Source organism: Vibrio sp. QJM3NY_15, assembly GCF_057785995.1.
Window position 1 is genome coordinate 1,441,790 of record NZ_CM173517.1, and the last position, 461,373, is coordinate 1,903,162.

General features: G+C 43.2%; 468 protein-coding genes, 1 tRNA gene and 8 pseudogenes (2 of these 477 only partly in view). 253 read left to right on the forward strand and 224 right to left on the reverse strand.

The annotated features are described in order from the left end of the window. The 5 genes from AC3CKG_RS06395 to secD all read right to left on the reverse strand — a co-directional run. Positions 1–547, reverse strand: partial view of a magnesium transporter gene (locus tag AC3CKG_RS06395; protein WP_488529016.1) — the start only. 845 nt of this gene lie to the left of the window's left edge; only the first 547 of its 1,392 coding nucleotides appear in the window; it begins with the start codon at positions 545–547; its stop codon lies off the left edge, out of view. Between the two features lie 44 nt (positions 548–591). Then, on the reverse strand, positions 592–1,248 hold the full coding sequence (locus AC3CKG_RS06400; RefSeq protein ID WP_488529017.1) for a DedA family protein: 657 nt from the start codon (positions 1,246–1,248) through the stop codon (positions 592–594). A 57-nt stretch (positions 1,249–1,305) separates the two neighbouring features. Beyond that, positions 1,306–2,397, reverse strand: a complete 1,092-nt coding sequence (locus AC3CKG_RS06405) for a calcium:cation antiporter (protein WP_488529018.1) — start codon at positions 2,395–2,397, stop codon at positions 1,306–1,308. A 234-nt stretch (positions 2,398–2,631) separates the two neighbouring features. Further along, positions 2,632–3,534: a protein translocase subunit SecF gene (gene secF / locus AC3CKG_RS06410; RefSeq protein ID WP_488529019.1), complete on the reverse strand. Its 903-nt coding sequence runs from the start codon at positions 3,532–3,534 to the stop codon at positions 2,632–2,634. After that, positions 3,534–5,327, reverse strand: coding sequence for a protein translocase subunit SecD (secD, locus tag AC3CKG_RS06415; protein WP_488529230.1), 1,794 nt, complete (start codon positions 5,325–5,327; stop codon positions 3,534–3,536). Before secD ends, secF begins: the two co-directional genes overlap by 1 nt. A 286-nt stretch (positions 5,328–5,613) precedes the next feature. Between secD and AC3CKG_RS06420 the strand changes: the two genes are divergently transcribed. From AC3CKG_RS06420 to pheT, 9 genes are all read left to right on the forward strand, one after another. Further along, the gene (locus AC3CKG_RS06420; protein WP_488529020.1) at positions 5,614–5,943 is read left to right on the forward strand and encodes a hypothetical protein; all 330 of its coding nucleotides are present in this window, start codon (positions 5,614–5,616) and stop codon (positions 5,941–5,943) included. A 125-nt stretch (positions 5,944–6,068) separates the two neighbouring features. Further along, on the forward strand, positions 6,069–7,829 hold the full coding sequence (locus AC3CKG_RS06425; protein WP_488529021.1) for an alkyl sulfatase dimerization domain-containing protein: 1,761 nt from the start codon (positions 6,069–6,071) through the stop codon (positions 7,827–7,829). 398 nt (positions 7,830–8,227) lie between these two features. Then, the gene (locus tag AC3CKG_RS06430; protein WP_017109714.1) at positions 8,228–9,013 is read left to right on the forward strand and encodes a TetR/AcrR family transcriptional regulator; all 786 of its coding nucleotides are present in this window, start codon (positions 8,228–8,230) and stop codon (positions 9,011–9,013) included. A 121-nt stretch (positions 9,014–9,134) separates the two neighbouring features. Then, the gene (locus AC3CKG_RS06435; RefSeq protein WP_488529022.1) at positions 9,135–11,678 is read left to right on the forward strand and encodes an efflux RND transporter permease subunit; all 2,544 of its coding nucleotides are present in this window, start codon (positions 9,135–9,137) and stop codon (positions 11,676–11,678) included. Positions 11,679–11,722: 44 nt separating this feature from the next. Next, the gene (locus AC3CKG_RS06440; RefSeq protein ID WP_099166777.1) at positions 11,723–12,514 is read left to right on the forward strand and encodes an outer membrane lipoprotein-sorting protein; all 792 of its coding nucleotides are present in this window, start codon (positions 11,723–11,725) and stop codon (positions 12,512–12,514) included. A 9-nt stretch (positions 12,515–12,523) separates the two neighbouring features. Further along, the gene (locus AC3CKG_RS06445) at positions 12,524–13,756 is read left to right on the forward strand and encodes a hypothetical protein (RefSeq protein ID WP_108193976.1); all 1,233 of its coding nucleotides are present in this window, start codon (positions 12,524–12,526) and stop codon (positions 13,754–13,756) included. 270 nt (positions 13,757–14,026) lie between these two features. Then, positions 14,027–15,136, forward strand: coding sequence for a diguanylate cyclase (locus AC3CKG_RS06450; protein ID WP_488529023.1), 1,110 nt, complete (start codon positions 14,027–14,029; stop codon positions 15,134–15,136). 311 nt (positions 15,137–15,447) lie between these two features. Then, the gene (gene pheS, locus AC3CKG_RS06455) at positions 15,448–16,431 is read left to right on the forward strand and encodes a phenylalanine--tRNA ligase subunit alpha (RefSeq protein WP_004734764.1); all 984 of its coding nucleotides are present in this window, start codon (positions 15,448–15,450) and stop codon (positions 16,429–16,431) included. Positions 16,432–16,449: 18 nt separating this feature from the next. Continuing rightward, positions 16,450–18,855: a phenylalanine--tRNA ligase subunit beta gene (gene pheT / locus AC3CKG_RS06460; protein WP_488529024.1), complete on the forward strand. Its 2,406-nt coding sequence runs from the start codon at positions 16,450–16,452 to the stop codon at positions 18,853–18,855. Between the two features lie 222 nt (positions 18,856–19,077). On the opposite strand, the gene AC3CKG_RS06465 is transcribed toward pheT, so the two are convergent. Together AC3CKG_RS06465 and AC3CKG_RS06470 are read right to left on the reverse strand one after the other, a co-directional pair. Continuing rightward, complete coding sequence (locus tag AC3CKG_RS06465; protein ID WP_132940718.1) at positions 19,078–20,112, reverse strand: histidine kinase; 1,035 nt, start codon at positions 20,110–20,112, stop codon at positions 19,078–19,080. Position 20,113: 1 nt separating this feature from the next. Next, positions 20,114–20,767 carry a hypothetical protein gene (locus AC3CKG_RS06470; protein ID WP_488529025.1) on the reverse strand — a complete coding sequence of 218 codons (654 nt, stop codon included), beginning with the start codon at positions 20,765–20,767 and terminating at the stop codon, positions 20,114–20,116. Between the two features lie 379 nt (positions 20,768–21,146). Between AC3CKG_RS06470 and AC3CKG_RS06475 the strand changes: the two are divergent. After that, positions 21,147–21,436, forward strand: a pseudogene (locus AC3CKG_RS06475) (alpha/beta fold hydrolase); the annotation flags it as partial. Positions 21,437–21,621: 185 nt separating this feature from the next. On the opposite strand, the gene AC3CKG_RS06480 reads toward AC3CKG_RS06475, so the two are convergent. Then, positions 21,622–22,434 (reverse strand): protein-tyrosine phosphatase family protein, encoded by an 813-nt coding sequence (locus AC3CKG_RS06480; protein WP_488529026.1) that lies wholly within the window; start codon positions 22,432–22,434, stop codon positions 21,622–21,624. A 119-nt stretch (positions 22,435–22,553) separates the two neighbouring features. Next, entirely contained in the window at positions 22,554–23,000 is a 447-nt protein-coding gene (locus AC3CKG_RS06485; RefSeq protein WP_102276189.1) for an NUDIX hydrolase, read from the reverse strand. Between the two features lie 258 nt (positions 23,001–23,258). On the opposite strand from AC3CKG_RS06485, the gene AC3CKG_RS06490 reads away from it, so the two are divergent. Beyond that, on the forward strand, positions 23,259–24,131 hold the full coding sequence (locus AC3CKG_RS06490) for an alpha/beta fold hydrolase (protein WP_488529027.1): 873 nt from the start codon (positions 23,259–23,261) through the stop codon (positions 24,129–24,131). Between the two features lie 289 nt (positions 24,132–24,420). On the opposite strand, the gene AC3CKG_RS06495 is transcribed toward AC3CKG_RS06490, so the two are convergent. After that, the gene (locus AC3CKG_RS06495) at positions 24,421–24,678 is read right to left on the reverse strand and encodes a hypothetical protein (protein ID WP_102327656.1); all 258 of its coding nucleotides are present in this window, start codon (positions 24,676–24,678) and stop codon (positions 24,421–24,423) included. Positions 24,679–24,761: 83 nt separating this feature from the next. Between AC3CKG_RS06495 and AC3CKG_RS06500 the strand changes: the two genes are divergently transcribed. The 4 genes and pseudogenes from AC3CKG_RS06500 to AC3CKG_RS06515 all read left to right on the forward strand — a co-directional run bounded on the left by AC3CKG_RS06500 (position 24,762) and on the right by AC3CKG_RS06515 (position 27,553). Further along, the gene (locus tag AC3CKG_RS06500; protein WP_488529028.1) at positions 24,762–24,944 is read left to right on the forward strand and encodes a hypothetical protein; all 183 of its coding nucleotides are present in this window, start codon (positions 24,762–24,764) and stop codon (positions 24,942–24,944) included. A gap of 584 nt (positions 24,945–25,528) precedes the next feature. Further along, the gene (locus tag AC3CKG_RS06505) at positions 25,529–26,035 is read left to right on the forward strand and encodes a hypothetical protein (RefSeq protein WP_133151026.1); all 507 of its coding nucleotides are present in this window, start codon (positions 25,529–25,531) and stop codon (positions 26,033–26,035) included. Between the two features lie 129 nt (positions 26,036–26,164). Further along, positions 26,165–26,326 (forward strand): annotated as a pseudogene (locus tag AC3CKG_RS06510) (alpha/beta fold hydrolase); the annotation flags it as partial. Between the two features lie 300 nt (positions 26,327–26,626). Next, complete coding sequence (locus tag AC3CKG_RS06515; protein WP_488529029.1) at positions 26,627–27,553, forward strand: hypothetical protein; 927 nt, start codon at positions 26,627–26,629, stop codon at positions 27,551–27,553. 162 nt (positions 27,554–27,715) lie between these two features. Here the strand turns inward: AC3CKG_RS06515 and AC3CKG_RS06520 are convergent, their stop codons facing one another. After that, positions 27,716–28,615, reverse strand: a complete 900-nt coding sequence (locus tag AC3CKG_RS06520; RefSeq protein WP_488529030.1) for an HNH endonuclease — start codon at positions 28,613–28,615, stop codon at positions 27,716–27,718. A 654-nt stretch (positions 28,616–29,269) separates the two neighbouring features. Between AC3CKG_RS06520 and AC3CKG_RS06525 the strand changes: the two genes are divergently transcribed. Then, positions 29,270–30,412: an MFS transporter gene (locus AC3CKG_RS06525; protein ID WP_488529031.1), complete on the forward strand. Its 1,143-nt coding sequence runs from the start codon at positions 29,270–29,272 to the stop codon at positions 30,410–30,412. Positions 30,413–30,509: 97 nt separating this feature from the next. On the opposite strand, the gene AC3CKG_RS06530 is transcribed toward AC3CKG_RS06525, so the two are convergent. Beyond that, on the reverse strand, positions 30,510–32,018 hold the full coding sequence (locus AC3CKG_RS06530; RefSeq protein ID WP_488529032.1) for a DUF3360 domain-containing protein: 1,509 nt from the start codon (positions 32,016–32,018) through the stop codon (positions 30,510–30,512). 409 nt (positions 32,019–32,427) lie between these two features. On the opposite strand from AC3CKG_RS06530, the gene AC3CKG_RS06535 reads away from it, so the two are divergent. From AC3CKG_RS06535 to AC3CKG_RS06545, 3 genes are all read left to right on the forward strand, one after another. Continuing rightward, positions 32,428–32,982: a hypothetical protein gene (locus AC3CKG_RS06535; protein ID WP_488529033.1), complete on the forward strand. Its 555-nt coding sequence runs from the start codon at positions 32,428–32,430 to the stop codon at positions 32,980–32,982. Between the two features lie 335 nt (positions 32,983–33,317). After that, positions 33,318–34,190: a patatin-like phospholipase family protein gene (locus tag AC3CKG_RS06540; protein ID WP_488529034.1), complete on the forward strand. Its 873-nt coding sequence runs from the start codon at positions 33,318–33,320 to the stop codon at positions 34,188–34,190. 15 nt (positions 34,191–34,205) lie between these two features. Beyond that, positions 34,206–34,574: a hypothetical protein gene (locus AC3CKG_RS06545; RefSeq protein WP_139684830.1), complete on the forward strand. Its 369-nt coding sequence runs from the start codon at positions 34,206–34,208 to the stop codon at positions 34,572–34,574. A gap of 88 nt (positions 34,575–34,662) precedes the next feature. Here AC3CKG_RS06545 and folM read toward each other — a convergent pair whose 3' ends face one another. The 4 genes from folM to folK all read right to left on the reverse strand — a co-directional run bounded on the left by folM (position 34,663) and on the right by folK (position 37,026). Continuing rightward, positions 34,663–35,379 carry a dihydromonapterin reductase gene (gene folM, locus AC3CKG_RS06550; RefSeq protein WP_488529035.1) on the reverse strand — a complete coding sequence of 239 codons (717 nt, stop codon included), beginning with the start codon at positions 35,377–35,379 and terminating at the stop codon, positions 34,663–34,665. After that, positions 35,376–36,014, reverse strand: a complete 639-nt coding sequence (gene folE / locus AC3CKG_RS06555; RefSeq protein ID WP_017099742.1) for a GTP cyclohydrolase I FolE — start codon at positions 36,012–36,014, stop codon at positions 35,376–35,378. Before folE ends, folM begins: the two co-directional genes overlap by 4 nt. Positions 36,015–36,024: 10 nt before the next feature. Beyond that, positions 36,025–36,402, reverse strand: a complete 378-nt coding sequence (gene folX, locus AC3CKG_RS06560) for a dihydroneopterin triphosphate 2'-epimerase (protein WP_017096429.1) — start codon at positions 36,400–36,402, stop codon at positions 36,025–36,027. A gap of 90 nt (positions 36,403–36,492) precedes the next feature. Continuing rightward, positions 36,493–37,026 (reverse strand): 2-amino-4-hydroxy-6-hydroxymethyldihydropteridine diphosphokinase, encoded by a 534-nt coding sequence (gene folK / locus AC3CKG_RS06565; RefSeq protein ID WP_488529036.1) that lies wholly within the window; start codon positions 37,024–37,026, stop codon positions 36,493–36,495. Between the two features lie 171 nt (positions 37,027–37,197). Between folK and AC3CKG_RS06570 the strand changes: the two genes are divergently transcribed. Further along, the gene (locus AC3CKG_RS06570) at positions 37,198–37,536 is read left to right on the forward strand and encodes a cytosolic protein (protein ID WP_102338820.1); all 339 of its coding nucleotides are present in this window, start codon (positions 37,198–37,200) and stop codon (positions 37,534–37,536) included. A gap of 157 nt (positions 37,537–37,693) precedes the next feature. On the opposite strand, the gene AC3CKG_RS06575 is transcribed toward AC3CKG_RS06570, so the two are convergent. Together AC3CKG_RS06575 and AC3CKG_RS06580 are read right to left on the reverse strand one after the other, a co-directional pair. Further along, on the reverse strand, positions 37,694–38,374 hold the full coding sequence (locus AC3CKG_RS06575; RefSeq protein WP_488529037.1) for a haloacid dehalogenase type II: 681 nt from the start codon (positions 38,372–38,374) through the stop codon (positions 37,694–37,696). A gap of 346 nt (positions 38,375–38,720) precedes the next feature. Then, a complete protein-coding gene (locus AC3CKG_RS06580; RefSeq protein WP_488529038.1) occupies positions 38,721–39,476 on the reverse strand; it encodes a hypothetical protein in 756 nt (251 codons plus the stop codon). Between the two features lie 555 nt (positions 39,477–40,031). On the opposite strand from AC3CKG_RS06580, the gene AC3CKG_RS06585 reads away from it, so the two are divergent. Then, a complete protein-coding gene (locus AC3CKG_RS06585) occupies positions 40,032–40,658 on the forward strand; it encodes a type II secretion system protein (RefSeq protein WP_488529231.1) in 627 nt (208 codons plus the stop codon). Between the two features lie 11 nt (positions 40,659–40,669). On the opposite strand, the gene AC3CKG_RS06590 is transcribed toward AC3CKG_RS06585, so the two are convergent. After that, entirely contained in the window at positions 40,670–41,125 is a 456-nt protein-coding gene (locus AC3CKG_RS06590; protein ID WP_012604166.1) for an Lrp/AsnC family transcriptional regulator, read from the reverse strand. A gap of 142 nt (positions 41,126–41,267) precedes the next feature. Between AC3CKG_RS06590 and AC3CKG_RS06595 the strand changes: the two genes are divergently transcribed. Then, complete coding sequence (locus tag AC3CKG_RS06595) at positions 41,268–43,079, forward strand: PLP-dependent transferase (RefSeq protein ID WP_488529039.1); 1,812 nt, start codon at positions 41,268–41,270, stop codon at positions 43,077–43,079. A 138-nt stretch (positions 43,080–43,217) separates the two neighbouring features. Here AC3CKG_RS06595 and AC3CKG_RS06600 read toward each other — a convergent pair whose 3' ends face one another. The 7 genes from AC3CKG_RS06600 to AC3CKG_RS06630 form a co-directional block, all read right to left on the reverse strand. Then, positions 43,218–43,460, reverse strand: coding sequence for a hypothetical protein (locus tag AC3CKG_RS06600; protein ID WP_488529040.1), 243 nt, complete (start codon positions 43,458–43,460; stop codon positions 43,218–43,220). A 204-nt stretch (positions 43,461–43,664) separates the two neighbouring features. Next, on the reverse strand, positions 43,665–45,707 hold the full coding sequence (locus tag AC3CKG_RS06605) for an FUSC family protein (RefSeq protein ID WP_488529041.1): 2,043 nt from the start codon (positions 45,705–45,707) through the stop codon (positions 43,665–43,667). A gap of 102 nt (positions 45,708–45,809) precedes the next feature. Continuing rightward, positions 45,810–46,439: a glutathione S-transferase family protein gene (locus tag AC3CKG_RS06610; protein ID WP_488529042.1), complete on the reverse strand. Its 630-nt coding sequence runs from the start codon at positions 46,437–46,439 to the stop codon at positions 45,810–45,812. Between the two features lie 14 nt (positions 46,440–46,453). Continuing rightward, on the reverse strand, positions 46,454–47,656 hold the full coding sequence (locus AC3CKG_RS06615; protein WP_488529043.1) for a YbfB/YjiJ family MFS transporter: 1,203 nt from the start codon (positions 47,654–47,656) through the stop codon (positions 46,454–46,456). Positions 47,657–47,901: 245 nt separating this feature from the next. Beyond that, the gene (locus AC3CKG_RS06620) at positions 47,902–48,627 is read right to left on the reverse strand and encodes a metallophosphoesterase family protein (protein ID WP_488529044.1); all 726 of its coding nucleotides are present in this window, start codon (positions 48,625–48,627) and stop codon (positions 47,902–47,904) included. 79 nt (positions 48,628–48,706) lie between these two features. Continuing rightward, on the reverse strand, positions 48,707–49,210 hold the full coding sequence (locus AC3CKG_RS06625; RefSeq protein ID WP_488529045.1) for a YcxB family protein: 504 nt from the start codon (positions 49,208–49,210) through the stop codon (positions 48,707–48,709). A gap of 209 nt (positions 49,211–49,419) precedes the next feature. Next, positions 49,420–50,067, reverse strand: coding sequence for a class I SAM-dependent methyltransferase (locus tag AC3CKG_RS06630; protein ID WP_488529046.1), 648 nt, complete (start codon positions 50,065–50,067; stop codon positions 49,420–49,422). Positions 50,068–50,207: 140 nt separating this feature from the next. Here AC3CKG_RS06630 and AC3CKG_RS06635 point away from each other — a divergent pair, with 140 nt between their 5' ends. Beyond that, a complete protein-coding gene (locus AC3CKG_RS06635; RefSeq protein ID WP_017109745.1) occupies positions 50,208–51,101 on the forward strand; it encodes a LysR family transcriptional regulator in 894 nt (297 codons plus the stop codon). Between the two features lie 449 nt (positions 51,102–51,550). Then, positions 51,551–51,754 carry a hypothetical protein gene (locus AC3CKG_RS06640; RefSeq protein WP_488529047.1) on the forward strand — a complete coding sequence of 68 codons (204 nt, stop codon included), beginning with the start codon at positions 51,551–51,553 and terminating at the stop codon, positions 51,752–51,754. Between the two features lie 117 nt (positions 51,755–51,871). Here the strand turns inward: AC3CKG_RS06640 and AC3CKG_RS06645 are convergent, their stop codons facing one another. Both AC3CKG_RS06645 and AC3CKG_RS06650 read right to left on the reverse strand, forming a co-directional pair. After that, positions 51,872–53,107: a membrane dipeptidase gene (locus tag AC3CKG_RS06645; protein WP_102352724.1), complete on the reverse strand. Its 1,236-nt coding sequence runs from the start codon at positions 53,105–53,107 to the stop codon at positions 51,872–51,874. Between the two features lie 163 nt (positions 53,108–53,270). Beyond that, positions 53,271–54,098, reverse strand: coding sequence for a DMT family transporter (locus AC3CKG_RS06650; RefSeq protein WP_488529048.1), 828 nt, complete (start codon positions 54,096–54,098; stop codon positions 53,271–53,273). Between the two features lie 239 nt (positions 54,099–54,337). On the opposite strand from AC3CKG_RS06650, the gene AC3CKG_RS06655 reads away from it, so the two are divergent. Both AC3CKG_RS06655 and nqrM read left to right on the forward strand, forming a co-directional pair. Beyond that, complete coding sequence (locus AC3CKG_RS06655; protein WP_488529049.1) at positions 54,338–54,784, forward strand: NifB/NifX family molybdenum-iron cluster-binding protein; 447 nt, start codon at positions 54,338–54,340, stop codon at positions 54,782–54,784. Further along, complete coding sequence (nqrM, locus tag AC3CKG_RS06660) at positions 54,781–54,984, forward strand: (Na+)-NQR maturation NqrM (protein ID WP_488529050.1); 204 nt, start codon at positions 54,781–54,783, stop codon at positions 54,982–54,984. Before AC3CKG_RS06655 ends, nqrM begins: the two co-directional genes overlap by 4 nt. Before the next feature lie 45 nt (positions 54,985–55,029). Here nqrM and AC3CKG_RS06665 read toward each other — a convergent pair whose 3' ends face one another. Continuing rightward, positions 55,030–55,308, reverse strand: coding sequence for a DUF134 domain-containing protein (locus AC3CKG_RS06665; protein WP_017109750.1), 279 nt, complete (start codon positions 55,306–55,308; stop codon positions 55,030–55,032). Between the two features lie 44 nt (positions 55,309–55,352). Here AC3CKG_RS06665 and AC3CKG_RS06670 point away from each other — a divergent pair, with 44 nt between their 5' ends. After that, positions 55,353–55,820 (forward strand): PaaI family thioesterase, encoded by a 468-nt coding sequence (locus tag AC3CKG_RS06670; RefSeq protein ID WP_102352727.1) that lies wholly within the window; start codon positions 55,353–55,355, stop codon positions 55,818–55,820. A 100-nt stretch (positions 55,821–55,920) separates the two neighbouring features. On the opposite strand, the gene AC3CKG_RS06675 is transcribed toward AC3CKG_RS06670, so the two are convergent. Together AC3CKG_RS06675 and AC3CKG_RS06680 are read right to left on the reverse strand one after the other, a co-directional pair. Beyond that, positions 55,921–56,325 (reverse strand): helix-turn-helix domain-containing protein, encoded by a 405-nt coding sequence (locus AC3CKG_RS06675; protein ID WP_102338833.1) that lies wholly within the window; start codon positions 56,323–56,325, stop codon positions 55,921–55,923. A gap of 120 nt (positions 56,326–56,445) precedes the next feature. Beyond that, a complete protein-coding gene (locus AC3CKG_RS06680) occupies positions 56,446–56,832 on the reverse strand; it encodes a VOC family protein (protein ID WP_017109753.1) in 387 nt (128 codons plus the stop codon). A gap of 299 nt (positions 56,833–57,131) precedes the next feature. Here AC3CKG_RS06680 and AC3CKG_RS06685 point away from each other — a divergent pair, with 299 nt between their 5' ends. Further along, positions 57,132–58,223 (forward strand): transporter substrate-binding domain-containing protein, encoded by a 1,092-nt coding sequence (locus tag AC3CKG_RS06685; protein ID WP_488529051.1) that lies wholly within the window; start codon positions 57,132–57,134, stop codon positions 58,221–58,223. Between the two features lie 43 nt (positions 58,224–58,266). Here AC3CKG_RS06685 and AC3CKG_RS06690 read toward each other — a convergent pair whose 3' ends face one another. Continuing rightward, positions 58,267–58,470: a hypothetical protein gene (locus tag AC3CKG_RS06690; RefSeq protein ID WP_488529052.1), complete on the reverse strand. Its 204-nt coding sequence runs from the start codon at positions 58,468–58,470 to the stop codon at positions 58,267–58,269. 364 nt (positions 58,471–58,834) lie between these two features. Between AC3CKG_RS06690 and pnuC the strand changes: the two genes are divergently transcribed. The 3 genes from pnuC (at position 58,835) to AC3CKG_RS06705 (ending at position 61,113) form a co-directional block, all read left to right on the forward strand. After that, positions 58,835–59,569, forward strand: a complete 735-nt coding sequence (gene pnuC, locus AC3CKG_RS06695) for a nicotinamide riboside transporter PnuC (RefSeq protein WP_488529053.1) — start codon at positions 58,835–58,837, stop codon at positions 59,567–59,569. Positions 59,570–59,577: 8 nt separating this feature from the next. Next, on the forward strand, positions 59,578–60,306 hold the full coding sequence (locus AC3CKG_RS06700; RefSeq protein ID WP_488529054.1) for a nucleoside phosphorylase: 729 nt from the start codon (positions 59,578–59,580) through the stop codon (positions 60,304–60,306). Between the two features lie 126 nt (positions 60,307–60,432). Continuing rightward, positions 60,433–61,113 carry a Crp/Fnr family transcriptional regulator gene (locus AC3CKG_RS06705; protein ID WP_488529055.1) on the forward strand — a complete coding sequence of 227 codons (681 nt, stop codon included), beginning with the start codon at positions 60,433–60,435 and terminating at the stop codon, positions 61,111–61,113. Between the two features lie 53 nt (positions 61,114–61,166). Here the strand turns inward: AC3CKG_RS06705 and AC3CKG_RS06710 are convergent, their stop codons facing one another. From AC3CKG_RS06710 to AC3CKG_RS06745, 8 genes are all read right to left on the reverse strand, one after another. Next, complete coding sequence (locus tag AC3CKG_RS06710; RefSeq protein ID WP_488529232.1) at positions 61,167–62,081, reverse strand: VirK/YbjX family protein; 915 nt, start codon at positions 62,079–62,081, stop codon at positions 61,167–61,169. 284 nt (positions 62,082–62,365) lie between these two features. Then, the gene (locus AC3CKG_RS06715) at positions 62,366–62,512 is read right to left on the reverse strand and encodes a hypothetical protein (protein WP_017106021.1); all 147 of its coding nucleotides are present in this window, start codon (positions 62,510–62,512) and stop codon (positions 62,366–62,368) included. 27 nt (positions 62,513–62,539) lie between these two features. Next, the gene (locus AC3CKG_RS06720; RefSeq protein WP_017106020.1) at positions 62,540–62,815 is read right to left on the reverse strand and encodes an HU family DNA-binding protein; all 276 of its coding nucleotides are present in this window, start codon (positions 62,813–62,815) and stop codon (positions 62,540–62,542) included. 350 nt (positions 62,816–63,165) lie between these two features. Beyond that, entirely contained in the window at positions 63,166–63,861 is a 696-nt protein-coding gene (locus AC3CKG_RS06725; protein WP_488529056.1) for a VC0807 family protein, read from the reverse strand. A 173-nt stretch (positions 63,862–64,034) separates the two neighbouring features. Further along, on the reverse strand, positions 64,035–65,279 hold the full coding sequence (locus AC3CKG_RS06730; RefSeq protein WP_488529057.1) for an NADH:flavin oxidoreductase/NADH oxidase family protein: 1,245 nt from the start codon (positions 65,277–65,279) through the stop codon (positions 64,035–64,037). A 212-nt stretch (positions 65,280–65,491) separates the two neighbouring features. Beyond that, positions 65,492–66,064, reverse strand: a complete 573-nt coding sequence (locus tag AC3CKG_RS06735; protein WP_488529058.1) for a YceI family protein — start codon at positions 66,062–66,064, stop codon at positions 65,492–65,494. A 221-nt stretch (positions 66,065–66,285) separates the two neighbouring features. Then, complete coding sequence (locus tag AC3CKG_RS06740) at positions 66,286–68,055, reverse strand: hypothetical protein (protein WP_488529059.1); 1,770 nt, start codon at positions 68,053–68,055, stop codon at positions 66,286–66,288. 191 nt (positions 68,056–68,246) lie between these two features. Further along, positions 68,247–69,149 carry a LysR family transcriptional regulator gene (locus AC3CKG_RS06745; RefSeq protein ID WP_102295197.1) on the reverse strand — a complete coding sequence of 301 codons (903 nt, stop codon included), beginning with the start codon at positions 69,147–69,149 and terminating at the stop codon, positions 68,247–68,249. Positions 69,150–69,545: 396 nt separating this feature from the next. On the opposite strand from AC3CKG_RS06745, the gene AC3CKG_RS06750 reads away from it, so the two are divergent. Further along, positions 69,546–70,262: a DUF1826 domain-containing protein gene (locus AC3CKG_RS06750; RefSeq protein WP_102300214.1), complete on the forward strand. Its 717-nt coding sequence runs from the start codon at positions 69,546–69,548 to the stop codon at positions 70,260–70,262. 57 nt (positions 70,263–70,319) lie between these two features. Here AC3CKG_RS06750 and AC3CKG_RS06755 read toward each other — a convergent pair whose 3' ends face one another. Further along, a complete protein-coding gene (locus AC3CKG_RS06755; protein WP_102300213.1) occupies positions 70,320–70,679 on the reverse strand; it encodes a VOC family protein in 360 nt (119 codons plus the stop codon). Positions 70,680–70,794: 115 nt separating this feature from the next. After that, the gene (locus tag AC3CKG_RS06760) at positions 70,795–71,496 is read right to left on the reverse strand and encodes a helix-turn-helix transcriptional regulator (RefSeq protein ID WP_488529060.1); all 702 of its coding nucleotides are present in this window, start codon (positions 71,494–71,496) and stop codon (positions 70,795–70,797) included. A 306-nt stretch (positions 71,497–71,802) separates the two neighbouring features. Between AC3CKG_RS06760 and AC3CKG_RS06765 the strand changes: the two genes are divergently transcribed. Continuing rightward, entirely contained in the window at positions 71,803–73,689 is a 1,887-nt protein-coding gene (locus tag AC3CKG_RS06765) for a methyl-accepting chemotaxis protein (protein WP_488529061.1), read from the forward strand. Positions 73,690–73,791: 102 nt separating this feature from the next. Here the strand turns inward: AC3CKG_RS06765 and AC3CKG_RS06770 are convergent, their stop codons facing one another. Next, entirely contained in the window at positions 73,792–74,193 is a 402-nt protein-coding gene (locus AC3CKG_RS06770; RefSeq protein WP_488529062.1) for an ACT domain-containing protein, read from the reverse strand. A gap of 128 nt (positions 74,194–74,321) precedes the next feature. After that, complete coding sequence (locus tag AC3CKG_RS06775; protein WP_488529063.1) at positions 74,322–75,215, reverse strand: LysR family transcriptional regulator; 894 nt, start codon at positions 75,213–75,215, stop codon at positions 74,322–74,324. A gap of 176 nt (positions 75,216–75,391) precedes the next feature. Here AC3CKG_RS06775 and AC3CKG_RS06780 point away from each other — a divergent pair, with 176 nt between their 5' ends. The 4 genes from AC3CKG_RS06780 (at position 75,392) to AC3CKG_RS06795 (ending at position 81,960) form a co-directional block, all read left to right on the forward strand. Beyond that, the gene (locus AC3CKG_RS06780; RefSeq protein ID WP_372112114.1) at positions 75,392–76,294 is read left to right on the forward strand and encodes a Vmh family MBL fold metallo-hydrolase; all 903 of its coding nucleotides are present in this window, start codon (positions 75,392–75,394) and stop codon (positions 76,292–76,294) included. A 297-nt stretch (positions 76,295–76,591) separates the two neighbouring features. Next, positions 76,592–77,407: a TauD/TfdA dioxygenase family protein gene (locus tag AC3CKG_RS06785; protein ID WP_488529064.1), complete on the forward strand. Its 816-nt coding sequence runs from the start codon at positions 76,592–76,594 to the stop codon at positions 77,405–77,407. Between the two features lie 322 nt (positions 77,408–77,729). Further along, positions 77,730–79,499: an ABC-F family ATP-binding cassette domain-containing protein gene (locus tag AC3CKG_RS06790; protein ID WP_488529065.1), complete on the forward strand. Its 1,770-nt coding sequence runs from the start codon at positions 77,730–77,732 to the stop codon at positions 79,497–79,499. Positions 79,500–79,911: 412 nt separating this feature from the next. Next, positions 79,912–81,960 (forward strand): ATP-binding response regulator, encoded by a 2,049-nt coding sequence (locus AC3CKG_RS06795; RefSeq protein WP_488529066.1) that lies wholly within the window; start codon positions 79,912–79,914, stop codon positions 81,958–81,960. Between the two features lie 154 nt (positions 81,961–82,114). Here AC3CKG_RS06795 and cqsA read toward each other — a convergent pair whose 3' ends face one another. Together cqsA and AC3CKG_RS06805 are read right to left on the reverse strand one after the other, a co-directional pair. Beyond that, positions 82,115–83,296 (reverse strand): alpha-hydroxyketone-type quorum-sensing autoinducer synthase, encoded by a 1,182-nt coding sequence (gene cqsA / locus AC3CKG_RS06800; RefSeq protein ID WP_488529067.1) that lies wholly within the window; start codon positions 83,294–83,296, stop codon positions 82,115–82,117. Between the two features lie 310 nt (positions 83,297–83,606). Further along, positions 83,607–84,995: an aminotransferase-like domain-containing protein gene (locus AC3CKG_RS06805; RefSeq protein ID WP_488529068.1), complete on the reverse strand. Its 1,389-nt coding sequence runs from the start codon at positions 84,993–84,995 to the stop codon at positions 83,607–83,609. Positions 84,996–85,098: 103 nt separating this feature from the next. On the opposite strand from AC3CKG_RS06805, the gene AC3CKG_RS06810 reads away from it, so the two are divergent. After that, on the forward strand, positions 85,099–85,995 hold the full coding sequence (locus AC3CKG_RS06810) for an EamA family transporter (protein ID WP_102513845.1): 897 nt from the start codon (positions 85,099–85,101) through the stop codon (positions 85,993–85,995). 139 nt (positions 85,996–86,134) lie between these two features. Here AC3CKG_RS06810 and AC3CKG_RS06815 read toward each other — a convergent pair whose 3' ends face one another. The 5 genes from AC3CKG_RS06815 to AC3CKG_RS06835 form a co-directional block, all read right to left on the reverse strand. Next, the gene (locus tag AC3CKG_RS06815) at positions 86,135–86,530 is read right to left on the reverse strand and encodes a DUF1090 domain-containing protein (RefSeq protein WP_280619986.1); all 396 of its coding nucleotides are present in this window, start codon (positions 86,528–86,530) and stop codon (positions 86,135–86,137) included. Between the two features lie 258 nt (positions 86,531–86,788). Further along, on the reverse strand, positions 86,789–87,799 hold the full coding sequence (locus AC3CKG_RS06820; RefSeq protein ID WP_488529069.1) for a CobW family GTP-binding protein: 1,011 nt from the start codon (positions 87,797–87,799) through the stop codon (positions 86,789–86,791). Beyond that, positions 87,789–88,349, reverse strand: coding sequence for an LbetaH domain-containing protein (locus AC3CKG_RS06825; RefSeq protein ID WP_488529070.1), 561 nt, complete (start codon positions 88,347–88,349; stop codon positions 87,789–87,791). The genes AC3CKG_RS06820 and AC3CKG_RS06825 overlap by 11 nt, the downstream gene beginning before the upstream one ends. A gap of 61 nt (positions 88,350–88,410) precedes the next feature. After that, complete coding sequence (locus AC3CKG_RS06830; RefSeq protein ID WP_065103661.1) at positions 88,411–88,866, reverse strand: Fur family transcriptional regulator; 456 nt, start codon at positions 88,864–88,866, stop codon at positions 88,411–88,413. A 201-nt stretch (positions 88,867–89,067) separates the two neighbouring features. Beyond that, the gene (locus AC3CKG_RS06835) at positions 89,068–89,826 is read right to left on the reverse strand and encodes a helix-turn-helix domain-containing protein (protein ID WP_488529071.1); all 759 of its coding nucleotides are present in this window, start codon (positions 89,824–89,826) and stop codon (positions 89,068–89,070) included. Between the two features lie 128 nt (positions 89,827–89,954). Here AC3CKG_RS06835 and AC3CKG_RS06840 point away from each other — a divergent pair, with 128 nt between their 5' ends. The 6 genes from AC3CKG_RS06840 (at position 89,955) to AC3CKG_RS06865 (ending at position 94,405) form a co-directional block, all read left to right on the forward strand. Then, the gene (locus AC3CKG_RS06840) at positions 89,955–90,686 is read left to right on the forward strand and encodes an SDR family NAD(P)-dependent oxidoreductase (RefSeq protein ID WP_488529072.1); all 732 of its coding nucleotides are present in this window, start codon (positions 89,955–89,957) and stop codon (positions 90,684–90,686) included. A 524-nt stretch (positions 90,687–91,210) separates the two neighbouring features. Beyond that, positions 91,211–91,507, forward strand: coding sequence for an integration host factor subunit alpha (ihfA, locus tag AC3CKG_RS06845; protein WP_004734853.1), 297 nt, complete (start codon positions 91,211–91,213; stop codon positions 91,505–91,507). Between the two features lie 447 nt (positions 91,508–91,954). Then, on the forward strand, positions 91,955–92,260 hold the full coding sequence (locus tag AC3CKG_RS06850; RefSeq protein ID WP_122056205.1) for a c-type cytochrome: 306 nt from the start codon (positions 91,955–91,957) through the stop codon (positions 92,258–92,260). After that, entirely contained in the window at positions 92,257–93,483 is a 1,227-nt protein-coding gene (locus tag AC3CKG_RS06855) for a sulfite oxidase (RefSeq protein ID WP_488529073.1), read from the forward strand. The genes AC3CKG_RS06850 and AC3CKG_RS06855 overlap by 4 nt, the downstream gene beginning before the upstream one ends. Next, entirely contained in the window at positions 93,483–93,971 is a 489-nt protein-coding gene (locus AC3CKG_RS06860; RefSeq protein WP_488529074.1) for a cytochrome C, read from the forward strand. Before AC3CKG_RS06855 ends, AC3CKG_RS06860 begins: the two co-directional genes overlap by 1 nt. Beyond that, on the forward strand, positions 93,968–94,405 hold the full coding sequence (locus AC3CKG_RS06865) for a c-type cytochrome (RefSeq protein ID WP_280619993.1): 438 nt from the start codon (positions 93,968–93,970) through the stop codon (positions 94,403–94,405). The genes AC3CKG_RS06860 and AC3CKG_RS06865 overlap by 4 nt, the downstream gene beginning before the upstream one ends. Positions 94,406–94,517: 112 nt before the next feature. On the opposite strand, the gene AC3CKG_RS06870 is transcribed toward AC3CKG_RS06865, so the two are convergent. Beyond that, a complete protein-coding gene (locus AC3CKG_RS06870; protein ID WP_017104499.1) occupies positions 94,518–95,294 on the reverse strand; it encodes a RelA/SpoT domain-containing protein in 777 nt (258 codons plus the stop codon). Between the two features lie 332 nt (positions 95,295–95,626). On the opposite strand from AC3CKG_RS06870, the gene AC3CKG_RS06875 reads away from it, so the two are divergent. Further along, positions 95,627–96,280 (forward strand): thiopurine S-methyltransferase, encoded by a 654-nt coding sequence (locus AC3CKG_RS06875; protein WP_488529075.1) that lies wholly within the window; start codon positions 95,627–95,629, stop codon positions 96,278–96,280. Between the two features lie 90 nt (positions 96,281–96,370). Here the strand turns inward: AC3CKG_RS06875 and purT are convergent, their stop codons facing one another. The 5 genes from purT to sbcB all read right to left on the reverse strand — a co-directional run bounded on the left by purT (position 96,371) and on the right by sbcB (position 101,465). Then, on the reverse strand, positions 96,371–97,546 hold the full coding sequence (gene purT / locus AC3CKG_RS06880; protein ID WP_102518702.1) for a formate-dependent phosphoribosylglycinamide formyltransferase: 1,176 nt from the start codon (positions 97,544–97,546) through the stop codon (positions 96,371–96,373). 167 nt (positions 97,547–97,713) lie between these two features. After that, positions 97,714–98,601, reverse strand: coding sequence for a cytidine deaminase (gene cdd / locus AC3CKG_RS06885; protein WP_017104496.1), 888 nt, complete (start codon positions 98,599–98,601; stop codon positions 97,714–97,716). 363 nt (positions 98,602–98,964) lie between these two features. Continuing rightward, the gene (locus tag AC3CKG_RS06890) at positions 98,965–99,642 is read right to left on the reverse strand and encodes an LrgB family protein (RefSeq protein WP_017104495.1); all 678 of its coding nucleotides are present in this window, start codon (positions 99,640–99,642) and stop codon (positions 98,965–98,967) included. 2 nt (positions 99,643–99,644) lie between these two features. Next, positions 99,645–100,016, reverse strand: coding sequence for a CidA/LrgA family protein (locus AC3CKG_RS06895; RefSeq protein ID WP_017080643.1), 372 nt, complete (start codon positions 100,014–100,016; stop codon positions 99,645–99,647). A 24-nt stretch (positions 100,017–100,040) separates the two neighbouring features. Further along, positions 100,041–101,465, reverse strand: coding sequence for an exodeoxyribonuclease I (gene sbcB, locus AC3CKG_RS06900; RefSeq protein WP_488529076.1), 1,425 nt, complete (start codon positions 101,463–101,465; stop codon positions 100,041–100,043). A 937-nt stretch (positions 101,466–102,402) separates the two neighbouring features. Between sbcB and AC3CKG_RS06905 the strand changes: the two genes are divergently transcribed. From AC3CKG_RS06905 to AC3CKG_RS06920, 4 genes are read left to right on the forward strand one after another with little or no spacing between them, the layout of a single operon-like run. After that, positions 102,403–102,837, forward strand: coding sequence for a DUF4402 domain-containing protein (locus AC3CKG_RS06905; protein WP_017104493.1), 435 nt, complete (start codon positions 102,403–102,405; stop codon positions 102,835–102,837). 54 nt (positions 102,838–102,891) lie between these two features. Further along, a complete protein-coding gene (locus AC3CKG_RS06910; RefSeq protein ID WP_029223395.1) occupies positions 102,892–103,329 on the forward strand; it encodes a DUF4402 domain-containing protein in 438 nt (145 codons plus the stop codon). Then, positions 103,326–104,036, forward strand: a complete 711-nt coding sequence (locus AC3CKG_RS06915; protein ID WP_102307334.1) for a fimbrial biogenesis chaperone — start codon at positions 103,326–103,328, stop codon at positions 104,034–104,036. Before AC3CKG_RS06910 ends, AC3CKG_RS06915 begins: the two co-directional genes overlap by 4 nt. A 30-nt stretch (positions 104,037–104,066) precedes the next feature. After that, on the forward strand, positions 104,067–106,514 hold the full coding sequence (locus AC3CKG_RS06920) for a carboxypeptidase-like regulatory domain-containing protein (RefSeq protein WP_488529077.1): 2,448 nt from the start codon (positions 104,067–104,069) through the stop codon (positions 106,512–106,514). A gap of 15 nt (positions 106,515–106,529) precedes the next feature. Here AC3CKG_RS06920 and AC3CKG_RS06925 read toward each other — a convergent pair whose 3' ends face one another. Both AC3CKG_RS06925 and AC3CKG_RS06930 read right to left on the reverse strand, forming a co-directional pair. Then, the gene (locus AC3CKG_RS06925) at positions 106,530–107,378 is read right to left on the reverse strand and encodes a sterol desaturase family protein (RefSeq protein ID WP_488529078.1); all 849 of its coding nucleotides are present in this window, start codon (positions 107,376–107,378) and stop codon (positions 106,530–106,532) included. A gap of 40 nt (positions 107,379–107,418) precedes the next feature. After that, positions 107,419–108,432, reverse strand: coding sequence for a DUF2804 domain-containing protein (locus AC3CKG_RS06930; RefSeq protein WP_102310926.1), 1,014 nt, complete (start codon positions 108,430–108,432; stop codon positions 107,419–107,421). 164 nt (positions 108,433–108,596) lie between these two features. Here AC3CKG_RS06930 and AC3CKG_RS06935 point away from each other — a divergent pair, with 164 nt between their 5' ends. Beyond that, the gene (locus tag AC3CKG_RS06935; RefSeq protein WP_488529079.1) at positions 108,597–109,631 is read left to right on the forward strand and encodes an AraC family transcriptional regulator; all 1,035 of its coding nucleotides are present in this window, start codon (positions 108,597–108,599) and stop codon (positions 109,629–109,631) included. Between the two features lie 24 nt (positions 109,632–109,655). On the opposite strand, the gene AC3CKG_RS06940 is transcribed toward AC3CKG_RS06935, so the two are convergent. Beyond that, entirely contained in the window at positions 109,656–110,606 is a 951-nt protein-coding gene (locus AC3CKG_RS06940) for a chromosome partitioning protein ParA (RefSeq protein ID WP_488529233.1), read from the reverse strand. 39 nt (positions 110,607–110,645) lie between these two features. Further along, entirely contained in the window at positions 110,646–111,980 is a 1,335-nt protein-coding gene (locus AC3CKG_RS06945; RefSeq protein WP_017109792.1) for a sphingomyelin phosphodiesterase, read from the reverse strand. 402 nt (positions 111,981–112,382) lie between these two features. On the opposite strand from AC3CKG_RS06945, the gene AC3CKG_RS06950 reads away from it, so the two are divergent. Next, positions 112,383–112,904 (forward strand): DUF2058 domain-containing protein, encoded by a 522-nt coding sequence (locus AC3CKG_RS06950; RefSeq protein ID WP_004734880.1) that lies wholly within the window; start codon positions 112,383–112,385, stop codon positions 112,902–112,904. 249 nt (positions 112,905–113,153) lie between these two features. On the opposite strand, the gene AC3CKG_RS06955 is transcribed toward AC3CKG_RS06950, so the two are convergent. From AC3CKG_RS06955 to AC3CKG_RS06980, 6 genes are all read right to left on the reverse strand, one after another. Then, complete coding sequence (locus AC3CKG_RS06955) at positions 113,154–113,336, reverse strand: hypothetical protein (protein WP_017077989.1); 183 nt, start codon at positions 113,334–113,336, stop codon at positions 113,154–113,156. A gap of 194 nt (positions 113,337–113,530) precedes the next feature. Further along, positions 113,531–115,150 (reverse strand): M91 family zinc metallopeptidase, encoded by a 1,620-nt coding sequence (locus AC3CKG_RS06960; protein ID WP_488529080.1) that lies wholly within the window; start codon positions 115,148–115,150, stop codon positions 113,531–113,533. A 4-nt stretch (positions 115,151–115,154) separates the two neighbouring features. After that, positions 115,155–117,434, reverse strand: a complete 2,280-nt coding sequence (locus AC3CKG_RS06965; RefSeq protein ID WP_488529081.1) for a hypothetical protein — start codon at positions 117,432–117,434, stop codon at positions 115,155–115,157. 185 nt (positions 117,435–117,619) lie between these two features. Then, positions 117,620–119,092: an aerolysin family beta-barrel pore-forming toxin gene (locus tag AC3CKG_RS06970; RefSeq protein ID WP_488529082.1), complete on the reverse strand. Its 1,473-nt coding sequence runs from the start codon at positions 119,090–119,092 to the stop codon at positions 117,620–117,622. Between the two features lie 426 nt (positions 119,093–119,518). Then, the gene (locus AC3CKG_RS06975; protein ID WP_102307324.1) at positions 119,519–120,280 is read right to left on the reverse strand and encodes a YdcF family protein; all 762 of its coding nucleotides are present in this window, start codon (positions 120,278–120,280) and stop codon (positions 119,519–119,521) included. A gap of 244 nt (positions 120,281–120,524) precedes the next feature. Continuing rightward, on the reverse strand, positions 120,525–121,445 hold the full coding sequence (locus AC3CKG_RS06980; RefSeq protein ID WP_488529083.1) for a LysR family transcriptional regulator: 921 nt from the start codon (positions 121,443–121,445) through the stop codon (positions 120,525–120,527). Positions 121,446–121,587: 142 nt separating this feature from the next. Here AC3CKG_RS06980 and AC3CKG_RS06985 point away from each other — a divergent pair, with 142 nt between their 5' ends. Then, positions 121,588–122,598, forward strand: coding sequence for an aldo/keto reductase (locus tag AC3CKG_RS06985; protein WP_488529084.1), 1,011 nt, complete (start codon positions 121,588–121,590; stop codon positions 122,596–122,598). Between the two features lie 9 nt (positions 122,599–122,607). After that, positions 122,608–123,000, forward strand: coding sequence for a GlcG/HbpS family heme-binding protein (locus AC3CKG_RS06990; protein WP_488529085.1), 393 nt, complete (start codon positions 122,608–122,610; stop codon positions 122,998–123,000). 120 nt (positions 123,001–123,120) lie between these two features. On the opposite strand, the gene AC3CKG_RS06995 is transcribed toward AC3CKG_RS06990, so the two are convergent. Together AC3CKG_RS06995 and AC3CKG_RS07000 are read right to left on the reverse strand one after the other, a co-directional pair. Beyond that, positions 123,121–124,491, reverse strand: coding sequence for an L-cystine transporter (locus AC3CKG_RS06995; RefSeq protein ID WP_065103637.1), 1,371 nt, complete (start codon positions 124,489–124,491; stop codon positions 123,121–123,123). Between the two features lie 185 nt (positions 124,492–124,676). Further along, entirely contained in the window at positions 124,677–125,372 is a 696-nt protein-coding gene (locus tag AC3CKG_RS07000) for an NAD-dependent epimerase/dehydratase family protein (protein WP_136994365.1), read from the reverse strand. Between the two features lie 730 nt (positions 125,373–126,102). Between AC3CKG_RS07000 and AC3CKG_RS07005 the strand changes: the two genes are divergently transcribed. The 15 genes from AC3CKG_RS07005 (at position 126,103) to cydX (AC3CKG_RS07075) (ending at position 141,901) form a co-directional block, all read left to right on the forward strand. Further along, positions 126,103–126,714 (forward strand): flavin reductase family protein, encoded by a 612-nt coding sequence (locus tag AC3CKG_RS07005; RefSeq protein ID WP_488529086.1) that lies wholly within the window; start codon positions 126,103–126,105, stop codon positions 126,712–126,714. A 58-nt stretch (positions 126,715–126,772) separates the two neighbouring features. After that, positions 126,773–127,819, forward strand: a complete 1,047-nt coding sequence (cobT, locus tag AC3CKG_RS07010; protein ID WP_488529087.1) for a nicotinate-nucleotide--dimethylbenzimidazole phosphoribosyltransferase — start codon at positions 126,773–126,775, stop codon at positions 127,817–127,819. Then, positions 127,819–128,625, forward strand: coding sequence for an adenosylcobinamide-GDP ribazoletransferase (locus AC3CKG_RS07015; RefSeq protein ID WP_488529088.1), 807 nt, complete (start codon positions 127,819–127,821; stop codon positions 128,623–128,625). Before cobT ends, AC3CKG_RS07015 begins: the two co-directional genes overlap by 1 nt. Positions 128,626–128,634: 9 nt before the next feature. After that, the gene (cobU, locus tag AC3CKG_RS07020; protein ID WP_488529089.1) at positions 128,635–129,255 is read left to right on the forward strand and encodes a bifunctional adenosylcobinamide kinase/adenosylcobinamide-phosphate guanylyltransferase; all 621 of its coding nucleotides are present in this window, start codon (positions 128,635–128,637) and stop codon (positions 129,253–129,255) included. 9 nt (positions 129,256–129,264) lie between these two features. After that, complete coding sequence (gene cobC / locus AC3CKG_RS07025) at positions 129,265–129,882, forward strand: alpha-ribazole phosphatase family protein (protein ID WP_488529090.1); 618 nt, start codon at positions 129,265–129,267, stop codon at positions 129,880–129,882. Between the two features lie 133 nt (positions 129,883–130,015). Next, positions 130,016–131,812: a M3 family oligoendopeptidase gene (locus AC3CKG_RS07030; RefSeq protein ID WP_488529091.1), complete on the forward strand. Its 1,797-nt coding sequence runs from the start codon at positions 130,016–130,018 to the stop codon at positions 131,810–131,812. Between the two features lie 278 nt (positions 131,813–132,090). Next, a complete protein-coding gene (locus tag AC3CKG_RS07035; RefSeq protein ID WP_488529092.1) occupies positions 132,091–133,119 on the forward strand; it encodes a succinylglutamate desuccinylase in 1,029 nt (342 codons plus the stop codon). 133 nt (positions 133,120–133,252) lie between these two features. Beyond that, positions 133,253–134,248, forward strand: coding sequence for a vitamin B12 ABC transporter permease BtuC (gene btuC / locus AC3CKG_RS07040; RefSeq protein WP_017104468.1), 996 nt, complete (start codon positions 133,253–133,255; stop codon positions 134,246–134,248). Beyond that, positions 134,235–134,993, forward strand: coding sequence for a vitamin B12 ABC transporter ATP-binding protein BtuD (btuD, locus tag AC3CKG_RS07045; protein WP_488529093.1), 759 nt, complete (start codon positions 134,235–134,237; stop codon positions 134,991–134,993). The genes btuC and btuD overlap by 14 nt, the downstream gene beginning before the upstream one ends. Positions 134,994–135,050: 57 nt before the next feature. Then, positions 135,051–135,410 (forward strand): DUF6559 family protein, encoded by a 360-nt coding sequence (locus AC3CKG_RS07050; protein WP_488529094.1) that lies wholly within the window; start codon positions 135,051–135,053, stop codon positions 135,408–135,410. A gap of 368 nt (positions 135,411–135,778) precedes the next feature. After that, entirely contained in the window at positions 135,779–137,251 is a 1,473-nt protein-coding gene (locus tag AC3CKG_RS07055; protein WP_488529095.1) for a lytic polysaccharide monooxygenase, read from the forward strand. Positions 137,252–137,459: 208 nt separating this feature from the next. Then, a complete protein-coding gene (locus tag AC3CKG_RS07060; protein ID WP_488529096.1) occupies positions 137,460–138,878 on the forward strand; it encodes an aminotransferase-like domain-containing protein in 1,419 nt (472 codons plus the stop codon). A gap of 175 nt (positions 138,879–139,053) precedes the next feature. Beyond that, entirely contained in the window at positions 139,054–140,640 is a 1,587-nt protein-coding gene (locus AC3CKG_RS07065; RefSeq protein WP_488529097.1) for a cytochrome ubiquinol oxidase subunit I, read from the forward strand. Positions 140,641–140,652: 12 nt separating this feature from the next. After that, on the forward strand, positions 140,653–141,789 hold the full coding sequence (gene cydB, locus AC3CKG_RS07070; protein WP_488529098.1) for a cytochrome d ubiquinol oxidase subunit II: 1,137 nt from the start codon (positions 140,653–140,655) through the stop codon (positions 141,787–141,789). 10 nt (positions 141,790–141,799) lie between these two features. Continuing rightward, positions 141,800–141,901 carry a cytochrome bd-I oxidase subunit CydX gene (gene cydX / locus AC3CKG_RS07075; protein ID WP_004734907.1) on the forward strand — a complete coding sequence of 34 codons (102 nt, stop codon included), beginning with the start codon at positions 141,800–141,802 and terminating at the stop codon, positions 141,899–141,901. 71 nt (positions 141,902–141,972) lie between these two features. Here cydX (AC3CKG_RS07075) and AC3CKG_RS07080 read toward each other — a convergent pair whose 3' ends face one another. From AC3CKG_RS07080 to AC3CKG_RS07090, 3 genes are all read right to left on the reverse strand, one after another. Next, the gene (locus tag AC3CKG_RS07080; RefSeq protein WP_102307308.1) at positions 141,973–142,206 is read right to left on the reverse strand and encodes a hypothetical protein; all 234 of its coding nucleotides are present in this window, start codon (positions 142,204–142,206) and stop codon (positions 141,973–141,975) included. A gap of 59 nt (positions 142,207–142,265) precedes the next feature. Further along, the gene (locus AC3CKG_RS07085) at positions 142,266–142,985 is read right to left on the reverse strand and encodes a hypothetical protein (protein WP_488529099.1); all 720 of its coding nucleotides are present in this window, start codon (positions 142,983–142,985) and stop codon (positions 142,266–142,268) included. A 98-nt stretch (positions 142,986–143,083) separates the two neighbouring features. Further along, positions 143,084–143,923, reverse strand: coding sequence for a LysR family transcriptional regulator (locus tag AC3CKG_RS07090; protein ID WP_102307306.1), 840 nt, complete (start codon positions 143,921–143,923; stop codon positions 143,084–143,086). 193 nt (positions 143,924–144,116) lie between these two features. On the opposite strand from AC3CKG_RS07090, the gene gntH reads away from it, so the two are divergent. The 5 genes from gntH to AC3CKG_RS07115 all read left to right on the forward strand — a co-directional run bounded on the left by gntH (position 144,117) and on the right by AC3CKG_RS07115 (position 148,207). After that, positions 144,117–145,742 (forward strand): guanitoxin biosynthesis MBL fold metallo-hydrolase GntH, encoded by a 1,626-nt coding sequence (gene gntH / locus AC3CKG_RS07095; protein WP_017068281.1) that lies wholly within the window; start codon positions 144,117–144,119, stop codon positions 145,740–145,742. Positions 145,743–145,866: 124 nt separating this feature from the next. Next, a complete protein-coding gene (locus tag AC3CKG_RS07100) occupies positions 145,867–146,382 on the forward strand; it encodes a hypothetical protein (protein ID WP_102384496.1) in 516 nt (171 codons plus the stop codon). A 186-nt stretch (positions 146,383–146,568) separates the two neighbouring features. Beyond that, on the forward strand, positions 146,569–147,078 hold the full coding sequence (locus AC3CKG_RS07105; protein WP_488529100.1) for a hypothetical protein: 510 nt from the start codon (positions 146,569–146,571) through the stop codon (positions 147,076–147,078). A 170-nt stretch (positions 147,079–147,248) separates the two neighbouring features. After that, the gene (locus tag AC3CKG_RS07110) at positions 147,249–147,428 is read left to right on the forward strand and encodes a hypothetical protein (protein ID WP_004734908.1); all 180 of its coding nucleotides are present in this window, start codon (positions 147,249–147,251) and stop codon (positions 147,426–147,428) included. A gap of 290 nt (positions 147,429–147,718) precedes the next feature. Then, positions 147,719–148,207 (forward strand): GNAT family N-acetyltransferase, encoded by a 489-nt coding sequence (locus AC3CKG_RS07115; RefSeq protein WP_017109820.1) that lies wholly within the window; start codon positions 147,719–147,721, stop codon positions 148,205–148,207. A gap of 136 nt (positions 148,208–148,343) precedes the next feature. Here the strand turns inward: AC3CKG_RS07115 and AC3CKG_RS07120 are convergent, their stop codons facing one another. Next, positions 148,344–148,919 carry a pyrophosphohydrolase domain-containing protein gene (locus AC3CKG_RS07120; RefSeq protein ID WP_372200886.1) on the reverse strand — a complete coding sequence of 192 codons (576 nt, stop codon included), beginning with the start codon at positions 148,917–148,919 and terminating at the stop codon, positions 148,344–148,346. A 213-nt stretch (positions 148,920–149,132) separates the two neighbouring features. On the opposite strand from AC3CKG_RS07120, the gene AC3CKG_RS07125 reads away from it, so the two are divergent. Then, positions 149,133–150,203 carry a sensor domain-containing diguanylate cyclase gene (locus AC3CKG_RS07125; protein WP_488529101.1) on the forward strand — a complete coding sequence of 357 codons (1,071 nt, stop codon included), beginning with the start codon at positions 149,133–149,135 and terminating at the stop codon, positions 150,201–150,203. Between the two features lie 38 nt (positions 150,204–150,241). On the opposite strand, the gene AC3CKG_RS07130 is transcribed toward AC3CKG_RS07125, so the two are convergent. Together AC3CKG_RS07130 and AC3CKG_RS07135 are read right to left on the reverse strand one after the other, a co-directional pair. Beyond that, positions 150,242–150,808 (reverse strand): DUF1415 domain-containing protein, encoded by a 567-nt coding sequence (locus AC3CKG_RS07130; RefSeq protein ID WP_488529102.1) that lies wholly within the window; start codon positions 150,806–150,808, stop codon positions 150,242–150,244. Positions 150,809–150,893: 85 nt separating this feature from the next. Next, a complete protein-coding gene (locus tag AC3CKG_RS07135; protein ID WP_488529103.1) occupies positions 150,894–152,093 on the reverse strand; it encodes an MFS transporter in 1,200 nt (399 codons plus the stop codon). A gap of 110 nt (positions 152,094–152,203) precedes the next feature. Here AC3CKG_RS07135 and AC3CKG_RS07140 point away from each other — a divergent pair, with 110 nt between their 5' ends. Next, the gene (locus AC3CKG_RS07140) at positions 152,204–153,076 is read left to right on the forward strand and encodes a LysR family transcriptional regulator (protein ID WP_488529104.1); all 873 of its coding nucleotides are present in this window, start codon (positions 152,204–152,206) and stop codon (positions 153,074–153,076) included. Positions 153,077–154,046: 970 nt separating this feature from the next. Here the strand turns inward: AC3CKG_RS07140 and AC3CKG_RS07145 are convergent. Next, the gene (locus AC3CKG_RS07145) at positions 154,047–154,283 is read right to left on the reverse strand and encodes a glutaredoxin family protein (RefSeq protein ID WP_004734934.1); all 237 of its coding nucleotides are present in this window, start codon (positions 154,281–154,283) and stop codon (positions 154,047–154,049) included. Between the two features lie 137 nt (positions 154,284–154,420). On the opposite strand from AC3CKG_RS07145, the gene AC3CKG_RS07150 reads away from it, so the two are divergent. Both AC3CKG_RS07150 and rlmF read left to right on the forward strand, forming a co-directional pair. Beyond that, the gene (locus AC3CKG_RS07150; RefSeq protein WP_488529105.1) at positions 154,421–154,918 is read left to right on the forward strand and encodes a M48 metallopeptidase family protein; all 498 of its coding nucleotides are present in this window, start codon (positions 154,421–154,423) and stop codon (positions 154,916–154,918) included. A 4-nt stretch (positions 154,919–154,922) separates the two neighbouring features. Next, on the forward strand, positions 154,923–156,245 hold the full coding sequence (rlmF, locus tag AC3CKG_RS07155) for a 23S rRNA (adenine(1618)-N(6))-methyltransferase RlmF (RefSeq protein ID WP_488529106.1): 1,323 nt from the start codon (positions 154,923–154,925) through the stop codon (positions 156,243–156,245). Positions 156,246–156,374: 129 nt separating this feature from the next. Here rlmF and pilW read toward each other — a convergent pair whose 3' ends face one another. Then, on the reverse strand, positions 156,375–157,121 hold the full coding sequence (gene pilW / locus AC3CKG_RS07160; protein ID WP_102486743.1) for a type IV pilus biogenesis/stability protein PilW: 747 nt from the start codon (positions 157,119–157,121) through the stop codon (positions 156,375–156,377). Positions 157,122–157,308: 187 nt separating this feature from the next. Further along, the gene (metA, locus tag AC3CKG_RS07165; RefSeq protein WP_017105520.1) at positions 157,309–158,250 is read right to left on the reverse strand and encodes a homoserine O-acetyltransferase MetA; all 942 of its coding nucleotides are present in this window, start codon (positions 158,248–158,250) and stop codon (positions 157,309–157,311) included. Between the two features lie 272 nt (positions 158,251–158,522). On the opposite strand from metA, the gene AC3CKG_RS07170 reads away from it, so the two are divergent. From AC3CKG_RS07170 to AC3CKG_RS07185, 4 genes are all read left to right on the forward strand, one after another. Beyond that, positions 158,523–158,891 (forward strand): AAA family ATPase, encoded by a 369-nt coding sequence (locus tag AC3CKG_RS07170; RefSeq protein WP_102307298.1) that lies wholly within the window; start codon positions 158,523–158,525, stop codon positions 158,889–158,891. 94 nt (positions 158,892–158,985) lie between these two features. Next, on the forward strand, positions 158,986–159,408 hold the full coding sequence (locus AC3CKG_RS07175) for a DUF3859 domain-containing protein (protein WP_017109831.1): 423 nt from the start codon (positions 158,986–158,988) through the stop codon (positions 159,406–159,408). A gap of 264 nt (positions 159,409–159,672) precedes the next feature. After that, complete coding sequence (locus tag AC3CKG_RS07180; protein ID WP_102486741.1) at positions 159,673–159,927, forward strand: hypothetical protein; 255 nt, start codon at positions 159,673–159,675, stop codon at positions 159,925–159,927. Continuing rightward, positions 159,924–160,313, forward strand: coding sequence for a hypothetical protein (locus AC3CKG_RS07185; protein ID WP_099166891.1), 390 nt, complete (start codon positions 159,924–159,926; stop codon positions 160,311–160,313). The genes AC3CKG_RS07180 and AC3CKG_RS07185 overlap by 4 nt, the downstream gene beginning before the upstream one ends. Positions 160,314–160,431: 118 nt before the next feature. Here the strand turns inward: AC3CKG_RS07185 and AC3CKG_RS07190 are convergent, their stop codons facing one another. Then, positions 160,432–161,538, reverse strand: coding sequence for a M20/M25/M40 family metallo-hydrolase (locus tag AC3CKG_RS07190; RefSeq protein ID WP_192853143.1), 1,107 nt, complete (start codon positions 161,536–161,538; stop codon positions 160,432–160,434). 259 nt (positions 161,539–161,797) lie between these two features. Here AC3CKG_RS07190 and AC3CKG_RS07195 point away from each other — a divergent pair, with 259 nt between their 5' ends. Beyond that, a complete protein-coding gene (locus AC3CKG_RS07195; protein ID WP_488529107.1) occupies positions 161,798–163,762 on the forward strand; it encodes a tetratricopeptide repeat-containing diguanylate cyclase in 1,965 nt (654 codons plus the stop codon). Positions 163,763–163,859: 97 nt separating this feature from the next. Here the strand turns inward: AC3CKG_RS07195 and AC3CKG_RS07200 are convergent, their stop codons facing one another. After that, positions 163,860–164,045 carry a hypothetical protein gene (locus AC3CKG_RS07200; RefSeq protein ID WP_017105525.1) on the reverse strand — a complete coding sequence of 62 codons (186 nt, stop codon included), beginning with the start codon at positions 164,043–164,045 and terminating at the stop codon, positions 163,860–163,862. Positions 164,046–164,318: 273 nt separating this feature from the next. On the opposite strand from AC3CKG_RS07200, the gene AC3CKG_RS07205 reads away from it, so the two are divergent. From AC3CKG_RS07205 to AC3CKG_RS07220, 4 genes are all read left to right on the forward strand, one after another. Continuing rightward, positions 164,319–164,987 (forward strand): DUF2726 domain-containing protein, encoded by a 669-nt coding sequence (locus AC3CKG_RS07205; protein ID WP_102278572.1) that lies wholly within the window; start codon positions 164,319–164,321, stop codon positions 164,985–164,987. 264 nt (positions 164,988–165,251) lie between these two features. Continuing rightward, positions 165,252–165,328 (forward strand) — tRNA-Val (locus tag AC3CKG_RS07210). Positions 165,329–165,598: 270 nt separating this feature from the next. Then, positions 165,599–166,216 (forward strand): class I SAM-dependent methyltransferase, encoded by a 618-nt coding sequence (locus tag AC3CKG_RS07215; RefSeq protein WP_102384484.1) that lies wholly within the window; start codon positions 165,599–165,601, stop codon positions 166,214–166,216. Continuing rightward, positions 166,216–167,343, forward strand: coding sequence for an HNH endonuclease (locus AC3CKG_RS07220; RefSeq protein WP_102307295.1), 1,128 nt, complete (start codon positions 166,216–166,218; stop codon positions 167,341–167,343). Before AC3CKG_RS07215 ends, AC3CKG_RS07220 begins: the two co-directional genes overlap by 1 nt. Positions 167,344–167,788: 445 nt before the next feature. Here AC3CKG_RS07220 and AC3CKG_RS07225 read toward each other — a convergent pair whose 3' ends face one another. Next, positions 167,789–168,682: a LysR family transcriptional regulator gene (locus AC3CKG_RS07225; protein ID WP_488529108.1), complete on the reverse strand. Its 894-nt coding sequence runs from the start codon at positions 168,680–168,682 to the stop codon at positions 167,789–167,791. A gap of 419 nt (positions 168,683–169,101) precedes the next feature. Between AC3CKG_RS07225 and AC3CKG_RS07230 the strand changes: the two genes are divergently transcribed. The 15 genes from AC3CKG_RS07230 (at position 169,102) to AC3CKG_RS07300 (ending at position 181,896) form a co-directional block, all read left to right on the forward strand. After that, positions 169,102–169,308, forward strand: a complete 207-nt coding sequence (locus tag AC3CKG_RS07230) for a Flp family type IVb pilin (RefSeq protein WP_017080668.1) — start codon at positions 169,102–169,104, stop codon at positions 169,306–169,308. 157 nt (positions 169,309–169,465) lie between these two features. Beyond that, the gene (locus tag AC3CKG_RS07235) at positions 169,466–169,906 is read left to right on the forward strand and encodes an A24 family peptidase (protein ID WP_488529109.1); all 441 of its coding nucleotides are present in this window, start codon (positions 169,466–169,468) and stop codon (positions 169,904–169,906) included. Positions 169,907–169,927: 21 nt separating this feature from the next. Further along, a complete protein-coding gene (cpaB, locus tag AC3CKG_RS07240; protein WP_488529110.1) occupies positions 169,928–170,755 on the forward strand; it encodes a Flp pilus assembly protein CpaB in 828 nt (275 codons plus the stop codon). Then, positions 170,755–172,125, forward strand: coding sequence for a type II and III secretion system protein family protein (locus tag AC3CKG_RS07245; protein WP_488529234.1), 1,371 nt, complete (start codon positions 170,755–170,757; stop codon positions 172,123–172,125). Before cpaB ends, AC3CKG_RS07245 begins: the two co-directional genes overlap by 1 nt. Further along, positions 172,122–172,601: a hypothetical protein gene (locus tag AC3CKG_RS07250; RefSeq protein ID WP_488529111.1), complete on the forward strand. Its 480-nt coding sequence runs from the start codon at positions 172,122–172,124 to the stop codon at positions 172,599–172,601. The genes AC3CKG_RS07245 and AC3CKG_RS07250 overlap by 4 nt, the downstream gene beginning before the upstream one ends. Beyond that, positions 172,601–173,842: a CpaE/TadZ family protein gene (locus AC3CKG_RS07255; RefSeq protein WP_102344622.1), complete on the forward strand. Its 1,242-nt coding sequence runs from the start codon at positions 172,601–172,603 to the stop codon at positions 173,840–173,842. The genes AC3CKG_RS07250 and AC3CKG_RS07255 overlap by 1 nt, the downstream gene beginning before the upstream one ends. Then, positions 173,839–175,110 carry a TadA family conjugal transfer-associated ATPase gene (locus tag AC3CKG_RS07260; RefSeq protein ID WP_004733950.1) on the forward strand — a complete coding sequence of 424 codons (1,272 nt, stop codon included), beginning with the start codon at positions 173,839–173,841 and terminating at the stop codon, positions 175,108–175,110. The genes AC3CKG_RS07255 and AC3CKG_RS07260 overlap by 4 nt, the downstream gene beginning before the upstream one ends. Position 175,111: 1 nt before the next feature. Next, positions 175,112–176,014 (forward strand): type II secretion system F family protein, encoded by a 903-nt coding sequence (locus AC3CKG_RS07265; protein WP_076671770.1) that lies wholly within the window; start codon positions 175,112–175,114, stop codon positions 176,012–176,014. Beyond that, complete coding sequence (locus AC3CKG_RS07270; RefSeq protein ID WP_102291571.1) at positions 176,011–176,853, forward strand: type II secretion system F family protein; 843 nt, start codon at positions 176,011–176,013, stop codon at positions 176,851–176,853. The genes AC3CKG_RS07265 and AC3CKG_RS07270 overlap by 4 nt, the downstream gene beginning before the upstream one ends. A gap of 47 nt (positions 176,854–176,900) precedes the next feature. Then, the gene (locus AC3CKG_RS07275) at positions 176,901–177,602 is read left to right on the forward strand and encodes a tetratricopeptide repeat protein (RefSeq protein WP_488529235.1); all 702 of its coding nucleotides are present in this window, start codon (positions 176,901–176,903) and stop codon (positions 177,600–177,602) included. After that, positions 177,589–178,071 carry a TadE/TadG family type IV pilus assembly protein gene (locus AC3CKG_RS07280; RefSeq protein WP_488529112.1) on the forward strand — a complete coding sequence of 161 codons (483 nt, stop codon included), beginning with the start codon at positions 177,589–177,591 and terminating at the stop codon, positions 178,069–178,071. Before AC3CKG_RS07275 ends, AC3CKG_RS07280 begins: the two co-directional genes overlap by 14 nt. Further along, positions 178,061–178,618: a tight adherence pilus pseudopilin TadF gene (tadF, locus tag AC3CKG_RS07285; protein ID WP_488529236.1), complete on the forward strand. Its 558-nt coding sequence runs from the start codon at positions 178,061–178,063 to the stop codon at positions 178,616–178,618. The genes AC3CKG_RS07280 and tadF overlap by 11 nt, the downstream gene beginning before the upstream one ends. 10 nt (positions 178,619–178,628) lie before the next feature. Then, positions 178,629–180,185: a TadE/TadG family type IV pilus assembly protein gene (locus AC3CKG_RS07290; RefSeq protein ID WP_488529237.1), complete on the forward strand. Its 1,557-nt coding sequence runs from the start codon at positions 178,629–178,631 to the stop codon at positions 180,183–180,185. 8 nt (positions 180,186–180,193) lie between these two features. Beyond that, entirely contained in the window at positions 180,194–180,832 is a 639-nt protein-coding gene (locus AC3CKG_RS07295; protein WP_488529113.1) for an OmpA family protein, read from the forward strand. Between the two features lie 122 nt (positions 180,833–180,954). Next, complete coding sequence (locus tag AC3CKG_RS07300; RefSeq protein ID WP_488529114.1) at positions 180,955–181,896, forward strand: sensor domain-containing diguanylate cyclase; 942 nt, start codon at positions 180,955–180,957, stop codon at positions 181,894–181,896. Between the two features lie 61 nt (positions 181,897–181,957). Here the strand turns inward: AC3CKG_RS07300 and AC3CKG_RS07305 are convergent, their stop codons facing one another. Continuing rightward, positions 181,958–183,217: an adenylosuccinate synthase gene (locus tag AC3CKG_RS07305; RefSeq protein ID WP_488529115.1), complete on the reverse strand. Its 1,260-nt coding sequence runs from the start codon at positions 183,215–183,217 to the stop codon at positions 181,958–181,960. 213 nt (positions 183,218–183,430) lie between these two features. Between AC3CKG_RS07305 and AC3CKG_RS07310 the strand changes: the two genes are divergently transcribed. Then, complete coding sequence (locus AC3CKG_RS07310; protein ID WP_488529116.1) at positions 183,431–184,342, forward strand: LysR family transcriptional regulator; 912 nt, start codon at positions 183,431–183,433, stop codon at positions 184,340–184,342. 194 nt (positions 184,343–184,536) lie between these two features. Then, a complete protein-coding gene (locus AC3CKG_RS07315; RefSeq protein WP_488529117.1) occupies positions 184,537–185,451 on the forward strand; it encodes a LysR family transcriptional regulator in 915 nt (304 codons plus the stop codon). A 67-nt stretch (positions 185,452–185,518) separates the two neighbouring features. On the opposite strand, the gene AC3CKG_RS07320 is transcribed toward AC3CKG_RS07315, so the two are convergent. Further along, a complete protein-coding gene (locus tag AC3CKG_RS07320; RefSeq protein WP_488529238.1) occupies positions 185,519–187,036 on the reverse strand; it encodes an arylsulfatase in 1,518 nt (505 codons plus the stop codon). A 383-nt stretch (positions 187,037–187,419) separates the two neighbouring features. Then, positions 187,420–187,543 (reverse strand): annotated as a pseudogene (locus tag AC3CKG_RS07325) (LysR family transcriptional regulator); the annotation flags it as partial. Between the two features lie 351 nt (positions 187,544–187,894). Between AC3CKG_RS07325 and AC3CKG_RS07330 the strand changes: the two are divergent. Together AC3CKG_RS07330 and AC3CKG_RS07335 are read left to right on the forward strand one after the other, a co-directional pair. Next, entirely contained in the window at positions 187,895–189,526 is a 1,632-nt protein-coding gene (locus AC3CKG_RS07330; RefSeq protein ID WP_488529118.1) for a mechanosensitive ion channel family protein, read from the forward strand. A 522-nt stretch (positions 189,527–190,048) separates the two neighbouring features. Continuing rightward, positions 190,049–191,773 carry a methyl-accepting chemotaxis protein gene (locus AC3CKG_RS07335; RefSeq protein WP_488529239.1) on the forward strand — a complete coding sequence of 575 codons (1,725 nt, stop codon included), beginning with the start codon at positions 190,049–190,051 and terminating at the stop codon, positions 191,771–191,773. A 148-nt stretch (positions 191,774–191,921) separates the two neighbouring features. Here the strand turns inward: AC3CKG_RS07335 and AC3CKG_RS07340 are convergent, their stop codons facing one another. Beyond that, positions 191,922–192,161: a PAS factor family protein gene (locus tag AC3CKG_RS07340; RefSeq protein ID WP_008217643.1), complete on the reverse strand. Its 240-nt coding sequence runs from the start codon at positions 192,159–192,161 to the stop codon at positions 191,922–191,924. A gap of 258 nt (positions 192,162–192,419) precedes the next feature. Here AC3CKG_RS07340 and AC3CKG_RS07345 point away from each other — a divergent pair, with 258 nt between their 5' ends. From AC3CKG_RS07345 to AC3CKG_RS07360, 4 genes are all read left to right on the forward strand, one after another. Continuing rightward, on the forward strand, positions 192,420–193,427 hold the full coding sequence (locus AC3CKG_RS07345) for a DHH family phosphoesterase (RefSeq protein WP_488529119.1): 1,008 nt from the start codon (positions 192,420–192,422) through the stop codon (positions 193,425–193,427). 479 nt (positions 193,428–193,906) lie between these two features. Then, positions 193,907–196,096, forward strand: coding sequence for an immunoglobulin-like domain-containing protein (locus tag AC3CKG_RS07350; RefSeq protein WP_488529120.1), 2,190 nt, complete (start codon positions 193,907–193,909; stop codon positions 196,094–196,096). Between the two features lie 248 nt (positions 196,097–196,344). Further along, positions 196,345–197,265: a LysR family transcriptional regulator gene (locus tag AC3CKG_RS07355; protein WP_029226004.1), complete on the forward strand. Its 921-nt coding sequence runs from the start codon at positions 196,345–196,347 to the stop codon at positions 197,263–197,265. A gap of 181 nt (positions 197,266–197,446) precedes the next feature. Next, positions 197,447–199,492: a TonB-dependent receptor domain-containing protein gene (locus AC3CKG_RS07360; protein WP_488529121.1), complete on the forward strand. Its 2,046-nt coding sequence runs from the start codon at positions 197,447–197,449 to the stop codon at positions 199,490–199,492. A gap of 146 nt (positions 199,493–199,638) precedes the next feature. On the opposite strand, the gene AC3CKG_RS07365 is transcribed toward AC3CKG_RS07360, so the two are convergent. Both AC3CKG_RS07365 and AC3CKG_RS07370 read right to left on the reverse strand, forming a co-directional pair. Beyond that, positions 199,639–200,382, reverse strand: a complete 744-nt coding sequence (locus AC3CKG_RS07365) for a class I SAM-dependent DNA methyltransferase (protein WP_017110687.1) — start codon at positions 200,380–200,382, stop codon at positions 199,639–199,641. A gap of 179 nt (positions 200,383–200,561) precedes the next feature. Further along, positions 200,562–201,857: a sensor domain-containing diguanylate cyclase gene (locus AC3CKG_RS07370; RefSeq protein WP_065103550.1), complete on the reverse strand. Its 1,296-nt coding sequence runs from the start codon at positions 201,855–201,857 to the stop codon at positions 200,562–200,564. Between the two features lie 229 nt (positions 201,858–202,086). Between AC3CKG_RS07370 and AC3CKG_RS07375 the strand changes: the two genes are divergently transcribed. Beyond that, on the forward strand, positions 202,087–202,563 hold the full coding sequence (locus AC3CKG_RS07375) for a GNAT family N-acetyltransferase (protein WP_488529122.1): 477 nt from the start codon (positions 202,087–202,089) through the stop codon (positions 202,561–202,563). A gap of 351 nt (positions 202,564–202,914) precedes the next feature. On the opposite strand, the gene AC3CKG_RS07380 is transcribed toward AC3CKG_RS07375, so the two are convergent. Beyond that, positions 202,915–204,633 carry a S8 family peptidase gene (locus AC3CKG_RS07380; RefSeq protein ID WP_488529123.1) on the reverse strand — a complete coding sequence of 573 codons (1,719 nt, stop codon included), beginning with the start codon at positions 204,631–204,633 and terminating at the stop codon, positions 202,915–202,917. 505 nt (positions 204,634–205,138) lie between these two features. Between AC3CKG_RS07380 and AC3CKG_RS07385 the strand changes: the two genes are divergently transcribed. The 8 genes from AC3CKG_RS07385 to AC3CKG_RS07420 all read left to right on the forward strand — a co-directional run bounded on the left by AC3CKG_RS07385 (position 205,139) and on the right by AC3CKG_RS07420 (position 214,839). Further along, positions 205,139–205,735 carry a LysE/ArgO family amino acid transporter gene (locus AC3CKG_RS07385; protein WP_488529124.1) on the forward strand — a complete coding sequence of 199 codons (597 nt, stop codon included), beginning with the start codon at positions 205,139–205,141 and terminating at the stop codon, positions 205,733–205,735. A gap of 162 nt (positions 205,736–205,897) precedes the next feature. After that, a complete protein-coding gene (locus tag AC3CKG_RS07390) occupies positions 205,898–206,554 on the forward strand; it encodes a glutathione S-transferase family protein (protein ID WP_102291553.1) in 657 nt (218 codons plus the stop codon). A gap of 485 nt (positions 206,555–207,039) precedes the next feature. Next, positions 207,040–207,612: a porin family protein gene (locus AC3CKG_RS07395; protein WP_102327538.1), complete on the forward strand. Its 573-nt coding sequence runs from the start codon at positions 207,040–207,042 to the stop codon at positions 207,610–207,612. A 154-nt stretch (positions 207,613–207,766) separates the two neighbouring features. Then, positions 207,767–208,180: a VOC family protein gene (locus AC3CKG_RS07400; RefSeq protein WP_488529125.1), complete on the forward strand. Its 414-nt coding sequence runs from the start codon at positions 207,767–207,769 to the stop codon at positions 208,178–208,180. 219 nt (positions 208,181–208,399) lie between these two features. Continuing rightward, positions 208,400–209,671: an exonuclease subunit SbcD gene (gene sbcD, locus AC3CKG_RS07405; RefSeq protein ID WP_488529126.1), complete on the forward strand. Its 1,272-nt coding sequence runs from the start codon at positions 208,400–208,402 to the stop codon at positions 209,669–209,671. A 5-nt stretch (positions 209,672–209,676) separates the two neighbouring features. Next, on the forward strand, positions 209,677–213,399 hold the full coding sequence (locus AC3CKG_RS07410) for an SbcC/MukB-like Walker B domain-containing protein (RefSeq protein ID WP_488529127.1): 3,723 nt from the start codon (positions 209,677–209,679) through the stop codon (positions 213,397–213,399). Positions 213,400–213,721: 322 nt separating this feature from the next. Beyond that, complete coding sequence (locus AC3CKG_RS07415) at positions 213,722–213,865, forward strand: DUF2256 domain-containing protein (protein WP_017110677.1); 144 nt, start codon at positions 213,722–213,724, stop codon at positions 213,863–213,865. Between the two features lie 89 nt (positions 213,866–213,954). Beyond that, complete coding sequence (locus tag AC3CKG_RS07420) at positions 213,955–214,839, forward strand: PA4780 family RIO1-like protein kinase (protein ID WP_488529128.1); 885 nt, start codon at positions 213,955–213,957, stop codon at positions 214,837–214,839. Between the two features lie 200 nt (positions 214,840–215,039). On the opposite strand, the gene AC3CKG_RS07425 is transcribed toward AC3CKG_RS07420, so the two are convergent. The 4 genes from AC3CKG_RS07425 to AC3CKG_RS07440 form a co-directional block, all read right to left on the reverse strand. Further along, positions 215,040–215,780, reverse strand: coding sequence for an SDR family oxidoreductase (locus tag AC3CKG_RS07425; RefSeq protein WP_372208764.1), 741 nt, complete (start codon positions 215,778–215,780; stop codon positions 215,040–215,042). Then, the gene (locus AC3CKG_RS07430; protein WP_488529129.1) at positions 215,780–217,339 is read right to left on the reverse strand and encodes a cryptochrome/photolyase family protein; all 1,560 of its coding nucleotides are present in this window, start codon (positions 217,337–217,339) and stop codon (positions 215,780–215,782) included. Before AC3CKG_RS07430 ends, AC3CKG_RS07425 begins: the two co-directional genes overlap by 1 nt. Beyond that, on the reverse strand, positions 217,336–218,724 hold the full coding sequence (locus AC3CKG_RS07435; RefSeq protein WP_488529130.1) for a DASH family cryptochrome: 1,389 nt from the start codon (positions 218,722–218,724) through the stop codon (positions 217,336–217,338). The genes AC3CKG_RS07430 and AC3CKG_RS07435 overlap by 4 nt, the downstream gene beginning before the upstream one ends. A 226-nt stretch (positions 218,725–218,950) precedes the next feature. Further along, positions 218,951–219,373, reverse strand: coding sequence for a universal stress protein (locus AC3CKG_RS07440; RefSeq protein ID WP_488529131.1), 423 nt, complete (start codon positions 219,371–219,373; stop codon positions 218,951–218,953). A gap of 235 nt (positions 219,374–219,608) precedes the next feature. Between AC3CKG_RS07440 and AC3CKG_RS07445 the strand changes: the two genes are divergently transcribed. From AC3CKG_RS07445 to AC3CKG_RS07485, 9 genes are all read left to right on the forward strand, one after another. Continuing rightward, positions 219,609–220,739 (forward strand): PcfJ domain-containing protein, encoded by a 1,131-nt coding sequence (locus AC3CKG_RS07445; RefSeq protein ID WP_076671826.1) that lies wholly within the window; start codon positions 219,609–219,611, stop codon positions 220,737–220,739. A gap of 24 nt (positions 220,740–220,763) precedes the next feature. Next, complete coding sequence (locus AC3CKG_RS07450; RefSeq protein WP_017107965.1) at positions 220,764–220,898, forward strand: hypothetical protein; 135 nt, start codon at positions 220,764–220,766, stop codon at positions 220,896–220,898. Between the two features lie 64 nt (positions 220,899–220,962). Beyond that, the gene (locus AC3CKG_RS07455; RefSeq protein ID WP_488529132.1) at positions 220,963–221,415 is read left to right on the forward strand and encodes a GNAT family N-acetyltransferase; all 453 of its coding nucleotides are present in this window, start codon (positions 220,963–220,965) and stop codon (positions 221,413–221,415) included. Between the two features lie 317 nt (positions 221,416–221,732). Beyond that, positions 221,733–222,512, forward strand: coding sequence for an ABC transporter ATP-binding protein (locus AC3CKG_RS07460; protein ID WP_065112669.1), 780 nt, complete (start codon positions 221,733–221,735; stop codon positions 222,510–222,512). Then, complete coding sequence (locus AC3CKG_RS07465) at positions 222,509–223,447, forward strand: ABC transporter substrate-binding protein (RefSeq protein ID WP_488529133.1); 939 nt, start codon at positions 222,509–222,511, stop codon at positions 223,445–223,447. Before AC3CKG_RS07460 ends, AC3CKG_RS07465 begins: the two co-directional genes overlap by 4 nt. Next, entirely contained in the window at positions 223,444–225,420 is a 1,977-nt protein-coding gene (fhuB, locus tag AC3CKG_RS07470; protein WP_488529134.1) for a Fe(3+)-hydroxamate ABC transporter permease FhuB, read from the forward strand. Before AC3CKG_RS07465 ends, fhuB begins: the two co-directional genes overlap by 4 nt. Positions 225,421–225,615: 195 nt before the next feature. Further along, positions 225,616–227,271, forward strand: coding sequence for a multidrug ABC transporter permease/ATP-binding protein (locus AC3CKG_RS07475; protein WP_488529135.1), 1,656 nt, complete (start codon positions 225,616–225,618; stop codon positions 227,269–227,271). Between the two features lie 125 nt (positions 227,272–227,396). Continuing rightward, entirely contained in the window at positions 227,397–229,607 is a 2,211-nt protein-coding gene (locus AC3CKG_RS07480) for a TonB-dependent siderophore receptor (protein WP_488529240.1), read from the forward strand. A gap of 276 nt (positions 229,608–229,883) precedes the next feature. Further along, positions 229,884–230,138, forward strand: coding sequence for a DUF3297 family protein (locus AC3CKG_RS07485; RefSeq protein WP_029223190.1), 255 nt, complete (start codon positions 229,884–229,886; stop codon positions 230,136–230,138). Positions 230,139–230,221: 83 nt separating this feature from the next. On the opposite strand, the gene AC3CKG_RS07490 is transcribed toward AC3CKG_RS07485, so the two are convergent. Both AC3CKG_RS07490 and AC3CKG_RS07495 read right to left on the reverse strand, forming a co-directional pair. Beyond that, complete coding sequence (locus AC3CKG_RS07490; RefSeq protein ID WP_017110659.1) at positions 230,222–230,722, reverse strand: hypothetical protein; 501 nt, start codon at positions 230,720–230,722, stop codon at positions 230,222–230,224. Positions 230,723–230,899: 177 nt separating this feature from the next. Then, positions 230,900–231,616 (reverse strand): membrane lipoprotein lipid attachment site-containing protein, encoded by a 717-nt coding sequence (locus tag AC3CKG_RS07495; protein WP_488529136.1) that lies wholly within the window; start codon positions 231,614–231,616, stop codon positions 230,900–230,902. 579 nt (positions 231,617–232,195) lie between these two features. Between AC3CKG_RS07495 and glpT the strand changes: the two genes are divergently transcribed. From glpT to AC3CKG_RS07535, 8 genes and pseudogenes are all read left to right on the forward strand, one after another. Next, the gene (gene glpT / locus AC3CKG_RS07500; RefSeq protein ID WP_017107967.1) at positions 232,196–233,569 is read left to right on the forward strand and encodes a glycerol-3-phosphate transporter; all 1,374 of its coding nucleotides are present in this window, start codon (positions 232,196–232,198) and stop codon (positions 233,567–233,569) included. 79 nt (positions 233,570–233,648) lie between these two features. Continuing rightward, positions 233,649–234,703: pseudogene (gene glpQ / locus AC3CKG_RS07505) on the forward strand (glycerophosphodiester phosphodiesterase). 237 nt (positions 234,704–234,940) lie between these two features. Further along, positions 234,941–235,405, forward strand: coding sequence for an ASCH domain-containing protein (locus tag AC3CKG_RS07510; RefSeq protein WP_488529137.1), 465 nt, complete (start codon positions 234,941–234,943; stop codon positions 235,403–235,405). A gap of 97 nt (positions 235,406–235,502) precedes the next feature. Further along, entirely contained in the window at positions 235,503–236,447 is a 945-nt protein-coding gene (locus tag AC3CKG_RS07515; protein WP_488529241.1) for a D-2-hydroxyacid dehydrogenase family protein, read from the forward strand. Between the two features lie 39 nt (positions 236,448–236,486). Continuing rightward, positions 236,487–236,987: a GNAT family N-acetyltransferase gene (locus tag AC3CKG_RS07520; protein ID WP_488529138.1), complete on the forward strand. Its 501-nt coding sequence runs from the start codon at positions 236,487–236,489 to the stop codon at positions 236,985–236,987. A gap of 42 nt (positions 236,988–237,029) precedes the next feature. Beyond that, on the forward strand, positions 237,030–237,530 hold the full coding sequence (locus tag AC3CKG_RS07525; protein ID WP_488529139.1) for an HAD family hydrolase: 501 nt from the start codon (positions 237,030–237,032) through the stop codon (positions 237,528–237,530). 142 nt (positions 237,531–237,672) lie between these two features. After that, positions 237,673–238,053 (forward strand): SpoIIAA family protein, encoded by a 381-nt coding sequence (locus AC3CKG_RS07530; RefSeq protein WP_488529140.1) that lies wholly within the window; start codon positions 237,673–237,675, stop codon positions 238,051–238,053. A gap of 184 nt (positions 238,054–238,237) precedes the next feature. Further along, positions 238,238–238,651 carry an NUDIX hydrolase gene (locus AC3CKG_RS07535; protein ID WP_488529141.1) on the forward strand — a complete coding sequence of 138 codons (414 nt, stop codon included), beginning with the start codon at positions 238,238–238,240 and terminating at the stop codon, positions 238,649–238,651. Positions 238,652–238,703: 52 nt separating this feature from the next. On the opposite strand, the gene AC3CKG_RS07540 is transcribed toward AC3CKG_RS07535, so the two are convergent. Beyond that, positions 238,704–239,105 (reverse strand): YkgJ family cysteine cluster protein, encoded by a 402-nt coding sequence (locus AC3CKG_RS07540; RefSeq protein WP_488529142.1) that lies wholly within the window; start codon positions 239,103–239,105, stop codon positions 238,704–238,706. A 198-nt stretch (positions 239,106–239,303) separates the two neighbouring features. On the opposite strand from AC3CKG_RS07540, the gene AC3CKG_RS07545 reads away from it, so the two are divergent. The 18 genes and pseudogenes from AC3CKG_RS07545 (at position 239,304) to AC3CKG_RS07630 (ending at position 249,662) form a co-directional block, all read left to right on the forward strand. Further along, a complete protein-coding gene (locus AC3CKG_RS07545; protein WP_012604036.1) occupies positions 239,304–239,465 on the forward strand; it encodes a hypothetical protein in 162 nt (53 codons plus the stop codon). After that, positions 239,465–240,154 (forward strand): pseudouridine synthase, encoded by a 690-nt coding sequence (locus AC3CKG_RS07550; RefSeq protein ID WP_372095509.1) that lies wholly within the window; start codon positions 239,465–239,467, stop codon positions 240,152–240,154. The genes AC3CKG_RS07545 and AC3CKG_RS07550 overlap by 1 nt, the downstream gene beginning before the upstream one ends. Before the next feature lie 68 nt (positions 240,155–240,222). Continuing rightward, complete coding sequence (locus AC3CKG_RS07555; protein ID WP_280620269.1) at positions 240,223–240,597, forward strand: VOC family protein; 375 nt, start codon at positions 240,223–240,225, stop codon at positions 240,595–240,597. A 96-nt stretch (positions 240,598–240,693) separates the two neighbouring features. After that, on the forward strand, positions 240,694–241,302 hold the full coding sequence (locus AC3CKG_RS07560; RefSeq protein ID WP_488529143.1) for a sugar O-acetyltransferase: 609 nt from the start codon (positions 240,694–240,696) through the stop codon (positions 241,300–241,302). Between the two features lie 220 nt (positions 241,303–241,522). Continuing rightward, the gene (locus AC3CKG_RS07565; protein WP_488529144.1) at positions 241,523–241,987 is read left to right on the forward strand and encodes a cupin domain-containing protein; all 465 of its coding nucleotides are present in this window, start codon (positions 241,523–241,525) and stop codon (positions 241,985–241,987) included. Positions 241,988–242,144: 157 nt separating this feature from the next. Beyond that, a pseudogene (locus tag AC3CKG_RS07570) lies at positions 242,145–242,235 on the forward strand. A gap of 17 nt (positions 242,236–242,252) precedes the next feature. Continuing rightward, positions 242,253–243,062, forward strand: coding sequence for a hypothetical protein (locus tag AC3CKG_RS07575; RefSeq protein ID WP_488529145.1), 810 nt, complete (start codon positions 242,253–242,255; stop codon positions 243,060–243,062). A gap of 112 nt (positions 243,063–243,174) precedes the next feature. After that, positions 243,175–243,678: a hypothetical protein gene (locus AC3CKG_RS07580; protein WP_488529146.1), complete on the forward strand. Its 504-nt coding sequence runs from the start codon at positions 243,175–243,177 to the stop codon at positions 243,676–243,678. A gap of 27 nt (positions 243,679–243,705) precedes the next feature. Further along, a complete protein-coding gene (locus AC3CKG_RS07585) occupies positions 243,706–244,284 on the forward strand; it encodes an O-methyltransferase (protein WP_488529147.1) in 579 nt (192 codons plus the stop codon). Positions 244,285–244,420: 136 nt separating this feature from the next. Beyond that, entirely contained in the window at positions 244,421–244,786 is a 366-nt protein-coding gene (locus AC3CKG_RS07590) for a VOC family protein (protein ID WP_076671880.1), read from the forward strand. Positions 244,787–244,910: 124 nt separating this feature from the next. Next, the gene (locus tag AC3CKG_RS07595; RefSeq protein WP_102291266.1) at positions 244,911–245,318 is read left to right on the forward strand and encodes a GFA family protein; all 408 of its coding nucleotides are present in this window, start codon (positions 244,911–244,913) and stop codon (positions 245,316–245,318) included. Positions 245,319–245,441: 123 nt separating this feature from the next. After that, the gene (locus AC3CKG_RS07600; protein WP_065103506.1) at positions 245,442–246,134 is read left to right on the forward strand and encodes a 2'-5' RNA ligase family protein; all 693 of its coding nucleotides are present in this window, start codon (positions 245,442–245,444) and stop codon (positions 246,132–246,134) included. 49 nt (positions 246,135–246,183) lie between these two features. Continuing rightward, on the forward strand, positions 246,184–246,660 hold the full coding sequence (locus AC3CKG_RS07605) for a GNAT family N-acetyltransferase (protein ID WP_102339711.1): 477 nt from the start codon (positions 246,184–246,186) through the stop codon (positions 246,658–246,660). A 113-nt stretch (positions 246,661–246,773) separates the two neighbouring features. Further along, on the forward strand, positions 246,774–247,250 hold the full coding sequence (locus tag AC3CKG_RS07610) for a hypothetical protein (RefSeq protein WP_488529148.1): 477 nt from the start codon (positions 246,774–246,776) through the stop codon (positions 247,248–247,250). 220 nt (positions 247,251–247,470) lie between these two features. Then, on the forward strand, positions 247,471–247,875 hold the full coding sequence (locus tag AC3CKG_RS07615; protein ID WP_488529149.1) for a DUF1801 domain-containing protein: 405 nt from the start codon (positions 247,471–247,473) through the stop codon (positions 247,873–247,875). A gap of 11 nt (positions 247,876–247,886) precedes the next feature. After that, entirely contained in the window at positions 247,887–248,360 is a 474-nt protein-coding gene (locus AC3CKG_RS07620) for a GNAT family N-acetyltransferase (RefSeq protein ID WP_488529150.1), read from the forward strand. A 14-nt stretch (positions 248,361–248,374) separates the two neighbouring features. Further along, positions 248,375–248,989, forward strand: coding sequence for a nucleotidyltransferase family protein (locus AC3CKG_RS07625; protein WP_488529151.1), 615 nt, complete (start codon positions 248,375–248,377; stop codon positions 248,987–248,989). A gap of 10 nt (positions 248,990–248,999) precedes the next feature. Next, positions 249,000–249,662, forward strand: a complete 663-nt coding sequence (locus tag AC3CKG_RS07630) for a DNA alkylation repair protein (RefSeq protein ID WP_488529152.1) — start codon at positions 249,000–249,002, stop codon at positions 249,660–249,662. A 159-nt stretch (positions 249,663–249,821) separates the two neighbouring features. Here AC3CKG_RS07630 and AC3CKG_RS07635 read toward each other — a convergent pair whose 3' ends face one another. Beyond that, positions 249,822–249,977, reverse strand: coding sequence for a CCGSCS motif protein (locus AC3CKG_RS07635; protein WP_099167247.1), 156 nt, complete (start codon positions 249,975–249,977; stop codon positions 249,822–249,824). 314 nt (positions 249,978–250,291) lie between these two features. Between AC3CKG_RS07635 and AC3CKG_RS07640 the strand changes: the two genes are divergently transcribed. The 17 genes and pseudogenes from AC3CKG_RS07640 (at position 250,292) to AC3CKG_RS07720 (ending at position 261,109) form a co-directional block, all read left to right on the forward strand. Further along, positions 250,292–250,813, forward strand: a complete 522-nt coding sequence (locus AC3CKG_RS07640) for a P-loop NTPase family protein (protein ID WP_488529153.1) — start codon at positions 250,292–250,294, stop codon at positions 250,811–250,813. A 229-nt stretch (positions 250,814–251,042) separates the two neighbouring features. Next, the gene (locus tag AC3CKG_RS07645; RefSeq protein ID WP_076672185.1) at positions 251,043–251,333 is read left to right on the forward strand and encodes a hypothetical protein; all 291 of its coding nucleotides are present in this window, start codon (positions 251,043–251,045) and stop codon (positions 251,331–251,333) included. 152 nt (positions 251,334–251,485) lie between these two features. After that, positions 251,486–251,881, forward strand: a complete 396-nt coding sequence (locus AC3CKG_RS07650) for a VOC family protein (RefSeq protein WP_488529154.1) — start codon at positions 251,486–251,488, stop codon at positions 251,879–251,881. A gap of 291 nt (positions 251,882–252,172) precedes the next feature. Continuing rightward, positions 252,173–252,460 (forward strand): hypothetical protein, encoded by a 288-nt coding sequence (locus AC3CKG_RS07655; protein WP_076671898.1) that lies wholly within the window; start codon positions 252,173–252,175, stop codon positions 252,458–252,460. Between the two features lie 150 nt (positions 252,461–252,610). Then, positions 252,611–253,012, forward strand: coding sequence for an OsmC family protein (locus tag AC3CKG_RS07660; RefSeq protein WP_065112527.1), 402 nt, complete (start codon positions 252,611–252,613; stop codon positions 253,010–253,012). A gap of 48 nt (positions 253,013–253,060) precedes the next feature. Next, entirely contained in the window at positions 253,061–253,414 is a 354-nt protein-coding gene (locus AC3CKG_RS07665) for a tRNA-binding protein (protein ID WP_065112528.1), read from the forward strand. A gap of 108 nt (positions 253,415–253,522) precedes the next feature. Next, complete coding sequence (locus AC3CKG_RS07670; protein WP_488529155.1) at positions 253,523–253,978, forward strand: GNAT family N-acetyltransferase; 456 nt, start codon at positions 253,523–253,525, stop codon at positions 253,976–253,978. Between the two features lie 113 nt (positions 253,979–254,091). Continuing rightward, entirely contained in the window at positions 254,092–254,913 is an 822-nt protein-coding gene (locus AC3CKG_RS07675; RefSeq protein ID WP_289884706.1) for an NAD-dependent epimerase/dehydratase family protein, read from the forward strand. 142 nt (positions 254,914–255,055) lie between these two features. Continuing rightward, on the forward strand, positions 255,056–255,505 hold the full coding sequence (locus AC3CKG_RS07680) for a DUF3291 domain-containing protein (RefSeq protein WP_488529156.1): 450 nt from the start codon (positions 255,056–255,058) through the stop codon (positions 255,503–255,505). An 80-nt stretch (positions 255,506–255,585) separates the two neighbouring features. Next, positions 255,586–256,065 (forward strand): P-loop nucleotide/nucleoside kinase family protein, encoded by a 480-nt coding sequence (locus AC3CKG_RS07685; protein ID WP_102543714.1) that lies wholly within the window; start codon positions 255,586–255,588, stop codon positions 256,063–256,065. Between the two features lie 146 nt (positions 256,066–256,211). After that, positions 256,212–256,642: pseudogene (locus tag AC3CKG_RS07690) on the forward strand (DUF2000 domain-containing protein). A gap of 306 nt (positions 256,643–256,948) precedes the next feature. Further along, a complete protein-coding gene (locus AC3CKG_RS07695; RefSeq protein WP_289884710.1) occupies positions 256,949–257,383 on the forward strand; it encodes a GNAT family N-acetyltransferase in 435 nt (144 codons plus the stop codon). Positions 257,384–257,400: 17 nt separating this feature from the next. Next, a complete protein-coding gene (locus AC3CKG_RS07700) occupies positions 257,401–257,736 on the forward strand; it encodes a 5-carboxymethyl-2-hydroxymuconate Delta-isomerase (protein WP_488529157.1) in 336 nt (111 codons plus the stop codon). 228 nt (positions 257,737–257,964) lie between these two features. Next, the gene (locus AC3CKG_RS07705) at positions 257,965–258,456 is read left to right on the forward strand and encodes an RDD family protein (RefSeq protein ID WP_488529158.1); all 492 of its coding nucleotides are present in this window, start codon (positions 257,965–257,967) and stop codon (positions 258,454–258,456) included. Between the two features lie 193 nt (positions 258,457–258,649). Next, positions 258,650–259,528, forward strand: coding sequence for a PhzF family phenazine biosynthesis protein (locus AC3CKG_RS07710; RefSeq protein ID WP_488529159.1), 879 nt, complete (start codon positions 258,650–258,652; stop codon positions 259,526–259,528). A 484-nt stretch (positions 259,529–260,012) separates the two neighbouring features. Further along, positions 260,013–260,465, forward strand: coding sequence for a DUF302 domain-containing protein (locus AC3CKG_RS07715; RefSeq protein WP_488529160.1), 453 nt, complete (start codon positions 260,013–260,015; stop codon positions 260,463–260,465). A gap of 197 nt (positions 260,466–260,662) precedes the next feature. Next, positions 260,663–261,109, forward strand: a complete 447-nt coding sequence (locus AC3CKG_RS07720) for a GNAT family N-acetyltransferase (protein WP_488529161.1) — start codon at positions 260,663–260,665, stop codon at positions 261,107–261,109. 157 nt (positions 261,110–261,266) lie between these two features. On the opposite strand, the gene AC3CKG_RS07725 is transcribed toward AC3CKG_RS07720, so the two are convergent. Both AC3CKG_RS07725 and AC3CKG_RS07730 read right to left on the reverse strand, forming a co-directional pair. Continuing rightward, positions 261,267–262,298 (reverse strand): methionine synthase, encoded by a 1,032-nt coding sequence (locus AC3CKG_RS07725; RefSeq protein ID WP_488529162.1) that lies wholly within the window; start codon positions 262,296–262,298, stop codon positions 261,267–261,269. Positions 262,299–262,325: 27 nt separating this feature from the next. Then, entirely contained in the window at positions 262,326–263,303 is a 978-nt protein-coding gene (locus AC3CKG_RS07730) for a DUF1852 domain-containing protein (protein ID WP_488529163.1), read from the reverse strand. Positions 263,304–263,595: 292 nt separating this feature from the next. On the opposite strand from AC3CKG_RS07730, the gene AC3CKG_RS07735 reads away from it, so the two are divergent. Continuing rightward, positions 263,596–264,405 carry a sulfite exporter TauE/SafE family protein gene (locus tag AC3CKG_RS07735; protein ID WP_488529164.1) on the forward strand — a complete coding sequence of 270 codons (810 nt, stop codon included), beginning with the start codon at positions 263,596–263,598 and terminating at the stop codon, positions 264,403–264,405. Between the two features lie 214 nt (positions 264,406–264,619). Then, positions 264,620–265,126 (forward strand): DUF6653 family protein, encoded by a 507-nt coding sequence (locus tag AC3CKG_RS07740; protein ID WP_102352891.1) that lies wholly within the window; start codon positions 264,620–264,622, stop codon positions 265,124–265,126. A gap of 82 nt (positions 265,127–265,208) precedes the next feature. On the opposite strand, the gene AC3CKG_RS07745 is transcribed toward AC3CKG_RS07740, so the two are convergent. Then, positions 265,209–265,652 (reverse strand): hypothetical protein, encoded by a 444-nt coding sequence (locus AC3CKG_RS07745; protein WP_488529165.1) that lies wholly within the window; start codon positions 265,650–265,652, stop codon positions 265,209–265,211. 89 nt (positions 265,653–265,741) lie between these two features. Between AC3CKG_RS07745 and AC3CKG_RS07750 the strand changes: the two genes are divergently transcribed. The 7 genes from AC3CKG_RS07750 to AC3CKG_RS07780 all read left to right on the forward strand — a co-directional run bounded on the left by AC3CKG_RS07750 (position 265,742) and on the right by AC3CKG_RS07780 (position 269,856). Continuing rightward, positions 265,742–266,182: a MarR family winged helix-turn-helix transcriptional regulator gene (locus AC3CKG_RS07750; protein WP_065103485.1), complete on the forward strand. Its 441-nt coding sequence runs from the start codon at positions 265,742–265,744 to the stop codon at positions 266,180–266,182. A gap of 171 nt (positions 266,183–266,353) precedes the next feature. Beyond that, on the forward strand, positions 266,354–266,764 hold the full coding sequence (locus tag AC3CKG_RS07755; protein WP_102339691.1) for a GNAT family N-acetyltransferase: 411 nt from the start codon (positions 266,354–266,356) through the stop codon (positions 266,762–266,764). A 44-nt stretch (positions 266,765–266,808) separates the two neighbouring features. Next, positions 266,809–267,225, forward strand: coding sequence for a VOC family protein (locus tag AC3CKG_RS07760; protein ID WP_488529166.1), 417 nt, complete (start codon positions 266,809–266,811; stop codon positions 267,223–267,225). Between the two features lie 166 nt (positions 267,226–267,391). Continuing rightward, the gene (locus AC3CKG_RS07765) at positions 267,392–267,973 is read left to right on the forward strand and encodes an HD domain-containing protein (protein WP_102280769.1); all 582 of its coding nucleotides are present in this window, start codon (positions 267,392–267,394) and stop codon (positions 267,971–267,973) included. A 132-nt stretch (positions 267,974–268,105) separates the two neighbouring features. After that, positions 268,106–268,576, forward strand: coding sequence for a GNAT family N-acetyltransferase (locus AC3CKG_RS07770; RefSeq protein ID WP_102578523.1), 471 nt, complete (start codon positions 268,106–268,108; stop codon positions 268,574–268,576). Positions 268,577–268,880: 304 nt separating this feature from the next. Next, on the forward strand, positions 268,881–269,444 hold the full coding sequence (locus AC3CKG_RS07775) for a DUF922 domain-containing protein (protein ID WP_241907952.1): 564 nt from the start codon (positions 268,881–268,883) through the stop codon (positions 269,442–269,444). Positions 269,445–269,631: 187 nt separating this feature from the next. Further along, on the forward strand, positions 269,632–269,856 hold the full coding sequence (locus AC3CKG_RS07780; protein ID WP_020477302.1) for a hypothetical protein: 225 nt from the start codon (positions 269,632–269,634) through the stop codon (positions 269,854–269,856). 181 nt (positions 269,857–270,037) lie between these two features. Here the strand turns inward: AC3CKG_RS07780 and AC3CKG_RS07785 are convergent, their stop codons facing one another. Then, a complete protein-coding gene (locus AC3CKG_RS07785; RefSeq protein ID WP_488529167.1) occupies positions 270,038–270,370 on the reverse strand; it encodes a PBPRA1643 family SWIM/SEC-C metal-binding motif protein in 333 nt (110 codons plus the stop codon). 193 nt (positions 270,371–270,563) lie between these two features. Here AC3CKG_RS07785 and AC3CKG_RS07790 point away from each other — a divergent pair, with 193 nt between their 5' ends. The 3 genes from AC3CKG_RS07790 (at position 270,564) to catB (ending at position 272,450) form a co-directional block, all read left to right on the forward strand. Beyond that, positions 270,564–270,947, forward strand: a complete 384-nt coding sequence (locus AC3CKG_RS07790) for a nuclear transport factor 2 family protein (protein ID WP_488529168.1) — start codon at positions 270,564–270,566, stop codon at positions 270,945–270,947. A 51-nt stretch (positions 270,948–270,998) separates the two neighbouring features. Further along, positions 270,999–271,730, forward strand: a complete 732-nt coding sequence (locus AC3CKG_RS07795; protein WP_372250914.1) for a glucose 1-dehydrogenase — start codon at positions 270,999–271,001, stop codon at positions 271,728–271,730. A 93-nt stretch (positions 271,731–271,823) separates the two neighbouring features. Next, on the forward strand, positions 271,824–272,450 hold the full coding sequence (catB, locus tag AC3CKG_RS07800; protein WP_372250915.1) for a type B chloramphenicol O-acetyltransferase: 627 nt from the start codon (positions 271,824–271,826) through the stop codon (positions 272,448–272,450). A 69-nt stretch (positions 272,451–272,519) separates the two neighbouring features. Here catB and AC3CKG_RS07805 read toward each other — a convergent pair whose 3' ends face one another. After that, positions 272,520–273,698: a BamA/TamA family outer membrane protein gene (locus tag AC3CKG_RS07805; RefSeq protein ID WP_488529169.1), complete on the reverse strand. Its 1,179-nt coding sequence runs from the start codon at positions 273,696–273,698 to the stop codon at positions 272,520–272,522. A gap of 118 nt (positions 273,699–273,816) precedes the next feature. Then, the gene (locus AC3CKG_RS07810; protein WP_372250918.1) at positions 273,817–274,182 is read right to left on the reverse strand and encodes a c-type cytochrome; all 366 of its coding nucleotides are present in this window, start codon (positions 274,180–274,182) and stop codon (positions 273,817–273,819) included. A gap of 232 nt (positions 274,183–274,414) precedes the next feature. Between AC3CKG_RS07810 and AC3CKG_RS07815 the strand changes: the two genes are divergently transcribed. From AC3CKG_RS07815 to AC3CKG_RS07825, 3 genes are all read left to right on the forward strand, one after another. Next, a complete protein-coding gene (locus AC3CKG_RS07815) occupies positions 274,415–274,666 on the forward strand; it encodes a Rho-binding antiterminator (protein WP_372250920.1) in 252 nt (83 codons plus the stop codon). Between the two features lie 8 nt (positions 274,667–274,674). Beyond that, the gene (locus AC3CKG_RS07820; RefSeq protein ID WP_004733848.1) at positions 274,675–274,908 is read left to right on the forward strand and encodes a hypothetical protein; all 234 of its coding nucleotides are present in this window, start codon (positions 274,675–274,677) and stop codon (positions 274,906–274,908) included. 67 nt (positions 274,909–274,975) lie between these two features. Continuing rightward, positions 274,976–275,425 (forward strand): GyrI-like domain-containing protein, encoded by a 450-nt coding sequence (locus AC3CKG_RS07825; protein ID WP_061024721.1) that lies wholly within the window; start codon positions 274,976–274,978, stop codon positions 275,423–275,425. A gap of 129 nt (positions 275,426–275,554) precedes the next feature. Here AC3CKG_RS07825 and gltS read toward each other — a convergent pair whose 3' ends face one another. The 3 genes from gltS to AC3CKG_RS07840 form a co-directional block, all read right to left on the reverse strand. Beyond that, positions 275,555–276,778 carry a sodium/glutamate symporter gene (gene gltS / locus AC3CKG_RS07830; protein ID WP_488529170.1) on the reverse strand — a complete coding sequence of 408 codons (1,224 nt, stop codon included), beginning with the start codon at positions 276,776–276,778 and terminating at the stop codon, positions 275,555–275,557. Positions 276,779–276,854: 76 nt separating this feature from the next. Beyond that, positions 276,855–278,228, reverse strand: coding sequence for a patatin-like phospholipase family protein (locus tag AC3CKG_RS07835; RefSeq protein ID WP_488529171.1), 1,374 nt, complete (start codon positions 278,226–278,228; stop codon positions 276,855–276,857). Positions 278,229–278,423: 195 nt separating this feature from the next. Continuing rightward, positions 278,424–279,014 carry a glutathione S-transferase gene (locus AC3CKG_RS07840; protein ID WP_229632755.1) on the reverse strand — a complete coding sequence of 197 codons (591 nt, stop codon included), beginning with the start codon at positions 279,012–279,014 and terminating at the stop codon, positions 278,424–278,426. A gap of 173 nt (positions 279,015–279,187) precedes the next feature. On the opposite strand from AC3CKG_RS07840, the gene AC3CKG_RS07845 reads away from it, so the two are divergent. Further along, entirely contained in the window at positions 279,188–281,443 is a 2,256-nt protein-coding gene (locus AC3CKG_RS07845; RefSeq protein ID WP_488529172.1) for a peptidase U32 family protein, read from the forward strand. A 100-nt stretch (positions 281,444–281,543) separates the two neighbouring features. Here AC3CKG_RS07845 and AC3CKG_RS07850 read toward each other — a convergent pair whose 3' ends face one another. Continuing rightward, positions 281,544–282,008, reverse strand: coding sequence for an acyl-CoA thioesterase (locus AC3CKG_RS07850; protein ID WP_017091416.1), 465 nt, complete (start codon positions 282,006–282,008; stop codon positions 281,544–281,546). Positions 282,009–282,206: 198 nt separating this feature from the next. Then, on the reverse strand, positions 282,207–284,030 hold the full coding sequence (locus tag AC3CKG_RS07855) for an ABC transporter ATP-binding protein/permease (protein ID WP_488529173.1): 1,824 nt from the start codon (positions 284,028–284,030) through the stop codon (positions 282,207–282,209). 527 nt (positions 284,031–284,557) lie between these two features. Here AC3CKG_RS07855 and artP point away from each other — a divergent pair. The 13 genes and pseudogenes from artP (at position 284,558) to AC3CKG_RS07920 (ending at position 292,839) form a co-directional block, all read left to right on the forward strand. Further along, positions 284,558–285,286, forward strand: a complete 729-nt coding sequence (gene artP, locus AC3CKG_RS07860) for an arginine ABC transporter ATP-binding protein ArtP (RefSeq protein ID WP_065103468.1) — start codon at positions 284,558–284,560, stop codon at positions 285,284–285,286. Positions 285,287–285,390: 104 nt separating this feature from the next. Then, positions 285,391–286,122, forward strand: coding sequence for an arginine ABC transporter substrate-binding protein (locus AC3CKG_RS07865; RefSeq protein WP_488529174.1), 732 nt, complete (start codon positions 285,391–285,393; stop codon positions 286,120–286,122). Position 286,123: 1 nt separating this feature from the next. Next, positions 286,124–286,810: an arginine ABC transporter permease ArtQ gene (gene artQ / locus AC3CKG_RS07870; protein WP_065103466.1), complete on the forward strand. Its 687-nt coding sequence runs from the start codon at positions 286,124–286,126 to the stop codon at positions 286,808–286,810. Further along, positions 286,807–287,475 (forward strand): arginine ABC transporter permease ArtM, encoded by a 669-nt coding sequence (gene artM, locus AC3CKG_RS07875; protein WP_099167271.1) that lies wholly within the window; start codon positions 286,807–286,809, stop codon positions 287,473–287,475. The genes artQ and artM overlap by 4 nt, the downstream gene beginning before the upstream one ends. 312 nt (positions 287,476–287,787) lie before the next feature. Beyond that, positions 287,788–288,165, forward strand: a complete 378-nt coding sequence (locus AC3CKG_RS07880) for a hypothetical protein (RefSeq protein WP_102280800.1) — start codon at positions 287,788–287,790, stop codon at positions 288,163–288,165. Positions 288,166–288,299: 134 nt separating this feature from the next. Continuing rightward, complete coding sequence (locus AC3CKG_RS07885) at positions 288,300–288,950, forward strand: hypothetical protein (RefSeq protein ID WP_488529175.1); 651 nt, start codon at positions 288,300–288,302, stop codon at positions 288,948–288,950. 137 nt (positions 288,951–289,087) lie between these two features. Further along, the gene (locus AC3CKG_RS07890) at positions 289,088–289,543 is read left to right on the forward strand and encodes a GNAT family N-acetyltransferase (RefSeq protein WP_488529176.1); all 456 of its coding nucleotides are present in this window, start codon (positions 289,088–289,090) and stop codon (positions 289,541–289,543) included. Between the two features lie 139 nt (positions 289,544–289,682). Further along, on the forward strand, positions 289,683–290,153 hold the full coding sequence (locus tag AC3CKG_RS07895; RefSeq protein ID WP_488529177.1) for a hypothetical protein: 471 nt from the start codon (positions 289,683–289,685) through the stop codon (positions 290,151–290,153). Positions 290,154–290,391: 238 nt separating this feature from the next. Beyond that, positions 290,392–290,993: pseudogene (locus AC3CKG_RS07900) on the forward strand (glutathione S-transferase family protein). A gap of 144 nt (positions 290,994–291,137) precedes the next feature. Then, positions 291,138–291,755 carry an RraA family protein gene (locus AC3CKG_RS07905; RefSeq protein ID WP_099167275.1) on the forward strand — a complete coding sequence of 206 codons (618 nt, stop codon included), beginning with the start codon at positions 291,138–291,140 and terminating at the stop codon, positions 291,753–291,755. Between the two features lie 99 nt (positions 291,756–291,854). Beyond that, positions 291,855–292,412 carry a nucleotidyltransferase family protein gene (locus AC3CKG_RS07910; RefSeq protein WP_488529178.1) on the forward strand — a complete coding sequence of 186 codons (558 nt, stop codon included), beginning with the start codon at positions 291,855–291,857 and terminating at the stop codon, positions 292,410–292,412. A gap of 32 nt (positions 292,413–292,444) precedes the next feature. Continuing rightward, complete coding sequence (locus AC3CKG_RS07915; protein ID WP_276327538.1) at positions 292,445–292,579, forward strand: hypothetical protein; 135 nt, start codon at positions 292,445–292,447, stop codon at positions 292,577–292,579. 44 nt (positions 292,580–292,623) lie between these two features. After that, on the forward strand, positions 292,624–292,839 hold the full coding sequence (locus AC3CKG_RS07920) for a DUF6434 domain-containing protein (RefSeq protein WP_065103458.1): 216 nt from the start codon (positions 292,624–292,626) through the stop codon (positions 292,837–292,839). Positions 292,840–292,927: 88 nt separating this feature from the next. Here AC3CKG_RS07920 and AC3CKG_RS07925 read toward each other — a convergent pair whose 3' ends face one another. The 22 genes from AC3CKG_RS07925 to AC3CKG_RS08030 all read right to left on the reverse strand — a co-directional run bounded on the left by AC3CKG_RS07925 (position 292,928) and on the right by AC3CKG_RS08030 (position 320,947). Further along, positions 292,928–294,430, reverse strand: a complete 1,503-nt coding sequence (locus tag AC3CKG_RS07925; RefSeq protein WP_488529179.1) for an efflux transporter outer membrane subunit — start codon at positions 294,428–294,430, stop codon at positions 292,928–292,930. 12 nt (positions 294,431–294,442) lie between these two features. Then, complete coding sequence (locus tag AC3CKG_RS07930) at positions 294,443–297,559, reverse strand: efflux RND transporter permease subunit (RefSeq protein WP_488529180.1); 3,117 nt, start codon at positions 297,557–297,559, stop codon at positions 294,443–294,445. A gap of 9 nt (positions 297,560–297,568) precedes the next feature. Next, positions 297,569–298,696: an efflux RND transporter periplasmic adaptor subunit gene (locus AC3CKG_RS07935; protein ID WP_488529181.1), complete on the reverse strand. Its 1,128-nt coding sequence runs from the start codon at positions 298,694–298,696 to the stop codon at positions 297,569–297,571. Positions 298,697–298,795: 99 nt separating this feature from the next. After that, a complete protein-coding gene (locus tag AC3CKG_RS07940; RefSeq protein WP_017110861.1) occupies positions 298,796–299,674 on the reverse strand; it encodes a LysR family transcriptional regulator in 879 nt (292 codons plus the stop codon). 190 nt (positions 299,675–299,864) lie between these two features. Beyond that, positions 299,865–300,524, reverse strand: coding sequence for a sugar transferase (locus AC3CKG_RS07945; protein ID WP_102296281.1), 660 nt, complete (start codon positions 300,522–300,524; stop codon positions 299,865–299,867). Positions 300,525–300,533: 9 nt separating this feature from the next. Beyond that, positions 300,534–301,721 (reverse strand): glycosyltransferase family 2 protein, encoded by a 1,188-nt coding sequence (locus AC3CKG_RS07950; RefSeq protein WP_488529182.1) that lies wholly within the window; start codon positions 301,719–301,721, stop codon positions 300,534–300,536. Next, positions 301,718–302,818: a glycosyltransferase gene (locus AC3CKG_RS07955; protein ID WP_488529183.1), complete on the reverse strand. Its 1,101-nt coding sequence runs from the start codon at positions 302,816–302,818 to the stop codon at positions 301,718–301,720. Before AC3CKG_RS07955 ends, AC3CKG_RS07950 begins: the two co-directional genes overlap by 4 nt. Before the next feature lie 318 nt (positions 302,819–303,136). Continuing rightward, positions 303,137–304,561 carry a GumC family protein gene (locus tag AC3CKG_RS07960; protein ID WP_065103452.1) on the reverse strand — a complete coding sequence of 475 codons (1,425 nt, stop codon included), beginning with the start codon at positions 304,559–304,561 and terminating at the stop codon, positions 303,137–303,139. After that, entirely contained in the window at positions 304,558–305,676 is a 1,119-nt protein-coding gene (locus tag AC3CKG_RS07965) for a glycosyltransferase (RefSeq protein ID WP_488529184.1), read from the reverse strand. The genes AC3CKG_RS07960 and AC3CKG_RS07965 overlap by 4 nt, the downstream gene beginning before the upstream one ends. Beyond that, a complete protein-coding gene (locus tag AC3CKG_RS07970; protein ID WP_488529185.1) occupies positions 305,669–306,460 on the reverse strand; it encodes an acyltransferase in 792 nt (263 codons plus the stop codon). The genes AC3CKG_RS07965 and AC3CKG_RS07970 overlap by 8 nt, the downstream gene beginning before the upstream one ends. 80 nt (positions 306,461–306,540) lie before the next feature. Next, on the reverse strand, positions 306,541–307,929 hold the full coding sequence (locus AC3CKG_RS07975) for an O-antigen ligase family protein (RefSeq protein ID WP_488529186.1): 1,389 nt from the start codon (positions 307,927–307,929) through the stop codon (positions 306,541–306,543). Positions 307,930–308,023: 94 nt separating this feature from the next. Continuing rightward, complete coding sequence (locus AC3CKG_RS07980) at positions 308,024–309,187, reverse strand: glycosyltransferase (protein ID WP_372201110.1); 1,164 nt, start codon at positions 309,185–309,187, stop codon at positions 308,024–308,026. Positions 309,188–309,464: 277 nt separating this feature from the next. Continuing rightward, a complete protein-coding gene (locus tag AC3CKG_RS07985) occupies positions 309,465–310,604 on the reverse strand; it encodes a glycosyltransferase family 4 protein (RefSeq protein WP_488529187.1) in 1,140 nt (379 codons plus the stop codon). Continuing rightward, entirely contained in the window at positions 310,585–312,099 is a 1,515-nt protein-coding gene (locus tag AC3CKG_RS07990) for a sigma-54-dependent transcriptional regulator (protein ID WP_488529188.1), read from the reverse strand. Before AC3CKG_RS07990 ends, AC3CKG_RS07985 begins: the two co-directional genes overlap by 20 nt. Before the next feature lie 209 nt (positions 312,100–312,308). After that, a complete protein-coding gene (locus tag AC3CKG_RS07995) occupies positions 312,309–312,731 on the reverse strand; it encodes an Hpt domain-containing protein (protein ID WP_488529189.1) in 423 nt (140 codons plus the stop codon). Positions 312,732–313,080: 349 nt separating this feature from the next. Then, on the reverse strand, positions 313,081–314,313 hold the full coding sequence (locus AC3CKG_RS08000; protein ID WP_488529190.1) for a quaternary amine ABC transporter ATP-binding protein: 1,233 nt from the start codon (positions 314,311–314,313) through the stop codon (positions 313,081–313,083). Next, positions 314,306–315,205, reverse strand: coding sequence for an ABC transporter permease (locus tag AC3CKG_RS08005; RefSeq protein ID WP_017110849.1), 900 nt, complete (start codon positions 315,203–315,205; stop codon positions 314,306–314,308). The genes AC3CKG_RS08000 and AC3CKG_RS08005 overlap by 8 nt, the downstream gene beginning before the upstream one ends. Before the next feature lie 191 nt (positions 315,206–315,396). Next, on the reverse strand, positions 315,397–316,389 hold the full coding sequence (locus tag AC3CKG_RS08010; RefSeq protein WP_488529191.1) for an ABC transporter substrate-binding protein: 993 nt from the start codon (positions 316,387–316,389) through the stop codon (positions 315,397–315,399). 543 nt (positions 316,390–316,932) lie between these two features. After that, positions 316,933–317,622, reverse strand: a complete 690-nt coding sequence (locus AC3CKG_RS08015; protein WP_065112578.1) for a P-loop NTPase family protein — start codon at positions 317,620–317,622, stop codon at positions 316,933–316,935. Next, the gene (locus AC3CKG_RS08020) at positions 317,622–319,721 is read right to left on the reverse strand and encodes an SLBB domain-containing protein (protein ID WP_488529192.1); all 2,100 of its coding nucleotides are present in this window, start codon (positions 319,719–319,721) and stop codon (positions 317,622–317,624) included. The genes AC3CKG_RS08015 and AC3CKG_RS08020 overlap by 1 nt, the downstream gene beginning before the upstream one ends. Beyond that, positions 319,718–320,551 carry an OmpA family protein gene (locus AC3CKG_RS08025; RefSeq protein WP_017105481.1) on the reverse strand — a complete coding sequence of 278 codons (834 nt, stop codon included), beginning with the start codon at positions 320,549–320,551 and terminating at the stop codon, positions 319,718–319,720. Before AC3CKG_RS08025 ends, AC3CKG_RS08020 begins: the two co-directional genes overlap by 4 nt. Before the next feature lie 69 nt (positions 320,552–320,620). Next, positions 320,621–320,947, reverse strand: a complete 327-nt coding sequence (locus tag AC3CKG_RS08030) for an STAS domain-containing protein (RefSeq protein ID WP_017105482.1) — start codon at positions 320,945–320,947, stop codon at positions 320,621–320,623. 294 nt (positions 320,948–321,241) lie between these two features. Here AC3CKG_RS08030 and AC3CKG_RS08035 point away from each other — a divergent pair, with 294 nt between their 5' ends. Next, on the forward strand, positions 321,242–322,084 hold the full coding sequence (locus AC3CKG_RS08035) for a DNA ligase (protein ID WP_488529193.1): 843 nt from the start codon (positions 321,242–321,244) through the stop codon (positions 322,082–322,084). 114 nt (positions 322,085–322,198) lie between these two features. On the opposite strand, the gene AC3CKG_RS08040 is transcribed toward AC3CKG_RS08035, so the two are convergent. After that, a complete protein-coding gene (locus tag AC3CKG_RS08040) occupies positions 322,199–323,569 on the reverse strand; it encodes an MATE family efflux transporter (RefSeq protein ID WP_488529194.1) in 1,371 nt (456 codons plus the stop codon). A gap of 161 nt (positions 323,570–323,730) precedes the next feature. Between AC3CKG_RS08040 and AC3CKG_RS08045 the strand changes: the two genes are divergently transcribed. After that, complete coding sequence (locus tag AC3CKG_RS08045) at positions 323,731–324,339, forward strand: riboflavin synthase subunit alpha (RefSeq protein WP_488529195.1); 609 nt, start codon at positions 323,731–323,733, stop codon at positions 324,337–324,339. Between the two features lie 107 nt (positions 324,340–324,446). Here the strand turns inward: AC3CKG_RS08045 and AC3CKG_RS08050 are convergent, their stop codons facing one another. Continuing rightward, positions 324,447–324,650, reverse strand: coding sequence for a CPXCG motif-containing cysteine-rich protein (locus AC3CKG_RS08050; protein ID WP_004733789.1), 204 nt, complete (start codon positions 324,648–324,650; stop codon positions 324,447–324,449). Positions 324,651–324,780: 130 nt separating this feature from the next. After that, entirely contained in the window at positions 324,781–325,647 is an 867-nt protein-coding gene (locus AC3CKG_RS08055) for a fructosamine kinase family protein (protein WP_017107077.1), read from the reverse strand. A gap of 569 nt (positions 325,648–326,216) precedes the next feature. Here AC3CKG_RS08055 and AC3CKG_RS08060 point away from each other — a divergent pair. Beyond that, positions 326,217–326,561, forward strand: a complete 345-nt coding sequence (locus AC3CKG_RS08060; RefSeq protein ID WP_017112048.1) for a DUF3802 family protein — start codon at positions 326,217–326,219, stop codon at positions 326,559–326,561. Between the two features lie 54 nt (positions 326,562–326,615). Here the strand turns inward: AC3CKG_RS08060 and AC3CKG_RS08065 are convergent, their stop codons facing one another. Beyond that, the gene (locus AC3CKG_RS08065; protein ID WP_065103438.1) at positions 326,616–327,101 is read right to left on the reverse strand and encodes a C40 family peptidase; all 486 of its coding nucleotides are present in this window, start codon (positions 327,099–327,101) and stop codon (positions 326,616–326,618) included. Between the two features lie 104 nt (positions 327,102–327,205). On the opposite strand from AC3CKG_RS08065, the gene AC3CKG_RS08070 reads away from it, so the two are divergent. Then, on the forward strand, positions 327,206–329,260 hold the full coding sequence (locus AC3CKG_RS08070) for a methyl-accepting chemotaxis protein (protein ID WP_488529196.1): 2,055 nt from the start codon (positions 327,206–327,208) through the stop codon (positions 329,258–329,260). Between the two features lie 128 nt (positions 329,261–329,388). On the opposite strand, the gene AC3CKG_RS08075 is transcribed toward AC3CKG_RS08070, so the two are convergent. Beyond that, complete coding sequence (locus AC3CKG_RS08075) at positions 329,389–329,724, reverse strand: AzlD domain-containing protein (RefSeq protein ID WP_017112051.1); 336 nt, start codon at positions 329,722–329,724, stop codon at positions 329,389–329,391. Between the two features lie 2 nt (positions 329,725–329,726). Continuing rightward, complete coding sequence (locus tag AC3CKG_RS08080) at positions 329,727–330,464, reverse strand: AzlC family ABC transporter permease (protein WP_029223694.1); 738 nt, start codon at positions 330,462–330,464, stop codon at positions 329,727–329,729. A 302-nt stretch (positions 330,465–330,766) separates the two neighbouring features. Here AC3CKG_RS08080 and AC3CKG_RS08085 point away from each other — a divergent pair, with 302 nt between their 5' ends. From AC3CKG_RS08085 to AC3CKG_RS08095, 3 genes are all read left to right on the forward strand, one after another. Beyond that, the gene (locus tag AC3CKG_RS08085; RefSeq protein ID WP_017112053.1) at positions 330,767–331,147 is read left to right on the forward strand and encodes a RidA family protein; all 381 of its coding nucleotides are present in this window, start codon (positions 330,767–330,769) and stop codon (positions 331,145–331,147) included. 26 nt (positions 331,148–331,173) lie between these two features. Beyond that, the gene (locus AC3CKG_RS08090) at positions 331,174–332,448 is read left to right on the forward strand and encodes an L-cysteine desulfidase family protein (RefSeq protein ID WP_488529197.1); all 1,275 of its coding nucleotides are present in this window, start codon (positions 331,174–331,176) and stop codon (positions 332,446–332,448) included. Between the two features lie 75 nt (positions 332,449–332,523). After that, a complete protein-coding gene (locus tag AC3CKG_RS08095; protein ID WP_017112055.1) occupies positions 332,524–333,171 on the forward strand; it encodes a helix-turn-helix transcriptional regulator in 648 nt (215 codons plus the stop codon). Between the two features lie 28 nt (positions 333,172–333,199). Here AC3CKG_RS08095 and AC3CKG_RS08100 read toward each other — a convergent pair whose 3' ends face one another. Then, positions 333,200–333,997, reverse strand: coding sequence for a sterol desaturase family protein (locus AC3CKG_RS08100; RefSeq protein ID WP_488529198.1), 798 nt, complete (start codon positions 333,995–333,997; stop codon positions 333,200–333,202). Positions 333,998–334,065: 68 nt separating this feature from the next. Between AC3CKG_RS08100 and AC3CKG_RS08105 the strand changes: the two genes are divergently transcribed. Continuing rightward, complete coding sequence (locus tag AC3CKG_RS08105) at positions 334,066–334,812, forward strand: tRNA-uridine aminocarboxypropyltransferase (protein WP_076672039.1); 747 nt, start codon at positions 334,066–334,068, stop codon at positions 334,810–334,812. A gap of 163 nt (positions 334,813–334,975) precedes the next feature. Continuing rightward, on the forward strand, positions 334,976–335,884 hold the full coding sequence (nagK, locus tag AC3CKG_RS08110) for an N-acetylglucosamine kinase (protein WP_017112058.1): 909 nt from the start codon (positions 334,976–334,978) through the stop codon (positions 335,882–335,884). Between the two features lie 151 nt (positions 335,885–336,035). Here the strand turns inward: nagK and AC3CKG_RS08115 are convergent, their stop codons facing one another. The 6 genes from AC3CKG_RS08115 to AC3CKG_RS08140 all read right to left on the reverse strand — a co-directional run bounded on the left by AC3CKG_RS08115 (position 336,036) and on the right by AC3CKG_RS08140 (position 341,362). Beyond that, positions 336,036–336,302, reverse strand: a complete 267-nt coding sequence (locus AC3CKG_RS08115) for a DUF2960 family protein (RefSeq protein ID WP_004733780.1) — start codon at positions 336,300–336,302, stop codon at positions 336,036–336,038. Between the two features lie 297 nt (positions 336,303–336,599). Then, positions 336,600–338,417: a bifunctional molybdopterin-guanine dinucleotide biosynthesis adaptor protein MobB/molybdopterin molybdotransferase MoeA gene (locus AC3CKG_RS08120; RefSeq protein WP_488529199.1), complete on the reverse strand. Its 1,818-nt coding sequence runs from the start codon at positions 338,415–338,417 to the stop codon at positions 336,600–336,602. Beyond that, the gene (gene mobA / locus AC3CKG_RS08125; protein WP_102327415.1) at positions 338,417–339,001 is read right to left on the reverse strand and encodes a molybdenum cofactor guanylyltransferase MobA; all 585 of its coding nucleotides are present in this window, start codon (positions 338,999–339,001) and stop codon (positions 338,417–338,419) included. The genes AC3CKG_RS08120 and mobA overlap by 1 nt, the downstream gene beginning before the upstream one ends. Next, the gene (locus AC3CKG_RS08130) at positions 338,979–339,698 is read right to left on the reverse strand and encodes an energy-coupling factor ABC transporter ATP-binding protein (protein WP_009846743.1); all 720 of its coding nucleotides are present in this window, start codon (positions 339,696–339,698) and stop codon (positions 338,979–338,981) included. The genes mobA and AC3CKG_RS08130 overlap by 23 nt, the downstream gene beginning before the upstream one ends. Before the next feature lie 10 nt (positions 339,699–339,708). Further along, positions 339,709–340,407, reverse strand: a complete 699-nt coding sequence (locus tag AC3CKG_RS08135; protein WP_017107083.1) for an ABC transporter permease — start codon at positions 340,405–340,407, stop codon at positions 339,709–339,711. Between the two features lie 148 nt (positions 340,408–340,555). After that, a complete protein-coding gene (locus AC3CKG_RS08140) occupies positions 340,556–341,362 on the reverse strand; it encodes an ABC transporter substrate-binding protein (RefSeq protein WP_102268003.1) in 807 nt (268 codons plus the stop codon). 302 nt (positions 341,363–341,664) lie between these two features. Between AC3CKG_RS08140 and AC3CKG_RS08145 the strand changes: the two genes are divergently transcribed. From AC3CKG_RS08145 to AC3CKG_RS08155, 3 genes are all read left to right on the forward strand, one after another. Next, entirely contained in the window at positions 341,665–343,128 is a 1,464-nt protein-coding gene (locus AC3CKG_RS08145) for a sigma-54-dependent transcriptional regulator (protein WP_488529200.1), read from the forward strand. Next, positions 343,118–345,145: a sensor histidine kinase gene (locus tag AC3CKG_RS08150; RefSeq protein WP_488529201.1), complete on the forward strand. Its 2,028-nt coding sequence runs from the start codon at positions 343,118–343,120 to the stop codon at positions 345,143–345,145. The genes AC3CKG_RS08145 and AC3CKG_RS08150 overlap by 11 nt, the downstream gene beginning before the upstream one ends. A gap of 285 nt (positions 345,146–345,430) precedes the next feature. Continuing rightward, a complete protein-coding gene (locus AC3CKG_RS08155; protein ID WP_065103426.1) occupies positions 345,431–347,050 on the forward strand; it encodes a methyl-accepting chemotaxis protein in 1,620 nt (539 codons plus the stop codon). Positions 347,051–347,190: 140 nt separating this feature from the next. On the opposite strand, the gene AC3CKG_RS08160 is transcribed toward AC3CKG_RS08155, so the two are convergent. Further along, positions 347,191–348,078 carry a mechanosensitive ion channel family protein gene (locus AC3CKG_RS08160; protein ID WP_017112066.1) on the reverse strand — a complete coding sequence of 296 codons (888 nt, stop codon included), beginning with the start codon at positions 348,076–348,078 and terminating at the stop codon, positions 347,191–347,193. 1 nt (position 348,079) lies between these two features. Then, positions 348,080–350,425, reverse strand: a complete 2,346-nt coding sequence (locus AC3CKG_RS08165; RefSeq protein ID WP_017112067.1) for an ATP-binding protein — start codon at positions 350,423–350,425, stop codon at positions 348,080–348,082. Positions 350,426–350,885: 460 nt separating this feature from the next. On the opposite strand from AC3CKG_RS08165, the gene AC3CKG_RS08170 reads away from it, so the two are divergent. Next, complete coding sequence (locus tag AC3CKG_RS08170; RefSeq protein WP_017107090.1) at positions 350,886–352,469, forward strand: ABC-F family ATPase; 1,584 nt, start codon at positions 350,886–350,888, stop codon at positions 352,467–352,469. 441 nt (positions 352,470–352,910) lie between these two features. Here the strand turns inward: AC3CKG_RS08170 and cydX (AC3CKG_RS08175) are convergent, their stop codons facing one another. The 9 genes from cydX (AC3CKG_RS08175) to fdhD form a co-directional block, all read right to left on the reverse strand. After that, the gene (gene cydX / locus AC3CKG_RS08175) at positions 352,911–353,015 is read right to left on the reverse strand and encodes a cytochrome bd-I oxidase subunit CydX (protein ID WP_080585223.1); all 105 of its coding nucleotides are present in this window, start codon (positions 353,013–353,015) and stop codon (positions 352,911–352,913) included. Positions 353,016–353,041: 26 nt separating this feature from the next. Further along, the gene (gene cydB / locus AC3CKG_RS08180) at positions 353,042–354,178 is read right to left on the reverse strand and encodes a cytochrome d ubiquinol oxidase subunit II (protein ID WP_488529202.1); all 1,137 of its coding nucleotides are present in this window, start codon (positions 354,176–354,178) and stop codon (positions 353,042–353,044) included. A 9-nt stretch (positions 354,179–354,187) separates the two neighbouring features. Continuing rightward, a complete protein-coding gene (locus AC3CKG_RS08185; protein WP_102307852.1) occupies positions 354,188–355,804 on the reverse strand; it encodes a cytochrome ubiquinol oxidase subunit I in 1,617 nt (538 codons plus the stop codon). Positions 355,805–355,912: 108 nt separating this feature from the next. Further along, on the reverse strand, positions 355,913–356,521 hold the full coding sequence (locus AC3CKG_RS08190) for an HvfX family Cu-binding RiPP maturation protein (protein WP_065112601.1): 609 nt from the start codon (positions 356,519–356,521) through the stop codon (positions 355,913–355,915). Beyond that, complete coding sequence (locus AC3CKG_RS08195) at positions 356,518–357,303, reverse strand: HvfC family peptide modification chaperone (protein WP_488529203.1); 786 nt, start codon at positions 357,301–357,303, stop codon at positions 356,518–356,520. Before AC3CKG_RS08195 ends, AC3CKG_RS08190 begins: the two co-directional genes overlap by 4 nt. Next, on the reverse strand, positions 357,296–358,198 hold the full coding sequence (locus AC3CKG_RS08200) for an MbnB/TglH/ChrH family RiPP precursor modification enzyme (protein ID WP_488529242.1): 903 nt from the start codon (positions 358,196–358,198) through the stop codon (positions 357,296–357,298). The genes AC3CKG_RS08195 and AC3CKG_RS08200 overlap by 8 nt, the downstream gene beginning before the upstream one ends. Positions 358,199–358,296: 98 nt before the next feature. After that, the gene (locus tag AC3CKG_RS08205) at positions 358,297–358,611 is read right to left on the reverse strand and encodes a hypothetical protein (RefSeq protein WP_488529204.1); all 315 of its coding nucleotides are present in this window, start codon (positions 358,609–358,611) and stop codon (positions 358,297–358,299) included. A gap of 1 nt (position 358,612) precedes the next feature. Next, positions 358,613–359,554, reverse strand: coding sequence for an MBL fold metallo-hydrolase (locus AC3CKG_RS08210; protein WP_102344569.1), 942 nt, complete (start codon positions 359,552–359,554; stop codon positions 358,613–358,615). 334 nt (positions 359,555–359,888) lie between these two features. Next, positions 359,889–360,713: a formate dehydrogenase accessory sulfurtransferase FdhD gene (gene fdhD / locus AC3CKG_RS08215; protein WP_017107095.1), complete on the reverse strand. Its 825-nt coding sequence runs from the start codon at positions 360,711–360,713 to the stop codon at positions 359,889–359,891. Positions 360,714–361,084: 371 nt separating this feature from the next. On the opposite strand from fdhD, the gene AC3CKG_RS08220 reads away from it, so the two are divergent. The 11 genes from AC3CKG_RS08220 (at position 361,085) to cobB (ending at position 372,656) form a co-directional block, all read left to right on the forward strand. Beyond that, entirely contained in the window at positions 361,085–361,549 is a 465-nt protein-coding gene (locus AC3CKG_RS08220) for a DUF3305 domain-containing protein (RefSeq protein WP_017112077.1), read from the forward strand. Next, entirely contained in the window at positions 361,539–362,228 is a 690-nt protein-coding gene (locus AC3CKG_RS08225) for a DUF3306 domain-containing protein (RefSeq protein WP_488529205.1), read from the forward strand. The genes AC3CKG_RS08220 and AC3CKG_RS08225 overlap by 11 nt, the downstream gene beginning before the upstream one ends. A gap of 301 nt (positions 362,229–362,529) precedes the next feature. Further along, complete coding sequence (locus AC3CKG_RS08230; protein WP_488529206.1) at positions 362,530–364,191, forward strand: 4Fe-4S binding protein; 1,662 nt, start codon at positions 362,530–362,532, stop codon at positions 364,189–364,191. A gap of 9 nt (positions 364,192–364,200) precedes the next feature. Next, positions 364,201–364,833 (forward strand): TorD/DmsD family molecular chaperone, encoded by a 633-nt coding sequence (locus tag AC3CKG_RS08235; protein WP_017112080.1) that lies wholly within the window; start codon positions 364,201–364,203, stop codon positions 364,831–364,833. 76 nt (positions 364,834–364,909) lie between these two features. Continuing rightward, entirely contained in the window at positions 364,910–365,110 is a 201-nt protein-coding gene (locus AC3CKG_RS08240) for a twin-arginine translocation signal domain-containing protein (protein ID WP_016768068.1), read from the forward strand. A gap of 10 nt (positions 365,111–365,120) precedes the next feature. Then, positions 365,121–367,976, forward strand: a complete 2,856-nt coding sequence (locus tag AC3CKG_RS08245) for a formate dehydrogenase subunit alpha (RefSeq protein ID WP_065103416.1) — start codon at positions 365,121–365,123, stop codon at positions 367,974–367,976. Positions 367,977–367,987: 11 nt separating this feature from the next. Continuing rightward, positions 367,988–368,596: a formate dehydrogenase FDH3 subunit beta gene (gene fdh3B / locus AC3CKG_RS08250; protein ID WP_010440854.1), complete on the forward strand. Its 609-nt coding sequence runs from the start codon at positions 367,988–367,990 to the stop codon at positions 368,594–368,596. A gap of 13 nt (positions 368,597–368,609) precedes the next feature. Beyond that, positions 368,610–369,683: a formate dehydrogenase subunit gamma gene (locus tag AC3CKG_RS08255; RefSeq protein WP_372280721.1), complete on the forward strand. Its 1,074-nt coding sequence runs from the start codon at positions 368,610–368,612 to the stop codon at positions 369,681–369,683. Further along, positions 369,667–370,083 (forward strand): hypothetical protein, encoded by a 417-nt coding sequence (locus tag AC3CKG_RS08260; RefSeq protein WP_012603930.1) that lies wholly within the window; start codon positions 369,667–369,669, stop codon positions 370,081–370,083. Before AC3CKG_RS08255 ends, AC3CKG_RS08260 begins: the two co-directional genes overlap by 17 nt. Positions 370,084–370,496: 413 nt before the next feature. Then, on the forward strand, positions 370,497–371,717 hold the full coding sequence (locus AC3CKG_RS08265) for an ammonium transporter (protein WP_488529207.1): 1,221 nt from the start codon (positions 370,497–370,499) through the stop codon (positions 371,715–371,717). 204 nt (positions 371,718–371,921) lie between these two features. Continuing rightward, positions 371,922–372,656, forward strand: coding sequence for a Sir2 family NAD+-dependent deacetylase (gene cobB, locus AC3CKG_RS08270; protein WP_017112085.1), 735 nt, complete (start codon positions 371,922–371,924; stop codon positions 372,654–372,656). A 136-nt stretch (positions 372,657–372,792) separates the two neighbouring features. Here the strand turns inward: cobB and AC3CKG_RS08275 are convergent, their stop codons facing one another. The 6 genes from AC3CKG_RS08275 to potA form a co-directional block, all read right to left on the reverse strand. Then, positions 372,793–373,608, reverse strand: a complete 816-nt coding sequence (locus tag AC3CKG_RS08275; protein ID WP_488529208.1) for a GGDEF domain-containing protein — start codon at positions 373,606–373,608, stop codon at positions 372,793–372,795. A gap of 84 nt (positions 373,609–373,692) precedes the next feature. Further along, positions 373,693–374,730: an extracellular solute-binding protein gene (locus tag AC3CKG_RS08280; protein WP_029223699.1), complete on the reverse strand. Its 1,038-nt coding sequence runs from the start codon at positions 374,728–374,730 to the stop codon at positions 373,693–373,695. A 223-nt stretch (positions 374,731–374,953) separates the two neighbouring features. Continuing rightward, positions 374,954–375,988, reverse strand: a complete 1,035-nt coding sequence (locus AC3CKG_RS08285; protein WP_017112087.1) for an extracellular solute-binding protein — start codon at positions 375,986–375,988, stop codon at positions 374,954–374,956. A 137-nt stretch (positions 375,989–376,125) separates the two neighbouring features. Next, positions 376,126–376,896: a spermidine/putrescine ABC transporter permease PotC gene (gene potC, locus AC3CKG_RS08290; RefSeq protein ID WP_004733706.1), complete on the reverse strand. Its 771-nt coding sequence runs from the start codon at positions 376,894–376,896 to the stop codon at positions 376,126–376,128. Further along, a complete protein-coding gene (gene potB, locus AC3CKG_RS08295; RefSeq protein ID WP_060467661.1) occupies positions 376,896–377,753 on the reverse strand; it encodes a spermidine/putrescine ABC transporter permease PotB in 858 nt (285 codons plus the stop codon). Before potB ends, potC begins: the two co-directional genes overlap by 1 nt. Continuing rightward, positions 377,737–378,852 (reverse strand): spermidine/putrescine ABC transporter ATP-binding protein PotA, encoded by a 1,116-nt coding sequence (potA, locus tag AC3CKG_RS08300; RefSeq protein WP_017107110.1) that lies wholly within the window; start codon positions 378,850–378,852, stop codon positions 377,737–377,739. The genes potB and potA overlap by 17 nt, the downstream gene beginning before the upstream one ends. Before the next feature lie 330 nt (positions 378,853–379,182). On the opposite strand from potA, the gene AC3CKG_RS08305 reads away from it, so the two are divergent. The 4 genes from AC3CKG_RS08305 to ttcA all read left to right on the forward strand — a co-directional run bounded on the left by AC3CKG_RS08305 (position 379,183) and on the right by ttcA (position 382,885). After that, positions 379,183–380,046: a DUF2189 domain-containing protein gene (locus AC3CKG_RS08305; RefSeq protein WP_102311104.1), complete on the forward strand. Its 864-nt coding sequence runs from the start codon at positions 379,183–379,185 to the stop codon at positions 380,044–380,046. After that, positions 380,039–380,887, forward strand: coding sequence for a glucosaminidase domain-containing protein (locus AC3CKG_RS08310; protein ID WP_488529209.1), 849 nt, complete (start codon positions 380,039–380,041; stop codon positions 380,885–380,887). Before AC3CKG_RS08305 ends, AC3CKG_RS08310 begins: the two co-directional genes overlap by 8 nt. A gap of 123 nt (positions 380,888–381,010) precedes the next feature. Further along, positions 381,011–381,661, forward strand: coding sequence for a DUF2987 domain-containing protein (locus AC3CKG_RS08315; protein WP_488529210.1), 651 nt, complete (start codon positions 381,011–381,013; stop codon positions 381,659–381,661). Between the two features lie 330 nt (positions 381,662–381,991). Continuing rightward, a complete protein-coding gene (gene ttcA, locus AC3CKG_RS08320) occupies positions 381,992–382,885 on the forward strand; it encodes a tRNA 2-thiocytidine(32) synthetase TtcA (protein ID WP_029223700.1) in 894 nt (297 codons plus the stop codon). 141 nt (positions 382,886–383,026) lie between these two features. Here ttcA and uspE read toward each other — a convergent pair. From uspE to ccoN, 10 genes and pseudogenes are all read right to left on the reverse strand, one after another. Continuing rightward, a pseudogene (gene uspE, locus AC3CKG_RS08325) lies at positions 383,027–383,978 on the reverse strand (universal stress protein UspE). 132 nt (positions 383,979–384,110) lie between these two features. Continuing rightward, on the reverse strand, positions 384,111–384,857 hold the full coding sequence (gene fnr / locus AC3CKG_RS08330; protein ID WP_004733691.1) for a fumarate/nitrate reduction transcriptional regulator Fnr: 747 nt from the start codon (positions 384,855–384,857) through the stop codon (positions 384,111–384,113). Between the two features lie 86 nt (positions 384,858–384,943). Continuing rightward, positions 384,944–385,618: a sulfite exporter TauE/SafE family protein gene (locus tag AC3CKG_RS08335; RefSeq protein WP_017108023.1), complete on the reverse strand. Its 675-nt coding sequence runs from the start codon at positions 385,616–385,618 to the stop codon at positions 384,944–384,946. Further along, positions 385,608–385,856, reverse strand: coding sequence for a cbb3-type cytochrome oxidase assembly protein CcoS (gene ccoS, locus AC3CKG_RS08340; protein ID WP_017108022.1), 249 nt, complete (start codon positions 385,854–385,856; stop codon positions 385,608–385,610). Before ccoS ends, AC3CKG_RS08335 begins: the two co-directional genes overlap by 11 nt. Continuing rightward, positions 385,856–388,228 carry a heavy metal translocating P-type ATPase gene (locus tag AC3CKG_RS08345; RefSeq protein ID WP_488528136.1) on the reverse strand — a complete coding sequence of 791 codons (2,373 nt, stop codon included), beginning with the start codon at positions 388,226–388,228 and terminating at the stop codon, positions 385,856–385,858. The genes ccoS and AC3CKG_RS08345 overlap by 1 nt, the downstream gene beginning before the upstream one ends. Before the next feature lie 5 nt (positions 388,229–388,233). After that, positions 388,234–388,713 (reverse strand): FixH family protein, encoded by a 480-nt coding sequence (locus tag AC3CKG_RS08350; RefSeq protein WP_488528137.1) that lies wholly within the window; start codon positions 388,711–388,713, stop codon positions 388,234–388,236. A gap of 85 nt (positions 388,714–388,798) precedes the next feature. Beyond that, positions 388,799–389,773: a cytochrome-c oxidase, cbb3-type subunit III gene (gene ccoP, locus AC3CKG_RS08355; RefSeq protein ID WP_017112094.1), complete on the reverse strand. Its 975-nt coding sequence runs from the start codon at positions 389,771–389,773 to the stop codon at positions 388,799–388,801. After that, positions 389,773–389,949, reverse strand: coding sequence for a CcoQ/FixQ family Cbb3-type cytochrome c oxidase assembly chaperone (locus AC3CKG_RS08360; RefSeq protein ID WP_017108018.1), 177 nt, complete (start codon positions 389,947–389,949; stop codon positions 389,773–389,775). Before AC3CKG_RS08360 ends, ccoP begins: the two co-directional genes overlap by 1 nt. A 9-nt stretch (positions 389,950–389,958) precedes the next feature. Then, on the reverse strand, positions 389,959–390,579 hold the full coding sequence (gene ccoO / locus AC3CKG_RS08365) for a cytochrome-c oxidase, cbb3-type subunit II (protein WP_016767204.1): 621 nt from the start codon (positions 390,577–390,579) through the stop codon (positions 389,959–389,961). An 11-nt stretch (positions 390,580–390,590) separates the two neighbouring features. Then, positions 390,591–392,024, reverse strand: a complete 1,434-nt coding sequence (gene ccoN, locus AC3CKG_RS08370; protein ID WP_008221953.1) for a cytochrome-c oxidase, cbb3-type subunit I — start codon at positions 392,022–392,024, stop codon at positions 390,591–390,593. Positions 392,025–392,276: 252 nt separating this feature from the next. On the opposite strand from ccoN, the gene AC3CKG_RS08375 reads away from it, so the two are divergent. From AC3CKG_RS08375 to AC3CKG_RS08385, 3 genes are all read left to right on the forward strand, one after another. Further along, positions 392,277–392,642 carry a hypothetical protein gene (locus AC3CKG_RS08375; RefSeq protein ID WP_102307837.1) on the forward strand — a complete coding sequence of 122 codons (366 nt, stop codon included), beginning with the start codon at positions 392,277–392,279 and terminating at the stop codon, positions 392,640–392,642. 115 nt (positions 392,643–392,757) lie between these two features. Then, positions 392,758–393,942, forward strand: coding sequence for an FIST signal transduction protein (locus tag AC3CKG_RS08380; protein ID WP_488528138.1), 1,185 nt, complete (start codon positions 392,758–392,760; stop codon positions 393,940–393,942). Next, the gene (locus tag AC3CKG_RS08385) at positions 393,942–395,669 is read left to right on the forward strand and encodes an ATP-binding protein (RefSeq protein ID WP_488528139.1); all 1,728 of its coding nucleotides are present in this window, start codon (positions 393,942–393,944) and stop codon (positions 395,667–395,669) included. The genes AC3CKG_RS08380 and AC3CKG_RS08385 overlap by 1 nt, the downstream gene beginning before the upstream one ends. Before the next feature lie 180 nt (positions 395,670–395,849). On the opposite strand, the gene AC3CKG_RS08390 is transcribed toward AC3CKG_RS08385, so the two are convergent. The 4 genes from AC3CKG_RS08390 to AC3CKG_RS08405 are packed head-to-tail and all read right to left on the reverse strand — an operon-like array spanning position 395,850 to position 397,723. Then, positions 395,850–396,110 carry a hypothetical protein gene (locus AC3CKG_RS08390; protein ID WP_488528140.1) on the reverse strand — a complete coding sequence of 87 codons (261 nt, stop codon included), beginning with the start codon at positions 396,108–396,110 and terminating at the stop codon, positions 395,850–395,852. After that, positions 396,110–396,292 carry a hypothetical protein gene (locus AC3CKG_RS08395; RefSeq protein WP_488528141.1) on the reverse strand — a complete coding sequence of 61 codons (183 nt, stop codon included), beginning with the start codon at positions 396,290–396,292 and terminating at the stop codon, positions 396,110–396,112. The genes AC3CKG_RS08390 and AC3CKG_RS08395 overlap by 1 nt, the downstream gene beginning before the upstream one ends. After that, positions 396,289–396,570, reverse strand: coding sequence for a single-stranded DNA-binding protein (locus tag AC3CKG_RS08400; protein WP_488528142.1), 282 nt, complete (start codon positions 396,568–396,570; stop codon positions 396,289–396,291). Before AC3CKG_RS08400 ends, AC3CKG_RS08395 begins: the two co-directional genes overlap by 4 nt. 10 nt (positions 396,571–396,580) lie before the next feature. Next, positions 396,581–397,723, reverse strand: coding sequence for a phage/plasmid replication protein, II/X family (locus tag AC3CKG_RS08405; RefSeq protein WP_488528143.1), 1,143 nt, complete (start codon positions 397,721–397,723; stop codon positions 396,581–396,583). 121 nt (positions 397,724–397,844) lie between these two features. Between AC3CKG_RS08405 and AC3CKG_RS08410 the strand changes: the two genes are divergently transcribed. After that, positions 397,845–398,363: a helix-turn-helix domain-containing protein gene (locus AC3CKG_RS08410; RefSeq protein WP_488528144.1), complete on the forward strand. Its 519-nt coding sequence runs from the start codon at positions 397,845–397,847 to the stop codon at positions 398,361–398,363. Positions 398,364–399,468: 1,105 nt separating this feature from the next. Here the strand turns inward: AC3CKG_RS08410 and AC3CKG_RS08415 are convergent. Genes AC3CKG_RS08415 through AC3CKG_RS08430 form a run of 4 tightly spaced genes read right to left on the reverse strand, consistent with a single transcriptional unit; the run spans position 399,469 to position 401,342 of the window. Next, positions 399,469–399,729 (reverse strand): hypothetical protein, encoded by a 261-nt coding sequence (locus tag AC3CKG_RS08415; RefSeq protein WP_488528140.1) that lies wholly within the window; start codon positions 399,727–399,729, stop codon positions 399,469–399,471. Next, the gene (locus tag AC3CKG_RS08420) at positions 399,729–399,911 is read right to left on the reverse strand and encodes a hypothetical protein (RefSeq protein WP_488528141.1); all 183 of its coding nucleotides are present in this window, start codon (positions 399,909–399,911) and stop codon (positions 399,729–399,731) included. The genes AC3CKG_RS08415 and AC3CKG_RS08420 overlap by 1 nt, the downstream gene beginning before the upstream one ends. Next, positions 399,908–400,189 (reverse strand): single-stranded DNA-binding protein, encoded by a 282-nt coding sequence (locus tag AC3CKG_RS08425; protein WP_488528142.1) that lies wholly within the window; start codon positions 400,187–400,189, stop codon positions 399,908–399,910. The genes AC3CKG_RS08420 and AC3CKG_RS08425 overlap by 4 nt, the downstream gene beginning before the upstream one ends. 10 nt (positions 400,190–400,199) lie before the next feature. After that, entirely contained in the window at positions 400,200–401,342 is a 1,143-nt protein-coding gene (locus AC3CKG_RS08430; RefSeq protein WP_488528143.1) for a phage/plasmid replication protein, II/X family, read from the reverse strand. 121 nt (positions 401,343–401,463) lie between these two features. Here AC3CKG_RS08430 and AC3CKG_RS08435 point away from each other — a divergent pair, with 121 nt between their 5' ends. Next, positions 401,464–401,982, forward strand: a complete 519-nt coding sequence (locus AC3CKG_RS08435) for a helix-turn-helix domain-containing protein (protein ID WP_488528144.1) — start codon at positions 401,464–401,466, stop codon at positions 401,980–401,982. Between the two features lie 1,105 nt (positions 401,983–403,087). Here AC3CKG_RS08435 and AC3CKG_RS08440 read toward each other — a convergent pair. The 4 genes from AC3CKG_RS08440 to AC3CKG_RS08455 are packed head-to-tail and all read right to left on the reverse strand — an operon-like array spanning position 403,088 to position 404,961. Further along, complete coding sequence (locus tag AC3CKG_RS08440) at positions 403,088–403,348, reverse strand: hypothetical protein (protein ID WP_488528140.1); 261 nt, start codon at positions 403,346–403,348, stop codon at positions 403,088–403,090. Further along, on the reverse strand, positions 403,348–403,530 hold the full coding sequence (locus AC3CKG_RS08445) for a hypothetical protein (protein ID WP_488528141.1): 183 nt from the start codon (positions 403,528–403,530) through the stop codon (positions 403,348–403,350). The genes AC3CKG_RS08440 and AC3CKG_RS08445 overlap by 1 nt, the downstream gene beginning before the upstream one ends. Further along, positions 403,527–403,808, reverse strand: a complete 282-nt coding sequence (locus tag AC3CKG_RS08450) for a single-stranded DNA-binding protein (protein ID WP_488528142.1) — start codon at positions 403,806–403,808, stop codon at positions 403,527–403,529. Before AC3CKG_RS08450 ends, AC3CKG_RS08445 begins: the two co-directional genes overlap by 4 nt. 10 nt (positions 403,809–403,818) lie before the next feature. Further along, complete coding sequence (locus tag AC3CKG_RS08455; protein ID WP_488528143.1) at positions 403,819–404,961, reverse strand: phage/plasmid replication protein, II/X family; 1,143 nt, start codon at positions 404,959–404,961, stop codon at positions 403,819–403,821. Between the two features lie 121 nt (positions 404,962–405,082). Here AC3CKG_RS08455 and AC3CKG_RS08460 point away from each other — a divergent pair, with 121 nt between their 5' ends. Continuing rightward, positions 405,083–405,601, forward strand: coding sequence for a helix-turn-helix domain-containing protein (locus tag AC3CKG_RS08460; protein WP_488528144.1), 519 nt, complete (start codon positions 405,083–405,085; stop codon positions 405,599–405,601). Positions 405,602–406,690: 1,089 nt separating this feature from the next. Here the strand turns inward: AC3CKG_RS08460 and AC3CKG_RS08465 are convergent. Further along, the gene (locus AC3CKG_RS08465) at positions 406,691–407,053 is read right to left on the reverse strand and encodes a DUF3693 domain-containing protein (protein ID WP_488528145.1); all 363 of its coding nucleotides are present in this window, start codon (positions 407,051–407,053) and stop codon (positions 406,691–406,693) included. A 206-nt stretch (positions 407,054–407,259) separates the two neighbouring features. Between AC3CKG_RS08465 and AC3CKG_RS08470 the strand changes: the two genes are divergently transcribed. The 11 genes from AC3CKG_RS08470 to AC3CKG_RS08520 all read left to right on the forward strand — a co-directional run bounded on the left by AC3CKG_RS08470 (position 407,260) and on the right by AC3CKG_RS08520 (position 414,485). Then, positions 407,260–407,451 (forward strand): hypothetical protein, encoded by a 192-nt coding sequence (locus AC3CKG_RS08470; RefSeq protein WP_488528146.1) that lies wholly within the window; start codon positions 407,260–407,262, stop codon positions 407,449–407,451. Between the two features lie 2 nt (positions 407,452–407,453). Next, positions 407,454–409,484: a replication endonuclease gene (locus tag AC3CKG_RS08475; RefSeq protein ID WP_488528147.1), complete on the forward strand. Its 2,031-nt coding sequence runs from the start codon at positions 407,454–407,456 to the stop codon at positions 409,482–409,484. A gap of 74 nt (positions 409,485–409,558) precedes the next feature. Next, complete coding sequence (locus AC3CKG_RS08480; RefSeq protein ID WP_102516918.1) at positions 409,559–409,873, forward strand: chemotaxis protein; 315 nt, start codon at positions 409,559–409,561, stop codon at positions 409,871–409,873. Positions 409,874–409,892: 19 nt separating this feature from the next. After that, on the forward strand, positions 409,893–410,120 hold the full coding sequence (locus tag AC3CKG_RS08485) for a transcriptional regulator (RefSeq protein ID WP_102297672.1): 228 nt from the start codon (positions 409,893–409,895) through the stop codon (positions 410,118–410,120). A gap of 19 nt (positions 410,121–410,139) precedes the next feature. After that, positions 410,140–410,355: a hypothetical protein gene (locus AC3CKG_RS08490; RefSeq protein ID WP_017089180.1), complete on the forward strand. Its 216-nt coding sequence runs from the start codon at positions 410,140–410,142 to the stop codon at positions 410,353–410,355. 173 nt (positions 410,356–410,528) lie between these two features. Next, a complete protein-coding gene (locus AC3CKG_RS08495; protein ID WP_488528148.1) occupies positions 410,529–411,761 on the forward strand; it encodes a hypothetical protein in 1,233 nt (410 codons plus the stop codon). A gap of 3 nt (positions 411,762–411,764) precedes the next feature. Next, positions 411,765–412,109: a hypothetical protein gene (locus AC3CKG_RS08500; RefSeq protein ID WP_017089575.1), complete on the forward strand. Its 345-nt coding sequence runs from the start codon at positions 411,765–411,767 to the stop codon at positions 412,107–412,109. A gap of 1 nt (position 412,110) precedes the next feature. Beyond that, positions 412,111–413,535, forward strand: coding sequence for a zonular occludens toxin domain-containing protein (locus AC3CKG_RS08505; protein WP_488528149.1), 1,425 nt, complete (start codon positions 412,111–412,113; stop codon positions 413,533–413,535). Positions 413,536–413,623: 88 nt separating this feature from the next. Further along, positions 413,624–413,857 (forward strand): hypothetical protein, encoded by a 234-nt coding sequence (locus AC3CKG_RS08510; protein ID WP_488528150.1) that lies wholly within the window; start codon positions 413,624–413,626, stop codon positions 413,855–413,857. A gap of 28 nt (positions 413,858–413,885) precedes the next feature. After that, the gene (locus tag AC3CKG_RS08515) at positions 413,886–414,008 is read left to right on the forward strand and encodes a hypothetical protein (RefSeq protein ID WP_017088002.1); all 123 of its coding nucleotides are present in this window, start codon (positions 413,886–413,888) and stop codon (positions 414,006–414,008) included. Positions 414,009–414,299: 291 nt separating this feature from the next. Further along, entirely contained in the window at positions 414,300–414,485 is a 186-nt protein-coding gene (locus AC3CKG_RS08520) for a hypothetical protein (RefSeq protein WP_017088003.1), read from the forward strand. A gap of 51 nt (positions 414,486–414,536) precedes the next feature. Here the strand turns inward: AC3CKG_RS08520 and AC3CKG_RS08525 are convergent, their stop codons facing one another. After that, positions 414,537–414,908 carry a regulator gene (locus AC3CKG_RS08525; RefSeq protein ID WP_488528151.1) on the reverse strand — a complete coding sequence of 124 codons (372 nt, stop codon included), beginning with the start codon at positions 414,906–414,908 and terminating at the stop codon, positions 414,537–414,539. 359 nt (positions 414,909–415,267) lie between these two features. On the opposite strand from AC3CKG_RS08525, the gene AC3CKG_RS08530 reads away from it, so the two are divergent. Continuing rightward, positions 415,268–415,690 (forward strand): phage protein, encoded by a 423-nt coding sequence (locus tag AC3CKG_RS08530; protein WP_488528152.1) that lies wholly within the window; start codon positions 415,268–415,270, stop codon positions 415,688–415,690. Between the two features lie 442 nt (positions 415,691–416,132). Here the strand turns inward: AC3CKG_RS08530 and AC3CKG_RS08535 are convergent, their stop codons facing one another. The 23 genes from AC3CKG_RS08535 to AC3CKG_RS08645 all read right to left on the reverse strand — a co-directional run bounded on the left by AC3CKG_RS08535 (position 416,133) and on the right by AC3CKG_RS08645 (position 429,208). Beyond that, positions 416,133–416,927, reverse strand: a complete 795-nt coding sequence (locus AC3CKG_RS08535; protein ID WP_488528153.1) for a hypothetical protein — start codon at positions 416,925–416,927, stop codon at positions 416,133–416,135. Between the two features lie 146 nt (positions 416,928–417,073). Continuing rightward, a complete protein-coding gene (locus AC3CKG_RS08540; RefSeq protein WP_488528154.1) occupies positions 417,074–417,505 on the reverse strand; it encodes a hypothetical protein in 432 nt (143 codons plus the stop codon). A 104-nt stretch (positions 417,506–417,609) separates the two neighbouring features. Continuing rightward, entirely contained in the window at positions 417,610–418,461 is an 852-nt protein-coding gene (locus AC3CKG_RS08545; RefSeq protein ID WP_488528155.1) for a TIR domain-containing protein, read from the reverse strand. Positions 418,462–418,547: 86 nt separating this feature from the next. Continuing rightward, complete coding sequence (locus tag AC3CKG_RS08550; RefSeq protein WP_488528156.1) at positions 418,548–418,718, reverse strand: hypothetical protein; 171 nt, start codon at positions 418,716–418,718, stop codon at positions 418,548–418,550. Positions 418,719–418,766: 48 nt separating this feature from the next. Continuing rightward, positions 418,767–419,045, reverse strand: a complete 279-nt coding sequence (locus AC3CKG_RS08555; RefSeq protein ID WP_488528158.1) for a hypothetical protein — start codon at positions 419,043–419,045, stop codon at positions 418,767–418,769. Positions 419,046–419,081: 36 nt separating this feature from the next. After that, positions 419,082–419,966, reverse strand: a complete 885-nt coding sequence (locus tag AC3CKG_RS08560) for an AbiTii domain-containing protein (protein ID WP_488528159.1) — start codon at positions 419,964–419,966, stop codon at positions 419,082–419,084. A gap of 156 nt (positions 419,967–420,122) precedes the next feature. Further along, positions 420,123–420,941, reverse strand: coding sequence for a hypothetical protein (locus AC3CKG_RS08565; RefSeq protein ID WP_488528160.1), 819 nt, complete (start codon positions 420,939–420,941; stop codon positions 420,123–420,125). A 349-nt stretch (positions 420,942–421,290) separates the two neighbouring features. Further along, positions 421,291–421,449 carry a hypothetical protein gene (locus AC3CKG_RS08570; RefSeq protein ID WP_157781559.1) on the reverse strand — a complete coding sequence of 53 codons (159 nt, stop codon included), beginning with the start codon at positions 421,447–421,449 and terminating at the stop codon, positions 421,291–421,293. After that, the gene (locus AC3CKG_RS08575) at positions 421,446–421,856 is read right to left on the reverse strand and encodes a hypothetical protein (protein ID WP_488528161.1); all 411 of its coding nucleotides are present in this window, start codon (positions 421,854–421,856) and stop codon (positions 421,446–421,448) included. Before AC3CKG_RS08575 ends, AC3CKG_RS08570 begins: the two co-directional genes overlap by 4 nt. Further along, complete coding sequence (locus tag AC3CKG_RS08580) at positions 421,853–422,281, reverse strand: M15 family metallopeptidase (RefSeq protein ID WP_488528162.1); 429 nt, start codon at positions 422,279–422,281, stop codon at positions 421,853–421,855. The genes AC3CKG_RS08575 and AC3CKG_RS08580 overlap by 4 nt, the downstream gene beginning before the upstream one ends. Before the next feature lie 47 nt (positions 422,282–422,328). Continuing rightward, positions 422,329–422,769, reverse strand: coding sequence for a hypothetical protein (locus tag AC3CKG_RS08585; RefSeq protein ID WP_488528163.1), 441 nt, complete (start codon positions 422,767–422,769; stop codon positions 422,329–422,331). Continuing rightward, positions 422,766–423,584, reverse strand: a complete 819-nt coding sequence (locus AC3CKG_RS08590) for a hypothetical protein (protein ID WP_488528164.1) — start codon at positions 423,582–423,584, stop codon at positions 422,766–422,768. The genes AC3CKG_RS08585 and AC3CKG_RS08590 overlap by 4 nt, the downstream gene beginning before the upstream one ends. Next, entirely contained in the window at positions 423,581–424,525 is a 945-nt protein-coding gene (locus tag AC3CKG_RS08595) for a hypothetical protein (protein ID WP_488528165.1), read from the reverse strand. Before AC3CKG_RS08595 ends, AC3CKG_RS08590 begins: the two co-directional genes overlap by 4 nt. After that, a complete protein-coding gene (locus AC3CKG_RS08600; protein ID WP_048668539.1) occupies positions 424,506–424,712 on the reverse strand; it encodes a hypothetical protein in 207 nt (68 codons plus the stop codon). The genes AC3CKG_RS08595 and AC3CKG_RS08600 overlap by 20 nt, the downstream gene beginning before the upstream one ends. Continuing rightward, positions 424,712–424,849 carry a hypothetical protein gene (locus AC3CKG_RS08605; RefSeq protein ID WP_165922806.1) on the reverse strand — a complete coding sequence of 46 codons (138 nt, stop codon included), beginning with the start codon at positions 424,847–424,849 and terminating at the stop codon, positions 424,712–424,714. Before AC3CKG_RS08605 ends, AC3CKG_RS08600 begins: the two co-directional genes overlap by 1 nt. Before the next feature lie 10 nt (positions 424,850–424,859). Then, positions 424,860–425,129, reverse strand: a complete 270-nt coding sequence (locus AC3CKG_RS08610; RefSeq protein WP_488528166.1) for a hypothetical protein — start codon at positions 425,127–425,129, stop codon at positions 424,860–424,862. A 9-nt stretch (positions 425,130–425,138) separates the two neighbouring features. Next, positions 425,139–425,960 carry a major capsid protein P2 gene (locus AC3CKG_RS08615; RefSeq protein WP_048668537.1) on the reverse strand — a complete coding sequence of 274 codons (822 nt, stop codon included), beginning with the start codon at positions 425,958–425,960 and terminating at the stop codon, positions 425,139–425,141. Between the two features lie 11 nt (positions 425,961–425,971). Then, entirely contained in the window at positions 425,972–426,103 is a 132-nt protein-coding gene (locus tag AC3CKG_RS08620) for a hypothetical protein (protein ID WP_016787086.1), read from the reverse strand. Positions 426,104–426,208: 105 nt separating this feature from the next. Further along, positions 426,209–426,928, reverse strand: coding sequence for a hypothetical protein (locus AC3CKG_RS08625; protein WP_230690947.1), 720 nt, complete (start codon positions 426,926–426,928; stop codon positions 426,209–426,211). Beyond that, positions 426,897–427,391, reverse strand: a complete 495-nt coding sequence (locus AC3CKG_RS08630; protein WP_488528167.1) for a hypothetical protein — start codon at positions 427,389–427,391, stop codon at positions 426,897–426,899. Before AC3CKG_RS08630 ends, AC3CKG_RS08625 begins: the two co-directional genes overlap by 32 nt. Next, positions 427,381–427,854, reverse strand: a complete 474-nt coding sequence (locus AC3CKG_RS08635) for a hypothetical protein (RefSeq protein WP_488528168.1) — start codon at positions 427,852–427,854, stop codon at positions 427,381–427,383. Before AC3CKG_RS08635 ends, AC3CKG_RS08630 begins: the two co-directional genes overlap by 11 nt. Then, positions 427,844–428,083, reverse strand: coding sequence for a hypothetical protein (locus tag AC3CKG_RS08640; protein ID WP_048668533.1), 240 nt, complete (start codon positions 428,081–428,083; stop codon positions 427,844–427,846). Before AC3CKG_RS08640 ends, AC3CKG_RS08635 begins: the two co-directional genes overlap by 11 nt. 528 nt (positions 428,084–428,611) lie before the next feature. Next, positions 428,612–429,208, reverse strand: coding sequence for a hypothetical protein (locus tag AC3CKG_RS08645; RefSeq protein ID WP_102362167.1), 597 nt, complete (start codon positions 429,206–429,208; stop codon positions 428,612–428,614). Between the two features lie 308 nt (positions 429,209–429,516). On the opposite strand from AC3CKG_RS08645, the gene AC3CKG_RS08650 reads away from it, so the two are divergent. The 4 genes from AC3CKG_RS08650 to AC3CKG_RS08665 all read left to right on the forward strand — a co-directional run bounded on the left by AC3CKG_RS08650 (position 429,517) and on the right by AC3CKG_RS08665 (position 432,326). Beyond that, the gene (locus AC3CKG_RS08650; RefSeq protein WP_048668531.1) at positions 429,517–429,789 is read left to right on the forward strand and encodes a hypothetical protein; all 273 of its coding nucleotides are present in this window, start codon (positions 429,517–429,519) and stop codon (positions 429,787–429,789) included. A gap of 136 nt (positions 429,790–429,925) precedes the next feature. Continuing rightward, a complete protein-coding gene (locus tag AC3CKG_RS08655) occupies positions 429,926–430,315 on the forward strand; it encodes a helix-turn-helix domain-containing protein (RefSeq protein WP_488528169.1) in 390 nt (129 codons plus the stop codon). Between the two features lie 510 nt (positions 430,316–430,825). Continuing rightward, positions 430,826–431,413 (forward strand): outer membrane beta-barrel protein, encoded by a 588-nt coding sequence (locus AC3CKG_RS08660; RefSeq protein WP_488528170.1) that lies wholly within the window; start codon positions 430,826–430,828, stop codon positions 431,411–431,413. A gap of 310 nt (positions 431,414–431,723) precedes the next feature. Beyond that, positions 431,724–432,326 carry a DUF2971 domain-containing protein gene (locus AC3CKG_RS08665; RefSeq protein ID WP_488528171.1) on the forward strand — a complete coding sequence of 201 codons (603 nt, stop codon included), beginning with the start codon at positions 431,724–431,726 and terminating at the stop codon, positions 432,324–432,326. 99 nt (positions 432,327–432,425) lie between these two features. Here the strand turns inward: AC3CKG_RS08665 and AC3CKG_RS08670 are convergent, their stop codons facing one another. The 4 genes from AC3CKG_RS08670 to matP all read right to left on the reverse strand — a co-directional run bounded on the left by AC3CKG_RS08670 (position 432,426) and on the right by matP (position 435,023). Further along, on the reverse strand, positions 432,426–433,646 hold the full coding sequence (locus AC3CKG_RS08670; RefSeq protein ID WP_488528172.1) for a hypothetical protein: 1,221 nt from the start codon (positions 433,644–433,646) through the stop codon (positions 432,426–432,428). Positions 433,647–433,822: 176 nt separating this feature from the next. Beyond that, entirely contained in the window at positions 433,823–434,134 is a 312-nt protein-coding gene (locus AC3CKG_RS08675; RefSeq protein WP_488528173.1) for a hypothetical protein, read from the reverse strand. 104 nt (positions 434,135–434,238) lie between these two features. Further along, positions 434,239–434,547, reverse strand: a complete 309-nt coding sequence (locus AC3CKG_RS08680) for a DUF3634 family protein (protein ID WP_017106976.1) — start codon at positions 434,545–434,547, stop codon at positions 434,239–434,241. A 20-nt stretch (positions 434,548–434,567) separates the two neighbouring features. Beyond that, a complete protein-coding gene (gene matP, locus AC3CKG_RS08685) occupies positions 434,568–435,023 on the reverse strand; it encodes a macrodomain Ter protein MatP (RefSeq protein ID WP_017106977.1) in 456 nt (151 codons plus the stop codon). A gap of 188 nt (positions 435,024–435,211) precedes the next feature. Here matP and AC3CKG_RS08690 point away from each other — a divergent pair, with 188 nt between their 5' ends. Continuing rightward, positions 435,212–436,864 (forward strand): AAA family ATPase, encoded by a 1,653-nt coding sequence (locus tag AC3CKG_RS08690; RefSeq protein WP_488528174.1) that lies wholly within the window; start codon positions 435,212–435,214, stop codon positions 436,862–436,864. Positions 436,865–436,934: 70 nt separating this feature from the next. Beyond that, positions 436,935–437,450, forward strand: a complete 516-nt coding sequence (fabA, locus tag AC3CKG_RS08695; RefSeq protein ID WP_029223508.1) for a bifunctional 3-hydroxydecanoyl-ACP dehydratase/trans-2-decenoyl-ACP isomerase — start codon at positions 436,935–436,937, stop codon at positions 437,448–437,450. 253 nt (positions 437,451–437,703) lie between these two features. Here the strand turns inward: fabA and rmf are convergent, their stop codons facing one another. The 14 genes from rmf to AC3CKG_RS08765 form a co-directional block, all read right to left on the reverse strand. After that, positions 437,704–437,877 (reverse strand): ribosome modulation factor, encoded by a 174-nt coding sequence (rmf, locus tag AC3CKG_RS08700; RefSeq protein ID WP_017074275.1) that lies wholly within the window; start codon positions 437,875–437,877, stop codon positions 437,704–437,706. A 160-nt stretch (positions 437,878–438,037) separates the two neighbouring features. Continuing rightward, a complete protein-coding gene (locus tag AC3CKG_RS08705) occupies positions 438,038–439,765 on the reverse strand; it encodes a DUF3466 family protein (RefSeq protein ID WP_488528175.1) in 1,728 nt (575 codons plus the stop codon). A 9-nt stretch (positions 439,766–439,774) separates the two neighbouring features. Continuing rightward, the gene (locus tag AC3CKG_RS08710) at positions 439,775–441,691 is read right to left on the reverse strand and encodes an ABC transporter ATP-binding protein (RefSeq protein ID WP_065104257.1); all 1,917 of its coding nucleotides are present in this window, start codon (positions 441,689–441,691) and stop codon (positions 439,775–439,777) included. After that, positions 441,669–441,887, reverse strand: a complete 219-nt coding sequence (locus AC3CKG_RS08715) for a glutaredoxin family protein (protein ID WP_032500367.1) — start codon at positions 441,885–441,887, stop codon at positions 441,669–441,671. Before AC3CKG_RS08715 ends, AC3CKG_RS08710 begins: the two co-directional genes overlap by 23 nt. Positions 441,888–441,954: 67 nt before the next feature. Further along, positions 441,955–444,075 carry a bifunctional 23S rRNA (guanine(2069)-N(7))-methyltransferase RlmK/23S rRNA (guanine(2445)-N(2))-methyltransferase RlmL gene (rlmKL, locus tag AC3CKG_RS08720; protein WP_102299728.1) on the reverse strand — a complete coding sequence of 707 codons (2,121 nt, stop codon included), beginning with the start codon at positions 444,073–444,075 and terminating at the stop codon, positions 441,955–441,957. Positions 444,076–444,615: 540 nt separating this feature from the next. Next, entirely contained in the window at positions 444,616–445,164 is a 549-nt protein-coding gene (locus tag AC3CKG_RS08725) for a cell division protein ZapC (RefSeq protein WP_017106984.1), read from the reverse strand. A gap of 239 nt (positions 445,165–445,403) precedes the next feature. Then, positions 445,404–446,414: a quinone-dependent dihydroorotate dehydrogenase gene (gene pyrD, locus AC3CKG_RS08730; RefSeq protein WP_017106985.1), complete on the reverse strand. Its 1,011-nt coding sequence runs from the start codon at positions 446,412–446,414 to the stop codon at positions 445,404–445,406. Between the two features lie 371 nt (positions 446,415–446,785). Continuing rightward, complete coding sequence (locus AC3CKG_RS08735; protein ID WP_076672117.1) at positions 446,786–451,627, reverse strand: NAD-glutamate dehydrogenase; 4,842 nt, start codon at positions 451,625–451,627, stop codon at positions 446,786–446,788. A gap of 228 nt (positions 451,628–451,855) precedes the next feature. Continuing rightward, on the reverse strand, positions 451,856–452,074 hold the full coding sequence (locus tag AC3CKG_RS08740) for a DUF2835 domain-containing protein (RefSeq protein WP_004733645.1): 219 nt from the start codon (positions 452,072–452,074) through the stop codon (positions 451,856–451,858). 206 nt (positions 452,075–452,280) lie between these two features. Beyond that, the gene (pepN, locus tag AC3CKG_RS08745; protein WP_488528176.1) at positions 452,281–454,887 is read right to left on the reverse strand and encodes an aminopeptidase N; all 2,607 of its coding nucleotides are present in this window, start codon (positions 454,885–454,887) and stop codon (positions 452,281–452,283) included. A 218-nt stretch (positions 454,888–455,105) separates the two neighbouring features. Next, complete coding sequence (locus tag AC3CKG_RS08750) at positions 455,106–455,789, reverse strand: hypothetical protein (RefSeq protein WP_076672121.1); 684 nt, start codon at positions 455,787–455,789, stop codon at positions 455,106–455,108. Between the two features lie 264 nt (positions 455,790–456,053). Further along, positions 456,054–458,048, reverse strand: a complete 1,995-nt coding sequence (gene prc / locus AC3CKG_RS08755) for a carboxy terminal-processing peptidase (protein ID WP_065104251.1) — start codon at positions 458,046–458,048, stop codon at positions 456,054–456,056. Positions 458,049–458,065: 17 nt separating this feature from the next. Further along, positions 458,066–458,689, reverse strand: a complete 624-nt coding sequence (gene proQ / locus AC3CKG_RS08760; RefSeq protein WP_017106990.1) for an RNA chaperone ProQ — start codon at positions 458,687–458,689, stop codon at positions 458,066–458,068. A gap of 97 nt (positions 458,690–458,786) precedes the next feature. After that, positions 458,787–459,278, reverse strand: coding sequence for a GAF domain-containing protein (locus AC3CKG_RS08765; protein ID WP_065104250.1), 492 nt, complete (start codon positions 459,276–459,278; stop codon positions 458,787–458,789). An 89-nt stretch (positions 459,279–459,367) separates the two neighbouring features. On the opposite strand from AC3CKG_RS08765, the gene AC3CKG_RS08770 reads away from it, so the two are divergent. Continuing rightward, on the forward strand, positions 459,368–461,164 hold the full coding sequence (locus AC3CKG_RS08770; protein ID WP_017106992.1) for an ABC transporter ATP-binding protein: 1,797 nt from the start codon (positions 459,368–459,370) through the stop codon (positions 461,162–461,164). Between the two features lie 54 nt (positions 461,165–461,218). Further along, positions 461,219–461,373: the start of a PqiA/YebS family transporter subunit gene (locus AC3CKG_RS08775; protein WP_488528177.1), read on the forward strand. The gene runs 1,168 nt beyond the window's last position; the window shows 155 of its 1,323 coding nt (coding positions 1–155); its start codon is at positions 461,219–461,221; its stop codon lies beyond the right edge, outside the window.

Consider the following 461,373-nt stretch of genomic DNA (forward strand, 5'->3'; position numbering starts at 1 on the left):
ATCGCCATTCAAGTCGATCTAAGTTGTGCTCTTCTGCGCTTAATATTGTGCTCAAACTGTCGATAGTAGCGTCTTCTGCCAGTTTGAGGACTTCGCTTTTACAAATCCCTCCTGCAGAATCTTGCGGGTAGATTAAGGCTGCCCGCTCTTCGTCTTTCCATGCTGAAGGTAGAGCTTGCCTGAGTAGTTTTTGTAGGTCGTGTGGCAGCTCATTGAGTAGCAGCCTGCGGTCTGCGGAGTGCAAATATTGAAATAGCATTATGGTGTTGCTTTCAGAGAGTTGACTGATCAGCCATAGAAGCTCGGGATCAGATAAGTGATCAAGTAAGTTGGCAGCAAGGCTTGGGTTTACTTCGCTTAGTAGAGTCCAAGTAACGATACGTTGTTGATCAGAGAGCTTCCTTAATACTGATGGCAGTTCAACAGGTTCCGCCTCTAGAAGTGTGTGATTCAGCTGTTTAGGCTTTCTTAGGGTTAGACACTCCAGTATTTTTAGGTACAGCTTTTCCGCTCCTTCCGGTGAAAAAACTAATGTAATTAATGTCATATGTTAGACCTTCACAATAAGTGAGAATGCGATTGAAGCGATTCTTAGTCGGATGTTTGTGGATGTCTTTCCTTGGTCGCAAGCCGAATGAAGAGGGCGATAAACGCGGTTACCATCAGGATTAAGCTGCCCATTAAGAAACACTTTGTAATCAATTCTTGATATTGAGAGACGAATGGATGTCGCATGACCCACTTTCCGACCAGCAATAAACTGAAGACCCAAGTAATCGAGCTAGTGAAGCTAACAACCAGTGTTCGTATGGCGCTGAGTTGTGAAACGCCCATCAACATCGGTGTCAGTACACGAACAAATGGGACAAACCGCGAAACGAACAAGGACAAAAATCCGAATCGGTTTAATAGTTTTTTTGCCTTGGGTAACGATTCATCTGGCAGTGTTTGTTCAGCTTTACGCATGAACTGAGTATTGTGCAGCCACCGCCCTTGAAGGTACGCAATGATACTGCCCAAAAAAGAGGCACTGGTTAGAAGCATTAGAGCACTTGAAAAATCAATCGCGCCCAAACCGACCATGCCCCCGACAAACAGCACTAGGCCGTCACCGGGTAGTGGTAAGAAAACAAAACTCGACTCAAGGAAAAGCACGACTCCAAGCAAAAGCAATAAGACGTGCAGTGAATTCAATTCAAGTAAGGCATCAAAGTCTTGCAGCCAAATTGCGGAAATAATCTCTTGCATAGAAACTCCAAGTTAACGTGGGCTCTGGCTGTTGATAGCCGGAGCCCACAATGCGTTTTAATCAAACATTAAGATGATGTAGGCAAAGAACAGGATGAGGTGGGTCGCACCATTGAGCGAGTTAGTTCTCCCACTACTAAAGCTCACGCTGGTCATTAATAGCGTCGCACCTAATAACACCATTTCTGCAGGGGCGAGGCCGAGTTGGATAGGCTCGTTCATTACGCCTGAAATCAACAGAACAGCGGGAACGGTTAGTGCAATAGTGGCGAGAACCGAGCCAAAGAAGAGATTCATCGCGCGCTGTAATTGATTGGTCACGGCGGCTTTAACTGCACCAACCGCTTCAGGGGCGAGGATAATCAAAGCTACAATCAAACCACCTAGAGCCGCAGGTGCCCCCATTTCGGTGATGCCATCGTTAATTGGAATCGCGAGACTTTTCGCTAACAAAATCACCACCATCAAATAGCTCACCAGCATAATCGTGTGGAATATATTACTGTGCAGAGGACCGTGATGTTCGTGGTGATCTTCATTATCACCATCAATGAAGTAGTCGGTATGGCTGCGTGTTTGAATGAACAGGAATACGGCATACAAGGCTATCGACGCGAGTACTAATGTCCAAGTGAGGCTGGTCGACATGTTGCCTAGCGAATCCATACTGGTGAAGTTAGGCAGTACTAAGCACAGCAATGAGAGTGGAATAATCGCCACCAAGTACGCTTTTATTCCATCAAGGTTGTAGGTTTGCGTATGGTATTTCATACCACCGATTAACAAGGTAATACCGACAAAGCCATTAAGCACTGCCATCACGACAGCAAACATGGTGTCACGCGCTAAGAAGGGGTTGGATTCTCCAGTCAACATAACGGACGAGACCATAATGACTTCGAGCAAGACAACAGACAGCGTTAATATAAGAGTGCCTAGTGGGTCGCCAAGCTTTATCGCTAGCGCGTCTGAGTGACGAACAACGGAAAAAATGGCGCTCATCACGGCGTAAAACAGCACTGCAGTAATCATTATATAGGCGAACTGTGATAGCTCCCCTGTGAGCAAGTTGTCGCCGATCAGTTTGAAAAATAGAACGGCAACGATGCCAAGTGGCAGTTTGTATTCTTGTTTGAGTACGTTGATCATGTTGAGCCTTTATTGAGTAACCGAAGGCTCGCTAATGTCCTTTAACGAGAGTAAATCGGGTGAATACAGCAACTTCCTGTGCAGTAGACGGGTCGTTTTAAGTTATGTGTCTAACCATGTTGCTAACTTAAGGTGAACCGATGATTCAGACTATGAATTAGAGAAATTCTTTGTTGCTATAAGACGACCGACAGTCGCCTAATAGCGTTCTTAAGTAAGCGCAGTCAGCAAACGCTAAGGTATGCTTTGAAGGGATTCAGTTTCTTCCGGTTTATAGTGGATTGGCTTCAAGCCCACACACGTTGGTAAGAGTGTGCCAATAGAGATAGACGACCAGGTCCCACTTAAGATTCCGACGCATAGTGCAATGGCGAAACCTTCTAGTGCGCTCCCTCCTAACAGCCACAGTGCTGAGACTGTGACCAGGGTGGTACCTGATGTGACAAGCGTTCGTGATAACGTTGACACGATGGACTGATCGAGAAGGGCGTCGGTTTCACCGTCTGGCTTCGCACGAAATACCTCACGGATACGATCTGAAATGATGATCGAGTCATTCAGGGAGTAGCCCATCACTGCCAGTAAAGCGGCCAACACGGTTAGGTTGAATTCAATTTGAGTCACCGCAAAGAGCCCTAGCACAATGACAATGTCGTAAACCAACGCTGCAATTGAACCTAGTGCCAGTCGCCATTCAAATCGGTAACTCAAGTACAGCAAGGTAAGAACGAAACAAGCCAAAATCGCCAAGCCGCCTTGTTCGACCATTTCTAACCCAACCTGAGGGCCAATTACGCTACTGTTGGTAATGTGAAAATTGCTGTCTATCGGCAACAGCGCTCGGTTAAGTGCTTCTCGCAAATCGAGGTCTGTATCATTGAAACGCAGTTGCCAATTTCCCTCGTTGCCTGCTGCAGTTACTTGAACATCTTGGCTCAGTGCCGAATCGAGGTGAGATTTGAGCAGAACTTGAGTGACGTCTGGCTTTGTTTGAATATCGGCGACAACACCTCCCGTAAAGTCGAGTCCCCAGTTGAACCCTTTTACCGCGATTGATGTAATAGAAAGCGTCAATAGAATCAGAGATATCATCGTCATCAATTGACGTATTTTGGTGACGTTAATTGATTTGGTCATTACAGTTTCACCTCATGTGAGGTGTCTCTTCCCCACAAATAATTGATAAGAATTCGAGACGCAAATACGCCAGTAAATAAGCTAGTCAGTAGGCCTAATCCGAGTGTGATAGCAAAGCCTTGAATTGGACCGTTACCTATTGCATACAAAGCGATGGCGACGATCATAGTGGTGAGGTTGGCATCGAAAATGGAAGAGAATGCACTATCGAAGCCTCGATCTATGGCTTGGGAAAAGTTTCTGCCTTCTCGCATCTTGTCTTTGATGCGTTCAAAGATAAGCACGTTGGTATCGACAGCCATCCCTACAGTTAGCACAAGCCCAGCGATGCCTGGAAGCGTTAGCACAGCGCCAGGGATAAGCGCCAATAGGCCAAACAGAAACACTAAGTTGATAGTCAGTGCTGCATTTGCAACCCAGCCAAGACGTCGATACCAACAAGCGATAAATACCAATGTAAAACCCAGCCCCAAGGCGAGTGCCGCAAAACCATTTTTGACGTTTTCAGCACCAAGAGTTGGCCCGATTGTACGTTCTTCGACAATGGTGACAGGTGCGGTGAGAGATCCAGCTCTTAATAAAAGAGCAAGGTTTTGAGCGTCTGCCATTGCTCCTGCGCCGGTGATGCGAAAGCGGTTCCCCAACGTTGATTGAATTGTCGCTACGCTGATAACTTCGCTTTGCTCAATGGATTGTCCTGTTTCTGATTGACTGTATTCACTGTAGACTGTCGCCATCGGGTTTCCGATATTGCTGCGTGAGTGATGGGTCATCAGCCTTCCCCCCGTACTATCAAGAGTGATGTTGACTTCGGGCGTCCCCATTTCTCCTAGGCTAGCGCGTGCATCGATAATATGCTCACCCCCTAAGATACTGTTTCTATGTAGAATGACAGGTCTACCATCTTGGTCATTGATGGATTTTGTTCGTGCGTTAGTATTGGGCTCCACATGGTAAAACGCGAGTGATGCAGTAGCGCCGATAATGTTTTTTGCGGATGTCGGATCTTGCACGCCCGGCAGTTCGATACGAATTCGATTTTCACCTTGGCGTTGGACAGCGGCTTCCGTGATTCCCAGTTCTTCTATGCGGCCTCGCATTGTTTGAAGATTTTGTGTCACGGTCAGAGTTCGAATCGCACGCTTCTCCTCCTCATCCATTGAGATCATCAAGCGCTCACCAGATTGGCTCAGAATCCAATTTGGATGCTGTGTTCTTAAATGAGTTCGAATATCACCAAGTAGTGCTTCGTTATATCGAGCAATGACTACCTCACCGCTTTCTACACGGCCGCGTGCACGAAACGCCTGACGAAGATCGTCGATCACTGATTGGGCTTGAGCATTAAAGACAGGGGCGAGGTCAACGTCTAACAGAAACTGCACACCACCGCGCAGATCTAATCCAAACTTAATCGGCTGAAAACCCAGCGAGGTTAACCAAGAAGGAGCTGAAGGTTCGAGTGTGAGGGCAACGGTCTCCGATGGTTGGATGAACTCGGAAATCAAAGCTTGTGCGGGGGCTTGTTGTCCGCTCGAAGCAAACGTCACCACTAACCTATCGTTGTTTTCGCTAACACTGTGAACATCAATGTTGTTGTCTACAAGATAACGATATACATCATCAGCGTGTGCCGAATGCGTTTGGTTTGAAATGTGCAAAGCTTCACGTTCACCAAATGCAGAGGGTAGGGCACTGAGAAGCATCAGTACCACAGACAGCACGAGAACGATGACCTTCCATTTAGCTGAATAATTTATGGGTGTGTTTGAGCGCTTTAACTTCATTTTGATTGCATCTTATTGATTAACGCATCCGCAAGTAGCACCAAGCTTGTTTATCAAATAAACAGCGGTATTAATCACGTATGAGTTGAAACTAAGGGGCCTGAAAGGTTTTCGATAAACCTAACTGTTGGTTACCGAGCTATCTTAGTTTCTTGACTCAATAGCACTATGGATTAGAGAAATTCATATTTGGTTTTCTCCACTTTTCATATATGAATTTCTCTAATTCCTCGTAGAGATTTGATTTATTTAAAACAATGAAATCTGAATTACTAATTGAGGATGAATCTATATGGATTGCACAATATATTTAAATGACCGCAAATATAGAGTTTGTGATATTGGTGAAGGGAAGTGCACTTTAGTGCTGAGTTACGCCAAAGACATAGAGTCATTGCATGAGCAATTTAGCCATCAGTTTCTTGAGCTGGAAAGAGTGATAATTATTGATATATCAATATGTTGGGTTGATGAGGTCGAAGCGTTGAGCGAAAAGGATCGCTGCGAGTTAATCGCAGATGTTCGGTTATTAACTGATATATATTGGCTTGATGACTTTGAAATTAAAACCGATAAAGGGCAAGACATATTTCTAGGACTTAAATCATTATCTCCGATTTAAATAAAATGATGATTAGCCAAATATGACTTTCTCTAATTCATCGATTTAATTATTGAGATTGAGTGTAATGGCGTCATCGAAAGGGACTAACCCTAAATTATTCCATTAACTAGAAGAACGATATTATGCGAAAGACAATTCTCAGCACGGCTCTTTTACTCTCTACTTCATTTGTCGCGGTTGCCGACCAATACAATCTTTCTCTTAAGTATGACCCTATTGTTACGGATAGAGGGATTGTTACTACAAAGCCCGCTGCTATGGTAGACCAATTGTGGGATGTAGACGTGCAATCAATCACTCAGATAACCGATGGTGTCTATCGTATTGCTGGGTGGGGTATCGGTAACGTGATTGCGGTCGAGGCTCCTGAAGGATGGATCATCGTTGATACGGGAGACGATTTAAAAGTAGCGCAAGAGCAACGCAAACAGTTGGAAAAAAAACTGAACCAAAAGATTGATGTTAGTGCGGTCCTTTACACCCATTCGCATTATGTGTGGGGTACACAAGCGTGGAGTAATGATGACACAGCTATTTACGCACATGAGTGGATGGAGAAACACCTTTTTGCAGACAATGGTGTTAGCCCTCTAGCTGGAATCTTTTCTACTCGAGTCGCTATTCAATTTGGGTTGTTACACCCTGAAAGCGGCCCAGATGCGTTTCCTAATAAACTTGGTTTCACGCTAGATAAGCTTGAGGGCGAAAAAGGCTACCAATCTCCAACCGTTACTTTTGAGCACAACCAAGTTGAAACGCACACAATTGCGGGGATGGAGGTGATTGTTTTACCTAGCCCTACGGATGTGACAGACAGTGTCGCTTACTACTTTCCCGAAAAGAGCCTTATGGTGACCAATGCAATGAATTCGGGCTCAATTTTCAATATCTATACTTTGCGCGGAGATAGGTATCGTGACCCTATCCGGCTTGTTGATGCGGCAGATTTGGTCCTTTCTTATGACTTTGACTATCACGTTGATATACATGGTGCTGCCAATGTAACGAAAGAAGCCGCAGAGGATGCCATCTATGAGTTTCGCGATTCGATGCAGTTGATACATGACCAAACAATACGAGCGATAAAGCTTGGAAAGGATGCTCAGGGCGCAGCTGAATTTGTTTATATGCCAGAAAACCTACGATTGGATAAAGAAACCTATGGGCAAGTCGAAAGTCATGCGAAGCAGGTCTATAACGGTGTTATGGGCTGGAATGGTTGGGACGTGTACGACATCAACCCTTTGCAGACACAAACCTTTGCTCATCAATTTATTGGGAGTTTAGGTGGGGTTGAGTTAGCCAACAAAATGGCCAAACAGTCAAATAAGACGCAAACCTTGGAAGGGTGGCAGTGGTCGCTATACTTAACCTCTCAAATACTTGAAATAGATCCAAATAACGAAGAAGCCAAACTGTCGCGCGCAGAAGCGGCTCGTGCACTTGGGCAACGTACCAGCTCAGCCAATGCTCGTGGATTCTATATTTCTGAAGCATTACTTCATGAAGGGAAACTTTCATTCGGTGAACATCAATTGGACAACTATCAATCTCTAACTCAACTACTTGGGACAATCACCAGTGAAAAGTTAGAAGCGTCTCCGATAGAGAATAATGTCGAGTACATTCGTTATTTGGTGGATACACGCAAAGCGGAAGGTTTGTCTTCTCAGTTCAACTTAAAGATGAATGATAGTGAGCACGCGTTCGGTATTCAGCTTCGAAATGGCATTGTTCAAATTAGTTCAAAATTAAACGCAGGGGTGACCGTTAATCTATCTCACTTTGAGTGGAGTGAAGTGTTATTAGGCGAAACAGAGTTTAAGCAGTTAGACGACTCGTTGGCAGCCTTTGATACTGCATTGACTATAACAACTGAATAAAACATTGCGTTCGTGCTTTTTAGCTCATTCAATGGTGGCTGATATCTGAGCCACCATTTTTTATGTTTTCCAGTTTTTACCTTTCGTTTAAAGGCTTATCTCTAAACCGCTTCTGTCCAGATCCTATCAGGCTACTGAGCGCATTGGTAAACGTCACCTTTTGGCTATTGATAACTATCACACCTATTTATCCACCTATTCACAAAATGTATTTAATTTATAAAACGCCTTGATATGATCAATATTTGCGCTATTATGACGATAAGTCAGAAATGACGAAGCGTCACAAAATGGTTAGCTACATGAATTTACCATTCGTGTTAATATATTGGATAGGAGCGTTTTAAATACTGGCGAAGCTTAGGTAACGGCTAAGCTCATATACGGACTGAAAAATTATGTTTGGCTTTAGTTGTAAAGGCGATAAACAAGGTATCTTTGGTTGCAAAGGCGTGTTGTCTAAAAAGCAGCAGTCTATCGCAGACCGAGAAGTAGAATTGATGTTGTTAGCAAAAGATCTGGTTCGAGAACAAGGGTTCGGAAACCTCACGATGGATAAGCTGACGGCCGCGAGCTGCTATTCTAAAGGTACGATATACAATCACTTTTGCAGCAAAGAAGACGTGGTTTTAGCTTTGTGTATTCATTCTTTAAAGGCCGAGGCATTGATGTTTGCTCGCTCTGGAGAGTTTGAAGGCAACACACGTGAAAAGATCGTCGCACTGCACGTTGCTTACCGAATCTATGCTCGCATGGAACCGGTACTATCAACTTGTGCGATCATGGCGAAAAGCCCGTGGGTACTAGAGAAAGCGTCTAGTGCACGTGTAACCGAGATGAACGAACTGGAAGAATTGGTGATTGAACAAGCCGATTCTATGGTTAACCAAGCAGTAGAAGCGGGTGACCTAAAGTTCTCTTCTGGTGTGGGTTCAGATGCTATCGTGTTTGCAAACTGGTCAATCGCATTTGGTTCAAATGCCTTGTCGCAAAACGCATCAAACAGTCATTGTATCAAGCGGTTACAAGACCCGTATTCAGTATTACATAACGCGAACATGCTTCTAGACGGCCTAAATTGGCAACCCCTTTCTAGCGATTGGGATTACCGAAAAACTTGGCGTCGTGTAGAACAAGAGCTGTTCAGTGAAGAAATCACTTACTTAGAATCAGTAGGTCGATAAGCTTCCATTAAGCCCACTCATGTGGGTTTATTAATAACCATTTATGACGATTCGTCATAAACTTAAGTTTAGCCTAACGTGGTTTTGGTTTTCTTGAGTGTATGACTAAGAATTGTGTCTTTTGTCAGCTTCGGCTGGCTTTTTAAGACACAACTATGACGAATCGTCACAAATGGAGACTGTGATGGAACATGACAGCCAGAAGCCCAATTTAGCTAGTAACCTCGGTTTAACTAAAAACCCCGATTTAGAGAGTCAGTCGTTCAACTCAGGTCAACAGGCTCATAATCTAGATAACAGTTGGCACTCAATACCGACCAAACGTTCGTTTATCGTTTTGCTGGTGGTTTTTTCAATCATCATGCTTTCTGCTTTTGGTGCGAAGAACCTCTACTTTAGAGGGGACTACAACATCTTCTTCGAAGGCACAAACAAACAGTTGATGGCGTTCGACGAAATCCAAACCACCTTTGCAAAAACCGACAACCTCGCGATTGTTGTTGCACCTGAAGATGGCAATGTCTTCACCCCAGAAACCCTTACCCTAATTCAAAATCTCACGGTCGATGCGTGGCAGATCCCGTACTCAAGCCGTGTCGATTCGCTTGCTAATTATCAGCATACCGAAGCGGTTGAAGACGACCTCTTGGTCGAAGACCTGCTGTATGAAGAATACGAGCACACGCCCGAGCGAATTGCCAAAGTTAAACAGATCGCCCTCAACGAGCCACTGCTTAAAAACGCATTAGTGTCAGCCTCTGGTGACGTGACCATTGTTAACGTCACCGTGCAATTGCCTGAAGTGGATAAAACCGCCGAAGTGCAAGAAGTGATCGCGGCTATCAATACTATGATCGCCAAGTACCAAGCCGATTACCCGAGCGTCGAGTTCCACAAGGCAGGCATCATTGCCATGAACAACGCGTTTATGATGTCGGCTCAAGAAGACAGCTCAACACTCGTGCCGTTAATGCTGTTGGTGGTGTTGGTGTTCCTTACCTTTATGTTGCGCTCGTTCTTTAGCGTGGTGGCTACCTTAGTTGTGATTATCTCTTCGATTGTCGCGACCATGGGCTTGTCTGGCTGGGCGGGGATGTTCCTCAGCACCGCGACGGTTAACGTTCCAACCTTGGTACTTACTCTTGCAGTTGCCGATTGTGTTCACGTGATTGTGACCATGAGACAAGCCATGCAGCGTGGGATGGAGAAAGCACGAGCCATTCAATACAGCATCAAGTTGAATGCGATGCCGATCTTAATTACTTCTGTCACCACAGCGATTGGTTTCTTGATGATGAACATGTCGGATTCTCCAGTATTGCGAGACTTCGGTAACTTGTCGGCATTGGGTGTGATCATCGCGTGTTTCCTCTCTGTGACTATGCTGCCTGCGCTGTTAAAGCTATTGCCAGTCAAAACTCTGCCAGCCAATGAGGCCGCGGAAAGCAAAGTCACTTTCATGGATAAGCTCGGTGATTTTGTCGTAGCGAACCGCAAAGCACTGCTGCCGATTTCTACCTTAGTGATTGTTGGCGCTGCCGCGTTAATTCCATTGAACAAAGTGAATGATGAATCGGTGAAGTATTTCGATACCTCAAGTGAATTCAGACAAGCTGCCGATTTCATGGAACAGACTGTAAGCGGCATGACGACCATTAGCATTGCGGTGAAAACCAATGAGTCTCAAGCGATTGCTGATCCTGTGTTCTTGCAAGCGATTGGTGACTTTACCGATTGGCTACGCGTACAACCAGAAACCGACCATGTGGCCACGCTTTCCGATGTTTACATGCGTTTGAACAAGAACATGCATGGCGATGACGATAGTTACTACCAACTGCCACTTAACCGTGAACTCGCCGCGCAATACTTACTGCTTTACGAAATGTCTCTGCCGTACGGTTTGGACTTGAACAACCAAATCAATGTCGATAAATCATCGATCAAAATGGTGCTGACGGTGGACAACCTAGGCAGTGTGGAATTGGTGGAACTCGAAGAACGCATCTACTCATGGTTTGCGGCTAATGCACCTCAGTATGAAGTGGTCGCATCGAGCCCATCACTGATGTTTGCTCACATCGGCGAAACCAACATGGCGAGCATGCTCTCAACTCTGCCTATTACCTTAGTGCTTATCTCTGGCCTGATGATCTTCGCATTGCGCTCGGTTCGCTTAGGCATCATCAGCCTAGTGCCAAACATTGCCCCGGCAATTATCGGCTTTGGTTTGTGGGCGTTGATCTCAGGTGAAATCAACTTGGGTTTGTCGGTCGTAGTCACGCTTACATTGGGTATCGTGGTCGATGATGCAGTGCATTTCTTAAGTAAATACCAACGCGCAAGAATGGAAGGGAAATCAGCAGAAGAAGCCGTTCGTTACGCCTTCCACACTGTTGGCCGTGCGTTGTGGATCACCACAGTTGTGTTAGTGGCTGGTTTCTCTGTACTAGCGATGTCGAGCTTCAGACTCAATTCCGATATGGGCTTACTCAGCGCGATTGTGATCTTCATTGCGCTGGTGGTCGACTTCATCTTGTTACCAAGCTTGCTGATGATCTTCGATAAACAGACTCACTATTCAGATAACCCTCAGCGCGAATCCAACCCTGACACCAAGCCACAGCCTAGCTCGACTGCCGAACTGTCTGCTTCAACCAAATAAGGAATCGTCAGCCTGCTACGGTGGGCTGACTCAAGGAGAAATTTATGAAAAGCGTTAAACAAACATTCGTTACTACATTATTCAGTATGGGCGCGGTATTAGCTTTCCCTGCGTTAGCCGACCCTGCGAAAGGCCTAGAAATTGCCGAGCAACGTAAAGCCGTTGATATGGGGTGGGGCGATTCTGTCGCGACCATGGAAATGCTGCTTCGCAATAAACAGGGCGAAAGCAGTACACGCCTAATGCGATTGAAATCGTTAGAAGTGGATGACGATGGCGATAAAGGACTGACGATTTTTGATGAGCCACGCGACGTAAAAGGCACGGCTTTCTTGAACCATTCACACATCACTAAATCCGATGACCAATGGTTGTATCTGCCTGCATTGAAGCGTGTAAAACGCATCTCTTCACGCAACAAATCGGGCCCGTTTATGGGCAGTGAATTTGCTTACGAAGATTTGAGCTCGTTCGAGTTAGGAAAGTACACCTTCAACTACATTGAAGACGCCAAAATTGAAGGCGTGGATACCTTTGTATTGGAGCAAGTTCCGACCGATAAAAACTCTGGCTACACCATGCAAAAAGTATGGCTAGACCAACAATATTACCGCCCAGTTCAAGTGGAGTTTTACGACCGTAAAGGCGCATTACTCAAAACCCTCTCGTTCCAAGACTACAAACAATACCTAAACCAATACTGGCGCGCACACACTATGTCGATGCAAAACCACCAAACAGGCAAAAGCACGGTATTAACGACGACAGATTTAGCCTTCCAGACCGGTCTTAAGGACAAGGATTTTCAAAAAAACACACTTAAACGTGCAAAGTAAGGCAAGAATATGAAAAGGATTGTGTTAACAGGAACGCAGTTATCTTTAACTTTGGCGGCGACAGTTGGGTTAATGCAGGTGTCGTTGCCATGTGTGGCGGCTGGTTTTAGCTCTGAGTTCGTAGAACAAGTCACACCAGAACTCGCAGGGCAGGTTAACCTCGAACACAGGCAGTTCTTTAGTGACGGTTTGCAAGGGCAAGATAAAGGACAAAGCTCACTGGTGTTGCAACCAGAATTTTACTGGGAGCAACAAGAGGGCAACGGCAGCTTTACTTTCACGCCGTTTTATCGCCTAGACAGCGAAGATGATGAGCGCACCCATGGCGACGTTCGTGAAGCTCTGTATCTCAATTATTGGGATGATTATGAACTGCGAGCCGGTGTAGGCAAGGTGTTTTGGGGCGTAACCGAATCGGCGCACTTGGTGGATGTGGTAAACCAAACCGATGCTATTGAATCGGTCGATGGTGAATCTAAGTTAGGTCAGCCTATGGTGCACTTCACCTCGATCAAAGACTGGGGAACCATTGATGCCATGTTATTGCCGTATTTTCGTGAGCGTACCTTCGCAGGGGAAGATGGTCGGTTAAGAACGCCCGTTCCCGTTTCAGACGATGCGCTTTACGAATCTTCGAGAGAAGAAAAGCACGTTGATGTAGCGCTGCGCTATAGCCAAATGTACGGTGATTGGGATGTCGGTTTAAGCTATTTAGGCGGCACAAATCGCGACCCTTATTACCGTGTAGAGGGCAATGAACTCAAGCCGTATTACGCGCAAATGCAGCACTTCGGACTCGATGTACAAGGCATTATTGGTGACTGGTTATGGAAGCTTGAAAGCATTTATCGCGACAGCTACGACAACCACACAGGCGTCGCGACAGGCTTTGAATACACATGGGTTGGGGCGCTTGAATCGTATTGGGACATCGGCTTCATTGCTGAATACCTGTATGACAGCCGAGGTAACAACGCCCAAACCATAGGTCAAAACGATGTGTTCCTTGGTGCGCGTTTCGCCTTGAACGATGAAGACGGCACCGAAGTGCTTACAGGCATCACTCAAGACTTAGATAACAGCGATGTCTACAGTGCAAAGCTCGAAGCTTCAAGCCGTATCAACAACAACCTCAAGTGGCGATTGAACGCTTGGTTGTTTGAGAACGAAACCCCAGAAGACTTGTTGTTCTTTGCGCGTAAGGACGACTTTGTTGAAATGGCGTTGGAATACTATTTTTAGTCTTTACAAAAAGTGAGCATTTCCAACAAGCTAGCGTTTCCAAAAAATTGGCATTTCCGAAAAGTTAATATTAGCTTCATGAGACGTTCTTGTTAGAGGGGGCGTCTCAAATTTAAGATGAGCCATATTTAGAATGTTCAACGTCGTCTTTTTATAAAGTGGATCAAACAATCAAAAAGCCCCAAAGGTAAGATGGTTATATTTTTCGAACCTCTATAACCTCCGAATATGCATGTAAGTTGTGCTGGTGGTATCGGCCCTAAGGGATTTATGAATTCATTTAATTGGGATAAAAACTTTGAAACAGGCATTGGTGTCGTAGACGAACAACATCAATACCTTGTTGGTTTTATCAATCACTACGGAAACCTGTTGTCAGAGAATACGATCTCTATAGACGACATGAGCGTCGCTTTACTCGATCTCACACGCTATGCCGAATTTCATTTTAAAGAAGAAGAATCTTTGATGAGAGATTGCGGACTCTATGACTTACACATTGAAGAGCACATCAAAGTGCATCGTGTGTTTATGCAAGATATCTACAGCATGCAAGCTTTCATCTTGGAAGAAGATCAGGCGTCAGCACGTCAGCTACTGGACTTCCTCATTCATTGGCTTGCTTATCACATCCTCGGCATCGACCAAAACATGGCGCGACAAGTGGCCGCGATAGAAGAGGGTGCAACACCCCTCCAAGCCTTTGAAGCAGAAGAAAAGCAGCAAGACTCGTCAACCATCCCTTTATTAGCCGCGCTTAAAGGCTTATTTGAGCAGGTCTCTGAACGCAACAAACAGTTGTTACGCTTCAATCAGTTACTCGAAGACAAAGTCGAGGAACGTACGGCAGAGTTAAAACAAGCGAATAAGAAACTTGAAGAACTGTCCTTAACAGACTCACTCACTAATTTGCCTAACCGCCGCTGCGCTTTTAAACAGTTAGCCGTGCATTGGCAAGACTCCAAAGAACTTGGCGTGCCTTTGGTGTGCATTATGATTGATGCCGACCACTTCAAGCGCATTAATGACACCAGTGGTCATGATGCCGGTGATTTGGTGCTAAAAACCCTCTCGCGCGAACTGAAAAATACATTCCGTAATGATGATATTGTGTGCCGATTAGGCGGCGATGAATTCTTGGTGATTTGCCCTGATACCGATCTTAAAGGGGGCATGCACATCGCAGAAACGACTCGCCAGAAAGTGTCTGAATTAGAGGTCGAAACCGGCAACCAAGCTTGGATTGGCAGCATTAGTATCGGTGTGGCTGAAATGACCCAAGAATTCGAAAGCATGAATGAATTGATTAAAGCGGCTGATGAGTCCGTTTATTTAGCGAAAAACGCGGGGAAGAACAGCGTTTGTTCAATTCAGATTTAGATCTCGATTTACTTAAGATTTAGAACCATAGCTCTCGTCAGTTTTAGCGCTCAGGCTACTTTAAATCTAAAACCTAGCTCGCTTTATTTTTTGAGCGCGATTCGCTTCCAAATTAAGGAGTGGAACCTGTAATTGTTCCACTTCTTCCTACTCCTCATTAATATCCTGTTAAATTTGCCGTGTTTTTAGTCAATAACTTGCTCTTTTAGCGATTCAATTTGGCATTGGTAGCGTGTTTGATTACTATGTGTAGCTATCTAAAAAAACTAATCATCCGATACGGACACTACCAACTGGTAGATGAGGAAATGATGCAACATCTAGAAGAGATCATTGCTAATGCAACGACTGCTATTGATACAGCAGATTCGTTAGTCGCACTTGATGAAGTGCGAGTTCAGTATTTAGGTAAGAAGGGTGAACTAACTCTTCAACTACAAAGCCTAGGTAAACTTCCACCTGAAGAGCGTCGCACTGCTGGTCAAGAGATCAACAAAGCGAAAGGTGCTGTTCAACAAGCGATCGCAGCTCGCAAAGACGCACTTCAACGTGCAGAGCTTGAAGCGAAACTAGCTGAAGAAACTATCGATGTGAGCCTACCAGGTCGTCGCATTGAGAACGGTGGTCTTCACCCAGTTACTCGCACAGTTGAGCGTATCGAACAGTTCTTTGGTGAGCTTGGCTTTAGCACTGAGTCTGGCCCTGAGATCGAAGATGCATTCCACAACTTTGATGCACTAAACATCGCAGACGATCACCCAGCTCGTACTGATCACGATACTTTCTTCTTCAACCCTGATCTAATGCTACGTACGCACACTTCTGGTGTTCAAATCCGTACGATGGAAAACGGCAAACCGCCATTCCGCTTCATTGCTCCGGGTCGTGTTTACCGTAACGACTACGATCAAACTCACACGCCAATGTTCCACCAAGTGGAAGGTATGTTAGTTGATGAGAACGTAAACTTCGCACAACTTAAAGGCATTCTTAACGATTTCCTTTGTAACTTCTTTGAAGAAGAAGTTGAAGTGCGTTTCCGTCCTTCATTCTTCCCGTTCACAGAGCCTTCAGCTGAAGTTGACGTGAAACGTAAAGATGGCAAATGGTTAGAAGTTCTAGGTTGTGGCATGGTTCACCCTAACGTACTTCGCTCTGTTGGCATCGACCCTGAGAAATACTCTGGTTTTGCATTCGGTATGGGTGTAGAGCGTCTAACGATGCTTCGTTACGGCGTAAATGACCTTCGTGCGTTCTTCGAGAACGACCTTCGTTTCCTTAAACAATTCAAGTAATCCGGGGCAGTCAAAACTATGAAATTCAGTGAATCTTGGCTACGCGAGTGGGTTAAACCTGCAATTAACAGCGAAGAGCTAGCTCACCAAATCACTATGGCTGGTTTGGAAGTTGACGATGTAGAACCTGTTGCTGGTGAATTCACCGGCGTTAAAGTAGGTAAAGTGGTTGAGTGCGGTCAGCACCCAGACGCAGACAAACTACAAGTAACTAAAATTGATATCGGCGAAGAAGAGCTTTTAGACATCGTATGTGGTGCATCTAACTGTCGTCTTGGCCTAACTGTAGCAGTAGCAACAGTTGGCGCAGTACTTCCTGGTGACTTCAAAATCAAGAAAGCAAAACTACGTGGCGTTCCATCGCACGGCATGCTTTGTTCTTTCTCTGAGCTAGGTATCGACGTAGAGTCTGACGGCATCCTTGAGCTGCCTGAAGGTACAACGCTAGGTATGGACGTACGTGAGCTTCTTGAGCTTAACGACGTAACTATCGACGTAGACCTAACAGCAAACCGCGCAGACTGCTTCAGCATCCGTGGCCTTGCTCGTGAAGTTGGCGTACTAAACCGCGCAGACGTTACAGAGCCAACAGTTGACGCTGTTGCAACAAGTATTGAAGACACAGTATCTGTTGAAATCAAAGCAACTGATGCTTGTCCACGTTACCTTGGCCGTGTGGTTAAGAACGTAAACGTGAAAGCGGAATCGCCAATCTGGATGCAAGAAAAACTGCGTCGTTGTGGTATCCGTTCAATCGACCCAGTTGTAGACATCACAAACTACGTGATGCTAGAGCAAGGCCAACCAATGCACGCATTTGATCTAGCTAAGATCGAAGGCGGTATCGTGGTTCGTCTAGCAGAGCAGGGCGAAAAGCTAACACTTCTAGATGGCAACGAAGCTGAACTAAACAGCAACACACTTGTTATCGCTGACCAAAACAAAGCACTAGCAATCGCTGGTATCTTTGGCGGTCAAGATTCAGGTGTTACTACTGAAACAACAGACGTACTTCTTGAAGCTGCATTCTTCGCACCGGATCACATCCGTGGTCGCGCGCGTGCTTACGGCCTTCACACTGATTCTTCTCTACGTTTCGAACGTGGTGTTGATTCAACACTTCAAGCAGCAGCAATGGAGCGTGCAACACAGCTTCTAGTTGAAATCTGTGGTGGTGAAGTTGCGCCAGTAAACGGCAGCGAATCTGAAACTGATCTTCCTAAAGCAAACGTAGTTGCTCTACGTCGCGCTAAGCTAGACAGCCTACTAGGTCACGAAATCCCATCTACAGACGTAGTGGAAATTCTTACTCGCCTAGGTTGTGAAGTTGAGACGACTGAAGCTGGTTGGACGGCAACGTCTCCATCTTGGCGTTTTGATATCGCAATCGAGCAAGACCTAATTGAAGAAGTAGGTCGTATCTACGGTTACGATAACATTCCAAACCAAGCGCCTAAAGCGGCACTTAAAATGAATGACCACAAAGAAGCTAACCAACCGCTTAAGCGTGTTCGTGACCTTCTTGTAGACCGTGGCTACCACGAAGCAATCACATACAGCTTCGTAGAACCAGAACAGCAAAAACTTGTTGTACCTGGTGTTGAGCCGCTAATCCTGCCATTCCCAATCTCTGCGGACATGTCAGCTATGCGTCTTGGCTTAATCCAAGGTCTTCTAAACACCGTGGTTCACAACCAGAAGCGTCAACAGTCTCGCGTTCGTCTATTCGAATCAGGTCTACGTTTCATCCCTGAAGCAACGGCTGAAAACGGCATGCGCCAAGAAATGATGCTTGCGGGCGTTATCTCTGGTACTCGTGGCGAAGAGCACTGGGACATTGCAACTAACACTGTAGATTTCTTCGATCTTAAAGGTGACCTAGAAGCCGTTCTTGAGCTTTCTGCTAACGAAATCGCATACAGCTTCAAATCTCTTTCTTCTGAAGCAAAAGAGCGCAACCCAGCACTTCACCCAGGTCAATCGGCTACGATTATGGCTAACGGTAAAGAAGTGGGTATCATTGGTACTGTTCACCCAGAACTAGAGCGTAAGTTTGGTCTTAACGGCCGTACTATCGTATTCGAAATCGAATGGGCAGCTATCAACACTCGCGTGCTTCCAGAAGCAGTAGCAGTATCTAAGTTCCCTGCAAACCGTCGTGATATCGCAGTAGTTGTTGACGAAGCAGTCGCTTCTGGCGACATCGTTGAAGCGTGTATCGCTGCTGGTGGCGAATTCCTAACAGGCGCTAAATTGTTCGACGTATACGTTGGTCAAGGCGTTGAAGAAGGTAAGAAGAGCCTAGCAATCGCACTTAGCCTACAGTCTGTAGAGCGCACACTTGAAGATGCAGACATCGCTGGTTCAGTAGATGCTATCGTAGCTTCAATTTCAGAGAAATTCGGCGCAGCACTTCGCGACTAATCTCTTCTGGTAGGTAGAAAACCAAAGGCCTCGCATTGCGAGGCCTTTTTGTTTACCGCAACCCGTAGGTGGACGGGGTATGGAAGTAATTTAGCAACTTTATCCTAGGGTAACTTCTGGTATCTCTAAGTCTAAGCCAGTAATATTCTTCAGTTCCTAATGTTAAATAATTTAAATAATAAATTATTGGGACTTTATTTTATGCAGATTTTTATAGCAAAATCATAGTACTATTTTTACTAGATTACGTTGATAGTAGTATTGAAGTTGGTTGAATTCCGTATCTTTAACTGGTTCAAAATATATTTCAATATCGTTAATTTTAAGTAATTCACGAGCTCGACCCATACCAATTCCTTGCCCTGCTTTTCCACAGTCTGCAGCATACTTTCCAGAAACCCCTTCTTCAAATATTTTTTCTAGCTCTGATTCATCTACTTTAATACTAAGCATATCAAAGGTTATCGATACTTTAGATGAGAACTGTTCTTTATCTATCGACACAGTCAGGTCAGAATTAGGCTTGATATATTTCACAATGTTATCAAGTATATAATACAAAGCAACGGTTACCGTTTCGTAATCAAAAACAGATTGTAAAGTTGTCCTTTCTACATCGACTAGTACTTCTTTGTCTGTAAAATCAGGGAAAAACACATAAAATAAATTCATCAAAACTCTATGAATATGATGATTCTTTTTTTCTAAGTTCACTGTGCCGTTTCTAAGAGAGTCATAAACAGAAATCTCTGTTTTCATTTTGAGACTGTTTTTTGCTATTCTTACCAAAGATAATGCTGCCTCTGATAGGTCATCTTGAACATACTCGGTAATAACTTTTTTCCACTGTTTATTCCTTTTGTCAGCAAGAACTTCTTGTGGAATGATTGAATAAACCTCTTGCATATTATGTGCATTTAAGGTTACTAAATTGTGAATTAATCGGTTGGTATGATCATGGGTGTTTTTTATAAAGTCAGTTCTAAACTTAATTGCATCATCCATACAGTCTAGAATTAGTTGTACTTCAGTATTGAATTTCCTACTGCTTTTTATATATTGAGGCTTAGTAGTTAATGCGAATATAGTATATTTATCATTACTGATCTTTATATATCTAATATTTGATCCGAATAGATTAACTTTCTTGCTAGAGCATAAATCTATAGTTTCTTCCATTAATTGACAATAGTTACTTGGTAATTTGTCAACAATGGTCTTTTCTTGGTGATCAATAATTTTATAGTAAAAACTCATATTATATTCCCGAAAACTTTTCGACTAGAGAAGTAAATTGGTAAGGGTCTACATCTTTTGCCAAAAAGTCGTCGACCTTTCGTAAGGCCTCATGAAACCTATCTCCCTTTTGTTCTGCAGAGTAAATTATTATTTTCTTATCCGGATATTTTTCTTTTAGCGCGGCAGCTAAACCAAGTCCTTCTTCCTTGAAATTTAACTCGACTCCGACACCTTGCACGTCAACAAAAATTATATTTGCATCAAGTACGTTATGGCAATCAAGGCTATCTATATCTTTAACTAACTTAGTATTAACCCATCCCGACTTTGTTAAAATTTTCACAACTTTAAATCGAGTATCATCATCTATAAAAAGGATTTTAGTGTTGTTCTTTATTTCTCTGACTCTACTATCTGACAGCGGAGATGAAAGGCTTTCTTGTGCTTCTTTTGTTTCTTTAGACTGAGAGTTAACATCAATTTTTATATTGTTTGTGATTGAGTTTTTGTTAGTTGTCTCAGTGTTTTGGTTGTCTTTCTTTCCTTGGGAAAGTTTATAAATCCCGCCCATTGCAGCAACGCCAATACCGCTAAATATCACGCTTGCATTTTCTACTAAAAATTCGAAAGACGTATAAACGAATCCACTCTCTTCAATTGCCACTTCTTGCATTTCACTTAATTGATAATCAATTTGTTTAATATCTCAACTTTATTTAGTATGATCAATGCTTTATTTCGTATTCTGTGTCTTAAATTGATCTAGCACAGGTATAAACAAGTTATTCTAACAGTAGCTATGTATAGTAGAGCCAGTAATAGGTTTTGATGTAACTGCTATCAGATGAAAAAGATGATGGCAGACGCCATTTTAGCGACACATTAGCCATATCTGGTGTGGCTACTCTATTTTGATAGCTGCAATGTTTCACATCAACCGAGTATAAAGCCAATTCTCACACTTGACCCGTCTACAACTTCACACTTTATAGTAACTATATTGATTGAGAGGGCGCTTTCTGTGTTCCCTCCAAAGTAAGTAGAGAGACACTATGAAACGTTTAATCCTAAACATCACACTCTTGGTATTCATGGCACTTGGTAGCTTTAATGCCATGGCTAATGATTCAACAGTTAAATACGGTATCGCGATATCTCACGATGGTGAGCAAATTGCGTATGGCAAAAGTGGAAGTGGGGATACAGCGCTGATCTTCATTCACGGTTGGAGCTTAGACAGTAGGCTGTGGCAAAACCAAGTGATTGAGTTTCAAAGCAGTAGCAAGTGATCACCATGGTTGCATTAGCCGAAGACGTGAAATCGGTAATCTCTTCTGATAGATAGAAAACCAAAGGCCTCGCATTGCGAGGCTTTTTTAGATCAGGAAACGGATGCTAACTCATTATTGGACAAAAGTTTGTCAGCGAATTCCCTAAATTAAAAATTTATTAATAAAGACAGGTATGGTAAATCGTTAACTTTATGTCCAGTATCAAAGGCGTAGACCATTCGACATATAGTGCAGGCTACTCAACACCAAAGTCCTTATTTTTAGCTTCAAGACCAATTTGCACAAGTGTCTCCATCTGAATAGTAGTTTGTATCATGTAGTCGTTGCGTGACACTCTCAAATCTTTGGTGATTGAAGCCAAACTTAGCTTAGGGTGTTTACGCATTGCCATTGCAGCAATTGTTTGCCCAGTTCTTCCAACACCAGCTCGACAGTGTACTATCGGTAGTAGTTTATCTGGGTCATCGACCGCACGACTCTTGCGCTTAGTATAAAAACTTCTCCTTTCCAGCAATACCGACTCAATCATGATAATCAGCTTTTCTGTATTCGCTGGGGTGATTGTGTGGTGATCTGGCCAATTATGAACGTGTATCACTGGTACTGTTAAGTTTGTTTGATAACCATCTATATCGAGGTTGTAAGTTTTAGCTTCAATCGAATCGGTAAGATCCACTTTACCAGTTAAAGTTGAAGTCACCATTATAGCCCCATAGATACCCGAAACAGAAAAGTAGTCAGGCATTTGATCCTCTACAATATCTTTATTACTTGCTAGCACCACTAATACTGGGGTTCTATTATCTACCAATAACTGTAAATGTGCTTCCAACTGGTGATGATAAGGGTACTGCGTTGCAATAGCGATATTCTCACCATTGACCTTAATATAGTTGGCATTTAAGTCTCTACGAATACTAGTTTTTAGACTGTGGGGGATATTAAATCGGTCCCTCCTTGAGTCAAACCGAATGCGTCTAGCAGCCCCTTTGATCCCCATCAGTAGCTCGGCGGTATCAGAACTACTTCCAGAAATACGAACTCTCATACTCTTCTTCTCCCTGTAGTTAAATCTTTTTTGTGTACGGATACATAGTACTTGTTAGACGCTAAATTGTGTGCCACGGGTAAAAATTCAATCTGAGAAGTTCTTGGACAGATTCGATTCTAACTATTTATGGGATGGCACTTAAGTCGTTCGGATAACTCCCATAAAGCTATTCGATTAGAATCATATTTGAGAAGCTCGTTCGCTTCAGATGCCTTACACCAACGAAACTCTGTGTGTTCCGAAGATAACTGTGGCTCACTCGAAACCTGCACTGAGAATGAATATTCTGGTATCACATAAGGGTGAAGGCTCCATTCTTCATGACCAGAATAAAACACTCGCGGTAACATACACATAGAATCTAGTTGAACCCACTCAATACCTGTTAACGAGGTTTCTTCATATAATTCTCTTCTTGCAGCTTCAAGCAAAGACTCATGATCTTCACCACCACCAGAAATTGCCTGCCATTCACCATTGTCTGTGCGGCAAGCAATCAGGAATATGGGGTCTTCCATTTCAAATTTGTATGGGAATATAAGTACCTGAAATGGTGCTCTCATTGAATTAGTTCCAATATTGTTACGCGTCCATAGATATTACAACCATTAGAAAAAGTTGGGGAATTTTCAGATTAAATTTTTCACGATTTTGTTACGCAAACTCGGAATGGGGCAAAAATGAGTTGGTCAAGTCACCACGGCAGAAGAGTTCTTTATCTAAATTGCTCTTGACCCGTCTACAACTTCACACTTTATAGTGACTATATTGATTGAGAGGGGCGCTTTCTGCGTTCCCTTTAAAGTAAGTAGAGAGACACTATGAAACGTTTAATTCTAAACATCACACTTTTGGTATTCATGGCGCTTGGTAGCTTTAATGCCATGGCTCATGATTCAACGGTTAAGTACGGTATTGCGATATCTCACGATGGTGAGCAAATTGCGTATGGCAAAAGCGGGAGTGGGGATACAGCGCTGATCTTCATTCACGGTTGGAGCTTAGACAGCAGGCTTTGGCAAAACCAAGTGAGTGAGTTTTCAAAGCAGTACCAAGTGATCACTATGGACTTAGCAGGGCACGGTAACTCATCGTTCAATCGCGAAGAGTACACCATGGTCGCATTCGCTGAAGATATCAAAGCGGTAATCGAGAAAGAACAACTCGAATCCGTCATCTTAGTCGGCCATTCCATGGCGGGTGGTGTTATTGCAGAAGCCGCTAAACTGATGCCGAAAAGAGTGAAGGGCATTATTGGTGTCGATACATCGCAAAACGTCGCACTAGCGGTTTCACAAAGTGACCTAGATGCAATGACCAAACCTTTTGAAGCAGATTTCCAAGCGGGCATTACTGCGTTCGTGAAAGACTCGCTACCAAAAGACGTAGACGCAGATTTACTTTACTGGGTAACGCAAGACATGGCGTCAGCACCGCCAGCTATCGCGATAAACCAGTTCCGCCATTATCTAGGCCAATACGTGACAGGTGAAGCCCACCGCGTGTATGAGAACGTGAATGTGCCAGTAATCTTAGTGAACGCTCGCCTATGGCCAACCGATTCAGAAGCGAACAAGAAACACATTAAGGATTACAGCATTTACTACATTGAAGACTCAGGTCACTTCCCAATGCTTGAGCAACCACAGCAGTTCAACACAACCTTAATGAAAGCGGTTAAGTCAGTGAAGTAGGGTGGTTGTAGTCATTCTATAGATAAAACTAAGGCCTCGAGATTGCGGGGCCTTAGTTTTTTAAGTTAAATCGATGGAGCCTGTCAATCTGATAGAGTCCATTACTTTTTGTCTTGAGATTCTTTGTATTTTTTTGCAATCCACTCATGCAAATGAAGTCCCGTTTGGCGCTTTAGGAATACACTGATACCAGCCAAAATTAACAGTCCAATTATTGTGCCCATAATTATCTCCAAAATTAGTTATCGTTCGTCATTCAAAAGTGAATCAATACATGTCGGTATTATGATTAATCCATTGATTTCATTATTTTATCTATATTAAGCCCACCAAGTTCCTCGAGATTATTCTTAATCGCTTCATCGATTGATAGCTGGCGTTCCACTTTCTTTATTTCCTTCTCAAGAAACTTTTCAACTTCTTGAGATACGTTGAACATTAAGCCTTGTTCACGCGCTGCTTTTCTCGCTCGTTTAAGACGAACATCTAAGTCTGATGAGATTTTGATGTTCAGTGATACTTTGGATTGTTTTTTCTGTAATGACATATCGATTCTCAACTTTATCTAAAAAATACTATAAATTTTTCTACCTTTTTAGCAAGAAAGTTTTAGGGTCGATGGGCTCAGAGTTGAATAAAAAACACACAAAAGCTAAAAGCGTTTACTACATTGAAGACTCAGAGCATTTCCTCAATGCAAGAGCAACCACAGCAGTTCAACGCAAGGTTGATCAAAGCGGTGGAGTCAGTGAAGTAGGACGGTTTGGCTCGATGGAGAAAGGCCTTGCGTGTAAGGGGGAGGTTCTAATTTAGTTCATATGTACTAATCGGAATACGGAAGATCTAGTTTGGACGAGTGTCTAGTGTTACTGGAGAAGCTCATTAATCAGAGCTTACCATTGTGTACCTTACAACACCTCAAATAAATGGTAGTATTGTAGTATTAAATTGACTAACTAAAATCGACAGTTGTTATGCTCACTCGCTTTTTCATTACTCTAGTTTTAACTATTCCATCTTTGGCTTATGCTAACTCCTCGCAATCTAAATTAAATCAGATTAAACCGGAATACAGGAGTTGGATCCATGATTCTTGTCCAGCTTCTTTGGGGCCCGCATCTTGGAACTCCTGTGTTGATCGACATGTAAAAGCAATTAGGAATAATTTTCCTGATAAGAGATTGGAAAGCTCAGCTTCGTCGCAGCGTCGATGGATAAACGATAGCTGTTCTCGTTCTTTAGGTCCTAGTTCATGGGCCTCTTGTGTTAATAGGAATTTGAAAGCATTTGATGATGACTTTCCAGAGAGTCGACTTTTATCACTTGATGCATCTAGTCAAGCTTGGATCAATGACACATGTCCTCGCTCCTTAGGCCCAAGCTCATGGTCTTCATGCGTGAAACGAAACGCGGCGAGTATTGTTCAAAACGCTTACCCACAAAAAACAGAAATAGAAAATGCTGAGCAGCGGGTTATTTCGGCTGATTCACAGCAGTCTACAGATGACCTAGCTACAAAGTGGGAAGTAAATACAAATAACGTGGCATTACTTCAAATTGACTACAACATATTTTCTGGCTCAGGAACTTCTTTGGTTGCATGGCCTGAGAACAATGATCAAATTGTGATCGGATTTTCGACGTTATGGTTAGATCCTAATGATCGCATATGTGATGAATCGAAAGAAAAAATCCATCGTATTAACGGACAAGCTGTGCGATTTATTACTAGTCGAATTGGCACGACACAATGCACTGAAATCCCCAAATCAGTTCAAGGGACAAAATTCGTAGCAGAAGCATTTATCAATGGTAAGTATGTACAATGGAATAACGTTCAACTATCAGCTATTGGATTTGTTTCAGCGATAAACAAAGTCACTGAAGGCTATAACGCACTTTAATTTATGGCGAGAAGTAGCTTTACTAGATGTCGACAAATTATACTTTTGTGAAGTGTTCTTCCAATCATTAGATAGAATGGATTGGTTAATGCTCCTACATAATTCGCAAGCGCCCTATTTACTTTATAGGTTAACGCTCGTCGACTATGGCCAACTGATTCAGAAGCGAACAAGAAACACATCAAGGACTACAGCCTTTACTACATCGAAGACTCAGGCCACTTCCCAATGCTAGAGCAACCACAGCAGTTCAACGCAAGGTTGATCAAAGCGGTGGAGTCAGTGAAGTAGGGCGCTGTAGCTGTTAAAGGATGGATGTAATCATTCTATAGATAAAACTAAGGCCTAGCGTGTGTGAGGCCTTTTTGTTCGTTGGAGATTTTGCTAGATACATTCATTTCAATTTGCGAGTCATACCCGCGTCTTTCACTCGTTTATGGTCCTTAAACGACAGCCTCATAGTTATATTAAATGCTCTATCAACCACCCCTAGATATGTAATCAGCACCACTGTTATTGGTAAGGGCTGACCGAATCTAGTGGTGCTTTCTACTGACAATCACTTTAACTATGTGTTTAGGACGTCCTGCTATGGCTAAGAAAATAATATTCATTCATGGTCGCGCTCAAAAGCCCGATAAAGCTCCCCTTCAAGCACTCTGGTACGAGGCTATAGAACATGGCTTGCAGCGAGATTGTGGATACTCAAGTTCATTACAAGCTTTTAAAGATGTCGATAAACGGTTTGTCTATTACGGTGAACTATCGAACACATTGTTAGAGAAACCAACGGAAGACCCTGCAAGTCGACAACAAGCGCTGTCTGAACTCAAAACGTACAAGACAAGCCAGTTCAATAAAACAACGTATAACAAGGTATCTAAAATTGGTTTTCTCAAAGAGGCGCTAGCAGATACTTTTTCATCAATATTTGGAAAGCTAGGTGTGGCTGAGACACTCATTACGAAGGTCGCGCCGGATATGACGCATTATTGGAATGAAGATACCTATTTTGGCAGCGATGTTAGGCATCGGCTAATGGTTGAACTGAAGGAAGCGCTTGATAATCAGGATGATGTGATGATTGTATCGCACAGTCTCGGGTCGATGATCAGTTATGACGTGCTGTGGAAGTTGTCTCATTACGGAGAGTATAGGCATGACTATGGTGCGGACAAGAAGGTCAACTTATTGCTGACGCTCGGGTCGCCGTTAGGAGATGAAAATGTAAAAGATAGGCTAAAGGGGAGCCGCTTGAAAGATGAGAAAAAGTACCCTTTAAACATTCAGCAATGGATAAACATATCGGCAGAAGATGATTTTATCTCTCATGACAGCAAAATTAGAAATGACTTTAAGGATATGCTCAAACTGGATCTGATACCCGGCGGAATGAAAGATATCCACCCAGTCTACAATCTCAATATTCGTAACGGAAAGAGCAATCCGCACGCTTCCATCGGTTATCTCATTAACCCTAAATTCATCAAAGTACTGAATGAATGGCTCTCGAGTTAATTTAGTTTTACTATCGTAAATTTCTAGCTGCTTGTTCGTTGGGACGCAGATAAAACAAGGCCTCGCGTGTGCGAGGCCTTTTTGTTTGGGGAAGTTCTCATCGATAAGTTTAGTTGATTCCCTTTGGGGGCCGAGACGTTAAATAGTGGAGTAGGTGTTAGTTTACTTTGTCTGCGAGATCTTGAAGTTGAACTCGTTGTTATGTGCTTCTAAATACTTTTCAAATCGATCGCGATGAACTTCGCTTAGTTCTTCAGAGCAAAGTTCTTCTCCGCTTTGAATACCTAGCCCTTTCAGTAAAGAAACATTCAGTTTTGGCGATAACTGCGATATATACTTCGAGCCTTTTTTTGTGAAGGTTAGTAAGTGAGCGTCAAATAGTTTATCAATATGGGCACAAAGCAAGATACCATTTGCGCCATCAAGTCTCTGTTCATCACTTTCACATTTTGACCAAGGTACTATATGAGATGCAATCAAAATCTCGCGTACACTTGTAAGAGTTAACGCACAGCATTCACCATTTCCCCATGAGTTGATAACGTTTTGTCTAAATTGTCCTTGCCCAACACGCGAGAGCACTAAGCTTTCACGTTCTGTCTTATCGGTAGTAGTGCTGAATATGCCGTTAACATCTTGCGCTACGTTGAGTAAAGGCATTTTTGAGTACTTTGCTTTATGGTTACCGATCGCATAGTAATCATTGCCAATGACCTCGAAGGACATCTCAGAGACTTCTTCTATGTACTCTTTTATTTTGGCGCTGCCTGTATCCGCATAACCGTCGTTATCTTCATCCCAAATTATTGGAAATGTTCTTAGTGAATAACCTTCATTCTCCACCAGTTTTATGTACTCAAGAGCTTCGCCAAATGCATTAACCCTCCGACCTTCGTTATTGAACTCCCAGTCCATAGAAAAAATCAATGATCTTTCTCGGTCTGTATTGACATCCCAAGCACCAAAATATACTTCCTTTTTTTCGTGATTAACAAAGGCCCATCCATAACGAGCATTACGATTAGTTGCGCCGTAGGATTCCATGAATTTTTTGCGTGACATTGTCTACCTTATTTTTTAGTTCGTGTTTCTTAATTTTAATGTAGGAGTTGTTTATCTAGTGAATAGCTGCCAACAGGGATACACCGTTCAATCTAGTGGTAAATCAACGTTCGAGATCGTTTAACTTCATTTGAGGGGAGAGGCTCTAACTCTGAATTGGATAAAATTTGTCAGTACCTTCGCTCAATGAGTATTTCATGAACAGAGAGAAGTCGCTTAACTTGTTATTCAGTCCAACTGATGCAGACCTCATTTTTACACCCTCGTCAGCTAAAAATAATAGTCTCCAATAAATTTGCCATATAAACAAAACTACTCTGAATGGTTGTCAATTTCAGAAGTTAACATTTTAAAAATGATCGCATAACAAGTAATCAACAAAGGTATTATGTATGTGTTCTTTGTCTGAGTTGCATATCGTGACCAAGCCCTGAACATAGTATTATTTTTGAGGATTTGAATATGAACGGAAAACTAAGAATTACTTTATCGCTAAAACTTAGAAGCAAGACATCTCTAATCAACCTCCAATACTCGCACGGTCTCTCTTCGATGGCTTTATTCATGCGCGATCATATTCAAGACTTTCTTTTAGAATCGGCGGCTTAAATGACTCTCTGGCTTAGGCTTTTAACATCGCGGAGCTCATTCGCGATGTTGGTTATCATCGCTATCGCGTCAGTGATAGCGAATACGGGATGGCGAGTCGTTATGAATAACTTCGCTGTCGACACTGTTGGTATGACCGGGGCTGATGTGGGTGTATTGCAGAGTGTTAGGGAAATCCCAGGCTTGCTCTCATTTACTGTTTTGTTTCTGTTGTTCATCGCTTCAGAACAAAGAGTCGCTGTACTGTCGGTTGCAATATTAGGGCTCGGTGTAGCAGTGACGGGGTATTTACCTTCGATCTATGGCTTCTATTTCAGCACGACGATCATGTCTATTGGTTTCCATTATTTAGAAGCGGTGAACAAATCACTCTCAACACAGTTGTTAGCGACTGAGAACTTCAGTGAATCAATGGGGAAAATTCGCTCTGCTGCCTCGTTTTTCTCGATGGTGACTTTTCTATGCATTATGGTCGCGAGCTATCTTTTTGACGTTTCAGATAAGGCCATTTTCTTTACTTGTGGAACAATATGTTTCTGGCTAGCGGTGTACTTGGTCACGTTTAAAAATACTCATACAGAGGTTAAACAACACACTAAACTCATTGTCCGACGTGAATACACGACCTATTACATTCTTACCTTTTTGAGTGGAGCAAGAAGACAGATCTTTGTGGCATTTGCTGGCTTACTGATGGTGACCAAGTTCCATTATACGATTGCGATGATGGCCGCTTTATTTATGGTATCCAGCTTAGCAGCAACTCTTGCTCTACCTTATGTTGGGAGATTTATCGACCGAGTCGGAGAGAGGCTGGCTTTGATCATTGAGTATGCCGCGTTAGTGTTGGTGTTCCTATCTTACGCATTTGTGGATGATCATTATGCGGCAGCGGGGTTGTATGTTATCGACAGCATTATTTTTAGTTTTGCGATAGCTTTGAACACCTACTTTAAAAAGACAATTCGGGAAGATGAAGTGGCTTCAACGGCGAGTTTGTCATTCACCATCAACCATATTGCAGCGGTGTTTCTACCATTTTTGTTGGGAATCATCTGGATGTCTGGTTATCAATGGGTGTTTGTTTCTGGAGCAGTGATTGCTCTGATTAGTCTGTTGGTTTCGTTGACTATGGGCACTCAGCTTCATCAGCTGATTAATGGATTCGATAGGCTACAGAAACAATAGCAACAATCATTTATCTCACTGGTTTGATTGATAAAACTAAGGCCTCGCGATTGCGAGGCCTTTTCGTATTTCGACCAAAACTCAATATTAATCGAGTTTAACGAAAGCTTGGGATAATCGCGGGAATCCCCGGTAGAAGGCCAACCAACGCCATCACACCACTTAGCACAATAAACATAGTTCCAGGCAACACCCAACGGCTCATTTTACTCAGTTCACTGCTGCGTTCTTTACAACCGACTAAGCCTAAGTTATCCAACAGCATGGTGAGAGCCCAACCAAATGCAGGGTTAACGAGCGCTGATGAAAATACAACAATCGCTGCCGATTGTGTGGTTTTCCCTTCACGCGTCATTTCCATTCCAGCTTCTAGCAACGGAACAAATACTCCAACAATCAGCGCGACACAAAGTACAGGCTGCCAGATAGCTAAATCCATCGGGTAGCCCCAAACTGCGGCGATGATACAGAACAGAGCTGTGAGCAAAGCGCCAGCAGGAATAGGGCGCTTAGCTATCGCCGCCGGTACGATGTAAGTTCCCCATGAGGACGTAAAGTTAGTACCACCGAGCAGAGAACCGAACGTTTGACGAATTGAAGCCGTGGTCATGGTGTCGTCGATGTTCATGTGTACTTTTTCGGTACGTTCTGGATAGCTGATCTTTTGGAATACTTGGTGTCCTAAGAAATCTGGTGACCACATCGCCACGGCTAGAATCGCAAACGGCAATACCACCATGAAGTGTTCAATCGTCGGTAGGCCTAGCATCCAACCTGTATCTTCTCCCCACCAATACATAGGGTTCATGTTAGGTAAGCCTGGCTCAGTGTGGAAAGCAAATGGGGCACCCATGGCAAATGCAATCGTACCACCCAGTAAACAACTAAGAGGCACAGCTAACCAACGTTTACGGAAGTGTTCCAATAGCGCGTACAAGATAATGGTGCAAAAGATCACGACAAACGCGATGTGGCTCATGCCGATTCCTTCAGCCCAAGCGAACAGTTTCTTAACTTGAGAGGCGGTTCCAACAAAGCCAAGGTAGAGCAACAAGCCGCCACACACGCCTTTACTGGTGAGGTTGGCCAACATGCTGCCACCTTTACTGATGGCTAAGATGAGACCAAAAGCGCCAATCAACAAGCCAAACGCCATAGGGTGTCCGCCTGCTGCAACCACAATTGGAATTAAAGGGATAAGTGGACCATGTGTACCTGCGAGGTTCGCGGTCGGCAATAAAAAACCAGAGAAAATAATAATGAAAACAGAGGCGATGAGGAGTTCATAACGAACGTTTTCTAGAATGAAGTCTTCATTTAATCCGAGAGCTCCCGCAAAGGTAGCAGCAATCGCGCCCACCATCACCACTTTACCAATCGTAGCGGCCATCGCTGGGATGGTGTCTTCTATCTCGAATCGATAATCTTTAAACGGCAAATTGGGACGCCAGCGTTTCGGCGACATGATTTGTAATTCATGCTCTAAATATTCTTCGCGGGAATCAAATTCTGATCTTGGTTTGTGTTGTTGTTCATAAGTGAGTTTATCCTCATTGGCTTGAGGCTTATCTGCGTGTATATGTACGGACTCTAAAGTACTGCTCATTTTGATTCCCTTCGTTCACACTCTGAGGTGTGTTATTCCAACAAACGTTATTGACTCACGCAGAAGCGCAAACAATGCGTCAACTTATTATTAAAAACTCATTAACATTTAGTTGTTAGTACCTTATACCAAACCCAAAAAAACAAATAGTCTCAGGCAGTTAGACATTAGTCGTAGAGTTCGAAGGCTAATATGCAAGACGGTAAACAGTATGAGCTGGCTTGTTTGTAGGCGATGAATTTATGGGTAATAAACGATTATCTAACAAGAAATGCTTGGCGTTAAAGCATCAGATAACGTCCATCGACGAGTGCTTTCTGGGGTAACGTTTTTGGTTAAAAACTATTGATAATAATTCTCATTACGATATTTTATGGGCTCAAACACACTCATTGTTGCGGAGACCAACATGGAACACTCGGATATTACTCAACTGCTTATTCCAAAAAGCGATTGGGCATCGCCTGATCTCTTTCTCTATGAAGGGGAAGACAAACTTCATCTGAGCTTAGAAGGCGCTATTCAATACAGTGGATTGAATAGCATTGGTGGCGTGGTTCTGGGCTTTAGGATGATCCAACATGCGGTGCAACTCGCGGCGGGTGACCAGTCTTTGCAACGTGATGGCATCAGTGTTTATACCGCGTTCCCTGGACGTGGTGCTCAAGATGTTTTTGAGTACACATGTCGCGCACTGCGTGATAGGCGCTATTGCTGTGATACCACATTGCACCATCCAGCAGCGCAAACCGGACAACGTGGTCAGTTCTTATTTACGCTTCGCTTGAATGAACAGTCTATGGTGATGACGCCAGCAGACGGGCTTCCAAGAAAAAGCTATTTTGAGGCCGACCGACACTCACAAGAAGGTCGAGAGGCAGCATTGAGATGGCGCGATGAGAAGATCAACTTCGCCAATACGCTCTTGAGCTTGTCGCCAGAAGAGTGCTTACGCGTGTTGTAACTCTTTGTTCTCACTTACAGGATGAGTTAAAAAACACAATGAATAACAAGAGGTCGCTCGCTTTCAAGTGGGTGACCTTTTTTGTATCAAGCGCTCGCGGAAACCAGATTCCTAGTCGCGCTTAGGCTTGCTGGAATGACTCACTTTTAGCTTAGTGCGGTAGTCTAAAGTCTATGAGTTTCGGCAATCAACTTAAGCTGCCCGATCTCAATCCGTGACACATTTAGGCACGCAGGTGGTGCAGTTTTCAAAGCATTACACAGCTTACACTGACACGAAGTGATATAATTTTTGCCCAAAGCTTTGAAGAGCTAATGAATTAAAGGATGAGTACGATGGAAAAAACGATCTCGTTGGTACTTGGCAGTGGTGGCGCAAGAGGCTTGGTTCACGTTGGAATAATCCGTTGGTTAATTGAGCATGGCTATCAGATAAAATCCATCTCTGGTTGTTCAATTGGCGCACTTATCGGTGGTGTCTATGCGGCGGGTAAGTTGGATGAATTTGAAGAGTGGGTCACCAGTATCGACCAATCGGATATGGCGATGATGTTGGATTTTTCATGGCAATCGAGTGGTATCTTCAAAGGGGACAAGATCATCGATACACTGCGTGGATTGATCGGCGAGATTTCAATTGAAGATCTGCCTATCCCTTATACCGCAGTTGCCGCTAATGTCGCTGATGAAAAAGAGGTTTGGCTACAATCAGGCTCTCTGTTTGATGCCATTCGCGCTTCTATCTCTTTGCCATTGTTCTTCACGCCTCATGTGATTAATGGCGAAGCGCTGATTGATGGCGGGGTACTCAATCCTGTACCGATTGCGCCTACTTTTGGTGATAATACAGACTTTACTCTGGCTGTGAACTTAGGCGGCGAACCTGAAATTGTTCAGCAGGAAGTGACACCGGTTTCGCTGCCAACAAAAGAGAGTAATCTGCATGAGAAGGTTGTTCATTTTATCGATAATCTCGGTAGCAGCGTAAAAAGCAAAATGAGCTTCAATTTTGCTGCCTACGACATTGCCAACCAAGCGTTTGATGCGATGCAATCGACCATTGCTCGCCAAAAACTGGCCGCTTATCCTGCCGATATCACGCTTGAGATCCCACGAAATGCCTGTGGCACCTTAGAGTTTGATCGCTCACAAGAGATGATAGACAGAGGCTACCATTTGGCACAGGCTAAATTGGGCAATCGACTTTAATGTATTTGCTGCTGAATGAGAGTATTTATGGAAACTGAACTAAAAGATCTTGAACTCCACGAGCTTATGGCAACAAAAGATGTCATCGTACTCACTAGCTCAGAAGCAGCTGCCGTATCTTGGCTGATAGGGTGCTATCAAGAGAACGCCGATATTCAGATTATCGAGAACGCACATCAGCTAGATACTGAAGCGGTTTTGGCGCAATGCCGAGACAGCCTGAGTGAAAATAAAAAGGTCATCCTCACCGCGCAGTTTCGTAGCCAGCTTCCTATTATCAATATCGCTTCACTGTGTAATGAGAAGCGTAAATCACTAATCAATATTGAGTTATCTGGCTGGGATGAAGAAAATCGCCTTCCTCTTTCTTATAGCAGTTTCTAGGTTATAGCGGTTTCTAGCTTATAGCGGTTCCGAGTTAACAGCATTCGCTATGTAGCAGCCGTTTTAGGTAGCAGACAATGTAAGATCATCACTTCAAATGTCTGCCGCCATCAAGGTGCAAGGTTCTTCCTGTCATGTAGTGACTGGCCAACACGAACTTGATGCCATCTATTATTTCCTCAAAGCCCGCTTCTGTCGGAATCAGAGCTTTCTTCAGAGCTTTGGTTTTGTATGCCTCATCGTCATATTCATTAAACTTAATCATGGCTGGAGAGAGGGTATTTACTTTTACCTTGGGTGCCAACATTGCTGAAAACGACAGCGTTAGGTTGTTGAGCGCAGCTTTACTGGCCGCGTAAGCAATGTGTTTTTTACTGCCTTTTTCTGCAACGTAATCACTGATGTGGATGATGTCTGAAGTTTCATCGCCAGACATCAGTTGGTCTTTGAGTGTTAAATTGAACAGGTAAGGCACGGTAGCGTGAATCGTCATCATCTGGTGCATGATTTGTGATGCATTGTCACTGGGGTTTGTCTTGTTCTCAGGCTTCCAGTCTGAAGCGTTATGTATGATGGCTCGAAGTGTCTTATATTCTTGACCAACATAATGAAGAAATGCTTCTAGGCTGCTTTGTTGATAAAAGTTGACCTGTTGCAAGTCGGCTCCACTGTCGCGCAACAGTTGCAGTTGAGGATAGTCGCTGCGGTAGGTGCCAACCACTTTGTATCCATCCGCTAAAAGTTGCTGCGCCAGTGCGAAGCCGAGTCGCTTTCCCACGCCGGTTATCAGTATCGTTTCACTCATCGTAAAAACTCAGCTCTGGTTTGAGGGTTAGTTTTGAAAATACCACCGAGCGCGGTCGTTGAGGTTTCAGAATTAGCATCCATCACGCCTCTGGATTTAACGCAATAGTGCGTCGCTTTAATCGTCACGGCCACGTTTTCTGTTTCCACTAGAGTCTGTATCGCAACTAGGATTTGCTGAGTAAGGCGTTCTTGTACCTGAGGACGCTGAGCAAAGAATCGAACGATACGGTTGATTTTAGACAGCCCAAGAATCTTGTTTTCAGGGATGTAGGCGACTTCCGCTAAACCATCGATGGTAATGAAGTGATGTTCGCACGTAGATGTTAAGTCGATATCCGATACCTTAACCATTTCATCAACCGACATTTTATTTTCTATAACACTGATTTTCGGGAAGTTATCGTAATCGAGCCCTGAAAATATCTCATGGACGTACATCTTTGCGATGCGATGAGGTGTTTCAGCAAGGCTGTCATCGGTTAAATCCAGCCCAAGCGTACTGACCACTTCCGTTAAAAGTCCTTTGATGCGGTTGTACTTCTGGTTGGGATTCATTTCGCTCGGTGTCATTGGAGTTTCAAGTCCTCTTGCGAGCAAAGCTTCTCTTACTTTTTCGGCTTCTGTATTCAGCATGACGCACTCCTTATGAATTGTTGTCGTTGTCTGCTTCATAGCTCAGAGTGAGCGAAACAGAGTCAGCAAAACGTAACGCATGAGGCTTGTCGATTCTCACTTGAGCGTATTTCACCCATGGATGATCGATACAGATGCCGAGTACGTCGCTGGTCAATTTTTCCAAAAGCAGGAACCTTCCGGATTCGACGTGTTGAATGATCTTCTTGCAGATGTTTTTGTAGTTAAGTGCGTTCTCCACATCATCAGAGAGGCAAAGGTTGTTAGCGGGGTAGTGGATTTCTGCGTTGATAACGATGTCTTGCTGCTTAGACTTTTCTTCCTCGTTGAAGCCGATGAAGGTTCTTAGTCTGAGGTTTGTAATGGTGATAATGGCGTTGTGATTCATAACAGTGTCCAATCCTTAGAAAGTGAAGTCAGTTACGTGCTTGTTTTAAGAAAAGATCAGTAAAGTTCAGGTGATTAAGAGTTCAGTCGTTCATTTTGCAGCCGTTCTTTTTTCAGTCATGGAAGGCTGAGTGAAACTGAGCTCGAAAGGGATGGGTTCGGTTTTCTGGCTCAATTGATCGAAGCTTTCCCAGAGCTGTTGATATGAGATGTCTAGAGTGGGGTGGTGTTCTTGCGCGGCAACATCGACTAACGGTCTGAGTACAAATGCGTACTCGGTGATTTCGCCTCTAGGCAGCTCTACACCATCAATAACGCCGACTTGATTACCATAAAGAAGGATGTCGATATCCATCGTGCGTGAAGCATAGGCTTTGGTCTGACGCTTGCGATCATTCTCTGCTTCGATTTGATGTAGAACCTGAACCAGTTCGGCGACAGGGAGGTTACATTCGAATCCAACGACAAGATTTAGGAAGTTGTCCCCCTCGAAACCGACAGGCTCGCAATCGTAGAAATTAGAAATGTGCAGCGGTGCAAAGCGGTCATTCAATGCTTTGAGAGATTCTGTGACGTGGTGTTCGCGGTTAATGTTGCTTCCGATGCTGACGTAGACGTTGGCCATAGTATTTCCTTTTTGTTTAAGAAGCCTATACGTCCAACTCGCGATGAAGATCAGCTATGCATCCTCTTAAAAACAGGAAGATAAAAGAAAATAGGGTTCTGCCGCAAATCGCCTCTGATAGTGATAGAATCCCCGCATCAGAATTATCGCGAATCTAGGTATTTATAAACAATGTTTATCCATCACGTTAACGGCATCGACTGGCTGGTGATTACAGCTTTTGAAGAACTGAAAACTATGTTTATCGAAGATGCAGGCCCAATCCCATCTTACTTCTCGACCGCCAGTGAATTGAGCCTGATAGATCAAGCCAAGCGTAGCTGTGGATTTTTACCTAAACTCCGCGGTGTGATCACCGATACCGGCACGTATCAAAGTGAAAATCTTGAAGAAGATTTGAACCCACAGCTTGCGTGCATAGTGGAAGGGCGAGGTCGAGTGTTTATTTATCACGGCGACTATGTGGCTTTTGTCGATGACGAACAAACCTTCATTACTCGAATGGACTGAACATAATTCAGTGGATTTAGAGCGGTTAATTGATTAATTAGCTAATGGGTTAATTAATTAGTTATCGATAAACTGCTTTGTAGATAAAACGAAGGCCTCGCGTGTGCGAGGCCTTTTTGTTTGTATCGAGTGAGGAGTAGAAAAGACTCTTGAGGTGTTACTTTTCTAAGTTGTGCTTAATGATTTGTTCCACCACACCGTCCATCGTCCTTGAGATAATCTCCGGCTTCAAATACAAGGAATGATACTCAACGCCTGTGCGGTCTATATAGGCTGCCTGTAAGCCAGCAGATAATGCACCATGTGTGTCCCAATCGTGAGTAGCGACAAGACGAAGGTTATCGACAGGCTCTTTTAACGTTTGTGCTGCAAATTTATACACGTCTGAATTAGGTTTGAAACTGTCTGTTTCTTCAACGGAAATGACGGTGTCGAAATAATCTTCTAAGCCCGAGTTCTTGATTTGAGAAGTGATAAGGTCGAGGGGTGAGTTGGAAAAAGCGACGGTTTTAAAGCCGTTGTTACGCAATTTAAGCAAAGATTTTTTGATATCAGTGTGCGGTGGTAGATTGGCAAAGGAAGTTAACAATGCACCTTTACTCTCCGCTGTTAAATCACACTTGTACCGTTGTGCAATAGCGTCGAGCGCTGCATTCGCTAGGTCAGAAAAAGTAGACTTTACGTTTGTTGCGATGCAAACCGTTGAAGAGTGCAAAAGCTTCGAGAACCAAAGTGATAGTGCATCCTCACTGCCAAATGCCGCTTTAAATTTAGGCTGTAATGACTCCAAATTTAAAACCGTTTCGTTTATATCAAACAGTATTACTTCTTTCTTCATGCCAAGAATCCAGATTTAATTGAATTTCGTACTCACATAATCCGCTCTGATGAAACTGTTTTCAACCTCGATTTAAGTAACTTAAGCTTTGTTCTCTAACTAGAAACGAGGGTTGGAATGAATCATCGATGAAAACGTCACTCAAATCTGGCGTTGCTTACTGAGTTGCAGACAACTCCAAATCTGAAATAATTTATTTAGCTTAATTTCATTTAAGGAGATGGCTCTAAGTCTGAATTTAGCAGAGGGAGGTACTCTTTGTTTTCGTATCACTTCTTATATTCCAAAAATTAAAATGCCACCGTTTAGAACGGTGGCATTTTTGGTTACACTTTTGAGTGTGTAATTAGATGCGGCCAGCTTGTTTTAGCCACCATTTAGGTGCCCAACTTGTGGCGCTATTGATTAATTCAGGAGAAGCGACAGAAAAATTAAGCCGTAATGATTTAATGGTTGGGTTACTTTCATCATTAGAATATACAGAGTGCAACCACTGACCGAAATAGGACTTGAAATCGATATGTTCTCCAATTTCGTATGAACAATTATCCATTAAAGAACGATAGTAATGCCCTAGAGAAATTAGCAAATAGCCCAGTTCATAATCATTAGTCTTGTCGGATTTTAGTAAATCATGTCCGATGTCTTTTATTCCATCTTTATAAACCGCCCACCGTGTAAGCCATTCAATTTTGTGTAAATCCGAATTATTATTGATCTGAAAAAATAACAAAGAAAAAAGTTCTTCAGCAATTTCTTCTTTACTGAACTTGTGAACTCCAGGGAGGCTATTCCTCTCTATTTGCGTAATATATAAGCTCTCAGGGAACTCTGGTTCTTTGTAAGAAAGATCGTGATAATGTTGGTTCTCGTCTACACACCTCAACAATATAGTTTTAATATATAAAGAATAGGATTCAAGTGGATGCGCTTGTTCAACTGAAAGTTTATTTTGCTGTAAAATATTATGGTAGTCCTGATAGCCTAACTGTTTAGCAATGATGTTCAAACAGTCGTTATAACATTTATCAGGTTCTGATTTACTGAGGAGTTTTGCTTGTTTTTTTACGTGGGATACTATGTTTTGTTTGTTATTTAACATGATGCTTTCCTATAGCCATCGAGCAAACAGCGCACCCCTCACTGTACCCAATAGGCACGAAAACAATTTTAAAATACAAACAAGTGATTCTCTATAGAGATTTGCCTTGGGGTGGGCTGGCGTTCATGAAAAGCCGTGACCATTTTGCGCTATTTAATATGATGATGTCAATTAAATTTCAGCATTTTTCCTTAGGGATTTCTCATTAGATTTAGATTTAGATTTCTATCAAGTAGCAATCTTATTTCAACGTATGTGCAATTTTTCGCCCTTTCCTAGGTTGAAATAAATAACTAGTTCCATATCTGCAATGTTGTTCAGCTGTCCATTAATGTTTTGTAGATGGCAGCAAGTAAATCAGCGAAGTAGGGTAGTTATGACTATTCGTTTTTAGGGAGGCTCTAGCTATAAATGGCCTTTAAGAGCTAGGCATATTTACGGTCAATAAGGCAGTATATTTCAATATAAAACGCTTGATTTTACTCTGGTAGAATCTTTCCCCATAAGAGAAGCTTTAGCGTTATTAGAACCAGTTTGATGAGAGATAAAGATTACATGTTGAAACTTTTGCGTCAGGTAACAAAATGGAAACTTGCATCGTTCAGTTTGCTCCTACTCATTGCCGCTTTTTTTATCTACAACCAGTTCGGTAACCGTATGTCCCGTGTCGATGAGGCAAATTTTTTGATCGGGCAACTGAACACTGTTTTGGATGCAGCGGAGCAATATTCTCATGATAATGGTTCTTTGCCTCCTATCACCTCTGATACCAACATCAAATACGGCTACTTAAACATCAATCACTTAATTGAAAATCCGGGCTTATCAACATGGAAAGGACCGTACCTATCTTTTGACGATACATGGATAGGTGGTGATCAGTACATTGGTCATCCAAATTACATAGCAACGCAATTACTGCTTAAGGAAAAGGGTAGTCAATGGGCTCGAGGAAGCTCAGAGACGGGCTGTGAATCGTCGTCAGCAACCTGTTCTCTTGTGGCTTGTATCTGGTTGGTACCAACAAAAGTTGCACAAGGAATTAATCAGATTGTGGATGGCAATACGGATATAGACAGTTCCAATACGACCGGAAAAGTACGTTACGATAAAGCCTTTGGTGGAGCACTCATATGTATGATTGGAGATGACTATCCAATGCCTTCTTTACAGTCAAACTAAGTTGTTTCTAATTACCTCACTGGCAACTTAGTCTTGGTTTTTACCTGACCGAAGGCGAAGCTGGATTCAATAGAAGCAATATTGGGTAGGCGGGTTAGTTGCTTGCGGATGAACTGCTCATAGCTTTTGAGTGACTCGCTCACCACGTGCAATAGGTAGTCGTGATTGCCTGTCATCAGAAAGCACTCTAACACTTCATCAATCACTTCAATGTGCTGCTCAAAGTCTCGCATGTTCTCTTCAGTCGGCTTTTCAAGTTTTACCAACACAAACACATTCACAGGTAAGCCACACGCTTCTTGATCTACGCTGGCGTGATAGCCTCGTATAATCCCTTGTTTCTCCAGTGCTCGAACTCGGCGTAAACAAGGTGAGGGGGATAGAGCCACTCGATCGGCCAACTCTTGGTTAGTGAGCCGTGCGTTGCTTTGCAATTCAGCCAGTATTTTCTTATCGATCTCGTCCATTAGCATAATCCATCAATATCGAGTTTAGTTTGGCAATATTATTGCTCAAAGTGTATGTCTTACTTCGCAAATAGCAATTTTTAACATCAGCACAAAACTAAAATTAAAGGAGGTATAACAAGCATGGAATGACCTAGGAACTATGAATACTTCAACTCAACTTAGCCCGCTGCGTAAAACAACCAAACACGAACAAGCAGAAGCGCTTGCCATTGAACAGGCAAAGCACTTTGGTATCGACCCAGACAGTGATTACGGCGTCACGCTGATTGAACTGGCGACGACCCTGTACAAAGCCAATACCAAGACACACGATCTTTGGGCAATAACGGTTGATGGACTTTCAGAGCTTGATAAGAGTGACCGAATCGCTTGGTTTAACGCCAAACGTTTTTTGTCTTTCCAGATCGCTAAGATCCTCGATAACCTACAAAACCCGATGCGTGCCACTTACCAATCTATTGCCACCAATAATGGTAATTTTGCGTCTAAAGGCGCGTATCCTATCTTCGATAATGTGGCGGCTATCTTCTCGGCAAGCCCGGTTATTACGCGCACCGCCACGTATTTATTTGCCTGTACAGAATGGATTGAAGATGCGTTCAACGGCAAAGAGCCGCTGCACGATATTTACTCTCGACTGCTTAACCCAACATCGATTTCACTGGCTAATCATATGGTTGATATTGAGGCAGGTTCTAGAGCCAACGAATACCTCGCATGGAACTTTAATTCGGGTATGGCGGCCATTGATGGATTGTTGAGCCATTTACTTGGACATGAAGACATAGTCTTGGCTTCACGTAATATCTATGGCGGTTCTTACCAGTTGTTGGAAGATTGGTTTGGGAAACCGTCTAACCTAAATGTCGCGGTGGAGTGGGTGGATGGTTACTCAGGTGATGAGTTTGCTACTCGCCTAGATGAGGTTGCCGATAAGTATGCCGATCGCCTCGCTGCGGGTAAGAAAATCTACGTTTACCTAGAGTCACCGTGTAACCCGCATGGATACGTGTTAGATGTTGCTAGTATCAGCAAAGCTGGTCACGTTCGTGGTTGGGATGTGATAGTTGACTCGACCGTGGGGACGCCTTTATTACATCCTGTACTCAAACGTGATGATGTGATGGAAAGACCAGATTATGTGATTCACTCTTACACCAAAGAGCTTGCAGGTTCAGGCACCACAACGGCTGGCGTAGTCATTGGACGCAATGAGACCATGTTTGTCCCTAAAGGGGAGGAGGTAGCTTTCACCAAACCCAATGGCGATGAGGCAACCATTCCATGGAACGAAACCTTGTTTTGGAATGTGTATTACATTAAAGGCGCGTTCTTAGATGCAGACAAAGCGTTCGAAGTGCTCAATGGTATGAAAACCTATGAGATGCGTGTAGTGCAAAAAACCATTAATACTCTGACTCTGGCGAAGATCTTTGATGCTCACCCAGATATCAATGTGTCGTGTCCTGCTTTGCCAGACAGTGACAACTATGAACACTGCCAGAACAACATGTACTTGGGTTTACCAGCGGCGCTTTTCACAATAGATATGGAAGGTAATGGCAATCGTGCACCAATCAATCGTGATGGGTTTAAACAGTTCTTCGATATGCTTGAGCCCGCAATTGGCATGCAAGTGAGCCTAGGGCAAACCAATACGGTCGCCTTGTGTCCGGCACTAACCACGCATTCAGAACTCAGTGACGAGGCTCTAAATGAAGCGGGTATCAAGCCAACAACAATGCGCATCTCGATTGGGTTGGAAGATCCTCGCATGTTCATTGCTCATATTATCGAGGCAGCCAAGTTATCGATTGACCGTAAACACTCAGACTTCTCATCGAGTTTCCCCTGTGGTGACAGTATCGATGAAATTTATATGCAAACCTATATGGATGTACATCAGAGGTTTGTTACGAGCTTGCCGAAGTTTAGTCAGCTTACTCAGTAACTTAGGTCAGTAAGAAAAGTTAGCAAGCTCAATCAATTAAAAGGCAGTAAATAAAAAAGCACCCTGTTGACTCAATAGTCGGTAGGGTGCTTTCTCGATATAGAACCTAGTGACCCTATTGGTTTACCAAGTCACTTACTATTTCGGCTGGTGGCCTGTCTTCTTTGCAAGCTCTTGCATAGCCTCGGCAAACGTTGTTGTTCCGCCTTTCGCTTTAACCTGAACCACCTTAAATCCTTGGCTTTCTAGCGCTTGGCGCTCTTCTAAAACGGCTTTGTCATCTGGTTGACTGCCTTGCACAGGCTGATGAATGTAACACCCTTCTAATTGTCCATCTTCGATTAGTTGGTGGTGTTTCAGTGCATTGATATCAAAATTCATAGTAAGTCTTTTCGCTTTAAATGGAGAGCCTCTGTGGCAAAGGCCTCAGGTATCTATAATTTTATTGTTTGTACCATACGGCATTTTAACTACAAGAATCTAGTGCAAATACAGTTATCCAATGGAATGCAGTTGGGTTCGTCTCACTTATTCAATTTCTTGTTGAACGTGGAAAACGGGAGGTAACTAATTGCTGAAGTGAGTTTATCTTTCCAGATTACGCCTAACTAAATCGTGCATTTGTTTTATCGTCATCAATGCCAACCAAATGATTTCTTCTACTGAGCGTTGACTTGTTGTGGAGGAGAGGTGGTCGGCATCGGTTTTATTGGTTAGCGCGGGTAGCTCATGGACGCGATTATCACGAATGGTATTGACCAACGCGTTCATCGCATCATGAATTAAGCGTTCGACTTTTTGAGTTCCTTGGTATTGCGTGCCTGTTCTGATAAGCGGAATCAGCAGACAGAGATAATGGCTCAACAATCGATAGTGACTCAGCATGTCCTCGTAATAATGGGGATCGGCGCGAGTGTGTCTTGGCTCTTGTTGCATTTCGTTATAGATGAGTTCTAGGTCGCTTTCTGCCGTGAGCATGGCAGCACGTTGCTTGGTTAAGGCCATGTGGTCGCGTTGTTCAGGGTCGACTTGCAGTTGTTCATAGCAATACACAAACAAGCTTTTCGAACTGTTCAATGCTGTTAATGCTTGATTATGGATCTCTTTGCCTCGCCATTGCGGCCACAACAAACCATAACCGAGTAACACAATCGCACCACCAACGATGTTGTCGATCAAACGTGGCGCGGCGAAATCGAGCCCTTGGTGCGCCATGGTTTGATAAATCAAAATCAATAGCGCGGTAATACAACCAATGGCTAATGAGTAATTGCGCATGATATTAAGCATCGCGATCGGCAAGAGGATGACAATGAACGTATACATTGCGGTCGTTGGTACGCCAATATGAATTAAAGAAGTCGCAAACAGAACACCAAGTGCCGTGCCTAAACAGCGTTGCCAAGTTTTACTGCGTGTCGCCAAGAAGCTTGGCTGAATCACCATTAACATCGAAATCAACACCCAGTCAGGGCGAATCAACTCAAAGTATTCGGCAATTCCAGCGCCAAGCGCGAACATCAAACCAACACGGGTAACATGACGCCAAATCGGGTTGCCTCTGTTTGGCAGACGAAACGACAATTCGAACGGCTGCACTTCAAAAGAGCGTTCATAGGCGGGTTCATTAAGCTCAATACGACGAGAAATGTGCTTCACTGCGTATGCCCAATAACGAAAGCGGGGTTGGTCTTCAAGCTTTACCGCTTCAATCAAGTCATTGGCTTCTTGTTCTAATGAGCTTAAGTGCTCCATTTCTTCATTCGTGTTGTGAAAAAGCTGTTTGGCTTTGTGTCTTAGCCTTTGCTGACAATGTTGGCTCCAAACCAATAACAAGTCTCGCTTTTGCTTACTTGATTGAAACTGGCTCAATAAATCAGGGTTACTTGTATGGCTGCTGAGTATCACTTCAAATGTATCGAGCGCGAGAAATAAGGCTTGTCGGAGCGAGTCAGCGTCTTCGTGTTTCGAGCGAAAGGACTCGGATTGAAGTGCCTGTTGGAACAACTCGATAAGCTGGTATTTGATGCGTCTTTTGGATGCTTCGTTTTCGCCTCCTAATAAGAAAGCTTGGCGATATTGGATGTAGTCTGCCAACGTCTCGTAAATCGCAGATAAACACACGCGAAGCGCATAATGTTTCCACAGGGCAAACCAAAGCCAGCTAAATAGAGCAAAAGTAAGAGGGCCAAGTACCAGCATTGGGTACAAGCTTAGCGCTGTGTTGGAATTATGAAGTGATAGGGTAACGACTGCAATTAAGAGGCTGGACATGCCTAAACGCCCCCAAAATGGCCCATTGACTGCCGCGCTAGCAAGTACGGCACCAAGTACCCCAAAGGTTACCCATAAAGGCAGTCCACTAATAAGTAGTAGGTAGCTTATGGCTTGAGTGGCTCCCCAAGTGGTGGCGGTAATAGCAAAGCGCGTCCAACGCCTAGGGCCAGCAGCGTCAAGCCCACTAATTAAGGCGGCTGGCATTGTCATGAGTGCGGTCATGGCAACAGCAACTTGATTCGACAAGACCCCTAAACCAAGAAATAGCACAATGGCGCTGGTGGCTCGAAGCCCTAAGTTAATAGAAGGGGAGTACCAGATTTTACGCAGAATGGCAGGAGAAAACGTCATAGACCCTCTTTACTTACTATGTCTCGTTCAGTGTAACGCCAAACCTCTTGATTGTGCTGGTTTCAATCACAGATTGATAAATTGAATCGCTGCAAGACTCTTCTATTGGCGTAGCTCGCTAAAGCTTGGTTTATTGGAAAGCGCTTCTAGGCTTAACGTTGCCAATGTGTCTTTGAAAGGGGAGTGTTGTAAGGCGGTGGAGAGGGTATCTACTTCTCTAACTGAGAGTAAACTCGCGTGCCTGAACAGAACGTAATCTAATGCAACGTGCAGGTACAACGTCGAGAAATCGGGCTGCAGTAAATTATGAGTGTTATTCAGTTGCTCGATAAGTGATTGAACGCTTCTTTGAATACCTTCCTTTCCTCTAACTGTCAGCACATTTTGTTCCGCTTCAAAGCGGCTCAATGCAGCGCAGCGAAATGCTACTTCCATTAGGGTTTTACTCATCCCCAATAACGACATGCGCTTACTATCACTAGTTTTGGTTGCTGTGAGTGTCTTAGTTGGGTAAGCCTGTAATAGAAACTCGCAGATCATCAAGCTCTCGGTGAGTGCAATACCCTCATGAGTTTCAAGAACCGGGATGGTACTAAATGGATTGATTGTGACTAATGCTAGGGGTGTCTGCCATGGGTCGATCCATTCAAGTTTAAGTGGTGCATCACACAGGTAGGCAGTGGCCAACACCGCTCGTGAGAATGGTGAGGTATCATTTAAGTACAGTTTCATGAGCGATTCCTTTGCTAAGAATTTGTTTGAGCAGTGTTTAATGATTGCTGTTTGGTAGATGTAAATGCAATGCAGACTATCGACAAGATGAGTGCACTCGTACTGACCAAAAATAGGATGTTATAGCTGCTTAACTGTGATGCGTAATGAGCCATAACAAAGCCAACCACGCCTTGGGAAATAGCAAAAGCCATTGTCATGGCTCCCCAAGATTTCGTATGGAGTTGTGTTCCAACGAGTTCTAAAGTGTAAGTTGATACGAGTGTGACGATACCTGGAGTGAACATACCGACGAGCAAAGACGAAACAAAAAGTGCAACTGTACCTGTGCTCAATAGTGGAAGTGCAACGCCAATCGCTTTGCAGAAAAACGCAGTTAATAACGCTCTTTTGAGTCCGATCCTATCGCCTAATATGCCTGTCACTATTGGCCCAATTGCAGCGCCGATGCCAAATACGGCCCAATAAACCCCACCACTTGATAAAGTCATTCCTAACTCACGAACAATATAGTCGACCCAGAAGAGAGTGTGAGGCAAGTAACCAATGGCGCCAAAGGTGTAGGCTAAAAGCACAAATCGAATACTGATACGTGCGCGCTTGGATAAGTCTCTAAACGAAGCTGGGCTCATCGTACAATGACTCTGTTTAACCTCAATACTCCATGTATTCCATGTCAAAACGGTCGCTAGAAACGCAATGGCTCCCATACCTAACCATGCGCTTTCCACACTTTGATAGATAAGTAGAGGTATGATCGTTCCTGAGATCATGGCACCAAGCCCGATCCCTGAAAATACGACGCCACTGATTCTTGCTTTCATCTCTTGTGGGTGAAGGCTAGCGATCATCGGGGGTGCGAGCACCATAAGAATGGCTCCCGATATTCCCGCCATGGTTCTCAATGTTAAAAACCATTCAAAGGGGGCAGTCTTTAAGGCACAACCAAGATAACTAAAGCTGCTCAATAAAAGAGAGGCGCGTATGAGTGTGCCTGTTGAATAATATCGTTGTAAAAAGCTTGAAGCAGGAGCCCCAAAAATGTAGCCAATCAGCGTTGCAGCGCCAAGCGTTGAGGCATCTTCACTTGAGAACCATCCGCTCTGTATGAGCACTGGCATCAAGGCAATGTAGGCAAAGCGGCCAATGCCATTACCGACTAATGTTGCCGCAAGCCCAGCGAAAGTGGCGCGGTTTAAGAGTTTTATTTGTTGCATGTCGCGCCTGATGTTTGCGTTTGTAACATCACGCTAACATTTTAACTTGAGTGCTCCAAATGAGTTTCTACTCTAATGCGTGGAGTTTGATAGTGATTTATATCCTCTGTAAATATCAAATCAGTCATTTACATTCTGGAATTCATTCTTTTGAACACGTGGTTTAGACGCGCAGATGCTTCAAGAGACTTGTACTAGATGAATGGCTCACGAGTTAATCGTGATTTTTTGACTTCAGCTCAAGGCTAAAGATAAACAGCTTGATAGTCGATTGAATCATCAGAAAACGAAATTCGACTCAATCCTACTTTCTCGCTGCGATTGTATTCATTTATAGAGTGGTCAAAACCGTAGGCTGTTGAAGGTACCATGTATTGAGTTACCCCTTGTTGTGTAACGGTTATTCCATCATGGCCGTGACCGCAAATAACGTCACGCACGCTATGTTTTCGAAGTAGGCTCATCACATCGGCATCGTTTTCCAAACAGATGACTTTCATCCACTCAGCACCGACAGGAATGACAGGGTGATGGATAACAACGATTGGGCTGCTTGTCTTTCTCAGCTGTTGCTTTAGGCGCGTCATGCCACGATTATCAATACGCCCAGAACCCAGTGGGTGGCGGCTATCGAGCGGCTTGTAGCTAGAATCCAGAAACAAAAACTGTCGTTCACAGACACTGGCTTTATCGGTGACGAAAATCGTCGATCCTTTTAGCTCTGTGCTCATTAAGTCAGAGTCATCATGGTTGCCTGCAATCGCGTAAATGGATTGATCACCAATGTGTTGCCTAATGAACGCCTCTAATCGAACGTAGTCTCCCGATTTTGGATTACAACAAATATCACCGGTCAGAAAAATGGTCTCGCAATTTGTGTCTTTGTTGACGAATTCCAATGCTCTACGCAGGTTCTCATAGCTGGATTCATCGGATAGGTGACAGTCACTGATTTGGTATACGGTGTTCATGGTTGTTGTCCGTGTGTGCCATACGCATTATCAAAGGTGATAGAAAAATGCCTGCCAAATTGGCAGGCATTTAGAGATGCTAGTTCGCTTTGGATGCTTTAGAAGCTTCGTGTTGATCAATCATGAACGCGATTGCTTCATCGCTTAAACAAGATTTACTGACATATTGGCGCTGTTTTCCAATATGAAGGATAAAGCCGAGATCGGTCTGTTCAAGTTGGTCGATGTTACTCCAAGCGATAGTATTGGTGGCTTTGCGGTTTTTATAACTCACACCATCAATGTTCCCCGCAAAGACTACTTTGCTACCAGCGCCTGAGCTGATTTTTTGTCGCCATAGCCACCAGGTTCTTTTGCAGTACACACTGAATGCTTCAATCACACTCAAAACGATAAAGAACCAGCCAACGTAACCGTTCGGTAATAGCTCAAATTCTAATAGAACCACACCAAAAACAAGAAACAGTATTCCTTTTAAATAGGCTTTTGGAAATTGAGTCGGAAGGCTAGTTTGATCATAACACTCTGCGAAAAATGTCTTATCGAGGGTGTATTCTGTGGTGAAACCGGAATCTTTAGACATGTGTGGCTACTTTAAGGTTCTGTGAATGTGCTTTCTTTGAATGGGCATAGCTTGCTGCGGTCTTGCAGCACGAGCATTGTATCGCTTCTCGATGCTTTTCTTTAGCGGTTTTGATGCTCTTTTGTAAATCAATAATACCGACACAGCGTATTCACTCTATAGCCCATGGGATTCTAACTCCAAATAATCAGCACATTTCTTAGCTCTAATCAATGGCGATTTGATTTTCTTGCGACAGCAAAGTAACTGGATGCCCCTTTGTATATCTCTTTGGCTTCCGTTATCTGGAAATCACCTTCTATTAATAAATTGTCTAAATCAGAGCTTTTGTATTGCCTGATCGTGATGGGGATGATTCCGATCTTCGAAAGTAATCTAACCAAATGAATCTGCATGCTAACCAATAAAGACTTTCTTCCGCCTAGACAAGGTGTGGTCGAAATCAATAGCCCATTAGGTTTTAGTAGCTCGTGTATCCGTTGAACGACATGATGGGGGTTATCAACGGTGTGTAACATGTTGAAAGCGAAGATTACATCAAATGACTCATTTTCGTATTCGTTGTCAAAGATAGCAGCTTGGGCAAAATGGACATTTTTTATGTTGTTATTAGCGGCTTTATTTTTTGCCGCTTCGATCATCTCTGCTGATATATCAATGGCATGAATTTCCTTAACATGGCTCGCTAACTCGCATGATTTTGTGCCTGTTCCACATCCATAATCCAGTACCACATTGCTAACATTGAGGTGTTTTTTGGCATTTTCTCTTGTCATGTTATGTATGTATTCAAAGCGAGCCTCAGACTTGTCATAACCTTTTGACGCCTTATTCCAGAAGTTTTCAGTCTTGTTCATTACCTACCACCTTTCAGTTTTGTTAAACCATACATCTGTTGCCTGAGTTGGACCTTGATGAGTTGAAATTCACAATCTAACTACATTCTATCGATGCTATTATGGATTGGTAGGGGCGAAAATGCATAAAAGGTATTCATATGCGAATAGATTGGAAGGCAGTAGATTTTGATTGGAATCATGCGAGAGCTTTTCTTGCAACAGCTGAGTTGGGTTCTTTGTCAGCGGCAGCGAAGGCTTTAAATAGCTCTCAGCCAACGTTGAGTCGGCAAGTCAATGCATTGGAGAAGCAACTTAAAGTTGCTCTATTTGAGCGTGTCGGTAAAGGGCTTGAGTTAACGCCAAGTGGTGTCGAATTGGCTGAGTGTGTCAAGAGTATGGGGAATGCTGCCGCCCATTTATCCCTGACAGCTTCTGGGAAGTCAGAGTTATTAGAAGGTTCGGTTTGCATCAGTGCATCAGAGAGTATGGCGGTTTATGAGTTGCCTGCGATCATATCGAAGTTGAGGTGTATTGAACCCAAAATTACGATTGAACTGGTCGCATCTAACGGGAGCAGTGATTTGAAACGCAGGGAGGCCGATATTGCTATCCGATCTTACAGACCTGAGCAGTTAGACTTAATCGCTAAGAAGCTGCGAAATGATCATTTCTACCTTTATGCGACAAGCTCCTATCTTGATTCAATCGACAATCCGCAAGCTTTGTCTGATTTTAATCATGCTGCTTTTATCGGCCCATCTGATTATCAAGACATTATTTCGATGTTAAATCGACGCGGTTTAAGCCTTACCACTGAGAGCTTTCCAGTGACGACAAGCAATCACACAGTCTATTGGGAGTTAGTCAAACAAGGTGTTGGTATTGGTTTTTTTCAAGAAAGCTTGGTTCAACCTGCAGATGGTGTAGAGAAAGTGCTGCCGGAATTGGGGGCGGTCTCAACGGAGCTTTGGCTTGTGACTCATCGTGAACTTAGAACCAATCGGAGAATCCAATATGTCTTTGAATTTTTAAGTAAAGAATTATCAAAATAGTAGTGATAGGAAGAAGTGAGGAGCTTAATTAACCTTGAAGCTCCTGTTGTTGATCTTTTATCACTGAAGCAACCACACAAGTTCACTAGCTCTCATAAAGCGACTAGGTGAGGAAGTGGAAGGCGTTCGTTAACCTGCTCTTCGTTGTGTTCTATTTACCTTAACGCCTGTTATAAATTATCTGATTTAATTAAACACAGCGTGGCCATAAAATACGAATCAAACGGCTAGAGGGGATAGAAGATGATTGGATCAGTGCACAATGATGAGCTCGATAGATACATTGAAGATTTAGACTTAAACCTTACGAAGGATGAGGTTTGTGAGCTTGGCTGGCAACAAAGCAGGGCAATGCCAGAAAATGAAAAGACAGTATTAGGGGCGAGGTTCTTTTTCTCTTTCTTCGGGTTATGTGCGTCTGCTTGTCTTGCTCTTCTGGTGTATCTCTCTTGAAAATAAACAAAACAATGACGGCGTACAATCAGCATGGAACGTTCAATTGGTTCGAAGTTGATGGAGCAACGTATATCCTGTTCAAGGTAGGCGATAGCAGCGTTCTATTGAACCAGCATTACGAAGATGTCACAGAACAAAAGCGTGAAATATACAGGGTGTTAGACGTTGCTCTCTGTTCTATTAATAGCAGTGTCTAGTAGCCACCGAGCGTATCTTGGGAAAGAGGCGAGAGATAAGCCTCAATTTACTCAATGCGATAATCGTTTAGAGCCTAATGATGACAAAAAAGCCCACATTTCTGTGGGCGAAATAACTTAAGCTTTTGGTGTCCATGTTTGTTCGTAAACACGCATTAAGTTACCACCGAATAGTTTAGCAAGATCTTCATTTGAGTAACCCATTTCCCATAAAGCATCGACAACACCTGCAATGTGTTTTGACAGCTCTGCACAGCCTGTCGCGCCTTTGTTGAATGCTTCCACCATGTATCCGTTATCAGCGTATTTGTCAGCATTAGCAACGGCAAAAGGTACCACTTTCGCTGTTGTCATCATGTCATCAGTTGCGATGCCGACGTGGTCAATACCTGCTACTTTCACCGCACCATCAATCATCTCTGCAAATTGTTGTGGTGAGATGTCTTCAGGCCAAACACCGTCCATCATGAATTCTGTCGCAGTAACTGCAACGACACCACCCATTTCGGCAACAGTCTCCGCTTGCTCATCAGAAATTAATCGGTAGCACGCAGATAAACGGTAATCGGGGTGGTCCTTTTGTAGGTTTTTCTCTGCCATACGCTGCTTCGTTTCACTCAGTGTTTCGTGAGGCTTACAGCCGTAAGTTGATGCAACTGGCGAATGCGAATAGATAACCGGCACACCTTTATGATGTTTCTGCATGTAGTCGGTAATATCTTCAGTTGTGTAGTGAGACGTATGTGAGAGATCAACCGTGATGCCGTGTTTCACCATTTCATCAATTACTTCTTTACCAAACTCGGTTAGGCCTGATTTATCACCGTTTATCATGGAGATAACACCAGAACCTGTAAGCTCTGTCTCGTTGTAGGTGAGTTGCATCGTTTTGATGCCGTGTTCAGCCATGACTGCAACATTTGAAGCATCACCTTCCAAAGGCATGGTTGTTTGGCTTGCCCACATTACCGCGTATTCACCGTTATCATGAGCCAGTTGGAAGTCTTCAACGCTCTCAACATAACGAATTGGTGTCTTGGCAGACGCTGATGCTTTAGTCCACTTCGCATGTTCAGACTTAAACGCCAACATGTTTGGTGTGTGAGGTGCAGCAATCGTTACTGATGCACCTGTTATGCCACGCTCATGAGCAAGGTCGATATAGCGAGCGACATCAGAATCTTCAGTGAAGCCAACAGCGCTAGGAGAGGCATAGAAGTCCAACACAATGGTTTCTTGTGCGAATTTCTGCGCTTCTGGCGAAGCAAATTCATGCCAATCTAATGTTTCAATAGATGCGTTTACACCAGTTGATAGTGATGCGATTGTTGCGGCTAGGATTAATTTTTTCATGATGTAACCTCTACATTAGTTAGCGAGTTAAGTGCGCTGTTGATGTAGGAGATAATAAAGGAACCCAGCACTGAAAATGTGCATTTTGCGACATGGCAGTGTTCTTCTTATTAATCGGATTACGGATAGATAAAACTATGGTTTGCGATTGCGAGGTCTTTTGCTATTGATTGCGGCGATTGCTTTTATAGGTAACTAACAGGTTCCCGAACAGCATAACCACGCCGCCAATGATGAGCGCGGGCGTTAATGGCTCGTCATACAGCAGAATGCCGACAACGGCGATAGCGGGTAGGCGGAAGAAGTCGAGTATCATCACCAAAGTGACTTCGGCGTTCTTCATGGCTTTGGTCAAACAATAGTGAGCAGAGAGTGCCGAAAGGGCGACAAGCAACAACCAAACCGATTCTAACGCTGATGGCGTTTTCCACGTTTGCCAAGAGAGAATCAAGCCTATTGGCAGTTGAATTAAGCACATGTAGAACAGGATCGTCAGCGGAGCCTCAGTACTGGCTAACGATTTAGTCGAGGTATGCGCCACTGCGTAACAAAATGCAGCGCACAGCACGATAATCGCCCCAACACTTATGACGTCTTGTGTGGGTTGAACAATGATAACAACGCCCAACAACCCTAATGCGATAGCCGTCATTTTCTTTAGCGTGAGGCCTTCCCCTAGAAAGAGACTTGCCAATAGTGCTGTCCATAGTGGAACGGTGAATTCAAGCGCAAACACTTCCGATAAAGGAAGTAGCCCAATTCCAACAAACCAGCCAAATTGCCCACCAAAGTGAAAGACATTACGTAGGCTGTGAAGGCGGATTCGCTGTGTTTGAAAGAGTTCCTTTTGCTTAGACGCAAAGATCAGAAATGATACGACGCACAAACCAATGACACTTCGCACAAGCAAGACTTGATAAGTACTGATGTTGCCACTGAGCTCTCGTGCACCGATGGCCATCAAACTGAATGATATCAGTGTGCCTATCATCCAAAGAATCGTTGATGAGATAGTGATTTCCCTCGTGTGCGTGTCAGATTTCCATACTTAGTGATTGTTCAGAGTTTAACCGCTGCATTCAATTGATATCTAATGTTTTATTAGATTTTGCCTATTCATCGTTAAGATCTCTACAAACAGTAAATCTAATTTTCCACATGATAATTATTGGCATATGCTAATAACGAGGCGTATGCTGAACTCCTAATCATCAATAACAGGAAGTTACCATGTTATACGCAGTACCTTGTCGCGACCTTCATGTCGGTAACCACTTTGCTCGTTCTCCGCAGATAGCCATTGTCGATGAACAACAACAAATAAAGCAGCTTATTCCTTTGGTTGAGTCGGACAGCCCGTGCAATAAGAAGAAACAATGGATGTCTGTCGTTAAATCTTACGATGTGAAGGCTGTAGTTGTCCGTCACATAGGGAAGAAGATGCTAGCGCACTTGTTCAATAACGATATTCGAGTTTTTGCATCGACAGGGAAGGCGGAAGTTGCCACGCTGGATTTCAGCAATCTGCAAGAAGTGACCGACCTCGATTATGGTCGAGAGTCGCGAAATAGCGGGTGTAGCAATAGTACGTGCGACGAGAAACGCCACAAAAACAAAACGTCGATTCACATGCCACAGTCAAACAGGTTCGGTGTTATTCGAGGTGTTCGTAAATGACTTTCTTACTCACGCTACTGGGTTTTGTTGGGATCGTTTTTCTGATGGCAATAGGCGTGATTTTTTCACGTAAGCCAATCAAAGGCAGTTGTGGAGGGCTCGCGCAGTTAGATATTGAGCGCGAATGCAATTGCAAGGATGTGTGCGAAGAGCATAGCCGAACGTTGTATCAGATCACTGAGCCATCCAGCGAAGTCTAGGGAATCAGTGGTCTTACGCTAAATCATTTCTGGTTTGCACACGAGTTAAGCGCCTTGAATGACCAACGCATGGCCGTTGACGATGCATTTGGCGACTTTGGCTCGTGCACGCTTAATGATATTGCCGAACGTTTGGCGAGACACCTGCATTTGTTCGGCGGCTTCAAGCTGGCTCAATCCTTCTTGATCAGCCAAGCGTAAGGCTTCTAACTCTTCTAATAGCAGTTCTTCTTTATGAAGCTCGTCCATAGGAACACCATTAGGCTTAAAACAAGAGTAAGCCGCACGGGTACATAACTGGCGATGTTTTTTTGGTCGAGCCATATCAATCTCTAGGAATCTAAGGGTAAAAAGGAATAAGGGTAAGTATGAAGGTTTTCATTCCTCATAACCATCGGCGCTGCCAAGTATGCAGCCAAGGTTTTTTTGCAGACAGTCCCATTTGTTTTGAAGCCGTTGGCGAACGCGAGACTTTAGTCAATCATAAAGCCTTGGCCAATCATGAAGCTTCAATTAAGAGTGAAGCTTTAGTTAATTATGAAACAAGAGCCAAGATTGTACCAACAGATAAAGCTGAGGGCTACGATGGCATCATGCAAGGTGGCATTGTTACTACATTACACGACAGCGCGATGCTGCATTGCTTGTTCCAAAATAGTATCACCGCGATGACGGTGAGTTTAACGTCTCGTTTTCATCATCCAATAGCTATTGGTCAAGAGTTAGAAATTCGCGCTCAATGGGTCAAAAGCCGACGCAACATTCACTTCTTAGAGAGCAAAATCATTCAGAACGGAAAGCTGTGTTCATCGGCACAAAGCCAGTTTATGTCTTAGGTTTCAGCCATTAGGTGTCAGGTCACACGTAATAGATCTCGGAGTTGGTAGAAGGTGTATGGGGTGGGGGTGGAATTCGGTAGGGTATTCAAATCGAACGTTATTTCAGGTTTTCATTATACAAACGTTGATATTCTCTGGGGGAGTAACCTGTGCTTTTGTTAAAGGTCGTTGAGAAAGTCGCCAAGCTTTCATAACCGACACTCATGCAAACATCGGTGACAGAATGGCCTTGCTTCAAGAGTTCTTTGGCTTTGGAAATACGCATGTCTTTCAGGTAGTTCCTAGGTGTCACGCCATATACCTGTTTGAATACACGAATGTAGTGGAACCGAGACATAAATGCGGCTTTGGCTAGGTCATCTAAGTCTATTTTTTCTGGATAATACTCTTCTATGAATCGCTTCGATTGTCTGATGAGCACGTAATGTTTGGTAGGAAGTGATATCTCACTGTCCAAGCGGTCGAGCTCTTGTTCATAGAATGTTTTAGGGGGTGATGACATTGCTCGTTAACCCGTTATTGGATAGACACTTATTTATATTAGTCTTGTTCAGTACGAAAGAGGCAGAACGACCAACAGGTGATACCTTTGGCAGCACCTGTTGGTTGAATGAGCTGAGTGTTATAGCAGTTGCATCAACTGGATATAGTTACCACAGGTGTCGTCTAAGACGGCGATCATCACGCTTCCTGCTTCTCTTGGGGTAATTGAGAACTCGACTCCTAGAGCGACCAATCTTTCGTATTCTGCGTTAACGTCATCGACAGCAAATGATGTCCAAGGAATACCGGCTTCTTTCAATGAATCTTGGTATTGCTTAGCGGGTTCGAAAGCCATCGGCTCAAGCAGAAGTTCAACGCCCGATTGTTCTTGCGGAGACACAACCGTTAACCATTTGTGTTCGCCAAGCGGGACTTCTGTCTTCTTGATAAAGCCTAAAATATTGGTATAGAAATCTAGAGCTTTGTCTTGGTCTTCAACGGGAACACTTGTTACGACGATTTTCATTGTGAACTACCTTTAATTGTTGGGAACAGAAAAAGAATAACCAGAAGGCGGTGACAATACTTATTCTATATTGCTTTTCTGAAAGTGTAGAGTCGAGTTGTCCTGTCTTTCGTACTTTGTTACGCCCATTCTTTGCACAATAAATAGGGTTCTCTATAGTTAAAGTTATAACTATTAAAGCTAGGGCAGTATCGAATTTATCATAAACTCTCTCCACTTCTGGCCACATTAATATGTGTTCGTTAGGCGAGCCTTCGCACTCGATTCAATTCACGCTGCCTTTTCCTGGAGGGCTGCTGATGCACAAATTCTTCAAATCGACACTCCGATACAGTGTCACTTCAATCGTTTCTCTTTTTCTATTCTTCAGTACTTTTGCTTCCTCTTCTCCACTTAAAGTCGGTGTGTACCCGTGTCCGCCTTTTGTGATCAGTTCGATGGAAAGTCAATGGAATGGCTTGAGTGTCGAACTTTGGGAACAGATCGCCAAAGAGATGGACGTTGAATATACGATAGAAAATCACCGTTTGGATGAACTACTCAATGCGATTGAAACCGAGCAAATCGACATTGGTGTTTCTTGTATTTCAATCACCCCAGAGCGTGAGCTGTTTGCTGACTTTTCCCATTCCTTTTACGAAACTCACCTTGCCATCGCAGTGAAGAAACAGGGCTACCTTCATACCTTGCGCGCCATTTTCTTAAACCCTGCATTGTGGATGATCATTGGTGTTATCGTTTTTATCTCTGGGGTCATTGGCGCATTTTTCTACGTATTGGAACACGGCGAGAATGAAAAGCTCTATTCGATGAAAAGCCGTACTGGTCGTTGGTTAGAAAGCTTCATATTAGGCTTACTGTTCATCACACGAGGCCCATTTAATTACTTTGAGTTTAAGAGCTTAACCGGACGAATTGCCACGGTGTTCATTGGTGTATTGAGTATGCTGTTCATCGCCAGTATTACTGCGGTATTAGCCAGCAAGCTCACGCTTAGCCAAGGCTCTTCCCATATTAAAGGCGTTAATGATCTCGCGGATGTCGAGGTGGGCGCTAAGGTAGCAACGACTTCTTCTTTGATGCTCACTAGCTTTGGTATTCGACACAAGAGTTATGTGGATATGCCGAGACTGTTGGCGGCTTTAGAGGAAGGTGAAGTGGAAGCGATTGTCGCTGATGATGTGGTACTCAAATATATGATCGGTAATGGCAGAATAAGTGGACAGTTCGATGATCTAGAGGTGTTACCGTATCAGTTAGAAAAGCAGAATTATGGATTTATCATTACTGAAAATAACTCATACGAAGAAGAGATAAACCGTGCGCTGCTGAAAATTCGTGAGTCGCGTAAGTGGCGTAAAATCTTGGTCGATTATTTTGCGGATCAATAACCGACACCTGCTGCATACTTCGACGTGTTCTAGGCTCTTTTCGCTACAGTTGGTCTGAACTAGAAGCTTTGTTTTTTTTGAAATATTTGAACGCTGTCCAAACGGCATAAGCCGAAACACCGACAATCATTGCTGAGCGAAGAAGAATAGGAGCATCATGCTCAAGCTGACTAACGTGCGGCACAATACTGGCAAATAATCGACTGGTAAAAAGCAGCCCCATTACTAACATAATAACTTTATTCATGTGACCTACCATTCAATCAGATGCGTTACACAGAACAAGTTATGGGCGGGTTAGGCTATTAATTCGGCCAAAACTATTCTGCTCGGAAATAAAAGCATGCGCTTCTCAAACGCGCCCGTCAACGTGATATCAGCCAAAAGCCAGTAAGCTAAAATTTCGTTTTTGGAAGTGATTTATTCTTCAAAGGAAATGAGATTCAGAAATACCGATGAAGCATCCCGCTCTTTACGATGAATTTGATTCTTCCATTTATTATTCTGATTTATGATCGCATGCAATCTTAGGGGGACAAATGTCCTCCTTTTTGTTTCTGTGAGCGCAATAAGATAGGTGCTACTAAAAACAAATAATAAAGGACATCCCTATGGACCTATTCGCCCTACTTGATATCAACAATACTCTAGTCAATATCCCAATAGGGGATGGCTATGCAATGAGCTGGATCGAAGCATTCGGTACTGTGTTTGGCCTGCTTTGCATTTGGTTTGCGAGCCAAGAGAAAACCATTAACTACCTATTCGGATTACTGAATGTCACCTTATTTGCGGTTATCTTCTTCCAAATTCAGTTATACGGGCTATTACTTCTTCAACTCTTTTTCTTCTGTGCCAACATTTACGGCTGGTACGCATGGACACGCCCTAATGAGCAAGGGAAAACGCTAGAAGTTCGCTGGTTGAGCCAAAACAAGCTGGTGGCAACAGCCGCAGCGTGTGCGATTTCTATTGCTCTACTTACTATGTATATCGACCCGTTCTTCTTTGCGCTGGCACACATCGCGGTAGATAGCCTGAATCTATTTGGTGCGGACTTAGCTGAGCCTGTGCTTGAACCGGATGCGTTCCCATTCTGGGATGCGACCATGACCATTCTATCGATTGTTGCCCAAGTTCTCATGACACGTAAGTATGTTGAAAACTGGATACTTTGGATTGTGATTAACATTATCAGTGTTGGTATTTATGCTACGCAGGGCGTCTACGCAATGTCCGTTCAATACGCTATTTTGATGTTTATTGCGGCGAATGGTACTCGTGAGTGGGCACGCACTGCTAAACGAAACAGTGATAAGTCACTGACTCAAGCAACGGCTTCTTAGGAGTTAAGATGGCAAAGCAACCTCATATCGGCGTTGATGAGACGCAAATTGCTTCGTTAGTCATTGTTTGTGGCGAGCCTGATAGAGCAAACCGTATCGCGAGTCTGCTTGAGCACGCTGAGCTAGTCGCCGAAAACCGTGAATATCGAATTTTCACTGGTACTTATCAAGGCAAAGCGATATCGGTTTGTAGTACGGGGATCGGTGCGCCTTCAATGATCATTGCGGTCGAAGAGCTTAAATTTTGTGGTGTCACTCATATTGTAAGAGTCGGCTCTGCGGGTGCGATGCAGTCACATATCGGGCTTGGTGAGCTAATTATTGCAGAGGGCGCGGTTCGCGATGAGGGTGGTTCTACCGCTTACGTTAAGCCGTCGTATCCCGCCTATGCAAGCTTCTCCCTGCTCAAAGAGCTAGATGGGTTCTTGCAGGAGCAATTAACACCTTACTATTTAGGAACGGTGCGCTCACACGACAGCTTTTATACCGATGACGAACAGGCGATCTGTAAGTACTGGAATGGTAAAGGCATTTTGGGGGCAGACATGGAAACATCGGCACTGTTTACGGTTGCGCGCTTGAGAGGAGTTAACGTCGCTTCCATCCTGAACAATGTGGTTTTGTACGAACAAGATGTAAAAGACGGTGTTGGACAGTATGTCGATGAAGCAAAAGTGATGATGGAAGGTGAACGACTTGCATCATTAGCGGCGTTGGAAGCATTAATCGCTCAGTAAGAGCTGCAATAAACTGAAGATAAAAGCGATGGGAGACCGTCGCTTTTTTATTGTTCTCTCCATTGGTTTAAGCCGCTACAATCGCAATAACATCAACAGCAGTTTATGCAATGAGAGACAGTTAGTATGAAGATCGAACCATACTCAAGCGGACGTTTTAAAAACTACCTAGAACAGAAAAGTTCTGAATTTAAAGCTCTCATCTACCAACACCAAGTGAGTTCGCGTTACTTTGATAAGAATGATGAAATCTTGCGTCAAGGAGAGCAGCTTCAGTATCTCTATGTTGTACCGGTAGGGCGAGTTTCTATGAGTATCTCTGCGGCTAATGGGCGACGCTTTCAACTGGGGGAAGTGAATTGCGACTATCATATATTTGGCGAGATGGAGTTCTTCACTCAAACGCCTTGCCAATGGAATGTCGTCGCAGATGAACACATGCAGGTTGATGTTATCTGTATCCAAAAACTATCAGAGGCGCTACATGAAAATCCGGAGATGATGTTCTTTTTCGCCTCAGCACTGGCGGAAGATTATCAAGACTCGATGGGCATTTACACCAATCGCCTTTTACACTCGATTACCTACAACATTGCCTACGATTTGTTGGTGCAAAGCCACACCAATACCGTGTTAGGCGGCTTCGATAAAGTGAATCAAGAGGCCGAACGTTTCGGTACATCGAGCAGAGTATATCGCAGAGCAGTCAAAGACTTACTCGATAAAGGCTTCATCAAGAAAGGGCAACAAGGGTTGGAAATTATCGACCAACAAGCACTTCAAGCCTTTATTGACTCGTATGAGTGAAACTCAAAGGCCCCGCGATTGCGAGGCCTAGTGTTCTATTCAACAGAATTAAATCAGCTCGCTTTTGCTAGTTGAATTGGTGTCATGTCAGTACCGTGGGTGTGCTGACTGATTACATTATGCAGGTCTTGCTCGTACTGATCTAACCAAGCATAGCGCTCACGATATAGTTTTCGTTTCTGACGTTTAAGAGGCTCTAGGTCTTTCCTTGTTGACTGGATAGGCAAAGCGTAAAAACATTTGTCATGTAGCTGTCCGTCGTGCTCTTCCCACAAGCAATTATACTTGAGGCTTATCGCTTTCCCTTTCTTACCATAGCGTAATGAGTTTGAGACATGTCCTGTTTCGTTGACCGCATAAATGTGATTAATTCCCAGGCTAGTCGCCATTAATCGAAGGGTTTCTACCATGAAAGATTTGGGTCTTAAACCATAAAATGCCTTTGTAAATGTGCGACTGAAGCCATTGTCATTTGCTCCGCCTTGCACACCGCCAATGTAGATATCATTGTTAAAAACGGAGAATGAGATGGTGTACATTTTGTTCAACATGGAATCAGTAAGGGAGAGGGTGAGTTCGCCTTCTTTTCTCGCATTTCTTTCAAAGCTTAGGTTTAGCAAGTAGGTTTGTTCGTCGATCTCAAGCTCTAAAAGGTTAAGTCTCTCGTTATAAATTTGATGGCGCGCTTGTGTCGTGAACTTGTCTTCAAACCAATCATAATGCTTTGATAGTATTTCTATTTTTTCTTTTTTACTGAAGTCAGTACACAAGTAAGGGGTGACAAACTTAGAGAGGAAATTTGGCTGTTTTTTGAACAAGAGTTTTCTCTCGACAGAGCTGAAATTCTCATTCATTTTTTTAGTATCTGAATAATAAAACAGTGCACGAACAGCGAACTTAACTATCGCCTTGTACTTTCCTTTATTCTTATGGACATTAGCTTCAATTCCCATGCGAACTACATTCATAATCACCTCAACAAAGAAGCACTGCACGAACACATCAGTGTCGCGATTACTTCCTTTAATCTCATAAACAACAAGGGAAATGATGATAATGAAAAGTGTCATGTGGGTATGTATGGGTATGTATGGCAATGTAACTGAATCAGTTACTTAGCGTTCATAACTTGTGCATTTGTCTCTATTAATCGTGAAGGGGGTCTTATGAGAGAGGGGTCTTTGTTGTAGGCGTTGGTCCTTAAACAAATAATGCCACTACAGAGCTGCAGTGGCATTTGAACGATAACAATCTATAACTCTAACAGTTTGGCCAATTCACGCTGCTCCATTAGCTCTTCAATACGTTGACGAGTTTTAGGCGTTTCGGCTTGCGCTTTAGTAGACTTGCCAGCTTTTTTACTGCGACTGGTTTTCGCTTTTTCTTTTGGCGTAGTCATCGTAACTTTCCTTGTTGTATTGCGGTATTAAAGGTTGCATGCCTCTTTTAAAGCTTTACCTGCTTTAAAGGCTGGCGTTTTTGACGCTGAAATTTGAATTTCTTCTCCAGTTCGTGGGTTACGACCAGTGCGTGCTGCGCGGGCGTTCACTTTAAAACTGCCAAATCCAAGGATAGACACATCATCGCCGTTAGCAAGAGTCGTAGAAATGCCTTCAACGAGTGCATTTAGCGCTGTGCCCGCTTGGTCTTTTGAGATGTCTGCAGAAGTCGCGATGTGTTCAACTAATTGAGATTTGTTCATAATCTATATTCCTTATTGAGTACGGCTGGCGTCTACCTTTAGCACCTAGCTGATACGATCTTATCAATAGCAATTGAGATAATGTCAGTGATTGGGTAGGGCTTTGTAAAGTAACCAACAAAATCGACTATAAAAGCATCTGTCGGTTCAATCAATGAAATTCGTTGATTATTATGGATTTAGAGCGAGTTACTTGACCTAATCTAAGAAAACGGGCCTCGAATTATAAATGTGATTCATTTGATCAACCAAAGATGAAATTCCATCTGTTGACCAACGAGAGAGTAAAACGAAAAAGCTCAGCGAGTGTGCTGAGCTTTTGGTGTTTTTCTAAGGCCGTTCGGTAAGAGCTACTTAGTAATGAAGATCTGTTCCGTTTCTAATGATGTCATGTCGCGCACTTGGCGCCAGATGTAGTAGAAAATACCTAACATCATCAGAAGGCTTGGGATAGCGATTGCTGGGTAGCTGTAAAGTGTCAGCTTACCAAGTTCTTCATTGAAGGCGACTGTGCCTGCTGGGCTGGTGACAATCCAAGTCGCTAGAAAGTAGTTCATCGCAGAAGAGAACGCGAACGTACTTGCGAATAGGTAATTTGATGTCATTAGGCAACGATCAAACTTAGCTTGGTTGCCAAACTGTCTCAAACGCTCTTCAATCTGCGAGATATTCAATAGTGCCGGAGTGAAGATAACTTTTTGGATAAATGGGTAGCGAGTAAACGTAGAGCCAAGTACCGCTAAACCAATTAGGCCGGGGATTAATGCTTCTTTTAGTGCCAACCAACGAGTGTCGAGTTCGAAGAAACCAATGCCGCCCGTTAATAACACACTCACAAAGCCCAGCGCTGCGATGAAGTTAAACTTCTTGTTGCGGATGAGTTCCATACCACCGTAAGCAATAGGGAAGGCAAGTGCGACAAGCAGTGCTAAGCCAGTTCCGAGATGCTCCTCTCCACTGAACTTCATTAGGATGAAGGAAGGAAGAAAGACGTTAAACACGACTTCAAAAAGAGGGCTCGATTTTTTGTTTTCTGTATTACTCATAATTTCTAAATACATTATGTTATGGATTTATTCTCAGGGATTGTTGTTTACCTCGCCCAAGATGTAAAGCCTTAAGGCTTCATGCTGTGTAACGACATGTGACATCAACGACATCTTTTGGAGTATAAGTGCTTAAATTCTCGGGAATAAATACGCTAAATATGACAAACACGTTACGCTCTGCGTTTCTTGAAGGCGTGCCAACCTGCGCTTAAGATCGTTTTAACTACGACGCCAAGAGCACTTAATCTAGGATCTGTGTTTTTTCCTGCGGCCATTCGCCACATTTGATGTTCGTACCAAACTAATCCAACCATCGCCATTCTATCTAATGAAGGCTTTCCTGTAGTAGGGACGGTTAGTGGCATCCCGTATTCTGGGTTTTCAATTAACTTATTTGGGAAGTCAGGATCGACCGCCATGGTTCGAGCTATGCCGATAAAATCAGTGGCGGATGTATTTAACGCGTCATTCATCGCTTGTGCGGTTCGAAAGCCACCAGTGACTACGAGAGGCGTGCTGACCAGTTTCCTCGCTTTAACCATGTAATCCATAAAATAGGCTTCACGTTTGAGTGTGCTTGCTTTTATCGGTTCACTTTTGTTCTTAGAACCCATCATTGACGGGCTTTCGTAAGTCCCGCCTGATATTTCGATTAAGTCGATTCCGTCTTCACTCAACGCTTTTACAACCTGCATTGACTCTTCTTCCGTGAATCCACCTTTCATGAAGTCGGCACTGTTAAGCTTGATACCAACAGGGAAATCATCGCCCACTTCTTTTCGGATACCACGATAAACTTCGAGTACGAATCGAAGTCTGTTTTCCAATGAACCGCCCCATTTATCGTCGCGTTGGTTGTGTCTTGCCGACAAAAATTGACTGACAAGGTAACCGTGAGCACCATGGATTTGTACGCCAGTAAAGCCAGCTTGTTTAGCGAGTTTAGCGCTTACGATAAACTTATTAATAACTCCATGGATCTCGCTTTCACTGAGTGCTCTTGGGGTGTTGAAGCCTTTCTCTAATCCTCGGCCTAATGATATAGCAGAGGGAGCGACGGGTTCATTGCATAAGAACTTAGGGATCTGCTTGCCTGGGTGGTTAAGCTGCATCCATATTTGAGAGCCGTTTTGCTTTCCAGCGTTAGCCCATTGGCGGAAAACGGTTAAATCACTTTGCTCATCCAAAACGACGTTTTTCGGTTCACCGAGCGCATTCCTATCAACCATTATGTTACCGGTCATCGACAAACCAATCCCACCGTTCGCCCAGCGTTGATAGAGGTTAACTAGACCGACTGTCGGGTTGTGGTGTTTGTCGCCAAGTTGTTCGCTCATCGCTGATTTAAATAGGCGATTCTTAATCACTTGGCCATTGATTAGGGTGAAAGGTTTACTGAGGTTAATAGAGTTCATGCGGTTTTGGCTGCTATGGGCTTTTTCTATGAGGGCTCTAGTATGACCTATTTGGTCTTTGGTTCCGAGCAATTAGGTTTTGTTGAACCTTGTTCTGGCTCTGTTTGGGACTTTATAGGCATTAAGAATGACGGGATATTCCCCTCTTAAGCTCTCGCCTTAATAGGATGGAGAGAGCTCAAGCGGAGTCAGAAAGAGGCGGTATTAAACCATTACTTGTCGAAGAGTAGATTGAAGCTTAGTGGAACTTTATCGGAAATCGCTAGCCCGCCGACGGTTGCTGAAAGCTTGTTTAGGTTTTCCGTCGATATCCCAAAATCAGCGCCATCAACGATGATGGTTGAGGTTGAATTGACCATGACAAAACCTTCAGACGGAACGACCATCACTGGGAAGTCAATGGTTTTGGTTGTGCCGTGTAAGGTAACTTCGGCAGCGATGGTCGTAATTTTCGGGTCGCCAGATAGCATTGCAGGGTTAACCTTTCCGGAGATCTTCACTTCAGGGAAAGTCATCGATTCAAAGTAGAGTTCATTGAGTCGCTGGTCACGAATCGATACTCCAGTACTGATGGTCTTTAAGTCTAACAATATTGAAAATTGACCGTCTTCAGTAAGCCCACCAGATAGAGGTTTTACAGATGCGGGCTCTACAACAAACTGCTTCTTAATGGTTGCGAATGTAACGTTCGATAACTTTGGATCTAGCGTGTAGCCTGTTTCTGAAAAAGAGGGCGCAGAAATGAGGGTACAAAACAGACCGAGCGTAGGTATTAGTTTTTTCATAAGTGGTCACCATATAGATGAGTTTTTTCGTTAAGTGTAGATAGAAGCTTAGGTCAGTATTTTAATAATTACTGCAACTCAATAGGTAACAGTCAATTGTTGGAAGCAAGCGCAAGAAGCAGAGTATTTGATGTTACAAAGGGAACAGTTAGTTGAATGAGAAACTAAGGTAGCAATCAGGAGTTGTGCTTGTGAGGCCTATACGGCCCCACAAGTATAGGTTAGTTTATTTTTTGGTATGTGGATACGTTATTCGAAGTGCCATCTGGTTGCATTTTACGACGAGTTAAAACACCTTGATCCCAGTCTTTGCCTGCTGGCATGTATGACCATTTTACGAAGTACTCTTTTCCGTTTGGACATTCATTGCCCATTTCGTATCCGTCAGAGTCACAGAAGCGAACAGTTGTATTTAACTCGGCAAGCGTTGCTTTTGAAGCTCGGTCCGTTTGGTTAAACCACCAGTAGTCTAGGTTAGAAAAATCGGCATAAGAATAAGGCCCCTCATCATCCAACTCCACTGGCGTGGAACCTGAACACTCTTGGCCAGATACAGTGATGTCCTTTTCACCAAATACATACTCAGAACGTGCTTGTTCCCCGTTGTTACAAGTTTCTAAGTGTTCCCATGTACCTACAAAGTCGACGTAGCGGTCGGTTTCTTGAGCGTCAATCTGGTAAATGAAGCGAGTAGATTCGCTGGCACTAGCATTTGACGCAGATTTATCTGCTTGGTCACCAAGGCTGAACTTTTTATCCAAAACCGTAAGTACTTGCGTTGTAGCATCATAAGACTGTGAGTAAATGTTATATTGCCACTTGTAAACGTCTTCTGCGCTTGCGTCATCGTAAAGTTCACTCTCAACCATGGTGTTCAATTCGGATTGTGAAGTAGCGAAAACATAAGGCATGTGGTTTTTTATATCTTCATCGTCATAACTATAGCTTTCTTCGGGTTCACTTTCGTTTGGGTTGTTAAACTTGTACGAGAATGGGGTGCTAAGATTAAATTGCGCGAGCGTTGTAGCTGGTTGATCATTACATTTGGTTTGATTATCGTCAGTAACGGTGAAGTCACCCTCTAATGCAACACAAGATAAGTATTGCCCAGCCCAAGTAGAGCTAAAACCTGAGTCGTTGTTACCCTCTAGGAAAACAATAGCGTTGTCAGAGAGTTTGTAATCCCAGCGAGCAGAGCTACGAACTAGATTAAACGTGTCTTCGTCGGTTGTTTTGTCTGCATGAACATAAAATTCCTTTTGATTCGCAGAATTATCATCGTTAAAACCAGTCAGTTTATATTGACTGACGCTAACTTCACGAATGATGTTACCGCTACCACGCTGAAACATTGGAACAGATGAGTCTTCGCCTCGCTCATACTTGCCTAAAGAATCGTTCATGTGAGCGATTGCATCATCCTCACTTACAATGTCAGCTTGATTCATCCCCATATGATCTTCTAGGAAAGTGATAACCGTGTCTTGGTCGTCTAGGTTGATTTTATGTAGTGCACTGCTGGTTGTGTCGTCCATGTTAGTCGAGAGCGTTTCCGGTAATACGATGTTTGCGTCGGTTCCACCAACATTGACAGATTGAAGAAGAATAGCGAGGTTGACGGCTCTTTCGTATGTACCTGTCGCTTCAAAGGGGCTCAAGACATCACGGTTAGATGCAGCACCAACTTTGAGCCCGCCTTCACCACCAAGGTAAAAAGTTACCGCGCTATTTGATGATGCAGTATATTGACCGCCATTTTCAGTGAAGCCAGAGTTATTTTCGCTGTCGGTATAGTAAAGGCCATCTACAGCGGCATCGACAAACGTACCTTGTGTTGTAGTTATAGGGTTAGTTACATCAATAGGGTTAGTTACGTCAATTGGCGTTGTACTTGAATCACTGTCGCTGTCGTTACAACCAGTTATGCCAACTAGGATCGCTGCAGATAAAGCACAAAGCTTCAGCGGGTTAATATCAGTTTTTCTCATCATAATATCCTGATTTGTGAAGTTAGTTCATTAAAACGGAAAGATTATGACGAGTTGAAATATGAAATTTGGTTATATATTAAATAATAGTTTTCATGTTTTTAGATCAAATTGATACTAAATTTTAATTGGGTAGTATTTGTTCATTAAGCTCCTCTGTTTAGCCCTTATTTGAAAAGAGTCGTGTACTAATATCATTTGTTTGCTGTTGCATATATTTGGTTGCGAAGCCACTTGTGAGCTGAGTCGACAGTTTTTCGTGGATGCCAATACATCGATATGTTTATGTCGCTGAATTCAAAAGGTAGATCAAATATTTTAATTGAGAACTTATCCCGACAAGTACTTTCCATGAAGGATGGTAAAAGAGCAATACAGTCTGTTTGTTCGATTAAGGGGAATGTTTCAAAAAAACTAGAAGCGTTATAAACGATTTTTCGAGCTTTAAGCGCCATCATATCGTTGTTCGACAATACGTGCTCTCTATTCGTCTCTCGTGTAACCGCAACGTGGGTTTCGGCATAAAATTGTTCTTTGGAAATAATATTTCTTTCAATTCTTGGATGGTCAGTTCTACAACATGCCTTCATTTGGTCAGTAAGAATTGTTTTATGCCTTAAGGTTGTATTCCCTATGGGACGTAAACCTATGATTAAATCATAGTTGCCTAAGCTTAGATCGTTTTCATAGTCGGAAGATGTAAGAGGGTGCACAACTAGGGAAATACCGGGTGAGAGTTTTTGAATTTTTGCAAATAATTCAGGCAAAAGAAAAAAGTCAGTGGCATGCATACAGGCGATTGAAAATGAGCGAACCGAGCTAGCAGGATCGAACGAGTTGTTTGCTGACGATAACGTTGCATTGAAGTTGTCAATGATGGCGGACATGTCTGGGTAAAGAGCCGACGCATAACTCGTTGGTTCAACCCCCGATCGGGTTCGGTTGAATAAAGTATCTTCGTACACATCTCTTAATCTTGACAGCGCTTTACTTACGGCAGGTTGAGTTATTTCTAAGCGCTTTGCTGCTCGTGATAAATTTTTTTCTTCAAATATAGCGACAAATACGGGAATGAGATTAAGGTCGGTGGTTTTCATTAAATGGCTTTAATACTAGGGTACCGTTGGCACGATTTTTATAGTTACCTATTATTCTACGCTAAAAAAGGTCAAATAAAACACTGTTTTATTTGGCCTTTTTTATGAGTGTGTTTTGTTCGATATTTATTATATTTGTACATTTTTTAACTTTAATAAGATGATATAAAATGAAAAGTCTCATTTATAATTATTACCAATTGAAATCTAATTATGTTCTATGTTAATAGAATTATACTCCACATGTTTCTTAATGTCGTAAGCTTGAATATATATTAAGGTTGTTATTTCTCATTCTTTGTTGTTATGTTATAACGTATCTTTGTGGTTCTTTCTGTAAATCATGATGGTAGCAGTAAGAGGCAAGTGATAAGCATGTATCAAGGAGATGACGTAATGAATGCCGTGTTAACCAAGCCTTTGTCAACCAATAGTAACCAGCCACTTAATATTAGTTCGGCTGTTAGTATCAAAGATCAGGCGAGTCTCAAGGCATGCGTTAGTGCTTCGGAGCAGCCCACGGTATTAGCCGACATCTATCAAAGTGACATCAACATCGCGATTTGGCAGCGTAAGTTTGATGCTGACTTAACAAGTGCCATTGGTGAGTTTATCGCGTCGAATCCAAATTTTAGTAAGTCTATTAGTCTGTCACCCGACAACGCTTTTGAGAAATTAGAGTTTGCGACCGACGGAACGGCTTCTAAAGCGCTATTAGAAAACATGGCAGAGTTGGTGGATATGTTCTGTTGCTTGTTCGAGCTTGAAGAAGTAGGGCTGCGTTTCGCTGTTCTGAATAAGGCGATGTGTCCTCGTTTCCATTTTGACCAAGTACCTTGCCGCTTAGTGACGACTTATCATGGTGTCGCGACGCAATGGTTACCTAACTATGTGGTTGATCGTTCGAAGCTAGGACGAGGAGCTAACGGACAGCCCGATTCTGCTTCAGGCTTATACACTCATGAATCTGATATTCAACAAATGGCGAGTGGTGATGTGGCGCTATTGAAAGGGGATCGTTGGAGTGGCAATGAAAATGTGGGTCTTGTGCATCGTTCTCCCGTTACTTCATCTGACGAGACACGATTATTGCTGACGTTAGATTTCGGTTAGTAAGCTTTTTATGAGGTGAGATGAGCAAGCGGCTAAGTGCAGCTTGCTCTTATTCATTTAAGCGAAGACGCGGATACGGTGTCCGTCTGGATCAACAGCAAGGAAGTTGATGCCATAAACCGATTTTTCTGGTTCTTGTTCAAACTGAATGCCTTTCTCTTTCCATGCTTTATAGAGGTTTTCCAGTGTCTCTTTATCAGCAACAGGCATAGAGAGCTCAGTGCCGCCACCCTTGATGTTACTTTCTGGTGTTAGAACGTCAGCCTGCTTGAGTGTGATTTTAACGTTGTCTGCAAAGTCTAGAACAGCAAAGGTCGGTGATAGAAGCTTTGGTTCGCAATCAAATGCTTTTGCATAAAAGCCCATGCTGCGATGAATGTCTATGACATAAAGAACAAATGAATCAATGGTAAACATAATAGCTCCTGAACTGTTCAATTGGATTTGCCGTGTTGGTTGCAGTTAACTCGGCTTTTGTGTTGAGCCCGATTTGGGATCACAGCAATGTATCGAAACCCTGTGACAGTTTTTGTCAGTAGCGAATCACTTTATCTGCAATGCCTTCCATGTTCTGCCAATCTTTGATCAAGTGATGACGAGTACGCTGGTACTTTTCCTCAAGTATTGTCCATTCGGTAATTCTGTCTAGCCTGAAATTACGATACGCACTTCGCGTTTCACACCAAGCGACCAAAACATAGTGTTGTTCGAATAAGCCAATCAACATCGGCCAAACGATTCTTGAACTCACATTAGCTTTTGCGTCTGTGTAATTAATCTCAGCTTTGTTCTGTTGCTTAATCGCTAACTTGATATCTGACAGTTCGATGGATAACTCTGCGACTTCGATGATTGAAGCAACACGCACAACATCTTCACTGCGTTTGGCTTGATGGTTGGCAGGTAACACCGCAGAAATCTTGGCAATGGCATTTCTAGCCGATTCACTGAATTCACCATTGGCTTGCTTGGCTATCCATTCAGCACCAAGCCTTAATGCTTCCAATTCTCCCATTGAAAACATCATCGGAGGGAGAGTGAAGGTCGGTTTTAACTGATAGCCAACTCCTGCTTCACCATCAATTTCAGCACCTTGAGCTTGCAGCGTCACGATATCGCGATAAATGGTGCGAGTACTTACATTGAGCTCGCTAGCCAAGTAGTCGGCAGTGACTGGGTATTTATGGCAACGTAATAGTTGGAGCAGGTCAAAGAGACGTTGGCTTCGGGACATGGGAAAACTCTGAGTACATAACGAGGTATAAGATTAATGCATTGATAACGTGAGCGCTATTTTGGTTGATGATAAATGAAGTGAGAGGCATGGCACGTAAATTCCCCTTTATTGATATTGAACCTTAGCGTATATCGTTCGTCCTTGTGAGTTGATCTGGATCTGGTTTCTGGTTCACATATATCGATAATACAATAGGTTAGCCCGTTCTATTATTTATTTTAATGTGTAAAATATATTGGCTTGCTACCGCATGGGAACGGTTCTGTTACCCACGGTTATTTATACAAAAATTATAGGTTTTCTATGTTAAAGAAACTCTCGCTTAAGAATAAGCTGGCGATCTCTGCCAGTATGGCCATCATCCTGGGGGGGATTTTGGTCGAAGCACTTTCATTTCGTGCATCATTGCAACGATTGGATACTGAAGTTGAACAACGTTTGGAAGGGGCATCCGCTTCTTACAACCAATACGTGTCAGATTGGATCTTATCCAAAGAGCGTGCGCTCACTTCTCTGTCGAAAGAGTCCAAACAAGAAAGCTTGGTAACTCACCTAAAACAGGTCCGTGATTCTGCCTCTTTTGATAATGTCTTCCTGGCATTCCCTGATGGTTCACAAAAGAATGCGAATGGTGTTGTGTTGCCACCGGGCAATGATGATCCACGCGTATGGGGTTGGTACACCAATGCGGTAGCAAACCCAAGTAAAGTGTTCATGGACAACCCAACGGTTGCTGCGGCAACGGGTACTAACGTTGTGTCGCTGGGTACCGCAATGCAATTGCATGGTCAGCAGGTTGTATTGGGTGCAGATGTAGAAATCACCGACATCCTTAATAGCCTTGAAAAAGTGATTCTTCCGGGTGAAGGTTACATGTTCATCGCGACTAATAAGGGCACGGTTTACACGCACGCAGATACTAAGCTATTGAACAAGAATATCAGTTCACTTGGGTTGGATTTTTCTGATGTACAAAAGGCGTTGGTAAGCGGGAAAGACACTTCGATAGATTTAAACGGCAGCGACTATGTTCTGTATGCGCGTGCGATCGATGGAACAAACCTGATTACCATCAGCGTGGTTAATCATGATTCGTTGGTTGCACCGTTATTTGATGCGGTGATCGGTCAAGTGTTGGTGACACTGTTGGTTGTGATCGTATGTACCATATTGTTCAATCTTCTGTGTACGATTCTATTCCGTCCGCTTAATCATGTATCTCAAGCCTTGGCACAAATCGCCAATGGTAGCGGTGATTTAACTCAACGAATTCATGTTGAAAACCAAGACGAAGTCGGTGAGCTGGCTCATAACTTCAATACCTTTGTTGGCAGTTTACAGCAGTTGATTGGTCATATTCGTGGACAATCAGAACAGCTAAACAGCCAGTCGGAGCAAAGTGCCCAGCGTGCAAATCGTTCTGTGGACGAACTTAACCACCAGCAGCAAGAAATCACGATGGTGGCGACGGCGGTAACTGAAATGGCCTGTGCAACTCAAGAGATTGCATCGCATGCCGAACAAACCGCGAAAGCTGCACAAGACTCAGCGACAAGCACTAACAGTGGTCACGCTCTGGTCGTCGACACGAAAGGTTCTATCAATAACCTAGCCAATGAAGTGAATGAAGCGGGTAACGTGATCAGCGAACTAAACAAGCACGCTCAAGAGATCTCAACAGTATTAGCGACAATCCAAGGCATTGCAGAGCAAACCAACTTACTTGCTTTGAATGCAGCGATTGAAGCGGCTCGTGCCGGTGAACAAGGCCGTGGTTTTGCTGTGGTAGCAGATGAAGTACGTGTGCTTTCTCAACGCACGCACTCTTCAACGGAAGAGATCAAATCAACGATTGATATTCTACAGCGTACAACGACCCAAGCCGTTGAGTTGATGGAGAGCAGCTCTAAACTGGCAATACATTCAGTAGAAGATGCAGACAGAGCTTCGCACGCGCTTGAAGAGATCAATACTGCAGTGGCTTTGATTAGCGATATGGCGACTCAAATCGCGACCGCCGCTGAAGAGCAAACGCACGTGACGGGTGAAATTACCCAAAACATTACGACCATTAAAGATGTTACTGACCACTTAGTTGTGGGCGCGCAGGACAGCTTAACTGAGTCGAACGAACTTAAAAGCCAAGCCGCTGGTTTAAGCGACAAAGTGGCGACTTTTAAGCTTGCTTAACTGTTTCATTCACTGATGCCTGATCAGTGAGTAATCAGTAAGCAATAAGCCAAAGCGACGTAGATTACGTCGCTTTTTTTGTGTCTGAAGAACGCACTTTTGTTAGCTAGCTTCTGAAAACTCTCTAAGCGCGCTCATTGCGGCTTCAGCTTTGTCTTTTTGAACGAAGATATGGTCATGGTAATAACCAGCAATCACGTTGGCGCTAATGCCGTATGAGCCTAGCTTGGTGGCAAAGGCAGCAGTTAGTCCCACAGCTTCAAGACTGGAGTGTACCGACAAAGTGATCAGGCTAAATACACCATCGAAATCGAGTTGAGCTTGACGTGCGGCATCCTCAGCGAGCACCAAGGTTAAGCCTTCTTTTTCACAAAAGGTGGCGATTGGTTCGAGTTGAACATAATCTGTCAATCCCCCGTCTACAGTACAAAAAACGTAATCACCTTCAATGAGCTCTGGTGACATGGACTTTAGCAGAATGTTTAAATCGGTAATGGCGGTCATCGTCTTTTTCCCTGCGTAATCGCGTTTGTTTATGGTGTTGGATAATGCAGCCAAGATAGAATTTAGCTCTGCATAAGTAAAATTAATAATACTTATTCCACATCAGTATCGTTAATGAGAGAGTTTATCTACCAGCTTGTTGATTGCTCCATCTCGCTAGATAAATGATCGATAAAGGCTCTTAACAGCGGAGTGACTTGCTTTCGGGTTCCGTAAACAGCATGCACTCCGAGTGTTTTAGGTTGCCACTCAGGAAGTAATGACACTAACAGACCATCTCGTATCAAGCCTTCGACGGAAGGGAAGGGCAATATGCTGATCCCATTGCCTTTAAGTGTGGCTGACAACAATACCTCAGAGGTGTTGGCACTGATATTTCCTTTAATCGGCACAGATTCTAATCCATTAGGACCATTAAACGTCCACGCGGTTTTGCCAAAGTAACTGAATGACAGACAGTTGTGGTGCGCTAAATCTTGTGCGTTTGATGGCGTACCTTTCTCTTTTAGATATTGAGGAGATGCGCAAATCACCGAGCGACATTCACCTAGCTGCTTCGCGACAATATTCGGTGTTAGTTCGTTGGTAATGCGAATTGCCAAATCGATGCGTGATTCAACAAGATTGACTGTTTGATCAGTAGAAACGATATCAATTGAGACCTCTGGCCATTTACCGATGAAGCGACTGATCACGTCCATCAAGAAGCTATCGACAATAGAGTAGCTTGCGGTAATACGCAGTTGACCTTTTAAGTGTTCGCGGCTTTGGTTTCGAATACCCGCTAACGATGCTTCAAGGGCAAGCAGTTCTCTTGCGACTTCTAGTGTTTCTTTCCCTGCACTGGTTAAGCTCAAGCTTCGAGTGGTTCTATGAAGCAAGCGTGTGTCCATCCAGCTTTCGAGTTCCCCCAAATAGCGCGTGACTTTGGTTCGAGATAGATCAAGATGCTCTGCTGCTGCACTCAAACTGCCACGCTCAACGATGGTGACAAAGACGTTCATTGCCTCGAGTTTATCCATTGTTCTAATTACCCAGTGATTTTTGAATCTAATAGCTACCGGAAAATTAGTATATGTCCGAAAGTCGCAACAGTGAAAGTTAATTTGATGTCTATTTCATCTAAATCCAATCAAATAAGATGTTTGCACACTCAATGAGTTGGCAGGTGTTCAGCTCGAAATAACGGAATCAAGCTATGAAAAAGTTATCTAAAATTCTTCTATCGAGAACCGCGCTTTTAGGAACGATGAGCCTAGGAGCAATGTTGGCAGCATCGAGTGTTGTCTCTGCTGCTGAGCTAAACATCACTCATTACAATCCGGGTGAAAATGCGATATTCCCAGCAACCTCTGTACTGGTTTCGGGGGAGAAAGAAGTGATTTTGTTTGATGCGCAATTTAGTGTCGCTGATGGAAAAAATCTTGTGGAGCAAATCAAAGCCACTGGTAAAGAGTTGTCGATGGTTTACATCAGCAGCGGCGACCCAGATTTCTACTTTGGCTTAGAACCGATTGTGGCGGCGTTTCCAAACGTCGAGATCGTAGCTAGTGAAGCGGTTGTTGCACATATCAAACGCACTAAAGATGCAAAGCTCGAATACTGGGGCCCAATCTTAGAAGGCAACGCACCGTCTAAAGTCATTGTTCCAACCGTGCTTAACGACACTACGTTGAGGATAGAAGGTGAAGCTATCGAAGTGAGAGAAATCAATACACACCAAGCTTACCTGTGGGTTCCATCTGAAAAGACCGTGTTTGGTGGTGTGTCGGTGTATAGCGGTGTGCATGTATGGATGGCAGATACTGCATCGAAAGAGATTCGTAGCCAGTGGTCACAATCATTAGAGCGTATGAAAGAACTTGAGCCTGAAGTTGTCATTCCGGGTCACTACTTAGGTGAAATGCCAACGGGTACTAATGGCGTTCAATTTACATTGGATTACGTGGCTGATATTGAAAAGGCGTTAGCAAGCACAAGCAATCCAACGTCTGTTGATATCAGTGATTATGTGAAGAGAGCATACCCACAATTTAAGGCAACGGAAGGCGACCTAGAGCTGGGTGCCAAAGTGTTAAGCGGTGAGATGGAGTGGCACTAAGTTCATTATCTCGGTTGTATCTCAGAAAAGCTTGAAGATTGTGTGCTAGATTTAAGTTGATACACAACTGGAGATATCGATGATCTGGCTTTCGGTGAAGGTACTACAGATTGGACTTGTCTACGGATACAGGAAGTATCAAAAAACGAAAAGAGCGCCAGTTTAGGGGCTCTTTTTTTGTTTTCCAAGTAAAGCCATTTTATGTTGAGTAGGATTGAAAGAAATGGCGTATTTGTCCGGTTTAATAGTCAGTATCTAAATTGACTCTGAAATGTCACATCATCAATAAGCGAATTTATGTTGAAAATAGACCTCATTACCCCTCACATCGGTGCTCGTATTCATGGAGTCAATCTCGCGACATGCAGTGCGACTGAACTTGATGAGGTTTATCAGGCGCTTCTAACCCATCAAGTGATTTTTCTGGATGATCAAACCCTTTCGCCCAAACAGCACTTGATGATTGCAGAGCGATTTGGACAACTCGAACCAGCGCATCCGTTTTTTCCTCGCGTCGAGCATGTACCTCAGGTGAGCGTGATAGAAACAACGCGTGGCAATGCTCCGATGGAAAGTTATTGGCATACGGATCTAACATGGCGCAAATTGCCGTCGAAAGCTTCTCTGTTGCATGCTCAGCATGTACCCAATGTGGGAGGGGATACGATTTGGTGTTCTATGACTGCTGTGTTTGATTCGTTAGATGAAGACATGAAAGTAAAGCTGAGAGGCTTATCAGCGACTCATTCGCTGGTGGCGTTTGAAGGTATAGAATCGGATCAGATTGAGCTTGATTGGCATAAGTCGTTAATCAAAACGGCTCAAGAAAATCCCCCAGTGATTCACCCGGTTGTTCAAATTCATCCTGAAACGGGTAAAGAGACGCTCTATATCAATGAACAGTTTACTCGTTATATCAACGAGATCGACCGACAAGAGAGTGTTGTTTTACTTAACCAACTGTTCGAAATTGCACGACGCCCTGAGTTTCAAGTTCGTTTCAAATGGGACAAGGGAACCATGGCTATTTGGGATAACAGAGTAACGCAGCATTACGCGGTAATTGATTACGGCGACACGCCAAGAAAAATGCATAGAGTCACGGTGACTTAGCTTACGTAAGTTTTGGGTAAATTGAGGCCAAGTCGCATACGACTAAATATTTTGACTCATAGGTCAATGTGATTTATTTTTAGCGCTAATGTTTAACTCAATACAAATAAGGAGGATTTTTATGAAAGTGTGTAAATTTAACTTTGCGCATATTTTTTGGTACGACCAAAACTCAAGTTTTAACACTATCGTGCTGCGATAACCAAAACTTGAGCGAAGCATTTAAAACTAAACTTCTATAGAGTTTCTTCACTCTAGTTTACTTGGTTGTTGTCAGCAAATGACGACAGCGCATTCGTGCGCTTGAAACTTGAGTAAACACATGACTACATTAATATCTACATCATCCATTTCTTACGATCTAACATCATGCCGCTTATTTGATGGGCTTTCTTTCACCATTAAAAAGGGTGACCGCATTGGCATAATTGGCAGCAATGGATGTGGGAAAAGCACCTTACTACGTCTATTAAACAAAGACTTACCTGACTCTATCGGCAGTGTGTCTTTTGCTTCTTATGCTGAAGTCGCGCTTATTGAGCAACATCTGCCTAAACGCCTGTTGAGCATGTCGATGCTTGATGCTGTTATCGATAATCTCCCATCTGAGATCCAACTCTCTGAGCAATGGCGCGCTCAAATCATCTTGTCTAACTTAGGTTTTGACGAAAGCTATTGGGGTCAGTCAATTGATACCTTAAGTGGTGGTCAATACGCGCGAGTCTTGGTGGCTAGAGCCTTAATTGTCGAACCTGATGTTCTACTGTTAGATGAACCGAGCAACCACTTAGATTTGCCAACTTTGCTTTGGTTAGAGCAATTTCTGATGGATTGGAAAGGCACCTTTGTCATGGTTTCGCATGACCAAAGGCTACTCGACCATGTGACCAATTGTACTTGGGTGTTACGTGACAAAAAGCTGCAATACTTCAGCCAAACCTGCACTGAAGCAAGAAAGGCGTTAGAAGAAAAAGATCGCGCCGACGTTGAAAGACAAGAGGTGGAACAAAAAGAGATCAACCGCATAGAAAAGAGTGCACAGCGATTAGCTATTTGGGGTAGGGATTTCGATAATGAAGGCCTAGCACGCAAAGCCAAAAGTATGGAGAAACGTGCTGCCGGTTTACGAACGACTATGACGCGTTTGGATACGATTGAACCTTGGACGCTAAGTCTCTCTGGTGAGTCGATGAAAGCTAACCGCTTACTTGAATTAGCATCGGTACCAATAGCAGCCGCGCAAGATCAAGCGCCTTTGTTTGAAGTTCTGTTCCAGCAGATAAAAAGCGGTGACCGAGTCGCCATCTTAGGTAAGAACGGCGCAGGTAAGTCTTCATTGTTGAAGGTGTTATGGGCAAGCTATCAAGCCTCTCAACTTGAAGATAATGGTTACTTTCATCCGCAAGCCGAAGTGGGTTATTACGATCAAAGCTTGAACCAACTGTGCGATGAGCACTCATTAATAGACTCGCTGTACCCGTTTTATCCTGTGTCGCAGGAAGCAAGAAAAATGGCTCTGATCAGTGCTGGTTTTTCTTATGAAAGACACGATCAAAAGATCGCAGAATTAAGCGGTGGCGAGCGCTCTCGTTTACTGTTTGTCGGGCTATCTTTGGCTAAGTATCACTTCTTGTTATTGGATGAACCAACGAACCATCTTGATATTGAAGGTAAGGAAGAGTTAGCGCATTGCTTGACTCATTTTGAAGGAGGGCTGTTGTTGGTCAGCCATGATCGAGAACTCATCGAGAGTTCATGTAATCGATTCTGGTATATCAGTGATGGTCAGCTGGTGGAAATGACTTACTTAGATGCGGTTTATGAGGCCATGTCTGTCGGTAATCAGGTCGTTAGCTTAGAGGCGAGTGAGACAGCGCCAAGATCGGTGTTGTTATCCAAATCTGAGTTTAGCGAAAATCACCACTCAAATACGGCACAAAACGATGAAGAGTTGCTTTTGGAAAGGCTGTTGGAGTTGGAAGAGTTACTGACACAAGACCAGTCTCGAAAAGCAAAACATCAAAAGCCAGATCTTCAACAGAAATGGCAGCAAGAAATAGTAACTATCAATATGAAATTGGAGCTTAGTTAGCTTTACATATCAGTTAGTTCTACATATCAATTAGTTGTAAATTTCAATTAGCTGCGCGTGTTAGTTTGCTAAACATCTTGGTTAGCTACGCACGCCAGTTGATTCGATATAACATTGAGGAGTTGTGTGTGCTCGGCTGTGCTCGCTGAGCACGCATGACCAAAGGGTCTTTATCTATTCAGAATCGGCCAAAGGCTCTTTAGTTATTCTGAATCCGCTAAAGGCTTTTGTTACTTTTATCAGTATTTATACTGACTCCAATTCAAGTTTAAAAGCAAAAACCTTGATATATATTTGATTGAAACCTCATTGCTCGGAGGCGATGTGTAATATAATCCGTGACAAAATATAAGAACAAAAATTCATTCATAGAATTTGTAAACGTTAGGGCTTAGTTAATAAAGTATTCCGTATGAACGCTATTCGCAAAGTTTATCAGTACGCAGAACCAAACCTTACTCTCGTCGGATGGATGGGCTTTGTCGGCTTCCCGATCTACTACGTTGTGTGGGAGTTTTTGTTCCCTCAACCCTATGAAAACTTATCGCTGCGTCTCGCTTGTTCTGTATTATTCTTCGGCATTATTTTTCGTAATCGTGTCCCATTTGACTGGCGCAAATACCTTCCTGCTTATTATCAAGTTGCGATAACCCTCTGCTTACCGTGCTTCTTCTTCTACATGCTGCTGATGAACAATTGGTCCAACGTTTGGGTCATGTCTTTCATGTCGGCCATATTCCTGCATATCTTGTTGGTGCACGTAACTAAAGTCATGTTCGCTCAAACCTTTGCCGGAATCGGAATTGCGACGTTTTGTGCGTGGGTGGCACAAGGCTTCTATCTAGAACTCACAATGGACTGGACACATGTGCCAATCTTTTTGTTTATCTACTTATTCGGTAACTTGTTCTACTTTCGCAATCAGGTGGAACACGAGAACAAGGTGTCATTGGCGAAATCTTTTGGGGCTGGTATTGCCCATGAGATGCGAAACCCATTAAGTGGCTTGTTGACCTCTATCGATGTCATGCAGTCCATATTGCCGAACCCCAAAAGTGGCGACCATAAAGGGCAATACGCGCTGAGCAATGAAGAAGTTATCCAGTTGCGTGAAGTGGGGGATGAGGCGATGGAGATTATTCACTCAGGTAACGAGACGATTGACCTGTTGCTGACTTCAATTGATGAAAACCGCGTGTCTCGTTCAACATTCAAAAAGCATTCAGCGCAAGCGGTGGTTGAGGATGCAATAGACAGCTTTAACTACAAGCGTTCAGCCGATAAATCTGCGATATCTTTGGATGTACAAAGCGATTTTGATTTCTTGGGCAGTGACACCTTGCTGAAGTACGTCATGTATAACTTATTCAAGAACGCATTCCATCATCGCAGCCCAGAAGATTTTCATATTCATGTCACGATGTGTAGTGATGAAGTGACTAATCAAATCATGGTCACCGATAACGGTGCGGGTATTTCAAGCGAGTTGATTCGACGCATTTTCCAAGATTTTTACACCACGGGCCAGTCGGGTAATTACGGACTGGGTTTACCATTTTGTAAGAAGGTGATGCGTTCGTTTGGTGGTGAGATTAAGTGTCAGTCAGAAGTGGAACAATGGACGCAGTTTACGATGACGTTCCCATCTTTGACTTCAAATACAGTGAAAGAGATCAAGAGTGAGCTCACTAAGCTGAAGACTGTATTGATGGTGAGCGACCAGAAGATTCTGACCAGTAAAATGACCGAAATATCGCGTTTTATGGGCTTTGAACTCGCTATCTTAGATGTCGCATCTGCGCTTAAGAACAAGGAATACCAGTTCGAATTCGATCTGATTTTCGTTGATATGGAGAGCTTGGACTTACGAGCCAGTTGCCTAGAGAGGATTGAGTCACTGCTTTCGTTCACTGAAGCGCGAATCATCTATTTGTATGAGCATCATCCTATTAAGCGTGTACGCAACGTTTCTTTCGAGCCGATTTGGGTGGAAACACAAGTTTGGCTGCTTAATACTAAAGCGACCATCGACCGCTTACTTTTCGATTCCAATTACGTGATGCCAGCTGCACCTACAAAACCGCTAGAGGCTGCAAATAAGCGAACGATTATGGTAGTGGATGACAACGAGTCTTTGCGCCGTTTTACTGCGATGTTACTGGAAAAGCAGGGTTTTGATGTTGTGCAGAAAGAAGATGGCCAACAAGCATTAGACGCGTTAGAGGGCGACGAGATCGACTTGATTCTCATGGATATCGAAATGCCCATCATGGATGGTGTGGAAGCTTCTCGCCGAATTCGAGGTGCTAATAAAGCGTACTCTTCGGTACCAATCATTGCTCACACGGGTGACAGTTCGCCAGTCACTTTGGAGAAAATGGAATCGTCAGGCATGTCAGACTTTATCGTCAAACCGGCAGATAAAAACCGACTGTTCGATAAGATTGCTCACTGGATTTAGTGAATGTTATAGGTTGAAGCGCACGGCCATTTTTTCAGCGAACACAAACACAAGAAAGAGCTCAGCGAATTGCTGGGCTCTTTTTGTTTAGCGACATGATAGCGTCCATTCAGTCCTGCCGTTTGTGTTAGTTATAGAATTGGTGTGTACAGAGTTACACGAACTCTAACTCTGGGTGATGGTACGCTTCGTGACAAACCGTGAGCACATGGTCAATGTCTCGTGGTGTCATGTCGGCATTCACTGAAAATCGGATGATGTTCTTGTTCTTGCCCGTAGCGGGGCGGCAGAACACTGCACCGAACACATCACGCTGTTCAAGGAAATCGCGTACTCGCTCTGTATTCCTCTCATTACCGCACTCCAACGCAACGATTTGAGATTCGCTACGGATGTTAAAGCCAATCCGCTTGAGGCCTGTGGTGAGCGATTTAGCGCGTTCAAATAATGCTTTTCGTTTATCTTCTGCACCTTTAATCACCTCCAAGGTTTTCTCTAAACGAATCACTTCTTGCGGCAACACAGTTGAGCTAAAAATCGCTGGGTATGCGACAAACGGCAAGGTATCTGATAGCTGTTTAGGCCCGAGGATTGCGCCTGCGCGATAAGCAAAGGTTTTGGCCAAGCTGACGGTGATAAAGTCGACTTGATTAGTGAGCCCAAGAGCTTGCACTAAGCCAGCACCATTTTCTCCATGCGTGCCCAGTGAATGCGATTCATCTACGATAACTGCGCAATCAAACTCTTGCGCCATTTCGTAGATGTCGCGGAGTGGAGCAATGGTGCCTATAGTGCTGTAGACCGAATCGACAACAATCACACCAGAGCCATGACGTTCCAGTTGTTTACGTAAGTGACTCATATTGTTATGCATAAATGGATGGGCGATTGCACCGGCAGCGCGAATGCCTTCCCATAACGACATGTGTGCCAAAAAGTCAACATACACAGGCGTATCTGGCGGACAGATCGTTTGAAGTAACCCAATATTGGCCGCCCAGCCAGATTGAGAAAGCAAGCAACTTTCCATTCCTACATAGCTCGCGAGTTCGGTTTCAAACGCAGGTTTAGACTCTTCATCTTGCAGGAAAATGGCTGACATCACCACGTTGTCATCGTGTTCACTGATCGCAGCTTGGTGAGCTTGTTGGATCGGCTTGTTGTGTGACAGGGCTAGATAGTCATTGCTCTGCATGACAACAGCGTTGCGCGGTGGACGTTTACCCAGAACCAAGTGTTTCTGGCTTTGGTTCTGGGTAATCAGGTCTTGAATATAGAAGTTCAAGCGTTCTTCAATAAAGGAAGGTAGTGGTTTTTTTTTGGTTTTATCACTCATAATAGTTCTCTTCAAATACAGGATAACGCCAGCGCTGACGGTTGTATATTGACGACAAAAAGTGACGTGTCATTAGCTAAGTTGCATAATTTTGTGGGTGCTTGCAAACTCAGTATTTATGGGTTTTGAGGTGATTGAATTTCCTTACGGTACGGGGCTTTAGCCTAGGTTTAATCGGAATAATAGCCTCTTCCTTTATGACAAATAGCTATGAAAAAGTTATCAATAAAAGCGATCAAAGAAGGCCATGATAAAGTCGAAGTCAAACAACTAATACGTACCAATGATGAGCAAATCAGATTGGGTAAGGCTAACCGTTCACGCATTGGTGGATAAGCTTAATCAAGTCATCCAACTGTTGCTTGGCTTCTCCCTCAAGCGAATAACCAAAATTGATGCGTAGGCAGTTGCTGTAGAGCTCGAGCGTACTGAACAGGTGTCCGAGCCTGATATCAAGATTCTGTTCAGCTACCGCTTGAGCAAAAGTTTGCTGGTTCAAATTTGGGATTTGCAACCAGAGCACCATGCCACCTTGTGGGTTACTTATCTTCACGTCTTGAGGAAGGTGCTGGGCTAAATAACTAAGGTATTGCTGACGCAACGAAAGGATCTGAGTACATCTTCTTCTAACGTGTTTAGCGTATTGGCCAGATTCGATAAAGTCAGCAACCGCAAGCTGAGTGGGTAGGGCAACACCGTAGCTTGCTACAGAAAACTGAGCCTTGTACTCGTCTAAATATCTTCCCGGTAAGCACCAGCCTAAACGATAACTTGGCGACAGGCTTTTCGATACCGAACCACACCACAGCACGTACCCACCTTTGTCATAGTATTTTGCAGGCAGTGGTGTATGTGAAGAATATGAGAGCTCTAGATACACGTCGTCTTCAATGATTGGTACTCGATAGTGATTCGCCAATTCAGCCAGTTTCTGCTTTTGACTAGCAGACATATTGATCCCTTGAGGATTCATATGTGAGGTACAAAAGATAGCGGCATCCACACGTTTATTTTTCAGGTGTGTTTCCAGTTGTTGTAGGTCGACACCATCATCCAAAGACGGGATCTCAATGATCTGACGAGACATCTTGCCAAGCAACTCCAAAATACCGTTGAAGCAAGGAGAACTGATGGCAATGGTGTCACCTTCTTTGGTACACGATTCAAGAGCAGCTTTAATTGCCGACATGCAGCCAGCAGTGATCACCATTTCTTCCGGTGAAAAGTGCACATCGAGCTTGGCGAAGTGGGTCGACAAAGCCTGTCTTAACATCGGATCGCCCTGTGTATCAGGATAATGGTTGAGTCTGTCTCCCATACGTTTGATAGAGCGTCGGAAACTACGTTCTAGTTCTACAATCGATTGTTCATCATTGGCGGTGCTAGAGACCCCTAAAGGCCCATTGATAGAATTGTGAGTCGATGAAGTTTGTCTAACTCTGGAAACCTTACTTTCAAACTGTGCCCACTCAGGCGTTGAATGAACAGGCTTGTGAGGCGAGACAAAATAGCCCGCTTGCGGTCGAGAATGAATCCAACCCTGTGATTCTAACTCTTGGTAACAGCTCACTACGGTCGACATGCTGATGGCTTGTTGTTTAGCTAATTGACGCAGCGAAGGCATGCGCCCACCTTCGGGTCTTTTCCCTGTTTCAATCTCATCAATAAATTGATTAGCAAGCTTTCTGTAGATACTCATGGTCACGACTGTTGTCAACTGTACTGGTTTTTATTGTAAAAATTGTATCTGTACTGGTTTTATTGATCAAGGGATACTCTTTCAAAACAAAGGAGGGGTCAGTATGAAAAGAAATGATTTGTTGTTAGCGGTGTTCGTGATGGCAATTTGGGGATTCAATTTCTCGATGATAAAGATGGGTGTGACCAATGTTCATCCGTTGTTGGCAACGGCCGCGCGTTTCTCGCTAGCGGTGATTCCAGTGATATTTTTTGTGGCGAGACCTAAGGTCGCTTGGCGTTATTTAGTGAGTTATGGCTTTGTATTTGGTGTGGGTATTTGGGGCATGGCTTCATGGTCAATCACCGCTGGGCTTTCTTCTGGGCTTTCATCGGTATTGCTATCAACCAATGTACTAATCGGTATGGCCGTTGGGGTATGGGTTTTCAAAGAAAGTGCGTCGGTTCGCAAGTTAATGGGTGCGATGTTAGCGATGTGCGCGTTGGCGGTGTTGGTTTCTGCAGCAACGGGCAATGTGACACTCAATGGCGTTATCTTGATTATGATTGCGGCGTGCAGTTGGACGTTAATGGGCGTGATTGTTAAGGCGTCTAAGACCACTCAGGCCTTTGCGTTTAACGTGTGGGGCATGCTGTTTGCTCCGGTGCCATTAGTGTTGTTTGCCGTGATGCTGCACGGTGACCAAATTATTTGGCAGGGGATAGAACAATGGGATTGGAACACAACGATTGCAGTGCTTTTTCAGGCTTACCCAACCACGCTATTTGGTTACTGGGTGTGGAATAAGTTGTTAATCCAATACCCGTTAAGCACGACGGCACCGTTAACCTTGCTAGTGCCAATCTTCGCATTGATCAGTGGTTACTTTATGTATGACGAGGTACTGTCAGTTGCTCAAGTGGTTGCATCTGTACTGTTTCTAGTTGGTATCGGTTTGATTGTGAAGCCGGCGGGATCTGGTACTGCCAAGTTAGTGGGAAAAGTAGTAAAGCAGTCGTAAACATGTGTTTGATGGCCAATACACATAGAGGTCATCGCATTACAGTCCAGTTTAAATACAAAGGCCCCGCAACTGCGAGGCCTTATAAAATAATGGTTTAGCGATGATTGTTCACGTTTCCTAATCATTGAGTCAAACATTAATCTAATGTCGAAAGCTCTTGTTTGTATTCCTCAACCTTTGCTTTTTCTTCGGATATTTTTCTTTTGTACTTAGCGACCTTGTCGTCTTCGTTGAAGTCTTGCGCTTCTTGAAGTTCCTCTTTGTACTCTACGATTTCTTCTTGCGCGTCTTCAATGTCATCGATTAACTCTGATTTTAATTCTTCGTTGGTACAGTATGTATTTACTTGGTCCAAAGCGTCTGTCAGTCCTTCTAGCTTGTTGTCATATCCGTTGGCTTTGGCGATCTCAATTTTCATTTCAATCTCACACGCTTTTTTCTCACAACCAATCTTTTGTGAGCAGTCAGAAGCGAAAGCTGACAATGGAAGAAGGAGTAAAGGTAATAGTACTTTGATTGTGTGTTTTGACATTTTGGTCGCCTAAGCTGATTCATTAAAAGGATGCGGTACGCACTCTATAGGAGGAACGTGATTGAGACTATATCGTTTAGCTATCAGAAAAAGACCAATGATATACCGAACTTTTTCGTTCAACATTAAGTGCTTGCCATATGAACTATAGACCATTGAGTCCAACACTTAAAAGTACGCCTTGTTGAGTTAATGGTTCGATTTAAAGAGTGGTTAGTTTTCTGAGATAGTTTAGATAATTTTATTTGCTCTCATTGATTAACTGACTAAGCATTGAATCAGGTGGTTTTCTAGGTCACTGTCGATGCTCTGACCAATCACCTCAATTCTGGTTTCAATGCACTCATCCAACTCACACTCTGTTAGACCATCTTCCGTAAGGTTGTAACCAAAGATACCGCTTTGAGTAATGAACACCGCTTTCATCCGTTCAGCTTTGAGCCCAACTAATACCTTAAGCAGTTGCTGACGGTCGAACAGTTTGTCAGCCGCGAATCGCCAACCAATACTTTCAAACCCTTCACCTTGGTTACTCGCCTTTATCATGCCGCTTTCTGGCATAGGTAATTCAGAAGCGAGTGGCTTATCTTGTTTATGATCATGGTGATGATGGTGCCCATGAGCTTGATGATGGTAAAAATTGGTGTTTCCAGAGAACTCGTCGGAAGGGATCTTACCGTGATGGGCAAATATGAGTTTGGTGTCTGGGTGACAAACCTGTGCGACGTACTCAGCCAGTTGTTCTGCATCGCCACTTTTGTAGAGATCGACTTTATTACCCACAATGGTATCGGCAATGGTGATTTGCTGATTGAAAGTATCGTGTTCAGAATAGCGCGTGTCAGAGAGCTTTCTGGCATCAACCAAAGTAATATTTTTCTGCAGTGACAACACTTTGCGATAATGCTCTGAAGACAAGACCTCTAACACTTCTTTCGGGTGTCCAAGCCCCGTAGGTTCAATCAATAAGCGATCGGGCTTTGCTTCTGACAGCAGTTGGTTCAGTGCGATCTGCATCGGTAAGCCCGCCGCGCAACACATACAGCCGCCAGGTACTTCACGAATAAATACTTGTTTTTTTCTGTCGTTCCCTTGGATCAAACTGCCATCAACACCAATTTCTCCAAATTCGTTCACCAAAATAGCCCAGCTTTCATCTGCGGGTTTGTTCTTCATTAGGTTGAGAATCGCAGTGGTTTTACCTACGCCGAGAAAGCCGGTAATGATGTTGGTCGGAACACCCAAGATCGGCGTTTTATCAGAGCTCATTGGCAATTCTCCGGTAACCTTGAACAAGGGTATGGTTTGCTGAAACGACCGATTCTGAAAACGAAAAGTACTCAGGTGGGACCTTTGAGATGCTGTTCAAATCGAAACCTGAACCGATGTTAGTCATTGGTGGGACATGGAAGCCTTCAGGTAAGTCGTGTCCGTCTACCACACAGTTGTGGCGAATTACGCAACCTTTGCCAATCACCGCATTAAAGACTACGGAGTTGAAGCCAATAAAGACGTCGTCACAGACCTCACAAGGGCCATGAATAATCGAACGGTGGGCGATGGACGAGCGTTCACCAATGGTCACCGCGGCACCTGCTTTTGAATGAATAACCACGCCATCTTGGATATTGGTATCACGCTTAATCACGATGGCTTCCATGTCACCTTTTTCGTTGACCTCGTCGGCGCGAATGACGGCGTAGGGGCCAATAAACACGTTATCTTCAATGATGACTTTGCCACAGATGATGGCCGTTGGGTCAATGAAGGCGGTTTCCGAGACATTCGGCATGTGGCCACTAGGGTTTCTTCTTAACATATTGAGCTCTTTTATTTTTTCGTAATGCTAATGGGTTGCCACCATTGATGGAGCCGGGCATTTATGTATCGACGCATTCATCACATACGCAGTTAATCTCTAATTGAGGGCTGACTACAGTGAATCCTTCCTTCTTAGCGTGGGATTGAAGTCCATTAATCGTGGCAGGGTCGATGGTTTGCTCACTGATTTTGTCGCACTTTGAGCAAATTAAAAATTGAGGAATACCATGCTCATGTTCGCAAAGGATATGGTCGCAGAGTATGTATTTGTTAGAGACTTTAAGTTTGTGCGCTAAGTGTTGATCTTCAAGAAACTCCAATACCCGATAAACCGACATTGCTTGAACATGCTGATCAAAGTGCTCTTTACAATATTCAACGATTTCATACGCAGAAAGTGCTTTGTTGGCGTGTATCAAGGCTCGCAGTATTAACTGTCGTTTTGCCGTAAATTGTTTGCCACTGACTTTGCAGCCTTGTTTTACATGCTCAATGATTTCTTCAATATCTCTCATTCAATCCACAAAACTAGAAATTATGTAGATATGTTATAACATATCATTTTATTGTGAGAAACAAACTTTGTTGTCATTGTTTAGGGTTACTACTCAAGGGAATGATCGATATATGTTCTGGGTTGGGTACGCAGCGAGGAGGCTCGCTACGCAATAAGAGCGAAGGAATTACTACGGGATAATGAGCGTACTGAGCTGTTCCTAAACCAAGTTTACTGGCTTTTTGAGTGTTGGGTGGAAAATACCCTTGGCACCCATATCGACAATGGCATAGTCGTTTAACCCTTCGGTCATTCGACTGCGTGATTGGCTGAGTTTTACGGTCTTTAACATTAATTTTTCAAGTTTAAGGTTGTAGTCTTTAAATTCTTCTTCGGTCAGCCTAAATTTGGTCGTAATAAAATAAGCTTGTTTGTTGTCAGCATTAATATATTGCACCGCTTGTTTCAGTGCATCGATGACTTGATTCTTGAAGGTCGCGCTAAATCGAGCGTGTTCAGAGAAAGCCGTATTTGAAGGCACAATGACATGGAACTTCAAGTCGAATAACATCGCAATCAGTTTTAGCTGTTCAAGCTTTCTTAGGTAGATATGCAGTGAAGGTTTGTTTAAGTCAAAACGAGCCATTAATTGTTGAGCATTTGCCCCTTCATTAACGATCTCTTGAAAAATAGTAAACAGCGCGGGCTCTCCACAAAAGGCCGCATCTTGTTCATCAGTAAATAGTGAGGTCGAGGCCAATGATTCTTCTGCCTCAGAGAGAATTGCGGATAGAGGGCGTTGAATTAATTCGCATATCTTTTGTAGCTTGAGAATGGAAAGCGATTGATGGCCATTAAGAAGCCGTTTGATACTCACTTCAGACATTTCAGTGAACTCTGAAACCTCTTTATAAGATATGCCTGTCTTTTTTAAATGCCGTTTTATAACGCTACAAATTTGTCGGTTGAGCGTATCCATCACTTTATCCTGTTACTTATTCATACCCTCAATGTATCACATAGTGTCACTTTTGTTATTTGTTTTGAATGGGAAGGGGCTATTAACGATACTAATTTAGATGGTTAATACTACTTTGAGAGATTACGATGGATTTGGGATTAGATAATATCAATGTTGTTGTTACAGGGGGCTCGAGCGGAATTGGGGCTAAAATAGTGGAAGGGTTTGCCAACGAAGGAGCGAACATTTGGTTTTGTGGTCGTTCTCAACATCGAATCGATAGGTTGTATGAGCTGCTCGGAAACAAGGCGGAACGAGTTGTTGGCAAGGTAGTTGACGCCCATGATCCGGCTCAAATGAAAGCTTGGATTGCGTCTATTCCTCGTATCGATGTTTTTGTTCCTAACGTGAGTGCACTTTCTGATGAATGGGAAGATGTACTGCAAAAGGACATTGGTGCAACGCAGCATGCCATTACATTGGTTTTACCCAAATTGCTTGAATCGGATTACGCCGCAATCACCTATATTGGATCGAAAGCGAGCGGATATACCGCTTGTCACGCTAATGCTTATGGCGCCGGAAAGGCCGCGCTTGCGCATTACATGAAATCTCTGGCTTTGACCTACGTCCGTAAGGTAAGGGTTAATACCGTTTCACCGGGAGATACTTATATTGCTGATGGCCTTTGGGGGAGGTGTAAGCGTGAAGATCCGGAGACCTTCCAGAAAGTTCTCGAAAGAAACCCAATGGGCCGATTGGCAAACCCTGATGAAGTTGCCAACGTGGTAACCTTTATTTCGAGTCCTGCTGCGAGTTTTGTTTCTGGAGCAAACTGGTACGTAGATGGAGCATCGACCAGCCATGTTCAATACTAGCTGTATTGGTTAGGTTGTTTATGCATAGGTGAGCTTTATTAGGTTAACTTCTAAACAAGTAACTCCGTGGGAAAGCGTAATTCAGTAAGGTTTTATTCAGGCCAATTCGAATTAAATTCTGAAATGATACAAATCTCATATTTAATAACGCTTATTTAGTAACCTCTGTTGAGTCCCGTATCAAATCAAGTGGCTGATTTTATTGGGTATCGGAGAAAAGTCTCAAAAATTATTATTTAGGTCGCTAAAGTTTTAAATTCTGAATATTTTTGTTTTTGTGAAATATAACTCCATTTGATAGCTGTTGAGTAGATGGTTTTTAGCTATTAATGTGAAATTTTAAGCGAGTTATCTTTCTGATTTGAAAGAATAATTAAATAGTTGAGATAAAAAAGTTGGCGAAAATCAGAAGCTTGGCATACACTTTCCTTGTAAATGACCTTATCTCATTGATTGAATAGGGTAAATGCTTTGGCGCTACTGGCGATGGTAGCAATGTTTAACATAGCTTTGAGGAAAGTTTTATGGCACTCACGAAGGCCGATTTGGCTGAGAACCTGTTTGAGACACTCGGATACAGCAAGCGGGATGCCAAGGAAACGGTTGAAGTGTTTTTCGAAGAAGTTCGTAAAGCACTCGAAAATGGCGAACAGGTAAAACTGTCTGGTTTTGGTAATTTTGATCTTCGCGAGAAAAACGAACGACCTGGTCGTAACCCGAAAACTGGTGAAGACATTCCAATTTCTGCTCGACGTGTTGTTACTTTTAGACCGGGACAAAAACTAAAGGCCCGTGTCGAGAATATTAAAATCGAGAAGTAGCCAAGCAATAGACCACGCCTAGCGTGGTCTTTTTGTATCTGACTCATTTTAACCTACAGTAATCGTCTCACTTCAAACATCTTTTTGGTACAACAACAATACCGTTTCCTATGCGCGTATCTTAAGTCTATTAGATCCTCTCGTTTCGATACATCTTGTTCGCTCCCTGAACTTCATCTCTTAAACTTTGCTTTTCTGTCTGAACCCTTTTCAGGTTAACCCTCATCATTTCTGCGTTACATACCTTTTTCTAAGCCGTACTTCTTTCATTAAATCTCACACTAGCGGTGTCTTTGTTGCCTCACTCATAGCCGTGCCGGTGATCGTTTAGTTTTAATAAACGAAGGTTAAATATGTTTGAATTTAAATAAACAAATCAATTTGATTTAATGCGCGACATTAACAATCACTTAACCTATTTAACCGTTCAAATACTAAGGATAAACTTTGCGACAAGCCTTTCTAGCTTTGATATTGCTCCTTATGCCTGTGGCAGTCACAGCAGCGGAGTATCAGCAAATAGCGAATATGTGTGTTGCCTGTCACGGTAGCGGCGAAGATACATCATATCCTTCGATTCCCAATTTGAAATGGCAAAACAAGGTTTACCTTACAGAACAGTTGTCGAACTTTAAGAGTGGTAAACGCAAAGACAAAACCATGTCTAAAGTAGCTCAACTTTTGTCTGAAGATGATATCGAGAAACTAGCCAACTACTTTTACACACTGAATCAAAAAGGGTCACCTCAATGAGTTTAGACAGAAGACAATTTCTTAAAGCTGCGCTTTCCGCTACTGCCGTTTCCGCATTGCCGGTTTCTTGGGTATTTGCGGCTAATCGACCTGAAGATTTGGCAGCACTCGATATCAACGCGTTAACGTGGGCAAAAGCCGAAGATCTTCCTGATTACTACACTGTTTTGAATACCAATCCTCTGAATGCCTACCCACCAGAAAGTATGCTTGCTCCAGCAGTCACACCTGCAGATGTCCCTTTTGTTCGATGGAATGGCTTGATGCCAGATTTTGCAGAAATGGATCCTGAGACTTGGACTTTTGAAGTGAAAGGCGAGTCAGTGAAAGAAAGTAAAACTTACACGCTTGCAGAGCTTAAATCCAAGTTTAAACATCATACTCAGAGCTTGGTGTTGGAGTGTGGTGGTAACAGTCGCAATAACTTCTATCCAAGTACCAAGGGGAACCAATGGAGTAACGCAGGCGTTTATTGTTCGCAATGGACTGGTGTCTTGCTCAGTGATGTTCTTAAAGATTGTGGCATTAAAGACGATGCGGTTTACGTAGGAAATCACGGCTTTGATAAACACTTAAGTGGTAAAGGCGAGGCCATCTCTCGCGGTGTACCTATTGCGGCTGCAATGAATGATAACGCATTGATTGCATGGGAAATGAATGGAGAGCCTATCCCATACCTTCATGGCTTCCCACTTCGAACTGTGTTTGGTGGGCGTCCAGCCTCGGTTTCTCAGAAGTGCACCACAGGCATTAGTATTCGTAATAAAATTCATGATGGCCACAAGATGGCTGCACCTGCTTATCAAGTGCCAAAACATCCGATAGCACCAGGCGAGAAAGTCGATAACAAAGACTTCCGAATCATTGAAGAGATGATCGTCAAATCGTTAATTACTTCACCAAAGAGCGGAACTGAGTTTTCGCTTGGTAAAAAAGTCACGGTCAGCGGTCATGCTTGGGCAGGGCTAAGAACCGTTGAGAAGCTGCAAGTGAGTTACGACTACGGTACCACTTGGCACGATGCGAAGCTTAATAGACCCGTCAATAAAGGCGCATGGCAGCAATGGGAGGCCGATTTAGACCTTCCAATGACGGGCTATTACGAGATTTGGGCAAAAGCGACGGACAGCGAAGGCGACAGCCAGCCCGTTGTGCAACCGCAATGGAATCCGAAAGGCTATTTGTTCAATGGTTGTCACCGTATTGCAGTCCGAGTGTCGTGATGAAGCAAATTAACGATAAGCCTCTTTATGATAATCCTACGCACGCCAACTCTGTTCACGCTCGGTTTACAGGCGTAAGCAAGCGTTCTTACCGGAAAGGCATAGTGAGAGCGGCATTGGTCTGTAGCCTGTTAACCTCGATGCTCGCACATGCCGATGAGATTCCAGAAAATCCAAAAGAGTATTACGGTGTAGACAAGACATCTGGCCTAATTATGGCTCCAGGCTGGGAAGTGGTGAATGGCCAGTGTAATGCGTGTCACACCAGCCTAATCGTGGCTCAAAACAGCGGCACTAGAGAGCAGTGGCGAGAGACGATTCAATGGATGGTTGATACTCAAGGCTTGTGGGACTTGTCTGATACGTGGGATCCAGTACTGGATTACCTGAGCACTTACTACCAAGACAAAGGCATCGACATGAACAAGTATCGTCGTAAGCCTATTGATAGTGCCTTGATGCCACCAATGCCGGGAGCGCATAAATGACGACAAATTCAATGACGTTCGTGTCTATATTTCTGGCGCCTGCGATTGCCGTTATGTTGCTTTCTGCATGCTCTGATGAACATTCTGAATCCCACACTAAGATAGCGCACAAAATGGAAGTGAAGGTCGAAGACGAAGAGATTTATATACCAAGTTTGGTTGCGGGCGAGAAACTAGCTCAGAACCTTTGTAGCCAGTGCCATGGCGATAAGATCATTCCTTTTGTGCAATCTTACCCAAACATAAAGGGACAAAAGGCGAGTTACATCCTTAAGCAATTACGTGATTTTAAAAGCGATGAACGCCAAGACTTATACATGCAGTCGGTAGTGAAATCTTTGTCAGATAGAGACTTACAAGACGCGGCTGCATTTTACAGCACGTTAAAACCCTTGGATTTGTATAACCGCTCTAAAGAGTATTATCACCAATAGTTTGGAACGGAGAGGTTGTGCCAGACAAGTGAACGATTTGCTTATCAAACAAGAATTAAAAAGGGCTGCGAGTGCAGCCCTTTTGGTGTCTATCGATATTATGCGGTTTGCGTTATGCCGCTTTAATGTGCGTTGTAATGTAAGGCTGCCATGCTTGTTGGTAAAGCTCTAGAGATTGGCGTCTTAGGCTGTTGATTTGTGCCGCTTCGATATCGTTAATCGGACGTTTTTCTGCAATCGCGTGACGCTCAATGCCTTGGATGATTTCGTAAAGCTCGTGTTCAGGACCACTTTTCACATCAGCGATAGCTCTCAAGTGAAGCTGAACTTCGGCAATAACATTGGTTTTAGGTAAACGAACCAAAAGGTTCAAATCACGGTAGCCAGAATCAGCCGGTGATTTGAATTTGTTTTTTACTTTTACCACATCCGCTTCGCGGCTTAGTGCTTCGTAAACTTCAACCAAGCTTTCAACATCGTTAGCGATGATGGTTGCACGGGCTAAGTCGGTAATTCTTGATACATCGCCATCTAACTCAAGGTCAATTTTCTCTTCTGCTCGTGCTTGAGATTTAACGCCAGCAAATAGGGCGTCTGAGTTAGTCAGTAGGGCGGTACTTTTACAGATGGTTTCTAGTTCAGCCTGAGCTTGATGAGCTTTGCTGTACAGAATATCGAAGTCGGTATAAGGCTGAGTCGGACGTGAGTCGAATGCTTTGATGCCGTATAAGCCGCTAAGGCTGTGGCGGAATACGTTTGATGAAACTTGGTTTTGCGCAGGAGTGCGCGATTGATCAGTTGAACTCGTTGAAACAGGTGCTGCTGCGAATGCAGGCGCTCGGCTCAATACTAGAAGCATTAGGGCCGTCGTACGGAGAAATACACTCATTCAAACTCCAAAATACAAGGTTACAAAAACGGGTAATCAAAAGGGGTAACCAGTAACGCATAAGAGTAAAAACAGCTTAACTACACTAACCAATCTCGCTATATATTAGATGGGGTTAGTTAAGACCGAAACCAACTCTAACGTTTAATATTGCTTTAAAATGTGAAGATATAGACAAATCATTTAAGCGTTTGTTCCCAAATTTTGAGAACTTTGAACCTCGGCAATCTTCTTTGTTAACTCGCGTCGTTTTCAAGTTTGAATCAAGCGAAGGTTGCTCTTACTTCTCTATACTGTACCCTTGCATTATGACTGTTTAACATGAACGAAAGATGAATAATCCTGAATTTTGGCACAATAAATGGGCAGCCAATCAAATTGGTTTCCACCTTGAAGATGTAAATCCACTTCTTATCGAGTTTTGGCAAAAGACCAACCCTAGTTACGACAAGAGTGTCTTCGTGCCTCTGTGTGGTAAGAGTGAAGATTTGATTTGGTTAGCGACCAAGCATGAAGAGGTTCAAGGTGTTGAGTTAAGCCAGATTGCGGTTCGCGCATTTTTCTCTGAGCACCTTTACACGCCGACAGTGACTCAAATCAGTGGCCAACATGAGCTTTATCAATTCGATGAGCTGAGTGTTTACACCGGTGACTACTTCACTGCGCCCATTCAGCCAGTTGACATCATTTATGATCGTGCTTCTTTGGTGGCTTTGCCTTCTGAAATTCGCGTGCAATATGTGGAACGTTTGAAGCAACTGTTAAAGCCAGGCGGCAAGATTTTATTAGTGACATTGGACTATGATCAAAGCGAAATGGCAGGGCCTCCGTTTAGCGTGCCTAAGCTAGAGATCGATCAGTTATTTGCAGGTTATAAGATCACTTTGTTGAATCAAGATATTGCAGACGATGAACACCCTAAGATTGCGAAGAAAGGCTTGTCGCGATTCAGTGAAGAAGTGTATTTGATTGAGTCTGACGCTTAAGCTGAGTTTGCTTTTAAGCCAACAGCCAAAACGAACAAAAAGACGGGCTCGATAGCCCGTCTTTTTTATTGTTCAGAATTGAATAGCTGGTTAGTAAATCACTTTTACTTTTGCAGCGCTTTCAATGGCGTCTTCTATTGCTGTTTCTGTGCTGTTGCGGCGAGTAAGCGCTACACCAAGACGACGGCGACCATCAATGTCAGGCTTACCAAACAGACGAACTTGTGTTTGTGGTGCATCTAGCGCTTCTGCAAGGCCTTCAAAACGGATGTTTGTCGATGTGCCTTGGCCTAAGATAACCGCTGATGCGCATGGGCCGTATTGCGTGATTGATTTGATCGGCATACCCGTAAAGGCGCGAACGTGCAGTGCGAATTCCGACGAGTCTTGAGACATCAAAGTAACCAAGCCTGTATCGTGTGGGCGAGGGGAGACTTCATTGAAGATTACGTGATCGCCTTTAACGAACAACTCAACACCGAAGATACCGTGACCACCTAGTGCGTTAACCACTTGTTCAGCCGTGTATTGCGCCGCTTTAAGTGCGTTGTCTGACATGACTTGTGGTTGCCATGATTCACGGTAATCACCGTCTTCTTGGCGGTGACCGATTGGTGCACAGAAATGAACGCCGTCGACTGCACGAACGGTAAGTAGTGTGATTTCGTAATCAAAGTCGATGAAGCCTTCAACGATCACACGGCCCGCGCCAGTACGACCACCTTCTTGTGCGTAGTCCCAAGATTTTTGGATGTCTTCTTGTGTTTTGATAACACTTTGACCTTTACCTGATGAACTCATTACTGGTTTCACAACACAAGGCATACCTACGAATTCAACAGCGGATGAGAAATCTTCGAAGGTGTCTGCGAAGCGGTAAGGGGACGTGCTCAGTTTCAACTCTTCTGCCGCTAGACGACGGATACCTTCGCGGTTCATGGTTAGCTTGGTTGCATTCGCAGTTGGAACGACATTCAAACCTTGTGCTTCTAGCTCAACTAACTTGCTGGTGGCAATAGCTTCGATTTCAGGAACCACGTAATCAGGTTTTTCTCGTTCGATGATAGCTTGAAGTGCATCACCATCTAACATGTCTAGTACATGGCTACGATGTGCGACTTGCATCGCTGGTGCGTCTGCATAGCGGTCACATGCAATAACTTCTAAACCTAAACGTTGGCACTCAATAGCAACTTCTTTACCCAGTTCACCTGAACCTAATAGAAGTACACGAGTAGCATTTTCACGAGTAGCGGTACCAAACATAGAAATTCCTTCCGATCTTTTGAACGATTGATTGAAAACGGGGTGATCATACTTATTTGAAGAATAAAAGCAAACGTTTGCGTGACTTGTGGCGTGAATTAGAAGCATAAAAAAAGCAGCCCTGTAAAATAGGGCTGCTTATTTAAAATATTGTTAACTACATGTACTTAAATTGCTAAGTAAGTCACTGGAATGTCGGGGTTAATCGCTTCCAACGTCGATTGAGTATCCGCTAAGTGGCTAATGCTGCCATCCGCGATTTCAACCAAGGCTGCGTTTTCAATCTGTTCGAAATCGAAGCCAGCCAATTTCAGTTGCACAAGTGCGACTTGTAGTGGCGGTAGGCTAGGGTTGAATGCTGCATTTTCTGCGTATGCACCCGTAAAGATTTCGCCAGTTGTTAGCTGTAGTGAAACGCCGCTTAGATTTTTAGTATATGGCGCATGGCTACGGTTTAATGCTGCTAGTGCGCTTACCACAACAGGGCTAGTTTCTTCTGACGTGTACTGGTGATCCAGCTTAGTCATTAGGCCAGTAGTAATACCCAAATCAGCAGGGCCGAAAGAGTCAGGTAGGTATTCTTGCAGTGACATTTCATCACGCTGTGGTAATTGAACTTTAAGTTCTTTTGCCGTCGTCAGTTCGTTCATGAATTGGCGACAGTGACCACAAGGGCTGAAGTTGATCGTGATATCAGAAAGGCCTTCTTCACCCTTCATCCATGCATGGCTGATGGCTGATTGTTCAGCATGAACCGTTTGACCAAGTTGTGCACCGGCAATTTCCAAATTTGCACCGAAGTACAAGCGACCAGATAGGCCACGCACGATAGCACCAACATAGAATTCAGAAAGCGGCGCATAAGAGTATGCTGCTGCGATTGGCAGTAAAGCTAGGCGAGCTTCTTTATCAGAAAGGCCGCTTGCATCCAACAAGCATTGAAACTGCTCTTTAGAGATAGTGGCGTCAAAGTTGTCTGCTAATACGATGTCACTCAAAAGCGCTTTCATTGATGTTGGAGCACTTTCCAGCGCCAGGGTAATACGACTGTTCATGTTGAATCCTTAATTGACCTTAGGCTTTAATTCTATGCAATACTCAGAATCTTTCTGTGATGGTGATCACCATTGCATTGTTGTTGTTACATTGGTTTGCATAATTAGAGTGAGGTCACAGATGAAATCGATTGCAACGACAAAAACTACCATTGATATCGCACTTATTGCTTGAAATTGAGTTTGGTTTGTCACGTATTGATGAATAAATGAGAGAAAAAAGCCCAAGCTATCACTGAAATAATCAGGTTGTGCTTGGGCTTATTTATATCTGTAACGCTTAAAAGTCGCGAACCAGTGAGTTTAGTTATTTACCAACTCATCTATTAGAGCGCTTATAAGTACAAACTGTAATCAAAGTGGTTAAGAATAGAACCAAACCACGAGTGAAAATATACTTGGTGCAATGATTGAGGTGATAACCCCACAAAGAACCAATGCCAACGAACTGAATGCGGCATCTTCTTGATTCTTTTCAGCACATGTCGCAGTGCCTAATGCGTGAGATACCGTCCCCATGGTTAACCCTCTGGCGATTGGGCTCTTAATACCAATCAGGTTATAGATTGGGTAAGCAAAAATTGCCCCAAACAGACCAACAATCAAAACCAGAATCGCAGCAATAGCCGCTTCACCACCTAAATGGCTCGAGACTTCCATTGCGATAGGTGTAGTGACCGATTTACCCAGCAGGCTGGCAATTAGGCTCAGATCTGCTTTAAAGGCGACCGCAATCAATGCAGTTGTTGTCATCGACATCACACTGCCCAGCGTGCAAGCAAAGGTGATGATGCGCCAGTTCGCTCGAATTTGAGGTAACTGTTCATATAGCGGATAAGCAAGCGCCACAACCGCAGGCTGAAGCATGTAAGTAATCCAAGTGTTGTCTGCGTAGTAGGTCTCGAAAGGGACCTTGAAGAACAACAGAATAGGAATAATGATGCCAATGCTGATCAGTAAAGGGTTGCACAGCGGTGAGTTCACTTTCTGGCTTACCCAGCGAGCAAACAGGAACACTACAATAGTGAGTAGAATCCACATGATTATTTACCTCTCGAAAGCAAGCGGTCTAAGAACCATGATAGAGACACCAATACGATCAGCGTTCCACCAACTGCACTTGCCATGATTGGCAAAGCATTGGCGATAAGCATGTCGAAGTGATCCATTAATCCAACACTGATTGGGACGAACAATAAGATCATCAAACGAATAATCAGACTGGCACCGGGCTGTACCCAATGTGAAGGGACGATACCTATCACCATGGCAGTAAATAGGATCAACATGCCAAAGATACTGCCTGGGATAGAGGTCTCTAGATATTGTTGTAACGCGTTGCCTGCAGTGAGAGCACCTATGATTAAGGTGAAGGAGATTAAGCAGTAAACGAGTTTGATCAATCTTTCTTTCAAAGTGTCACATCTCTTGATAATGAATTAACTAGCTAACTTTTCTACGTACTGATAAACCGCTTTTAAGATAGCCATTTTCTTCTCGTCGCTTTCGTGTTCATGCGCGAGGTTTTCGAGGTTCAACATATAATCCTCTAAACGACTCTCATAATACTCACGACAGTGGTTAGCCCATTTCAGTTGTTCAGCTTCGTCTAGCGTCCATGGGAAATGGCGAGCGCGGTAACGGAACAACAAAGGCTTAATACGTTCGTCACTAAAAGTGATGTCCAGTGCTGCCAAGTTATTTGGGTCAGTTTCGCGAATGATGTTCATCGCGGTCTTGTCAGCTGGTGAAAAGAAGCCGTCGTAAAGGTGTGTGTCTACGTCATTGCTTTTCTCGTATTCACGCTCTTGTGAATATAAACCGATCAGCTTTTCACGGATCTCTGGATGTTCACGTAATAGGGCTAGATTCTTCAAACACTGTTGACGATCGATACCGATCGTTTCAGCATTTTCAGCAGTGAGCGTTTTTGCTGGCGCGAGAATAGGGCACTTGTTGAGTTGTACCAGTTTGATTGGTACTGGCAGTTCGTCTTCAGCAAGCTCGCTGCGCTTGGTATAAAGCCTTTCTCTTAGTTCATCCGCATCCATTTCCAGTAAAGGACTTGGGTCTTTCGCTAGGTCGACCACAATAACCGCATTTTGGTTAGTCGGATGCCACGCCATAGGCACCACCCAGCTTGTGTAATTACAATCACGACCGAACATGCCAGAAACGTGCATTAAAGGCGTCATGTTTACGATGTCGACTAACTCATTCAACTTACGCTTGTGGCGCATGTTGTATAGGTAATCAAACATTTTAGGTTGCGCGGTCTTTAACTTTTTAGCCAGTTCGATAGTCGCAATAACATCAGCCATCGCATCGTGCGCGTTTTCGTGTTCAATACCGTTTGCCACCGATAGATGTTCCAGTTTGAAACTTGGAAAACCTTCATCGTTCGTTGGCCAGTTAATACCTTCAGGACGCAGTGCATGAACTGCACGCATCACATCCAGTAAATCCCAACGTGAATTGCCGTTCTGCCAGCTCCACGCATATGGGTCGATAAAGTTACGGTAACAGGTGTATCGCGTTACTTCGTCATCGAATCGAATGCTGTTATAGCCAAGGCTCGTCGTATTTGGCTTCGCAAGCTCGGCATGAATCTTAGCGATAAACTCAGGCTCAGGTAGGCCTTGAGACATGGCTTTTTGAGGTGTAATACGGGTTATTAATGCGGCTTCAGGTCCAGGCAGGTAATCAGCAGGAGGTTGGCAGTAGATAACCAAAGGCTCTCCGATAATATTGAAATCTTGGTCGGTACGAACACCGGCGAACTGACTCGGGCGATCTTTCGCTGGGCTAACGCCCCATGTTTCGTAATCGAAAAAGAAGTAGGTCGACTGATTATCTGAACTCATTGAATTTCCTGAACAGCAAGCGGGAGCCGTTTACTGTGGCTGAAGGTTAGTTTTGTTCAGTATCTGATAGTATGCGGTACGCGTGCAACCCAGATCACAAATAAATTGCCGGAAAACGGTGGTTTACTATTCAATCGAGTCGATAGGTGTGCTTTTAAATCCAATTGTGACTGTTTCTTAGCGACGATTCTGTCTGTTTGCCTCTTTCGATCGCCTTATCTGTTGGTCTTTATGAATTGGATTTAAAGGTACCGCGAACGATCTTGTTTACGGTTTGATTTAGCTGAAATGGTTAGAGGCACCCTGATTATCTCTGTACTGATGTTTCAATTGCTGCATCTACCTGTCGAGCGCTCCACCCAGAAAGGCGCTCATCTACTATATAATCCTCTTAGCCTTAATTAATTTCTGGGTATTTATGAGTGTAGAAATTAACTTAATTGGTGAGTTCTACTTGTCTCATTTTTAATACTTTATAGGCGCCTTGTTTTAATTGGGTAATAAAAGGATTAGTAATATTTCATTTTTATTACAGCTTGAGGTAAATACTGATCTGTTTCACTTTTGAGACTTTATTGCAATACGGTGATCTATATAACAATTAACCTTAATTAAATAAGTGTTTATTATTTTTCTTTATTTTTGGTTGTTTTAATTGATTTATCTATCATGAGAAATAATGGCGCACAAAAACAAAGGGAATTAAATGTAAAACCAGTTTTATATCTATTTGGTGGGATTATTTAAATACCACTATTTTTGCTAGTGTTATTTGTGTCAATTTGCGTGATCTTATTCTCACTGCGCCTCATTTCTTTATAAATTAGTGTCAATGTATATATTTTCTAAATAGGATTGCTGTTACTTAATTGTTAACTCTGATTAACTATTAGGTAACCCTAATAATAAAGCCGATTTTATATAAAGGATTAAAGAAATGAACAAAATTTTTAAGGTTGTTGCTGTCTCTGCACTTTCTATCTCTTCAGCGAACGTTTTCGCTGTGAGTGACACTTTTGATGCAACACTAGAAGTAAAACAAGCAATTACGATGACAAAAACTAGTGATCTTGACTTTGGTATCATCACTTCAGATAACACAACCGATGTTGTTATCGCTCAAGGTGATGCAGGAGCTGCGGCATTTACTCTTTCTGGAGAGTCTGGTGATGCAGTAACAGTAAGTATTTCTGATACTAACTTAGTTAACGGTGTAAATACGATTGCAGCAGAATTCGACTTTAATAACGCTATTACTCTTACTGGTGGTAGTGCGGATCTTAATATTGGTGGCACAGCACGTACTTCAAGTGCAACATTAGTTGCTGGTACTTATACTGCAAACGTTGCAGTAGATGTTACTTACCAGTAATTGATATAAAACAAGTCTAATAATAGCGACTGCTATTTATCAGTCGCTTTTACTATGAAACTATTTTTAAAACATTCCCTTTGTACTGCCATCATGGTTTTTTCTTTTTCATTATATGCATTAGAAATTATTCCAGAAAATATGGAAGTAAAGTTTCCAGGTATGTATATCTCTGGATCTGGACAAAATGCCGATGCTAACCCGGCGAATAGCCAGGTTTATGTCGTGCGTTTTTATGTTGAAGGTGAACCAGGGAAAAAAATAGTGGTTTCTCTTCCTTCAAAGCAATACCTCAACCATTCTCGTAAATCCAAGCGGCTTCGTATTCGGAAGTTCTATTTTGGTTGTGGGTTATCAAAACGAGGCCGAGCCAAAATAAAAGGCAACGGCAGAACCAAATTATTGTGTATTGGTGCAAAAGTGAAAATTGGCGCTAATCATCCTGCCGGTGTTTATACCAGTACTATCCCCTTTGAGGTTAATTATAAATGAAGTTGTTTATCTCATGCGTTTTCGGCTTACTTTTCACCGCTCAAGCCTATGCTCAACTCCTGATCGCTCCGACTCGTTTTGTTCTTGATGCTGATACGTCGGTAACGGAAAAGATTGTTGTCGAAAATAACTCCGATCAACCCATTCGCTTGGAGATAAAGCCGATTTACCGTCCTGTAAAGGCCAGTGGCTTGGTGCGCACTGATACGAGTGTGACGCAGTCAGAGAACATCGCGAACTGGATTAAAGTATCGCCCCCAATTATTCGTGAGTTGAAACCAAATCAACGACGCACGGTTCGTTTACGAATGACAGCATTGCCAGCAGATATGCCTGAGGGCGAATATCGTGCGTATTTATGGTTTTCTCCTATCGCCAAAGCGAAAGACTTATCGGAAGTCGACTTGTCGGGAAAGGCTAAATCGAATGATGGGTCGGCTTTTGAACTTAACTTCCACATCAACAGCTATGTGCCTGTTTATGTGCAGAAAGGGGAGCCAGTACAAGACGTTAAATATCACTGTGATGATCAAAGCATTACGATTCGTAATGACGGTAACTTCCAGTTCAATGCCAAACTGAACGTTGACGACCATATTGAAAAAGTCGTGTTGCTCCGCAATGCTGAACTGACTAAACCTTTGCCAAAAGGGTCAAAGGTCTCGCTGGTTCAAAACGAAAACTCGTTGTTCGAATGCGTTTTGTAGCGAGAGTGCAGACGACTCAAGCAAAGTAAAATGCTTAGACGTGTGGTTTGGCATGGTTTCTTGTTGTTCTGTTTGTCTCTGTCTTTGGCGGCGCATTCAGAAGTGAACCCAGAGGCGAGCGAACTGTATCCTGCTCATATCGAAGTTCGCGTTGGTCGGGTTGGAGATAGCTTCTACCGTGTCATGATGGACGACTACGAAGAGCCCTTTCTCTCCATCTCAAACGCTGCGTTTTCATTGTTGGAAATGAACGGTCAATGTGATGAAAGCGGGTACTGCGAAATCTATCTGCCGCAAGATGTCGGCAGAGAATCCCCTCCGTATATTGTCGATACTGAGCAAGCTATCTGCTATCGCGATGAAAACAATATCCAGTCGATTAAATATGAAGTGATTGACTCAGAAACCTACATTCATTGGTACAGTTTACAAGCGTGTATTCCGGCCAAAGTGCGCTGGGATATTGATGATTATCGGCTAACCGTCTCTCCTGAATTTAGCTCATTGACAGAGTTAGAGACGGTTATCTCTAAGATGAAAAATGAATCACGGCAGAAAGCTGAAGCGTTAAAGCGTGCGGGAAATATCCCGGCGATTGAACCGCAGGCTACAGTAGGTTTGGCGACTCGAATCGCTACTTCTGTTTATCATGACAGCGAAACTGGCGGTGATGTTTACGCCATTTCCGATACCATCCTAACGACCGAGAACTCGGTATCTCGATTGTCTATAGACTCACGAGAAGATAACCCCATCGTTTACTACAACATTGCGGTAGAAGCTCATGAAGGTGAAGGCTCTTTAGAAATAGGTCATGTGTTATTGGATGGCAGCGTTTTTACCGTCAATCAAACATTGGAAGACGGCCTTTATTACACTAATCGAAAGCGACAACCTGAGTTTGGTAACCTGCAATTAGAACGTACCACCCAGCCTAATATTAGTATTGATGTGTTGGTGAATGGCATCTATCAAACCACGTATCGCTCCGATGAATTTGGCCGTTTTGTTGTTGAAGAAGACAACATCTCACCCGGAGACACCATCAAGTTTCGTTACTACTTATCAAAGGGGGTTTGGAGAGAAGAAGAGATCACGGTTGCAGGTTTAGAAGATGCCTTTCTTCCGAGTAACGAATGGGGCGTTCAAGTCGTCGGGAACGAAGGAGCAGATCGAGCGGGCGCCGTATCTTTGGAGTACGGACTCGCGGATTACTTCACCGTAGGCAGCGCCTTTATGAGACAAGACGGTAAGGACTTGATTGGCTTTCAGGGACGATACTTGCCCACCCATTGGTTTGCAGGTCACATCGGTTGGCTACCTGATTTCGACCGCTTTCCAATGGAGTTTGATATCTTATTGGGAAGCGATCAATCCGCTTCGATAGAGCTTAATAAAACCGATGAATTAGATTTGGAGTCGATGGAGTACCACGTCTTCAAATATAACCTGTCTCTAGCCAACCTAACCGCATTTTTGACGGTGAGAGATGACGAGAAGGAATTGAGTGTCGAGCCCAAGTTTAATACCAAGATATCTCCCAACTTATTTCTCTCTTACGCTGGCGACTATCGTTATATCAAGAGCTCCCATAAAGACGATTATCTTCACACAATAGGGTTAGCCAAGAGCGGATTTTCAGACACCTCTTGGAATGTCTCGGGCACAGTGAATGGCTCCGGACACCATGAACGAACCGAGTTTTCGTTAAGGAACGCGTGCAAAGAGTGCATATTGGACCCACTTGATGCTTTTCAAGAACTTACGACCAATGTATCCGCAAGATATCAAGAGCAAGATGTGTCATTTTCGGCTTCTCTAGAAGCGCGTGTGAACCCTTATCTGCTCTTCAAATTGGAAGGAAACGAAGACCGTTATGGTGTGGAGGTGACCACTGAATTTGGCGCGAAAACCTATTTTGATGAGAACATAGGCGAGTTCGTTGAGTGGAATAAATACAATCATTCTAAGCTGACGGGAATTGTTTATGATCACCACAAGCAGCCTATCGCGGGTGTGAGCTTACAAATACTGGACCAACGTGCGGTGAGCGATTCAAAAGGGCGCTTCGAATTCTCAAGTGTTCCCGCGCGCGACAATCTGCCTATCTATATCGATGAAGGTGCGCTTGACCTTAACTTAACACCGATTCAAAACCCCGTATTTGTGAATACTAAACAAGTCGGGTTGACCCATGCTCATATCGAAATGGTGGTGTCATTTGGCGTTGACGGCACTGTAGAGGGAACGCTGGAAGATAACGCATATTTACACTTCAAACACATACAAAAAGGCACGGAATATTCGAGTGAAATCGAAAGCGATGGATTCTATATGGTAGAAGGGCTCATCGCGGGTAAGTATATTGTCACCTTAGAGATGGGCGACAAAAGATATGTGCAAGGCGCCGACTTGGACGGTGACTTTTGGGTAAGCGATCTTACATTCAATCTCATCGACTTCCATAAGGTGTATTAGCACTCATCAACCTACTTAATCAGAGGGAGGAGAGAGGATAAACCTCAGCTTTTGCTTGATCGTCAGTTCTTGGCTTTGCATCGCTTTGAACAAGCCTCTCCATTCTTGAAAGGTCACCGTTATCGGGTTAAAACTGTTGACAGGTTTGGTGACGCCGTAACGCACTGTTTCGACTTCAGGTTCGAAGGTACCGAATAGCTTGTCCCAGATGATAAGAACACCAGCGTAGTTTTTATCGATGTATTGCGGGTTTCTGCCGTGATGTACGCGATGGTGAGAGGGCGTGTTAAAAATGTATTCTAATGGGCCTAGATTTCTTATCCACTGGGTGTGTACAAAGAACTGTAAACCGAGATTTAAAAGCACCACAAATATCACCCATTTAGGGTCAAAGCCTATGATGACTAAAGGTACCCAAAATAACCACATGCCTGCAAATGGGTACATCAAACTCTGACGGAAAGCCGTACTGAAGTTCATGCTTTCTGAACTATGGTGTGCCACGTGTGCCGCCCACATCCAGCGAACGCGGTGGCTTGCCCTGTGAAACCAATAATAGAAAAAATCTTGCAGAACCATCAGTACGATAAAGCTGATCACACCCATTTCGATATCCATTAAGTGCCAGCCGAATAACCAAAGATACAGTTGAACAATCAGTAATCCGGTTAACAAATCCGAGAGCTGGTGCATACCCGCCAACGTAAAGTTACAGAGTACTTCAGACCATTTATAACTCGAATTGTCGGGTAATCGACCTTGCTTCTGGCCAATAAAGTACTCGGCCAACATACAAAGCAGGAACAAGGGAGCCAACACAAGCAGTAGCCATTCTGGGTGATTGATCAGTGAGTCGATATCCATTTCCTGTACCTTTTTTGTTTTTGCTTCGTGACTAGGTGCGCTACCAGCGTGCGAAATGATCTTCGGTAAGAGCAAGCACATTCTCTAGCTGATGGATGATCCCGTCGTTGTCTTGAATTGAACCTGAAAAGTGGCCGATGAACTGTCGGAAGTTACTTTTAAGTACCCATAAATTGAGCTTTTCACTGCGTTGGTTAATCGGGGTAAACGTCAGGTTGATGCGCCCATCTTGCGATGTGATTGTCCAAGGGTGGTCGATATCATCTCGGTTAAACATAAAGTGCACGGGGTTAAGTAGGTGTCTAGAGCCATCAACCCACAATACGTTCTCGCAAGTACCGGTTTCGTTCACGCCTGCCGCGAGGTTTAAGCCAATACTTTTCTGGTCGGCAAGTGTATTGATGCTTGCCCAGCGCCAACTGGTTTCACGCCTCATGTATCCAGCGGAAAAATCATACCCAGCAAGTGCTTGGTTTAGGTCGATGATGTTTCCTTTGGCTTCGATATGCCCAGATACAGCTAAGGCATTGTGTTTTTGGGTGAACGTCCAACCTGAGTATCCCGTTGGGCTGCACATTGCCATCGGAAGGCTGTTAGCTGGCGGAGTGAATCTGACATCCGCATTGATGATTTTTGTTTTGAGTCGCAGGTGCCATTCGCCATCGTGAATTTCAAACACAATGCTTTGCCCTGCGATGTGTGTGATGCCTTGAAACGGTGAAGAGGTCACTTGTTTATCTAGGCTCAAAGGGCGTAGCCATGAACACTCTTCAAGTTGGTTGTTTTCGATGTCGTATAGATAAACAAAGGCTGAGCCTAGATAACGAATATCTGCAATGGCGACACCAATGATATGAGTGGCCGTAACGATACTGACAAACTGAAATTGTTTATAGTGGAAGTGCCTTTGCCATGCGTTGGCTTTGCCGTCCATGGTTTTTCGATAGTCGAACTGTTCAATGTTAAGAGCGTGAGGAATGCCGTCAAAGTGCCCAATAATGGGCTGACCGTTTGTGTCAATAATGCTACCTGGGGCGGGTTGAGTCTGTATCATGGCTCGCTCGTTTACATAATGTTAACAACTGGTGGTATTGTGTCGCTTGAACGATTTAATTGGGAGGTCATTTCCGGACAAAGGTGAATCTTCCATCACGGTTTTGCGCATGTCGGTTAGTTATGATTAGTGAACATAAAGTGAAAGCACATAGGGAGCGTGGGGTGGACATTCTCGCTGAGTACATGCCAACAGAGCATCGACATCAATTGGGCACTTTGGATGTCGCACTATTGTTGAACACCTTAGAGCGAAGAGGTGTTGATATTGAACAACTGTTGATTGGTGCGGGCTTATCTGGTTTGGACTTACGAGATCCGAATGGAAAGTTGACCTACGCTGACAAACTCTCACTGTTCAGCATTGCCAATCAACACTTTCCTGATGACGGGTTGGGCTTATGGCTCGGAGAGCATGCAAGCTTGAGCCACTTTGGTGTGTTGGGCTATGCGCTGTCGACCAGTCAAGATGTAGCAGAGGCCATCAAATCAGGCTTCAAATATCTGCGTTTAAATGGGCCGATATTTTCCGTCAAGTTGCTTGTAGATTCGGATCTGGCGGCGATTCAAATTGAAAATACGTTAGAGGTGGGCGACTTGCTGCCTTTTTGTAGTGAGTATTTTCTCAGCTCCATTGTGTCTCTGTTTAAAGAACTGACCGGAGAGCCACTTTCAATAAACCAATTGTCGTTACCTTATGCGCCACCCAATTACGCAGAGCGATATCAAAGCCGTTTCGATTGCCCTGTGCATTTCAAGCAAAGCATGTGTGAGCTGCGCTTTGATGCTTCCGTTTTATCGCAACCTTTGCTGACTCACGATGCGACCACGTTAAAACGCTACCTTGCTTCTTGTCAGTCGATAGTCGAGACATTGGATTCTGAGCATCTACTGACAAATCAGATCAAAACGATTTTCTATCAAACCGCGGCCAGTGTCCCCAGTATTGAACAACTTGCTTACGAGTTCGGCTGTAGCTCTCGAACATTAAGACGAGACTTAACTACTCAAGGTTCGAGTTATCAAACATTACTTACCGAGGTTCGCGTCGAGTTAGCCAAAGAGTTGTTACTCGGCACTGCAATGAGTATCGATGAAATTGGCGAAAGGTTAGGGTATAGCGACCCCGCTAATTTCAGACGAGCATTCAAAAGCTGGCTAAATAAAACACCGGCGCAGTTTCGTAAAGGCCTCACTTAATCTGGTTATAACTATTGTCTCTCTTTATTTCCTGAAGAACTGCTCACGAAATTCAGTTACTTGTTGTTGATAGTAACTGTTCCATTCCTGAGTATCCCAATTGGCATGACTTGCAGAGCGTTGAGAGTCTAAGCTCGATTTTAATTGATCAAGTTGGTCGTGATAAGTCATCACCGTCTGCTGTTGTTGAGCCACTTGTTGTTCACGCACAGCGATATTATCGGCCTGTTCGGCATCTAAATATGTATCTTGAAGTTCAGCCTTGATCGTCGCTAATTCAGTAGAGCTGTAGCTGTTTGCCAGTAAGGAGACAGCAAGCTCGTATTTTTGAGCCGGAGTCTCTGCGTTTAATGTTCCCGTTTTACTTTCCCATTCCGAGATCAAATCTTGGTAGTGCAAGATAAACTCAGTGGGCTCAACTTCCTCAAGCGTGTTTGCTCTGAGCGTAAAGTCCAGATGCGCAAATTGATCGGCAAATAGCTGGTGGGCTAATTCTCCCCAAACCTCTTGTGCAGACTGCTTAAACAGCTCAACACGCGCTTCCAAAGAGTCAACGGATTCAAGTGGAATTGTGCTTTCCCTTAGTTGCCAATCAGCAGAGAGCTTCGGGTATTCACTTAACAGTTCAAACCATTCTATCGGCAACTCAGTTTTCAACTGTGCGAGTTGCTCAGTGCAATTACCCACCTGTTGGCAAAGCGTCCAAAACTCATCGAGTTCATCCAGCAGCGATTTACCTTCAAGTTCAGTTAGGTTTTCTGCATACGCTTTTCCGTGTAGGTTTTCAGTTTGGACTTGTTTACCTTGCGAAACGCGATTGTCTGAAAAGCTTGCCGTATTTGATGTGGGACCATTGTCATCAGCCGTTTTAGATACGTGCCTTTTTGCTTCTGTGTGTTGGACAGAGGATTGCAGTGTTTCAATCGATTTTGATGACCATGAGTAGCCAACAATGCTCGTCACCGCGACGAGCATTAGGATTAATATAACTCGATGCATTATCCGTTCACCGCGCTACTTGATGACAGCACTAACAGGGAAGTGATCTGAAAGGTTGTAGTGTTTCCATAACTCACTGCTTGTTGATCTTGGGACATCCACGCGATTGTCGTTATGAGCTTTAGCTGCATATTCCGAGCTCACTACCACATAATCGAGATACTCAACGTTCTCACCACCCGACATAGGTTCACCCGCAAAGTTGTTGATGCGAGGATCAAAGGTGGAAGCGGTATAACCTGAATACTCCGGCTCAGCAGCTTGCAGGTTAGCGAACATCTGTTGGTAGTCGTCTGGGAACTTCAGCTTGTTCACGTTGAAGTCGCCGCTGTAAATAACCGTCTCTGAAGTTGGTATTTCCAGTGATTGAGCAAGCTGACGCATCTGTTTAAATTGGCGCTGTCGGTAGTCACGAGCGGTATCGGTATCAAATGATGCCGTGTGAGTACCAAACACGTGGTAAGCCTGGCCGTTTTTGATGACTTCAGCGTAATTCACGCCTTTGTCTGCGAAGCAGTCCGTTCCGGTGCAATCAGGAAAAACGTACTGTGCTTCGTTGACGATTGGGTAACGGCTCACAATGATCACGCCGCCGTCATAGATGTTGATGCCATCTTTATCGAGCATCTTGGTTTGGTAAGGATACTCTTTTGCTAGTTCACGCAGGAACTCATCTCGTCCGTTGGCAAACACTTCTTGAAGCGCTAACACGTCGTAGCCCTTAACGTATTGAGGGATGAGGTCGTAACGATCGCCGATGTGCGAAGCGATAGCGGGTAGAGCCCAAATGTTGTAGGTCATCACTTTCAATGTGTTGGCATCTGGCTCTGGTTGCTCATCCACTTTTTGTGGGGTGATAGTGTAGTAAATATCATCGTAGCGAGCGGTGTTATCAGCTTTGAAGGCAAGTTCAGTATTCACATCAAAAGCATCGGTTGAATTACGGTGAATATTACGATCATCATGCAGTGTTAAGTCGACGTCTGCTGCGCTCAAACCGTGTTGCAGTGTTGAGTTGTACCAATGTCCTTCCATGGTTTGATTAAGTGTGACGCTCTCCCCAATAGAATTTGAGACTACTGTGTCAAACTCGTATGTCTTACCGGACTTCACGCCTGTCCAGCGGTTGAAACTTATCAGCTTTTTGGTTTCCCAAGGGCCAATTTGTTCAACATGTTGCTGCCACTCATCACCGAACTGAAGTAGGTCGGTACCAGTATGATTGGTTTGAATCGTCATCACTTGGTTGGTGTTGTTGGTCAGGTACACATCGGTATCTGCAATAGCCGAGGTTGAGATGAATGAAGCTGATGCAAGTAATGCACTCAGGCAAGTCCATTGAGTTTTCATTTTCACGTTATCCTTACTGATTGGTTTAAAGAATAACGTAGTAAAGAGTTATGATATTGGAGTTATAACTCTATCAGAATTATCCAAATATTAGATATATGCCATGGTTTTATAAATTTGATTACTCATTGATAATTAACATATTGCTTTGTCGGAATGATAAGTGATACGCGCGCACGCTAACAAACAGAGGAACGATTTGGATTTGAGGCTAAGTCACTAGTGGTGTGTTTTCGTGGAAATCATAGGTCGGGAAATAACCACAAATGGATGCTGTGAATCACGATAAGGGATAACGCTAACCGCCTTGCTCTATCAGCATAAATTTTGCCATTGTTCAGTAAACAGATTCCTCAAAAACAGGTATGATAGTGTCGTTTTTAATCCTGAACTGGGAAAGTCATGGCAAAGTTAACACTCCAAGAGCAAATGCTTAAAGCTGGCTTGGTAAATGAGAAAAAATTAAAGAAGGCGAAGAAGGGCTCTAAAAAGTCTCGCGTTCAGTCTCGTGAAGCAAAAGCGGCAGCAGAAGAAACTAAACTGGCGCAGCAAGCGAAAGACAAAGAGTTAAACCAACAGTTGAAAGAACAGCAGTTGAGCAAAGAAATTAAAGCTCAAGTGAAGCAACTGATTGAGATGAACAAGATCGAACAGAAGAATGGTGAGATCAAATACAACTTCACCGATGGTACGCTAGTTAAATATCTTTACGTAGAAGATCTGACTCAAAAGCAACTAAGTAAAGGTATCTTAAGTATCGCGCGTCAAGGCGAAAGCTATGTAGTTATCCCTACTGCGGTAGCGAACAAGATCGCGATGCGTGACGAAGAATCTATCGTTGATACTCAAGCTTCAAGCTCAGATGAAGTAGACGAAGATGACCCGTACAAAGACTTCGTGATCCCAGATGATCTAATGTGGTAGTCCTCGACTAAACCGCTATCTAATTCGTCAATTACTTGTGGCGTGAAGAAGTATTAAAAGCCCCGATGTGTCTTACATCGGGGCTTTTTCAATGTTGGCAACTGCATAGAATTATTTACGGGCTCATCTGAACCGGTCGTGTCTCTATATTTGAGAAACAATTCATTGCCGGTGTCTCACTTACGACCGCTTTACTGATAAGTAAGTAGGTAAGCAAGCAAGTAAGTTACCGACTAAGGCTTTGGCCAGCTAATCGGCAACAATGTCTGCGATGTCGAACGTTGAGTCTTGTTGGTTGTTTTTAAGTTGATGATATTCGAGCTGATATTGCTCATAGCCATCAAAATAGCAGTCGCCGATTTCATTGCGTGGGCAAATTTGTACATCGTCTCTTGCGACCAGTTCAGTTGAACAAGATGGGCAGTGTTTCATAGATCCTCCTGATGGAATCCCAGTGTATAACCGGCCCCATTAACTCAAACTTTTGTTTCGTTGTGATTTCATTTTTAAGTCACGCAACGGGTTTATTTGTCATAAACCAGCCCTTTGCTATTGTGGTTAATCACTAACAAAGGGCCAGTTGTATACGACGTTTATTGATTGCAAACTGGCTTTTTGAGCCTTTTTTATTGGATGCTACATATATTGAAGCGAGAGCGACTGCCACCTCCAAGCATTCTTACATTGTCTTTTCTTCCTAGCGATTTCCAAGCCGTGCTTTCTTCTGCGCTGAGGTTTGATGGTTGGTAATCCAAGTTAGCGTATCGCGATACCACTACTTGTTTTTGCATGTTTTCTGAAAGATTGTCGATAATATTGGTTGTTACTTTGCCGTCAGAGTAGGCCATCACTAACACTTCGTCATTGTCTTCCAGTGCCGAGGTTAGGGCTGTTTGGTTGCCTTCGTTGTACTGAACATCTCGATAACCTTGTGTCTCGCCTGTTCTTTGACCGGAAATTGCTCGATACAGCAGGTTCTTTTTCCGTTTCTTTAGCGAGCCCAGTGGCGTTTCATTCGCGGCACTGTATAGGTTGACCACTTTAATGTCGTTCTGAGCTGCGTATTTTAAAATGGAACTTTGGTTACTAAGGCCTCTTCGTGTAAGCGCTGGCGAGTTTTGCAGGCTTTGAGAAAGACGCTGTTCGGTAGCGTCAACGATAACAATCGCTGGCTTATTCCCTTCACTTAATGACTTTTGGAGTGCTTGTTTAACTTCTATATGAGCTTGCTTTCCTTCTACGGTATCCCATTTAGGGGCATGCTGAGGTGTTGCAGATGGTCTAGTTTCAAGGGCATAGGGTTGATAGTCGTAGTGCTCTTTTGGCCAATAAGTATTGCGCTTCGCTTTTCCTAGATCATCAGCTAAATGAAACTCGCTCACTACTTTTTCATTTTTTAAATACGCCTTAGCCTTTTCTTGTCCCAGTGATTTCCAATCGAAATACATCTCTTCGCGAAGGTTGATCATTGATTGTCTGGCACTACTGATTTCCGTTACAGGATCTCGCCCATTTTCAGCATTGTTGTAGTGTGTAATTCCTGTCGTTTGGTACTCATAATTCGGAATGACATATTCTGTGATTTGGTTGGTGTCGGGATGTCGATGAGACAAAGGTGTACTGCCTTGTGGAACAGCGCCAGAAGCAAAGTCTCGAGCGTGGATGAGCTCATGTCCTAAAGCGACAGTTTGATCAAATGGTGTGTTCTTTCCTGGAATGTTAACCATTTCTGTGGTGGAGAAGAGTATTGTATTCGACACGCCTTTACCATTGAATTGTCGTTGCCATGCCAGTGAAGCTTTTTGTTGATCTTCGAATATCGAAGGTACTGTCTCGAATAGTCGGCCTGGGCCTTCTGGCTCCCTGATCACAGTGACAACAGTGGCCTTTGATTGATCGACTCCGATCGTATGCTCTATTAGCGGTTCAACAGCATCATCGGGTGCATTTACTGGTTCGTAGGTCGCTATTTGTCGCAAAATCTCACGCCCTGTTGGCGATAGTTGCAGGTTGCGAATTAACACGCTCATGTCTGCAAGGTAGGCGTCACTCTTGGTTTGCACGTATAGATTTCTGGACATGCGATAGAGGTTTCCATAAGCCGTGGAATTGTATCCTTCGATGACTTTTACGCCGTCTGGAACATCATAAAAGAGTCCAAATTCAGAACCTTTTCCAGCAAATGTACCGCTTGAATTAATGAGTAGCATCAAGGTCAAAAGGGATAGTGTAATTTTATGTTTCATAGACTTATTCCTCTAATGCCAATTGAACTTCAATCCAATCTTCTAGCTCTCTAAGCAACATATGGTTGATGTGTGGAAGCATGGTAAAGTCATCCTCCTTAACGATGGCTCCTAGTTGCGTTACTGCCGTTTGAATATCTCCTTGGCTTAACGTGTTCTTGATATCAGCAAGGTGTGACCAAATCTGATGGGTTGAGATTTCGCCAACTTGAAACGCAATGGTGTCTTGATGGTCTTGTGATAGATAGCTCAAATGCAGAGGTGATAGCGTGCTGTTGAATAGTTGATGTTTACTGTTGGTTGATATATTTGATTCTGACTGCTGATGCTGTGCTATTTGAAGATAGAGAGAAAGATCGCCCAATAAATACTGAAGTTGGTTGGCACTTGTCGCCTTCATAGCCTTTTCCGTTATGCTGTCAATAGCGCTTTGAAAGTTTCGCTCAAAGTGAGCGCTAGGTTGCGACATCACGTTATCGAGTATGTCTGCCATTTGAGGGGCATAAAACCTAAGGTTTGCTGCAGAGTAAACGCTAGGAAACGGTATCGAGTAATTGAGAGAGCGTATGTAAGACATTGAAATAGCCAGTTTGAATTGCGGCTGAATAAAGTATCTAAAAATTTCATATTGTTTGATTTGATCTAATACCCCACCAATTGGTCGTTCTGTTAGCAGCAGCTCGTACCAACGGCTAATCTGATACCAGTTTGTACGATTGTCGGGGTTTGAACCGTCGATTCCTTTGCTTTCTAGATAATCCACTAAAGACGTTTGGTAGCTAAGAATCTCTATGTCAGTTAGCAGGGGTAATTGCTGCTCAAACAACTGATTAGAGAGCTGGCCAGATATGTAGGCATTAGCAGTATTGATTAAGTGAGTTTTAAATAAGCCAGCTGGCCAACCATCAATAACTCTTGATGCAATATGCTCTTCGACATTAAGTTCAACCTTTTTTAGCAACACTTCTGATAACTCTGGGTCCTTTTTAGGGTGGTAAGTATCGTATAATGCACCAGAGTCTTTACACGCATCGACAGAGGCTTTAATGCCTCCTGGTACAATGGCAGGAACTCCCCAACATTCTCTGGCTGGGCGTATCAGTAAGGTAGCAGTTTTAAGTTGCTCTTCACTGAGATAATCAAGTCCCCAAACTTCGTTTGCATACTCTCTCAGTCCACTTTGCCTGACTTGAAATTCCAATGTACTTCGGTTGATTTTGCTGTGTGTTATGATCGATGCGACGTGAGGTTTTGACCTTTCTATTAGCCTTTTAACTATGTTCATTCTGTGCGTGGATAGTCGGCGTAAAGCGATTTCAACGAGCTCTCTTTTCTTGCTATGTAATTTTAAAGCGAGCGCGTGGTAGTCATCTTCGTTTAGGTTATTAACTAAATTGTCAATGCGTGAGGGCCCTTCAGTGCGAATACAGCGTTCTAGTTCTGTTAAAGAGGAGTGAACGTTGTGGCATAGAGGTTGGTGCAGATTTGATTCAGGCGATACATGCGCGATAGATTTCAACATTTCTAAATCAATGCGTGCCATTTGCTTAGAAAGTTGCCTATCGTATGCAGCGGTCAGTCGGCGATATTCTGTGTCAGCTTCAAGAAGTAAGTGGTCGACATACATTTCGGCACTCTGTAATACGTGATTGTCGTATCTGTTAAGTAGAGTAATTGCGTCCTCTTTTTTGTGATGGAAGCGATAAAAATCTGGCGAGTGGTCACTAAACACGTAATGTGATTGGCTTTCAAACTCTTCAATTTTTTCTTTCGCTGCGAAGTACTTAATATCATTCGACAATAGGTTTAACTCGTCACCAACGAGAGGAATGATGGAAAAAACAGAAGCGGCTTCATCAAGACGGGTAGAGGATTCCTGAGAAAATGTACTTACCATGTTGTCTAGCCAAAAGCCCACAGCGACCGCATCTCCAACTGGCCCTAAAACTTCCAGCGTAGAAGAGCCTGCTTTACCGAGGCGGTTGAATAGACTTTGTTCGCTTAGTGTACTTTCAAAAGTTTGCGGGACGCTCGCGAGTGCTTGCTCTGTTTGTGGCCAAGCTGCCGAAAAAGAGTTTGTATGAGCATCGTGTTCAAGTTCGCCTAGTGCAATGCCAAACTGTGGCTCTGAATAAACTTCGTTTCGAGCCCATGACGTTATTCGATTCTGGTTAATCGCGTTTAATGATTGAATATCTTGGACGTCGTCACTAAGACAAAATGCGACGGATAAGGGGCTATACACAATGGCAGCGAACCGCCATAAATGGATTTTTTTGGTCATATTTAGGTAGTGGCTTTCTTTGGTGGTTGGGAGGAAAAGCACTTCTCGAACAGTGTTCACGGACGACAGGGGGAACCTGCCCAGAACAGTTGTTGATTAAGTGTTTTGGTTTACTTGTGGATATGGAAGTAACACTAAGCTCACCACTGGAGTGATGAGCTTAGTGTTGGAGTACAGTTGTATTTTTAGTGTTGTGTTGGAGTAATCATTAGCTGAGCATCGTGATAACCGAGTCGATTTAGCGCGTTAGGGTCGAAATCGGTAACGACGGTTATATCGCCCGCATGGTAGGTTTTGTGGTTGGTTAATATGTTCACGACATCAAATGAATCGACAGACTGCTCCGCACCGATATCGATCATCCCGGAGTATTGTGACTCGGCACTAAACTGACCAGAAACATAAGAGTAGAAGGGGCGAACACTCGCGCCAGCGGCGTATTGCATGCTGCTAAGGCCATATTCGTTGATTGCCCAACTCCAATCCCACCATTTCATTTCTCCAGGAATATAACGGTGATCCCATTGGTAACGGATATTCGCTTGTTCTTCAGTGTTGGTTCCCATTGTGAAGGTGTGAGAAATCGTCGGACGATTTGTCGGATGACTGCTGAGCGCGTTTCCGCTATGACGAAGGAAACCAGTAAAGTTAACGTTGTAACTCATGTTGGCCTTGATGCGGTAAGGATAAGAGATGGTAGAGCGTAAGAACTCGACTTGAAAGGGCAGTACTGAATTCGCAGGAACCGTAATGATAGCTTGCAGTTCGCTCAGTTCAGAACGAGATCCATTATTGGTATCAGAAAAACGCTGTTCTTCCTCTAAAAGTACTCGTACGTCCGTTTTACCAACTTGTGGCCATTTAAAGTTATCAGAGATGATCACCGAATCAGCGAGATCAAATCTATTGGTTTTATGCCAACGAGTCGATTGTTCAAATTGAAGCTCAACGATGATTTGCTTAGGCTCGTTGCTTTCGTTGATTGCGTAGGCTGATACGGTTTTAATCAGTTCCTGAGCTGGCTCTAAAATCGTGCCGTGCGAAAATGCTTCGCTGTCTAGGGTGTAAGAGAAATTATCGACTGTGATTGTCGTTTTCTCATTACAACGCATGCCACTGCAGCTCCCGTTGTTATTCCCTTTTATCTCCCAACCGTCGTTGAGCTGTTTGATTGACATGTCTTGACCGACATAGCGGGCATTGTTACCACCCACCCATGCAAAACCAAGATTGTGAGCCAAGTAACTTAGTGGTCTGATAAAGTTTCCGTTGTCGTTGACTAAAGCGCTTTGAACCTCAAGGTTGTCGCTCTCTTGAATCGCTTGTTCATCGTAATAAGGGAGGCCCGCATCTGGAGAGTTTGGATAGCACCAAGTGTTGTCGTTTGCTTGCCCTTGTTTGATGATTCCGTGATAGCCAGAGCCCATAATTTCCCAATCGTCCTGAAGGCCGACAATGTCCCACACGTTCATGCGAGAAATAAGAGCCGTTTTATGTTCTTGAGCTTCAAACTTATTAAGTGGGCGATAGTCTGAACGGCAACTATCGTCACCGAGTTTATCTAAGACGATCTGGTCTGAGTAAATCTTTGAATGAGCCGTAAAAGCTATTAAAGAGAGGGCAGCGCTGAATAGTATGGTTTTACTGACGTTAAGCATGAATAATTTCCTAAATGCCATTTTCTGGCTATTTTTATTAGAAGCGATTGTTAGATTATATTTATATTATTTTGAAGCCGAGGGCCCCTAGCGGTGTGTACTCTGTCATATAAAACAATGCCAAAAATACTGAATTAAATTGAAATAAATTCCTTATTATTATCAGTTGGTTACAGTAATGGTTTTATTATTTTATTGATGGATATCTATGTAGGTGTTCATTAGGCATAAAGGCTTACTTAAACCCTAAATAGATAAGCGGTTGGAGATAAAAAATGAAGGGCGGTGAGAGGGTAAGATAGGAGTATTTTGCGGTTGCTTTGAACTAAAAAATGCAACAAACAACCGTTCGATTGCTGCTGCATTTTGTTTGTAAACTGGAGCTAACTTAGCTGCTGATAATCTTCTGAGCTTCCAAGCAAGCGATTAAGCATCGCCTGGCTTTTCTCGCTTACTGTTCCAACCCATGAAGTTGTAGACATTGTATCGAGCGAAACCTATTTGCTCGTGCAGGGCAAAGTCTGTCACTGCAAAGTTGTACCACAATGGCAGCCATGAAATCTGAGCCGCCATATAATCTGCTCTTACCGGAATTACGTTCAATCCAAAGTGGTTGAAATAGAGTTCACTACGACGAATGTGCAGGCCTGATGACACCAAAACAACGTTGTCGAATTGATGATGCTTCATTAGGTCGCTCGTCAGTTGCGCATTTTTCCAAGTGTTGACGCTATTTGGTTCTTGGATGATGTCGGCTATTGGAACGCCAAGCCTAAGCAGTTGCTGTTCATAAATCTCAGCCTCTGTGACGCCGTTATTCTGAGCATCACCACCACTGACGACCACTTTGCATATGGTTTGCGCTTTTGCACAATCTTTATATTGGCTTGCGGTTTCGCTGATTCGGCCAAAAGAGAAAAAAGCTGGTTCGAACTCTTGCGTGCTTTTAATTAACTGCGTTCCCGCACCCAGAAGAACAATGGCGTTATTGTCAGACCATTGAATATCAGGCTTACTTTCATAATTCGCTTGTAGGTCGTCTAATAAATAACGAGGGATCAAACCTGAACCAATCAATACAAATGACGATATAAGAAGAAGAGATAAAAAAGTAGAAGTTGCTCGCCATTGAAGTAAACGTGTAATGCCAACGAATAGCAGAAGAAGTAAAAGTATAATAAAGCTCATGAGGATCCCGTTATCGAACTGGTGCCAAGGTGGTGTCGCATGTTGAAGCGTTGCATCATATATCAATCATGTTGATACTTCATAGCTAACTCATTGTATTATTGAACAAATGCACGATTTCTTTCTATTAATTATTAATGCTCGCGATAGTAGTAACTAAAACGCTTTATTATTGTTCGATTAATTCCTCTTAAAATATAGGTCTATAAATCAGGAGGGTTATTTAAACCTTATTCAATGCTATTTAATTTATTTGTTCATCAGATTCTAATCTTTTCGAACCTTTACTTAAGTTATCAAAGTAATCCTGAACAAACTTAATGAACATCTGATGTTTCTTTGCTGGATATATGACTTGAGGGTAGAACAGATAAATACAGTTATCTTGTTGCAAGCATTCATTGGTAAGCACTCGTTCTAACTCTCCACGTTCAATCTCTTTTTCTACGTAATAACTCGCGATTCGAATGATGCCATTTCCTTTCATCGCTTGCTGTTTAAGTAGGTGGTTATCATTACTCGAGAGCCAGCCAGATACCTCAATGTTTGCTGATCGTAGCGGCCATTCGGTTTGATGTAACGTCGCTAAGCATTGGTGATGTTTAAGCTCATTCGCATTGCTTGGGCGACCGAACCGCTTAAGGTAGCTTGGTGTCGCCACTAAGTCGTGCTGATAGGCAATCAAACGCTTCACGATCATGTTTTCAGGTGGGGTGTTAGTGGCACGAAAGGCGATATCGATATCGTCTTGGTTAAGATTGAAGTTGGTGTAACTGCTGTTTATCTCGAAGCGAACCTCTGGGTATTGCTCCCTAAATTGTTGGCAGATATCAAATAGGAAGACCTCGGTAAACATCTTTGGTGCTGTCAGCCGTAATGTGCCTTTAACGATGTCGTGTTGTTCTGAAACACTGCGTTCTAGCTGTAGTACTTGAGAACGAATGGTTAAGCCTTGTTGTAAGGCACGTTCGCCTTCTTGGGTTAATCGAACGCTGCGTGTCGTTCTTACAAGAAGAGGGCACTGTAAATCGCTCTCTAGTCGTTTGATTTGCTCTGAAAGATAACTCTTCGATATGCCAAGTTTCTCTGCTGCCTTGGTAAAGTTAAGTTGCTGAGCAAGCTCTACAAATAGGATCAGTCGTTCTATTCTCTTGTGCTCGTTCATGTGCGTGTTCCTTTAAAACGGGTTAATTCTATTGTTCGTCATATAGAACAATCAATTCGTAACTAGCATATTCTGTTTTCTAAAAAGAACAATATGATAGAGGCATATTTATTGGCATCAAATCTTCTAAGCGAGATCAGATATGACGAACAACATTGATTCAAAGAGCAAAACAGATAATAAAAAGAGCATTCCATTATCAACCTATCTAAAGAATGTTGGGCAAGTCGCCTATGGATGTATGGGGTTGGGTGGTGGTTGGAACGACAATCCAGTAACGGCGGCTGATGTAGCGCAAACACGCAGCGTAATTGACACTGCACTAGAATCAGGAATCAATCTGTTCGACCATGCTGACATTTATACCTTCAGCAAAGCTGAGCAAGCCTTTGGTCAAGCGTTACAGCAAGCCCCTGAATTACGTGATCAGATGTTCATTCAATCTAAATGTGGTATTCGTTTTGAAGGCGAAGGCAACGTTGGCCGTTATGATTTCTCGGCAGACTGGGTAGGTCAATCGGTAGAGGGTATTCTGAATCGTTTGAAGACGGAAAAGCTCGACGTGCTGCTTCTACATCGACCTGATCCGCTCATGGAACTCGATGAACTGGCAAGAACGCTAGAGAGCCTGAAAGCGCAAGGTAAGGTCGACTTCTTTGGTGTGTCGAACATGAACAGTCATCAAGTCCAGTATCTGCAATCTGCGTTAGGTCAGCCTATTGTCGCGAACCAAATTGAAATGAGCTTAGCTAAACTGGATTGGTTGAATGATGGAGTAATGGTCAACTCTCAAGGTCATCATCAATCAGATTTCGCCGCAGGTACTCTAGAGCATTGCCAAATGAATAACATCCAACTGCAAGCTTGGGGCTGTTTGGCACAAGGCCGATTTGCTGAGCAAGGTTTGTATTCAGAACATGAAAACGTGAAAAAGACAGCGCACTACGTGGCTCAGTTAGCAAATCAATATGGTGTTGAAAGTGAAGCGATTGTGTTGGCGTTTTTACTTCGTCACCCTGCAAGTATTCAGCCTGTTATTGGCACGACTAATCTAGAGCGAATCAAAGCTTCTGCAGTCGCGACGCAAATCACCTTAAGTCGTGAAGAGTGGTACAACTTATACGTGTATTCACGTGGTCAAGCACTGCCATAAGGAATGAACATGTTGAATCAAAAGATCGCACAACAGTTGGTGTCTAACGCTCTCGATATTGCCGAGCATCATCAACAAGCAATTGCGGTGAGCGTGTGTGATACACATGGTGAACTGCTTGCGTTTTCGCGAATGGATAACGTCAGCGTGCAAGCAGGTTTGTTAGCTCAAAACAAAGCTTATACCTCAGCACGAGATAGACAACCGAGTGGTAACTTGGGCGTATGGGCGAGGGCGACAGGTAAAGACTTAAGCTATTGGACAGATCCGAAAATCACCGGTTTTAAAGGTGGTGTGCCTATTCAACATCAAGGGCAGGTGATTGGTGCTATTGGTATCAGCGGATTGAGTGAAGACGACGATGAAGCATTAGCTGAGAAAGTAATTCAGCGGGTGCTTTAAGTTCTTCCGTTTACAAAGTCACTCTGACAAAAGACAGTTAATAAAAAACCGATGCATTTGCATCGGTTTTTTGTTTACTCATACCAAGAGCTTTAATCGCTCTTCGATAAGGAAGTCGAATTAAGCGTTCGCTTGTTCCAACTCTTTTTGTTCTTTCTTACCCAGTATACGACTTGTAATCGTACCGGCTGTCATTGCACCTGATACGTTAAGCGCAGTACGTGCCATATCGATAAGTGGTTCGATAGAGATAAGCAGAGCTGCGATAGTCACTGGAAGACCCATAGCTGGCAGTACGATAAGCGCTGCGAAAGTTGCACCGCCACCCACACCCGCGATACCGAATGAGCTCACTGTGATAATAGCAATCAAAGACAGAATGAAGTTGATGTCCATTGGGTCGATGCCCACGGTTGGCGCCACCATGACTGCTAGCATTGCAGGGTAGATACCCGCACAACCGTTCTGGCCAATTGTCGCACCGAAAGTTGCAGACAAGTTAGCGATCGCTGGTGGCACGTTTAGCTTAGTAATTTGAGCTTCAACGTTCAGTGGAATCGTTGCGGCAGAACTGCGTGAAGTGAAAGCAAATGTCAGCACAGGCCAGATTTTTTGGAAGTATTCTTTTGGGTTTACGCCAACAAAAGAGACCAACACACCGTGAACAACAAACATCAGGATGATTGCTACGTAAGAAGCAACAATGAAACCTAATAGGCTTAGGATGTCTGAAGCACTTGATGTTGCGACAACTTTCGCCATTAACGCAGCGATGCCGTATGGCGTTAGTGCCATAATCATCTTAACTAAGCGCATTACGATAGATTGAGCCGCTTCAACGAAAGTGCGAATTGGTGACTCTAGCTCTTCTTTTTCAGCCATTACTTTACGAGCAGCAATACCTGTAAGCACACCGAAGATAACCACCGCGATGATTGAAGTAGAGCGAGCACCGGTTAGATCTGCAAACGGGTTAGTTGGAATGAAGCTAACCAGCATTTGTGGAATCGTTAGATCAGACACACTTCCCATGCGGCTTTCTAGTGTTGCAATACGAGCCGTTTCACGAGCACCTTCTGTTAAGCCTTCTGCCGAAAGACCGAATGCTTGAGCTACTGCAATACCCACAATCGCAGAGATCGCCGTTGTTGCCAGTAATACTGAAATAGTGATGCCAGAAATTTTGCCCAGTGAACCGCCTTTCTCAAGCTTCACCACGGCAGCAATCATTGAAACCAATACTAATGGCATGATCACCATTTTTAGTAGGCCAACATAGCCACTGCCAACAACATTTACCCAATCCAACGTTTCTTTGATGACCGGGTTGCCTTCGCCAAATAGCAGCTGTAAGCCTAGGCCGAATGCGCTACCAAAAACTAAACCTAATAGAACAAGGCGAGAAAGTGTGTTTTCTTTTTTCTGCTGTCCGTAGAGAAAAAATAGAATACCAATGAATACCGCTAAGGCAGCGATAGTTGGGAATGACATTTAATGTCCTTATGAATTACTTCAGATTGATGGGTGGCCTAGATATATAGGCTTAAGTACTGTTAGCTAAGATAACGTTCTGTTACAAAACGTAAAATAAAGAAAAGTAATTGATTAGAACAATTAGTAATATCCACTCAATGGGATGAATGGATACCCAACATTTTGGTGAATAGATGAGCTTTTTAGCGATATTTTGCCAATAAATTGAGCATGTCACTTGACGAGTAAATTTCTACATTTTGGAAATTATTTTCGAATAATCGGAACAGCATGGCTTGTGCCACGTCTTTTGACGGAATAGGGCGCAGGTTTTTATATTTACCAATCATAAATGGTGACAACAGAGGGAAGATACTTTGTAGGAGTTTTTCGTCGGCTCGTGGTTGAGCTCTTTCGCCAACAAGAGGACCAGGACGAGCAATAAATAGCTGCTTGAAGCCAATTCGCATCAAATTCTGTTCCATTTGTCCTTTGCATTTTAGGTAATGAGAATAGGATGTTGGTGATGCACCATAGCTTGAAACCACAGCAAGTCTTTCTACTCCAACAAACTTCATCGACTGAGCCACTTGGCTGACTAATTCAACATCGACTTTGCGCAATGCTTCTTTGGAACCCGCTTTTTTCTTGGTCGTGCCTAGGCAGATAACGCCTAAGTTGGGCGTCGCTTTGGTATCGTCCCAGCTTGTTACTTGTAGATCACTATTAATGAGCGTGTGGAGTTTGCTGGAGTTAAACTGAGAATCTAGTGCTCTTCGGGACAAAGCGTAGATATGCTCGACCGCGGGTTCGTCTATGAGTAAATCCAAAACGTGTGAACCTATCAGGCCTGTTGCTCCTGCAACAATGACCGATGCTTTGTCTCCTGAAATACTCATAGCTATCCTTAACCCTTTGCAAGTGCTTGTTTAATATAAACAGTGTTTGAATTTTAAGCGAATAAAACTTTTGAACAACGAGTGGTCAGTTGCGTGGTTGATAGGTTGATAGGTTGATAGGTTGATAGGTTGATAGGATGGAAGTCTAACAATAAGTTAAAACGGGGCTGGTGGTCTAAAATCTAATGTTCAATATTAATGTAGTGCCAGGTATAACAAAGCCCGCTGGGCAACGGGCTTGTCATAATCATGTGAAGGATAGTGGGATTTTCTTCACTTTCTTACTTGCTTTTTTACTCGATTTAATTGGTTTCCTTTTGCTTTGGTTTGCGAACATTTCACCTCCTAAATCTTTGTTTTTTTACTAATCTACTGTTTGTTACTAAGTGAGGGGAGTCACTTTTTGTTACCATCTTACTGAACTTGCTTTGTTGCTAACTTCTCGATGGAGAGAGACCGACAAGTTGCTTAGTTAACTTATCAACGGAGAGGGTTTAATAAGTTGTTTTATATAAAGCATAAACGATGCCAAAATGTAACTTATTGATAAATCTATTATCAGTATTATTGGTGTTTTAGGGTTCGTCAATTTGAATGTCAATTTGAGAAAAAAAACAGTGGGATCTGTTTAAATTAAGAACACTCTCTACGGTTTCTGTTGATTAGGCATAGATACGGCATTGCTTAACACGTAAACTGAGTCGTAATTCACATAGACCAAGGACGTGCTATGAACCTCAAGCTTGATACTCTTGCTCCCACTCAGATTTATCACCTGATGACACAAACCGTTGTTCCTCGCCCTATTGCGTGGGCATTGACGGAATCTTCTGATCAAGAGTACAACCTAGCACCTTTCTCTTATTTCACGCCTGTTTCTAGCAATCCGCCGCTACTGATGTTATCGGTCGGAAAGAAGCCATCGGGCGAAATCAAAGATACCACCCGTAATGCCCTTGAAACGGGTAAGCTGGTGATTCACATTGCTTCTTCAAGTTCTGCAGAAACAATGACGGCGACTGCAGCCACACTCGATCACAGTGATTCTGAAGTAACCGCTAATAATATTGAGCTGGTTGAATTTGAAGGCTTTTCTTTACCAAGAGTAAAAGAGTGCGCGGTTGCTTTTGGCTGCACCTTGTACGAAGTAAAAGAAGTTGGAGAGGTGCCACAAAGCCTCATCTTTGCTCAAGTCGAAACCGTGTACATCTCCGAAGATGTAATTGATAAAGAGAGTGAGCGTCTTAAGGTTGATGCGCTGGCATTGGACCCTTTGTCTCGACTTGGTGGCGGTGAATACGCGACGCTTTCCAATGTATTCTCTGTCGCACGCCCTAAGTAGCAATCCCTAAGTAGCAGTCCCTAAATCAACGTACCCAGAATAAGCGTTTTTAAAAACTATGTTAGATACCCAATACTCGCAGTCCATTCAACATCGCATTGACCAAAAAACCAAGCCACTCGGTGCGCTTGGCCTACTAGAAAAAGTCGCACATCAACTGGCATTGATTCAGAGCCAAGGCAAAGAGGCTGCGGTTGAACACATCGAATTGAACAAGCCGAGTATCATCATTTTTGCAGGTGATCATGGTATTGCTGATGAAGGCGTGAGTATTGCCCCAAGTGCCGTCACACAGCAGATGGTGTTGAATTTCTTAAGCGGCGGCGCAGCGATTAATTGCTTTTGTGCGGTAAACAATGTCGATATTACAGTCGTGGATACTGGGATCTTGTTGCCTGTTGAATCTGACAGCGACATGTTGATTTCTCAGCGCTTAGGTCCGCGAACCAATAACTTTGCCAACGAAGCGGCAATGAGTTTACAAACGGTTGAACGTGGGATTGAATTGGGCACAGAGCTTGTATCTAGAACCATTTCGAATGGCACCAATATCATCATGTTTGGTGAAATGGGCATCGGCAATACTAGCAGCGCTTCAGCGATTTTAAGTGCACTAGCAAACCGTACTGCCGTTGAATGTGTTGGCTTAGGCACTGGCATCAACAATGAACAGCTTGCACGTAAAGTGGCTGTGGTTGAGCAAGGTGTAGCTCGCTGCAAAGGCATAGATGCGAAAGAAGTTAAAGATATTAAAGAGGTACTAGCACAAGTCGGCGGCTATGAAATCGTTCAAATGGTCGGTGCTTTCCTTGGTGCATACCAAAACAGAACACCGGTATTGGTCGATGGCTTTATCGTGTCGGTTGCGGCGTATGTCGCGACTTTAATAGAGCCAAGTTGTCGTGACTACATGATCTTCGCTCATCGCTCTGAAGAGTCTGGTCACAAGATTTTGCTAGAGCTGCTCGACGCTGAGCCACTGCTCGATCTTGGATTGAGATTGGGCGAGGGCACGGGTGCTGCTCTCGCTATGCCAATTATTCGTGCGGCAGCCGAGTTCTACAACAACATGGCAAGTTTCGAAAGTGCAGGAGTCACGGTTTAATGAGTGATGCACCAGGAAGATCGTTGAAAGATCGAGTCACTTATCAATGGGAGCTGTTTGCGCTGGCGATGGGCTTCTTTTCTCGCTTACCAATGCCGAAGAACACGCCCTATTCATCAGAGCGAATGAATCGTTCGGGTCGCTACTTTTCAATGGTCGGTTTGTTGCTTGGCGTATTGTGTGGCGGTCTGTTCTTACTGCTCGATGCGGTATTGCCGAGTACGATTGCGATCTTTTTGATGATGAGTTTCAGCTTAATGCTGACGGGTGCTTTCCATGAAGACGGCTTAACCGATATGGCCGATGGCATTGGTGGCGGTATGACATTGGAACGCCGCTTAACCATCATGAAAGACAGCCGAATCGGCACTTATGGCGCGTCTGCTCTGGTTATGGCTCTGCTGGGTAAGTGGGTTTTATTGAATGAACTCGTGAGCATGACTGGACTGTTTATGGTTATCGTTACCAGTTATACCTTTAGCCGTGCGATTGCGGCTTCCCTTATCTACGACATGCCTTATGTCAGCGATTTGGACACCAGTAAAAGTAAGCCATTGGCCAACAAACAAACCAAGGGTGAGCTTGTCTTTTTGCTAATTATTGGTGTGCTGCCAAGCTTGTGGTTTGGTCTCGAGTTCGCTTTGGTTTTATTTGTCGTAGCCTATCTGTTCAGAACAGGTTTCAAAAAGTGGTTAACGGCTCGAATTGGCGGCTTTACTGGCGACTGCTTGGGTGCGGCTCAACAGTTGATGGAGTTGCTGACTTACCTTGTATTCATAACTGCTTTTTACAATGGCTTTCTATAACGGCGTCCTATGACAAACACGAATCAAACTTTTCAAGCGAATCACATTAATCAAGCAAGTCAGCGAAACAGCCATCTGGTATTGGGCGGGGCTCGTTCTGGCAAGTCGAGTTTTGCAGAGCAACAAGCATTATGTGCGCTTGAAGCATGTTCAAATGGACGCCTCAATTATATTGCGACAGCGACATATCTTGATGATGAAATGCGTGAGCGAATCGCCCATCATAAAGAACGTCGCGGTGAGCAATGGATTGAGCACGAAGTGCCCGTCGAGTTAGCCGAAAAACTGCAGTCTTTTGAGAAAGAAGATGTGGTGTTGATTGATTGCCTAACCTTGTGGCTGAACAACATCATCTTTGAACTGGGTGATGACGCAACCAATGAACAGGTTGAAGCCGTGGTTGAGGCTTTAGTGCAAAGCGTTGAGCAAAGTCCGGCGCAAATTATCATGGTGTCTAACGAAGTCGGTTTGGGCGTGGTTCCGCTGGGTAAAGTGTCGCGCTTATTTGTCGACAATGCAGGGCGAATGAACCAAGCGCTAGCTCGCGTTGTCGAACGAGTTACGTTGATAGCCGCAGGATTGCCACTGCACTTAAAACCATCTAATCAATCGCTTGATACTCAGGGTTAGGTCGCGCACATGGTCAATGGAACAACCAAAAATATCTATTTGCTGAGGCATGGCAAGGTTGAAGGGAAAGCTGCACTGAATGGTCTATCTGACGTGTTGGTTAATCCAAATCTTCAACAGCAGATTTGTGATGCGTTGGTTCAGTACGATGTCGCTTTCGATTGTGTTATTACCTCACCATTAAGACGATGCAGTGACTTGGCAAACCTATATGCACAACGCATGTCGGTGCCTTTGTCTGTTGCACCAGATTTCCAAGAAATGAACTTTGGTGAAGTGGACGGTGTCGCATTTGATGCACTTGAAGACAAGTGGGCGATGTTAGACACCTTTTGGCAAGACCCTGCAAATCATCAGCTGACTGGTGCAGAAAGTTTACAGAGCTTCCACGACAGAGTAACTCAAGCTTGGTCGCAACTTTTGAATAACCCAAGTGACAATATATTGTTGGTTACTCATGGTGGTGTGATTCGCATATTGTTAGCGCACTGCCTTGATATTGATTGGAAAAATCCGAGTTTGTACTCGAAGTTATCGATAGAAAACGCGTCGATAACTCATATTCAAATCACTCAGTTTGCAAAGAGCTTTATCAGCGTGAAAGCGATAGGGCTACCTGTTCTCTGAGTGTTCAAAAAACACAGTTTAAGAATTAACAATCTATTAGATCTGTAAATAGAAACAGAAATCGAAATATAAAGCGGCGTTCACAGCTGCTATACCTGATTGGTATTACTACCTACGTGAAAGGAATTTAGTCATGACAACACCAAGTTGGGATCTAAGCATTGCTTATAGCGATCTTAATGATGCAAAAATCGAACAGGACATTGAACTCATTCAGCAGTGCATTGAGCTATTGAACCTACACGTTGAAAAGCGTCATATCATTCTAGCGATGCAAAACGCGATTCAGACTTCAGAAGCGGCAGGCACGCTACTAAGCACGATCAACACCTTCGCTAATTGTCACGCATCGGTCGATGCGACACACACAGAAGCGAAAGCACTGCTTGGCCGTGTAGCTAAGCTGAACTCTGAAATGTCTCAAGCATTCAGCCCTTATGAAGACACGTTAATTCACGCAGAACCTGAATTTGTGAATGCCGTATTAGAACATGATAGTGCCGATGTAGCAGGGCAACGCTTTGCTATTGAAAGCTCACGCAAACTATCGAGCAGCCGCCTTAGTGTTGCTGAAGAGCAGTTATTAGCTGCGATGAAGGTTGATGGCCGTGATGGATGGGGTCGTTTATACGACAACCTAACGGGTTCTTTGAAACTGTCGTTGAAGCTGGGCGGTGAAGACGAAGCTCTAGGCTTTTCTCAAGCGGCGAGTTTGTTATATGGCAGTGAATTCGACAAACAAGAACCTGCATGGCGCGCGGTTCAAGGTGCGATGAAAACGCATCAAGAGTCGTTTGCTTCGATTCTAAACGCATTGGCTGGATGGCGACTGACTGAAAATAACAAACGCTCAAAAATAAGCGACGTACATTTCTTAGACCCAAGCCTACATGGCAGCCGAATCGTTCCTGAAACGCTAGACACCATGATGTCGGTAGCGAAAGCCAATCGCGCAGTAGGTCAAAAGGCGGGTCTGTTGATGGCTAGAGTTCACGGCTTAGATGAAATGAAGCCATGGAATCACTTAGCTGCGATGCCACCGCTGGGTGACAGTGAATCTAAGGTTTACCCATTTGATGAAGCGATTGAAGTGATCAAAACTGCTTTTGCTGAAGTCAATCCAGAGATGGCTGACTTCGTCGCTTTGATGGTTGAGAATGGTTGGATTGATGCCGCACCAGCAGCTAACAAACGTTTAGGCGCTTACTGCACTAAGTTTGCCGCGACACGCACACCGCTTGTGTTCATGACTTGGAGCGGCAGCCGCTCTGACTTAATGACACTGGCGCACGAGCTGGGCCATGCGTTCCACAACTGGGTAATGAAAGACATGCCGTTGTGTCAAACTCGTTACCCAATGACGCTTGCAGAAACGGCTTCTATTTTTGCTGAAAACATCGTTCGTGATCACTTGTTAACGCAAGCACAAACACGCAATGAGAAACTTGAAATGCTGTGGGAAGAGCTTTCTTCTTCACTCGCTTTGATGGTAAACATTCCAGTACGTTTCGAGTTTGAAAAAGCGTTTTACGAGCAGCGTGAAAAAGGCGAACTGACGGCTAAACAGCTGTGCGACTTGATGGAAACCACTTGGAAAGATTGGTACGGTGATGCAATGACAGAAGCCGACCCTTATTTCTGGGCGAGTAAGTTGCACTTCAGCATCTCTCAAGTGAGCTTCTACAACTACCCATACCTGTTCGGTTACCTGTTCAGTAAAGGCGTTTACGCACAACGTGATGCTAAGGGCGAACAATTCTACGGTGATTATGTCTCATTGCTTCGTGATACTGGCAGCATGATGGCGGAAGAAGTGGTGCAAAAGCATCTCGGAATGGACCTGACTCAAGCGGATTTTTGGCAACAAAGTATCGACATGGTCAAAGTTCAAATCGATGAATTCGAAAGATTGCTGAATCAGGAAGATTAATTGATCTCAATCTGTTCATAGCAGGTCAGAGCTGTGTTAGCTTACGTGGCTCTTATCTTGCTGACATGACTTGAGAAAAGCTGAGACGACCCAAAGTTACTTTAACTAGAGAAAGTTATTTGGAACAGATGTCGGTTAGTAAAGCCAGCAGGTAATATAAAAATATATGGGTAGTATTTGTGATTGATAACGGAGTTTCTGTTGATAAGTGCGATCCTAGCGACACAATTTCTATGTACAATTTATTAACATACGGCCGTGCAATTAAGGAGTAGCGCATGACGAAGACCCTCTTTCGCCAATCATTTCTTTTTGACAGCCTAGATCTTGAGCAAGAAGTGTTTGCAGGACAGACCGTATTGAGTAACGGTGTTCAAATTAAGCTTCATCAACGCGGTGTATTGGAAGTGATTCCCGCTGAGTATAATTCTGAAACCAAGAACATCATCTTTTCAACAGGTGTTCATGGCGACGAAACTTCACCAATGGAGCTGATTGATAAGCTCATTGAGGATATTGAAACAGGCTTCCAAGTAGTGACAGCAAGATGTTTGTTCATCATTGCTCACCCAGAAGCAACCAACGCGCATACTCGTTTTCTTGATGTGAATATGAACCGTCTGTTTGATGAAAAACAGTACGAAAGCAATCGAGAAGTCGATATCGCGAAGAACCTTAAGTACTTGGTTACTGAGTTTTACAAGGAAACGGTACCTGCTACTCGTTGGCACTTAGATCTGCACTGTGCGATCCGTTTATCTAAGCATTACTCGTTCGCTGTGAGCCCTAAGGTTCGCCACGAAGTACGCAACAAGGAGCTTTTCGATTTCATCAACAGTGCTCACGTTGAAGCTGTGTTGCTGTCGAATGCACCAACCAGCACCTTCAGTTGGTACAGCGCTGAAAATTTTGAAGCGCAAGCACTGACAATGGAGTTAGGGCAGGTTGCAAGAATTGGTGAGAACCAACTTGATAAGCTCACTGCTTTTGATTTGGCAATGCGTAATCTGATTGCTGAAATAGAACCAGAGCATTTGCCTAAGCGAACTATCATGTATCGTGTGAGCCGCACTATTGTTCGTTTGCACGATGACTTTGATTTCATGTTCTCTGATTCTGTAGAGAACTTTACCGCGTTCAAGCACGGTGAAGTATTTGGTCATGATGGTGATAAGCCATTGATGGCGAAGAATGAAAACGAAGCCGTGGTATTCCCAAATCGCAACGTGGCCATTGGTCAACGAGCTGCCTTAATGGTGTGCGAAGTTGAAACACGATTCGACCACGGTCAGCTTGTGTACGATTAATACCGAGCCGGGTTAAAGCGAGCAAAACAACCGCTCAACTGGTTGAAATATCAAGGTTCACATTACGGTGTGAACCTTGAGTTTATTTAGGGATACAGGTAAGGTTACGCGAACAATTTCAAAGTAGCTTGATATGGATTTCCAACAACTTCTTCACCAAAAACAGCGTAAATGGACCCGAGCCATTTATCTGATGGCAGCACTGCTTGTCGCGCTGAGTGCAATTTACCTAATGGTTGGCGATCTCTTCATTTCCCCTCTGGGCACCTTGTCCACGTTAGAACAAAAACTACTGATTGATTTACGCTTACCTCGATTATTGGCGGCTATTGCCATCGGGGCAGGTTTAGCTGTATCTGGCGCAAGCTTACAAGTCTTATTGGGTAACGTATTGGCAGAGCCGGGTGTGCTTGGTATTTCTGGCGGTGCAAGCTTGGCGATGGTGATCGTGCTGTTCTTCTTGCCGTTTGCTCCTACACCAGAACTCTTCATGGTCGCTGCCGTTTTAGGTTCGCTCTGTTTCACCGTGATACTGGTGAGCATGGTAAAAACGATGCGACTGACCACAGCCAAATTACTGCTAGTCGGTGTCGCGCTAGGTATTCTTTCTGGCGCGATGGTGACATGGGCGTTCTATTTTAGTGATGACTTAAGCCTACGCTTGCTGATGTATTGGCTGATGGGCAGCTTAGGTGGCGTAACTTGGTATCAACACTCGCTTACGTTAGTGATGATCCCTGTGATTATTTGGCTGTGTCTACAAGGTAGTAAGCTAGATAAGTTAATGATTGGCGAGACTCATGCTGCACAACTGGGCGTGAACGTACCGAGATTACGTTGGCGTTTAATCTTCGCCGTGTCTATTTTGGTGGGCTGCGCGGTTGCCTTAGGTGGCGTGATAAGCTTTGTTGGCTTGGTTGTGCCACACTTATTGCGTTTAGCGATTGGTACCGACAACCGATACCTTCTTCCTTTGTCTGCTGTTGCTGGTGCAGCACTGCTGGTGTTTGCTGATATCTGTGCGAGAACCTTATTAGATTCCGCAGAGCTGCCTTTGGGTGTGATGACCACCAGTATCGGTGCGCCTATCTTCATTTGGATGTTAATTAAAAATCATGATTCAAATTAAGAGCCTGAGCGTCGGCGCTCGTTTATTACCACTATCATTTGAGCTCAAGCAAGGGCAGGTGACTCATGTCATCGGTCCGAATGGCAGTGGTAAAAGTACCTTACTCGAAGCGATATCTGGCGTTGGTGATGGCTACAAAGGTGATATAAAGCTCGACGGACAAGACTTATCAGCATTATCACTGCAAGACTTATCATTACACCGTGCTTATCTGTGCCAAAGCGCAAGGCCAGCCTTCAACTTAGAAGTGTTCCAATACCTTGCATTGTCACTACCAAGCTCCTCACTCGGCCTTGATACTGAAATCAACGCAGCTTTGGAAGAGATAAGCCAGATGTTGGACATCACAGACAAACTTCATCGTTCCATTCAAACCTTGTCTGGTGGTGAATGGCAACGCGTTCGTTTAGCGGGAATGTGCCTGCAAATTTGGCCGACACTTAACCCATACGCGAAGTTGTTGATTCTCGATGAACCTGCTGCGCCATTGGATATTGCCCAAGAAGCGCTGCTGTATAAGCTTATCGAACGAGTGGCTGATAAGGGCATTGCGGTTATTATGGCTAACCACGATCTGAACAGAACCCTAAGACACGCAGACCAAGTTTTGCTGCTCGACAAAGGCGTACTTCAAGCATCAGGTAGTGCAGAACAAGTTCTTACGCCTGAACAGCTAGAGTCTGTGTTTAACACTGAAGTCAAAAGTATCTCAGTCGATAATCAAACTTATCTATTGTTTGGTTAGAGAGTGCGTTTGGCTAGATGGATTCTTGGGTTAAAGGCGAGTTGTAAAGGATCAAATATGTTTAGATATATTCAACGACGAAGGATCAAAAAGGTGATTAAGTTACTGTCTGCAAAGATGGTACAGAGTTACGGAAGCCGTGATTTTTTCTCGATCGGTCAAGTCGAAACGAGTTCTCGTGAATTGAGCAAACGCCAACAGCAAATCGCATTGGCTTTGTTTGCTGATCCACAAGATTTAGATGTTGAATTGGTTCCTATTATCCAGCTGTTACGTAACGATGTGTCTCATGACTTCTTCGGCGGCGAGAATTACACCGCGCGCGATGTGCTCAATCTTTTGGGTGGCGGCGGCTGGAAGGGCGGTCGTATGGACGACGACATGTCACATCGCATGGGCATGCATAGCCGCTATTAAGGTCTTCTCATTATTTTACTAAGTACATCTTCAAAAAATCGGCTTAATCATTAAGCCGTTTTTTATTCACTTTGAATATTGTTTCCTCAATCAACACAGAATACTGAGATCCAATAATTCGAAGCAACATCATCTATCTACAACGCTTTTGTTTGAGTTGTGTGACTCTGATTCCTATCAATATAAAACCCGCTGTCATTGATAAAATTGACGTATATATTTTTCGTTGTTCTTCAATTAAAAACTATAAACCTTCGAACTGCAATTTAGGTTGGTAAGTGACCAATTTATGTTGTGTGCAGGGTAAAATAATAGAGAGTGGGAAAGTGAAAACAGCAAATAATAATATTCTAAAAATAGCAGTGGGGATGGCTATGCTATCCAGCGTGCCATCAGTGGCAAACGCTCATGGCTGGTCTGAATTTCCAAGTGCACGTCAGAATACGTGTTACGAGCAGGGCGGAGTTTGGTCAGGTACGCCACCAAATGCGGCATGTGCTCAAGCAAAAGATATTTCAGGGTCATATCCGTTCGTTCAACGTAATGAATATGCGAAAAACATCCAAGATTTCAACAATATCAATGCTGTAAAGGCTGCGATTCCAGACGGCACTTTGTGTTATGCCAATGATTCGCAAAAGCGTGGTATGGGCGCACCTCATACAGGTTGGACTCGCACCGAGCTAAGCACTGGTACATTTGAATATGTATTCAATGCGACTGCACCACACAACCCGTCATTCTGGGAGTTCTATCTAACAAAACCAAACGCAGACCTAAGCAAAGGCCTAGCGTGGGGTGATTTAGATCTTATCCAAGAAGTGGGCAATGTTCCTGTAAGCGGTGGCAAATACCGTATTAACGTGACGATTCCATCTGACCGTTCTGGCGACGCAATCTTATACGTACGTTGGCAACGTGACGATGCCGCGGGTGAAGGTTTCTACAACTGTTCAGACATCACAATCGCGGGTGGTACAACTCCTCCCCCAGAGCCGGGTCCTGAGCCTGATCTAGTCCGTGGCGACCTGTTTGTTTCTGACCAGTTTGGAACGCCAGAAGTTGGTGATACGGTTAAATACGACATCATCAACAAGTACGGTGAAGTAGCGCGTAGCTTCGACATCGTTATCGACGCTTCAAACGTTAACGATTGGGCTCGCTTGTTGGCTTCAGAAATTAACGGCTGGCATGAAGAGTTCAAAGATGGCGCGATCTTCATTGGTGACTGGCACGCTGAAATGCAGCACTACATGTATTTCCAAAACGATCCTTCACGTAACTTCTTCAACTCAAAGGATAGTCGTGCTTCTGGTCAGTTAACGTTGATTGATGGTGGCGACGGTGGTGTGGAACCATTGAAAGGCGACATCTACGAGCTAGTGAAGAGTGACAACGTAGTGAATGCTGGCGACAAAGTTGTAATTGCAACAAGTGAAGCGGCGACATTAACTCAAACTCAAGGTTCTGCTGTAAGCATCCAAAATAACGGCACTGCGTCAGTTGTCTTAGATACGACTGGTATTGTAGCTAATGAAACCTTGTCATTCATGGCTAGTTCTATTGAAAGTGATAGTGTTGAAACCTTCACGTTCGAAGTGATTGCCGATGACGGTGGTGTAACACCAGACCCAGATCCAACGCCGGATCCTGATCCGACTCCTGACCCAGACCCTACGCCAGATCCAGGCACTTGGGATTCATCAGCGACTTACCTTGGTGGCGAAGTAGTTACGTATTCAAACCAGTCGTGGAAAGCACAATGGTGGGTTCAAGGTGGTACAAACCCTAAGGCGACCTACGAAAATGATCAGTGGGGCGTTTGGCGTCCAACTAACTAATCGGTTAATTAATCTTAACTAAGCAACTTGTAACTAAGACACCACACTTTATCGATGAGTGTGGTGTCTTTTCTTGTGGGAGATATAAACAAGTCGACGCTAAAGGTAATTGGGTTTAGGGTAGGGCTTTGTTATACCTGAATGTCCGAGTACTTCGAATATCCACGGTTTTGTAATCTTTTGAACATTAGATAGAAAAGACTTTTTGATGAAAAAATCTCAGATACTCGCCAATACAATCAAGAATCAGATAGAACAAAACATCTGGCTGAGTGGTGAGAAGATCCCATCAATTAGAGACGCATGTAAGCGCTACAAACTCAGCATTGAGACGGTACTGCAAGCCTATCAACAGCTTGAAGACCAAGGCTATGTGCGTTCAAAGCCTAAGTCTGGCTATTTCGTGTTACCGCGTAGAAATGTATTCACCTCAGAACACACGCAACAAAAAGCCATCAAGCCGTATCCCGTTAAAATCAGCGACCTGCTTTACGATGTGCTTCAACGAGCCAAAGACCCTAGCATCATTCCACTTAGCTCGGCATTTCCAGATCCTGCTTTGTTTCCACATCAAGCGTTGTCGCGCAGTTTAGCCAATGCCAGTCGTCAAATGCCCGATAACAGCATGCTTACTAATTTGCCACCGGGCAGTGAAACGTTACGCAGGCAAATCGCTCAGCGCTATCAAGTTGGTGGGCTAGATGTATTGCCCGACGATATTGTGATCACGTCTGGGGCAATGGAAGCACTTAACTTATGCCTGCAATCCTGTACCGAACCGGGTGACTTAGTCGCGATAGAGTATCCTGCGTTTTACGGTGTGTTACAGACTATTGAAAGGCTTAATCTTACCGCTGTTGAGATCCCGACCGACCCTGAAACTGGTATCGATTTAGATGTATTGGAGTCGGTGTTTGCTTCAATGGACATCAAAGCATGTTGGTTCATGACAGAATCGCAAAACCCTGTTGGCTATTCGATGAGTGATAACAACAAACAGCGACTCGCCGAGTTAGTGAATGACCATAAGATCCCAATGATTGAAGATGATGTGTATCGTGAGCTTCACGTTGGAAACCAAAGTTCATTGCCAGCCAAAGCTTATGACACTGGCGAGCAAATCATGCTGTGTGGTTCGTTTTCCAAATCACTGTCGCCGGGCTTTCGAATTGGTTGGGTAGTTGCAAGGAAACAAGCGTTAAAGATTCAGAGATTGCAGCATCTATCGACACTCTCCAGCAGTATTCCGATTCAGCTTGGCTTGTCTCACTATCTGACATTTTATAGCTATGACAACCATCTTAAAAAACTTCGCAAGCTTTTGAATGAAAGGAAGAAGGCACATGTAGCTCTTTTAGAGTCCAGTTTGCCTAAGAGTGCTCTGATTCACGAAAGCCAAGGTGGTTACTTCCTTTGGATAGAGCTGCCTCATTCTGTTTGTGTAGAGAAGCTTTATGAGCAAGCACTTGAAAACAACATCTCTGTTGCGCCGGGAATTATATTCAGCAGCGACAAAAAGTTCTCTCATCATATTCGTCTCAACTGCTCGTACGCTTGTGACGACAAAATAGCAGAAGCCATTCGTACGCTAGGTAGTTTGATTCAGACCATGGAATCACAAGCCTAAGTCGTTAGTCGATCCTCGACTATGTTTGCCTAAAATCTAACTTGTCACTCGTCGTATAATTCAATCTGTTCTGTTTTTTAACAGCTCATCTGTTCTAGTTTGGTTTGTTCGAACTGTGCTGAAATACGCTCCAATTCTTAATATGAAAGCCATCATTATGATGTTTGGAGCTTAAATGTTTGATGTAGTTGAATTGTCGCGTTTACAGTTTGCGCTAACCGCTATGTTTCACTTTCTCTTCGTCCCGTTAACTATTGGTATGTCTTGCTTACTGGCGATCATGGAGTCGATCTATGTGCTTACCGGTAAGCAAATTTATCAGGACATGACTCGCTTTTGGGGCAAACTTTTTGGTATTAACTTCGCTTTAGGTGTCACGACCGGATTAACCATGGAGTTCCAGTTCGGCACCAACTGGTCTTATTATTCTCACTATGTTGGTGACATCTTTGGTGCTCCTCTCGCCATTGAAGCCCTTGTCGCATTCTTCCTCGAATCCACCTTTGTTGGACTGTTCTTCTTCGGCTGGGAAAGGCTTTCCACACGCCAACACCTTGTCGTGACTTGGCTGGTGGCGTTGGGCTCTAGTTTCTCTGCATTATGGATTCTGGTTGCTAATGGTTGGATGCAAAACCCTATTGGGTCGGAGTTCAATTACCAAACCATGCGTATGGAAATGACCAGCTTCGCCGAAGTGGTGCTCAACCCAGTTGCTCAGGTTAAGTTCTTACACACAGTCGCCTCAGCTTATACTTGCGGTGCGATGTTTATCCTTGGCGTGAGTTCATACTACTTGCTGAAAGGTCGAGATGTTGCCTTTGCCAAGCGCTCTTTCGCTGTGGCGGCGTCCTTTGGAATCGCTTCAATTATCTCAGTAATCGTACTTGGTGATGAATCTGGTTATGAACTGGGTGACGTTCAAAAAGTAAAACTCGCAGCGATTGAAGCGGAATGGCACACCGAACCCGCACCTGCGGCGTTCACCTTGTTCGGGTTACCAAACCAAGAGGAAGGCAAAACTGACGTCGCTGTGAAAATTCCTTATGTGATGGGGATTATCGCAACGCGATCTTTGGACGAGCAAGTGACGGGTCTTCATGACTTGCGTGATCAACATTTAGTACGTATTCGAAACGGTATTATTGCTTATGAATTGCTAGAGCGTTTGCGAGCTGGCGATACCTCACATGAGACGGAACAAGCCTTTGATCAAACCAAGCACGACCTCGGCTATGGCTTATTGCTCAAGCGATACACAGATACAGTGACTGACGCTACCGAACAACAAATCCAACAAGCAGCCGATGATTCAATTCCAACTGTGTGGCCTCTGTTCTGGTCATTCAGAATCATGGTGGGTTGTGGCTTCGTTATGTTGTTTGTTTTTGGCGCGGCTTTCTTACAAACCTACCGTAAAAACATTACTCAAAAGCCTTGGTTATTGAAGGCGGCACTTTGGTCAATTCCATTACCTTGGATTGCGATTGAAGCTGGCTGGTTTGTTGCGGAATACGGCCGTCAGCCTTGGGCTGTGGGTGAAATTCTCCCTGTTTCGGTCGCGGCATCGTCGCAAACCGTTGAGAACCTACTTACGTCTCTCGTACTAATTATCAGCCTCTACACGGTCTTCATCATTGTTGAAAGTTACTTGATGATTACCGTCGCTAAAAAGGGCCCAAGCAGTTTGAAAACGGGGCGTTATCACTATGAACAAACAACAACATCACTTGAAGCCAAGTTGGCACAACAAGTTCAACAATAAGGTGACTGACTCATGTTCGAATATGACACATTGCGTTTAATTTGGTGGGTGTTAATCGGTGTTTTGCTGATTGGATTTATGACCACCGATGGTTTTGATATGGGAGTGGGGGCGTTGTTACCGTTTATTGGTAAAACCAACTCTGAAAGACGAGTGATGATTAACTCTATTGCACCCCATTGGGACGGCAACCAGGTGTGGTTAATTACCGCAGGTGGCGCTTTGTTTGCAGCTTGGCCGTTAGTGTATGCGACATCGTTTTCAAGCTTATATGTTGCGATGTACTTGGCGCTTATCTCATTGTGGCTGCGTCCTCTTGCACTTGAATACCGAGCCAAGATAGATAACAACCAATGGCGAAAAGTGTGTGATTTAGCGATTTCGTTTTCAGGCTTCTTTCCACCTATCTTGTTTGGTGTCGCGTTTGGAAACTTGATGCAAGGGCTTCCGTTCTCGCTCAATAGTTTGCTTATGGTTGAATACCACGGTTCGTTTGTTGATTTGCTTAATCCGTTTGCGCTGTTGTGTGGCGTCGTTGGGTTATTGATGGCGTTGTTACAAGGCAGTACTTGGCTAATGATGAAAACCACCGATGCGCTATACACAAAGGCAAGATTGATGGCGCAGGTAAGTGCAGTGTTTGTGGCTAGTCTCATGGTGCTAGGTGGTTTAGCGATAAGCCACATTGATGGTTATTTGGTTGCCAGTGAGTTGAACCATAGCGCTGTTTCGAATCCATTAAACAAACAAGCGATAGTAGAAACTGGTGCTTGGTTAGCTAACTTTGAGATTTACCCTTGGATGTGGTTTGCGCCGATTGGCAGTGTGCTTATTCCGCTATTAGCTTTGATCAGCGCAAGGTTGAAATGGGATGCGATAGCTTTTGTTAGTTCAAGCCTGACTAATGCTTGCATCATCTTAACGGCTGGCTTTTCGATGTTCCCATTCATTATTCCGTCGAGTGTTAATCCAAGCCATAGCTTAACCCTTTGGGATTCGACATCAAGCGAACTGACCTTGAACATCATGACAGGCGTAGCATTCGTGATGGTGCCAATCATCCTGTGTTACACCGCTTTTAGTTATCGCACCATGTTTGGACGACTCGATAACGAGTATGTCGAACGCAACGGCAATTCACTGTATTAAGGAGTTTCTCATGTGGTATTTTGTTTGGATATTAGGCTTATTCCTAGCCTCTGCATTTGCAGTTTTGAATGTCATTAGCTTAGAGAAAAGTGACTCAGAAACTGAGTTCTGATTGACGTTTGATTCATAAAAAGAGCAGAAGCATGAGTTTCTGGTCTTTTACGTTTATAGTGTGTTGACGAATTATTCCAGAATAAGGTTTTCTTTAATCTCATCGTTAAGATACTCCTGATCAAAATCTGGTGTAATGAATTCGTCGAAGGAGTTATCTAGGTAGCTGGTCTCTAGATGACTCATCTCTAGATAATGGCAATCTAAGTGATCAGCACTTGCGTAGGTGGGAATCGCAGAAAACAAAACGATACTGATCGCAGCAGCGATATTAATGACTTTGTTACGTTGAGAAGTAATTTTCATAGTAGTGCCCTCGAAAGGTGGGCAAATCCATCTGCCTATGAGAATTGAATCTGAGATGTTTAGAAGTCGTAAGACAAACCAAGAGTGATGATGCTGTCGTTGTCGATCGGACCCATCGATTGGCCGTTCAAGTAAAGGTCACCTTCGTTAGTGTTGAAATAGGTGTATTTCACGTAGGGTGTCCAGTCGTCGATGCTCTTAGAGAGAACGACTTCGTGTTCATTGGTTCGGTAGTCGCCTTGATGAAAGATGACGTTGTCATCGTTGTGAGTAAATCCGCCATTGGATCCATCACTGTTTTCGTGAGTGTATTGGTAAGCTAAACCCCAGCCTGAGAGTGAGTACCCCGCACCGGCGATGAACTTATTGGTGTTGATCGTGGTGTCGCTTAGATTCTCGGGTACTTGCCCTGACTGGTTATATCCCAATCCACTGAATACATTGAAGTTGTCGTTCACTTGGTAATCAATAATACCTTCGATTAATAACTCTTCACCGTTGTCCCATTTACCGAGTTCACCGTATAGGTTGAACGTGAAGGACTCGCTGATGTGAAAGTCGTGGCCGTACCCCGCTGCTAGCCAACCTTGGTCATCAAAACCTATATAGACTTGTCCATTTTCTGAGGTATCGATTAATGCGCCAGCTTCTGTGGTGTAGACACCGTTATCAGCAGCATTAGAGGCAACGTTTTGTTCGATGTAAACTTGAGTCGAACTCGCAAACGCTACGCTGCTGAGTAACGTAAGTGGTAGAGCAATAAGGTTAAGCTTTCTCATGGATTCTCCAGTGTCGTTCTATTGAATTAACTTGCTGGAGAGTATGTGATTAAACTGAATTTATATTAATAGGGTTAACTTTAGTTAAAACCTCAGTTTCATTTATGTTTTCTTAATGCTGATTTGATTGCTTCGCGGGTTTTGATGTGCTGTTCGTCTTTAGCGTAACGGCGGTGATAGAGCATTCGAAACGTGAGCGGTTTTAATTTGATGGGGATAGGGTGAACGCGTAAGCCAAGCGCTGGTGCGAGCATTTCTGCAAAAGAACGAGTAGAAGCGGCGATATAATCTGTCGTGCTTGCCAAAATCAGCATGCTTGAAATTGAGCTGGTTTCAATTCTGACTTTTCTCGGCTCGATATCGCTCTCTGATAAAAACTCGACTGTGTTCATGTTGGCGCGTTTGATCTTGAGTGCAATATGCTCCTCTTGGAAATACTCCTCTTTACTCAGTGTCTCACCAATTCGAGGGTGGTTGATTCGAGTCAGACACACGGGTTCCTCATCGACGATGGTTTCTTCAATCAATGAGTGTTTCTTACTCGAAAGTACATCAATGACGATATCCACTTTTTGTGCAGTAAGCGCATCAAACAGTTCTTCCTCTTCGAGCGGCGCTTCCGTAAAGCTTACGCCTTCAACCTGGCTAACGAAATGAAGCAAGCTCTCTGTGCAATAGACTTTAAGGTCATTCTTTTGCTGCTCAACCGTTCCAATGATGTTCAATGGGTCTTCTATCTTATTAGCGAGTGATACCGCAGCTCCAGTGGGCGCGATACCTCGTCCTTCTCTCACAAATAAAGCCTTGCCCACGACACCTTCGAGTCTCTTAATCGCCGCGCTTACCGCGGGTTGAGAAATATCGAGCTGCTCTGATGCCACGGTGATAGAGCTGTGTTTGTAAACGGCCAAAAATGTCGTCAGTAGATTAAGGTCCAAATTCAGTTCCCTCTATTCTTATTGCCACTCATCCAGATCATTGTGGGGTCGTTGTTAACTCATAAATGAAATGGAGGTTTTAAGTAAAGTTTACACTATATATCAAGGTTCTGTTTATTAATAAACTTGTTTGCATCGGAGTGAGGAAGGAACTTCATTCATTTACTAAATACTCAGACCGATAGGTGAAACTATGAGAACTTTCGCAAAATTATCAATCATCTCTACAGCAATGATCATCACGACAACCGCTTTTGCTGCTGACCCAATGATGCAATACAACACCAAGCAGACTAACTCTGATATTCAAAAACTCGAGAAATTTGAATATCACGAGGGTGAAACCCTTGAAGAGTATCTGAGCACTCAACCTAAGGGGAACTTGTACTCTTCAGAAGAAGAAGTGCTTTCTGTGTTAATGGGCGGTGTAAACAATGGTGACTATCGCAAAGAAACCAATTCAGGTTGGAAAGAAGGCCTGATGTTTGAGGGCATTGCACCTTATGGCGATCACATGGTGTCGGGCGCCAACTGGTTCCCACGCACTGAAGAAGTTCAACCGGATGAAATGCGTGTCACGTTCATGGGGACATCACCAATGATTCGCCCGGGGCAGGCAAACACCTCGATATACGTCGAATTGGGTAACGGCTCTAACTTTGTCTTTGATTTAGGAGAAGGATCAATTGCGAACTACGTAGCGGCGGGTGTCGCGATGAATGAACTCGACCATATATTCATTACTCACTTACACGTAGACCATTACGGCTCGTTACCTTACCTATATCAATTTGGTGGTTGGAATGGTCGCTGGGAAAAGCCGCTTAACATTTATGGCCCGAGTGGTGCGACTCCAGAATATGGCACTCGTCATATGATTGAAGGCATGCAGCAAATGTTGAACTGGCACACCGATGCATTTGATGTGTTCCCATCAGGCAACGACATAGTGGTACACGAGTTTGATTTCCGCGACGACGGTGGCGTTATTTATGACCAAGATAATGTGGAAGTGATTCACTGGCGACGCAGTCACGCAAAAGATGGCGCGTCTGGTTACCGCTTGAATTGGACTCAAGATGACGGTCGAGTGCTTTCGTTTGTTTGGACAGGAGACGGGCGCCCAACCGAGTTGGATTTGAAATACGCAAAAGGCGCAGACTTGTTCATTACTGAACTGCAAACCGAAACGTTTGGTGTGTCTTCGATTATTCAAGGTGTGCCGCCATTCTTAGCACGTTACACCGTTGATACTCACCATACACCAGCGTACGCGGCGGGTTATGTGGCGAATGAAGTACAACCGCGCTTGTTTATGACAACGCACATGACATTCGACCCATATCTTAATGAGGAAACCGTTGCAGAGGTTCGCCACCATTGGCAAGGGCCTTACCACTTCGGTGCGCCAGATGGCATTGTCGTTAACATGACCAAAGATAATGCGTGGGTTCGTGAAGGTATTTTACCTGACTTCCCGAATGCGAGAGCGCCACAATTTGATATGGCCGATGGGTCTGATTTTAGAATTCCATTACCGAAAAACAGCCGTGAAGACATACAAGAACAAGAGATTCGTGATTTAGAGTTGGATCCAAAACTGTACTACCCAGAAGGCTACCACCCAGAGCTGTTAACAGAGTGGCCAGTCGACCGTGACATCGTGATCCCAGCTGAACAAGTACCAGAAGCAATGAAGCAAGGTATGAACACCAAGCAAGAATACATGGATAGAGTGCGTGCTCACCACAATCTTGAGCGCAAGTCGGTAAGTCGTCCAACTGAGCCTGGTGAAGGAGCAGGAACCGATAACAAATAGGGCATTTGTAGTGAGGGCTGATGTGCCCTCACATCCTAAGAACTTAGGAAACAAACCCATTCTATTACTCAACCATAAAAATCATTGCTAGCAACATCTTTGCTTAGAATATCTGGAGTTCATTATGAAAAAATCAATTTTAGCGGTCGTCATTCTATCTTTAGTGGCAGGTTCTGTTTTCGCTAACGGACAATCAAATGCTCACAACTATCAACCTGGTGCGACGAATAACTCAGAACGTTTAGCGGATATTGATCCTAACTACGAACTGACCTTACCTTCAGAAAAAGAAGGCTACACCATGTATGACAATCAATCCATGTCAGATGGCGGCACCTACACAACGTATGCAAAACCTAACCCTTCCGATGCAATGCATGTTGCCGATGAAGGCTCACTAAAAATAACGCACGGTGAAGGTGGAGGTATTATGACGGAATATACAATAAAGGATGGCCAACACGCTTTTTCTGTTATGTGTGGCTACACCTCGGGTCCATCATACTGGGCTGACGGAAAACCAGCGAAGGTATGTGAAGAGGCGCAAGCACTAGCGATTGCCTTGGAAGCAAAAGGGGAGTGGGAGATGAAGCAGATGGCTTACACCATCGCTCCAGCAAGAATCGTGGTTGATAAGTGATTTTTGTCTACAGAACGCTCGTTATATCGAGCCTCGTTATCCAATTATATTGATTATTTGTAGTGAGATGAGAGAGGGACTCAGGCTGAAATATTCCTGACGTTCCCATCCGCTCATCTCATCTCACAAGAAGCTAAGTCAGCCAACTAATCAAATTTGTATTAGAAAATACAGAAGGTCTATCCCATGAAAAATACCATTAAGCTACTGGCTATCGCATGTGTTTTACTTACTCCAATGCTGGTCGCCGCTGCCGAACATAATCACAGTCACAATCATTTTAACCCTGAATTAGAGCAACTTGGCGACGACATCATTGGTCTAACCGTGTGTTACAAAAATGGGCATCTATCAGATGAGAATCAAGAGCCTGCGTTTATGAACCTTATCAACCATGCCAATGTAGAAGGTGAGGAGCTGGGGATGTACTACATGGATAAGTTGGGTCCTAAAGCGGAGCAAATCATGAGTGATGACGACGCTCGTCGCTTATGGACTCAAGATTATTGTGCTGATTTGACTGACACTTATTTGGATTCAGATAAGTTAGCTCAAAGATCAAATGAATATCAAAGTCATTCACACGGCCACGATCATGGACATAACCATAACCACGATCACCATGGACATGGCGACTTGACACCAGAGGTGCTTGAGCAAGATATCGAACGAGGTCGTTTACTCAGTATCAACTAAGCCCAATAAAATAAACGTACTTACTTTGTTACCTCTTGGCACAAAATGGTAAGACTCGATTCGAGTGAATGACTAGAATTATCTCAAACGAAACAAGTGAGCTAGGACTTAATCTGATCACTTTATCTTATTCGAATGGATGCTTTGAAAACTCGAAAGAGGATTAACTTATGTACGAACTAACACTGATTCTAAGCCTAATGATGGGTGGTGCAGACAGCACAGCAGAAATGGAAGTTAACACTCAGTTTACGACTCTTGAGCAATGTAATGAAGAAGGCGCAGCGTTAGCTAAGAAGCTCAATGCTACGGATCTTAAAGTCATGCAAGTTCAATGTGAACGTGACTAATCAAGAGAGCTAGTTTAACAATATGGGCACATATCTTTGTGTCCATATCACATCAACATAATAACCTATTCTTTACTCTCTCCATCGGAAACTCTTCCGTTAGCCACTACAAGTAAAACCATATTATTAACACGCCTTCGTCAAAATACTATTTCCCCTCCATTTGCTAATTCCTTAATTTGAAACAATTTCATCTAACCTATTGTTAAATATTTACTATTTGATAGTGTGTCTAGGTGCACATTGAGGATGTGCATCACATTTAGCGAAGAATAATAGTAGGAGTTGCGATGAGTATTATAGTGAGACGGTCTGAACCGTCAGATGCAAAGGGAATAAAAGAAGTTTACGAATGCACTAATGCTTATACCGGTACACTGCAACTCCCAAATCCATCTCTGGAAAGCTGGCAGAAACGAATCTCTAATATGCCCGACAACGTGTACTCGTATGTCGCGATGATCGACGATGAGATTGTTGGTAATTTGGGAATGGAAGTGTGTGTAAACCCGAGAAGGCGCCATGTTGCTTCATTCGGTATGGGTGTTAAAGATGATGTATTAGGCAAAGGTGTCGGTAGCCAACTGCTCGCGACCGCGATCGACTTGTGTGATAACTGGATTAACATCAAACGACTTGAGCTAACTGTATATACCGATAACGAAAGAGCGATCAGCCTGTATAAGAAGTTTGGCTTCGTGATAGAAGGGGAGTCAGCAGGATTCGCCTTTAGAAACGGCGAATATGTGGCGGCTTATCACATGGCACGACTGGTATAGTGTTCTGCTTCTAATACACGGCTCCAATTAACACAGCTAGAGTTTTCTAATAGATAATAAAACGCCACGTTAAAATAACGTGGCGTTTTCGATTTCAGTCAACTGAGGCTTTAAAGTGCTCCAGTTGTAGCCTTGCTTAAGCCGTTAGAGACTCAAGGTTCGCAGGGCGGTAGTGTACTGATTTTAGTACTTTACCTTGGCGAACTGTCTTGCCTTCAGATACGAAATCTTCCGCACATTTAGCGATGATGTATTCGCCTTTTTGAACCGCTATCAGTTTGATGTTCTGCTCAGCATAGAAAGCTTCAGTTTCTGCGTATTCTGTTTCGTTGCGACATACTTTGCTCATGTTGCTTGAGTGTACTTCGTCCCAACAAGGTAGAAAGTCGATTGAACGGTTTTTAGAAACATTCAGCAGCAGGTCGATTAAGTAGCTGATTGCTAGGTTGTCTTCTACCTTAGCTTGGCCAAGGTGAACCAAACGTCCCATCAAAACATAAACGCTGTCTACAATAGCGTCCGCTTGTTCGATTTTTGAGTCAGCTTCTGCAAGTTCTGTTAGTTCTTCGATCGCTAGAGAGGTGTGCAGCGTATCGCCTTTTTCGTCCATTGTTTCAGGAGCAGCAACAGGCAGATCAAAAGTACTGCGGAACTCTTCAATGTCCCGGTAAAGGTGATCGTAGATTTCTTGGCTTAGTTGAGAAAGGTTCATTTTCCTATCCATTCTGTTTCGTTAATGGGTTATTTTACCAAAGCTGGGAATAGGGTGCTAACGCAAAGTCGAAGAAGTCGACTTTTATTCATTGGACCAATGAGGTATTTTGCATACAAACCAATTGATTATTGTGTTTTATTACCCTTTACTCTTCTAAATATACCAAATATTGATGTTGCCTCTAACTCCAGCAGCAGTGGGATCCCAGTTATGAACCAAGCCAGTGAAAGTGAAATTGTTATACGCCGCTTGTATCAAATCACCAATGATTATCGAAAGGGTTTCGATAGTCAGATCGCTCAGCTGCTTATCATGGGGCTTGAACGCTTCAACTTAGATATTGGTATCTTATCTAAAGTCGATGGTAATACTTATTTGGTTGAACACTGTGTCGCACCAGAAGGCGTTGAACTCAATAGTGGTGACACTTTCGATTATCGCTCGACCTACTGTGAGATAACGTGTAAATCGATCAAGCCTATCTGCATTGAACACTGTGGCAAACACGATAAGTATGCGACTCATCCTGCCTACCAATCTTTTGGTCTGGAGTCTTACATTGGTGTCCCTATTTTCGTCAATGATGAGCTTTATGGCACCTTAAACTTTTCAAGCCCGACTCCTTATCATCGTGAATTCAAAGAGTTCGATATTGACGTGATGAGGTTAATGGCCTCATGGATAGAAGTGGAACTCGTTAGAAGACAGCAAGAACGAAAACTCAAAGAGCTAAACGAGAAGTTAGAGTATCAAGCTCTTTACGATCCTCTTACACACTTGCCGAATAGACGTTGCTTGTTCAAAACGCTGAATGCGGAAGTTGAGCAGTTAAAAGGGTCTTTAGGAAAGGGAACCTTGGCAGTTGTCGATATCGATTTCTTTAAGGTCGTTAATGATACTTACGGCCATCAAATGGGTGATGTTGTTTTAAAGAAAGTGGCGAACGTGTTGAGTCATAACACTCAAGAAGGAGAGTTCGTGGCGCGCTTTGGTGGCGAGGAGTTCATTCTTTGGTATCCAAACAAAACCCCAAGTTGTGTGGAAGATAAGTTCATGACTCTATTACAAGAGATGAAGAAAATCACACTCGATAGAAAGCCAGTCACCATATCAATCGGTGCATGTCATTTTGAATTGAGTACTGGAGATACTAAAGGGGAAAGAATGTCGGCGTTAGACTCGTTAATCAAAGTTGCCGATGAATGCCTGTACATTGCTAAACAAAATGGACGAGATCAGTTTATTTCTCGTCCATATCATCAAGAACACTCCGGCTCGTAAGTCGAAATTGACTCGTTCTTAATGGGCAACTGTCGCAATTAGCTGAATAGATAAGGGAACAGCTGACGGCGTTCCGCTGGCGTTAAAGATTCAACTCTTGCTATGTTGGTATCAGGTATCGCTTCAGGGTTAGGGTAGTGCTTCAACACTTTTTCCATACTTGCTTCACGAATCAAATGGTAAACCGGATACGGGGAACGATTCGTTAGGTTTTCATCGTCTTCTGGATCCGCACCACCAAAGCAATAGTCTGGGTGGAACGTCGCTACTTGATAAACACCTTCCCAATCTTCCTGTTTGATCAGCGCTTCAATCCAATCTATGAACATGTTGTAGTCGAAGAAGTCTTGCAGCATGTTAGGCACAACAACCAACGTCGTCTCTAATTCCGCGACTGGCGTGTTATCTAACTCTACGAAATGCGTCATGATGTCTTGCAACAACGCTTCTTCGGTATTCGCTTCACTCACAAAGATCTGAATTTGTTTATTACGTTGTGGCTTGGCTGCGAATGGACACAGGTTTAGGCCAATAACGACATCGTCTAACCAATGTTTTACTTGGTCGTGGATGGTTTGAAGATCTGTGCTTTGAGTGTTCGACATAACAGGTTCCGAAATGAAATTTTGCGTAGGATATCAGAACAGACGTTAATCAAAAGCAATAATTCAATCAGATAGCTTGTGTTACTTAAGCTTCAGCTAGCTTTGAGGTTGATCCTTGAAGTTGTTTTAACTGATAGACCCAAGCAAAAATCGCAATATAGAAGATTGAACCACCTGCGATCACACCATTCCAACCAAACAGCTGCCAGCAATACAAGAGCAAGAACCCAGCTAAACTACCGCCAATATAATAGTGAACCAGATAGAGCGCGGTCGCTGTAGCCTTAGCGCTCGGCGCTTTTTGACTCACCCAAGAGTAGGCAAGGGTATGTGCGAAGAAGGCTCCGCCACTAATTAGTAATAATCCTGCTAGCATGAACGGCACTTTATCGACCGCAGAAACGAGCGTTCCAACTAAGCTGATACACACACCCATCAAGATTCCGTTCAACGGATCAAAACGAAGTGTCCATTTGTTGGAGAGCTTAGAACTTACCGTTCCGGCCAAATAACATAGGAATATGAGTGAAGCCAAACCAACAGGCACTGAGTGAGGTTCGGATACCAATCTAAAGCCCATTACCGAATACAGGTTAACAAACAGCGCGAAGTTAGCGCCACCAATCAACATCGCGAGCCACAAGGTACGGTTTCTTAAGTGCATCACAACTGAGCGGTTATGATGAAAGAACAGCCCTTTCTGTGGTTTGAAGTTTTGCTGGTCAGGCAGGCTATACGCAATATAGAGCGCGCCAAGTAAAGAGCCGACAACGAAAAACAACACAGTCGCATGCCAGTCGAAATAATCCGTAATCAAGCCACCTAATACACGCCCGAAAATCCCACCTAATGAGTTGGCCGCAATATAGCCACCAATCGCGACCGCAAAAGCTTTGGGTGATAACTCTTCGACCATATAGGCAACCGCTACGCCCGCAAAAGCTGCGACTGCGATTCCCATGAATGCTCTGGCAATAACAAGCTGTAGTAGAGTGGTTGTGAACACCATGCTCAATCCAATCAAAGGAATAGCGAACAAACTGAATAGGATAATAGGTTTTCGACCAAAGGTTTCAGAAGCGATTGCCCAAGGTACTAAGCTAATCGAAAGGCCGAGTGTCGTTGCGGCAAACAGCCAGTTGATCTGAGTTTCAGATACTTGGAAGTGCTCTGCCATGTGCGGCAAGATAGGCTGAAAGAGGTAAAGGTTACAGAAAATGATAAACGAGCCAATCGCCAATGATTGGGTGATGCGTTTGTATTGAGGACTGCCTTTATCAAACATTTACATTGTGCCTGCACGAGTGAATAAGCTATTTGTGAACAAGTTATCAGCACAATTGTGATTAAAGAAATATATTAAAAATATCACCTCTATATATAAAATATATCGATATGCTTGAATCAAAACCACTTCGACATTTTCTAGCCGTTGCTCAGCTTGGTAACTTTACTCAGGCTGCAAAAGCTCTGCATATCGCACAGCCTGCATTGAGTATTTCTATTAAGAAATTGGAGCAAACGTTGGAGTTAATTTTGTTTCGTCGAGGAGATAAATCCGTCACCTTAACGGAAGAGGGTAAAGTACTGTTTGAGCATGCAAAGCGAATTGCCCAGCAGTTCGACGACGCTCAGCTCGCAATGAACGAATTAAAGGGGTTAGAGAAAGGAGAGGTGCGTTTAGGAGCGCCAAGCATGATGGGGAGCTACTTTTTCCCGCAAGTCTTGATGGCATTTAAGAGCCAATACCCAAACCTAAAACTGACGCTTATAGATGCTGGTACTGCTTCGATTCGTGAAATGTTATTGAACGGTGAGCTTGATATCGGCGTGATTAACCATGAAAACGTGCCTGATGATCTTGAAACCGACCACCTATTAAGCTCAGAAATGTTAGCCGTCGTTGGTAAAGAGCACCCATTGGCAACGCAACCATCCATCACCTTTGAAGAGTTTTTCGCTCAAGAGCTGATCATGTTCAAGTCGGGTTATTTCCACCGTGACTTTATCGATGCAACGTGTAAAAAATACAACCTAGATATGACCATCGCATTCGAAACCAACTTGCTCCCGATGATTCTTTCTATAGTCAAGCGAGAGTTCGCCATTACCGCACTACTCAGCTTAGTGACGGAGTACGAGGAAGATGTTGTCGGCATGCCATTCAAAGACCCTGTGAAACTGAACCTATCTTTGGCCTGGAGAAAAGAAGGCTATCTGTCGAAGGCAGACAGAACCTTTATTGATTTCGTGAAGCAGTATGTGTGATTTTTGGTCGTCACATCGGTGATTAGTATGAAGCAATGTCACACTTTTGGTGATTTATGAGATCGATGTCACTTATTTAAGCGTGGATATTAAGGGTTTATGATTTACTTAATATTCCTCGTATCTAATAATTAACAGAACTTTTTGGTATGGTGTTCTGTTATTATGAAATGCGAATGTAAAGAGCAAAAGCTGGTTAGGATTCATAGAACGTTTATGGATCGTTTCTTTGGTATCAAAGGAAGATACCAGTGCGTGAACTGCGGTATGGTTTTCAAAATTAAAGGCTAGTGATCGCGTAGTAAGAGAAAAGTGTGGTTGAAATATGCGTATTTAGGCCTGTGTTAAGTTGGCCTAATGCCTATCGCATAAGTTTCAGCTTTCCTTGATTTTACTCAACAGTTCATTGCAACAGGATAGTTACTCGAAAAGGTAGACAGTCATGCCTTCAATTCTTGGCTCTTTTCTAACGTTGGCTGAGTCCAATTCTTAAACCTCCCCCAAACTCTTCAAATCGTCTCTGGGTAGTGCTAGAAGATTTCTCTGTCTTTATCTAAAAGTTGAACATACATAACTATTTGATTTTAAATGTTTTAGCCAAGTTAAATCACAGGCGTTAGTGATGGTTATATTATTCTGAGAAAAACGTGTGACTGACAATATGGTTATCTTGCGCTGGGTCATTCATATTTGCGTCCTTAAAACATCATCCAAATAGTAATTGCTACCCTATGAAATGTAAGTGCAAAGAACAAAGGCTTGTGAGAGTTCGCAGGACCATTTTAGACAAAGTCCTTGGGATTAAAGAAAAATATAAGTGTTCAGGTTGTGACAAGCTCTTGAGGGTTAAAGGATAGCGATATCGAATCTTAATGACCTATTTACATTGAAATAGAAAAAACAAAGCCCGCACATCCTAAGTTGGAGCTGCGGGCTTTGTTGTGTAGAAGTATTAAGCTCTTGGGCCACGTTATGTGTTCTTTGAGTTATACATCTTATCGAAGTTCTTCTGATTCCAACCGACCATCACTTGATCACCGATTTTCAGTACAGGGATAGAGCGCGCGCCCATTGCCTGCAATTCTTTACGACCACGTTGCATTTTTGCATTCGTGAGACGATATTCAATTTTCTTTGAGTCCAGATAGCGTTGGGCATCTTTACAGTGCGGGCATTTGTCTGCGACGTACAATACAACACGTTTCATTTTTTCATTCTCTTGGTGAATCTCGCTAAAGTGTAACGAATCCTAGGTGATTAGAAAAGTGTGATCAGTTACACTATGCGGCTCAAATTTCAAGACCACAACGTATTGTCGTGGTGTAACCGGTACGGTCTTTCAGCATGCATCCTTCTTTGCGGTATATTCAAGGCTATCCCAAGCACATTATTGACCCCGTGACTCAGTTACTTGAGGCGGATAAATTAGTGCCTTGGTTTGAAGCTCGTTATCCAAATAATCATGAGATAAAGAGCGAGAGAGCCTTGTTTGACTATGCGATTGAGATAAAAAATTGCTATATGAAAAAAACACCGCCCATTAGCAAAGTGATTTACGACGGGAAGATACACCTAATCAATAATGCATTAGGCCTTCATTCTTACGTTGCGAAGAATCACGGTGGAAAGATCAAATCGAAAAATGAAATTCGCATAGCGAGTGTTTTTAAGAACGCACCAGAGCCTCTATTGAGAATGCTGGTGGTTCATGAACTGGCGCATATTAAAGAGAAAGAGCACGATAAAGCTTTTTACCAACTATGCTGTCACATGGAACCGGACTATCACCAACTTGAGTTAGATGCCCGTTTATTCATGATGTATTTAGATTTAAAGAAGTAGCCCAATGAGCCAATCACAAAACAGAACTACGCTAAGCCTGTCGAAAAACAGCACCTCATCAGCAAAAACAAAAGACAACCAAGCTGATGTTAAGCCAAGTACAGCTAAGCCAAGCAGCGACAAGCGTATTTCTACAAAGAACACATCTGATAAAAGCCGCAAGAATAGTGCACCCAAAGGCGCTGGCAACAACAACGCAAAGCGACCTTTTACAAAAGATAGCAAAGGTAAACAGGGTGCGAATAAAGGGTCATCGAATAAGGGTTCTTTTAATAAAACTGCTTTTAACAAAAACGCAGCCCAGAAAAGACGCTCGACTGAAAAACCTCAAGGCGGATTGCACCCAAGGAACCAACATACAGGTCGATACGACTTTGACCTGTTGGTCGCGGCATTGCCTGAGTTGAAAGAACACTTGATTAAGAATCCAGTAGGGGAAGATACGGTGAACTTTTCCGATCCTCTGGCGGTCAAGCTTTTGAACAAAGCCTTACTTGCTCATCACTACGGTGTGAAGCATTGGGATATTCCTGCGGGTTATTTGTGTCCGCCTATTCCCGGGCGAGCTGATTACATCCACAGAGTGGCAGATATTCTGAATAGTGATGGCCAAGGTGAACCTTATAACCATGCTTCGGTTAAAGCGTTAGATATCGGTGTTGGTGCAAATTGTATCTACCCAATCATCGGTGCGACAGAGTATAAGTGGCGTTGTACTGGCACGGATGTCGACCCTGTTTCAGTGAAAGCGGCAAACTTTATTGCAGAAAGCAATGCGAACCTAAAAGGTAAGATCCGCAGTCGTTTACAAGCAGACTCTGAATCCATCTTTAAAGGTGTGATCAAGGATAATGAGCGTTACGATGTCACTATTTGTAATCCTCCTTTCCATGGTTCACAAGAAGAAGCGGAGCAAGGTTCTCAACGTAAGCTAGACAACTTAGCAGCCAATCGAGCGAAGAAAGCAGGCTTGCCGTTTAAGCCTGAGCGTAAAAACAAGAAGACGGTGCAGAAGCCCGTAGATGCAGCGAACAAACCAACATTGAACTTTGGTGGTCAGAAAACCGAGTTGTGGTGTCCGGGTGGTGAAGCTGCGTTTATCTTAAAAATGGCCAAAGAGAGCCAGTTATTCTCGACTCAAGTCTTGTGGTTTACGACGCTGATTTCTAAGAAAGACAACGTAGACATGATTCGTTCGGAACTTGGTAAGCTGAGAGTAAAACAAGTGAAAGTGGTTGAGATGTCGCAAGGGCAAAAAGTCAGTCGCTTTGTTGCTTGGACATTTATGGACGACGAACAGCGTCAACAATGGATCGAGTTGAAATAACGAATCCAGAATTGAAGTAACTGGTTCGAAACCGACCTCTAAACTTAAAAACGGGCTTGCTGATATTTTCAGCAAGCCCGTTTTTTATCTAATTATTTAATCATTTTATCAGCTGAACCGTAAGCTGGTTTAAACAGAAAGCAGCTCGTCTAATTCACTTTGGTACTTCTGTTGTAATGCGTTGTTGCCGGCTTTCTTTTCTAGTTCGATTAAGATCTGAAGTGAGGGAACTTGATAGCCATAACGTTGGTGGAACTTAAACAGACGCAGCCGGGCATCATTATAATCCTCAGTACTGACCTCTATCTTAGAGAGCTGAAGAATTGATTTCACGCGGTTGGGATCGTGATCAATCGCTCTCGTGAAGTAGTATCGTGCTTGGTCAACTTCGCCCGCCTTAAACGCACAAAAGGCCGCGTTTTCATAACTTGCAGACACTAAATAATAGTATGGCTGATCAATAGCTTGGTTGAAGTATTTATCGGCTTGCTCGTATTCCCCCTGTTTACATAAAAAGGTGCCGTAGTTATTGAGCACGTTGCCATTTTTTGAATCCAAGCGCAGAGCTTTTTGATAAGTCACTCTGGCTTCATCAATTTCGCCGACTCGTTCAAAGTAGTGCGCCATTGACAGGCGCGCGCGATAGTAACTTGGTGCATGTTTAACGGCGAGTTCAAGGTTCTCTCGAGCTCTTACCATGTTGCCTTGCCCCATATACCCCAAGCCTAACTCGATTCGAGATTCAGACATCGCAATAGGGTCGCTTTCTATTTTAGGTGGTCCTTCAGTCACAGAAACGCAGCCAACCAGTGAGAATGAGGCGAGTAGTGCGAGATTTGATAATAGGGGATATGAAAACAACGATTTGGCAGGCATGTGCGGCTCCTTATGAACACAAACACATCATATGAAATCGTAGTCGTCGAAGTGGTAAATCTATTATGGAATGCGAGCCACACACCATAAAAAAGCCGCGCTCAATTAGCTGTTTTATCAACAACCTATCGAGTGCGGCTTTATCAAGATTAACTATAACGAACTACTGATTACTACGAGCTAACGTTTAATCGTCTTTAGTGAAGTTGTCTTCGCTGAAGTGATCCAGATCGTACGGCGTTTGCTGGTAAACGCAGTAGTTTAGCCAGTTGGAGAACAGCAAGTGCCCATGGCTTCGCCAGCTTGCAACCGGCTTATTGTCTGGATTGTTGTTTGGGTAGTAATTGATTGGAATCACCGGCTCCATGCCTTCCCCTAAATCACGAACGTATTCACCGTGTAATGTATGCGCATCATATTCTGGGTGACCGGTTACAAACACGTTTCGCTTATCTTTGGTTGCGGCTAAGTAAACACCAGCAACGTCAGATGTCGCAAGAATATCCAGTTCAGTATGGTCGTTTAGGTATTCTTGTGAGAAGTCGGCATAACGCGAGTGAGGCGCTAAAAACGTATCATCAAAGCCACGTAGAAGCGGGTGGTATGGGTTATGTATCTCGTGACTGTAAACACCAGAAAGCTTCTCTTTACGTGTGCGTTTTGGCAAATCATACAACAGTTTTAAGCCCGCTTGAGCCGCCCAGCATACATATAGAGTCGAGGTAACGTGTTTATTGGCCCACTCCATGATGGTTTTTAAGTGATCCCAGTAGATAACATCTTCAAATTGAACCAAGCCAAGCGGTGCACCCGTGATGATCAGTCCATCAAAGTTTCTTCCTTTGACCATTTCAAATTGGCGGTAGAAGTTATCAAGGTGTTCTGTCGGCGTGTTTTTGCTTGGTCGGTCATCAATGCGCAGCAGCTCAACATCCACTTGCAATGGACTGTTTGATAGTAGGCGTAAGAATTGAGTTTCTGTTTCAATCTTCTTCGGCATTAGGTTGAGGATCAAGACTCGAAGTGGACGAATTTCCTGTGTCGATGCTCTTGATAGCGGCATAACAAAGATGTTTTCTTCACGAAGAACATCAGATGCTGGCAGTTGGTCTGGAATGCGAATAGGCACAGCTTTCTCCCTAAGCTAGATATGTAGACGTCTATACTTCTAAATCTATAGTAGTTTGATACGCTTGTCGATATACAAAGTGGATAGTTGTAAATTATTTGTGTTTTCTATCAGAAGCAATACTTAGCTTGCAGGGGTATGCTGTGTTTTGTTCATACATTCGTGTAAGGGGAATTGATTGGTTCAAGTCTGTAAGATAGGTGGAGTTATCAGAGCACTTAGTTAGTATTTGAGATAAACTTGAGCTTTCAAATTGGCCTGTAAAGTGACAGATGAAGTTAATACTCATTCGAGGGTTACCTGGCTCGGGTAAATCAACAAAAGCAAAGACCTACGATGCATTACATGTCGAAGCGGATATGTATTACGTGAATGAACAAGGTGAGTACTGTTTTGATCCTAGGCAATTGCAGCAAGCGCATGAGTGGTGTCAGAACACGACAGAAGATGGTTTGAAGCAGGGGCTAGATGTTGTGGTGTCGAATACCTTCATCAAGCAGTGGGAAATGAAAGCTTATCGTCAACTTGCACTCAAATACGAAGCGGATTTGGTTATCGAAGTCTGCCGAGAGCAATTTGGCAGCATTCACGATATTGAACCATCGGTGATTAAGCGCATGGCGAAAGATTGGCAAGAATAGCCCTGAGCTTTTTTGCTAACGAGTATCTAGCTAACGAATCAAACACAACGACCCATATTTAAACTCAAAGAATAACTCCAAGGTAAAGATTGAAATGGCAAAGCGCTCTGTTGTGGTCGACATGACCTCTTATGGTATTTACTCCACATGGGATTCAAAATCTAAAGACCTGCCAAAAATCCAAGAGTTCACCACGATTGTCGACGCTGAAATTGATGTCGAGTTTGGCTACATTCTGAATATCAAAAAAGCCAAAGGTGAAAAGATCCGTTACTGCATTTATCACCCAGATATCACCACAGATAAAGGTGAAGTCTTAGAACCGTTTGATGGGGAAGAGTATGTCGGCAACAATGATTGGGATTTTTACTTAGGCGACACTATCTGGGCGCCAGTCTCGAACAAACTGGGTAAATGGCGCATGACGGTCGAGCTAAAAGGAAACATCATAGCCGACAAGACGTTCGATTTAGTGGGTAAAGATGAAAACCAGTTCTGGAAGCGCAGGGGATTCTAGTTAATCAGCGTGATAGTGCCTAAAAAGTAACGTCATTGGCTTCTGTGATCTAAAGTTTAACTCGATATAATTCAAATGCTTACCTCTCAAAAACATAAACCTAATATCAATGTGCAAGGATTAACTTTACGGTGCGGAAAGTGTTAACGATACTCGTCAACTTCTAGCGCATAGTTAGTAAAACGTTGTCATTGGGGTTATTTGAACCCTAACTGGATTCATAGGTTTAGCTTAGAGTTTTCAAAGCTTTAAGTAGGAAGAAAAATGCCAAAGTACAAATTTGAATTAATCTTGGATGTTGATGAGAGTCGAGTTGCGCATAATGACTCTAAAGAAACTCATGAAAATGTTGATGTAGCAGGATACGTGTTCATGAGTAAGAAAGAAACTGAACTCGCTAGGTCGGTTGTTATTGATAATATTTGGCAATCAATGGCGGAAGAAGACCTTGATTATCTGCTGAGACTGAGCATGTCATCGCGACGAATCGAACTCGGACTGAGGGAGATTCAGGAATGACAACTAAGTTAATACCCACGGTTTTACTTTCGGTGTTTGTATTGTCGGGATGCAGCACTGGAATAAATCATGTTGGCGAGCCTCAGCAGTTTAATCCAGACGGTGTAATGGTTGATGAGTATAGTCTCAACGATTATGGCTATGGTGTTCACATAGTGGCTGAATTTTCGGAATACCAAGGAATGAGAAGTTCAGAAAGCGGTTTTAGAGGGTGCACCAATATTTTGAACAACGTTGCGATGAAGCACGCAACAAGCAAGGGCGAACGAGTTACTCGTATAAGCTGGAGAGAAATGAAAGACTACGGCTATATCGATCATGGACGAGACATCATTACTGCTGTTATGAATGTTAATTGTGAGTACTATTTTGATTACATCAAATAGCGGCTATTAATCGAGAACAATAGACAATAGACAACAAAAAAGCCGAGTCACACGTTATGTGGGGACTCGGCTTTTTGATATGAGCTAAATGGTATTCCTACCTAGCTCAGAAGCAAGGCTATTGAGTCACGTAAGCGACAACAAACTCAGTGATTGCGACCATGTCTTTCACTGCAATGTACTCTTCAGTGGTGTGAACTTTCGCCATACCCGTAGATAGGTTAACCGTTGTTAGACCTTTCGCGTTGAAGTTGTTTGCATCGCTACCGCCGCCAGTGCGTTTGGTGTTCGCCGTTACGCCAAGCTTTTCGAATGCTGATTTGATAGAAAGAATATGCGGATGATCGTCTGCAATCACGAATGCATCGTAAGCGCGAGTTGATTCGATTTCTACTTCAGCACCGAACTGCTTCGCGCTCTCTTGGAATGTCGAAATCATGTGTTGAACTTGCGCTGTTAGCTTCTCACCGTTCAGTGAACGCGCTTCTGCTACGACTTTAAGCTCTGGCATTACAATGTTAGTTGCTTGACCGCCTTCAACAATACCCACGTTTGCTGTTGTTTCTTCATCAATACGAAGCAGGTTCATTTTAGTGATAGCGTCTGCTGCTACTTGAATCGCGCTGATGCCTTCTTCTGGTGCTAAACCAGCGTGTGCAGGGCGACCTTTGATCTTCGCAACGATTTTCTGTTGGCCAGGTGCTGCATTTACGATAGTACCAATCGGGCCGCCTGTATCTAGAACAATAGCGTGCTCAGATTGAATGTAAGACATATCAAAGTTCAAAGAACCAAATAGACCGCCTTCTTCGAATACGGTGAACGCGATTTCAATGGTTTTGTGCGCTTGGCCTTCAGCTTGGATTACGCGAACCGCTTCCATAATAGCTGCGATGCCAGATTTATCGTCGCCGCCTAGGATCGTGTTGCCTTTTGAACGGATGATGCCGTCTTCGATGATTGGCTCAATGCCGATACCTGGCGTTACTGTGTCCATATGGCAGCTAAATACTGTGCTACCTGGAAGTGTGCCATCTAAACGAGCGTAGATGTTGAAACCGTTCGACACTTCTTCAGGAACGGCCAGTTTATGTACGTCAAAGCCTAGTTCGCCTAGCTGCTCAGCCAGTGCTTCCGCGATGGCTTTTTCGTTGCGTGATTCACTATCGATTTTCACAAGATCGCAGAAATGGTCGACAAGACGTTGTTCATTAATTTGGGTCATTGTTAATTCTCATTATGTTTCCGCTCGTTCGTCAGAAGTCACGGCTATAGGAACAGGAAAATCACTATAACGCCAATGTGCCAGATGAATGCCTGAGTTAAATCAAGAAAGTTGCCTGATTATTCTATTTAATTAGAAAAATCTTATTTATATCGTCGAGCTGGCAACATTTTAATCTGTGTAGGGCTCGGGTATAATACGTTTCTAATATAGATAAACAGCAGTGATATGAGAATTCAATTTGGAACGGCCTTGATACATGAATAAAAACAACGTTTTAGGGTCCTTTCTACTCGTTTTAGCAATGAGTGCCGTACTCGGGCTTTATTTGTTGTACCCATTGCAGGACGACGACCTGAGTCATACGCAATCAACGAATACTGCTGCTTACACCCCAGAAAACGAACTTTCTAAGTCCGCATATGGGCTCCAGTTAATCAAACTGCTTGAGCTATCTCGAGGTGATCCACTTCTCGCGCAACAAAAGCTTGCGGAGCTTGCAGACACTTCACCTGCAAAACCTTCAGCTATTTACCAAGCTTACCGTCTGATGATTCTGTCAAATGTCGCCCATCATCAGCAAGATACAGAAGCCGTCATAAGATACATTCAACAGCTTGAAGAATTGGCTGACCACAAAGATTTGTTGTGGTTGAAAGCCCAGTCGCTTGTTGAATTATCCATCGAGAATTTGAAAGAAGGTGAACTCGCTGCCTCTGAAGTTCAGATTCGTTCTGCAATAGATATCGCTGAATCCATAAGATACGAAGAACTGTTGGTCAAAGCCTATAATACGGCGGGCGCCATCAATAACGTTCGTAACGACCTCCAAGATGCTCAATACTTTTTCCATCAAGGGATACAACTTGGGAAAAAGTACCCAAAGCATATTTATAACAGCAAGCTCATGTCTAACATGGCATTGCTTTACATCTATTTGGAAGATTGGCCGAAAGCACTCAAGATCATTGAGAAAGCCAAAAAACTCTATTATCAAAGCGGATTACTCGAAGATGAGGCCATTGGTATCCTCTACATTAACGAAGCCTTTACCTATTTAAGCAGTGGCGACCTCGTAAAAGGTCGTATTGCTTATAACAAAGCGAAGCAGCTCAATAGTGAGAGAGTAAGTACGCGGTACAAGGTTCTATTGCTCAGAACATACAGTGATGTGTTGCTTGCGGAAGGGGAATTCCAATCAGCACTTAATGTGACGAATCAATGCATTCATTATCCTGGGGTCGAGAAATACACTCTTCAACATGGGCAGTGTTATCTCAACCGAGCGTTGGCGAAAGTCGGACTGAATAAAGATGATGATACCCTGGCAGATTTTCAACACGCGTTCGACATTTTTGAAGTGGTGGGTAGCCGAAGTTGGAAGGTACTCGGATTAAAAAGGTTGGCTCAATATTACGAATCAAAAGGTAATCTTGATAAGGCATTACACTATTACAAGCTATATTATAAAGCTAATAAAGCGCTGCTTTTTGACAAGCGCCAGAGTGATATCTTTCTTTTAGAACAAGATTTTGCAACTGCGACACTCGAGAAGGAAAACGAATTACTCAACACGGAAAAAGACCTGAATGAGTTGTTACTGCAGAAGCAGCAGCTTAGGAATCGAATCGTTGTCGCATTGATCATTATGGTGGGTATTAGCGCACTGTTATTGATGATTCGATTGCGTTCAATCCAAAAAAAGAACAGCGCCTTGTTAACCCAATCAACGACTTGTGAGCTTACCGGCTTGTTCAATAGGCGCTACCTCGAACAATTACTAGCTCAACCTATGCCATTCGGTCACACCCAATTTGGAATGAGCTTGGCGATTCTAGACCTCGATTTCTTTAAGAAAGTGAATGATACCTACGGGCATGATGTTGGTGATCAAGTGCTGGTGGAAGTGGCTAAGCGCTTAGGTCAGGTAGAACTTCAAAATGATGTTGTTGCACGTTGGGGCGGGGAAGAGTTCGTTCTGTTACTTTCAGGCTCTCAAGATCCAGAGCAACAACTAGAAACCATCAGGCTAGCCATCGCTCAGCATCCCATTGATACTCATGCTGGAACGTTGAGTCTTACCTGTTCAATCGGTGCCACTATTAACATCGCTCAAGAGCAAGTTAACAATGGATCCTATAAGAAGTCGCTTAAAGCCGCTGACGATGCTCTGTATCAAGCTAAAGAGGAAGGTAGAAACCGAGTGGTTATCGCTGAAAGTTAATCTCTAATCCGGGAATAAAAAGCCATTCTGATCGTGGTTAGATAAGAATGACTTCTAGGCGGTAATTTGGGTATCAGTGTTAGAAGAGCGTATTAACTTACTTTGCGATGCCTTGCAGCATTTCTACTAATTCGCCTTCTGTTGCAGGCTCTTTTGCTAGTTCTATCACTGCAGAAGATCCACCTTTCAGCATGTAGGCTTGCGTCCCGCAATGGTCGTAGTGGAACCACTTACCATCAACACAAACATCGGTGTAACATCGAGGGTCTTGTTTTAGTGTCATATCAATTTCCTTATTAACATTTGCCTAACGTTTTTCAATCTAAGTGATCACAAATGCATGTAAATTGATCTACATCAATCTAGGGTGTAAATATTCTTAGAATGATCAAATTGGTGAGCTATGTCGAACTCATCAAGTGACAGTTTCTCCTTAGCAGGCTTGAAAGGGCGTGATGTTTGTTAGCAATTGATTTTCTTTTTCTTGCCACATGCTAGCTTTCTACTTAGGCTACAAACTCTTCTAATCTCCCTATTTACGTGATTGCATTCAAAAATGACTAATATTTTTATCGTTGTAGTGGTTCTTGTTGTGTTCTTTTACTTTATTCAAAAGTATGTGTTTAAACACGACGACACCAAAGACCACGCTTACCAAAAGAAAGGGGCATTGCTCAACGTACAGCAAGCCACCTTTTATACGGCCTTGATCTCCGCAGTGGGTAATCACGGCGTGGTGTTTGCAAAAGTGAACATGGCAAACGTACTTGCGCCTGCAAAATCGAATACTAAGAAAAACTGGTTCATCGCGAACAATAAAATCGCACGAAGCTATTTTGATTTTGTGGTGTGTGACCCGCGTACGTTAGAGCCAAGAGTCATCATCGAGCTCGACAACGGCAAAGAGCTGAATAAGGGCAAGGTAGATCGCGAGAAGCTGCTCATACACGTGTGCAAATCGGCAGGGCTACCCTTGATTGGCGCATCGGTTAAACACAGCTACCAAGTAAGTCGTTTAAAAAGGTTATTGGCAACTCATATTGACCTTATTGAACCATCAAAAGAAGTTCGATTCTGTAAGAAGTGCGGTAGCCCGATGATCATCAAGCTGGCAAGCCAAGGTGACTATAAAGGCCGACGCTTCTTCACATGTAGCCGTCAACCTAATTGTACTTACACCGAGAACTACAATGTTGTGTTCGATGTGGATGAAGATTCTAACTAATATCTTGGGTCAAAACGCTTAATCTGAGGGATAAGAGACGAAAGAGGCAGATGTATATAGCGATTGAAGTAGTGGCGAAATGTGATCTACTTCAAGCCATTGATCTGCTTTGTGTTTAAAATTTATTCTGATTGTTGTTTTTAAAAGCAAACGATCAGTTTTGTGCAAATTTATCCTTGCGCGCTACCCATTCACTCGTTATTATCCATCTCGTTCTGAAGCGTTAGCCACTTAGTAAAGCGGTTAGTTAAGTTTCACAGCATTGCCCGCTTAGCTCAGTTGGTTAGAGTACTTGCATGACATGCAAGGTGTCACTGGTTCGAGTCCAGTAGCGGGCACCAAATTCGTTCTTTATGAACAAGCAAAAAAGCCCACCTAGCGTGGGCTTTTTTGTGCCTGTAATTCCTATCTTATTAAATGCTCAATTTTGCCATGATGAACGATTCTAAGAATTAAGCTTACGACCTCTAATTGTTGATTTTGTCCTTGTTGCCGTTAGTTAATCGAAAGCGGGAGATCTTCATCACAATTACTAATACTTATCTAATGCTCAATCGTCATATGCAACCAACCCAGATATTATCGAGTGAGATTGATATACGAGTTGACTTATGTCGGTAAATACTTCTTATTACAACGAAAACGCTGTTCAGCTTGCAAAGCAGTACGATTCTTTAGAATTCGAAAATGTCCACCGTGCGTGGCGTATGTATTGGCCTTATGGTGATGCAAGTGTACTTGATATCGGTGCTGGCTCAGGCAGAGATTCAAGGTGGTTTGTTGAACAAGGCTGCTCAGTGGTCGCCGTTGAACCAGCAAGCGAACTTTGCCAGTTAGGGAAATTAAACTCCTCGACTCAAGTTCAGTGGTTAGACGATGCTCTGCCTGCTTTAAGCAAAGCTAGAGAGCTGTGCAGTCATTACGATTTGATTTTACTTTCAGCGGTATGGATGCATCTAAATTCCGCGGTTCGAAAAGAGTCGATCGCTGTATTGTCTGAACTGCTTTCCGATAATGGAAAACTAGTGATCACATTGCGTCATGGCGGCTTTAATGATGGCCGTAGTGCTTACAGTGTTTCAGTCGAACAACTAGAAAGGTTGAGTGAAGCTGTAGGGCTGACAGTCTGTCACGTTGCTGAGGACACTGATTCATTGAAGAGAAAAGAGATATCTTGGCAAACCGTAGTGTTAGAACATGCAATATCTAACAAAAGCAAGGGTCGATAATGGCATTAGAGTACTACTTAGATCGTTTTCAAAACCTGAAAATGAACAATGCTGGTGGCAAAAAAAGTCCTCATAAAGTCTGTATGTTGCTGGCTGTTATGGATCTAATTCAAGCAGGGCATATTTCGACCAATAAGATCTACCTTAATCAAGCCCTTAAAGAACGGTTTACTCATCACTTTGATAACCTAGCTCAGGGGCTTGACAAAAATACCCCAGAAAACCCTTTCTTCCATTTGAGAAGTGAAGGCTTTTGGCACCTTTTCTTCAATGACAGTTATGACAATACGTCAACCAGTCGTTATTCAGTAAAGGCGGTCTCCCACGCATATATTGACGATGAGCTGTTTAGCTACATGAAAAGCTATATTGTTTCTAACGAACTAAAAGATGCTTTAGTTTCTAATCTATCTGATCTAGCGACGTTATATCATCAGTGGTTGATTGATATTGGTAAATCTGAAAAAACCGCGAAGAACTACCTTGGAGCCATAAGAGGCTCGATATCTAATTGGTTGATGGATGTTGGCGAGTTAGAAACACCGCTTACCGATATCAATTCGTATCGTGAGTTTGTTGGCTATGAAGAAAAAGCGAGAAAGTTGGAACAGTTTCAAGTTCGTGACTCTAGGGGTAAGGGGATGTACAGCGCCGCTTTGTCTCATTACCACAAGTTTTTAGCTGATCTATCTCAAGTAGATGTGAACGCAGATATTAAACAAGTTATGACTGATAACACTCTGTCCGAGACTGAAAAGACTATTTTGGTCAATACAAGGGTAGGGCAGGGTCACTTTAGATCAAAACTGATTCAGATGTGGGGTGGTTGCGCTATTACGGGATATCGAAATACACAGCTGTTATTGGCTTCACACATTAAACCTTGGCGAGACTCTAGCAACGAAGAACGACTAGATAGGTTTAATGGTTTATTGCTTCTTGCCAACTTAGATAAAGCGTTCGACCTTGGTTTCATCTCCTTTGATGATTATGGAAAAGTAATGATTTCAAGCTACTTGGAATCACCTGATGTGATCGGTTTAAAGGAAGATATGGCATTTAGCATCATGCCGGCCCACAGACCATACCTTCGTTATCATCGAGGCGAGTTATTTAAAGGCAGATAATTCATTGCCTCAGGTTTACCATTGGCTTAGAAGACCAAGTATGGCCTTAGTTCCTCAATGTTCTCTAAGATGATCTGTGCCCCTTTGGGTTTGAATCTAATACATTGATGTCGATATTATATACGCCGATAAAAGCTGCACAGGGTGAAGTTATTACAGTGGAGCTTTTAGTACGACTTTTTTGATTCATTAGATATTATTAAAGTGCTGAATAACCCTAAAAGCTGGTTTCTATCTGGGTCTTATTACAAATTTATGAATGGGTAGGTAATGAAATACTTGAACTGAATGATAGTGCATATATTAACTGATATGCCAGGTGTTAATTATGTGTATTTTGTATTCTTTGATTGGCGTTTATATTCGGATAAATATTGGTATTGAAATATCACACTCAAAGCTAGAGAGTGCAATAGAGTGTGATTATCATGATTTTAATAGAACATTATTGGGCTAAGTCAGCAACAAATGTTTGTTTATAGCTGGAGCTCGTTTTTAGCTCGTCCTTAATCCATTGGTTAAACAAGCTAAAGTCAGAATGTATTTGCCAGAAAAGGGATGCAATAACTCGTTTGCCAAAAAAATCGGGGTGGTCTGTAATCACCTTAAGTTTACTGTCTTCTACGTTCCCTTCGATGAGAAACCCCGGTAAAAAAGCAATGCCTTTTTGAGCTTTGCACAGTTCGATAATGGTGGCTAAATCATCCAGTCGCCATAGGTTATATGAGGCGATGTTCGACAAATTCAGCAGCTCTTCACAGCCATCCATTAACAGAACGCGCTGAGATGGCGTATGAGACTTCAAGGATACCAAGTCTTCGTGTGCTACCCACCAACAGTTGACGTGAAAAAGCTCTTCTATATTAAAGTCGTTATTTGTCTTGTGATAGGGGTTACCTAACGCTAGGTCTATCTTTCCTTCATTAACGTAATTACCTAAAACAAAACTTGGCTTAGTCACAACCAGTAGGTCGACATTAGGGAAAGCCTCTGAAAATGCCAACAATGCCTTTTTCACGTTTTTGTTGAAAACTAATGGATCGATACCCACGCGGTAAACTATCTGGTCGGATAGATTCATTTGTTCTGCAATAGTGATTAACTCACGATATTTCGATACCACAGGTAAAGATAATTGGAATAGGCGTTTTCCTTTCTCAGTTAACCAGACTTTAGAGTGTTCTCTATTAAATAAACTGAAACCCAAGTCTGACTCAAGGTTTTGCACTGCGGTGCTAACCGTTGACTGAGACTTGCCAAGCTTACGTGCAGCAGAGCTAAATGAACCTTCTTCAACTACTGCTATGAACGAAACAATATTTTCGAAATGTAGTTTCATGATTCGACTAACCTTTTGACACAAAGAAATTATATTTTTTATGGTTTGTTGATTCGAAGAACAATAGCGTGATGATAATTGTATTTCAACATGTTTTATAAGGGGTAATAAAGATCGATGAATTATCCATTAGGCTAGTTCCAAAGGTTATATAATTTTTTGATTAAGTGAAATATTGACGTATGTCTTATTTTTTCAAGTTTATAAATTTAAATATTCATTTTGTTTTTTGGCTAGTTTTTATTGTAAGTGTTTGTGATTTATGGATTTTGTATTTCTATTGGTATTTTTAAGGTGTTTGTTTTGATCATTTTTCACACGACCTATAGATTGAATCGATAGGGGGTATTTTCCATAGATTGGTGGTGCTAATTATAATGGCGACGAATTTTCAACAGCCCTTATAGGAAGAAATAATAATGATTACTAAGCTATACGTTAAAACAAGCATGTTTCTATCACAATTCAAGAACGATGAGCGCGGCGTAACTGCAATTGAATATGGTCTTATTGCAGTAGCAATGGCTGTATTAGTAACTACAGCAGTCGGCGCTGATGGTTTCATTGGCAAACTTGAAGGTGCTTTTGAAGATGTAGCTACTGCTATCGATACTGCGAGCAGCTAACATCGAGCCTTATTGGCTAATGTAGAATATATCGAAAGATATTTGTGCCAGACCTATGTTTTCATTGGTCTGGCTCAGTTAATTGGGAATACCAATTAATACATGCTAACGCCAATCCATATAAATTTAGGCAATATTTCTAATTTTGAGTTTTGAAGTGTATTTACTGATTTTGGCAATCGTGTGTGTCTATGTATCGGTTACCGATTTTCTCTATCGCAAGATACAAAATTACGCATTGTTGATATTACTCTTTTTGCAATGTTTTCTGTCACCGTTAGACATTCAGATTATGAGTTTTTTACTGGTGTTAGGGGGAGGGTTGCTTGTTTACGCCCTGATTTGGATTGGAGCCGGTGATATTAAATATGCCGCGGTTCTATCACTAGCCATACCTCTCAACGATTTACTTTGGGCGTTTGTTATGACGGCTTTTTCTGGCGGATTTTTAGCCGTTATTTATCTCGTAAATAACAAGCTGATAAGTAAAAAGCTAATAAGAAAAGCGTCGAGCGACCAACAAGGTATTCCATATGGGATAGCAATTAGCGTTGGATTCTACTTAGTAATTTTAACTCAAAACACGCCACATATATAAACCTCCAAGAATGAGAACATTATGAGATCTCGACTGGTATTACTTGTTGCCATTGCTGCCTTAATAGTTGGCGCGCTAGGCGTTGTCGATTTGTTGAAGAGCGAACCTCAACCGACAACGACCGCTGAAGTGGTGGTGGAAGAAAAAAATGAAGAGCATGTTGCCGTTTGGATGACCACGGAACCTTATGAAAAAGGACGTGCGATCGATGCGCAAGGTGTCGTAAAACAACAACTCCCTCTTAGTGAAGCATTAACGCTTGGTGTCAGAGAAGACGCACAAATCAGCTTTTCGCCCTCTATTTTGCTCAATCGCAGCCTTAGCGCAGGTGAGGTTGTGCTACCTGAATATCAAGTGACGCCTGGCCAGCCCGGATACATCGACCTTTTGATCACGGAAGGTATGACGTTATACCCACTTAAAGTCAGTGACAAAAACCTAATCAACGACTACATCCGCCCTGGAACGTCCATTGATATCCTCACTGTGAGTTCTCCAAACGATAACTTAGCTGGAAATATCGATAAGCCGAAGCGCTTTAGAGGAGTGAAGGCGTCAATGTTTCTTAAAAACGTCAAAGTACTCAACATTGGCAATGACGCAACTGGCGACAGTTCTATTACCGCTCGCGCTCCGAGTAAAGAGGATGGACTGACTACGGTGGTCATCGAAGTTAGCCCCGACGAGTTGCCAAAACTTGCGCTAGCACAACGAACAATGCACATCGAAATTTACCGAAGCCAAACCTACACGCAACCTGAGTTCGCGGAGGTGCGCAATATAATCGATAACTATACAGGGATTGCTGAGTTACGTGGTAACGAGAACAACCCGAGAGAGGCTTTGTGATGATGATTCACCATCGAATCAAACAAGTACTGTTTGCTTTCATTCTAGCGCCGCTGATTGGCTTACTTTCTATAACAAACGCTTTTGCCGCCGATCGCTCCATCACGCTCAACGATGGTCAGCACATCCAGTTAAAAAGTCCGATTGGCCAAGTGTTTATCAATAACCCTGACATCGTCGACTACAAAATAATCAACGACAACACGATAGTTGTGTTCGCTAATGCTATTGGGCAATCACGACTGATCGTCTATGGCATTGATGGTGATGTTCTGCTTTCAGACCGCATTATTGTTGATTTGGATTTAACGGATATTAGACGACAACTCAAATTTCATTTCCCTGATGCCAAAGTCAAGATTCAGTCTGTGGGAGAGCAAGTCGCCGTGAGTGGTCTTGTTGATTCCGAAGCGACTCGTGACGACATCTATCGTTTGGTTGCCACTCTGCTTGGACGAGAAAAAACAGAGAAATGGGACAAAACGGTGAAACTGGAGTTTAAGTCCGACAACTCAAATTATGAAGAGCCCGAAAGCATGGTGTTTGCCCGTAATATGACGTGGGAAGGGATCATCGAACGCATTGAAGTGGCGACGACTCAGCAAGTGAACGTCAAAATATCAGTAGCGCAAGTAACTGAATCATTTGGACAAACTGTTGGTGTTGATTGGAGCTCAGTGGGCTCAAGCGTTGGCGAATTTGTTTTCGACCAGTTCGACGCAGCAAACCTAAGTACGTTAATTACTGCACTAGGCAACGACCAAATCGCAGAGGTTCTGGCTGAACCTAACTTAACCGTGTTATCCGGTGAGTCTGCAAGTTTCCTTGTAGGCGGCGAAGTGCCCGTTATCGTGTCGACGAACAGCAACGTGAACATCTCTTTCAAAGAGTTCGGCATCAAACTCGATCTCACTGCGAAAGTGCTTAGCCAAGACAGAATCCGTATGCAATTAGCCCCGGAAGTAAGCGAAGTTGAAGGTTATGTAGAAGCGGCCGGAATCAAAGTCCCGCAACTGGCTTCTCGACGTGCGATGACCACCGTAGAGTTAGCCGATGGCGATAGCTTCGTTCTTGGTGGCTTGATGAGCAGTGCTGATTTGGAAAAAATGCAAAAAATCCCTTTTGTGGGCGATATACCAGTACTTGGTGCGGCATTTCGCAAAGCAACCACAGAAAGAAAACGAACTGAATTGATCATCGTTGCCACTGTGAATCTTGTTGAACCGATGAAACCGAAAGACATTCAACTGCCTTACATCAAGAAGACTTCCACATTGGCGCGTTGGCTAAACATTAAGTGGGATGGTAAGTCGGTGACATCTTCCGATGCAACGATTCGTCTGTTGTCGCAAGGAGGGTTTATCCAATGAAGAAATTACTATTAATGGCGTTATTTACCACGTCACTTTTAGGCTGCGCCTCTGAGCAATATTTTGTTGGTCATGGTGCTGAAGTTTTGGTGTACAAAGAGCACCACAGCTTTGAATTTGCGATGAAAAACCGTGCTGAAACCACCAAGCAGATTACCGCTTTGATTCAAGATATTGAGTCAACGGACAAAGAAGCCACTTATGTCGTGGATTACAAATCAACCCGCAGCAAACAGATGTTGCAAGCGATCTTCGATCAATATCCGTCACATGTCATCGCGCCACAAAGAGTCTTGTATCGAAACGCTCAATTGTTACCGAGCGACTTAAAGATTCAGGTGACCTTAACGCGTTTGAAGACTCAAGAATGCGCACCAGCACAGATTCACGTTCGGTTGAGGCAGCCAGACTGCTTTGCTGAATCGATGCGCTTGAAGCAAGTGGCTTACAAGTCTCGATTGGTAGGAGAGCAATAATGTTTGACCTGACTAAAGCATTAACAACAAAGGCCAAGCCAGTTCAGACCGGAACGACAGGTGTTGCCGGATGTACTTTGTTCTATCAATCTCAAGAGTGTTTAGACCTTGTTCAAGAAGTCTTTCGATTTGAAGGGTGGAATGATCCTGCATGCGTTAAAGCCAAAGCCGGCTTGACCAAGCTGACAGAACAACAAAGTAGCCACATTGTGATTCTAGAGCTTAATGAATCAACCAATGTGGTTGAAGACGCTAAATCCTTTGCCAGCAAGCTACCCACGCATAAAGGGGTGGTTGTGATTGGTAAAGAGGATGCGATTTCTACGCTTCGTTCGCTTAAAGATATGGGTTTTTACTACGTGTTCTGGCCAGTGAATAAGCAGGAATTTGCTGACTTCTTGAACCACGTTAGTAAGAACCTTAAGACTTTCTCTGGTGTGAGCCAAAAACGTAAAGCGAAGCGAGTTGCGATTGTCGGTTCAAAAGGCGGCGTGGGTGCATCGTTTCTATCAACCGAGTTGAGCTCACTATTATCGACGCAAGGCTCGGACACGATTCTCGTCGATCATCAATATGCGGATACCAACCTTGATGTCTTGCTCGGCCTAAAAGATTTTAAGCCGAGAACCATTGACGAGTTCACCGCACCATTGCATGAAATGGATGAAGAAGGGGCGTTGAGTTACCTAATCAATGCTCGCAAGAACTTACGTCTGTTGGCGATTGATGGCGACATGAGTCAAACCGATGTTCTTAATTACAACCAAACCTTGTGTGACCTGTTAGCGCGCAACACCAATTTCATTATTGAAGACTTTTCGGGTGGCGTGGATTTCAAAGTTGAACCTCAACTCTTGGTAGAAAACTTTGATGTGGTTGTGTTGGTGTTGGATGCGTCAGTGTCTTCAGTAAGAAGTGCAAAACGACTGTATGAAAAAGTCTCCAACTTACAGCTTTCGTTATCGTCGCGTACGCGTGTGATTACCGTGGTGAACTACCATCGTCCGGAAAACGCTTACGTCTTACAAAAGCCCGATCTAATTAAGTATTTAGGCGCCAATGTTGACCTCGAAGTCGATTACTGCAAAGCGTTAGCGCACATCATTATCGATGGTAAACGCGGCCATAAGCATGACCGTCACATTAGTCGTTCTATGGAACAACTGGTGAAGCTGATCAATGGTCAGCCGATGGATCAGAAGGGCATGAATTCTTGGTTGAAAAAGGTGCGTGTTAAATGAGTTCTAACAAAGACTTATACCTTGCGTTTCGTGGCCAGATCTTTGAAGCCCTAGATGCAGAAGCGGTTCAGAAAATGAGCCGTCGAGACCTTGAATCACAGATACAAGCAGCGGTTGATTTGTTGGCGAATAGCTACCAAAGACCGATCACCTCGATGATGAAGTCAGGCTTGGTGAAAAGCCTGATTGATGAACTGTTTGGTTTGGGGCCTTTACAACCTTTGGTCGAAGATCAATCTATTTCTGACATCATGGTGAACGGGCCTAACAACATCTTTTTTGAACGACACGGCAAGGTGAAAAAGTCCGAAGTCTCGTTTGTGAATGAGGAGCAGTTGTTAGCCATTGCTAAGCGCATTGCCTCACGTGTCGGAAGACGTGTTGATGAACTTTCGCCGACGGTCGACGCTAGGTTAGAAGACGGCAGCCGTGTGAACATCGTGATTCCTCCCATTTCGTTGGATGGTACTTCGATCTCGATTCGTAAGTTCAGAGAGCAGAACATCGGCTTTGAAGATTTGATTGGCTTCGGGTCCATGTCTCCAGACATGGCGAGAGTGCTGATGATCGCTTCTCGCTGCCGCATCAATGTGCTGATATCTGGCGGTACTGGCTCAGGTAAAACGACATTGCTTAACGCGTTATCTCAATACATTGCCGAAGATGAACGTATTGTCACCATTGAAGATGCGGCTGAACTGCGCCTGCAACAACCCAACTTAGTTCGACTCGAAACACGTACCTCGAGTGTTGAACAAACTGGAGCGGTGACTCAGCGTGAGCTAGTGATCAATGCGCTTCGTATGCGTCCAGACCGTATTATCCTCGGCGAGTGCCGTGGCTCTGAAGCGTTCGAAATGCTGCAAGCCATGAACACCGGACACGATGGGTCGATGTCTACGTTGCACGCCAACACGCCGCGCGATGCGATTGCTCGTGTTGAATCGATGGTGATGATGGCGAACCTAAATCAGCCTCTTGATGCGATCAGAAGAACGATCGTGAGTGCCGTGCAAATGATTGTTCAGGTTAACAGGTTGCGCGATGGGTCTCGTAAGATCACAAGCATCTCGGAAATCGTCGGCCTAGAAGGCGACAGCGTGGTGATGGAAGAGATTTATCGTTTTCGTTATGACGACGCGCATTATGGAGAAACCGTTAAAGGTGAGTTTGTCACCGATGGCATTATGCAGCGATCTGAGCTTGTGAAAAAAGCGCAATTCTTCGGGCTCTACGAAGAGCTGAAAGCATCGTTTAAGGGGGCCTAGCATGCTTTGGCTTTCGTTAATCCTCTTTGCGTTTGTGTTGCTTTTGATCCGAGATTCAAAGGTAAAAAAGGTCAATCAGTTTTTCAATATTGAAGAAGTAGAAGCGGAAAACTTCAATGCCATTAACGTCAAGTCATTGGTACGTAAGCAAAACTGGCAAAAACTCAAAGAGTCGGTGTCACCCACGTTGATGGTGTTAGGTCCACGCTCTTCTTTGTACATCGCGCTCTATATCACGGGCAGCATCATCGCATCTTGGTACATCGTTGTTGAGTTGTTATCAATCACCAATACGTGGTTTGTACTGGGTTCATCTATGGTGTTTACCCTTTGCGGTTATCGATTCCTAGTCACAAGAAGACGTCGAGAATTTGAGAATACGTTCCCTGATGCGCTGAACATTCTGATGAGCGCGGTAACGGCAGGTGACAGCTTAATGCAAGCTATCGGTTATGTTGGCGATGTGATGCACAACCCGATTGGTCGTGAATTTAAGCTAATGGGTGATCGACTGAAATTGGGTGAATCACCAGAAGTGGTGCTTAAACGGTCGTGCAAAAACTATCCTTATCCGGAGTTTCTGTTTTTTACCGTAACGATCAGAGCGAATATCGCGCGAGGCGGTCAACTCAAAGGCGTGTTAGCACGGTTGATTAGAGTGCTGGTGGACTCTCGAACACTCGAGAAAAAGAAAATGGCGATGACTTCGGAAGCCCGAATTTCCGCCAAAATTGTTGCCGCGATCCCTTTGATTTTTATGCTCATTCTTAACTACGTCAATCCAGATAATGTGGAGTTTGTTCTCTACGACCCTGAGGGAAGGTTGGTACTGTTTTACGTATTGGGTAGTGAGCTTTTCGGTTTATTCCTTGTTTGGTTATTAGTGAGAGGAGTACGCGCATGATGTTACTGGCTTCCCTTATCGTGTTGTTTTTTTCGTTACTGTTTCTGATTGTCGATTCGATTCGTAAAGAGCAACGACATAAGAAGGTTGCGCTCTATATCGGGGATAATTCGGCTCGTGCGCCTTCGCGCGTAAATCGCTTCTTTGTTCGTTTTGGTAAAGAACACCGACAAGAACTCGAGCAAAAAATGATTGAGGCGGGTTATTACAACACGGATTGGGCAAAATTTTATTTTCCTGCCAAGTTGTTGGTATTAGCGTTGGTTTCTGGCTTGGTGCTGTTAGGGGATATGACATCCACCAACAAACTGATCGTGGTTATTTTCTCGTTGATTGGTGTCATTGTCGTCCCAGATACAATGCTTCAAATGCGCCGTAAGATGTTGATCAGCCGAACCTCAGCTCAACTGCCGTATTTGCTCGACATGATGTCGGTATGCGTTCAAACCGGCATGACGATTGAAGCGGCGTTGGTTTATTTGGGCAAAGAGCTGGCTGAATTTGACTCAGATCTTTGCTACCAGATTAAGCGCACATCTGATTCTGCGAAAATACACGGTTTAGAAAAGGCGCTCAATGATCTGAGTGAACGTATCCCAACGCCTCCAGTACGAAGCTTTGTACTGACCATCATCCAAAACCTGCAATACGGCACATCCGTGGCTCAGGTACTAAGTGATCTCGCAGAGGACATGCGAAAAGTCCAAATTCTTACGGTTGAGGAAAAGGTAGGTAAGCTCTCCGCGAAGATGAGTGTCCCTTTGATCCTTTTTATCATGTTCCCGATCGTCATCTTGATTCTCGCGCCGAGCATCATGCAAATGACATTGAATATATAGGGAGACGACGAGTGATTGGAAAACGTTTTTGTCTGATTTTGTTGTCGATGAGTGCGTTGGCGGGCTGTCAATCGGCCCCTTCAGCACAAGACTTGCAGCTTGCTGACGTGACTAGCATGGAAAAAGTGAAGAACTATGACGGCTTGATTAGTTATTACAAATCCGAGCTAGAGCAGGGTTCCGAAGACCCAGAGGTAAAGGAGAAACTGGCATGGGCATATTTTCATAAAGGGGATATCGAGTCGGCAGACTTCTATGTTCAGCATTTGCAAAAAGAGGGGTTTGAAAACCCCAACTTGTACCAGTTAGAAGGGCAAGTGTTTGATGCAAAAAATGACGTTGAAAGTGCCATTGCCGCTTATCTAGCTTCTATCGAGGTGGGGAATGCAACGGGTCAAATTCACGTCTTGCTCGGCGTGTCGTATACCAAGGTTGGAAGGTTTAATGAAGCTTACCAAGAACTGAATCGAGCCCGTTTACGCGGTTATGACGATGTCGTGGTTAAGAACAACATTGCGATGATTCAAATGGCCAATGGTGACTACCAACAAGCGATAGAAACGCTAGCCCCGGTTTTAAAAGAAGACCCGGCGAATAAGATCGTTAAAGCGAACCTAGCTATCGCACTAATGAAAACCCAGCAAATCGACTCGGCCAAAAAGTTACTCAAAGGCGACTTTTCAGCAGAAGAGATCCAGAGTATCGCCGCTGAATTAACTCAATTAGGAGTTAACGATGAAGCGTCTTAATAGGCAGAAGGGCGTGACGGCGATTGAGTTTGTGTTGGGTGCGCTTGTTCTGTTTTTCGCCACCTTTGCGATCTTCGAATCGAGTTACCAAATCTACGTTGTGAATATGACAGAGTATTCGCTGAGAGAAACCATCAGAAATACCAAAATATATGAAGGCGAAGGGATCAACGAGCAATACGAAAATAAGTTCAAATCGTTAATCGAAGATGATGACAATCTATGGAGCTTCTTAATTGATAGCTCAAGGTTCTCTATCGCAGGTCAGTACTTCAAAACCTATGACGATTTCGTCGCGAACAGGGGACACTCTGATCAAGGGTTGAACTTCAATTACGACTTAGCCGAGATCACCGTGACCTACCGCTATACCCCAGTCATTAAACTGGCTGGTGCTGCGGATAGGGATATTTCAAGCACTATGGTTTTGAACTTAGAACACGAGGGGTGGGATAATGATGCGCCGTAAACAACGTGTGTCTTACGCGATTCGCCAGCAAGGTTCATTTACCGTTGAATTGCTGTTCATCCTTGTGGCGTTGTGGGGTGTTTATCTGTTTGGCGCAGACTTGAGTCATCAGCTACTCGTGCGTGCCAAGCTCGATCGATCCAGCTTTGCTTTAGTCAATGTGATCAAAGAGCGTACTCGTTACTTTGATGCCGACGTGTTGGCAGGTCAAAACCTACCTGTAACTAATTCAGAGTTAGAAGACATGGCTAAAGTGGCAAGTCGAATGCTCAATACACCAGTCGATAACGTGGCCATCAAGATAGAGTCATTGACCAATAAAGTTAATGTCGCTGAATTTTCAACCAGCACGTACAGAAACTTAAATTGCCAAACCGATTCGATTCTCGAGCATGCGGGTTTAGCTCCGGTAGAAAAGGGCGTTGTGTATCCATTGTACCGAATCAGTCTTTGTGAGGAGCAAAGCTCTTGGTTTAAACCCTTCTTCAACGGTGGCACCAGCACCACGGTTAAGATTGGCTCTTCTTCAATCATGCCTGGGAGATAATGAAATGAAAATGCAGCACGATCGTCATATCAATCGCCAGCATCTCAGTCTCCAAAGACAGCAAGGGGTTGCCGCGGTTTGGATGGGTTTATTGCTTGTGCCAATCATGGGCATGACCTTTTGGGCGGTTGAAGGCACACGTTATGTTCAAGAGACTAGCCGATTACGAGATTCAGCAGAGGCTGCTGCGATTGCGGTGACGATTGAAGATCAACCGGATCAGGCTCGTGGATTGGCGACCAAGTATGTCGAAAACTATGTTCGAGACATCAAATCAACCAACCTTTCTGCAGACCGATTTCACCAAGCGGAAGACGAGGGCACTGGGGTTCTGGAATACATCCAATACACAGTGAATGCCAAGACGACACATGACTCTTGGTTCGCGAGTAGCTTTATCCCTTCGTTTGATCAGCAGCAAGACTTAGCGGGACGTTCGTTAGCGAGAAAGTACCCTGTTTATCTTGGTGACAACAACATCGACATTGTTTTTGTGTCGGACTTTTCTGGTTCAATGAACGATAGATGGGGCTCAAGTCGACACATAAAAATCGATGATCTAAAGACAGCCATCGATGAAATATCCAGCAAAATTCTTTGCACATCGATTAAACAGGACTATGTCGATGGTGAGTGGAAATACGTTTGTGACGAACCGGGAGAAGATACAACCGGAGACAAGCTGCTTAACCGAGTTGGCTTTGTGCCTTTTAACGTTCGAACGAGGGAAATCGTCTCGGGCAATAAAGCTAATGCGACCAGCCAGCTGAGCTACAAAGATAACTATAAAACGAACGTATCACCTTATTCCTACAACGATGTTAACTGGGATTACTGGCGCACCTATTCGCAAAATGAGGTGATCAACTGTGCGAATTGGCAATCATATTGTCCCAATCCAAAAGCGGACAATCGACGGTATGCGAAACGCATTCAGGATGTGATTTATCAAGATAATTACTTGGTTGCAGATGTCTACAACTACGTTGATTTCCCGAGTTCAGTCTCGACGATGTTTACGGATAAGTCGGGGTTACAGCCGGACTTCTATGGCGTGAGTGGGACTAAGCTATTTAACGCGCATGGTTCTTCCAATTCATCGCAGTTTTCCAACATTCGCTTATCAAACAAGCTGTCAGATTTAGACCCGATTAATTCGATGTGGGCAGACGGGGGGACTGCGGCTTTTCAAGGTATTTTGAGAGGTTCTCAGGTGCTCCATGATGGTGACCCGAACAGTTCCGATCAAGAAGAACAGCAAGTCTATAACAAGAAAATTAAGATGCTGCTGATTTTAAGTGACGGGCAGGAGAGCCCGAATAACAGCATCCTCAAAGGGTTAGTCGACAGAGGCATGTGTGACAAAGCAAGAGAAGAAATACCAGGCTTATACATAGGTGTCATCGGAATTGATTTTCGAGCATCTCAGCAAAGTGGTTTTCAAGACTGCGTTGTCGACCCAAATGAAGACATTATCGATGTATCTAACCTAGATGAATTGATTGAAAAGATAGAAGAACTCATCCGTAAAGGTTCAAAAACAAGCGGAATCACTAAGTTGTACTAGAGGAAAATATGAAAAAGTTAATGATCAGTTCAATCGTCATATCGACATTGCAATTTAGTCTTATCGCCCATGCGGAAGAAGGTATCAGCGTTTATTGCGACACTGCGTTTAGTGAATATCAACACAGTGTCATGGTTGATGATGTTGTTGGCATTGCACAGCACAGACAGGGCTTTTTACAAATAGAGCAGCCGTCTGACAGCAGTGAGCTAAAACAGGCGTTAGCAGGTCAATCCAATCTAGGTATGAACCAGTCAGGATGTAAGACTTGGATCAGTAACCAAGAGCGTCAAGGGCTACTAGCACGTCTTCATTTTGGTTTTGACCAACACAATTTATCGCCGATGGGCAGTAAAGCTCTGAGTCAACTTGCAGGCGAATTAAAGACTAACGGCAGTGTGATTACGGTGGATGGACACACTGATAGCACTGGCGAAGCAGGTTACAACCAAGCATTGGGGCTTCAAAGAGCGCTGACGACGTCGGACGGTCTAATCGCGGATGGTGTCGAGAAAAATCGCCTTGTGATTCGTTCGTTTGGTGAAAGTAAACCTATTGCCTCCAACGCAACGTCAGAGGGTAGAGCCAAGAATAGACGTTCAGAAATTTGGGCTTCTGAAAATGATAGCGTTGAATTGGAAAATTAGGATGTTGGGGTTGGTTGTTGCTTGGCAATAGCCACCCTAAATCATCGCTTTTAGAATTTTGTTATAACGGACTCTAATGAATATTCAATCAAGTTTAACTGTCTGACACTAAAGAAATATTGATGCTTTTTGATAAAATCTCTTCTGAAGGGATGGAAAAAAATATCGATATAGATACGTGGGTATCTATATTGGATAATATACGAGACATAATGGATGCATCTAATGCAGGCATTATTATGATCTCTGATTTGAGTTGCTCTGGTTCTGAAAGTGTTTGGAGTTCCTCGAACATATCTTGCAACCAGCACAAGAGCAGAATTAGCTTCTTTTGTGAGTATGTGCATAACGAAAATCGCACGGTCTATTTGAGTGGTCACTCTGATGGTGAATCCGTTTCGGCAAAGGGAGCAGATGCTTATAAGTCTTTTTGCGGCGTCCCGGTAAGAGATATTGATGGCGAAGTGTTTGCGGTGCTTTTGGTGTTTGATTTGAGCCCAACAACGTATACGCAAAGCCAAGTTAACTTGATTGAAAATATTTCAACCTTGCTGCGTTCTGAAATCTTATTAAAAGAAGAGAGCCGGATTTTATACAAAAACAGTCACTTTGATATCATGACAACGCTGCTGAATAGAAGGGGCTTTTTCCACGAATTCAACAAAGCAAACATCAGCGACGGAGAGATCGTTTGTTTGTATTTCGACTTGGATAATTTGAAGTATATTAATGATACCTATGGCCACTTCAAAGGTGATGACTATATCTCTGGCTTTGCGTCATGCATAAAAAACAATGCAAAGTACAACATCATATCGGCTAGGGTTGGTGGTGATGAATTCATCGTCGTCATACACTCAGAAGAGGCTGGTTATGCTCCTGAGTTGGTCAATAAAATTCACGCTGAATTCGATGATTTCATTGAAGGCTTTCGTTGTGATGATGAGGTGCCACTCGGTTTTTCATATGGTTGTGGTACTGCAGACTCTCGAAGCTTCAATATCATCAATCTAATAAAGTCGTCCGATGAAAACATGTACCTCAACAAGAAGAACAAGATTTAGATGTTCATGACAGACACAAAAAAGCCCACTAGTGTGGGCTTAGATGTAGTAGCTTTCTAAACTACGCTCGAATGATCATTTGCTCACGCTCAGGACCTACCGATACCATTACGATTGGAACACCCATCAACTCTTCGATACGAGTAACGTAATCTTGTGCTGCTTGAGGAAGGCTCTCAAACGTGCGGCAGCCAGTGATGTCTTCGTCCCAACCTGCCATGTCTTCATATACCGGCTTTAGATCAGCCGTTTGTGGCCAAATCGGGTTTTCAGTGTGTTCACCTGAGTAAGCCGAGCAGATCTTAAGTTCAGACAAGCCAGACAGGCAATCAATCTTAGTCAGAGCGATCTCAGTCGCGGCTTGCAGGTCAACGCCGTTGCGAGTAGCTACAGCATCAAAGTAACCCATATCACGTGGGCGACCTGTTGTTGCGCCGTATTCATTAGAGCTTTCACGGAAGCTGTCTTGTTCTTCCATTGCAGTTACTAGCGTGCCAGTACCAACAGACGAGCTGAACGACTTAGCAACAGCAATTACACGCTCAGGACGAAGTGCAGGTAAACCACTACCGATACCCGCGTAAGCTGCGGTTACATTAGAAGACGTCGTCCAAGGGTATTCACCGTAGACAAGGTCACGGCCTGCACCAAGTTGAGCTTCAAACAGTAGGTTCGCGTCTTGTGATTGCAGTGCTTTAAGAGGCTCAGTCACGTTGCAGATGAATGGTCGCCAAGCTTTAGTCACTTCAAGTAGCCACTCTGTCATTTCAGAAGCAGTCTGAGTGAAATCACATTGAGGGTATAGAGCCTTAAGTTGAGGCATCTTCCAATCAAGTAAAAATTGAATGCGCTGCTCTAAAATCTCAGGTTGATTCAGCCAACCGACAAGAATGCCTTTCTTCATCACACGATCGCCGTACGCTGGCGCAATACCTTGACGTGTTGAACCGTAAGCGCCATCGCCTAAACGTTCTTCTTCAAGCGTATCTTCAAGAGCGTGTAAAGGGAGACAAAGTGTTGCACGATCGGAGATCGCCATTTTCACTTTGATGCCAGCCGCTTGTACTTCTGCAATCTCTTCAGTTAGCGCAGCAGGGCTGATCACCATGCCAGGGCCAAGAACCGCCGTACAATCAGGATTAAAAATACCACTAGGCAGTTGATGCAGTTTGAACGTGCCGAAGTCGTTTACTACGGTATGGCCGGCATTGTTTCCGCCTTGAAAGCGAATGCTAGCAGAAGCTTGGTCTGCTAAAAAATCAACGATACGGCCTTTGCCTTCGTCGCCCCAGTTTGCGCCTACAACAACAATAGATGGCATAATTTTTCTCCTGACTGATTGAGAAATCATGTTAGGCCTACAAAGTGGATAAGAGAAATTAATTATCTTTATTATCTTGATAAGGATTTCATATATCTCTAAAGTCTTAACCCATAAGCGAGATTCCCTATCACGTTCGTCCCTCACTGTAGGGAGTGACGATGGGGCATTCTTTACTTTAGGGAATGATCTAAGTAACACGAGAGAGAGGACATGATGCTGGATATCAATTTGTTGAAGACGTTTGTGACGCTAGCGGAATACAAGCATTTTGGTAAAGCGGCCAATGCACTGCACATGACACAACCCAATGTGAGTTTGCACCTAAAACAACTGGAACAACTTACACGCATCAAGTTAATAGAGCGAAGTCCGTTTCAACTGACTCAAGCAGGCGAAAGGCTATTAGAAACGAGCCAAAGAACGTTACTCGAACTGCAGATTTGTCAGGCCGATCTCAATGCGATTAACGATCTCAAAATAGGGACGTTAACCATCGCTGTGAGTGACATCATTTCTCGATTCTTATTGATCCGTCCTTTCCAGAAGTTCAAAGCGCAGTATCCGGGTATTGACCTTACCTTGTTGAATACCACCTCATCTCAGGCATCGAGTTTAGTTAAGAATGCTCAGGCGGATCTTGGTTTCGTGATTGCGAAAGAACAGCAAAACGAGTCGCTGTATTTTACCAAGCTGCAAGAGCTTTCATGGTGTGCGTTAGGCGATGGCCTCGACATGCAAGACTCTGATAGCAAGATCGAAAACGAGGCTAAAGACGACGATGTAGATACTGAACTCACCTTGATTCTACTTGGCCACGATACGAGAACCCGTGATTTCATTGATGAAGGTTTGCCAAGCCTAAACTTACCGAATCACAGGGTAATGGAAGTAGGGAGTGTCGACGCTCAAATCGATTGGGCAGAAGCAGGTTTTGGAGTAGCTATCATTCCTGAATTTGCAATATCAACTAAGCAACATTTGAACTCAAAAGTGACGCCATTAACGAACTTCTCTAGTACGAGCCTCGGCTATATTGTGAGGCAGAACCAAGTCTTGTCTAAAGCGACCAAGCAGTTATTAGGCTGGGTGAATGATGAGATTATTCTGTTACAAAACAAATAAACGCCATCACTGATTTTGAGTTACCTGAGCCTGCCAAGTGTGGGCTTTTTGTGTTCTGTTAATCATCGTTTTCTAGCATGCTAATTCGTAGGTGACTTCCCAAAATAAAAGGGTCGTTAATGAAGTGCTTGGTTGATACGGTATAATTCAATGATATGAAAGTTACTTTAGTACGCTAGTTTGGTAAATAGAGCATGAAAAACACTGATTTTAGTCTGATCCCGTATTTTGTTGTCATGATGGAAGAGCTCTCTATCTCGAATACCGCGAAACGTTTTGGCGTTACTCAGCCCGCAATTAGTAAGGCGCTTAACCGACTAAAAGAAACCTATGATGATCCGTTGTTTGTGAAAACAAAGGAAGGTTATAGACCGAGCAGTTTTTGTTATGACATCTACCCTCAGATAAAACAGGCCTACGATGCCTTTGAATCGACTTTTCCAAGTAAGCGAAAGTTCGACCCAACAAAAATTGAAAGGTCGTTTAATGTCGCTTGTATTAGTGGTGCAACTTATTCATTGATGAAGCGTGTATCCGATATCCTCTATGCGGAAACACCAGATATCGGTCTTCATATTGACCCTTATTATACCGCAGACATCATTCTAGACCTTCGCCAACACCGATATGATTTGTGTATAGTCCATACGCCTATCAACGACCCTGCAATGGAATGTATTCAGCTCTCTAGCGAACCTATGGTGGTTGCTTATGATAAAAACCACCCTAGATTAGGGAACGAGATTACGTTGGAAGAATACCTTGAAGAGAAGCATGTTCTTCATAGTATGTGGGATACCAAAGAATCGCCGTTAACCAAAACCAGTAAGTATGCGAAAAGTAGAAAGGTTGCACGAAAGGCGCCTGGCCCATTTGAAATGCTTGATATGGTAAGAGGGACGGATTGGCTTTGTATTAGTCAGAAATCGATACTTGAAAGGTATGGCCTGCTGGATGATTTTAAGCTGTCGCCTTTACCGTTTGAATCGGATCTTGGTACTGAGTATCTGGTGTGGCACAAGAGTCGTAATGCAGATATGGCGCATTCATGGTTTAGAAAAAAGATTGTTGATGCCTCACAAAAAAAGCCCCAGTGGGGCTTTAATTAGTCAGTTATCTTTAATGGTCGGTAGCCGGGTTATCTAGCTGTTGCTCCGCTGTTTAACCCTTGCTCCGCTATTTCGCGTTTTGTGCTTGCATCTGCTGAATTAGCTTTTGCATTTTTAGCGTGTTGTAATTGATATCTGCGGCGCTGAAGCCTTGGCCTTGTTGCATTGGGTAATCGTTTAGAGAGCCCATGAACTTAATCACTTCTTGAGACATTGGTACGAATAACCACATGTTATCTACCATCCAACGAGTGTACATGCCAGATTCTTTCGCTGCGGTTTCAAACGGGTCCATACGTAGGTTTGTAATTGAAGCCCAAGCAGGAGCTTGACGAATAGCCGATTGCATTGTGCCTTCCATCATCGCGAAGCTTGCTTTCCAATCGTTCCAACGAAGCGCATTGAAGTCACCGTTTGCAGAGAAGTAGAAAATAGTTTCACGAGGTGATTTTTCTGCCTCTCCTTCAAAATATGGCATGAAGTTCGAGCCATCTAAGTGAACACGCCAATCTTTATTATTTAAAGAAACACCTTCTTTAAGGTCTTCAACGATAGAGTCATTACCGGCAGCAGCAGCTAGTGTAGGTAGCCAGTCTTCTTGAGACATTAGCGCATTAACCGCAGAGCCAGGTTCGATTACACCAGGCCATTTCACGATTTGTGGAACACGCATGCCGCCTTCGTAAGTTGTGCCTTTCTCACCGTGGAAAGGAGATGTACCGCCGTCAGGCCATGTGAACTTCTCTGCACCGTTATCAGTAGAAAGGATAACAATCGTGTTGTCAGCAACCTCTAAGCGTTCAAGAGTATCAAGTAATGCGCCTACATTGTCGTCTAATTGAGCCATACCATCGGCATAGATGCCTTGACCAGAAATGCCGCTGTAATGTTCGTTCAGACGAGTCCAAACGTGCATACGAGTCGAGTTGTACCAGATAAAGAACGGCTTATCTTCTTTTACAGATTTCTCCATGAACGTGATAGCCGCTTCGGTAAAGTCCTCATCAATGTTTTCCATACGAGCGCGAGTCAGTGGACCCGTATCTTCGATTTTGCCATCAGAGGTTGCTTTAATAACGCCACGAGGCCCGTAGTTCTTTCTGAATTCTGGGTCTTTAGGATAAAAGTAGGTTTCAGGCTCTTCTTCCGCGTTTAAGTGGTAAAGGTTACCAAAGAACTCATCAAAACCATGGTTTGTAGGAAGGTGTTTGTCTTGATCGCCTAAGTGATTTTTACCGAATTGTGCAGTGGCGTAACCTTCTTCTTTAAGAGCATCACCAATGGTAGGAGCCCAGTCAGGAATACCGTGTGCAGAACCTGGCATACCGATAGTAAGTAGGCCCGTACGGAATGGGTGTTGACCCGTCACGAACGAAGCACGGCCAGCCGTACAAGATTGTTGTGCGTACATATCCGTAAAAATAGCACCCTCATTAGCAATACGGTCGATGTTAGGCGTTTCGTAGCCCATCATTCCACGGTTGTAAGCGCTAGTGTTGTAGTAACCAAGATCATCTGCCCAGATAGCAAGAATGTTCGGTTGGTCTGCCGCAGCGACGCCTTGAGCAACGCTTAGTGCACCCATTGCTAACACGGTTTTGGTTAATTTAGTCAAGGTAATGTCCTTTCTTTAGTTTCTATTTGTTTATAAAGAAAATACCAATTTCGCTTTAACTCAGAGGACTACTGGGTATGAATTCTAGTTAATTGAAAGACTACCTTGGTGGAGATGCGCCTTCAGAAGGCTGGTCAGAAGGCAGGTGCAGAGGCACTGAAGAGGCGGTTTGGTTCTAGGAAGAGAAAAGCAAAAGAGACAAGATCTGGAATAGTTTGAAAAGCAGAATAAGTAAATCGTAACCGGTAAAGCCATTGAGAACTTCACCAAAGGAAATCTAAATAGCTACTTATTGGTTTTGTTAATGGACGTTTCTATGATTTCGAGTAACCATTTAAACTTGGCCGAATGTTGATATTTTGGCTAACAGCAGGAGTCGTAACGCAAAGTTTTTCGCTGGCTTTTCTTAGGCTTTGTTTCTTGGTAAATGGTGATGAACACCTTTAATAGATTCAAATCGACATTATTAAATTCCACGGTATCACCATAAAGTTTTGCTTAACCAATCCTTAAGTTTATGTGAATTCAGTTAACGGAACTCGCTTTGTATAGTATTGGCACGTTTACGCATTAAGTCGTTCCACCTTATTAATTACGGCCGTTGGCTGACGAATTTGCGGCGATCTACCACATAACACCACGATCCAACGTACCAGGGCTTAATGGCCTGTTAATCGACCAAGAATTACGGATTAGAACAATAGAGTTCAACAAATTAGTAGCGAGGGGTAGGTGCTCCTTTCTCTTGTTCAATTTAGGGTCTTAGTCGAGTTCATTTTCAATATTTATCACGATCAAGGAAGTCATTACATCAACTAAGGCATGTTAATGATTCAGCAATATAGAGTTAGAGCTATAACAACTTTTATTTTTATCCTCTTATCGATAGTTAGTTCTATCGCTAACGCCGCTTCATTAGAAGAAATACAATTGTCATTGCTCATCGATGTATCTTCATTAGAGCAAGCGCACCAAACCCAAGATATCGCGGAAAATGAGCAAGAATTCTTAGAGAACATTTTGAGAAGAAAGAATGATCATTTCAGAACGCATTTATCACAAAATCATGCTCGACAAAGTACAAAAGAGAGAGCATCAAACCTTTTATTATCTCAAGTTGAGTTGCTGCAGCGCTTGCTCAATCTGAGCGAGAGTAAAATCAATACATTGGCGTACGACTTTCGCGCTGCAAGTGAAGAGCACAGAGGGAGCTTGTTTGAGCAACTTCAACGTCGCTCAACGCTTATGGATACTTACTACCAGCAGTTGATGAAAACCTTGGTTGAACTCGAACCTCATGATATTGAATTGGATACCGCTAAGTTACAGTTCCAGCAATCATTGGACGAAAGAGTGAACTTTCTTACCAACATCATTTTGTACAAAGAAGCTAAGATACTTGAATTGGAACAGCGCCGTACCTTTATGAAGGACGATGATGAAGCACTAGCCAAAGCTCTTGAACTACAAAATATAGAATTCGAAATCGTGATCCACAGCTTCAAGTCTGCGATTGGAATCATGGATAGACTCGATGTTGATACTACAGACCATCTCGCGTTACTGGATCAGATCAAAAGACACCTTCAAAAAGACGTCTTGGATGTAGATGTCGCTTATTCCTTTCTAGAAGACACTGTGGTGTCTTTTCGGCTGTGGTTAGTTGATAAAGCACCATCACTGTTCGTTCGACTATTACTGTGTTTCACCATACTGTTTGCCGCAAGAAAGATTGCGAACATTGTTGCGACTGGTGTCGGAATGAGCGTAAAAAGCGCCAAGATGAACTTCAGCGTGTTAATGCAAAACTTCTTCACATCAATAGCTTCTAAAGCCGTGATGTTTATTGGTGTGCTGGTGGCGCTATCTCAGGTGGGCATTGAACTAGGGCCGCTTCTGACCGGTCTTGGTGTGGCGGGTGTTATAATCGGTTTCGCCTTGCAAGATACGCTCTCCAATTTTGCTTCTGGTGTGATGATCCTTATCTATCGTCCTTACGATGTCGGGGATCTGGTCAAGGTGAATGATATTCAAGGCACCGTTAACAAAATGAGCTTAGTGTCGACAACGATTCAAACGGTTGATAACCAAAGGTTGGTTATTCCCAATAACAAGATTTGGGGCGACGTGATCAATAACATTACGGCAGAACACATCCGAAGAATCGATATGGTGTTTGGTATCGGCTACAAGGACGATATCGATAAAGCTAAACAACTTTTTATGGATATCTTGCTCGCTGATGAACGAGTCTTACCGACGCCAGAGCCAATGGTAAGAGTGCACTCTCTCAATGACTCATCCGTCGACTTTATTGTGCGACCATGGGTCAACACCAGTGACTATTGGGAAGTGTATTGGGATATGACCGAGAAAGTGAAAAAAGCACTCGATGCAGAAGGAATCTCAATTCCATTCCCGCAACAAGATGTGCATTTGTATACCCATAATTCAAATTAGATCGACATTACCTGAATTTACAGTCAAAGCCATTTCTGATCGGGAAGTGGCTTTTTAATTTGTATCGAAAATACAACGAGTTCAAACAGAGCAAAGAACAGAGTTCCTCGTAGGCAATAATACGGTTTAGCAAAAGGGAGCAAACGATTTTCGCAAACATGAGAATAAGCCGTAAATAAAATTTCGCCTATAAATTAATCGCAAGCCAAAAGTAACCTCAATTCAGCATGTTACCTAGGATTGAGGCTATACATAGCCTACAAGCGTTGTTGCGCTGTCCCCAATTTTTGAATTGATAACTGTACATGTTATTAAATTGTGTTATTGATAAATCTAATTTTTAGTAAGGCAGTGAAGCGTCAACAGAATGAATGTCACATGCTTTGTATGTGGAAAAAACAAGGTCTATTCAAACGTTTCTTACTGAAATTTGAGTCTATTAAAATAATACTAATATCAAGAGCTACATACATGAATATAAAGAAAAAGCTGTATTCGTTAGGGATGTTTTCTATCTTAGGGATGGTTTCACTCCTTTTCACCACATCACAATTCGCAGACACCACCGCTCAAATGAGCGAAGCCAAACAAATAACCAAAGAACTCGAAGTGCGATTGCTCAACCTTCGCCGCAACGAGAAAGACTTCTTATTACGCAGTGATTTGAAATACCTCGACAAGTTCGATGTTAACTACAACAAATTCCTAGCCTCTGAATCACAACTTAACACCGTGCTGAACGACTTGGGTTTAGCGAACAGCACACACTTGCGTGAAGATATTGAAACGTACCACACAAGCTTTGTTAACCTAGTCAAAGCCAGTGAAGTCTATGGATTAGCACGAGACAGAGGCTTGCTTGGTCAATTTCATGAAGTGTTAGACAGCATAAGTGCGACGGCCAGCGCTGAACAAAAAGTCGAGCTGTACTTATTCAACGATCTGATTGAAAAGGGCACATTCGACCCGAGTGTTCTGTCTATTACCTCTAGTACGGGTAGCTCTACTGCTTTGATAGATGCTGCGCGTCAAGTGGTTGAGCAGAAGCGTGTGATTGGCATAAAGCATAATGAAGGTCTGTTAGGACAAGCACGCTCAGGTTCTCACGCGATTGAAACTCAATTCAAAGAGTTCTCTGCCGTGTTAGAGCAAGAAACCCAACAAGAGATGGACAAACTGTCGCTGATCAACAACATCCTTTGCGTCACGTTACTTGTGTCGATCATTCTGTTCAGCTGGTTAATCGTCCGTTCTATTATTGGCAAGATTGAGTCATTGCTTTCAGTGATCCGCAATATCGTAGATTCTAACGATGTGTCGATTCGTTCACACCTAGATGGCAAAGACGAACTGAGCACGTTAGGCCAATACTTCAATCAATTACTTGATCAACTTGAAGGTCTTATCGCGGCATCTCAATCTAAGTCACTTCAACTGACTCAAAGCACGTCTAATATGCATGATGAGCTAGAGTCGGTCATTAAACAGTTTGAAGTGCAAGCCAACCACACCTCGACCATGACGACATCGGTACAAGAGATGGTGTTAACGATTGGCGAGATTTCAGAAAGCACATCGGTTGCCGCTGAAGGTGTACATCAAGCGAAAGTGAATGCGGATAAAGGACGTGAAGTGGTGGTTGAAACCATCAGCAACATCACCCAATTGTCTGAGCGCCTTTCAAGCAGCCAAGATTCGATCAGCTCACTGAACCATCATGTTGATCAAATCGGTGATGCAGTAAACATCATCCAAGGCATTGCAGAACAAACCAACTTATTGGCACTAAACGCAGCGATTGAGGCAGCACGTGCCGGTGAACAAGGCCGAGGCTTTGCCGTGGTTGCAGATGAAGTTCGAGCTCTTGCAAGCAGAACGCATCAATCAACAACCGAAATCACCAGCGTTGTGACAGCTATTCAAAGCCAAATGAACGCTTCGATGACCGAGATTGGTGAATGTAATCAACAAGGTCAACTAACTCTGAAAGATTCAGAAGAGCTAGATGCAAGCTTGCAGCTTATCTTAAGTGATATGGAAAGCATTCAAGGCAACTCAGAACGTATTGCATCAGCGATTGAAGAGCAGGGCGCAGTGATGGCGCAAGTGAGTGACTCAATCACCGAGCTAAACACCATCTCAAGTGACAACAACGCATCAGCTCAACACTGTTTAGTTGAGGTTGATAAGGTCGCAGAGCAAGCCCATGACATGGATAAAGCCGTGGCGCAGTTCAAAACGTCGTAACATTCCTGGAACTAACTAAAACCAAAGGCGCAGATAATCTGCGCCTTTTTTGTATCTGAAATTCACTAATCAAATGACGCGAACGAAAAAACGGCCCTAACTGGGGGAAGGTTAGGGCCGCTGTGTTACGTATTTTAAAGAAGGAGATTTACTTGCTTCGGCCTTCCAACACATCCAGTGCCAGCTCAACCGCTTTATCAATATTGTCGCATCCCGCTAACTTACCTGAGCTGATAGGACCAAGCACATTAGCGTATAACGAGAGCTGCTTGTTAAATGGCAGGCTCAACTGCTCATATAAACGCTGGCGAATCTCGGCATGTTGCTCAGGAGCGTGAGCAGCAAGGCTTTTCAAAGTGTCATAAACAAGAGTGGTGGTAGTGTTCATTCGTCTCTTTATCATTTAGTGGGAGGCGTCTATTTTATAATCTTTATGGGCACTTTTACTGTGATATATGTCATACAATATTATTAATGTTTTATGTCTTTTTAATCGAATGAGAATAAGGAATTCCAAAATAGACTTAAGTATCTGTGAAATAAAGCTAAAATTTTGACAGGCTATAAAGCATAGTAACGAACTTACGATAGAGCCTGCTTTAGCTTACTGTAATGGGCGGCTGAATCTCACAGTAAAAGGAACAACATGCACTACGACGTATTCAATGGAGATGCAGATGGCATTATCGCTTTGCTGCAACTGCGCCTAAATGAGCCAAAAGAAACTGTACTGATCACTGGTGTAAAGCGTGATATCAAGTTGGTTTCTCAAGTGGTCTCTAAATTGGCGGAGCAGGGCGATCAAGCGGATGTTGCGTCTGTTACGGTCCTAGATGTATCGATGGAGAAGAACCTTCCGGCTTTACACTCGTTACTTGAGGCTAACGTTGAAGTGTTCTATTGCGACCACCATCGCACAGGCGATATACCTCAGTCTAAGCATCTTGAGACTCTAGTTAATACGGCACCTGAATGTTGCACCAGTTTGTTGATAAACCAGAAGTTAAAGGGTGAGTATGTTGCGTGGGCCATTGCTGCTGCCTTTGGTGATAATTTAAAAGCGGTAGCTTCACAATTAGCGTTAGAAAATGGCTTTGACCGATCCCAAACTGATTTTTTGGAAGAACTGGGTACTCTCATTAATTATAACGGTTACGGCTCGTCACTCAGTGACTTGCACTTCACGCCAATCAAGCTTTACCAAGCTCTCTATCAATATCCGAATCCGTTCGCTCTCTTAGATGACAAAGATTCAGTTTTTTATCGTCTTCGTACTGCTTATCAAAATGACAACCAACACCTATCAAACCTAGTACCAATATATGAGAGTGAAGTCGCGCGTGTGTTTGAATTGCCAGGTGAGACTTGGGCAAGGCGTATTAGTGGTGTCTTTGGCAATGAAATCGTTAATCAAGACCCAGACCGTGCGCAAGCGGTGTTAACTAAAAACCAAGATGGTGAATCTTATACTGTGAGTTTGAGAGCACCGTTATCAAATAGAACGGGAGCAGACGAAATTTGTTCTCGTTTTGAAACGGGGGGTGGAAGAAAAGCAGCAGCTGGCATCAATCAACTCACTGAAGAAAGTAAGGTGAATTTTATTTCACTGATTGAGGGTTATTATTCACATTTAGGCGAGTGTATCGATAGTTAATTCTCGATCTGATAACTGAAAATACAATAATTGTCACCTACATCTTTGGTTGTTCGTGTGCACATCTAACATACGTACAGCTAATAGACCTAATCAATTTTAGTGACATCACTCGCAATGCCAGATCTCCATTAGGCCAGTAAGTATAAGGGTTTCTAGACCTTTTACTCTTATTTTTAGCCGAGCGTGTCCACTTAACTATTTTCACACATTTATCTTAATTACCTATGTGAATTAAGATTCTAGATTCATTTACCCTGTCAATGATTTAGCTCAACAAATCAATATTTTAGCATTTCAATTTGAATGAAAAGTCAAAATCATATTGATTCTTATATTCAATCCGTGACTTAAAATCACAAGTTAAATCAAAGGTCATCTTTTCTTATAAATTCCATTACTTGTCTATAAATATTCATGGCTAAAATGAATTGATTCGGTTGTGATGGGCACAGCTGTTGAGTAAGGAAATGGAATTGATGTTGAAACGTAAAGCTCTGCAATTAGCGGTATCTGTCGGAATGGCCGCAATGTCTGGCGCTGTTTATGCGAATGGTTCAGATATGACGAATCCAGATTCTGGTGTCGTAGTCGGTTATTGGCACAACTGGTGTGATGGTGGTGGTTACCAAGGTGGCAATGCGCCTTGTGTGACATTGGACGAAGTGAACCCAATGTACAACATCGTGAATGTGTCATTCATGAAAGTGTACGATGTGGCTGATGGTCGAATCCCAACTTTTAAACTGGACCCAACCATTGGGCTGTCAGAACAACAATTTATTGACCAAATCTCAGAACTCAACAAGCAAGGTCGTTCTGTCCTGTTAGCTCTAGGTGGTGCTGATGCGCACGTAGAACTAGAAACCGGAGATGAAAGAGCCTTTGCTGATGAGATTATTCGTCTGACTGAGCGTTACGGATTCGATGGTCTGGATATCGATCTGGAGCAAGCCGCGGTAACCGCAGCCAACAACCAAACTGTTATTCCTGATGCGTTAAAACTGGTGAAAGACCATTACCGTGCTGAAGGTAAAAACTTCCTCATCACGATGGCGCCTGAATTTCCGTATCTAACGTCTGGTGGTAAATATGTACCATACATCGACAATCTAGAAGGTTACTACGACTGGATTAACCCTCAGTTCTACAACCAAGGTGGCGATGGTATCTGGGTTGATGGTATCGGTTGGATTGCACAAAACAATGATGAATTGAAAGAAGAGTTCATTTACTACATTTCTGATTCTCTAATCAACGGTACTCGTGGCTTCCACAAGATCCCACACGACAAGTTAGTGTTTGGTATCCCTTCGAGCATTGATGCTGCAGCTACGGGCTTCGTGCAAGATCCTCAAGATCTTTACGACGCATTTGAGACCTTAACGACTCAAGGCCAACCTCTGCGCGGTGTGATGACGTGGTCTATCAACTGGGACATGGGAACCGATAAGAATGGCCAACAATACAACGAACAGTTCATCAAAGATTACGGCCCATTTGTACATGGGCAAGTGACTCCGCCACCGGTTGAAGGGGAGCCAGTGCTGAAAGGCGTTGAAAATGCCCGTGTTCTTCATGGCAGCGCATTTGACCCAATGGAAGGTGTCACTGCAACAGACAAAGAAGACGGCGATTTAACGTCTTCAATTGATGTTGAAGGGTATGTTGAAACAGCAGATATTGGCACTTATGTTCTGACGTACCGAGTAAAAGACAGCGACAATAACGAGACAACCAAAGCTAGAACGGTAGAAGTTTACAGCCAAAAACCAGTATTCGATGGCGTATCTGATACGACAGTAATACTTGGTACTGCATTCGACCCAATGGCTGGTGTGACGGCGAATGATGCTGAAGATGGCGACCTAACGAGTTCTATTACACACACTGGCAGTGTCGATGTGAATGAAATGGGCAACTACTCGCTTGTATATAGTGTGACAGACAGTGCGCATCAAACCGTCACTGCTGAACGTAAAGTGTCTGTGACTGACGGTTCTAACTGTGCCGCTGCATGGGATGCCGACACCGTTTATGTTGAAGGCGACCAAGTTTCACATGACGGTTCAACGTGGGCAGCCGGCTGGTATACTCGTGGCGAAGAGCCGGGAACAACAGGTGAGTGGGGCGTTTGGAAACAGGTTTCAGATTCTTCTTGCGGTGGTAACCCTGATCCGGGTACAGATCCTGAACTTGAAGTTTCGGGTCTCCAGTCTGAATACGCACCTGATAACGGTGATGTCCGCTTGGATCTGACACTAACGTCAAACGAAGCAATGGATGTGACTGCAATGGTGCTAAATAGTGCAGGTACTTTAGTTGAACAGACTAAAGTAAACCTCGTCGATAGCCAAACAATCACCATCGTTTTGAATGACGTAACTGAAGGCCAATACTCACTTGAAGTTGTTGGTACTGCATCAGATGGTGAAATGGTCATGGTGAATAATTCGTTCTCTGTGAAAGACGGTGGCGGTACTACACCACCTCCAGGTGATTACCCTCCTTATGAAGCGGGCACAAACTACGCAGCAGGTGACATTGTAGTGGGCAGTGATAATGGTTTATACGAATGTAAACCTTGGCCATACACGGCTTGGTGTGCAAGCGCATCTTACGCTCCTGCAGAAAGCCAATACTGGCAAGATGCTTGGACAAAGCTGTAAGCCAGCTAGATTTAGCGGTAGACGCTAGAGACACAAAGTAAACGATATAAGAGAGGCTATATGCCTCTCTTTTTTGTGCCTGCAATTCATGACGATGTAGGTTTGGCTTAATTAAAACCGATTTGTAATCTCAAGCTTGAGTATACGCCTTGCTCTAGATCAAAATAAGAGTGATTATCAATTGTATTAATAGGTTGATAGATGCACTATGCGCACAGTGAATTTTCAATTTTGTGAATATCTAAATAATGAATCTAGCGCAAGTCGACCTTAACCTCCTAGTCATCCTTAAGCACCTTTTAGAAGAAAAGCATGTGTCCAACACGGCATTGGCACTCGATATGAGTCAGCCAACGGTGAGTCGTTCGCTGCAAAAACTGCGCACTGTATTTAACGATGATTTGTTGGTGAGAGCGGCTTATGGCTATGAATTGACGCCAAAAGCGGAAGCGATTAAACAAGATCTTAATTCTGTACTTACGCGCTTAGAAAAGCTGGTTCACGGAGACGTATTTGAACCTCAGACTAGTGATAATACCGTTCGTTTTTTTGGCTTGGTTCCTCAGGTTTCACACTTGTTGCCAAAAGTCGTGGCGCAAATTCGCAAACAAGCACCGAACATGGTGGTTGATATTGACTCCATCCCTAAACGTCACTTCGAACCTTTGTTGTCTGGCGATGCGCACTTCGTCTTGTCAACGCATGAGCCGTTAAGCTCTGAGCAAAACCTGTATCGAATGTTCGTTATTAGCCGTGATTATCGCTTATTGATGAGCAAAGACCATCCGTTGGCAGACAAAGAGATCACAGTCGATGATTTACTTAACAGCCAACTAGGTCAGATTTCGCTGCAAGGTGACAAAAAACTCTCCATTGAAAATCGCTTTAAAGATTTAGGCTTGATTGATAAACAGCGCCAACTATCGATTCCGATTCAGCTGTCCAATTTTAATATTGCTGCGGATATCGCTGAGACGACTGACATCATATTTCACTTACCGACACCGTTTGCCACACAAGCCGCTAATCAAAGAGATTTAATTTGTAAACGCGTACCTAAAGCCATCAGAAGCCCGTCAGAAGATGTGTATCTATATTGGCACAAACGTTTCCACAATGATCCTATGTGTCGATGGGTTCGCAATCTATTTAAAGAGATATATACCTGATTCATCTGGGTGGTGAATGTGATTTTAATAATGCCATTGAAATGAATATGACTTTGTTTTGTTATTTGAAAGGTGAATAGCGAGAATCAATTTTTGGTATGAAACTTTCGTTGATAAGAATGGTACTAGGTTGTTTAATGCAAACCATTATCATTACCAATCACATATAAGAATAAATATCATGTCTGAGAGATCTCTTTTGATTCGCAAACCTCTTTTGGTTCGTAAACCCCTTTCGATCGCAGTCGCTGTTATTTGTACGTCACTTTCGGCTAACGTGTTAGCGCAAGAAGAAGCACAAGCTACCGATGAACAAATGGTGGTTACGGCAACTCGTACTGAGATGGCACTAAAACAAGCACCAGCTTCAATGTCGGTTATCACCGCTCAAGATATTGAAGACAGCCCTGGCATTACCTTGGCTGACATCGTTGCTGAATCAACGAGTGTTGAGTCTGACTTCGATAGCACACGTGCTGGCCGTCAAATGATCTCTATTCGTGGTATGGATTCTGATTACACGCTTATCATGGTCAATGGCCGTCGTTTAAGCTCAGCAAGCGCTATTATCCGTGGTAACGACTTCGACCTTTCTACAATTCCTGCTGATTCAATCGAACGTGTTGAAATCATCCGTGGCCCAATGTCTGCACTTTACGGCTCAGATGGCATGGGTGGCACAATCAATATCATCACTAAAGCTCCAGAAAATGATTGGAGTTCGACACTAAGCATGGACACGTCTTCACCGCTAGATGGTGATGGCGGTGAAGAGTACTCGATGGGCTTCACTACCTCTGGTGCTCTAATTGAAGATGAATTGTTTGCACGCGTTTCTGTGAACCAAACTAGTCGCAATGCATGGCAACCATACACTGGTACACACAGCTCCGGTTACGATCGCTCAGATGTTACCGCTTTAGAAGAACGTGACACACTAAGCTTACTCGCAAGCCTGACTTGGAATGCGACAGACAACCAAACGATCGACTTTGATTTTGGTTACAGCGACGACGAACGTGACGGTTTAGCTGAATACGCTACAGGTGCAAACCCTGTTGATAGTAAGGTTGTACGTAACAGCCAAGCGATTACGCACAGTGGCTTTTGGAGTTGGGGTGATACGCAAGTACGTTATTCTCGTGAGAACGTGACTGATAATGATGCTGCTGACTCTGATACTAACTACAGCAGCGATGTTGAAGAGTTAACTCAAATCGTAGAAGCGTCTGCAACAACTTATCTTGGCGAGAATCACACTGTAACATTTGGTATGGACTACCAGTTAAGTGAATTAACCAACAAAGAAAACCTCGTTAATGGAACATCAGAAGCTTACCAAGGTGCATTGTTTGTTCAAGACCAATGGTTGATGACTGAGCAGCTAACGGCAACAGTCGGTGGTCGTTTGGATAAGCACGAATTGTACGGTGAAGAGTTCAGTCCTCGTGTGTATCTAGTTCATCAAACGACCAATGACCTCATCATCAAAGGTGGTGTAGGCAAGGCGTTCAAAGCGCCGACTTTGACGCAAAACCAAGCAGACTATCAAGTGAATAGCTGTAAGGGCGCTTGTGATTTATATGGTAACGAAGACCTTAAGCCTGAAACTAGTTGGAACTATGAGATTGCGGCTATATACAGTCAACCTCGTTGGAATGTCGAAGGTGCTTTGTTCCGTAATGAAATTAACGACCTTATTGACCGTGACGATACATACTGCGAGAGCGGTGGTATGTTTGAATCGGGTAAAGGGTGTGCGGATAGCTCTAGCTCAACTGGCTATGTGAAAGGAAAACGTACTTATACCAATGTTTCAGAGGCTGTGGTTCAAGGTGCTGAACTGACTGGTCAATTCCAAATTACCGACGAGTGGGGCGTGTCTGGTAACTACACGTTCTTAGACACAGAAGACAAATCAACAGGTGAAGAACTGCTTGAGCGTTACAAGCATTCAGGTTTAGTAAAGCTGAACTGGAGCCCAACTTACGATCTAAACACGTTCATCAGCGCTCGCTACCGAGGTGAACGTAATATCGAAACTGATTTGACTCAAGATGCTTACACGACACTGAACATTGGCGGTGTATATAACATTAATGATTCAGTTAGAGTACGCGCAGGCATTACTAACTTGACTGATGAAGCAGTATCTCAAGAACTTGAGAGCATGGGGTATGTGGAAGAGCCACGTACTTACTATGTAGGTATGACTGCCGATTTCTAACCTGGTATGAGTAATTTCACTCGTTAAATTGATAAGCAATAAACAAAGAACCCACACAGGCTAGATACTCTATAAAGAGATTGGCGAGTGTGGGTTCTTTTGATTTGGGCGCTCGTAACTAGAGTGAGCCTAGGTGTAGAAAAGTGTTAGCTTTTTACACAAGTGATCAAAGCATTGCCTGACAAGTTATCCCATGGAAGTAACTTATCGTAATCGTGTTCAAAGATATGAACCTCGAAGTAAGGCTTCAGTATTTCAATCAACTCTTTAAACGAGAACGCGACCATAGGGTGTTCATCATTCCAAATTTGCGTTTCACCCGCAGTTGTCTTTTCAATGCTGAGTTTCAACGCTTGCTTGCTACCTTCACCGGAGTAATACCAACCTGAGCGAAAGGTGAAATCATCTTGTTCTTGGTTGGCCGTGTGTCGAACAAACAAGTCATTGCTGATCTTCTCTTTGTCGACCACGTTGAAGCAGAACACACCTTCGGGTTTCAAGGCTCGGTGCACGCTTGCAATGCACTCTTTTAGTTTCTCGAGACCATCGTTGTAATGGATTGAATACAAGAAACAGGTGATCAAGTCGAGTGGCTCAGAGACTTCAAAGTTACTCATGTTTTGCACGGAGAAGTTGGCTTCAGGGCAACGAACTTGAGCAATATCGAGCATCGGTTTATTCAGGTCAAGGCCATTACTTTGATAGCCGTAATCAATAAAATGACGAACATGTGGCCCTGTACCACATCCAAGGTCTAGGTGGGTTTTTCCTTTATTTCCAAAAATCTGATGTAGCCTACGAACGCAGTCACTCTGCGCTTGGTAGTCAATATCGACACACATTAAATCATAGTAACCAGATAGGTCGGTATAGAGTGCGTTGGCGGACATGTTTGCCTGCAGCATAAGCTGAAAAAATTGGGGTGGCGCATCATATACTGAAATGTTGAAATCACAACTAAATATTCAATGACCTATGGGTTTTTATACCGACTTTTCGTTGTCAAAGCGTTTTGTTCTTTAGGCACTTTTAGGATTTGTAATCTTTAAAATCGTCATGGAGCATTCTGTTATCCCAATGCTTCAACGCACACCGCATCTCTATTAACTGACACTCGATTCTTACCGTTAGTTTTGGCGTTATAAAGGGCATCGTCCGTTACGCGAATTAAGGTGTTAATCGAACTCGTCGAATGGCAAATACAATGGTTGGTAATGCCTATACTGACGCTCGATGTAAACTGTCGGCGGTTAAACCCATAGAATGTGTGTTGACTGAAGTCGTGGCAAATTCTCTCTCCAATAACTTGGGTTTGTGTGGGGTTGGCATTAGGGATAAAGACAATGAACTCTTCTCCACCCCAACGACCAATCACACCGTTCAAGGCCGCGACATGCGTTTTGATGGTGTTTGCTAGCTGTTTAATCACAGTATCACCAACGGTGTGCCCAAATTTATCGTTAATTAACTTGAAGTCATCAATATCAAGTAATAAACAAGACATCTCCATGTTGTGATGAGCTGGCTTATTTAACCAATCATAAATCGCGCGGCGGTTAAAGACATCGGTTAGATCGTCATGCATTGCACGGTAAAGCAGTTCTCTTTCTAGCTCTACTTTATCGGTCACTTCTTCAAGCACGACTTGGATTGCGTCTTCACCTTCCCAATTAATCACGTTGTCATAGAGATTGAAGTACTTCTTTGTCCCATCAAAGCACTGATTGATGACGACAGAACTAAAGCTAGGTGGATTGCCGTTAAGGATATTATGGCAACGTTTTATTGCCGATTGGCGTTGTTCTTCAGGAACGATTGAAATAACCGACTCCATAGATAGCACATGTTCGATCGAGGTCGCCCCTTGTTGTTCAACCCAAGCTTGGTTGACCATTAAAGGTTTGAAATTGCGATGAATTAAAATGCCCTGTTTTGATGTACAGAGCAGTTCCCGATACATCCGGTCAGTCTCGTTACGCTTGCGTTCGCCTTCGACCACTTGTGTGATATCAATGAGCGTAACTTGTAAGGCGGGTCGGTTATTCAGTTCGATAACATGTGAAAGGCAGAACACGGATATGTTACGGCCATTGACCGGGATATCCGTGTAGACTTTTCCTTTATTAAGTTTGCATTTGATGGCTTCAAGGTATCTCTTCTTTGCGAGGCTTTGGTGCCCGTTAGGTACCAAAGCGTAGACAAAGTCGATATTGTCGAGCAGTTCTTCTCGAGTGGTGTAGCCAAAAATTTTAGCGATGTTATCGTCAACATCAACGACTCGGTGATCTTGTAGTGTCATATGGCCTTGTGTTGAATCGAAATTCTGACAGGGCATTGTGGTGGTTAAATCTAGTTGAATACTCATATGTTCCTGCTACTTTTTCACTGAACTGAACTGAACTGAACTGAACTGAACTGAACTACGTGTTGTTCCTTAGGCGCTTTGATCGCAAGAGTGTAATGGAACACTTTTGTGACGAGACTAGACCAGCAAAGTATGCTATCTAAGTATCAATCAGTTTGGCATTTATAACTTTTTTATTAATCAGTAATTTTACCCAATCAAACGAAGTGATAAGGAGAGCACAGTGGTCATGGGAACAAAGGAAGTCATAGACATTAAAATAGACGATTTGTCCGGCGGCGAAGTTATCGTGTTATTAGAAGAACATCTTGCCGATATGTATGCCACGTCTCCGCCTGAGAGCGTACATGCCCTTGATCTTGATGGTCTCAAGTCGCCAGAGATAACGTTTTTCAGCGCTTGGAAAGACAGTCAATTACTAGGATGTGTTGCCATCAAAGAGCTTGATACTCAACACGCGGAGCTTAAGTCAATGAGGACGTCTCAGTTTGCTCGAAACTTAGGTGTGGCTAGTCAACTTTTACAACACGTTTTAGATACAGCAAACGCTCGCCAATATCGACAAATCAGCTTAGAGACTGGTTCAGAAGATTACTTTAAACCGGCCCGTAATTTGTACGAGAAGTTTGGCTTCGGATACTGCGAACCCTTTGCGGACTATGAGTTAGACCCTTTCAGCAAGTTTATGAGTATCGAACTACGTTAGAAGTCACTACATCGTAATAAGAGATTCCCTATCACGTTCGTTCCTCACTGAAGGGAATGATGAGGTGGGGGGTACTTTCCCGTAGAGAGTGACGCGGTTGTAGTTTCTGTAGTCAGGAATAACGAAGACAATATTCACGCTATTTCCTCTCGTCATTCCAGAGTCGAGGGATGAGGTATCTGGAATTTCTTACCGCAAAGTGAGGTTCTTTATCACGTTTGTTCCTCACTGTAGGGAATGACTAGCGGGGTGTATCTCGATGACTGGTACTTCTATTTTGCTATTGTGAAAAATAAAAAGGTTGCTCAGAGCAACCTTTTTCTTGATGAGTCAATAGATAAACTGAAAGTGTTAGCGAGTTTCTAGCTCTGCGAAAATAGCTTCAGCATCCACAACACTTCCTGAGATAGAAAGGGTACTGAACGGAACCAAATCTTCAGGGCTCGATGGTTTGTTAACAAGCAGCTCAGGGTAGACTTTTGATTCACCCATCAACATAGCTTTCAACTCTTTGACTGACAAATCTGGGTAGCGTGACCAAACTAATGCTGCGACCCCAGACACGACAGGCGCTGCCATGCTTGTGCCACTTTTCGAACCGTAGGTGTTACCAGGTGTGGTTGATAAAATGCGGTACCCAGGTGCAAACACATCAACCGATTTCTGACCGAAGTTACTGAAGCTCGCTACTAAGGTTTCGTCTGCGTATTTCGCAGATGCACCCACATCTAACCATGTTGAAATAGGCTTTGAACGGTAGTGCTTCGCGTAGCGGTTTGGAAAGCTTGGTTTGATGTCGTTATCGTTGCGGCTGTTCCCCGCAGAGTGAACGATCAAAACGCTTTTACGAGCCGCGTAACGGAACGCGTGGTCGACGATGTATTTACGTGGCGAGTAGCTTTTACCAAAGCTCATGTTAATTATCTTCGCGCCATTATCGACGGCGTAACGCACTGCATTGGCAATGTCCTTGTCCCGCTCATCGCCATTTGGCACCATACGTACCGCCATGATTTGAGCATGATCTGCCACACCATCAATACCCACTAAGTTGTTACGCTCTGCAGCGATGATTCCAGCAACGTGTGTACCGTGAGAACCGACAGGGCCTTTCACATCGTTGTTACCATAGCCTTTTTCCCAAGGGTTCGAGATGTCATCCCAAACAATATCGCCACGCGTGTCGAGCTCTAAGTTAAGGTGGAAATCCAGAGAGTCTTGGTAACGGCTACGACGTGATTCCAGATATTCAAATGAATACCATGAATCAAACAGACTCAAAAGCCCTTCAGCAGCGGTTACAACGCTAGCATTCTCACTATCTAACAGTGTTTTCAGACCGTTAGTAGAAAAGTCTTTTTGATCGACGAACTGAAGAATCTGTTCTTTGAACTCATTGGCTTGGTCAGTTGCTGTCGTTACACGATTCAACGCATCTTGGTCATCTTTTAGAGACGACAAGTAATCGGATTCAACACCTTGATAGTACTTACGTTTCTTACGCGGAATCCAATGTCCGTTCTCTTTTAACTCAAGGTACTTTTTGTATTCTCTAGTGACTTCGAGCGTGTCCTGGTCAACGTTAATGCCTAACGAGTTACCCAAAAAGTTCCAGCCGTGGACATCGTCAATGTAACCATTGCCATCATCGTCAATCCCGTTGTCTGGGATCTCGTCTTCATTGGTCCAAAGTTTGTTTTTGAGGTCTTCGTGTTCAACGTCGACACCTGAATCTAGAACGGCTACGATAACAGGTTGTGGCATAAGAGGGGGCATTAGGTAGTCATACACAATATCTGAACCCACGCCTTGAAGTCTTGTGTAGCTCGCCGATAAGTTAAACCAATCGCCGCGTTGTTCATCTGCGTTACTCATCATTCTCATAGAGAAGAATGAAGGTTGAATGGTTTCTCGTGAGTAGTCCTCAACAATCGTGCCTTTTACATCTTGAATAAAAGGAGAGTTGGCGGGTTGTGGCTCTGGGCTACTCTCATTCAGAGTCGTTGCTGATACGTGGGTCGAAGCCATAATAGCGAGGGCTATTGTGGTAAGTCTTTGTCCGTGATTCATCTGTGGTGCATCCTTATCATTGTGCGACTAGATAGTTGTGCGACTAGAGCTGACTCCTTTGAAAATAAGTGTAAAAAACACGCAGTAAGTCAGTTTCGTGAGAGGGAAATGCCCGCTCAAAACGCAGTTAAAAGGTAATATGCAATCAGACTTGTATCATTCGCTTGGTCAATGAAATGGTAGGAAGATCTCACTGTGAACGATTTTTAATTCTCAAAGTTTGAGCTAAATTCTATTAATAAAATCAATATTTATAAAATATAGATTGAAATTAAAGATGTTTAAAATCAATTGATTAGTTTGTTAGTTGGCGATTTTGGGGCAGGGGCTATGAGTATAAAAAGAAGCGGTGGTGAGTCTTTGAACTATTCGAAACTGGTTACTTAATTGGCCTAATACATACCTAACGTGTCTCTGATAGACAATAGGTTCACTTGTTAATAACATGATAAATGGGCATATTGTGGCCAACTATCGTCGTTACTACTTTTAAAGACCTTTTCTCATGTCGACTTACTTTGCTGGTTTCTCTCTGGGGCTTTCGCTGATTCTTGCGATTGGTTCTCAAAATGCATTTGTCTTAAAGCAAGGCCTTAAGAATCAACACGTTCTGGCGATTTGTGCTGTGTGTGCTATTTCGGATGCACTGTTGATCAGTTTCGGTGTAACGGGCTTTGGTGCGATCGTTAAACAGTTTCCACAAATTGAGCAATTTGCTCGTTTTGGTGGAGCGGTCTTTTTAGGTGTGTACTCTTTCTTAAGTTTTCGGTCGGCATTCACGGAAAATCACGCTCTAGAAGCAAGTGTCGAAACCAAAGACTCGTTAACTAAAGCGATTGCTATGTGTTTGGCGTTCACTTGGTTAAACCCACATGTTTATTTGGATACAGTTGTCCTATTGGGTTCCATTTCAACGCAATATCAACCTAGTCAAATGTTGTTTGGCGCAGGGGCTGTGTCGGCTTCGTTTGTGTTCTTCTTTTCGCTTGGTTATGGGGCACGATTCTTGGCGCCATTGTTTAAGAATCCACGAGCCTGGAAGGTGTTGGAGTTTGTCGTCGGAGTGATCATGGCGTCAATTGTGTTATCTCTGATCGTTTAGCCACCCGTATTTAGGTATTCAAACTTACTACCTAAAGTGACTACCTTTAGTTACTTCAGTAATTAATTATTTCTACAAATAACGAATTAATTTTCGTCTTTTGAATCTGGCGTTCGTCTTAAGGGTGTAAACAGAAATTAATAACCTAATTCGGAGTCGAAAATGATTAAATTGATTAGCTTTAAAAATTGCCCATTTGTTCAACGTGTTATGGGTTCTCTCGTAATGAAGAATGTGCCGTTTGAAATTGAATATATTGAACTTAATGACAAGCCAAAGTGGTTCTTAGATATTTCGCCAAACGGTCAAGTGCCAGTGTTAGTAACAGAAAACGATACTGTGTTATTTGAATCTGACGCGATTGTCGAATATCTAGATGATAAATATTCACCTATTGAAGAAGTAACTGCTGAGCAGAAAGCATTAGACCGTGCTTGGTCTTATCAGGCGAGCAAACATTACATGCCACAATGCGGCACAATGGGAAGTAAAGACAAAGAGACTTTTGAAACACGTTTAGCGAACCTTCAAAAAGCCTTCCTAAAAGCCGAAAACAAGTTAGGCAATACAGAATTCTTTAAAGGGGATTATATCTCTAATGTCGACATCGCTTGGTTACCACTGTTGCACCGCGCGTCAGTAATTAAAGAGGGGTCAGGCTTTGATATGCTCGAAGGCTTCCCGAAAGTACAGAAGTGGCAAGCGGCGCTTATTGAATCTGGATTGACCGACAAAACCGTTCCTGAGGATTTTATCGAGAAGTTTAGTGGCTTTTATTTAACGAACAATTACTTGGCAAGCCTAGCAGAAGCTCGTTAGTAATATGTAGTCATAACTTGAAATATATTTTAATAGCATAGCACTCTAAATAAATTTAGATAAAAAATAAACTCACTCTATTTGACGATAGTGTGAGTTTTTTAATATCAGGAGCTAGGTTAACGAAAGGGAATTCGATATATAGAGAGTTGAAATAGAGCAAAATAAGATATTTTAAATTAACGGGTTAGGTTAGTTGTCATCATGAGTTTACGGTTTTTCGCCACTGATTTATCCATTTTATACTTGATTAAAATACCCAGTCTCATAATTAAGACTTATTGAATGTCGTCAATTGTTCATTTGATGAACGTAAAATGTTGTGATAACTTCCCATTCACTCCGTAAATGAACAGTGTTTTATTATTCATTAGGGGTTGCTTATTTATTATATTTTAAACGGTAGCGCAACATTTGGAATAGTGTCGGATAACGATTTCCGGTTGGCCAACGCTACTACAGGACAAATTAAAAAGGGTATTTTCATGCTTAAATCAACATTTCTACTGGGCCTAGTCGGCTTGGTTTCACTTCCTACTTTTGCTGCTGGTATTGAAGGCGGTCCATACATTGGTGCTGGCCTTGGCGTATATCAAGATTCAGACACGGATGGCGGTGGCAATTTAGACGCAGAAAGCATGGGATACAGCCTTTACGGTGGTTACCAATTTAACCGTATCGTTGGTATTGAGCTTGGCTATACAGATTACGCTGATTACGAGTCATATGGCACTAAGGTATTCTCACCAACATCATTTTCTGTTGCAGCAAACCTAGGTTACACCTTCGACAACTCAATCCGTCCATTCGTGTTAGCGGGCTTGAGCTATGTCGATCTAAACTCAAACAGCGCTAGTGCTTTTGATGATGACTCTGGTGCAGGCTTCCACTTCGGTGTTGGTGTTGAATACACACCAGTAGAAAACCTGACACTTCGTCTAATCTCGCAAGCCGATGCAGTAAACATTGAATTCTTCGATAAGCAAACTGGTAATAGACTGCAAAGTCGCGATGTTGCGTTCAGCACAGTAACACTGGGTGCTTCTTACAACTTCTAATTGCTTAGCCGTTTAATTATAGAAATAGCCCATGTTGTCGAGCGATAACATGGGCTTTTTTATGGGGCATGTGTTCGTAAATTATGGGGCAATAGATTCGTAAATATAGCCATAGTGTGTAGAATCCTATTTTTGTCAAAATCGAGAAATACAGATGTCTGAACCAATCCAACAGCAAATCGGAAATATCGCGCTCGTCGTGGATAACTATGATGACGCGATCGAGTTCTATACCAAGAAGCTTCAATTCACTTTGATCGAAGACACCAATCTAGGTGGTGGGAAACGCTGGGTACAGGTATCTCCTCCGAATTCAAACGGAACTAACCTATTACTGGCTCAAGCGAGTAATGAAGAACAGAAACAGTCAGTGGGTAACCAAACCGGCGGTCGCGTTTTTCTGTTTCTACAGACCAATGACTTTTGGCGTGACTATGAGTTGATGAAAGCCAATGGCGTTGTATTCAACGAAGAGCCGCGAGTGGAAGAATACGGCACTGTGGTTGTGTTCCAAGACCTCTACGGCAACAAGTGGGACTTACTTCAGTTAAATCGCCCCAATCTTTAAGTTTCAACTTAGCTAGATTTACACATCAAAACCGCTCTAACTTTGAGCGGTTTTTTTATATAACAAGTTCCGATTGATGGCACGTTGAGCACGAATCCTCGAAAGCCCGAAATTAGTTGTTTTTCACAAGCTTATAAACGGGGAAATAATGCTAACTCATTTGGTAGTTGATCGGTATTTTGGTAAATTAAAGCTATTACCGACTTCCAGTGAGCAACAATGAAGATCCTTCACACGTCAGATTGGCACCTTGGCCAAAACTTCTACAATAAAAGCCGTAAGAATGAGCACGAACGGTTCTTACAATGGTTACTTGAGCAAGTTACTGAGCACAACATCGACGCGATAATTGTTGCTGGCGATATTTTCGATACCAGTACGCCACCAAGTTATGCTCGTGAAATGTATAACAAGTTTGTCGTCGACTCGAATAAGATCGGTTGCCAATTGGTGTTATTGGGCGGCAATCATGATTCAGTATCTGTGCTTAAAGAAACTCAGCAATTACTGAAGTACATGGGTGCCGACGTGATTCCCAATACCAATGAAGAATACGCGACTCAGGTTGTCGAACTCAAAGGTAAATCTGGCGATGTAGAAGCGTTGGTGTGTGCGATTCCGTTTATTCGCCCTCGCGATGTATTGACCAGCCAAGCCGGCGTTACTGGTGTTGAGCGTCAAAAGCAATTAGGTGATGCTATCAAACAGCATTATCAAAGTGTCTATGACGCCGCTGTTGCAAAGCGTGCGACGTTTGAAAATAGCGACAATATGCCAATCATCGCAACGGGTCACTTAACCGCAATGGGCGTTAAGCAGTCTGATTCTGTACGTGATATCTACGTTGGTAATCTAGATGGTTTTGCTGCTGATGGTTTCCCTAATGCGGACTATATTGCCCTCGGTCATATCCATCGCCCACAAGTTGTCGCGAAGCGTGAATACATTCGTTATTGCGGTTCACCTATTCCGCTCAGTTTCGATGAGCTGAAATCTCAAAAGCAGGTCTGTGTGGTTGAGTTTGTCGAAGGCGAACGCACCATTTCACAGCTGGCTGTTCCAACATTCCAACCCCTTGCTGAAATCAAAGGCGATTTGAACGAAATCGAGTCTCAATTAAACCAATACATTGGTGTGGAAGAAGGGCAAAGCGTATGGCTGTCGATAGAAGTTCAAGCTCAGGATTACTTGTCTGATTTACAGGAGCGCATGCGAGCGCTAACAGAAGGCTTGAATGTCGAAGTACTTCAATTAAGAAGGGCCAGAGAACGACGTAATCAAGGGTTAGAGCAAGAGTCTGCTGAAACTTTATCTGAGTTAACTCCAATGGATGTGTTTGAAAAGCGTATTGCTTTAGAAGAGTTTGAAACGAATTCTGAAAAAGCACGTTTAGAACGAATGACTATCAAGTTCAAGCAAGTGATGGAAGAAGTCTCTTACGGTGCGGATAGCCAAGAAGAAATAGAAGAGCCCAAAGGGACTGGTGAGTAACGAGTATGAAGATTTTAAGCCTAGAATTTGAAAACCTGAACTCTCTGAAAGGTCGTTGGAAGCTCGACTTTACTCAGTCACCGTTTGCAGAAAATGGTCTGTTTGCGATCACCGGCCCAACGGGTGCGGGTAAGACAACGATTCTTGATGCGATTTGTTTGGCACTGTTCCACCGAACACCGCGTTTGAAAAGTATCGCTAAAGGCACCAACGAGCTAATGACGCGCGGTACCGGTGAGTGTTTCGCTGAGATTGAATTTGAAGTGAAGGGTAAAACTTACCGTTCTAATTTTCATCATAAGAGAGCGCGCGGAAAACACGACGGTGCGCTGCAGACACCAACCTGTGAATTTGCGGATGCTGATAGTGATGCTGTATTAGAAACGCAGCTCACTAAGAAAATTAAGATGGTTGAGACCGTGACCGGTTTAGACTTTTCACGATTTACTAAATCTATCATGCTGTCGCAAGGTGAGTTTGCTGCTTTCTTGAATGCCAACGCTAACGACCGTGCCGAGTTATTGGAAGAGCTTACGGGTACCGAAATTTATAGCCTGATTTCAGAGCGTATCTACGACCACTTCAAATCGAGCGATGAATCACTCAACCACCTAAAAGCTAAGGCTGAGGGCGTGAGCTTACTCTCTGAAGATCAGATTCAAGAGCTGACCAAAGAACATGGCCATCTAGAGTCTGAACAGAAACGTTTGACTGAACAACTTACTGAATGGAACGCGCATTTAGGCTGGTGGAAAGATGTCGTTAAAGCCGAACAGGTTATTACGGCAAGCAATCATGACTTAAAAACGGCGCAAGAAAGCCTTGCTGAAAACCAACCATCGTTAGATCGTTTAGCGAATAGCGAGCCTGCTGAAAAACTGCGTCCGCTTCATAAAGATTTAAAGCGTTGTAGCCAAGAAGTCGTGACGACTCATGCGAACCTTGAAAGTAGTACCAAGCGATTGGCTGAGCGAGATACAGAAAAAAACACGGCACAACAGAGCGTTAATAACCATATTAAGTTGGTTGAGGTCGCTAAACAAGAGCAGCAAGATCAAGAGAAGATCATTGAGCAAGTTCGACCGTTAGATAACCAAGTCGCGATGTTGAAAGACAAGCAAGTAGCGGCTTCTAAAACGTTAAATACGCTTAATCAACAACAGGTTGAGAGAAGTCAGCTGCAAGTCTCTTTGAATCAAACTGTTGAATCCATTAAACAGCAAGAAAAGATCGCTGCACATTATTTAGCGGCTAACCAAGCTGATAGCCTGCTTGAAAAGTATTTGGGTCAATGGCAAATCAAGGTGACTCAGGTTCGAGAGCTCGAACGTCAACACACAGAACTTTTAAATAGTGTTCAAGCTTCACAGCGCACGCTAGCCACTCAGCAAGCAGCGTTACAGGCAGCTAAAGACTCTAAATTGGCTCAAGACAATGCACTCACAGAGTTAGTCTCAGCAGAGAACCAAGCTAAACAGCGATGGGACGTTTTGCAGCAACAAGCCAATGAACATACCCTTAATGCACAAAAAGAGGTGTTTGAGCACTGGAGCCGTAACACCAATACTCTGGCGGATATTAATCGTGGCTTTATTCAGGCGACTCAGCGCATAACGTCTAAATCTCTCGAATTGCAAACCAATACACAACGTAGTGAAAAGCTCACAAAAGAGCGTGAAGTGCTGGTGGAGCGTTACCAGAACAATAAGACATCATTAGAGCGCTTAACTCGCCTAATTGATCAAGAGGGTGAATTAGCAAAGTATCGAGCGGCGTTGAAGCCGAATTCAGAATGCCCGCTGTGCGGCTCAACTGAGCATACTATTGAGCAATCTCAGGATATCGCTGATCTTGTTGTACAAAAAGAGCGAGAAGAGCAAGAGTTAGCCGTTATTCAGAAAGACGGCACAGAGCACCGTCAACAATTGGATTCACTGGTGCCTATCATCAATGGCCTCAACGATGAAATTCAGCGTGCTCAAGCAGACATCGAACAAGCCAAACTGAATTGGGTAAACCTTGTTACCAAGCTAGAGCAAAGCAATGCAACGTTATTGGCTAACAATTGCCCACTCAATATCTATCTGCCAAATGTAGAAGGGTTAGGTAATAGCGATGTTGTGCAGTCGTTCGTTGATGCTTGTGAGCAGCAGCTTAACAACACGATCGTACTCCTGCGCAATATGGCTGATGCAAAAAATGCCTACATTGACGCAGAGAAGCAGCGCGCAGCAACCGCGATGGTTGTCGAGAAGGTTCTATCTAATCTTGAACTTGCAGAACAACGACTCGCAGACCTTTCTACACAAACGAACGCATTGATAGATCAAGCCGCTAAATGTTCGCAAGCGAAAGAGTCTGAATGGCAAGGGCTTAGAGAAAGCATTATTCAAACATCGATTGAAGCGCCTGAGTTAGCGCATATCGATGCTTGGTTTGCTCAAAAGCTTGAAGCTTCTAATACGTGGCTGACCACAAAACAGCAGCATGATGAGTTAGATAAGCAGTTGATTAGCCAACATGCTGAGCTGAAAGTATTCGATGACAAACTAGAAGCCTTAGCGAAAGACATCACAGTGGCGAATCAAGAGGTTGAGTTACTGTCGAAAGAGCTGGAGGTTGTTACGGAATCTAGAACGCAGCTGTTTGGGACACAAGACATTCAAATTGTAACCAACACTATGAAGCAAAAAGTGATGGATGCCGTCAGCGCACACGATGCCGCTCAAACAGCGTTTAACCGTTGTGAACTCGAGCACCGAACAGAACAGACAAAACACACATCTTACAGTGACGAGCTAACGGCGAAACAGACAGCTCTGACTGAAGTGACATCGCTTTGGACGCAAGCATTAACGACAAGTCCATTTGCTACAGAAGATGAATTTGAGTCGGCACTGTTGGATGAAGCCGTGACAGTGCAACTGCAAAGCCTTAAGAAAACACTGGAAGAGGCGATGGTTAGTGCCCAAGCTCGTTTGAATTCAGCCAACGCGAATCTAGTCGAACTTAAAGGTCATGATAAAGCGGAAGCTTGGCAACAACTTCCACTACAGGAAGTAGAACAAGCCGTGACGGACTGTTCCAATGCACAGCAAAGTCATGCTACGCAAATTGGTGCGATTTCTGCGAACTTGGAAACGGATCGCCAAAACCGCAGCAATCAACAAGACTTGTTCAAACAGATCGAAGTACAACAACTTGAGTTTGACGACATCTCACGTCTTAATTCGTTGATTGGCTCTAGAAATGGCGACAAGTTCCGTAAGTTTGCTCAAGGGTTAACGTTAGAGAACTTGGTGTACTTGGCCAACAAGCAATTACAACGTCTACACGGTCGTTACGAGCTAAAACGTAAAGCCGATGACGGGCTAGAACTGCAAGTGTTGGATACGTGGCAGGGCGATGTGATGCGTGATACTAAGACCTTGTCAGGTGGTGAAAGCTTCCTAGTGAGTTTGGCGTTGGCGCTAGCGTTATCTGATCTTGTGAGCCACAAAACCAGTATTGATTCACTGTTCTTGGATGAAGGTTTCGGCACGCTAGATAGCGATACATTGGATATCGCACTTAACGCGCTCGATAACCTAAATGCGTCAGGCAAGATGATCGGCGTAATCAGCCACGTTGAAGCACTGAAAGAGCGTGTGCCAGTTCAGCTTAAAGTAACAAAGCATTCAGGCCTTGGTGTAAGTGAGATGGAAAAGCAGTACAAGGTTATTGCTTAACTGAATTGAGCGGACTTAGTTGAATTTGAGCAGAGTCAGTTCAGATAAAGCCGAATCCGTTTGGATAAAGCAGATCCCCGACTCAGTCGTTCTTCCTTCTCGAGGATGACGGAATCGGGGTTGTTATCAACCACACCGCTGCCACTCCCTAAAGTCAGGAACGATTAGAATACGACGTCATTCCCTGAAGCGAGGAACGAACGTAGTAGGGAATCTAGCTTTATTAGTAATACTTTAGTCGTTCCCTAAAGCGAGGAACGAGCGTAATAGGGAATCTCTCGTTAACGAATGGGATAATTGATTCATCGGCAAGGAAGAGGCAATGCACAAGAAACCACATCTACCCACCAAGACATGTCCCGTTTGCCTCAAACCATTCTCATGGCGTAAAAAATGGCAACGTTGTTGGGAAGAGGTGATTTATTGCTCTACACGTTGTCGTCGCCACAAGACAAAACCCACATAATCTCCCTTCATTTAAGAATCTATTGAGAATAACCACTCATTTAACGAGTTAATATTTTATCTGTCAGGTAACTCATGTATAAAGACGACATGAAGATACCTAAAAGAATACAGCCTTTAGTTGACGATGGTTTAGTCGACGAGGTGAAAAGCCAACTCATGAGTGGCAAAGAAGCGTCAGTGTACATAGTACGCTGTGGTGATACGATCCGTTGTGCCAAGGTGTACAAGGAAATAAGCCAACGTAGCTTTAAAAAAGCAACGGCATATCGAGAAGGGCGAAAGGTCCGCAACAGCCGCCGCGCTAGAGCGATGGAAAAAGGCTCTGGTTTCGGTCGCGAGCAACAAGAAAAAGTATGGCAAAGTGCAGAAGTGGATGCCTTGTATAAGCTGGCAGAAGCAGGCGTTCGCGTGCCTGTCCCTTATGGTTGCTTTGACGGCGTACTGCTGATGGAGTTGGTCACTGATGACGAAGGTTATGTCGCTCCGAGATTGAATGATGTGGTGATGCCGCCTGAACAAGCGATTGAAGATCATGCGGTGATGATGACTTATGTCGTTAAGATGCTTTGCGTTGGTTTGATTCATGGTGACTTGTCTGAATTCAACGTATTGGTTGATGAATATGGCCCTGTGATTATCGATTTGCCGCAAGCGGTCGATGCTTCTGCGAACAACAATGCTGAGTGGATGCTGACTCGTGATGTTAATAACATCCGTGATTATTACGCGCAATTTGCCCCTGAACTGGCGAGCACTGAGTATGCTAAAGAAATGTGGGCACTGTTTGAGAAGGGTGATTTGAAGCCGGATAGCAAACTAACGGGTGAGTTTACCGAAAGCGACGCCTTGGCAGATATTGATGCCATCATGCAAGAAATTGACGCAGCCCGCGCTGAAGAGCAAAGCCGACGCGAGCGTGTTAAGGAAGAAAAAGAAGGTGTCGACGAGAGTAAGTTCAACTGGGCTGAGTAGCGGTAATAGTAAAGTAATGATCAGTGTTGATCCTTAGTTGAATCCTCAGAGTGCCCTTCGTTGAAACGACATTTTTAGTTTCAACCAGTAGCTTCGAGCTAACTACTAAACCCAACAGAGTCACACCTTTGTTGGGTTTTCTCTTTTTTAGCTTTCATAAAATTTTACCATTCATCAAAGCCAGCGATTGGTATTCTTCCCTACCAAGTCAATTGCTCACCATCATACGCGTAGAAATGACCGCTTTTATCCGGCGTAGCCGTTCGAATGATGTCCACCAATTGATGAGCTACATAACTAGACTCAAACAACTTGCCTTCGGGCACATTGGTTTGAAAGGGCTTGGATAGAGCGGTGTCTGTTGTACCAGGGTGGAGCGCTAATACCGTGCCTTTTTTCAATGTACGTTGCCATTCAATCGACATGGTTTTGATGAACATGTTGAGTGCGGCTTTAGATGAGCGATAGCTATACCATCCGCCTAATCGGTTGTCTGAAATGCTGCCGACTTTGGCCGATACCACTGCAAATTTTGGATTGTCACTGGCTTTAAGAATTGGCGTGAAGTGCTTGGCCAGTAACAAGCTAGGTAGGGTGTTTACCGAGATGTTTTTCAGAAAGAATTCTGGGTCGATAGAAGATAGGTTCTTTTCCGGCCCCAAATCTGGTGTATGAAGCATACCCACGCAATTTATTAACCAATCCAATCGCTCGAATTGAGTGCTTAGTCGTTCAATATCAGCTTCGTTGGTGGCATCGACTTGGTGCCAATTTAAACGGTTATCTTCCAATTCTGGTCGTTGTGAATGATAAGTCGCGTCGACATGTACATCGAGAAAATCAAAGCGAGACAGCTCAGACAATAGGTGCTTAACCACGGCGAAACCAATACCGCCGCTGCCACCAATGACCAATATGTGTAATCTGAGTTGTTCCACCATTATAAGTTCTCCAAGTTAGTCAGTCGTTGTTCTGCGGTGTCGAGTATCGCTTGTTGGTCTTGCTCATCCATATTGTCCCAAGAGCGATAAAGCATCCCCATTCGAGGGTTGCGATTTAAGGCCTCGCGATGTTTGTTCATGAAGCGCCAGTACAAGCTATTGAATGGACAAGAACTCTCGCCACTGCGCTCTTTAATTTGGTAATGACAGCCTTTGCAGTAATCACTCATGCGATTAATGTAAGAACCGCTGGCAGAGTATGGTTTGGTTCCGACGATCCCGCCATCAGCAAAAAGTGCCATACCTCGCGTATTCGGCATTTCGACCCATTCAATCGCATCGACGTATATACCAAGGTACCAACTATCAACTTGATTCGGGGCAATGCCCGTGATTAAACAGAAGTTACCGGTGATCATAAGCCTTTGAATGTGGTGGGCATAAGCAAACTCGAGGGATTGATCAATCGCGTGCTTCATACAATTCATCTTGGTTTGCCCATCCCAAAAATAATGAGGCAACTGACGGTCTGCTGCGTAGTGGTTTTTGTTGGCGTAAGCAGGCATGTTTGCCCAATAAACGCCGCGTATGTATTCTCTCCAACCTAGAATTTGGCGTACGAACCCTTCGACTTGTGCAATATCGATAGTGGGTGCGTTTAGCTTTGAAGAAGCCTGATAAGCCGACAGCGCTGCATCGATCACTTCTTGGGGGCTTAGCAGTTTGCTGTTCAACGAAAAGGAGAGGCGACTGTGATACAAACTCCATTTTGAATCATGCTCGGTCGTCATTGCATCTTGAAAGTGTCCAAACAGTGGCAAACAGACTTGGCAGAAGTGAGCAAGCAGAGACAGGCTTTGCGCTCGATTGACTGGCCATAATAACTGTTCGCCAACTTCACCAATGGTTTGAACTTGATGATGCTCGATGCGTTTTAAAATCGCAGAAATGTCGTTGGCAAACATTAATGGTAGCGGCAGGTTGTCGATGTCTTGTTTCTTCAGCTTCTTGCGATTGTTTGCATCGTAATTCCATTTTGCGCCAACCGGTTTGCCATCGTCGAGCAGGATGTCGAAACGCTTTCGCATTCGACGATAGAAGTGTTCCATCATGATGTGTTTGTCTTTCGGAAACTGAGTTTCAATCTCGTCAAACGGAAACAGGAAGTGCTCGGAATCGCTACAGCCTTTGGTTACTCCGGTTAACTTCAGCTTTGCTAATTGTTGGAGAAGTCGATATTCATCTGGCCGTTGGTATTCAAACTTTTCAGCAGCAAACTCGTGGACGTAGTGTTGCAATAGAGCATCGAGGTTTTCAAATTGAGTCGTGTCATCCAGAGTTAGGTGGAGTACCTGGTGACCTTGTTGTTTGAGCTCGTCGGAAAAGTAGCTCATCGCAGAGAAAAAAGCGGCCACCTTTTGGATGTGCGATGCAACGTAGTCAGTCTCTTGCTTGAGTTCGGCAATGATATAAATGACGTCGTCATCAACCTGTTGAAACCAAGAGTGCTGGACATTGAGTTGGTCGCCTAAGACAAGGCGCACGGTTTTGAAGTTCATAACACATCCTGATTGTTAGTTAAGACAGGTTCTTTGCTGCACGCATTCCACTTATTGATAAACGCATGGTCTGGATCGTACATATCCGCTTGCTTACCCAAATCAAAATGTCGTGATTTAGGTTTAGGTTGCTTAGCATTATTTTGCTTGTTGGCTTGGGTGTTTACCTGAGAGTTCAGGGAACCGGCTATATATGCCCAATTACCCCAGTTTGATGCCACGTCATAGTCGATAAGTTGGCTCTCAAAATAGGCTGCGCCGTGTCGCCAATCGCCACCTAATTCGTAGATCAAACAGCTGGCTGTTAGTTGTCTTCCTCTGTTCGACATGTAGCCTGTTTCGTTAAGTTGACGCATACACGCATCGACAATCGGATAGTCGGTATTGCCACTTTTCCATTTGGTAAAATTCAGGTTCGACGTTCCCGAGGGGTTTGGGGTGTTGAGCTTTTGGTCTGAAGAATCACCGAATAACGATGAGCCCAGAGATAAGCATTTCCAATAGAAATATTCGCGCCACAACAACTCAAAGTAGATCCAATAGGTTGAATCGTTACTGCCATGTTCGGCTTCGAACTGCTTCAAATGGCGATAAATCGTTGTAGGCGAAACGCAGCCGAGTGCCAACCACGGCGAAAACTTGGTTGAGTTTTCGATGCCGTCAAATGCGTTTCGAGTCTGCTTGTAGTTAAGGGCGTAATCATGTGAGAAGTAGTTATCTAAATGTGCTAGTCCTGCGTCTTCGCCACCCAAATAATCGTTTGTTGCTGCTCTTTGTACATTTGGAGACGTGAATAGTGGGATTGCCGTTACTGGTGTTGGTGCTGGTATCACTGCTGGTGGAAGGCGTGTAATAACCGTCTCATCGCTATTAACGTCCAAGTGTTCGACTAGCTTTCTAAATTTGGTAAACGAGCTCGGGACTTTTGATAATTCAAACGGCAGCTCATGTGAGTCAAACAAGGTCGAGTGATGTGGCAAGCATGTTATTAAACCAGGGTGACGGCTTTGTAGTGAATGAATCAATTGTCGCTCGTCGTAACCGCAGTGTGCATTGGCGAAAAAGTGGGTGACGTGTTGTGTAGCAATGATTTGACTGAGTGTTTGCTCGGCTGCGTCTGGTTCTAAATGATTACTGTGAATCACGACAAGTTGCTGACCAAATTTAACTAAATTCGATTCTAGGTTAGTTATCGATTGTGAAACAAAAGTCTGGCGATGTGCACCATAACTTTGTTCTTTCGCGAAATCAGCAGAGAAACGAACCAAAGTGGGTTCGACAATCACGAAAATGAGTTTATCGACGCTCTGTGTAGCGCAATGGAGCAATTGGTTGTCGTTGATTCTTAAGTCGTTTGTAAAAAGATAGAGACCAATCTTTTTCATTACTTACACTCGTGATTTGTTAATTATTAGACGCTTACGAGTTGATAAGCCGACAAGATCACAAATGAACTTAGCAAATGGGGGATAGTTGGATTGGGGTAAATAAGAGGGGATGTAAGCCAACCAATAATACCGATAGAGGCTGGCTATTGAAGCCTGGCTTTATAAGCCAAACAGCTATTTTTTAAGAGCGACAGTCTTTAGGAACCGTGGGTCTTTAGAAGCTCTAGTCCATAGGAACGACAAGTATGTCGACGGGAGAAGAGTCTATCAATTGCTTCGAGTGCGAGATGATCTTATGCCAAAAATCATGGTGATGACCACAAAGCATTAGGTCAATGTTGTGCGTTTTCACGGCATCCTTGAGTTTGTCATTCAAATCACCTGTACCTACAAAAATATGCTGAACCGGCTGTTTAGCGTAAGCCTCAAACTCTCTTAAGTGTTTTATCGCATCTTCATTGACAGGTAAGTCACCATTATTTTGCTGAATATCAACGAGTTCTGGGTAGATTTCTCCGTGAGTACCGTCGATATAAACAAACGAAAGTTCCGTTTCTAGTTTGTTCGCGAAGAAGGTTGCTCTATCAATGAGTATTTTCGAGTCATCAGACATTTCAAGTGCGACCAGAATATGTTGGTATTCCATAATTAAAGCCTCTTGTTATTAGTGATGTTACAAGCATAGTTTCTCTCTAAGCAAATGATATCGAAGAGGTCTCATATTGCGTAAAATCATCATTCAAAGATCTTCTAAGTACTCTCGTATTTATATCGCTTTGATTGATAAGAAATTTACAAAAGGTTGTTATAGTGGTTCGAGCGTTAGCTTATGCTAGTAGATAGGCTCGACAGTTCAACGCGCCAATAACAAAGAGGCACCAATGACAGCATTACTTACCATTCCCACTCGCACATTAGGCTTTGACTACGATATTGAGATCAGTGATTGGTCGCAAAAGCTCGTGGGCTTTCATGTGTTTGAAGATGGTAGACGGCCGCTCGACGGTGGTATTGGTTTAAGCCTCAATCTTGTTGAACAATTTGATGTAAATGGTCGTTGGTTAGATTCGTTACCTGCTCGTTATCGAGAAATCACTGATGATTTTCCAGAGTATCAATATCAAATGCTTTGGTTGGCTGCGAACACTTATGAGGCGGCTCAACTGCTTGAATTAAGGCCGGTTATCTTGGCGTTAATCTGCATGAAACACAGTGTCGATAACAAGAAAGCATTGGAACTGAGTCGCCTAGGGCAAAAGAGAATCTTAGCCAAACTGGGCTTAGACGGCAGTAAAGCAACACTCAAATTTATCGATAAGCTAGAGCTGCATTACAACATCGGTGATGAGCTTGACCACATTGTTCGAATTCTCGAACCGCTACAAAGACGTGTACTCAAATTCAAACATTACTCTAAAGTAGGCTACACAGCGCTGCGTTTGGATCAGGTTCATCCGTTTTTAACCGGCAGTCGATTAGGTATTGCAATGGTTGAAGAGGGCAGGCTCAATGCGCCTTCAAAGATGGCCATGTTCCAAGACGCGATTTTACTGGGTCAAGATTTGGAGATGGACGATCCATTGCGCGCCATCACCAGTCAAAATTCCTTTGCTATGTTTGAGCAACTGCATGATAGATGGACAGAACAGCGTCAGTTACGCCGTCTAGAAGGAAATCGGCCTGTGGACATGGACATCCCTTATCCAGTTCCTTTACTCGGTAATGACAATATTCATCCGCTTACTGATTACTACGACCTTGAACAAGAGGGCGTGGAACAAAAACATTGTATTGGCGTCTATCACAATCGAATCATGAGCGACCGCTATGTGGTGTTTCGAATGCTCAAGCCTCAGCGCTTAACCATTGGCCTACGTCGTGTTCCAAGCAAAGCCTTTCCGTTTGAAATTGACCAGATTTGTGGGAAACGAAATGCACCGCCATCTGAGTCTGCTCGCCAAGTTATTCATGATTGGTTAGAAGCGAGTAAGCAAAAGTATCCGAAGCAATAGCTGCGAACTAGAAGGAATAACAGGATGTTTCAACAAGGTGATTTATGCCCGCATTGTGGTTTGATTATTGTGATGCCAACGGATTTGCAAGCCGAATGCTTGGGGTGTGGCGAAGAAATCAATGAAGACCCAGCAGACAGTTACGAAGAAGAAGAGTAGCTTTATCTACACTGATATAAACCAAGGCTAGGATGGCCAAATTACCCTTTCAAAGGACGGAAACATGCAGAAAGTAATCTTTAGAAATTGTGATGAAAGTTCACCTTGTTGGAGTGAATTAGAAGGCTTATTTCAAAGCGAATGGTCTGATTTCAAGTTTAAAGATACGTATAAAGACAGCGTGCAACTTCCCCCAGTAATAACAGTACTTCGCGATAATGTGGTCATTGGTGGCTTGGCATATTCCCATTTTCAGGAACCTCATCAAGTGCGGGATGTGGTGTGGATCAACGCCGTGTTTGTTGAACCTCAATGGCGCGGCCAAGGTATTGCGAGTGAATTGATTAAACGAGCTGTTGAACAAGTGCCAGGCTATTATCAATCCCAACCCTCGAAAGATTCAACGTCTAAGTTGTACGCCTACACCAATATTGCGCCTTTGTACCTTTCCCTTGGTTGGTCAATTGTCGAGATTGAAACCGAACCCAATCATCACGTCATGAGCGTTTCGTTTTAGGCTGAATATTCGGAAACAGCCTAACAGCCACGAAACTCTCTGCCTTCCTCATCCATCGATTTATGAGCATCTTTTCATAAATGCTTAAACTTCGTTGCGACAAAATCTTGAATCAATTTTAGATTTCATTCTCTAAATTAGGCTTCTAACTCTTTAAAATATAGGCATAAATTAGTACGACATTCAGTTTAATCTAAATGAAAATCGTTTGCGTTAGCGTTTTTGCAAGTGTATAAAAGCGTGTCTGTTAATGATTTTATGAATATGTTCGTATTTCATTAATTCTTTAGTGAATGATGTATTTTAAGGTTGAAGATATGCTCGAAGCAAAGGGACTTGGTTTTAGCGTAGGGGATAAGCAATTGCTCAAGACATTTGATGTGTCGTTTGAGCAAGGAAAAATCTACGCTTTGGTTGGGCATAACGGCTCGGGGAAATCGACCTTATTAAAGTTGCTAGCGAAGCAACAGCACGCGACTTCAGGCGATATTTTCCTGAAAGATAAAGCGGTCGCTAAATGGTCTGATAAGGACTTCGCACAGCAAATTGCTTACTTACCTCAACATTTACCTGCAACCGACAGTTTATCCAGCAAAGACCTGGTGAGCTTTGGCCGCTACCCTTGGCACGGCTTATTAGGTCGACTTTCAAGTAAAGATAAGCAATACGTTGAAGAAGCGATGCAACTTACCAACACAACGCAATACGCTGATCGTCTAGTGGATACCTTATCGGGTGGTGAACGCCAGCGTGTGTGGCTTGCGATGCTGTTGGCTCAACGCACCAAATACCTTTTGCTCGATGAGCCTTTAGCAGCACTCGATATCGGCCATCAGATTGAAATGCTGACATTGATTAAGCGCCTGAGTGAAACATTGGAAATTGGCGTGATCATTGTTATTCACGACATCAACATGGCTGCACGTTTCTGCGACCACATTATTGCCTTACATAGTGGCGAGCTATTAGTTGAAGGCGAGGTTGATGAGGTGTTCAAAGAGTCGATATTGAAAGATATCTATGGTGTGCCTATGCACATTACTCAACACTCTGCGGGTTACCCAGTCGCGATGCCTGGTGATTTGGAGCCAGCATGATGCTTAAACAGTCTTTCCAATCAATATTACATCGCTCGCATGTCACTCGTACTCTTATCTCAAGTGTTGTTATCTCTAGCTTACTGGTGTTTTCTCCACTTTCGTCAGCCAATCAAGATACGTCTGAGTTGAATGATGACGATCAACCTCGATTGGTTTCCATCGATTGGACTCACACTGAAACGCTTTTGGCGTTGGGCGTTACTCCTATTGCGGTAGCGCAAATTCCCGATTACAACTCGTGGGTAAAGTCTCCTCAAATCCCGTCAACTGTTGCGGATGTCGGCTTACGAACACAGCCAAACCTTGAACGCATTCATGAGCTCAAACCGGACAAGATATTACTCTCTCCAATGTTTTCAACGCTGGAGACTCAACTCAGCAAAATTGCCCCTGTCACGACCATTGGTTTGTACCGAAGCGGTGATGTCGATTGGTCAGCGTTAGAAACGGTTACCCGAAAGTTAGCAAAGGCCTCTGAAAAACAATCTCAAGCTGAAGTTTTGATTCAGAAAGCGAATGCTGAAATGGCTCGTTTAGGTACTCAGCTACCAAACAATGTGCCTGCAATGTTGATGGTGCAATTCATGGACACTAATCACGTTCGCGTTTTTGGGGATAACAGCCTATACAAAGCTTCAGTAAACAAGATTGGCCTTGAATCAGCATGGAAGGCGCAAACCAACGCTTGGGGTTACAGCTTGGTTGGTGTCGATCAGCTTATTGGCGTTAAAGGTCAAATCGTGATTATTTCTCCAATGCCAGCAGGGACTGAAGAGAGCCTTAAAGCAAATCAGTTTTGGCAATACATTGTGAAAGAGTCGGGCCATCCCGCGTTACAAGTACCAGCGGTGTGGAGCTTCGGGGCGATACCTTCTGCAACACGCTTTGCAAGGTTCATTGTTTCTGAATTGAACCAAGGAGGCGTGCTATGAGAGTTCTCTCGTTTGGTGTTTTGACTCTTTTAATGGTTTCTACATTGGCTCTAATTGGGCAACACTTATCTGTCTCTCAGTTCGGATTGAGCCGACTTTCTAGCTTGTGGACCGCTGATTTCACTTCTCCTGACTCAGTGAAACTGCATTTGGCTTGGTGGCCGAGGTTATTCACTACATTGTTATCTGGCGCAGCGTTGGCAGTGGCGGGTGTCTTGATGCAACAGGTGCTCAGAAACCCTTTGGCTTCACCGTCTACGTTAGGTGTCGCGAGCGGTTCGAGCTTTGCACTTATGTTAGCGACACTCTATGCCCCTTGGCTTTTAGAGTGGTCTTATTCGTTGGTGGCACTTGTTGGTGGCGTAACTACGATTGGTTTGGTGTTTGTTTTGTCTTGGCGACGTGCTTTATCTCCAACCGTCGTGATTGTCTCTGGCTTAGTCGTGAACCTCTATTTTGGCGCTGTGAGTACTGTCTTGTTAATGATGAACCAAGACAAACTGAATGGCTTAATGATTTGGGGCGCTGGTTCATTGGTTCAAACCGGATGGGAAGATGTTCAGTACTTGGCTCCACGCTTAGCGATTGCGACTCTCATGGCGTTTCTGTTTGTAAAACCACTGAGCTTGCTTCAGTTATCAGAAGAGGGCGCTAAGAGCTTAGGTGTTTCGTTACCTAAATTGAGAGTAGTTTGTTTAGGGTTAGCAGTATTGTTGACGGCTTGGGTTGTGAGTGCTGTTGGTGTTATTGGATTCGTTGGTTTAGCAGCCCCTGCGTTAGCACGCTTGATGGGTGTGCACCGTTTAGTCCCTAAGTTATTGGTATCTATGGTGTTAGGTGGCTTGTTGTTAAGCCTTACCGATCTGCTTATTCAACAGTTGCCGGGCATCATGTCTATGTTTGTCCCGACAGGGGCTGCAACGGCTGCGTTAGGTGCTCCACTGTTGTTGTGGTTGCTGCCCAAGTTGTCCATGAAAAGTCAGTCACAAACACAAACTGTATTAACGCGTCATAAGGAAGTAGCTTCTCGCTTAAACAAGCATTCAGTGGTATTGGCCAGCTTGTTTATTGCGATGTCGCTGGTCGTGTTTAGTTTGTTCTCTGTACAAACTGAAGGTTGGCGTTGGTTATTTCAAACTCAAGACTGGGCAATGCTCGAATGGCGTTTACCTCGATTAACGGCAGCGGCATTAGCGGGCAGCATGTTGGCAGTCGCTGGTACGATCGTTCAGCGTTTGAGTGGCAACCCAATGGCCAGCCCAGAAGTGATTGGTATCAGTTCTGGTACGGCATTAGGTTTGATTATCGCAATCTTTGCGGGCTTTGGCAGCAGCGTGGTTGGCCTTTATGTCGGTGGCTTTATTGGCGCGGTCTGTACTTTGGGCATCATTGTTGTGCTTAACCAAAAGTCGGGCTTCCAACCGGAAAGAGTACTATTAACAGGCGTTGCGATAACGGCACTGATGAACGCTGTGCAAAGTTTTGTATTGGCAGGCGGTGATCCAAGAAGTTATCAAGTTCTGGCTTGGTTGGCAGGTTCAACGTATTACGTCACCGAGGTAACACTCGTGCCGTTACTGATATCGTCGGTTGTATTTATCTCGTTAGGTTTTCTCTGTGCGCGATGGTTGGATGTGTTGCCATTAGGGCAGGCGAGTGCCCAATCTCTTGGTATCAATGTATCAAGATCTCGAATTCTATTGTTGGTGCTGGTGGCATGTTTAACCGTGAGCGCAACGCTGGTAGTTGGTCCATTAAGCTTTATTGGCTTGATGGCTCCACACATGGCGAGATTATTTGGTTATAGCCGTGCTAAAGAGCACCTGATCTGTTCTTCGTTAATTGGTATGGCACTGATGTTGTTCTCGGATTGGCTTGGTAGACAGTGGCTTTACCCACAAGAGATCCCAGCAGGATTGGTGGCTTCGATTATCGGTGGCATGTACTTGATGTGGGGCTTAAGAAGGTTATAGCAGTCGCTTGTAGTCCTTGTCGTTAATTATCGCGATTACTGAATACTAGTAACGGGTGTCTGTTGAATTAACGGGTTGAGCTTCTAGAGGCCAAGACTAAACAACAAGATTATCGTACTTGGTTTATACGGGTTTATCTTTTTCTTTATTGATAATGATAATCACAATAATAATTAATTGAATGGTGTATATGAAATGAGATTGATCCTATTGCTGGCTGAAAAACAGAAAAAGTCACTGTTGTTCGTGATCTTATTGAGTATTGCGAGTGCGTTCTTGAGCGTGGGCGTGATTGCGTTTATCCAGCATAAGTTACTTGAAAGCAGTGGTCCACTTTCCAATACCCTAATTCAGTTTACTTTGCTGCTGATTGGTTTGTTGGTGACAGCCACCGTTGCTCAAGTTGCTCTCCATAAACTGGGACATAAATTCGTTTATAACAAGCGTTGTGAATTGGTCTCTCAACTGTTGAATACCGATATAGAACAAGTCGAGAAGGTTGGAAGTGCAGGGGTACTCACGTCACTTAATACTGACATTCGAAATATCACTATCGCATTCGTACATTTGCCTGAGCTGATTTATGGCTTGGTGTTAACGGTGGTGGCATTGGTCTACCTGGCTTTTTTGTCTATGCCTCTGTTTGTTGTCAGCGTTTTAATGCTGTCGTTAACCGGTGTCATTGGCTATCTGCTTGTTACGCGCATCACTAAACACGTTAAACAGGTTCGTGAGTACGACGACAAGTTGTATCACGATTACCAGTCCTTAATTGATGGTCGTAAGGAGCTATCTTTAAACCCATTCAGAGCTAAGCGTTACTTTGATGAAACGTTTTCAGTCAATGCTGAAGGTTACCGCAATCAAGTGACACAGGCCGATATCCTAAATGGTTTTGCTGCAAACATGGCGAATACCGTGGTTTTGACGCTGATTGGTTTGAACTTTTATCTGGCGACTGGCTTAGGTTGGGCGACGTTAGAAGTCGCATCTACATTCGCATTGGTTGTGTTGTTTATGAGAACACCATTGATGTCTGCAGTGGGTTCAATTCCAACCTTGATTACTGCCAATATTTCGATGAAGAAGTTGTCGTCGTTAGAGTTGAGTACCGACCGAAGCTTGAGTCCAAAATCGGCAAAAACCAAAGTATTCAACTCACTAGAACTCGTGGGAGCGAGCTATCGATATCGCTCAGATTTTGATGGCGACGCATTCAGCGTAGGTCCAATCGATTTTAAAATAGAACGCGGTGAACACATCTTCATTATTGGTGGAAATGGCAGTGGTAAGTCGACCTTTGCTCGTTTGCTTACAGGGCTCTACCGACCGCATTCTGGCCAAGTTTATGTCGATGGTAATGAGGTGACTCAAGCACATTGGCAAGATTATCGCCATCAATTCTCGGCTGTGTTCAGTGATTTTCATCTATTCCATCAAATTGTCGATGGTGAAGGCCAAGATATCGATAGCAAAGATATTGACGAGTGGATGGTACGTCTTGAAATGGCACATAAGGTCGATCACCAGCAAGGTAAGTTGAGTGATGTTCGCTATTCACAAGGTCAACGAAAGCGACTGGCACTGATGATGTCAGTACTCGAAAAACGCGGTTGTATTCTGCTTGATGAATGGGCCGCTGATCAGGACCCACGCTTTAGAAAACTGTTTTACCGCCAGTTACTACCACTGCTTAAACAGCGTGGGGTGACTGTAATCGCGATTACTCATGATGACGCTTATTTTGATGCCGCAGACCGCATTTTCAAAATGGATACCGGCAATCTTATTGAGTTGAGTAAAGGGAATTTGGCTCAAGCGCACCAAGCACTAGAAAGTGTTGTCGCTTGAGTTTTTAAGAGCCGAGTTAGGCTCAAATACAAACAATTAAATAGTAAAAGTTACAGTGATTGTTTGTGTTTTATTGGAATAGGTTCATAGCCGTATTGAAGGAGAAATATATGAATCGGCACTTTATGCGTACCCCAACAGCACTTGCGGTCGCTTTAGTTATATCGTCAGGAATGGCTCAAGCTAACGAAGATGAAACCGTTGTTGTTATTGGACAGCAACTTGAAGACAGCTCAGTAGGTCCTGATTTTAGTTACGTAGGATTAAGCAGTCGAACAGCAACAAAAACAGACGTTGCGATAGGTGAGACACCACGTGCAATTTCGATTGTGACTCGCGAACAGATGGACGATCGAGCGTCGATCAGTATTGCCGATGCATTACAGTACACGCCAAGTATCCAAGCGAACTATTTTGGTGAAGACAACAAGCAAGATTGGTTTGTTATCCGTGGCTTTAAGCAAGCAAACAGCGGCTTGTATCAAGACGGAACGCGTTTGTACTCATCTGGCTTTTACAGCTGGCAAATCGACCCGTTTGGCTTGGAACGAGTAGAAATCTTGCGTGGTCCAGGATCAGCGTTATACGGCCAAACTCCTCCAGGTGGTGTTATCAACGTAATCAGTAAGCGTCCACAGTTTGATGGTGGCTCGGGTCAGTTTGCTATCGAATACGGTACTGATGATCGCAAGCAGATTAGCTTAGATGTGAACTCTGAAGTTAACGATAAAATGGCGTTTCGCCTGCAAGCACTTGGTCGTAAAAATGGTAGCCGTGTCGATGGTGTAGAAGCTGAACGCATTTTTATCGCACCTTCTCTGGCTTATAAATTTACAGACGACACAAAAATCACGTTACTAACCAGCTACCAGAAAGATGATTCTGACCCGTACCTACAATTCTTACCAATGGAAGGGACGTTAACCTCAAATCCAAATGGGAAAATCAGTGATAGCACCGCGGTAGGCAACACAGATTGGGAAACGTTCGAGCGTGAACAATTGTCAGTAGGTTACGAATTTGAACATCATTTCAATGACAGTACTTACTTTATGCAGAACACGCGTTACAGCAAGATGGACATCAACCTTCGCCAAATGTATTCCCTCGGTTATGCAAAAGATAATCTTTTAGGAGCATATGACCCTACGGACAGTCAGATTCTGCGTGGGGCATCAACAGAAGAAGGTACATCGGACGCGTTCAACATTGATAACCGAGTTGTACATACCTTTAAAACCGGGATTGTAGAGCATACGTTACTTGCTGGTATTGATTACCAAAACATCGATATTGATAGTAAAGATTATGCTGCAGACCCATTTGTCGCAGATGGTAATAGTTCGATTGGAGTTCCAGTACCTGGCGTGGGCTTAGTTCCAATCGCTAACCCATTATTTGATGTGTTCAATCCATCATATAGCAATAACGTTACCTTGCTTAATTCAAGCTTTGGTGTCGTTGATGAATCTGATCGCCAAACCACCAAGACCAAAAACAATCAGTTAGGCCTGTATCTGCAAGACCAAATGATGATTGCTGACAAGTGGGCTGTTCAGGTTGGTGTTCGTTACGACGATTCTCAAAACAAGACCCACAATACATCGACAGGTAAGAAGACTAAGGTTGATAACGAAGAATGGACAACCAACCTGGGTGTTGCTTACCTAATGGATAATGGTTTTACGCCATACGTCAGTTACGCACAATCGTTCAATCCTATTATTCAACTAGACGTAAATGGTGATCCGGCTAAACCAGAACGCGGTGAGCAGTATGAAGTGGGTTTGAAATATCAACCGCGTAGTTTTGAGGGTTACTTCAATATAGCGGCATTTGAAGTCTCGAAAGAAAACCTAGCGCGCACTGTTAATAACCAGCTAACGCAAATTGGCGAAGTTCGTAACCGCGGTATTGAACTAGAAGCGGTGGCAAACGTAACAGAAGAGCTAACGTTAATCGGCAATGTGTCATTCATTGATTCGGAAATTACTGAAGATGCAAACAACAGTTATGTAGGTAAGACTCCGTCACAAATTGCTGATCAACTCGCTTCGGCTTGGGCAAACTACCGCTTCTTGAGTGGTCCTCTCGATGGTCTAACAGTTGGTGCTGGTGCTCGTTACATTGGTGATTCATACGCTGATAACACCGAGACAAACGTTGTACCTTCATACACATTGTTTGATGCAACATTGAGTTACCGAATCGAAGATTACAAGTTCCAAGTTGCAGCGAAGAACTTAGCAGACAAAGAGTACGTGGCTACGTGTGATTTCTACTGCTTCTACGGTGACCGCCGTAACGTGATTGCGAGCGTAACTTATGACTGGTAACGTAACTTTATAATCAGTGATTACTCGTTTATGAGCACTCAGTCCAACGGGCTGGGTGCTTTTATTTTATATTAGGGTAATCATTCTTAGCTTCGCTAGAAATGTTGAAATCTGTAAAAGCTTTGTTTTGAAACGCTGCAACGACCGCTGCTAAATCAAACAACTAGACGCTGATTAAAACGATCAAGACGATTTATTGCAGCAGTTGTTGAGCACAAAGCCTATATTGACTAGAATGACGCACTTTTTTTATTTACGTACATACAGGTAATGAACATGAGCGATACTAATTCAAGACCAGCTTTACCAGATCATCTTGCAGGTAACCCACGCAGCCCACACCACGTGGCTGAGTGTTTCGAATACCCAATCGGCATTCGTCTAAATGGTAAAGAGCGTACTGATGTTGAAGAATACTGCATCAGCGAAGGTTGGGTTAAGATCCCTTCTCCAAAAGCGCTAGATCGTTTTGGCCAGCCAATGCTTATTACTCTTAAAGGCACAGTAGAAGCTTTCTACATCGAAGATTAATCACTTCGTGTAACTCGATAATGTCGAAAGGGCCTAGAGAAATCTAGGCCCTTTTTGTTTGCGTAAGGTTCCTTAGGTCGACTTTACCACGCGATACCTGCACCAATCGAAAACTCGACGTCTTCACCTTCTGCTTTATCAAAACCTGCGGTCACAACAAAGCCATTATCCATAATATAGGTTGCATCTAAGCCACCGACTTGTTTGGTTGTGCTATCAGAGAACTCGCGGTTATCCAAAGTTACGTCTGTATGGGTACGCTTAATCCCGTAACCGGGAGTGATGTACAAATTTTCTGTGATTCCAATAGGGGCGTGAAACTGATATTCGTTGTCGCGTTGTTTGTATTCGTATGATTCTTCATCTTCGTTATAAGCCGAGCGAGTAAACTCGATGCCATAACCTATGCTTCCCGGACCACGATATTTGATGTAAGAAGCAGACCAATCTCTCCACCCACGTTCGGCCGATAGGCCAAAAGTAATCGCAGTTTCTTCTTGGTTTTGTTCATAGGCTTGAACTTCCGATACATTGAAGAACAGAGTAGCGGCTAAGATGAGAAGGGGAAGTTTGTTATTGGTCATTGGATCGCTCGCTTATGTATACAAATATCGACGAATTCAAAAACGTTGAATGTCAGTAAATTAGTAACCTAGTCCGGATCTTCCTTGAGCTTTTTTAGTTATGTATTCTTTGTTGATGCTTGAGCGGCATCCTCTTAGGTTTGAGGATGCCTTTTGATATGGGAATGGTGATAAGTATTATTTCAAAGTACGTAGCTTATTAACCTGCATTTTTGTTCGCACTTTGGTGGCTTGCGCTTGCGATGGCAAGTTGTCTTTGACTTTGTTTTTAATGTCTGCGACAGGGATGAAATTCCACTGGCCGTCGTGATACTTAACAACGAATGTTTCACGAGCAATCTCTTCTCGGAATACCCAAACACCATCGTCTACGCGTTTAAAGTCCCCAAGTACATTGCCATTCGTACCTCGAACCGTCCAAAAGGTGTAATCATCGTCGGCATAAGTGACGGAATCTTTTTTGCCTGAGATCACCTTGTCTCCAGAGCTAACCGTGACATAGTTGTCGCGAATGAGAATCTCACCGACACGCTTATCATCCACGTAAATACTGTACAGAGTTTCGTGACCATCAGAACGTTCTTTAACGCTTGAGATATGTGCATCGCTGTCGTCTCGGTTAAAGAAAGGAATGTCTCCCAACTCAGGGATATAAACAAAACCTAAATCTGCTTGAGCGACTTTGTCTTTAAGAGTCGGAGCATCATTGCCATAGCTCGGATCTGGATTCTCATAACCGCCATCGTTATCTGTATCGTCTAGCCCAAAACCCGGATCGATGTTTTCAAAACCGTAGTCGCCGTCAAATTGAGGTTGTGCAGGTTCAGAAGTGCCACCTGATGAACAGCCGGCCAAAACAGCAGTAAGCACAAGAGCGATAAGTGATTTGTTCATGATATTTCCTGTCGTTATTTAATTTCATAAAGGCAATGAGTGGATAACCAATTCCGCTAGTCGCTGGCCTAACGCACTTAACGTTGTAGGGCTGCTGCATTGCTTGAGGTTGTACGATACGTAAACATCGCTGTTGAATAAATAAACTGAACAATAGATTTAACATCACGATTGGTTATGTGTTGTTACTTCGAAAGAACGCTGGTAGATATGAGTAGTGGGTAAAAACTGAGCGTGGAATCGTTTTGCAATGTGGATCTTGAGTCGTTTGGTGTTTTATAAGTGCGTCAGAACGCTATTCGCGCGTTCAAAATATGTACCTTCCGTTCGTTATTTGTTCATTCGAATTGTTGATCGTCTTTAAAGAACCTTCCAAAAGTAAAATACGCAAACGAAAATATGAAGCGTAGTCTAATTAAATGAAACTAAAATGCTGTATTTAAAGTTATTTTTTGTTAATGGCTATCTCTATCACAGAAATTAATCCTGAAGCACATACAATGCCCTGACTTTCGAATGAGCGTTAATTTTTTCGTTCGAGCATTTTTATTTTTATCGCCCAATACACATGAGGTTCCTATGTTTGGAATATTCAAACCTATGGCGCATATCGATCGCTTATCTACCGATAAGATCGATAGCACCTACACACGATTACGATGGCAGCTTTTTCTCGGCATCTTTGTTGGTTATGCGGGGTACTATTTAGTCCGCAAAAACTTCAGTTTGGCGATGCCATACCTTATTGAACAAGGATACAGTCGCGGAGAACTCGGGGTTGCTTTGGCCGCAGTTTCCATTGCTTACGGTCTATCTAAATTTTTAATGGGTAGCGTTTCTGATCGCTCTAACCCTCGTTATTTCCTCAGTGGCGGCTTGTTAATGTCGGCATTGGTCATGTTCTGCTTTGGTTTCATGCCATGGGCGACAGGCAGCATCACTGCGATGTTTATCCTGCTGTTCTTGAATGGTTGGTTTCAGGGCATGGGCTGGCCAGCTTGTGGGCGAACCATGGTTCACTGGTGGTCGCGTAAAGAACGTGGCGAGATAGTGTCGGTATGGAACGTTGCTCACAACGTGGGTGGCGGTTTGATCGGTCCAATGTTCTTATTGGGTCTTTGGGCTTTTAATGACGACTGGCGAACCGCTTTTTATGTTCCTGCATTTTTTGCCACTCTCGTTGCTATTTTTGTTTGGTTCACCGTAAGAGATACACCTCAATCTTGTGGCTTACCACCGATTGAAGAACACAAAGACGATTACCCAGACGACTACGATACGTCTCATGAGAAAGAAATGACGGCGAAAGAGATCTTCTTTAAGTACGTTTTCTCTAACAAGTTGTTGTGGTCAATCGCGATTGCTAATGCGTTTGTTTATCTTATCCGTTATGGCGTACTTGATTGGGCTCCGGTCTACTTGAAAGAAGCAAAAGACTTCTCAGTAGATAAATCTTCTTGGGCTTACTTCTTGTATGAATGGGCGGGTATTCCTGGAACGCTACTGTGTGGTTGGATTTCAGATAAGTTATTTAAGGGCCGACGCGCACCAGCAGGGATCCTGTTCATGGTTCTCGTTACTGTCGCTGTATTAGTGTACTGGCTGAATCCGGCAGGTAACCCAACGGTTGATATGCTGGCACTTATCGCGATTGGTTTCCTTATCTACGGACCAGTAATGCTAATTGGCTTGTATGCACTTGAACTTGCACCTAAGAAAGCGGCAGGTACGGCTGCAGGTCTTACTGGCTTGTTTGGTTACTTAGGTGGCGCAGTTGCTGCCAATGCCGTGCTTGGTTTCATGGTTGACCATTACGGCTGGGATGGCGGTTTCATTATCTTGGTCGGTGCTTGTGTTGCTTCAATAATTTGTCTGCTTTACGCCTTCTTAGGAGAGCGTGAACACCACAAACAAAAAGAACTCGAACAACAGAAAGAAGCATTAACTCAATAGTTCATTAACTGGACAACGTCATACTAATAAACAACAGAGGCAGGTATATCCTGCTTCTGTTTTATCAAGGGAAACAATAATGAAGACAACGTCACTGTCTCTGACTTTATTAGCACTTAGCTTATCTGCCAATGCGTTCGCCGACCCTTTAGTGATAGCGCATCGCGGTGCTTCTGGTTATTTACCCGAGCACACACTACCTGCTAAGGCGCTCGCTTACGCAATGAAACCTGACTACATCGAACAAGATGTCGTGATGACCAAAGATGATGAACTGGTGGTATTCATGAGCACTATTTAGATCGCGTCACCGATGTTGCTGACCGCTTTCCAGATCGCGCACGAGCAGATGGCCGTTATTACGCGATTGACTTTACGCTTGCTGAGATCAAATCATTAAAAGTGACCGAAGGTTTTAACCGTGATGATCAAGGCAACCGAGTGGCAGGGTACCCAACACGCTTCCCGATGTGGCAGTCAGATTTTCGCGTTGCTACATTTGCAGAAGAAATTGAACTGATTCAAGGCTTAAACAAAACGCTGGGTTATGACGTAGGCATTTATCCTGAAATCAAAGCACCTTGGTTCCATCGTCATGAAGGCAAAGATATCTCGAAAGCTGTGCTTGCCACCTTGCAGCAATATGGTTATCTATCAAAAGACGACAAGGTATATCTACAGTGTTTTGATGCCAATGAGCTGCAACGTATTAACGATGAATTAATGCCTGCGATGGAAATGGATCTTAAGCTCGTTCAGCTGATGGCCTATACAGATTGGAACGAAACCATGACTTACAAGGGCGACAAAGCCACGCCATACAGTTATGACTGGATGTTTGAGAAAGGCGGCATGGCAAAAGTCGCTAGCTACGCTGATGGCATTGGCCCATGGAAGCCTATGCTGGTGGACGATGCATCGACCAAAGATAACATCATTATTAAGCCATTGATGAAGTCAGCAAAAGACGCGGGCTTAGACGTTCACCCGTACACTTTCCGTGCTGACCCAGGAAGAATCCCAGCTTATGCTGATAACTTTGATGGCATGTTGGATGTCTTTTACAACCAAGTAAAAGTCGATGGTGTGTTTACCGATTTTCCAGACAAAGCGGTCGACTTCTTAAACCGTTAATTTCCCGCTTAGATACTAGTAACGAAATACGAAGAGCTAAAAGCACAGTCTTAAGTCGCTTTTAGCTCTTCATGTATTAGTCTTAAAATCCTACCCATATTCTTCTTTCTCAGCCCACATTTTCATATTCACTCAGTTTACAGCAATAACGCGGCTTGATAGGTTACTTCCAGTGCAGTCAAATGCTTAATCTATAAGTATTTATCGACTCGACCTTATATTGAATTTGGACAAATCATGGAAGAAAGAAGCAAAGCTTATCTCGATAGCTACCTCAATACATTGTCAGCAGACGTTGCCTCGCAATACACCTCCTTTAGTGCAGACTATTATTGCGCCGACGAATACAACGCCAACCTATGCGCGCAACTGATGCTCAAAGGTGATAAGCAAGCATCTTGTAGCCTTGAATATTGGTATAGCCATGAAGGGGAAGCGATGCCTGTCGTGGGGCATTTGCAAGTCGTCACTGATTGGGATGGCAAACCTGTTTGTATCGTTGAAATTACCTCTGTTTCTTCGTGTCCGTACAACGAAGTGACTGCAGAGTTTGCTGCCGCTGAAGGAGAGGGCGACAAAACCTTGGAGTGGTGGAGAGAAGCGCACTGGAACTTTTTCTCTCGTGAATGTGAAGAACTCAAGATAAACCCGAGTGAAGACATGATGCTGGTACTTGAGCGTTTCAAAGTGGTTCATCAATAAACTGTGAGTTTGAAAAGTGTCCAAGGATTAGTTGAATCTTAACTCGTGGCACTTAAAAGTGCGTAAAGCGGTTAAGCAATACAACAAGGGGTGTGTAGTGAAAATAGCGATATTAGATGATTATCAGAACGTAGTAGAAAGCCTTGAGTGTTATAGCAAGTTAGAACAGCATGATGTTACGGTATTCACAGAAACCTATCCTGAAGATGAACTAGCGTTAAAACTGCGTGAGTTTGATGCTTTGGTGCTTATTCGCGAACGAACGGACATTACAGAGTCACTGCTTTCAAGGCTTCCAAACTTAAAACTGATTAGCCAAACGGGCAAAGTCAGTAATCATATTAACGTTCAAATGTGTGAGCATTTTGGCGTGAAAGTATTAGAAGGGCGCGGTTCACCTGTCGCACCGTCTGAACTGTGTTGGGCGCTTATCATGGCGGCGTCTCGACACATTCCAACTTACGCTTCAAACCTCAAGCAAAACCAATGGCAAGATTCAGGCTCATTAGGGTTAGGTCGTACTTTGAAAGGGCTAAAGCTGGGCATTTGGGGTTACGGAAAAATCGGTAAATGCATTGCACAATATGCCAAAGCATTTGGGATGTCTGTAGTGGTGTGGGGCAGCCAGCAATCAAGAGTTCAAGCGCAGGCTGACGGATTTGAAGCATCAGCAACCAAAGAAGACTTCTTTCGAGATGTTGATGTGCTTTCTTTGCACTTACGTTTGAACGATGCGACGAAAGGGTGTGTTACTGCAAGCGACCTTCAGCTAATGAAATCAGACTCGCTGTTTGTGAACATCAGCCGTTCAGAATTAGTTGAACCACAAGCTCTATACCGTGAATTATGTGAAGTTCCGACTAAGCGCGCCGCCGTTGATGTGTTCGATTGTGAGCCAGCAACAACAGACGCTGAACCTCTATTATCCTTACCTAACGTCACGGCAACTCCACATTTGGGCTATGTTGAACAAAATAGCTACGAACTTTACTTCGATATCGCTTTCGACAACATTCTGTCCTATCAAAGAGATGGCATGTAGCGATAGAATCTGCCCTAAGCAATAAAAAGGTAGAGAAGTATGAGCTTAACAATCAGAGAAGTAACAGTAGCAGATGCACAAGGCATTATTGATGTCTTGAATCCAATCATTATCGAAGCGCTTTATACGATCTTGGATCAGACTTTTACTGTTGATGAAGAAAAGGCATTCATTGAGTCGTTCCCTGAGCGTGGTGTGTTTAGCGTTGCAGTTAACGAAGCTACGAGTCAGTTACTTGGCTTCCAGAATGTCGAACCATTTGCTACTTATACTAAAGCCTTTGACCATGTTGGTATCATTGGAACCTATGTTGATGCCAATAGCCGTGGCCAGGGTGTCGCCAAGCAGTTGTTTGATTACACTTTCAAATCAGCGAAAGCCAAAGGTTATGAAAAGCTCTTCGCCTATGTAAGAGCAGACAACGAGCGCGCATTATCGGTTTATCTAAAGCAAGGTTTTGAAATCGTCGGAACGGCTAAGAAACACGGTAAGATTGGTGACCAGTACTTTGACGAAGTTCTTATTGAGAAGTTCTTATAGGTTCGCCTAAACGCTAGAAATTCATCGTATGCAGGAGGCAAGATGACAAAGCTAATCGAATTAACAGAAATAGTCTTATTTGACTGGGGCAATACGCTCATGGTCGATTTCCCAGAAGCACAAGGGAAAATGTGCGACTGGGAAGTTGTCGAAGAAGTTGCAGGGGCGCGTGAAGTGCTGGCTGCGCTTTCGAAACAGCATAAACTCTATGTCGCAACCAATGCCGCTGACTCGACAGAACAAGATATCATTCAAGCATTTGAACGAGCTGGTCTGTCTCAGTATCTCTCCGGTTACTTCTGCAAGGCGAGTCTTGGCGTATCCAAATACGATTCTGATTTTTATCCTGCAATCATTACACAGTTAGGTGTTCAAGCTCAGGATGTGACGATGATTGGAGACACTCTCGAAAAAGACATCTATCCTGCGTTAGCGAGTGGTTTACACGCTGTGTGGCTAAATACTCGTGACGATGCTTTGGACGATGCCGTTGATGGCGCCATTGTCCAAATTCAAAGACTAATTCAGTTAGTTGAGACTTGAGACTTGAGAGTTAAGAGTTAAGAGCAGAGGGTGATCATTCGAAGCTCTGAAGAGAGTATTGTAAAAGGCGTTAAACAACCCACATTTATTCGTTTTTTAATCCTCTAAGGTAGACATAGGTTTCCATTAAGAGGACTAGGTTATGAGTATCGAACGTCATGGAATATCAGTTGGCATTGAACGTGTTAGCGGTGAAACCATCGTTGTGTTTAAAGCGAAAGGCAAACTCACACACGATGACTATCAAGCGATGATGCCAATTCTGAATACCACACTAGAAGAACTCGACTCATCTGAACTTAAGATGCTCGTCGACATTTCAACCTTAACAGGATGGGAGTTGCGTGCAGCTTGGGATGATTTCAAACTTGGGCTAGAACTGAACTCGAAGATAGACAAAATTGCGATCTACGGTGATAAAAGCTGGCAAGAAATGGCATCAAAAGTCGGGGGTTGGTTTGTGTCGGGTGAGATTAAGTCTTTTGAAGATCATGACTCCGCTATCGAGTGGCTAGTTGACTAATTCAACCACAGTTCAGTTCTTATGACAGCTGGCGAGTGTTCTACTTGAAGGCTGTCGTTTATCGAATTCCAAAGCCATTTCCTAAGCAATTCAATAGAATATGTTCACTGCTGGATGTAATATACGCCTAGCGCGATACGTTGTGCTAACCAAAATAATAAACACAATAACAAGGTCTAAGAACATGAATAAGGTAATTGATAAGCTCGCTTGGATATTCATTGAAGATGGCAAGTTGCTGATGGTGAGATCAAAAGGCAAAGAGCTGTTCTACTTGCCGGGCGGAAAGCGCGAAGCAGGGGAAAGTGACGAGCAAGCATTGGTTCGTGAAATTAAAGAAGAAATATCAGTAGACCTAGTACCTGATTCCATCAAATACGTTGAGACGTTCACTGGCCAAGCTGATGGCAAAGCAGAAGGCGTGTCAGTGCAATTGACGTGTTACCTTGCAGATTATACTGGTGAACTTACTCCAGACGCTGAAATTGAAGAGCTTAAGTTTGTTGATGGCAACGACAGAGCAGTATGTTCACTGGCTGCTCTTGTTGCGCTTGATTGGTTAGAAGCAAACCAGTATTTACCACTTATCAGTAAATAATGGTTCGTTAATACAAAACGACTGTTTAGTCAGGATCTTTATAGATCAGTGCTTATGAAAAGCTTGAAGGGCGACTGTCTTTCATCAGAATATCGAGTTTTCTTTGAGCTTTTTTCGTATCTTGTAGATCCACCACCTCAATCATCTCGCATTCATCTCTTACCATCTCATTGATTAAGCTCGGATAGTGGCGGCAATCTTCTGGTCGGTCTAAGTAAATGCTGCACGTATATTTCGCTTGGGCATTCTTATCTTTCGTTGGAACAATTTCTAGGAAAGGGCAACGACTTAAGCGTTCGCCAGATTTAGGATCAAACCAGATCTCACTACCGCGAACATATTCAAATATGTCTGGGTTGAACAGCTCCCACAAATCAATCTCTTCTTGAGTCGCGGCAAGGTCACCATCTCCATATTTGATACAGCATTTTCCGCATTGATTACAATTTTTCATTAGTGACTTCATTGGTTGGTGAGCTTTTGTCATTTTACCACTGATAGCCGTGGCACGTTGATTTTGTTGTCCATCACTCGGAAACTCAAAGGAGCCACCTCATTTGATATTCATTTATCTAAGTCACAACACTGCAAACGGGGCTGTAAACAGTGATACAATTTGCGCCTAGCAAGCTATTAAAACAAAGGCATAAAAATGAGAACTGTATACACCACTGAAGGCGACATTAACGCAAAGAAACAGAAAGACGCTTACCCAAAGTTGGCGCTATGTGATAACTGCGTTCGAGACTATGTGGTGATTGCTCAAGGTGAACGCACCTATAAGCCTTGTGCGAAATGCGGCGCAGACGATTAATGCGCCTTGATAAATACCTTTGTAAAAGCACAGAACTAACAAAACTCGAAGCCGTTCAGCGAATCCAAAACGGTGAGGTGAGTGTGAACAGTGTGGTTGTACTAGACGAGTCTACTCAGGTTCATGAAAGTAACGCTATCTTGCTCAATGGTGATGCATTAACGCTACGAGAGTTTAGATACATCTTAATGCACAAGCCAGCGGGCACCATCTGTTCTAATATCGACGAAGTGTACCCATCACTTTTCAACTACCTAGAGTTAGAGAAAGCGTCTGAACTGCACATCGCAGGGCGGTTAGATGCCGACACAACCGGTTTAGTGTTGATCACCGATGATGGCCGTTGGTCTTTCAATATCACTTTGCCGACCAAGTCGTGTAAAAAGGTCTACCGCGTGACATTGTCACGAGATATCAAAGATGATGTCGCTGATAAATTCAAGGCGGGGGTTCAGTTGCAAGGCGAGAAAACCCCAACGCGTCCAGCTGAGCTAGAAGTGGTAAGCCCGAAAGAAGTGTTACTGACCATCACAGAGGGTAAGTTTCATCAGGTTAAACGAATGTTTGCCGCAGTAGGTAACCGAGTTGTAGGGCTTCACCGAGAGCAAATCGGCGAAGTAAGTTTAGATGTCGAAGAAGGCCAGTGGCGATACCTCACCAAAGATGAAGTTAGCTCTTTTAGCCAGTAACCTAAAACAAATTAAAGCATAAAGCCTAGCGATAAATCTGGGCTTTAAAACAGAAGGAATTGTTTATCATGGAAAACCTCAAAGTCACTGAAATAAAGTCGTTTGTGCCAGCGAAAGACTTCGACTTATCAAAGCGTTTTTATCAAACTCTCGGCTTTGAAATCATGTCTGAATTCCATGATATCGCCTATTTTCGTCACGGCGATTATGCATTCCTTTTACAAGATTTTTACGAACCTGCGCACTGTCACAATTACATGATGCACTTGCTGGTAGAAGACGTAAAAAGTTGGTATCAGCACGTGCAAAACTCTAATGTAATGACGGAATTTGAAGTAACCGTTACTGAGGTTGTAGAGCAGCCTTGGGGAATGCTTGAGTTTTGTATCACTGACCCAAGTGGTGTGCTATGGCGTGTTGCCGAGAACATCAGGCAACGTTAGCCCGTAAACTTGTTTTAAGGCCAGTGAAACGCTTCAAATTATCCATATGTCGCTTTATTTATACCGCTCTTCGGTAATTATCAAATAGGTTAAAACATGGATATAAAGGCAAAAATGCACAACCAAGACGTTTATTACTGTGATGACGTCGATCTGGTCGCCGAGCAAACACAATGCTTAGAAGTGCTTTACGACTTCAACCACACGCGCCCGAGTGAAGGTGAGAAGCGCCAACAAATCATGAAGCAACTGTTCGCAGAAGTCGGCGAGGGTTGTTACATCGAGCCATCATTGCGCGCCAACTGGGGCCGTCACACGCACCTAGGCAATAACGTATATGTGAACTTCAACCTAACTCTGGTCGACGACACAGACGTATTCATCGGCGATAACGTGATGATTGCGCCTAACGTAACTATCGCGACAGGCACACATCCCATTAGCCCTGAACTTAGGCTCAAAGCCGCGCAGTTCAATGTTCCCGTTCGCATCTGTAAGAACGTATGGCTTGGTGCACACACCGTTGTGCTACCGGGCGTCACCATTGGCGAAAATTCGGTTATTGGAGCGGGCAGCATAGTCACCAAAGACATCCCTGCCAATGTCGTTGCCGTGGGAAACCCTTGTAAAGTAGTACGTGAAATTAATGAACGTGACCGAGAGTATTACCACAAAGATCGCCGCATTCCAGACGAGCTTAAGTAACACGTATTAGTCATATTTTTATCGAGATTGTGTTTGGTCATGCTATACAGAAAGATTCTGCTTTTTTACTAGTACCGACGCTAGCTGTGATATAAGCCGTTGTTATATAATGGCTAGATTGCATATGAAATGTGAACGGTAGAAACTAGACAGAGTTAATCTGCATTTAAATACAGAATTTTTCTGTCTAATTTAGCTGTTATATGACAAGGAATATACATTGAGTATCTCGAAACAAGCAGAAAAAATTAAAGGGGATACTTTTAACCCTTTCCCCGAACCTTTTCGTTCAAAGTTAGGGCAGTCAGAATGTAAAAGTCTTGGTGATGAATTTGGATTGACTCAATTTGGTGTCAATTTGGAATTGCTTCAACCTAATGCTCGTTCATCTTTACGTCATTGGCATACGGCGTCAGATGAGTTTTTGTATGTTGTAGATGGTGAAGTTACTTTAGTTACAAATTCAGGTGAACAAATCATTGGGGCTGGTATGTGCATTGGATTTCCTGCTGGAATAGATGATGGACATTGCCTTATTAATCATACTGACAAAATCGCAAAATTTATCGCAATCGGGTCACGGAATGAAAGTGACAAAGCAGTATACAATGATGATGACTTTCAGTGGGTGGTTACTGAAAGTGGTGAGTGGGTAGCCTCTAATAAAGACGGAAAACCATATTGAGAAATGTCATATAACAAACGCTTTAAATCTGATTCGCGAACGCGTGCCGAACTCGCTTCGCTCAAACATGGCACACGTTCACTCACAGTTTAAGCGGGCGTTAAATTCTTGGCGTTAATATTTGACTATGTTTCCTGTATCATATACTTTTCATCTCGGTGCTGCGGTCTAGTTGGTTTGGACGTCTGCTTATTATCTTTCGGTTTTATCGCAGAAGGTCTTGGATTCGAGTCCCAACGGCACCACCAATTCTTCGGAGGCTTTCGTGGAAAGCGAAGGACTAAAACAATTCTTAAAGTCTGTCGGTGATTCAGTATTCTTACTCAATACTATTTGTGTTGGGCTAGACGGAGTTGCGGATGGTACTGTCACAAAATCAAATGACCTAACGATAACTTGGGAACCAAGAGATCCCAAAGCGACTGCGCTTCAAGCTAGGGCTCATGCTATAAAGTCCGCACTAGTATTCGTGGAAGAGGCATTGCTAGATTACATCAAATTTATTAGTGAATGTGAAAACCAAGCTCCTGTAGTAAAGAAAATTGGTGGTATTGAAGGGGCTGCTGAAAAAGTAGCGCAACTATCTAAATCGAGCGCACTCTCTGGTATGCCTGCTTATTGGGAGCCTTTAGTTGTGCTTCTTGTTCGCTGGAGGAATAGGGTTGTTCACGGTAGTACATCGAGGTTCTCGCAGCATTACAGAAATATCCTAATTGAGCACGAGGACGGTATTAAAGCCAATCATGCTGCCATTTCTATTTCTGACACTCTAAAGCACTTTGATGAAGGTTCTATTACTTTAAAGGACTTTTCAACAATGATAGCTGTGACAATTAGGTTTGTACGGTGGGTTGACCAACATTTGACACCAACGATTACAGATTTGGAGTCCTTTGCAAATTTAATCAAAGATAAGCACTTAGAAGTTGTGTATAAAAATGTAATCGGTGTAAATGGTGAAAAACGCCAGAAGCGTAAGTTTGATTACTTCATTAGCCAGAACTTTAAAAGTATCTCTGAATCTGAAAGAAATGATTTATTTAAAGCGCGGTATCTAGTAAAAGATCGAATTTAACAAAGCATTTAAGAGTGATTCGCAACGCTTGGCAGTTTCGCTTCGCTCAAGTATAGCCAAGCGTCGCTCACATCTTAATGCGGCGCTAAATAGATTCAAAAGGAAACTATAAATGGAACTAGTAGGAAAGTTATTGGGTTATGAGTTTTTTGTACCTTTTTTAATAACATGCACGATTTATGGCGTACTCTTTGCCTTAGTCTATTTTATTTATAAAACAGTACGTTCATTTATTGTTAAGTTATATATATCACATAACTTGAAGCCTGAAACCAATTATAAAATTCAAAAAATTATTGCTATAACAAAAAGCATCAATGCTCCTGGCGAATTACCGGATAACTACCAATCTTTATGGAATTCAATATACAAGAATAAAAACAACTATGAGAGTATGAAGAGTTCTATTGGTTTTTTTGAATTAGCAATGTGTAACTATAAAAAGTCAGATACAGATTCAGTTGACTTACTAGAAATCATCGATTTACTTGATAACTTTAAAGAGCAGGCACTTCGTCAGAGTAAGTATTTTTATGAGACTCGTGAAGCTATAAATATTTCGCTTTCATATGTGTTGGTTTCAAAGCACTTTCTAGTGTCAAGTGAATCGCTATAACGCGGCGTTAGGCTAAAAGGAAAGTAAATGAACGATACAGTGGAAGTTTATCCAAAACAATATGAAGCAATATTGAAAGCCACAAATGAAATTGGTTTTCCACAATTATCAGAACTTCCGATAGGTTCATTTCTAGCTGCTTTAGCTGCGAGTAAGCAATCAGGGTACTTGTTAGAATTAGGTACTGGCACTGGTCTTTGCACATCATGGATATTGCATGGAATGTCTGAAGACTCGAAATTAACAACGGTAGATAATTCGGCAGAAAATATTGATATAGCTCGTAGTTATCTAGAAGAAGATCCACGAATTGATATTGTTTTATCCAATGGTGAGGATGTTATCGATCGAACCCTTCCATTGTCGATTGACTTGATATTTGCTGATACTTGGCCGGGTAAATACCACTATCTAGATGAAACGCTAGCTTGCCTCAAAATTGGTGGTTTTTACATCATAGATGATATGAAAACTCGTGAGGATTGGTCAGAAGAGCACAATGAAAAGGTTCGAACGTTGATAGCTCACTTATCACAGCGAGATGATCTTGTTGTAGCAAAGCTTTGTTGGTCAACAGGCATAATTATGTGCGTGAAAGTAGCCTAACAAATTCTTCAAGGGTGATTTGGCACGCGTGGCATTTTTGTTATGCCTTACTCTTGGTGTTTAAGGTGGTGTGCGGAGACTTTGGTATTGCGTTGCCTTACACTTTAATTGGGTATTATGTGGTTGGAGAAAAATCATGAATCCATCAGCGGTTCTTGTTCATGTCCCTGATGTACCGAAAGGGCTTGAATGGTACAAGAAAGCTTTTCCTGAAGCCGTTCCGGTTTACTACCCTGACTTTGACTTCACTGTACTTGATGTCAACGGGTTCTCTCTCGAAGTCGTTCAATCTGATGACAAGGTTTCTGAGGGTAAAAAGGGAACTGTAATATATTGGTCTGTTATTGATCTATCTGTTGCATTAGCTCGTTTCGAATCACTTGGGGCATCTTTATATCGTGGTCCTATGGAGATCGAAAATGGATTATCTATGTGCCAAGTTGAAGACCCCTTTGGAAATTTAATCGGTTTACGCGGGGCAGCCACTAAACAGAGCATTTAAGATAGATTGCCAATACTTGACACTTCAATTCAAGGTTGGGTTTTGTGTTTATGATGCAATGAGTTAGGTGGTAGCGTCGCTCAGCACTTAACGCGACTTAAGTGGAATTAGCTAAGGAATTTAGATGTACAAAGGAAGTTGTTTATGTGGCTCAATTCAGTTCGAATTGGATGGAGGCGTCACTGATATCATTCACTGTCATTGCTCTTTGTGTCGTAAGGCAAGCGGAAGTGCCTATGCCACCAATGGTTTCATTAATGCTGAAGATATCAAGTTAACAGACAAAAATAATACACTTACCTTTTACGAAAGCAGTGAAGGCAAAAGGAAGTACTTTTGTAAAACTTGTGGAAGTCCAATCTATAGTTCAAATTCACAATCCCCGAAAAGGTTACGCCTTCGTTTAGGTATATTGGATACAGAAATATCGGAACGTCCTATTTCTCATAACTTCGTTACATCAAAGGCTAACTGGGATGACTTAGATGTTGAGTTACCTCGTAATGAAAAGCACGAAGTCGGGCGAAAGTAGGCGCCGTTAAATCCGTTTAACAAGGTGTTGAAATTGACGCTCAACACTTGGCATTTTCACTTCGTAAAAGTATATGACATAGTTTCAAGTGGTTAGTTTAGCGTTATACGCTTAGAGGAAATGATGATTCAGAGTATTTATGATGACATGTGGCAAAGGTTTGAATTGGCATTAAAGCGCAATGAATATGAACTCGATCCATACCTGTCAGACCTTGAAAATGACACTCGAAGAGGCATCACAGCCTTGGCGTATTTAAACCAAGGGAATCGCTCTACCGTCAATGAAATCATTCGTTTTCAGAAAGAGGTACGAGAACTCGAACCAGAGCAATACTATCACCCATCAAATGAGCTGCACCTAACCGTTTTGTCAGTGATTTCATGCCTACCAGAGTTTGCCGTAACCGAAATTGATGTTAATTCTTATATCGATGTTTTTCGTTCGGTTCTGAAGAACACAGGTAAAATAGAAATTAGGTATCAAGGTGTTAGTGCTTCACCTAACTGCATTGTAATTCAAGGCTTTCCAACATCTGATACTTTAGAGCGACTTAGAAATGAGCTTAGAACGCAGCTCACTGAAGCAGGGGTAAGAGTAACTTTCGATAGCCGTTATAAGCTAGTTACAGCGCATAGCTCAATTATTCGGTTCAAAGCCCCACTCAATGATGCTCAGCAACTTTTAGCCTTATGTCAGCGGTATAGGAATCACGATTTTGGTCGTGTTGTGCTTGAAGATTTCGAGTTGGTTTTCAATAACTGGTATCAGAATTTAGACGTCACCAAGTCTTTGGCAAAGTATAGGGTGCAATAGTTAGCGCGCGTTATGTTGCGGACTAATTCTACATAGATAAAGGATAAAAATGGTAGTACTCAGAGAAATGCGCCAAGAGGAATATCCGGCTTATTGTCAGTATTTCATTGACGATTACAGTCAGGAAATAGCTAAAAATTATGGACATTCTTTAGATGTCTCAATCGAATTAGCCAAGAAGGATTTGCATCGTTGCTTTCCTAACGGGCTAGAGGGAAATGAGCATTCGTTATTATGTATTGATGCACAAATCAATGGTGAGCTTAAGCTAGTGGGTTATCTTTGGCACTCAATAAACATCAGTGATAAATCTACTTTTATTTATGACTTTTTTGTTTCAAGCGAATATCGAGGTTTTGGTTTCGGCACTCAATCTATTTCAGCGTTGGAAGCTCAACTACAAACGATTGGTATCAGTCAAATAAAGCTTCGGGTTGCCTACCATAATGAACGAGCGCTTAAACTATACAAAGACGTTGGTTTCGAGATTACTGGTTTCAATATGTCTAAGAAAATCAGTGGGTAGCTTCACATGACATGCGATCAGAGCGATGACTAACGTGTTGTATTCTCGCTGTAGTAGAGTGCAGTGTGCGTTAGTTTTAGCTTAACTTGGTATAATGCTTAATTAGGTGGTTTATGAAGGAAGTCGTACTATTCGCATTACTCTATTTGTGTTTTTATGGGATGTCTTTATTGGATAGTGATTTGTCCTCATTTACACATAATGTCAGTGTTATCAATATCGAATCAGCCTATTGCGAAAAAAAATATCGACGCCGTATATGCGAATCTATTTTTACTTTAGATGATATGCCGACCAGATTCAGAGTTGATACAAACCTGTCTTCAGGGTTTGAAGAGGGGGAAATATATTATAATCGAAAAGTTGAAATTCTATTTGATCCAAAAAACGTATTAAGCGATAGAGAGCCTATAGAGGTAAGTAATATTATAAAAAATGGCTATTCTATTTATGGTTCTACGAAGTGGCTTAGTGGTAGATCGTTTGGTGGAATAACTTTGGTTTATCTGTGTATTTGTATTGCACAGTTTGTATTTGCTATCGATAGATATGAAAAAAAGCACAACAAAAAACCTGAGGCTGATTCTTAACGCGTGTCATCTACACTGTGCGTTCGTTTTAGTGTCTATCGCCTATCTGTGAGGGCTGTGCTCTCCACTTAATGCCGCATTTCGTTTAATTCCCGCCACACATTTTAACTGTATGTATATACAGTTAAAATGTGTTGGTGTATTATCTTCTGGAGCTTTAGCTATAGAGCTAACCCATAATCAACTGTTAGACGTTGGTATTTGAGAATAGGAAGTTTCAATGGACAAGGCAGTCAAAAATCATTTCGAAGAGTATCCAGAAAACGCCCGAGTTCGATTGGTAGAGTTACGAGAGCTCATTTTAAAACTTTCATTGGACTTGCAGTTGGGCGAAGTCGTAGAGTCGTTGAAGTGGGGAGAACCCAGCTACAGCGTAAAGACAGGTAGCCCCGTTCGAATCGACTGGAAATTGAAATCACCGAATAACTATTATCTGTATTTTCACTGCCAAACAAAGCTGGTAGACACCTTTCGAGAGTTGCATGGTGATGTATTGCGGTTTCAAGGGAATAGGGCGATCGAGTTACGCTTGTCCGACCCATTGCCAGAGCCTGAAATTAAACAGTGCTTAGAGCTTGCATTAACTTATCACCAGCGAAAGCATTTACCGCTTCTTGGAACATGATTGGTATTAATATGAACGTAAGGAAAGCGTCTAAACAAGACTCGAGTAAGTTGTTCGAACTTATTGAGCAAAAAGCTGAATTTGATCGAAGCATGAAAGGGTTTGAAGGCGAAATATCGACGACTATAGAGAAAATCGAACGCACGTTATTTGGTGACTATCCATTTGCACATGCTTTGCTATTAGAACTCAATGAGGATGTTTTAGGTTTCGCGTTGTTTCATTATCGTTACTCCTCTTTTAGCGGTGAACCGTCTATTTGGCTTGATGACCTTTTGGTTGGTGGGGAACATAGATCAAAGGGGTATGGTGCTGAACTTATGCAGGCTTTGAAAACGGAAGCTGAAAAGTCGTTAGCCTCTCACATTTCGTGGACAGCAAGCCCATACAATACAAAAGCCCATGAGTTCTACAATAACTTAGGTGCAGAAATAGAGCGTATGGATGGCCAGCGTCCGTATTTTCGTTGGGTAACATTCGAATAATAAGGTGTTATGTTATGGATAAAGCGACAGAGCTAGCTGTAAATGAAATGGTTAAAAAGTATGACCCTCATACTGTAATCGTTTATGGCTCAAGAGCGAGAGGGGATGCGACGGCTGAAAGTGATGTCGATCTCGCGTGTTTTATTGATGGTTCGCAAACTTTCGAAGATACGAGCGACTGTGATGGTGTATTCATTGATGCTTGGATATATCCGACGGACGCAATGAACAGCGTTGGTGACTTTATAAAGTTACACCAAGCGTGCTGCACTATAGACAAACGAGGGCTTGGCAAAAACCTAATCACGAAGGTTGAGAAAGAGCATCAAAAGGGCCCTGCGTCTCTAACTGATTTAGATAAAACCAATCTTATCGAACTAAGGCAGAAGATCTTAAAACAGGCATGCAAAGGTGGGCTTGAGGGCAATTTTCGAAAAGGTTGGCTTCAAACTGATCTGTTGCAAACGTATTTCTCATTGCGCAGGCTTTGGTATTTCGGACCAAAACAGAGCTTTTCATGGTTGGAAGTGAATGATGAGGTTGCTTTTAAACTTTTCTCTGAAGTATACGAAGAGCCGCAGAGTATTGAAAAGTTGAAGAAATTGGCAGCGTTCGTCTTAAACGTATGACAAAAAATTTATGAGTGTATTCGACTTAATTGCAAGAGAGCTACGTGGGGTTGGTTATCCTGAGCAAAGTGTTCGCACCAGCCAAATTCGCAGTATATCGGCGAAGGTCTATAGAACCTTAGAGAGTAAAGATATCTCAGATGTACTTAAAGCGAGCGAAGAACTCCTTGAGCATAGGGATTGGGCATTTGGGGTTATCGCCTATGATTGGGCGTTTCGGGTAAAGAAGCAATATACGCTGGAAACGTTCGTTACTTTTGAGCATTGGCTATTTGAATATGTGACTGATTGGAACGACTGTGACGATTTTTGTACCCACGCTTTTGGGGAATTAATCAGGCAACATAATGAGTTGTTTGAGAAGGTGCTAAGTTGGGTTGAACACGATCACTTTGCGGTACAAAGAGCTGCAGCTGTTGTTCTGATATACCCAGTCAATAAGAACGTCTACAAGGATTTGAAACCGACTCAAGTTGCGGATCATTTGTTAGAAAACGAACATCACTTGGTTCAAAAAGGTTATGGCTGGTTATTGAAAGTGTTTTCCAAGAAAGAGCCTGAATTGGTCGTGGAGTATTTGAAAAATAACCATGACAAAATGCCTAGAACTGCTTTTCGCTATGCTTTAGAAAACTTAGACAAAGATACGCAGCAAGCGCTTATGTCTCTTTAGCAACATAACTAGAAAAATCTATATTACCAATGAGAGTTTGGTTCAGTGTTGGTGTTTACGATGGTAAGAGCTTAGGAAGGGTGCTTCGCTTAATGTGTTATAACGTTTTGCAGACAAACAAACCTTAGACGGGTTTCTAAGGTTCGTTCTACATAGGAACTATGAACAAGATCCGCAACAGCCGCTTGGGGTGTCATGCTTAATTTTCTTTTTTGGTTCATTGTTTTCTTGAGTCGTTTCTTCTGTAGTTAGTTTCGTTTCTTCAGTGGTTTCTGTATCTTTGTTTTTGAAGATCTTCTTGATTGAAAATGTCATCTCATTGGTCTCGATTAGTCTGTGATCGTGAAATGATAATACCAGAGTAAATTAGTCAACTATTGATGTAGCACATGTTTGGCGCTGTAATTCCCCTTAATGAATACACGATTCTAATCAATTCAATTGACAACTCACTTTCAATATATGAGAGTGGTTGTATTAAAACTAATCTAAAGCAAGTTCAAAAACGAATTATCATCATTCCATAGGAATGGTGGGTTTTTTGATGCGCTCTAGAATAATCAAACCCACCCGTGAGGTGGTTTTTTTGTATCTATCTTTCGGGGAAACAGGCTCTTAGAGGTATTAATATGAAGAAAATAGCGGTTTTTGGTAAACCGGGCAGCGGGAAATCTACGATAAGTAAAGCGTTGGCAGCGGCCACTGGATTACCACTTCATCAACTAGATTCAATTGCCTACAAGCCAAATGGCGAGTTGGTCGAGCGAGAAATATTCAAAGACGTTCACGACAAAATCATACGCTCAGAAACTTGGATTATCGATGGGCTTGGGCCAATCGGTGCGTTCAATCAGCGTTTAGATGCCGCCGACACGTTGATCTACATCGACCTACCTTATGCGGTTAGCTATTGGTTCGTAACAAAACGTTTTCTTAAAGGGGTATTCGTAAAACCAGAAGGTTGGCCTGAAGGAAGCTCGGTATTGAAGGGAACACTAGCGAGTTACAAAATTCTGAAGTTATGCCCAGCGTTCTGGAATGATGAGCTGATGTGTAACTTACTCGCTAAGTCCGATGAGAAAACAGTACATGTAATCAAAAGTGTTAGTGAACTCGATAACTTTGTCTCTCGCTTAAAATTGAACGACTAAAGCGGGCACGCAAACATTCACCGCATTTGGATGCGTTATGCCTCCTTATGGGAACTTGGACTATTGTTAAGCTAATAAGCTAATAAGCTAATAAGCTAATAAGCTAATAGGTTAACAGGCGAAGAGTGAGGGTTCAGGTATGACAAGGTTTCTATTACTACTATTGTTTACGATTATTTCTACGGGCTGTGGAACAAGTGACAGTGCTTTAATTGAAAGCGGGCATAACATGGCTTATGTGCAAGGTTTTCATGATGGCAGACATAGTGGCATGCAAGAAGCGGGTAATAACTTTGAAACCTTCATAAAAGACCAAAAGCGGTTCGAGTCCGATACTGATTATAAGCAAGGTTGGATCGCCGGCGAGTCTGAGGGGAAAAGATTACAAGACGAAGCAACGTCATTTGGTAAAGGTGTCGCAGGTAGTTATTCCCCGAAATCGGAAGCGACGAATTCTGACGATGTGGCAAAAGAAGCGCTGAAAGGTGTCGATACCTCAGGCCTGAAAAGCTTAGAGTGATGAAGTCAGAATATAGCGAGTGGTCGAGAAGCATAATGCTTAGCGTTTTATACTTGGGTAGCCTCAATAATATTCATTGAGATGACTCCTATAGAGTTTTCAACGGCTTGCTAGTAACCTTTGGTTCTTTTAGTGATACTAATAATACAAACATGAAAGCTCTCCCCAAATACCAAAAAATGACGTTTCACCACGTAGGCATTCCAACCACAAACTATTTACCTGAAGATAGCCATAATGCTGACTTAAAAATGCATGCAACAGGATACTTCGAAACGCCTTATGCCATGGAGTGGATGAACTTCGATGAAGACAGTACATTGCCAGAAGTCATTAAGACGCAGCCACATATCGGGTATGTTGTAGAAAACTTGGAAGATGCCATCAGCGGCAGAAACATCGTTTTAGCGCCAACAAGCCCGGCACCGGGAGTTAAAGTGGCGTTTGTTCTCGAAGGCCGAGACCTTATTGAATTCCTGCAGTTTGATCGACCTGAACACGAAGTTTGGCCACACCCAAACAAGTTCATGTTAGAGCTCTTAGGCTAGCTTAGAGATCATAGCTAAAGTCTTTAACAAGAAATATGAATTAGAAACCCAACGTTTAGGTCAATAGGCCAACGTTGGGTTTCGTGTTTTTGGTGTCATGGTTTAGATTGGGCAATGTCGCCGTATGATCGGTTATTCGGTGTCGTTAGAAAAGCGTTGGCTACAAACCTAAATCGATAACGAGGCATTTCGGATGAAGCTTAATACTTGGTAATTTTAGTGTTAGGTGGTTTAACCAATTTGTTTTGTGGGTACAATCATAAGGTCGTTGTATGCAAGGTTTGGTTTCCAATGAAAAAAATGACAGCTGTTTTAATCACTCTACTTCTTAGTGGATGTTCTCTATTTATTACTGGCGCTTATTTAGGGAAGGATTGGCCAGGAAGGGATGTTGACGCACTCATAGAGCATTGGGGAGAGCCGAATGAGGTTATTGTGAGTGATGGCGGTGAAAAAGAAGTGATCTATAAAATATTCAGTGATACTTGTACATATACATTTTATGCGGATTCAGCGGATGTCATAACTGATTACGACTATGAAAGTACATGGCTGGGTACGTGCAAACCCATAGGTTAGTCTCACTGACCGCTATTCTCAAAAGCGATTGTAGAGTTCTGCCTTGCTGCACAACATCTATTTCAGAGACAATTCAGCCTGCTGAGGTTAATAATTCCCGCAATAGAACAGAAGACATCCAAAAACTCACATGTTCAAAGGTAAGTCACTATGAGTCTCAATGTTAAATGGGGTGGTGAGTGTCAATTTAAAGTGACCACAGAGGGTGGTTTCAATTTTGACATCGACGCCACCAGCAACCAAGCACCGTGTCCAACCGAGGTACTTTTGTCTGCACTCGGCGCATGCAGTGCAACGGATGTGGTTTTGATCCTTCAAGAGAAAGGTTTCGAAATCTCAGGTCTAGAAAATAACGTCACACACACCTTAACGGACGAAGAACCTCGCTTGTATAAATCTGCCAATCTCCATTTTTCAGTACAAAGCCGTGGGATTTCTGAGTCAGATATTCTTACTGCGGCTCAAGAAGCCGTTTCAAAACATTGCCATGTTTGCTTGATGCTGCAACCTAAAATAAAGATTACTTGTTCGGCAGAAGTGATAGCAGCGTAACTTTCATCATAGAGCGTTAAACGCTCATCATAAATTTAGGATATACCTATGAAACCAGCACCAATCAAAGACGAAATTACATTCGACGATTTTGCAAAGCTTGATATCCGAGTTGGCCAAATCACGGAAGTGAGCGAAGTCGCTAAGTCTGACAAATTAATGAAGCTAACAGTAGATTTTGGCGACCACACTCGTTCAATCTTGGCTGGCATTAAACAAGAACGTGAAAACCCGAAAGAGATTGAAGGCAAACAGGCGCTATTTGTGGTGAACCTTCCAGAAAGAAAAATGGCAGGTGAAGTTTCTCAAGGGATGCTTTTTGATATTGGCTACGAAGATAAACTACAACCATGTTTAGCTTGCCCAGAAACAGAAATGCCCAATGGTGCAAGAGCGGGTTAACGAACAGAGCTCTAAAGCGGAATATCCCATACGTACTTCTTTGTAAGACAAAGCACATATTGCTTGAGGTACATTCTATGCATTGGCCAAATGAGGGAATTAACCATCATGTACTTAAGATTAGCTGAACCTGATGAGCTCGATATCGTTTATCTAATGGGATTCGATGTGTGGGGTGATGGCCTTTCTTTAGATGAGTATTTGTCTTGTTGTCGTAGCAACGGTAAATATTCAAAGGGAACATGGTATGTGCTTGTCGAAAAGGAACAAGTTGTCTCTGCTCTCATTGTTTACAGCGGTACGTTTGGTCTTCAAAAGGGGTGTTTCGGTCTTGGCTCTATCGCGACGCATCCCCAACTAAGGCACAAAGGTTATGCTTCTAAGTTAATCGACTTAGTAAAAAGGGAGTTACTCGCGAGTAAGCATTGTAAAGCTTTATACTTGCACAGCGATATCGGCCACCAGTTTTATCATCGACTTGGGTTTGTCAGCATTGAGGGTTCTGATTGTATGTATATCGCGAGTGACTCAGAGTTTAAAGGGGCCATACCTAAGTACTTTTAGCTTCGAGCTTCAGACACTAGCAATCGTTACAAATAGAGTCATGACACTTGGTGCTTTTACACATTGACTCAATATTAATCGAGCATCGCAATAAGAATAAGTTCAGGAAAAGAATGAGAGTATTGATATCAGGAGCCAATGGATACATTGGTCGCCACGTAACAAAGTTGTTTGTAGAAAATGGCCTTGAAGTTTTTACCTACGACAGGAATAAAAGCGTTATACCCCAATCAGGAAACTTCAAAGAGGTACGCTCCGATTTCGAAGGTTACTTCGATGTCATTATAAATTGCGCGCGTCCGCACTGGTCTGAATTTTCGCCTGATGAAATCGCAGACATAGAGCACGAGTTACTGACACAACTCGATAGATTTGCAGCTAAAAATGCGACCAAGATACATACATCCGGTGTTTGGCTCTTTGGTCATGCATCCCATGACGATCTAAAAGAATTTAACTTTAAACCTCTAGAAGCCGTTAAGTTAGACGTAGAAACAATAAATTACGTCATCCGAATGGAGTGGAATATCGTTTATTGTCCTAGCTTGGTATACGGCGGTGATAACTGTCAGCTTAAACGAATTATCGACTCCTACTTCAACCGAACCGTTCAAGTCCCTGTACCGTCTTTAGGTTACAACCAATACATCCATGTCTATGACGTTGCCAGATTCTATTTAACGTTGGCGCGAGATCGATCCTTAGAAACGCAGCATTTTATTGCAGAAACTAAGGGTTACAGCCCTGCGGCGTTGGCACAGATTCTACTGGATTCAAAAGTCGTACTAAAGATTAATGAATGTACCTGGGCGGAGTTTGAGGATGTAAATGGTTCTGCATCTCTAGACATCGAAAAGCTGAATCTCAAACTTCCAATTAGCCCATTGTTTAAACCCACCGAGTTTGTTCGTGAATATATTGAAAAGTACATGTAACGAAAGTAATGAAATAACTTCAGGATAGCTTTCATGTTACGGTGTAAAGATTAGAAACGAGGCTTTGGTTAGCTATTGACGTTGGTTATTGCTCATCGAAGTCTTCTCCATTTTTATCATAATCATTCAAGGAAGAAGCATTGTGAAATTAGCTCAGTTAAATATTGCTCTGGCGAAGTACGCTTTAGATGCGCCGGAAATCAAAGATTTTGTTGATAATTTGGATCTGGTTAATGGCATAGCCGAAAGCAGTGAAGGGTTTGTCTGGCGTCTCAAAGATGAATCTGGTGATGCGACCAATATCAAAGCGTTTGATGATCCGAATATGATCGTCAATATGTCTGTGTGGGATTCAGTAGATTCGTTAAAGAATTTCATGTTTAGAACTCACCATCGCGATTTCATGCGAAGAAAAAACGAATGGTTTCATCGTTTAGCTGAGGGCACTTATGTTCTTTGGTGGGTCGAAGATGATTATATCCCAAGCCTTGATGAAGCTATCGAGCGACTAGATCACCTCAGAGAAATGGGTGACACACCTTATGCATTCACGTTTAAAACCAATTTTACTAAATTAGAAGCGCAAGAATAGCTTTGTATAACAGTGTTTTGCGGGTTCCTTTGGTATTGTCAGTTTTACATCTTAAAGGCGTTGTTTGTTAACGAGGAACTATGACTAAAATCTATTTCGTTTGTGGCTTTATTGGGTCGGGTAAAACTACGTACTCTAAACGACTTGCAGAAGAGCATAACGCCTTTCGCTTCTCCATAGATGAATGGATGATTCCTCTCTATGGCGAGCATATGGATCGTGAAACCTTTGACCACCGTTTAGCGACTCTACAGGGGTTATTCAAAGACTCGGCAACACAACTTTTCTCTCTTGATGTGCCTGTTATTTTTGACTTCGGTTTTTGGCGCAAAGCTGATCGAAATGCTTTTACTGAATGGGCATCAAATGCAGGTGTTAAAAGTGAAGTACATTACTTGGACATCCCTTTTGGAACTTGTAAAGAGAGGGCATTTCATCGTAATTCAGAGTTGAACGGAAAGTCGTATGAAATGACGCCAGAAATGTTGGAGTTGTTCTGGTCTTGGTTTGAGGTTCCAACTTCTGATGAAAATGTAGTTTGGGTTCAAAGTGACTCTTAGCGGGGGTAATGACAAAGCACATTAGATTGAAGTGTATTTCTCTATAGGAAGATTAAACCTGCGATGAGCAAGGGCACTTGCATTGTTCACCTCTCAGTAATACGTTAGATGACGAATGTTATTTATAATTGAATAAAGGAGATGTTGTGAGCACTTTGCCAGATGAAACTCAGAAACGATTCATTGCTGTCTTAAGTAAAAAGATGGATTTCAGAGAACGCTGAATGTACTAGGTCATTTGAGTGTTGGCTTATCTGATCAATTGAAAGAGGGTGAAACCTGTTACGTTGATTATCAAGATATGGAGGATGGCGTTCACCCTAACTTGTCTCACTATCCTTTCATTGTTCTCAAAGCCGACAATTCGAATAAGCTTCGAAAAGTGCGTGAAGAGGCCATTAGCCGTGGGATCAAATTTACCGATTTCACGAGTACGATGATCGAAGGTGGCTCTGTCGAGCAACAACAAAGAACTAAGCAAACCAAAGAAGCAGACTTAGAATACTTAGGTGTATGCTTGTTTGGTGACACGGAAACTCTACGCGAATTTACAAAGAAGTTTAGCCTCTACAAGTAAGTCTTAGCTCACAGATTGTAACTGTATGGATATACATGTGTTTATGTGGGTGTATTATTCCGCTGATTTTTCAGCATAGAATATAAAAATGACCAAGTATTTAGAGTCTGGAATCAAAGAGCTAGTCGAAGATTTTCAGTTGAATGGTAAACCTTGTCCTCCTCAACAATGATGGCTATCAATGCCTAATGGTGTTGGATAATTATCCTGTAGATTCATCTCTGTCATTTCTTACTAAGTCAATAATCGAGAACTAACTGACTTTCGACTTATTCAATTGAAACTTACAGAAGCAAGGAGAGCAATGTGGTCAAGGTTCGAGAAATGGTAACTGCAGATTATGATTCAGTCATCGCGTTATGGTGTAAAACTGAAGGCATGAGCATTCGTGATGCGGATTCAAAAGAAAGCATTGCGAGTTACCTAGAGCGTAACCCTGGTTTGAGCTTTGTCGCTGAGTCCGACAAAGAAGTTGTTGGTGCTGTCTTAGTGGGTACTGATGGTCGGCGAGGTTATTTACAACATTTGGCTGTCTCTACTGAATGCAGAGGACAGAGGCTAGGTTGTAAACTTGTATCCGAAGCGGTTAACTCTCTTGCTACGTTAGGTATTCCCAAGACGCACTTATTCGTATACAACGATAATATCAACGCTCAGCAATTCTATGAGAAATTGGGTTGGTTTCCTCGTGACGAAGTTCGTATGTACTCGTTTAATAGCTCAAGTAACAGTAACGTCTAATTTCTAAGGAGTAAGTTTTGCCTCATTGTATTATTGAACACTCTTCGTCTATTAAGTCAGATGAGTTAAACAACAAAGTCTTTCTAGGTGCGTTAAATTCGGGTTTGTTTGAGGCTGACGGCCGAGATATCAAGGTGAGAAGCATCGCCTATCAGAACTACCAAACCGGTACGAAGAAAGCTGATTTCATCCACGTCACACTACGTATATTGTCTGGCCGCAGCGATGAGAATAAGGCTACCTTGTCAAACACTGTGATGATGCAATTAGAGTCTTTGTCTCTGGTTGATGCCTCGATTACGATTGAGGTCGTCGATATGGATCGAAATAGCTACAGCAAGGTTGTGGTCTAACTCTCTCCGTATTTACTTCTTTTCCCAAGCTTATAACTAGATTCATAACACTCGGTGTTTTACCGTGTGATATGTTTTCTTGATTGATGCCATTTTGAACGATTTTCTATTGTCGTGATTTATAAATTGGTACGGCAATCACAAACATTAAGTGTCTTGTTGAGTATCAATTGAGAAGTCGATTGCATTAAGTATCATGTATTTACGTTAATTATATAAGTAAATAGCATGAAAGATGATGTCCCCTCGACAATAAGTGATTTGTACGAATATTCAGGCTTTTGGCCTCGAGTTGGTGCGAGTTTAATTGATACGGTCATAATCGGTGCCATCACATACCCTATATTGATTTCAGTTTACGGCTGGGTATATTTTGATAACGAAGCATTAGTAAAAGGCTTAACAGATCTTGTGTTTGGTTGGATCTTTCCAGTCGTCGCTATTTTGGTTTGTTGGCTTTATCGACAAGCAACACCTGGCAAAATGGCGATATCCGCAAAAATTGTAGACGCCACCACTGGCGATAAACCCTCTCTTCAACAATATATAGTGAGATACCTTGGATATATCCTAGCGACTATCCCATTTGGGCTTGGGATATTTTGGGTTGCTTGGGATAAGCGTAAACAGGGGTGGCATGACAAATTAGCCAACACTGTGGTTATCTGTAAAAAAGACCGAAAAACACCTCAAAAAATCAGCTTTTCTTCTAAGAGTTAGCATCTATAGTGAGTCCAACTCGTTGCTCACTATTCATGAATTCGTGTTAATCAGCTCTGTAGAATTACACGTTGGTTGATTGACAGTTGTACAGAAAAAGCACATCGAGCAACATCAAAATGTGACAAGATTGTTTGGAGTGGGAGTGAGCATTTATCCCCGTTTACTATGATGTTGCATGGAGGTACTGAAGTTGAAGAACGTTGAAGCTTTTTTGGTGAATTCCTTTACTAAGAACGGTAAGGGAGGGAATCCTGCGGGCGTGGTTTTGCAGGCAGATTCTTTGTCTAACGACGAAAAGTTAGCGATAGCACAAGCGGTTGGCTTTTCTGAAACAGCGTTTGTTTCTCAAGATGATGAAGTCGACTTTGAATTGTCTTTTTTCACCACAACGAGTGAGGTCGATTTCTGCGGACACGCAACATTAGCAGCGTTTTCAATAATGCACCGTGAAGGGCTTATCACTCCAGGGCAATACGCGCAAAGGACTAAAGCTGGCATATTGGCTGTCACTGTTGAGTCGAATGGGCAGATAGTCATGGAGCAAGCATTACCTGAATATCGAGATGTGTTTAGCTATGAAACGATATCTGAATTGATTGGAATCGCTCCCCAAATATTAAGCGCTACTCAGTTACCAATCGAGGTTATTTCAACTGGGTTGCCAGATATTATTGTTCCCGTCCCCAATGGCTATCTCGACAAACTTCAAGTCGATGAAGATTCTCTGAGTGAGTTCTGTAAGTCACATGATGTCATTGGCCTGCATGCTTTTGAACTGTGTGATAAACCCACCGAATTAACTGCAAGTTGTAGAAACTTCGCGCCTTTATTTGGGATCCCTGAGGAATCAGCAACAGGGAGCGCCAGTGGTGCGTTGGCTTGCTATTTAGCTAAGCACTTAAATGGCATTTATGGACACAGGTTTACTTTCGAACAAGGTAGGGCAATGGGTTGTGTTTCCCAAATTACGGCAGCCGTTGAATTAGACGATGTTGGCGATAGTGAGATTATCAAGGTTAGGGTCGGAGGCTTCGCGCACCCAATTGGGGTTCAGAATATTGCCATATAGGAACACTGAAAACTCATGCGCGACGCCTTATTAACAGGGTGTTGGTCTCAAGGTTTTTTATAAATAAGCAGGTCTTAGACCGATAAGGATGTTCATGAACTTGGTCATTATTTTGATCACTATCTTATTTAGCCGGCATGTTATGAGTCAGCTAGGGTATAGCTACAATATCTTTTCTGATCCGTTCGATTTAAAGCTCTTTCTCATTGATATCGGGTTGTTTATTCTTGTTTATTGGGTATTACACTTTTCATACACTCGGACAAAACTCATTGTCCAAAATTCAATGAAGAAATACAGATAATGTGTCGCACACTACAATCATAAGTACCAACCAGTTGAAAGGTTAGGCTTTCTGATGACGCATATTACAAAGGTCTGCGTAGACTAAGCACCTAAAAAGGCGTTATAAGAGTGATGTTTCGCCCTGTAATTCGGCGTTAGGCAACTGTGTTTTGAATGAATTAACTCGTAGAGGTATAGAATGAAAAGAATAATATCACTAGGCATTATCGCACTTTCCGCTTCCTTTTCTGTCGCGGCTTCTGATGGTCTAGTTAAGTATGAAAGTAATTACTCGGTACAAGAAACAGCTGATCGCTTCGAAGATATAGCGAAAAGCAAAGGGCTTACTTTGTTTGCAAGAGTTGACCATCAAAAAAATGCGGCCAGTGTGAACCTAGAACTACGACCAACCGAAGTTATCATTTTTGGTAACCCAAAAGTTGGAACGCCTTTAATGCAGTGCGCTCAAGATGTGGCTATCGATTTACCGCAGAAGGTCATGGTGAGTGAAGACGATAATAAGAAAGTTTGGCTCACTTATAATAATCCTACGTACCTGATGGAGCGTCATCAGATCCAAGGTTGTGATGAAGTCATTAAAAAGATCTCAGGTGTGTTGAGTAAGCTGTCAGAGGCTACAGTAGCCAAGTAAGCATCAATAATTTTATCACCAACAGCCTATGCGTGGCTTGCTACGCGAGGTTAGGCTGTCAGTAACATGCCTCAATTCGATTAAGCTTCACTCTAGTTCGTAACCAGTTATCCAAAGGGATGTTTTCTCATGTGAATTAGCGTAGTGAGTATCACTTTTGATAGAATTCGGTTTGCTTTTCGCTCTTGGTGAGAAATATGGAATTAAATGAAGTTGCAAGTCACGAGATCCCGATGGATCTATTGCTTGAAGCTGACCCGTCAAAAGAGAGCATTTCATCGTATCTGCCAAGTTCGTGGTGCTTCAGCGCGTCAGAGAATGGAAAAACCTTGGGTGCGTGTGTTGTTAAACCTCAAAAGCATACTGTAGCTGAAGTCTATAATGTCTCGGTCTATCCCGAAAATCAGGGGCGTGGCATTGGGTCCGAATTACTTAGGTTTGTTTTGTCCGTTTTACCGACCAAAGGGATAGAAAGAGTCGAACTTGGTACCGGTACTTTTGGTTATCAACTAACTTACTATCAACGCCTTGGCTTTCGAGTTGATTCAGTGGCTAAAGATTACTTTCTTCTCAATTATCCAGAGCCCATCTTTGAAAACGGCATTCAACATAAAGACATGCTGAGGCTATACATACAGCTTTAACAAGCTGTGAGCTTGAGTGAAATAGTCAGCGATTCAATGCTTATGATTAACTAACGGTATCAACAGTTAAGCACAAAAAAGCACACCGATTTCTGCGGTGCGCTTTTTGTTAAACAGGTTGATGCTTCAAATCTCGATAAAGCTTCCGATGAGTGTTCTATCTATCGGCGATTTCTTTTCGGATGATCTCTGCACCTGCATGTAATGCATTAAGCTTGGCCGTTGCGATAGAGCGCGGCAGGGGAGCCATTCCGCAGTTAGTGCATGGATACAGGTTTTCGGCATCTACAAACTCTAGAGCTTTTCGTAAAGTATCTGCAACTTCCTCTGGTGTTTCGATATCGTTGGTTGCTACGTCAATAGCGCCAACCATGACTTTTTTGCCGCGAACTAGTTCCAATAGCTCAATAGGCACACGAGAGTTGTGACATTCTAACGAGATAATATCGATATTAGATTTTTGCAGTTTCGGAAATACTTCTTCGTATTGTCTCCACTCAGTTCCTAACGTCTTTTTCCAATCTGTATTGGCCTTGATGCCGTAGCCATAACATATATGAACCGCAGTTTCGCATTTAAGGCCTTCAATGGCTCTTTCTAAACACGCGATTCCCCAATCGTTCACTTCATCAAAGAACACGTTAAATGAAGGCTCATCAAATTGGATTATATCAACGCCAGCCGCTTCTAAGTCTTTCGCTTCTTGGTTGAGAATTTTGGCAAACTCCCAAGCCAATTGTTCGCGACTCTCATAATGATCATCGTAAAGTGTGTCGATCATGGTCATAGGACCAGGCAATGCCCATTTAATCGGCTGATCAGTTTGTTGACGTAAGAACTCAGCATCTTCGACAAAAACAGGCTTTTGGCGAGAAACAGGGCCTACAACCGTAGGGACGCTTGCGTCATAGCGATTACGAATCTTAACGGTCTTACGCTTCTCAAAATCAACGCCGTTAAGGTGCTCAATAAACGTTGTGACGAAGTGTTGGCGTGTTTGTTCGCCGTCACTAACAATATTGATTCCGGCTTGTTGCTGTTCTTGCAACGAGATACGCAACGCATCGTGTTTACCAGCAATCAGTTCTTCACCTTCCAATTTCCAAGGTGACCAAAGTGTTTCAGGTTGAGCTAACCAAGAGGGCTTAGGTAAGCTGCCTGCTGTTGAAGTAGGTAATAGTGTTTTCATAATAAGCGCCGCTATATTCTGGGTTAATTACAATGCGTAGTTCGCAGACCAATTCTCAAGCGTCGCTTGGTGCGGCTTAATGAAGTGTTCTTCAGCGAATTTACCCTGTTCAATAGCTAACTGGCTGCGCTCTTCTCGGTCATAAACAATTTGAGTCAACGAATGATCTAAGCTCTTCAGATTTGGCTGGTAGCATTTACCGGCAATTGCGTTCGCATTATAAATCTCTGGGCGGTAAATCTTCTGAAAAGTTCCCATTGTGCTGATGGTGCTGATCAATTCAAAATTGGTGTAATCATTAAGTAAGTCGCCAAAGAAATAGAAAGCTAACGGTGCTGCGCTATTTGGCGGCATAAAGTAGCGAACTTGTAATCCCATCTTCTTGAAATATTGCTCAGTGAGAGAAGACTCGTTTGGCTGATATTCAACGCCTAAAACTGGGTGTTGATTTTCAGTTCTATGATAGGTTTTATTGTCTGAAACACTCAGGCATATCACTGGCTGTTTATTAAAGTTCTGCTTATAAATATCCGAATTAACAAAGTATTTAAAGAGCTTTCCGTGTAGGTCACCAAAATTATCTGGGATACTAAATTTCGGTTGGCCTTTATTATGATCCAGTAGTAATACACTAAAATCATAATCGCGAACGTAAGAGGAAAAGTTGTTTCCAACAATGCCTTCAATACGTTTGTTGGTGGTGTGGTCAACGATATTCGTTTTCAAAATTTCGATTGAAGGAAAGGCTTGGTCACTGCCTTCAATGTCCATATCAACCGAAATGATTTCAAGTTCAACAGAGTAGCGATCACTGTTTGGGTTGTCCCAATGCGCTAATGCGTTGAAACTGTTATCAATCATCTTTAATGCATTACGCAGATTCTCTTGGCGGCTATCGCCTCTCGCTAAGTTAGCAAAATTGGTTGTGATACGAGTACTGTCTGAAGGACGATAATTTTCATCGAGACAAATGCTTTTAATTGTAAAGTTAAAGTCTTTATTCATAGTGTTGGTATCCCAATATTTTGATTTCTTAGTCAGCGATTTGCACAGGTTTTGGTTTGAGGCCGTGAGCTGATTTAAGAATTAAATTCAATAATGTTTTTGCTATGGGATTATTTATACGTGCTTCAGTGGATGGTTAATAATGGTTTTCTTTCACATTCAACATGAGGATTATTCATGATGTATTCGTTTGAAAAATAAAGCGACCGTCAGTTATATTAACTGGCTGAATACGAGCGTAACTGAATTTATGTCGTAAATTAGCCCCTGAATATATAAGGAAATAAGCGGAATGAGTGAATGGCTGTTGTTGATTTTATACTGTGCGATACTTGGCAGTGGTGTAGGCTTTTTGGCTGGGTTGTTAGGGATTGGCGGGGGGCTTATTATTGTCCCGGTACTCAGTAGTATTTTATTGCACTTCGGATCTTTACCAACAGAACAGGTAGTGATCGTTGCAATTGCGACGTCATTAGCATCGATATTATTCACATCAACATCGTCTGCAATCGCCCATCATAAAAATGGTAACGTGCCATGGAATCTTGCACCATGGATAATGACGGGTGTTGCACTTGGCGCATTGGTTAGTGGTTTTATGGCGGCACTATTGCCAGAACAAGTGGTGCGCTTGATCTTTACCGTGAGTGTTGTGCTTATCGCAATTAAGATGTTCCTAAGCAGTAAAAGCGAGGCTTCTAAAGATCGTAAGCTACCCAATAAAGCATTGTTAACCTTTTTTACGACGATCACTGGCGGGTTGTCAGCCATGATCGGTATTGGTGGTGGCGCGTTATTAGTGCCTTTACTGACGTTCTTCTCACTCGATATGAAAAAGGCCATAGGTTGTGCGTCTGCCTGCGGTATTGTCATCGCGTTGTTTGGCTCGATAGGCTACATCAGTTCAGGTACAGCTCACTTTGCTTTAGAGGATGGTTTTGCTGGGTTTGTCTATTTACTTGCATTATTAGGAATTGTTTGTACTTCGTGGTTCACAGCACCCTTAGGGGCAAAAGCGACCAATTACTTACCCGTTCCAACGATCAAAAAAATCTTCGCTGTATTACTGTTAGTCATGGCTGCGAATATGATTATTCGTTAAAAATAAATGTTCATTAAGAATCAATGAACGAACGACTCCGAGAAGGTGTTAAGCCTATAGGGTGATGCAAGTTCACCCTGTGATATCACAAAATACGTTCTAATAGTTTTTAACGTTTAATTGGTCGTGTAATGTTTGAGTTCATATGCAGCGTTGCTTGTTGCTCGTGGCTAATTGTTCACGGCTGATACGTTAACAATTCAAGGGAAGTCATTTGGATATCATCAAACAATTAGAAAAGCTCATGTCGATGGATGAATCCACTTGGCATAAGCACTCTAATCCATGGAGTGTTTATACTCGATTTACTCTTCTCCCACTGATTTCTCTCGCTTTTTGGTCTAGAGATTGGATCGGAATCTATTCTGTACTGGCAATATTGGCCTCATTCCTTTGGGTATGGATTAATCCGAGGTTATTCCAAGCTCCTGACACAACAAACAACTGGGCTTCAATGGGTACGTTTGGCGAGCGTATCTATCTGAATCGTAACGTTGAGTCTATTCCTGCTCATCACGTGAAACCTATTTTGGTTCTTCAGTTTTTAACTGGGCTAGGCTTGCCCGTGTTTGTATATGGTTTATGGAGTTTAGACTTAACCTTAGTCGTCATTGGTAACCTTTGGATTGCTGTATTTAAGGCTTGGTTTGTCGATAGAATGGTCTGGCTGTATTTGGATATGAAAGACACCCAACCTGAATATGCAAATTGGTTAAAGTGATGACTAGCGAATCGGGTAGGTTCCTTATGAGGTGAAAGGCCCATGAGTACTTTCACCTAAAGAATGTTATCTAGAGGAATACTTAAGATTTCGTCTTTTTAGGACGGAATTTTCGACCATCCATAATGTTCAAAGACATCAGTGTTAGGTTAGTGGCACCCGCGATAAGTTCTAACGCTTGAACGCCATAAAATACTACATCCATCTCTCCAGAACTCGCCCATTGATTCAAAAAGTAGGCTGCTGGGATCAAAATAAAGATTCCGTTAAACGCAATGATTGGCATCCGTTTACTCTTACGTTCAACAATTTTTCCTTTTCGGTGCTTAGCCATTGCAGCACCTGTTATGCCCGTAACTGCAATCGCAGGTACCAGAATAAATAAACCCGGAAATACGATCAGCGACTTAACCAGCTGTATCGACTCTGTGGTTCCAGTCAGTTCCACAATCAAGGTTGAAGAAAAGAATGTTGCAACACATAACGTAGCAACTATTGCAGCAAGTCGGTGGATTATTGGTTTCATATTGTTCTCTTCCATTTGTTATTTTGGTAACATGTTGTCAATATCGTTGAGTTTAAATTAATGACAGCATGTTGTCAAAGTGAGGCGTTGTGGATACGAATGGAGAAGTCTTTACTAAGATTGCTTTAGAGATCTTTAAGGTAAGTGGTTTGTTGAACAATGAAGGCGATAAAATAACAGAAGAGTTTGGACTGAGTAGTGCACGATGGAAGGTGATGGGAGCGATTGAAAAATCAACTGACTTAGTCACAGTGTCACAAATTAGTCGTATCATGGGCCAAAGTAGGCAAGCCACTCAGCGTGTTGTTGACGTCATGGTTAAAGACGAGCTGGTGGCATGGTTAGATAATCCAAATCATAAGAAAGCGAAACTCGTGGAACTCACGGACAAGGGTAAGCAAACCTATAATCTACTCGATAAGAAACAAGTTGTGTGGGCAAATCAAGGCGCCGAAGGAATCGACAGAGATGAGCTAGATAAGGCTTTAATCACTTTAAATAAAATGGCCAAATTTCTTGAAAGAGAATAGCTTAGGGTTGTGTTGTTATCCTTTGACTCTATTGTAAATCATCGATTAAACAATGAGTTATAGGGGAGTGTTTATTTTTAGATATGCTAATTTTCGAATAATACGAAATAACTGTATATACATACAGTTCAAGGGTGTATGCTCCGTTTATATCAAAAGGAGTAGTATAGAATGACAATAGTATTTGAAGAAAAAGTTCCTAATCCAAATGAATTCTGCGATATGCGAGTACGAGCAAACCTATCGCCAAAATCTATTGAAGCTGCCACCATTGCGTTACCAAATAGCCTCTATGGTGTCTCGATAAGAGACGAAGGTGTTCTAATTGGTATGGGGCGTGTCGTCGGTGATGGTGCATGTAATTTTGAGGTTGTCGATGTTGCTATTGATCCTAGTTATCAAGGACAAGGGTTAGGGCGAAAAGTGATGGGATATATCGACGACTATTTGTCTTCAGTTGCACTCGAAGGATCGTATGTTTCAATGATCGCTGATGAACCTGAATTCTATGAGAAATTAGGTTATAAACTTGTGTCTCCGTCTTGCCAAGGAATGACAAAAAAGTTCAAACCTTGCGTATAATGAACGGATTCTAAAAACTATAAAGTTTAACAATAGGTAAGAACATGAAGCAAAATATTGTCCACATTGCATTGGTCGTTAAAGATTACGATGAAGCCATCGATTTCTATGTAAACAAGCTGAATTTTGAACTTATTGAAGACACCTATCAGGCAGAACAAGACAAACGTTGGGTTGTGGTTGCTCCGCCGAATTCTCATGGCGTTACCTTATTGCTTGCAAAGGCGTCTAAGCCAGAACAGCATGATTTTATTGGTAATCAAGCGGGTGGACGTGTATTCATTTTCTTGAATACCGATGATTTCTGGCGTGACTACGAGCACATGAAATCGATAGGGATTAACTTTGTCCGAGATCCACAAGAACAAGACTACGGTACTGTTGCTGTATTCGAAGATTTATATGGAAACCTTTGGGATTTACTTCAGTTAAACCCTGACCATCCGATGGTAAAGAGATAAGCACAACAAGTCGGTTATAAGTCAATTTATAGGGCGTTCTTTACATACGCCCTATAAATAAGGCCACAAGCCACTAGATAAATACTTCTAGAAATACGTACAATCTGACGCTTAAGCCATGGCACTTAAACCCATCTAACTAACAATCGATTTAGGAGAATGCTTCATGGAAGAAATCAACAATGTCCTTCAGTTTATGGTTGAAATTGAAAAACTAAAATCAGTTCACCGTCAAACGAAACCAGTAGGGTTGGATCGCTACGAAAATTCAGCGGAGCATAGTTGGCATGTGTGCTTAAGTGCCTTGATGTTGAAAGACTACGCGAACGAGACGATTGATATTACGCGTGTTGTTAAAATGCTATTGATTCATGACCTAGGTGAGATCGATGCCGGAGACACGATTATTTACGCCAGTGAAACGGAAGAAAATAAGTTAAAAGAACGTCATTGTGTTGAGCGCTTATTCCAATCGTTACCTCATGATCTACGCGATGAGTATTTACAGTTGTGGTTAGAGTTTGAAGAAGGCAAGTCTCCAGAGTCGATGTTCGCAAAAGCGATTGATAGAGTGCCTCCCTTATTACATAACATCCACGGTGGTGGTCATAGCTGGAAGAAGCACAATATCTCTAAAGATAAAGTCCTCACTTTCAATGGTGAACGCATATCCAAGGGCAGTAATAAGTTGTGGGATGCACTTGAAGTTCAGTTAGAAAGTGCCGCAGAGAAAGGTTTTCTGAAATAGTGCATGAACCACAGTATTAATCCGGCTTCTCTTAGACAATAAGTCAAAATATTAGGTAATCGGCCATGGCGACTTAATTACGGAACTTACGTAATGACTAAGCGCAACGTAACCAGACAGTTTGGAGTATTTATGATAACCGTTGAACGACTCAAACCGTTGGATGTTGAGAGAGTGAAAAACATTCAATTGGCTGATGAACAGATCAAGTTCGCAGGAACCGCAGAGGCGTTTTTATTGAGTGGCAGTGACACGATTCACTTACACGTAATCAAATACAACAACGATGTTGTTGGCTTTTTTAAGTTAGATACTGCGTATGCTGCTGGGTACGATTTTTGTTCTGAACGTGGCTTAGGATTAAGAGCATTCGCTGTCGACAAAAATCAGCAGGGCAAAGGCATAGGGACGGGTAGTGTAAAGGTGCTATTTCCTTATTTAAAATCTAACTATGCTGAATACGATTCAATTTACCTGACCGTTAATTGCAAGAACCCAGGGGCAGTCAGTTGTTACAAAAAGGGTGGATTCGTGGATACCAATGAAAAGTACTTAGGTGGTGAAGCCGGTCCGCAGCACATAATGAAAGGACAAATTAGATAAGCGTTGTTCGTAAGTGATGCTCGAATGAAAAAGTCGTTTGTGAAAACTCAATACCGACCTATTTTTAATACTGGGAACGAACTAAGTAATGACTTGGCGTTAATCGACACGTGAGGTAGTCCTGATATTGGTCGTTCCTTATATGCGGTGATTGAGCGATTGCTGATGATCACTCTAGTCTTGCTTTTAGAACTATTGAGGGACTATGAATAGTCGGATATCAAAGGCTTTGGGAACGAACGCATCAATTGTGTTTGGTCACTTTATAATGTTTAGCTACCTAATTTTGTTAAGCCATATAGCAATGAGCGAAACGTTGCCCTTAGGATATTCTCTTAGTGTTGAGTACCAACCTTATAGCGTGAACGGAGGTACCGTTGCTGAAATTAATCGCTCCTTTCATGAGAATAAGCCTCAACACTTAAAGGATAGAGGTTTCGATGGTCTTACTAATTGGCAATATCAAACCTCTCATAACAGTGAAACCTGCGAGCTATCTAAACTGGACGTTAACATCACGTATACCTTGCCCCAGATCCAACGTTCGGAAGCTAACCGAGACGTGGTGGACGAATTCAAATCTTATATGGGAAAACTGTATCGTCATGAAGAAATGCACTGTGCGATAGCCGCGAAACTATTTCAAGAAGTGTATTTGGCGTACAAGCAGGGAGAGAGCGGAGATTGCAAACATCAACTCACTGTCGTCGACGATTTATATGCCAGCTTGCAACAACAGAGTGATGAGTTCGATTCTTATACCAATCATGGTGAAACTGAATTACTCGCTTCTCCCTTTGGAGAGGAAGCCTATTACGCTCATTGCCGCATCACGTTATCGAAGTATCTAACAAACATGAAAGAGTGAGTGCAACGTAAAGCTATGTGAGCTGAAAAAATTTGTTCACCAACAAAAGTAGGTTTATGAGCGGCTTCTTTTATTAGTTTCGGTTGTTTGATTGACGGATAATTCTATAAAACGATTTAGATTAAATTCAACTTGTGGCATATTTGCATTGGTTAAGTTTCTGTTATCGATAAGGTTTATAGATATTATGTATGGAAGTGAGCAGACGAGAGCGTTTTGTTGTAACTGCAAAGTGCTGACACTGCATAAATACACTATGTTCAGCAACCAAGTGCAAAAAGCACCTCAAAAAGAAAAGAAACCGGGTTTGATCCAACAGATTTTGTCGTCACTAGTCTCCAATAACACAACGGGTGATTATAAGTGTACAAAGTGTGGTACGTACTTACGTACACCAGACAATCTTGACTAAGGCAGGCGATCAGTAAGGTATCTGAAAGGTCGGTTATCAAAAAGCCAAAACATTATTAAAGTGAACGCCTTGCTTAAGAAATAGCTCGAGATACAAAAAAACGGGCAGATCGTAGTGACCTGCCCGTTTTTATCTCGATTGTCTCAATCGTATGCGGTTACTGATTGAGAGTTAGAAGTGCTTATGCGCAGCACTTCTTGTATTTCTTACCGCTACCGCAAGAGCATGGATCGTTACGGTTAGGCGTTTTTTCAAACGTCATTGTTTTTGGCTTGTTTAGTAACGTGTCGAACTCAAGCGTGTTTTCTTCTTTTTCTGCATCAACAAATACCGCAACAAAGATTGAATGCTCAGCTGCGATTGCTTCAACTTCTGTTTTACGAGCTTCAGTTTGAACCATTACGTTAACTGGTGACTCTTCAGTACCCGCTTTAACATCGCGGTTTACATTGTAGCCAGCAAGAACGTGGTTCTGTCTTGTTTCGATACGGCCTTTAAAAAATAGTTTCGACATTGGGTACTCATTAAAAATGTGAATGGCGCTATTTTTAATGGAGATAGCGCAATGGAGCGGGGATTATACGCATATATTCCAATTGATAAAGCAGTGATGTGAGCAAAGGCTATTTGGTTTTTACTAAACAATGATTGAGTAGTCAGGAACTTGTTTGGTTTTTGGCTTAAACGTAATGATTTAGGGATGAGAGATGACACCGAAAGAAGTGGTATTAGGTTTTTGGGATGCAATGCGCACCAACGATTTTGCAAAGGCAAGTGAATGGCTAGCCGAAGATTTTCAAGGTTACTGGCCTCAGTCGTCTGAACTAACGGTAGGGCGAGATAATTTCACGGCAATTAACTCTGAATACCCAGCTAACGGTGTTTGGGAGTTTACGCTCAATTCGATTGTCTGTGAGGGTGATACAGTAGTCACGGATGTGTCAGTGACTGACAGTGTATTGAAAGATCGGGTGGTCACCTTTCACACGGTGGTTGATGGCTTAATTCAAAAGCAAACTGAGTTTTGGCCAGACCCATTCGAAGCGCCGGCTTGGCGATCGCAGTGGGTTCAGGTTGTATCGAACAATTAGTTTGTAACGAAAACCCAGGTTATAACAAACAAGTGGCACTAGGAGGTTTCATTGAGCAAGGTAGTGATTGTAACTGGCGGAAGCCGAGGCATTGGCGCGGCGACATCTAAATTGTTGGCCAGTAAAGGCTATGCCGTATGCGTTAACTTCATACACAATGAATCGCGAGCTGAAGATTTAGTGAACGAGATTCGTGAGCAGGGCGGAACTGCTATCAGTGTTAGGGCAGATGTGTCTGTTGAATCGGACGTGAAATCCTTATTTGAGATTGCTCGTAATAAGCTAGGTCCAGTGACTCACTTGGTCAATAATGCCGGGATCTTGTTTACTCAGTCACCATTAGTTGATATTGAATTGGATCGCTTTGAAAAGGTCATGAAATCCAACGTATCAAGCTGCTTTCTGTGCAGTAAAGCCTTTATCAAGCAAGCTGATGGCGCGGGTTCGATTGTGAATGTATCGTCTGCCGCTTCTCGTACAGGAGCACCATTTGAGTACGTGGATTATGCCGCATCGAAAGGTGCGATGGATTCACTCACTAAAGGCTTATCGCTTGAACTTGCTTCACGCAATATCCGAGTGAATGGCGTAAGGCCTGGGTGCATTTACACTGAGATGCACGCAGACGGCGGAGAACCTGATCGCGTAGACAGACTAGCTGCGCAGCTACCATTACAACGAGGTGGCACACCAGAAGAGGTAGCTAACTCTATTGCATGGTTATTATCAGACGAAGCTTCTTATGTAACCGGTTCGTTTATTGATATTGCTGGCGGGCGGTAGGGCACGTTGGCCTTTACACTCAGATAAACCAGTTAAAACCATAAACACGTAACAAAAGTACCTAACTAAAAGAACGAAACTAAGAGTACAAACATGAAAAACTATTTTGAGAGCCCGTTTGTCGGAAAATCACTCAAAGAACAAGTGACCAACCCAAACATCATCGTGGGCGAGCACAGCTACTACTCGGGTTACTACCATAACCACAGCTTTGATGACTGTGCGCGTTACCTATTACCGGATAGAACCGACATCGATAAGCTGATTATCGGTAGCTATTGTTCGATTGGTTCTGGCGCTGTGTTTATGATGGCGGGCAACCAAGGCCACCAAAATCAGTGGGTGAGTACCTTCCCGTTCTTCTATCAAGACGACGAGAATTTTGAAGGTGCGATAGACGGCTTCGAACGCTCTGGTGATACCGTGATTGGTAACGATGTGTGGATTGGCACAGAAGCCATGATCATGAGTGGTGTTAAGGTTGGTGACGGAGCAATCATTGCAAGTCGAGCAGTTGTGACTAAAGACGTTGCGCCATACTCGATTGTTGGTTCAAACCCTGCGCGTCACATCCGTTATCGTTTCAATGAAACTGAAATCGCTCAGTTGCTAGAAATGAAATGGTGGGAGTGGAGCGAAGAACAGATCAAAGGCGCAATGTCGTTAATGTGTTCTTCTGATATCGATGGCCTTTATCAGTACTGGAAAGCACTCAAGTAATTATTGTTACCGGAGCGCTTTGTCTCATCGTTATCGCTTTGGTTTATTGGGTAAGCACAGCGTAATGAATTAGATACCAGCACCGACTTGGAAGTAGAGGGCGGTATCTTCTTCACTGAACGCAATATCAATCCCTGAAATCAAACCATAGCGTCTTGCGATAAGGTATCGGAAACCGACGCCATAAGCAGCGTGAGAACTTTGATCAAACATGTCTTTATCGCTGTCACCCGCATAGCCAATTCCCGTAAACACCGCGGTTGACCAACGTGGTGTCCATTGTTTGCTTACTTGAACTTCTGCCGCGACGGTGTGTTCACCTTGATAGCGATTGCGGGCGATGCCTCTGAGTTCAATGTCTGGGTAATATTGAGGGGAAAGCACACGTTCATTGGTCGACAATGATTTGTATTGTCCTCGCAATGCTAAGTTCCACTCCTTGTTTAACTCCCAATAATTCAGCCCTTCCAAATTAAACGTTTGGTAGGTGTAGTCACTGCCAATCGCATCACCAAACCAAAGATATTCCGCGACATAGTTGTAGCCTTGCGTCGGATTCAAGAAGCTGTTCTTGCTGTCGTACTCGGCGATTAGACCCAAACCGGAAGAGGTCGGTGACGTGTTGCCAATGTTGTTTAAGATTTCTTGCGCTTTAGGATGATTATTAAGTGAGAGTGTTGGTGCGAAGAACTGTTGAGAAAACCCCAGTAACCATTGCGAGTCGGGTATTCTAAATTGGAGCTTCTGTATCCCGCCCATGCCCTTGAGTCCTAGCTCAACACCTTCGTTTGGATCGAGTGGAGACAAGGCGTTCGGAGTACTTTGTCTATAAAAGGTCATGTTGATATCGCCATAACCTAATCCACCAAGGTAGCGTATTGAGTCTTCATTCCAACTGCGCTTGTGGCCAACAAACGCCATCCAAGTGCCATTCTCTGTCGCAAAGCCGCCAATCGCAGTGATTGCAGGGGTAAGAAGTTGCGCGCCACCGTCGATGGATTTTTCGGCGAGTTCTTTACGCGTGTTTTTTTGCTCTTCAGATTCGTGCATGAAGATACCGGTGAAGCCGCCACCGTATCCTACCGCAGGCTCTGTAATTAAAATTGGAACAGGAAGAAAACCGTAGGCATTTTCTGCGAGGTATTCTCCCATATCGAGTTGGCCATCAATTTCATCGATAAAGCTGACGGCGTGTGTCGCCGTAGAAACAAGTATCAGGCTACTTAGTGCTAAAGGTTTAAAGGTCATAACATTCCGTATTATTCACTATCCATTAAATTGAGTGTAATCAACCAAGTAGATAGCGCAATAGAGCGAGGAGTATTAACCGATATATCTGTTTAAAAGGCGAATGGAACAGCGTTTACTATTGGATAGTTTCTACGTACGTCAGAATATCCAGAGCATCTTGCTTGGTAATTGTACCTTTCCACGCTGGCATACCTTGTTCTACATCGCCCTCTAAAATGTCATCCGCCAAAGAGCTTGGGCTGGTAAAAAAGCCGCCTAGTTTATTAGCGATATTGGCGGGCTTGTGTGGCAATGAAGCGGCAGTGGGGCCATCACCGTGTCCTTTGTCCCCATGGCACACCTGACAAAGCTGCGTGTATTTGGCTTTACCATTGGCAAAGTGCCTCGCATCGATTTCAGTGGCCGCATTAACATTAAACGTCATCATTGAGGCGACTAACCCTAAGAAAGCCAACAAGTGTAAATAGTTCATGTGTTTCATTTTTTTATTCTCGATTATTATTTAATAATGAAAGAATAAGCAGGCGTGAGTAGAAGAAACGTGAATGGGTTAAGCTGGATTAAGCTAAGTTTAGAAGTAGGATTAGAAGCAAGTTTAGAAGCAAGTTTAGTTACGGACAAACATCAATGTGATTTGGGTAAATGATTGATTATATGCATATTGCATAGTATGGCGTGTCGCATTAGCGTGGTGGATGAATTGGAGGGGTATTATGATTAGTTGCAACGATTACGATTATATTGAGATTGTGTGTATGCACCGATACCCAATCAAATTAACGCTGAAGTCTGGCGAGCAGATAGAGTGTGTCGGATTAGATACTCAACGCAATGATAGCCGTGAAGAGTGCATTAAGGTCAGTATTCAAGGTGTAGAACAACTTGTCGTACTCACTGACCTTTCCACACTAGAAGTCTGTATCGACAATCCTCATTTTCAGCAGGTTTCATTCAAAACGTCATAGGCTTTCAAATGAATAACACCATAGAACAATGCTATTGCACCGCGTGCAGAGAAGACACACAACATGTTGTTGTGTTGGTCAGAAAGACGAGTGCGTTTGCAGACAAACCTAACCAAAAGCGAAGCGAGTTTTGGGCAGGCATGATAAAAGGTTGGTTCCTTGGCCCATTTATCGCGTCAATGGATGAGTTTTCTCGTCATCTTGTCTGTGAAAAGTGTGGCCATAAAGAGATACAAGATTAGTATTGTTATTTTACAAAACATTGGATTCAATACAGTTAGATCGTCAATTGGCTTAGGAATAAAACGAATGAAAGTAGAAACGATTGAAGCCGTAAAGGCGTATGGTTTTTCAGTAAGAACCACTAATACCGATGAGATTGACCCGGCCAAAGCCAAGATAGGGCAATTGTGGCAGGGCTTTTTTGACCAAGCGTTTCCAAAATTAACGCCGGATTCAAAAGTGTATGGTGTCTACACCAATTACGAGTCTGACTTTACGGGTGAATTTGACGTCATCGCTTGTACTAGCGCACTTACCGATAACAATTTAGATGCGCTTGTAGAAACCGAAATACAAGCAGGCAAATACTTAACGTTTTCTGCTGAAGGTGAACTCCCTCAAGCAGTGATCGACCTATGGGGTGAAGTTTGGGCGTATTTCAACGCTGCAGATTGCCCTCATGTTCGAACTTACGCGACAGATTTTGAATTCTACAAAGGCGAAACTGAAGTCGAGATTTCTATAGCGATTCAATAAGCTTTGGGTTGTCATTAGTGATAGCGCAAATTTAGTCATTAGTAAAAGAGTCGCTCTGTATTGAGCGGCTCTTTTTATTGGGGTACACCGCTTAAATAAATTGTGGCATACCGTCCTAACAAAGGTCAGCTACATCATTCTCATGAAGTAAGGAATAATCAGGGCGTTCGCTAAATCAATGAAGAACGCGCATACCAATGGCACGATGATGAAGGCTTGCGCTGAATGCCCATACTTCTGGCTTACTGCCGACATGTTTGCCATGGCTGTCGGTGTTGAACCTAATGAAATTCCTCCAAACCCCGCACATACAACGGCTGCATCATAGGTCTTACCCATTGAAGGGAACACGATGAAGATATTGATTATCACGGCCAGTAGCAGCTGCATTGCCAATATCGCGAAGATAGGAGCGGCCAAGTCTATGAGCGTCCAAAGTTGCATGCTCATTAGTGACATCGCCAAAAATGTACCCAGGGAGATTTCGGCAATTAAGTCGATAGCGGGCGAGCGTGTCGGCCATTTTGCGCCCGAAATTCTAGGGTAGGAGTCTGGCATTACGTTGGTGATCACGATACCCGCAAACAAACACGATACGAACAGTGGAAGCTGTAATCCTGTCTGACTGATCAGTTCATTAAGCAACGCGCCGACAATGACACAAATATGGATCGCTAACACGGCATCTAAAAATTGAAATGATGTGAGAGCTTGTTGTTGCTTTTTGGCATTTGAATCGATTGAGCCTGATTGCCCGTCGGCAGGTTTGAGGTTGTGACGCTTGATGAGAAACTTCGCAATAGGGCCTCCCATCAGACTGGCTAAAATCAGGCCGAATGTTGCACTGGCGATACCTATCTCCATCGCGCTTTCTAGGCCGAATTCTTCTGCAACCTTGGGTGCCCAAGCAATCGCGGTACCATGTCCGCCAATCAGCGAAATACTTCCGCTGAGTAGACCAAAGACAGGCTCTAGGCCAAACATTGATGCGACAGAAATACCGACGATGTTCTGCATGATCATGAAGAAGATAGTGATTGCTAGCAAAATAACCAAGGGCTTTCCGCCTTTGAACAGGTCTTTCAAACTTGAGTTAATACCAATCGTGGTAAAGAAGTAGACCAATAATACATCTCGAGCAAACAGATCAAACTGCACTTCAATTGAGGTCATCGCGTAAAGAGCCGCAAACAGGAGCGATGCTAAAATCCCGCCAGAGACAGGTTCAGGAATACTGAACTCTTTCAAAAAACCGATGACCTGATTGAGCCTCCGACCGATAAATAGAACCACGATCCCCATGGTCACTGCAAAGAATGACCCGAGATGTAAGATGTTATTTTCAAATTCCATAGTGATCCTTTTAAAGGTGAAATTATGACTAAATTTTGATGGCCAAATCGCGCTTTAATAAGCAACTAGATTAGCATTATTTGTTATATTCAAATGATAAGAAGTTTCGGAATTCCGGATCGGCAACAAGTTGTTTGTTACCTTCTTCAATCAATAGGTCGACGTTTTCTTTGTCTATCATAAAGTCCGTCGGAATTTGATTGAGCAAATATCGCTTGGCGCTGTTGTCTGATTTATTTAAGCTGATTTCAATGAAGTAAGGAGACACCTTACGACCTTGCTGAGAGGCCAACTCCGACCAAGACTGCAACTCGTCAACGATCAAATCTTTTGTTGTGTCGTTATAGCGATGCAGCTGGATATCGGTGATGACATCCACCGTTTGTTTCATGGAAGGCGTTTCAATTGACTCTCCAATGCCAGATTCTGGCGTCGTCGATGCATCAACCGAAATGATGACAATAGGGCGCGCGTGCTGGTTGTCGTACAAGTTTTTCAGTTCTTCGTTGTCGTTGTAACGCAAATATTCAGACATCTCATATACCGACAGTAAACCGAGGTTGTCAGTAATCCCGCCATCCACAAGGTGGAGATAACTCACATCATCCTTATTGCTATAGGACTCTAGCGATTTGATGAGATTTCTATTGCGATAACTCGTGGCTTCAAAGGAGGGCTGTAAATGCTCTGATTTGTCACAGTCATTTTTGTTTTCTAGTACCACAGGTGTGAAAACGAAAGGCACGGCAGAAGAAGCCGTCACCGAACTAGATACAGAATAGCTATTCAAGTCTGAACAAATGAGGTCAAAATACTCTTGTGTGAATGAAAAACGCGAACTCGTTGAAATGTCGGTCGCGTTAATAACAATGTAGGGTGCATCTTCTCGGTGCATGTCGGCAAATGTACTTTCACCGAAGATGTTGGCTTTGTAATAGTCGGTGGCTTTGTCTGTTCTGGTGGCGTACGAGAACCAATAAGTTGGAGATAAAAGGATGGAGAACAGATCTTTCGAGACTTCGTGATAAAGGAACGTTTCTTCGTAATCTTCGAATATCTGGTCACCATACAAACCATAATAGGCGGCGGTAAAGCTGCCACCGGATACCGAACTGATCATATCAACTTCTTCTAACAGATTGACCGTTTCACCATTTACTTGGATGTTGGTGTCGCGCAATGCTTGCAGCACACCATATGAGAGTGCCGCCGCACGTGTGCCGCCACCAGAAAAAGAGAGGATCAACGTGACTTTGCTATTGGGTTTAATGAAGCTTTTCGCCGTGTAGGCTTGATTCTGCTGCGCAGCAGATGGGCTTGTGTTTGTTGCTTTGTTTTTCGCGCTACAGCCTGAAAGGGCTAACGAGCAGGCCACTAACAGTGAAACTTTCGCGAACCCTTTAAAATCGGGACTAGGTGTATTGAACGTGTTTACTTGGTTTTTTGGCATAGCGCATTTCAAACTAACGTTGTGATTGAGTGAAAGGCGATTTTCGTTGATATCTAATATGCTATCAATAGCACCACTTGTGATTCAGTGTCACGATTTTCATAACAATAGAGAGCTGGTTATGCTTATTTAGAACTGTTTACAGTCATCTTCGGTAATCTAGGGATATCTCCAGCAATTCATAGCGACTTAATCCTATCCAAAAAGACAATCTTGTTTAGTTTCGTTCCACAAAGGGTATTGCTTCATGACTTGGGTGTATAGCTTACTCTCGAGGTGCGCTCTTAACCAACGTCCAACGTTCTGATATTCAGATTGCACAAACCACTTCTTCTCGACTCTTACGAACTGGCTAACAAAAGGCATCACGGCAAAATCGGCTAAGCTTGGTGTTTCTCCAAAAAAGTAGGCTTGGTCGGTGAGTAATGCCTCTAACTTGCTGATGAATCCTTCACAGGCTTGTCGACGTTGTTCCGTATCGATGTTTCGGTAACGAACAGACGCACGATACTTTTCTAAGTGACCAATAAATTCATCATCGTTAACTTTAATGAGCTGGTGGACTTGTTGGCTAAGTGTTGGGTTACTTGAACGCAGAAGATCTTGAGGATCGTTTTGTTGAAGCGCCCAATTCATCACATCTAAGCTCTGCTCGATGATTTGGCCATCTGGTAATACCAATACTGGAACAGTGCCTTTTGGTGAACTAGCCAATAGTTCGCTAGGCTTATCTTTGGTGACAATTTCACGGAGCAACACTTGTTGTTTTGATAAGGCAATGCCCATTCTTCCACGCATAGCGTAAGGACAACGTCTTAAAGAATAAAGGATAGGTAAATCGGATTCGTTTGGCATTATTGAGGTCATTTAGTTTGAAAAGTGTTGTTAGGTGGTAAAGAGATCGTGATGTAGGTAGAATACGCGGCTTAAAAATTATAAGTAAGTGAGCGACTTCAAAAATGAGCAGAAAGATTGAGTTATTAGCCCCAGGTGGCGATGTAGAGGCGATTAAAGCAGCTATCGTAGCAGGTGCTAATGCGGTTTATTGCGGTTTAGACACCTTCAACGCTCGTAACAGAGCCTCTAACCTGTCGTTAGATGAGTTGAATGGTGTGATTCGCCTTGCTCATGAATATGGCTGTGAAGTGTTTCTAACTCTTAACGTTGTGCTGCTGGAGCATGAAATTAAGAGCATCACTAAACTGTTAAACCAACTAGTGAACACCAAACTAGACGGCATCATTGTCCAGGATCTTGGTTTGTTCGATTTGGTGAAAAAGCATTTCCCATCATTAGATGTTCACGCATCGACTCAGCTGACTACGCACAACGAAGGCCAGATTAAGTTCTTGTCTAAGATTGGCGCGACGCGCGTTAACTTGTCTCGTGAATTGAACCTGCCAGAAATCAAAATGCTGACGGAAGTGGCACACGATCACGATGTTCTAACCGAAGTGTTTGTACATGGCGCTTTGTGTATCGCATTCTCTGGCCAATGTTACTCAAGCTCAGTAAGTGTGGGTAACTCAGGTAACCGTGGCCGTTGTAGCCAAGCATGTCGTGATGAATACGAAATCACCGATGCAGGAAACAAGTTTCCACTGAACCTGAAAGATAACTCTGCTTACTACGACCTACCTGAACTGGTTGACGCAAAAGTTGACTCGTTGAAAGTAGAAGGCCGTATCAAAGGCGCACACTACGTATACACAGTGGTAGACACGTGGCGCAAACAGATTGATAGCTTTGTAGAAAGTGGTTTGTTGATCGAAGACGATTCGAACCTACACAAAGTATTCAACCGTGATTTCACCAACTCTTTCCTTAAGGGCAACCTAACGAAAGACATGTTCATCGATAACCCTCGCGACAACAGCATGAATTACGCTGTAGATAAAGCGACGAAAGAGAACAATGAAATCTCTGTTGTGCAAATTCAAGAAGTGACCAGCGATCTTTACGAAGCTAAGAATGCGCTAGGCAGCGAAATGCGCGACAAGATCGAATTCCTTGATATTCGTAAAACACCAGTGTCATTGTCGTTTAGCGCGAAATTGGGTCAACCATTCACGGTGACAGTGAACACAGCAAAAGAGAACTTTACGCTTCAATCTAAATCGCTACTGATAGCGGCAGGTGAGAAGGCGATCGATCAAGAGTTACTTGAGAAGCGTTTCAAAGCTGTTAAGAGTGCAGTTCATGCATTAGAGAGCTACAACTACGATAACCTTGATGCTGGCCTGATTATTCCTTTGAAAGAAGTGTCTAATCTTAAAGATGAAATCGACTTCGTTCTTAATGGCTCTGTAGATGTGATTAAGCACGTTGACGTGCCAGCACTACCACAACATCCTAAGATGAACGACAAGCCAACCATGTCGATGCTGATCGCGGATGTGGAAGACTTGCACCTGTGTGATGTGACTGAAGCGGATGTTTACTTCAAACTACCTGAAAGCTTCAAGAAGCGTTGTAACAAGTACATCGATATCTTGGCTGCAAACCCACGCTTGATTCCTTGGTTCCCTGCAGTATTGATCGGTAAAGACTACGACGAAGCGGTTCGTATTCTGGAAGAGATCAAGCCAGCTCGCATCGTAACCAACAACACGGGTATTGCTTACAAAGCTTACGAAATGGGTATCGAGTGGGTTGCGGGTCCGTTCATGAACACGACCAACTCTCATGCCTTAGTGACTCTGCAAGAAGAGCTTAACTGTGCCGGTGCTTTCATTTCGAACGAGATCAACAAAGGTCAGATTCGTCATATTCGTCGCCCAGAGAACTTCAAACTGTTCTACAGCATCTACCACCCAATCTTGATGATGACCAGCCGTCAGTGTTTCTTCCAAAGAACCGTTGGTTGTAACAAGCCAAGCATCGAAGCGGGTTGTATGTTGAAGTGTGAGAAAGCGACCACGATTACTAACGTGAAAGGCATCTCTTTCGCGGTTGATAAACAGAAGGGCGGCTACCCAAGCATTTACAACCACGAGCAGTTCTTAAACCATGACGCTGTAACGGATTTCTCGGGTCTGTTCGATGAGTTCTTCATTGACCTAACCAACATCGGTGCAGGTTCGAAAGAAGTACAAGACAAAGTAGAGCTTATCAAACACTTCCAAGGTTTGATTGACGGCGTTGATGGTTCACAACAGAACCTAGAGCAGCTAGTCGAAGTTCGTACTAACGCTCAATACGTGCAAGGTCTATAGCCAAAAGCTTATAAGTCCAGAAGAACAAACAAAAAGCCACTCAATCGAGTGGCTTTTTAATGTCTGAAATTTCCTGAGTCTTTTTCAATTAGCGAATAGGTTATTCCGTCACTGCTTCCTGTTTGAAGCATGGGCTTTTCAACGTGTTCATCTTTTCGATTTCACTGGTTAAACGCAGTGAAAGCAACGCTTTTTGGTTAGACGCAAAATCGAACATAACGATGGTCGCAGTACCGATTGTCGTCAGCTTTTGTTGAGTCTTACTGACGATCGCGTATTCCATGGTGAAGCGGTCGTCTTGAATGTCGGTGACACGAGAACCAATCATCAGAGTGTCTGGATATGTGACTGGGCGGAAATACTTACAGTAAGTGTCGCCAAGAACAGGGCCAACTTTGGTAATCGCCATCTCTTCCATCAGCTCAACGTGCTTGAAAAAATCTAAGCGAGCGGTTTCGAAATAGCGAAAATATACGGCGTTGTTAACGTGATTGAGTGCGTCCATTTCTCCCCAAGCGACAGGGATTTCTGTTACTACCGGGTAGTCAGATAATAGTGCTTCCATGCGAACTCTCTTATTGTTATCTGTGTAGTTAGTGTTATCTGGGTAATTAACGTTATCTACTTATCCTTCATCGGGATAAGTTGTTATTGGAATAAAAACCCTACCGCTAAATTAACAAAACTGCAACACGTGTGATTTAAGTTTTTGAAGCTTGAAACCACACAATGTCAGTAACTTAGTTGCACATCCACTCAATGTTTACACATTAAGGTGTTTGAATTGCAGTTCAACTAGGCGTTGGTACAGTTCACAGCTATTGATGAGCGACAGGTGGTCGCCGATGTCTACCAACTGTCCTTTATCGAGTACTGCAATTTGGTCGGCGTGTTTAATTGTTGATAAACGGTGCGCGATAATGATCGTCGTTCTGCCACGCATTAATTCTTCTAAAGCTTGTTGAACATGATGCTCACTTTCACTGTCTAGCGCACTGGTTGCTTCATCCAATAAGAGAATATTCGGATCTTTTAAGATGGCACGAGCGATAGCGATACGCTGACGCTGACCGCCAGACAATCTCACGCCACGTTCACCAAGAAAGCTGTGATAGCCTTCAGGTAAGTTTTGGATGAACTCGTGTGCGTGCGCTTTTTTCGCCGCTTCGATAACTTGTTCGTCCGTTGCTTCTGGGTTTCCGTATCGGATGTTATGGAATACATCGTTACTGAACAGAGCGGGTTGCTGAGGAACCAACGCCATCTGCTTTCTCAGTTCATTCGGATCAAACTGATTCAGTTCAACACCGCCTAGCGTCACTTTACCCACTTGTGGGTCATAGAAACGTTGCAGCAGTTCGAATAGGGTGGTTTTACCTGCGCCAGACGGGCCAACCAATGCCAACACTTTACCTTCATGGGCCGTTAGCGTGAGGTTGCTTGTTGCGGGCTGATCGGGTCTTGATGGGTAACAGAAGGTCACATCATCAAAAGCGACTTCTGGTGTCACGTTATCCAGTGATGTTGGGTTTTTTACAGGCGCAACAATGTGGCTTTCAACTTGTAGAATTTCAATCAATCGCTCTGTCGCACCTGCCGCACGTTGCAATTCACCCATCACTTCAGAAATCGTACCTAGCGATGAAGCGACCATGATCGCATAGAAGACAAATGCAGCCAGATCACCCGCCGACATAGTTCCGTTGATAACATCACTGCCGCCAACCCAAAGCATGCCTGCAATCGCACTGAACACGATAACAATCACACCAGAGATTAGAATCGCACGCTGTTTTACGCGTTGGCGACCAATCTCGTAAGCCTTTTCTACTTCAATTGCGAATGACGCTTTCTCTTGTTCTTCTCGGCTGTAGCTTTGCACCGTCTTGATGTGTTCAATCGCTTCACCGGCATAAGAGCCCACATCGGACATCGAATCTTGGCTTTGACGGGATAGGGCTCTTACTCGTCGACCGTATACCAAAATCGGAATCAGGATAAACGGCACCGAGGCCAACACAATCAGCGTTAGCTTAATGTTGGTCGCGAATAGCATGATGATTGCGCCAATACACATCAGCGCGCTGCGCATCGCCATAGAAAACGACGAACCAATGATGCTTTGAAGCAGAGTTGTGTCGGTTGTGATGCGCGACATGATGTCGCCACTGCCATTCGTTTCAAAGTAACTCGGGTGAAGCGTCACCACGTGATTGAAAACCGACAGGCGTATATCCGCACTTACTCGCTCACCAACAGAAGAGACTAAATAGAAGCGGAAGAAGGTGCCAATCGAGATTAACACGACCACCACCATGATGAATTGAATCGCACTGCCTAAGTCTGATAGCGATTGTTGACTGAACCCTTGATCAATAAGAAGGCGGATACCGTGTCCGACCGAAAGGGTTAAGCTCGCCGTGAAGATCAACGCGATCAACGCGGCAATAACACGGCCTTTGTAAGGCTGAATGAATTTGCTGAGCTCGAATAGAATACTGAGGCTTTTCTTCTCAGGTTTGGGTTCTGACGCTTTTTGAGTAGAGCGCTGAGTCGAGTCGAGCGTAGAAGAGACATCGTTTTGCATATGACTGCCTTAATGTGTTGTCGCTTTAAGAATAGGTGGCTTGTAGCTTGTAATTCGTGTTGTTCGCTGCTGAAAACTTGTTATTGAGAATCGATGCCATTAAAGCATTTATTGCCGCGTGACGCTTCCTAGGAAACTCAATTTCCAAAATTTTCTTAACACTGATTGAATCAACAGAAACTGCTTAAAGGGAAAATTAAGCATTTCCTGTACACCAAGATGGTTGTGAAGCTGGCTTTTTAACCCTAATTTTTATGCAAGTAATTCTAAATCAATAGGGAAGTGTGTTCATAGATTTACAACCCAGTGATGATTTATAAATTATCAGTAAAACGTTTGCCTTTTAGCTCTAAACTAATCTTATCAATAACTTGTGATTTATAGATGTAAGACCAGTCATTGAGACTATTTTTTATGCAATATCTGTTACAAAAATTCAACAAATTAGTTTTTTATACATTTATCTTGCATAAAAGTTCAGTTTGAATAGAATAACCAACAAATGACAATTAATGCAGTAATCCGGCATGAGTATTCAAGTAAAGAGCATCAACAAATCATATGGCGATATCCAAGTTCTTCACGACATCAGTTTTAACTGTGAGAGTGGCGAAACCTTGGTACTGCTTGGCCCAAGCGGCGCTGGTAAGAGTTCACTACTGCGTGTTTTGAACCTGCTAGAAATTGCGGACAACGGCGAATTAGACATTGCTAACGAGCAATTCGACTTTGCTAGTCAGATCCAAGAGAAGCAGGGGCTTAAACTTCGTCGTAAAGTCGGCATGGTTTTCCAACAATACAACTTGTGGCCGCACATGACGGTAATGGAAAACTTGATTGAAGCGCCAACCAAAGTTGCAGGCTTAGATAAGCAAGAAGCCATCAAACAAGCAAAGGCGGTATTAACCACCTTACAGCTTGCAGACAAAGCAGACGCTTGGCCATTGCAACTGTCTGGTGGTCAGCAACAACGTGTTGCGATTGCTCGTGCTCTTATGATGAAGCCCGATGTATTGCTGTTTGATGAACCAACTGCAGCACTCGACCCAGAGATCACCAACCAAGTTGTTAGCATCATTAAAGAGTTAAGCGGCACAGGGATCACTCAGGTTGTTGTGACTCACGAAGTTGATTTCGCCAAGAAGATTGCAAGCCATGTTCTTTACCTTGAGAAGGGTTACATCGTTGAACACGGCACCAACGATGCATTTATTAATCCGCAGACTCCAGAGTTTGCCGAGTACCTTACTCATTAAACCTAAGTTAACTCACTAGATTTAGCTAAACACAACATCGATTAAAACAATCAAATTATAAGAATGGCCACAGGCCACTATCACAATGTATTCGGAGTAACAAAATGAAAAAGATTCTACTAGCTTCACTTATCGGCCTTGCTTCTTTCAACGCAGCGGCTCAAGAAGAAATCAAATTCGCAATGGAAGCAACTTACGCACCATTCGAATACATGGACGAGAACAACCAAATCCAAGGTTTTGACGTAGACCTAGCAAACGCAATTTGTGAAGAGATGAAAGCGACATGTACTTTCCACAATCAAGCATTCGATAGCCTGATCCCAGCTCTTAAATTCAAACGTTACGATGCGGCTATCTCGGCAATGGATATCACTGAAGCACGTCTTCAACAAGTGAACTTCTCTGATGCTTATTACGACAACTCTGCAGCATTCATCTCTATCGAAGGTAAAGTAGCAGACCAAGCAGCCCTTGAAGGCAAGCGTATCGGTGTTCAAAACGGTTCTACTCACCAAAGCTTCCTACTTGAGCAAATGACTGGCGTAACAGCTGTTCCTTATTCAAGCTACCAAGATGCATTCATCGACATGAAAAACGGTCGTATTGATTCAGTATTTGGTGACACAGCGGTAGTAGCGGAATGGTTTAAGAAGCAAGACAACCTAACGTATGTTGGCGAGCAAGTAACGAACCAAGAATACTTTGGTAACGGTTTCGGTATCGCAGTAAACAAAAGCAACCCAGAGCTCGTTGCACAGCTGAACACAGCACTTGCAGCGGTTAAAGCGAACGGCGAATACGACAAGATCTTCAACAAGTACTTCGGTAAGTAATATGCAGTTAACGGGTTACTCTTTAGGGCTCGTCGAAGCAAGCTGGATGACAGTTCAGCTTGCGTTCGTAAGCCTATTGGTTGGATTAGTTTTAGCGGTATTGTTTGCTGGCGGTGAAATGTCTCGTCGTATTGCAATCAAATGGCCGACAACTGCGTTCGTGACTATCGTACGTGGGCTACCAGAAATCTTGGTGGTTTTGTTTATCTACTTTGGTTCAACACAAGTGCTCTTCATGATCACTGGTGATTTTATTGAAGTGAGCCCGTTCTTATCTGGTGTTGTTGCGTTGTCACTTATCTTCGCTTCTTATGCTTCACAAACCATTCGTGGTGCATTGAAAGCAGTAAGTAAAGGGCAGAGAGAAGCGGCGAGTGCATTGGGTATTCCTCAATCTCGCGCCTTCTTCAGAGTTGTATTGCCACAAGCTGTAAGACACGCACTACCAGGTTTAACGAACCAATGGTTGGTTCTCTTGAAAGACACTGCACTGGTTTCACTGATTGGCGTAACCGATCTATTGAAGCAAGCGCAATTAACATCAGCAGCCACGCACGAAGCATTCACTTGGTACGCAACAGCAGCGGCTATCTACTTAATCATCACTTTAATCACGCAAAGATTGGTAAAAGTGATTGATGGTAAGTTCTCTATTCAAGGTTTGGGTAATAAAGGGGCAATGGCATGAATCAACAATACCTCTCTCAAATGCTTGAAGGTTTAGTGACCAGCCTTCAACTGACAGGCGCTTCACTGCTTGTTGGTTGTATCTTGTCACTGTTGATGACAGTAACGCTGATTCTAAGATTACCAGTAATACATTGGTTCACTCGTGGCCTTATTACGCTGTTCACGGGCACACCATTATTGGTACAGATCTTCTTGGTGTATTACGGCCCAGGTCAATTCGATTGGATTCGTGAAAGCTTCCTATGGACATGGTTAAGCCAACCTTGGTTCTGCGCGATGTTAGCATTAGCTTTGAACACCGCTGCATACAGCACGCTACTGTTCAGAGGTGCATTCAACGCCATTCCAGCAGGGCAGTGGGAAGCATGTCGCGCACTAGGTATGGACAAAATCGCAACGCTTAAAGTGTTGCTGCCATACGCACTGCGCCGCGCTGTTCCAGCTTACTCGAACGAAGTGATTCTGGTATTCAAAGGCACATCACTGGCAAGCACCATCACTATCATGGATTTGATGGGCTACGCTCAGCGTATTAATGGGCAAACCTACGACACGCTAACCGTGTTCGGCATTGCTGGTGCATTTTACCTAGCCGTAAATGGCGTATTAACGCTTATCTTCCGTCAGGTAGAAAAGAAAGCCCTAGCATTCGAAGCCGCGTAATCTAGCGACTCACAAGCCTAACTAACGTATAAAGCCTGCCATTTATGTTCCCATAGATGGCAGGCTTTTTTGTGTTTGGGGTACGTGTAGATGAACAGTGGCTATATACAGTTCAGGACGATTTTCGCTAGAACTATACGGTGTAAAAATGCTCTTTATCTTATTATTCGACGTGCTTATCTGTGCTTTAAGTCACTGAAATTATAAAATTAATTGTGGTAGAGTTCCGCCCATATGAAACTGGATTGAATGATTCTGTATTTGAATGCAGAATTTTTCAGTCTAATAGTTGTTATAAATAAGGGTGGTGTAATGGTTATTAAAGCGATCAAAGCACAGTATCGATTGCCGATGAAATATCAAAAAATCACGTCTTATGTTGGCTTTTTGGGTGTAACTCTGGGCATCTTCATATGTACTAAATTAAGCATGTTGTTAGCAGGCTGGTTTGGCGTTGATCTTAATTTACCTTTAAGTCAATTAAATGGTTCAGAGTATAGTGTTTATCAATTTTTAGGTTCACAACTCTTAGTGTTAATACTGTCGGTGTATGCGGGTGTTGTATGTGTCGCGAGCGTTTTTTCTTTAGTAATGTGCCTCTTAGGTAAGTTTAGTTTACGTGAAGCAATTAGTTATACGTTGTTCTCCAAATTTCCTAAGTCATGGATGAACCCATACAAAAATTTATAACAAGGAATTTAAGCAGACTGCCAACGCTTGGCATTTTTAGCTCGGTTTAGCTTCAGTTATTTCGTTGGTAAATTTGCGTGTATTGATAGTGTTGTCAGTTACTTAATTGAGCGTTAGTTGAATAGGGAAACTTTATGAGAAGGAGTTTAAACTCGGATTTAATTTTTCAGGAACTTGAGCCTAAGCTAAAAGTATTAATTGATAACTATGAAAGTGAAAGTATTTACGCGGTAGTGATTGCTGAAGGCGTTGTTTACATTCATACAGAAGCTGGTTTCAATAAAACTCTCAATGAGTACATTGAATGGTGGGATCAAGCAAACAAGCCCTTAGACAGTTGGGAAGCGCTTGAAGAATACGAAGAGGATAAGTTAGATACTTGGTCAGATTTGGATGGAATTATAGACACACAAATTCAAGAGAAAGTTAAGGCAAATGATTCTGAGTTGACCGGTACGCATAAAGTTGAGTTGTTGAGGTTGATTAACGCTGAGCGCGCGAGTAACAAGTTAGAGGACACCTATAGGTCCGAAGAGACCCGTGAACGAGTAAGGAAAAATATCGGAGATTGGAGCAACCGTTATGCTATCGGACTTTATGGTATGTCTGGTTATGATGAAACGGCATATGATGAGCATTATGAATTGAGTCATGATGACCAAAAACTGAGCGAGTATGGAGTCGCGATGCAAGCTTTACTTGAGCTTGTTATGTATAGCGATCTTTTTAAACGAGTGAACTTATCTTCTGACTTTTATCACCGTACGCAAGAGCACAACTATTAACGAACAAACTGTTCAATAATAATTCGCAACACGTGGCATTTTACTATGCGTTTGTTTTAGTGTTTAAGGTGGTTACGGTAGCTTTGGCATTACGTGCCTCACACCTTAAACAATGCGTTGTAACTTAAGAGGTAAAAATGGAATTTCGTGAAGCAAAAGTTGAAGATATAGAGCAATTATCTATGCTTTTTCATGCTTACCGTCAGTTGTCGGTGAGCCTAGATAGTGCAGCTAGTAAAAGTGAATCTTCAGATTGGATAGCTTCTAGGTTAAATGATGGAAGTGGTGTTTTTCTCCTAGCAATAGCTAAAGAGCAAGTACTTGGTTTTGTAACGTTATACCAAGGATTCAGTTCAATTTCGTTAAAAAAATACTGGGCGTTAAATGATCTTTATGTATCTACCGAGGCAAGGGAATTAGGACTTGGACGAGCCCTAATGGAATTTGCAGAAATGTATGCCAGAGACACTAATGCGAAAGGTATTGAACTAGAAACATCGCTTGATAACGTTGTAGCTCAATTACTGTATGAAGAATTAGGTTATTTGGAAAATACAAAATATAAACAGTACTTCAAACAAATGAAACTATAACAAACAATTTAAGCCGAAAGCCAACACGTAGCATTTTTAATGGTTTTAGCTTGAGTGATTCTGAGTATATTAATAACGTTGTTAGCTGCTTAATTGGACGTTAGGGGCTAGCGATAATTTATCAAAATAAAGGTCAAACATGTTAAGTAGTAAAATTTTTAATAGCTTGGAAATTAGTAAAGAGTTGAGTTCATACATAGAAGGGATTGATGATTACGATGACCCTTATTTTGTAATTTTAAGCTGTGAAAGTAATTTAGATCTCGCCGTTAAATCTATGGTGGATGTCGCAAAAACGTATGAAGACGGCTTGTACAGTTGCGAAGCTTTTGAACTAAATCACTCATTAGTTTTGTTTTCAATTAGTTGCGCAATGAAAACAATTAATGCTGTGTCTAATAGAGTACTAGACAGTATTAGCGCTACCGGCTTGTTAGTTCATATATCAGTTTTTCATCACAATAGCCTAGGTGAAGCACTGGAGACGTTTAAGTGGTCGACGCAGCTTCTAGAAGAGGTTATTCAAGAATCAGGTAATAAGTCATCTATAGGGGTTAATGATTTTTCAGATCGCGAAAACTGGGATGGTATTGTTCGATACAGAAACTAACACATAACAAGAGACTATAGCATCAATGACCAGTTCTTGGTTGTGCTTCGACCCCACATGGTGCCATCGTTTAGCATAGTGCTAAGGCTCACAATTACCTTTCGCACATACGCGATTATTACGGCTTTCTTAGGCTTTCCTGCTGCCAAAAGTAGAACGTAATATAGGGTTATTTTCTTCGCTTGGTGATTTGATTTTTTTATCGTGGTTAGTATTGGTTTGATAGTCGGGAGGATGCATGGAAGTTTTACTTTATAGCGCAAGGGGCTCGAACAGCTCTGAAAGAGTGGAGTGGGTGCTCAACTTCAAGGGGATACATTTCGATAGAATAGAGGTGAGCTCTAGCGAACTAGCGAACTAGCGACAACGTACTTAGATATAAACCCTTTTGGTTATGTTCCATCACTTTCTGTCGATGGTTCTGTGTTTTCTGAATCAATGGCGATTATCGAGTATCTGGAAGAACGCTTTCCTAAACCAACCTTATTTGGCAAAAATCTTGATGAAAAAACTCATATCCGAAGAGTTTGCGAGTACGTAAATACCAGCATCCACTCACCCCAAAACAGAACCGTATTAAAGTTCATGCATCCAGAGTTAGATGAAATGTCAAAGCGCGAACTTCGTGGGGATTGGATTATGAGGTGCTTAGAAAAGCTAAGTACGTCAATTTGCCGTGAATCAGGATTGGCAGTGGGTAACAGCTTTAGTGTCGCCGATATATTTGTGGCTTCAATCTATAAAAAAGCGTTACAACATGGTTGTGTAAAAAGTGACTTTTACGATAAGCATTTGATGTACGTTAGGGTAAATGAAAGTGCCTTGGTTTCTGAGCCATAAGCATAATAAACAATCTAAAATCGATTCGATATGTGTGGCGCTTTTACTGTGCAATTTTTGTGATTAGGCATATGCCGAAGCATCGTGTTGAGTGCCTCACACCTCAATCCGGCACCAGACTTAGTTTAAACATGGAGTGTAAATATGAAGCAAGATTTTTCTGAATTAGCGACCACCGATTACGGAAACATATTGAGTAACGACCACTTTATTGATTTTAATATTGGTCCTCTTTGGCAGGGTATGCCGAGAATTTCTGGTGAAGCATTTACGGTTCAGTTAACTTCTGGTGATAACCTAATGCTTCACGCTGCAATATACGAAGCACCCGAGGGGTCTATCATTGTTGTTGATGGCGTTGATAGTAAATATGCGGTAGCTGGCGGCAATGTATGCGCAGTCGCTAAGAGTCGAGGGATACAAGGCTTTATTATTGATGGTGTGATTCGGGACTTGAGTGAAATTTCAGATATGGAGTTTCCAGTTTTTGCGAAAGGCGTCCACCCGGTACCGGGAAAAAAGGAGGTCTATTCTGAATTGGGTGTTTCAATCACTTGTGGGGGAACAAGCGTCTCTACGGGGGACGTCATTGTTGCTGATGTAGAGGGTATTGTCGTTATTCCTAAATCAAGACAAGATGAAGTGTTTGCAATGGCTTCAAAGAAAGCACGTGAAGAAGCTTCATTAACACTAACTGAGTGGGAAATGAATCATAGGGCTAAAATAGCTCAAGCCATAATTTCGGCGAATCAAAAAGCTTAACTAATGTTTCGAGTTGATTCGCTGTCTACGTCATTTATTATTCGAGCTTGCTGTGCGGCGTTCGTTGCTCACGACTTAACGCAGCATCATTAGGTTAAGATGAACACACAAAAACTTGAATCCCTAATTCAGCAAGTTCCTGAGTTAATCGAAACCGCTAAAGTGTGTGGTGAAGTAGGGTTGCCAAACTTCTATATTGCTGGAGGGGCTATTACTCAAGTTATCTGGAATAGCATCGAACGTAAACCGCTTCTCGATAAGGTTAAAGACTTTGATATTGTCTATTTCGACAACTCTAATCTTTTCACCGAAGATGAATTCAAAAGTCGTATTAGTTCACGATTGAGCCATTGCGTAGACGTGGATGTGAAAAACCAAGCAACCATACATGAGCGCTATGCTAAGAAATTCGGTTGTTTGATTCAGCCATACGAGCGTGTAGAACAAGGCATTGAATCTTGGCTTTCTGCGTTTGCGATTGGGTTTACTCTCGATAATTCAGAAAACATCAAACTGTTTACTCCCTATGGATTAGATGACGCATTCAATATGTTGATAAAGCCAAATAAGCGAGCGATGACCGAAGCGAACTACAACAAAATGACGGCTGGTTATAAGGCTAGGTGGAAGGAAGTACAAGTGCTATCTTGGAGTTGACCGACTAATAAACTGTTCATGGAGGAATTATTATGGGAACTATAATTGGTTTAGTCATTCTTGCTGCAATAGATTGGTATCTGGTTCGTAAAACAGGGTTCCATATTCCTCAATGGATTTCTAGGAAGTACGCAGAGCATCTACAAGGCAAGGAAAACAGTAAATAGTGTTGGCGTGGTTCGATTGTGCGTTTTAAGGAAGATGAGAGATCATGGAAAAGGTTGATTGGCACAAAAATCACATTGATGAGAATACGTTGATCACGGATAGCTACAAAACGACTCAGAATGTTCGTCGATATTTCAAATCCCAATTTGGTGAGCAGTTCAAGTTCGACCGCGATTTCATGCTTTGGATGAAGAGAGCAACAGGATTGACGATGGGTGATGCCGCGCAAGAGTGGGCGAAGCGTCATCAAGTTAAGTAATAGCGTTTTATATGATTACAAAAATACCGCTGAACTATTCAGCGGTATTTTTTTGAGCTTATCACTTGATAAGTAACGTGTAGGTTTTCTAGTTCAAAGAGGCTACTTCAACGCTTTGTGTCTCGTTTGCGACTTTCCAATCACCGCCTAGCGCTTTGTATACCGCAATCGTGGTGTTAGCGGTTTGCAGTTTGGCGGCGACTTGGCGGTCTTGCATCATTTTCTGTTGTCTCTGAGCATCCAACACCGATAAGTAATCCACTAGGCCAGCTTTGTACAAGGATTTGGCTTTGCTCACGGCGTTATCGACCGCGTCTGTTGCTTCATCAATGCGCTTTTGGTTCTCTTGGCTACGACCGTAAGCAAACAAGCTTGAATCAACTTCTGCGAATGCGCTGTCTACCGAATGTTGGTAGTTGAGTGCTGCCGAGCGAAATCTTGCTTCGTTCATCTCAACCATGGCTTCACCTCGGCCACCATCAAACACGTTCCAACTGATACCCGCAGACGCTGCCCAACCAAATGAGTCGCTGCTGAACAGGTCATCAAAGCTTCCAGCCGTAACGCCTGGTGTGCCCGTTAAGAAGAACTTTGGATAACGATTGGCGATGCTTGCGCCAAGTTCTTCGTTAATGGCCGCCATTTCACGCTCTGCTATTCGGATGTCTGGGCGTTGTTCCAACAAGTCAGAAGGTAAGCCCGTTGGGATAACATCGTTCATGCGTGGCAAGGTAAATTCACCCGCTAACCGTTGGTTGATGTTCGCTAGCGATTCTCCCAACAACACTGCCATACGCTGCTTGTGAACTTGTTCTGCAATTTCTAGCTGTGGAACAATTGACTCTGTGGCTGCGAGCATTGCTTTGGCTTGAGCGAGATCTAACTCTGAACCATAACCGCTGCGAACTACTTTGGTCACCAATTCAAGTGTGCGTTGTTGGTCTTGAATGTTTTCCATTGCTATCGCTTTGCGTTCTTGCGCGCCGCGGTATTGAAGGTAATTGTGAATCACGTCTGCGGTGATTAGCGTGTTCAAGCCTGATTGGAATATCTCGGCTTGTTCCACTCGAATCGTTGCCGCGTTAGATTGTCTGTCGATACGCCCAAACAAATCCATTTCCCACGCAATGCTTGCGCCTAAGAAACCACCATCGTGTTGAGCATCAAGCAATGACATACCAGTTGCTGATTGAACGGCATCAGACGCGCCAAATACAGGGCCGAGTAGGGAGTCGTTTTCACTCAATTGATAGTTGTAGTAACCACCGCCGACATTGACGGTCGGTACTTTGAAAGATTCAACGACACTCTTGTATGAGTTGGCCATGTTGATTCGTTCGGCTGCGAGTTTGAGTGGGATGTTCTGGCTTTGAACATCGGCCACCAACTGGTTAAGCGTTGGATCATTGAACTGCGTCCACCAATGATTGTGTTGTTGCTTTGCCTTGCTTTGGCTTTGACTTTCTTGGCTGTACAAGAAGGTTTCTGCCATAGTGGTTTGCGGCTTTTCGTAATCAGGGCCAACCGCACAGCCTGTCAGTAACAAGGCTAGGGCAATAGGAGCCACTTTAAATCTAGGTAATAGATACATGTTTATTGCTCCTTATTGAGTGATGTTTGATTGTTGAGTCTGTGCACTACCATTCGGCGTTGCATCAAGGACGACAATCGCGTCTTGGATTGCTTCGTTTACCGTGATGCCATTCTCTTCTGAACGATAGAAGAGTTTGTACAACGCAGGCATCACGAAGAGAGACAACACGGTCGCTGCTGCCAAGCCACCTATGATAGTTGCGGCCATTTGGTCGAACAGTAGATCGGTAAGTAGTGGGATCATGCCGAGTGCGGTGGTTAGTGCTCCCATTGAGATCGCCATAGTACGGTTTACTGTCGCTTCTTTGATTGCGTCCGACAGTGAGCGACCACCTTTACGTTCAAGCTCAATTTGGTCCATTAACACAATGCCGTTTTTGATGATCATACCCGTTAGAGTTACCGCACCAATCAACGCCATAAAGCCGAAAGGTTTATCCAATAACAACAAACTGAATGTGGCACCTGTTGCTGCCAACGGCAGGGTAGTGAAGATGATGACGGGTTGTTTGAAACCGTTAAACATCGCCACTAAGATGATGATCATTAACAAGATCGCTTTTGGCAGTTGCTTAAGAATATCGCTTACGGCTTTGTGTTCGTCGTAGTATTCACCCCCCCATTCAAGGCTGTAACCCGGTGGAAGTGCGATAGCTTCAATATCATCAATTACTGAGTTTCTTACCGCCGCTGGCGTGGTGTAACGACCAACACCGGCTTGTGCTGTGATGGTTTTCACGCGGTCACGACGCCAAATCATGGTCTCTTCGCTGGTCAGTTCAAATCCATCGACAACTTGACCCAGTGGCACGCTGTGTAAGCCAAGTAACGATCGAACGGGTAATGTTTCTAGTGATTCGATTGAGTTTTCAGTGCCACGTAATTGAATGGTGACCAATTCATCGTTTAGGTTCATACGACCCAAAGGCATGCCTTCAGACGCACGTTTCATCGCAAAGGCAATGTCAGCACGGTTAATACCTGCAAGGCGAACCTTATCTTGATTGATGACCGGCTCTAACACTTTGCTCTTTTGACGCCAGTCATCACGCACGTACTTGGTATCTGGATGTGCTTGGAAAATGGCTTTCGCTTGGTTCGATAGGCCATGTAAAACGTCTACATCTGGGCCTGAGAAGCGTACTTCGACGCTGAACTTGTCTGAAGTCGCCAGTTTCAAGCTTCTAAAGCGCGGGTCGGCGTTAGGAAATTCTTGAGTTAACCATTCGTCACCACGGGCAATTAGTGGGCTCAATGATGGGAAATCAGTCGCGTTGATTAGGATCTGTCCATAGGCTGGGTCGAACGGTTCTGGCTCAATGGTGACAGAGAAGCGGGGAGCTCCTGCACCGACATAAGTCGAGATACTTTCCACTTCAGGCTGTTCAAGTAACCACGCTTCGATGCGTTTCATGTCTTCCGACGTTTGTTCAACCTTGGCACCATTTGGTAGCCAGTAATCAAGGAACAATATCGGTCTGTCTGCTTGAGGAATGAAATTAATCGCGACACTTGGGATAGCAAAAGCCGTCACTAAGATCAGTGGAATCAAGCCACTCAACGCTTTCAATGGGTTATCGACTGTCCAGTTAACGCTCTTGCGGTATAAGCTGACTTTGGTGTCTGTTTTCTGTTTGGTTGGTTTGATGAACATCCAACACATCAGGGCGGTGAACGTCATTGCCACGAACCAAGACAACAGAAGTGAAGAAGCGATGATTAAGAATACCGAACTCGCAAATTCAGCGGCATCTGTCTGAGAGAAGATAACCGGGCTCGCCCCCATGATTGCGATAACGGTAGCGCCAAACAGTGGAGTTGCTGTCTCTTTCACTGAATCGATAGCCGCAATAGTACGGTCGATACCTTTGTTGATCTTTACGATCATCATGTCGGTAATCACAATTGCATTATCAACCAACATGCCAAGTGCGAGTATAAATGTACCGAGAGACACACGGTGCAAATCAATTGCAGTAATGTTCATGTAGATCAGCGTTAGTAGAATTGTCAGCAATAAGCTTGAACCAACGATCGTTGCACTCTTTAAGCCCATGAAAATAGACAGCACGACAAACACAATCGCGACACTTTCAAGTAGGTTACTAACAAAGTTATCTATGGATTTTTGAACCTCTTCAGGTTGGTTCGCAACGGTTGCGACTTCAACACCCAATGGAAGTGATGCTTGGAACTCATTAACGATGCGGTTGATGTCATCGCCCAAAGATACCACATTCACACCAGAGACAGGGCTCATTGCGAGTGTTACTGCTGGGACACCGTTGTAGCGGTTTTCCGTCATCATCGGTTCTTGATAACCCATGGTCACTTCAGCAATATCACCAAGTCGTAGCAGGCCCGTTCCTAACTCACTCACGCCACCTTTGATCATCAGATTTTTAATATCAGCGAGCGAAGTGAATTGGCTCGACTGTTGAACACGAATACGCTCGCCACCGGCAGAGAATTTACCCGCATCAAATGTGGTGTTCTGTGTGTTCAGTTGGCTCCAAACCTGAGCCATGGATAAACCATATTGAGCCAAGCGTTCGTCTGGAATATCGATATGAACCACGCGAGGCTGAACGCCGTGCAACTCGACTTTCTTAATGCCGTCTACGGTCTTAATGCGACGTTGTAACTCTTCCGCGTAGCTGCGAAGTTCTGAGGGTGAAGCATCTGCGCCATACACAGAGAAAAGCATGCCGTACACTTCAGAGAACTCATCTTGTACGATGCTGATCTGTGCCGTGCTTGGTAACAGCATTTTCATGTCTGATACTTTACGACGAAGTAAGTCCCACTCTTGTGGCAGTTCTTTTGAGTTCAGCGATTCTTTTAAGTCAACAAACACCATCGACATACCCGGACGAGAAAGCGAGCGTAGTCGGTTTAGGTTAGCCATTTCTTGGAGCTTGGTTTCAACTGTGTCTGTGACTTGTTGTTCTACTTCTTCGGCCGATGCACCTGGGTAGAGTGTTACCACGACGGCCGTTTTAATGGTGAAGCTTGGGTCTTCAAGTTTACCGAGGTCGAAGTAAGAGTAGAGTCCGGCAATCACGCTCAATGCGGTGAAGAACAAGACGAAGGTTCGTTGTTTTATGGCAAAGTCAGCTAAGTTCATGGTACTCACCTACAAATCTTTAACTTGGATTGATGAAAAATGTTGGCCCTCTTGAACGTATTGCGCGCCGTTCACAACGACATAATCACCATCGTTGAGTTCTGATTCGACACACGCTGTGTTTTCAGCGAGTGACGCAACATGTACGGAAACCGATATTGCTTGTGAGTCCTTGATGGTGAACACTTGTTCGTTGCCTGATTGGTTAACGATGGAAGAGTAAGGTAGGCAGAAATTGTTGCTTTTTTCACCCAGTTGAGTAGTGAGGGTGACGGCTTTACCAGGCAGTAAACGGAGCGTGTCGTTCTTAGCTAAGTCGTCTAAGCGATAAGTGACTGAGTAGGTTTGTTTGATTGGGTGAGGGAGTGTTGAGATCTCTGTTGCTTGACCAGTGATAGAGTTTTTTGCGTTATACCAACTGATGGTTGCTTGTTGATCGGCTTCGAATTGATGAATTAAGTTTTCAGGTACGTCAATGGTGACTTCAAGCTTTTCTGGCTTGTGAATGGTGAAAACCGAGATTCCCGGAAGTACTTGTTCGTATTGATCGAAATTTGAAGATGCAACCACGCCATCGAATGGCGCAAGCAGGCGAGTGTAGCGAACCGAGTCTTTGGCTCTACGAATGTTTTGCTCAACCACTTTAACGGCGGCTTCGCTGCGTTCATAGCCGCTGATCGCACGGTCTAAATTAACGTTGGCAATCGCGTTGTCAGCAATCGCTTGTCTCACTCGAGCTAATTCTGCTTTTGCTAATTTATGAGCCGATTTTGCTTCTAACGCACGAGCTTGTAGCTCCTCTAACGCAACTTGGTAATCGTGCGGATCTAGCTGAGCTATCGCTTGGCCTTTCTTAACGCTGTCGCCAGTTTTTACTAACAATTCTTGAATGGTACCGGGAACGCGAAAAGCCACGCCTGCTGTTTCAACCGATTGGAGCTTACCCGTAAAGGTTTTGCTGGCTTGTTGAGATTTCGATTCAAGTTGGATGACTTGAATTGGGCGCGCTTCCGTTGTTTTGATCGAAGCTGCTGACGGTTCCAGAGAAACAGATGGCTCCGTGACAACAGACTGATTGCAACCGATAAGAGGCAAAAGAGTGGCGGCGAGTAGAGAGTAGCGATAGATAGACATCATGAATTGCTCCGAAATATTGATGGGGCAATTCTATCGAGATGACGAGCAGAGATAATCAGTGCTAACGGTATAACACTGTCACATTATTTGAGACAATAATTAGAGTTTTGGTAATTCTTGTAATAAGAAATCAATCAATAACTGGCTGGCATGACTCAATGCTTTTCGCTGTGGATACAGCAGCCACGCTTCTTCTTTTTCCAAAGTCTCCGTCGGGAACAGGTTGACCAACGAGCCTTCTTTCAGCTCTTGTCGAACCATCAATTGGGGTAATAAGGCAATGCCTCGGTGACGGGTAGAGGCACCTTTCACAAAGCCAATACTGTCACTGACGATAGACGGTTCAACTTTCACAACTTGATTCGAGATTTCCCACTCTTTATCTATATCACCACTTGGCCAGCGGAAACACACAAACGGAAATTTAGACAATTCTTCAAGCTTTGTGGGTTTGCCTGACTTAGCGAGGTATTCAGGGCTAGCAACGAAAATACGCTGTAAATCCATTACCTTACGAGCGACGACATTCGAATCGCTTAGTCGTCCTCCATGCATAGCAAGGTCTAACCCTTGACGATACATGTCGATAAAGCCATTACTGATGCTGCGAATATCAAGCTCAACCTCCGGGTAGAGATCTTGGAACTTAAATAGGGTGGCTTGAACAATATCGCCGGTTTCAGGGAGCAAACCTATCTTCACGCGACCATGTGGTACTTCCAATAAGTTAGACGCCATGTGATTGGCCTTTTCAAGCGCGCTCAGTGCTTTCAACAACTCGTTGTAATAGAGTTCGCCCGACTTAGTCACCGATAAACTGCGTGTTGTACGAAAGAAAAGCTGCATGTTGAGTGCTTTCTCTAGATCGTTAATACGTCTACTCACGTTCGCTCGAGGCACGTCCAGTGCGTTGGCGGCAGCGGTAAAGCTTCCGAGTTCAACAACAGTAGTGAATAGCTTGAGATCTTCGATTTTCATAGGAAATACGCTTTGAATACAGGGCTGAATGTCTGTTCGGTATCGTATACCAAATAGTATATAAAATCGAAAAAACCAATGAGTAATCAGCTACTCATTGGTTTTAATAGGACTTGAATCAAAAAGAGAGGGACTAGTACAAACTGATAATGACAGCTGTTTACAGTTAGTTGTTAGTAAAGTCTACTTTTTAACGCCCTCGGCCATCGACCATCACAACAATCGTTTTCGTGATAATGCTCAGGTCAGCAGCAATCCAAGATTTTACAGAACATAGACTCAGTGCGTAACTATGGTCAAAACCGACTTTGCGGCGAACATCATCAATGCAAGTGTCATAGCCTTGATTGACCTGAGCAAGACCCGTAATACCAGGCATGACGCCATAAGTACGGTCTGCAAAGTATGGGATTTCATTCTCAAGCTTGTTGTAGAAGGTTGGACGTTCAGGACGCGGGCCAATCAACGACATTTCACCTTTAAGCACATTGAACAACTGGGGTAGTTCATCAAGTCGTGTCTTTCTCAAAAAACGACCCACAGGTGTTATACGAGGGTCATTCTGTGTTGCCCAAACCGCACCAGATCGAGTTTCCGCATCTTGATACATGCTACGAAACTTCATGATTTCAAAAATCTCCATTTTTTCTGGTGTCGATTTTCCCACGCGCAGTTGGCGATAGAAGATAGGACCGCGAGAAGTCAATGCAATGGCCAGTGCGATAAAAGGGAATATCGGAGATAAGACGACTAACGCGAGTAAAGAGCTAACAAAATCAAAAGTTCGTTTCGCGCGAGAAATCTTGCTTTGGTATAGGTTTTGGTTTGATAGTTGGTCAATATTCATCATAGTTAGTCCTTAACGATTAGCTCTAGTCCAAGGGGAGTTTTCAAGTCCTAATAGGTAACGTACGCCACCAATGAAGTTGGCATAATGACCAACGATTAAATAGGAAATTAAAGAAACAGGTTTGTTGATGAGTCTGCTAGGCAAGATGCAACCAAGTACACCAATGCTGTAAACAAACACTTGTGCCCAAAGAAGTACTTCAAACAATAGATATTCTTTGAGTAATATTGAGCATATTAAGCACACAATCATTAGATATGGGGTTAACAGTCGTAACCCTTTACCTGAAAAGAATGCAAAAGCGATGCCTTTGAATTTAGGGCTGAACAGGCCAAATAATCGTATGGCTTGTTGCATGTTGCCTGCTGAGATTCGCAGCCGTCTATTGAAGTCAGTCTTGAGATTTGACTCTTCCAGCTCCAGTGCAACCATCTGTGTTTCGTATTCTGCAATGTAGCCTTGTTTGACTATCTGCATTGGTAAAATGAAATCGTCGTTAATGGTATTAAGTGGTAGTGGAGTGAACAATGCCGTTCTGAACAGATAAAAAGCACCGTGCGAACCTAAACTTGAACCAAATGACGCTTCGCACTCTTTCACTGATGTTTGATACTGCCAGTATGCATCTTCGCCTACATTACCTGTTGGACATAATTGATAGGTTGCGTTTACCACACCAACCGCGTCACTTTCAAAGTGAGCAGCAGCAATCAATAGTGCATCTAATGAAATCAGGGCAGACACGTCACTAAGCGCTGTAATATTGCTGGTAATATTAGTCACTTCTTCATTGAGTACCGCCACTTTACCTCTGTTTTGAACATGGTCGTGTATCTCAAAGTGAATGTCGCTACACATTGCTTCTTGGATGGTCATTTGGGCGATGTTTACTGTGTCGTCGGTACAGCCATCGCAAGCAATCACGACACGCAGTTTCGTTCTTGGGTAATCTAACGCCGCTAAGTTACGAATCTTATCGGCAATCCATTGTTCTTCGTTAAACGCAGGAACAAGGACAGTGACCGTTGGAAGTGTGCAATCCTGTTGTTCATCTTTGTAACAACGAGAGCTTTCGCTCACAGTACGCGCTGGATGATGTCTTGCATACCAACGCAGCAGTATTGGATACGCCGCGTGATGATAAACAATCAAGGCCCCAGAAAATAAACATAGGCTCGCGAGCAAAAGGTCCATCATGCGCATACTCCCTTTGAAATATCGTCGTAAGATTCAACCATCTTCACTATGTCAAAGTTATCTAACACATAAGTACGAGGCGATAAGAATCGTTCGTGTTGGTTGTCTAGTAGCGCGCTAGCTAATCCCGTAATACTCCCTTTATTGACAAGCGTTCCACTGACTGGACATAAGGTTTCATCAACAGCCCCTACATTCATCGCAACGGTAGGGACGTTACATGCCTGTGCCTCAAGAGTTGAAAGCGGTAACCCTTCATGACGTGAAGGTAAGCAGAAAGTATCCAGAGCGCCGTAAAAAGTAGTCATGTCTTCAACTAGACCAAGAAAGATAACGCGATCATTAAGGTTTAGTCTGTTGGTCAGTTGCGCTAATTTTTTTTGTTTGGAACCGCCACCTGCAAATACGACAACCATATTTTGGGGCAGTAGTGCGAGGGCTTTGATGAGTTGGTCTTGGCCTTTAACGTGTTCCAATCGGCCTGCACAACCAATCATGTGCTTGTCTTGTGGTAGATTTAACGCTGTTCTCGCATCTATCTTAGACATCGGCTTGAATTTGTTGCAATCAACGCCGTTCTTGATGGTAATGATGTTCTCGTATGAGAAAGCAGAACGGAGTTGTTTGTAAACACGAGTTGCGTCAGCGACCAATGTTGGTTGAGCGGCTTTAAGCGCTAATGCCTGTAAGCGTCGGCGCTTGTCATCTTGAAGGTGCCAAGCGTCATGCTCAGTATGAATTCGCGTTGGAACACCTGATACACGAGCAGCGTAACCCGCATAGAGTAGAGGGCCTATGTGATGTGTGTGAACAACATCAGGGCGAATGCCTCTAAACGCTTTGATGAGTTTTAAGATGATGTTGAATTGAACACCGAGCTCTTTGTCTAAAAACACAATTTGATTGTGGTAAGGCTGAAGCTTCGGCCAGTTCTTGATGGATTCGTCTTTGGTACCTTCAAGACTGACGATCAACACTTGATCAACTGGCTTAGCAAGGCGCAGAAGATCCAGAGTTAACGTTTCCAAACCGCCAGGAGCAAGGTGCTGAACAACATGTATTATCTTTTTGCCATTCTTTGTGTTTTGCTTTCCCATAATATTGCTCCCTTCAGTAACGCTCTAATGTTGCAACCTAGCTTTCTGTTTCGTTCTGTTGTTACCATTGCACGTGCCGTGCCAGTTAATTATTTGATGATTTTCAAGCGGTTATGGATGATTGAAGTTGAGGGTAAGGCAATTCTCAAAATAGGAATCAAAACAGAACCTGTGGTTGAAAGAATGATAAGAAAATCGGAGAGTTAATGGCCAAAGTGAAACTGGCTATTAGAACCAACACAATTAAAAACACCAGCGCGAGGCTGGCGTTTTCATTTGTGTTTAGTTATTTCTGGTTATGGCGTGAGTGCTTTGTGGCTAACTCATTCTGGGAATGACGGTGATAACGGGAACACCCATGATGTCTTCGATTTCATCTTTTCGTTTGATTGATGAATCAAAGAGTTCGAACAATATCGCCAACCCTGTTCCTAAGCCGATGCCGGCAACTAGACCTGCAAGAATGAAGATGAATGCCGGCATGTTAGACTTGATGCTGGGTGTAAAGGGTAAATCGATAATCTTCACACGTTTGTTTTGTTCAAAAACACCTAATGATCCGGTTAATTGCGCCATCTCGTAACGTTCGGTGAGTTCATCGTAAAGCTGACGTTTAATATTCACATCACGTTGCAAGCGATACATCTCTTTTGCGTTTTCACCAAAGTTATTCGCTTTGTTTTCCAATTCAAAAATCATTGTACGAAGGCTTTTGGTTTCTTCGGTTAAAGATTCATAACGAGCTCGAACCAATTGCAAGCTGTGGAGCTGTGTCACTAACAAAGGTTGAATGTCGGAAAGCTTGTTTAATGTCGTGCTACTCGCGATGTCCCACAATTGATCGCTGTTCATGCCTGGTTGCTTTTGTTCCAACAGCGCTTTTCGTTCATTCTCAAGTCTTTCTAGTTCACGAACTTTGGCTTGCACTGCACTGTGCTGGTTCGTGTATTTGGCTTGTAGCAGGGTAAGCGCACTTCGAATATCGATGATCTGATCTTCTAAACGTCCGATAACTGGGTTTGTTTTTGAGAGTTGTTGGTCAATTGAACCCAAGCTTTTTTGTACACCTGATAGCTCTGCTTCTTTCTCTGCAAGCGTTTGTTTTAAAGACGCTAGTCGGTTTAAACTTTGGCTCTGAACTTCAGGTGTCGAATGCACATTTTCATTCACGTACAGCGCAAGAGCTTCTTCCGCTTTTCTAAGCTCGGCACTTCGTTCATCGATGTGGATTTTAAGGAAACTACTGGAGTCTTGAATCGAAGAACGTTCTGGCGCCAATAACTGCTCGATAAAGTGTTCACTGACAGAACGAAGTGTGTCTTCCATGCCTATAGGCGTATCGGAGCTTAGGCTTATCTTTAGAAAGTCTTTCCCTAATTGTGTGACTGACAAACGTTGTGATAAGTCGGTAATGATTTCTTGTTTCTCTACATTCGACATGTCTGGAGTCGTCAGTTCAAGCTCTTGTGCTACTGAGTAAAGAACATGTCGACTGTGAAGCAAGGTGCGAAGTGCACTCATACGGTCTTTGAGCATGGTGGATACCGCAATATCTTCAAGAAACGGGTTCATCTTAGCCGTTTCCTGAATCAACATGCTGGTATGAGCATCGTATTTTGTTGGTGCCAACTTACTTACTCCGAAACCAACGAAAGGCAGAATGAGAATAGGCACCAAAATCACGTAGCGTTGACGCCACGCTGCATTTAATAAAACCAACAGGCGCAATTTTAGATTATTCATAATAGCTCCAACATCCAATGTACGAAGTTACCGCGGTTTTGCCAACTGTCCTTTGAGACCACAGAGACAGGGGTATTTTGTAGGTTACGAGCTTGGTGTAGAGCCTCCACCATTTGTTCCGCGCTGTCTACCGTTGATACATGCTCTTTGTAAGGAAGAAGCGCCGGAAACGGTGTTGCGATGATTGGCGTTCCGGCTGCAAGGTATTCCATGAGTTTTAAAGGGCTGCATGCGCGGATTTGTTCATTATCAACAAAAGGAAGTAAGCTCACATCCCAATGTTGAGAGTAGCTTGGCAGGGTGTGATGAGGACGAGGCCCAAGGTAATGCACATTATCAAGTTCAGGCAACGACAGGGTATCTAACTCGTTTGGCCCAATGAAGACGAAATCCCATTCAGGCATAGCTTGAGCAACATGTTCGAGTAACGAATAATCTAACCACTTTGATAGGCTTCCATAAAAACCAGCGATAGGGCGGTGTTCACTTGGTAGGTCATGTGCTCTTGGTGCTGGGGTCGAAAATAAACTGACATCGACTCCGTGAGGCAGCAGTTGAGCTTTGTCTTTAGGGAACTTCGTCATCAAGTTTTCGCTGGCGGCAAAAATGAGGTCGGATTTCTCAATTAATTCGGATTCATGTTCAGCAACAGTTTGATGGTCAACGCCAGCTAAAGCGCTAAAGTCATCACCACAATAATACACAACAGCGGATTCATTGAGGTGTCCGCACAGGTCAACAGCCGTCGGCAGTGATGTCCATAGAATTGGAGCGTGCAAATCCAGCTCTGCAATAATCGGCTTTAATTGTTTTAACATCATCCATTGAGCTAACTGACGTGCAATAGCAGACGAGGGCGCAGGAATGGTTCTGAGGTTAACGATGGTTATGTTACCCAGCTCATTTGAATCAAGCATGTTCTGAGTCACGGCTTTGGTTTTTCCAAACAGTTTGTTGGACGCTCTTTGGATATCTTTGACACACAATTTTGGCTGTCTTAAACCAATGGAGTTTACCCATAACACTTTATGTTTTTCAGCAAGGTGACGAACCAAATGCTGAGTAGACGAAGGTAGACCACCGAAGTCTTCACCAAATACGATTAAATCACGCATGACGACCTCCATGAGTCTCTAGAGAATCGAATACATCAGATTCAGTCTCAACATGTTGTTCGTTTGGAATCTGCCCGACCACACGCGCAGGGTTACCCGCAGCTATAGAGAAAGGGGGGATAGACTTAGTAACAACACTGCCTGCCGCAACCACAGTGCCTTCACCAATGGTGACCCCGCCTTTTACCGTAACATTCGTGCCTAGCCATACATCTTTCTCTAAAATGATACTTCCAATCTGTTCTTGATCATCGCCTTCGCCTGCCGCTCTGCGCTTAGCGTTGAGTGGGTGCCCAGAGTAACCAAACAGAAAGGCACCGCCTGCAATGCGGACATTATCGGAAAGAACGACTTTGTGGCCGACGGCGATAGTGGATTGCCAACCGACGTCAACGTTGTTACCAATGCTTAGCAAAGGTTGAGAACCGTCAGGCGTTGGTTGAGTACAACCCGAGAACGTAGTTTGCCCAGAGATGCGGCAATCATTACCAAGTTTAATCATGAGTGGACCACTAACGAATGGCAAGCCACCATAAAGGTAAAGACGTTTACCACATTGATTAACTCGGCCTTTGAAGGCTGGAGTCCAATAAACAAAGCGTGCTAATCCAGAGATGAAGTTGCTTACCAGTTTATGAGCATGGTAAAGGCACTTGTTGAAAATCTGAGGGCTTGGGAATTCCAATGTTCTGATATTTTTCAAAATGAAAAATACATTTCTAATGTGAGAATTAGGATGAAACTTAAGCCAATGTTTGAATTGATGCGCTGATACTGACGTCATAATGAGAATCTCCATTTTTATCTTTAATGGAGATCTTTCATTTTATATGCCACATATTGATTTGTAATAATTTCAAGGAGTTATCGTTTTTCGGTTTGTGGGTTCTCATTCTGACATTCAGTTTGGGATACGTGAGATACGCAGACAGTGAGTGCTGCCAAGATATAAATTGGCCAGTTAAAACCTTGAGTCAGAAAGGTGCCCGATACGATAGTGCCGATTAAGCCCGCATAGACGGCGTAGGCCGCAGAGTGGAGCGCTGGCGTGACCTTGTCAGAGCATTGGTTAATACGGGCTAACGTTTGGCGAGTGGTGATGAGCAATGAAGCAATCACGATGATGAAAACAATGAATCCGAGAAAACCAGTTTCGGCCAAAACACCAAACCAAGTACTGTGTACTGCATGGTTTAACCCATCCCAGTGAGAGCTGTAGAAAAAGTAGTTGGAAAAGAAGTTATTTAACCCAACACCAGTCAGTGGGTTATCAAGCGCCATTTTAAAAGCCGCTTCCCAAGCATATAAACGTCCCATTGCCGATTCATCGATACCGGCTTCTGCTGCACCACCAGAGGCTCTGTCTGAAATACCAGCGGCAAAGTAAAGTACGACGGCGCCTATTGCACCAAGTGATAACAATAGCACTTTGGAACGAATCACTTTTAAAGCGAATATGCCCACGACGGCAACACAACCTAATAACCCGCCACGGCTTTGTGTGGCTATGACAGCGTAAACCAAAATACAGCCAGCGATAACACAAAGTAGTCGTTTGAAAGTCGCTATGCCTTTGGTGCTCGCTTGGCTTATCGCAAACGCGAGAGGAAACATCAGTACAAGCGCTAAGTCGTTAGGGTCTCCAAGCATCGAACCAAAATCCCGACCGATGGTTACTCGGGTTCCTTCTACTAATCCAATACCGTTAACTGAGTTATAAATGGCGATAACGCCGACCAATGTCCCTGCGCCGACGATGATCATCGATGTCTTCGCAAGTTTGTCAGCGCTATTTACTAGCCAAACAATGGCTAATGTCATGACCATTATTTTCCAATAGATGCCTTTAAATTCAGCAAGCGCGACGCCTCTGTTGGACGCAAAAACCAATCCGATGGTCACTAACACCCAGAACACCACTAACCATGACAAAGACCGATGCCAATAAGGCTTCAGCTCTTTGCTTATAAGGCCGTGCCAAAGTAAAGCAGATAAAGCGCCTAACGACAGAAGCAACGGGATTTTGAACGCAAAAAGCTGAGGGATAGCCTCGTGAATACGAAAGAAAGAGAACACAACGAACATAATCACCAACCAAAACGTTTTGTTGATGATAAATAGTGCTGCCAGTGGAACAAATGCTAAACAAACGGCCACCAATGGGTGAGGCACAATAACCCATACCACTCCCACAATTAGGCAGAGCGCTAAAATACCAATAGTAGAGGGAGCTTTTCTGGCCGAATCAATCATCAATGTTCCTTATTGTGACGGTTTAGGGGCTGAAGTGTATTCATTCTGATTTCTGCCTTTAAACCTAAATACACGTAAAATATGAGTGTCATGACTAACGAAAAGCCCAGCGCAAAACTGGTTTTAAGCTGCAAGCTAAAGACATAGAACTCGGTTCCGCATATATTTTCTCGTAGAGTCGTTGGAAGCGTTGTGTGTTAGCAATAACAGTCAGGGAAGAGGCCGTGAGTTCATATAAATCATTACCGAGCCTACTTCCAAGTTGAGGCTGAGTGATTAAGCTCAGCATATGCTCGGTCATCTCATTTATTGGGTTTTGTGTTGAGAACAATAGCCCATTGCCTTCGTGGTTGATGAACTCTGGAATGCCGCCAATGCGGGGCGCAATAATAGGTAACTTGGCGAGCCCAGCTTCGGCAATCACATGCCCAAAAGCTTCATACCTAGCACCACTGATAAAAGCATCGGCACCACCGTACAACCAATCCGCCGTATTATTTTGTTCTCCAACTAAGTGAACACGTTCATTTAAACCAGACGAATTAATCAAAAGTTCAAGATTTTCTCTATCTTCGCCTTCTCCGATCACGACTAAATGACAGTCATGGTCTTGACTAGCAATGTTAAGTGCTTGAACGATCAAATCTATGCCTTTGCTCACAACGAGAGGTCCTACAGCAATGAAGACATAACTTGGTGCTGGGATATTTAGGTGTGTACGTAGGTCTATCTTTTGGTGGATATCTTGAGCTACACCGTTATAAATCACTGACAGTTGGTCTTGAGGGTAATCGTCATCAAGTAGCCCTTCGCATACATCGTAGCTCACCCCAACGATACAGGGAGACAAATGCAATCCGAATGTAAAGCGGTCTCTTAATCGATAATTATTGTGAAGTTGAGTTACAAGTGGGATTTTGCATAGTTTGGCAGCTAGGCACATCCATTGGCATGGAGCACCATTATTGATGTGTATTACGTCGATATCATGTTGTTTTATCAATGTGATCGCTTGGTTCACTTGTCTGCACCAACCAATGACATTGAATTTCGGTTGTTTTCGGCCAAGCATGAGATGGAAAGGAGAGTAATGGTTAGGAACCTCGGAATTGGTCAAACGTTCGATAAGAGGCTCACAATTGCTCCAAACCAACGGTTTGTAACGATTTCGATCGAGAGATTCAACCAAGTTGATTAAACGAGATTCGGCTCCACGAATATTATCGTCACCGTAATGAACATAAAGAATGTTTTTCATACCAATCCCCACACATAGGATGCCTGTTTTCTTGACTGCGTTTTAGCGAAATAGAACAGGCTAAAACAGTGTTAGGGTTAACTTTGCAAGTGTGATGCCATTGGTTTGATATGGCTAATATACTGTTTTTTAACACTTTATGAGAAAGGCTAATTATCTATTTCAAATTGAGAATCAGAATGAACGAACAACGAAGAAGGGTGACATTACGACATACAGAATTATCAGTGTTTCTGTAAGTGCTCAAATCGTTAAGTGACCTGAGGCGCTGGGTGGTTTAAAGCTGGTAGCAATTCAACAATTGCGGGATAACGGCTTGCGGCGAATAATCATCGATGACGCTTTGTCTAGCTTTGGCACTCATGATTTCTTTGTCAGGGGGGGACAGATTTAACCATGCGTTGAGGTTCGCGGTCAGTTCTGACTCTGAGTGCGAAATGTAGCCATTACTGCCATGGACAATCAATTGAGGTAGATTACCCACAGCCGTTGCAATTACCGGTATACCGCGAACCATGGCTTCAAGAGCGGCCATTGGCAGACCTTCGTATCGAGAGGGAATGATCAATACATCAATTCGCGGCCATACTGCAGCCATATCATTTTGATGACCATGAAATTGGCAGTTTGCAGGGCTATTTTGTGCGAGCTGTGAACGTTCAGGTCCATCACCAAATAGATTGAACTGATGTTGTTCAAAGTTTTTCGCTAAAGTTATAAAGCGATCGGCGGCTTTTTCGTGGCTTAAGCGCCCGACGAAACCAAACTGATAGTGATCTAGTTGGTTGTTTTGTTCTTTTTGAGTATCGCTTGAATCTAGGGCTTGAGAATTGACAGGAATACTCACAAAGTTATTGAGTAATGTAGAGCGAGTCGGGACTTTACGACTTATTTCACTACTAACCACTAATGAATGATTTGATATCCAACTTGTGTAACGATCGAGAAGATCATAAACCCAAACACGACCTGTTGGCGTTTCACCTGCATGGTAGGTGGAGATTTGGCGGAGTGGTATTCGCCTACTTAACAATTTAGTGGATTTGCTCACTATACTGGCTTTGTAACCATGAGCATGAATCAGTTGTGGCTGATATTGTTCAACCGCTGACCGCAGCTGAGCTATCGGATTACCTTGGACTTTTGATAGGTCTTGGAGATAAGAGTAAGGCAGGGCGCTTTCATTTAATCGCCCGATAATCGAGGGTTCTGGCATGTATTGCGTTAACAAAACAACACGTACTTTGTTGCCGTGATTAAGCAGGCCTTTTGCTAGCTCCAAAACGTGTGTTTCTATTCCTCCGAAAGTTTGGCTATCGATGAACAACCAAATTTCTCCCAGTACAGGAATGAGAGCCTCTTTGATAAGAGGCTCGTTTACGTTATTCGGGGGGATATTAGGCTTGGTTGTACTCATCTTCAGATTCCCAAGCCTGCTTCTTACGATAAACGGTAGAAGGGCTTAACTCTAAAAGCACAGCAGCGTTTAACACGTTTCCATCGCAATGATTGATCGCATGTTGAATTGCTTCACGCTCAATCTGCCACATTGGACGTATAGCGCCTTCGACCGTTGTGAAAGCTGGAGTCATTGACTCGATTTGCGCTTGCGGTGTTGGCGCTTGCTCAAGCTCTTCTGGTGTGATCGGCGGTAACTTAGTTTCAGTAACAGGAGTCGGAGCTGCCACAGCAACGGGCGCTACATTTCGTATTGGCGTAATAGACCTTGGTTTCGTGGTATCCGCTTTATTAATTGGCGGAGGAAGCATGTCTTTAGTCACGCTGCTTTCATTATTTAACACCACGATGTTTCGAATGACATTTTGCAACTGACGTACATTACCTGGCCACGCGTAACGTTTAAGTAGGTTTTGTGTCTCTTTGTCGATAGATTTGAATTTCTTCTTATCTTGCTTCGCGTACAGCTTCAAAAAATGACTCGCAAGAGTGACAATGTCACTTCCTCTTTCTCGTAGTGGCGGCATCTCGATAGGTACGACATGGACGCGATAATAAAGGTCTTCACGGAATCGACCTTCTTCAACTTCAACCAGTGGATCTCGGTTGGTTGCGCAGATGATTCGAACGTCGACTTTGATTTCTCGGTTACCGCCGAGTGGGGTAAAGGTGCCTGTTTGTAAGAATCTAAGGAGCTTTTTCTGCATCTCCAGTTCCATCTCACAAAGCTCATCGAGAAATAAGGTACCGCCATGCGCTTGCATCGCTGAACCTTTGCGGTCGGTCGTAGCGCCAGTAAAGGCACCTTTAACATGACCAAAGATTTCACTCTCCATTAGATCTCGAGGGATAGCACCACAGTTAATCGCAACAAACGGTTTATCGCAGCGTTGACTCTCTTGGTGTATCGCTTCTGCACAGACTTCTTTACCAGTACCACTTTCGCCATTGATGAAGACACTGGCAGTGGTTGGGGCAACTGAATCAATGATTTTGTAAACAGCTTGCATCGGTAAGCAAGAGCCGATGAAGTTATGGAAACGGTCGCGATCGAATTTGGTTTGAATGTCATCGACCAAGTTTTCGAGCTTGGCTCTACGCAAGTGAAGATTAACCGACGTTTTCAGGCGGTCAGCTTGAATGGGTTTCTCTAAGAAATCTTCCGCCCCACGTTGAATTAGATCAACGGCGATATTCACTGAGCCGTGTGCCGTAGCGATAATGACCGCAGTCGGAATCTCGCTATCACTGATCCAATCTAAGACTTCTTCGCCCGGCATATCAGGCAGTTTTAGATCGAGGATAACGAGCTGTGGGGCGTGTCTTTCTATAAATGTTTTGGCTTCAGCGCCAGTCTCGACATGAAATATGTCGTATGGCTCATCTTTGACGTACTGTTTGTAAAGTACGGCAAGAGAGGTGGAGTCTTCAACCAACAATACTTTAGGGCGCATTGTATAATTCCTTTTGAAACTTTATCCTAACCAATCAATAACATAGTGACATCTAAGCATCAATACGAATAACGCGTATTTGTTAGCTACCGCATGCAATATTTTAATATGCACTTGGCTTTAATCATTACTGATACTGACGATATCTAAGCGAATCTTTAAAAGCGATGTTACAAAGAAAATTGTCTAACATCGATTTGAAAACGAGTTTAACTAAAGCCTTGGTCTTTTCTTTCTAAAAGGGCTTTAATCGAACACTCTGCGAGTTCTAACAAATCGTCGACCCTAAGAAACGCGTCTTCATGCTTTTGTTCTAAACATTGCTTTTCTAACGTTCGTGCTAGAACGGACAGTGGGCGGTTACCTAGTGCAAGAGCGGTACTGCCAACCGTATGCACTTCAAATTCAAGGGCTTGAGCATCATTATCTGTAGCCGCTTGTCTAATAGCGGTTAGGCGAGTTTGTGATTCTTCTACGTAATGGTCGATTAAAATAGGAATGATCTCTGCACTCGTATCGCGAATCATTTGTTCTAAAATGCTCTCGTCTACAAGCTCTGCATCGGCAAGTTGCGCATTCGCTTGTTCGTTCAAACCAGCACGTGTCTCTGAAGCTAAAGTCGAATTATTCACACTAAATCCTTTCATTGTGTGTTGAGGAAATACGTTAGCTTGAGGCTAATATCCATAAGTATTATTAAGTTTTAGTCATTTTTTAGAATAATTTCAACTGGTTGCCTTAAAAACTATGGCATTAATTGGTTCATAGCTAAGCGCGAAATCAAAATGTCATAGTAGTAATGCTCTGATTTTTGGTGTTTTTACTTATGAAATATGAACTTAGATGTCTAACTTGGGACCGGGCGTTTTAAAACACAAGGGTAAACTCTACGGCGGAAACAGAAAGGCCACTGCAGTTATTCAATGCAGTGGCCTAGGTTATTTAAGATAGTTAAAAGATTACTAACGTTGGGCTAAGAAACTAAGAAGCCTTATCAATCTTTGGCTTTGGGATAGTCTCTACTTCTTCCTCGCTATTTTCAGTGAAGATCTCAGCAACAGCGCTTCGCTCTAACTCTCCTTTAAGATTTCCATCTTCATCGACAACAGGAAGAGAGTAATCACAAGACATGGTATCAGGCAGAACTTCTTCGATAACGGCATCAGGCAACACCGCTGGCACTTCTTCGTAGATTTCTTCACTAAAATCGTGCACTGAGGAATCTTCAACCGCATCTTGAAGACTTTCTTGGGTCACTAAGCCCTGATAGCCGTCATCGGTTACGTGATAAGCGTAATCGTTTTTCAGCATCTTCATTTGTGCTAGTGCGCCTTCAATGGTTTCCGAAGTAATGCGGTATAGAGGAGGTTGCATTACCGTTTCAACGGTAAGCGCGCGTGCTCGGTTTACGTCTTTTACGAACGCTTCTACATAATCATCTGCAGGGTTCAACAGAATTTCATGAGGCGTACCTTGTTGGACTAATTCACCATCTTTCAAAATCGCGATTCTGTCTCCTAAACGAAGTGCTTCGTCGAGATCGTGGGTAATGAAGATAATGGTTTTATGAAGCTTTTCTTGTAGCTCAATCAGCTGATCTTGCATTTCGCTTCGAATCAAAGGGTCAAGTGCTGAGAAAGCTTCATCCATAAGTAGAATTTCAGCGTTGGTACATAAAGCTCGAGATAAACCGACACGTTGTTGCTGACCACCAGAAAGTTGAGCAGGGTACTGGTTGCCGTAACCTTTTAAGCCAACAGTTTCGAGCCACTCGTTAGCTTTCGCTAAACGGTCTTCTTTCTTTATGCCTTGAACTTCGAGCCCGTATGCAACGTTTTCAACCACAGTACGGTGAGGCATTAAACCAAAGCGTTGGAAAACCATCGACATCTTGTGACGACGAAACTCTTCAAGCTCTTTGGTATTGAGGCTCATTACATCAATACCTTCAACCGTGATCTTACCTTGAGTCGGGTCAATTAGACGGTTGAAGTGACGAATTAGAGTCGATTTACCAGAGCCTGAAAGGCCCATGATAACGAAGATTTCACCGCGGTTGATCTTGAGGTTAACCTCCTTCAAACCGACGGTATGCCCAGTATCTGCCAATATGTCGTCTTTGTGTTCACCATTTTTCACACGGTTCATTACAGACATCGGCTTTGGTCCAAACACTTTGTAAAGACCACTAATTTCAATCAATGGTTTAGTCATGCTTGAATCCTCCTAGGTGCGCATTGGTTCTTCGCGCGTAAGCCTGTGAAGCTCGGTCAAATAAGATAGCTAGCGCCACAATGGCGAAACCGTTCATCAAACCTAATGTAAAGTATTGGTTGGTGATCGATTTTAATACCGGTTGCCCTAAGCCTTTTACGCCAATCATCGATGCGATAACGACCATAGAAAGTGCCATCATGATAGTTTGGTTGATGCCCGCCATAATTGTTGGCATCGCTAAAGGCAGTTGAACACCCCACAAGCGTTGTTTCTTACTCGCACCAAACGCTGTTGCCGCTTCCAACACTTCCTTATCGACCAAACGAATACCTAAGTTGGTTAAACGAATAACAGGTGGGATTGCATAGATAACTACGGCGATCAGGCCCGGGATCTTACCGATACCAAGCAGCATAACTACTGGGATAAGGTATACAAACGCAGGCATGGTTTGCATGATATCGAGTAGCGGCGTCACAATGGATTGCACTCGATTAGAGCGTGCCATTGCAATACCAATAGGGATGCCAAGGAAAATTGAAACTAGGGTACACACAGTAATGATACTGAGCGTCCGCATCGTATCTTCCCACATTCCAAAGTAACCAATGAGAAGCAATGAAACCACACACCCTAATGCCAGTTTCCACGAGCGACTCGCGGCATACACCAAGCTGGTACATACACCAAGAACGATAAGCCACGGAGTGGAGATAAGGAGTTTTTCAAACCAAACAAGGAAAGAAAGAAGAGGGTCAAATAATGATTCAATCATTTCGCCGTATTCACGGGAAAATTCGCGGTAAGCGCCATCTAGCGCCTTTTTAATTGCTCGCAAATCAGAGCGTTCCATTTCAGGAAAGCTTGATAACCAATTGCTGTCAGCCATTTTATATCCTTATAGTTCGGCGCCTTTCAGTTCGTCTTAAGTCGCTGTTGAATAACGAGCGAGATAGACGGTTTCAGTCGCGATAACACATAGCATCATCGTGACTGAAACTTAGGACTCCGAATATTGAATAACATCAAGTATAGCGACGTTATTTATTCCTATTATTTTCATCTAGTTAGCAAGAGCGATTACAGCTCTGCTTCTACTTTCTTAGCGACTTCTGGAGAGACCCACGGGTGCCATATTTCTGGGAATTCACTCAAGAAATGGATACTCGCTTCTTCACCATCCGCTTGATTGTCTTCCATCCAAGCAAGAAGTGAGTTCATTTTGTCGTTCGTGAAACCACGTTTAGTGAAGTAGTCGTAAGCCTCAGGTGCTCTTGATGCGAAGTCTTCTGTAGTGACAGAGTGAACAGGTGAAGGTGGGTACATGGTTGCTTTAGGGGAATCACAGTCTTCTTTAGTGGTACAGTTCAAAAACTCCTGTTCATTGACGCCACTACCAAAGTCAACTTTGACCATATCGTATTTACCTAACACCGCGGTTGGTGCCCAGTAATAACCAAACCAAGCTTCTTCACGTTCATAAGCTTTAGCGATAGATCCAGATAAGCCGGCACTCGAGCCTGGATCCACAATAGTGAAACCACTCTCTTCTAGGTTAAGAGCTTCAAACAAGTTACCGGCACTGATTTGACAGTTCCAACCTGCTGGGCAGCTATAAAATGCAGATGTATCTGGGTCTTCTGGATGTTTAAATAAGCTAGCGTTTTTGCGGACGCCTTCAATGGTTGCCATTTCTGGGTATTGCTTAACCAAGTAAGCGGGCACCCAAAAACCTTCTTCACCACCGTTTACAAGGGCTTTACCAGCGTAGCGGAGACGTTTCTCTTGGACACCTTTATCAAGTGCGTCTTTGAGGCTGTTACTCCATAGTTCTGGTGCAACATCTGGTTGGCCTTTTTCAATCATCGACGTGCCAGTTGGCATTGTGTCACCAGGGATGAGTTCGGCATCACAACCATAACCGTGTTCTAGGATGAATTGGTCAATGTTGGCGATTAAAGTTGCAGAGTTCCAGTTCATATCTGCGATTGTTACGCTGCCACATTCACCAGCGTTAGCATGACCACTGGCTGCTGCAACTAACAAAAATACGGAGCTTAACTTGTATTTCATATTGAGTTTCCTTTCTCTTTAATAATACAACCAAGCTAATCAAGGTCTGTTGACTAACTAAATTGCTCGATGGTGATCCTTTCCGTGTATTTGAACCATTTGAGCAGAAGGAGGGATGGAGGGAATATGAATAGATAAACCAACAAAGCATAAAGTGTGATTTGCTCGATTTATCCACTGTGTTTCACAGCCATCGGATAACTTTGTCAAACTATTACAAATTCGTCAAAAACCACCTCTATTTATAATCTTAGGGAATATTCGTACGAATTCCATCTTTGATGCGATTTGCATGGTGCTTTAACCGTCTGTGTCACATTACCGCTAAAGTTAGGCACAGGGCTGTTGATCTTTGAGTGGTTTTGAAGGTGGTAAGACCATGTTTGTGATGTGTGAAATGCGTTGAATGGTTTTTAAAATCGCATTTTTAACGATAATTTCGCCAAAAACACCAAATTTGGTGTGAAGTGAATTAACTCTAGGACTAGTAGGATAGGTGGCTGTCGACTTTTAAATGACAGCCGGAAATCGACACAGGAAAAATCACATTGGCAGATTTAAAAACTCATTTTGATAAAGTTTGTTTGCCAAGCGGTCACGGAGCTTAGAAGGAAGGAATTTCATTCGGTTGACCTGTCGAACCAGTTCTTGAGCGAAGCTTGGGTTGTTCTTCATGTTCATCACGCAACCCATCAGCGAAATGCTTTGAGCATCGAGAAGTTTCTTCGCTTGCTCTAGATGATGAGTTGATGTTTCACCATAGGCGACAACAAGCAGTGCACAATCACAAGCACTCGCAACCGATTGAGCAGGAATATTCCCCTTGTTGATATTAAGCAGAGGCGACGTATCAATGATCACACGGTCGTACTTTCCTAACCACTGAGTCACCGCTTTGTTGAGTGTTGCTGGGTCTTTATAAGCGAGCTGAGTTGATGCGACTTGTGGAGCCGGGACGCCAATGAACATACGATGAGATTCAACGTGTTCAATAAGCTGACCCGATTGCTCCTCTTCAAGCATGTGCAAATTCTTAAATGCAGAGTTGAACAAGTTGAGGTCAACATACAACGTAGAGTGACCCGCCAACAGGAAACGTTCCGCTAATGCCGTTGCAATAGATGTTACGCCGTCACCCGAGTGACAGGCAGTAACACAGATAGAGCGTTGTCCATTCAGTTCAGAAGCTAAGTACAGTTGTTCAACTTCTGCATGCGTTGCTGAAATAGTCATTATAACGCTCCTATTAAGACGATCATTGTTGTTAGACGTAGTATGTCTTCTAGACCTACACGAGCTTTTTCCATAAAGCTCTCTCGGCGATCTGGGATGTAGATAGTGTCACCAGCGCGCAGTACTGGGAGGTTGTAAATGTTGGCTGTTTTGCTGAACTCAACAAGGTCGAAGGTACGCGCTTGGCCTTGGCAACAAGACATGTTCACAATGGTAATTTTCTCTACGTAAGCGTTATCAGTAGGGCCTGCCGCCTCTGCCAATATATCTAAAATGGTCATGTTGTCGTTGAACACATAACGTCCAGGGTTGTTAATCGCGCCAAGTACACGAACGGTTTCTTCTTTCGGCGTGTCTAACCAGTTTTTACCTTTCTCTGGGATATAAATGGTGTCGCCGGTGGTTACGTTCGGCAGTAATGATTCATCACCTGTTTCAAAGTACAGTGATAGGTTCAGTTTGCTGACTTGAGAGTAAGTTTTGTCACGGTGTGTGACTCGAACATTGTGGATGTCGGCATCTTTAGTTGGACCATCAGCTGCTGACAGTATGTCTAAGAAATGCATATCTTTAGTGAAACGGTAACGACCAGGGGCATTCACTTGCCCGAAGATATAGATTGATGCGTCTGAGCTTTGACGAACCCATTGTGATTTATTGTCTGAAGGATCTTGTGGCAAATCGTGAACACGAACGATAGAGCCAGCGCGAATGTAGGGCATTTGATCTCGTGGTGCGCCATTTCTGATGAAATCATCAAGGTTGAACACAACCAACTTTCTACCCGTTACTACTTCTATTTTTGATGTATCGGCACGTAACGTAGGACCACCGACGTGAGCCAATAATCCCATGAAGTTCATTTCATCTGACCATTCAATACGTCCAGGACGGTTCACTTCGCCAATAACGTTAACCGCTCTGTCTGGCGCAATCTTCAACCAAGACTTCTCGTTCATGTCCGTTTTCTCTGGAACGAAAATAGCGTCACCTGCCTTAATGCTTGGTGGATTAGAGTTAGGTAGGCCTTCTGTGTAAGCCGCTAAATCGAACTTAATCACTCTGCCATCAGCTTTGATCACACGTATTTGGCGAGATTCTGCAAATCGAGTCGGCCCGCCAGCATTGGCAAGGATATCCATGAAAGTAGCGTCTCTTTTTCCTTCAAAAGCGCCGGGAGCGGCAACTTCACCCATCACGTAAATCATATTGGCACCAGACTTAATCTCTTCTTCTTGCTTCGGTACAAAAATGGTTGAGCCGGGACGAAGAACAGGCAACAAGCTTTCATCACCAGAGTCTAGGTAGCGTTTAAGGTTAAATAGAGTAGGTGTGTTGTTAGAGATTACACGGATTTGCTCGACGCTGGCGTAGCGAGTAACACCGCCCGAACGCATAAGCACATCAACTAAATCAGTATTCTCTTTGTACGTGAATGAACCTGGCGCGTTTACCTCACCAAATACCTTAATGGCATTGCGAGAGTCGGCACTGTCGCCAGAGTTAGCAAGCTTGGCTGGGTCAAACTCCTGTTCAATGTTGCCAACCAGCGGGGAAGCAGGAACAAACAGCGAATCAAGCGATTGCAGTGTCGGTAGGTTAGCTTCATCACCTGAGTCTAGAAAGCGTTTGTAGTTGAACTCTTTTTTGTCAGAGCCACGTTTTAGGATCAGTTTGTCTAACTGTGCACCTGAACGTAAACCGCCCGCAGCGTACAGTGCCATTTGAACACTTGAACCTAGCGCTAACGTGTATTCGCCCGGTTCTTTCACATAACCTTGTACCGAGATGATGATTTGTTGCTCTTTTACGTACACAGAAGCGTTTGACAGATCTTTGTATGCCGTAGCCAGTGACTCCAGAACGACTTTGTTTAGTTGCTCGTTGTTGTAACCTGCCACGAACACTGCACCGACTTCAGGAAGGGTAATTCGCCCGCGTTTATCAACTTGGAAACCTGTATTTAGTGTGCTTTCACCAGGAACATTAACTTGGATAAGGTCACCGACCTGTACAGCATCAGAAAATTCGTCGTTAGCTTGAACGAAACTCGCGAAGCACAATGCGAATGTGATGAATAAAGTGACTAGTGATTTCATAGTGCACCTCCCATCTTCGCGGCGTTCTCAGGCGAGATAACTTCAATGCTCACTCGACGGTTTGTCAGCATGGTTCCGTCAGATTCACCCTCAAAAAGTGGCACCGTTTCACCGACTGATACGGCTTTAATTCGTTGTGGACTTAGGCCAAAGATAGTGAGGTAGCGTTCGACTTGTTTTGCACGTCCTAGCGCTAGCTTATCGTTGTACTCTTCAGAACCTGCCGCATCAGCGTGTCCTGTAACAATAAGGTCTAAAGATTTGTTTTCTTTTAAAATGTAAGACGCTTCGGCCAATTTACCCATGTATTTAGGATTCACTTCAGTCGAATTTTGAGCGAATTGGTTGTCAACATTGAGTAGGTCGTACAGTTGTTCGATCACAGACAACTGCATGCGAAATTGGTTTTCGTTCTTCGGTGGTTCACAACGCGCTTGAGAGGTCACGTAGTCGAGTTGAACTTCGAGTTCGTTGAGACGCTTTCTTTGAATAACAAGGTCATTGGCTGCATCTAACAAAAGACCACCTTGTAGTTCACGAGCAATTCGGTTTTGTTTTTCAATGGCCTGAACGACAGCTGCAGGGAAGCACCAACGCGCACCTTCTTGAATTAACGCATCTAAATGCAATTTTGCGAGTTGCCAATCAAAACGTAGTCCATGTTCAGGACCAAGAGGTTCGTCAGGCATGACAGGTGAGAAGTCGGAATTCTGATAATTAAGTGAGTCGTAGCTTTCAGCCAAACCGCCTGTGCCTTGCTCTGGATAGCTTGTGCAACCCAGAACTAGAGCAGACAGAGAAAGGGCTATGTAGTTTTTAAGTAATTTCATGCCAACGTCCTTTGTTTTTTCTTTTTATTATTATTTTTAGATACTTACTTCTAGCTTAGTGGATCTTTTTTAATTAGCAGGACTTTTTGAGTTAACAGGGATTGCGTGACCAATACGAAGTAAGTTCATGATTTCTAGAGGTTGTCCTGAAACGTTTTCTAAACGCATATTTCTTTCACGTTCTGTAAGACGTTTAAACATGTAGACGATTGCGCCCACACCTGATGAATCAAGAAACTGTACTTGGCTGAAATCTACTTCGATTTCTTGATGACCGTCGTTCGAAATAACATCATCGATGTCAGTTTGAGCATCTCGACTACCTGCTGCGTCTAAATCACCAAAAATAGAAAGAGTCAGTGTCGTAGTGTTTAAGTCAATTTTACGTAATTCCATAATGTTATCTCCTTGAATGCATGTGTTTACAACTGCACTGAATGTGCCAACTTTTATATCTTTTATTATCAATGGGTTAGATTGATTGGCTGTTCAGGTGTCATATTGAGAAACATGACTTCTCAATATGAGAACTAAAAATGAGTGAATTTTTGAGAGCTACTAGGTATTAATCTGATGAATGAAATCAAGGGTTGAATAATGTTGACGTTTGGATCGCATCGTTAATTTAATTCCTGATATCAACTCTGTTGAACACATAGGATGAAAGGAGTGAATAACACGGAGTGAATAATGAGGTTAACCAAACTGGCTATAGCAACGTTGTGGGCGTGTGCTTTATCTGCGCATTCATCATATTTACCACCGGATCAATTGGTTCTAGCAAATACCTATCAACAAGGAATCGATGTCTCTCAATATTGGAAAAGCGAAAAACTGGATGGTATTAGAGCGTTGTGGGATGGCGAGCATCTATTCACGCGTAACGGCAATCGAATTTATGTCCCTAAGTGGTTTGTCGCAAAACTTCCTAAAGTTCACTTAGAAGGCGAGTTATGGGCAGGGCGAGGTAACTTCCATATTGTTCAATCAACTGTTTTAGATCATACGCCCAGTGATACTGCGTGGCGGAAAATCGACTTCATGCTTTTCGATATGCCTGGTGCTGCTGGAGATTATCAAAAACGTTATTACAACATTCTCCATTGGGCGAGTGTGATTGATGAAAAGCATATTGGTTACATCGAACATTTCCCAATACCCAATGAAGAGTTGTTATTCGAGCAGTTAGACAACATCGATGAAGAGAATGGTGAAGGCATTATGCTTCGTAAGATCACCAGTCGTTATCAAGCAGGAAGAAGCAACGACCTGTTGAAGCTAAAAAGACATCATGACGCTGAAGCGACCGTTATCGGTTACAAGGGAGGAACAGGAAAATACAAAGGCATGATGGGCTCGATATTGGTGCACACCGAAGAGGGCGTTGAATTTTATATTGGGAGTGGGTTTAGCGATAAGATGAGGTTGGCACCACCAGAAATCGGCAGTCGAATTACTTTCCGCTATAACGGTTTTACACAAAACGGAAAGCCCAAGTTTGCACGCTTTGTTCGAGAAAAGAGTGAGTATTAAAATTAAGGCATTAGCTGTATTCAAACTAGAGCGCTTGAAGTTAACAGAAACAAAAAGAGCCCTGATCATTCAGAGCTCTTGAGGTTCATTTTTATACTGGTTCTACGTTAGCAATTAACGAGAACTAAACTCTAGCTGAACATCGTCGTCTTGTTTGTGCATCCAGTGCAGGCGCATACCCAACATAATGGCTGCTGACGTAAGACCAATGATGAAACCAATCCAGAAACCATGTGCGCCCATAGGCTCAACTATCCAGTCTTTCATTCCTAAAACGTAGCCGATAGGAAGCCCAAGCAGCCAGTAGGCAACGAAGGTAATGTTGAAGATCGAACGCATGTCTTTATATCCGCGCAAAGCACCCGCCGCAATCACTTGAATTGCATCCGTACATTGATATACCGCCGCGAACAACAACAGCTGCATGGCAACGGTAATAACCGCCGTATTTTCAGTATAAAGTAGCGAAACTTGCTCTCTGAACAACACGGTTAGGGCAGCCGTCATAAACGCCGTTACTAATCCAACAATAATGCCCACATGTGTCGCTATTCTTGCGCCCTCTGTGTTGCCTTGCCCCAATTTATGGCCAACACGAATACTCACCGCAGCACCAATACTCATTGGAATCATGAACACAAGTGAAGAGAAGTTAATCGCGACTTGGTGCGCGGCAACAATCAATGAGCCTAATGGTGCCACCAATAAAGAAACGACTGCAAATAGCGTTACTTCAAAAAAGATTGCAGCGGCAACCGGGAAACCAAGTTTGAACAAACGGATTTGGGCTTTTAACTGTGGCTTATGGAACGTGCCAAAGATATTAATTTTCGCTAAACGCTTCGATGTTAAAACGTAAGCAAATAATAGAGCGAACATCACCCAATAGACGATTGCCGTCGCTACGCCACAGCCAACGCCACCAAGAGCAGGCGCACCTAGCTTTCCGTATACAAACATCCAGTTAAGCGGGATGTTTAATAGTAAGCCGATAAAACCGATAACCATTGCGGGTTTGGTTAAAGACATACCATCGGTAAAACTTCTTAAAGTTTGGAACAGCAAAAATGCAGGAACAGCAAACATCACGGCATTCATATAGCCGATGGTCTTGTCTGCCATGAGCTGTTCAATGTCCATCCATTCAAGTATCAGTTGCGTTTGAAAGAGCACGCCAATGATTGGAAGAGAGATGACTAGCGCTAAAAACGCACCTTGCTGAATCTCAAATGGAATCTTTACTTGGCGACCCGAGCCATTCAATTGTGCCACTACAGGAACAAGCGCCATTAATAGACCCACGCCAAATAGAATGGATGGTAACCAAATACTTGCTGCGATCGAAACAGCCGCCATATCAATAGCACTTACGCCACCGGCCATAACGGTATCAACAAAACCCATTCCGGTTTGTGCAACTGATGCGACCAAAACTGGGGTCGCAAGTTTGATTAAATTAGAGGCTTCTTCTTTGTAACGATGCACAAACAACTCCAAATAAGAGAGAAAATTAGAATAATAGCGTAGGAATAGACATTCTGAAGGAATCAGAGACACTGATCTTGAGCTTCCACTGGACGAATCATAAAGAAATGTCACAATACTTGCTATGAAAAACTGTTACTAAAATGCTAAATAGGAATCTTATGTTTACAGGTATCGTTCAAGGCATGGCTACACTGGTTGCTATCAACAAAAAAGAGTTGTTTCAGACTCATACCATTGAGTTAAACGACGAGATGGTTGAAGGATTAACGATTGGTGCTTCAGTCGCTCATAACGGTTGTTGCTTAACCGTTACTGAAATCTCAGGTAACCAAATCTCATTTGATCTCATGCAAGCAACACTAAGACTAACCAACTTAAGCCAACTCGATGTTGGTGACCAAGTAAACGTCGAGCGCGCCGCTAAGTTTGGTGACGAGATTGGTGGTCACAGCATGTCTGGGCACATCGCACTAATGGCTAAGTTAGTCGAAGTGATTAAAACGGAAAACAACCGTACGCTTTGGTTCGAATTACCAGAAGCATCGATGAAATATGTTCTGAGCAAAGGCTACATTGGCGTCGATGGCTGTTCATTAACGATTGGTGAAGTGGAAGACAATCGTTTCTCCGTACATCTAATCCCAGAAACGCTGAATCGCACTCTATTTGGTGGCCGTCAAGTAGGGGACGATGTGAACATCGAATTCGACCCTCAAACACAAGCTATCGTTGATACCGTAGAACGCGTACTCGCAAATCAGAAGTAACCTGAACGACAAGGTTTATGGTTTGAGTAGTAAGATATCGTTATAAATAGTAAAAAGAGCACATCGTGTGCTCTTTTTTGATCGGGGCTGAACCGAAAAATGATTGGTCAGAAAACTTGTTCATCGTCTGCATCAATCGAGAGGTTAATTCTGTCTCTCACTTCATCTACCTGCATATCGAGGTGAATGGCATTGCAACACGCTGGACAATCGTCGTAGAAGTCTTGGCTACCATTGGAAGCATCGAGCGTTATGCTGATGGCGTGCCCACAATGAGGGCAAGAGACATGTTTCTCGGTGTATTTATGCATGGCGAATTCTCCTCACTGTAACTTTTATCAATTGCAGCCGCTTTATCAAACGTGATCGCTTTTCCCAATCGTAGTCGCTTATATCGAACAGGCTGCTTGTATGGTTCTTGGTCAACCGTTGTGATTGATATTAAACGGCCTGAATCTTCTGAATGCACGCTTCGGTTTGCGCTAAATACTCACCGCCAAATTGATTGCAGTGATTTAAAAGATGGTACAAGTTGTAAATGTCTTTTCGATCAGTATAGCCAACGTCTAGTGGCATGACGCTTTGATAGCCGTCATAAAACTCTTCAGGGAAGCCTTCGAACAATTCAGTTAGCGCTAAATCGCACTCATGGTCACCCCAGTAACAAGCAGGGTCGTAACAAATTGGGCCAAAAGCAGAATTGGCAACATTTCCGTTCCAAAGATCACCGTGGAGTAATGAAGGGCGAGGGTTGTGGCCCGCAAGTCGCATATTGACCACGTCGACAATATCGTCGATATCACCAAATTCGATGCCTTTTTCTTTCAGAAGCTGCAACTGAAAACCTATACGCTGCTCTGAGAAAAAACGGCCCCATTTTTTGTGCCATGGATTGGGCTGAAGGGTACTGCCAATATAGTTATCTTGGTCGCAACCAAACTCTTTTTGTTCACCCCAGCTGTGTAATTGTGCCAGTTGAACGCCAAAGTCATAACTATTATTGCCTGTTTCTAAAGGCTTAGTGGGTAGGTAATTAAGAATAATGAACGAGCACTCTTTGGTTTTACCAATCAGCACCAACTCTGGAACGTAGACTGTGGAAGTATTTCTTAGTAGGCGCAGGTTCTCAGCTTCAATTTCAAATTTTGGGAGAAATTCCCGCTGATTCACTTTTACAAAGTAACGTTCATTACCATCACTGATCATATAGCAATCGTTAATGTCACCGCCAGGCACCTTAGTACGTTCAGTAATCTGAAAGTTGAATAAAAGGGTGTCTGAAAGCTGTTGAGAAATGGCCTGCCACATAGGAAATCCTCACAGAACTGTTGATTTGAAATACTAAATACAAATAGTTTAATAGCAATAGTTTAGGATAAATCTGAGCAATTTATAGACGTTCTGGTCAATGTTCTTAGCTCTTATTCCGTTCGATATGCATCAATTATAGAATTTGTGAACTCGAACTGTCTCAATGCCGTTGATATACCAGAAGAAATCATACTTTGTTAGGTCGCCAACTGTTTGGAACAGGTATCACATCTGAGCCAGATAAGATCCCCGTTAAGTGGAAAAGAAGGGGCGGATTGGTATCGTCTACACGTTACCTTATTTGGTTCTAATAAGATGGTTAGCGCTCATAAGGCGATAGGTAGAATGTCAGTAAGGTATTAAATCCTTTTGTCGCTTGGCTTTTCACCTGTTTAGTTTGATGGCTTGTTTGATACTTGAGAGGTTGATTTAAATTTGAGCTCAAATGCTAACAAAGATCATTTAAATGCGACTTTTAATAATAAAATGATGACAAATGACCTAATTTACATAGTATTAGCCAAGTACGTATTAATCTACTCTTGAGCTTAAAACGGAGATTTATTGTGGTTGTAGAAACCGATGGCTACTTAGCTTTAATCGAGCACCTATCATTCAACCTAGATGTATTCACCAAAGGTACCGGTGATACTGGCACTGAAAGTGTCGAGGACATCGTAACGGACATGATTTCAAGCAACATCATGGCTATTTTCGAACAAAACCCAGAATTGCATGCCAGCGTTCGTTTTCAATTGTTGAAAGAGGCCGATGCTGTTGTCGCTGATTTAGGTGAAGTATTAGCAGGTGTTTGGGCTAAGAAAGCGACGAACGAACAGATTGTTTTTCTTGATGAATACATCGCATTAGTGAAGAACTTGTTTGACACTGCTGTAGCTAAATACGACTAAGATCTGTTGCTACTGACGTTAGCTAAATGTAATTAAAGTCAGATAAACTTCAATCTATATACGTCTAAAGTGCCAGAATTTTGAAGCCCAGTAGGGGTTATCAAGCCTTGAAATAATCACGCCTTTAGACGTAGACGCATGTAGGAACTGTTTGTTTCCCAGATAAACGCCTACATGTCGAACCTTTGGTGAGGTTTTGAAAAAGACCAGATCACCGCTTATCGCTTGCTCATATGCGATTTCTTTCCCTTGTTGACTCTGATCTTTTGTCGTCCTTGGCAGTGCTTGTTGGGTCGCATTTTGTACTGCAATTTGAACAAATGCAGAGCAATCAACACCTCTAAATGACGTGCCACCAAAGTGATAAGGCACACCTTTCCACTGGTCATACACGCTCATATAGGCATTAACAGTCAATTGTTCTGATTTTGATAGAGGTTTCTGTGCGGTTTGACTGAAGTGAGAGGGAGGTGGTGTCGAGCTACATGCAGCTAATGTTGCGAAAGTTATTGTAACTGCAAGCATTTTTCTGAATTTCATATGTAACTCTTCTGAAAAAAAAATGAAATAAAAACGTCATCAAGGACTTCTAGTATACGAACTAACTTAAGGATATCTCTTTTCGTAGTCAAACTGGATTTCACATGCCCGACACAAATTTATCAATAAAACCCTCACGTTATACATTCTCGCTCATCCAAACCGTTAGTGCTGTCTTTATTTCCATTCTTTTACTTGTCAGCTTTTTATCAATGGTCAGCATAAGAGGTGTTGAGCGAGTGGGCGGATATTTCGATACGCTATCAGAGCAAGCATTACCGCTTGCGTTGCACAACGCGGAGCTAACCCAGAGCGTATTAGAACAAGTCAAACTTCTCACTTACAGCACCCAATCAACCGACTTAGATACACTGAATGCAACACGAGGATCGATTGACCAACTCGCTTCCGAGAGTAACGCAACGCTAGAGGAACTCCTTTTTATCTCCCAATCTTTTCCTGATGCGATCTCTTTAGAGCAACAACAGAACCTTATCGATGATATGGCGCAACTACAAACCATGACCAACACGGTTCTGCTCGCCCAGATCGAGATTCAAAATAAGCAAAACCTGATCGACAGCAAAATGGGCGAGTTCCGTTACGGTGTTGGTTCGATCGGACCCGAAATGAACCGTATCAGTTCGTTTTTGGTGGAAGATAACCCAGAAGCCAGTGATGCAGCGAATCGCTTCACTTCAAGTGCTTCTGCAATGGCAAATACCTTTTTGATGTTGATGATGCAATCTGACATCGAGAAAGCACAAGACGAATATCGCCAATTAAGAAACCGAATTGCGGGCCTGAACTTGGCTTACAGTGATTTTGCAGATTGGCATCCTGACATTGCTGAATTCGCAAGCCTAACCGCACCTTATGAAATGGTAAAAGAAGGCTTCACAGAACAAGGCGTTATCAAGCAACTACTATCGAAATTACAGTTAGTTCAACAACAAGAGCAAGATCTTGCTGAAGTGATCTCTTTAGCGAACACTGTCATCAACACACTGAACCAATTATCTTTTACCGCTTCTCAATTGATTGATGAGAGCGAACTCGTTGTTAATCAGACCATTACCAATATTGACCGAGTGTTGTTTATCAGCGGCCTAGTGATCGCCGTAATCATCGTGATTTCATGGTTGGTATTACGTCGCTGGGTCAACAAAGGCCTTAAAAATATTACGCAACAACTGAGCTTGCTTGCAGAGCATGATTTCTCAAAACAAAGCGTATTGGTTGGTCCTTTAGAGTTACAAGTGATTGCTTCGAAACTGAATACCGTGGTCGATTCAACAGCGGATTCCGTACGCTTGGTGACACGTAACTGTGAAACGCTTTACCAAACCGCAGAAGTAAGCCATGACGCAGCGGAACAAACTAATTTGAGCATGAATGAACAGAACGAATCGTTGCAGAACATGATTACAACCATAACTGAGCTTGAAGCCTCGATTGGTGAAATTGCACGTATTTCGAATGCATCCAATGACGACGCGCTACTTGCTGAAAACGAATCGGTAACTGGTAGCCAAGTTGTCGGGCTCAACCAACAACGCCTGCAAGCTTTAGAACACTCTTTAAGTATGAACGAAGAGTCGATGACCGACCTCGATGGACGCGTTAAACAGATCCGTGAAATGGTCGACGTGATCAGCGGCATTGCAGAAAACACCAACTTGCTGGCATTGAACGCCGCAATCGAAGCTGCGCGAGCCGGTGAACAAGGAAGAGGCTTTGCCGTGGTTGCCGATGAAGTCAGAAAACTAGCCAGCGGCACTTCTCAGCAAACGACTAATATTCGCAATATGATGAATGAGTTGGTCGCAGCAGCTGGACGCTCTCGCTCGGCGGTAACTGAATCTCGAAGCGAAATGGCCAATGCGATGCAAACCAGTGGTGATGTTAAGCAAGCTTTTGAAAAAATTGAAGTTGCAGTGAGTCAGATTAAAGGACGAGTCGAGCAAATCATGGTGGCGACTGAGCAGCAGGCTCGCGCCACTGTTGATGTTACACATTCAATCACCCGTGTATCGGAGCAGGGTGAAGATACCAAGTTGCAGTTAGAGTCTATGATTGAAAGCTCAGAACAAGTCGCCGAGATCGCAGGGCACCAACAAGCCATGCTTCACAAGTACCAGTTGCAAGCTGAAAAGTAGACACGTTCGTTGCTGTTTGTTGATAAATATTGAATAACTATCAAGCGAGATAGGATTTATGCAAAAGGCAGAGTACGAGACTCTGCCTTTTCTTTTTTAACGCTATTTACCTGTCTATTTGAGCTTCTCTACATCGGCAACATTGGCATGATTTGTTGGAAAAAGATGAGCGAGGCAACACCACTGATCACAACCCAAATCAGATCAAAACGAAGGCTAACAAGCGTACAAACAATCGCAGCCAAAACCTTTGGGTTGTGAAGATCGAATTCCATTTCAGGCCCCGCACCTAAAATCTCCACAGCAATGATCGCAGGTAAAACCGTAACGGGAACAAAGCGCAGCGTCTTTTTAAAACGCTCCGACATCTCAAACTTGCCCGCCATACCAATCACAGAAAAACGAATGATGAAGGTTGCCGCCGCCATCGCTAAGGTAATAAGAATAAAAGTCGTTGTATTCATGGTTATGCCACTCCGCTTTCTGCGATTAATAAACCAGTTTGTGTTGCTTCTTGTTCTGCTTTCTCTGTCGATAGATCCATGCGATACCCCGCGTAAACGCCTACAACCGCTGCGATAACAAGGCCAAGCGAGTAGGGGAGTTCAGCCAGCAGAACGCCTGTGAATGTCGCAACGATTGCCGCCACAATGCACTCGCGACTTTTCACTTGGGGAATCACAATAGCAATGAAGGCTGCAACCATTGCGAAATCTAAACCATAGTTAGCAATTTCAGGGAACGAAGAACCAATCAGAGCACCTAAAAAATCTGCCAAGACCCAGTTAACCCAAAATCCGCCCATCGCCGCCAAATAGAACCAATGACGACCTTGTTTTTCTTCCTTCATTTCATTGATCGTTACTGCGTATACCTCGTCTGTTAATCCGTAAGACATCAATATGCGCATATGAAGAGGGTATTCTTTCATGTGTTCAGACATTGATGCGCTGTAGAGCATGTGACGCAGGTTGATAATGAAAGTAGTAAACATGATGACTACGATGCTCGCAGACGATTGAACCAAGCCTAATGCGACCATTTGCGATGAACCAGCAAACACAGTAAATGACCACAAAGTACTTTGAGTAACACTCATTCCGGCTGTGATACTTATTGCTCCGACGATAAATGAAAATGGAAATGCGCCTACGCATAACGGCAAGATGGCACGTAGCCCTGCCTGTATCTGTTGTTTATTCATGACTGCTCACCCTAAATTAAAAATTCAAATTTATTTGCAAATTATGGTGAGAATCGTATTGCTGATTCGTTTGTTTTTCAAATGCAGATTAAAATTTATTTGATTTAGATCGGTATTACGACTTCGATAGAAAAAGGGCTAACGCTTAAGTTATTCAAATTCAGTCACTTACATTAACTTCCATTTTTGAGATCTTTGATTGACGGTATTTTAAGGTAAATATTGCAACTATTTTTGCACTTTGGTTATTTCAGTGTTTAAAATGTAGTTGAAATATTTAGTAACCCAGAACAGGAATAATCATGAAAGAAGTCATCACAGCAGACAGAGCACCAGAAGCTATCGGTCCATACTCACACGGCAACGCATTTGGAAACCTCGTTTTCACATCAGGTCAATTACCAGTGTGCAGAGAAAAAGGTGGTGTCGTAGAAGGTGGTGTGAGTGAACAATCTCGTCAATCGTTACTAAACCTTCAATATGTATTACAAGCGGCGGGCAGTGACCTAGACGCGGTACTAAAAACAACGTGTTACTTATCAGACATTAATGATTTCGCGGCTTTCAATGAAGTCTATAAAGAGTTCTTTGAAACGGATTGTCCTGCTCGTAGCTGCTTTGCAGTGAAGGATCTTCCTTTAGGCGTGAAAATCGAAATTGAAGCGATTGCTGGTCGTAAATAATCGAAGAATAGTGTGAGGTCCTTACTATGAAACAACAATGGCAACAGTATAAAGAGATTTTAAATACCGTCGTTAAACCGGCTCTTGGTTGCACAGAGCCCATCTCCGCAGCTTACGCTTGTTCAGTCGCGGCCAAGATGCTGGTGGGTACACCCGACAAAGTTCGCGTGTATGTGTCGGATAATTTATACAAAAACTCGATGGGCGTGTTTGTTCCGGGAACAGGAAAAATCGGTTTACCCATTGCTGCTGCTGTTGGTGCAATTGGTGGGGATCCACACGCTGGTTTAGAGGTTTTGGCTAAGATCACCGCACAAGATGTCGATAAAGCTCAAGCGCTTATTGATGCAGGGCAGGTGAGCGCACATCGAAAAGACGTAGATGAATTCATCTATTGCTGTGCTGAAGTTGAATCTGAAGGTCAAATAGCTATCGTTGAAATCAGCGGCGGTCATACTCAGATCATTAAAAAAACGTTAAATGGTACGGTTTTATTCAGTCAAGATTGTGACCAAACGGTGTCAACCGGATCGATTTGTGATGGTATCGATATTGATATCGGCGGTATCTACAATTACGCCACTGGCGCTGAATTTGAAGACATTCAGTTTATTCTAGAGGCGTCAGAACTCAACAGTAAGTTGTCACAAGAAGGGTTAGCACATGCATACGGGCTTGAAGTTGGCCGTACCATGGAACAAGGTATCCAATTAGGCCTGATGACCGAAGATCTGATGAATAAACTCATCATGCAAACTGCCGCCGCGTCCGACGCTCGTATGGGCGGGGCAACCTTGCCTGCAATGAGTAATTTCGGTAGTGGTAATCAAGGGATCGCTGCAACAATTCCTGTTGCAATTATCGCCGAGCATTTTAAGTCGTCTCAAGAACAATTGGCACGAGCGCTTATCATGAGTCACCTTGGTGCGATTTATATCAAATCATACTATCCACCGCTTTCTGCTTTTTGTGGTAATACGGTAACCAGTGCAGCGGCGGCAATGGCGATGGTGTATCTTGCGAAAGGTTCTTTCGAACAGAGCTGTTACGCAATTCAGAATGTACTAAGTGATTGTTCTGGAATGGTTTGTGATGGTGCTAAGTCGACATGTGCGATGAAGGTGAAAACCTCAACCAGTGCAGCGGCTAACGGATTCTTAATGGCGATGCGCTGTAATGAAGCCCACAACCAAGGCATTGTAGCTGATGATGTCGAGACCAGTATTCGCAATATTGGAAAATTGGTTACCGCGGGTATGAGTGTTACAGACTCAACGATTATTGATATAATGTCTGCGTAATCAAACGTTTTAGAATAAAACAAACCGCTTGGTATTTTTACTTAGCGGTTTTTTCGCCAGAAGAGGAAGGACTCAGTGTTTGAATTAGCTCAAAGTGATTATGATATTTTGCACTCAATCGAAAACATCGTTGACGGGATTGCTGCAATGTATGGCGAGCATACGGAAGTGTTATTGCACAGTTTAGATGTTCGCAACCCTTCGATTATCAAAATCGCGAACAGTCATGTCACGGGTCGAGACGTAGGCGCACCTATTACCAACTTAGCGCTGATGAAGCTTACACAAGGTAAAGATGTGTCGGGCGCGTATATGACAAAATGTCCCGATGGCAAAACCTTACGTTCAATGACGACGATAATTCGAAATCCTCAACAGAAAGCCATTGGTTTGTTATGTATCAACACCAACCTCGATGCGCCATTCCAAGAGGTGATGCATTCACTCGTTCCTTGTTTGCTTCCACACTTAGAAAGACCTCAAACCACGCCTGAAACCTTTGCTCGCAGTAATGAAGAGATGATGCACAGTTCGATTGAAACCGTGCGAGAACAGGTGACGAGTGATCCTGAAATAGCGCCATCGAAGAAGAGTCGTGAGATTGTGACTCGATTGCATGAAATGGGCATTTTCGATTTGAAAGACAGTGCGCAAATAGCAGCAAAAGGGCTCGATATCTCTATCCACACCATTTACCGCTATCTACGTGAGTTAAAAGCGTAACGTTTGGTTCGTGTTTGTTGTCTAGTTTTTAACTTTTCTGGTTGTATCTAAATGGCTGGGTGATCAGTTTATCCAGCCTCTGTTCCTTTCCATCTTGTATCTCTGGCACGCCGATATGAACGTTCTCATGACCAAGCTTGGGCTGGTCACGATACGTCCTAAACCAGATATCCCACACCGATAAGAAGAAACCAAAGTTTGAGTATGTTTCTTTAACAATGACTGAGTGGTGGACGCGATGCATGTCTGGCGTAACGATCGCTTTTCTTAATCGTTTATCAAACCACAACGGAAGGCGTGCATTACTGTGGTTAAACATGGCACTGGCATTCAACACAATTTCGAAGATGACAACAGCGATCACTGGAACACCCAGTGCTATGACCAAGCTCACTTTAATCAGCATTGAAAGAATCATTTCTATTGGGTGAAAGCGGGTGCCCGTTGTAACATCGATATCAAGATCAGCGTGATGTACTCGGTGCAGCTTCCAAAGCCAAGGAACGCGGTGAAACACCAAGTGCTGTAGGTAAATGGCACAATCCAAGAGCAATACACAAATCAGAATACTGAGTTCTTTGGGAAGTGACAGGGTATTGAACAAACCCCAATGGTTTTCTTGTGCGATAACCGCCGCTTGGAACGCTGCGATAGGGATTAACGTCGCTAACAGAAAGCTATTCAGAGCGACTAAAGCAAAGTTGTTTCCCCAACGAAACCATTTACTCTGAGTCAGCGTTTTACGTGGAAAGCGGTACTCCCAAAGCGCACATAATCCAAAAACGACAATAAAACAAACAAGGCGAAGCAGGGATGGGTCTTGCATGGGAATTCCTTCTATCATTCTAGGGTCACTGTAAGTACAATCGTGCCACTTTTCTAGATTTATCGTTATTGTCCATGAGAATCCACGCTTTTCACCGTTTATACCAACACCGTTTATCCATTGCTACTAAGCCGTTTAATGCGCGCGGGTGTAAAGTAGTGCGATGTGAGTTCTGTAAAATAAAACAAGACAGCTGTATCTGCGAGCATCAACCTAACATTGATACGAACGTCGCGACTATGTTGATCTTGTCAGACAACGAAATCTTAAAACCAAGTAACACCGGTCGTTTGATTGTTGATACGGTAAAAGACAGTTACGCCTACCTTTGGCATCGTACTGAACCAAATCAAGAGATGTTGGATGTTCTAAAAGACGACAAATACCAACCTGTGATCGTGTTTCCTGAAGACTATACCGACGACAAAACACGCGTGGTTCAAGACCTGCCACAAATGCGTGACCCAAACAAAACACTATTGCTGATTTTCATTGATGGCAGCTGGCGCGAAGCGCGACGTATCTTCCGTCGTTCAGAGTATCTGCAAGACTTACCTGTGCTGTCGATTGAGCCTGAATCGGTTTCTCAATACATGATGCGTAAGTCAGACAACGAACAACACCTTTCTACTGCCGAAGTCGCGAGCTTAGTATTAAAACAAGCGGGTGAAGAGCAGGGCGCGAAGACTTTACAACTATGGTTTGAAGCATTTCGTGAAAGCTACATGCTAAGTAAGACGCGTTATAAGTCCGATCCGACCAAACCAAGTCTGAACGCTTTCATAGAGCACACCAAAAGTGAGACGTCACTCTAACCTTTAACCGCTTTGTGCTGACTTGTTGTTCAAACAGACTCGATCACGAGATAAGTTTGTTATCTATCACGGTTTGTAGGGGGAGTGTTATGGATAATGCTCCTTAGTTGTTTAATTTAAAAATTTTATTTGCCCTAATTTAGGGAAAAATTGGAGAGATTTCATGTATTACGGCTTCGATGTTGGCGGCACAAAAATTGAGTTTGGTGCATTCAATGAGAAACTTGAGCGAGTAGCAACAGAACGTGTTCCAACACCAACAGACGATTATCAATTACTGCTTGATACGATTGCTGGTTTAGTTAAAAAATACGACAGCGAATTCTCTTGCGAAGGCAAAATTGGCCTTGGTCTTCCTGGCATGGAAAACGCAGACGACGGCACAATGCTGGTTGTTAACGTACCGGCTTCAACAGGTAAGCCACTGCGTAAAGATTTAGAAGCGCTTATTGGTCGTAGTGTAAAAATCGAGAATGATGCGAACTGTTTTGCGCTTTCAGAAGCATGGGATGATGAACTTAAAGATGAACCATCAGTTGCTGGCCTAATTCTAGGTACTGGCTTCGGTGGTGGTTTAGTTTATGAAGGCAAAGTGTTCTCTGGTCGTAACCACGTTGCAGGCGAGTTAGGCCATATGCGTCTTCCTATTGATGCATGGTTCCACCTTGGCGACAACGCGCCGCTATTAGGTTGTGGTTGTGGTAAAAAAGGTTGTTTAGACAGCTACTTATCTGGTCGTGGCTTCGAATTGATTTATGAGCACTACTTCGGTGAGAAGAAGAAAGCGATTGAAATCATCCAAGCGTACAACGAAGGTGAAGCAAAAGCGGCTGAGCACGTAGATCGCTTTATGGAGCTATTGGCTATCTGTTTTGCGAACCTGTTTACGGGTCTTGACCCACATGTTGTTGCACTGGGTGGTGGTCTTTCAAACTTCGAACTTATCTACGAAGAAATGCCAAAGCGCATACCTAAGTACCTACTGTCTGTAGCGAAGTGTCCTAAGATCATCAAAGCGAAACACGGTGATTCAGGCGGTGTTCGTGGCGCTGCATTCCTTAACATTAAGTAATCACAACTTAACGTTCAGCTAGTTAAAAACACAAATAAAAATGCCGCAATCTCGAAAGAGGTTGCGGCATTTTTTATTGTTCAGTGTTTTCGTTTCTGTAAGGCTAAACGAAAAGCTAGAAGCTACATATCAAGAAAAAGAGCCAGAGGGCTTACTTCTTCTTTTTACCAACGCCAAGGTTGTCTTTTTGTTTCAATGTAAGCTTAGTGAAGCCTAGCTTACGGAAATAGTTGTCTTGGTAGTTACGAACCGCTTTAGTATCAGAAATAAACTCAAGCTGTTGCTCAGTTTTTAGATACTCAGTGATGTCGATACCTTCAGCTGCAGCTACAGCTTCTTGGATCGTGCGGTGTTCTTGTTTCGAAAACAGTAACTCTTTGTCTTCGTCTTTGTAAGTGTACAGAATGGTACGAGCCATGATGCTCTCCAATAGAATTATTACTTTGCGCGCACTCTACATAAAAACAGTACGTGGCTCAAGGTTATGATAAAAAATCTTAAGATTATCGTTCTTCAAGCTTATTGCTATTTAAGCTTTCTGTCTTTTGAGGAACGAACAGGTTGTCTTTTACGAAACGAAAAGAAAGCCCCATAACATCGAAAGCTCGATAGAAGGGGCTTCATCTATGTTCTGGCGAAGATCTTCCAAATCAATCAAAAAGCTTCTAAGTCAATTAAAAAGCTGCTAGGTCAATTCAGGTCATTGAACCTTCAATTAAACACGACCTTGAAGTGGAATTATCGTTACTGTCTCGCCAACTTTCACGGTATCAACCGCTGGCGAGATTTCGATTAAGCAGTTCGCTTCGCTCATTGAACGTAGAATACCTGAACCTTGCTTACCGGTTGTTTTCACTTCAAGTACGCCTGATTCGTTCATTGAGAACACACCACGGCTGAACTCAGTACGACCTTGACGAGAACGTAATTGCTCAGTTGCTATCGCGTTCGCTTTCACTGGTGTCCAGTTAGTTTGACCTTGTAGCTTGCGGATCGCGGGTTCTACAAAGTTAATGAACGACACCATCACGGCTACTGGGTTGCCAGGTAAACCGAAGAAAGGTTTGTCTTCAATTTTGCCGTAAGCAAGAGGGCGACCTGGACGCATGTTGATACGCCAGAAGTTAATCTCACCCAACTTATCTAACGCGAGTTTGATGTAGTCAGCATCACCAACAGACACGCCACCTGAAGTCAGAACCATGTCGGTCTCTAACGACGCAGCATGAAGTACATCCATCATCTTTTGTTCGTCATCTTCGATAATGCCGTAATCAACGATGTCGCAGCCTAGCTTTTGAAGCATACCGATAATAGTAAAACGGTTCGAGTCATAGATAGAGTTCGGCTTCTGCTCACTACCTGGTGCTTGAACTTCATCACCCGTAGAGAACACACCGACTTTAACTTTACGTAAAACAGGGCAGTTGCCAAAACCTAGTGACGCCATCATGCCCATTTCTGGTGCTTCGATACGTGTGCCACGAGTAAAGACAGGTTGGCCGATTTCTAAATCTTCGCCCGCCATACGGACATTTTGTCCAACCGAGATTTTAGCGTCAGGGAAGCTAACTGTGTCGCCTTCTTGAACGGCTTGTTCGCGCATCACGACGACATCAACGCCTTCTGGCATTGGAGCGCCCGTCATGATCTTAACGGCTTCACCTTGTTGAACGGTTTGCTCGTAGCTGTGACCAGCCATGACTTCAGCAACGATGTTGTAGCTGTCCAATTCTAGGTCTTCGCTACGGATCGCATAGCCGTCCATTGCAGAGTTAGTATTCTGAGGTACGTTGATTGGTGAAATAACATCTTCAGCCAGCACACGCCCGTAGCCTTGTAGTAATTCAACACTCTCAGTTAGGTCGAGCGCATCAATACTATCGACGATCTTTTGCTGACCTTGCGTAACGCTTAGGCCAGCAGGAGAGAAGGAATCACAACACACAACAGGTGAGTCGTCTTTTGAAGATGAACACGACGCTGTTTTGCTTGTTGTCGATGAAGGGTCGAATGACTGAGCATACTCGATGATGAAATCACGAATCGCTTCTAAGTCGCTGATCGCCATTTGTGGCAAGTCTGATTCAACTTGGCTGTCTGCAGCAATCGCAATAATGTTGTCATCGTTTGGATACAACCAAGGTTTACCTACTTCGTCTCTGTGCAGTTCAATTTTTGGGAAGGCAATGTTCTTGCAGCCTTCAACCAGAATCAAGTCCAGTGTGTTGGTATCGAAACGTGTCAGTAGGTAATCAAAATCAGCTTCGGCTTCTGGCGTTTCTGTCATCATCACGTGACGATTACGCGAAGCGATCAGCATTTGATTGGCTCCAGCCTTACGTAGGCGGTAGCTATCTTTGCCTGGCTTATCGACATCGAAATCGTGGTGAGCGTGTTTAAGAACACCCACTTTTAAACCCGCATTCGTCAGCAGAGGCAACAACGCTTCAAGTACGGTTGTTTTGCCTGTGCCGCTGTAAGCAGCAAAGCCCAATAAAGGAAGGTTAGGGCGTTGTTTTGAATCTTTCATTATTGAAGCGTTCCAAATTGGGTGAGTTCTTCTGGCGTATTGAGATTAACAAAGCAGTTCGGCGCGTCGCTAAAGTCGACGTACTCAGTCACACACTCTTTGTACAACAAGATGATCTTTCGGTCGCCACGCTCTAAAAACGCTTCTAACTTTGGCAGAACACGTTTGTGGAACAGGGTGAATACAGGTTGCTTAAATTCGCCATCGTGAGCCACAAGAATGTCGCTGTCTTCTTTTACTGCTGCACAAAAACGCTCAACAAGGTCGTCACTGATTTGAGGGCTGTCGCAAGGAACAAAGCCTACCCAATCTGTGATCGCGTTTTTAAGGCCAGCGTGAATCCCACCCAAAGGGCCTGGGTAGTCAGGGAAAGAATCGGAAACAACCGGTGCAAATGCTTGGTAACTGTCTAGGTTACGGTTGGCATTGATGGTAATGCTGACATCTTGTTGAGACAGCTTGTCTATAACGTATTGAATAAGCGGAGAACCGTTGAGCTCAACGAGTCCTTTATCTTTTCCGCCCATACGGCTGGCTTGACCGCCAGCCAAAATAACCCAACTAGTTTGCGTTGGAAGCAGCATAAATATTCTCTTGTGCTTTGTTCTTTTTAATAACTTGAAGAAGCGGTGATTCGGTCAAAGTGTTGTCCTTGATCCACCACTGCTTCTTACATAAATCGGTTAACGCGTTAGTTTGGTGGCTAGTGATGACCAAACTCGCGCCTCTCTGAAGAAGATCTTCGGCCATAATGACCAATCTTTCAATAGATTCTTTGTCTAAAGAAGCACTTGGTTCGTCCATCAGCAAGATTGAAGGCTTGAGAATCCAAGCTCGTGCCATTGCCACGCGTTGACGCTCACCACCAGACAAAACAGAAATGTGCTCGTCTGCTAGGGTTTCTAAACCTACCATCCTCAACGCATTAATTATTTGAGCTCGCTTATCTTTTTGGCTCTCTTTGTTAAAGCGAATGCCATAAGCGACATTTTGGTACACAGAGCCATCAAAAAGGTAAGGGGTTTGGTGGAGATAGATGATGTCTTTAAATTTTAACCGAGGAAACAGGCTGTGTTGCCAGCTTTGTGTCGGAGACTGAATACGGCCAGAGCTCGGCTTGATCAATCCTGATAAGATTTTAAGTAGGGTCGTTTTGCCTACACCGTTATCGCCTTTGAGATAAATAGCATCGTTAGGGCCGATCGACAATTCAGGGATGTGGAACAAAACACGCTCTTTGTAGCGCATTGAAATTTGCTGCGTTGTTATTTTTATACTCATGACAGCGTTCCTAAGTTCTCAAGTAGCCTTTTCCTCTCACACTGGAAAGGAAAAAGTTAAGGGCTAATGCCAATGCTAATAAAACCATACCAAGTGCCACACCTTGAGCAAATGCGCCTTTGTGACTTTCCATAGCAATAGCCGTAGGGATATTTCGTGTCATTCCCATAATGTTGCCACCCACCATCATCGAACAACCAACTTCGGTCACGATACGTGAGAATGCAGCAATGGTGGCTGCCAACAGAGGGAATCGTGTTTCCCAAATTAAAGTACACGCGACTCGAGTGGTTGAGACTCCAAGGGTACGCGCTGTTTCTACTGCTCGGCGATCACTGGCTTGCAGCGCGCCATGCATCATAGCGACCAGAATTGGGAAACAGATCAGCATCTGACCGAGAATCATCGCCTTTTGCGTGAACAGCAATTGCCAGTCACCCAAAGGGCCAGAACGAGAGAGCATCATGTACATCAACAAGCCAATTACCACGGTCGGTATCGCTTGTAAGGTGTTGATCACCGAAAGCAACGCCCATTTACCGGGGAACTCGGTGTAAGCCAATAAGAAAGCCATGATGATTGCAGGAACAATCACCAATGAAATGGCGGACAATGAAACGCTGAAAGATACCGCGACGATTTTCCACAGTTCGTGGTCAAAACTCACCAGTAGATTCATTGCATCAAGCGTTGTTTGCCATAGGGTCATGAAGTATCTCGTTTAAAGCGACAATAAGTCTTAAAAAGTAATGCTGATATTTTGGTAATAGCTGACTTTGGATTAGCGAAACAGGGTGAGTCAGCTATTCATTCTTTTCGAGTTCACTATTCACCCTGTAAGAATAGTGCAATGACGACTATTCTGCGCTTGCAACAAACAGCTGCTTGCCGTGCAGTTTAAAGTCGTTAATCAGTTTCTGACCTTTAGGGTTAACCAACCAATCACTGAATACTTTCGCTGCTTGGTAGTTGATGGTCGGGTAGCGCTCTGGGTTAACAAGAATCACTTGGTAAGGGTTAAATAGGTTCTTGTCACCTTGGAAAAGGATTTTAAGATCCAATTTGTTTTGGTAAGCCAACCAAGTACCACGGTCTGTCATGGTGTAGCCTTGCATTTCAGACGCCATGTTTAGAGTAGGGCCCATACCTTGACCAACACTGCGGTAACCACCGAAGTTTGGTTCCATTTTGGTTTGTGCCCAGATACCCATCTCTTTCTTATGAGTACCAGAATCGTCACCACGAGAAACGAACGTCACGTTGTTCGTTGCAATCGCTTTGAACACATCAGCTACTGCTTTTTGAGATTCAATTTTCGCAGGATCATTTTGAGGGCCCACAATAACAAAGTCGTTATACATCAGTTTACGAGGTAGAACGCCGTAGCCTTGCTCAACGAAATTCGCTTCTGCTTTTGGTGCGTGCGTCATCACCAAATCGACATCGCCGTTCTCACCCATACGAAGTGATTTACCCGTACCTGCAGCTAGAACGTCAACTTTAATACCAGAGTCTTTTTCGAACTCAGGTAATAGGTAGTCTAGTAGGCCAGAGTGATACGTGCTTGTTGTTGTCGCAAGTTTGATGTGCGTGGTGTCTTCTGCGCTGCTAGCCGAGTAACTGACGATAGATAGAGCGGCAATAGTTAAGGGAATTGCTTTCATTATTATTATGTCCATTCTGTTATAAATGAATGACACGCCTTCAACTTCAAAGGGCTCAAAGAAGGTCATGTTCATGAGTGCTAATTTTTGTAATTAGAAATCATCACCTTATAAGCAATGTTAGTGCCAATAAATCATGCATCAGATCTCATTAAATTGCTGTTATTTCGAACGAAACTGCGTCATTTGACCCCATAAATTAAAACAAAACATGAGCTAGGACAAAATGTCGCACATTGACCCTGTTGCGTAAAAGGTTAATTGGTACACTCTGTCCCAACTTTCCCTATCGGCTGATCATTATGTCTTTACCTAGTTCAAGCGCTTCTAACCTCAACTCCAACACATTGACTCAATATCAGGCATTTTCTGTCTTGGTGGTCGACGATGAAATTGGTATGCAGGCTATTCTTAAGAAAGCACTAGGTAAGTATTTTGGCAAGGTATCCAGTGCCGGTTCGGTAGAAGAAGCTGAGGTTCTACGTTGCAACGAGCACTTCGATTTGATCGTGCTCGATATCAATCTCCCAGGTCGTTCTGGTATTGAATGGGAAGAGGTATTCAACGACGCTGACAAACGCGCCGACGTAATTTTCATGACAGGTTACGCTGATCTTGAAATGACCATATCTGCACTTAAGCTTGGGGCCTCTGATTTCATTTTGAAGCCTTTCAACTTAGAGCAGATGATAAAAGCAGTACTTCGCTGCATGGACAAGCGCCTAGATCAAAGAATGCAATACGCGTTGAAGCGCGATGTTAGCCGTCATATCAAAACGGAACTGATCGGCAACTCAGATAAAACCAAACAACTTAAGCAGCTCATCAGTCAATTCGCACCATCAAGAGCATCGGTGTTAATCGAAGGCGAGTCGGGAACGGGTAAAGAGTTGGTTGCTCGTGGCGTGCATGAAGCCAGTAAACGAACAGGGCCATTTGTGCCAATCAACTGTGGTGCGATAGCTCCTGAGCTTTTAGAAAGTGAATTGTTTGGCCATACGTCTGGTGCCTTTACTGGTGCTAAGAAAAATAGAGAAGGCCTGTTTAGAGTCGCAAGTGGCGGCACACTGTTCCTTGATGAAATCGGTGAGATGCCACTGCCAATGCAAGCGGCGCTCTTACGCGTTTTAGAACAACGAACGATTCGACCTGTTGGCAGTGAGAAAGAGATTGCTGTCGATGTACGTGTGGTTGCGGCGACAAACCGTAATCTTCAAGAAGAGGTCGATAAAGGACACTTCCGTCGTGATCTGTTTTACCGACTTAATGTTCTTAAGATTGACGTTGTCCCCCTAAGAGAACGTCCGTCCGATCTTATTGAGCTCGTTCCTTACTTTACCCGTTTACTATCGAGCGAGCTTTGTGTACCGGTTCCAAACTGGGCGCATGAAGACATTTTGGCAATGAACGAATACGAATGGCCGGGGAATATCCGTGAACTTAAAAACTTAGTTGAACGTTGCATCTTATTAGATAAGCCACCAGCACATTATTGGCGTGAGATTAACGGTGATCCAGCACCCACCAGCATTTCGGTGACAGTGTCACATGGTGCTGAGTTACCTAATTTGGATAACAATGATGCCGTTGAAGGTTACCCAAACAATTGGACACTCAAAGATGTTGAGAAAGCACATATAGAACAGTTGGTGAGTTTTCATGATGGGAACAAGTCAGCAGCGTCTCGGGATCTTGGCGTTGCTCGTAAAACGTTAGAGCGTAAATACAAAGAATGGAATACAGAAGGCTCTGAATATGCCGATTAGACGTCATTGGTGGTCAAAGTGGGCGTTCCGATTCAAAACCATGGTGCGGTACCGTCTGTTATTTTTAACGTCGGCTCCGATCATCTTAACTCTATGTGCTCTGGTTGCGATCACTTTGTATTGGTCTGTTCACTACACATGGCAGGGCGCATTGATTGATGTTGATGAGCGGTTGGATGTTGCAGACAACAGTATTCAACTGATTCAAAGCCAACAGGCCTATAACGTTCAAGCCTTTGCTGAGTCTTACAACTTCCGAATCAAACTCAAGAGTGATATTTCAAAAAAAGAGCTCACACGTTGGGTTTCAGAAAACAAATCTCGCTATGAACTCGATTTTCTGCGCTGGCGTAGCGTCGAGAGCATGGAGAAAAAACTTGAATACCTCAACCTGACACACAAAGCGTCGTTCTTTAGTGTATTAAGCCAAAGCGAGCTCAACGATTTAGACCAAAATCTTGCAAGGCAAGCCGAAGTTCCAATGCTTAATAGCCGAAATGTTGAATCTCGTGGTTTGGTTAGCCGCACCGTTGTGTCGATTCGAGACAGTAATGATCACGTCATTGGTTTTCTTGATGGCGGGATCTTACTTAACAACAGCACGCAGTTAGTTGATCAGATCAGCAACCTAATTTATCCGCAACGCGATGGTTTCAATCGTCGTATCGGTACTGTCACGGTTTTCCTTGATGACCTACGTGTGAGCACGAATGTACCGCTGAGCAGTGAAGAGAGTGCAGGGCGCGCAATCGGCACTCGTGTTTCGCATGAGGTTCACTCAAAAGTCTTGAATGAAGGCAAAGAGTGGTTGGATCGTGCTTACGTTTATGACGCTTGGTACATCACGGCATATCAACCGATTCATGACCAGTTCGATAACGTTATCGGCATGCTCTATACCGGTTATTTGATTTGGCCATTAGTGGAAACGTACTTAACCAATCTTGGTGAAATCAGCATTACCATTGTGCTGTTACTCTTGATCTCCGGTTGGATCGTTCACCGTGGCGCGCGTGATCTTTTCAACCCAATTGAACGCATCCATAAGGTCGTGAAGCTCGTCCAGATGGGGCAAGACAAGCGAATAGGTACACTTGGTTTAGATGATCAACACGAACTCACTTTGTTGGCTAAGCAATTCGACAAAATGTTAGATCTGCTCCACGAGCGTAATCAAGAAATTCAACAAGCGGCGTCTGAGCTCGAATGTAAGGTTCATTCTCGTACTGCCAGTTTGAAAGAGAAAACCGAAGAACTCGAACTTCATATCCAGCTTCTCAACCAAGCTAGAGATAAGCTGGTGGTCAATGAGAAATTAGCCGCATTAGGTGAGTTAACCGCAGGTATTGCCCATGAGATTAATAACCCAACGGCTGTGATTCTTGGCAATGTCGAGTTGATGAAGTTTGAGCTTGGTGACGAAGTGGCCCGTGTAGACGAGGAAGTCCACGCGATCATGGAGCAGATTGACCGAATCCGAAATATTACACGAAGCCTACTTCAATACAGCCGACATGGCGGCGTACAAGACGAAATCACTTGGCAACACATCAATCCAATCGTCGACGAGAGCATTACGCTTGTCAAAACAGGCGCTAAGAAGAAAGGCATTGTGTATGTTTCGCAACTGCACGCAAAAACGTCTGTCGAAGTGAACCGCAACCAATTGCTACAGATTCTGGTTAACCTACAGATGAACGCGATTCACGCGATGGACGGAAAGGGCACATTGACTATTTCAAGTGAAGACTGGGTTGAAAATGGCGTGTCTCATGGGGCTATTGTTCATGTTGAAGACGAAGGCTGTGGTATCAAAGAAGAGCAACTAAAACGTATTTTCTCGCCTTTCTATACCACCAAACGCGACGGTACAGGTTTAGGTTTGTCGGTATCTCAAAGTATCTTGAGCCAAACGGGTGGCGAAATACGTGTCGAGTCAGAAGTAGGTAGAGGAAGCCGCTTTAGTATCTACCTTCAACAAAAAGCGACACCACAGTTGTTGGTCTCAAACCTATAATTATTTAGCTTTAAGACCGAATCGAATCCAACCATATTATCACCCGATAATATTTCTACTGCGCTTGGGCTGTTACATGAACGTTTCAGCCCAAGCACGAAAATTCCGCACTACTAAACTATCGCCAATTAAATCTCAACCTCTGCCCGTTTGACGAGCACCTCCTTTTGGCTATGTAACATGGTGTATATCTTTCGATCTTGATGCATATCATCTGAACTGTACGAAATTTTGATAACTTGGTCGAAAATCCATAATCAAAACAAATAATAAAGTCAGTCAGCTATGAAATTAAGTAACTTATCTATCAAATCAAAACTCGTATCCATCGTCATTTTATCGGTTGTTCTATTGGTAATGGCATCCACTTTTAATCTAATGCAACAGCGCGCTAGCTCCATGGAAGAGCGCCAAGATAAACTCAGTGCACAAGTCGAAACAGCGGTCAGCCTAGCTCAACACTATTACGACCAACGAAACGTTCTTGGCGAAGAGACAGCAAAGAAACAAGCATTGCAAGCCATTGAAACGCTTCGCTATGACAGCACCAATTATTTTTGGATCTTAAACCAACAACTCAACATCATTAGTCATCCACTCAAGCCAGAACTCAATGGCAAAAATGCGGGTAACTTAAGAGATGGCGCAGGCAAGTATCACTGGCGTGAGATGGTGACCATTTCTCAAACAGCGCAACAGAAAGGCTTTCTTGACTACCAATGGAAGAGCCCAAATGGAGAGTTGAAAGACAAGATCTCATACGTACAACTGTTCCCTGAATGGAATTGGGTGCTAGGGTCTGGAATTTTGGTCGCTGATATTCAAGATGCGTTCTATGCGTTGGCGATTAAAGAAGGAATGGTTGCGGTTGTGTTGTCTGGCTTGTTGTTTGCGATGGGCTACGCGATATCCAATAACATCCTTGTGCCTCTCAATAAGCTTATCGATAACACCCATAAGATTGCCGATGGCGACCTTCGTGTACGTATGAATATGACGCGTAAAGATGAGCTAGGCGATATGAGCCAACAGATCGACACTATGCTCGATAAATTGCAAAGCACGCTACGTACTGCCAATGAATCTGCGGATCTGTCCAGTAACATGGCAAGCCACATTGCTCAAGCGAGTGAAGAGGCAGCGACCAGTGTCAATTCGCAACACGCTCAGCTTGAGTTATTGTCTACTGCGATGACAGAAATGAGCGCCACCATTTCTGATGTCGCGGTTAATGCAGAGAACACAGCGGCGAGTACCAATAAAGTCGTCGATCATGCCAATCAAAACGATAAGAACATGCAGGTCACGTCTAAGACGATCTCTCAAGTTTCAGAAAACATCTCTACGGCAAACGAGTTGGTAAGAGACCTACAATCCGGTGTTAGCGAAATAAGCCAAGTGGTCAGCGTGATCCGTGATGTATCAGAGCAAACTAACTTATTAGCACTCAACGCGGCGATAGAAGCGGCACGTGCGGGTGAACAAGGAAGAGGGTTCGCGGTTGTAGCAGACGAAGTTCGTAACCTTGCTAGTCGTACTCAGAACTCTACCAATGAAGTGCAATCGACAATTGAGAAACTCACTCAGCAAGCCGAGCGTACCTTTAAAGCGATGCAAAGCAGTAACGAGAAAGTGGATCACAGTGTCGTGGCCTCGAATGAAACACGCCAACAACTGGATGTGATTGTGAATGAATTACATAACGCCAACGACATGGTAGCTCAAATTGCAGCAGCCTCGGAGCAACAGAGCACGGTAGCAACCGAAATGAGTGAAAGTGTCACTGGGATTCATCTGGCGGCTAACGAAGTACTGCAAGCTTCACAGTCGCTCGCAGAAGACAGCCAGAAAATGGCCAACACCACAGAACACCTTACCGATCAGTTGAAGTACTTTAAGGTTTAATCCCAACCTAGGTTTGGCCGAGAAAAGCTAAGCTAAACCTCATAAAAAAACACCTCCGCACTTAAGACAAGTTCGGAGGTGTTTTTGTTTATAGATGACTAATTAGCTCATTTGCTTAGAGAGCGTTAAGCCAATCTCGATCAATGCGTTGCCACTGAAATTTTCGGTGGGTTAATGTTGTGCTTCTTAAACTCTTTCATCACACGCAACGTAATGTCAGTTTCAAATAACTTCTCATAAGCCGTATCGACCACATAAGCCTTACAAGTTAACTGTATTGCTAGATAGTTATCCGTAATCGTCTGTTTAACCAGAACCGTAACAGGCTTAGGCAAGTGGATATAACGGCTTGAAGACGCTGCCTCTTGAATTAGATCACGAGCGAGGGTGATGTCTTCGTCCATGCTGACATAGAAGGGGATCACCACTTGCATATCCAATGCGCCATAGTTACCGCTCGTCGTCACTTCATTCAAGAACTTGTTGTTCGGGATCGTGATGATGTCATCGTTCAGCGTTCTCATACGAACAGAACGTAAACCAATAGTGATAATGTCGCCGTAGTTACCTTCAAACGTGACACGGTCACCAACTTGAAAGGGTCTATCGATCATCACCGTGATACCAGCAATGAAAGAGGCCGCCAAGTCTTTAAGCGCAAAGCCAACGGACACAGCGAGGGTACCACCAATCAGAGCGAGTATTTGGTCGTTGATACGAAAGCTCATCATAAACACGATTAGACCCGTGCTCACATAGATGAAGAACTGCATAAACGACTGAAGCTTTTGCAGTAGCATTCGGTATTGTACAAATTGACTACCAAAACTCGTTACCAAGGAGTTGATAAATTTGAGCAATAGCCACATTGCGGCAATGACGATAGCGGAGAAAAATACGCCACTCCATCGTACTAAACTCGCAATCTTCGAGATGTTTTCTACATTGGCCAACTCTTCCGTCGCGAAGGTCGGAAAACTCACAGTAGTAGCAAGGCCAACAAGTAATAGGATAAATAATTTCTTCATGTTACTTCACCAATAGATGTTGACGGTCGAGAACGTTAGTAATGTGGCGGAACCAGTGATCGGAAATTTTTGCCTTCTCTTCACTCCAACCAATGTAACCTCGACTTTCGAAGTAGCGCAAAATACCCGTAATCTCAGCAATACTCAGTTGAGTACAGTCAGACAGAACTTCAGGAGAGGCTATCTCTAGCTGAACAATCGAGCGAAGCACGGCCAACATTGGTTTCGGCATGTTCTCTAACTCTTGCGCTTCAGGCACATGGAACAGCCGGACAACAGCTTGGTCGGTGTCTTTGTTTCTATTGAGAGATAAACGGAAGAAGCGCAGCGCAACTGTTGGGTTACCATCAGAGTAATGCCATAGAATTCGATAGAAGCCTTGGCGAGCACGTTCTTCTTCTGTCATCTCATCTTGGTCCCACTGTTTAGGGACTACCAAGCCATCAAACGACAACGGCTTTTCTAACTCGGTATTGATACGGCTTGTTAGTAGCTCGCCGATTTGCTTCTCAGTCCAACGAGGTAGGAAACACACGAAATCAAACAACAGACGCTCACCACGAGCTCTATCGACAAATCGCCAGCTTGATTTAGCAATCGACATCACTACACGGTGATTCTTTTTAGAACGGCGCAGTAAGTTGGTTAAGCGAATCAGATCAGACAATCCGCCAACCATCGGCTTAACAAGTCGTTGTGCGTTGTCGATCGCGATCAGATAAGTGGTTTCGCTTTTACGTAAGTGAGCCAGAATCTGAATTTCAGTCGCTTCTTCTTCTAATCCGATGCTTACAGCTAAGTGGCAAAGAAACTCTTTGTAACCAGCATAAGGGCAGCTAACGTAAATAGGTTCAGCGTTGGTGACTTTATGAAGTAGCGTGTAGAGCAGCGTTGTTGAACCCACACCACGCTCACCAGACACAATACAAATCGCTGGGCTGTCAGACATCAGATAACGGTTAAGTTGTTTAACTTCGTCGCCCGCATAGTCAATCAAGGTGCTATCGATTGAACCTGGCAGAACGTATTCAAAGGTTTGATCGCCTTTGATTCTCACGAGATTTTGTTGGTTCTTATCAAGGTCGGACTGTTTTGCGACTTCAATTCTAAATAGATAAGCAAGCGCCTGACTGAACAGGGTATAACCGGATAACAGCGCCATAATACGATGTTGGAAGGTATAAACGGATAGCCATACAATACCAATTGCGGTTGCCAGTATATTGAGAATAAATGTGTCTTGGCGATTCACAGCCCAGTTCACCCATACAGGGCGATCTGAAATATGTTGTAGCGCATCAAACACTTTTGCGCGCCATAGCCTCAATACTGAGATAGTCACAAGAACAAACCAGAAGAACAGCGCACTGTAGATCCAGCTGTAGATCGTGCCTTTACCTAGCGTACGAATCGAAATCTGCAGAATCACACCCGCGACAATGAAGCTCCATACGTAACGACGAATGGTCGAGAGCCGCAACGCAATCACTTCTTGGTTTGATGTACGACCTAATCGGTAAGCAAACTCAAGAATAAAGCTGATTGCTATCGAGCCACCGAGAATCCACCACGTAAAGATCTCGAGGAAAATCAAGTGTTGTAAGCTCGGTATGCTTGAGAGAATACGCAACGAAATAGTAATCGCGATTAACCACGCTATCGCGCGATGGGCACGACTCACGTACCAAATCAAACGCACCAAGAATGGAGGGTTCTGTTTCGCTTCTAAGAAATTAACTCGGAACAATTCAATCAGGCGCGTGCTGTTTGATAGCCACCACACTAAACCAAAGTAAATAAACAGCACTTTCAAAGACGCGCCAATCACAGGAACGGGTGAAATGAAGATGTCTTTTATCAACGCTTTGAAGCTACGAGTTTGGAAATACACCAAATATTCAACGTTGAGCTTAGTCAGTCGCCACTCTTGCTTAAACTGCGTGACACCATAAGGGCCAAAACCCGTTAGGCGCTCTTTGTTCGCGGTAGTCGTCTGCTCAAGTAAGTGCTGCTTACTCACATTTAAACTGTTTAATGTAACGTAGCTCGATTCAACGTCAAACCACAGATCCGCATCGCTGTTTTTTCGATAATCCAGAAGCTGTTGATCAAAGGTTGCGATTTGTTGGTTTTGAACACGAAGCACTTCAGCCAACAAAACATTGACCTTACGTTTGTCAGCCGCTTCCATAAACAGAGGGTCGGGGAGTGCATTAATCCGTTGATCCAGATCTTGGGCAATGTCAGACACCTGAGGACGTGACTGTAAGTCATATTCCAAGTTGGCATGACTAGGCCAAGAGATCATGGCCAAAGTGAACAATAAGAAGCGCGATAATGAACGCATAAAAGTCTCTTAGAATTATGAGGTTAGGATTACTATAGTTAGATAATGGTGCTTTGTGAAATCTAACCCTTTTTCGGGGGCGAGTACTTTATTCCTGTTTCTTTCATCTTTGTCATGAAATTGTCAGGGTTTAGGCTAGTATTTGAGCATCAACCAGCACAGTAAATAAATAGGGGAAAGTGGGTTAGGTTGTAACGATGCGCCGTGCGATATATTCAATTATCCGTGGGATTTAAGGCGTTATATAAACCCCATTATCGGCGGTTGTTCGCTATTTTGTATTTTCCTCATTGTGGCGTTTTAATGAACACAAAGAGAAAATCAAAAGTGTGAGTCAGCTCAAATTATGATTTGGCTAGGTTATCACTCACTTAATGGCCTGTAATTGCAATCAATACTTGAAGTTAAAGCCCCGAAGAAGTAACGTTGCGGCGTTTTTCACATTAAAAAGGTAAAGGCATTGATCTCCACAGCAAATATCACTCAACAATTCGGCGCTAAGCCACTTTTCGAAAATATTTCAGTTAAGTTCGGCGAAGGTAACCGTTACGGTTTAATCGGCGCGAATGGCTGTGGTAAATCGACGTTCATGAAGATCCTATCAGGTGAACTTGAACCAAGTGCTGGTAACGTAAGCTACGATCCAAACGAGCGCGTAGCTAAACTAAACCAAGACCAATTTGCTTACGAAGAATTCACGGTAATCGACACGGTTATCATGGGTCACAAAGAGCTTTGGGCTATTAAGCAAGAGCGTGACCGCATTTACTCTTTGCCTGAAATGAGCGAAGAAGACGGCATGAAGGTAGCTGACCTTGAAGTTCAGTTCGCTGAAATGGACGGTTACATGGCAGAAGCTAAAGCCGGTGAGCTTCTTCTTGCTGTAGGTATTGAAGAATCACTGCACTTCGGCCTAATGAGCGAAGTAGCACCGGGTTGGAAACTTCGTGTTCTATTGTCTCAAGTACTGTTTGCAGACCCGCATATCATGCTTCTTGACGAACCAACGAACAACCTGGACATGGACACCATCAAGTGGTTGGAAGATACGCTTAACCAACGTAACTGCACAATGATCATCATTTCGCATGACCGTCACTTCCTAAACTCAGTTTGTACACACATGGCTGACCTTGATTACGGCGCACTTCGTCTGTTCCCAGGTAACTACGATGAGTACATGACAGCAGCGACACAAGCTCGTGAACGTCTACTATCTGATAACGCTAAGAAGAAAGCACAAATTGCTGAACTTCAAACGTTCGTTTCTCGTTTCTCTGCTAACGCATCTAAAGCGAAACAAGCAACGTCTCGTGCTAAACAGATCGACAAGATTCAACTAGACGAAGTTAAAGCGTCTAGCCGTCAAAACCCATTCATCCGTTTCGAACAGTCTAAAGAACTATTCCGTAACGCACTTGTGGTTGAAAACCTAGCTCAAGGCTTTGAAGAAGACCTATACAACAAGTTCGATGCGATTTTCGAAGTTGGTGAGCGTGTTGCTATCATCGGTGAGAATGGCGTAGGTAAAACAACGCTTCTTAACACATTAGCGGGTGCTCTAGAAGCGCGCGAAGGTGAGTACAAGTGGTCTGAAAACTCAAACATCGGTTACTACGCTCAAGATCACGCACATGATTTTGAAAAAGACATGAACCTGTTTGATTGGATGAGCCAATGGCGTCAAGAAGGCGAAGACGAGCAGGTTGTTCGTGGCTTCCTAGGTCGTATGCTGTTTGGCCAAGACGACATCAAGAAGTCGGTAAAGGTTATCTCTGGTGGTGAGCAAGGTCGTATGCTTCTTGGCAAGATCATGATGCACAAACCAAACATCCTTCTAATGGATGAGCCAACGAACCACATGGATATGGAATCTATCGAAGCGCTTAACTTGGCTCTTGAGAACTACAAAGGCACATTGTTCTTCGTATCTCACGACCGCGTATTCGTAGACTCTCTAGCGACTCGTGTTCTTGAAATCAAAGACGGTAAGATCAACGACTTCCGTGGTACTTACGCTGAGTTCTTGAAAGCACGCGCTTAGTACACATTAAACATGATTACGTAATACAACGTTATTACGTATTCCTGATTAGAAAGGCCTCTATCTTATTAGCAAGATAGAGGCCTTTTGTTTATCTTCCTCTCGGTTTTTCATATCAGTTTTTTCATCGCAAATACGCCGAGCGGTGGTCTCAAATGCTTTTTGCTAATCAATACTTAAACTGCGCCACTATCTTTTCAAGCTTCACACTCACGTTCGATACTTGCTCGCTGCAACGAACAGACCCCTTGATACAATACGCAAAGGCTACGATACAAAAAAGCTAAGATACATAGAACTCATATAGAACAAGGCATGAATAAGAAAGCCCTCATTAACACGAATGTCGGTGATCTTTGAGATCGTAGGCATCGCATTTAATGAAGGCTTTTAAGTGAGTTAGCTTATTGTTTAGTTAACACTTATTACTGAATTTACCGTTCAGTTTTGTTCATCGAGAAAGTCGGTGTGTTCTAGCCATAGCGCATTAATAATTCCAAACGCGCAGGCTAATAATACGCCCAGTACCCAACATAAATACCACATAGGTTATCCTCCTATTTCATCTCTAATTAATACAGTGACGAGCTGTTATCGTGAATGTATTGGCTATCTAATCGACCGAACATTTTGTAGTAACACCAGATTGTGTAACCCAAAATAATTGGCACCACGATAACTGCGACAACCGAGATAATGCTCAGTGTTAACTCACTCGATGTTCCGTCCCATAGCGTTAAGCTATGCGATGGCATCAAGCTAGATGGCATGATCATTGGGAAAAGGGCAACGCCCGCTGTCGTTATGATGCTTGCTATTGATAAGCTCGAAGAAGCGAAGGCCAAGCCAGCGCGGTTAAGTCGAGTCATCAGTGCACAACTCAGCATTCCGATGATACCTAGCGCAGGAATTGCCAAAAGTATCGGGTAGTTTTCGTAGTTATGTAGCAGTAAGTCATCAAACTTCACCACATGCTTTAGTAATGGGTTTGAAACACCATCAGTAACAACTGGGCTAGTAATCAGATAACCCGGAAGTGTATACGCGTATAACCCGCCAATAATAAACAGACCGACAGTGACAAGCGCCATACATACGATCACTCTCTGTGCGCGTTGTTTTAAATCTCCCGTCGTTTTCATCTGTAGGAATGCCGCGCCTTGCGTGATAACCATCGCTAAGCTCACCAAACCACATAACAGTGGGAAGGGCGTTAGCAGATCCCAGAAACCACCTTGGTATGACATCATTAGCAATTCGTTAAATTCAAACGGAACGCCAATCATCAAGTTACCGAAACCAACACCAAAGATAACCGGAGGAATGAAGCCACTGACGATAAGTGCAATATCACAGGCTTTCTTCCATTGCGGGTTGTCGATCTTAGCGCGGTAATCCATACCGAGGGGTCTTAACCACAAGGTCGCCAACACTAAAATCATGGCTAAATAAAACCCGGAGAACGCAGCCGCGTAGATTGCAGGCCATATCGCGAAGATAGCGCCACCCGCCGTAACCAACCATACTTGGTTACCGTCCCAGTTAGGGGCGATCGAGTTGATCATGATTCGTCGATCAACTTCTGACTTCCCTAGAACAGGGAGCAACGCCGCAACGCCCATGTCGAATCCATCGGTAATGATAAAACCGATCAACAACACGCCAATAACTGCCCATGTAAACAGGCGAAGATTTTCGTAATCAAACATCTGAATTCCTTAATGAAGATCGATAGTTTTATCTAGCTGACGTGGTGTGCTTTGTTCACCTGTAATAGCTAGATCTTGGTTTGATTGCTCATGATGATAGCGACCCGTTTTCAGTGCGCTCGGGCCCATTTTTGCAAACTTAACCATCAGAAACATTTCTATAATCAAGAACGCGGTATAGAACAAATAAACCAAGCCGATAGAGATCCACAGACTTGAAGCGGGTAGATTAGAAGCCGCCATGTTGACTGGTAGAATTTCACCAATCGCCCATGGTTGACGGCCATATTCCGCAACAAACCAACCGGCTTCACAAGCAATCCAAGGAAGTGGAATCGCGCATATCGTTGCTTTCAGTAACCAACGATTGGTACCAATCTTACGGCGACAAATTTGTACGAATGAAAGACCAATAATGGCGAACATTAAGACGCCACACACCACCATGATGCGGAAACTCCAGAATAGAGGGGCTACCGTTGGGATTGTGTCTTTAGCCGCTTGTTTGATCTGTTGCTCTGTTGCATCCACCACGTTATCGCTGTATTTCTTAACCAGTAATCCATAACCTAAGTCATGTTTAACCGATTCAAAATCATCGATATTTTGTTGTGATTTATCACCAGAACGCAGTTTTTCTAAAAGCCCATAAGCTAAGATGCCGCTGCGAACACGTTCTTCATTCTTTGCCAATAGATCATAAATCCCGACAACTGGCGTATCCAAAGATCGCGTTGCGATAATACCCATCACGTATGGGATTTTAATCGCGTAGTCCGTTTCCATGGTTTCTTGGTTTGGGAAACCGAACAGTGTGAATGAGGCAGGGGCTTCTTCGGTGTGCCATTCAGCTTCGATAGCCGCCAGCTTCACCTGTTGAACATCACCCAATTCATAACCAGACTCATCACCTAGCATCACTGTCGACACAATCGCAGCCATACCAAAAGCACTTGCTACTGCAAATGAACGACGAGCGAACGGTAAATCACGCCCTTTAAGCATGTAATAAGCACTGATACCCATGATAAATAGCGCGCCGGTTGTGTAACCTGCCGCAACGGTGTGCACGAACTTCACTTGAGTCACTGGGTTGAAGATCACTTCGACGAAGTCTGTCATCTCCATACGCATGGTTTCGAAGTTAAACTCTGCGCCCACTGGGTTTTGCATCCAGCCATTGGCCATCAGAATCCACAGACCGGAGAAATTTGAACCTAAGGCCGTCAACCACGTTACCGATAAGTGTTGACGCTTTGAAAGCTTGTCCCAGCCAAAGAAGAACATACCGACTAAGGTTGATTCCAAGAAAAACGCAACAAGCGCTTCAATCGCCAGTGGGGCGCCAAAGATATCGCCTACGTAATGCGAGTAATAAGCCCAGTTGGTGCCGAACTGGAATTCCATGGTTAAGCCGGTAGCAACACCGACAGCGAAATTAATACCAAACAATTTACCCCAGAACTTGGTCATGTCCTTGTAGATGGTTTTGTTGGTCATGACATACAGCGATTCCATCACTGCGAGTAAGAAGGAGAGGCCTATAGTTAGGGGGACGAATATAAAGTGATAAAGAGCGGTACTAGCGAATTGAAACCGCGACAGATCAACGACATCTGTAAGCATAAAAACTCCTTCCCGCCACGAGTGTGACGGGTAAGACAATGGAAAATAAGGTGATAATTAGAGAGAACTAATTAAAGGTTTTACATATAGCTGTGTGAAAAGAATCTATTACCAACGAAGTGCTTTGTTTTGTTTTTTAGAGAACTGTTTACGTAGCCAGTAATCTGCACTCACGTAACGACCACCACCATAAACAAGCAATACCAGTAGCATCACGAAGTAGGTGCCTGCGAACTCCATACCGTTGTTCAGCATTACCGGGTCGCCAAGTTCAGTGATGTAGTTGTATCGACCCGGGAAATTAACCGAGAGCCACTCGATGAAGCCATTAAGTCGAATGGTTGCTTCCATATCGCCAGTCGCAATCGCATCCCAACCGTGTTTCCAGTGAACCATTGCACTCGCGACGCTCATCATGAAAATCATTGGAATCGAGATAAAGCGAGTAAACAGACCTAACGCGATACAGATACAACCCAATACTTCGGTCGCTGCCGCTAGGAATGCCAATAACTCAGGGAAGGGAAGATTAAGGCCACCATCGGCTGCAGAGGCACCAAACCATGCCACAGTTCCCGAGAAGCCCAGGACTTTAGAGCGTGCACCGACATAAATAACCGGAATCAAATAGAGACGTACTGACAGTAGTACTAAGTAATCGTATTGTTTGCATTTGTCGACAATAGCGTCGTACCAGCTGAGGGCTGACTTAATCATAATTTTTCTCCTAAAGAGTGAACGCCAATCAGTTCAATTTCACTGAAGTGTTCGACCCAATTAATAAACTCGAATCTCGCCAATTGTTGAGCAATTATTTGTTTTATATCGGCTAAAGAACGATTTGGTTGTTGTTGGATTATTTGGATAATCGCAACATCAATTTCTCTTAGTTTTATCGTGTTGACGCGTTGGTCAGAGTCGCGATAAATCGCGTAATAAACGGGATACCGCCTTTGTGTTAGAAACGTCAGCGACTCACCATGAACAATGAAAGGTACCTGCACGAGCTTCATCGTACTGTTGACTAGCAAACCCAATTGAAGCTGCCGTTCATCGACGTGAAAGTCACGAGTCCGCGACAAAGGCAGAACTTGCTTTGACGAATCAATCTCAACGCAAAAGGCACACCATTCGTACTCCAACACCGCCAGTTGATCGGCTGTAAGCTCATGACTCGCACTCAAGGTAGACAAATCACTAAAACTAGAGATATACATTGACTGAGTTCTACGTTGAACAAAGCTGACAAACTCAGTTGCTATATGATGAAACTCTGGCTCTGAGGCGTAATGCACGACCACAAATTCATCAACTAACATCAGTAGTTGGTCTTGGTCGACTTGCTGACAAAACAGCGGGAATGTGTTGTTCAATACACCAAATACGTTGTCTCTAATGAACTCGCTGTATCGACACACTGCGTTGTCTTCAAGTGGCGAACGTATCAATGCGGTTAACGCCTGCGTTTGACTGATCATCATGCTAGGAGGGTTATGCATAAACCAACTCCTGATTCATTGGACGATGAGCAACACCTGCGTTCAATACCTGACGATGCACTGTTCGTAACTCTTCACTAAGCACAACCAAAGGAGGTACGTTGTTGTCTCTTTCCAGTAACAACGGTTTGCTGCCATGAAGATCGAACACATAACGCGCCAAGTCGATAACCTCTTGCTGTACTTCCATACCGTGGGTATCAAGTAGCGACTTGTTACTTTCAACCGCTGTGTTACCTGCAACCGATCTGTCACTCTCAACCAAATGCCCAGCAATGTGGTAATAGCGAATAGCATCACTTGGCAATGCCTTAAGCATTTCAGTCGCATCAAAGTGGTGGTTCTGACTGTTCACATAAAGATTGTTGATATCGACCAACAACTCACAACCACTGCGCTTTGCTATTTCGGCGATAAACTCACCCTCTGGCATCTCATCTCCGTAATTGTGGTAATAAGAGATGTTCTCCATGACCAAAGGACGTTGAATGATGTCTTGGACTTGCTTGATTCTGTCCGCTAGATAGCCGATGTTTTCTGCGCGGCGTGGCACAGGTAACAGTTCATACAGATACCCTTGGCTGTCTCGAGAGAAACTCAAGTGTTCGCTGTATACCTGAATATTCAGTTCATCGAGAAATTGACCAACCTGACGAACAAACTTCGTATTAAGCGGCTGACAATCTCCAATGGATAAGCTCAAACCGTGTGCGATCAAAGGGTATTGCTTCGCTATATCCTGTAGTTGTTCGCGCTTAAGTCCGCCTAAGCTCATCCAGTTCTCGGGAGCCAACTCCAGAAAATCGATATCAGGGTGCTTTGGGGAACGAGCGAGCAGTTCAATATGCTCACTGCGTAGCCCAATGCCTTTGTCTGTATTCTGAATCATTCGCACTTTATGGTTTAACTCTCTGCTTTTAGGAGCTCGGTCGTTTGATGCTGAAGCTTTAGTTTTTAAAGTATTCGTTTTTAAAGCATTAGTGTTATGCGTTTCTACTGGCCACATACACCACCTGTCACCTTGCTAATCGCCATTAAGATGCGCTCTTTACTTGGCGAGATACCTTCAGCCGTTAAGCCACATTTCCCATCACGTGCACGCACTAAACGATCTTGAGGGTTGCTTGTTAGTTCCGCTTTTTCGAAGCGTTTTTCTGTACCACATTTACCCGCGGCACATTTCCCTCCGTGTCCTGAAGATTGTTTAGCTTCAACAGGCGCTTCGGCTGGTGCATCAGCAAACGCCATTGCAGAGTTAAGACTAATCACAGACGTGATCGCGATTGATAGGGCGATTTTGTTGTTCATATTATTTCTCCTTTACAGCAGACATAGGGAAACTAGCCAAATCACGACCAGACATGATTGGCCCGTCGTAGTATTCGCGTACGATTTTGATCGATTCAGATTTGCGCTTAAGGCCTAGACCCATCCAGTGGTTAAGTACCAACATTTTTGGATTGATCTCTTTAGCAATTTCACCGATGACAGAAGGCTTGGCGTGCATGAATGTAGAAACACCATCGGCTTGTTCATGAATCGCCATTGGCATCATCATGATGTCGGCGCCACGAGCGAAGTCTAAGAACGCAGGGTTGCTACCATTTTGGTCGGCTGAAATCACCATCACGCCTTCTTCACTTTCGATTCGGTAAGCAAGACAAGGCACATCACCATGAGGAATACCCAGAGCAGTGATTTTCAAACCATCTTTTTCGTAAACAACGGTTGGCTCTGTGGATTGATAGTCAACATCGGTAAGATTGACTGGGAATAGGCCATCGGTTCCATCGTATAAGCCAGCAAGGTAAGCGTATGCGCCATGGTCTGGGTCAAAATTCGCTGCGAAGTAACCGTTAAGGCTTGGGAATGCAGAACCTGCGGTTGGGCCTGAAATCTCCAATGTCTTGTCACGGTCAAAGAAGTAGCCACCTTTAAGAAGAGCAGGCAAATCATTAACGTGATCAGTATGGAAGTGAGTGATACCCATGAAATCTAGGTCTTCAAGTTTTGCACCCGCTTGACCAAAACGTAGGTAAACACCGCCACCGGCATCAATCATGATTCGTGATTTGCCTTTCCACCATACGATTTCACCGGATGATGCACGTAGGTCATCCGAGATAGGACCGCCAGAACCCAGTATTTGTAGCGTAAAATCCGTATCGACTGGCTTAAGTTCAATTGCGTGACAGTTGGCGCCCAAGGTCAGTCCAAGAGCGATTGCTAGAGCTTTTAAAGGCTGTTTCATATTGTTATCCAATTCTTTGTTTCTTATGTGTTTTCTTCGAAGTGAGCATTCAAAGAAGTGAAGCTTTTACCAAGCAGCACAATAAGTGCGTGCTTCGTTCTGTTCACGGAACACAAGATAAAGAATTGTTAACGTTCGGTATATCTAGTTAATTTGAAAATAACGTTCAATAAAACCAAACGAAAAGATCGAACTCGTTTTGAAAAGGGAAATGTACTTGAGAAATAGGGGGGAGATTAGGAGTTTGGAACGAGAAGAAAGGTGGAATTAAGGTGCAAGCTTACACTTGCACCTTAATTCTAATAGATAACCAATGTCTAAAACGAATGATCGTTTACTGGTCACCTTTTACATCGAATTCAATCTTCTCTGCGCCAGTGAACACTTGGAAACGCAGGCCTTTAGCGCGAGCAATGGTTGTGATACCAAATTGCTGAGCCAAATCTAATCCCATTTGCGTTACGCCTGAACGTGATAACAGAACAGGAATACCCATCTGAGCCACTTTGATGACCATTTCAGAAGTCAGGCGGCCAGTAGTATAAAAAATCTTATCTTCACCAGACTCTTTGTTAAGCCACATCTCACCAGCCAACGTATCTACCGCATTGTGACGGCCAACATCTTCAACAAACGATAGAACTTTGTCGTCTTTGCAAACTGCGCAACCATGTACCGCGCCAGCTTTCTTGTAGGTGTCGTTGTAATGAGTCAGTGCTTCTAGAGCGGTGTAAATTTCAGATTGCTTAATCTTGGTTTGAGGCACTTGGTAATCTTCCAACTGCTTCATCACGTTACCAAACATGGTGCCCTGACCACAGCCAGAGGTCACCGTCTTCTTCTTAAGCGCTTGCTCAAGCTGACTCGTATCTTCATTGGTGATAACCGCTGCAGAGCTGGTTTCCCAATCAATGATGATAGATTCAACCGCTTCAGGGTCAGAAAGGAAGCTTTGGTTCTTCAAATACCCCAAGACTAAAGATTCAGGGCGTGAACCGAGCGTCATCAGGGTTACGATCTCTTTCCAGTTCAACATGACGGTAAGAGGGCGTTCGCAAGCGATCTGTTTGGTTAGCTTCTCACCATATTCATCAAACACTTCAACTTCGATTGTTTGAAGTGGGTTTTCGCTAGTTTTTATTATGTTTGGTTTTACCACAGTCACGTCCTACTTAATGAGATAGCGATTTTAAGAGATAAGAAGTTAACAAGAGGGTCTAACGCCGATCCTGTTAATCGATTCTTTAACTCATGCTTAAAGCAAATCTTATTCCAAAATAACGGGTATTCAGGAAAACATGAAGCATTCGATTAAAATAGCGCAAAATATGAGAGTTCACCGAGTGGAGTTGTCTGAATTTACGTGTATCGACTACCGTTATAGATACGACTCAATAACGAAAGCCATCATGTAAGAGGTAAAAGTTAACGTGTATTGGCGTGTTTATTGCTTTATAGCGCTTATATGATTGAGCTAAGTACAAAATGTCCTAAGCACATTCAGACCAAAGAAAATCAATTGGGTGAAGTATGTCTGAGATAAAAGAATTCAAAGAACAATATGAAAAAACAGAAGCAGCTTGGCCAATAGGTGTCCAAAGAATAGAGAAAGAGATCAAAACAGGTATCTGGGTAACCACTCAATGGGAATTGATGGGGTTTGAACTGTCACCAGAAGATGACGCCCCAGACGTTTGTTTACTTCAGTTACACAAAGACGAGCGTACTGACTACCGTTTCAATTTAAGCTCCCAACAACCAAAGCTATTCTTAGTGATGGATAACGTTGATTCAGGTGTTAAGCCCGTTATTCAATTGCTGACAGCTTCTCAGTCGGTCGCAGGACAGTATATGGACGGAGACAATCAAGTGTTGTCTTACGATATTCCTTTGCCCGTACAGGCTTGGATGGAAGCTTTCATCGGCCGTCATGGTGAGTTGCTAGAAGCAAGACGTAAGAAACGTAAAGGTGCGGGTAGATCAAATGGCAACTAACTTCTTTAGCCGTTGGTCTCAACGAAAGCTTGATGGATCCACTGACGAACCTTTGGAAGTAGAGCAAACACTGGAAGCACCAGAACTCACTTCTTCTGATTCTTCATCTTCTGAGATTTCGCCTGCTGATCTTTCGTCTGAAATGGAAGCAGCAGCGCCTCTGTCTTTAGAGAGTGACGCTTTAGAAACCAATGAAGAAGTTCACGCTGCTGACGTTCAAGATCCCGAACCAGAAGCCACTGAAGATTTGTCTGTTGCTCAATTATTAGTGTCAGAAGCCTCAGAAAGCGTAAAAAAAGCCGCATTACGTAAATTATTCCTCTCAGAGGAGTTTAACGTGCGTGATGGCTTGGACGATTACGACGACGATTACAGTAATTTGAAGACTCTTTCTGAAGGTGTTGCAGAAACTCTTCGCGATTGGGTAAAAGACAAGACAGAAGAAGACACAGTAAACGAACCTGAACAAGCCACTGATAATGAAGAAGAAACTTTGATTGATGAGGTTGATGACTCGATTAATGAAGCCGAAGAAACCGAATCAGAACTTAGTAAAAGTGACGAAATTGCGGGGGAAGAAAATGAACTGTATAAAAACACAGTAGTTAGCAATAGTGATACTGAGACTAACGAAGATGACCTAAAAGAGATGGGACAAAATATACCACACAAAGAATAGGTACATTTTGACTAAACACTCAATGAGCCGCTTGCGACAAAATGTCCCAAGCGGCTTTTTTGTAAGCTTAACAAACTAAAAAACACGCTAATTCATTGAAAATAATGAATTATTAAATTGGCATGGCATTTGCTAAATATCGTTCATTATCGACTTTTTTGTAGATAGCCAGAGTAAAGTTGACTAGATAACGAATAGCTAATGAAACCATTAGTTGTTAACCGATTACTCAGCAAGTTCTCTAACGCTAACTACAATGAAGATTGAACAGATTATCCATGTCCAAAGATGGAACTGAGCAATGCTTAAACAATTATTAGAACAAGCAACTTCAAATAACGCTAAAGCAAGACTGTATGCATTTGAAAATACAGTTGAATTAACAAACCTAATTCCACCGACAGTAAGTTATGAGAGCGGGGGAAACACACTCATCATTGGTCCAACAAAGATCATTGAGAGTGCGGCTGCGCAATTACCTCAGCTGACGAGTCTAACTTTACTTTCTACAGATGGAGAAAAGGGAACTAACCCAGAACTGTACTTCGCAAATTCGGTTCAAGTATCCGGTTTCCTTGGCACGTTTGAAGTTCTGATTGAAAGCAAAGGTACATCAAGCAACTTGGCAAAAGTGGCTATTAATCACGATTGTTTCGATGTGGTGTTAGACCTTTGCCTGAATAGTTGCATGACTGAAGAAGTACCTGTTCCTGGTTATTACCCAGTAGGGCGCGGTTATCCAAAACTGGCTGAAGCGTTAGAAGAGATTCCAACGCTAATGGGCACGTTCGATAAGCCTAAGTTCTTCCGTTTAGACACTGACCTATGTGCGCACAGTTCACGTGGCGTTAAAGGCTGTGAGCGTTGTGTTGACGCTTGTCCTGCTGGCGCTCTTTCAAGTGAAGGTTCAGATAAGACAGGTCACAAGATTGAGATTAACCCTTACCTATGTCAAGGCGTGGGTACTTGTGCAACGAGCTGTCCTACAGAAGCGATTACCTATGCGCTTCCAAACCCTGACGATACCCAAAAATTCATTGAACGTACGCTAGCTAACTATGAGCAAGCGGGCGGCCTGGATCCTATCGTGCTTATCTGTAGCTCTCGTCATGAAACCTACAATGTGATGGCGATAAAGGCACTGCCAGATAACGTGATTCCGATTGTGGTGGAAGAACTTCCATCTATTGGTATTGATACGTGGTTTGCAGCTTTAGTTAACGGCGCGACTCAGGTTCTGTTTGCAGCTTCTCGCTTTATGCCAGAAACCATCATTCGTGTTCTGAATAACGAAGTCGGGATCGCTCAAGAGCTTCTTGACCAGATTGGGATTCCAAAAGAAACCATCGATATCCTTTACCTAGAATCGCTTCGCGAAGGTCCTCCGACACTATGTGTGGATTCGTTCGATCTTGCACTTGGCGATCTTCAAGGCAATAAGCGTCAACGTTTATTCACAGCACTTGATGCGATGTCTTCATCTCGTATTCCGGTTGAAAACATTGTTGAGCTTCCTTCGAATGCGCCATACGGCACGGTTTCGTGTGAAAGCAAAGATTGTACTTTGTGTATGAGTTGTGTGGCTGTGTGTCCAACACGTGCTCTGCATACCGATGGTGCGTCTCCATCACTTAAATTTGTAGAACAAGACTGTATTCAATGTGGTCTTTGTGAAAAGGCCTGTCCTGAGAACGTTCTTACTCTGACTCCTCGTATGAATTGGGTGAAAGAAGAACGCCAACAAGCGGTTGTGATTCATGAAGAGAAAGCAGCGGAATGTTTACGTTGTCATAAGCCATTCGCACCGCAGTCTATGATTGACATGCTACAAAATAAGTTACGCGGTCACTCTCATTTCTCAGATGAGACAGCAATTAATCGTATTGCGATGTGTGAAGACTGCCGTGTGGTAGACATGTTCGATTCAATGGCTCAAGACCCATTGAAACAATTGAAATACTAGGAGTTGGACTTGGATACTCATTTAGATCAAGAACAGACACTAAGAACTGAAATCTATCTGGTTCTTTCTGCATTGTTTCGTAGCGCACCTTCTGAAGAGGTGATCGACTTTCTAAAGACGCTAGACATTGAAGCGTCTGAGAGTGCGATGCAAAAGGCTTGGATTGCGATTCAACAAGCGGCAACCGAATCAAACCGCGAAGCACTAGAAGATGAATATCAGAATCTTTTCATTGGCATTGGCCGCGGAGAGATTGTTCCATTTGGATCTTGGCACAGAACAGGATCGATGATGGAAAAACCATTAGCTGAGATCCGTCACGATCTTGAATTGCTTGGCATTGAGCGTGATGAACAGGTTAAAGAGCCTGAAGATCATATCGCGGCTCTTTGTGAAGTAATGGCGATGCTAACCGATGAAGAAGACGCGCTACAACAAGCCGTTTTCAATAAACATATTGGTCCTTGGTTTAACTCATTTACACGTCAGCTTGAAGCAGCAGAGAGTGCCAACTTCTACAAATCTGCAGCTCAGCTATGTGAAGCATTCTTAACGTTGGAGCAGGTTCGTTTCAGCGTGAATACAAAAAGCAGTAAACACAAATTAAAGATTGATGTGAAAAACGTCACTGATTACGAGTAATCGAGCAGTACGCGATTATATCGATAGAGGGGCATGAAGCCTCCAAAAAGATCTACCGCAAGGTAAGGAAGCAATGATGAAAGATAATAAAGAAATAGATACAAGCCGTAGAGACTTACTCAAAGGTTTAACGACTGCAGCCGTTGCTGGTGCCGTTGTCGCTGGTACAACCAAAGTGGCAACCGCTTCAGAAACGGTTGAAATTCCTGAAAAAGACGTGAAGAAGACGGGCTATCGTGAAACGCAACATATTCGCGATTACTACGACACACTTTAGGAGATAACGGATGAAACTTGTCAAACGCTCCGATAGTGTGAGCAAAGAAACCAATCAGCTAGGTGTGTCTCGTCGCGCCTTCATGAAAAACACTTCACTTGCTGCTGGTGGCGCGGTTGTAGGCGCAAGCCTATTTGCACCGGGCATGATGAAGAAAGCACAGGCTAAATCAGTCGACCCAGAAGCGAAAACAGAAGTAAAACGTACTATCTGTTCTCACTGTTCTGTAGGTTGTGGTATCTACGCTGAAGTTCAAAATGGTGTATGGACGGGTCAAGAGCCTGCTTTCGATCACCCATTTAACGCTGGTGGACACTGTGCGAAAGGTGCAGCACTACGTGAGCATGGCCACGGTGAACGTCGTCTTAAGTACCCAATGAAATTGGAAGGCGGTAAGTGGAAGAAGCTTTCTTGGGAACAAGCGATTGAAGAAATCGGCAACAAGGCGCTAGAACTTCGTAAAGAATCTGGCCCTGACTCTGTTTACTTCTTAGGTAGTGCAAAACACAGTAACGAGCAAGCTTACGCATTCCGTAAGATGGCGTCTTTGTGGGGAACAAACAACGTTGACCACCAAGCGCGTATTTGTCACTCAACCACAGTAGCCGGTGTTGCAAACACTTGGGGTTACGGTGCGATGACAAACTCGTTCAATGACATGCACAACTGTAAATCAATGCTATTCATTGGCTCGAACCCTGCAGAAGCTCACCCGGTTGCGATGCAACACATCCTGATCGCGAAAGAGAAAAACAACTGTAAGATCGTGGTTGCGGATCCTCGTCGTACACGTACTGCTGCGAAATCTGATCACTATGTTTCTCTTCGTCCGGGTTCAGATGTTGCCTTCATTTGGGGCATCTTATGGCATGTATTTGGAAACCAATGGGAAGACAAAGAGTTCATTCGCCAACGTGTATTCGGCATGGAGGAAATCCGTGAAGAAGTGGCGAAATGGAACCCAGCAGAAGTTGAGCGTGTGACTGGTGTAAGCGAAGAAGACGTTTACCAAACTGCGAAACTACTTTCTGAAAACCGCCCGGGTTGTATTGTTTGGTGTATGGGTGGTACTCAACATACTACCGGTAACAACAACACTCGTGCTTACTGTGTACTTGAGCTTGCGCTCGGTAACATCGGTAAATCAGGCGGCGGTGCAAACATTTTCCGTGGACACGATAACGTACAAGGCGCAACTGACCTTGGCGTACTGTCTGACACACTTCCGGGCTACTACGGTCTGTCTGAAGGTTCTTGGCGCCACTGGTCTAAAGTCTGGGAAGTTGACTTTGATTGGGTCAAGGGACGCTTTGACGACAACGCATACGGCGGTCAAAAACCAATGAACAGTGCAGGTATTCCTGTCTCTCGTTGGGTTGATGGTGTACTTGAAAACAAAGACAACATCCGTCAGCGCGAAAACATCCGTGCCATGTTCTACTGGGGTCACGCGGTGAACTCTCAGACTCGTGGTCCTGAGATGAAGAAAGCGATGCAGAAGCTGGATATGATGGTTATCGTTGACCCATACCCAACAGTAGCAGCAGTAATGAACGATCGTACTGACGGCGTTTACTTACTTCCTGCGACAACTCAATTTGAAACCTACGGCAGTGTAACGGCATCAAACCGTTCTCTACAGTGGCGTGACAAAGTGGTTGAGCCTCTGTTCGAATCTAAACCTGACCATGAAATCATGTACCTTCTTTCTAAGAAGCTTGGTTTCTCTGATCAGCTGTTCAAAAACATCCGTGTTGAAAACAACGAACCGCTTATCGAAGACATTACTCGTGAATTCAACAAGGGTATGTGGACGATCGGTTACACAGGTCAAAGCCCTGAGCGTTTGAAAGAACACCAACAGAACTGGCACACGTTCCACAAAACAACGCTTGCTGCAGAAGGCGGCCCAGCAAATGGTGAGACTTACGGTCTGCCGTGGCCATGTTGGGGCAACCCAGAAATGAAACACCCGGGTACGCACATCCTTTACGATACGTCTAAACCGGTAGCAGAGGGCGGCGGTAACTTCCGTACTCGTTTCGGTGTGGAGTTCGAAGGTCAAAGTATCTTGGCGGAAGACAGCTACTCGAAAGGCAGCGAAATCAAAGACGGCTACCCAGAATTCAGTGACAAACTTCTGAAGCAACTGGGTTGGTGGGATGACCTAACCGCAGAAGAGAAAGCTTCAGCGGAAGGTAAGAACTGGAAGACTGACGTTTCTGGTGGTATCCAACGTGTGGCTATCAAGCATGGTTGTATCCCGTTTGGTAATGCAAAAGCGCGTGCGATTGTTTGGACATTCCCAGACCGCGTACCTCTACACCGTGAGCCACTTTACACGCCGCGTCGTGATCTTGTTGCTGATTACCCAACTTGGGACGACAAAGAAGCGATTTTCCGTGTTCCTACGTTGTATAAGTCAATTCAAGACCAAGACAAATCTGCTGAATACCCAATTATTTTGACTTCTGGTCGTCTGGTTGAGTACGAAGGTGGTGGTGAAGAGACACGTTCAAACCCATGGCTAGCAGAACTTCAACAAGAGATGTTTGTTGAAGTGAACCCGAAAGACGCAAACGACATTGGCTTCAAAGATGGTGATGATGTTTGGGTTGAGGGTGCTGAGAAAGGCCGAATCAAGGTGAAAGCGATGGTTACTCGTCGTGTTAAACCGGGGTTAGCGTTCTTGCCGTTCCACTTCGGTGGTAAGTTCGAAGGCGAAGATTTGCGTTCTAAGTACCCAGAAGGCACTGATCCTTACGTTATTGGCGAAGCAGCCAATACAGCAACCACATATGGTTACGACCCTGTCACGTTGATGCAGGAAACGAAAGTAACCCTTTGTAATATTCGTAAAGCGTAAGGAGTCTTAAAATGGCTAGAATGAAATTTCTTTGTGACACCAAACGTTGTATCGAATGTAACGGTTGTGTCACTGCATGTAAGAACGAAAATGATGATGCTCTGGAATGGGGTATTCAACGTCGCCGCGTTGTGACACTGAACGACGGTGAGCCGGGTGAAAACTCTATCTCAGTCGCATGTATGCACTGTACTGATGCCCCTTGTATGGCAGTTTGCCCAGCAGACTGTTTTGAACATACAGAAGACGGCATCGTACTTCACAATAAAGATCTATGTATCGGTTGTGGTTACTGCTTGTTTGCTTGTCCGTTTGGCGCACCTCAATTCCCTAAACAGGAAGCCTTTGGTGAGCGCGGTAAAATGGACAAATGTACCTTCTGTGCTGGCGGCCCTGAAACAGAACCAGGTTCTGTGGAAGAGCGTCAGAAGTACGGTGCGAACCGTATTGCTGAAGGCAAGCTACCAATGTGTGCTTCGCTTTGTTCAACAAAAGCGCTGCTTGCAGGTGATGCTGAGCAAGTCTCTGATATCTTCCGTCAGCGTGTTGTAGAACGTGGTGCGAAAGGTGCTGGTTGGACAGACGGCAACGACCTTTCTTACGATGCGATGAAGAGCTAGTTAGGAGAGACATATGCTTACAATGTTTAAGCGTCTCTTCCTTGTTGTGCTGCCGATGTTGGCAGCACTAACAATGCTGTCTCCTTTGAGTCATGCATCTGAGACGAACTCATCACAAACCCAATCGAGCTCTGCTGAAAGAGAAATCACACAACTTGCTGGCGCTGATTTTTGGCGACAAGTAAGAAACGGTGAGGAAGGTTACACCACATCTCAATCGGCTGAACACGGTGTGTTGATCAGTACTCCGGGTCAAACGTGGTACATATTGAAAGAGAAGTGGATGTCGCCAGCAGGTGCCGTCGCTATCTTTGGCAGTATTGCTTTCGTGACTTTGATGTACGTTGTGATTGGCCCATTAATGCTGAGTGCGCCAAGAACTGGCCGTAAGATCAAACGTTGGTCTCGACTGGATCGTGCGTTGCACTGGAGCATGGCGTTTACTTTCTTAACGCTCGCGTTCAGTGGTTTGATGTTGGTTTACGGCAAGCACTTTTTGAAGCCGTACATTCCAACTGACCTTTGGGGCTTTATCGTTCTATTGGCGAAGCAATACCACAACTACATCGGCCCGATTTTCTATGTGCTGTTGATGGCTGTTCTGATCAAGTGGTGGCGCAAGTCGATATTCAAAATGGTCGATATCCAGTGGTTCATCAAACTGGGCGGCATGGTAGGGAAACACAAAGGTTCTCATCCATCTGCAGAGTTTTCGAACGCGGGTGAAAAAGCGCTATTTTGGCTGCTTATCGTTATGGGCAGTGTCGCTGCGATCAGTGGCTTGGTGTTAGATTTCCCAATCTTTGGCCAAACACGACGTGATATGGAGCTTTCGAACTTAGTTCACATGCTTGCTGCTCTGATCCTTATCTGTGGTTTTGTGTTCCACATCTATATTGGCTTGTTCGGTATGGAAGGCGCACTAGAAGGTATGGTAACAGGCGAAGTCGATGAAACCTGGGCTAAGGAACACCATGACCTTTGGTACAAAGAAGTGATGGAACAAGAGAAAAACGGCGTTGAACAAAGCGCTAACGCAGCAACAGAGAAAACGGAAGGGGTGAATAAGAATGAACAAACCTCATAAGGGTATTTGGGTTGCTTACATTCTAAGCTGCTTTACACCATTGACTTGTCTTCTCTCTGGTGTGATTGCCATTATCTACGCGGGCTATCGTTTAGATAAAGGCGAAGACGGCGAAGTCGTGGATACCCATTACTACGGCTTGATTCGCTCGTTCTTCTTGAACCTGACGTTCTTTGTTGTGCTTATCGTCACAGTAGCGACCTCTAACGGCGTGTTAATTGGTGTGAACGATTACTGGTATCAAAACCATATTATCGATGACATCGCTTACTACATTCCATATGTGGGCATGTTATTTGGTGGCGTGGCGATTGTGGTGTGGTTTATTCGTATGTATCAAGGTATGCAACGTTTAAGTCAAAACCTACCGCAAAACCCGACAACAGGTCCAAACCTTTAAGCGTTTATATGTAAGTCGTTTGGGTTACCAAACTCGATAATAACGCCTTTGTCGATGAGTTAACTCTAATCAGCGAAAGACATTAAAAGCCCAGTGATTCATTTCTCTGGGCTTTTTGTCGTTTGGTCGCTAGGTAACTGATCTAATGCCCTACAATGACCGCATCAATATGGTGCAACTCCCTCAATTGGTGCAATCAGCTATCGAATATTTTCTCTCTCTGAGAACCAATAAAGTGCACCTAAGAAATTAACCACAAAGAATCAATAACTTAAAATCAAACTCTGTTGCACGTTTTTTTGCGTAACCAAGTTGGAACGCATCTTGCGTTTACTGTTGAGTCTTTAATTAATTACGACATCAATTCGCACGGTTCTAGTGCAATTGAGACAAAGCTAAGGGAGAGAGCTTTAATGAGTCAAACGGTTAACCAAGTTCATAGCGCAGTACAGAGCTTGACGCAGAGTTCGGATACTCTGTTTTTATTATTAGGCGCGATCATGGTCTTCTTAATGCATGCTGGTTTTGCATTTTTGGAAGTAGGTACAGTTAGAAAGAAGAACCAAGTTAATGCGTTGGTTAAGATCCTCTCGGACTTTGGAGTCTCCGCCATTGCTTACTTCTTTATCGGTTACTGGGTCGCTTACGGTGCGCACTTTTTTGCCGACGCAGAAACGCTATCGCAAGGGAATGGATACGAGCTGGTTAAGTTTTTCTTCCTAATGACCTTTGCCGCAGCAATCCCTGCGATTGTATCCGGTGGTATTGCAGAACGTGCACGTTTCTACCCAATCTTGATTGCAACACTGTTTACCGTTGGATTCATCTACCCGTTTTTTGAAGGCATCATCTGGAACGGTAATTTTGGCTTCCAAGATTGGCTAGAAGGTCAGTTTGGCTATGGTTTCCATGACTTCGCGGGTTCTGTTGTGGTTCATGGTGTTGGCGGCTGGATTGCATTGGTCGCGGTTTACTTCCTTGGCATGCGTAAAGGCAGAATCCGTGCAGGTAAACACACCAACTTCGCACCATCGAACATTCCTTTCTTAGCATTAGGTTCTTGGATCTTATGTGTGGGTTGGTTTGGCTTCAACGTGATGTCTGCTCAAGCAATCAACGGCATCAGTGGACTCGTTGCAATGAACTCATTGATGGCGATGGTCGGCGGTATTCTTGCGGCTTTAGTCGCAGGTAAAAATGACCCAGGCTTTATTCATAATGGTCCTTTGGCTGGTCTCGTGGCGATTTGTGCTGGTTCAGATTTAATGCACCCACTTGGCGCACTGGTAACAGGCGGCGTAGCTGGCGCATTATTCGTTTACTTGTTCACTTACATGCAGAACAAAACACAGATAGATGATGTGCTAGGTGTGTGGCCTCTACACGGTGTATGTGGTGCATGGGGCGGCATTGCAGCAGGTGTCTTCGGTCAGCAAGCATTCTGGGGGCTAGGGGGCGTAAGCTTCACTGCTCAGGTGATTGGTACGCTAGCAGGGATTACGGTAGCTTTAATCGGTGCATTGGTTGTCTACGGTGTGTTGAGCAAAGTAACTGGTCTAAGGTTAAGTGAAGAAGATGAGTTTAATGGCGCGGATCTTTCTATCCATAAAATCTCATCAATCAACGAAGACTGATCACGGTGCAATAGATACACATCAAGCGGCTTCGGCCGCTTTTTTTGTGCCTATCTCATTTCTGAACAGGAGATATCGAGCGAGTTATGTCACAAATAACCAATGAATTCAGTTGGCTAAGACTATGGTCTAATCCCTAAAACTATTGTTGGAATTTGAACAGTGCTAAGCTGTTACAAAGTGACATATCTAAAAGGACGTTATATGCATTTCCCATACAGAAATATCGTAATTCTTACTGGTGCCGGAATCTCAGCGGAGTCGGGGATACAAACATTTCGAGCACAAGACGGATTATGGGAAAACCATAAAATCGAAGATGTCGCGACACCTGAAGGTTTTGCAAAAGATCCAGATTTGGTGCAAGAATTCTACAATAAGCGTCGTCATGGCTTACAAAGCGAAAGCATCCTGCCAAATTCAGCCCATAAGGCGCTAGGAGAGCTTGAAGACAAGCTCGACGGCAAAGTAACAATCATCACTCAAAACATCGACAACCTTCATGAGCGCGGTGGCAGCAGCAATATCATCCACATGCACGGCGAGCTATTGAAAGCGCGATGCAGCGAATCCAATCAGGTTATCGAACATAAAGACAATATCGAAACCGGTGAGCTTTGTCATTGCTGCCAGATCCCAGCTCAAATGCGTCCTCATATTGTTTGGTTTGGCGAAATGCCGCTAAGAATGGGTGACATCTATTCTGCATTAGAAGACGCGGACTTATTTATCTCGATCGGTACGTCAGGTGTGGTTTATCCAGCGGCCGGTTTTGTACATGACGCTAGAATGCATGGCGCGCATACAATTGAAATCAACCTCGAGCCGAGTGCGGTTGAAAGTGAGTTTGAAGAGAAACGCTACGGCAAAGCCAGTATTGAAGTGCCGAAATTAGTCGGTGAGCTGTTGTCCGTAGAGAAGGGCTCTTTAACCGCTTAAACTCGATACAGAGCTTTTGATCGAGCTTAGCCAAAAGGCAAATACGCGTCTGACTGCAAGCAAGTTAGATGGGTATTTGCTTTTTTTGTTGATGAAGACTTTTGTTCATAGCGACAAATAGCGGCCTCTTAAAATCTTAACTCACTGAAGATCGGGAACTAACATCGACTGAACGCTGCGCTTTTTTCATTTCGTACATCGCCTTATCTGACTTATCAAGCGCCTGTTGAAAGTTCTCTTGGCAAGTGACTTCGATACCGTAAGAAAAGGAAATATTTTCTCCGTGAAGTAGATTGTTGACTTGGCTGACAAACTCACCACCACGACCTAGCTGCGCTGTTGCAACAAACTCATCACCGCCTACTCGAAACACCATTTCATCTTCCAATACCGCTTGGGTTAATGCCTGTGAGAAACGAACAATCATTAAATCTCCAACTTTATGGCCTTTACGATCGTTCACCGCTTTTAAGCCATCCAAATCGAAATAGATGAGTTCGAATTCTTTCAATTTAATCGCATCAAACTTCTTACGGTTATACAAACCTGTCAGTTCATCTTGCTTGCTTTGATCTTTTAATTGAGTCGTCAGCTCAGTAATGCCGTAGGCAATAAGTAAGAAGGCTATTTGTAATAAACCGTCTTCAAGAAAGGTGTCGAGTAGTTCGTTTCTGTCTGCCCACTCATCGAGATGTTTGAGCTCCGTGGTCACATCATAAAATAGGTTGAAAATAAGCAGTAGGGCGCCGTAACGAAGGACTTTGTGAGGGCGAATGGCGTGACGAGCAACGTAGTAGATGTACATGGTAATCACGAGCGTATTTGTTTCAAAAAACAGGTCGTAATTTGACTCTATATGTATAAACGAACTCAGGCCAAGCATCAAGAGAGACGCAAGAAGCATCAGAGTCACAACCAATAATATCGGGTTCGCTGGCATATTATAACGCACTCCATGTCGTTTAATGCCATCCTATATAAAGTATAGATAAAAATAAAGCGGCTTACGCCGCTTTATTAATCAGTCAGTAACAATCTAGTTGTTTACTTTAAGTTTTTGGAAGTACTCGTCATAAATGACGCTCGCTTCACCAACTTCATCTTGCCAAACGCCGTTATCCATCACTGATTGTGGTGGGAAAACGTTCTTATCTTCAGCAAATTCTTTAGGAAGAAGAGGGTAAGCCGTTTTAACTGGCGTCGGGTAACCGATCTCTAAAGCAATCTTAGCTGCGTTTTCAGGGCGAAGAAGGAAGTCGATCATCTTATGTGCCGCTTCAGTGTTCTTAGCGCCAGCTGGAATCGCTAGGCTGTCCATCCAGAAGATAGCGCCTTTCTCTGGCCAGATGATGTCAATCGTTGCACCTTCTTGGCGTGCCATGTAAGCAGAGCCATTCCAAAGCATACCAAGAGACACTTCACCCGCTAGGTAAGGGTTCGCTGGGAAATCTGAGTTAAACACCAATACGTTTGGCATCAGCTTACGAAGTTCTTCGTACGCTTCTTTGATTTCTTCAGGGTTTGTTGTGTTTGGAGAGTAACCTAGTTTAGACAGTGCGATATGGAAAACTTCACGAGAGTCATCCATCATCATCAGTTGACCTTCCCATTGTGTATCCCACAGATCGCCCCAGTTTTTAATTGAAGACTTGTCTAGCATATCTGAGTTGATACCAATACCCGTTGCGCCCCAGATGTATGGGATCGAGTAGTTGTTGTTTGGGTCAAATGGCTTATCTAAGTAATTTGGGTCCAAATCTGCAAAGTGGCTTAGCTTAGTTTTATCAAGCTCTTGAAGCATGCCTTCTTTACGCATCTTAGAAACGAAGTAAGTAGAAGGAACCACTAAGTCGTAACCCGTACCTTGAGTTTTTAACTTAGCGTACATGCTTTCGTTAGACTCATAAGTTGAGTAATAGACTTTAATGCCAGTCTCTTCTGTGAAGTCTTCTAGTACTTCATTTGGAATATATTCAGACCAGTTGTAAAAATACAGTTCTTGGTCAGCTGCGAAAGAGGGTGTAGAAAGTAAAGTAGCAGCACACAATGCGCCGGTATACAGTGTTTTTTTCATTACTGTTCCGTTCATTTGTTTGATTTGGAGCTGGGTATTGAACCCAAAGTAAATGGATTTCTAAAAATCGCGCTAAATTATAGCAGTGATATAACAAAATAGGCAGCCTAAGCTGCCTATTCATTGATATTCTTATTTTTAACTTGTTGATTACCTAACTAGACTTGTTAAGTAAACCAGTTACTAGCCTCTGTTGATCAGAGCAATTAGATAACGAACTCACTTACTGACCGGCTTTAAGCTTCATGAAGTAATCTTCGTACTTCACTGTCTTATCGCCAACCGCAGCTTGCCATTCCACACGGTCAAGGTCTTCTTGTGATGGGAACAAAGCAGGGCTGTCTTTGAACTTCTCGTTAGACGCTTTAACTGCCGTTAGGTAGCCTGTGTCACGAGAGATTTGCTCTGCGATTTCTGGGCGAAGTAGGAAGTCAATCATCTTATGAGCCGCTTCTACGTTTACTGCGCCAGAACTGATAGCAAAGTTATCAACCCAACCGATGCCGCCTTCTTTAGGGAAAACCAGTTTAATCGGCAGACCTTCATTTTGCGCTGCAGCAGCAGAACCGTTCCAAAGCATACCAAGACCGACTTCACCAGACATGTATGGCGCACCAGGGTTATCAGAGTTAAACACAAGAACGTTCGGCATCAGCTTACGCAGCTCAGCGTAGGCTTCGTCGATTTCTTTCTCGTTCGTCGTGTTACCTGAGTAACCTAACTTACGCAGTGCGATGTGGAACACTTCACGTGTGTCGTCCATCATCATCAGTTGACCTTCAAGTTCAGGCTTCCATAAATCTGCCCAGCTTTGGAAATCTTCTGGATCGTACATGTCTGTGTTAACAGCCAAACCAGTAATAGCAACTACGTGCGGAATAGAGTAGTCGTTATTAGGGTCGTACGGCTTATCTAGGTAGTTTGTATCTAGATTGGCAAAATTGTTTAGCTTAGTTTTGTCGATCTTTTGAAGCATGCCTTCGTCGCGCATTTTAGACACGAAGTAGGTTGAAGGAACCACAAGGTCGTAACCTTTATTGTGCGTTTTCAATTTTGCGTACAAAGTTTCATTCGACTCGTAAGTCGAGTAAATCACTTTGATGCCCGTTTCATCCGTGAACTGTTCTAAGATCTCACTATTGATGTAAGGTCCCCAGTTCATGAATACCAATTCTTTGTCATCTTTTGCAAACGATGGTGCAGATAACATTGAAAGCGCACATGCACTACCAGCTAATAGAGTAGCCCATTTTTTCATTGACGTTAGCTCCAAACTAAACGTTGCCTAAAGGCAGTAGATAGAAAAACAGAATGGCAATTTACCATTCTGTTTATGATTAACACTTTTGTTAAACTTGAATCTTATCAAGTCCGTCTCAGTAAAGAGTAGGAGACTTACTTGATTTTCTCTCTCGCTAACAACTGAGAAATAATCACCAGTATTAACGACACCACTAACATCACTGTTGCTAGGGCATTGACCTCTGGAGATATACCGACTTTAACCATCGAGTAAATCTTCAGTGGTAATATTTCGTAGGTTGGCCCTGTAACAAAAGAGCTGATGATCACATCGTCCAAAGACAGGGTGAAGCTCAATAACCAACCCGCAGCAACCGCTGGCTTAGCAAGAGGCAGGATGATCTGTTTTAGAATCGTCCACTCACTTGCACCTAAGTCTTTTGCGGCTTCTAGCATCTTCACATCAAAGCCATTCAAGCGACTGTAGACCGTGACAACAACAAACGGCAGACAGAAAGTAATATGCGCTGCAAGTAGGGTAAAGAACCCAAGTTGCACACCCATTACCAAGAATAGCGCAAGAAGCGAAATCGCCATTACGATATCTGGTGACATCATCACGATGAACAACATGCCATTGACGATGCCTTTACCTTTAAATTGGTAACGGAATAGGGCAACAGCAGTAAGGCTTCCGACAATCGTTGCGGCAGTTGCTGAGAACACCGCTACGTTGATCGAGTGCCACGCAGCCTGCATGAGGCTGTCGTTGTTAATCAGCGCGTCATACCACTTGGTGGTAAAGCCCCCCCATTTCATACCGAATTTATTGGCATTAAATGAGTTTGCAATCAATACGATAATAGGTAGGTATAGAAAAGCGTATACCAGCGCCATAAAGCTGAACTTAACTGTGCGACCCATTAGTCTAGCTCCACTTTCTTATTCAATAACTTGCCTGCACGGTAGTAGGCATAAAGCATCACGGCCATAGCGGTAGTCAGTGCAATACTGGTTGCTGCGCCAAACGGCCAATCACGAGCATTGAGTACTTGGCTCTTAATGACGTTACCGATCAATAAGTTCTTAGCACCGCCCAACAAGTCTGAAATGTAGAACATGCCAAGCGCAGGGAGCAATACAAGTAAGCAACCGCCGATAATGCCAGGCATCGTTAGCGGTAAAACAACCTTCAATAGCGTTTGAAGTTTGTTCGCACCTAAATCTTTAGCCGCTTCTAAATAAGTATCGTCTAGCTTTTCGATCGCTGAGTACAACGGCAAAATCATGAACGGAAGTAGGATATACACTAAACCGATCATGACTGCCGTTTCTGAATACATAATACGAAGTGGCTTATCGATAATGTCTAACGCCAACAAGCCTTTGTTCAACACACCTTGAGTACCCAGAACCACTTTTAATCCGTAAGTACGAATCAAAGAGTTAGTCCAGAATGGTACAATTACTAGGAACAACATGATTGGACGCCACTTCGCAGGCATTTTTGCCACGATGTAAGCGAACGGGTAACCAATAATTAAACAAAGTAGGGTTGCGACAATTGCCATATAGAAAGAGTGCATCAACACTTTAAAATACAGCGGGTCAGCCAAACGCACGTAGTTATCGAGAGTGAAGGTCATCTCGATCAAGTTCGCTTCATCACGAGTTAGAAAGCTAGTACCTATGATCATGATGTTTGGAATCATCACGAACAGCACTAACCAACCTGTGATTAAAGCAACAATCGCGTTTTGTAAATTAAACTTCTTGCTCATCTTCTAACACCACTTCCCAGCTCTCAACCCAAGTTACTGCAACTTTTTGGCCCAGTGAGTGATCAACATCAGGGTCATCTTCGTTGAAGAATTCGCTAACCATGACACGCATACCTGATTCAAGTTCTACGACTGAATCTAATGTCATGCCTTTGTAGGTTCGCTCGACAATGTGGCCAACAATACCGCTTTGGTCCGACTCTTTAATTTCTTCGATACGAAGATCTTCAGGGCGAAGTAGTACTTGCAGTTTTTGACCCGGTGTTACGTCTTTATCGTGATAGATAATTGACTCTTCACCTTCGATTGTCGCAACAATGCGCTTTTCATCTTGACGAGATTTCGCTGTCGCTTCGAATACGTTAATTTCACCAATGAAACGAGCAACAAATAAGTTCTTAGGCTCTTCGTAGATTTCTCTTGGTGTTCCGTCTTGTTCAATCACGCCATCTCGCATAACAATAATACGGTCAGACATAGACAATGCTTCTTCTTGGTCATGCGTTACAAAGATGAACGTGATACCAAGTTGGCGTTGCAGTTGTTTAAGCTCGATTTGCATCTGTTTACGTAGTTTGTAATCAAGAGCAGAGAGAGACTCATCCAACAAAAGAACCTTAGGCTTATTAACGACAGCACGAGCGATTGCGATACGTTGCTGTTGACCACCGGATAGCTGGTGTGGCTTTCGTTGTGCCATTTGTTCTAGGCGCACCATTTTTAAAGCATCCATTACACGAGGTTCAATCTCAGTGTTTGGCACTTTCTGCATGCGTAAACCAAATGCCACATTGTCGAAAACGGTCATATGTGGGAATAGGGCATAGCTTTGGAATACAGTGTTAACATGCCTTTGCTCAGCAGGAACTTGGGTTACATTCTGTTGGGCTAATAGTATTTCACCACTATCTGCCGTTTCAAACCCTGCAATCATTCTTAGTACCGTAGTTTTACCACAACCGGACGGGCCTAATATCGTGAGAAACTCACCATGATTTACGTTTAGATCAAGATTGCCGATGACTTCCTTACCATCGAAACTTTTACTAATGCCAGTTAACTGTACGACTGGCTTTCCTACTGATTTTTTAGCGTTCAACGTCTGTTTTTCTCCACCTTGGTTCTATTTGAGACCTGTTGCTATACACTTTTAAGGCGCGCATGATAATCACCAAAAACGTGAATTCAAAGCATTTTTTACCATTCGAAGACAAAAAATTTCGCAGGTAAAACTAAACATCCTTTACCATACTGTTATTTATTGGGTTTACACCTTAATAAGTGTCTAATTATTAACCATTAAGACGCAAAAGCAAGCCTTGTTACAGATTCATATTTTAGTTTGTGTCCGACATATGAGTATAATGAAGGTAATTTTTTATCAATAAGTTAGGTGGCTTCAAGCAATTGAGCACACCTAGGTATCAATATGAACAACGACATCGAAAAAGATTTTAATTTGGGCGGTAGTATCGACCGTGCACTTTCCGGCGATTATGAGCTCAAAGCAACGGCTGTATTCCAAGAAGCATGGAAACATACGGTAAGTCACTTTCTTTCGTTTTCTCCTGCGATCGTTGCATTGATGTTCGTGCAACTGGCTATTTTTTACATCGCATTGAAATTACAACTTGGTGATCCGGCAGTCATTTTAGATGCCGTTATCGACCCTGAGGCATTTACGCCACAAATCGTTGAATCGATTTTCATCGCTAACTTTAGCTATGAAGTGGTGAGTGCGCCTATCTATGCGGGCATCAGCCTAATGGCAATGAGCCACGCTGCAGGTTTGCACACCAAAACTCGTCATATTGGTAAAGGCCTACAATTTACCGTACCGGTTATCTTGGTGACTTTGTTCAGTTTAATGCTGCAAGGTATCGCAGGAATGCTATTACCGTTTCTTTCTATCTACTTTTCATTGGCTTTCAGCCATTCAATCCTATTGATTTGTGATAAGAAAGTTCCGCCAATGCAATCACTGTTGCTTTCACTACGAGCAGTAAATAAGAAAATCTTCACCGTTGCATCTATTTATCTATTAGTAATGTTGATGTTTATCGTCGCTGCGATGATGTACGGCATTGGCTTGATCTTCGTTTTACCATTCTTCTTCCACGTGAAAGGCATTCTTTACCGCGAAATGTTTGGTATTAAGTTAAAAGTTATTGCGTCAGATCGACCAAATAACGATGACGATCATAACGACAGCAGCAATGGCGACAATAATAACGGCGGCAACAACAGTAACGATGGTAACAAAAACAAAAACCCTCAGGTGTTCGATGCGTAATAATGTCAAAGGCAGCGCAAGTAAATCTCTTGCGCTAAAGGTTACTGCACTGGCGATCGTGGGTTCTATCTCACTGGTTGGCCCTTACATTTACCAAGAAGAAGAGCGCCGACGCTCGGCAGACCAAAGTTCAAATACATCAAGTGAGTTTGGTGATTTGACCGTCGCTTCAGATCGTCCAAATTTTGCTGCTATTGAAGATGTGAACAAGAAAAAAGAGACCTTCTTTTCTTACCTCCGTCCTAGCATCAACATCGAGAACAAGCGAATTACCAAAGAGCGTGCGTTTTTAAACAAGATCTCTGAATCAGGCATTACGAATATTGATTCAGAAGACGTGTCGTATGCGAAAAGGCTAGGGAAGTTATACAGCTTGCCAGTGCCATCTTCAGGGTTAGATCAAGCTTGGCTTGCGGAAATGCTTAGTCGCGTAAATGTACTACCAGAGGCGCTTGTATTAACACAGGCTGCTAATGAATCGGCTTGGGGTACATCTCGCTTTGCTACTAAAGCCAACAACTATTTCGGACATTGGTGTTACACCAAAGGTTGTGGTCTGGTTCCGCTACAACGTAACGAAGGCAGTTCGCATGAAGTGGCTACATTCTCTTCAAGCCAAGAATCAGTTCATCGTTACTTCATGAACTTGAATCGTAACCGTGCTTATGCCGACTTAAGAGCGATTCGAGCAAAACTGGCTACTCAGGGCGACGATTTGTTAACCACTGAATCTGCGACAGAGCTAACCAACGGCTTACTAAAATATTCTGAGCGAGGTTCAGACTATGTGACTGATTTACAAGCTATGATCCGTCACAACGAGGTATACTGGAAAAAGTAACTCGATTTGGTCTCAGTTTGGTTAACCACGAAAGTAAGTTATTATCCAAACGACATCACACAAAGAGCAGCTAACGGCTGCTCTTTTTAATTATGAACGCTCAACTTCGACAAGATTATAATAATGAAAAAGACAGCACTCGCTCTATTAGCCTCACTCAGCCTTGGGGTTTCTCTTCCAGCTTCAGCTCAAGAATACATGTTCACGTATTCCAAACTCTACACACAGCTTAAAAACAACACCAAAGAAGGGCATGATGATGTCAAAGTTGCGGTCTTCTTTGTTGATCAAAAAGCTCAGACAACTTGTCATATCAGCAAAGCTTGGATGGAGAAGGAAGAACATTATGAAGAGCTAAAAGTCTCTCCAGCCAATGAACTGCTTCTACCTGTCGATCAAAACCTACGTTCAGCTAATCCTCTTATCTTTGTACAAACACAAGAACAAGAGTGCGCGTATTCGCTCGTTGTCATGACACAGGAACCTTTAGCTGGAACGGTTGAAGTTGCACAGCTAGAAAGCCTGTTACCGCAGATGCAAGCGATGCTAGAAGACGTAAGCGGCATGTTCTCTAGTTGGTTCACACCAGATATCCAAGGCTTGACGTTAGAGTTTGATAATAAGCTTGAAGGCAACATTGCTCTGTCTAACGGAAAGCAAATCCCAATTGAAGAAGGGCGCGCGAAATTCACGCTGGCTGAGCTCAGTGGAAGTGACAGTATCACGTTACCAGAAGCCACTGTTCGAGTTTTGCCTTACATCCCAGTGCAATAATTGCGAACAGCCTGAAGCTCTTTATTTCGCTTCAGTAAGATCTTTACGAAACAGCCTGTTCTTCTTTGAACAGGCTGTTTTTGTTTATAGCTTTAAATCTTAACCTTGCCAAATCTCTACAACCTTTCATCAGTGATTCTTATCTCTTATTACGACGTGTTTTCCTACCACTGGAGGACAGATCGCATGATATGGCAGAATCTTTCTCCTGCTCAGGTTGTTTATCCTACCGTTACTGTTTCAACCTGAAATAAAAATCCGTATAATCCACGCCCTAAAACAGTCCCACTAGCAATCTACAGTCGGTAATACGACGGTGTGAGAGTCGCAATGAACCAAAACGAAAATAAAAAAGATACACTTGAATTCAACAAGCTTCAGAAACTTCTAAGAAGAAATGTTGGGAATGCCATCGTCGACTACAACATGATCGAAGAGAATGATGTAGTAATGGCGTGCATTAGTGGCGGTAAAGATTCATTTGCGATGCTAGACATTTTGCTACGTTTACGTGAAGCAGCACCTATCAAATTTGATGTAGTGGCAGTAAACCTAGATCAAAAACAACCAGGGTTCCCTGAGCATATCCTTCCTGAGTACTTTGAAACTCTGAACATTCCTTACTACATCGTAGATAAAGATACATATTCAGTGGTAAAAGAGAAAGTGCCAGAAGGTAAGACGACGTGTGGCCTTTGTTCGCGTCTGCGTCGCGGTACTTTGTACTCGTTTGCAGAGAAGATTGGCGCAACTAAGATTGCTCTAGGTCACCACCTAGACGACATTGTTGAGACTATGTTCCTGAACATGTTCCACGGAGCTCGTCTTAAGGCTATGCCACCTAAGCTTCGTTCTGACGATGGTCGTAACGTTGTAATCCGTCCTCTGACTTACTGTCGCGAAACTGACCTAATCAAATACGCGGAGCACAAAGAGTTTCCGATCATTCCGTGTAACCTGTGTGGTTCGCAAGAAAACCTACAACGTCAAAACATCAAAGCGATGCTAATTGATTGGGATAAACAGACTCCAGGCCGTGTTGAGAAGGTATTCAAGTCAATTCAGAACGTGAGTCCGAGCCAATTGGCAGACCGTGAGTTATTTGATTTCATTAACTTACCTTTAGACCGTACTGAAGAGCGCAAAGCATACGAATTCGAAGAAGCTGAAATCTCGTCGTCAAACATCGATGAATCTTTGTACATTGATGTCACCAACGTTTAAGCCTTATTCGTCGAAGAATCGCTATAACGTATAGATAAATAAAAACGCCTCAAGCAATGCTTGAGGCGTTTTTTATGAGTTAAATATGTAGATTGAAATACATATTCAGATTGTCGGTTTTAAACCTTAAACCTTTAATCTTTAGCCTTTAGCAAGGTTAGGATCGAGAGGGCTCACATAACCCGATGGCTTAAGAGCCAGAACGTCACAATTAATCTTATCGATAACGTGCTCAGCGGTATTACCAATAAACACGGCAGATAAACCAGTACGGCCTGTCGTTCCTAAAATCACCATAGCGGCGCTGTTTTCAGACGCTACTCGTGGAATCACATCTTCTGGTAAACCTTGCTCAACAACCGTTTGTTCTTCGCACATACCATGCTTTTGACGCAGCGCTTTCATTGCCGTTAAGTGATGACCGCGAACCGCATCTGTGTAAGACGTTGGATCAAACTCAGGCAATTCAATCGTAATATTAGCTGGCGTAACCGGGTATGCGTTCACTAAGAATGGTTCAGCATCCAGACGCCCCGTAATCTCAAGCAATCTATCAACCATAGTATCGTTAAGCTCGAGGTGAGCTTCTGTTTCTGAACCTACGTGTACCGAAGCATAAATCTTCGCATTATCAGGCCAGAAATCATTTTTAACTAAGAGTACTGGGCTAGGGCACTTTCTCAATAGGTGCCAGTCTGTAGGGGTGAAAATCACAGACTCTAAGGTATCGTGCTTGCGCGTACCCTTGATTAAGATCTCATGCCCGCCACTGTATACCTCTGCAATGATCGCTTCATAAGGGCGGTTATGCCAAACCACTTGAACATTAAATTCAATAGAATCATCAAGGTAAGGTTCTGCGACTTTATTCATCCAAATTTCGCGTTGATGAATCACACCTTTGCGCATTGCGTCTCTTTCATCAACAGAAAGCATTGATGTCATCTCATACGAGAAATCGTAAATCGACAAAAAGAAAGTGATGTGGCTTGTTGAGGTGCTTTTCTTTGCAAGTTGGATAGCACGAACTCAGAGCAGGTTGCTCATCGTGATTAATGTCTGCGACAACTAAAATTTTGTTATAGATACTCATAACTAAGCCTACTTTTCAGACCGAACATATAAATAATGTAGCGTAGTTATGGAGAGATTAAGAGAAATATAAGAGGTTTTAGGGGAGAAACATGATGTAGCTCATTTTTGAACTACATCATTGATATCTAAACTATTCTTTTGAAACGCCAGCAAGTTCCATCAGAGCATCGTGATCTTCGATAGTGATGTATTTACCTTTAACGCTCAAGATGTCAGCTTTTTGGAAACGACCTAATAGACGGCTAATTGTTTCAACAGTCAAACCAAGGTAGTTACCAATGTCGCCACGAGTCATCGTTAAGCGGAACTCTCTTGGGCTGAAGCCACGTTGAGAGAAGCGAGTAGAAAGGTTGTAAAGGAATGCAGCAAGACGCTCTTCCGCGTTCTTTTTAGAAAGAAGCAGGATCATTTCTTGGTCACCTTTAATTTCGTTACTCATCAGGCGCATAATTTGCTGACGCAATTTAGGCATTTTTCCTGATAAGTCATCAAGGATCTCGTATGGAATTTCACACACCATAGAAGTTTCAAGTGCTTGTGCAAAGCTAGGGTGTTCGTCACCCGTAATCGCATCAAAACCAACAAGATCGCCCGCTAGGTGGAATGCAGTAATCTGCTCATCACCTTGCTCGGTAATCGTGTAACTCTTGATCGTTCCAGAGCGAATAGCATACAGAGATTTAAGCTCGTCACCGGCTTTAAATAACTCTTGGCCTTTTTGAATAGGTTTTTTTCTCTCAATGATCTGATCAAGTTGATCAAGTTCAGATTCATTCAAAGTAAATGGGATACAGAGCTGGCTAATACTACAATCCTGGCAGTGGATTGCACAGCCACCAGACTGAACACGTTTCGTCACAGGCTTTTCAGAAATCATAACAATCTTTCACTATTTGATATACGTCAATATTTTAGCATTCCTTTATCCAGTTGGGTAGTAAAAAAACCGGATTTAAAGAACGGCTATACGGTATAAATAATGAGCTGCAGTGCCATATATCCAGTATAAAAACCGTAAATAAGGATTAGAATTGCGCCTAATTGGCGAAATAAGTCGGCTTGTTGCAGTTTTTTTAGAAAATTAGCGCCCATACCAACAGTAAGCATGGCTGGTAGCGTCCCTAAGCCAAACGCCAGCATGATACCCGCTCCGTTGTACCAGCTTCCCGATACCGCTGCCCACGTCAGCATAGAGTAAACAAGGCCACATGGAAGCCAACCCCAGATAAAACCAAATGGTAAAGCATGGCTAGGGTGCTTTAATGGTAGAAATGATTTACCTACAGGAGAGATGTAACGCCATAGTTTTTGTCCGACTTTTTCAAAGAACAACAAGCCGAACCACCATTTACCGATGTACAAACCTAAGATAATCATAAAGACGGCAGCAAATAAACGAAGCCAACCAAGCAAGGCATTAAAATCGCTCAACTGGCCAATCGAAGAAATCGCACCGCCAATCACACCGCCAATCACGGCATAGCTTAATAGACGACCAAGATTATAAAGGAGGGGAATAACAGGGGAAGGTTTACTGTTGCCAATAGACAGAAGCGACGCAATACCACCACACATTCCCATGCAATGGCCTGCGCCGATCAATCCAACAACAAAAGCGCCAATCCAATCAGGCGTCATCATTCTTTTTTTCTACGTTAGATTGTGTTTCAGCCGAGCTTTGTTTCTTGTCGCTCTCTTTTGAGGCTGTAGTAGGCTTGGTATCAACGTTTATATGGTTATCTTCATCAAACAGAATGTTGTGGCCTTGACGCTCAAGGTCTTCAAACTGCTCACTCTTAACGGCCCATAGAAAGATACCGACTGCGATGCACACAAGTACGATCGCAATTGGAATGAGTATGTATAAACTTTCCATTATTTACCTTGCTCTTTTAAAAGCCTTAACGAATTAGACACAACAATAATAGAGCTAGCAGACATGCCAACCACGGCAATGTAAGGAGCAACCAAACCAACGACGGCCAATGGAAGAATAAGTAGGTTATACCCCAACGACCACGCTAGGTTTTCACGGATTATCTTACGCGTTTTAAGCGCCAATGTACGTGATTTAAGTAATCTATCGAGTTTATCGCCCAATAACACCATATCCGCTGAGGCTTTCGCAACATCCGTACCGCCACCCATCGCAACCGAAAGGTGTGCACCCGCAAGAATAGGCGCATCGTTGATGCCATCGCCAACCATCATGGTGATGTCACTAGCGTCTCTAGAGTTTAAATAAGCCAGTTTATCTTCCGGCTTCGCGTTAGCAACAATGTCAGTAATACCAATCTCTGCCGCAACAGGCTTCGCGTTAATCAAAGAATCGCCAGTCAGCAGCGTGGTTTTGATTCCTGCTTCTTTGAATTGCTTAATGAGCTCAATACTTTCTTTACGAATCGGGTCTTCATAAGTGAATGTTGCGATATGACAGCCAGCCATCGACAAGTAAATACCATTGCTTTCAGATGGCTGAGCTTCACCTAGAATGAACTCGCTGCTACCAATCGCCACTTCTTGCCCATTCCACTCACCAGTAATGCCCGAACCAATCACATTGTTCACCGACTCTACTTCGATATCATCTGAAAGATGGGTCTTGAACGCCTTTGCGATAGGGTGGTTAGCGTGTTGTTCTAAGCTAGCTGCGACTTGCAGGCATATTTCTTTATCAAGGTCAGCAAATGTCTCGACTTTGCTGATACGAATATCACCTTCAGTCAGCGTGCCCGTTTTATCAATGATTAAGTGGTTCACTTTACATAAGGTTTCAAACACGTGGCCTTTGCGGAGCAAAATACCAAAGTTACCCATGCGAGATGTTGAACACGTAATTGCCGTCGGTGTCGCAAGAGACAGAGCACAAGGGCACGTCGCCACTAGCACTGAAAGCATGATCCAGAATGCGTCTTCTGGACGTGTTTGATGCCAATAGAACCAAGTACCGAATGAAATAATTAAGATAACCGCGACAAAGTATCGCGCTACCACATCAGCGATTTCAGCGATGCGAGGTTTAGATAATTGAGCTTCATCTTGAAGGCGAACGATATTAGAAATAACCGAATCCGCTTTAGAGGTCATCACTTCTAATTCAAACGATTCATCGCCATTCAGTGTGCCAGCAAAGACGGTATCACCTTCGTTCTTAACCACATGAATTGACTCACCAGTCAGCATGGATTCATCAATGTGAATTCTGCCAGATAATACTTTGCCATCCGCAGGAATATGCTCACCAGGAAGAACGCGAATCTGATCGCCAACCTTCAAGGTTTTTACCGGAACTTGTTCACCGTCTAACGTTGTCGCCATCGCAGGAACCAACTTAAGCAGGTTACCGCTAGCGGCTGCCGCTTTACGACGCGCGCGCATCTCAAGGAAACGACCAAGCAACAAGAAGAAGGTGAACATTGAGATAGATTCAAAGAACACTTCGCCTTGCTCTGTCACCGTTGCCACTAAACTCGCAACATAGGCAAACAATAGAGCGATCGACACAGGAACGTCCATGCCCAAGGTTCGGCCTTTGATACTACGCCAAGCGTTAATATAAAACGGTAATGCAGAGTAGAGCAGTACAGGCGTTGCGAAGATCAAACTCACCCAACGAAAGTAGCTTTTGAATTCCGGCTCAAGGCTGCCAAAAACTTCGAGATAAAGCGCCACAGCTAGCATCATGACTTGCATGGTCGCTAAACCCGCGACACCAAGACGATAAAGGTAGTTTTTCATCGAACGATGATAAGCGGCTTCTTGTTGGTCAGCCTCGAATGGTGCGGCTTTGTAGCCCAACCTATGAATCGCGGATAACAACTCACTAAGTTTAGCCTGAGTGTTGTCCCAGCTAAGCAGGGCACGGTTAGTCGTGGTATTAACACGAATACTCACAACGCCTAGCTTTGAGGAGACTTGCTTCTCAATGAGCCATGCACAGGCAGCACAAGAGACCCCCTCCAGTGACAATGTCACTTCAGAGGTGTTTTCAGAGTTACGAACGAACTCCAATTGAACATCTTCATTGTCGTAATGACTCAGTGCCAGAAGCTGCTCTGGCACCAAATCTGCTTTTTCAGCAGGAGCAGTACGGTATTGGTAATAAGAAACCAAACCACTATCTATGATTGTCTGGGCTACGGTTTCGCAACCCGGACAACACATCGGTCGAACCGACCCTAAGATTTCTACTTTAAAATCCGTTTCCGCTGGTACATCTTCACCGCAGTGATAACAGGATTCACACATAAGCTTTAGTTCGTTAGTTGAGTAGGAGTATCAATAGGGAAGTTCATGCGACCTTGCACTAACCATTCAGAATCATGCGGAGAAAGCTCAATAAACCATGGACCTTGCATTTCATGATCCAAAGTCAACGTGTAGTTGCCGCTCGCATCAGCCGTCAGTAGCTTGGTAAAATCACGATCAGGCAACGTTCGGTGCACGAACATTGCGCTAATAGCAGGGAAGTGGTCAAGCTTGCCTTTGTCTAGAGTAATGATAACCGAGTTACCTTTCTCATTAATTGAAGCTGATAGGCCAAGCTCTTTAGCAATGTTTACTTTTGAAATGTCGACATTAATGCCTTTTCCTTTTTTATAGTAATCCTCAGTCACTAGATCTACAGAGTTCTGTGTGAACACAATGACCGTCATGATGGTCCAAATAACTACTGTCGCTGGCAACGCGATTAAGAACCACGGCCAAAACTGTTTATACCAAGGCTTTACCATAAAAAATATCTCAAAAATGAATAAAAAGAAGGGCTTATAAAATAAAGGAAAGACAGCCTCTTAGAAAGAGGCTGTTATTGAAATGTTACTTATTATCTGAGTTACTTAAGCTCCACACGTACGATGCAACAAGCTGAACTTTGTCCTCGCCTAGAATATCCTTCCAAGCAGGCATTACGCCAGAACGGCCGTTCATTACTGTTTCAGTTACATCAGCGCGAGAATCGCCAAACAACCAATCGCGGTCTGTTAGGTCAGGTGCACCAACAGCAGGGTTACCCTTACCATCTGTACCGTGACACGCAGCACACACAACGAAACGTGCTTTACCAGCTTCTGCTTCACGTGCATTCACGCTACGACCAGAAAGGCTAAGAGTGTAGCTAACTACTTCTTTAACGCCTTGCTCGCCTAGTGCGTCTTTCCACGCTGGCATTTGACCGACACGACCATGCATGATGGTAGTAACGATAGCTTGTGGTTCACCGCCATATAGCCATGCATCGTCAGTCAAGTTAGGGAAGCCCTTTTGACCACGAGCATCAGAACCATGACACTGAGAACAGTTTTGTAAGAACAAACGTTGACCCACTTTGATTGCTTCAGCATCAGATGCGATGTCAGGAACAGAACGTAGACCGTTCTCATCATGAGCTAGCTTCTTGAATGCTTCGCCAAAATAAGTGTTCGCGTCATCAAGTTCTTTTGCGTACTCATCTAACTGTTTGTTAGCTTGAGCTGCAGCGATTGCAGAGCGAGACTCTTCTACGCTACGAACTGTTTGGTTTGAACTCGTCCAACCTAATAGACCTTTAAAGTTGCCAAGGCCTGGGTATAGAGCAAGATAAACAGCTGCAAACACAATTGTGCTTACGAAAAGGTATGTCCACCATTTAGGTAGTGGGTTATTAAGCTCACGAATACCATCGTATTCGTGGCCCATATCATGACCTGGTTCTACGCCTGTTTTATCTTTAAAACACCAACGAAGTAAGACCGCACAACCAATTAGGGTACCAATCGTAATCGCACTAACCCAGATACTCCAGAATGTACTCATTACTTTGTCACTCCTTGATTTTTAGAACTTGTTGCCGGCTCGTCGTCTGCAAACACTAGGTTCGCATCTTCGTCGAAACGTGTTTTACGATTCTTGCCGTATGCCCACCAAACGATGCCGATGAAACAAGCAAAAACAGTAACAGTCCAAACACTTTGAAATGTAATAATGTCCATAATTATTCCTTATTTCATTGCGTGGCCAAGCGATTGAAGGTAAGCGATGATTGCATCCATCTCTGTTTTTCCTTCAACATCTTGTTTAGCGTTAGCAATTTGTTCGTCTGTGTAAGGAACACCAAATTGATTACGGAAGAGTTCAAGCTTCTGCTTAGTCAATTTGCCATCAAGTACATTCTCAGCAAGCCATGGGAAACCAGGCATGTTTGATTCAGGAACAAGTTCGCGTGGGTCTAGAAGGTGAACACGGTGCCACTCATCAGAGTAACGATCACCAACACGCGCTAGGTCTGGACCTGTACGCTTAGAACCCCATAGGAATGGGTGTTCCCAAACACTTTCGCCCGCTACAGAGTAGTGGCCGTAACGTTCAGTTTCAGAGCGGAAAGGACGAATCATTTGGCTGTGACATACGTTACAACCTTCACGAATGTAAATATCACGACCTTCCATTTCCAGAGCAGAGTAAACGCGTAGGTTTTCTACAGGTTCAGTCGTCTGCTTTTGGAAAATAAGCGGGGTGATTTCTACTAAAGCACCAAAGCTGATTGCAATAACGATTAAGATCGCTAGTAGACCAACGTTTTTCTCGACCAACTCATGGCGATTATTTGAATTTGAGCTCATTCTAAATCTCCTTAAGCCGGTTGAGGGATAGCTTTAAGGCTATCTTTAGGTGCAGAAACAGTTTTGTACGTGTTGTATGCCAGTAAGAACATACCTGATAGGAAGATGAAACCACCTAAGAAACGTACAAAGTAGAACGGGTAAGAAGCTTCTACAGATTCTACGAAGCTGTAAGTCAATGTACCGTCAGAGTTAACTGCACGCCACATCAGACCTTGCATCACACCAGAGATCCACATTGCAACAATGTAGAAAACTGTACCAATCGTTGCTAACCAGAAGTGAACATTGATTAGAGATACAGAGTACATACGCTCTTGACCAAATAGTTTAGGAACTAAGTGGTAAACCGAACCGATTGAAACCATTGCAACCCAACCTAACGCACCAGAGTGAACGTGACCGATAGTCCAGTCCGTGTAGTGAGATAGTGCATTAACCGTTTTGATTGCCATCATTGGGCCTTCGAAAGTCGACATGCCGTAGAATGATAGAGAAACGATTAGGAAACGTAGGATTGGGTCGTAGCGAAGCTTATGCCACGCGCCAGATAGAGTCATAATACCGTTGATCATGCCACCCCAAGAAGGAGCAAACAGAACCAAAGACATAACCATACCTAGAGACTGAGTCCAGTCTGGAAGTGCAGTGTAGTGTAGGTGGTGAGGACCAGCCCATATATACAGAGACACAAGAGCCCAGAAGTGGACAATTGACAAACGGTAAGAGTAAACAGGGCGACCAGCTTGTTTAGGAACGAAGTAATACATCATACCTAGGAAACCAGCTGTCAATAGGAAGCCTACCGCATTGTGTCCGTACCACCATTGCACCATTGCATCGATCGCTCCGGAATAAATCGAATAAGATTTAAACGCAGATACAGGAACAGCCAGGCTGTTAACGATGTGCAACACGGCAACCGTGATGATGAAGGCTCCGAAGAACCAGTTAGCTACATAAATGTGCGATGTCTTACGCTTAATCATAGTTCCGAAGAACACGACCGCATAAGCTACCCACACAAGAGTAATAGCAATATCGATTGGCCATTCAAGTTCTGCGTATTCTTTACCAGAGGTTAAACCTAACGGTAAAGTAATTGCAGCGGACAGGATAATCGCTTGCCAACCCCAAAAGGTAAAGGCTACGAGAGGGCCACCAAAGAGACGCGTCTGACAGGTACGTTGCACAACATAATATGATGTTGCAAACAGCGCACTTGTACCGAACGCAAAAATAACCGCATTAGTATGCAGGGGACGTAAACGACTGTACGTCAGCCACGGCGTATCAAAGTTTAGCTGTGGCCAAACTAATTGAGCGGCAATCAAAACACCAACGCCCATACCGACAATACCCCACAAAATTGTAACAAGGGTAAATTGACGGACGACCGTATAGTTGTAGTTTTGTTCAAGCTGCTTTTCTTGGCTCATTTGCATGCTTCCAATTTCTTATTTACTACACTTTACTTCCAACACGACTCACGTCGTAATGCCACCCAAATTAGAAAAGGAAATTCAGCCTATTCAGGGCTTTATTTCCACTTGCTGATTTTGAAAAAAAGTGGCATTTTCAACGCGACACTATACTTGAATTAACAAATCAATGACAGAGTAGTAACCTTACGCTTGGTCTGGAATTGGATTTTTATTTAAAAACTTTGAACTTTGTAACAAGGAGTAAAGATTATAATGGCGGCACAAAAGCTAACAAAAGGCAGGCTTGTTCAAATTATCGTCATGTTGGTTATTTTAATAGCGGCATTTACTTGGAGAACAGTGACATACGACCAAGACGAAACGATAAACTGTATAGTTTCAAAACCTTGTCAAATTACTATTGATAAACATAATGTTTTAATTTCGGACAATAACCTAGGCTATTTAATCGAAACATCTAAAACTGGCAAATTTATCATTAGCTATGATGAGAACGGAATTCTTGAGGAAAATAAAGCCTCAAATTGGGCGTTAAAAACGACCGATAAAGCCTCATCAATAACCATCACATTTCCACAACAGAGTGGCACATATTTGGTCAACATTTCCAAAGAATAACAGGGCGTGTAAATCACTCTTACCGCAGTTTGTTGATAGAAATATGTACTAAATCAGTAAAACTTAGTGCATAAAAGTGTTATAAATAGATTATTCATAAAGTATTCAGAAATCTATGAAATTTCTATCAAAAGTCTCTTATTCCTTAGACGATAAAATTGCGGTAGATGAGTTACTCTCTGGAGTTGAGACCCCAGAACAAATAGCTTGTCTCATTTGCTACTGTACAGAAGAGTATTCCACACTCGCTGTTCAGCGATATTTGGTAGACGCTCTTCCGAATACTCCTATCCATGGATGCACCACTTGCCACGGCATCATGACAGAAACTGGATTTCATTCAGGGCCCGTCATTGGCGTTCTTATCATCTATGACTCAGGGATCAATGCCTACGGAACCGGCATTGAGCACTTTTCTGACTCTATAGAAGCAAGTACCTTTCGAGCTATCGACAAAGCACTTAGAAATGCAAATAGAGAAGGTGAGATACCTGACTTGGTCTTACTTCATTCCACTCCGGGTAATGAAGAGAAAGTAATGGCGGCTATCGATACGAAATTTGGCACAGAAGTGCCTATTGTTGGTGGTAGCGCGGCAGACAATCAGGTTTCAGGAAATTGGAGCATATTCAACGAAGAATCGCTCTCTATTAATGGCGTATCGTTAACCGTCATATTTGCATCGCAATCTATATATTCATCACTAAGCTCAGGGCATACGCCGACTCAATTTTCAGGTACCGTCACCAAAGTAAGAAATCGAATATTGTTAGAGATCGACCATAGGCCTGCGACCACCGTTTATAATGAATGGACTAATTTTCATTTAGGTGGCAGTGATGATGGGTATATTTTTGAAAAGTCGACAGTTTATCCATTAGGCCGAAAGGTTGGCTCTTCTTACGACTACCCATACTTCAAGTTATCGCATTCGATCAGAGAAACTGAGTGTAACGGTATCGAATTGTTCACTGATATAAATGAAGGTGACACCATCTATTTGATGCAAGGCTCTAAGCAACAACTGATCAGTCGTGCCGCTAACATCATTCATTCTTCTTATTATAATGACATGGACCTTGAAGAAAAATTAGGGGCTATCAACATATTCTGTGCAGGACCAATGCTGCACCTAAAACAAGATATGGATGAGGTATGTAACCAGATAAATCAGGCGCTTAACGGCCTCCCATACATATGTCCTTTTACTTTTGGCGAGCAAGGAAGGCTCTCTGGTCGGGAAAACGCGCACGGAAATTTGATGGTATCCTCAGCAACGTTTTATAGGTTAAAAAAGTAATGAGTTCCGAAGGTCAAGAAGCGCTGCAAGAAGCTCGCATTGAACTACAAAAACTAAAACTCCGTGAACGAAAACTCGCTGAAGAGAATAGGGTGATCTTATCAACTATCTCTGCGATCAGTAAAGCGGGTAACATTTCCGAGATATTCTCTAGCTTGGAGTATGTCCTCAAAAAATACATCAAATTCGATGACTTTATTGTAGTTTCAAGGGTAGGGAACGACGGTGCTTTCAAAACCCTGCTAACCAATAACAAAGTCTTTGAGCAAATGAACTGGAACGATTGTGGCAAGCTTTCGCGTGTCATCAATGGAGAATGCGCCATCCTTTTTGAACCCAAATCTTTGGGTGAATTCAACTCTTTGCATCCCATTGTTCTCGACCAAATTAACTCTGTTCTGATCACTGGTCTAGATAGTGGACTGACCCAATCCGTCATTATCTTTATCCATTCCAACACCAAGCACTTCAGCATTGAAACCAAAGCAACCTTAAATCGTTTCCGTCCTCTTATTGAACGAGCCGTTTTCGATATTGAGAACAAAGAGAAGCTTGAAGCAACAGTAAGAGAACGAACCGCAGAGCTAGTAAACGCAAGAAAGGAAGCAGAAGAAGCTAACAAAGCGAAGTCTGAGTTTCTAGCTATGATGAGTCACGAGCTCAGGACACCGTTGAACGCCATTATTGGGCTTATTGACACACTAAAATCCACCGAGCTAACTGAAGAACAGCAATCTATACTGCTTAATATGAGTACATCGTCTGAACTTTTGTTGGCAATTATCAGTGACGTGTTGGATTTCTCTAAGATTGAATCTGGATGTTTCTCGTTAGCTCCTCAGTGGAATAACGTAAGAGACACTGTAACTTTTGTTTTGTCGGAACAAAGAAAAGCCGCAGACAGCAAGGGATTAGCCTTAACAGTGACAACCGATATCCCTGAAGATGAGCTTCATTATATCGACCAGAGCCGCTTAGCGCAGATCCTCTTTAATTTGATTGGCAACGCCATCAAGTTTACTGAGCGTGGACACGTACATGTATCGATCAAGTATCAACAAAGCTCATTCTATATAACAGTAGAAGATTCAGGGATTGGAATCAGTGCCCAGCAGCTTTCGTCATTATTCAGTCCGTTTGTTCAAGCTGATAGCACGATTACCAGAAGGTTTGGTGGCACAGGTTTAGGATTAGCGATCACCAAGCGTCTTGTTGAATTAATGCGAGGCCGAATCTTTGTAAACAGCGAACTAGGACAAGGCTCCAAATTCGAAGTGCAATTGCCAGTTTCAACGAGAGTCGTCTGTGACAAGACAAACAGACAAAATGAACTGCAGATTCAAGAAGAACCAAGAAGTCGATACTCAGTATTGGTTGTAGAAGACAATCCAACCAATCAAATGGTCATAAAGTTAATCTTAACGCGACAAGGCCACGAGGTGTTCATCGCGAGCAATGGAGCAGAAGCCATTGGCTTTATTGAACAAGGCAGCGATGCAATCGACATTATCTTAATGGATGTGTCGATGCCGGTAATGGATGGATTGACCACAACCAAATACATGAGAGATGCAAATATCCAAACACCAATTGTCGCGCTAACGGCACACACATCAGTAGAAGACAGATTTTCTTGCTTAGATGTAGGCATGAATGATTTCGTCACCAAGCCAGTAAGAACCAAAGAAATTACAGAAGCAATTGATAGGCTCATGCTTGAAGTCTAATAAACATATTCTGAATCGAAGATTAGGATATATGTTTATTAGGTATTTTATGGTAAATAGCCTTACTGTTAAATAGAACACCGGAATAGCACTAAAAAGAGAGGCAGGGCATCACACAAAGATACCTGCCTTATCAATACCGAATTGTATTTAACATAATATACATAATGCGCACTTGGGTTAAAAGTTTATCAGGGGTGATTTTAGCTTGGATACACCATATTTAACTTTGGCATCTTTGCAGGCTTCGTCTGCTGTTTTGTATGGACCGTGAACTTCAACTTGACCACAGCGACCACTTGATAAAAACCATTCATTAACTTTAAAACCATGCAGATGATTTAGCTCTTGTACCGTATCTTTAGTGACGTTCGATACCATACATGTTGGTTCATCGTCTTGCTCATTTAAGTAACCGAACAGCTGAATTGGGTATTCCATTAGCTATTTCCTTTTTTATTAGTTAACAAAGCCGAACCGCAAGCGATTTGGTTTATCAGTTCCAGTTGACGCTCTTGTAGATCTGCTACCAGTGCTCCCGGGCATGAGCCAGTACTTAAGAATGCTGTTATGTCAGATAAACAACCTAGAGATTCTCTCAAGTCTTTGTTGGTAAAGTTCATAGTTCAATCTCCATTGGCGTGATGATTTTTCCGTACTTCTTCAGCTCCACAGAACCAAAGTTATTAACGATATAAGAAGAGCTATGAAAGGTATAGAACCCAGCTTCATAAGGTAGTTGCCCTTCTTCTAATTGAACTTTTGTGAGCGTCGGGAAACGACCTTGCAAATACACATAAGCGTCTTGTTCGTAAATGGTACGTGGTGGCTTGCCATCTTTTCCTGGCATGGTTCTAGGTGTAATTTTTACGTCTTCTTTGAATATTTCGATTTTTAACATGGTGCTTTTCCTATGCGTATGCTTTGAAAGGTAAAATATTGGTTTCGGCTACAACTGGCATCTTGTACCAAGGCGGAATTTCGAGCGACTGAACCCCGATAACCTCAGAACGTTTAAGCGTCGGACACATGCGACTAACATCAAATTGTTGACCAATATCGATACCAATCGCTTTTAGGCGTGCTTTATGTTCGTAAAATTGACTATCTTTTAAAATGCTTCTTAAATCTGTTCCGTGTTGCCACATTATGGCGTAACTCTGCGTTGCGTTGGCTGCTTGTCGGCTCCTTACTACGCCTAGTGATAAAAGTTGGTCTGCAAAGGATTGATGCTCGTCGTGTGATATCTGTGTTGTTTTCATAGCATTCTCAATGTCTTGTAAGTGGTTGTAGAAATCTTGCTCTGTTGTGATGCCGTAAAATTGTAAGTCGTGTCGTTTTAATAATGCTTGCCTCAAACTGTGCTCTTCTCGAACAACGCCAAATGACTCGCAATAATCAATAAGCTTGTTCACGTAATCTAATGCTTCTTGTGATATCCCTTCTTTTTTACGTTGGTCTTTTAATAAGTGTCTCTGTAGGTCAACAGCTTTTGCATAGAGCTTGTCCATTATCCAAGTAGACCCTTCACCCCAGTTACAAGTATTACCATCAGGATAAAGCTTAGGTTTTCGTCCTCGACCAATTTGCATAGAAGAAAGACCTCGAATAAAAGAGCGCTCCTTACCCTTCCCTACAGCTAAATTCCGAGTCCAATCTATCGATGTGATTTCAGCACCATTACCAATCAATGAAGACGACTTACCATCAGCAGATTGACGGTGAGCAAAGCGAGTGTTTTTGGTAAACGGAGGCAAGTTATACGAGGCCAGAATATGGTTATAAATAGCTACACATTCATCAAGCGTCTGTAACCCGAAGAGGTTGTCCATACGCTGCCAGCGTGACGGGTTCCCTTCAACTCGAACACGAGTGCCATTACATCGAATAGTTAACTTTGTACTGTATGAGCCTTCTAATATTTTCTGATTAACCGTCGGTGGAAGGTTTTCACCAGTTTCTAATTCGACTCTTTCAATAACATGACGCCCCACGAGAGGAAGATTTCCTTCATGGTGATCTTGTTGTATGAAAAGTTGGTCAATAAAAAACAAATGAAAACCCTGTCAAGAACCAATACAAACACTTTTATGTATGTACATAGATATAAATGTATGGCTGAATAATATGACATATAAAAGTAGGTGTAAACTTAAACTTAAGTAAGGTTTTGAAATGGATTACATATATATGAGTGTTGGTAGCGTTCTTAAAGACAGACGAATTAACTTAAACATCAAACAAGAAGATATTGCAGAACAGATGAAAGTGACGGTACAAACCGTAAGTAAATGGGAAAGAGATATTACTGAACCCAAAGCAAGCCAAGTTTCAAAGCTAAGTCAGATTCTCAAAATTTCAGAGAAAGAAATCTGCCAAGGTGATATCCAAAGCCAAAGGATTGATCCTCTAGATTTTGTTAGGCGCGTTGGGATATTGATGCAGCATGTTCCACATACTGAAATGCTAATAGGTATGCATAAGTATATTAATGATGCCGAAGGATTCATTAACATGCTTTCTCAGGTCTCAGAGTACCCTTTTGAGCTTTTTGATATTGAAACAAGGGAAAATGAGATTTTTCATGCAAAACTAATGTTAAAAGCAATCGAGAATGGTCAAGTTGATGCTAGCGAAGAAGACATAAAAAAAGCAAAAGAACATGCAATTAAAGTTATAGAAAAAGAAAAATAGTCCGGATGTCCGGAGTTAGTTGGGGTGTTACAGGAACCCCAACCCTTCGGGTGACCGATTGAGATTTTGAAGATGACCTTTTAAGGTCATTTTTTTTGAGCTGAAAATACCAAAATGGTACAAGAGTCCACTATTAAAGATAGTGGACATTCGAAAAGGAAAGCCCCGACCCCGCGCTACGCTTGCCTCGGTGTTCGGTGGCTTTTCTCCTTTTCTCCTTCTCACCGTCCTTGCTCAGTCTTCGCCGTCCTTGTTCGTCGTCAAGCGTCGAGTCATCGATAGAAACGAAAATTGGGAGTGCTCTGCACCAAAAAGCTATTATAGCAAGATGAAGGGAAGGTTTTGTGATCTTCTTTTGATGGAGTAACGCTTCGCTGCTTTTCGGGCATTTGGGGGAGCGATGCCCAAGAACTGTATCGAGTGCCCTTATCCCTGCGGGGCTAGTTCCGCTCATCCTCGTCGCTTGCGGTCGGGTGTCTGATTTGTAATAACCACCACCTAATAGAGAAGTACCGAAGTTCTTGGTCTCAGACCAAAAAAGCAATCAACGCGTCACGTTTGCGCGTAACTTAAAAGCATGCAATGATACGAATCCTACTTTATAAGTAGAAACGAGAAAAACCACAATTAAGTGGCTTTTTTTTCAAACTAACCCTACTACTAGATTGCAGTCTTCTCTGTAGGGTCCCTTTAAACTAAAAGGTACAATATGAAATACTTAGAAATAGTGTTAATTATCATAGATTTATTAGGTAAAGCTCTTGAGCTTATCAATCATTTGATAGGTTAACATTCAAAACTTATGTGGGGCAAAGTTAGCGCTGAGCTCCACAATCATCTAATCATTTCAACTGTTATCAAATGATGTATGTTTCTCTTTACATTGTCAACGTGTTTACAGCAATTTGACGGGGGGGACTTCTAGAATTAATGCGCATTGTGCAAATTATGTTACGGGTTAACTTCTAACAACGATTTTCCTAACGAGCATCAAAAAGGCCAGACAAGCTGACCTCCTCATTGAGCATGTTACTCGCCCACGTTCTTATTCAGTTAAGCACAGCAAACCACTCAACATAATTTAAACCCATAATGCGCACTTGGGTTAAAAGTTTATCAGGGGTGATTTTAGCTTGGATACACCATATTTAACTTTGGCATCTTTGCAGGCTTCGTCTGCTGTTTTGTATGGACCGTGAACTTCAACTTGACCACAGCGACCACTTGATAAAAACCATTCATTAACTTTAAAACCATGCAGATGATTTAGCTCTTGTACCGTATCTTTAGTGACGTTCGATACCATACATGTTGGTTCATCGTCTTGCTCATTTAAGTAACCGAACAGCTGAATTGGGTATTCCATTAGCTATTTCCTTTTTTATTAGTTAACAAAGCCGAACCGCAAGCGATTTGGTTTATCAGTTCCAGTTGACGCTCTTGTAGATCTGCTACCAGTGCTCCCGGGCATGAGCCAGTACTTAAGAATGCTGTTATGTCAGATAAACAACCTAGAGATTCTCTCAAGTCTTTGTTGGTAAAGTTCATAGTTCAATCTCCATTGGCGTGATGATTTTTCCGTACTTCTTCAGCTCCACAGAACCAAAGTTATTAACGATATAAGAAGAGCTATGAAAGGTATAGAACCCAGCTTCATAAGGTAGTTGCCCTTCTTCTAATTGAACTTTTGTGAGCGTCGGGAAACGACCTTGCAAATACACATAAGCGTCTTGTTCGTAAATGGTACGTGGTGGCTTGCCATCTTTTCCTGGCATGGTTCTAGGTGTAATTTTTACGTCTTCTTTGAATATTTCGATTTTTAACATGGTGCTTTTCCTATGCGTATGCTTTGAAAGGTAAAATATTGGTTTCGGCTACAACTGGCATCTTGTACCAAGGCGGAATTTCGAGCGACTGAACCCCGATAACCTCAGAACGTTTAAGCGTCGGACACATGCGACTAACATCAAATTGTTGACCAATATCGATACCAATCGCTTTTAGGCGTGCTTTATGTTCGTAAAATTGACTATCTTTTAAAATGCTTCTTAAATCTGTTCCGTGTTGCCACATTATGGCGTAACTCTGCGTTGCGTTGGCTGCTTGTCGGCTCCTTACTACGCCTAGTGATAAAAGTTGGTCTGCAAAGGATTGATGCTCGTCGTGTGATATCTGTGTTGTTTTCATAGCATTCTCAATGTCTTGTAAGTGGTTGTAGAAATCTTGCTCTGTTGTGATGCCGTAAAATTGTAAGTCGTGTCGTTTTAATAATGCTTGCCTCAAACTGTGCTCTTCTCGAACAACGCCAAATGACTCGCAATAATCAATAAGCTTGTTCACGTAATCTAATGCTTCTTGTGATATCCCTTCTTTTTTACGTTGGTCTTTTAATAAGTGTCTCTGTAGGTCAACAGCTTTTGCATAGAGCTTGTCCATTATCCAAGTAGACCCTTCACCCCAGTTACAAGTATTACCATCAGGATAAAGCTTAGGTTTTCGTCCTCGACCAATTTGCATAGAAGAAAGACCTCGAATAAAAGAGCGCTCCTTACCCTTCCCTACAGCTAAATTCCGAGTCCAATCTATCGATGTGATTTCAGCACCATTACCAATCAATGAAGACGACTTACCATCAGCAGATTGACGGTGAGCAAAGCGAGTGTTTTTGGTAAACGGAGGCAAGTTATACGAGGCCAGAATATGGTTATAAATAGCTACACATTCATCAAGCGTCTGTAACCCGAAGAGGTTGTCCATACGCTGCCAGCGTGACGGGTTCCCTTCAACTCGAACACGAGTGCCATTACATCGAATAGTTAACTTTGTACTGTATGAGCCTTCTAATATTTTCTGATTAACCGTCGGTGGAAGGTTTTCACCAGTTTCTAATTCGACTCTTTCAATAACATGACGCCCCACGAGAGGAAGATTTCCTTCATGGTGATCTTGTTGTATGAAAAGTTGGTCAATAAAAAACAAATGAAAACCCTGTCAAGAACCAATACAAACACTTTTATGTATGTACATAGATATAAATGTATGGCTGAATAATATGACATATAAAAGTAGGTGTAAACTTAAACTTAAGTAAGGTTTTGAAATGGATTACATATATATGAGTGTTGGTAGCGTTCTTAAAGACAGACGAATTAACTTAAACATCAAACAAGAAGATATTGCAGAACAGATGAAAGTGACGGTACAAACCGTAAGTAAATGGGAAAGAGATATTACTGAACCCAAAGCAAGCCAAGTTTCAAAGCTAAGTCAGATTCTCAAAATTTCAGAGAAAGAAATCTGCCAAGGTGATATCCAAAGCCAAAGGATTGATCCTCTAGATTTTGTTAGGCGCGTTGGGATATTGATGCAGCATGTTCCACATACTGAAATGCTAATAGGTATGCATAAGTATATTAATGATGCCGAAGGATTCATTAACATGCTTTCTCAGGTCTCAGAGTACCCTTTTGAGCTTTTTGATATTGAAACAAGGGAAAATGAGATTTTTCATGCAAAACTAATGTTAAAAGCAATCGAGAATGGTCAAGTTGATGCTAGCGAAGAAGACATAAAAAAAGCAAAAGAACATGCAATTAAAGTTATAGAAAAAGAAAAATAGTCCGGATGTCCGGAGTTAGTTGGGGTGTTACAGGAACCCCAACCCTTCGGGTGACCGATTGAGATTTTGAAGATGACCTTTTAAGGTCATTTTTTTTGAGCTGAAAATACCAAAATGGTACAAGAGTCCACTATTAAAGATAGTGGACATTCGAAAAGGAAAGCCCCGACCCCGCGCTACGCTTGCCTCGGTGTTCGGTGGCTTTTCTCCTTTTCTCCTTCTCACCGTCCTTGCTCAGTCTTCGCCGTCCTTGTTCGTCGTCAAGCGTCGAGTCATCGATAGAAACGAAAATTGGGAGTGCTCTGCACCAAAAAGCTATTATAGCAAGATGAAGGGAAGGTTTTGTGATCTTCTTTTGATGGAGTAACGCTTCGCTGCTTTTCGGGCATTTGGGGGAGCGATGCCCAAGAACTGTATCGAGTGCCCTTATCCCTGCGGGGCTAGTTCCGCTCATCCTCGTCGCTTGCGGTCGGGTGTCTGATTTGTAATAACCACCACCTAATAGAGAAGTACCGAAGTTCTTGGTCTCAGACCAAAAAAGCAATCAACGCGTCACGTTTGCGCGTAACTTAAAAGCATGCAATGATACGAATCCTACTTTATAAGTAGAAACGAGAAAAACCACAATTAAGTGGCTTTTTTTTCAAACTAACCCTACTACTAGATTGCAGTCTTCTCTGTAGGGTCCCTTTAAACTAAAAGGTACAATATGAAATACTTAGAAATAGTGTTAATTATCATAGATTTATTAGGTAAAGCTCTTGAGCTTATCAATCATTTGATAGGTTAACATTCAAAACTTATGTGGGGCAAAGTTAGCGCTGAGCTCCACAATCATCTAATCATTTCAACTGTTATCAAATGATGTATGTTTCTCTTTACATTGTCAACGTGTTTACAGCAATTTGACGGGGGGGACTTCTAGAATTAATGCGCATTGTGCAAATTATGTTACGGGTTAACTTCTAACAACGATTTTCCTAACGAGCATCAAAAAGGCCAGACAAGCTGACCTCCTCATTGAGCATGTTACTCGCCCACGTTCTTATTCAGTTAAGCACAGCAAACCACTCAACATAATTTAAACCCATAATGCGCACTTGGGTTAAAAGTTTATCAGGGGTGATTTTAGCTTGGATACACCATATTTAACTTTGGCATCTTTGCAGGCTTCGTCTGCTGTTTTGTATGGACCGTGAACTTCAACTTGACCACAGCGACCACTTGATAAAAACCATTCATTAACTTTAAAACCATGCAGATGATTTAGCTCTTGTACCGTATCTTTAGTGACGTTCGATACCATACATGTTGGTTCATCGTCTTGCTCATTTAAGTAACCGAACAGCTGAATTGGGTATTCCATTAGCTATTTCCTTTTTTATTAGTTAACAAAGCCGAACCGCAAGCGATTTGGTTTATCAGTTCCAGTTGACGCTCTTGTAGATCTGCTACCAGTGCTCCCGGGCATGAGCCAGTACTTAAGAATGCTGTTATGTCAGATAAACAACCTAGAGATTCTCTCAAGTCTTTGTTGGTAAAGTTCATAGTTCAATCTCCATTGGCGTGATGATTTTTCCGTACTTCTTCAGCTCCACAGAACCAAAGTTATTAACGATATAAGAAGAGCTATGAAAGGTATAGAACCCAGCTTCATAAGGTAGTTGCCCTTCTTCTAATTGAACTTTTGTGAGCGTCGGGAAACGACCTTGCAAATACACATAAGCGTCTTGTTCGTAAATGGTACGTGGTGGCTTGCCATCTTTTCCTGGCATGGTTCTAGGTGTAATTTTTACGTCTTCTTTGAATATTTCGATTTTTAACATGGTGCTTTTCCTATGCGTATGCTTTGAAAGGTAAAATATTGGTTTCGGCTACAACTGGCATCTTGTACCAAGGCGGAATTTCGAGCGACTGAACCCCGATAACCTCAGAACGTTTAAGCGTCGGACACATGCGACTAACATCAAATTGTTGACCAATATCGATACCAATCGCTTTTAGGCGTGCTTTATGTTCGTAAAATTGACTATCTTTTAAAATGCTTCTTAAATCTGTTCCGTGTTGCCACATTATGGCGTAACTCTGCGTTGCGTTGGCTGCTTGTCGGCTCCTTACTACGCCTAGTGATAAAAGTTGGTCTGCAAAGGATTGATGCTCGTCGTGTGATATCTGTGTTGTTTTCATAGCATTCTCAATGTCTTGTAAGTGGTTGTAGAAATCTTGCTCTGTTGTGATGCCGTAAAATTGTAAGTCGTGTCGTTTTAATAATGCTTGCCTCAAACTGTGCTCTTCTCGAACAACGCCAAATGACTCGCAATAATCAATAAGCTTGTTCACGTAATCTAATGCTTCTTGTGATATCCCTTCTTTTTTACGTTGGTCTTTTAATAAGTGTCTCTGTAGGTCAACAGCTTTTGCATAGAGCTTGTCCATTATCCAAGTAGACCCTTCACCCCAGTTACAAGTATTACCATCAGGATAAAGCTTAGGTTTTCGTCCTCGACCAATTTGCATAGAAGAAAGACCTCGAATAAAAGAGCGCTCCTTACCCTTCCCTACAGCTAAATTCCGAGTCCAATCTATCGATGTGATTTCAGCACCATTACCAATCAATGAAGACGACTTACCATCAGCAGATTGACGGTGAGCAAAGCGAGTGTTTTTGGTAAACGGAGGCAAGTTATACGAGGCCAGAATATGGTTATAAATAGCTACACATTCATCAAGCGTCTGTAACCCGAAGAGGTTGTCCATACGCTGCCAGCGTGACGGGTTCCCTTCAACTCGAACACGAGTGCCATTACATCGAATAGTTAACTTTGTACTGTATGAGCCTTCTAATATTTTCTGATTAACCGTCGGTGGAAGGTTTTCACCAGTTTCTAATTCGACTCTTTCAATAACATGACGCCCCACGAGAGGAAGATTTCCTTCATGGTGATCTTGTTGTATGAAAAGTTGGTCAATAAAAAACAAATGAAAACCCTGTCAAGAACCAATACAAACACTTTTATGTATGTACATAGATATAAATGTATGGCTGAATAATATGACATATAAAAGTAGGTGTAAACTTAAACTTAAGTAAGGTTTTGAAATGGATTACATATATATGAGTGTTGGTAGCGTTCTTAAAGACAGACGAATTAACTTAAACATCAAACAAGAAGATATTGCAGAACAGATGAAAGTGACGGTACAAACCGTAAGTAAATGGGAAAGAGATATTACTGAACCCAAAGCAAGCCAAGTTTCAAAGCTAAGTCAGATTCTCAAAATTTCAGAGAAAGAAATCTGCCAAGGTGATATCCAAAGCCAAAGGATTGATCCTCTAGATTTTGTTAGGCGCGTTGGGATATTGATGCAGCATGTTCCACATACTGAAATGCTAATAGGTATGCATAAGTATATTAATGATGCCGAAGGATTCATTAACATGCTTTCTCAGGTCTCAGAGTACCCTTTTGAGCTTTTTGATATTGAAACAAGGGAAAATGAGATTTTTCATGCAAAACTAATGTTAAAAGCAATCGAGAATGGTCAAGTTGATGCTAGCGAAGAAGACATAAAAAAAGCAAAAGAACATGCAATTAAAGTTATAGAAAAAGAAAAATAGTCCGGATGTCCGGAGTTAGTTGGGGTGTTACAGGAACCCCAACCCTTCGGGTGACCGATTGAGATTTTGAAGATGACCTTTTAAGGTCATTTTTTTTGAGCTGAAAATACCAAAATGGTACAAGAGTCCACTATTAAAGATAGTGGACATTCGAAAAGGAAAGCCCCGACCCCGCGCTACGCTTGCCTCGGTGTTCGGTGGCTTTTCTCCTTTTCTCCTTCTCACCGTCCTTGCTCAGTCTTCGCCGTCCTTGTTCGTCGTCAAGCGTCGAGTCATCGATAGAAACGAAAATTGGGAGTGCTCTGCACCAAAAAGCTATTATAGCAAGATGAAGGGAAGGTTTTGTGATCTTCTTTTGATGGAGTAACGCTTCGCTGCTTTTCGGGCATTTGGGGGAGCGATGCCCAAGAACTGTATCGAGTGCCCTTATCCCTGCGGGGCTAGTTCCGCTCATCCTCGTCGCTTGCGGTCGGGTGTCTGATTTGTAATAACCACCACCTAATAGAGAAGTACCGAAGTTCTTGGTCTCAGACCAAAAAAGCAATCAACGCGTCACGTTTGCGCGTAACTTAAAAGCATGCAATGATACGAATCCTACTTTATAAGTAGAAACGAGAAAAACCACAATTAAGTGGCTTTTTTTTCAAACTAACCCTACTACTAGATTGCAGTCTTCTCTGTAGGGTCCCTTTAAACTAAAAGGTACAATATGAAATACTTAGAAATAGTGTTAATTATCATAGATTTATTAGGTAAAGCTCTTGAGCTTATCAATCATTTGATAGGTTAACATTCAAAACTTATGTGGGGCAAAGTTAGCGCTGAGCTCCACAATCATCTAATCATCTAATCATTTCAACTGTTATCAAATGATGTATGTTTCTCTTTACATTGTCAACGTGTTTACAGCAATTTGACGGGGGGGACTTCTAGAATTAATGCGCATTGTGCAAATTATGTTACGGGTTAACTTCTAACAACGATTTTCCTAACGAGCATCAAAAAGGCCAGACAAGCTGACCTCCTCATTGAGCATGTTACTCGCCCACGTTCTTATTCAGTTAAGCACAGCAAACCACTCAACATAATTTAAACCCATAATACGCAGTGGGCTATAGCTTCCTTAGTCTGCATCATCCATAACGCAAAACCTCCGCAAGCCATTGAAATGCTTGATAATCCTAGCCCGTTAAACTTTTTTGCCATGCGTTCCCACATCTGTTTTATCTCTGGATTTTCGTTGCGGTCAGCGTGCAAACCTATCAAAGCGACCTGTGGGTCTAATTTTGCATTTTCCGCTAAAAAAACCGCTTGCGAATCAGTGAGATAGCGACGCCCTTTGCGAAAATCACTGATTCTCTGCTGTGGTATGTTCATATCGTGCGCTATTTGCTTGTCTTGTACGTATTTTTGAGCCTTTTTATAGGCGTCTAACAGTTCATTCTGGTACATGGCAAATCCTCCGTTTTCCTAATCATAGCTTATTGCTAACCATTTTTGGTGTATTGCGTTAACCAAATCTGGTGTGTATGATTTTCCTCGCTAACCAAATTTGGTTAATCAATTTTGACTGTCTAGGTCTGGGCTGTTCGCCCTTGACGCTTATAGCTCGGCTTAGACGGTCATTCCCAACTCAATAATCAGTCAAGGTGGTTGTTATGCGTATTCTTCAAGTTTGCTCTGGGGTTCTTCCTAGATACCTTTCTCATTACATTGTTACTGATACGGGGCTTACTCCTGTAATCACGGTTCATAAAGATAAAGCTTTGCCTTTGACCGATGCCGATTCTCAAGATGCTTTCAAGCGACTTCTTCCTTTTTGGCCTCAAATGAAAGTGATTGAGGTTTAATCATGGCTTACGAGCGCGTTTTCGACCTCAAAACGAAAAGCTTTGAAATGATTGATTTCGTTCCGGTTCAATCATGGGCAACGGCTGAACATGTTCATGATAATCAGTTCGATTACTTGTCTTCATACAAAGACCATACGCGCTCTAATTATCCTCTTGCGGCTTCGGTTGTCCCTGCGTTAAATCATCAGATTCACGCTCATGATGTGACGGGGCTTCCTTCTCTTGCTTATCGCCCTGCTCCATTGCTTTGTAATTCTTTGCCGTTTGGTTTAAAGCGCAATGGTGATTTTACTCGTCATATGCTTCGTGCTTACAAAGATATGTGTAAGCAAAAGGAAGAGATTGACGCGGCTTACGCTTTACATCGTGCACATGAACGACTCACTAAAAACGGTTATAGCGCGGCAATGCCTGACGATGATATTCGCCAGCTCGCTGAAAACAAATCTAAACAATTTGGTCGTGCTGTCGCTTGTCTTCCTGATGTAGAAACACAATTTGAAACTTGTGTTGCGCTTCTGGCTTCGCTTGGTCTTGGCTTTCGTGAGGAAGTTATTAAAAAAGCTGAATCGAATAACGAGCTGCATTCTCTTGTTGCTCGTGCAATTGATAATAACTGGCTTGTTCGTCAGTTACGCAGAAAGTGTGCTTATGAAGTTGAACAGGTGGCGCGAGACTTGGCACTTGTTGAACGTCATAAGCAAATTTATTGTTCTGATTTTTCGGTTCGTAGACACCGTGACCGCATGAAATCTAATGAGATTGCATTAGAAAAAACGGTGGCCTTTGATGAGAACGACCCTCAAACCTTTTTTACTCTTTCTGAGTTGTCGGCTAAATCAGTTTCTAATCCAGAATTAAGACGTAATGAAATGTTTGCCCGTCTTAATGGCTTCGAAAACATCGCTAAAAAATCAGACCATGACGCGGTGTTTTATACGGTGACTACTCCGTCAAGATTTCACGCGGTTTCTGGTGGTGTGACTAATCCCAATTGGGAGAAAGCAGGACGACCGGACGCGAGACAATCACACGATCATTTGATTGGTGTTTGGTCTTCGCTTCGCAAAATTTTGGATAAGAACGATATCAAAATCTATGGGATGCGCATTGTTGAACCTCATCAAGATGGTACGGCTCATCACCACATGCTTTTGTTTATGGAAAAAGAACATCGAGCTTTTGTTACATCTGAGTTTAACCGTCTAGCCCTTGCTGATACGCCTAACGAATCAGGTGCTAAAAAGTACCGTTTCAAGTCTGAGCTAATTGATTTTAGTAAAGGTTCTGCTGTTGGTTACGTGGCTAAGTACGTGAGTAAAAACGTTGATGGTAAACACATCGATAAAGACCGCAGTTCCAATCTAGATGGTATTGCGGCTGCTGAACGCGTTGTCACTTGGGCGCGTGTGAATCGTATCAGACAATTTCAATTTATAGGCGGTGCTTCTGTCACTGTTTGGCGTGAGCTTAGACGCTTACGCGAAGAACTTAACGAGGAAGACGCTATGTTTTCAGACTTAAACAACGAAGAACATCTAACTCTAGAAAACGTTCGCAGGGCTGCGGATGCGGGTGACTGGGAAGCGTTTTGTTATGCCATGGGCGGTGTGTTTGTAAAGCGCAAAGACCAAACCGTCAAGGCTGCTTATGAAGTGACTAACACTATCGAGAAGCTAATTGAATCTGGTGGTGAATACTCTACTACCCGCTACGGTGACGCGGCTCAGGCTCGTATCTCTGGCTTAATGTTCCGTGATGTTCTTGTAGTCACTCGCTTTAAATCTTGGAAAGTCGAAAACATAGATAAATTCATTGCTTCACAAGAGAAAATCATGTCTGGGACTGTGGACTGGTTTGATGCTTTGGAGCGCGAGAAAGAATACGAATACATGCTAGATAGCCAGTATGAAGAATACGAGAAGCATCTAGCCCGTATGGATGAGATTGAGGCGCTTGTGCTCTTTGGCTCTTTAGAGCCTCGTGGGGCCTGTTCGGTGGGCGTAGCCCCTCCGGATAGGTTTCACTAGTCTCCTTGGACTTGTGTCAATAACTGTCTTTTTCTCTTTTAACCAACAAATTACGTCAAGAAAGGAAACACAATATGAAACTTGAAGGTTTGATTTTAGACGATACCGATATCATTCAAGAAACAAAACCCGCTCGTGGTACGGGTGAGGCTTTGACTGTAGGTAAGTTGAAACTGATTACAACCAATCCGACTAACACTATCGAAGTTAAGATTTCCTCTGAGCTTTGGGCAGGTGGTAAGGCCGGAGAGGTTTTAAAATCTTGCGTTGGTAAGCGTATGCAATTCAACGTTGAGTATAAAGAATTTAGTTTTGGTAATGATGAGGGTAAGCACGTTGCTTTGAACGGCTTCCACTTATTCGATTTACCACAGCTCTCAAAAAACTAAGTAATTAGGTCTTAGTGCTATGTCTATTTGTGTGACTGTTATTGATGGGATTTTGCAACAATCGTCTGGTGATGTTTGTGATTATGTCTTGGTCTCAAAGGAACAGTTAACGCACTTGGTTGATGGTCAATTTGATTGGTCATTACTTGAATTCGACAAGTCATTGTATGAATTCGTTGTCGGTCAGAGCTTGGCAACCTTTGTTGGTGGTCATGTTCTAGGCCGTGTATTAAAACACTTTCGTTAATCCATTTAGGAAAATTATTATGTTGAAATTACGTCAATTGGTTAGCAATAAAATCCTTGTTGCTTCTGTCGCTCTTACTTCTGGCTCTGCGTTCGCTGAAGGTGCAAATGAAACCGCGATCACTGCCGCTGTCGATGCGGGTAAATCTATGGTCAGCCTTACTACTTCTGGTGTAATTGGTATCGCTGCTCTGGGCTTTGGTCTTGGGATGGTGGTCGCTTGGCTCCGTAAGTAATGATTATCTCCGTTGTTCTTGGCTCTTTAATGTGTGCCTCATTTCTTTATGGGGTTTATACCGGAGTCATAGCAGGTTGATTGATTGGGAGCTTCGGCTCCCTTTTTTGATCTTCTTGGGGGTTATATTCCTTTGTATATTTTTGTTTTAACTGGTTGTATTTGGAGAATGGTGTGAAAAGATTTATCTCATTTTTTTTAGTTACTGTTTTCTCTTCTAGTTCATTTTCTGCTGTTATTGGTTCCAACGGTAAAACTTATTCGTCTTTTGAAGCTGCGGTTGAAGCCATTAAAAGCACCTGTAATAAGAATACTCATAACTCCCGTTATCGTGGTGTTTATAACGTTCGAGTTGGTACAAATAGCATTACCTATAGACCTTATGATTGGCAAAATGATTCTTGCACCTCTCCTTATGGTTATTCAGGTAGTCAAGTTACCATTACTTTTACTGAGGATGCGTGCGGAGAAATGGAAGGTAAAAGTTTAGGTACTGTTACTTTCCCTGAAGGTACTCGGGATGTTGCATCCCTTTGTCGAAATTCTTGCCGCGCTAATTCAGACTTATTTTTCCCTGCTGCAACTCCTCCATATGGCGTTTTTACCTATACGGGCTCATCATGTGACGGCTCGGAAAGCTCCGGTGGTGAGACTGGTGGTGGTGAGACTGGTGGTGGTGAGACTGGTGGTGGTGAGACTGGTGGTGGTGAGACTGGCGGTGGTGAGACTGGCGGTGGTGAGACTGGCGGTGGTGAGACTGGTGGTGGTGAGACTGGCGGTGGTGAGACTGGTGGTGGTGAGACTGGCGGTGGTGAGACTGGTGGTGGTGAGACTGGCGGTGGTGAGACTGGCGGTGGTGAGACTGGCGGTGGTGAGACTGGCGGTGGTGAGACTGGTGGTGGTGAGACTGGCGGTGGTGAGACTGGCGGTGGTGAAACTGGCGGTGGTGAAACTGGCGGTGGTTCTACGGGCGGTGGTTCTACGGGCGGTGGCGGCTCTACTAACGGTGACGGTGACGGTCTGACAAAAGCTCAATTACAAGATGCTCTTCAAGGTTTCTTTGGAAAATCAGGTGCATTTAATGCACCAGGGCAAGGTGACGGATACGCTACTAACACGGTACTCACTACAGCAGTTGATGATTTAAAAACTGAAATTGATGACCTTGAAGAAACACTTGAAAGTAAGATTAAACAATCCCCTTTGAAGCTCGGTCAAATGTCATTCTCTGACGGCTCATATGACGGTACAAGCTTCTTTCTTAGTCGATGGGATGTTGATGTTGGGTTCAACTTGTTCAGCTCTTTAGGCTCTAACAACACCAATATGATTCGCACCGTTATCTTATTTCTTGCCACTCTACTCGCTGGCTTTATTTTGCTTTCCTCTGGTCGCTCTAAGGTATAAATCATGGAATATTTCTACAGCGCACTTGATTACATCGTTACTGTTTTCGGCAGTATTTACGACTTCTTCGCCTCGATACCTGACTTGTTTTTGGATGTGTTCACTTACGCATGGTTTTGGTTCATTAAGCTCTATATCTATCTAAAAATCCAAATGCTCGAAATGGCCTATAACGTTGCCTCTTTGCTGCTTTCTGAATATGAGGTCTATACGGTGTTGAACATGGCCTTTAACAAACTTCCTTCAGACTTACGCTTTGCCTGTTACCAGTTCGGTATTGTTGATTCAGTTCGAATTGTTGTTGATGCATTTGCTACGGCATTTGTACTTAGAATTATGGGGTGGTGATATGGCTGTTTCCTTTCGTCATGGCTCTAACGGGGCTTATAAAACCGCTTATGTTACATGGTTCGAAATCCTCCCAGCTTTGCGTGAGGGTCGTATCGTTGTCACTAATATTGAGGGCTTGAAACCTAAAGAATCTATCGAAGAATTGTTAGGTGAAAAGTTTCCAGATTCAGCACGCTTAATTAGGATCTTTACACGATCTTCTGAGGGGGTAATGCTCTGGCAAAATTGGTTCAACTGGATGCCTCTTGGTGCATTCGTTGTGATTGATGAGTGTCAGGATTTGTATTGTCCCGAAGCAGGATTTAAGCGTGAGAAATTCTTACAAAAACCCTTTTCTGAGTTCGTAGATTACTTACCCAAAGACTTCTCAGAACTGTTCTATTCTCGTTGGCTTCCGGTTGACCCTGATTCGTTCGAAGTGGGTGACGTTGATGATTGTGAACGAACCCAGCTCGATGAAAATAACAGACTACTCTACCCGTTCGATTTCTACGGTGCATTCATGCGACATAGAAAATACCAATGGGATATTGTCATGCTCACACCTGATTACACCGCAATCCCTACTTGGTTAAAAGGGTGTGCCGGAGAAGCTTATTCACATCGCTCAACGGATACCTTCTTTCGAAGTCGCAAGCCTAGGATTTTTAACCATTCTCCAAAATCCACTAAGACAGCTCCTTCCACTAAGGCCGACATGGCTAGTAGTACGACTAAGAAAATTCCTGTTGATGTATTCGCGCTTTATCAGTCCACGGGAACCGGAGGCTTTAACGCCACTAAATCTGACATTTCGGTTTTGAAGTCTCCAAAATTCATTCTTGCGATTCTTATCGGTGTCGTAGCCATTGGCAAATTTTTATGGGATTTATCTTATGTACTATCTGATTCTGATGTGGGTGAAGTTCAAACGGTTGATACGCCAGCTTCCGTTCCCAACTCGGCTACTTTATCCAATTCGACTAACGTTCCAGTATCTAAAAATGTTCCTATCGAAGATGGGAAAAGTTCTGTTCGGGTGGGTTCTAGCAATGTTACTTCTCAAGCTTCTTCTGAAAGTCTTCCTGATGCTGTGAATCCTTTCTTTGATGCTTTTCCAGTATTCAACGGCTCTACAGCGGTTTATCTTACGTCAGTAAATAGAAAGGTTTATCCAAAGGGGTTTGGTGAGTATTCGGATTTTGTCTTTAGGATAGATAAAGGGGTAGATACTTTTTATATACGCTCGGCTGTGTTGAATCGCTACGGCTACCGCTTCGAATTGATTGATGATTGCTTGATTCAAGTGCGCTCTAAATCAGTATCAAGGGTTTTAACGTGTCCACCTACATCTAGTGGCGTTGCTATTGCTTCTGAAAGTAACGATTTGATGAGTGGTAGAGTCGAAGACGTTCAAAGGTCTGTTGATATTTTTAGTATGTAATTTTCTTTGCCGCATAGCGTGAGTCGTGAGAGCTGAACAGCGAACGCGGCGCGGCATGATGATAATATAAATTTTAATGAGGTTCTTTATGCAAAGTATAAATATAACGGCTGATGATATCGATATGATTTCTCAGGCTTTCGCTATCTATGGTTTTATTGGTGTTCTAGGGGCGTTGTTTTTTTATGATCTCTTGGGTTGGTTTGCTCTTGCATCTGTTAGGCGCTTTAGAGCATTTTATCGAAAGTATCAATTGATAAAAGTTTCCACCGATATTAGCGAACGTAGAGCTAGAGCTAGAGCTAGAGCTAAGGTTTCCTGATAAGTGTTTTTTATGAAAGGAGTGTTAAGTGCAAAGTTTTATTGAAGTATATGATTTTGTTTGGTGGCATTTTCCATTATGGGTGGCTGGTTATGGCTTGTGGTGGATGTTTTGGTCATTGCTTGGTGCTGATGTTCGTCATTCTCGTTGATTAGCTTTTGCCCCGCAGGGACTAGGCGCTTTTGGCGGGAGTCTCGTGCTTTACCTATCAGTTTTCCTACGGGAACCCCGCTTGTTTTCCGGTTTTGACAATCCCCCCTCCGCCCTGCTAAGCCTTCTTTTTGGTGCAGGGCACTGCCAGTTATCGATTCTATTGGAGCACTAACATAGTGCTAGTGCTCCTCGACTGTATTCGCAAACGCAGTGCGCCAGTGTTTGAACGAAGTGAGTCTTGCACCTTACTATCGATTGTGATCAAATGTTTGCATAGGGGGGTGGTTCAATGAGTCGAAACAAGAAATATGAAGATAAGATGAAATCTAAAGGGTTCAAGAAAGTTACACTTTGGATTCCACAGGATAGAGAATCCGACGTTAAACAAGCTGCATCTGTTATGTGTGATTATGAAAATCTTACAGTTGGTGTTTTGAAAGACGTTCACACAGGGCGTATGGTTTCAATGCACTAAATGAGCCCCGTCACTGGTGACATTATAAAGCCCCTCCTCGGGGCTTTTTTTCTATCTAGATTTTATATTTGCTATAGCCCTTGCTGTTTTCAACAAGTACCTCGATGTTTTTATTTCTATTTCGGATTGGATCTCTAATAGGGCTATTCCTGCTAAAATTTGCTGTGCTGTCACTGTTTGGCCTGTTGGTAGTTCTAACCCTTGTCTATGCATTTTGAATTGCTCCCAGTCTTTCGAGTCGTTCAACTCTCGACCTTTTGCCATTCTCATAAGCCTTTTGCATTCAGGGGGTATTGGTTTTCCATCATCCCAACCTGTGACAGTTCTCACAGTTTTAAAACATAGATTTGCTGTTTCTTCCTTGCTTATACAACAAATGTATTCACGAAAAATGTAATTCTCGGTCATTTTTCGATGGTGCATATATTACCCTTTTATTATAAAAGGGTTTATATACATTAGTGATAGTTATGTAACTAGACACATTTAACGTAAACTCACATAATACGCAGTGATTGTACGTAAAATGTGAGGGGTTTCAGTGCCTTACTCCTTACGGATTTTGCACACAACGCCGGATTAAGTCCTTAATGTTGTTGGTTTTATGGATTTTGGCTGCACGTTTATGCACGTTGCGTTCAATATTGTTGGCTATACTTGGTTTTCGTATCTCTGATTTTTACGCTGACGTGTCGCCGTTTCCAGAGACTTTCGACTACAAACACACTTTATGAGGAGGAAAAAAACTTTGCACGCTTGTCTTAATTTTTGAAGGAGATCACATGCTCACGCCACACTTTGCGGATCTCGTGCATCATCACTTTGATGATATCCACGACGCCGCGGCCTTTTTTCATGTTCAACCGATCACGGTCCAGCGTTGGCTCTCAGGTGAAGTCCCTGTGAACCCGATGGCCGAAAAATTGATGAACATCCACGCTCGCGGTTATTTGCCTTTAGACCATCGTTGGAATGGATTTAAAGTGCACTTTGACCGTGCCACCTTGATCACGCCTGAACGACGCGAGTTTAATCCGAAAGAATTGCTCAGTTTTGCGTATTGGCGCGACGAACATCGTCAGCTCGTCGAACGCCACGGTCGAATTGATTCCCCAAAGTTTTACCCACCTAAGGAGCATCCGATGCCATTTCGTGGCGGTCGTCGTATGCCAGCGAAACCTTGGGTACCCACCAAATTCAAGTAACACTTCACGTAGACCTTAGGGAATTACCATCAGCATAATAAGAACCAAAAATGCCAATTCATGGTAATGAATCCCTATTGTAAGGTACCGAGAAAAAGGTATGACTCTCCTATCCTATTTTATACGTTGGCACTATTGTGATTCACTCTTAAACGCTTTGTTATAAATACTTAGCGCGTTACTAAGCCTTTGTAAATCATTTACGTCTTCAACGGTTATCATATCATTTTCAGGGTTTATTAAGTCGTTTACGTTTAAAGCTGCTAAACATCGAAAGGTAAATCTTTTGAATACATAGTGCTCCCTTAATGTATTTATAACGCCGCATTATGTGGTGAACAACGCGACCACCCAAGCCTAAACCTTGCCATATTCAGCACTAAAGCCGACCCAAACTGAAATTGCCAAGCGTTTAGAATCCGTCATAAATGCCTTGTTATGTTTATAGTGTCAGATCTAAAATAGGTCCTAATTTCACTAAACCAGCTTGTATCACCGCACAAATAGACAAAATTAACGTCAATAACGCTAACGCTATTTGCAGTTTAACATTCAATTTGTGCCGCCTCTCTTCAATCAAGAATTGTTCAAGTGAAATAATTGATTGACCAGTCACCCAATATTTATTGCCGTCAAAGGTAATATCACCTGAAGCTACAAAAGAATCCAAGTGCATTTTTAGTTGGTTCTTATACTTATCTCTATCAGGATGCCCATAAAATCTTAATGAGTGCATTTTAGATAGCAAGTAAAGCAAATCAAAACCCTGATTATTGTAACCATAATTCTCTAATAAATATTCTAAAACCTCATAACGAGATTTAAGCTTCAAGTCAGTTCTATTATAGCTTTTCTGAATAAACAAATTACCAAGTCGCAATACCTTTATTTTTAAGTAATCCTTCTTAGTCAAGCAATGAAAGATAAACGAGTTTATACCTTGATAGGTCGTATAATAATTTTTCAAATAATGTGTAATTGATAAACTATCAGTATTGATATCAGAAAGCTCTATTGTACTCTTAACATCAAATATACCTGTTTCCGGATTTCGTTTATCTAACTGCACGGTATTATTGTCTAACTTTCGTACGTTTGCTAATGACCCATCATTTAGCGTAATAGTTAACGAATAGAAGTCATTGTTTTCGCTATCTGGACCAGACATGGGAATTACAGAAGGTGCAATCTTAGACAAAGCTTTTTTGAGCGCCCATTCTTTAATATTTATACGCATAATTTTCCTTAAACATAACGCCCCGTTAAGTGGTGAGCAACGCAGACCACCCTACCTAAACTATTGGGCCGTAATCACTAAAGCTGAATCAAACCGAAAATGCCAAGTGTTGGGAACCAGTATTAAACGCTTTGTTAGGAAAATTTTCAAACAATGTTATCCTGAATCAACATGTAGAGAGAAGATATACCTTTTTTAGTTAATTCTTTGAGTTTATCTTTTGCTTCTTCTTCCACAGCTTGAACCATAGAGTCAGCTAAGCTATTTCCACTATCTGGGTTTATAGGATCTGGAATTGACTTTAGAGCTTCTAACCCTTTTAGGGTTAATACACAATCAGGCAAGGTGTACTTAGTAGTATTTTTCGTTCCACTTTTAGAACGAATAAATCCCTCTGTTTCCAACCAAGCCACTGTTTGGTAGAACACTTCCCATTCATGTGGAATCACATCTTCGGTCTTACGATATTTAGTTATTCTGCCTACAGGCGCTTTCGATGACATAGGAAAGCAACTAAGCAAATGAACTAACACTTCACCAGCGATTTCATTAAATAACTCATAATTTGTACTTGGCATAAATCCTCATTTGCCTAAAGCCACATTAAGGTGTGAGCGGCGCTTACCTATACTTTGAGCGAAGCGAAAACGGCAAGCGTTGCGAATCACTCTTAAATGCTTTGTTAGTTGCGTACCGGCGGCTGTTGAGGAATTCCCCATCCAGATTGTCGCTTCTTCGGTGCTGTAAGAATTTCGATGCGCTCTTGGTTTGATAAGCAAACGTCAATACCATACTCGGTTAACTTGTAACTAAAATATTCATTGCCGTTATAATCTGAATCATTTAATTTTTCGACCATGCCAGACCTAATGAGCTTTATCATAGATAAATTGATTTGCGCTGAACTACGATCATATTTATCAAAGCAATTCATTAAACTCCAACTAGCACAGCCATCTACATCGGAGTTGGTTGACTCAAGTAAAACTGACAATGCGAGCATGTCAGTATCATTGAGAGTCGCTAATTGTTCATTAACGTCTATCCGTGGCTTTACTTGAACTGAGCTAAGTTCAAGTAAACCTTGGGCTTTAAAAGCTCGCTTGATTTGTGTAGCCGAGTAATTAAGTGAAGATGCCAAATCTTCATCCGTTCGGTTTGCATCAAAGTCTGTTGGTGTAATACCAAGGAGGTCACTTGGAAAATGAAGTTCAACATCACGTGGTTTTACAATAAAGCATCTATTCTTACCAATTGCGCCAATAAATAGACCAAGTTCAAAAACGACATTATCCCTTACAACATACTTTTCCCGAGCTCTCATAATTGCCAGATCATCAGGAGAGAATATAAAAATGGAGAAATCCACAGATTTAGCTTTGGAAATCAAATCATCGAGAGCGTTACTTGATAGGTTAAACGTCCCGTTTCGCCATATTGTGACTTCTGCATCAAACTCTAAGTTCTCAGCAACAGCATCTGCAATTGGCAAACTTTCAACCGATGAACCTATAAATACCCTTGGTTTTCTCATTACTTCTCCATCTTCTTACTTTATTCTATCGCTAAAGCAGCTAACGCCGCATTAAGGTGTGAGCGGCGCTTTGTTATGTGTCTGAACTATATGACTTTTACAAAATATACTGGCGACGTATTTTCAGGAAAAGTCGATACAATTGGTGCAGCTTCAACACCCCATGCAAAAAACGTTTGCTTGTTGCAAGCAGTACAAGTTGCAGCATATTCGCCGTTAACTTGAAATACTCCATTAAGAGCTGCCTGATATTTCATGCCACATTCTTTACACACTACATTAGTTATTGAGTACGACATTACCACCTACCTGTTTGATTTATAGTAAGATCGTGAACCAATTTTTTTGAATTCTACTTGGTTCTGATCTTGTAAGTGGCGAGCTAACGTTGCGAAAAGCCACCCAGTTTTATTATCAGTTTTGTTACCTTGCGGGTAAGCATTCTTAGTAAGATTAAGCTGTTGCTTGATAAAAGCTGCTGGTACCCAACCTTCGTTAAACCCTGATTCAGACTTAACTATAAAGCTTAATACTTGCTCCGCCATCTCATTAAACAGTTGATCTATTTGATTCTTTTCTTCCACCAATGCCTCCTGACACATAACGCCCAACTATGCAGCTTAACCCAAGACTGTTAACAACCCCGACGCAATGAGGCTACCAGATATTCCTTCAAGAATATTACGTATAGTTTTTACAGACTCATTAATAATTGCAGGTTTTGGCTTCGGGGAGTTTAATTGCACTTCAACAGTTGATACTTCAGCTTGAAGCTCTTCTTTTAATGGTGCATCGATTTCTAGTTGAGTACTGTACTTATTAAACTGTTCAATAAACTCTTTTAAGTTATCGACACCTGATTCATTCACCGACAAAGTCTGGGAAGCTCCGGCAGAATCCTGCTGAAGCTGAGAATTCGTCATATTCTGAATATTATTTGTAACTTGGTAAGTAACATTAGAAGCCGCCTGCTTCTCTTCTTTAGAAAAACTCATACCGTCACCGATGACTCCTTTAGACTCAAGCTCCAATGCCCAGTTAAGGACTTCATTGCGAACAGACTCCAATATTGAGATTATACTCGTTTTCTGAGCAACGAGAGTAGGTTCTAATGGATAATCCATCCATTCCATTATTTGATTTTTTGTAGATTGATCGAAAGGCACGCTGAGGTCATTTGATCCACCTTCTAAGATCGAATCTAACTCTCCAACTGATTGATCAATTTTTCTCTTTGATAATTCATCAGCTATTGGCTGACTCTGAATATGAAGTGGTTGAAAACCATGATATGGATTGAATACCTTAACCTCCCCTTTTATTTCTCGGTAATCAGGGATTTGATCTGAGCTTACACTATAACCGTTAAGCTCATTATTTAACCACACCTCGATATCTGCGATAGACAGTTTCCTAGAAACGACTAAAGCTTTTCTTAGTAAAACGGATACATTAACCGTAGGATCGAGTGCATCTTTTTGAAGCTCTAAAACCAACCCTGACATATTTGCTATTCCTCTAATCTATCGTCGCTGCATAACGCCGCATTAAGGTGTGAGCAACGCTACCACAAAACTTAACCAAACCACCGTAAACACTAAACCCAACGATGGAATGAAAATGCCAAGCGTTGGGAATCACTCTTAAATGCTTTGTTAGAATTAAAAGTTTCCGATCCGCTTTTTTGTCACTAAGTTAATATCATGTAATTTATAACTGTTTTTATTACCATGCCGACATGAAAAATAAGGACTTCTCCCTATGGAAAACAACCAAGATTTTTTTTCTAGATTATTCTCAGAATCCACGTCAATAACCCCTACATTTGCATGGTTTGCTAACAACAACATGCCATACCAAGCTTGCTCATCTGAGTTACTTTCAAAATTTCTTTTTAATCCAAAGTACTCTTTATAGTCATGTTTAAAAGACAAGTTAGAAAAAAGTAATGTGTACTGTAATTTAACTTTCGAAGGTAAAACAGTTCGATTTATTCCCTTAGGGAAAGCTTTTGACTGCTTTAAATCAAAAAAAGTGTCGTTGTAACTAACCGCTTGCCAAAGCGTTCTACTAGGTTTTCGTCCGTGTCCCTGCAATGGCAAAAAGTGTTTTACTTCCACACCAAAGTACGATGGGTGAAAACCATTATTAATTAACTCTTCTTTAGGATACAAAATATAGTCAACTCTTAAAGTCTCTATTTCTGAAGAGTGAGTCCCTGAGACTTCTGTAAAAATATAGAACCATCTTTCAAAAGTACTCACAAACCAATTAGCTAATTGTTCTTCATCTTTAAAGTAAAATCGGTCTAGTTCCTTATCTTTAAACTCAGGAAAGGATGTTGATATAAGTAAAGCTTTCTTCTCACCAATTGGGGTACCTACTTGCCTAAGACAACTTTGACACTGGTATACATGGTGTTTTTTTCTCTTAGTCAGAATCACTTCTGTATTATCTGTACAATTTCCACAAACTGTCATTACTTTCCTCTTAATTCTAACAGCTTATTAGACAGAAAAATTCTGCATTTAAATACGGAGTTTATCTATCTAGTCTGATTTATGGGGAGGGATTATAACCATTAACCCTATTGATAACAGTGATTTAAATCATTGACAATGAAACTGCGTGCTTAAAATGTAGATTCTCGTTATAGAAATGCAAAAAGAGCTACTTCTTGAGAAAGCAGCTCTTCTGATGGGTGTAAATTATCAGCGTTTTTTGTAACGTTTTCGTGTGGTATTTGCCCTAACCACGCGCCCATTTCTTAACGTGTAGCCTTTCATTAACTGGCCATTTTGCTTTCGGCCTTTGCATTTATAACCTTTCTTAGCCATTGGGGTCCTCCAATTTTCGTATCCGTTGCTCTTGGTCTTGTTGCACTCGTTTTATCCAGTTGATGTCTGTTTTTAAAGCCGCAATTGTGCCAAGGCTTGAGACTCCACCTGTAATAAGAGCGATGATTAACGCATCGAGGTACGCCATCACTTCGTTTTCCATCGAGATGCGTAGTATTCAAGTAAGTATCGCACCATAGCGCGCATGCCTAGCGTATCGACTACAACAGCACCTACGACAAACCAATAAGGGTTGGGGATGTTCTGCAGTGAATTAAAGCCTTGTTCGACATATGGCGCGTAATTGGGAATGAAAGACAAGATGAGTGGTACGAAAACGACGAGCAGGATAAATTCATCCTTAAATCCCCTATCTCGAATGCTGATGTCATCAAGGTTACTGGCCTGCTCTTCGCCATTTTGTAATCGACGTACCCTCGCCTGATGCTTCTCATTTTCGAGTTCATCTTTACGCTTTAACGCCTCAGCTTTGTTTTGATTGAGCTGCTTATACGTCGCTACGCCACCGGTCACAAGATTCAATAATGCGCCAATCATGGGTACACCAAACGATTCAATTCAACATGTGGACCATCTCTAAGGCTTTTCCAGTCACCGCCCCAAATGATAGAGACATCAAGCTCCCTAGCCGCTTGTTTAAAGGCTTTACTGATGGCTTCGTAATACTTAAAGTCCCACGTCACCTTGCTGTTTTCATCATAAGCCACGAAATCAATCGCATGCCCGGATTGATGGCGACTTGGACGTTTGTGGCCGTCTAATTGGCTCAAGCCTTCCTGATAGAGTTGGTATTGGCGTTTGGCGGTACGTAGCCCTTCGGTGATACCGAAATCGTATGGTGAGATCTGTAAGGCTCTACGGACAACTTTCTTCAAATCGCCATGTACACCGAGCATTCGAGCTTCACTGCGAGCAGACAACACAAAGTTGCTGACCGACTCATCGATGGTTTTCTTATTCATAAGATACACTCCAGCCAGTACCCCACTGGCGAGTAACACTATCCATCTCATTCGTCCTCCGACTTCACTAAGAGTCTCGAATGCAGCGTAACGCTGGCGTCAACGTTGGAGACGGTGATCTCAAGCTTGGTCGCAGCTTTCGGTTTAATAAGAAACAGTGGATAGCCATAAAGGGAATTCGAGGCAAAATACAGATACAAGAGACGAGAAGACACTTGTGTATTGTTGGCCCTGAGAAATCTGATATAGACGATGCCAGGTTTCGCCAAAATCCGAGAGGAACTACTGCTCTGATTATGTGGCGTTGCTTGTGCTTGCTTAAAACGCCTAATGGTCAAATCGAGTAATTCGGCGTGATTTGAAAGTGGGAACGTCGCCTTTCGATTTGAGCCGAAAATGAATTTCATTTGATTGTCGTGCTTTGCTTCCACGTTCAACAAATCATCATTAGGGCTCGTAGGCTCAGGATTGGTTAATGACAGCATCATAGCGCTTCTCCTACTTTAAGGCGGTCGCTCGCGGTACCTTTCAAGCTAACGGCTTGATTAGTGTTGAGCATCAAATGCCCGCCCGGACGTAACTCCAAGAAACCTTGCACAATAACCGTGCTTTCATTGGTAGCCAGAGCTTGTAAGATGAGCGCCTTTCTCGCGCTTTTCTCTCGAATGCGTTGATAGCCTCCCGTCATTAACAAGGTGCCATTGCCAATTCTGGCGAACGTCACACGTTCCGGCTCTGACGTCACCTTGAGTTCGGTATTAGTGATTGTCGCTTGCACATCCAACGAGGTGTTGCCTACCTCAACATTCACCGGTTGTTGAATACGTTCAACGGTCAATGGCTGTGTGATTTGGTCAACAGTTACCGGCTCGGCCACTCGATTGACATTGACCGGTGTTTGAATCTGACTAATCTTGGTAGGTGTTTGTATTTCTGATACTTTTAATGGGGTTACAATGTCACTAATTTTGACCGGATCGAGCAGTTTTCTAACGTTTATTGGCTTTTCAATTTCACTGACTAACAGCGCATTGTTGACGCTGATTTTCTGAGCCTTGGTCATAATCAGTAAATCCGACACTTGGTATTCAAAGGTCACATCTACGGCTTGATGATTGTGTAATTCGAGCTTATCCAGCGCTGATACATCAACGGTGTCACCACCAAAGATCTCAACTGGACGCATCGTATCGCCCTGCAGCAGTAACGAATGCGTAGTGTCGCGTAATATAAGGTACTTACCGGACTGACCCGCATTAAACGTTAATGTGTGATCGGGTTTAAGAGTGTGAGTCTGTTTCATGATGAGCGCCCTGCCATCAAAACACCGACCGTGATAATGGTGCCGATGATCCCCATTGTGAGAGACAGTTTCTTCAACATTGAATTGTCCGATTCCGAGGTGCCGGTTTGCTCTCGAGATTTAGCACCATCGGCCAAAGCGATCGCCGCTTTAGTAGTTTCCGTTTGTTGGCCTGCCATCGACTTGATTGAATCAATCGCGTATTGGCTCACTTCGGATTGTTCTTCAAGCGCGGAAGCCCCAAAACCAAACGCTTCGTCAACGGTGTTGTCGACCACACGCAGCGAATTATCGACCATGTTCAGTGAATCCCCAACGACCGATTCATTGACTCTCAAGGCTTGGGTGCCAAAATCAAATGCTTCTTCTGCAGTCCGTCCAGCAATGGCCATTGCGCCATGATCGGTCATGGTCAAATTGATGTCCGAGTCACTGACGCCCGACATCATCACGCCGGTATTATCGCCACCCACCGCGGCACTGCTGCTGGTATTCGTGGTCGTTGTGGTGTTGCTTTGACGACTTCTCGAAGAACTTCTTCCACCCATATCCGCTAACCTTATTTGTAAAACTCGCTCATCACCGTGACGTTCAATTTCCTGAACCGGTAATTTCAATCGTCTTGCAATGAATCGCTCGGCACCATCACGATAAAAATGCGCTCGCACCGAATCAAAGCCATGCTGTTTCGCATGCTCAACGGCGGCCAACGTGCCGGTGGCCATATCACCCGACAAACCGACAACAACCAGTTCTTTGGTACTATTTTTAAGTCTTTCGCCACGCAATAACATGACAGTGTCACTTATTTGATACGTCGCCTCTAAGCCTTGTGCTACCTCAGTTTGTGCTTGTTCGTAGTAGTCTCGAAGCACCGGTTTTAACTGTTGATGAACCTGTTGCCATGTCGCCGGTCGCAAACTAGCGTTTTGACAGCGCATACAAGGCAAATAACGCCATCAATACAATGAACCACCACGGCATTCCTTTGGATTCACCGAGGCTGATGTGCCCGCCTTCGAATCCACTGTTGTTCGTGGTGTTACCTGCCGTTCCAGAGGTCGCTGGCCCTGCCATACCGCCTTGCAAACCGCCGCCACCCGTCAGTGATGTTAATGATCCGAGCATCATTGCCCTCCTTTAAACCAAATCCATGAGGCTATGATGATCGCCACAAACAACACTTTGGTTATTCCTTTGCTCGCGCTGATCCCGATAAGACTGCCCGCGCCTACGCCACCTAACACCCACAACACTAATGGCATGACCTTCTCCCTATTTTCGAAATGCGAGTACGCCCAATAACAGCACCACCATCAAACCCATTCCGCCACCGACATACAGCAAGGTTTGATCAACCTGACGTTGCCCTTGAGGTGTAGTCACGGCGTTCCCTCTGTCATCGACGACAGGATGATTCGGTTGTTGGGTCTTATCTGGGTTAGTTGACTGGTCATTACTCGGAAAAAGCCACGACGCGTTTTCCCCTACGGAATCCAAAGCACCCGAACCAAACTCTAAGAGATCATCAAAGAAGCTTTTCATCGCCGTTCCTTATCCCGTGCCACTTTGCAGCACTTCAGGACGTGTGACTTTTACCGATTCCACTAAGATAGGTATCGATCCAGGGACATCCGTTGTCGTGACAGAAAACTTGAGATTTGAGCTGTGTTGCGTTGGAAACAACTCATCAATAGAGAACCCACGAACAATTGGGTCAAAATGGAAATAACCGTCTTGTGGCGTACGCTGATTACGCTTGGCATTGGCCTCTGAAATAAAGGTGTTGGCTTCGTACTCTTTGACAAAATCTCGCTCTATTTCAAGCTTGCTGATGTTGTCGTGCATAAAATGCATGCGCCTGATACTGATAAGTGGACTCGTCACCAAGTTGGTGAACTCATTCTCACCTTGGGCATTGGCTGGCATGGTTTCGCGTTTGATCATTGGAACCAACACGCGCATGGCTTGCGAATTGCTCACCCATGCATGGACTTGAATCGACAATGCTGCGGCGTTGGCCGCCTTGCTCTTGAACTGAATATCGAGGTGAATGTTATCGCCAAGTTCCGTCACTAAACCGGTGTAACGCACTCCGTTTTTTGTTCGCGCCACAATGTCACTGAACGGGATAACAAAATGCCCCGCAATGGCATCACGTCGCTTATAACGCTCTAGCATCAACAGCTCTTCGCCACTCAGGACATAGATCTCTTCCGCATTCAGGGTGATCGCGATGCGTAACATATCCGCCGCGCTCGCGTTGGTTTCGAGGATAAGTTCGTGGTATGTCGGGCCATTAGGGATAGGCAACGTGCCTTTTTGTCCCCACGACGCGCCAACCATCGAATTGAGTTTGATAGGTTTGACTGACATCGTGATCCCCTTTAGAACCAGCCAGAACGACCGAGTAACTTATCTAGGCCACCGACTTTATTATTCACGGCAAAGACGATTGCACCCGTCGTTACCGCCGCAATTCCGGCGACAATCGCCACGTTTTTCACATTCAATCTCATGGGAGTTCCTTTGGAATGATTGATGCTGTTAACGTGGCTCTTTCATATCAGAATCACCAGTCCCTAAAGCCTGTTAGGTAAAGGGTTTAACCTATTAGGTTATCTCTATCGGTTTGGGTAGATTTTACCTTGCTGCCATTTCCCTAAACCCGGGGATTTGAGAATGTAATCGGCGAACTTTTTACGCCCTAAATGCTCACGGTCAACGCAGCTTTGCAGTGAAAGAATGGCGTCGATTGGAATGTCGAAATACTCAGAGATGTACTTAGCGTTACGCCTTGAACTGACCGCGCCCACATACACATACTTGGATTCATCAAGCACAGTCTTTGGCACTTCTTGGCCACGTTGAAACGTCGCATGCATAACCAAACCAAATCCGCGTCCACCGGTCCATAACTCGCCAGCAATGCCATCGAGCTTGGACGGTGAATGCGTGAACTTAGCGAGCTCTTCAATCACGCAATGCAGCTTTTTAGGATGATGGCCATTACCCAACGACCACACCATACTGGCGAACTGCTCAAGGTTTTCTCGCGTCCTGTCTTGTTCAACCAGCGCCAAACGAAACGCGGCCTTTTTCTTACGGGCAAACCACGCTTTATGATAGAACTCGTCGAAGCTGTAACACGCTTGCACGCGACCACCTTTAAGTGGCGCCTCAAGATGCTCACTGTAGGGATCAAACATCACTACTTGAGACTGGCGCTCAATGAAGTTAAGCCGGCGAATGGCCGTGGTTTTACAGCTGCCCGTCGTCCCCATATAACAAACATGCTCGGCATTGTGGGCGTTATTCTTGTTCACTGGATTGGGTAACTTCACCGTCAGCCTCCTGTGGCGTTTCGGGCTCGGTTGCCTCCATTTGGGCTTGCTTTAATTGACGCACTTGTTTGGCACACCCGCCGATCAAGGTCATTGAAGCCATGGCAAAGATGAATTCACCTTGATATTGCCCAAACCATTTCAATCCTACGGGGCCGTATTTTTGGAGCATTGGCGAAGCGGCGTCTAACCACTGATTACCGGCTTGGGTTTCAATTTCAAATGGCACATCGAAAACATTAGCGACGGTCATTTCCACCACGCCCAAGCCATACGACAACATCATGCGCGCGTCTTCTTCACCGAAGCTGATCCCTTCAGATATTGATTCGGGTTCTTGAGGATCTTCTGATTGTTCCGTTTGCTCTCGTTCTTGTCTCAACGCATTCACCGCCTCTAAGGCTTGTTGATCACGTTCATCCAAGACGTTGTCATCATGGGTGGTTGTCGTTTCAATGTTCATGGCTGATTCCTGATTTTTTTCTGGTCGATAACGCGATCCACAAGAGGCAACACGTTCCAATTAATGCCAATAACGACCAACCTAACCGAAGATTTGTGGTTTCGGTGTTTACGCTCTCTGACGGTTTAATCACGCTAGAAGCCTTATCTGGCTTGGTTTGAGTCGATTCTAAAGGTGGCGTTTTGTTAGGATTAACGCCATTACTGGATATATAACCAGTAATGGCTTTTTCTGGACTGGAAACCATGTGGTTTGTTAACCAATCTTGAAACGGTTTACCTGCGCTTTGGTTGGTTTTGCAACGAGGACAAATCGTATAAAGCTGGCCGAGCCGACGCTTATTTTTGGGCGGGTCGCCTCCTTCAAGGATTTTGTGCTCGCCAACGGCGTGTATCGTGCACACTTCACCGCACCCGTGTGTTGGGCACGCAATGTAGCCTTTGATTGGATTCTTACTGGCCATGCTGCGCCTCCAACTCACACAATCTAAGATGGAAGTTTTCCATGAGTGCTTTGAGTAGTTGAGTCGACGTGGTGATGTGGTGGCTGGCTTCTTGCGCCGCTTGGATAGCAACTAAGGGCTTTTTCAAAGCCGAGATACTGTCCCAGTCGGGTACCGACTGAGTGAGCGTCTGTTGTACGCTCTCCAGATCCCTAACCAATTGATGGTAAGTCTGTTGATGGTGATTCATTGTCTTTTCCTCTGTCTCACGACGTTGGTGTGTCCCTGTCTCTCGACGTTAACCAATAGATTATAGCAATCAAAATAAGAAACCTAATAGGTTTTGATTATCAAAAGCCAAGTTAGATCCCGACTTCTTTTCCTGCTAAGCCGTCGCGTAGCGACTCAAAGCTGGTGGCCGTTCAACGTTTACCGTGTTTATCGCCATGCTACTCAATGTCTCGCGCCGTTAAGCTCCAGCTCGCTTGCGAGCACGTAGAGCGCCATCATTATCAAAGTTATCCCCGTGTTTCACGGGGTAACAGTAACTCTCCCTTACATCTATCTTTAGATAGATCACTAGTCTTTAGACTATGCGTTGGGATCTTGTGGAATAACGTCATGGAGCAGTTATGACGGCCATACATGAGTTACTGACGCGCTTATCCACAACTCGAGTCCCACTGATTCAAACTCGGTCATTTTAAGGACAATATTGGCTAAAATGGGTCAAATATGAGGGTTTAGACGGATCGAGGCGCAGTTTGGCCTATGTACTTTAAGGGAAAGTAACTGCGTTAGTTTGAGTTGCACGACGGGCAAACTTACGCAATAAAGTGATGGGTGTGAGTAAATAACGAAGGTGAACGCCGGTTGAGGCCGATAATTTCTTTAGGTTCTTGGTCGCGGCTTGTTTTGCGTTCAAGTACGCCAAGTTCAAACCAATATCGCGGAAATACTTGTCTGTTATACGCTTTATCGACGCCAGTCCGTACCAATCTCCATTAATGTTTTCGCGTGGTTGTTTCGATGTGATCCACCCACGGTCTTTGGCATACTTCACACACTGTTTAACTCTCCATTCAGGTAATCCGGTTCCTCTCGCGACATTCGCCCAAGTACGCAATAAGAAACCATTCGCGGTCACCACACCGACTTTACTGGTTCGAAACTCCAGTTCGCTGACAAGGTAATCCATGACGCGCGCGACATCAGTTAGATATTGGCGTTGTGTGGACTTGCCAGATGGAGACAACAAATAATCGTATTGAGATGGGTTATCGAGCAGTTTTATCCAACGGCCACGATTCAGCGCCGCTAAAGGACGGGCACTTCGTTTGTGTTGAGAGGCTTTCTTTGGGCGAAATTGGTTCATAACAAATCAAAGCCTGCTAGGCCCCTTTGTTACGATTTTTGACCGCCGATTTTTGGCGTTCTAATATCTGTCTGAGTGAGACTATCAACAATCTGACACTCGATCTGAGCTTGCCATCTTTCGCGGCTTGCTCAGCAGCATTTATCGTTTCATCCACGTCTGGTTCATGATTTTTCATACGTCCTTCTAGCGCATATCTAGCCCGATCAAGTTCACCCTATCCGAATTTTTACCTACTGGAAATGCCTGTCAGGGATGGTAATTCGGAGGGTTCTATCTTTTAATCGGTTCAAAGGACGGGAATTCATATGCACACTATTAACTATACAAATGCACTTTTAGATAGAGTAAAAGCCAAGTATGACCTACCTTCAGAGTATCAACTGGCTAAAAAAATCAAAGTAAGTGACAAACGACTCTACAACTGGCGAAGAGGCATCTCTGGCATGGATTGGGACGTCGCGTTCGAGATCGGTGATATGTTAGGCGAAACGGATCAGAATGTGGTCTTTGGTCTTCTACCTAATAAGCAGAAAAATGAAAGAGTTATTAGAGTGTTAGAGGAAAACGGGCCCGACTAAATGGGCCGCCAAAACTTTACCCCCATATACATAATACGCAGTGATTGTGTTAGAGCAATTTAGTAATGTCCGGTTTGAGCCATTTTAAAATGTCCTCCTAAGCTTACCTATATTGGTCTGCTTAGGAGTTATCCGGATGCTTATTACTATGAGTGAAAAAGATATTCAGCGATTCAAGGTGCTTACTGACGTACGTGAAAAACGACTACGCCAAGTTGACGCTGCTATCATTTTGAATCTGTCTGCGCGTCATATCCGACGTTTGGTAAACAAACTTGTCTCTCTTGGCGCTCAAAGTCTTACACACGCAGCGCGTGGACGCCCAAGTAATCGACGCTACTCAGAACATTTCAGAATTGAAATACTGAAACTTATCCGTGAGCATTACTCTGACTTCTCACCAACGTTCGCTCTGGAAAAACTGACTGAACGACACAATCTATCCGTCTCTAAAGAAACACTCCGTCAATGGATGATCGCCGACGGACTGTGGCTTCACCTTCATCGACCTTTGCAACTAGCCTGAATTAGACACCAACTAATACAACTTCAAATCCATGGTATCCACTAACTCTAAAGCTATTTGACCAGTCCTCCACATTAAGAACAAACTAAGCAGCCTTATAGCCATTCCAAAAGACCAAGCGTACTGTCGAATCACATAATCTAACTTATCTATTTTTAGCTGATTATATTAGCAAATTGAATTGATGATCAGGATCTATCAATAACATGAGCTCTCGTTTCTCAAGCCACCTAGCTCTGTTTGGAGAACAATAGTCTTTGTTTCAAACTACTTTTCAACTCAAAATTCTCCTCTTATGCAAGATCGGTTGATAATAAGTTACAACGTAATACAAAGCGAATAACCATTTTTGGGGATGTGATTACTTTGTCTTACAACTGAGATGCTGATATTTCTATTATCAATGAGTCATTAAAATCAGAGGTTTAGACCGAATTTCAATTAGTTAGCGCACCTTTTGCCTGTTAATATACTTTCGAAATCAATAACTTATTATATAAAAGGCTTTACATGAAAATCAGTAAAATCGCCCTATTGCTATTCACCACTTTTGGCATCAGCTCACACGCGCTTGCTAGTGAAAACGAGAACTCACCTAGAGAGCATGGCCATTTTTATGCAGGTGTCGATATCGGCTTTTATAATGAAACTGAACTAGAATACAGCGGAAGTGCAATTGAAGATTCATCTGACCTATCCGACCTGAGTTATAACTTAGTTGGGGGATATGAATTCAATACTCACGATGTGGTTAAGCTAGGGTTAGAGGCTGAGTACCGACAAATTGGAAAAGTTAACTTTAGCGATGTAATGGACATTGAAGGCCAAGCTTTCTTCGTAAATATCAAACCGAAGTTCATTGTTAAAGGTGACGTAGTCGATTTATATGTATCAGTACTAGCTGGGGTTGGCTCTATGGATATGGAAGCGAATTCTGACTCTAAGTCTGAGGCTGGCTACCAAGTTGGTGGTGAGCTTGGTGCAATCGTTACAGACAATATAGACATTCACCTTGGTTACCGAAATGCACGCGTTGAAATAGACTCCATAGATGTTTCATCACAAACAGCTTACATCGGAGCAAGGTACCACTTTTAAACTCTCTCCAACAAAACGTCTTATTGCAATTAAGCCGAACTCTTTTGGTTCGGCTTGAATATTGATATTTGCTCCCCTTTACCCCCACAAAACGTTACGTTGTCTCTTCATGAAATAACACTTCCTCTGTCAAATTGGGTTCACACAAAACAAACTTCTTAAACAGACTGCTATTTAGTGTTTAAATTTTGATCTATCAGGCAAACATCTTAACAAATAAGGTGACTAAGCAATCAAATGCAGTTCACTCACGTCGAATTTGTATAGTTAAATGCTAATATCTGGCAATGTTGTAAACTAGGTGTTTGATATGTTGCCTAAACTTTATAAGTTCAGAACGCTTCATGATAGAAACATACAATCTATCTCTGAGTGTTCATTGTGGTTTGATTACGCTAAAACCTTTAACAATCCTTTTGAATCGAACCACATATTTGACCCAACCCTTCAGAACGAGTTCAAGGTGATGTGCTTTTCCCAATCGAGCGACCACCCTATACTTTGGTCTCAGTACGGCGATAGCTTCAAAGGCATGTGTATTGAATACGACCTCAATCATTATGATGGAGAAGCGAAACTCAATTGTTTTAAAGTGCAATACGAAGATGACCCGACTCGATTTAGTTTGCCGTCTACCCTGGATTTACAAGGATCGGATTTGGGCACTGCACTATTCAAAATTAAGCATTCGAATTGGCGGTATGAAGAAGAATATCGGTGGGTTTTACATGATGACGAGCTCATTGGGAACAAGCTGTACCTAAACAAGGAGTGCTTAAGTGCTGTTATCCTTTCAGAGCACGCTCCGCCAGATAGAAAACTAAAAGTCCTTATGATCTGCCAAAGCCTTGGAATACCGGTCAAACACGCAATTGCGAGGCAGAATTCCTGTACTTTTGAAGTCGTCAATTAAATCAGATAGATAGCTAACGTACTGTTTAACAAACTTAAACATCACCACGAGTTACATTGTAACTAAAAGAGGAGCCGTATTAGATTGAGGCTCCTCTCTTTACATGTTTGTGGTCAACTTACCAGGTATTCTGGCCTGCATTTGCTCCATAGTCGCTACAGACATCTGAACCGTTGAAAACCAATAAGGTCGATGTTTAATATTAAACAATTCGCTATTCTCTAGGGCTTCAAAAATAGAGAACTTTCTGCCCTGCGAAAGCGCTGCACCGTACACGCTTCTTTCAAGGACTGGGATATCGTGAACTTCTTCGAGGATCGCACGTTTAATAAACTGGTTACTTGGGCTCCAATCTATGTAATCGACGAGTTTTTTCAGTAGCTTAGTGTCTAAGATTTCTATCATAGATTCGAGAAACTGTGTGTTCGGGATAACCTCTGTACACGCATAGTATTCGTCATGCTTGTCGCTTGCATCCCGATAACCAAGCATGGTTTTAACGAGTGCATCTTCAAACGTCGCTGAAAAATGATTACAAATGACGAATAAGGGCAGCGTTCTTAATACTCCAAGCAGAATACCAGCGTCTGGCTCTTTTACTGATGTTTCTTGTAGTCTCATTCTGGTCGAGTTTGCTGTCACGACGAGGTGTTGCCAGACCTTAGGAACAATAGGCTTGATGTTATCATCAGACCATTTAATGAGTTGCTGACTCATGAGTAGTGGAAAGAGTAATTTACAATTTTCTATTCCAATTTGTCTCGCTGCTACTTTTGGATCCAGTACCACTTTTGATTTTTTACCGTATTTTTCTGTAAATTCCGGATTCGACACAAACTCAATAAGACTTGAACTTAGTGGCCTACTTTCAGCTGAAATTTGATGCAACTTGGAGAAGTTCAAAGATGACGAATAAGCGACACTAGCGAAATGGTTAAAATCCGGAAGTTCAGAAAAAAGAGAGCTCATCAATGTTTGTTCAAGCTTCTCGATCATCAACTCGGAAGCTGTATTACACACATCATCTATGACGTAACGTAATGTCTTTTGCTTTGCGACGACTTTTTCACGACGAGCACTGACTCTGTCTTGTTCACATCGCAACAGAATTCGCTGATTGTGAGATATTCGATCATTCTCATCGAAAATAACGCTATCACAATAGCGATTTTCCAAACTTAACAGTGTGTCTACTGTCGTTTGTTTGAGTTTAAACTTTGGAGAGACTAACCACTTATTGAAGTGTTTTTCTACGTTAATTGAAACTTTTCTCGATATTTCAATAACTCCAGGAGTGTAATTTTTGTTTGCTAACAACAACCGTGACTTTCCTTGACATAATCCTAGCTATTCATCGTATTATATCCCAGCTATATATAATTAAGTCAATATTAATAGATATTTAAGATGTGCTAAGAACCGAGGATGTATAATATCTCCCTAAACATTTAGTTATAGTGTATTGGAGGTTCGTGTCGGAAGAGCAAGATCGTTGACTAACTTTCAATGTGTAAACGAATGTACTTTTCAAGGAAGCTGTATTTAAACTTTCGATTATCAGGCAAGTGTTTTCGCGCTTGTTTGCACACTCGGCTATCACCAGAAGTCATAACCTTTTTAATTCGGGCATAGCCTTTAGAGTGCCGCATTTCGATCATTAGGTCGCAGTACCCTTCGAGTTCGATCGAACTTTTCTTCATCCCTTTGAGGATTGAAGATTTAATTTTCTTTGCAACGGGATTAATTAGTGCATCATCAGCGAGTATGCTTGGAGACATAAAGCACAACAAAAATACGAGATGTTTCATACTGTTCTCAACTATGTGGTGTTGAGAACAGTATGCAAATTATTAGGAGAAGTATGAGGTTAAATTAGTACTAGAGATTAGTAAGCAAACCATGGTTTCAAAAGTTATGCCTTCTTGGAGCCTTTAGATTTGAAGCCATTGTGAGGAAATACGTTTCGAATACGTTGTTGAACATTCTTAGGAATATCTTTCGTGAACTTCAGGTTATAACCTGAACGCTTTGCGTAAACCTTAAGCTCTCCTTGAAATGCATTGTTATGACCGATTTCTTGAAGGTTGTGCTTAAAGCTAGGCGGTAAATGCCCTTTTACTTGTTCAATCGCACCTTCTTTGAACTTTATCTTCAGAACCGGTCTATCAATTGCGACGAGCCAAAAAACCAATACGGCTCCAATTAAGATTACATACATCATAATGCCACCACTATTGCTGCTTATTTGTCGTCGGAAAGAAGTTTACTCAAATCTTCTTTGAGACTGGTTACTGTTTTGCTGGCCTGCTCACTTCGAGACGCTTCACTAACCAAATACTCTATTGCATCAGATAACGTACAACCGAGCTCGTTTGCTCGTTGAGATAGCTTTTCCCAAACACGATAATCAAGATCGATAGACTTCTTCTTAGTATGAACTTGTTCGGCGTTGAAGTGACGTTTGCGCTTGGCTCTGATCGCTTGTTTAAGCTTGTTATCAAGCTCTGGCGACATGTTATTTGAGATCCACTCAAGAACGCCTGTAGGTTGGTGCTCTAGCTTCAATAAAGCTTGCACGGCAACATCAGCTTCACTTGAATCAATATGGCAGGTGATCGAATCACCTTCTTTCCATTTTTTTACCAGGTAGTTCCATTTCCAACCACATTCTAAATTTTCAAGCTGCTGATATTTCATGTCTAATCTCGAGAGTTAACCTAGTGACAGCGTAACCCATAATGGGTTGTTTAACAATTATTGTCTTGAAAGAATAGACCAAGATCATACTTATATTAGCTTAGTGTTTAGTAACTACAACATAGACCTATATGACTCCCCGCTTTTTCTATATACTCCCTACCTTATTATCATAATCAGACATTTAAATGACTCAAGTAGATTGGCGACATGTAACGCCTCAGTACGATGAATATAGCGCTCAACTAGAGCAATTCCCTGACATCTCTCCTTTCACATTCTCAGATATTCAACATAGATTTAGAGATGCGCTAACCCGTTTTGTACGCCTATCCAATCTTTCACGAGTTCTACTTGTTAATGCGCCTGACAATTCGATCTATCGTCAACTTATCGTTGAATCTTTAACGACGGAGTTAAACAACGAAGCTCAGCCTGTTGTAAAAACCGAATCTTTAAATGCAGCTACTTTGTTTGACCAAGTTCAGGCTAAAAATGGTGACATTGTAGCAACAAAGCCAGGCCTACTTTCTAGAGCAAACAATGGCTATCTGGTTGTTTCAGCCAATCTGATCCTGGCAAACCCAGGAAGCTGGCTATTATTGAAATCAGCGCTTCTCGGTGAAGCTGTTGAGCCAATTAGCAGTTTTCCTGAGCATCTAAATCAGGCTCCTATCGAGGCACTGACATACAACATTAAGTTGATTGTTGTCGGAGACCGCGCTCAACTTGGTGATCTGGATTACCTAGATGGCGATATTCAAACAGGGTTTTGTCTATTTAGTGAAATAGAACAAGATATTAAGCTCTCCAATGAAAGCCTAATGCAATACCTTGGCTATCTTAAGTGGTTGCAACGTCGCTATAACCTTCCAACGATAACTCAAGAAGCTTTGGTAGGAATCCTAACGGCAGGCGCAAGAGAAACGGAAGATCAGAGCTACATACCGCTATGTCCGATTTGGCATAACGCGCTGTTGAATGAAGCGCTCATCGAAGCAAATGGTGGTGACATTGATATTCACCATATTCAACAAGCTCAACAGCACAAGTACAACCGAGAGTCGTACCTGCCAGAGCGCGCCCTTGATGATATTCGAGATGGCCAAGTCATCATCGAAACAGAGGGTGAGCAAGTAGGACAAGTTAACGGCCTGACGGTTATCGACGTTCCTGGACACCCTATTTCTTATGGTGAACCGGCTCGTATTTCCTGTGTTATTCACTTTGGCGATGGCGACATTACCGATGTAGAAAGAAAAGCAGAGCTTGGTGGCAACCTTCACGCTAAAGGCATGATGATCATGCAAGCGTTCGTAAGCAGCGCGCTAAACCTTGAAGATCCGTTGCCATATGCTGCTTCTGTTGTATTTGAGCAATCATACTGCGAAGTTGATGGCGATAGCGCTTCTCTTGCTGAGCTTTGCTCTCTGGTAAGTGCTTTGTCGGAATACCCTATTAATCAACAAATAGCGGTAACAGGTGCTGTCGACCAATTCGGTCGCGTACAAGCCGTTGGTGGGCTAAACGAGAAAATCGAAGGCTTCTACCATGTGTGTAAACACAACGGGCTAACTGGAGAACAAGGCGTGATCCTTCCAAGATCTAACTTAAGACATCTTGCTCTGAAGCCAGACCTAATTGAAAGCATCAAAAACGAAGAATTCCATATTTGGTCTGTCTCTAATGTAGATGAAGCTATTCCTCTTATTATGAACGCACCATTTAGGGACGAAGAACAAGAAAGCGTTCTGAGTAAAATCGCGGAACGTATTGAAAACTTTGAAAGACATGAACACCCAATTGGAATTGTTGGACGCATTAAAAACTGGTTTGTCTAGTACTGATCGGACTTGTTTAGCGTACACCTGTTCACTAATATGCACCTATCAAAAATCGGAGTAATTGATAATGCAAAACAAACGTGATTCTTACACTCGCGAAGAGCTTCTAGCATCAAGCCAAGGCGAACTATGGCCAGAAGGCCCTCAACTTCCAGCACCAAACATGCTAATGATGGATCGCATCACTAAAATGTCTGAAACTGAAGGTGATTTCGGTAAAGGTTTGATTCTTGCTGAGCTGGATATTACTCCTGACCTATGGTTCTTCGATTGCCACTTCCCTGGTGATCCAGTAATGCCTGGTTGTCTTGGCCTAGATGCAATGTGGCAGCTTGTTGGCTTCTACCTTGGTTGGGTTGGTGGCAAAGGCAAAGGCCGTGCTCTAGGTGTTGGTGAAGTTAAATTCACTGGCCAAATCCTACCTACAGCTAAAAAAGTGACTTACGAAATTCACATGAAGCGTGTTGTTAACCGTCGCCTAGTAATGGGCCTTGCAGATGGTCGTGTTCTTGTTGATGGTAAAGAGATCTATGTGGCTAAAGATTTGAAAGTTGGTCTTTTCCAAGATACATCAGCATTCTAGTCTAATAGTTAGATTTTTAATAAAGCAGCCAATGGTTGCTTTATTTTTACGTCAATATGTTTAGTTATAGTGCATTAAAGTGTAACTAAATAACTCTGATCAATGATATGTCCACCAGCGAAACAATCTTAAATCACTTTATAAACTGCCCATTCGCGGTTTATAAGGCATTGTATAACTCTCAGAAACTAACAAGGCTCCAGTTGTTATAATCACAACATGGAGCCTTGACCTTTGAATATGTTCGCCCTATCTACTTATAGAGACCCGAATGCTTATCATCTTTGGCATCACGCCAACCACCTAACCAATACGATTTAGAATCCATTTGGCTATATGGGCAAGCTTCTTGTGACCTGCCATTTAAACCAGCTTTGTAACCTTGAGATTGTGCTCGTTCTAGGCGATCACGCTTTTGTCTCTTCATAGTGCAGTCCTCATACGGGTGTTCGTTTACTAACATACAATGATTACAACTTCGTGGAGTTTTGTTGACTCCAACTTTAAGAATCGACCACTTTTTAACTTTTCTCAAGGCGAAAAAAAGCCCGAATTCAGAATTGTGAACTCGGGCTCAAGAGATAAAATTATTTAAATTTTCTACGGAACCCTAACAGACCAAGTACAGTCAAACCTAACCAACCTAGACTACCGCCTTGACGATCAACTTTCTCTGAGTCAGCGCTACGAGTTTGAATATCTGCTTTGCTAGCTCCAGCAATCGGAATCAACTTAACAGCAACAACCTCTTCGACTGCATTAGATGCAGCGCCACCACAATATGAGTTATGTGACGTTGTATCGTATGGTTGTGTTGTTCCACCAACGGTACACTTGATAGCTGTTGCTGAGATCACACCTGCATCGTTGATACCTGAAGCGTCAATAATTCGAAACTTGTTGTTTTCTCCAGAAGCGTTGCCATCATTCGTTAGATCATCTAACCACCAAGCTTTGCTCTCAAACAACGCTATTCTTGATGCATCAGTACCAGTCGCCTGATACGGATAAATAAAACCTCGATGACGACGCTCACTACCATCTACTTCACGAGTTGTTTCGGCATCAATTTGACCAACAAACTCATTGAAGTTATTGACGGCTTTAGCTTCACCACTAGCACCACCAAAGAAGATACCACCAGACAAGTATGTTGCAGTCGGGTTTTTAGCATCCGTTACAACGAAAATCTTGTTACCTGCACTACCGCTCTCAGGTACATAGCCGTTACGTTTGGAATAACCAACAGCAAACAAGTTGTCGTTAATATCGGTCGCTACAGAGTTACTGTATCTTGCATCGTCATTCGATGAACCAGATTTAACTTCTGCACCACTAATCTGTGTAGTAGTCCATGTTGCAGTATCAAGATCTAATGAGCTACTCACAAAAACACTTGCATTCATGTCTTGTAGGTCACCATTACCATCTGCGGTGTTATAGCCTACACCGTAAAAAACAGAGTTCGACTCAACAATTGAGCGCATACTGCCTTGAGCAAAATAGTCTCCTTGTTGAGCATTGCCACTTCTTATCCAATCGATTGGTTTTGTTGTGGTGCCATCCCAAATCGCGGCTTTAGAGGCAAAGGCCTTATCTGGTTCAGAAGTATCTGTCGGCTTAAACTCCTCAGATACACTACCTACATTGTAAACTTTGCCGTTACTCGCTTTTATCGCGCGCCATGCTCGAGTTTCCGAAGAACCCTCAGGAGCTACTGAAGCAGTATGAAGAGCATTGTTACGGATACCGTCTTTTGATTTAACACCCAAAGGCTCGACAGTTAATGCATCGTTCACAAAAAGTGAGTTAATGACCGTATTTCGATCCGTGAATGTATCCCCACCTTCAACAAAGGCTTTCGCATTAACGTAAGTAAGATCGTTTCTTTCCTTACTCCATGTATCATTCCAACGATTTTGAGCCCAACTCTCACAGGTAGAATATCTTAACTCTCGGTAACAATAGTTTTCAAAATCATCGAACTCTTGAATATATTGGAACGGTGCGTCCATTGCGAAAGGAACTTCTTCACGATAACTTACAGCTTCAAGAGTATCGCGAGTTTCACCAGCTAATACATATGATGAACATGCCTTGCCATCAATGCTATCCCCACCAAAACAACCTAAGGTAGCTGTGAGATCTTGAGCTACTGTAGGAAACGCTGCTGGCTCTATCGCAACACCAAAGATTTCAGATGCACCAGTAATCGAAGTTTTGACTTCAACTACGTCATAAAGCGCAGCATTGGCATTAGTTGCAGCAAATACTAATGCTGCAACTGTTGTTAATTTAAATTTAGTACAAGTCATTATTACTTCTTAACTTTCCTGTTGTAGTGCCTCGAGCTCTTCCCAGCGCTCAAAAGCAACTTCAAGCTCCTGCTCTACTGCAGATAGCTTATCTAAAACTGGTTGTGTCTGCTCTACAGATTTTGAGAAGAAGTCTGGATCATTAACTTCTTGCTGCAGAGTTTCAATCTCGGTTTCCAATTCTTCCAAACGCAAAGGTAACGTTTCTAATTCTCGTTGTAGCTTATACGATAACTTCTTAGGTTTAGCTTTAACTGGCGCAGTTTTGGGAGTTTCCTCAACAACTTTCTCTGCCTTTGCTGGCTTTTCAGCCTGACGATACTCCAGTGCTTGTGCTCTTTGTTTCTGAGCATCGTGGTAACCACCAACAAACTCTTCAACTACACCGTTACCTTCAAATATCCAACTCGTCATTACCGTGTTATCAACGAACTGACGATCGTGGCTCACGAGAAGCAACGTACCCTCATAGTTGGCAAGCAAATCTTCTAAAAGTTCCAATGTTTCGATATCTAAATCATTGGTAGGCTCATCGAGAATCAACAAGTTATTCGATTTAAGGAAAATACGAGCCAATAACAAACGGTTTTTCTCACCACCAGACAGCGCTTTAACCGGTGTACGAGCACGTTTAGGAGAGAACAAGAAATCTTGTAAGTAGCTCAGAGCATGACGCTCACGTCCTCCTACAGTTACTTCTTGCTTACCATCAGCCAGGTTATCAATCACCGACTTCTCAGGGTCTAGAATTTCGCGGTATTGGTCGAAGTAAGCCACTTCAAGCTTAGTACCACAATGCAAACGACCTGAATCGGGTTTAAGTTGATCAAGAAGCAGTTTAAGCACCGTACTCTTACCGCAGCCATTTGGCCCGATAAGTGCGATACGGTCGCCGCGCATAATGTTGAAGCTAAAGTCTGTAACGATCTCTTTGCCTTCGAATGCAAAGTTAAGGTTCTCAGCTTCAAATACAATTTTACCTGAACGTGCAGACGTATCGATTTGGATATTCGCTTTACCTTGTACTTCACGACGATCTTGACGCTCTTCGCGAAGCTTTTTAAGGGCACGAACACGGCCTTCGTTACGCGTACGACGAGCTTTGATACCTTGACGGATCCAAACTTCTTCTTGCGCTAGCTTTTTGTCAAATTCAGCGTTTTGCATCTCTTCAACACGTAGCGCTTCTTCTTTCTCTAGCAAGTAGTTGTCGTAATCACCAGGGAAAGAACTTAGCTTGCCACGGTCAAGGTCGACAATGCGTGTTGCCATTGATTTGATGAAAGCACGGTCATGCGAGATAAAAATGATTGAACCGCGGAAGTCTTTTAGGAAAGCTTCTAACCATTCGATCGTTGCTACGTCCAAGTGGTTGGTTGGCTCATCAAGCAGTAATACGTCTGGGTCGCATACAAGCGCACGTGCAAGTGCTGCTTTACGTTGCCAACCACCAGACAGTTCCGTTAATTTGGTATTTGCTGTTAGTTTAAGTGCAGCAAGAACATTACTTACGCGATCTTCAAAACGCCACGCATTGGCATGATCCAATTTTTCTTGAACGCGGGTAAGACGGTTTAAATTTTTTTCGCTAGGGTCTTCTGCAATAACATCAAGTAAGTTGTGGTATTCCTTAAGCAACTCACCTATTTCAGCTAAACCACCAGATACGTATTCGTAAACAGAGCCCTGCTCATTACGAGGAGGATCTTGCTCTAAACGAGATACAACCACATCTTGTGTGATCTGCATCTTGCCGTCGTCCATGATGATGTTGCCAGACAAAATCTTCATCAACGTTGATTTGCCTGCACCATTACGGCCAACCAAACACACACGTTCGTTTTCTTGTAGTGCGAAATCCGCACCATCTAATAACGGGTGATCGCCAAACGCTAATTGCCCATTATGAATTGTAAGTAATGCCATTCTTCTTTAACCAATCGTTAAGTTCTAACAAGCCAAATGGCCAGTTAAGCTCTGAGTGTTGAGACAAATCAGAGCTTTCAAATTTGAGCACCGGAATAGTGACCCCGTAACGGGAAAAGAGCTCATCATCCAATGCGATATCCACCACATTGATCTGATGACTTATATTCAACTGTTCCGTGAGTTTGAATGCCATCTCACATAGATGGCACCCTTCTGTACTGTAGAGAGTCAGCACTATATATCCTTATACAATCTCTTAATTACTTATGAGTAATCAACCAGCAGTTATGAATGTGCTTGTTGCGAGAGAAATCCAGAGGCAACGTCTTAGACGAGATATTCTGAGCTTTAAGACCCAGCTCTTCCAGTCCTTCCATATCCATCTTGAAATGACGCTTGTTGTTAGAGAACACAATCGTGCCTTCTTCTCTTAGTAGACGCTTTAAATCTTCCATCAACTGGATGTGGTCACGTTGAACATCAAAAGATTGATCCATACGCTTAGAATTTGAGAATGTTGGTGGATCAATAAAGATCAAATCGTAAGATCCTTGCTCTTTCGCCAACCATTGTAAGCAGTCAGCTTGAACAAATTGATGTTGACGACCAACACGGCCGTTCAGTTCCATGTTCTCTTTTGCCCACTCAAGATACGTGTTCGACATATCAACAGTCGTTGTAGAGCGGGCGCCACCTACTGCAGCATGAACAGAGGCACTGCCTGTGTAAGCAAACAGGTTCAAGAAATCTTTACCACCAGCCATCTCACCAATACGACGACGAGTAATCTTATGATCTAAGAACAAGCCTGTATCTAAGTAGTCATGAAGGTTAACAATCAGCTTAACGCCGTATTCGTTTACTTCTAGGTTAGAAGAGTCTTGAGCCATCTTCTGGTATTGAGAACGACCCTTCTGCTTCTGACGAACCTTAAGCACGACGTTATTTGCTTCAACGCCAGTCACTTGAATAGACGCACGGATGATATCGGTTAAGCGACGCTTAGCTTTGTCTTCCGGCACATCTTTAGGTGCTGCGTATTCTTGAATCACAAGGTGACCTGGGTATACGTCAATCGCTACATTGTATTCTGGTAAGTCAGCATCGTAGATACGGTAGCAATCTAGTTGCTCTTTCTTGGCCCACTTACCGATTTTGCCAATGTTCTTTTTAAGACGGTTCGCGAAATCAGGAGCAATCAGCTGTTCTTGCTCGCCAGTAGGACGCTCAGACATAGGACGGTCTGAAATTGAGTAGTTCTTCTGGTGACACGGTAACGCACCGTTATTCAGTTTGAACTGTTTGTCTGCACGCATACGCAAGCAGCTAAGTAATTCATCAGAACTTGAGAAGATAGAAGCATTGCAACCGCCAAACTCAGCCTTCAGTTGAGCACCAAATGCCGTGTAGAGTGCAATCAGGCCCGGTTCTGTACCTAGACGCTCACCGTAAGGCGGATTAGACACAATCACACCATCAGTAAACTCTGTTGGGCGTTTAAGCTTTGCAGCGTCACCTACTTCGAATTCAATCAACTCTTCAACGCCAGCTCGACGTGCATTGTCACGCGCCGTTTTGATCATGCGTTCGTCGTTGTCATAACCGAAGAACTTACATTCTACTTTCTTAACGCCACGACGGCCTTGAACGTTCGCTTCAGCTTTAACTTCAGCCCAAAGCTCTGGTTCGAAATCTTCTAGTGATTCAAAACACCATTTCTGACGTTTCACACCAGGTGCCATGTTTGCAGCCATCATCGCTGCTTCAATCACTAACGTACCTGAACCACACATTGGATCTAGGAAAGGTTTGGTTGCATCCCAACCACTACGAAGAAGAATCGCTGCAGCAAGAGTTTCACGCAATGGTGCACGACCGGATTCTGGACGGTAGCCACGTTGATGAAGACCACTGCCTACCATATCCACACCAAGGATCGCCTTGTCACGATGCAGACGAACGTGAATGCGGATATCAGGATTTTCTTTGCTGATAGATGGACGCGGTAAAGACTTCTTCTCAAAGCAATCTACAACGGCATCTTTTACTTTCATCGCACCGTATTGGCTATTACGGATTTCGTTGTTCGTACCATTGAAATCAACAACGAAACGCTTAGTGCTATGGAATTGATTTACCCAGTTAACCGCAGTGGTCGATAGGTAAAGATCCATGTCATCCATACAAGTGAATTCTGAAAGGACACGTACAAATCGAGAAGCCAAACGGCTCCACAAACAACAACGATAAATTTGCTCATTGGTGGCTTTGAATTTAACACCTGCTTGAACAGGTTTTGCGTTTGTAATCCCTAGTTGGGTTAGTTCTTCAACTAATAAATTCTCAAGGCCATTTGAGGTAACCGCTAGATATTGATTCATAGTGTTCTTTTATTGATAAAAATGAGCTCGATTATACCTGAATTTGTTACCAGAGCATCACACTAAACTCGTCTTTTCATTGAATCTTTCGACTAACTGCTTAGCAAATGGTCAGTCATGAAGCGATCGCTTACCCGCACTCCCTTACAACACAACAACTCTCAATCTCACAGAAATAACACTCATCGATAGGCCCAAACCATTAAGTGCATTTATATTCACCCCTAAATTGGTATATACCAGATGGGGGTTTAGGTTGAAACTTAGCAACAAAAGACCTCAAACAGGGAATAAACAGAGGAAATCCGCTATCGATAGTGAGAGAATCGGTCGAAATTGAGGTTAAAAAAGATACGTTTTTTACAAATTAAATAAGTGAACAACGTCATTCAAATGAATGAACTACGTCGTATCTATTGAGATAGGCTTTTTTAGGCACAAAAAAATCGGCTATTAAGCCGATTATGGGGAAGGTATTACAGGTTTATTCGTAGCGATATTTGGTCGAAATAGTGTTCTATTAACGCTCTAGGTTAGAGGTTAACCCACCATCGCAATATGCGTTTGATGAAGGATAGCATTTGCGTCAGTCATTCTATCGTGCATGACTTTAATCGAGTCTCCAAATCGTAACCCTTTTGAAGGCGTTAGGAGGAACTCTTCTAAGTCTACAAATGCACATAAACTCGCACACTCTCCTACTTCTAATACAATGAAGTAACCAAGGCTATGCTCGTTATTCATTTGTACAATATCCCCTTCTTGAGGATATTCATGGCCTACGCCTTGTGAGTCGAAGAACCAGCTTTTAGGCTGTACAGGCTTATGAAAACGCTTCGCGGCCACACAATAAAGTGCAAGCTCGGCTTGTCGTGGCTCAGACAGTTCTAAGCCAGAAATTTGTTCTTTGAAGGTTTGGTAAGAAGATGCATCATCAACAGTGAATTCATTATCTTTAAAAGCGCAGTCCACCAGCTTATTGCGGACCAGATTCGTTTTAAAAATCATATCCTCTCCGAGGTTTAGCATCAATGAACATTGCTGCTCATCGTAATACCAACTCCATGTATCGCTAGGTTTAAGCATCATTTCGTCTCACACTGTTGAACCATTCCATTAGGTAAAACGCAAAATTACCTTCAATTACAGTAATTTTACTGCTCAACAGGCAAAAAAAAAGAGGAAATGAATTCCTCTTTCTTATCGCTTTTCTCTACAACTCAGTGAGTTACAGTGTCTCTTTTATCAAGACAATACCGGATTATAGATTTTCAGTGACGACTATTAGCTTTCAACCTATAGATCTTGCGAACTACCGATTTTACTAACTATAGATTTTTAACGATGTCACGAACAAGGCCTGGACCTTTGTAGATGAAACCAGAGTAAACTTGTACAAGCTTAGCGCCTGCCATCATTTTCTCTTTTGCAGCAACGTAAGAGTCAACACCACCTACCCCAATGATCGGTAGTTGGTCGCCTAGCTCTTGGTGAAGTTTACGAACAACTTCAGTACTGCGAGATTGAACTGGACGTCCGCTTAGGCCACCCGCTTCGTCGCAATGCTTCATGCCTTCAACGATACTACGATCCAATGTCGTGTTAGTTGCGATCACACCATCGATCTTATTTTTGATCAATGATTCGCAAATTTGGCTGATTTCGTCATCACTTAGATCCGGAGCGATCTTAAGAGCAAGCGGGACATATTTGCCATGCTTCGCTTCTAATTCGGATTGCTTGGTTTTTAGTTCAGACAACAGATCATCAAGTGCTTCGCCATATTGTAGCGAACGAAGTCCTGGAGTATTTGGTGAAGAGATGTTTACCGCAATGTAACCCGCGTATTGGTAAACCTTCTCCATACAGATAATGTAATCTTCTGCGCCCTTTTCAATTGGCGTGTCTTTGTTCTTACCAATATTGATACCTAAGATGCCGTCATAGTTCGACTTCTTAACATTCTCAATTAGGTTATCTACGCCTAGGTTGTTAAAGCCCATGCGATTGATAATACCTTCGGCTTCAACAAGACGGAACAGACGTGGTTTGTCATTACCTGCTTGTGGACGAGGAGTAACAGTCCCTACTTCTACAAAACCAAAACCCATTGCGCCAAATGCATCAATACATTCGCCGTTTTTGTCTAGGCCGGCAGCAAGGCCAACTGGATTTTTAAAAGTAAGACCCATGCATTCTACAGGTCGGTGAGGTAATTGTTGGCGATACAAAAGATCAATAGGTGTGCCGGTGAAGCGTTTGAAATTTTGGATTGCAAGATCATGTGCCTTTTCGGCATCAAGTTGGAAAAAGCCAGTTCTGGCTAGACGGTAAAGCATTGTGCCTCCGATAGAAAAAAGCGCCGTGTAAACGGGGCGATATTATTTACTTATTTACCCAACTATTCAATCTATTACTGTCTGTAAGGGTAAGATAATCGAGTTTGCTAACGAAAGAGGTTTATTATTAAGCAAACGTTACCGTATCCTCCAGTGAATGGTCTATTTGACTATCATTCATGTAACGAACATCGTTTAACTCGGCCAATTAGAAGCTAACTTTATCAAGCATAAGTTACTCAACGAAATAATTGGACACGTCATTTACTATTCAACCAAACGACACTGTTCTGCCAAATAACATTGCTCAGCCAAACGAAAAAGGCAGACCTAATGGCCTGCCCTTGTTTCTTTTCGTTTTTATCTAGTCGCTAGTCTGTCGACATACAGTTTAGATTCAATAGCATCAATTCGCGTAGTGCTACTGAGAACTTAGCAAACTCATGAACCGAACCCACTTTGAATTCGTTCAAGATGCTTTCCCAACGATGCAGAGAAACCGAGTTACTTTCCATCCAGTCATCAAGCGCTTTAATCACATCGATGTCTGAAGCACAACCGCAGTTAAGCACTTGGCCAGTTAGCTGACGTTGCTGCCAATCCAGATCTTCTCTGAATGCTGCACGTGCCAGCGCTTGCCAATTGTTGTCTACTGCTTGACCATTGATTTGCTTCAAGAACCAGTGCAAAGACAAGCGATCGCCAAGATTAAAGTAAAGCTTAGACGCTTGTTGTACTGTTTTACCTGTTTCACGAGCCACTGTGGATATATCCAGTGCTGAGTACAAGCTAGACAAACGCGCAACTGAATTAGCTAACTCAGCGTTTACGCCTTGGTCAATCCATAACTGTGCCATTGCGTTATGCTCTTCTACTTCAGAAGCCACTAGGTTTTCATCCAGTTTCTCCGTGATAGTAAGAACATCGCCTTGGTAAAGTTCAATCAATGCTTTCACTGACTGTTTACCTGTACGGTTTCTTAACAACCAACGCGCCAAGCGACGAAGTGTGCGGCGAACATGGTAAATCAATTCATACTGAGCTTCAGAACTTGAAACATTATCCAGTTCACGGATGCTCTTCAGAACATGGCCAAGACCGTAGATTTCACGTGATGCCGCGTAAGCATTTGCAATATCAACAATGTTTGCGCCCGTCTCTTCTTGCAGACGAGTAACGAAGTTACAACCCATTTCGTTAACCATTTGGTTAGCCAGTGCCGTCGCAATGATTTCAGAACGTAGTGGATGGTTATCCATATGCTGAGAATAGTTACGACGTAACGCTGTTGGGAAGTATTGCATAAGCTGTTGAGCATGGAATTCATCATTAGCGATATCATCACTAACAAGATCTTCTTTAAGCACCATTTTTCCGTAAGCAACAAGTACAGAAAGCTCTGGTCTTGTTAGGCCTTGGCCCTGCTTTTCACGCTCAAGCAGTGTTTCGTCATCTGGGATGTATTCCAAACCACGATCTAAGTACCCTGCTTTTTCCATTGTATGAATAAAGCGGATTTGCTCTTTGACTAAGCCAACACCTTGATGCTCAGTAACCGAAATAGACTCAGCTTGGCAATATGCGTCGTCTAGTACGATTTCGCCCACTTCATCTTCCATCGATTCAAGCACTTGGTTACGTTGCTTAACGGTTAGATCTCCATTAGACACTAAACCATTCAAGAAGATCTTAATGTTTACTTCATTATCCGAACAGTCAACACCACCAACGTTATCAACGAAGTCAGTATTAACGCGGCCACCCGTCAGCGCGTATTCAATACGACCCAATTGAGTCATACCCAAGTTACCGCCTTCACCAACAACCTTAGCTTTCAGGTCACGGCCATCGATACGAAGCACGTCATTTGCACGGTCACCTACGTCAGTATGAGTCTCGTTTGAAGACTTAACGTATGTACCGATACCGCCATTCCATAGAAGATCAACCTGCATAGACAAGATCGCTTTGATCAAGTCATTTGGTGCCATTGATGCTTTCTTAGTACCCAGCATTTTCTGAATTTCAGGCGTCAAAGAGATAGACTTCGCTCGACGAGAGAAGATTCCACCACCTTGCGAGATAAGGTCTTTGTTGTAATCTTCCCAGCTTGAGCGCGGTAGATTAAACAAGCGCTCACGCTCTACCCAGCTTGATGCTGATTCTGGATTCGGATCGATGAAGATATGCATGTGGTTAAACGCAGCTTGCATACGAATATGCTTAGACAACAGCATGCCATTACCAAACACATCGCCCGCCATATCACCTACACCGATAGCGGTGAAATCCGTTGTTTGACAGTTGATGCCCATTTCACGGAAGTGACGCTTAACAGATTCCCAACCACCTTTCGCGGTGATACCCATTGCTTTGTGGTCGTAACCGTTAGAACCACCAGAGGCAAATGCATCGCCTAACCAGAAGTTGTACTCATCAGATACTGAGTTTGCGAGATCTGAGAACGTTGCTGTACCTTTATCGGCAGCAACAACCAAGTACGGATCATCTTCATCGTGACGAACAACACTCTTCGGTGGGATAACCTCGCCTTCAATAATGTTGTCTGATACGTCTAGTAGTGCACGGATGAAGCGCTTGTAACAACGTTGACCTTCAGCAAAAATTTCATCACGGCCAGACATCATATGCTGACGCTTACAAACGAAACCACCTTTTGCACCAACCGGTACAATTACTGTGTTCTTAACTTGTTGTGCTTTAACTAGGCCTAGAATCTCAGTACGGAAATCCTCTTGACGGTCTGACCAACGTAAACCACCACGAGCGACTTTGCCGCCACGTAGATGCACACCTTCAATGTCTGGTGCGTAAACAAAGATCTCAAACGCAGGAACCGGTGCTGGAATATCTGGAATCTCGCTTGGTCTCATTTTTAGAGCCAACCAAGGTTTAGACTGTTTGTTGTCGTCTAACTGATAGTAGTTAGTACGAAGCGTTGCTGTGATCATTTCCATGTAGCGACGAATGATACGATCATCATCCAAGCTTTCTACATGATCCAACTGTTCAGTGATCTTCTTAATAAGATCTTGTTGGCCTTTCGCGCTGCCCTTTAATTTAGGATCAAACCGCTTGCCGAATAAGCTCACTAACCCTTTCGCTAGATCTGGGTAATGAGACAATGTGTCTTCAATGTATTGTTGGCTGAATGGGAAACCAACTTGGCGCATGTAACGTGCATACGCACGTAAGATTGAGATTTCACGGCCAGAAAGACCTGCACCCAATACCAAGCGGTTGAAACCATCGCTGTCTAACTCACCCGCCCAAATCGCAGCAAAGGCTTGTTGGAATAGATCGCGAGCTTCACGAAGATCAATCGTCTTGTCACTCTTATGCAGCATCGAGAAATCAAGGATCCAATAAGTCACCCCATTGGTCTTGCGCACTTCATAAGGTGATTCACCAATAACGCGCAGGCCAAAGTTTTCAAGCATTGGCATAACATCAGACAGGTGAATCGGTTCATCACTGTGGTAGAACAGCTTCAAACGAACGGCTTTAGAGTCTGCTGCCTCTTCTTGAGGACGGTAGAAAAGCATGCCAAGTTTGTTGTCTTCACTTAGTGCTTCTAGACGCTCGATATCTGCAACAGCAGAACCAGGCATCATGTCTTCTTTGTACGAACGTGGGAATGCACGCATGTACTCTTTCGATAACGGAAGACCTTTGCTCTCACCGAAGTTAGCAACGATTGATTCAGACAGGCGGTCATCCCACGTAGACGATACTTCCATTAAATTTTGCTCAATTGTTTTCACGTCCACATCCATGTTGTTGTTATCAACACGAACAATATAGTGCGTTCTTGCCAGTGGGCTTTCAGAGAAGTATGTCGTGAATTCGACTTCTTCTTCGCAACCGAAGTATTGCTTCAAGATGCGCTGGGTTTGACGACGAAGCTCGGTGTTGTAGCGATCTTTTGTTACGTAAACCATACAGCTGAAGAAACGGCCAAACGGGTCTTTGCGAACAAACAAGCGTAGAAGATCGCGATCTTGCATTTGTACAACGCCCGTACCCACTTCAAGTAGCTCTTCTTCTCGAGCTTGAAGCAGTTCATCACGCGGATAGTTTTCTAGAATATTGTGCAGTGCTTTGTAAGAGTATGAACCCTGACGGTAACCACTTGCATCTAAGATACGCTCAACTTTCTCGCGAACTAGAGGAATGCTTTCAACGGTTTGGTTATAAACAGCAGAAGTGTAGAGACCTGTAAAGCGGTGCTCACCAATGACCTTGCCGTTTTTGTCAAACTTCTTGATGCCGATGTAATCATTGTAAGCTGGACGGTGAATGCGTGAAGCCGTGTTGCCCTTGGTTACGATCAATACATACGGTTTTTTCGCTTCTAAGCGTGCCGAGTCAGAAAACTCAGACAGCTTAACGTTACGTACACGATCTGAATTTGCGAACAAACCAAGGCCTTGCTCCTTGGTAGGTTGTAGTTCAGTGTCGCCATTTACAGAAACAAGGTCGTATTCCTTGTAGCCCATAAACGTAAAGTTGTGCTCACCTAACCAACGAAGGAACGCAAGCGTTTCATCAAAGCGCTGACCATCAACTGGAATCGTCTCTTTTTGCTGTTCAACTTGATTGGTTACTTCTTCAAGTCTTTCTACCATTTGTAGCCAGTCATTAACTACAAGACCTGTATCGGTAAAGATATCCAACAGCTCTGTTTTAAGCGCTGTCATTTCAGCTTTGCTGCTAAGACGGTCAACCTCAATATGGAAAAGCGATTGGAATGCACCTTCATTGTTGCTGACACCAACCACACTTCCCTTATCAGAACGGGAGATTTGTGTTGGGTTGTGAAGCATAAGGTGAGAAGAGAGGTCGAGGCGAGTTAATGCCATTTTTACAGAATCAACGAGGAATGGGCTATCTGGTACCACTATCTCAACGATAGTGTGAGTCGATTGCCAGCCTTGACGACTTACTGTCGGGTTAAAAACACGGACAGAAATTTCGTCGGCTTTCTTTTCATTGATGTGATGCCATAAGCTAACTACAGCACCGTATAAATCGGATTCGTTTCTCTGAGTTAGGTCGTCGTGAGAAACGTTACTAAACAAGTGTTGAGCAAGTTGAGTTACGAGAGGTCGATGAGCAAGGTCAAGTTTGTCTTGAATCAGTTTGTACACTTTTTCAAGTAAAACTGGAACCACAGTTTCACGTGCGGTCATAGTCACACTCCACAATTAGAATTATATTTTATTATTAGGGGGCTTACTTAAGCTGGTGTTTGAATTGAGCCGTTGAGCTCTTTTCTACTAACGAGTTAAGCAAAGGTAATGCATTCATTTATTGTAAAAGCATTATTGAGAAATAGTTAATTGTTTTGGAGGTGGTAAGAGGTGAAATGTTTGATTATGTGATTAAGATTCCTTTTAACTCACTAGGCATGCCAAGGTTTACAGAGCTTCCAACTTAATAAACTTATTTTTTTGGTCAGTTGTCAGTCTAAACTGCCCTCTAACCCCTATTTGTGTAAGAAAAGGTCTGAACCGAGTTGCAGGTAACTGTAGACGCAATCCAGTGGTTGTTATCACTTGAACTTTACTTGCTGCACCAGAATAGCTGGCCAAAAACTGCTGATATGAGATGTTAAGTTGGAAAATATAGCGATTCATACAATACCTGTGCAAATATACAGTACCAGTATTTTTTGGCACTTAACGATGTCTGAATGTGAAACTGAGCTTGAAACTGCTCTAGCTTATCGAAAATTCGATGAACCAGAAACAAAAAATCAGCGGCAGAGATTATCTACCACTGATGACTTTTCTTAATAAGTAAACAGCTTATAAGTAAACCGTTAACCTTGAGAACGCTTAACTTAAGCTTCTAGTGCTTTCGTTACTTTCTCAAATAGGTCTTTTGCTAAGTTATCCATGTTCTTCAATGTCTCGAGTTCTTTCTTGATCAAAGCTTGGCGCTCTTCATCGTATTTACGGAACTTAAGCAAAGGATCAATCAGACGTGACGCAACTTGCGGGTTGCTGCTGTTAAGCTCACGCAAGATTTCGCCTGCAAACTCATAGCCCAGGCCTGACTTGTCGTGGAACTGAACCGGGTTAATGTTTAAGAATGAACCGACCAAGTTACGAGTACGGTTCGGGTTTTTCAAACTAAACGCTTGGTGTGACATAGACGCCTTGATCACTTCAAGTGCGTTGGAACTTGGGTTCGTTCCTTGAAGAGCAAACCACTTGTCCATGACAAGACCATCGTGTTTCCACTTGTCGCTGTAATCCGCCATTAAAGTTTCACGACATGGCAGTTGCGCACTGTTCGCCGCGCCCATTGCAGCCATTGTGTCTGTCATGTTGTTTGCTTGTTGGTACATAGCAACAACCAAATCATTACCCTTTTCAGTATGCGCTAAGTAACCTAAACAAACTTTACGTAACGTACGCTTGCCAATTGAATCATGGTCAATCGTGTATTCTGCTAATGCATTGCTGTGGTAAACCGCAGCAAGTTCATCTTCAAGCTCTTTTGCTAAAGTCACTTTCATTGAATGAAGTACTGACGCAACCGCATCGATATCAACACGCTCGTACCAACCCGATACTTCATTATGGCTTGGTAGAGAAAGCATCTCTGCAATAAACGCAGGTTCTAACGAATCGCTGAGCAATACACCACGGAATGCATCAACCACTTCAGAAGAAAGTGCAAACTTTTGACCTTGTTGAACGTTATCTACGTTGCTACGGATGTATTTCGCTAGCAGCATTTGCCCTGCATCCCAACGAGAGAATTCGTTACGAGCATTCACCATCAGGAAGATCAGCTCTTCGTCTGAATAGTTGTATTCAAGTTTCACTGGCGCAGAAAACTCGCGCAGCAGAGATGGAACTGGTTGCTCGTCTACATTCTCAAACACAAACGTTTGTTCCGCCTCTTTCACATCTAATACATTATGAATAGGCTGACCGTTACATTGTAACTCAATCACTTCACCCGACGCTGTGTATAGCTCGATATCTAAAGGGATATGCAGAGCTTGCTTTTCAGTTTGCTCATGCGTTGGCGCTGTTACTTGGCGAGTCGTTAACGTGTACTCTTTTTTCTCTGCGTCGTAATGGCTTTCAACAGAAAGTGTCGGGGTACCTGATTGGCTATACCATAAACGGAACTGAGACAGATCAACGCCCGATGCATCTTCCATCGCCGCTACGAAGTCTTCACATGTTGCTGCGGTGCCATCGTGACGTTCGAAGTACAGCTTCATGCCTTTTTGGAAACCGTCTTCACCCAACAATGTGTGGATCATTCGGATCACCTCACTGCCCTTTTCGTATACCGTCAATGTGTAGAAGTTATTCATTTCTATCACTTTTTCTGGACGAATTGGGTGAGACATTGGGCTCGCATCTTCAGCGAATTGTGGGCCGCGAATAATACGTACGTTGTTGATACGGTTTACTGCACGAGAACCAAGATCAGATGAGAACTCCTGATCACGGAAAACCGTTAAACCTTCTTTCAAGCTCAGCTGGAACCAATCGCGACAAGTAACACGGTTACCGGTCCAGTTATGGAAGTATTCGTGACCAATAACCGCTTCGATACCTAGGTAATCGGTATCTGTTGCTGTTTGGTCGTTCGCTAAAACGAACTTAGAGTTGAACACGTTCAGGCCTTTGTTTTCCATCGCACCCATATTGAAGAAATCAACGGCTACGATCATGTAGATGTCTAAGTCATACTCAAGATTGAAACGCTCTTCGTCCCACTTCATTGAGTTAATCAAAGAAACCATCGCGTGGTTTGCGCGGTCTAGATTGCCTTTGTCGACAAAGATTTCGAGGTCAACATTACGACCAGATTGTGTTGTGTACGCGTCACGAAGTACATCGAAGTCACCCGCAACTAAAGCAAACAGGTACGCAGGTTTTGGATGTGGGTCTTGCCATTTAACCCAGTGACGACCGTTTTCAGCTTCGCCTTCATCTACACGGTTACCATTACTTAATAAGAATGGGTTTTCAGCTTTGTCTGCGATGACTGTTGTCGTGAATTTCGCCAACACATCTGGGCGATCCATATAGTAAGTAATGCGGCGGAAACCTTCAGCTTCACATTGAGTACAGAACGCACCACCCGATTTGTACAAGCCTTCAAGTGCGCTGTTCCCTTCAGGGTCAACTTCCGTCACGATCGTCAATGTAAAATCTTTCGGTAGATCATTCAGAGTAAGTAGAGTTTCAGACTGCTCATACTGCGTCCACTCCTTACCTTCAACTAGGACAGACACCAACTTCAAGCCTTCACCATCAAGTACTAATGTCGAGCTTTCTTTCTCCTGCTTAACACTAGAAACAGCGGTAATAATGGATGCTGAATCGTACAAATCGAAAGTAAGATCGATTTCAGAAATAGTGTGAGATGGTGATTGATAATCTTTACGATACTTGGCTTGAGGTGTATGTGCCATGACGGGTTCCTTTTGATCGTTATACGTAATTATTTTTTAACTGTATATATCTAAAGGTTGAGCGCCAATAAAACAAGGGGAATATTGAAAAAAGGAGGCATTGTAGGAAAATGCCTCCATATTTTGCTATTTTATCAATCAAATTAGATAGGAACGCCTAATAAACAAGCAACAAACCATATTATCAACGAGTTCAATTTTAGGGCTAAAACTCGCACTTATCGAATACGATTAAGCACCGCAAACATGTCTCCTTCTTCACCTTGAAGCGTCAACACATCACTGTTTAATGTGTAACGAGTGCCGTGTTCGCCGTTCTCATAAAGCAACACCAACTGGTCACCTTCGGTGTAATACACTCCACGACGAATAACTTCACCACCTTCTTCATCTGATACTCTAAACATAAATATAAAATCAGGTTGAAGGACTAAATCCATTTTTTGAATGTTACTCGCACGCAAGTCACTTCCGGACAGTTCGGCGCTTGACCATATTCCCGCCAATGCGTTTGGCAAAGCCTTGGTGAACATAACACCGTTAAGGTTCAGCATATTGTGGTTACTGCTGTAGGCGTAAACCTGAGGCTCTGAGGTGTTCAAACCCAAAATAATTGTGTCTTCATTGGCATTGTACAAACCTTCCCAATGGTCGACACTGTAATCTTTCTTTTGAATATCAATAGAGAATGAGTAGTTTGAGTCAAGAGTCAGCTTGATTGCTCTAAAGTTTTCAGTGCCTTGCTCAGGATCTGGATTCATCAAATACCAATCACCAAGCAACAGAGGAAGGTCAAAATGAGATAGATTGCTATCGCTTTTTGATTGTTGAGAGTTCGAAGCAACCTCACTCCCGAAAGCAACAAAACTTAAACAAGATAAAAATAGTAGAATCCATTTCATACGCACGCCCTCGTTTTCTTTAAGCTTAGGCACGTAATGAATAGAAAGCGAAAAAATATGATCCAAGTCACTAAATTTTAAGTGCAAAGTAACTTAAATGTCATTATTCGACGCAAAATAGAGCCAAATAACCCTGAGTATTGAGTGTTCTTTGCGACAATCTCAACGGTTACATTCAGGTATTCCTGTCAAATCATAGACACAAAAAAAGCGAGCCTAAGCTCGCTTTTTAAAACCGTCACCTTTAACAAGGCACGTTAGAGTCTATTTCTTGATCATATCCAGCATGATAGCAACTGATTCATCAAGATAAGCATCCGGGGCTTCGTAGTCTTTGGGAATATCATCCAACGTTTTAAATGCCTCTAACTTAGCGGCTTTTTGACGTTGGTTAATACGCTCTAGACGAAGCGCATCCGCATCATCACTCTCTTGTTGACGAACCTTTTCATTAAGAGACAGGTCGTTGTCGTCTTTATCTGCCTTATATTTTTCAATATCTTGCGCGATAAAGCCAAATTCCATGTCAGTAGCAATGCGAGCTTGGTGTTGGGCAGTCAAAGCAACTATTTTTTCATCGTTACGCTGTAACACTGAGTAGTTTGCTTTATCAATGCTGTCCCAAGGTAGAGCATTATCTTCAACACTTTCACCCGTATCTGCTGGATCAATTGGCGTTGGATAAGCAATATCAGGTACTACACCTTTGTTTTGCGTACTGCCACCATTGATTCGGTAGAATTTCTGGATTGTGTATTGAACGTAGCCCAACTCTTTATCGAACAAATCATAGATATGATTCAAAGAGCGATGTTGTTGCACCGTTCCTTTACCGAAAGAGTTTTCGCCAAGGATAATCGCACGACCGTAGTCTTGCATCGCTGCTGCAAAAATCTCAGAAGCTGACGCACTGTAGCGATTCACCAATACCGTTAATGGGCCTTGGTAGCTGATTTCGCCGTCGGTGTCGCTGTTCACTTTGACACGACCGTAGCTATCGCGCACCTGAACAACAGGTCCCTCTTTGATAAATAAACCAGAGAGTTCGGTTGCTTCAGTCAGTGCACCACCACCGTTGTTTCGAAGATCAACGATAATACCTTCAACACCTTGCTGTTTAAGCTCAGTGATCAGTTTATCGGTATCTTTAGAAAGACCAACATAGAAACTTGGTACTTCAAGAACACCAATCTTCTTGCCATCTTTCTCGATAACTTCAGATTTAACAGCGCGGTCTTCTAAACGAATCTTGTCGCGTACAATTGTGACAACGTGACTTTTTGCATCATTACCTTCAGGCAAGATCTGTAGCTTAACTTTAGTCCCTTTCGGGCCTTTAATCAGTTGCACTACATCGTCTAAACGCCAGCCGATAACATCAACAACCTCTTCACCATCTTGGCCGACACCAACAATACGGTCACCGTCACTCAATTGTTTGCTGTTTGACGCAGGGCCACCAGCAACTAACGAGCGAATAACGGTATAGTCATCAGTCATCTGAAGCACAGCACCAATACCTTCCAAAGATAGATTCATCTCTGATTGGAATTGTTCTGCATTTCTTGGAGAAAGGTAACTGGTGTGAGGATCAACTTCACGCGCAAATGCGTTCATGTAGATTTGGAAAGCATCTTCATTATGCGATTGCGTAATACGTTTCATCGCATTGTTGTAACGCTTTTCCAAAACCTCTTGAATCTCTGGCCACTCTTTACCAGTAAGTTTTAGATTCAACGCGTCGTATTTAACACGCTTCCTCCAAAGCTCATTCACTTCGGCGATATCTTTCGGCCATTCCGCTTCACTACGATTGAGCTCAATACTTTCATCGGTATCAAACTTAATCTCAGTGTCTAGCAAAGACAGCGCATACTGAAAACGTTCAAAACGCTTCTGCATAGAAAGATTATAAACATCGAAAGCAATCTGGTTATTACCCGCTTTCAGCTGGTCATCAATTTGCACAGATGATGAGGAGAAAGAGTCAATATCAGCTTGAGTGAAGATATTACGATTATAATCCAGCATCTCTAAATAACGATTAAAGATAGCTTGAGAGAAATCATCGTTGAGATTGAAGTGTTTATAGTGAGAACGAGTAAATCGAGAAGTAACACGTTTACTAGCAGTTTCGTGTTGGACCTCAGGAGCGAGTAAAGGTAAATCGTCCTGATCTAATTTGGCTTCAAGAGCCTGAGCTGAAGCTGCTAGACAAAAGCTAGCAGCAATCAGTGTCAATTTTGAACGGCATTTCATGCGTAGGAGTATCTCCTTTAAGCGCGCAAGTGCTCCGCTTTAACAACCATTTGTAGGCCGTTTGCTAACTGAACACGTACATCTTCCTTATTGATTTCAACAATGGTCGCAGCCATGTTTCCTGTACCCATGTTCACATTTACTTCTTTGCCAGCGATGAATTCATCGGCGTTCAAAGCGCGTGTTTCTACAGGCTTTTCTACTTTTGGTGCTTTAGGCGCTTGACGACGAGGCTGTTGAGCTTTCTTCGCCTTAGTTTTCGCTTTGCCTTCTTCACGAGCTTTCTGTGCTTGTTCTTTACGACGAGCCTGAACTTTCGCTTTGCTTTCTGCAAGTGTAGCTTTAGCGTGTTCTACGTGCTCTTCTTCTAATGTGCCACACGCGTTGCCGTCTAGGTCAACACGATCTGCGCCAGCTTTTACGCCGTGCAGGTAACGCCATGATGATGTGTACTGTCTTAACGCTGCACGAAGCTGAGTCTTACTTACTTTTTCGTCTTCATTTAGACGTTCAGCAAGATCTTGAAAAATACCAATTTTAAGTGGTTTTGCTTCACCTTCTAGAGTAAAGCATTTAGGGAAACATTCAGCAACATATGCGATAACTTCTTTGCTGTTTTTTAACTTTTCAGTGTTTTCCATGTGGGTTCCTGGTTTTTGCGGTTTTCCGCGAGCATTAAGAAAATATTTTTACGTATTATAGAGAGATGCTTGGGAAAAACCACAGTAAGAGAATAATTTATGCCTTGTTCGCGTGCGAATTAAGCACCTTTTCCACTTCAGCCATAAAAAATGTCAATCCGTCTTCATCAATTTGAGAAAAACGACCAATATTTGGACTATCGATGTCAAGAACACCCACGACTTTACCATCGATAGAGAATGGAATAACGATTTCTGAGTTACTTGCAGCGTCACAAGCGATGTGACCTTCGAATTCATGCACATCATGAATGCGCTGAACTGTATTCGTCGCAACTGCAGTTCCACAGACTCCACGCCCAACTGGAATTCGAACACACGCTGGCTGACCTTGGAATGGACCAAGCACAAGCTCATCTTGTTGCATTTGCTTATCTTGCTTCATTAAGTAAAAACCAGCCCAATTAAGTTCATCTAATTCCATGAACAATAGTGAGCTAATATTTGCAAGATTTGCAATTAGATCGGTTTCTGATTCAATTAATGCAACGGCTTGTTTGGTTAAGCGTTGGTAATGTTCTATTTTCATATTAACTTCCAATTAAATTGAGACTTCCATTATCAAGAGAACGCAGTAAAATGCGGCCATCAAACTAAATAGGACTTATTCTCATTACAATGAACAATTCAGAAGACACTATTAGCCGTTCTTGGTTGATAACTCAAGTAAAAAAACACAAGTCCAAATTACTGTTTGCTAACTTTGTTGCCATTATTGCAACCTTAATTAGTGTCCCTATCCCTCTGCTTATGCCACTCATGGTCGACGAAGTTTTGCTTGATAAGCCAGCTTCAGGGTTAGAGATGATGAATCACCTACTTCCAGTCTCGCTGCAAACCCCAACTGGCTATATTGCTCTTACTCTCTTGTTAGTTATCCTGATGCGCTCTGCTAGCCAAGCGTTGAATATTCTACAAGGTCGTCAATTTACTTTAGTTTCCAAAACGATCACCTACCAAATGCGTAGCAAGATGATCGATAAACTTGGCCGCATTAGCATCCGACAATACGAAACCAAAGGCAGCGGCGGTATTAATGCTCACCTTATTACAGACATAGAGACTATTGATAAGTTCATTGGCTCGACCCTTTCTAAATTTATCATCAGCTTCTTAACGGTGCTCGGTACCGCTATCGTCTTACTATGGTTAGAGTGGCGTTTAGGGCTGTTCATTCTACTGGTCAATCCTGTTGTTATTTATTTTTCTCGTAAACTCGGTAGCCGTGTTAAACACCTCAAAAAATATGAGAACCAATCTTTTGAGCGTTTTCAGAATCGCTTAGTTGAAACCTTAGATGGTATCTACCAGCTTCGTGCCGCTAACAAAGAGCGTATCTTTCTGGACGAACTGAAAGTTCAGGCAAACCAAGTAAGAATCGATGCCGATAAATACGCATGGCAATCTGAAGCCGCAGGTCGAGTGTCCTTTTTATTGTTTCTATTAGGTTTTGAACTGTTCCGTGCTGTGGCAATGCTGATGGTATTATTTAGTGATTTAACCATTGGCCAAATTTTCGCAGTATTCGGCTATTTGTGGTTCATGCTCGGCCCTGTTCAAGAGTTGTTAGGGATTCAGTTTTCGTGGTACAGCGCGAAGGCCGCGCTTCAGCGTATTAACGACCTGCTGCTACTTGAAGAAGAGCACCGACCGGTGAGTAAAGTGAATCCGTTCAATGAACATCAAGAAGTGACCGTCGACATTGAAGATGTTACATTCTCTTACACATTAGAAAACACTGTTTTAAATAGGCTATCCTTACACATACCTGCAGGTAAAAAGGTCGCTCTAGTCGGTGCCAGTGGCGGAGGTAAATCGACATTAATACAGTTGCTGATTGGGGTTTATCAAGCCGACTCTGGGTGTATTCGTTATAACGGTGAAACAACGGACGACATCAGCTTTGATGTAATTCGTAATCAAATTGCCGTTGTTTTACAGCAACCTATACTTTTTAATGACACATTGAGGCATAATCTGACCCTTGGCGCCGAATACGATGAAATGTCGCTATGGCGTGCGCTTGAAGTGTCTCAGATGCAAGATGTGATTAAGCAGCTGAGTAACGGTTTGGATACTCAAATTGGTAGGAATGGCGTTCGACTGTCTGGTGGACAACGACAACGACTGGCCATCGCCCGTATGGTGTTGAGCAATCCGAAGTTTGTTATTCTTGATGAAGCAACATCAGCACTTGATACCGCGACAGAGTCAGCTCTGCACAAAGCGCTAAGCGAATTTTTGAAAGATCGCACAACTTTGATTGTGGCCCACCGATTATCAGCAGTGAAACAAGCTGATCTGATCTATGTTTTAGAAGATGGGCAAGTCACACAGACGGGAACACATGGTGAATTGGTTGAACAACAAGGACTTTATCAAACACTCTATGGCAGTGTGCAATCGCACGCCTGATGTTTGTCGTTCTAGTAAGTTAAGTCATTTCGATGTTTTGACCAACGCTTCAACTTGGGAGGTCTTGTGACCTCCCCCTCTCATCCTGTCACCGCTGAATCGTTACCAAGCGATCAACCATCGTCCGGACAACCACAAGGTAAGCACTTGTGCGACAGTAGTTCTGTACGACTATGCCAAGGCTGTGAACTTCCAATAGACAAGATGGA

Bases quoted from the DNA above. Each gene is read 5' to 3' on its own strand.
- AC3CKG_RS07925 (WP_488529179.1), bottom strand. From the start codon at position 294,430: ATGTATCTATTACCTAGATTTAAAGTGGCTCCTATTGCCCTAGCCTTG.
- AC3CKG_RS06890 (WP_017104495.1), bottom strand. From the start codon at position 99,642: ATGTGGATTCTACTCACTATTGTAGTGTTCCTGTTTGCTCGCTGGGTA.
- pheS (WP_004734764.1), top strand. From the start codon at position 15,448: ATGCAACATCTAGAAGAGATCATTGCTAATGCAACGACTGCTATTGAT.
- AC3CKG_RS07655 (WP_076671898.1), top strand. From the start codon at position 252,173: ATGAAAAAAATGACAGCTGTTTTAATCACTCTACTTCTTAGTGGATGT.
- AC3CKG_RS06425 (WP_488529021.1), top strand. From the start codon at position 6,069: ATGCGAAAGACAATTCTCAGCACGGCTCTTTTACTCTCTACTTCATTT.
- AC3CKG_RS07100 (WP_102384496.1), top strand. From the start codon at position 145,867: ATGAAAAAATCAATTTTAGCGGTCGTCATTCTATCTTTAGTGGCAGGT.
- AC3CKG_RS07895 (WP_488529177.1), top strand. From the start codon at position 289,683: ATGTTAAGTAGTAAAATTTTTAATAGCTTGGAAATTAGTAAAGAGTTG.
- rlmF (WP_488529106.1), top strand. From the start codon at position 154,923: ATGAGCCAATCACAAAACAGAACTACGCTAAGCCTGTCGAAAAACAGC.
- AC3CKG_RS06830 (WP_065103661.1), bottom strand. From the start codon at position 88,866: ATGAGAGATATTGAAGAAATCATTGAGCATGTAAAACAAGGCTGCAAA.
- AC3CKG_RS07445 (WP_076671826.1), top strand. From the start codon at position 219,609: ATGACAGCATTACTTACCATTCCCACTCGCACATTAGGCTTTGACTAC.
- AC3CKG_RS08375 (WP_102307837.1), top strand. From the start codon at position 392,277: ATGGCGGCACAAAAGCTAACAAAAGGCAGGCTTGTTCAAATTATCGTC.
- nqrM (WP_488529050.1), top strand. From the start codon at position 54,781: ATGACTTTCTTACTCACGCTACTGGGTTTTGTTGGGATCGTTTTTCTG.
- fnr (WP_004733691.1), bottom strand. From the start codon at position 384,857: ATGATTTCTGAAAAGCCTGTGACGAAACGTGTTCAGTCTGGTGGCTGT.
- AC3CKG_RS07610 (WP_488529148.1), top strand. From the start codon at position 246,774: ATGAAGGAAGTCGTACTATTCGCATTACTCTATTTGTGTTTTTATGGG.
- AC3CKG_RS07450 (WP_017107965.1), top strand. From the start codon at position 220,764: ATGTTTCAACAAGGTGATTTATGCCCGCATTGTGGTTTGATTATTGTG.
- AC3CKG_RS08465 (WP_488528145.1), bottom strand. From the start codon at position 407,053: ATGTACCAGAATGAACTGTTAGACGCCTATAAAAAGGCTCAAAAATAC.
- AC3CKG_RS08575 (WP_488528161.1), bottom strand. From the start codon at position 421,856: ATGATTGGCGCATTATTGAATCTTGTGACCGGTGGCGTAGCGACGTAT.
- AC3CKG_RS08165 (WP_017112067.1), bottom strand. From the start codon at position 350,425: ATGCGTTCATTATCGCGCTTCTTATTGTTCACTTTGGCCATGATCTCT.
- AC3CKG_RS08075 (WP_017112051.1), bottom strand. From the start codon at position 329,724: ATGAATACAACGACTTTTATTCTTATTACCTTAGCGATGGCGGCGGCA.
- AC3CKG_RS07050 (WP_488529094.1), top strand. From the start codon at position 135,051: ATGTTTAGATATATTCAACGACGAAGGATCAAAAAGGTGATTAAGTTA.
- AC3CKG_RS07000 (WP_136994365.1), bottom strand. From the start codon at position 125,372: ATGAGTATTTCAGGAGACAAAGCATCGGTCATTGTTGCAGGAGCAACA.
- AC3CKG_RS08505 (WP_488528149.1), top strand. From the start codon at position 412,111: ATGGCTGTTTCCTTTCGTCATGGCTCTAACGGGGCTTATAAAACCGCT.
- sbcD (WP_488529126.1), top strand. From the start codon at position 208,400: ATGAAGATCCTTCACACGTCAGATTGGCACCTTGGCCAAAACTTCTAC.
- AC3CKG_RS07715 (WP_488529160.1), top strand. From the start codon at position 260,013: ATGAAAAGAATAATATCACTAGGCATTATCGCACTTTCCGCTTCCTTT.
- AC3CKG_RS07790 (WP_488529168.1), top strand. From the start codon at position 270,564: ATGACACCGAAAGAAGTGGTATTAGGTTTTTGGGATGCAATGCGCACC.
- AC3CKG_RS06730 (WP_488529057.1), bottom strand. From the start codon at position 65,279: ATGAACTCTATTAACCTCAGTAAACCTTTCACCCTAATCAATGGCCAA.
- AC3CKG_RS08350 (WP_488528137.1), bottom strand. From the start codon at position 388,713: ATGGTAAAGCCTTGGTATAAACAGTTTTGGCCGTGGTTCTTAATCGCG.
- AC3CKG_RS08260 (WP_012603930.1), top strand. From the start codon at position 369,667: ATGAACAAACCTCATAAGGGTATTTGGGTTGCTTACATTCTAAGCTGC.
- AC3CKG_RS08045 (WP_488529195.1), top strand. From the start codon at position 323,731: ATGTTTACAGGTATCGTTCAAGGCATGGCTACACTGGTTGCTATCAAC.
- AC3CKG_RS06945 (WP_017109792.1), bottom strand. From the start codon at position 111,980: ATGAAAACTCAATGGACTTGCCTGAGTGCATTACTTGCATCAGCTTCA.
- AC3CKG_RS08015 (WP_065112578.1), bottom strand. From the start codon at position 317,622: ATGACTATTTCAGCAACGCATGCAGAAGTTGAACAACTGTACTTAGCT.
- AC3CKG_RS06430 (WP_017109714.1), top strand. From the start codon at position 8,228: ATGTTTGGCTTTAGTTGTAAAGGCGATAAACAAGGTATCTTTGGTTGC.
- AC3CKG_RS06595 (WP_488529039.1), top strand. From the start codon at position 41,268: ATGAATACTTCAACTCAACTTAGCCCGCTGCGTAAAACAACCAAACAC.
- AC3CKG_RS06605 (WP_488529041.1), bottom strand. From the start codon at position 45,707: ATGACGTTTTCTCCTGCCATTCTGCGTAAAATCTGGTACTCCCCTTCT.
- AC3CKG_RS07420 (WP_488529128.1), top strand. From the start codon at position 213,955: ATGAAGATACCTAAAAGAATACAGCCTTTAGTTGACGATGGTTTAGTC.
- btuC (WP_017104468.1), top strand. From the start codon at position 133,253: ATGGATTTCCAACAACTTCTTCACCAAAAACAGCGTAAATGGACCCGA.
- AC3CKG_RS06740 (WP_488529059.1), bottom strand. From the start codon at position 68,055: ATGATGAGAAAAACTGATATTAACCCGCTGAAGCTTTGTGCTTTATCT.
- AC3CKG_RS08725 (WP_017106984.1), bottom strand. From the start codon at position 445,164: ATGATGCTTAAACCTAGCGATACATGGAGTTGGTATTACGATGAGCAG.
- AC3CKG_RS07295 (WP_488529113.1), top strand. From the start codon at position 180,194: ATGAAAAAGTTAATGATCAGTTCAATCGTCATATCGACATTGCAATTT.
- AC3CKG_RS08055 (WP_017107077.1), bottom strand. From the start codon at position 325,647: ATGTGGCAGGCCATTTCTCAACAGCTTTCAGACACCCTTTTATTCAAC.
- AC3CKG_RS06405 (WP_488529018.1), bottom strand. From the start codon at position 2,397: ATGATCAACGTACTCAAACAAGAATACAAACTGCCACTTGGCATCGTT.
- pilW (WP_102486743.1), bottom strand. From the start codon at position 157,121: ATGCCTGCCAAATCGTTGTTTTCATATCCCCTATTATCAAATCTCGCA.
- AC3CKG_RS07300 (WP_488529114.1), top strand. From the start codon at position 180,955: ATGCTTTTTGATAAAATCTCTTCTGAAGGGATGGAAAAAAATATCGAT.
- AC3CKG_RS07105 (WP_488529100.1), top strand. From the start codon at position 146,569: ATGAAAAATACCATTAAGCTACTGGCTATCGCATGTGTTTTACTTACT.
- AC3CKG_RS07125 (WP_488529101.1), top strand. From the start codon at position 149,133: ATGAACCAAGCCAGTGAAAGTGAAATTGTTATACGCCGCTTGTATCAA.
- AC3CKG_RS07330 (WP_488529118.1), top strand. From the start codon at position 187,895: ATGATTCAGCAATATAGAGTTAGAGCTATAACAACTTTTATTTTTATC.
- AC3CKG_RS07030 (WP_488529091.1), top strand. From the start codon at position 130,016: ATGACAACACCAAGTTGGGATCTAAGCATTGCTTATAGCGATCTTAAT.
- AC3CKG_RS06770 (WP_488529062.1), bottom strand. From the start codon at position 74,193: ATGACCGCCATTACCGATTTAAACATTCTGCTAAAGTCCATGTCACCA.
- AC3CKG_RS08660 (WP_488528170.1), top strand. From the start codon at position 430,826: ATGAAAATCAGTAAAATCGCCCTATTGCTATTCACCACTTTTGGCATC.
- AC3CKG_RS07185 (WP_099166891.1), top strand. From the start codon at position 159,924: ATGACAACTAAGTTAATACCCACGGTTTTACTTTCGGTGTTTGTATTG.
- cobB (WP_017112085.1), top strand. From the start codon at position 371,922: ATGCATTTCCCATACAGAAATATCGTAATTCTTACTGGTGCCGGAATC.
- cydX (WP_080585223.1), bottom strand. From the start codon at position 353,015: ATGTGGTATTTATGTTGGGTACTGGGCGTATTATTAGCCTGCGCGTTT.
- AC3CKG_RS08310 (WP_488529209.1), top strand. From the start codon at position 380,039: ATGCGTAATAATGTCAAAGGCAGCGCAAGTAAATCTCTTGCGCTAAAG.
- AC3CKG_RS08020 (WP_488529192.1), bottom strand. From the start codon at position 319,721: ATGAAATCACTAGTCACTTTATTCATCACATTCGCATTGTGCTTCGCG.
- AC3CKG_RS07365 (WP_017110687.1), bottom strand. From the start codon at position 200,382: ATGTCCGCCAACGCACTCTATACCGACCTATCTGGTTACTATGATTTA.
- AC3CKG_RS08085 (WP_017112053.1), top strand. From the start codon at position 330,767: ATGAAAGAAGTCATCACAGCAGACAGAGCACCAGAAGCTATCGGTCCA.
- AC3CKG_RS06970 (WP_488529082.1), bottom strand. From the start codon at position 119,092: ATGCTTAACGTCAGTAAAACCATACTATTCAGCGCTGCCCTCTCTTTA.
- AC3CKG_RS07415 (WP_017110677.1), top strand. From the start codon at position 213,722: ATGCACAAGAAACCACATCTACCCACCAAGACATGTCCCGTTTGCCTC.
- AC3CKG_RS08550 (WP_488528156.1), bottom strand. From the start codon at position 418,718: ATGAAATATCAGGCAGCTCTTAATGGAGTATTTCAAGTTAACGGCGAA.
- sbcB (WP_488529076.1), bottom strand. From the start codon at position 101,465: ATGAGTTCAGATAATCAGTCGACCTACTTCTTTTTCGATTACGAAACA.
- fdh3B (WP_010440854.1), top strand. From the start codon at position 367,988: ATGGCTAGAATGAAATTTCTTTGTGACACCAAACGTTGTATCGAATGT.
- AC3CKG_RS08740 (WP_004733645.1), bottom strand. From the start codon at position 452,074: ATGAATCGCTATATTTTCCAACTTAACATCTCATATCAGCAGTTTTTG.
- AC3CKG_RS07985 (WP_488529187.1), bottom strand. From the start codon at position 310,604: ATGAGTACAACCAAGCCTAATATCCCCCCGAATAACGTAAACGAGCCT.
- AC3CKG_RS07270 (WP_102291571.1), top strand. From the start codon at position 176,011: ATGATGTTACTGGCTTCCCTTATCGTGTTGTTTTTTTCGTTACTGTTT.
- AC3CKG_RS06775 (WP_488529063.1), bottom strand. From the start codon at position 75,215: ATGGATAAACTCGAGGCAATGAACGTCTTTGTCACCATCGTTGAGCGT.
- potC (WP_004733706.1), bottom strand. From the start codon at position 376,896: ATGGGTCGCACAGTTAAGTTCAGCTTTATGGCGCTGGTATACGCTTTT.
- AC3CKG_RS08485 (WP_102297672.1), top strand. From the start codon at position 409,893: ATGTCTATTTGTGTGACTGTTATTGATGGGATTTTGCAACAATCGTCT.
- proQ (WP_017106990.1), bottom strand. From the start codon at position 458,689: ATGGAAAACACTGAAAAGTTAAAAAACAGCAAAGAAGTTATCGCATAT.
- AC3CKG_RS06975 (WP_102307324.1), bottom strand. From the start codon at position 120,280: ATGAGCTTTATTATACTTTTACTTCTTCTGCTATTCGTTGGCATTACA.
- AC3CKG_RS07055 (WP_488529095.1), top strand. From the start codon at position 135,779: ATGGCTATGCTATCCAGCGTGCCATCAGTGGCAAACGCTCATGGCTGG.
- AC3CKG_RS08120 (WP_488529199.1), bottom strand. From the start codon at position 338,417: ATGAAAGATTCAAAACAACGCCCTAACCTTCCTTTATTGGGCTTTGCT.
- AC3CKG_RS06840 (WP_488529072.1), top strand. From the start codon at position 89,955: ATGGATTTGGGATTAGATAATATCAATGTTGTTGTTACAGGGGGCTCG.
- AC3CKG_RS07780 (WP_020477302.1), top strand. From the start codon at position 269,632: ATGTATGGAAGTGAGCAGACGAGAGCGTTTTGTTGTAACTGCAAAGTG.
- AC3CKG_RS07060 (WP_488529096.1), top strand. From the start codon at position 137,460: ATGAAAAAATCTCAGATACTCGCCAATACAATCAAGAATCAGATAGAA.
- AC3CKG_RS07005 (WP_488529086.1), top strand. From the start codon at position 126,103: ATGAACCTCAAGCTTGATACTCTTGCTCCCACTCAGATTTATCACCTG.
- AC3CKG_RS08185 (WP_102307852.1), bottom strand. From the start codon at position 355,804: ATGCTTACAGATGTCGTTGATCTGTCGCGGTTTCAATTCGCTAGTACC.
- catB (WP_372250915.1), top strand. From the start codon at position 271,824: ATGAAAAACTATTTTGAGAGCCCGTTTGTCGGAAAATCACTCAAAGAA.
- AC3CKG_RS08145 (WP_488529200.1), top strand. From the start codon at position 341,665: ATGTCTTTACCTAGTTCAAGCGCTTCTAACCTCAACTCCAACACATTG.
- AC3CKG_RS06805 (WP_488529068.1), bottom strand. From the start codon at position 84,995: ATGAGTATCTACAGAAAGCTTGCTAATCAATTTATTGATGAGATTGAA.
- AC3CKG_RS08240 (WP_016768068.1), top strand. From the start codon at position 364,910: ATGAAAGATAATAAAGAAATAGATACAAGCCGTAGAGACTTACTCAAA.
- AC3CKG_RS06480 (WP_488529026.1), bottom strand. From the start codon at position 22,434: ATGAGAGTTCGTATTTCTGGAAGTAGTTCTGATACCGCCGAGCTACTG.
- AC3CKG_RS07115 (WP_017109820.1), top strand. From the start codon at position 147,719: ATGAGTATTATAGTGAGACGGTCTGAACCGTCAGATGCAAAGGGAATA.
- artM (WP_099167271.1), top strand. From the start codon at position 286,807: ATGAATCAACAATACCTCTCTCAAATGCTTGAAGGTTTAGTGACCAGC.
- AC3CKG_RS06495 (WP_102327656.1), bottom strand. From the start codon at position 24,678: ATGTCATTACAGAAAAAACAATCCAAAGTATCACTGAACATCAAAATC.
- AC3CKG_RS07310 (WP_488529116.1), top strand. From the start codon at position 183,431: ATGATGCTGGATATCAATTTGTTGAAGACGTTTGTGACGCTAGCGGAA.
- AC3CKG_RS08540 (WP_488528154.1), bottom strand. From the start codon at position 417,505: ATGCCAAGTACAAATTATGAGTTATTTAATGAAATCGCTGGTGAAGTG.
- AC3CKG_RS07335 (WP_488529239.1), top strand. From the start codon at position 190,049: ATGGTTTCACTCCTTTTCACCACATCACAATTCGCAGACACCACCGCT.
- prc (WP_065104251.1), bottom strand. From the start codon at position 458,048: ATGAAATGCCGTTCAAAATTGACACTGATTGCTGCTAGCTTTTGTCTA.
- AC3CKG_RS07960 (WP_065103452.1), bottom strand. From the start codon at position 304,561: ATGAATAATCTAAAATTGCGCCTGTTGGTTTTATTAAATGCAGCGTGG.
- AC3CKG_RS08435 (WP_488528144.1), top strand. From the start codon at position 401,464: ATGGATTACATATATATGAGTGTTGGTAGCGTTCTTAAAGACAGACGA.
- AC3CKG_RS07465 (WP_488529133.1), top strand. From the start codon at position 222,509: ATGATGCTTAAACAGTCTTTCCAATCAATATTACATCGCTCGCATGTC.
- AC3CKG_RS08245 (WP_065103416.1), top strand. From the start codon at position 365,121: ATGAAACTTGTCAAACGCTCCGATAGTGTGAGCAAAGAAACCAATCAG.
- AC3CKG_RS08195 (WP_488529203.1), bottom strand. From the start codon at position 357,303: ATGCATAACCCTCCTAGCATGATGATCAGTCAAACGCAGGCGTTAACC.
- AC3CKG_RS08080 (WP_029223694.1), bottom strand. From the start codon at position 330,464: ATGAATAAACAACAGATACAGGCAGGGCTACGTGCCATCTTGCCGTTA.
- purT (WP_102518702.1), bottom strand. From the start codon at position 97,546: ATGTTTGGTACCGCTACTCGTGAAAATGCTACTCGTGTACTTCTATTA.
- AC3CKG_RS07915 (WP_276327538.1), top strand. From the start codon at position 292,445: ATGGGAACTATAATTGGTTTAGTCATTCTTGCTGCAATAGATTGGTAT.
- AC3CKG_RS07890 (WP_488529176.1), top strand. From the start codon at position 289,088: ATGGAATTTCGTGAAGCAAAAGTTGAAGATATAGAGCAATTATCTATG.
- pheT (WP_488529024.1), top strand. From the start codon at position 16,450: ATGAAATTCAGTGAATCTTGGCTACGCGAGTGGGTTAAACCTGCAATT.
- AC3CKG_RS06545 (WP_139684830.1), top strand. From the start codon at position 34,206: ATGAGAGTATTTATGGAAACTGAACTAAAAGATCTTGAACTCCACGAG.
- AC3CKG_RS08100 (WP_488529198.1), bottom strand. From the start codon at position 333,997: ATGCAAGACCCATCCCTGCTTCGCCTTGTTTGTTTTATTGTCGTTTTT.
- AC3CKG_RS07685 (WP_102543714.1), top strand. From the start codon at position 255,586: ATGACTAAAATCTATTTCGTTTGTGGCTTTATTGGGTCGGGTAAAACT.
- AC3CKG_RS08280 (WP_029223699.1), bottom strand. From the start codon at position 374,730: ATGAAAAAAACACTGTATACCGGCGCATTGTGTGCTGCTACTTTACTT.
- AC3CKG_RS08640 (WP_048668533.1), bottom strand. From the start codon at position 428,083: ATGAATCACCATCAACAGACTTACCATCAATTGGTTAGGGATCTGGAG.
- AC3CKG_RS06860 (WP_488529074.1), top strand. From the start codon at position 93,483: ATGAAGCAAATTAACGATAAGCCTCTTTATGATAATCCTACGCACGCC.
- AC3CKG_RS07950 (WP_488529182.1), bottom strand. From the start codon at position 301,721: ATGATGGACCTTTTGCTCGCGAGCCTATGTTTATTTTCTGGGGCCTTG.
- AC3CKG_RS06675 (WP_102338833.1), bottom strand. From the start codon at position 56,325: ATGTCATCACCCCCTAAAACATTCTATGAACAAGAGCTCGACCGCTTG.
- ccoN (WP_008221953.1), bottom strand. From the start codon at position 392,024: ATGCAAATGAGCCAAGAAAAGCAGCTTGAACAAAACTACAACTATACG.
- AC3CKG_RS07845 (WP_488529172.1), top strand. From the start codon at position 279,188: ATGAGCAGAAAGATTGAGTTATTAGCCCCAGGTGGCGATGTAGAGGCG.
- AC3CKG_RS08690 (WP_488528174.1), top strand. From the start codon at position 435,212: ATGACTCAAGTAGATTGGCGACATGTAACGCCTCAGTACGATGAATAT.
- AC3CKG_RS07340 (WP_008217643.1), bottom strand. From the start codon at position 192,161: ATGAACACTACCACCACTCTTGTTTATGACACTTTGAAAAGCCTTGCT.
- AC3CKG_RS06715 (WP_017106021.1), bottom strand. From the start codon at position 62,512: ATGACTACGCCAAAAGAAAAAGCGAAAACCAGTCGCAGTAAAAAAGCT.
- AC3CKG_RS07605 (WP_102339711.1), top strand. From the start codon at position 246,184: ATGGTAGTACTCAGAGAAATGCGCCAAGAGGAATATCCGGCTTATTGT.
- AC3CKG_RS06795 (WP_488529066.1), top strand. From the start codon at position 79,912: ATGAACGCTATTCGCAAAGTTTATCAGTACGCAGAACCAAACCTTACT.
- AC3CKG_RS06655 (WP_488529049.1), top strand. From the start codon at position 54,338: ATGTTATACGCAGTACCTTGTCGCGACCTTCATGTCGGTAACCACTTT.
- AC3CKG_RS06540 (WP_488529034.1), top strand. From the start codon at position 33,318: ATGGAAAAAACGATCTCGTTGGTACTTGGCAGTGGTGGCGCAAGAGGC.
- AC3CKG_RS06725 (WP_488529056.1), bottom strand. From the start codon at position 63,861: ATGAGTAATACAGAAAACAAAAAATCGAGCCCTCTTTTTGAAGTCGTG.
- cydB (WP_488529202.1), bottom strand. From the start codon at position 354,178: ATGTTTGATTACGAAAATCTTCGCCTGTTTACATGGGCAGTTATTGGC.
- AC3CKG_RS07940 (WP_017110861.1), bottom strand. From the start codon at position 299,674: ATGAAAATCGAAGATCTCAAGCTATTCACTACTGTTGTTGAACTCGGA.
- AC3CKG_RS07485 (WP_029223190.1), top strand. From the start codon at position 229,884: ATGAGCGATACTAATTCAAGACCAGCTTTACCAGATCATCTTGCAGGT.
- cobT (WP_488529087.1), top strand. From the start codon at position 126,773: ATGTTAGATACCCAATACTCGCAGTCCATTCAACATCGCATTGACCAA.
- AC3CKG_RS07460 (WP_065112669.1), top strand. From the start codon at position 221,733: ATGCTCGAAGCAAAGGGACTTGGTTTTAGCGTAGGGGATAAGCAATTG.
- AC3CKG_RS07530 (WP_488529140.1), top strand. From the start codon at position 237,673: ATGAGTATCGAACGTCATGGAATATCAGTTGGCATTGAACGTGTTAGC.
- cydB (WP_488529098.1), top strand. From the start codon at position 140,653: ATGTTCGAATATGACACATTGCGTTTAATTTGGTGGGTGTTAATCGGT.
- AC3CKG_RS07390 (WP_102291553.1), top strand. From the start codon at position 205,898: ATGATTAAATTGATTAGCTTTAAAAATTGCCCATTTGTTCAACGTGTT.
- AC3CKG_RS08230 (WP_488529206.1), top strand. From the start codon at position 362,530: ATGCTTAAACAATTATTAGAACAAGCAACTTCAAATAACGCTAAAGCA.
- AC3CKG_RS07760 (WP_488529166.1), top strand. From the start codon at position 266,809: ATGAAGCAAAATATTGTCCACATTGCATTGGTCGTTAAAGATTACGAT.
- AC3CKG_RS08220 (WP_017112077.1), top strand. From the start codon at position 361,085: ATGTCTGAGATAAAAGAATTCAAAGAACAATATGAAAAAACAGAAGCA.
- AC3CKG_RS08440 (WP_488528140.1), bottom strand. From the start codon at position 403,348: ATGGAATACCCAATTCAGCTGTTCGGTTACTTAAATGAGCAAGACGAT.
- AC3CKG_RS07540 (WP_488529142.1), bottom strand. From the start codon at position 239,105: ATGAAAAATTGTAATCAATGCGGAAAATGCTGTATCAAATATGGAGAT.
- cqsA (WP_488529067.1), bottom strand. From the start codon at position 83,296: ATGAGTGATAAAACCAAAAAAAAACCACTACCTTCCTTTATTGAAGAA.
- AC3CKG_RS07665 (WP_065112528.1), top strand. From the start codon at position 253,061: ATGAAACCAGCACCAATCAAAGACGAAATTACATTCGACGATTTTGCA.
- AC3CKG_RS07435 (WP_488529130.1), bottom strand. From the start codon at position 218,724: ATGAAAAAGATTGGTCTCTATCTTTTTACAAACGACTTAAGAATCAAC.
- AC3CKG_RS07455 (WP_488529132.1), top strand. From the start codon at position 220,963: ATGCAGAAAGTAATCTTTAGAAATTGTGATGAAAGTTCACCTTGTTGG.
- AC3CKG_RS07675 (WP_289884706.1), top strand. From the start codon at position 254,092: ATGAGAGTATTGATATCAGGAGCCAATGGATACATTGGTCGCCACGTA.
- AC3CKG_RS07430 (WP_488529129.1), bottom strand. From the start codon at position 217,339: ATGAACTTCAAAACCGTGCGCCTTGTCTTAGGCGACCAACTCAATGTC.
- AC3CKG_RS06825 (WP_488529070.1), bottom strand. From the start codon at position 88,349: ATGTTAAGAAGAAACCCTAGTGGCCACATGCCGAATGTCTCGGAAACC.
- AC3CKG_RS08590 (WP_488528164.1), bottom strand. From the start codon at position 423,584: ATGAAACAGACTCACACTCTTAAACCCGATCACACATTAACGTTTAAT.
- gltS (WP_488529170.1), bottom strand. From the start codon at position 276,778: ATGGAATTTGAAAATAACATCTTACATCTCGGGTCATTCTTTGCAGTG.
- AC3CKG_RS06745 (WP_102295197.1), bottom strand. From the start codon at position 69,149: ATGAAAACCACCGACCTTAATCTCATTCCCGTATTTGTCGCTATATTT.
- AC3CKG_RS07905 (WP_099167275.1), top strand. From the start codon at position 291,138: ATGAAGCAAGATTTTTCTGAATTAGCGACCACCGATTACGGAAACATA.
- AC3CKG_RS07225 (WP_488529108.1), bottom strand. From the start codon at position 168,682: ATGAAACTACATTTCGAAAATATTGTTTCGTTCATAGCAGTAGTTGAA.
- AC3CKG_RS08210 (WP_102344569.1), bottom strand. From the start codon at position 359,554: ATGAAACAGCCTTTAAAAGCTCTAGCAATCGCTCTTGGACTGACCTTG.
- AC3CKG_RS07630 (WP_488529152.1), top strand. From the start codon at position 249,000: ATGAGTGTATTCGACTTAATTGCAAGAGAGCTACGTGGGGTTGGTTAT.
- AC3CKG_RS06630 (WP_488529046.1), bottom strand. From the start codon at position 50,067: ATGAACAAGACTGAAAACTTCTGGAATAAGGCGTCAAAAGGTTATGAC.
- AC3CKG_RS08480 (WP_102516918.1), top strand. From the start codon at position 409,559: ATGAAACTTGAAGGTTTGATTTTAGACGATACCGATATCATTCAAGAA.
- AC3CKG_RS07730 (WP_488529163.1), bottom strand. From the start codon at position 263,303: ATGAATAAAGACTTTAACTTTACAATTAAAAGCATTTGTCTCGATGAA.
- nagK (WP_017112058.1), top strand. From the start codon at position 334,976: ATGTATTACGGCTTCGATGTTGGCGGCACAAAAATTGAGTTTGGTGCA.
- AC3CKG_RS07375 (WP_488529122.1), top strand. From the start codon at position 202,087: ATGGGAACAAAGGAAGTCATAGACATTAAAATAGACGATTTGTCCGGC.
- AC3CKG_RS07175 (WP_017109831.1), top strand. From the start codon at position 158,986: ATGGCAAAGCGCTCTGTTGTGGTCGACATGACCTCTTATGGTATTTAC.
- AC3CKG_RS08190 (WP_065112601.1), bottom strand. From the start codon at position 356,521: ATGATTAAGTCAGCCCTCAGCTGGTACGACGCTATTGTCGACAAATGC.
- rlmKL (WP_102299728.1), bottom strand. From the start codon at position 444,075: ATGAATCAATATCTAGCGGTTACCTCAAATGGCCTTGAGAATTTATTA.
- AC3CKG_RS07320 (WP_488529238.1), bottom strand. From the start codon at position 187,036: ATGGGTGCACTAAGCGTTGCTCAAGGCGTCGCTGCGGCAGACCAACCG.
- AC3CKG_RS06705 (WP_488529055.1), top strand. From the start codon at position 60,433: ATGAAGATCGAACCATACTCAAGCGGACGTTTTAAAAACTACCTAGAA.
- AC3CKG_RS08490 (WP_017089180.1), top strand. From the start codon at position 410,140: ATGTTGAAATTACGTCAATTGGTTAGCAATAAAATCCTTGTTGCTTCT.
- AC3CKG_RS07255 (WP_102344622.1), top strand. From the start codon at position 172,601: ATGTTTGACCTGACTAAAGCATTAACAACAAAGGCCAAGCCAGTTCAG.
- AC3CKG_RS08765 (WP_065104250.1), bottom strand. From the start codon at position 459,278: ATGAAAATAGAACATTACCAACGCTTAACCAAACAAGCCGTTGCATTA.
- AC3CKG_RS08655 (WP_488528169.1), top strand. From the start codon at position 429,926: ATGCTTATTACTATGAGTGAAAAAGATATTCAGCGATTCAAGGTGCTT.
- AC3CKG_RS07520 (WP_488529138.1), top strand. From the start codon at position 236,487: ATGAGCTTAACAATCAGAGAAGTAACAGTAGCAGATGCACAAGGCATT.
- AC3CKG_RS06490 (WP_488529027.1), top strand. From the start codon at position 23,259: ATGAAACGTTTAATTCTAAACATCACACTTTTGGTATTCATGGCGCTT.
- AC3CKG_RS07085 (WP_488529099.1), bottom strand. From the start codon at position 142,985: ATGAGAAAGCTTAACCTTATTGCTCTACCACTTACGTTACTCAGCAGC.
- AC3CKG_RS07920 (WP_065103458.1), top strand. From the start codon at position 292,624: ATGGAAAAGGTTGATTGGCACAAAAATCACATTGATGAGAATACGTTG.
- AC3CKG_RS08305 (WP_102311104.1), top strand. From the start codon at position 379,183: ATGAACAACGACATCGAAAAAGATTTTAATTTGGGCGGTAGTATCGAC.
- AC3CKG_RS07645 (WP_076672185.1), top strand. From the start codon at position 251,043: ATGGCTTATGTGCAAGGTTTTCATGATGGCAGACATAGTGGCATGCAA.
- AC3CKG_RS06520 (WP_488529030.1), bottom strand. From the start codon at position 28,615: ATGTCACGCAAAAAATTCATGGAATCCTACGGCGCAACTAATCGTAAT.
- AC3CKG_RS07805 (WP_488529169.1), bottom strand. From the start codon at position 273,698: ATGACCTTTAAACCTTTAGCACTAAGTAGCCTGATACTTGTTTCTACG.
- AC3CKG_RS08115 (WP_004733780.1), bottom strand. From the start codon at position 336,302: ATGGCTCGTACCATTCTGTACACTTACAAAGACGAAGACAAAGAGTTA.
- AC3CKG_RS07495 (WP_488529136.1), bottom strand. From the start codon at position 231,616: ATGAACAAATCACTTATCGCTCTTGTGCTTACTGCTGTTTTGGCCGGC.
- cobC (WP_488529090.1), top strand. From the start codon at position 129,265: ATGGTCAATGGAACAACCAAAAATATCTATTTGCTGAGGCATGGCAAG.
- AC3CKG_RS08500 (WP_017089575.1), top strand. From the start codon at position 411,765: ATGGAATATTTCTACAGCGCACTTGATTACATCGTTACTGTTTTCGGC.
- AC3CKG_RS06940 (WP_488529233.1), bottom strand. From the start codon at position 110,606: ATGCTCGTCGCGGTGACGAGCATTGTTGGCTACTCATGGTCATCAAAA.
- AC3CKG_RS08645 (WP_102362167.1), bottom strand. From the start codon at position 429,208: ATGAACCAATTTCGCCCAAAGAAAGCCTCTCAACACAAACGAAGTGCC.
- ihfA (WP_004734853.1), top strand. From the start codon at position 91,211: ATGGCACTCACGAAGGCCGATTTGGCTGAGAACCTGTTTGAGACACTC.
- AC3CKG_RS07705 (WP_488529158.1), top strand. From the start codon at position 257,965: ATGAAAGATGATGTCCCCTCGACAATAAGTGATTTGTACGAATATTCA.
- AC3CKG_RS06590 (WP_012604166.1), bottom strand. From the start codon at position 41,125: ATGGACGAGATCGATAAGAAAATACTGGCTGAATTGCAAAGCAACGCA.
- AC3CKG_RS08395 (WP_488528141.1), bottom strand. From the start codon at position 396,292: ATGAACTTTACCAACAAAGACTTGAGAGAATCTCTAGGTTGTTTATCT.
- AC3CKG_RS06815 (WP_280619986.1), bottom strand. From the start codon at position 86,530: ATGTCAAAACACACAATCAAAGTACTATTACCTTTACTCCTTCTTCCA.
- AC3CKG_RS07650 (WP_488529154.1), top strand. From the start codon at position 251,486: ATGAAAGCTCTCCCCAAATACCAAAAAATGACGTTTCACCACGTAGGC.
- AC3CKG_RS07815 (WP_372250920.1), top strand. From the start codon at position 274,415: ATGATTAGTTGCAACGATTACGATTATATTGAGATTGTGTGTATGCAC.
- AC3CKG_RS08160 (WP_017112066.1), bottom strand. From the start codon at position 348,078: ATGAAGAAATTATTTATCCTATTACTTGTTGGCCTTGCTACTACTGTG.
- AC3CKG_RS07110 (WP_004734908.1), top strand. From the start codon at position 147,249: ATGTACGAACTAACACTGATTCTAAGCCTAATGATGGGTGGTGCAGAC.
- AC3CKG_RS07885 (WP_488529175.1), top strand. From the start codon at position 288,300: ATGAGAAGGAGTTTAAACTCGGATTTAATTTTTCAGGAACTTGAGCCT.
- folE (WP_017099742.1), bottom strand. From the start codon at position 36,014: ATGCTGAATACAGAAGCCGAAAAAGTAAGAGAAGCTTTGCTCGCAAGA.
- AC3CKG_RS06585 (WP_488529231.1), top strand. From the start codon at position 40,032: ATGTTGAAACTTTTGCGTCAGGTAACAAAATGGAAACTTGCATCGTTC.
- AC3CKG_RS08530 (WP_488528152.1), top strand. From the start codon at position 415,268: ATGCTCACGCCACACTTTGCGGATCTCGTGCATCATCACTTTGATGAT.
- rmf (WP_017074275.1), bottom strand. From the start codon at position 437,877: ATGAAGAGACAAAAGCGTGATCGCCTAGAACGAGCACAATCTCAAGGT.
- AC3CKG_RS08000 (WP_488529190.1), bottom strand. From the start codon at position 314,313: ATGACTAAACCATTGATTGAAATTAGTGGTCTTTACAAAGTGTTTGGA.
- AC3CKG_RS07065 (WP_488529097.1), top strand. From the start codon at position 139,054: ATGTTTGATGTAGTTGAATTGTCGCGTTTACAGTTTGCGCTAACCGCT.
- AC3CKG_RS08360 (WP_017108018.1), bottom strand. From the start codon at position 389,949: ATGGACATTATTACATTTCAAAGTGTTTGGACTGTTACTGTTTTTGCT.
- AC3CKG_RS08265 (WP_488529207.1), top strand. From the start codon at position 370,497: ATGAGTCAAACGGTTAACCAAGTTCATAGCGCAGTACAGAGCTTGACG.
- cydX (WP_004734907.1), top strand. From the start codon at position 141,800: ATGTGGTATTTTGTTTGGATATTAGGCTTATTCCTAGCCTCTGCATTT.
- AC3CKG_RS06820 (WP_488529069.1), bottom strand. From the start codon at position 87,799: ATGAGCTCTGATAAAACGCCGATCTTGGGTGTTCCGACCAACATCATT.
- AC3CKG_RS08475 (WP_488528147.1), top strand. From the start codon at position 407,454: ATGGCTTACGAGCGCGTTTTCGACCTCAAAACGAAAAGCTTTGAAATG.
- AC3CKG_RS07945 (WP_102296281.1), bottom strand. From the start codon at position 300,524: ATGATGAATATTGACCAACTATCAAACCAAAACCTATACCAAAGCAAG.
- AC3CKG_RS08450 (WP_488528142.1), bottom strand. From the start codon at position 403,808: ATGTTAAAAATCGAAATATTCAAAGAAGACGTAAAAATTACACCTAGA.
- AC3CKG_RS07170 (WP_102307298.1), top strand. From the start codon at position 158,523: ATGAAGTTAATACTCATTCGAGGGTTACCTGGCTCGGGTAAATCAACA.
- AC3CKG_RS06915 (WP_102307334.1), top strand. From the start codon at position 103,326: ATGAAGTTGTTTATCTCATGCGTTTTCGGCTTACTTTTCACCGCTCAA.
- AC3CKG_RS07205 (WP_102278572.1), top strand. From the start codon at position 164,319: ATGACTAATATTTTTATCGTTGTAGTGGTTCTTGTTGTGTTCTTTTAC.
- AC3CKG_RS07230 (WP_017080668.1), top strand. From the start codon at position 169,102: ATGATTACTAAGCTATACGTTAAAACAAGCATGTTTCTATCACAATTC.
- AC3CKG_RS07510 (WP_488529137.1), top strand. From the start codon at position 234,941: ATGGAAGAAAGAAGCAAAGCTTATCTCGATAGCTACCTCAATACATTG.
- AC3CKG_RS07250 (WP_488529111.1), top strand. From the start codon at position 172,122: ATGAAGAAATTACTATTAATGGCGTTATTTACCACGTCACTTTTAGGC.
- AC3CKG_RS07345 (WP_488529119.1), top strand. From the start codon at position 192,420: ATGCACTACGACGTATTCAATGGAGATGCAGATGGCATTATCGCTTTG.
- AC3CKG_RS06485 (WP_102276189.1), bottom strand. From the start codon at position 23,000: ATGAGAGCACCATTTCAGGTACTTATATTCCCATACAAATTTGAAATG.
- AC3CKG_RS08545 (WP_488528155.1), bottom strand. From the start codon at position 418,461: ATGAGAAAACCAAGGGTATTTATAGGTTCATCGGTTGAAAGTTTGCCA.
- AC3CKG_RS08665 (WP_488528171.1), top strand. From the start codon at position 431,724: ATGTTGCCTAAACTTTATAAGTTCAGAACGCTTCATGATAGAAACATA.
- AC3CKG_RS08710 (WP_065104257.1), bottom strand. From the start codon at position 441,691: ATGGCATTACTTACAATTCATAATGGGCAATTAGCGTTTGGCGATCAC.
- AC3CKG_RS08560 (WP_488528159.1), bottom strand. From the start codon at position 419,966: ATGTCAGGGTTGGTTTTAGAGCTTCAAAAAGATGCACTCGATCCTACG.
- cobU (WP_488529089.1), top strand. From the start codon at position 128,635: ATGACAAACACGAATCAAACTTTTCAAGCGAATCACATTAATCAAGCA.
- AC3CKG_RS07380 (WP_488529123.1), bottom strand. From the start codon at position 204,633: ATGAATCACGGACAAAGACTTACCACAATAGCCCTCGCTATTATGGCT.
- AC3CKG_RS06950 (WP_004734880.1), top strand. From the start codon at position 112,383: ATGGCAAAGTTAACACTCCAAGAGCAAATGCTTAAAGCTGGCTTGGTA.
- AC3CKG_RS07735 (WP_488529164.1), top strand. From the start codon at position 263,596: ATGAGTGAATGGCTGTTGTTGATTTTATACTGTGCGATACTTGGCAGT.
- AC3CKG_RS07625 (WP_488529151.1), top strand. From the start codon at position 248,375: ATGGATAAAGCGACAGAGCTAGCTGTAAATGAAATGGTTAAAAAGTAT.
- AC3CKG_RS07810 (WP_372250918.1), bottom strand. From the start codon at position 274,182: ATGAAACACATGAACTATTTACACTTGTTGGCTTTCTTAGGGTTAGTC.
- potB (WP_060467661.1), bottom strand. From the start codon at position 377,753: ATGAGCAAGAAGTTTAATTTACAAAACGCGATTGTTGCTTTAATCACA.
- folX (WP_017096429.1), bottom strand. From the start codon at position 36,402: ATGAATCACAACGCCATTATCACCATTACAAACCTCAGACTAAGAACC.
- AC3CKG_RS07745 (WP_488529165.1), bottom strand. From the start codon at position 265,652: ATGAAACCAATAATCCACCGACTTGCTGCAATAGTTGCTACGTTATGT.
- AC3CKG_RS08715 (WP_032500367.1), bottom strand. From the start codon at position 441,887: ATGGCATTCAAACTCACGGAACAGTTGAATATAAGTCATCAGATCAAT.
- AC3CKG_RS07080 (WP_102307308.1), bottom strand. From the start codon at position 142,206: ATGAAAATTACTTCTCAACGTAACAAAGTCATTAATATCGCTGCTGCG.
- AC3CKG_RS08565 (WP_488528160.1), bottom strand. From the start codon at position 420,941: ATGACAGTTTGTGGAAATTGTACAGATAATACAGAAGTGATTCTGACT.
- AC3CKG_RS08445 (WP_488528141.1), bottom strand. From the start codon at position 403,530: ATGAACTTTACCAACAAAGACTTGAGAGAATCTCTAGGTTGTTTATCT.
- AC3CKG_RS06580 (WP_488529038.1), bottom strand. From the start codon at position 39,476: ATGTTAAATAACAAACAAAACATAGTATCCCACGTAAAAAAACAAGCA.
- AC3CKG_RS08130 (WP_009846743.1), bottom strand. From the start codon at position 339,698: ATGAGTATAAAAATAACAACGCAGCAAATTTCAATGCGCTACAAAGAG.
- AC3CKG_RS08600 (WP_048668539.1), bottom strand. From the start codon at position 424,712: ATGCTCGGATCATTAACATCACTGACGGGTGGCGGCGGTTTGCAAGGC.
- AC3CKG_RS07990 (WP_488529188.1), bottom strand. From the start codon at position 312,099: ATGCGCCCTAAAGTATTGTTGGTTGAAGACTCCACCTCTCTTGCCGTA.
- fabA (WP_029223508.1), top strand. From the start codon at position 436,935: ATGCAAAACAAACGTGATTCTTACACTCGCGAAGAGCTTCTAGCATCA.
- AC3CKG_RS07385 (WP_488529124.1), top strand. From the start codon at position 205,139: ATGTCGACTTACTTTGCTGGTTTCTCTCTGGGGCTTTCGCTGATTCTT.
- AC3CKG_RS07785 (WP_488529167.1), bottom strand. From the start codon at position 270,370: ATGTCGAAACTATTTTTTAAAGGCCGTATCGAAACAAGACAGAACCAC.
- AC3CKG_RS08635 (WP_488528168.1), bottom strand. From the start codon at position 427,854: ATGGCCAGTAAGAATCCAATCAAAGGCTACATTGCGTGCCCAACACAC.
- AC3CKG_RS06610 (WP_488529042.1), bottom strand. From the start codon at position 46,439: ATGAAACTGTACTTAAATGATACCTCACCATTCTCACGAGCGGTGTTG.
- AC3CKG_RS06535 (WP_488529033.1), top strand. From the start codon at position 32,428: ATGGAACACTCGGATATTACTCAACTGCTTATTCCAAAAAGCGATTGG.
- AC3CKG_RS08525 (WP_488528151.1), bottom strand. From the start codon at position 414,908: ATGCACCATCGAAAAATGACCGAGAATTACATTTTTCGTGAATACATT.
- AC3CKG_RS07955 (WP_488529183.1), bottom strand. From the start codon at position 302,818: ATGGGAAAGCAAAACACAAAGAATGGCAAAAAGATAATACATGTTGTT.
- AC3CKG_RS06780 (WP_372112114.1), top strand. From the start codon at position 75,392: ATGAAAAAGTTATCTAAAATTCTTCTATCGAGAACCGCGCTTTTAGGA.
- AC3CKG_RS08510 (WP_488528150.1), top strand. From the start codon at position 413,624: ATGCAAAGTATAAATATAACGGCTGATGATATCGATATGATTTCTCAG.
- AC3CKG_RS07525 (WP_488529139.1), top strand. From the start codon at position 237,030: ATGACAAAGCTAATCGAATTAACAGAAATAGTCTTATTTGACTGGGGC.
- AC3CKG_RS06650 (WP_488529048.1), bottom strand. From the start codon at position 54,098: ATGATAGGCACACTGATATCATTCAGTTTGATGGCCATCGGTGCACGA.
- AC3CKG_RS06810 (WP_102513845.1), top strand. From the start codon at position 85,099: ATGAAAAGAAATGATTTGTTGTTAGCGGTGTTCGTGATGGCAATTTGG.
- AC3CKG_RS06790 (WP_488529065.1), top strand. From the start codon at position 77,730: ATGACTACATTAATATCTACATCATCCATTTCTTACGATCTAACATCA.
- AC3CKG_RS08675 (WP_488528173.1), bottom strand. From the start codon at position 434,134: ATGAAACATCTCGTATTTTTGTTGTGCTTTATGTCTCCAAGCATACTC.
- AC3CKG_RS08205 (WP_488529204.1), bottom strand. From the start codon at position 358,611: ATGAACAACAAAATCGCCCTATCAATCGCGATCACGTCTGTGATTAGT.
- AC3CKG_RS08345 (WP_488528136.1), bottom strand. From the start codon at position 388,228: ATGTGTGAATCCTGTTATCACTGCGGTGAAGATGTACCAGCGGAAACG.
- AC3CKG_RS07640 (WP_488529153.1), top strand. From the start codon at position 250,292: ATGAAGAAAATAGCGGTTTTTGGTAAACCGGGCAGCGGGAAATCTACG.
- folM (WP_488529035.1), bottom strand. From the start codon at position 35,379: ATGAGTGAAACGATACTGATAACCGGCGTGGGAAAGCGACTCGGCTTC.
- AC3CKG_RS06600 (WP_488529040.1), bottom strand. From the start codon at position 43,460: ATGAATTTTGATATCAATGCACTGAAACACCACCAACTAATCGAAGAT.
- AC3CKG_RS08155 (WP_065103426.1), top strand. From the start codon at position 345,431: ATGAAATTAAGTAACTTATCTATCAAATCAAAACTCGTATCCATCGTC.
- AC3CKG_RS06720 (WP_017106020.1), bottom strand. From the start codon at position 62,815: ATGAACAAATCTCAATTAGTTGAACACATCGCGACTTCTGCAGACATC.
- AC3CKG_RS06635 (WP_017109745.1), top strand. From the start codon at position 50,208: ATGCGAATAGATTGGAAGGCAGTAGATTTTGATTGGAATCATGCGAGA.
- AC3CKG_RS06575 (WP_488529037.1), bottom strand. From the start codon at position 38,374: ATGAAGAAAGAAGTAATACTGTTTGATATAAACGAAACGGTTTTAAAT.
- AC3CKG_RS07880 (WP_102280800.1), top strand. From the start codon at position 287,788: ATGGTTATTAAAGCGATCAAAGCACAGTATCGATTGCCGATGAAATAT.
- AC3CKG_RS07910 (WP_488529178.1), top strand. From the start codon at position 291,855: ATGAACACACAAAAACTTGAATCCCTAATTCAGCAAGTTCCTGAGTTA.
- AC3CKG_RS07140 (WP_488529104.1), top strand. From the start codon at position 152,204: ATGCTTGAATCAAAACCACTTCGACATTTTCTAGCCGTTGCTCAGCTT.
- AC3CKG_RS07850 (WP_017091416.1), bottom strand. From the start codon at position 282,008: ATGGAAGCACTATTATCTGACTACCCGGTAGTAACAGAAATCCCTGTC.
- btuD (WP_488529093.1), top strand. From the start codon at position 134,235: ATGATTCAAATTAAGAGCCTGAGCGTCGGCGCTCGTTTATTACCACTA.
- AC3CKG_RS08595 (WP_488528165.1), bottom strand. From the start codon at position 424,525: ATGCGCTGTCAAAACGCTAGTTTGCGACCGGCGACATGGCAACAGGTT.
- AC3CKG_RS06400 (WP_488529017.1), bottom strand. From the start codon at position 1,248: ATGCAAGAGATTATTTCCGCAATTTGGCTGCAAGACTTTGATGCCTTA.
- AC3CKG_RS08535 (WP_488528153.1), bottom strand. From the start codon at position 416,927: ATGCGTATAAATATTAAAGAATGGGCGCTCAAAAAAGCTTTGTCTAAG.
- AC3CKG_RS07035 (WP_488529092.1), top strand. From the start codon at position 132,091: ATGACGAAGACCCTCTTTCGCCAATCATTTCTTTTTGACAGCCTAGAT.
- AC3CKG_RS07350 (WP_488529120.1), top strand. From the start codon at position 193,907: ATGTTGAAACGTAAAGCTCTGCAATTAGCGGTATCTGTCGGAATGGCC.
- AC3CKG_RS08770 (WP_017106992.1), top strand. From the start codon at position 459,368: ATGAACAATTCAGAAGACACTATTAGCCGTTCTTGGTTGATAACTCAA.
- AC3CKG_RS07720 (WP_488529161.1), top strand. From the start codon at position 260,663: ATGGAATTAAATGAAGTTGCAAGTCACGAGATCCCGATGGATCTATTG.
- AC3CKG_RS06785 (WP_488529064.1), top strand. From the start codon at position 76,592: ATGTTGAAAATAGACCTCATTACCCCTCACATCGGTGCTCGTATTCAT.
- AC3CKG_RS08070 (WP_488529196.1), top strand. From the start codon at position 327,206: ATGCCCGACACAAATTTATCAATAAAACCCTCACGTTATACATTCTCG.
- AC3CKG_RS07930 (WP_488529180.1), bottom strand. From the start codon at position 297,559: ATGAACTTAGCTGACTTTGCCATAAAACAACGAACCTTCGTCTTGTTC.
- cdd (WP_017104496.1), bottom strand. From the start codon at position 98,601: ATGAACAGTCGTATTACCCTGGCGCTGGAAAGTGCTCCAACATCAATG.
- AC3CKG_RS07260 (WP_004733950.1), top strand. From the start codon at position 173,839: ATGAGTTCTAACAAAGACTTATACCTTGCGTTTCGTGGCCAGATCTTT.
- AC3CKG_RS06680 (WP_017109753.1), bottom strand. From the start codon at position 56,832: ATGAAAATCGTCGTAACAAGTGTTCCCGTTGAAGACCAAGACAAAGCT.
- AC3CKG_RS08135 (WP_017107083.1), bottom strand. From the start codon at position 340,407: ATGACCCTATGGCAAACAACGCTTGATGCAATGAATCTACTGGTGAGT.
- AC3CKG_RS06625 (WP_488529045.1), bottom strand. From the start codon at position 49,210: ATGTCTAAAGATTCCGGTTTCACCACAGAATACACCCTCGATAAGACA.
- AC3CKG_RS07770 (WP_102578523.1), top strand. From the start codon at position 268,106: ATGATAACCGTTGAACGACTCAAACCGTTGGATGTTGAGAGAGTGAAA.
- AC3CKG_RS06670 (WP_102352727.1), top strand. From the start codon at position 55,353: ATGAAGGTTTTCATTCCTCATAACCATCGGCGCTGCCAAGTATGCAGC.
- AC3CKG_RS07305 (WP_488529115.1), bottom strand. From the start codon at position 183,217: ATGCCATCTATTGTTGTTGTAGGCGCAAACTGGGGCGACGAAGGCAAA.
- AC3CKG_RS07775 (WP_241907952.1), top strand. From the start codon at position 268,881: ATGAGCGAAACGTTGCCCTTAGGATATTCTCTTAGTGTTGAGTACCAA.
- AC3CKG_RS08255 (WP_372280721.1), top strand. From the start codon at position 368,610: ATGCTTACAATGTTTAAGCGTCTCTTCCTTGTTGTGCTGCCGATGTTG.
- AC3CKG_RS08605 (WP_165922806.1), bottom strand. From the start codon at position 424,849: ATGCCATTAGTGTTGTGGGTGTTAGGTGGCGTAGGCGCGGGCAGTCTT.
- AC3CKG_RS06755 (WP_102300213.1), bottom strand. From the start codon at position 70,679: ATGTTTACCATTGATTCATTTGTTCTTTATGTCATAGACATTCATCGC.
- AC3CKG_RS06420 (WP_488529020.1), top strand. From the start codon at position 5,614: ATGGATTGCACAATATATTTAAATGACCGCAAATATAGAGTTTGTGAT.
- AC3CKG_RS08315 (WP_488529210.1), top strand. From the start codon at position 381,011: ATGAAAAAGACAGCACTCGCTCTATTAGCCTCACTCAGCCTTGGGGTT.
- AC3CKG_RS07840 (WP_229632755.1), bottom strand. From the start codon at position 279,014: ATGGGCATTGCCTTATCAAAACAACAAGTGTTGCTCCGTGAAATTGTC.
- AC3CKG_RS08335 (WP_017108023.1), bottom strand. From the start codon at position 385,618: ATGACGCCTGATTGGATTGGCGCTTTTGTTGTTGGATTGATCGGCGCA.
- AC3CKG_RS06620 (WP_488529044.1), bottom strand. From the start codon at position 48,627: ATGAACACCGTATACCAAATCAGTGACTGTCACCTATCCGATGAATCC.
- AC3CKG_RS08615 (WP_048668537.1), bottom strand. From the start codon at position 425,960: ATGTCAGTCAAACCTATCAAACTCAATTCGATGGTTGGCGCGTCGTGG.
- AC3CKG_RS06965 (WP_488529081.1), bottom strand. From the start codon at position 117,434: ATGACCAAAAAAATCCATTTATGGCGGTTCGCTGCCATTGTGTATAGC.
- AC3CKG_RS08065 (WP_065103438.1), bottom strand. From the start codon at position 327,101: ATGAAATTCAGAAAAATGCTTGCAGTTACAATAACTTTCGCAACATTA.
- AC3CKG_RS07275 (WP_488529235.1), top strand. From the start codon at position 176,901: ATGAGTGCGTTGGCGGGCTGTCAATCGGCCCCTTCAGCACAAGACTTG.
- AC3CKG_RS08620 (WP_016787086.1), bottom strand. From the start codon at position 426,103: ATGAGATTGAATGTGAAAAACGTGGCGATTGTCGCCGGAATTGCGGCG.
- AC3CKG_RS07855 (WP_488529173.1), bottom strand. From the start codon at position 284,030: ATGCAAAACGATGTCTCTTCTACGCTCGACTCGACTCAGCGCTCTACT.
- AC3CKG_RS07560 (WP_488529143.1), top strand. From the start codon at position 240,694: ATGGATATAAAGGCAAAAATGCACAACCAAGACGTTTATTACTGTGAT.
- AC3CKG_RS07145 (WP_004734934.1), bottom strand. From the start codon at position 154,283: ATGAAACGTGTTGTATTGTACGTCGCAGACAAATGCCCGCACTGTAAA.
- AC3CKG_RS07200 (WP_017105525.1), bottom strand. From the start codon at position 164,045: ATGACACTAAAACAAGACCCTCGATGTTACACCGATGTTTGTGTTGAT.
- AC3CKG_RS06960 (WP_488529080.1), bottom strand. From the start codon at position 115,150: ATGAAACATAAAATTACACTATCCCTTTTGACCTTGATGCTACTCATT.
- mobA (WP_102327415.1), bottom strand. From the start codon at position 339,001: ATGCTGCTTCCAACGCAAACTAGTTGGGTTATTTTGGCTGGCGGTCAA.
- AC3CKG_RS07970 (WP_488529185.1), bottom strand. From the start codon at position 306,460: ATGACGTCAGTATCAGCGCATCAATTCAAACATTGGCTTAAGTTTCAT.
- AC3CKG_RS08050 (WP_004733789.1), bottom strand. From the start codon at position 324,650: ATGCATAAATACACCGAGAAACATGTCTCTTGCCCTCATTGTGGGCAC.
- AC3CKG_RS07965 (WP_488529184.1), bottom strand. From the start codon at position 305,676: ATGCGTGATTTAATCGTATTTGGTGAAGACTTCGGTGGTCTACCTTCG.
- AC3CKG_RS07580 (WP_488529146.1), top strand. From the start codon at position 243,175: ATGGAACTAGTAGGAAAGTTATTGGGTTATGAGTTTTTTGTACCTTTT.
- AC3CKG_RS06450 (WP_488529023.1), top strand. From the start codon at position 14,027: ATGAATTCATTTAATTGGGATAAAAACTTTGAAACAGGCATTGGTGTC.
- AC3CKG_RS08520 (WP_017088003.1), top strand. From the start codon at position 414,300: ATGAGTCGAAACAAGAAATATGAAGATAAGATGAAATCTAAAGGGTTC.
- AC3CKG_RS08420 (WP_488528141.1), bottom strand. From the start codon at position 399,911: ATGAACTTTACCAACAAAGACTTGAGAGAATCTCTAGGTTGTTTATCT.
- AC3CKG_RS07410 (WP_488529127.1), top strand. From the start codon at position 209,677: ATGAAGATTTTAAGCCTAGAATTTGAAAACCTGAACTCTCTGAAAGGT.
- AC3CKG_RS07980 (WP_372201110.1), bottom strand. From the start codon at position 309,187: ATGAAAAACATTCTTTATGTTCATTACGGTGACGATAATATTCGTGGA.
- AC3CKG_RS07130 (WP_488529102.1), bottom strand. From the start codon at position 150,808: ATGTCGAACACTCAAAGCACAGATCTTCAAACCATCCACGACCAAGTA.
- AC3CKG_RS08090 (WP_488529197.1), top strand. From the start codon at position 331,174: ATGAAACAACAATGGCAACAGTATAAAGAGATTTTAAATACCGTCGTT.
- AC3CKG_RS06690 (WP_488529052.1), bottom strand. From the start codon at position 58,470: ATGAATAAAGTTATTATGTTAGTAATGGGGCTGCTTTTTACCAGTCGA.
- AC3CKG_RS08025 (WP_017105481.1), bottom strand. From the start codon at position 320,551: ATGAAATTACTTAAAAACTACATAGCCCTTTCTCTGTCTGCTCTAGTT.
- AC3CKG_RS06855 (WP_488529073.1), top strand. From the start codon at position 92,257: ATGAGTTTAGACAGAAGACAATTTCTTAAAGCTGCGCTTTCCGCTACT.
- AC3CKG_RS07550 (WP_372095509.1), top strand. From the start codon at position 239,465: ATGCGCCTTGATAAATACCTTTGTAAAAGCACAGAACTAACAAAACTC.
- AC3CKG_RS07120 (WP_372200886.1), bottom strand. From the start codon at position 148,919: ATGAACCTTTCTCAACTAAGCCAAGAAATCTACGATCACCTTTACCGG.
- AC3CKG_RS07635 (WP_099167247.1), bottom strand. From the start codon at position 249,977: ATGACATTTTCAATCAAGAAGATCTTCAAAAACAAAGATACAGAAACC.
- AC3CKG_RS06980 (WP_488529083.1), bottom strand. From the start codon at position 121,445: ATGAACGAGCACAAGAGAATAGAACGACTGATCCTATTTGTAGAGCTT.
- AC3CKG_RS07490 (WP_017110659.1), bottom strand. From the start codon at position 230,722: ATGACCAATAACAAACTTCCCCTTCTCATCTTAGCCGCTACTCTGTTC.
- AC3CKG_RS07195 (WP_488529107.1), top strand. From the start codon at position 161,798: ATGAATAAAAACAACGTTTTAGGGTCCTTTCTACTCGTTTTAGCAATG.
- ccoP (WP_017112094.1), bottom strand. From the start codon at position 389,773: ATGAGTACATTCTGGAGTATCTGGGTTAGTGCGATTACGATTGGTACC.
- AC3CKG_RS07245 (WP_488529234.1), top strand. From the start codon at position 170,755: ATGATGATTCACCATCGAATCAAACAAGTACTGTTTGCTTTCATTCTA.
- AC3CKG_RS07315 (WP_488529117.1), top strand. From the start codon at position 184,537: ATGAAAAACACTGATTTTAGTCTGATCCCGTATTTTGTTGTCATGATG.
- AC3CKG_RS07400 (WP_488529125.1), top strand. From the start codon at position 207,767: ATGTCTGAACCAATCCAACAGCAAATCGGAAATATCGCGCTCGTCGTG.
- AC3CKG_RS08140 (WP_102268003.1), bottom strand. From the start codon at position 341,362: ATGAAAGCAATTCCCTTAACTATTGCCGCTCTATCTATCGTCAGTTAC.
- AC3CKG_RS07615 (WP_488529149.1), top strand. From the start codon at position 247,471: ATGGACAAGGCAGTCAAAAATCATTTCGAAGAGTATCCAGAAAACGCC.
- AC3CKG_RS07015 (WP_488529088.1), top strand. From the start codon at position 127,819: ATGAGTGATGCACCAGGAAGATCGTTGAAAGATCGAGTCACTTATCAA.
- AC3CKG_RS06910 (WP_029223395.1), top strand. From the start codon at position 102,892: ATGAAACTATTTTTAAAACATTCCCTTTGTACTGCCATCATGGTTTTT.
- AC3CKG_RS07725 (WP_488529162.1), bottom strand. From the start codon at position 262,298: ATGAAAACACTATTACCTACTTCAACAGCAGGCAGCTTACCTAAGCCC.
- AC3CKG_RS07660 (WP_065112527.1), top strand. From the start codon at position 252,611: ATGAGTCTCAATGTTAAATGGGGTGGTGAGTGTCAATTTAAAGTGACC.
- ccoS (WP_017108022.1), bottom strand. From the start codon at position 385,856: ATGGAAAGTTTATACATACTCATTCCAATTGCGATCGTACTTGTGTGC.
- artP (WP_065103468.1), top strand. From the start codon at position 284,558: ATGAGTATTCAAGTAAAGAGCATCAACAAATCATATGGCGATATCCAA.
- AC3CKG_RS06465 (WP_132940718.1), bottom strand. From the start codon at position 20,112: ATGAGTTTTTACTATAAAATTATTGATCACCAAGAAAAGACCATTGTT.
- AC3CKG_RS07280 (WP_488529112.1), top strand. From the start codon at position 177,589: ATGAAGCGTCTTAATAGGCAGAAGGGCGTGACGGCGATTGAGTTTGTG.
- artQ (WP_065103466.1), top strand. From the start codon at position 286,124: ATGCAGTTAACGGGTTACTCTTTAGGGCTCGTCGAAGCAAGCTGGATG.
- AC3CKG_RS07545 (WP_012604036.1), top strand. From the start codon at position 239,304: ATGAGAACTGTATACACCACTGAAGGCGACATTAACGCAAAGAAACAG.
- AC3CKG_RS07595 (WP_102291266.1), top strand. From the start codon at position 244,911: ATGTACAAAGGAAGTTGTTTATGTGGCTCAATTCAGTTCGAATTGGAT.
- AC3CKG_RS08410 (WP_488528144.1), top strand. From the start codon at position 397,845: ATGGATTACATATATATGAGTGTTGGTAGCGTTCTTAAAGACAGACGA.
- AC3CKG_RS07190 (WP_192853143.1), bottom strand. From the start codon at position 161,538: ATGACCCAAATTAATGAACAACGTCTTGTCGACCATTTCTGCGATCTT.
- AC3CKG_RS06470 (WP_488529025.1), bottom strand. From the start codon at position 20,767: ATGCAAGAAGTGGCAATTGAAGAGAGTGGATTCGTTTATACGTCTTTC.
- AC3CKG_RS08610 (WP_488528166.1), bottom strand. From the start codon at position 425,129: ATGAAAAGCTTCTTTGATGATCTCTTAGAGTTTGGTTCGGGTGCTTTG.
- secF (WP_488529019.1), bottom strand. From the start codon at position 3,534: ATGACCAAATCAATTAACGTCACCAAAATACGTCAATTGATGACGATG.
- AC3CKG_RS08150 (WP_488529201.1), top strand. From the start codon at position 343,118: ATGCCGATTAGACGTCATTGGTGGTCAAAGTGGGCGTTCCGATTCAAA.
- AC3CKG_RS07585 (WP_488529147.1), top strand. From the start codon at position 243,706: ATGAACGATACAGTGGAAGTTTATCCAAAACAATATGAAGCAATATTG.
- AC3CKG_RS06665 (WP_017109750.1), bottom strand. From the start codon at position 55,308: ATGGCTCGACCAAAAAAACATCGCCAGTTATGTACCCGTGCGGCTTAC.
- folK (WP_488529036.1), bottom strand. From the start codon at position 37,026: ATGGCCAACGTCTACGTCAGCATCGGAAGCAACATTAACCGCGAACAC.
- AC3CKG_RS07835 (WP_488529171.1), bottom strand. From the start codon at position 278,228: ATGCCAAAAAACCAAGTAAACACGTTCAATACACCTAGTCCCGATTTT.
- AC3CKG_RS07670 (WP_488529155.1), top strand. From the start codon at position 253,523: ATGTACTTAAGATTAGCTGAACCTGATGAGCTCGATATCGTTTATCTA.
- AC3CKG_RS06905 (WP_017104493.1), top strand. From the start codon at position 102,403: ATGAACAAAATTTTTAAGGTTGTTGCTGTCTCTGCACTTTCTATCTCT.
- AC3CKG_RS07220 (WP_102307295.1), top strand. From the start codon at position 166,216: ATGGCATTAGAGTACTACTTAGATCGTTTTCAAAACCTGAAAATGAAC.
- AC3CKG_RS07620 (WP_488529150.1), top strand. From the start codon at position 247,887: ATGAACGTAAGGAAAGCGTCTAAACAAGACTCGAGTAAGTTGTTCGAA.
- AC3CKG_RS07590 (WP_076671880.1), top strand. From the start codon at position 244,421: ATGAATCCATCAGCGGTTCTTGTTCATGTCCCTGATGTACCGAAAGGG.
- AC3CKG_RS07180 (WP_102486741.1), top strand. From the start codon at position 159,673: ATGCCAAAGTACAAATTTGAATTAATCTTGGATGTTGATGAGAGTCGA.
- pepN (WP_488528176.1), bottom strand. From the start codon at position 454,887: ATGGCACATACACCTCAAGCCAAGTATCGTAAAGATTATCAATCACCA.
- AC3CKG_RS06530 (WP_488529032.1), bottom strand. From the start codon at position 32,018: ATGAGCAGTACTTTAGAGTCCGTACATATACACGCAGATAAGCCTCAA.
- AC3CKG_RS08750 (WP_076672121.1), bottom strand. From the start codon at position 455,789: ATGAAATGGATTCTACTATTTTTATCTTGTTTAAGTTTTGTTGCTTTC.
- AC3CKG_RS07765 (WP_102280769.1), top strand. From the start codon at position 267,392: ATGGAAGAAATCAACAATGTCCTTCAGTTTATGGTTGAAATTGAAAAA.
- AC3CKG_RS08680 (WP_017106976.1), bottom strand. From the start codon at position 434,547: ATGATGTATGTAATCTTAATTGGAGCCGTATTGGTTTTTTGGCTCGTC.
- AC3CKG_RS06930 (WP_102310926.1), bottom strand. From the start codon at position 108,432: ATGATACAGACTCAACCCGCCCCAGGTAGCATTATTGACACAAACGGT.
- AC3CKG_RS07935 (WP_488529181.1), bottom strand. From the start codon at position 298,696: ATGATGTCTATCTATCGCTACTCTCTACTCGCCGCCACTCTTTTGCCT.
- AC3CKG_RS07355 (WP_029226004.1), top strand. From the start codon at position 196,345: ATGAATCTAGCGCAAGTCGACCTTAACCTCCTAGTCATCCTTAAGCAC.
- ccoO (WP_016767204.1), bottom strand. From the start codon at position 390,579: ATGAGCTCAAATTCAAATAATCGCCATGAGTTGGTCGAGAAAAACGTT.
- AC3CKG_RS06735 (WP_488529058.1), bottom strand. From the start codon at position 66,064: ATGAAAAAACTAATACCTACGCTCGGTCTGTTTTGTACCCTCATTTCT.
- AC3CKG_RS08585 (WP_488528163.1), bottom strand. From the start codon at position 422,769: ATGATGCTGTCATTAACCAATCCTGAGCCTACGAGCCCTAATGATGAT.
- AC3CKG_RS08400 (WP_488528142.1), bottom strand. From the start codon at position 396,570: ATGTTAAAAATCGAAATATTCAAAGAAGACGTAAAAATTACACCTAGA.
- AC3CKG_RS06955 (WP_017077989.1), bottom strand. From the start codon at position 113,336: ATGAAACACTGCCCATCTTGTTCAACTGAACTGGTCGCAAGAGACGAT.
- AC3CKG_RS06525 (WP_488529031.1), top strand. From the start codon at position 29,270: ATGTTGGTTATCATCGCTATCGCGTCAGTGATAGCGAATACGGGATGG.
- AC3CKG_RS06925 (WP_488529078.1), bottom strand. From the start codon at position 107,378: ATGGATATCGACTCACTGATCAATCACCCAGAATGGCTACTGCTTGTG.
- AC3CKG_RS07755 (WP_102339691.1), top strand. From the start codon at position 266,354: ATGACAATAGTATTTGAAGAAAAAGTTCCTAATCCAAATGAATTCTGC.
- AC3CKG_RS06920 (WP_488529077.1), top strand. From the start codon at position 104,067: ATGCTTAGACGTGTGGTTTGGCATGGTTTCTTGTTGTTCTGTTTGTCT.
- AC3CKG_RS08705 (WP_488528175.1), bottom strand. From the start codon at position 439,765: ATGACTTGTACTAAATTTAAATTAACAACAGTTGCAGCATTAGTATTT.
- AC3CKG_RS06865 (WP_280619993.1), top strand. From the start codon at position 93,968: ATGACGACAAATTCAATGACGTTCGTGTCTATATTTCTGGCGCCTGCG.
- AC3CKG_RS06870 (WP_017104499.1), bottom strand. From the start codon at position 95,294: ATGAGTGTATTTCTCCGTACGACGGCCCTAATGCTTCTAGTATTGAGC.
- AC3CKG_RS06760 (WP_488529060.1), bottom strand. From the start codon at position 71,496: ATGTCCCGAAGCCAACGTCTCTTTGACCTGCTCCAACTATTACGTTGC.
- AC3CKG_RS08390 (WP_488528140.1), bottom strand. From the start codon at position 396,110: ATGGAATACCCAATTCAGCTGTTCGGTTACTTAAATGAGCAAGACGAT.
- AC3CKG_RS07290 (WP_488529237.1), top strand. From the start codon at position 178,629: ATGCAGCACGATCGTCATATCAATCGCCAGCATCTCAGTCTCCAAAGA.
- AC3CKG_RS07425 (WP_372208764.1), bottom strand. From the start codon at position 215,780: ATGGTGGAACAACTCAGATTACACATATTGGTCATTGGTGGCAGCGGC.
- AC3CKG_RS08735 (WP_076672117.1), bottom strand. From the start codon at position 451,627: ATGACCGCACGTGAAACTGTGGTTCCAGTTTTACTTGAAAAAGTGTAC.
- AC3CKG_RS07440 (WP_488529131.1), bottom strand. From the start codon at position 219,373: ATGGAATACCAACATATTCTGGTCGCACTTGAAATGTCTGATGACTCG.
- AC3CKG_RS07825 (WP_061024721.1), top strand. From the start codon at position 274,976: ATGAAAGTAGAAACGATTGAAGCCGTAAAGGCGTATGGTTTTTCAGTA.
- tadF (WP_488529236.1), top strand. From the start codon at position 178,061: ATGCGCCGTAAACAACGTGTGTCTTACGCGATTCGCCAGCAAGGTTCA.
- AC3CKG_RS06440 (WP_099166777.1), top strand. From the start codon at position 11,723: ATGAAAAGCGTTAAACAAACATTCGTTACTACATTATTCAGTATGGGC.
- AC3CKG_RS07265 (WP_076671770.1), top strand. From the start codon at position 175,112: ATGCTTTGGCTTTCGTTAATCCTCTTTGCGTTTGTGTTGCTTTTGATC.
- AC3CKG_RS07370 (WP_065103550.1), bottom strand. From the start codon at position 201,857: ATGAGTATTCAACTAGATTTAACCACCACAATGCCCTGTCAGAATTTC.
- AC3CKG_RS06515 (WP_488529029.1), top strand. From the start codon at position 26,627: ATGGCTAAGAAAATAATATTCATTCATGGTCGCGCTCAAAAGCCCGAT.
- AC3CKG_RS08415 (WP_488528140.1), bottom strand. From the start codon at position 399,729: ATGGAATACCCAATTCAGCTGTTCGGTTACTTAAATGAGCAAGACGAT.
- AC3CKG_RS08030 (WP_017105482.1), bottom strand. From the start codon at position 320,947: ATGGAATTACGTAAAATTGACTTAAACACTACGACACTGACTCTTTCT.
- AC3CKG_RS07820 (WP_004733848.1), top strand. From the start codon at position 274,675: ATGAATAACACCATAGAACAATGCTATTGCACCGCGTGCAGAGAAGAC.
- AC3CKG_RS07555 (WP_280620269.1), top strand. From the start codon at position 240,223: ATGGAAAACCTCAAAGTCACTGAAATAAAGTCGTTTGTGCCAGCGAAA.
- AC3CKG_RS06700 (WP_488529054.1), top strand. From the start codon at position 59,578: ATGGCAAAGCAACCTCATATCGGCGTTGATGAGACGCAAATTGCTTCG.
- AC3CKG_RS06750 (WP_102300214.1), top strand. From the start codon at position 69,546: ATGAATGCCGTGTTAACCAAGCCTTTGTCAACCAATAGTAACCAGCCA.
- ttcA (WP_029223700.1), top strand. From the start codon at position 381,992: ATGAACCAAAACGAAAATAAAAAAGATACACTTGAATTCAACAAGCTT.
- AC3CKG_RS07475 (WP_488529135.1), top strand. From the start codon at position 225,616: ATGAGATTGATCCTATTGCTGGCTGAAAAACAGAAAAAGTCACTGTTG.
- AC3CKG_RS06710 (WP_488529232.1), bottom strand. From the start codon at position 62,081: ATGAATGTAGTTCGCATGGGAATTGAAGCTAATGTCCATAAGAATAAA.
- AC3CKG_RS07135 (WP_488529103.1), bottom strand. From the start codon at position 152,093: ATGTTTGATAAAGGCAGTCCTCAATACAAACGCATCACCCAATCATTG.
- AC3CKG_RS08285 (WP_017112087.1), bottom strand. From the start codon at position 375,988: ATGAAAAAATGGGCTACTCTATTAGCTGGTAGTGCATGTGCGCTTTCA.
- pnuC (WP_488529053.1), top strand. From the start codon at position 58,835: ATGGACCTATTCGCCCTACTTGATATCAACAATACTCTAGTCAATATC.
- AC3CKG_RS06615 (WP_488529043.1), bottom strand. From the start codon at position 47,656: ATGCAACAAATAAAACTCTTAAACCGCGCCACTTTCGCTGGGCTTGCG.
- AC3CKG_RS07360 (WP_488529121.1), top strand. From the start codon at position 197,447: ATGTCTGAGAGATCTCTTTTGATTCGCAAACCTCTTTTGGTTCGTAAA.
- AC3CKG_RS07975 (WP_488529186.1), bottom strand. From the start codon at position 307,929: ATGATTGATTCGGCCAGAAAAGCTCCCTCTACTATTGGTATTTTAGCG.
- AC3CKG_RS06985 (WP_488529084.1), top strand. From the start codon at position 121,588: ATGACGAACAACATTGATTCAAAGAGCAAAACAGATAATAAAAAGAGC.
- AC3CKG_RS06990 (WP_488529085.1), top strand. From the start codon at position 122,608: ATGTTGAATCAAAAGATCGCACAACAGTTGGTGTCTAACGCTCTCGAT.
- AC3CKG_RS08650 (WP_048668531.1), top strand. From the start codon at position 429,517: ATGCACACTATTAACTATACAAATGCACTTTTAGATAGAGTAAAAGCC.
- AC3CKG_RS07480 (WP_488529240.1), top strand. From the start codon at position 227,397: ATGCGTACCCCAACAGCACTTGCGGTCGCTTTAGTTATATCGTCAGGA.
- AC3CKG_RS06995 (WP_065103637.1), bottom strand. From the start codon at position 124,491: ATGTCATTCCCAACTATCGCTGCCTTAGCGGTATTCATTGGTATTCTA.
- glpT (WP_017107967.1), top strand. From the start codon at position 232,196: ATGTTTGGAATATTCAAACCTATGGCGCATATCGATCGCTTATCTACC.
- AC3CKG_RS06645 (WP_102352724.1), bottom strand. From the start codon at position 53,107: ATGAAAAAATTAATCCTAGCCGCAACAATCGCATCACTATCAACTGGT.
- cpaB (WP_488529110.1), top strand. From the start codon at position 169,928: ATGAGATCTCGACTGGTATTACTTGTTGCCATTGCTGCCTTAATAGTT.
- AC3CKG_RS08470 (WP_488528146.1), top strand. From the start codon at position 407,260: ATGCGTATTCTTCAAGTTTGCTCTGGGGTTCTTCCTAGATACCTTTCT.
- AC3CKG_RS08580 (WP_488528162.1), bottom strand. From the start codon at position 422,281: ATGAATAAGAAAACCATCGATGAGTCGGTCAGCAACTTTGTGTTGTCT.
- matP (WP_017106977.1), bottom strand. From the start codon at position 435,023: ATGAAATATCAGCAGCTTGAAAATTTAGAATGTGGTTGGAAATGGAAC.
- AC3CKG_RS07150 (WP_488529105.1), top strand. From the start codon at position 154,421: ATGCATCCTTCTTTGCGGTATATTCAAGGCTATCCCAAGCACATTATT.
- AC3CKG_RS08005 (WP_017110849.1), bottom strand. From the start codon at position 315,205: ATGGCTGACAGCAATTGGTTATCAAGCTTTCCTGAAATGGAACGCTCT.
- AC3CKG_RS08385 (WP_488528139.1), top strand. From the start codon at position 393,942: ATGAGTTCCGAAGGTCAAGAAGCGCTGCAAGAAGCTCGCATTGAACTA.
- AC3CKG_RS06685 (WP_488529051.1), top strand. From the start codon at position 57,132: ATGCACAAATTCTTCAAATCGACACTCCGATACAGTGTCACTTCAATC.
- AC3CKG_RS06875 (WP_488529075.1), top strand. From the start codon at position 95,627: ATGAATAATCCTGAATTTTGGCACAATAAATGGGCAGCCAATCAAATT.
- AC3CKG_RS06445 (WP_108193976.1), top strand. From the start codon at position 12,524: ATGAAAAGGATTGTGTTAACAGGAACGCAGTTATCTTTAACTTTGGCG.
- AC3CKG_RS07600 (WP_065103506.1), top strand. From the start codon at position 245,442: ATGATTCAGAGTATTTATGATGACATGTGGCAAAGGTTTGAATTGGCA.
- AC3CKG_RS08460 (WP_488528144.1), top strand. From the start codon at position 405,083: ATGGATTACATATATATGAGTGTTGGTAGCGTTCTTAAAGACAGACGA.
- AC3CKG_RS08010 (WP_488529191.1), bottom strand. From the start codon at position 316,389: ATGAAATACAAGTTAAGCTCCGTATTTTTGTTAGTTGCAGCAGCCAGT.
- pyrD (WP_017106985.1), bottom strand. From the start codon at position 446,414: ATGCTTTACCGTCTAGCCAGAACTGGCTTTTTCCAACTTGATGCCGAA.
- AC3CKG_RS07865 (WP_488529174.1), top strand. From the start codon at position 285,391: ATGAAAAAGATTCTACTAGCTTCACTTATCGGCCTTGCTTCTTTCAAC.
- AC3CKG_RS08630 (WP_488528167.1), bottom strand. From the start codon at position 427,391: ATGAACATTGAAACGACAACCACCCATGATGACAACGTCTTGGATGAA.
- AC3CKG_RS07395 (WP_102327538.1), top strand. From the start codon at position 207,040: ATGCTTAAATCAACATTTCTACTGGGCCTAGTCGGCTTGGTTTCACTT.
- gntH (WP_017068281.1), top strand. From the start codon at position 144,117: ATGAGAACTTTCGCAAAATTATCAATCATCTCTACAGCAATGATCATC.
- AC3CKG_RS08225 (WP_488529205.1), top strand. From the start codon at position 361,539: ATGGCAACTAACTTCTTTAGCCGTTGGTCTCAACGAAAGCTTGATGGA.
- AC3CKG_RS06570 (WP_102338820.1), top strand. From the start codon at position 37,198: ATGTTTATCCATCACGTTAACGGCATCGACTGGCTGGTGATTACAGCT.
- AC3CKG_RS08380 (WP_488528138.1), top strand. From the start codon at position 392,758: ATGAAATTTCTATCAAAAGTCTCTTATTCCTTAGACGATAAAATTGCG.
- AC3CKG_RS07535 (WP_488529141.1), top strand. From the start codon at position 238,238: ATGAATAAGGTAATTGATAAGCTCGCTTGGATATTCATTGAAGATGGC.
- AC3CKG_RS08425 (WP_488528142.1), bottom strand. From the start codon at position 400,189: ATGTTAAAAATCGAAATATTCAAAGAAGACGTAAAAATTACACCTAGA.
- AC3CKG_RS08035 (WP_488529193.1), top strand. From the start codon at position 321,242: ATGAGGTTAACCAAACTGGCTATAGCAACGTTGTGGGCGTGTGCTTTA.
- fhuB (WP_488529134.1), top strand. From the start codon at position 223,444: ATGAGAGTTCTCTCGTTTGGTGTTTTGACTCTTTTAATGGTTTCTACA.
- AC3CKG_RS06765 (WP_488529061.1), top strand. From the start codon at position 71,803: ATGTTAAAGAAACTCTCGCTTAAGAATAAGCTGGCGATCTCTGCCAGT.
- AC3CKG_RS06835 (WP_488529071.1), bottom strand. From the start codon at position 89,826: ATGGATACGCTCAACCGACAAATTTGTAGCGTTATAAAACGGCATTTA.
- AC3CKG_RS07215 (WP_102384484.1), top strand. From the start codon at position 165,599: ATGTCGGTAAATACTTCTTATTACAACGAAAACGCTGTTCAGCTTGCA.